The 455,975-nt window shown below is 71.3% G+C and carries 415 protein-coding genes, 7 tRNA genes, 6 pseudogenes and 1 riboswitch (2 of these 429 cut by a window edge); of the genes and pseudogenes, 194 read left to right on the top strand and 234 right to left on the bottom strand.

Annotated features, from left to right (window positions below):
* From ACFYW5_RS12520 to bldG, 6 genes are all read right to left on the bottom strand, one after another.
* Positions 1-36, bottom strand: partial view of a hypothetical protein gene (locus tag ACFYW5_RS12520; RefSeq protein WP_389416907.1) — the beginning only. It extends 162 nt beyond the left edge of the window; the window shows 36 of its 198 coding nt (coding positions 1-36); it begins with the start codon at positions 34-36; its stop codon lies off the left edge, out of view.
* Between the two features lie 265 nt (positions 37-301).
* Complete coding sequence (locus ACFYW5_RS12515; RefSeq protein ID WP_389416906.1) at positions 302-1,819, bottom strand: methyltransferase; 1,518 nt, start codon at positions 1,817-1,819, stop codon at positions 302-304.
* Between the two features lie 46 nt (positions 1,820-1,865).
* Positions 1,866-2,465, bottom strand: a complete 600-nt coding sequence (locus ACFYW5_RS12510; protein WP_389416905.1) for a small secreted protein — start codon at positions 2,463-2,465, stop codon at positions 1,866-1,868.
* 186 nt (positions 2,466-2,651) lie between these two features.
* Complete coding sequence (locus tag ACFYW5_RS12505) at positions 2,652-5,063, bottom strand: sodium-translocating pyrophosphatase (RefSeq protein ID WP_389416904.1); 2,412 nt, start codon at positions 5,061-5,063, stop codon at positions 2,652-2,654.
* A gap of 303 nt (positions 5,064-5,366) precedes the next feature.
* On the bottom strand, positions 5,367-5,798 hold the full coding sequence (locus tag ACFYW5_RS12500) for an ATP-binding protein (protein ID WP_389416903.1): 432 nt from the start codon (positions 5,796-5,798) through the stop codon (positions 5,367-5,369).
* Positions 5,799-5,906: 108 nt separating this feature from the next.
* Positions 5,907-6,248 carry an anti-sigma factor antagonist BldG gene (bldG, locus tag ACFYW5_RS12495; protein WP_003975386.1) on the bottom strand — a complete coding sequence of 114 codons (342 nt, stop codon included), beginning with the start codon at positions 6,246-6,248 and terminating at the stop codon, positions 5,907-5,909.
* An 83-nt stretch (positions 6,249-6,331) separates the two neighbouring features.
* Here bldG and ACFYW5_RS12490 point away from each other — a divergent pair, with 83 nt between their 5' ends.
* Positions 6,332-8,821: a DEAD/DEAH box helicase gene (locus ACFYW5_RS12490; protein ID WP_389416902.1), complete on the top strand. Its 2,490-nt coding sequence runs from the start codon at positions 6,332-6,334 to the stop codon at positions 8,819-8,821.
* On the opposite strand, the gene ACFYW5_RS12485 is transcribed toward ACFYW5_RS12490, so the two are convergent.
* From ACFYW5_RS12485 to ACFYW5_RS12460, 6 genes and pseudogenes are all read right to left on the bottom strand, one after another.
* Positions 8,751-9,194 carry an Rv3654c family TadE-like protein gene (locus tag ACFYW5_RS12485; protein WP_389416901.1) on the bottom strand — a complete coding sequence of 148 codons (444 nt, stop codon included), beginning with the start codon at positions 9,192-9,194 and terminating at the stop codon, positions 8,751-8,753. The two genes, ACFYW5_RS12490 and ACFYW5_RS12485, sit on opposite strands and share 71 nt — an antisense overlap.
* A 167-nt stretch (positions 9,195-9,361) precedes the next feature.
* Positions 9,362-9,709 (bottom strand): annotated as a pseudogene (locus tag ACFYW5_RS12480) (TadE family type IV pilus minor pilin); the annotation flags it as partial.
* The gene (locus ACFYW5_RS12475; RefSeq protein WP_389416900.1) at positions 9,696-9,911 is read right to left on the bottom strand and encodes a DUF4244 domain-containing protein; all 216 of its coding nucleotides are present in this window, start codon (positions 9,909-9,911) and stop codon (positions 9,696-9,698) included. The pseudogene ACFYW5_RS12480 and the gene ACFYW5_RS12475, both read right to left, overlap by 14 nt.
* A 71-nt stretch (positions 9,912-9,982) precedes the next feature.
* A complete protein-coding gene (locus ACFYW5_RS12470; protein ID WP_389416899.1) occupies positions 9,983-10,768 on the bottom strand; it encodes a type II secretion system F family protein in 786 nt (261 codons plus the stop codon).
* Between the two features lie 101 nt (positions 10,769-10,869).
* Positions 10,870-11,745, bottom strand: coding sequence for a type II secretion system F family protein (locus ACFYW5_RS12465; RefSeq protein WP_389416898.1), 876 nt, complete (start codon positions 11,743-11,745; stop codon positions 10,870-10,872).
* Positions 11,738-12,340: pseudogene (locus tag ACFYW5_RS12460) on the bottom strand (CpaF family protein); the annotation flags it as partial. The pseudogene ACFYW5_RS12460 and the gene ACFYW5_RS12465, both read right to left, overlap by 8 nt.
* 36 nt (positions 12,341-12,376) lie before the next feature.
* On the opposite strand from ACFYW5_RS12460, the gene ACFYW5_RS12455 reads away from it, so the two are divergent.
* The gene (locus ACFYW5_RS12455) at positions 12,377-13,891 is read left to right on the top strand and encodes a recombinase family protein (RefSeq protein ID WP_389416897.1); all 1,515 of its coding nucleotides are present in this window, start codon (positions 12,377-12,379) and stop codon (positions 13,889-13,891) included.
* Here the strand turns inward: ACFYW5_RS12455 and ACFYW5_RS12450 are convergent.
* Positions 13,888-14,712 (bottom strand): hypothetical protein, encoded by an 825-nt coding sequence (locus ACFYW5_RS12450; protein WP_389416896.1) that lies wholly within the window; start codon positions 14,710-14,712, stop codon positions 13,888-13,890. The two genes, ACFYW5_RS12455 and ACFYW5_RS12450, sit on opposite strands and share 4 nt — an antisense overlap.
* Before the next feature lie 115 nt (positions 14,713-14,827).
* Between ACFYW5_RS12450 and ACFYW5_RS12445 the strand changes: the two are divergent.
* The 42 genes and pseudogenes from ACFYW5_RS12445 to ACFYW5_RS12240 form a co-directional block, all read left to right on the top strand.
* Positions 14,828-14,992, top strand: a pseudogene (locus ACFYW5_RS12445) (helix-turn-helix domain-containing protein); the annotation flags it as partial.
* Positions 14,993-15,132: 140 nt separating this feature from the next.
* The gene (locus ACFYW5_RS12440) at positions 15,133-15,762 is read left to right on the top strand and encodes a hypothetical protein (protein ID WP_389416895.1); all 630 of its coding nucleotides are present in this window, start codon (positions 15,133-15,135) and stop codon (positions 15,760-15,762) included.
* A gap of 134 nt (positions 15,763-15,896) precedes the next feature.
* Entirely contained in the window at positions 15,897-16,073 is a 177-nt protein-coding gene (locus ACFYW5_RS12435; protein ID WP_389416894.1) for a hypothetical protein, read from the top strand.
* The gene (locus ACFYW5_RS12430) at positions 16,070-16,507 is read left to right on the top strand and encodes a hypothetical protein (protein WP_389416893.1); all 438 of its coding nucleotides are present in this window, start codon (positions 16,070-16,072) and stop codon (positions 16,505-16,507) included. The genes ACFYW5_RS12435 and ACFYW5_RS12430 overlap by 4 nt, the downstream gene beginning before the upstream one ends.
* Before the next feature lie 99 nt (positions 16,508-16,606).
* Positions 16,607-16,906, top strand: coding sequence for a hypothetical protein (locus tag ACFYW5_RS12425; RefSeq protein WP_389416892.1), 300 nt, complete (start codon positions 16,607-16,609; stop codon positions 16,904-16,906).
* Complete coding sequence (locus ACFYW5_RS12420) at positions 16,903-17,532, top strand: bifunctional DNA primase/polymerase (protein WP_389416891.1); 630 nt, start codon at positions 16,903-16,905, stop codon at positions 17,530-17,532. The genes ACFYW5_RS12425 and ACFYW5_RS12420 overlap by 4 nt, the downstream gene beginning before the upstream one ends.
* Entirely contained in the window at positions 17,529-19,412 is a 1,884-nt protein-coding gene (locus ACFYW5_RS12415) for a hypothetical protein (RefSeq protein ID WP_389416890.1), read from the top strand. The genes ACFYW5_RS12420 and ACFYW5_RS12415 overlap by 4 nt, the downstream gene beginning before the upstream one ends.
* A gap of 249 nt (positions 19,413-19,661) precedes the next feature.
* Positions 19,662-20,042: a hypothetical protein gene (locus ACFYW5_RS12410; RefSeq protein WP_389416889.1), complete on the top strand. Its 381-nt coding sequence runs from the start codon at positions 19,662-19,664 to the stop codon at positions 20,040-20,042.
* Positions 20,039-20,443 (top strand): hypothetical protein, encoded by a 405-nt coding sequence (locus tag ACFYW5_RS12405; RefSeq protein WP_389416888.1) that lies wholly within the window; start codon positions 20,039-20,041, stop codon positions 20,441-20,443. Before ACFYW5_RS12410 ends, ACFYW5_RS12405 begins: the two co-directional genes overlap by 4 nt.
* 72 nt (positions 20,444-20,515) lie before the next feature.
* Positions 20,516-20,716: a hypothetical protein gene (locus tag ACFYW5_RS12400; RefSeq protein WP_389416887.1), complete on the top strand. Its 201-nt coding sequence runs from the start codon at positions 20,516-20,518 to the stop codon at positions 20,714-20,716.
* Positions 20,713-21,351, top strand: coding sequence for a hypothetical protein (locus ACFYW5_RS12395; RefSeq protein WP_389416886.1), 639 nt, complete (start codon positions 20,713-20,715; stop codon positions 21,349-21,351). The genes ACFYW5_RS12400 and ACFYW5_RS12395 overlap by 4 nt, the downstream gene beginning before the upstream one ends.
* Positions 21,348-21,632 (top strand): hypothetical protein, encoded by a 285-nt coding sequence (locus tag ACFYW5_RS12390; RefSeq protein ID WP_389416885.1) that lies wholly within the window; start codon positions 21,348-21,350, stop codon positions 21,630-21,632. The genes ACFYW5_RS12395 and ACFYW5_RS12390 overlap by 4 nt, the downstream gene beginning before the upstream one ends.
* A gap of 95 nt (positions 21,633-21,727) precedes the next feature.
* Positions 21,728-21,889, top strand: coding sequence for a hypothetical protein (locus tag ACFYW5_RS12385; RefSeq protein ID WP_389416884.1), 162 nt, complete (start codon positions 21,728-21,730; stop codon positions 21,887-21,889).
* Complete coding sequence (locus ACFYW5_RS12380; protein WP_389416883.1) at positions 21,886-22,116, top strand: hypothetical protein; 231 nt, start codon at positions 21,886-21,888, stop codon at positions 22,114-22,116. The genes ACFYW5_RS12385 and ACFYW5_RS12380 overlap by 4 nt, the downstream gene beginning before the upstream one ends.
* Positions 22,113-22,478, top strand: coding sequence for a DUF6907 domain-containing protein (locus tag ACFYW5_RS12375; RefSeq protein ID WP_389416882.1), 366 nt, complete (start codon positions 22,113-22,115; stop codon positions 22,476-22,478). Before ACFYW5_RS12380 ends, ACFYW5_RS12375 begins: the two co-directional genes overlap by 4 nt.
* Positions 22,478-22,672: a hypothetical protein gene (locus ACFYW5_RS12370; RefSeq protein WP_389416881.1), complete on the top strand. Its 195-nt coding sequence runs from the start codon at positions 22,478-22,480 to the stop codon at positions 22,670-22,672. The genes ACFYW5_RS12375 and ACFYW5_RS12370 overlap by 1 nt, the downstream gene beginning before the upstream one ends.
* A complete protein-coding gene (locus ACFYW5_RS12365) occupies positions 22,663-23,448 on the top strand; it encodes a hypothetical protein (protein WP_389416880.1) in 786 nt (261 codons plus the stop codon). The genes ACFYW5_RS12370 and ACFYW5_RS12365 overlap by 10 nt, the downstream gene beginning before the upstream one ends.
* A complete protein-coding gene (locus ACFYW5_RS12360; RefSeq protein ID WP_389416879.1) occupies positions 23,445-23,591 on the top strand; it encodes a hypothetical protein in 147 nt (48 codons plus the stop codon). The genes ACFYW5_RS12365 and ACFYW5_RS12360 overlap by 4 nt, the downstream gene beginning before the upstream one ends.
* Before the next feature lie 13 nt (positions 23,592-23,604).
* Complete coding sequence (locus ACFYW5_RS12355) at positions 23,605-24,114, top strand: hypothetical protein (RefSeq protein ID WP_389416878.1); 510 nt, start codon at positions 23,605-23,607, stop codon at positions 24,112-24,114.
* Positions 24,114-24,488 carry a hypothetical protein gene (locus ACFYW5_RS12350; RefSeq protein ID WP_389416877.1) on the top strand — a complete coding sequence of 125 codons (375 nt, stop codon included), beginning with the start codon at positions 24,114-24,116 and terminating at the stop codon, positions 24,486-24,488. The genes ACFYW5_RS12355 and ACFYW5_RS12350 overlap by 1 nt, the downstream gene beginning before the upstream one ends.
* Positions 24,489-24,521: 33 nt before the next feature.
* Positions 24,522-24,722, top strand: a complete 201-nt coding sequence (locus ACFYW5_RS12345; RefSeq protein WP_389416876.1) for a hypothetical protein — start codon at positions 24,522-24,524, stop codon at positions 24,720-24,722.
* Between the two features lie 123 nt (positions 24,723-24,845).
* Positions 24,846-25,139, top strand: a complete 294-nt coding sequence (locus ACFYW5_RS12340; RefSeq protein WP_389416875.1) for an HNH endonuclease — start codon at positions 24,846-24,848, stop codon at positions 25,137-25,139.
* 146 nt (positions 25,140-25,285) lie between these two features.
* Positions 25,286-25,561, top strand: a complete 276-nt coding sequence (locus ACFYW5_RS12335; protein WP_389416874.1) for a hypothetical protein — start codon at positions 25,286-25,288, stop codon at positions 25,559-25,561.
* Positions 25,524-27,071 (top strand): terminase large subunit domain-containing protein, encoded by a 1,548-nt coding sequence (locus ACFYW5_RS12330; RefSeq protein WP_389416873.1) that lies wholly within the window; start codon positions 25,524-25,526, stop codon positions 27,069-27,071. The genes ACFYW5_RS12335 and ACFYW5_RS12330 overlap by 38 nt, the downstream gene beginning before the upstream one ends.
* Before the next feature lie 12 nt (positions 27,072-27,083).
* On the top strand, positions 27,084-28,298 hold the full coding sequence (locus ACFYW5_RS12325; protein WP_389416872.1) for a phage portal protein: 1,215 nt from the start codon (positions 27,084-27,086) through the stop codon (positions 28,296-28,298).
* On the top strand, positions 28,295-28,969 hold the full coding sequence (locus ACFYW5_RS12320) for an HK97 family phage prohead protease (protein WP_389416871.1): 675 nt from the start codon (positions 28,295-28,297) through the stop codon (positions 28,967-28,969). Before ACFYW5_RS12325 ends, ACFYW5_RS12320 begins: the two co-directional genes overlap by 4 nt.
* 136 nt (positions 28,970-29,105) lie before the next feature.
* On the top strand, positions 29,106-30,500 hold the full coding sequence (locus ACFYW5_RS12315; protein ID WP_389416870.1) for a phage major capsid protein: 1,395 nt from the start codon (positions 29,106-29,108) through the stop codon (positions 30,498-30,500).
* 75 nt (positions 30,501-30,575) lie between these two features.
* Positions 30,576-30,833, top strand: coding sequence for a hypothetical protein (locus ACFYW5_RS12310; protein WP_389416869.1), 258 nt, complete (start codon positions 30,576-30,578; stop codon positions 30,831-30,833).
* Position 30,834: 1 nt separating this feature from the next.
* Positions 30,835-31,428: a phage gp6-like head-tail connector protein gene (locus tag ACFYW5_RS12305; protein WP_389416868.1), complete on the top strand. Its 594-nt coding sequence runs from the start codon at positions 30,835-30,837 to the stop codon at positions 31,426-31,428.
* A gap of 10 nt (positions 31,429-31,438) precedes the next feature.
* Complete coding sequence (locus tag ACFYW5_RS12300; RefSeq protein ID WP_389416867.1) at positions 31,439-31,888, top strand: hypothetical protein; 450 nt, start codon at positions 31,439-31,441, stop codon at positions 31,886-31,888.
* Positions 31,885-32,097, top strand: coding sequence for a hypothetical protein (locus ACFYW5_RS12295; RefSeq protein WP_389416866.1), 213 nt, complete (start codon positions 31,885-31,887; stop codon positions 32,095-32,097). The genes ACFYW5_RS12300 and ACFYW5_RS12295 overlap by 4 nt, the downstream gene beginning before the upstream one ends.
* A gap of 1 nt (position 32,098) precedes the next feature.
* Positions 32,099-32,836 (top strand): hypothetical protein, encoded by a 738-nt coding sequence (locus ACFYW5_RS12290; RefSeq protein ID WP_389416865.1) that lies wholly within the window; start codon positions 32,099-32,101, stop codon positions 32,834-32,836.
* 66 nt (positions 32,837-32,902) lie between these two features.
* The gene (locus ACFYW5_RS12285) at positions 32,903-33,313 is read left to right on the top strand and encodes a hypothetical protein (RefSeq protein ID WP_389416864.1); all 411 of its coding nucleotides are present in this window, start codon (positions 32,903-32,905) and stop codon (positions 33,311-33,313) included.
* Positions 33,313-33,825: a hypothetical protein gene (locus ACFYW5_RS12280; RefSeq protein WP_389416863.1), complete on the top strand. Its 513-nt coding sequence runs from the start codon at positions 33,313-33,315 to the stop codon at positions 33,823-33,825. The genes ACFYW5_RS12285 and ACFYW5_RS12280 overlap by 1 nt, the downstream gene beginning before the upstream one ends.
* Before the next feature lie 10 nt (positions 33,826-33,835).
* Positions 33,836-34,246, top strand: a complete 411-nt coding sequence (locus ACFYW5_RS12275) for a hypothetical protein (RefSeq protein WP_389416862.1) — start codon at positions 33,836-33,838, stop codon at positions 34,244-34,246.
* Positions 34,247-34,428: 182 nt separating this feature from the next.
* Entirely contained in the window at positions 34,429-37,362 is a 2,934-nt protein-coding gene (locus ACFYW5_RS12270; RefSeq protein ID WP_389416861.1) for a phage tail tape measure protein, read from the top strand.
* A 9-nt stretch (positions 37,363-37,371) separates the two neighbouring features.
* Complete coding sequence (locus tag ACFYW5_RS12265) at positions 37,372-41,181, top strand: hypothetical protein (RefSeq protein WP_389416860.1); 3,810 nt, start codon at positions 37,372-37,374, stop codon at positions 41,179-41,181.
* 10 nt (positions 41,182-41,191) lie between these two features.
* Positions 41,192-41,722, top strand: a complete 531-nt coding sequence (locus tag ACFYW5_RS12260) for a hypothetical protein (protein ID WP_389416859.1) — start codon at positions 41,192-41,194, stop codon at positions 41,720-41,722.
* A 60-nt stretch (positions 41,723-41,782) separates the two neighbouring features.
* Positions 41,783-42,499 (top strand): N-acetylmuramoyl-L-alanine amidase, encoded by a 717-nt coding sequence (locus tag ACFYW5_RS12255; protein ID WP_389416858.1) that lies wholly within the window; start codon positions 41,783-41,785, stop codon positions 42,497-42,499.
* On the top strand, positions 42,496-42,678 hold the full coding sequence (locus ACFYW5_RS12250) for a hypothetical protein (protein WP_389416857.1): 183 nt from the start codon (positions 42,496-42,498) through the stop codon (positions 42,676-42,678). Before ACFYW5_RS12255 ends, ACFYW5_RS12250 begins: the two co-directional genes overlap by 4 nt.
* On the top strand, positions 42,678-43,106 hold the full coding sequence (locus ACFYW5_RS12245) for a hypothetical protein (RefSeq protein WP_389416856.1): 429 nt from the start codon (positions 42,678-42,680) through the stop codon (positions 43,104-43,106). The genes ACFYW5_RS12250 and ACFYW5_RS12245 overlap by 1 nt, the downstream gene beginning before the upstream one ends.
* 130 nt (positions 43,107-43,236) lie before the next feature.
* Positions 43,237-43,473, top strand: coding sequence for a hypothetical protein (locus ACFYW5_RS12240; RefSeq protein ID WP_389416855.1), 237 nt, complete (start codon positions 43,237-43,239; stop codon positions 43,471-43,473).
* A 74-nt stretch (positions 43,474-43,547) separates the two neighbouring features.
* Here ACFYW5_RS12240 and ACFYW5_RS12235 read toward each other — a convergent pair whose 3' ends face one another.
* The gene (locus tag ACFYW5_RS12235) at positions 43,548-44,303 is read right to left on the bottom strand and encodes a GntR family transcriptional regulator (RefSeq protein WP_389416854.1); all 756 of its coding nucleotides are present in this window, start codon (positions 44,301-44,303) and stop codon (positions 43,548-43,550) included.
* Positions 44,304-44,447: 144 nt separating this feature from the next.
* Between ACFYW5_RS12235 and ACFYW5_RS12230 the strand changes: the two genes are divergently transcribed.
* The 3 genes from ACFYW5_RS12230 to ACFYW5_RS12220 all read left to right on the top strand — a co-directional run bounded on the left by ACFYW5_RS12230 (position 44,448) and on the right by ACFYW5_RS12220 (position 46,296).
* Entirely contained in the window at positions 44,448-44,786 is a 339-nt protein-coding gene (locus tag ACFYW5_RS12230) for a hypothetical protein (RefSeq protein ID WP_389416853.1), read from the top strand.
* A 277-nt stretch (positions 44,787-45,063) separates the two neighbouring features.
* Entirely contained in the window at positions 45,064-45,564 is a 501-nt protein-coding gene (locus ACFYW5_RS12225) for a hypothetical protein (protein ID WP_389416852.1), read from the top strand.
* A 78-nt stretch (positions 45,565-45,642) separates the two neighbouring features.
* A complete protein-coding gene (locus ACFYW5_RS12220) occupies positions 45,643-46,296 on the top strand; it encodes a class I SAM-dependent methyltransferase (RefSeq protein ID WP_389416851.1) in 654 nt (217 codons plus the stop codon).
* A 61-nt stretch (positions 46,297-46,357) separates the two neighbouring features.
* On the opposite strand, the gene ACFYW5_RS12215 is transcribed toward ACFYW5_RS12220, so the two are convergent.
* The 3 genes and pseudogenes from ACFYW5_RS12215 to ssd form a co-directional block, all read right to left on the bottom strand.
* Positions 46,358-46,624, bottom strand: coding sequence for a hypothetical protein (locus ACFYW5_RS12215; RefSeq protein ID WP_389416850.1), 267 nt, complete (start codon positions 46,622-46,624; stop codon positions 46,358-46,360).
* 210 nt (positions 46,625-46,834) lie between these two features.
* Positions 46,835-47,458, bottom strand: a pseudogene (locus tag ACFYW5_RS12210) (ATPase, T2SS/T4P/T4SS family); the annotation flags it as partial.
* A complete protein-coding gene (ssd, locus tag ACFYW5_RS12205) occupies positions 47,455-48,558 on the bottom strand; it encodes a septum site-determining protein Ssd (protein WP_389416849.1) in 1,104 nt (367 codons plus the stop codon). The gene ssd and the pseudogene ACFYW5_RS12210, both read right to left, overlap by 4 nt.
* A 581-nt stretch (positions 48,559-49,139) precedes the next feature.
* Here ssd and ACFYW5_RS12200 point away from each other — a divergent pair.
* A complete protein-coding gene (locus ACFYW5_RS12200; protein ID WP_389416848.1) occupies positions 49,140-49,973 on the top strand; it encodes an HAD family hydrolase in 834 nt (277 codons plus the stop codon).
* A 372-nt stretch (positions 49,974-50,345) separates the two neighbouring features.
* Here the strand turns inward: ACFYW5_RS12200 and ACFYW5_RS12195 are convergent, their stop codons facing one another.
* Positions 50,346-51,170 carry an oxidoreductase gene (locus ACFYW5_RS12195; protein WP_389416847.1) on the bottom strand — a complete coding sequence of 275 codons (825 nt, stop codon included), beginning with the start codon at positions 51,168-51,170 and terminating at the stop codon, positions 50,346-50,348.
* 101 nt (positions 51,171-51,271) lie between these two features.
* Between ACFYW5_RS12195 and ACFYW5_RS12190 the strand changes: the two genes are divergently transcribed.
* Positions 51,272-52,252, top strand: coding sequence for an ATP-binding protein (locus ACFYW5_RS12190; RefSeq protein WP_389416846.1), 981 nt, complete (start codon positions 51,272-51,274; stop codon positions 52,250-52,252).
* A gap of 6 nt (positions 52,253-52,258) precedes the next feature.
* On the opposite strand, the gene ACFYW5_RS12185 is transcribed toward ACFYW5_RS12190, so the two are convergent.
* Positions 52,259-53,533, bottom strand: a complete 1,275-nt coding sequence (locus tag ACFYW5_RS12185; protein WP_389416845.1) for a hypothetical protein — start codon at positions 53,531-53,533, stop codon at positions 52,259-52,261.
* 341 nt (positions 53,534-53,874) lie between these two features.
* On the opposite strand from ACFYW5_RS12185, the gene ACFYW5_RS12180 reads away from it, so the two are divergent.
* The 6 genes from ACFYW5_RS12180 to ACFYW5_RS12155 all read left to right on the top strand — a co-directional run bounded on the left by ACFYW5_RS12180 (position 53,875) and on the right by ACFYW5_RS12155 (position 61,914).
* Positions 53,875-56,325 (top strand): SulP family inorganic anion transporter, encoded by a 2,451-nt coding sequence (locus tag ACFYW5_RS12180; RefSeq protein ID WP_389416844.1) that lies wholly within the window; start codon positions 53,875-53,877, stop codon positions 56,323-56,325.
* A gap of 216 nt (positions 56,326-56,541) precedes the next feature.
* Positions 56,542-58,497, top strand: a complete 1,956-nt coding sequence (acs, locus tag ACFYW5_RS12175; protein ID WP_389416843.1) for an acetate--CoA ligase — start codon at positions 56,542-56,544, stop codon at positions 58,495-58,497.
* A 186-nt stretch (positions 58,498-58,683) separates the two neighbouring features.
* Positions 58,684-60,114 (top strand): Na+/H+ antiporter NhaA, encoded by a 1,431-nt coding sequence (gene nhaA, locus ACFYW5_RS12170; protein ID WP_389416842.1) that lies wholly within the window; start codon positions 58,684-58,686, stop codon positions 60,112-60,114.
* 60 nt (positions 60,115-60,174) lie between these two features.
* Positions 60,175-60,666 carry a phage holin family protein gene (locus ACFYW5_RS12165; RefSeq protein WP_389416841.1) on the top strand — a complete coding sequence of 164 codons (492 nt, stop codon included), beginning with the start codon at positions 60,175-60,177 and terminating at the stop codon, positions 60,664-60,666.
* Positions 60,663-61,604 carry an alpha/beta fold hydrolase gene (locus ACFYW5_RS12160; protein ID WP_389416840.1) on the top strand — a complete coding sequence of 314 codons (942 nt, stop codon included), beginning with the start codon at positions 60,663-60,665 and terminating at the stop codon, positions 61,602-61,604. The genes ACFYW5_RS12165 and ACFYW5_RS12160 overlap by 4 nt, the downstream gene beginning before the upstream one ends.
* Before the next feature lie 127 nt (positions 61,605-61,731).
* Positions 61,732-61,914: a hypothetical protein gene (locus tag ACFYW5_RS12155; protein WP_389416839.1), complete on the top strand. Its 183-nt coding sequence runs from the start codon at positions 61,732-61,734 to the stop codon at positions 61,912-61,914.
* Positions 61,915-61,939: 25 nt separating this feature from the next.
* On the opposite strand, the gene ACFYW5_RS12150 is transcribed toward ACFYW5_RS12155, so the two are convergent.
* From ACFYW5_RS12150 to nth, 3 genes are all read right to left on the bottom strand, one after another.
* On the bottom strand, positions 61,940-63,139 hold the full coding sequence (locus tag ACFYW5_RS12150; protein ID WP_389416838.1) for a MarP family serine protease: 1,200 nt from the start codon (positions 63,137-63,139) through the stop codon (positions 61,940-61,942).
* A gap of 62 nt (positions 63,140-63,201) precedes the next feature.
* Positions 63,202-63,897: an NUDIX hydrolase gene (locus ACFYW5_RS12145; protein ID WP_389416837.1), complete on the bottom strand. Its 696-nt coding sequence runs from the start codon at positions 63,895-63,897 to the stop codon at positions 63,202-63,204.
* 139 nt (positions 63,898-64,036) lie between these two features.
* Entirely contained in the window at positions 64,037-64,978 is a 942-nt protein-coding gene (gene nth, locus ACFYW5_RS12140; protein WP_389416836.1) for an endonuclease III, read from the bottom strand.
* 252 nt (positions 64,979-65,230) lie between these two features.
* On the opposite strand from nth, the gene ACFYW5_RS12135 reads away from it, so the two are divergent.
* Entirely contained in the window at positions 65,231-65,905 is a 675-nt protein-coding gene (locus ACFYW5_RS12135; protein ID WP_030943409.1) for a Crp/Fnr family transcriptional regulator, read from the top strand.
* 155 nt (positions 65,906-66,060) lie between these two features.
* The gene (locus tag ACFYW5_RS12130) at positions 66,061-66,882 is read left to right on the top strand and encodes a nucleotidyltransferase domain-containing protein (RefSeq protein ID WP_389416835.1); all 822 of its coding nucleotides are present in this window, start codon (positions 66,061-66,063) and stop codon (positions 66,880-66,882) included.
* Positions 66,883-66,896: 14 nt separating this feature from the next.
* On the opposite strand, the gene ACFYW5_RS12125 is transcribed toward ACFYW5_RS12130, so the two are convergent.
* From ACFYW5_RS12125 to ACFYW5_RS12110, 4 genes are all read right to left on the bottom strand, one after another.
* Positions 66,897-67,727: an MBL fold metallo-hydrolase gene (locus tag ACFYW5_RS12125; RefSeq protein ID WP_389416834.1), complete on the bottom strand. Its 831-nt coding sequence runs from the start codon at positions 67,725-67,727 to the stop codon at positions 66,897-66,899.
* A complete protein-coding gene (locus tag ACFYW5_RS12120; RefSeq protein WP_389416833.1) occupies positions 67,724-68,605 on the bottom strand; it encodes an NUDIX hydrolase in 882 nt (293 codons plus the stop codon). Before ACFYW5_RS12120 ends, ACFYW5_RS12125 begins: the two co-directional genes overlap by 4 nt.
* Positions 68,606-69,185: 580 nt before the next feature.
* A complete protein-coding gene (locus ACFYW5_RS12115) occupies positions 69,186-69,653 on the bottom strand; it encodes a RidA family protein (RefSeq protein WP_389416832.1) in 468 nt (155 codons plus the stop codon).
* Complete coding sequence (locus ACFYW5_RS12110; protein WP_389416831.1) at positions 69,650-69,811, bottom strand: DUF4177 domain-containing protein; 162 nt, start codon at positions 69,809-69,811, stop codon at positions 69,650-69,652. Before ACFYW5_RS12110 ends, ACFYW5_RS12115 begins: the two co-directional genes overlap by 4 nt.
* A gap of 95 nt (positions 69,812-69,906) precedes the next feature.
* Between ACFYW5_RS12110 and ACFYW5_RS12105 the strand changes: the two genes are divergently transcribed.
* Together ACFYW5_RS12105 and ACFYW5_RS12100 are read left to right on the top strand one after the other, a co-directional pair.
* Entirely contained in the window at positions 69,907-70,884 is a 978-nt protein-coding gene (locus ACFYW5_RS12105; RefSeq protein ID WP_389416830.1) for an ArsA family ATPase, read from the top strand.
* Positions 70,881-72,221: an ArsA family ATPase gene (locus ACFYW5_RS12100; protein WP_389416829.1), complete on the top strand. Its 1,341-nt coding sequence runs from the start codon at positions 70,881-70,883 to the stop codon at positions 72,219-72,221. The genes ACFYW5_RS12105 and ACFYW5_RS12100 overlap by 4 nt, the downstream gene beginning before the upstream one ends.
* 13 nt (positions 72,222-72,234) lie before the next feature.
* On the opposite strand, the gene wblA is transcribed toward ACFYW5_RS12100, so the two are convergent.
* Positions 72,235-72,573, bottom strand: a complete 339-nt coding sequence (wblA, locus tag ACFYW5_RS12095) for a transcriptional regulator WblA (protein WP_067033339.1) — start codon at positions 72,571-72,573, stop codon at positions 72,235-72,237.
* A 407-nt stretch (positions 72,574-72,980) separates the two neighbouring features.
* On the opposite strand from wblA, the gene ACFYW5_RS12090 reads away from it, so the two are divergent.
* Entirely contained in the window at positions 72,981-75,332 is a 2,352-nt protein-coding gene (locus tag ACFYW5_RS12090) for a transglycosylase domain-containing protein (protein WP_389416828.1), read from the top strand.
* A gap of 118 nt (positions 75,333-75,450) precedes the next feature.
* Here ACFYW5_RS12090 and ACFYW5_RS12085 read toward each other — a convergent pair whose 3' ends face one another.
* The gene (locus ACFYW5_RS12085) at positions 75,451-75,915 is read right to left on the bottom strand and encodes a GatB/YqeY domain-containing protein (RefSeq protein WP_389416827.1); all 465 of its coding nucleotides are present in this window, start codon (positions 75,913-75,915) and stop codon (positions 75,451-75,453) included.
* A 132-nt stretch (positions 75,916-76,047) separates the two neighbouring features.
* On the opposite strand from ACFYW5_RS12085, the gene ACFYW5_RS12080 reads away from it, so the two are divergent.
* From ACFYW5_RS12080 to ACFYW5_RS12065, 4 genes are all read left to right on the top strand, one after another.
* Positions 76,048-76,977 carry a metallophosphoesterase gene (locus ACFYW5_RS12080; RefSeq protein ID WP_389416826.1) on the top strand — a complete coding sequence of 310 codons (930 nt, stop codon included), beginning with the start codon at positions 76,048-76,050 and terminating at the stop codon, positions 76,975-76,977.
* A 74-nt stretch (positions 76,978-77,051) separates the two neighbouring features.
* Positions 77,052-77,849 carry a Pr6Pr family membrane protein gene (locus ACFYW5_RS12075; protein WP_389416825.1) on the top strand — a complete coding sequence of 266 codons (798 nt, stop codon included), beginning with the start codon at positions 77,052-77,054 and terminating at the stop codon, positions 77,847-77,849.
* Between the two features lie 33 nt (positions 77,850-77,882).
* Positions 77,883-77,956, top strand: a tRNA-Pro gene (locus ACFYW5_RS12070).
* A 129-nt stretch (positions 77,957-78,085) separates the two neighbouring features.
* A complete protein-coding gene (locus tag ACFYW5_RS12065) occupies positions 78,086-78,301 on the top strand; it encodes a DUF4287 domain-containing protein (protein ID WP_389416824.1) in 216 nt (71 codons plus the stop codon).
* A gap of 4 nt (positions 78,302-78,305) precedes the next feature.
* Here ACFYW5_RS12065 and ACFYW5_RS12060 read toward each other — a convergent pair whose 3' ends face one another.
* Both ACFYW5_RS12060 and ACFYW5_RS12055 read right to left on the bottom strand, forming a co-directional pair.
* Positions 78,306-78,998, bottom strand: coding sequence for a TIGR03943 family putative permease subunit (locus tag ACFYW5_RS12060; protein WP_389416823.1), 693 nt, complete (start codon positions 78,996-78,998; stop codon positions 78,306-78,308).
* Complete coding sequence (locus ACFYW5_RS12055) at positions 78,995-79,984, bottom strand: permease (protein WP_389416822.1); 990 nt, start codon at positions 79,982-79,984, stop codon at positions 78,995-78,997. The genes ACFYW5_RS12060 and ACFYW5_RS12055 overlap by 4 nt, the downstream gene beginning before the upstream one ends.
* A 173-nt stretch (positions 79,985-80,157) precedes the next feature.
* Between ACFYW5_RS12055 and ACFYW5_RS12050 the strand changes: the two genes are divergently transcribed.
* Positions 80,158-82,143, top strand: a complete 1,986-nt coding sequence (locus tag ACFYW5_RS12050) for an NAD-binding protein (RefSeq protein ID WP_389417011.1) — start codon at positions 80,158-80,160, stop codon at positions 82,141-82,143.
* Between the two features lie 464 nt (positions 82,144-82,607).
* Here the strand turns inward: ACFYW5_RS12050 and ACFYW5_RS12045 are convergent, their stop codons facing one another.
* Positions 82,608-84,434, bottom strand: a complete 1,827-nt coding sequence (locus ACFYW5_RS12045) for a prolyl oligopeptidase family serine peptidase (protein WP_389416821.1) — start codon at positions 84,432-84,434, stop codon at positions 82,608-82,610.
* Between the two features lie 220 nt (positions 84,435-84,654).
* On the opposite strand from ACFYW5_RS12045, the gene ACFYW5_RS12040 reads away from it, so the two are divergent.
* Complete coding sequence (locus ACFYW5_RS12040) at positions 84,655-84,849, top strand: hypothetical protein (RefSeq protein WP_389416820.1); 195 nt, start codon at positions 84,655-84,657, stop codon at positions 84,847-84,849.
* A 43-nt stretch (positions 84,850-84,892) separates the two neighbouring features.
* The gene (locus ACFYW5_RS12035; protein ID WP_389416819.1) at positions 84,893-85,678 is read left to right on the top strand and encodes an SURF1 family protein; all 786 of its coding nucleotides are present in this window, start codon (positions 84,893-84,895) and stop codon (positions 85,676-85,678) included.
* A 516-nt stretch (positions 85,679-86,194) separates the two neighbouring features.
* Here ACFYW5_RS12035 and ACFYW5_RS12030 read toward each other — a convergent pair.
* From ACFYW5_RS12030 to ACFYW5_RS12000, 7 genes are all read right to left on the bottom strand, one after another.
* The gene (locus ACFYW5_RS12030; protein WP_389416818.1) at positions 86,195-87,244 is read right to left on the bottom strand and encodes a hypothetical protein; all 1,050 of its coding nucleotides are present in this window, start codon (positions 87,242-87,244) and stop codon (positions 86,195-86,197) included.
* An 86-nt stretch (positions 87,245-87,330) separates the two neighbouring features.
* Positions 87,331-87,936: a SigE family RNA polymerase sigma factor gene (locus ACFYW5_RS12025; RefSeq protein WP_389417010.1), complete on the bottom strand. Its 606-nt coding sequence runs from the start codon at positions 87,934-87,936 to the stop codon at positions 87,331-87,333.
* Between the two features lie 449 nt (positions 87,937-88,385).
* Positions 88,386-89,444, bottom strand: coding sequence for an aspartate-semialdehyde dehydrogenase (locus ACFYW5_RS12020; protein WP_389416817.1), 1,059 nt, complete (start codon positions 89,442-89,444; stop codon positions 88,386-88,388).
* A gap of 163 nt (positions 89,445-89,607) precedes the next feature.
* Positions 89,608-90,885, bottom strand: coding sequence for an aspartate kinase (locus ACFYW5_RS12015; protein WP_389416816.1), 1,278 nt, complete (start codon positions 90,883-90,885; stop codon positions 89,608-89,610).
* 184 nt (positions 90,886-91,069) lie between these two features.
* Positions 91,070-91,729, bottom strand: coding sequence for a DUF5063 domain-containing protein (locus tag ACFYW5_RS12010; RefSeq protein ID WP_389416815.1), 660 nt, complete (start codon positions 91,727-91,729; stop codon positions 91,070-91,072).
* Positions 91,722-92,321 carry a recombination mediator RecR gene (gene recR, locus ACFYW5_RS12005; protein WP_389416814.1) on the bottom strand — a complete coding sequence of 200 codons (600 nt, stop codon included), beginning with the start codon at positions 92,319-92,321 and terminating at the stop codon, positions 91,722-91,724. The genes ACFYW5_RS12010 and recR overlap by 8 nt, the downstream gene beginning before the upstream one ends.
* Before the next feature lie 60 nt (positions 92,322-92,381).
* Complete coding sequence (locus ACFYW5_RS12000; protein WP_328876602.1) at positions 92,382-92,720, bottom strand: YbaB/EbfC family nucleoid-associated protein; 339 nt, start codon at positions 92,718-92,720, stop codon at positions 92,382-92,384.
* A gap of 228 nt (positions 92,721-92,948) precedes the next feature.
* Between ACFYW5_RS12000 and ACFYW5_RS11995 the strand changes: the two genes are divergently transcribed.
* The gene (locus ACFYW5_RS11995; RefSeq protein WP_389416813.1) at positions 92,949-93,659 is read left to right on the top strand and encodes an SLATT domain-containing protein; all 711 of its coding nucleotides are present in this window, start codon (positions 92,949-92,951) and stop codon (positions 93,657-93,659) included.
* 24 nt (positions 93,660-93,683) lie between these two features.
* On the opposite strand, the gene ACFYW5_RS11990 is transcribed toward ACFYW5_RS11995, so the two are convergent.
* The 5 genes and pseudogenes from ACFYW5_RS11990 to ACFYW5_RS11970 all read right to left on the bottom strand — a co-directional run bounded on the left by ACFYW5_RS11990 (position 93,684) and on the right by ACFYW5_RS11970 (position 99,251).
* Entirely contained in the window at positions 93,684-95,231 is a 1,548-nt protein-coding gene (locus tag ACFYW5_RS11990) for a PstS family phosphate ABC transporter substrate-binding protein (RefSeq protein WP_389417009.1), read from the bottom strand.
* A gap of 130 nt (positions 95,232-95,361) precedes the next feature.
* A complete protein-coding gene (locus ACFYW5_RS11985; protein WP_389417018.1) occupies positions 95,362-95,772 on the bottom strand; it encodes a hypothetical protein in 411 nt (136 codons plus the stop codon).
* 1,421 nt (positions 95,773-97,193) lie between these two features.
* Positions 97,194-98,112 (bottom strand): annotated as a pseudogene (locus tag ACFYW5_RS11980) (serine/threonine-protein kinase); the annotation flags it as partial.
* Between the two features lie 78 nt (positions 98,113-98,190).
* Positions 98,191-98,649, bottom strand: a complete 459-nt coding sequence (locus ACFYW5_RS11975) for a MarR family winged helix-turn-helix transcriptional regulator (protein WP_389416812.1) — start codon at positions 98,647-98,649, stop codon at positions 98,191-98,193.
* Positions 98,646-99,251, bottom strand: a complete 606-nt coding sequence (locus ACFYW5_RS11970) for a type 1 glutamine amidotransferase family protein (protein ID WP_389416811.1) — start codon at positions 99,249-99,251, stop codon at positions 98,646-98,648. The genes ACFYW5_RS11975 and ACFYW5_RS11970 overlap by 4 nt, the downstream gene beginning before the upstream one ends.
* A 214-nt stretch (positions 99,252-99,465) precedes the next feature.
* Between ACFYW5_RS11970 and ACFYW5_RS11965 the strand changes: the two genes are divergently transcribed.
* The 3 genes from ACFYW5_RS11965 (at position 99,466) to ACFYW5_RS11955 (ending at position 102,463) form a co-directional block, all read left to right on the top strand.
* Positions 99,466-100,821 (top strand): aspartate aminotransferase family protein, encoded by a 1,356-nt coding sequence (locus tag ACFYW5_RS11965; protein ID WP_389416810.1) that lies wholly within the window; start codon positions 99,466-99,468, stop codon positions 100,819-100,821.
* A gap of 141 nt (positions 100,822-100,962) precedes the next feature.
* Positions 100,963-101,661: a GntR family transcriptional regulator gene (locus ACFYW5_RS11960; RefSeq protein ID WP_389416809.1), complete on the top strand. Its 699-nt coding sequence runs from the start codon at positions 100,963-100,965 to the stop codon at positions 101,659-101,661.
* Between the two features lie 151 nt (positions 101,662-101,812).
* Positions 101,813-102,463, top strand: a complete 651-nt coding sequence (locus ACFYW5_RS11955; RefSeq protein WP_389416808.1) for a hypothetical protein — start codon at positions 101,813-101,815, stop codon at positions 102,461-102,463.
* 12 nt (positions 102,464-102,475) lie between these two features.
* On the opposite strand, the gene ACFYW5_RS11950 is transcribed toward ACFYW5_RS11955, so the two are convergent.
* Positions 102,476-102,769 (bottom strand): DUF3303 family protein, encoded by a 294-nt coding sequence (locus tag ACFYW5_RS11950; protein WP_389416807.1) that lies wholly within the window; start codon positions 102,767-102,769, stop codon positions 102,476-102,478.
* A 122-nt stretch (positions 102,770-102,891) separates the two neighbouring features.
* Positions 102,892-104,175 carry an adenylosuccinate synthase gene (locus ACFYW5_RS11945; RefSeq protein ID WP_389416806.1) on the bottom strand — a complete coding sequence of 428 codons (1,284 nt, stop codon included), beginning with the start codon at positions 104,173-104,175 and terminating at the stop codon, positions 102,892-102,894.
* Between the two features lie 174 nt (positions 104,176-104,349).
* On the opposite strand from ACFYW5_RS11945, the gene ACFYW5_RS11940 reads away from it, so the two are divergent.
* Positions 104,350-105,189 (top strand): diacylglycerol kinase, encoded by an 840-nt coding sequence (locus ACFYW5_RS11940; protein ID WP_389416805.1) that lies wholly within the window; start codon positions 104,350-104,352, stop codon positions 105,187-105,189.
* Between the two features lie 339 nt (positions 105,190-105,528).
* Positions 105,529-105,753 carry a hypothetical protein gene (locus ACFYW5_RS11935; RefSeq protein ID WP_389416804.1) on the top strand — a complete coding sequence of 75 codons (225 nt, stop codon included), beginning with the start codon at positions 105,529-105,531 and terminating at the stop codon, positions 105,751-105,753.
* Here ACFYW5_RS11935 and ACFYW5_RS11930 read toward each other — a convergent pair.
* On the bottom strand, positions 105,737-106,939 hold the full coding sequence (locus tag ACFYW5_RS11930) for a cytochrome P450 (protein WP_389416803.1): 1,203 nt from the start codon (positions 106,937-106,939) through the stop codon (positions 105,737-105,739). The two genes, ACFYW5_RS11935 and ACFYW5_RS11930, sit on opposite strands and share 17 nt — an antisense overlap.
* A gap of 77 nt (positions 106,940-107,016) precedes the next feature.
* Here ACFYW5_RS11930 and ACFYW5_RS11925 point away from each other — a divergent pair, with 77 nt between their 5' ends.
* Positions 107,017-107,832, top strand: coding sequence for a hypothetical protein (locus tag ACFYW5_RS11925; RefSeq protein ID WP_389416802.1), 816 nt, complete (start codon positions 107,017-107,019; stop codon positions 107,830-107,832).
* On the opposite strand, the gene ACFYW5_RS11920 is transcribed toward ACFYW5_RS11925, so the two are convergent.
* From ACFYW5_RS11920 to ACFYW5_RS11855, 14 genes are all read right to left on the bottom strand, one after another.
* Complete coding sequence (locus ACFYW5_RS11920; protein ID WP_389416801.1) at positions 107,833-108,498, bottom strand: response regulator; 666 nt, start codon at positions 108,496-108,498, stop codon at positions 107,833-107,835.
* The gene (locus ACFYW5_RS11915; RefSeq protein ID WP_389416800.1) at positions 108,495-109,820 is read right to left on the bottom strand and encodes a sensor histidine kinase; all 1,326 of its coding nucleotides are present in this window, start codon (positions 109,818-109,820) and stop codon (positions 108,495-108,497) included. The genes ACFYW5_RS11920 and ACFYW5_RS11915 overlap by 4 nt, the downstream gene beginning before the upstream one ends.
* Before the next feature lie 84 nt (positions 109,821-109,904).
* The gene (locus tag ACFYW5_RS11910; protein ID WP_389416799.1) at positions 109,905-110,765 is read right to left on the bottom strand and encodes an alpha/beta hydrolase; all 861 of its coding nucleotides are present in this window, start codon (positions 110,763-110,765) and stop codon (positions 109,905-109,907) included.
* A 172-nt stretch (positions 110,766-110,937) separates the two neighbouring features.
* Positions 110,938-112,131 carry a kynureninase gene (gene kynU / locus ACFYW5_RS11905; protein WP_389416798.1) on the bottom strand — a complete coding sequence of 398 codons (1,194 nt, stop codon included), beginning with the start codon at positions 112,129-112,131 and terminating at the stop codon, positions 110,938-110,940.
* A complete protein-coding gene (locus ACFYW5_RS11900; RefSeq protein ID WP_389416797.1) occupies positions 112,124-112,963 on the bottom strand; it encodes a tryptophan 2,3-dioxygenase family protein in 840 nt (279 codons plus the stop codon). Before ACFYW5_RS11900 ends, kynU begins: the two co-directional genes overlap by 8 nt.
* A gap of 160 nt (positions 112,964-113,123) precedes the next feature.
* Positions 113,124-113,537: a DUF3151 domain-containing protein gene (locus ACFYW5_RS11895; protein WP_351984480.1), complete on the bottom strand. Its 414-nt coding sequence runs from the start codon at positions 113,535-113,537 to the stop codon at positions 113,124-113,126.
* 22 nt (positions 113,538-113,559) lie between these two features.
* Entirely contained in the window at positions 113,560-115,008 is a 1,449-nt protein-coding gene (locus ACFYW5_RS11890) for an MFS transporter (protein WP_389416796.1), read from the bottom strand.
* 65 nt (positions 115,009-115,073) lie between these two features.
* Positions 115,074-116,096: a class II fructose-bisphosphate aldolase gene (gene fbaA / locus ACFYW5_RS11885; protein WP_389416795.1), complete on the bottom strand. Its 1,023-nt coding sequence runs from the start codon at positions 116,094-116,096 to the stop codon at positions 115,074-115,076.
* A gap of 127 nt (positions 116,097-116,223) precedes the next feature.
* The gene (gene pyrE / locus ACFYW5_RS11880) at positions 116,224-116,772 is read right to left on the bottom strand and encodes an orotate phosphoribosyltransferase (protein WP_389416794.1); all 549 of its coding nucleotides are present in this window, start codon (positions 116,770-116,772) and stop codon (positions 116,224-116,226) included.
* A gap of 10 nt (positions 116,773-116,782) precedes the next feature.
* Entirely contained in the window at positions 116,783-117,580 is a 798-nt protein-coding gene (locus ACFYW5_RS11875) for an aldose 1-epimerase (protein WP_389416793.1), read from the bottom strand.
* Between the two features lie 274 nt (positions 117,581-117,854).
* On the bottom strand, positions 117,855-118,952 hold the full coding sequence (locus tag ACFYW5_RS11870; RefSeq protein ID WP_389416792.1) for an SRPBCC domain-containing protein: 1,098 nt from the start codon (positions 118,950-118,952) through the stop codon (positions 117,855-117,857).
* Positions 118,953-119,015: 63 nt separating this feature from the next.
* The gene (locus tag ACFYW5_RS11865) at positions 119,016-120,653 is read right to left on the bottom strand and encodes a polyamine aminopropyltransferase (protein WP_389416791.1); all 1,638 of its coding nucleotides are present in this window, start codon (positions 120,651-120,653) and stop codon (positions 119,016-119,018) included.
* Between the two features lie 61 nt (positions 120,654-120,714).
* Complete coding sequence (locus ACFYW5_RS11860) at positions 120,715-121,251, bottom strand: DUF2617 family protein (protein ID WP_389416790.1); 537 nt, start codon at positions 121,249-121,251, stop codon at positions 120,715-120,717.
* 373 nt (positions 121,252-121,624) lie between these two features.
* Positions 121,625-121,870 (bottom strand): hypothetical protein, encoded by a 246-nt coding sequence (locus ACFYW5_RS11855; protein ID WP_389416789.1) that lies wholly within the window; start codon positions 121,868-121,870, stop codon positions 121,625-121,627.
* A gap of 138 nt (positions 121,871-122,008) precedes the next feature.
* Here ACFYW5_RS11855 and ACFYW5_RS11850 point away from each other — a divergent pair, with 138 nt between their 5' ends.
* The gene (locus ACFYW5_RS11850) at positions 122,009-123,199 is read left to right on the top strand and encodes a pyridoxal phosphate-dependent aminotransferase (RefSeq protein ID WP_389416788.1); all 1,191 of its coding nucleotides are present in this window, start codon (positions 122,009-122,011) and stop codon (positions 123,197-123,199) included.
* A gap of 101 nt (positions 123,200-123,300) precedes the next feature.
* On the opposite strand, the gene ACFYW5_RS11845 is transcribed toward ACFYW5_RS11850, so the two are convergent.
* Both ACFYW5_RS11845 and clpB read right to left on the bottom strand, forming a co-directional pair.
* Positions 123,301-123,831 (bottom strand): YbjN domain-containing protein, encoded by a 531-nt coding sequence (locus tag ACFYW5_RS11845; protein WP_389416787.1) that lies wholly within the window; start codon positions 123,829-123,831, stop codon positions 123,301-123,303.
* A 102-nt stretch (positions 123,832-123,933) separates the two neighbouring features.
* Positions 123,934-126,543 (bottom strand): ATP-dependent chaperone ClpB, encoded by a 2,610-nt coding sequence (clpB, locus tag ACFYW5_RS11840; RefSeq protein WP_389416786.1) that lies wholly within the window; start codon positions 126,541-126,543, stop codon positions 123,934-123,936.
* A 130-nt stretch (positions 126,544-126,673) separates the two neighbouring features.
* Here clpB and ACFYW5_RS11835 point away from each other — a divergent pair, with 130 nt between their 5' ends.
* Positions 126,674-127,084: a pyridoxamine 5'-phosphate oxidase family protein gene (locus tag ACFYW5_RS11835; RefSeq protein ID WP_389416785.1), complete on the top strand. Its 411-nt coding sequence runs from the start codon at positions 126,674-126,676 to the stop codon at positions 127,082-127,084.
* Positions 127,085-127,236: 152 nt separating this feature from the next.
* On the opposite strand, the gene ACFYW5_RS11830 is transcribed toward ACFYW5_RS11835, so the two are convergent.
* Entirely contained in the window at positions 127,237-127,575 is a 339-nt protein-coding gene (locus ACFYW5_RS11830; protein ID WP_351984511.1) for a hypothetical protein, read from the bottom strand.
* A gap of 312 nt (positions 127,576-127,887) precedes the next feature.
* On the opposite strand from ACFYW5_RS11830, the gene ACFYW5_RS11825 reads away from it, so the two are divergent.
* Positions 127,888-128,865: a helix-turn-helix transcriptional regulator gene (locus ACFYW5_RS11825; RefSeq protein WP_389416784.1), complete on the top strand. Its 978-nt coding sequence runs from the start codon at positions 127,888-127,890 to the stop codon at positions 128,863-128,865.
* The gene (locus ACFYW5_RS11820) at positions 128,862-129,860 is read left to right on the top strand and encodes a LuxR C-terminal-related transcriptional regulator (protein ID WP_389416783.1); all 999 of its coding nucleotides are present in this window, start codon (positions 128,862-128,864) and stop codon (positions 129,858-129,860) included. Before ACFYW5_RS11825 ends, ACFYW5_RS11820 begins: the two co-directional genes overlap by 4 nt.
* Here the strand turns inward: ACFYW5_RS11820 and ACFYW5_RS11815 are convergent.
* Positions 129,814-130,860 carry a LuxR C-terminal-related transcriptional regulator gene (locus ACFYW5_RS11815; RefSeq protein ID WP_389416782.1) on the bottom strand — a complete coding sequence of 349 codons (1,047 nt, stop codon included), beginning with the start codon at positions 130,858-130,860 and terminating at the stop codon, positions 129,814-129,816. The genes ACFYW5_RS11820 and ACFYW5_RS11815 overlap by 47 nt on opposite strands.
* A 95-nt stretch (positions 130,861-130,955) precedes the next feature.
* Positions 130,956-132,062, bottom strand: a complete 1,107-nt coding sequence (locus ACFYW5_RS11810) for a sugar ABC transporter substrate-binding protein (RefSeq protein WP_389416781.1) — start codon at positions 132,060-132,062, stop codon at positions 130,956-130,958.
* Positions 132,063-132,321: 259 nt separating this feature from the next.
* On the opposite strand from ACFYW5_RS11810, the gene ACFYW5_RS11805 reads away from it, so the two are divergent.
* Entirely contained in the window at positions 132,322-133,746 is a 1,425-nt protein-coding gene (locus ACFYW5_RS11805; protein WP_389416780.1) for a PA14 domain-containing protein, read from the top strand.
* Positions 133,747-133,815: 69 nt separating this feature from the next.
* Here the strand turns inward: ACFYW5_RS11805 and ACFYW5_RS11800 are convergent, their stop codons facing one another.
* The 5 genes from ACFYW5_RS11800 to ACFYW5_RS11780 form a co-directional block, all read right to left on the bottom strand.
* On the bottom strand, positions 133,816-134,265 hold the full coding sequence (locus ACFYW5_RS11800) for a heat shock protein transcriptional repressor HspR (protein ID WP_389416779.1): 450 nt from the start codon (positions 134,263-134,265) through the stop codon (positions 133,816-133,818).
* Between the two features lie 6 nt (positions 134,266-134,271).
* Positions 134,272-135,450 (bottom strand): molecular chaperone DnaJ, encoded by a 1,179-nt coding sequence (dnaJ, locus tag ACFYW5_RS11795; protein ID WP_389416778.1) that lies wholly within the window; start codon positions 135,448-135,450, stop codon positions 134,272-134,274.
* Positions 135,451-135,474: 24 nt separating this feature from the next.
* Positions 135,475-136,128 carry a nucleotide exchange factor GrpE gene (gene grpE, locus ACFYW5_RS11790; RefSeq protein ID WP_389416777.1) on the bottom strand — a complete coding sequence of 218 codons (654 nt, stop codon included), beginning with the start codon at positions 136,126-136,128 and terminating at the stop codon, positions 135,475-135,477.
* Positions 136,125-137,969: a molecular chaperone DnaK gene (dnaK, locus tag ACFYW5_RS11785; RefSeq protein WP_389416776.1), complete on the bottom strand. Its 1,845-nt coding sequence runs from the start codon at positions 137,967-137,969 to the stop codon at positions 136,125-136,127. The genes grpE and dnaK overlap by 4 nt, the downstream gene beginning before the upstream one ends.
* A gap of 93 nt (positions 137,970-138,062) precedes the next feature.
* The gene (locus ACFYW5_RS11780) at positions 138,063-139,082 is read right to left on the bottom strand and encodes an MraY family glycosyltransferase (protein WP_389416775.1); all 1,020 of its coding nucleotides are present in this window, start codon (positions 139,080-139,082) and stop codon (positions 138,063-138,065) included.
* A gap of 206 nt (positions 139,083-139,288) precedes the next feature.
* Between ACFYW5_RS11780 and ACFYW5_RS11775 the strand changes: the two genes are divergently transcribed.
* The gene (locus tag ACFYW5_RS11775; protein WP_389416774.1) at positions 139,289-141,556 is read left to right on the top strand and encodes a (Fe-S)-binding protein; all 2,268 of its coding nucleotides are present in this window, start codon (positions 139,289-139,291) and stop codon (positions 141,554-141,556) included.
* 103 nt (positions 141,557-141,659) lie between these two features.
* On the top strand, positions 141,660-141,947 hold the full coding sequence (locus tag ACFYW5_RS11770; protein WP_389416773.1) for a zinc-ribbon domain-containing protein: 288 nt from the start codon (positions 141,660-141,662) through the stop codon (positions 141,945-141,947).
* Between the two features lie 17 nt (positions 141,948-141,964).
* Here ACFYW5_RS11770 and ACFYW5_RS11765 read toward each other — a convergent pair whose 3' ends face one another.
* Both ACFYW5_RS11765 and ACFYW5_RS11760 read right to left on the bottom strand, forming a co-directional pair.
* The gene (locus ACFYW5_RS11765) at positions 141,965-142,315 is read right to left on the bottom strand and encodes an SCO4225 family membrane protein (RefSeq protein ID WP_389416772.1); all 351 of its coding nucleotides are present in this window, start codon (positions 142,313-142,315) and stop codon (positions 141,965-141,967) included.
* A gap of 80 nt (positions 142,316-142,395) precedes the next feature.
* Positions 142,396-142,731 (bottom strand): SCO4225 family membrane protein, encoded by a 336-nt coding sequence (locus tag ACFYW5_RS11760; protein ID WP_389416771.1) that lies wholly within the window; start codon positions 142,729-142,731, stop codon positions 142,396-142,398.
* A gap of 210 nt (positions 142,732-142,941) precedes the next feature.
* On the opposite strand from ACFYW5_RS11760, the gene ACFYW5_RS11755 reads away from it, so the two are divergent.
* The 6 genes from ACFYW5_RS11755 to ACFYW5_RS11730 all read left to right on the top strand — a co-directional run bounded on the left by ACFYW5_RS11755 (position 142,942) and on the right by ACFYW5_RS11730 (position 151,216).
* Complete coding sequence (locus tag ACFYW5_RS11755; protein ID WP_389416770.1) at positions 142,942-144,216, top strand: FG-GAP repeat domain-containing protein; 1,275 nt, start codon at positions 142,942-142,944, stop codon at positions 144,214-144,216.
* Positions 144,217-144,406: 190 nt separating this feature from the next.
* The gene (locus tag ACFYW5_RS11750; RefSeq protein WP_389416769.1) at positions 144,407-145,879 is read left to right on the top strand and encodes an FG-GAP and VCBS repeat-containing protein; all 1,473 of its coding nucleotides are present in this window, start codon (positions 144,407-144,409) and stop codon (positions 145,877-145,879) included.
* A gap of 62 nt (positions 145,880-145,941) precedes the next feature.
* Positions 145,942-147,360, top strand: a complete 1,419-nt coding sequence (locus ACFYW5_RS11745; protein ID WP_389416768.1) for an FG-GAP-like repeat-containing protein — start codon at positions 145,942-145,944, stop codon at positions 147,358-147,360.
* Positions 147,361-147,392: 32 nt separating this feature from the next.
* Positions 147,393-148,727, top strand: coding sequence for an FG-GAP and VCBS repeat-containing protein (locus ACFYW5_RS11740; RefSeq protein ID WP_389416767.1), 1,335 nt, complete (start codon positions 147,393-147,395; stop codon positions 148,725-148,727).
* A gap of 29 nt (positions 148,728-148,756) precedes the next feature.
* Positions 148,757-150,193 (top strand): FG-GAP-like repeat-containing protein, encoded by a 1,437-nt coding sequence (locus tag ACFYW5_RS11735; RefSeq protein WP_389416766.1) that lies wholly within the window; start codon positions 148,757-148,759, stop codon positions 150,191-150,193.
* 51 nt (positions 150,194-150,244) lie between these two features.
* Entirely contained in the window at positions 150,245-151,216 is a 972-nt protein-coding gene (locus ACFYW5_RS11730) for a Yip1 family protein (protein ID WP_389416765.1), read from the top strand.
* Between the two features lie 88 nt (positions 151,217-151,304).
* On the opposite strand, the gene ACFYW5_RS11725 is transcribed toward ACFYW5_RS11730, so the two are convergent.
* The 4 genes from ACFYW5_RS11725 to ACFYW5_RS11710 form a co-directional block, all read right to left on the bottom strand.
* Positions 151,305-152,087 (bottom strand): calcium-binding protein, encoded by a 783-nt coding sequence (locus ACFYW5_RS11725; protein WP_389416764.1) that lies wholly within the window; start codon positions 152,085-152,087, stop codon positions 151,305-151,307.
* An 83-nt stretch (positions 152,088-152,170) separates the two neighbouring features.
* Positions 152,171-152,680: a phosphoribosyltransferase gene (locus ACFYW5_RS11720; protein WP_389416763.1), complete on the bottom strand. Its 510-nt coding sequence runs from the start codon at positions 152,678-152,680 to the stop codon at positions 152,171-152,173.
* Between the two features lie 2 nt (positions 152,681-152,682).
* Positions 152,683-153,258, bottom strand: coding sequence for a dCTP deaminase (gene dcd, locus ACFYW5_RS11715; protein WP_250077761.1), 576 nt, complete (start codon positions 153,256-153,258; stop codon positions 152,683-152,685).
* A 96-nt stretch (positions 153,259-153,354) separates the two neighbouring features.
* Entirely contained in the window at positions 153,355-153,537 is a 183-nt protein-coding gene (locus tag ACFYW5_RS11710; protein WP_389416762.1) for a hypothetical protein, read from the bottom strand.
* A 273-nt stretch (positions 153,538-153,810) separates the two neighbouring features.
* Between ACFYW5_RS11710 and ACFYW5_RS11705 the strand changes: the two genes are divergently transcribed.
* Together ACFYW5_RS11705 and ACFYW5_RS11700 are read left to right on the top strand one after the other, a co-directional pair.
* Positions 153,811-153,884: transfer RNA gene (locus tag ACFYW5_RS11705), tRNA-Gly, on the top strand.
* A 732-nt stretch (positions 153,885-154,616) separates the two neighbouring features.
* Positions 154,617-155,063, top strand: a complete 447-nt coding sequence (locus tag ACFYW5_RS11700) for a hypothetical protein (RefSeq protein ID WP_389416761.1) — start codon at positions 154,617-154,619, stop codon at positions 155,061-155,063.
* Positions 155,064-155,353: 290 nt separating this feature from the next.
* Here the strand turns inward: ACFYW5_RS11700 and ACFYW5_RS11695 are convergent, their stop codons facing one another.
* The 3 genes from ACFYW5_RS11695 to ACFYW5_RS11685 form a co-directional block, all read right to left on the bottom strand.
* Positions 155,354-156,412, bottom strand: coding sequence for an HTTM domain-containing protein (locus tag ACFYW5_RS11695; protein ID WP_389416760.1), 1,059 nt, complete (start codon positions 156,410-156,412; stop codon positions 155,354-155,356).
* The gene (locus tag ACFYW5_RS11690) at positions 156,402-157,046 is read right to left on the bottom strand and encodes a DUF5819 family protein (protein WP_389417008.1); all 645 of its coding nucleotides are present in this window, start codon (positions 157,044-157,046) and stop codon (positions 156,402-156,404) included. The genes ACFYW5_RS11695 and ACFYW5_RS11690 overlap by 11 nt, the downstream gene beginning before the upstream one ends.
* Positions 157,047-157,147: 101 nt before the next feature.
* On the bottom strand, positions 157,148-158,386 hold the full coding sequence (locus ACFYW5_RS11685) for an ice-binding family protein (protein WP_389416759.1): 1,239 nt from the start codon (positions 158,384-158,386) through the stop codon (positions 157,148-157,150).
* Between the two features lie 727 nt (positions 158,387-159,113).
* On the opposite strand from ACFYW5_RS11685, the gene ACFYW5_RS11680 reads away from it, so the two are divergent.
* On the top strand, positions 159,114-160,733 hold the full coding sequence (locus ACFYW5_RS11680; RefSeq protein WP_389416758.1) for a GMC oxidoreductase: 1,620 nt from the start codon (positions 159,114-159,116) through the stop codon (positions 160,731-160,733).
* Positions 160,734-160,816: 83 nt separating this feature from the next.
* On the opposite strand, the gene ACFYW5_RS11675 is transcribed toward ACFYW5_RS11680, so the two are convergent.
* From ACFYW5_RS11675 to abc-f, 3 genes are all read right to left on the bottom strand, one after another.
* The gene (locus ACFYW5_RS11675; RefSeq protein ID WP_389416757.1) at positions 160,817-161,302 is read right to left on the bottom strand and encodes a carboxymuconolactone decarboxylase family protein; all 486 of its coding nucleotides are present in this window, start codon (positions 161,300-161,302) and stop codon (positions 160,817-160,819) included.
* Between the two features lie 2 nt (positions 161,303-161,304).
* Positions 161,305-162,381, bottom strand: coding sequence for a dihydrodipicolinate reductase (locus ACFYW5_RS11670; RefSeq protein WP_389416756.1), 1,077 nt, complete (start codon positions 162,379-162,381; stop codon positions 161,305-161,307).
* A gap of 88 nt (positions 162,382-162,469) precedes the next feature.
* On the bottom strand, positions 162,470-164,077 hold the full coding sequence (gene abc-f, locus ACFYW5_RS11665; protein ID WP_389416755.1) for a ribosomal protection-like ABC-F family protein: 1,608 nt from the start codon (positions 164,075-164,077) through the stop codon (positions 162,470-162,472).
* 309 nt (positions 164,078-164,386) lie between these two features.
* Between abc-f and ACFYW5_RS11660 the strand changes: the two genes are divergently transcribed.
* A complete protein-coding gene (locus tag ACFYW5_RS11660; RefSeq protein WP_389416754.1) occupies positions 164,387-165,349 on the top strand; it encodes a glycoside hydrolase family 11 protein in 963 nt (320 codons plus the stop codon).
* Positions 165,350-165,368: 19 nt separating this feature from the next.
* Entirely contained in the window at positions 165,369-166,325 is a 957-nt protein-coding gene (locus tag ACFYW5_RS11655; protein ID WP_389416753.1) for a polysaccharide deacetylase family protein, read from the top strand.
* A 28-nt stretch (positions 166,326-166,353) separates the two neighbouring features.
* Here ACFYW5_RS11655 and ACFYW5_RS11650 read toward each other — a convergent pair whose 3' ends face one another.
* The 3 genes from ACFYW5_RS11650 to ACFYW5_RS11640 form a co-directional block, all read right to left on the bottom strand.
* The gene (locus ACFYW5_RS11650) at positions 166,354-167,271 is read right to left on the bottom strand and encodes a LysR family transcriptional regulator (RefSeq protein ID WP_389417007.1); all 918 of its coding nucleotides are present in this window, start codon (positions 167,269-167,271) and stop codon (positions 166,354-166,356) included.
* Entirely contained in the window at positions 167,268-167,963 is a 696-nt protein-coding gene (locus ACFYW5_RS11645) for a type 1 glutamine amidotransferase domain-containing protein (protein ID WP_389416752.1), read from the bottom strand. The genes ACFYW5_RS11650 and ACFYW5_RS11645 overlap by 4 nt, the downstream gene beginning before the upstream one ends.
* Before the next feature lie 129 nt (positions 167,964-168,092).
* Positions 168,093-172,688 (bottom strand): CHAT domain-containing protein, encoded by a 4,596-nt coding sequence (locus ACFYW5_RS11640; RefSeq protein ID WP_389416751.1) that lies wholly within the window; start codon positions 172,686-172,688, stop codon positions 168,093-168,095.
* 67 nt (positions 172,689-172,755) lie between these two features.
* On the opposite strand from ACFYW5_RS11640, the gene ACFYW5_RS11635 reads away from it, so the two are divergent.
* Positions 172,756-173,139 (top strand): hypothetical protein, encoded by a 384-nt coding sequence (locus ACFYW5_RS11635; RefSeq protein WP_389416750.1) that lies wholly within the window; start codon positions 172,756-172,758, stop codon positions 173,137-173,139.
* A 2-nt stretch (positions 173,140-173,141) separates the two neighbouring features.
* On the top strand, positions 173,142-173,975 hold the full coding sequence (locus ACFYW5_RS11630; protein ID WP_389416749.1) for a hypothetical protein: 834 nt from the start codon (positions 173,142-173,144) through the stop codon (positions 173,973-173,975).
* 213 nt (positions 173,976-174,188) lie between these two features.
* On the opposite strand, the gene ACFYW5_RS11625 is transcribed toward ACFYW5_RS11630, so the two are convergent.
* The 3 genes from ACFYW5_RS11625 to ACFYW5_RS11615 form a co-directional block, all read right to left on the bottom strand.
* Positions 174,189-174,863 (bottom strand): response regulator, encoded by a 675-nt coding sequence (locus ACFYW5_RS11625; RefSeq protein ID WP_389416748.1) that lies wholly within the window; start codon positions 174,861-174,863, stop codon positions 174,189-174,191.
* A complete protein-coding gene (locus ACFYW5_RS11620; RefSeq protein WP_389416747.1) occupies positions 174,860-176,086 on the bottom strand; it encodes a sensor histidine kinase in 1,227 nt (408 codons plus the stop codon). Before ACFYW5_RS11620 ends, ACFYW5_RS11625 begins: the two co-directional genes overlap by 4 nt.
* Positions 176,087-176,169: 83 nt before the next feature.
* Positions 176,170-178,371: an MMPL family transporter gene (locus ACFYW5_RS11615; protein WP_389416746.1), complete on the bottom strand. Its 2,202-nt coding sequence runs from the start codon at positions 178,369-178,371 to the stop codon at positions 176,170-176,172.
* 270 nt (positions 178,372-178,641) lie between these two features.
* On the opposite strand from ACFYW5_RS11615, the gene ACFYW5_RS11610 reads away from it, so the two are divergent.
* Positions 178,642-179,967: a lipase family protein gene (locus ACFYW5_RS11610; RefSeq protein ID WP_389416745.1), complete on the top strand. Its 1,326-nt coding sequence runs from the start codon at positions 178,642-178,644 to the stop codon at positions 179,965-179,967.
* On the opposite strand, the gene ACFYW5_RS11605 is transcribed toward ACFYW5_RS11610, so the two are convergent.
* A complete protein-coding gene (locus ACFYW5_RS11605; RefSeq protein WP_389416744.1) occupies positions 179,958-180,725 on the bottom strand; it encodes an MBL fold metallo-hydrolase in 768 nt (255 codons plus the stop codon). The two genes, ACFYW5_RS11610 and ACFYW5_RS11605, sit on opposite strands and share 10 nt — an antisense overlap.
* A gap of 83 nt (positions 180,726-180,808) precedes the next feature.
* On the opposite strand from ACFYW5_RS11605, the gene ACFYW5_RS11600 reads away from it, so the two are divergent.
* Together ACFYW5_RS11600 and ACFYW5_RS11595 are read left to right on the top strand one after the other, a co-directional pair.
* Positions 180,809-181,417, top strand: coding sequence for a CGNR zinc finger domain-containing protein (locus tag ACFYW5_RS11600; protein ID WP_389416743.1), 609 nt, complete (start codon positions 180,809-180,811; stop codon positions 181,415-181,417).
* A 190-nt stretch (positions 181,418-181,607) separates the two neighbouring features.
* Positions 181,608-182,150, top strand: coding sequence for a hypothetical protein (locus tag ACFYW5_RS11595; RefSeq protein WP_389416742.1), 543 nt, complete (start codon positions 181,608-181,610; stop codon positions 182,148-182,150).
* A gap of 38 nt (positions 182,151-182,188) precedes the next feature.
* Here the strand turns inward: ACFYW5_RS11595 and ACFYW5_RS11590 are convergent, their stop codons facing one another.
* The 4 genes from ACFYW5_RS11590 to ACFYW5_RS11575 form a co-directional block, all read right to left on the bottom strand.
* Positions 182,189-182,545 (bottom strand): DUF6479 family protein, encoded by a 357-nt coding sequence (locus ACFYW5_RS11590; RefSeq protein ID WP_389416741.1) that lies wholly within the window; start codon positions 182,543-182,545, stop codon positions 182,189-182,191.
* A gap of 22 nt (positions 182,546-182,567) precedes the next feature.
* Positions 182,568-183,380 carry a carboxypeptidase regulatory-like domain-containing protein gene (locus ACFYW5_RS11585; RefSeq protein WP_389416740.1) on the bottom strand — a complete coding sequence of 271 codons (813 nt, stop codon included), beginning with the start codon at positions 183,378-183,380 and terminating at the stop codon, positions 182,568-182,570.
* Between the two features lie 109 nt (positions 183,381-183,489).
* Positions 183,490-185,136 (bottom strand): glycoside hydrolase family 13 protein, encoded by a 1,647-nt coding sequence (locus tag ACFYW5_RS11580; protein ID WP_389416739.1) that lies wholly within the window; start codon positions 185,134-185,136, stop codon positions 183,490-183,492.
* A gap of 81 nt (positions 185,137-185,217) precedes the next feature.
* Positions 185,218-186,003 (bottom strand): hypothetical protein, encoded by a 786-nt coding sequence (locus ACFYW5_RS11575; protein WP_389416738.1) that lies wholly within the window; start codon positions 186,001-186,003, stop codon positions 185,218-185,220.
* Positions 186,004-186,834: 831 nt separating this feature from the next.
* Between ACFYW5_RS11575 and ACFYW5_RS11570 the strand changes: the two genes are divergently transcribed.
* The gene (locus ACFYW5_RS11570; RefSeq protein ID WP_389416737.1) at positions 186,835-187,797 is read left to right on the top strand and encodes a nucleoside hydrolase; all 963 of its coding nucleotides are present in this window, start codon (positions 186,835-186,837) and stop codon (positions 187,795-187,797) included.
* Here the strand turns inward: ACFYW5_RS11570 and ACFYW5_RS11565 are convergent.
* From ACFYW5_RS11565 to ACFYW5_RS11550, 4 genes are all read right to left on the bottom strand, one after another.
* Positions 187,794-188,546 (bottom strand): GAF and ANTAR domain-containing protein, encoded by a 753-nt coding sequence (locus tag ACFYW5_RS11565; RefSeq protein ID WP_389416736.1) that lies wholly within the window; start codon positions 188,544-188,546, stop codon positions 187,794-187,796. The genes ACFYW5_RS11570 and ACFYW5_RS11565 overlap by 4 nt on opposite strands.
* Before the next feature lie 112 nt (positions 188,547-188,658).
* Entirely contained in the window at positions 188,659-189,336 is a 678-nt protein-coding gene (locus ACFYW5_RS11560) for a TIGR03943 family putative permease subunit (protein WP_389416735.1), read from the bottom strand.
* Complete coding sequence (locus tag ACFYW5_RS11555) at positions 189,333-190,301, bottom strand: permease (RefSeq protein WP_389417006.1); 969 nt, start codon at positions 190,299-190,301, stop codon at positions 189,333-189,335. Before ACFYW5_RS11555 ends, ACFYW5_RS11560 begins: the two co-directional genes overlap by 4 nt.
* Positions 190,302-190,384: 83 nt before the next feature.
* Positions 190,385-191,737: a tetratricopeptide repeat protein gene (locus ACFYW5_RS11550; RefSeq protein WP_389416734.1), complete on the bottom strand. Its 1,353-nt coding sequence runs from the start codon at positions 191,735-191,737 to the stop codon at positions 190,385-190,387.
* Positions 191,738-191,861: 124 nt separating this feature from the next.
* Between ACFYW5_RS11550 and ACFYW5_RS11545 the strand changes: the two genes are divergently transcribed.
* On the top strand, positions 191,862-192,062 hold the full coding sequence (locus ACFYW5_RS11545) for a hypothetical protein (protein ID WP_389416733.1): 201 nt from the start codon (positions 191,862-191,864) through the stop codon (positions 192,060-192,062).
* 31 nt (positions 192,063-192,093) lie between these two features.
* Positions 192,094-193,335: an amidohydrolase gene (locus ACFYW5_RS11540; protein WP_389416732.1), complete on the top strand. Its 1,242-nt coding sequence runs from the start codon at positions 192,094-192,096 to the stop codon at positions 193,333-193,335.
* A gap of 23 nt (positions 193,336-193,358) precedes the next feature.
* Here ACFYW5_RS11540 and ACFYW5_RS11535 read toward each other — a convergent pair whose 3' ends face one another.
* Positions 193,359-194,411: a hypothetical protein gene (locus tag ACFYW5_RS11535; protein WP_389416731.1), complete on the bottom strand. Its 1,053-nt coding sequence runs from the start codon at positions 194,409-194,411 to the stop codon at positions 193,359-193,361.
* 52 nt (positions 194,412-194,463) lie between these two features.
* Complete coding sequence (locus ACFYW5_RS11530; protein WP_389416730.1) at positions 194,464-195,654, bottom strand: PP2C family protein-serine/threonine phosphatase; 1,191 nt, start codon at positions 195,652-195,654, stop codon at positions 194,464-194,466.
* A gap of 114 nt (positions 195,655-195,768) precedes the next feature.
* Here ACFYW5_RS11530 and ACFYW5_RS11525 point away from each other — a divergent pair, with 114 nt between their 5' ends.
* On the top strand, positions 195,769-196,215 hold the full coding sequence (locus tag ACFYW5_RS11525; RefSeq protein ID WP_389416729.1) for a hypothetical protein: 447 nt from the start codon (positions 195,769-195,771) through the stop codon (positions 196,213-196,215).
* Positions 196,216-196,273: 58 nt separating this feature from the next.
* Here ACFYW5_RS11525 and ACFYW5_RS11520 read toward each other — a convergent pair whose 3' ends face one another.
* The gene (locus ACFYW5_RS11520; RefSeq protein ID WP_389416728.1) at positions 196,274-196,810 is read right to left on the bottom strand and encodes an SH3 domain-containing protein; all 537 of its coding nucleotides are present in this window, start codon (positions 196,808-196,810) and stop codon (positions 196,274-196,276) included.
* A 153-nt stretch (positions 196,811-196,963) separates the two neighbouring features.
* Here ACFYW5_RS11520 and ACFYW5_RS11515 point away from each other — a divergent pair, with 153 nt between their 5' ends.
* Together ACFYW5_RS11515 and ACFYW5_RS11510 are read left to right on the top strand one after the other, a co-directional pair.
* On the top strand, positions 196,964-197,809 hold the full coding sequence (locus ACFYW5_RS11515) for a hypothetical protein (protein ID WP_389416727.1): 846 nt from the start codon (positions 196,964-196,966) through the stop codon (positions 197,807-197,809).
* 76 nt (positions 197,810-197,885) lie between these two features.
* Positions 197,886-199,826 (top strand): FUSC family protein, encoded by a 1,941-nt coding sequence (locus tag ACFYW5_RS11510; RefSeq protein ID WP_389416726.1) that lies wholly within the window; start codon positions 197,886-197,888, stop codon positions 199,824-199,826.
* 78 nt (positions 199,827-199,904) lie between these two features.
* Here the strand turns inward: ACFYW5_RS11510 and ACFYW5_RS11505 are convergent, their stop codons facing one another.
* A complete protein-coding gene (locus tag ACFYW5_RS11505) occupies positions 199,905-201,971 on the bottom strand; it encodes a PhoX family protein (RefSeq protein ID WP_389416725.1) in 2,067 nt (688 codons plus the stop codon).
* 236 nt (positions 201,972-202,207) lie between these two features.
* Between ACFYW5_RS11505 and ACFYW5_RS11500 the strand changes: the two genes are divergently transcribed.
* The 5 genes from ACFYW5_RS11500 to ACFYW5_RS11480 all read left to right on the top strand — a co-directional run bounded on the left by ACFYW5_RS11500 (position 202,208) and on the right by ACFYW5_RS11480 (position 210,276).
* The gene (locus ACFYW5_RS11500; RefSeq protein WP_389416724.1) at positions 202,208-203,725 is read left to right on the top strand and encodes a VWA domain-containing protein; all 1,518 of its coding nucleotides are present in this window, start codon (positions 202,208-202,210) and stop codon (positions 203,723-203,725) included.
* Between the two features lie 136 nt (positions 203,726-203,861).
* Positions 203,862-205,586, top strand: coding sequence for a methionine--tRNA ligase (metG, locus tag ACFYW5_RS11495; RefSeq protein ID WP_389416723.1), 1,725 nt, complete (start codon positions 203,862-203,864; stop codon positions 205,584-205,586).
* A gap of 93 nt (positions 205,587-205,679) precedes the next feature.
* On the top strand, positions 205,680-206,045 hold the full coding sequence (locus tag ACFYW5_RS11490) for a PH domain-containing protein (protein ID WP_250077801.1): 366 nt from the start codon (positions 205,680-205,682) through the stop codon (positions 206,043-206,045).
* A 118-nt stretch (positions 206,046-206,163) separates the two neighbouring features.
* Positions 206,164-207,672 carry a polysaccharide pyruvyl transferase family protein gene (locus tag ACFYW5_RS11485; protein ID WP_389416722.1) on the top strand — a complete coding sequence of 503 codons (1,509 nt, stop codon included), beginning with the start codon at positions 206,164-206,166 and terminating at the stop codon, positions 207,670-207,672.
* Positions 207,673-207,753: 81 nt separating this feature from the next.
* Complete coding sequence (locus ACFYW5_RS11480) at positions 207,754-210,276, top strand: FG-GAP-like repeat-containing protein (RefSeq protein ID WP_389416721.1); 2,523 nt, start codon at positions 207,754-207,756, stop codon at positions 210,274-210,276.
* 31 nt (positions 210,277-210,307) lie between these two features.
* Here the strand turns inward: ACFYW5_RS11480 and ACFYW5_RS11475 are convergent, their stop codons facing one another.
* Both ACFYW5_RS11475 and ACFYW5_RS11470 read right to left on the bottom strand, forming a co-directional pair.
* On the bottom strand, positions 210,308-210,520 hold the full coding sequence (locus ACFYW5_RS11475) for a DUF397 domain-containing protein (RefSeq protein ID WP_389416720.1): 213 nt from the start codon (positions 210,518-210,520) through the stop codon (positions 210,308-210,310).
* A complete protein-coding gene (locus ACFYW5_RS11470; protein WP_389416719.1) occupies positions 210,517-211,392 on the bottom strand; it encodes a helix-turn-helix domain-containing protein in 876 nt (291 codons plus the stop codon). The genes ACFYW5_RS11475 and ACFYW5_RS11470 overlap by 4 nt, the downstream gene beginning before the upstream one ends.
* A 163-nt stretch (positions 211,393-211,555) precedes the next feature.
* Here ACFYW5_RS11470 and ACFYW5_RS11465 point away from each other — a divergent pair, with 163 nt between their 5' ends.
* Positions 211,556-212,083, top strand: a complete 528-nt coding sequence (locus ACFYW5_RS11465; RefSeq protein ID WP_389416718.1) for an ATP-binding protein — start codon at positions 211,556-211,558, stop codon at positions 212,081-212,083.
* Here ACFYW5_RS11465 and ACFYW5_RS11460 read toward each other — a convergent pair.
* Positions 212,063-213,706, bottom strand: coding sequence for an IS200/IS605 family accessory protein TnpB-related protein (locus tag ACFYW5_RS11460; RefSeq protein ID WP_389416717.1), 1,644 nt, complete (start codon positions 213,704-213,706; stop codon positions 212,063-212,065). The genes ACFYW5_RS11465 and ACFYW5_RS11460 overlap by 21 nt on opposite strands.
* The gene (locus tag ACFYW5_RS11455) at positions 213,699-214,274 is read right to left on the bottom strand and encodes an IS607 family transposase (RefSeq protein WP_389416716.1); all 576 of its coding nucleotides are present in this window, start codon (positions 214,272-214,274) and stop codon (positions 213,699-213,701) included. Before ACFYW5_RS11455 ends, ACFYW5_RS11460 begins: the two co-directional genes overlap by 8 nt.
* Before the next feature lie 96 nt (positions 214,275-214,370).
* Here ACFYW5_RS11455 and ACFYW5_RS11450 point away from each other — a divergent pair, with 96 nt between their 5' ends.
* Together ACFYW5_RS11450 and ACFYW5_RS11445 are read left to right on the top strand one after the other, a co-directional pair.
* The gene (locus ACFYW5_RS11450; RefSeq protein ID WP_389416715.1) at positions 214,371-215,144 is read left to right on the top strand and encodes a helix-turn-helix domain-containing protein; all 774 of its coding nucleotides are present in this window, start codon (positions 214,371-214,373) and stop codon (positions 215,142-215,144) included.
* Positions 215,145-215,206: 62 nt separating this feature from the next.
* Entirely contained in the window at positions 215,207-215,554 is a 348-nt protein-coding gene (locus ACFYW5_RS11445; protein WP_389417005.1) for a hypothetical protein, read from the top strand.
* 205 nt (positions 215,555-215,759) lie between these two features.
* Here ACFYW5_RS11445 and aspS read toward each other — a convergent pair whose 3' ends face one another.
* On the bottom strand, positions 215,760-217,523 hold the full coding sequence (gene aspS / locus ACFYW5_RS11440) for an aspartate--tRNA ligase (RefSeq protein ID WP_389416714.1): 1,764 nt from the start codon (positions 217,521-217,523) through the stop codon (positions 215,760-215,762).
* 142 nt (positions 217,524-217,665) lie between these two features.
* On the opposite strand from aspS, the gene ACFYW5_RS11435 reads away from it, so the two are divergent.
* On the top strand, positions 217,666-219,795 hold the full coding sequence (locus ACFYW5_RS11435) for a SpoIIE family protein phosphatase (protein WP_389416713.1): 2,130 nt from the start codon (positions 217,666-217,668) through the stop codon (positions 219,793-219,795).
* An 8-nt stretch (positions 219,796-219,803) separates the two neighbouring features.
* Here the strand turns inward: ACFYW5_RS11435 and ACFYW5_RS11430 are convergent, their stop codons facing one another.
* The 4 genes from ACFYW5_RS11430 to ACFYW5_RS11415 form a co-directional block, all read right to left on the bottom strand.
* On the bottom strand, positions 219,804-220,853 hold the full coding sequence (locus ACFYW5_RS11430; RefSeq protein WP_389416712.1) for an AI-2E family transporter: 1,050 nt from the start codon (positions 220,851-220,853) through the stop codon (positions 219,804-219,806).
* Between the two features lie 76 nt (positions 220,854-220,929).
* Positions 220,930-221,901, bottom strand: a complete 972-nt coding sequence (locus ACFYW5_RS11425; protein ID WP_389416711.1) for a pirin family protein — start codon at positions 221,899-221,901, stop codon at positions 220,930-220,932.
* 113 nt (positions 221,902-222,014) lie between these two features.
* Positions 222,015-223,961 (bottom strand): Ig-like domain repeat protein, encoded by a 1,947-nt coding sequence (locus tag ACFYW5_RS11420; RefSeq protein WP_389416710.1) that lies wholly within the window; start codon positions 223,959-223,961, stop codon positions 222,015-222,017.
* Between the two features lie 187 nt (positions 223,962-224,148).
* On the bottom strand, positions 224,149-224,622 hold the full coding sequence (locus ACFYW5_RS11415; RefSeq protein ID WP_389416709.1) for an SseB family protein: 474 nt from the start codon (positions 224,620-224,622) through the stop codon (positions 224,149-224,151).
* Between the two features lie 154 nt (positions 224,623-224,776).
* Here ACFYW5_RS11415 and ACFYW5_RS11410 point away from each other — a divergent pair, with 154 nt between their 5' ends.
* The 4 genes from ACFYW5_RS11410 to ACFYW5_RS11395 all read left to right on the top strand — a co-directional run bounded on the left by ACFYW5_RS11410 (position 224,777) and on the right by ACFYW5_RS11395 (position 229,255).
* Complete coding sequence (locus tag ACFYW5_RS11410; RefSeq protein WP_389416708.1) at positions 224,777-225,613, top strand: intradiol ring-cleavage dioxygenase; 837 nt, start codon at positions 224,777-224,779, stop codon at positions 225,611-225,613.
* A 128-nt stretch (positions 225,614-225,741) separates the two neighbouring features.
* On the top strand, positions 225,742-227,568 hold the full coding sequence (locus tag ACFYW5_RS11405; protein ID WP_389416707.1) for an acyl-CoA dehydrogenase: 1,827 nt from the start codon (positions 225,742-225,744) through the stop codon (positions 227,566-227,568).
* 78 nt (positions 227,569-227,646) lie between these two features.
* Positions 227,647-228,939 carry a M18 family aminopeptidase gene (locus ACFYW5_RS11400; protein ID WP_389416706.1) on the top strand — a complete coding sequence of 431 codons (1,293 nt, stop codon included), beginning with the start codon at positions 227,647-227,649 and terminating at the stop codon, positions 228,937-228,939.
* 61 nt (positions 228,940-229,000) lie between these two features.
* Positions 229,001-229,255: a DUF6458 family protein gene (locus ACFYW5_RS11395; RefSeq protein ID WP_389416705.1), complete on the top strand. Its 255-nt coding sequence runs from the start codon at positions 229,001-229,003 to the stop codon at positions 229,253-229,255.
* Here the strand turns inward: ACFYW5_RS11395 and ACFYW5_RS11390 are convergent.
* Both ACFYW5_RS11390 and ACFYW5_RS11385 read right to left on the bottom strand, forming a co-directional pair.
* A complete protein-coding gene (locus ACFYW5_RS11390; protein WP_389416704.1) occupies positions 229,243-231,072 on the bottom strand; it encodes an NHL domain-containing thioredoxin family protein in 1,830 nt (609 codons plus the stop codon). The two genes, ACFYW5_RS11395 and ACFYW5_RS11390, sit on opposite strands and share 13 nt — an antisense overlap.
* A gap of 29 nt (positions 231,073-231,101) precedes the next feature.
* Entirely contained in the window at positions 231,102-231,494 is a 393-nt protein-coding gene (locus ACFYW5_RS11385; RefSeq protein WP_389416703.1) for a cupin domain-containing protein, read from the bottom strand.
* Between the two features lie 52 nt (positions 231,495-231,546).
* Here ACFYW5_RS11385 and ACFYW5_RS11380 point away from each other — a divergent pair, with 52 nt between their 5' ends.
* Entirely contained in the window at positions 231,547-232,557 is a 1,011-nt protein-coding gene (locus ACFYW5_RS11380; protein ID WP_389416702.1) for a GlxA family transcriptional regulator, read from the top strand.
* Positions 232,554-233,051, top strand: coding sequence for an LURP-one-related/scramblase family protein (locus ACFYW5_RS11375; protein WP_389416701.1), 498 nt, complete (start codon positions 232,554-232,556; stop codon positions 233,049-233,051). The genes ACFYW5_RS11380 and ACFYW5_RS11375 overlap by 4 nt, the downstream gene beginning before the upstream one ends.
* Positions 233,052-233,081: 30 nt before the next feature.
* On the opposite strand, the gene ACFYW5_RS11370 is transcribed toward ACFYW5_RS11375, so the two are convergent.
* Positions 233,082-233,855, bottom strand: a complete 774-nt coding sequence (locus tag ACFYW5_RS11370; protein WP_389416700.1) for a carbon-nitrogen family hydrolase — start codon at positions 233,853-233,855, stop codon at positions 233,082-233,084.
* Between the two features lie 179 nt (positions 233,856-234,034).
* Here ACFYW5_RS11370 and ACFYW5_RS11365 point away from each other — a divergent pair, with 179 nt between their 5' ends.
* Together ACFYW5_RS11365 and ACFYW5_RS11360 are read left to right on the top strand one after the other, a co-directional pair.
* Complete coding sequence (locus ACFYW5_RS11365) at positions 234,035-234,859, top strand: maleylpyruvate isomerase family mycothiol-dependent enzyme (RefSeq protein ID WP_389416699.1); 825 nt, start codon at positions 234,035-234,037, stop codon at positions 234,857-234,859.
* Between the two features lie 56 nt (positions 234,860-234,915).
* Positions 234,916-235,683, top strand: coding sequence for an SAM-dependent methyltransferase (locus ACFYW5_RS11360; RefSeq protein WP_389416698.1), 768 nt, complete (start codon positions 234,916-234,918; stop codon positions 235,681-235,683).
* Positions 235,684-235,761: 78 nt separating this feature from the next.
* On the opposite strand, the gene ACFYW5_RS11355 is transcribed toward ACFYW5_RS11360, so the two are convergent.
* Positions 235,762-237,057, bottom strand: coding sequence for a nitrate/nitrite transporter (locus tag ACFYW5_RS11355; protein ID WP_389416697.1), 1,296 nt, complete (start codon positions 237,055-237,057; stop codon positions 235,762-235,764).
* The gene (locus ACFYW5_RS11350) at positions 237,054-237,728 is read right to left on the bottom strand and encodes a GntR family transcriptional regulator (RefSeq protein WP_389416696.1); all 675 of its coding nucleotides are present in this window, start codon (positions 237,726-237,728) and stop codon (positions 237,054-237,056) included. The genes ACFYW5_RS11355 and ACFYW5_RS11350 overlap by 4 nt, the downstream gene beginning before the upstream one ends.
* Before the next feature lie 200 nt (positions 237,729-237,928).
* Here ACFYW5_RS11350 and ACFYW5_RS11345 point away from each other — a divergent pair, with 200 nt between their 5' ends.
* Positions 237,929-238,828, top strand: coding sequence for a D-alanyl-D-alanine carboxypeptidase family protein (locus ACFYW5_RS11345; protein WP_389416695.1), 900 nt, complete (start codon positions 237,929-237,931; stop codon positions 238,826-238,828).
* 21 nt (positions 238,829-238,849) lie between these two features.
* Positions 238,850-239,788, top strand: a complete 939-nt coding sequence (locus ACFYW5_RS11340; RefSeq protein WP_389416694.1) for a D-alanyl-D-alanine carboxypeptidase family protein — start codon at positions 238,850-238,852, stop codon at positions 239,786-239,788.
* A gap of 60 nt (positions 239,789-239,848) precedes the next feature.
* On the opposite strand, the gene ACFYW5_RS11335 is transcribed toward ACFYW5_RS11340, so the two are convergent.
* Genes ACFYW5_RS11335 through pdhA (ACFYW5_RS11325) form a run of 3 tightly spaced genes read right to left on the bottom strand, consistent with a single transcriptional unit; the run spans position 239,849 to position 243,387 of the window.
* Complete coding sequence (locus ACFYW5_RS11335) at positions 239,849-241,246, bottom strand: dihydrolipoamide acetyltransferase family protein (RefSeq protein ID WP_389416693.1); 1,398 nt, start codon at positions 241,244-241,246, stop codon at positions 239,849-239,851.
* 10 nt (positions 241,247-241,256) lie between these two features.
* Positions 241,257-242,234, bottom strand: a complete 978-nt coding sequence (locus ACFYW5_RS11330; protein ID WP_389416692.1) for an alpha-ketoacid dehydrogenase subunit beta — start codon at positions 242,232-242,234, stop codon at positions 241,257-241,259.
* A gap of 1 nt (position 242,235) precedes the next feature.
* Positions 242,236-243,387: a pyruvate dehydrogenase (acetyl-transferring) E1 component subunit alpha gene (gene pdhA / locus ACFYW5_RS11325; RefSeq protein ID WP_389416691.1), complete on the bottom strand. Its 1,152-nt coding sequence runs from the start codon at positions 243,385-243,387 to the stop codon at positions 242,236-242,238.
* Positions 243,388-243,939: 552 nt separating this feature from the next.
* Here pdhA (ACFYW5_RS11325) and ACFYW5_RS11320 point away from each other — a divergent pair.
* Positions 243,940-244,935: a phosphotransferase gene (locus ACFYW5_RS11320; protein ID WP_389416690.1), complete on the top strand. Its 996-nt coding sequence runs from the start codon at positions 243,940-243,942 to the stop codon at positions 244,933-244,935.
* Positions 244,936-244,954: 19 nt separating this feature from the next.
* On the opposite strand, the gene ACFYW5_RS11315 is transcribed toward ACFYW5_RS11320, so the two are convergent.
* Positions 244,955-246,541 carry a protein kinase gene (locus tag ACFYW5_RS11315; protein WP_389417004.1) on the bottom strand — a complete coding sequence of 529 codons (1,587 nt, stop codon included), beginning with the start codon at positions 246,539-246,541 and terminating at the stop codon, positions 244,955-244,957.
* 339 nt (positions 246,542-246,880) lie between these two features.
* Between ACFYW5_RS11315 and ACFYW5_RS11310 the strand changes: the two genes are divergently transcribed.
* Complete coding sequence (locus tag ACFYW5_RS11310) at positions 246,881-248,494, top strand: protein kinase (RefSeq protein WP_389416689.1); 1,614 nt, start codon at positions 246,881-246,883, stop codon at positions 248,492-248,494.
* A gap of 42 nt (positions 248,495-248,536) precedes the next feature.
* Here ACFYW5_RS11310 and ACFYW5_RS11305 read toward each other — a convergent pair whose 3' ends face one another.
* Positions 248,537-249,076 carry a bacterial proteasome activator family protein gene (locus ACFYW5_RS11305; RefSeq protein ID WP_389416688.1) on the bottom strand — a complete coding sequence of 180 codons (540 nt, stop codon included), beginning with the start codon at positions 249,074-249,076 and terminating at the stop codon, positions 248,537-248,539.
* A gap of 143 nt (positions 249,077-249,219) precedes the next feature.
* Between ACFYW5_RS11305 and ACFYW5_RS11300 the strand changes: the two genes are divergently transcribed.
* Positions 249,220-249,609, top strand: coding sequence for a hypothetical protein (locus tag ACFYW5_RS11300; RefSeq protein WP_389416687.1), 390 nt, complete (start codon positions 249,220-249,222; stop codon positions 249,607-249,609).
* A gap of 58 nt (positions 249,610-249,667) precedes the next feature.
* On the opposite strand, the gene ACFYW5_RS11295 is transcribed toward ACFYW5_RS11300, so the two are convergent.
* A complete protein-coding gene (locus ACFYW5_RS11295) occupies positions 249,668-250,648 on the bottom strand; it encodes an NAD(P)H-quinone oxidoreductase (protein WP_389416686.1) in 981 nt (326 codons plus the stop codon).
* A 150-nt stretch (positions 250,649-250,798) separates the two neighbouring features.
* Between ACFYW5_RS11295 and ACFYW5_RS11290 the strand changes: the two genes are divergently transcribed.
* Together ACFYW5_RS11290 and ACFYW5_RS11285 are read left to right on the top strand one after the other, a co-directional pair.
* Entirely contained in the window at positions 250,799-251,797 is a 999-nt protein-coding gene (locus ACFYW5_RS11290; RefSeq protein WP_389416685.1) for an ATP-binding cassette domain-containing protein, read from the top strand.
* Positions 251,794-252,642 (top strand): ABC transporter permease, encoded by an 849-nt coding sequence (locus ACFYW5_RS11285; RefSeq protein ID WP_389416684.1) that lies wholly within the window; start codon positions 251,794-251,796, stop codon positions 252,640-252,642. Before ACFYW5_RS11290 ends, ACFYW5_RS11285 begins: the two co-directional genes overlap by 4 nt.
* Before the next feature lie 11 nt (positions 252,643-252,653).
* On the opposite strand, the gene ACFYW5_RS11280 is transcribed toward ACFYW5_RS11285, so the two are convergent.
* The 6 genes from ACFYW5_RS11280 to pdhA (ACFYW5_RS11255) are packed head-to-tail and all read right to left on the bottom strand — an operon-like array spanning position 252,654 to position 259,591.
* Positions 252,654-253,751: a potassium channel family protein gene (locus tag ACFYW5_RS11280; protein ID WP_389416683.1), complete on the bottom strand. Its 1,098-nt coding sequence runs from the start codon at positions 253,749-253,751 to the stop codon at positions 252,654-252,656.
* Positions 253,748-255,103: a molybdopterin molybdotransferase MoeA gene (locus tag ACFYW5_RS11275; RefSeq protein WP_389416682.1), complete on the bottom strand. Its 1,356-nt coding sequence runs from the start codon at positions 255,101-255,103 to the stop codon at positions 253,748-253,750. Before ACFYW5_RS11275 ends, ACFYW5_RS11280 begins: the two co-directional genes overlap by 4 nt.
* Positions 255,100-256,011, bottom strand: a complete 912-nt coding sequence (locus tag ACFYW5_RS11270; protein WP_389416681.1) for an NTP transferase domain-containing protein — start codon at positions 256,009-256,011, stop codon at positions 255,100-255,102. The genes ACFYW5_RS11275 and ACFYW5_RS11270 overlap by 4 nt, the downstream gene beginning before the upstream one ends.
* 54 nt (positions 256,012-256,065) lie before the next feature.
* Entirely contained in the window at positions 256,066-257,460 is a 1,395-nt protein-coding gene (locus ACFYW5_RS11265) for a dihydrolipoamide acetyltransferase family protein (RefSeq protein WP_389416680.1), read from the bottom strand.
* Entirely contained in the window at positions 257,460-258,464 is a 1,005-nt protein-coding gene (locus tag ACFYW5_RS11260; protein WP_351984077.1) for an alpha-ketoacid dehydrogenase subunit beta, read from the bottom strand. Before ACFYW5_RS11260 ends, ACFYW5_RS11265 begins: the two co-directional genes overlap by 1 nt.
* Complete coding sequence (pdhA, locus tag ACFYW5_RS11255; protein WP_389416679.1) at positions 258,461-259,591, bottom strand: pyruvate dehydrogenase (acetyl-transferring) E1 component subunit alpha; 1,131 nt, start codon at positions 259,589-259,591, stop codon at positions 258,461-258,463. Before pdhA (ACFYW5_RS11255) ends, ACFYW5_RS11260 begins: the two co-directional genes overlap by 4 nt.
* A gap of 175 nt (positions 259,592-259,766) precedes the next feature.
* Here pdhA (ACFYW5_RS11255) and ACFYW5_RS11250 point away from each other — a divergent pair, with 175 nt between their 5' ends.
* Positions 259,767-260,264, top strand: coding sequence for an Lrp/AsnC family transcriptional regulator (locus ACFYW5_RS11250; RefSeq protein WP_389416678.1), 498 nt, complete (start codon positions 259,767-259,769; stop codon positions 260,262-260,264).
* Position 260,265: 1 nt separating this feature from the next.
* Here the strand turns inward: ACFYW5_RS11250 and ACFYW5_RS11245 are convergent, their stop codons facing one another.
* A complete protein-coding gene (locus ACFYW5_RS11245; protein WP_389416677.1) occupies positions 260,266-260,856 on the bottom strand; it encodes a TetR/AcrR family transcriptional regulator in 591 nt (196 codons plus the stop codon).
* Positions 260,853-262,373, bottom strand: coding sequence for a 3-hydroxyacyl-CoA dehydrogenase (locus ACFYW5_RS11240; protein ID WP_389416676.1), 1,521 nt, complete (start codon positions 262,371-262,373; stop codon positions 260,853-260,855). The genes ACFYW5_RS11245 and ACFYW5_RS11240 overlap by 4 nt, the downstream gene beginning before the upstream one ends.
* A gap of 159 nt (positions 262,374-262,532) precedes the next feature.
* Between ACFYW5_RS11240 and paaN the strand changes: the two genes are divergently transcribed.
* Positions 262,533-264,224 (top strand): phenylacetic acid degradation protein PaaN, encoded by a 1,692-nt coding sequence (paaN, locus tag ACFYW5_RS11235; RefSeq protein WP_389416675.1) that lies wholly within the window; start codon positions 262,533-262,535, stop codon positions 264,222-264,224.
* A gap of 69 nt (positions 264,225-264,293) precedes the next feature.
* Here paaN and ACFYW5_RS11230 read toward each other — a convergent pair whose 3' ends face one another.
* The 3 genes from ACFYW5_RS11230 to ACFYW5_RS11220 are packed head-to-tail and all read right to left on the bottom strand — an operon-like array spanning position 264,294 to position 267,033.
* A complete protein-coding gene (locus ACFYW5_RS11230) occupies positions 264,294-265,043 on the bottom strand; it encodes a TrmH family RNA methyltransferase (RefSeq protein WP_389416674.1) in 750 nt (249 codons plus the stop codon).
* Entirely contained in the window at positions 265,040-266,329 is a 1,290-nt protein-coding gene (locus ACFYW5_RS11225) for an HTTM domain-containing protein (RefSeq protein ID WP_389416673.1), read from the bottom strand. Before ACFYW5_RS11225 ends, ACFYW5_RS11230 begins: the two co-directional genes overlap by 4 nt.
* Complete coding sequence (locus tag ACFYW5_RS11220) at positions 266,326-267,033, bottom strand: DUF5819 family protein (protein ID WP_389416672.1); 708 nt, start codon at positions 267,031-267,033, stop codon at positions 266,326-266,328. Before ACFYW5_RS11220 ends, ACFYW5_RS11225 begins: the two co-directional genes overlap by 4 nt.
* A gap of 205 nt (positions 267,034-267,238) precedes the next feature.
* Between ACFYW5_RS11220 and ACFYW5_RS11215 the strand changes: the two genes are divergently transcribed.
* A complete protein-coding gene (locus tag ACFYW5_RS11215; protein ID WP_389416671.1) occupies positions 267,239-268,372 on the top strand; it encodes an acyl-CoA dehydrogenase family protein in 1,134 nt (377 codons plus the stop codon).
* Positions 268,373-268,419: 47 nt separating this feature from the next.
* Here the strand turns inward: ACFYW5_RS11215 and ACFYW5_RS11210 are convergent, their stop codons facing one another.
* The 24 genes from ACFYW5_RS11210 to ACFYW5_RS11095 all read right to left on the bottom strand — a co-directional run bounded on the left by ACFYW5_RS11210 (position 268,420) and on the right by ACFYW5_RS11095 (position 297,666).
* Entirely contained in the window at positions 268,420-268,749 is a 330-nt protein-coding gene (locus tag ACFYW5_RS11210) for a rhodanese-like domain-containing protein (RefSeq protein ID WP_389417003.1), read from the bottom strand.
* A 21-nt stretch (positions 268,750-268,770) separates the two neighbouring features.
* Positions 268,771-269,610 (bottom strand): hypothetical protein, encoded by an 840-nt coding sequence (locus ACFYW5_RS11205; RefSeq protein WP_389416670.1) that lies wholly within the window; start codon positions 269,608-269,610, stop codon positions 268,771-268,773.
* 71 nt (positions 269,611-269,681) lie between these two features.
* Positions 269,682-271,106, bottom strand: coding sequence for a DUF2252 domain-containing protein (locus ACFYW5_RS11200; protein ID WP_389416669.1), 1,425 nt, complete (start codon positions 271,104-271,106; stop codon positions 269,682-269,684).
* Positions 271,107-271,263: 157 nt separating this feature from the next.
* Positions 271,264-271,539, bottom strand: coding sequence for a hypothetical protein (locus ACFYW5_RS11195; RefSeq protein ID WP_389416668.1), 276 nt, complete (start codon positions 271,537-271,539; stop codon positions 271,264-271,266).
* Between the two features lie 34 nt (positions 271,540-271,573).
* Positions 271,574-272,566, bottom strand: a complete 993-nt coding sequence (locus ACFYW5_RS11190) for an alpha/beta fold hydrolase (RefSeq protein WP_389416667.1) — start codon at positions 272,564-272,566, stop codon at positions 271,574-271,576.
* A gap of 218 nt (positions 272,567-272,784) precedes the next feature.
* The gene (gene pcaB, locus ACFYW5_RS11185; protein WP_389416666.1) at positions 272,785-274,227 is read right to left on the bottom strand and encodes a 3-carboxy-cis,cis-muconate cycloisomerase; all 1,443 of its coding nucleotides are present in this window, start codon (positions 274,225-274,227) and stop codon (positions 272,785-272,787) included.
* Positions 274,228-274,310: 83 nt separating this feature from the next.
* Complete coding sequence (locus tag ACFYW5_RS11180; protein WP_389416665.1) at positions 274,311-276,263, bottom strand: FAD/NAD(P)-binding protein; 1,953 nt, start codon at positions 276,261-276,263, stop codon at positions 274,311-274,313.
* Positions 276,260-277,048, bottom strand: coding sequence for a 4'-phosphopantetheinyl transferase (locus tag ACFYW5_RS11175; protein ID WP_389416664.1), 789 nt, complete (start codon positions 277,046-277,048; stop codon positions 276,260-276,262). The genes ACFYW5_RS11180 and ACFYW5_RS11175 overlap by 4 nt, the downstream gene beginning before the upstream one ends.
* The gene (locus tag ACFYW5_RS11170; protein WP_389416663.1) at positions 277,045-279,252 is read right to left on the bottom strand and encodes an anthranilate synthase component I; all 2,208 of its coding nucleotides are present in this window, start codon (positions 279,250-279,252) and stop codon (positions 277,045-277,047) included. The genes ACFYW5_RS11175 and ACFYW5_RS11170 overlap by 4 nt, the downstream gene beginning before the upstream one ends.
* A gap of 271 nt (positions 279,253-279,523) precedes the next feature.
* Positions 279,524-281,131 carry an FAD-dependent monooxygenase gene (locus ACFYW5_RS11165; protein WP_389417002.1) on the bottom strand — a complete coding sequence of 536 codons (1,608 nt, stop codon included), beginning with the start codon at positions 281,129-281,131 and terminating at the stop codon, positions 279,524-279,526.
* Between the two features lie 5 nt (positions 281,132-281,136).
* Positions 281,137-282,684, bottom strand: coding sequence for a class I adenylate-forming enzyme family protein (locus ACFYW5_RS11160; protein ID WP_389416662.1), 1,548 nt, complete (start codon positions 282,682-282,684; stop codon positions 281,137-281,139).
* Entirely contained in the window at positions 282,684-282,941 is a 258-nt protein-coding gene (locus tag ACFYW5_RS11155) for a phosphopantetheine-binding protein (protein ID WP_389416661.1), read from the bottom strand. Before ACFYW5_RS11155 ends, ACFYW5_RS11160 begins: the two co-directional genes overlap by 1 nt.
* Positions 282,942-283,033: 92 nt before the next feature.
* Positions 283,034-285,295, bottom strand: a complete 2,262-nt coding sequence (locus ACFYW5_RS11150; RefSeq protein WP_389416660.1) for an MMPL family transporter — start codon at positions 285,293-285,295, stop codon at positions 283,034-283,036.
* Positions 285,296-285,361: 66 nt separating this feature from the next.
* Positions 285,362-286,360, bottom strand: a complete 999-nt coding sequence (locus ACFYW5_RS11145; protein ID WP_389416659.1) for a transglutaminase domain-containing protein — start codon at positions 286,358-286,360, stop codon at positions 285,362-285,364.
* Complete coding sequence (locus ACFYW5_RS11140; RefSeq protein WP_389416658.1) at positions 286,357-287,919, bottom strand: class I adenylate-forming enzyme family protein; 1,563 nt, start codon at positions 287,917-287,919, stop codon at positions 286,357-286,359. Before ACFYW5_RS11140 ends, ACFYW5_RS11145 begins: the two co-directional genes overlap by 4 nt.
* Positions 287,919-288,200, bottom strand: coding sequence for a phosphopantetheine-binding protein (locus ACFYW5_RS11135; protein ID WP_389416657.1), 282 nt, complete (start codon positions 288,198-288,200; stop codon positions 287,919-287,921). Before ACFYW5_RS11135 ends, ACFYW5_RS11140 begins: the two co-directional genes overlap by 1 nt.
* 62 nt (positions 288,201-288,262) lie before the next feature.
* Positions 288,263-289,408 carry an SDR family oxidoreductase gene (locus tag ACFYW5_RS11130; RefSeq protein ID WP_389416656.1) on the bottom strand — a complete coding sequence of 382 codons (1,146 nt, stop codon included), beginning with the start codon at positions 289,406-289,408 and terminating at the stop codon, positions 288,263-288,265.
* 164 nt (positions 289,409-289,572) lie between these two features.
* A complete protein-coding gene (locus tag ACFYW5_RS11125) occupies positions 289,573-290,466 on the bottom strand; it encodes an alpha/beta fold hydrolase (protein ID WP_389416655.1) in 894 nt (297 codons plus the stop codon).
* Positions 290,467-290,666: 200 nt separating this feature from the next.
* A complete protein-coding gene (locus ACFYW5_RS11120) occupies positions 290,667-293,318 on the bottom strand; it encodes a BTAD domain-containing putative transcriptional regulator (protein ID WP_389416654.1) in 2,652 nt (883 codons plus the stop codon).
* On the bottom strand, positions 293,315-293,521 hold the full coding sequence (locus ACFYW5_RS11115) for a hypothetical protein (protein WP_389416653.1): 207 nt from the start codon (positions 293,519-293,521) through the stop codon (positions 293,315-293,317). Before ACFYW5_RS11115 ends, ACFYW5_RS11120 begins: the two co-directional genes overlap by 4 nt.
* Positions 293,518-294,525 carry a helix-turn-helix domain-containing protein gene (locus ACFYW5_RS11110; RefSeq protein WP_389416652.1) on the bottom strand — a complete coding sequence of 336 codons (1,008 nt, stop codon included), beginning with the start codon at positions 294,523-294,525 and terminating at the stop codon, positions 293,518-293,520. The genes ACFYW5_RS11115 and ACFYW5_RS11110 overlap by 4 nt, the downstream gene beginning before the upstream one ends.
* Positions 294,526-294,700: 175 nt before the next feature.
* The gene (locus ACFYW5_RS11105; protein WP_389416651.1) at positions 294,701-296,089 is read right to left on the bottom strand and encodes a class II 3-deoxy-7-phosphoheptulonate synthase; all 1,389 of its coding nucleotides are present in this window, start codon (positions 296,087-296,089) and stop codon (positions 294,701-294,703) included.
* A 537-nt stretch (positions 296,090-296,626) separates the two neighbouring features.
* Positions 296,627-296,953, bottom strand: coding sequence for a LysR family transcriptional regulator (locus tag ACFYW5_RS11100; protein WP_389416650.1), 327 nt, complete (start codon positions 296,951-296,953; stop codon positions 296,627-296,629).
* A gap of 47 nt (positions 296,954-297,000) precedes the next feature.
* Entirely contained in the window at positions 297,001-297,666 is a 666-nt protein-coding gene (locus ACFYW5_RS11095; RefSeq protein ID WP_389416649.1) for a ScbR family autoregulator-binding transcription factor, read from the bottom strand.
* Between ACFYW5_RS11095 and ACFYW5_RS11090 the strand changes: the two genes are divergently transcribed.
* Positions 297,644-298,828 (top strand): ScbA/BarX family gamma-butyrolactone biosynthesis protein, encoded by a 1,185-nt coding sequence (locus ACFYW5_RS11090; protein ID WP_389416648.1) that lies wholly within the window; start codon positions 297,644-297,646, stop codon positions 298,826-298,828. The genes ACFYW5_RS11095 and ACFYW5_RS11090 overlap by 23 nt on opposite strands.
* A gap of 533 nt (positions 298,829-299,361) precedes the next feature.
* Here the strand turns inward: ACFYW5_RS11090 and ACFYW5_RS11085 are convergent.
* Entirely contained in the window at positions 299,362-300,126 is a 765-nt protein-coding gene (locus ACFYW5_RS11085; protein ID WP_389416647.1) for an SDR family NAD(P)-dependent oxidoreductase, read from the bottom strand.
* A gap of 179 nt (positions 300,127-300,305) precedes the next feature.
* On the opposite strand from ACFYW5_RS11085, the gene ACFYW5_RS11080 reads away from it, so the two are divergent.
* Together ACFYW5_RS11080 and ACFYW5_RS11075 are read left to right on the top strand one after the other, a co-directional pair.
* The gene (locus ACFYW5_RS11080) at positions 300,306-301,292 is read left to right on the top strand and encodes an NAD-dependent epimerase/dehydratase family protein (RefSeq protein WP_389416646.1); all 987 of its coding nucleotides are present in this window, start codon (positions 300,306-300,308) and stop codon (positions 301,290-301,292) included.
* A gap of 307 nt (positions 301,293-301,599) precedes the next feature.
* Positions 301,600-302,820, top strand: coding sequence for a beta-ketoacyl-[acyl-carrier-protein] synthase family protein (locus ACFYW5_RS11075; protein WP_389416645.1), 1,221 nt, complete (start codon positions 301,600-301,602; stop codon positions 302,818-302,820).
* An 81-nt stretch (positions 302,821-302,901) separates the two neighbouring features.
* On the opposite strand, the gene ACFYW5_RS11070 is transcribed toward ACFYW5_RS11075, so the two are convergent.
* Positions 302,902-302,988 (bottom strand) — tRNA-Leu (locus ACFYW5_RS11070).
* Positions 302,989-303,434: 446 nt separating this feature from the next.
* Between ACFYW5_RS11070 and ACFYW5_RS11065 the strand changes: the two genes are divergently transcribed.
* The 6 genes from ACFYW5_RS11065 (at position 303,435) to pknB (ending at position 311,625) form a co-directional block, all read left to right on the top strand.
* On the top strand, positions 303,435-304,295 hold the full coding sequence (locus tag ACFYW5_RS11065; protein WP_389416644.1) for an FhaA domain-containing protein: 861 nt from the start codon (positions 303,435-303,437) through the stop codon (positions 304,293-304,295).
* Positions 304,296-304,305: 10 nt separating this feature from the next.
* Positions 304,306-304,821 carry an FHA domain-containing protein gene (locus ACFYW5_RS11060; RefSeq protein ID WP_250073558.1) on the top strand — a complete coding sequence of 172 codons (516 nt, stop codon included), beginning with the start codon at positions 304,306-304,308 and terminating at the stop codon, positions 304,819-304,821.
* A gap of 98 nt (positions 304,822-304,919) precedes the next feature.
* Positions 304,920-306,491, top strand: coding sequence for a Stp1/IreP family PP2C-type Ser/Thr phosphatase (locus ACFYW5_RS11055; RefSeq protein ID WP_389417001.1), 1,572 nt, complete (start codon positions 304,920-304,922; stop codon positions 306,489-306,491).
* A 27-nt stretch (positions 306,492-306,518) separates the two neighbouring features.
* Positions 306,519-307,970, top strand: coding sequence for an FtsW/RodA/SpoVE family cell cycle protein (locus ACFYW5_RS11050; RefSeq protein WP_389416643.1), 1,452 nt, complete (start codon positions 306,519-306,521; stop codon positions 307,968-307,970).
* Complete coding sequence (locus ACFYW5_RS11045; RefSeq protein ID WP_389416642.1) at positions 307,967-309,442, top strand: peptidoglycan D,D-transpeptidase FtsI family protein; 1,476 nt, start codon at positions 307,967-307,969, stop codon at positions 309,440-309,442. The genes ACFYW5_RS11050 and ACFYW5_RS11045 overlap by 4 nt, the downstream gene beginning before the upstream one ends.
* 170 nt (positions 309,443-309,612) lie before the next feature.
* Positions 309,613-311,625: a Stk1 family PASTA domain-containing Ser/Thr kinase gene (gene pknB, locus ACFYW5_RS11040; RefSeq protein ID WP_389416641.1), complete on the top strand. Its 2,013-nt coding sequence runs from the start codon at positions 309,613-309,615 to the stop codon at positions 311,623-311,625.
* A 70-nt stretch (positions 311,626-311,695) separates the two neighbouring features.
* On the opposite strand, the gene ACFYW5_RS11035 is transcribed toward pknB, so the two are convergent.
* Genes ACFYW5_RS11035 through ACFYW5_RS11010 form a run of 6 tightly spaced genes read right to left on the bottom strand, consistent with a single transcriptional unit; the run spans position 311,696 to position 315,799 of the window.
* A complete protein-coding gene (locus ACFYW5_RS11035) occupies positions 311,696-312,436 on the bottom strand; it encodes a class E sortase (protein WP_389416640.1) in 741 nt (246 codons plus the stop codon).
* A 13-nt stretch (positions 312,437-312,449) separates the two neighbouring features.
* Positions 312,450-313,481: a class E sortase gene (locus ACFYW5_RS11030; protein ID WP_389416639.1), complete on the bottom strand. Its 1,032-nt coding sequence runs from the start codon at positions 313,479-313,481 to the stop codon at positions 312,450-312,452.
* Positions 313,478-314,116, bottom strand: coding sequence for an aminodeoxychorismate/anthranilate synthase component II (locus ACFYW5_RS11025; protein WP_351982853.1), 639 nt, complete (start codon positions 314,114-314,116; stop codon positions 313,478-313,480). Before ACFYW5_RS11025 ends, ACFYW5_RS11030 begins: the two co-directional genes overlap by 4 nt.
* Entirely contained in the window at positions 314,113-314,310 is a 198-nt protein-coding gene (locus ACFYW5_RS11020) for a hypothetical protein (protein WP_389417017.1), read from the bottom strand. Before ACFYW5_RS11020 ends, ACFYW5_RS11025 begins: the two co-directional genes overlap by 4 nt.
* 18 nt (positions 314,311-314,328) lie before the next feature.
* Positions 314,329-315,000, bottom strand: coding sequence for a class E sortase (locus ACFYW5_RS11015; RefSeq protein WP_389416638.1), 672 nt, complete (start codon positions 314,998-315,000; stop codon positions 314,329-314,331).
* Between the two features lie 19 nt (positions 315,001-315,019).
* Positions 315,020-315,799: a DUF881 domain-containing protein gene (locus ACFYW5_RS11010; protein WP_389416637.1), complete on the bottom strand. Its 780-nt coding sequence runs from the start codon at positions 315,797-315,799 to the stop codon at positions 315,020-315,022.
* A gap of 141 nt (positions 315,800-315,940) precedes the next feature.
* On the opposite strand from ACFYW5_RS11010, the gene crgA reads away from it, so the two are divergent.
* Entirely contained in the window at positions 315,941-316,195 is a 255-nt protein-coding gene (gene crgA, locus ACFYW5_RS11005; protein ID WP_269660472.1) for a cell division protein CrgA, read from the top strand.
* A gap of 278 nt (positions 316,196-316,473) precedes the next feature.
* Here the strand turns inward: crgA and ACFYW5_RS11000 are convergent, their stop codons facing one another.
* A complete protein-coding gene (locus ACFYW5_RS11000) occupies positions 316,474-317,361 on the bottom strand; it encodes a rhomboid family intramembrane serine protease (RefSeq protein WP_389416636.1) in 888 nt (295 codons plus the stop codon).
* Between the two features lie 87 nt (positions 317,362-317,448).
* Positions 317,449-317,976 carry a peptidylprolyl isomerase gene (locus ACFYW5_RS10995; RefSeq protein WP_389416635.1) on the bottom strand — a complete coding sequence of 176 codons (528 nt, stop codon included), beginning with the start codon at positions 317,974-317,976 and terminating at the stop codon, positions 317,449-317,451.
* A 278-nt stretch (positions 317,977-318,254) separates the two neighbouring features.
* Between ACFYW5_RS10995 and ACFYW5_RS10990 the strand changes: the two genes are divergently transcribed.
* Entirely contained in the window at positions 318,255-318,953 is a 699-nt protein-coding gene (locus tag ACFYW5_RS10990) for a DUF5324 family protein (RefSeq protein ID WP_389416634.1), read from the top strand.
* A gap of 135 nt (positions 318,954-319,088) precedes the next feature.
* Here ACFYW5_RS10990 and ACFYW5_RS10985 read toward each other — a convergent pair whose 3' ends face one another.
* From ACFYW5_RS10985 to ACFYW5_RS10975, 3 genes are read right to left on the bottom strand one after another with little or no spacing between them, the layout of a single operon-like run.
* Positions 319,089-319,502: a DUF2000 family protein gene (locus ACFYW5_RS10985; protein WP_389416633.1), complete on the bottom strand. Its 414-nt coding sequence runs from the start codon at positions 319,500-319,502 to the stop codon at positions 319,089-319,091.
* Positions 319,502-320,116, bottom strand: coding sequence for a hypothetical protein (locus ACFYW5_RS10980; RefSeq protein WP_389416632.1), 615 nt, complete (start codon positions 320,114-320,116; stop codon positions 319,502-319,504). The genes ACFYW5_RS10985 and ACFYW5_RS10980 overlap by 1 nt, the downstream gene beginning before the upstream one ends.
* A 39-nt stretch (positions 320,117-320,155) precedes the next feature.
* Entirely contained in the window at positions 320,156-321,478 is a 1,323-nt protein-coding gene (locus ACFYW5_RS10975; protein ID WP_389416631.1) for an ATP-grasp domain-containing protein, read from the bottom strand.
* A gap of 116 nt (positions 321,479-321,594) precedes the next feature.
* Here ACFYW5_RS10975 and ACFYW5_RS10970 point away from each other — a divergent pair, with 116 nt between their 5' ends.
* A complete protein-coding gene (locus ACFYW5_RS10970) occupies positions 321,595-322,821 on the top strand; it encodes an MDR family MFS transporter (protein ID WP_389416630.1) in 1,227 nt (408 codons plus the stop codon).
* Between the two features lie 96 nt (positions 322,822-322,917).
* Here the strand turns inward: ACFYW5_RS10970 and hisC (ACFYW5_RS10965) are convergent, their stop codons facing one another.
* Both hisC (ACFYW5_RS10965) and ACFYW5_RS10960 read right to left on the bottom strand, forming a co-directional pair.
* A complete protein-coding gene (gene hisC, locus ACFYW5_RS10965) occupies positions 322,918-324,015 on the bottom strand; it encodes a histidinol-phosphate transaminase (RefSeq protein ID WP_389416629.1) in 1,098 nt (365 codons plus the stop codon).
* A 136-nt stretch (positions 324,016-324,151) separates the two neighbouring features.
* Positions 324,152-324,224 (bottom strand) — tRNA-Ala (locus tag ACFYW5_RS10960).
* Positions 324,225-324,407: 183 nt separating this feature from the next.
* Here ACFYW5_RS10960 and ACFYW5_RS10955 point away from each other — a divergent pair.
* Together ACFYW5_RS10955 and ACFYW5_RS10950 are read left to right on the top strand one after the other, a co-directional pair.
* Positions 324,408-324,959 (top strand): helix-turn-helix domain-containing protein, encoded by a 552-nt coding sequence (locus tag ACFYW5_RS10955; RefSeq protein ID WP_389416628.1) that lies wholly within the window; start codon positions 324,408-324,410, stop codon positions 324,957-324,959.
* Between the two features lie 154 nt (positions 324,960-325,113).
* A complete protein-coding gene (locus ACFYW5_RS10950; protein WP_389416627.1) occupies positions 325,114-326,394 on the top strand; it encodes a serine/threonine-protein kinase in 1,281 nt (426 codons plus the stop codon).
* A gap of 248 nt (positions 326,395-326,642) precedes the next feature.
* On the opposite strand, the gene ACFYW5_RS10945 is transcribed toward ACFYW5_RS10950, so the two are convergent.
* Positions 326,643-327,905, bottom strand: a complete 1,263-nt coding sequence (locus ACFYW5_RS10945) for a hypothetical protein (protein WP_389416626.1) — start codon at positions 327,903-327,905, stop codon at positions 326,643-326,645.
* Positions 327,906-328,083: 178 nt separating this feature from the next.
* Positions 328,084-328,212 carry a DLW-39 family protein gene (locus ACFYW5_RS10940; RefSeq protein WP_389416625.1) on the bottom strand — a complete coding sequence of 43 codons (129 nt, stop codon included), beginning with the start codon at positions 328,210-328,212 and terminating at the stop codon, positions 328,084-328,086.
* A 328-nt stretch (positions 328,213-328,540) separates the two neighbouring features.
* Here ACFYW5_RS10940 and ACFYW5_RS10935 point away from each other — a divergent pair, with 328 nt between their 5' ends.
* Both ACFYW5_RS10935 and ACFYW5_RS10930 read left to right on the top strand, forming a co-directional pair.
* Positions 328,541-328,945: a DUF6344 domain-containing protein gene (locus ACFYW5_RS10935; RefSeq protein ID WP_389416624.1), complete on the top strand. Its 405-nt coding sequence runs from the start codon at positions 328,541-328,543 to the stop codon at positions 328,943-328,945.
* Between the two features lie 143 nt (positions 328,946-329,088).
* Positions 329,089-329,832: pseudogene (locus tag ACFYW5_RS10930) on the top strand (glycosyltransferase family 2 protein); the annotation flags it as partial.
* Here the strand turns inward: ACFYW5_RS10930 and ACFYW5_RS10925 are convergent.
* Both ACFYW5_RS10925 and ACFYW5_RS10920 read right to left on the bottom strand, forming a co-directional pair.
* Positions 329,829-330,023, bottom strand: coding sequence for a ferredoxin (locus ACFYW5_RS10925; protein ID WP_389416623.1), 195 nt, complete (start codon positions 330,021-330,023; stop codon positions 329,829-329,831). The pseudogene ACFYW5_RS10930 and the gene ACFYW5_RS10925 overlap by 4 nt on opposite strands.
* Before the next feature lie 50 nt (positions 330,024-330,073).
* Positions 330,074-331,288, bottom strand: a complete 1,215-nt coding sequence (locus ACFYW5_RS10920; RefSeq protein WP_389416622.1) for an amidohydrolase family protein — start codon at positions 331,286-331,288, stop codon at positions 330,074-330,076.
* A 424-nt stretch (positions 331,289-331,712) separates the two neighbouring features.
* Between ACFYW5_RS10920 and ACFYW5_RS10915 the strand changes: the two genes are divergently transcribed.
* Positions 331,713-335,636, top strand: coding sequence for a hypothetical protein (locus ACFYW5_RS10915; RefSeq protein ID WP_389416621.1), 3,924 nt, complete (start codon positions 331,713-331,715; stop codon positions 335,634-335,636).
* 201 nt (positions 335,637-335,837) lie between these two features.
* On the opposite strand, the gene ACFYW5_RS10910 is transcribed toward ACFYW5_RS10915, so the two are convergent.
* The 9 genes from ACFYW5_RS10910 to dnaA form a co-directional block, all read right to left on the bottom strand.
* Positions 335,838-335,911: transfer RNA gene (locus ACFYW5_RS10910), tRNA-Ile, on the bottom strand.
* A 111-nt stretch (positions 335,912-336,022) separates the two neighbouring features.
* Positions 336,023-336,748, bottom strand: a complete 726-nt coding sequence (locus ACFYW5_RS10905; RefSeq protein WP_389416620.1) for a DUF3566 domain-containing protein — start codon at positions 336,746-336,748, stop codon at positions 336,023-336,025.
* A gap of 17 nt (positions 336,749-336,765) precedes the next feature.
* Complete coding sequence (gene gyrA, locus ACFYW5_RS10900; RefSeq protein ID WP_389416619.1) at positions 336,766-339,360, bottom strand: DNA gyrase subunit A; 2,595 nt, start codon at positions 339,358-339,360, stop codon at positions 336,766-336,768.
* A 42-nt stretch (positions 339,361-339,402) separates the two neighbouring features.
* Positions 339,403-341,472, bottom strand: coding sequence for a DNA topoisomerase (ATP-hydrolyzing) subunit B (gene gyrB / locus ACFYW5_RS10895; RefSeq protein ID WP_389416618.1), 2,070 nt, complete (start codon positions 341,470-341,472; stop codon positions 339,403-339,405).
* Positions 341,473-341,835: 363 nt separating this feature from the next.
* Entirely contained in the window at positions 341,836-342,423 is a 588-nt protein-coding gene (locus ACFYW5_RS10890) for a DUF721 domain-containing protein (protein WP_389416617.1), read from the bottom strand.
* The gene (recF, locus tag ACFYW5_RS10885; protein WP_389416616.1) at positions 342,420-343,541 is read right to left on the bottom strand and encodes a DNA replication/repair protein RecF; all 1,122 of its coding nucleotides are present in this window, start codon (positions 343,539-343,541) and stop codon (positions 342,420-342,422) included. The genes ACFYW5_RS10890 and recF overlap by 4 nt, the downstream gene beginning before the upstream one ends.
* 39 nt (positions 343,542-343,580) lie before the next feature.
* On the bottom strand, positions 343,581-344,459 hold the full coding sequence (gene gnd / locus ACFYW5_RS10880; RefSeq protein ID WP_389416615.1) for a phosphogluconate dehydrogenase (NAD(+)-dependent, decarboxylating): 879 nt from the start codon (positions 344,457-344,459) through the stop codon (positions 343,581-343,583).
* Between the two features lie 128 nt (positions 344,460-344,587).
* Positions 344,588-345,718: a DNA polymerase III subunit beta gene (gene dnaN, locus ACFYW5_RS10875; RefSeq protein WP_389416614.1), complete on the bottom strand. Its 1,131-nt coding sequence runs from the start codon at positions 345,716-345,718 to the stop codon at positions 344,588-344,590.
* 861 nt (positions 345,719-346,579) lie between these two features.
* On the bottom strand, positions 346,580-348,523 hold the full coding sequence (dnaA, locus tag ACFYW5_RS10870) for a chromosomal replication initiator protein DnaA (RefSeq protein WP_389416613.1): 1,944 nt from the start codon (positions 348,521-348,523) through the stop codon (positions 346,580-346,582).
* A gap of 385 nt (positions 348,524-348,908) precedes the next feature.
* Between dnaA and rpmH the strand changes: the two genes are divergently transcribed.
* From rpmH to ACFYW5_RS10825, 9 genes are all read left to right on the top strand, one after another.
* Positions 348,909-349,046 carry a 50S ribosomal protein L34 gene (gene rpmH / locus ACFYW5_RS10865; protein WP_003975051.1) on the top strand — a complete coding sequence of 46 codons (138 nt, stop codon included), beginning with the start codon at positions 348,909-348,911 and terminating at the stop codon, positions 349,044-349,046.
* A gap of 21 nt (positions 349,047-349,067) precedes the next feature.
* Entirely contained in the window at positions 349,068-349,439 is a 372-nt protein-coding gene (gene rnpA / locus ACFYW5_RS10860) for a ribonuclease P protein component (RefSeq protein WP_389416612.1), read from the top strand.
* Positions 349,436-349,789 carry a membrane protein insertion efficiency factor YidD gene (gene yidD, locus ACFYW5_RS10855; RefSeq protein ID WP_389416611.1) on the top strand — a complete coding sequence of 118 codons (354 nt, stop codon included), beginning with the start codon at positions 349,436-349,438 and terminating at the stop codon, positions 349,787-349,789. Before rnpA ends, yidD begins: the two co-directional genes overlap by 4 nt.
* Before the next feature lie 3 nt (positions 349,790-349,792).
* Positions 349,793-351,052, top strand: coding sequence for a membrane protein insertase YidC (yidC, locus tag ACFYW5_RS10850; RefSeq protein WP_389416610.1), 1,260 nt, complete (start codon positions 349,793-349,795; stop codon positions 351,050-351,052).
* Between the two features lie 15 nt (positions 351,053-351,067).
* Entirely contained in the window at positions 351,068-351,580 is a 513-nt protein-coding gene (locus ACFYW5_RS10845) for a R3H domain-containing nucleic acid-binding protein (protein ID WP_250073626.1), read from the top strand.
* Between the two features lie 128 nt (positions 351,581-351,708).
* A complete protein-coding gene (gene rsmG, locus ACFYW5_RS10840; protein ID WP_389416609.1) occupies positions 351,709-352,425 on the top strand; it encodes a 16S rRNA (guanine(527)-N(7))-methyltransferase RsmG in 717 nt (238 codons plus the stop codon).
* 284 nt (positions 352,426-352,709) lie between these two features.
* On the top strand, positions 352,710-353,783 hold the full coding sequence (locus tag ACFYW5_RS10835) for a ParA family protein (protein WP_389417000.1): 1,074 nt from the start codon (positions 352,710-352,712) through the stop codon (positions 353,781-353,783).
* Positions 353,780-354,880: a ParB/RepB/Spo0J family partition protein gene (locus tag ACFYW5_RS10830; RefSeq protein WP_389416608.1), complete on the top strand. Its 1,101-nt coding sequence runs from the start codon at positions 353,780-353,782 to the stop codon at positions 354,878-354,880. The genes ACFYW5_RS10835 and ACFYW5_RS10830 overlap by 4 nt, the downstream gene beginning before the upstream one ends.
* A 319-nt stretch (positions 354,881-355,199) precedes the next feature.
* Complete coding sequence (locus ACFYW5_RS10825) at positions 355,200-355,817, top strand: GNAT family N-acetyltransferase (RefSeq protein WP_389416607.1); 618 nt, start codon at positions 355,200-355,202, stop codon at positions 355,815-355,817.
* A gap of 73 nt (positions 355,818-355,890) precedes the next feature.
* Here the strand turns inward: ACFYW5_RS10825 and trxA are convergent, their stop codons facing one another.
* The 7 genes from trxA to ACFYW5_RS10790 form a co-directional block, all read right to left on the bottom strand.
* Entirely contained in the window at positions 355,891-356,223 is a 333-nt protein-coding gene (gene trxA / locus ACFYW5_RS10820) for a thioredoxin (protein WP_389416606.1), read from the bottom strand.
* A gap of 41 nt (positions 356,224-356,264) precedes the next feature.
* Positions 356,265-357,236: a thioredoxin-disulfide reductase gene (trxB, locus tag ACFYW5_RS10815; protein ID WP_389416605.1), complete on the bottom strand. Its 972-nt coding sequence runs from the start codon at positions 357,234-357,236 to the stop codon at positions 356,265-356,267.
* A 183-nt stretch (positions 357,237-357,419) separates the two neighbouring features.
* Positions 357,420-358,337, bottom strand: a complete 918-nt coding sequence (locus tag ACFYW5_RS10810) for an anti-sigma factor family protein (protein WP_389416604.1) — start codon at positions 358,335-358,337, stop codon at positions 357,420-357,422.
* A complete protein-coding gene (sigM, locus tag ACFYW5_RS10805) occupies positions 358,334-359,053 on the bottom strand; it encodes an RNA polymerase sigma factor SigM (protein WP_389416603.1) in 720 nt (239 codons plus the stop codon). Before sigM ends, ACFYW5_RS10810 begins: the two co-directional genes overlap by 4 nt.
* Positions 359,054-359,074: 21 nt before the next feature.
* Positions 359,075-360,775 (bottom strand): protein kinase family protein, encoded by a 1,701-nt coding sequence (locus ACFYW5_RS10800; protein WP_389416602.1) that lies wholly within the window; start codon positions 360,773-360,775, stop codon positions 359,075-359,077.
* 117 nt (positions 360,776-360,892) lie between these two features.
* Entirely contained in the window at positions 360,893-363,157 is a 2,265-nt protein-coding gene (murJ, locus tag ACFYW5_RS10795; RefSeq protein ID WP_389416601.1) for a murein biosynthesis integral membrane protein MurJ, read from the bottom strand.
* Between the two features lie 44 nt (positions 363,158-363,201).
* Positions 363,202-365,562: a DUF6049 family protein gene (locus ACFYW5_RS10790; protein WP_389416600.1), complete on the bottom strand. Its 2,361-nt coding sequence runs from the start codon at positions 365,560-365,562 to the stop codon at positions 363,202-363,204.
* 212 nt (positions 365,563-365,774) lie between these two features.
* Between ACFYW5_RS10790 and ACFYW5_RS10785 the strand changes: the two genes are divergently transcribed.
* The gene (locus ACFYW5_RS10785) at positions 365,775-367,223 is read left to right on the top strand and encodes a CCA tRNA nucleotidyltransferase (protein ID WP_389416599.1); all 1,449 of its coding nucleotides are present in this window, start codon (positions 365,775-365,777) and stop codon (positions 367,221-367,223) included.
* 101 nt (positions 367,224-367,324) lie between these two features.
* Here the strand turns inward: ACFYW5_RS10785 and ACFYW5_RS10780 are convergent, their stop codons facing one another.
* From ACFYW5_RS10780 to ACFYW5_RS10765, 4 genes are all read right to left on the bottom strand, one after another.
* Positions 367,325-367,801 (bottom strand): hypothetical protein, encoded by a 477-nt coding sequence (locus ACFYW5_RS10780; RefSeq protein WP_389416598.1) that lies wholly within the window; start codon positions 367,799-367,801, stop codon positions 367,325-367,327.
* A gap of 123 nt (positions 367,802-367,924) precedes the next feature.
* Positions 367,925-369,187: an MFS transporter gene (locus ACFYW5_RS10775; RefSeq protein ID WP_389416597.1), complete on the bottom strand. Its 1,263-nt coding sequence runs from the start codon at positions 369,185-369,187 to the stop codon at positions 367,925-367,927.
* 88 nt (positions 369,188-369,275) lie between these two features.
* Positions 369,276-370,358, bottom strand: a complete 1,083-nt coding sequence (locus ACFYW5_RS10770) for an inositol-3-phosphate synthase (RefSeq protein ID WP_389416596.1) — start codon at positions 370,356-370,358, stop codon at positions 369,276-369,278.
* A gap of 44 nt (positions 370,359-370,402) precedes the next feature.
* Complete coding sequence (locus ACFYW5_RS10765) at positions 370,403-371,086, bottom strand: PadR family transcriptional regulator (RefSeq protein ID WP_250073660.1); 684 nt, start codon at positions 371,084-371,086, stop codon at positions 370,403-370,405.
* A gap of 355 nt (positions 371,087-371,441) precedes the next feature.
* Here ACFYW5_RS10765 and ACFYW5_RS10760 point away from each other — a divergent pair, with 355 nt between their 5' ends.
* Together ACFYW5_RS10760 and ACFYW5_RS10755 are read left to right on the top strand one after the other, a co-directional pair.
* The gene (locus ACFYW5_RS10760) at positions 371,442-374,123 is read left to right on the top strand and encodes a transglycosylase domain-containing protein (protein ID WP_389416595.1); all 2,682 of its coding nucleotides are present in this window, start codon (positions 371,442-371,444) and stop codon (positions 374,121-374,123) included.
* A 144-nt stretch (positions 374,124-374,267) separates the two neighbouring features.
* On the top strand, positions 374,268-375,767 hold the full coding sequence (locus ACFYW5_RS10755) for a glycosyltransferase family 87 protein (protein WP_389416594.1): 1,500 nt from the start codon (positions 374,268-374,270) through the stop codon (positions 375,765-375,767).
* A 118-nt stretch (positions 375,768-375,885) separates the two neighbouring features.
* Here ACFYW5_RS10755 and ACFYW5_RS10750 read toward each other — a convergent pair whose 3' ends face one another.
* The 3 genes from ACFYW5_RS10750 to ACFYW5_RS10740 form a co-directional block, all read right to left on the bottom strand.
* Positions 375,886-376,917: an alanine racemase gene (locus ACFYW5_RS10750; RefSeq protein WP_389416593.1), complete on the bottom strand. Its 1,032-nt coding sequence runs from the start codon at positions 376,915-376,917 to the stop codon at positions 375,886-375,888.
* A gap of 74 nt (positions 376,918-376,991) precedes the next feature.
* Entirely contained in the window at positions 376,992-378,113 is a 1,122-nt protein-coding gene (gene femX / locus ACFYW5_RS10745) for a peptidoglycan bridge formation glycyltransferase FemX (RefSeq protein WP_389416592.1), read from the bottom strand.
* A gap of 175 nt (positions 378,114-378,288) precedes the next feature.
* A complete protein-coding gene (locus ACFYW5_RS10740) occupies positions 378,289-378,603 on the bottom strand; it encodes a hypothetical protein (RefSeq protein ID WP_389416591.1) in 315 nt (104 codons plus the stop codon).
* 265 nt (positions 378,604-378,868) lie between these two features.
* On the opposite strand from ACFYW5_RS10740, the gene rpsF reads away from it, so the two are divergent.
* From rpsF to rplI, 4 genes are all read left to right on the top strand, one after another.
* Positions 378,869-379,159 (top strand): 30S ribosomal protein S6, encoded by a 291-nt coding sequence (gene rpsF, locus ACFYW5_RS10735; protein ID WP_003956532.1) that lies wholly within the window; start codon positions 378,869-378,871, stop codon positions 379,157-379,159.
* A 77-nt stretch (positions 379,160-379,236) separates the two neighbouring features.
* A complete protein-coding gene (locus ACFYW5_RS10730; protein WP_389416590.1) occupies positions 379,237-379,836 on the top strand; it encodes a single-stranded DNA-binding protein in 600 nt (199 codons plus the stop codon).
* Positions 379,837-379,893: 57 nt separating this feature from the next.
* Positions 379,894-380,130 (top strand): 30S ribosomal protein S18, encoded by a 237-nt coding sequence (gene rpsR / locus ACFYW5_RS10725; RefSeq protein ID WP_003949403.1) that lies wholly within the window; start codon positions 379,894-379,896, stop codon positions 380,128-380,130.
* 18 nt (positions 380,131-380,148) lie between these two features.
* Entirely contained in the window at positions 380,149-380,595 is a 447-nt protein-coding gene (gene rplI / locus ACFYW5_RS10720) for a 50S ribosomal protein L9 (protein WP_250073675.1), read from the top strand.
* 146 nt (positions 380,596-380,741) lie between these two features.
* On the opposite strand, the gene ACFYW5_RS10715 is transcribed toward rplI, so the two are convergent.
* The gene (locus ACFYW5_RS10715) at positions 380,742-382,079 is read right to left on the bottom strand and encodes an MATE family efflux transporter (RefSeq protein ID WP_389416589.1); all 1,338 of its coding nucleotides are present in this window, start codon (positions 382,077-382,079) and stop codon (positions 380,742-380,744) included.
* Positions 382,080-382,539: 460 nt separating this feature from the next.
* Here ACFYW5_RS10715 and dnaB point away from each other — a divergent pair, with 460 nt between their 5' ends.
* The gene (gene dnaB / locus ACFYW5_RS10710; RefSeq protein ID WP_250073678.1) at positions 382,540-384,018 is read left to right on the top strand and encodes a replicative DNA helicase; all 1,479 of its coding nucleotides are present in this window, start codon (positions 382,540-382,542) and stop codon (positions 384,016-384,018) included.
* Positions 384,019-384,078: 60 nt separating this feature from the next.
* The gene (locus ACFYW5_RS10705) at positions 384,079-385,464 is read left to right on the top strand and encodes a serine hydrolase domain-containing protein (protein WP_389416588.1); all 1,386 of its coding nucleotides are present in this window, start codon (positions 384,079-384,081) and stop codon (positions 385,462-385,464) included.
* Positions 385,465-385,539: 75 nt separating this feature from the next.
* Here ACFYW5_RS10705 and ACFYW5_RS10700 read toward each other — a convergent pair whose 3' ends face one another.
* Positions 385,540-385,992, bottom strand: coding sequence for a GNAT family N-acetyltransferase (locus ACFYW5_RS10700; protein ID WP_389416587.1), 453 nt, complete (start codon positions 385,990-385,992; stop codon positions 385,540-385,542).
* Between the two features lie 130 nt (positions 385,993-386,122).
* Between ACFYW5_RS10700 and ACFYW5_RS10695 the strand changes: the two genes are divergently transcribed.
* The gene (locus ACFYW5_RS10695) at positions 386,123-387,340 is read left to right on the top strand and encodes an MFS transporter (RefSeq protein WP_389416586.1); all 1,218 of its coding nucleotides are present in this window, start codon (positions 386,123-386,125) and stop codon (positions 387,338-387,340) included.
* A 171-nt stretch (positions 387,341-387,511) separates the two neighbouring features.
* Here the strand turns inward: ACFYW5_RS10695 and ACFYW5_RS10690 are convergent, their stop codons facing one another.
* Complete coding sequence (locus ACFYW5_RS10690; protein WP_389416585.1) at positions 387,512-388,378, bottom strand: GNAT family N-acetyltransferase; 867 nt, start codon at positions 388,376-388,378, stop codon at positions 387,512-387,514.
* A gap of 706 nt (positions 388,379-389,084) precedes the next feature.
* Here ACFYW5_RS10690 and ACFYW5_RS10685 point away from each other — a divergent pair.
* A complete protein-coding gene (locus ACFYW5_RS10685) occupies positions 389,085-390,560 on the top strand; it encodes a globin domain-containing protein (RefSeq protein WP_389416584.1) in 1,476 nt (491 codons plus the stop codon).
* 2 nt (positions 390,561-390,562) lie between these two features.
* On the opposite strand, the gene ACFYW5_RS10680 is transcribed toward ACFYW5_RS10685, so the two are convergent.
* The 5 genes from ACFYW5_RS10680 to ACFYW5_RS10660 all read right to left on the bottom strand — a co-directional run bounded on the left by ACFYW5_RS10680 (position 390,563) and on the right by ACFYW5_RS10660 (position 394,225).
* Positions 390,563-391,045, bottom strand: a complete 483-nt coding sequence (locus ACFYW5_RS10680; RefSeq protein ID WP_389416583.1) for an NUDIX domain-containing protein — start codon at positions 391,043-391,045, stop codon at positions 390,563-390,565.
* A 49-nt stretch (positions 391,046-391,094) separates the two neighbouring features.
* A complete protein-coding gene (locus ACFYW5_RS10675; RefSeq protein WP_389416582.1) occupies positions 391,095-392,000 on the bottom strand; it encodes a LysR family transcriptional regulator in 906 nt (301 codons plus the stop codon).
* Between the two features lie 216 nt (positions 392,001-392,216).
* Entirely contained in the window at positions 392,217-393,353 is a 1,137-nt protein-coding gene (locus ACFYW5_RS10670; RefSeq protein ID WP_389416581.1) for a cystathionine gamma-lyase, read from the bottom strand.
* Entirely contained in the window at positions 393,350-393,841 is a 492-nt protein-coding gene (locus ACFYW5_RS10665; RefSeq protein WP_389416580.1) for a low molecular weight protein-tyrosine-phosphatase, read from the bottom strand. Before ACFYW5_RS10665 ends, ACFYW5_RS10670 begins: the two co-directional genes overlap by 4 nt.
* A 6-nt stretch (positions 393,842-393,847) precedes the next feature.
* The gene (locus ACFYW5_RS10660; RefSeq protein WP_389416579.1) at positions 393,848-394,225 is read right to left on the bottom strand and encodes a phage holin family protein; all 378 of its coding nucleotides are present in this window, start codon (positions 394,223-394,225) and stop codon (positions 393,848-393,850) included.
* A gap of 60 nt (positions 394,226-394,285) precedes the next feature.
* Here ACFYW5_RS10660 and ACFYW5_RS10655 point away from each other — a divergent pair, with 60 nt between their 5' ends.
* From ACFYW5_RS10655 to ACFYW5_RS10640, 4 genes are all read left to right on the top strand, one after another.
* Positions 394,286-394,603, top strand: a complete 318-nt coding sequence (locus tag ACFYW5_RS10655) for a cupin domain-containing protein (protein ID WP_250073700.1) — start codon at positions 394,286-394,288, stop codon at positions 394,601-394,603.
* 182 nt (positions 394,604-394,785) lie between these two features.
* Positions 394,786-394,998 carry a DUF5326 family protein gene (locus tag ACFYW5_RS10650; RefSeq protein WP_389416578.1) on the top strand — a complete coding sequence of 71 codons (213 nt, stop codon included), beginning with the start codon at positions 394,786-394,788 and terminating at the stop codon, positions 394,996-394,998.
* A 354-nt stretch (positions 394,999-395,352) separates the two neighbouring features.
* On the top strand, positions 395,353-396,156 hold the full coding sequence (locus tag ACFYW5_RS10645; protein ID WP_389416577.1) for an IclR family transcriptional regulator: 804 nt from the start codon (positions 395,353-395,355) through the stop codon (positions 396,154-396,156).
* A 98-nt stretch (positions 396,157-396,254) separates the two neighbouring features.
* Positions 396,255-396,692, top strand: a complete 438-nt coding sequence (locus ACFYW5_RS10640; RefSeq protein ID WP_389416576.1) for an SsgA family sporulation/cell division regulator — start codon at positions 396,255-396,257, stop codon at positions 396,690-396,692.
* Between the two features lie 163 nt (positions 396,693-396,855).
* Here the strand turns inward: ACFYW5_RS10640 and ACFYW5_RS10635 are convergent, their stop codons facing one another.
* On the bottom strand, positions 396,856-398,250 hold the full coding sequence (locus ACFYW5_RS10635) for a YibE/F family protein (RefSeq protein ID WP_389416575.1): 1,395 nt from the start codon (positions 398,248-398,250) through the stop codon (positions 396,856-396,858).
* Between the two features lie 71 nt (positions 398,251-398,321).
* A riboswitch (TPP riboswitch) is annotated at positions 398,322-398,511 on the top strand.
* Between ACFYW5_RS10635 and thiC the strand changes: the two genes are divergently transcribed.
* Positions 398,504-400,309, top strand: a complete 1,806-nt coding sequence (thiC, locus tag ACFYW5_RS10630) for a phosphomethylpyrimidine synthase ThiC (protein WP_389416574.1) — start codon at positions 398,504-398,506, stop codon at positions 400,307-400,309. Its footprint overlaps the riboswitch before it by 8 nt.
* 117 nt (positions 400,310-400,426) lie before the next feature.
* Positions 400,427-401,848, top strand: a complete 1,422-nt coding sequence (locus ACFYW5_RS10625) for a VWA domain-containing protein (protein WP_389416573.1) — start codon at positions 400,427-400,429, stop codon at positions 401,846-401,848.
* Between the two features lie 73 nt (positions 401,849-401,921).
* On the opposite strand, the gene ACFYW5_RS10620 is transcribed toward ACFYW5_RS10625, so the two are convergent.
* The 3 genes from ACFYW5_RS10620 to ACFYW5_RS10610 all read right to left on the bottom strand — a co-directional run bounded on the left by ACFYW5_RS10620 (position 401,922) and on the right by ACFYW5_RS10610 (position 405,378).
* Positions 401,922-402,794, bottom strand: a complete 873-nt coding sequence (locus ACFYW5_RS10620; protein WP_389416572.1) for a hypothetical protein — start codon at positions 402,792-402,794, stop codon at positions 401,922-401,924.
* Between the two features lie 193 nt (positions 402,795-402,987).
* Positions 402,988-404,064, bottom strand: coding sequence for a metallophosphoesterase (locus tag ACFYW5_RS10615; protein ID WP_389416571.1), 1,077 nt, complete (start codon positions 404,062-404,064; stop codon positions 402,988-402,990).
* 201 nt (positions 404,065-404,265) lie between these two features.
* A complete protein-coding gene (locus ACFYW5_RS10610) occupies positions 404,266-405,378 on the bottom strand; it encodes a LacI family DNA-binding transcriptional regulator (RefSeq protein WP_389416570.1) in 1,113 nt (370 codons plus the stop codon).
* A 417-nt stretch (positions 405,379-405,795) separates the two neighbouring features.
* Between ACFYW5_RS10610 and hisC (ACFYW5_RS10605) the strand changes: the two genes are divergently transcribed.
* Positions 405,796-406,875 carry a histidinol-phosphate transaminase gene (gene hisC / locus ACFYW5_RS10605; protein WP_389416569.1) on the top strand — a complete coding sequence of 360 codons (1,080 nt, stop codon included), beginning with the start codon at positions 405,796-405,798 and terminating at the stop codon, positions 406,873-406,875.
* Here the strand turns inward: hisC (ACFYW5_RS10605) and ACFYW5_RS10600 are convergent.
* Positions 406,872-407,255 (bottom strand): cyclophilin-like fold protein, encoded by a 384-nt coding sequence (locus ACFYW5_RS10600; protein ID WP_389416568.1) that lies wholly within the window; start codon positions 407,253-407,255, stop codon positions 406,872-406,874. The two genes, hisC (ACFYW5_RS10605) and ACFYW5_RS10600, sit on opposite strands and share 4 nt — an antisense overlap.
* Positions 407,256-407,466: 211 nt before the next feature.
* Here ACFYW5_RS10600 and ACFYW5_RS10595 point away from each other — a divergent pair, with 211 nt between their 5' ends.
* From ACFYW5_RS10595 to ACFYW5_RS10580, 4 genes are all read left to right on the top strand, one after another.
* The gene (locus tag ACFYW5_RS10595) at positions 407,467-408,972 is read left to right on the top strand and encodes a cytochrome ubiquinol oxidase subunit I (protein WP_389416567.1); all 1,506 of its coding nucleotides are present in this window, start codon (positions 407,467-407,469) and stop codon (positions 408,970-408,972) included.
* Positions 408,973-408,992: 20 nt separating this feature from the next.
* Complete coding sequence (gene cydB, locus ACFYW5_RS10590; protein ID WP_389416566.1) at positions 408,993-410,000, top strand: cytochrome d ubiquinol oxidase subunit II; 1,008 nt, start codon at positions 408,993-408,995, stop codon at positions 409,998-410,000.
* 3 nt (positions 410,001-410,003) lie between these two features.
* A complete protein-coding gene (cydD, locus tag ACFYW5_RS10585; RefSeq protein ID WP_389416565.1) occupies positions 410,004-413,651 on the top strand; it encodes a thiol reductant ABC exporter subunit CydD in 3,648 nt (1,215 codons plus the stop codon).
* A gap of 117 nt (positions 413,652-413,768) precedes the next feature.
* The gene (locus ACFYW5_RS10580) at positions 413,769-414,821 is read left to right on the top strand and encodes a peptidoglycan DD-metalloendopeptidase family protein (RefSeq protein ID WP_389416564.1); all 1,053 of its coding nucleotides are present in this window, start codon (positions 413,769-413,771) and stop codon (positions 414,819-414,821) included.
* 12 nt (positions 414,822-414,833) lie between these two features.
* On the opposite strand, the gene ACFYW5_RS10575 is transcribed toward ACFYW5_RS10580, so the two are convergent.
* The 5 genes from ACFYW5_RS10575 to ACFYW5_RS10555 form a co-directional block, all read right to left on the bottom strand.
* Positions 414,834-415,724 (bottom strand): Cof-type HAD-IIB family hydrolase, encoded by an 891-nt coding sequence (locus ACFYW5_RS10575; RefSeq protein ID WP_389416563.1) that lies wholly within the window; start codon positions 415,722-415,724, stop codon positions 414,834-414,836.
* A gap of 386 nt (positions 415,725-416,110) precedes the next feature.
* Positions 416,111-417,013 (bottom strand): LLM class flavin-dependent oxidoreductase, encoded by a 903-nt coding sequence (locus ACFYW5_RS10570; RefSeq protein WP_389416562.1) that lies wholly within the window; start codon positions 417,011-417,013, stop codon positions 416,111-416,113.
* A gap of 40 nt (positions 417,014-417,053) precedes the next feature.
* Positions 417,054-417,629: an RNA 2'-phosphotransferase gene (locus tag ACFYW5_RS10565; RefSeq protein ID WP_389416561.1), complete on the bottom strand. Its 576-nt coding sequence runs from the start codon at positions 417,627-417,629 to the stop codon at positions 417,054-417,056.
* Between the two features lie 177 nt (positions 417,630-417,806).
* Positions 417,807-419,561, bottom strand: a complete 1,755-nt coding sequence (locus ACFYW5_RS10560) for an SDR family oxidoreductase (protein WP_389416560.1) — start codon at positions 419,559-419,561, stop codon at positions 417,807-417,809.
* Complete coding sequence (locus tag ACFYW5_RS10555) at positions 419,558-420,400, bottom strand: M24 family metallopeptidase (RefSeq protein WP_389416559.1); 843 nt, start codon at positions 420,398-420,400, stop codon at positions 419,558-419,560. The genes ACFYW5_RS10560 and ACFYW5_RS10555 overlap by 4 nt, the downstream gene beginning before the upstream one ends.
* A 202-nt stretch (positions 420,401-420,602) precedes the next feature.
* Between ACFYW5_RS10555 and ACFYW5_RS10550 the strand changes: the two genes are divergently transcribed.
* The 5 genes from ACFYW5_RS10550 (at position 420,603) to ACFYW5_RS10530 (ending at position 424,440) form a co-directional block, all read left to right on the top strand.
* Positions 420,603-421,565, top strand: coding sequence for an ABC transporter ATP-binding protein (locus ACFYW5_RS10550; RefSeq protein ID WP_389416999.1), 963 nt, complete (start codon positions 420,603-420,605; stop codon positions 421,563-421,565).
* Positions 421,555-422,454 carry an ABC transporter permease gene (locus ACFYW5_RS10545; protein WP_389416558.1) on the top strand — a complete coding sequence of 300 codons (900 nt, stop codon included), beginning with the start codon at positions 421,555-421,557 and terminating at the stop codon, positions 422,452-422,454. Before ACFYW5_RS10550 ends, ACFYW5_RS10545 begins: the two co-directional genes overlap by 11 nt.
* On the top strand, positions 422,451-423,362 hold the full coding sequence (locus tag ACFYW5_RS10540) for an ABC transporter ATP-binding protein (protein ID WP_389416557.1): 912 nt from the start codon (positions 422,451-422,453) through the stop codon (positions 423,360-423,362). Before ACFYW5_RS10545 ends, ACFYW5_RS10540 begins: the two co-directional genes overlap by 4 nt.
* A 10-nt stretch (positions 423,363-423,372) precedes the next feature.
* Complete coding sequence (locus ACFYW5_RS10535; protein WP_389416556.1) at positions 423,373-424,092, top strand: ABC transporter permease subunit; 720 nt, start codon at positions 423,373-423,375, stop codon at positions 424,090-424,092.
* Positions 424,093-424,355: 263 nt separating this feature from the next.
* A tRNA-Ser gene (locus ACFYW5_RS10530) sits at positions 424,356-424,440 on the top strand.
* Between the two features lie 115 nt (positions 424,441-424,555).
* Here ACFYW5_RS10530 and ACFYW5_RS10525 read toward each other — a convergent pair.
* From ACFYW5_RS10525 to ACFYW5_RS10485, 9 genes are all read right to left on the bottom strand, one after another.
* Entirely contained in the window at positions 424,556-425,353 is a 798-nt protein-coding gene (locus ACFYW5_RS10525) for an HAD family hydrolase (protein WP_389416555.1), read from the bottom strand.
* A complete protein-coding gene (gene serS, locus ACFYW5_RS10520; RefSeq protein WP_389416554.1) occupies positions 425,350-426,627 on the bottom strand; it encodes a serine--tRNA ligase in 1,278 nt (425 codons plus the stop codon). The genes ACFYW5_RS10525 and serS overlap by 4 nt, the downstream gene beginning before the upstream one ends.
* A gap of 537 nt (positions 426,628-427,164) precedes the next feature.
* A complete protein-coding gene (gene pheA / locus ACFYW5_RS10515) occupies positions 427,165-428,097 on the bottom strand; it encodes a prephenate dehydratase (RefSeq protein WP_389416553.1) in 933 nt (310 codons plus the stop codon).
* A gap of 69 nt (positions 428,098-428,166) precedes the next feature.
* The gene (efeB, locus tag ACFYW5_RS10510) at positions 428,167-429,459 is read right to left on the bottom strand and encodes an iron uptake transporter deferrochelatase/peroxidase subunit (protein WP_389416552.1); all 1,293 of its coding nucleotides are present in this window, start codon (positions 429,457-429,459) and stop codon (positions 428,167-428,169) included.
* A 5-nt stretch (positions 429,460-429,464) separates the two neighbouring features.
* Entirely contained in the window at positions 429,465-431,336 is a 1,872-nt protein-coding gene (locus ACFYW5_RS10505; RefSeq protein WP_389416551.1) for a copper resistance CopC/CopD family protein, read from the bottom strand.
* A 12-nt stretch (positions 431,337-431,348) separates the two neighbouring features.
* Positions 431,349-431,810 carry a copper chaperone PCu(A)C gene (locus tag ACFYW5_RS10500; RefSeq protein ID WP_389416550.1) on the bottom strand — a complete coding sequence of 154 codons (462 nt, stop codon included), beginning with the start codon at positions 431,808-431,810 and terminating at the stop codon, positions 431,349-431,351.
* Positions 431,807-432,457, bottom strand: a complete 651-nt coding sequence (locus ACFYW5_RS10495; protein ID WP_389416549.1) for an SCO family protein — start codon at positions 432,455-432,457, stop codon at positions 431,807-431,809. Before ACFYW5_RS10495 ends, ACFYW5_RS10500 begins: the two co-directional genes overlap by 4 nt.
* Positions 432,458-432,534: 77 nt before the next feature.
* Positions 432,535-433,287: a YcnI family protein gene (locus ACFYW5_RS10490; RefSeq protein ID WP_389416548.1), complete on the bottom strand. Its 753-nt coding sequence runs from the start codon at positions 433,285-433,287 to the stop codon at positions 432,535-432,537.
* A 144-nt stretch (positions 433,288-433,431) separates the two neighbouring features.
* The gene (locus tag ACFYW5_RS10485; protein WP_389416547.1) at positions 433,432-434,229 is read right to left on the bottom strand and encodes a hypothetical protein; all 798 of its coding nucleotides are present in this window, start codon (positions 434,227-434,229) and stop codon (positions 433,432-433,434) included.
* A gap of 225 nt (positions 434,230-434,454) precedes the next feature.
* On the opposite strand from ACFYW5_RS10485, the gene ACFYW5_RS10480 reads away from it, so the two are divergent.
* On the top strand, positions 434,455-434,952 hold the full coding sequence (locus ACFYW5_RS10480) for an ATP-binding protein (protein ID WP_389416546.1): 498 nt from the start codon (positions 434,455-434,457) through the stop codon (positions 434,950-434,952).
* On the opposite strand, the gene ACFYW5_RS10475 is transcribed toward ACFYW5_RS10480, so the two are convergent.
* From ACFYW5_RS10475 to ACFYW5_RS10460, 4 genes are all read right to left on the bottom strand, one after another.
* Positions 434,912-436,207 carry an MFS transporter gene (locus ACFYW5_RS10475; RefSeq protein ID WP_389416545.1) on the bottom strand — a complete coding sequence of 432 codons (1,296 nt, stop codon included), beginning with the start codon at positions 436,205-436,207 and terminating at the stop codon, positions 434,912-434,914. The genes ACFYW5_RS10480 and ACFYW5_RS10475 overlap by 41 nt on opposite strands.
* A gap of 92 nt (positions 436,208-436,299) precedes the next feature.
* Entirely contained in the window at positions 436,300-437,658 is a 1,359-nt protein-coding gene (locus tag ACFYW5_RS10470) for a PLP-dependent aminotransferase family protein (protein WP_389416544.1), read from the bottom strand.
* 113 nt (positions 437,659-437,771) lie between these two features.
* A complete protein-coding gene (locus ACFYW5_RS10465) occupies positions 437,772-439,253 on the bottom strand; it encodes an aminopeptidase P family protein (RefSeq protein WP_389416543.1) in 1,482 nt (493 codons plus the stop codon).
* A gap of 87 nt (positions 439,254-439,340) precedes the next feature.
* A complete protein-coding gene (locus ACFYW5_RS10460) occupies positions 439,341-440,870 on the bottom strand; it encodes a PP2C family protein-serine/threonine phosphatase (protein ID WP_389416998.1) in 1,530 nt (509 codons plus the stop codon).
* A 503-nt stretch (positions 440,871-441,373) separates the two neighbouring features.
* On the opposite strand from ACFYW5_RS10460, the gene ACFYW5_RS10455 reads away from it, so the two are divergent.
* Both ACFYW5_RS10455 and ACFYW5_RS10450 read left to right on the top strand, forming a co-directional pair.
* Positions 441,374-442,039, top strand: coding sequence for a bifunctional DNA primase/polymerase (locus tag ACFYW5_RS10455; protein WP_389416542.1), 666 nt, complete (start codon positions 441,374-441,376; stop codon positions 442,037-442,039).
* A 55-nt stretch (positions 442,040-442,094) separates the two neighbouring features.
* Positions 442,095-442,625 carry a hypothetical protein gene (locus ACFYW5_RS10450; protein WP_389416541.1) on the top strand — a complete coding sequence of 177 codons (531 nt, stop codon included), beginning with the start codon at positions 442,095-442,097 and terminating at the stop codon, positions 442,623-442,625.
* Between the two features lie 241 nt (positions 442,626-442,866).
* Here the strand turns inward: ACFYW5_RS10450 and ACFYW5_RS10445 are convergent, their stop codons facing one another.
* From ACFYW5_RS10445 to ACFYW5_RS10435, 3 genes are all read right to left on the bottom strand, one after another.
* Positions 442,867-443,832, bottom strand: a complete 966-nt coding sequence (locus tag ACFYW5_RS10445; RefSeq protein WP_389416540.1) for a DUF5926 family protein — start codon at positions 443,830-443,832, stop codon at positions 442,867-442,869.
* Between the two features lie 124 nt (positions 443,833-443,956).
* Entirely contained in the window at positions 443,957-444,595 is a 639-nt protein-coding gene (locus ACFYW5_RS10440; protein WP_389416539.1) for an ATP-binding protein, read from the bottom strand.
* Between the two features lie 147 nt (positions 444,596-444,742).
* Positions 444,743-445,570 (bottom strand): glycerophosphodiester phosphodiesterase, encoded by an 828-nt coding sequence (locus ACFYW5_RS10435; protein WP_389416538.1) that lies wholly within the window; start codon positions 445,568-445,570, stop codon positions 444,743-444,745.
* A 256-nt stretch (positions 445,571-445,826) separates the two neighbouring features.
* On the opposite strand from ACFYW5_RS10435, the gene ACFYW5_RS10430 reads away from it, so the two are divergent.
* Together ACFYW5_RS10430 and ACFYW5_RS10425 are read left to right on the top strand one after the other, a co-directional pair.
* A complete protein-coding gene (locus ACFYW5_RS10430) occupies positions 445,827-447,293 on the top strand; it encodes a S1C family serine protease (RefSeq protein ID WP_389416537.1) in 1,467 nt (488 codons plus the stop codon).
* Positions 447,294-447,353: 60 nt separating this feature from the next.
* Positions 447,354-447,440, top strand: a tRNA-Ser gene (locus tag ACFYW5_RS10425).
* Positions 447,441-447,502: 62 nt separating this feature from the next.
* Here the strand turns inward: ACFYW5_RS10425 and ACFYW5_RS10420 are convergent.
* Positions 447,503-448,372 carry a bifunctional DNA primase/polymerase gene (locus ACFYW5_RS10420; protein WP_389416536.1) on the bottom strand — a complete coding sequence of 290 codons (870 nt, stop codon included), beginning with the start codon at positions 448,370-448,372 and terminating at the stop codon, positions 447,503-447,505.
* Between the two features lie 326 nt (positions 448,373-448,698).
* Here ACFYW5_RS10420 and ACFYW5_RS10415 point away from each other — a divergent pair, with 326 nt between their 5' ends.
* The 6 genes from ACFYW5_RS10415 to ACFYW5_RS10390 all read left to right on the top strand — a co-directional run bounded on the left by ACFYW5_RS10415 (position 448,699) and on the right by ACFYW5_RS10390 (position 454,156).
* Positions 448,699-449,025: a hypothetical protein gene (locus tag ACFYW5_RS10415; RefSeq protein ID WP_389416535.1), complete on the top strand. Its 327-nt coding sequence runs from the start codon at positions 448,699-448,701 to the stop codon at positions 449,023-449,025.
* 182 nt (positions 449,026-449,207) lie between these two features.
* The gene (locus ACFYW5_RS10410) at positions 449,208-450,104 is read left to right on the top strand and encodes a bifunctional MaoC family dehydratase N-terminal/OB-fold nucleic acid binding domain-containing protein (protein ID WP_389416534.1); all 897 of its coding nucleotides are present in this window, start codon (positions 449,208-449,210) and stop codon (positions 450,102-450,104) included.
* Entirely contained in the window at positions 450,101-450,490 is a 390-nt protein-coding gene (locus ACFYW5_RS10405; RefSeq protein ID WP_389416533.1) for a MaoC family dehydratase, read from the top strand. The genes ACFYW5_RS10410 and ACFYW5_RS10405 overlap by 4 nt, the downstream gene beginning before the upstream one ends.
* Positions 450,487-451,626, top strand: coding sequence for a lipid-transfer protein (locus tag ACFYW5_RS10400; RefSeq protein WP_389416532.1), 1,140 nt, complete (start codon positions 450,487-450,489; stop codon positions 451,624-451,626). The genes ACFYW5_RS10405 and ACFYW5_RS10400 overlap by 4 nt, the downstream gene beginning before the upstream one ends.
* A gap of 187 nt (positions 451,627-451,813) precedes the next feature.
* Positions 451,814-452,371 carry a SigE family RNA polymerase sigma factor gene (locus ACFYW5_RS10395; RefSeq protein WP_389416531.1) on the top strand — a complete coding sequence of 186 codons (558 nt, stop codon included), beginning with the start codon at positions 451,814-451,816 and terminating at the stop codon, positions 452,369-452,371.
* 129 nt (positions 452,372-452,500) lie between these two features.
* The gene (locus ACFYW5_RS10390) at positions 452,501-454,156 is read left to right on the top strand and encodes a long-chain fatty acid--CoA ligase (RefSeq protein WP_389416530.1); all 1,656 of its coding nucleotides are present in this window, start codon (positions 452,501-452,503) and stop codon (positions 454,154-454,156) included.
* A 57-nt stretch (positions 454,157-454,213) separates the two neighbouring features.
* Here the strand turns inward: ACFYW5_RS10390 and ACFYW5_RS10385 are convergent, their stop codons facing one another.
* Positions 454,214-455,975, bottom strand: partial view of a PAS domain-containing protein gene (locus ACFYW5_RS10385; protein WP_389416529.1) — the final stretch only. The gene runs 2,462 nt beyond the window's last position; the window shows 1,762 of its 4,224 coding nt (coding positions 2,463-4,224); its start codon lies beyond the right edge, outside the window — the gene reads right to left on this strand; it ends in the stop codon at positions 454,214-454,216.

Below are 455,975 nucleotides of genomic sequence, written 5' to 3'. Positions count from 1 at the left end.
CACCAGCCCCGCGAAGATCGCCGGTCCGCTCTCCATGGCGCCCCTGCCCCCTATTCCCCGCTCCGCGCATGCCTCGGCACCGCGAGGCTGACACGCGCGGGCGGCAGCGGGGCGAACCCGAGGTGAACGCCGGGGCGACGCGGCGGAGGGCCCACGGGGGTCGTCACCCGGGCGTGCCGCCGGAATCCAGGTGAGGATGCCGGCCGGCGATCCAGGCGCAGGATCTCGGCCGAATTCACGCCCCTTGAAGCGGCCCGCGAGGCCCCGCCAGGGCGCCCTCGAACCCCGGGCGCCCCCGCCCTCACGCCGGATCCAGGAACCCCTGCTCCACCAGCAGCCGGATCTGCGCGGGCGTACGGTCGCGCAGCAGCACCGGGTCCTCGCCGACCAGCTGGGCGATGGCGTCCAGGATGCGCCCCGCGCTGAGCGTGCCGTCGCACACGCCCGCGAACCCGGCGCCGACCGTGTCCACCTTGGTGGCCCGGCGCATCCCGCGGTTCTGGCGCAGCACGACATGCTCGGGGTCCTCGGCGCCGGGCAGTCCGACCTGCTCCTGGACGATTTCCGCGGCGAGCCGGAAGTGCCCTTCGAGCAGGGCCGCGTCGTCGTGCGCCCGCAGGTAGTCGAGGCGGCCGAAATACGCCCGTACCGTGTCGCCGAGCGGCTGCTCGACGGGGTGCGGCCACTCCTCCACGGTGACGGAGGGCACGGCGGCGCCCGTCCTGCGCAGCGTGATCCAGCCGAAGCCGACGGCCTTCACCTTGCGCGCCTCGAACTCGTCCAGCCAGGCGTCGTACCGCGCCTGGTACTCGGCGGGGTCACCGTGGTGGTCGCCGGCGTCCCGCAGCCACAGCTCGGCGTACTGCGTGACGTCCTGCACCTCGCGCTGGACGATCCACGCGTCACACCCTCGCGGCACCCATGACCTCAGCCTGTCCTGCCAGTCCTCCCCCGCGACGTGCTGCCAGTTGGCGAGGAACTGCGCGAACCCGCCCTCGTTCAGGCGGTCGCCCGCACCGACAACGAGCGACCGGCACAGATCGTCCCCGCCCATCCCGCCGTCCCGGTACGTCAGCCGCGCGCCCGGCGAGATCACGAAGGGCGGGTTGGAGACGATCAAGTCGTACGTCTCGTCGTCCCGGACCGGCTCGAACAGCGAGCCCGCGCGCAGATCCGCGTCCGGCGCGCCGGACAGGGCGAGGGTCAGCGCGGTGATGTGCAGCGCGCGCGGGTTGAGATCGGTCGCCGTCACGCGCGTGGCGTGCTGGGCGGCGTGCAGGGCCTGGATCCCGGAGCCGGTGCCGAGATCGAGGGCGGCGGAGACGGGCGTACGGACGGTGATGCCAGCGAGGGTCGTGGAGGCGCCGCCGACGCCGAGGACGACGCCCTCCTCGGTGCTGCCGATGCCCCCGGCGCCGCCAACAGCGCATCCGAGGTCCGAGACGATGAACCAGTCCTCGTCCGCGGGGCCGCCGTAGGGCCGTACATCCACGGTCGCGGCCAGCTCGTCTGCGCCGGCCTCGACCAGCCAGCCGGTCTCCAGGCACGCGTCGACGGGCAGCACGTCCGCCACGCGCGCGTGCGGGACGGGCTGCTGAAGAAGGAACAGCCGGACGAGCGTCTCCAGCGGCGTGTCCCCGCGGGTCGCCCGGAGCGCGGGGACGGTCTCGCTGCGGGCGAGCGCCGCATACGCGGGCGCACCGAGCAGTTCGAGCAGTCCGTCGGCGGTGAAGGAGGCCCCGAGCAGGGCCTCCCGCAGCCGGGCGGTGACATCGGAACGATCGGAAGCGGGCAGAGCGGGCAGCCTGGAGGTACTCACGCCCCCATTGTGACCCGCACTACCCGCTCCTCGCGGCTGCTCGGCGTCAGCTCGCCGCGGCCGTGGCCGCCCCGGACGCCGCGTTGCAGCTGGGCTGCTTCGCCATCGCCTGGCCGACCTCGCCCTCCTCCAGTTCCTTGAGGGCGTTGCTGCCGCTGGTGCTGAGCTTGTTCAGCTCGGTGGCGATGTCCTTGAGGCCGTCCGCGAACTTCGCCTGGTCCTTGGTGTCGAGTTCGTCGACCTGCTTCTTCAGGGAGGCGTAGGACGCGGAGATGCTGTTGAGCTCCTTGACCGCGTCCTGCTGCTTCTTCTCGCTGTTCTTGGCGTCCCCGGCGTCCGGCGCGCCGGCCTTGTCCACGGCGTCGCCGATCGCCTTGTAGGCGTCGGACATGTCCTGGAACGCCTTGGCGTCGGTCTTCTGGACGTCCTCCGGCGAGCTGTTGTCCGAGGTTTCCTTCTGGATGGCAATGTTGGCGGCCTCGATCTTCTTGGCCTGCGGCTTTACGGCGTCGCAGACCTGCTTGGCCCAGGCGTCGAGCTTCTCGTTGCCGTCATCGCTGCTGCATCCCGACAGCGCCATTACCAGTACCGCACCGCCGGACAGCGCGGCCGTGAGCTTCTTGTTCACCGGATTGGTCCCTTCCATGGCTCTCGGCCCCGGAACATACACGGCAGAGGGTCGAGATCCCTACGCCGACTGTCCGTTACGTTTACTTCTGGGCCGTTTGCACCATGTGAGAGAAGGCTCACGAAGGGGGCGTGAACACACAGAGCGGGCGGGAAGCGCGTCCGTACGCGCCTCTCGCCCGCCCTGGTGAGCCGGGCCGTGCGCCTAGCTCCCCGAAATCACCGCCCGGTCGCCCGAGTCGGCCGTCCGCTCCGCGCTGTCGTCGTCGCCCATGGCGATCCCGCGCCGCTTGGAGATGTACACGGCACCGGCGATCACCAGGAACGACAGCACCGCGATCAGTACCCGTGCGCCGATGTTCTCGTCGTCGCCGTACGAGAAATCGATCACCGCGGGAGCGATCAGCAGCGCCACCAGGTTCATCACCTTCAGCAGCGGGTTGATCGCGGGACCGGCGGTGTCCTTGAAGGGGTCGCCGACCGTGTCGCCGATCACCGTGGCGGCGTGGGCCTCGCTGCCCTTGCCGCCGTGGTGGCCGTCCTCGACGAGTTTCTTGGCGTTGTCCCAGGCGCCGCCGGAGTTGGCCAGGAACACCGCCATCAGCGTGCCCGCACCGATCGCGCCCGCCAGGAAGGCGCCGAGGGGGCCGACGCCGAGCGTGAACCCGATGAAGATGGGCGCCATCACGGCGAGCAGACCGGGAGTCGTCAGTTCCCTGAGCGCGTCCCGCGTACAGATGTCGACGACCTTGCCGTACTCCGGCTTCTCCGTGTAGTCCATGATTCCGGGCCGCTCGCGGAACTGCCGCCGCACCTCGTAGACCACCGAACCGGCCGACCGCGACACGGCGTTGATGGCCAGTCCGGAGAAGAGGAACACGACCGCCGCGCCGGCGATGAGGCCGACGAGGTTGTTGGGCTGCGAGATGTCCATCATCAGGCTCAGGGGCGCGTCGTCGCCCGACAGCTTCTCGCCCACGTCCCGGGCGCCGGTGGTGATGGCGTCGCGGTAGGAGCCGAAGAGCGCCGCGGCCGCGAGGACCGCGGTGGCGATGGCGATGCCCTTGGTGATGGCCTTGGTGGTGTTGCCGACCGCGTCCAGGTTGGTGAGCACCTGGGCGCCCGCGCCCTCGACGTCGCCGGACATCTCGGCGATGCCCTGGGCGTTGTCGGAGACCGGCCCGAAGGTGTCCATCGCGACGATCACACCGACCGTGGTGAGCAGGCCGGTACCGGCCAGCGCCACCGCGAACAGCGCCAGCATGATCGACGTACCGCCGAGCAGGAAGGCCCCGTAGACGCCGAGGCCGATCAACAGGGCGGTGTAGACGGCCGATTCGAGGCCGACGGAGACACCGGCGAGGACGACGGTCGCGGGACCGGTCAGGGAGCTCTTGCCGATGTCCCTCACCGGACGGCGGTTGGTCTCGGTGAAGTAGCCGGTCAGCTGCTGGATGACGGCGGCGAGCAGGATGCCGATCGCCACGGCGACGAGCGCGAGGATCCGCGGGTCGCCGCTCTTGCCCTGGATGGTCGCGTCGGTGACGCCGTCCAGGTCGGCGTAGGACGAGGGCAGGTAGACGAAGACCGCGATGGCCACCAGGACCAGCGAGATCACCGCGGAGATGAAGAAGCCGCGGTTGATCGCCGTCATGCCGCTGCGGTCGCTGCGGCGCGGGGCCACGGCGAAGATGCCGATCATGGCCGTGATCACGCCGATCGCGGGCACCAGCAGCGGGAAGGCGAGTCCGGCGTCGCCGAAGGCGGCCATGCCGAGGATCAGCGCGGCGACCAGGGTGACGGCGTACGACTCGAAGAGGTCGGCCGCCATGCCCGCGCAGTCGCCGACGTTGTCGCCCACGTTGTCGGCGATGGTCGCGGCATTGCGCGGGTCGTCCTCCGGAATGCCTTTCTCGACCTTGCCGACCAGGTCGGCGCCGACGTCGGCGGCCTTGGTGAAGATGCCGCCGCCGACCCGCATGAACATCGCGATCAGCGCGGCACCCAGACCGAAGCCCTCGAGCACCTTCGGCGCGTCGGCCGCGTACACCAGCACCACACAGGAGGCTCCCAGCAGACCGAGCCCCACCGTGAACATGCCGACGACGCCGCCCGTGCGGAAAGCGATCTTCATGGCTTTGTGCGAGACGGCGGTGAGATCCTTTTGCGGCTCACCCTCCGCCGGGGTCGCTTCCCGGGCCGCGGCGGCCACCCGCACATTGCTGCGTACGGCGAGCCACATGCCGATATAGCCGGTGGCCGCCGAGAACGCGGCGCCGATCAAGAAGAACACCGATCGGCCGATGCGCTGATACCAGTCGTCCGCGGGGAGCAGCATGAGCAGGAAGAAGACGACCACGGCGAATACGCCGAGCGTGCGCATCTGCCGGGCCAGATAGGCGTTGGCGCCTTCCTGGATGGCCGTCGCGATCTTCTTCATGCTGTCGGTGCCCTCGCCCGCCGCGAGCACCTGGCGCAGCAGGATGCCGGCCACCACGAGCGCCGCCAGGGCGACGACGCCGATGACCACGATCAGTCCGCGGTTGCCATCGGTCAGGACTGCGGCTGCGAAGGTTGTGGGCTGATCCAACTGATGAGGGGTAGAAAGCCCCGCCATTCGTCCTCCTTGACGCTTGGGCTGAGCTCAAGATGTGGACGGATTGTAGGTACCGGAACCTGATCAAAACAGTGCGCGGTAAACGGAATTAATCTTCGCATGCCCTTCAGCAAATGATCGACCCCCGATCACGGAACCCGAACGAGCTAATGCCTCAAAGGCATTGACGTCGCGATTCGGCCCGCCATGAACTTGATCGAATTATCGGGGGGATTGATCGTGAAGGAATTCACGAAATGCCGAAGGGCCCTACCAGGGGTAGGGCCCTTCGGATGGTCTTCGCGGAGAACGCCGCGGAGGACGTCAGGGAAGTTCGGTGACGGCCGGAATGCTCGGCCAGGTCATACGGATCAGCCCGCCGTGCTCCCCGGCGGTGACCTCGACGTCGTCGACGAGCCCGCTGATGACCGCGAGGCCCATCTCGTCCTCCTCGGCCTCCGCGTCATCGGCCGCGGTGCCCGGCGCCCGGTCGCCCGGGGCGGAGCGCGGCGCCTCGTCGCCGACCTCGATGGAGAACTGCTTCTCCTCCTCGATCAGCACCACCTTCACCGGTGCCGTGACGCCGCCCAGCTGATGCAGTCCGACGGCACGGCTGCAGGCCTCACCGACCGCGAGGCGCACCTCGTCGAGTACGGCCTCGTCCACTCCGGCCCTGCGCGCCACCGCTGCCGCCACCAGTCGGGCGGTCCTGACGTGCTCGGGCAGCGCGCTGAAGCGGAGTTCAACGGTGGCCATGCATCCCCCTCGGAACTACGGGCGTGCTGTCCGGAGGGCCGGGCCGCCGAAGCCCGGTCCTCCTTCTTGAACTACTTCCGTCCCGGGGCCGAAGCCCGAAGGCGGTGATCAGTCGGTCGCCGCCACCGCTTCCTCGACCGAGGTGTGGATCGGGAACACCTTGGTGAGGCCGGTGATGCGGAAGATCTTCAGAATGCGCTCCTGGTTGCATACCAGGCGCAGCGAGCCCTCATGGGCACGCACTCGCTTCAGGCCGCCGACCAGTACGCCGAGCCCGGTGGAGTCGAGGAAGTCCACGCCCTCCATGTCCACGACGAGGTGGAAACTCCCGTCGTTCACCAGCTCGACCAGCTGTTCGCGCAACTTGGGCGCGGTATATACGTCGATTTCGCCACCGACCTCGACGACCGTACGATCGCCGACGGTACGGGTCGACAGGGACAGGTCCACGGATCCTCCAGCACCTTGCTAATCGAGCGGTCGTCCCGCGGGACACCTCGGCTTGAAGCCCCCAGGACGGTTCGCCAGCCGCGATGGCATTCAATCACTTACCGGCGGGCGTGCACGACGCCTTGGTCCCATTGTCCGTCACGCCAGTGACACACTCGGTGCCGATGGCCAAGAATCACCGATCCGATCGATCCCCGACGGGCCCCGCTTCCCGGGTGGACCCGGGCACGGTCCTGGGCCGGCTCGCCTCGGGCCCGAGCCGGGCTTCGCGCATCACTCATACGGAGCATGTGCCCCCGCGGGAGGGTCGGCATGCCGTCTGGCCTGACCGGATTCGATCCGAGGTGATCGCGGCCGTGCAGGCGTGCGGTGTCGATCACCCCTGGGCCCATCAGGCACGGGCCGCCGAGCACGCCCTGGACGGCGAGTCGGTGGTCGTCGCCACCGGCACCGCGTCCGGCAAGTCGCTGGCTTATCTGGTGCCCGTGCTCTCCGCCCTCCTGGACGGCTCGGAGGCCGCCAACGGCCGCGGCGCCACCGCGCTCTACCTGGCGCCGACCAAGGCTCTCGCGGCGGATCAGTGCAGATCGGTGAAGGAACTTTCACAACCGCTGGGCAATTCCGTCCGGCCCGCGGTGTACGACGGGGACACGCCGTTCGAGGAACGCGAATGGATCCGCCAGTACGCCAACTACGTCCTGACCAACCCCGACATGCTGCACCGCGGCATCCTCCCGTCCCACCCCCGCTGGTCCTCCTTCCTGAAGTCGCTGAAGTACGTCGTCATCGACGAGTGCCACACCTACCGGGGCGTCTTCGGCTCGCACGTGGCCCAGGTACTGCGCCGGCTGCGCCGCCTGTGCGCCCGCTACGGCGCCTCTCCCGTCTTCCTGCTGGCCTCCGCGACCTCCGCCGAGCCTTCGGTCGCCGCCGGCCGCCTGACCGGCCTGCCGGTGGTGGAGGTGGCCGACGACGCCTCACCCCGCGGTGAACTGGTGTTCGCCCTCTGGGAGCCCCCGCTCACCGAGCTGCAGGGCGAGAAGGGCGCCCCGGTCCGCCGTACCGCCACCGCCGAGACCGCCGACCTGCTGACCGACCTCGCCGTCCAGGGGGTGCGCTCGGTCGCCTTCGTCCGCTCCCGGCGCGGCGCCGAGCTGATCTCGGTGATCGCCCAGGAACGCCTCGCCGAGATCGACCGCTCGCTCGCCCGGCGCGTGGCGGCCTACCGCGGCGGCTACCTCCCCGAGGAGCGCCGCGCCCTCGAACAGGCCCTGCACTCCGGCGAACTCCTCGGCCTCGCCGCGACCACCGCCCTGGAACTCGGCATCGACGTCTCCGGCCTGGACGCCGTGGTGATCGCCGGTTACCCGGGCACGCGCGCGTCGCTGTGGCAGCAGGCGGGCCGGGCCGGCCGCTCCGGCCAGGGCGCGCTCGCCGTCCTGGTCGCCCGGGACGACCCGCTGGACACGTTCCTCGTCCACCACCCCGAGGCCCTGTTCGACCGGCCCGTGGAGTCCACCGTCCTCGACCCCGACAACCCGTACGTCCTCGCCCCGCACCTGTGCGCCGCGGCGGCGGAGCTGCCGCTGACCGAGGAGGACCTGGCGCTGTTCGGCCCCGCCTGCGAGGAGCTGCTCCCCCAGCTGGAGGCCGCGAAGCTGCTCCGCCGCCGGACCAGTGCCTGGCACTGGACCCGCCGGGAACGGGCCGCCGACCTCACCGACATCCGCGGCGGGGGCGGCCGCCCGGTCCAGGTCGTCGAGTCCGGTACGGGACGGCTGCTCGGCACGGTCGACCCGGGCGCCGCCCACGCCACCGTGCACGAGGGCGCCGTCCATCTGCACCAGGGCCGCACCTACCTGGTGCGCTCCCTGGACCTGGAGGACTCCGTCGCCCTGGTCCAGGAGGCCAGCCCCTCCTACGCCACGGTCGCCCGCGACACGACGTCCATCACCGTCCTGGAGACGGACACCGAGATCCCCTGGGGCGACGGCCGCCTCTGCTACGGCTCCGTCGAAGTCACCAACCAGGTCGTCTCCTTCCTCCGCCGGCGCCTGATCACCGGCGAGATCCTGGGCGAGACCAAGCTCGACCTCCCTCCTCGGACGCTGCGCACGCGCGCGGTGTGGTGGACGGTCACCGAGGACCAGCTCGACGCGGCCCGGATCACTCCGGAGATCCTCGGCGGCGCGCTGCACGCCGCCGAGCACGCGTCGATCGGCCTGCTGCCCCTCTTCGCGACCTGCGACCGCTGGGACATCGGCGGCGTCTCCGTCCCCCTGCACCCCGACACCCTGCTCCCGACGGTCTTCGTCTACGACGGCCATCCCGGCGGCGCGGGCTTCGCGGAGCGCGCCTTCCACACCGCCCGCGCCTGGCTGACCGCCACCCGCGAGGCCATCGCCTCCTGCGAGTGCGAGGCCGGCTGCCCGTCCTGCATCCAGTCCCCGAAGTGCGGCAACGGCAACGACCCGCTGCACAAGAGGGGCGCGGTACGGCTGCTCACGGAACTCCTGCGGGGGGCGCCGCAGAAGGAGACCCCGGCGGAGATGGGGGCCCCGCCCGCGCCCTGACCTCCGCGGCGAACGGTCCCCGGCCCGCGGCCGCGGACACGTCCGAGACGTCACCCACGAGCGCGCACCGCACCAGCCGGGTGCCCTGGGCCCGGGCCACCCTCTCCGCCCGCTCGCAGGCCGCTGGGGCACCCTCCGCCCAGTGGTCCGCGGCCGCGAGGGCGGCGAGATCGGCGCCACCCGCCGCGCGGTGCCGGGTGACCACGGCTTGGCCGAGGGCAAGCACGACTGCGAACACCACGCAGAGGACGGCCAGGGTGGTGACGGTCCATACGGTGGCGGAGCCGCGGTCGTCAGGGCGGCGGTCGCTCGAGCGGCGATCACCCGAGTGGGGGTCGCCCGAGTGGGGGTCGCCCGAGTGGCGGGGGCTCATGGACCCACCCCGGGCTCGGTTCCGGTTCCGGTCCCGGGCCCGGGCGCGGCTTCCGGCACCACCCCGGCTTCCGGCACCGCCCCGGTGTCCGGCGCGGCCTCGGTGTCCGGCGCCGCCGCCGAGTCCGGCACCGCCCCGGCAGGCGGAGCATCCAGCCCCACCCCGCCCTCCTCCACCGCCGCCACGGCCTCCTCCCGTACCTCGAAGGGCAGTCCCCGCAGCACCGGCGGCTTGGCCACGACGAGCACCCGGACCTGGTCCCCGGTGCGGCTGACGGTGACCTCCGCGCCGGACGGGGCGGCCTCCCGGGTGACCGCGGTGACCGCGTCGGCCGGGTCTTGGCGTGCCGCGGCGCGGGCGCCCGTGCGGGCCGCGTCCACGCACTGGATCTGGGCGGCGATCACGAGCAGCCCCCACACCAGCGCCATCGCGAACATCACCAGCACGGGCAGCACCACGGCCGACTCCGCCGTCACGAACCCCCGGTCGGCGCCGCGCCGCTCACATCCGCGCATCGAGCGCCCGCTTCACGATGGCCTGGAGCTCCGCGTTGACCTGCCCGCTGGTGACCACCTTGTAGAGCACCACGGCGAACGCCACCGCCGCGATGATCCCCATCGCGTACTCGGAGGTCACCATCCCCGAGTCCCGCCGTCCGACACAGACCCGCATGCACGCCCGTACTGCCTTCGCTGCGGTATTCCTTGCCTTGCGCATTACCTTGTTCATTGCAACCCCCGTGAGGATCAGTTCCGTTGATACGACTGCTGGTCAGAGCCGAAAGCCGGTCATCCACCACCCCCTTCCAGCACCCCGTCGGCCAGCCCGATCACCACGGGCAGCACACCCACCGCGATGAACGCGGGCAAAAAGCACAGCCCCACCGGCGCGGTGACCAGGACCGCCGCCCGCCGCGCCCGGGCGGTCGCGGCACGCGCCCAGGTGGCGCGGGCGTCGGCGGCGATGCGGGCGACCGGTCCGGCCGCCGGAAGCCCGGACACATCGGCCCGCTCCAACAACCGCGCCAGCGCCCCGGCGCCGGGCAGCGCCCCCAACTTCCGCCACGCCTCGCCCGGTTCAGCTCCCAGCCGTACCTCGGCCGCGCCCCGCGCCAGCCCCTCCCCCACCGGCCCGCCCAACGCCTCGCCCACGGCCTGCGCCGCGATCACCGGCCCGGCGCCGGCGGCGATGCAGGCCGCCAGCAGATCGGCGGCGAGGGGAAGTTGCCGGGCCGCCTCGGCGGCGTCGTACACCGCGCCCTCGGAAACGGCACGCCGCCCCCGCCACCGGTCCAGGGCAACCGCACCGGCCAGCCCCACCCCGGCCCCGGCGACCCCACCGACCAGCACCCACCCGGCACACCCCACCGCCACGGCGGGCAGCCACCGCCGCACCAGGCTCCGCACCGGGAACCTCGGCACGCCCGGCGGCACTTCCGCAGCGGCCATCAGCCCGGCGAGCCGCCGCCGAACCCTCCGCTCACCCCGCACCACCCCCACCCACCGCACCAGCCACGCCAGGCCCAGCACGATCCCCACGATTACCCCCAGCCTGTGGACAACTTCCGTACTCACCACGCCTCCCTTCACCAAGCCCCTCAGCCGAACCCCGCCCCAGAACCGCCCCTGGACCTCACCCGACCCGCCCTCGCCCCCCACCCCGGACCTCACCCCCCTCACACCGCCTCCGCCCCCCGCACGATCCGCATCGCCCACCACACCCCCAGCCCCTCCAGCACCCCACCGGCGAACAGACACCCCAGCCCGGCACCGCTGTGCAGCAGCACGCGCAGCGGATCAGCGCCCATGACCGCGCCGAGGAGCAGTCCCAGGACCGGCAGCCCGGCGAGCATCAGCGCCGTCGACCTGGCGCCCGCCAACTGCGCCCGCAGATCGGCCCGCTGGTCGCGCTCTGCCCGCAGCGCCGCTTCGAGCCGGTCAAGTCCGGCCGCGAGTCCCGCGCCCCGGTCCACGGCCACCCGCCAGCACGCGGCGAGACCCAGCAGCCCCTCGGCGCCCGGCTTCCGCGCCGCCGCCGCGAGGGCGCCGGGAACGTCGCCGCCGAACCGCGCGGCCGCCAGCACCGCCGCCTGCGCGTCCCCGAGTCCGCCGGAGTCGAGCGCCGCCCGCAGCAGCGCCTCACCCGGCTGCCGTCCCGCCCGCACCTCCCCGGCGAGCGCCGCGCACAGGGCGATCACCGCGTCCCCCCGGCGTTCCCGGGCCCGCCGCGCCGCACCGGCCAGCCGCACCCTGCGCAGCAAGGGCACCGCCACCGCACCGGCGACGAGCGGCAGCGCCGACGCCCCGAGCCCCGCCAGCACGACCCCGGCGACCGCCGCCCACCACTCGGCCCGCAACCGCCCCCGGATCCGCCGCAGTTCACCGGCCGCCTGCCGCCACCCGGGCGACCCGGCCGCCACCACCCCACCACCGGCGAGCAGCAGCCGGGCCCGCCGAGCCCCGGCGTCCCGCCCGCTCAGCAGCCACAGGGCGGCCCCGGCACACACCACGGCCGCGCCCGTCGAAACCCCGCCCACACCCGTCTCACCCATCCCCGCTCCCCCACTCGAAGTCCTCGTCCCGGAGCAGCCCCCGCAGCCGCCCCCACCCCCGCTCGACCACGAACGCCCCCGCTCCCCACCGCAGCGCCGGAACCGTCCGCACCAGCCCCGACGGATCCCGCTCCAGCACCTGCACCTCGGCGATCCGCCGCCGGCCGTCGCGCCCCCGCACGAGATGCAGCACCACCGACAGCGCGGCCGCCACCTGGCTGTGCAGCGCCGCCCGGTCGAGTCCCGCCGCCGTACCGAGGGCCTCCAGCCGGGCCGGGACATCGGCCGCCGCGTTGGCGTGCACGGTGCCGCAGCCGCCCTCGTGACCCGTGTTGAGCGCGGCCAGCAGATGGACCACCTCCGGTCCGCGCACCTCGCCCACGACCAGCCGGTCCGGCCGCATCCGCAGCGCCTGGCGGACCAGGTCCTGGAGCGTCACGAGCCCGGCGCCCTCCTGGTTGGCGGGTCTGCTCTCCAGCCGTACGACGTGCGGATGGTCGGGGCGCAGCTCCGCCGAGTCCTCGGCGAGCACGATTCGTTCTCCCGGCCCGACCAGTCCGAGCAGCGCGCTCAGCAGCGTCGTCTTCCCGAACCCCGGACAAAGACACCACTGTTGAGCCACACTCGGGACATGAGCCCGACTCTCCGCTCCGCCACGGACGTTGCCGCAGGCGGGAAGACCCGCGCCGTCATCTACTGCCGCATCAGCCAGGACCGCACCGGCGCCGGCCTCGGCGTCGACCGCCAGCGCGAGGACTGCGAGGCCCTCGCCAAGCGGAACGGCTGGGACGTCGTCGAGGCCTACGTCGACAACGACATCTCCGCGTACTCCGGCAAGAAGCGGCCCGGGTACCGGCAGATGCTCGCCGACCTCGACGAGGGCAAGGCCACCGTCGTCATCGTGTGGCACACCGACCGGCTCACCCGCTCGATCGTCGAGCTGGAGGAGTACATCGAGCTGTCCGACCGCCGCGGCATTGCCACGCACACCGTGCAGGCCGGGACCGTCGACCTCGCCACACCATCCGGCCGGATGACCGCGCGGATCCTCGGCGCCGTCGCCCGCCAGGAGTCCGAGCACAAGGGCGAGCGCGTCGCCCGGGCCCGGCGCCAGAAGGCGCTGAACGGGGACTGGATGGGCGGCATCCGCCCGTTCGGCTGGGGACTGCCCACCGGGGAGATGCACACGAAGGTCGACCGGAGGACCGGCGAAGAGGTCGAGGTGCCCGAGCTGGACATGATGAAGGCCGTGCCCGAGGAGGCCGAGGCCCTGCGCTTCTGGACGGACGAGATCCTGTCCGGCGGGTCGATCCGGTCACTCGTGAAGTGGTGCGCCGACAAGGGCATCACCACGACCCGCGGGAACCCGGTCACGCACACCGACATGCGGGACATGCTGCTGCGCCCGAGGAACGCCGGGATCGCCGTCTACCGCGGCGAGGAGGTCGGCCGGGGCAAGTGGGACGCGATCGTCGACGAGGCGAAGTACAGGGCTGTCTGCGCGATCCTGCGGGACCCCTCGCGGACGACGACGCCCGGGGCTCAGCCGAAGTGGCTGGGATCGCTGCTGTACCGGTGCGGCCGCGGGGAGTGCCCGCACTTCGTGTACGTCACCCAGTCCGGTGGCCGCCAGTACCCGAGTTACCGGTGCCAGACCGGACACGGCGGCGGCCGGCGCGCCGAGGTCGTCGACCAGTACGTCGAGGACACGATCGTCGAGCGGCTGTCACGCGACGACGCACATGAGCTGCTGGAGCCTGCGCCGGACGGCGTGGACGTGGCGGCCCTGCAAGCGGAGAGCGAGACCATCCGCCGACGCATGACCGATCTGGCGGGCCTTTTCGGTGCGGGGCAGATCGGCATGGAGGCGTTCACCACGGGCACGGACACGGCGCGCGCGCACTTGGAGGGGGTCACACAGCAGCTGGCGCGTGCTGCCACACGGGATCCCCTGGCGGGCTTGGTGGGGGCGCCGGACGTGCGGAAGGCGTGGAAGCGGCTCGGCCTGGACCAGCAGCGGAACGTGCTGCGGTCGCTGGTCGAGGTGACGCTAAAGACTCCGAGGCCGGGCCGAATGCCGGATGGCGGGTATTTCGACTACGACGCCGTCGTGTTCAAGTGGAAGCGAGGGGAAAGGCTCAGTTAATAGTCGTGCGGCCTTTGCCTCGCTACAGCTTCAATCACCAGGTCAGTGAGCCCCACGCACACCAGCGAGCGCCACTCTTCCCCCTCCCGAAGGACCTCAAGAAGTGCTCCCCGAGGTTCCTTTCCGTCCAGGAAGTCACGGAGGCCGTTCAACATTTCTGAGCTCTCCGGAAGAGAACCGGTATTCGCCCTGGTCCGCTCATAGGTGTTTAGTTCCAGCAGCGCCACTTCTCGCAACGCCTCGTGATCGATTTTGTCCAGCTGCTCTTTAGCGATGTCGAGCGTCTCGAAGACTGACATCTCCGTGAGCACCCTGTAACCCCAGTGCTTCAGGGCAGCCTGCAGGCCGTCACGCAAGGGGCCCGAGTCGGCCGACTCCCGGTAGCGCACGATAGGCATACCCAGCAGCAAAATCCGCGTGTACTGCTCTTGCTCCGCCCTGAGCTCATTGAGCACCGCCAGCGCTTTACGAATCTCGGCAGCCTGCAATTCATGCCGATGACTCACATCATCGATCAGGCTGTCTAGACCGGTGCCCGGGTGCAGGAAGTATTCGATTGGGCGCTTGTAAATCTGTGCGAGGGCGACGACTTCCGCAAAGAGGACTGGCCGATCGGCCGCTTCAGATTTGGCCACCGTCGTCTGACGCCAGCTAAATCCTCGGTCGGTCATAGCATCGGCAACGGCACCCTGTGATAGGCCAACGCTGTTGCGTGCGGCGCGCAGCCGAGCGGCCAGGGCTTTAGGTACGCGCCCAGCCAGCGGCTCGCCCCCCTCCCGCCCGCGAGCGTTGGGGAGCGTTGGTTCGCGCTTATCCCTCATGAGGATGAAGGGTACCGGCAAGTTGAGCCTTGACAAGGTTGACAGCCGTTGAACCTAGGTGCATCCTCCTTGAGCATCACGAACCACACGTGAAGCATCCTCGTGAAGGTTGACCATGCAGCACTACCTCACCACCGCCGAAGTCGCGACCCGCTACCGGACCGCGCCCAGCACGGTCCGGTACTGGCGCCACATCGGCTACGGCCCCAAGGGCGCGAAGGTCGGGCGACGGTTTCTGTACCCCGCGGCCGCCATCGAAGAGTTCGACAAACAGCTGCTCGCCGTAGCGGCGAGTCACGGCGCCTCTCCCGTGTACCAGCCGGGAGAGTCCGCCGACAACGACGAAGCGGCCGGGTACCAGCCGGCCGCCTCAGTCGAGCAATCCGCACCTACCGCGAAGTAAGAGAACGGAACAGCTCTATGCCCAGCATCGCACAGGCGTCAACGGCGACGCCGAAGCCGAGTGACCAGCGCGACGACCAGCTCGCCGCCGAGGCTCCGACCCTCGTCGACTTGCTCGCCGCCATCCCGCACGCCGTCGACACGGCCATGCGCGCGGCGCTCCCCGAGCGGTACACGCCGGAGACGGCTGCGCAGATCGCCGCAGGGATGATCGCCCGCCTCGCAGCCCCCGCGCCGTCCCTGACCGCCGCTCAGTCCACTCTCACCGCCGACATCCCTCTGGGTGGATGGATGACTGCCCCCGTTGAGAGCGCGCTGCGGGACATCGACGACAGCTGTAGCGATGCCGAGAACGCCCAGCTGCCGTTCCTCGCCGCCAAGACTGTCGTCATCGACTACCGCAGCCAGGCATACGGCCGCCGCACCGAGGTCTGGCTCGACTACGGGCGGACCACCGGCAGCCTCAGCCCGGCCAAGGCCCGCATCGTCCTCGCCGCAATGCGCACCTTCACGGACCAGTTCGAGGCTGTGATCGCCTTCGCCGAGGAGTCAGCCGTCCGCGACTTCGAGGGCGACCCCGAGATCGCAGCGGCCGACCGCGAGGCCGACGACCGCCGCATCCGCGCCATCACTGAGGGACGCGCGTGAGTAGCGCGAACGCCACCCCGACGGCCGGAGACACCTCCGGCCGCCCGGCCCGCACCGAGCGGAGGGAACACTCCGCCGATTCCGTGGTGTCCTTGGTCCCAGGCGCGGGGCCTGAGCAATCGCAGGAGGATTGCATGGCCTCTCCGCGCCGCCCGGCCCGGCCTGTCCGCTTCGAGGACCCGGCACGGAACGCCGCCTACTGGGCCCGCATCGAGCGCATCGTCGACTCCGCCCCGCCACTGACCGACGAGCAGCGCGCCGTGATCCGTACCGCGTTCCACCAGCCCGAGTCCCGGAGGGCAGCAGCATGACCGAGCACCGCCCCGGCCAGTGGCCGGTCGAGCACCCCGTCCACCTCTCCCCTGTGCCCGCGGCCCTCTCGCCTGCCCAGCAGGCGCCCGTGCGCGTCGAGGTGCCTGTCCCGGACGTGCGGCTCGTCGCGGTCGTCGACCTCACCGACGAGTACGCGACGCACGACGACGTCTCCCGCGCCCTGTACGAGCAAACGATGCGAGCCAGCGACTGCCACACCGCGATCGTGCGGCTCGGCGAGGCGGCAATCCGCAAGCACCTGACCCTTCCGCGGGCCCTCGCGGGCGCGTTCTTTCTGTCCGCGCAGCGCATTGAGGTGCACGTCCCTGCTGGCACCCGGTACGCCTACTTCGCCATGCGGGTCCGGCAGGAGCTGGAGCAGATCTGCGCAGACCACAGCCAGATGCTCAGCACCACCCGAACTCTCGGCTGATCCCCGGGAGCGCTGCGGCCCCGGGTCCATCCCCCTGGCCCGGGGCCGCATGCGCACTCACGAACACCACTGGCCCCGCTCGTAGAAGAGAGCACGTTCGTGAACAGCAGCACCACCCTCCCGCTGTTCGGGGAGGACACCGAGCAGGACCAGGCGGAGATCCAGCCGCTGAGGCCCGCTCTCGGCATGGCCGCCGCCGCGGCCCGCCTCGTCCCGTATCGGGACACCCAGTTCGAGGACGGCCAGGCGCGGGCGCTGCTCGTCGTTGACTGCCCGTTCTGCGACCACCAGCACGTCCACTCCGCCGGCCTCGCCTCGGCGCCCCGCGTCTGCCCCCGACGCTCGCGCTGCGTAGGACGCCCGCCCGGCACGTACTACTTCCCGGAGGTGGCCGCGTGACCCCTCAGTTCCCGCTGACCATCCCGGGCGACCTGCCGAGCGCGGCAATCACCTACGCGGCCGCGGGCATCCGCATCTTCCGAGTCCGCCCGGACAAGGCCCCATTCGCCAACTGCGCGCGGTGCCGCCCGCCGTCCGAGAAGCGGCCGAATCCCTTCTACATCGAGCACCGCCCCGAGGAATGCCGCTGCACCGCGCGCACTTGCCACGGCTTCCACGCGGCGACCACGGACACGGGCCTCGTCAGGCAGTGGTGGGCCGAGCAGCCCGACGCCAACATCGGCGCGCCGTGCGCCCTGAACGGCTGGGCCGTTCTCGACATCGATCCTCGGCATGGCGGCGACCGGTCGCTCGCCGTCCTGGAACAGCGCGTCGGCATCCTGCCCGGCACCGTCATGCAGCTCACCGGAGGCGGTGGGCTCCACATCGTCTACCGCACCCCCGGCGTCTCTCTGCCCGGGACGCTCGGGCCCGGCCTCGACGTCAAGCACAACGGCTACATTCTGCTCGCGCCCTCTGTCCACAGTTGTGGACGCCGGTACCGCTGGTCCGGACACGGCCGCTTCCTCCAGCCCAACGTGGGCTGGCCTGACGCTCTCACGCCTCGCCAGAGGAGCGCGGCATGACTACGTCCGAGGACATCCACAAGGGGGTGGACGCCGCCCTGGCCAAGCTCGGCGCGCAGGCATCGCCGCCCCGGGCCAACGCGGCCCGCGCCTCGTACCGGGTGTCCTCCGACCGCATCGACTCGTACACACAGAAAGCTCTCCAGGCCGAGTGCGACAGAATCGTGGGTGCACCCGACGGCGACCAGAACAACACCATCAACCGGGCCGCATTCAACGTCGGCACGCTCGTCGCCGCGGGAGCGCTCGGCGGGGACGAGGCCCGCGAGATGCTGCTGTCCGCCGCCCGCGCAGGCAACCACCCGGACGACCGGGCGCGACGCAGCGTCGACTCCGGCCTGCGCGGCGGCATGCAGCACCCCCGGACACCGTGGCCGCCCGTCTCCAACCGGGACGACGCGGCCAGCTTCCGGAACCTGATCGACGACGCCGACGGGATCGACTGGACCGACCTCGAGGGAGAGTTCTCCGAGCCCGACGAGGAGCCGGTCGACGACCCAGACGCCGAGGAACCGACGGCCGAGAGCGCCGGTGGTCTGGCGGGCCTGATCCCCGAGGAGGTGTACGCCGCCCGCCCCGAGCTGCGGCACATCCGCCAGGCCGGCCACTCCCGCAGCCGCTCCGGCGACGTCGCCCTCCTCGCAAGCCTGGTCCGCCTGTCTGCCCTCGTCTCGCATCGCATCCGCGCGGACACCGGCATCGCCGGATACGCCTCGCTGAACCTGTTCGGCGGTGTGGTCGGCCCGTCCGGCATCGGCAAATCGACCGGCGTGGAGGTCGCCGACCGGCTGCTCCCTGCGCCGCCCGAGCTGGACTTCCGCGACGGCCTGCCGGTCGGTTCCGGCGAGGGGTTGGCCGAGGTGTTCATGGGCGTCGTCGAGGAGGAGACCGGGGAAACCCGCAAGGGGCGTGGCGGTACTGAGACGCCCGTCACGGTGACCGTGCGGAAGCAGGTCCGGCACAACGCGTTCTTCTACGTCGACGAGGGCAAGACCATCACCCGGCTGATGCAGGAGCGCTCCGGGTCGACCCTCGGCGAGACGCTTCGCAGCGCGGCCGTCGGCCAGACCCTCGGCCAGACCAACGCCAGCAAGGACACCAGCCGGTACATCCCGTCCGGCTCGTACAGCATGGGCCTGCTGGTCGGCTTCCAGCCCGAGACCGCGGTCCCGCTGTTCGAGGAGGTCGCCGAGGGCACACCGCAGCGCTTCGTGTGGGTCCAGGTCATCGACCCGTCGATCCCGGACCATCAGCCGCCGTGGCCCGGCGAGTTGCACGCTTGGCGTGACGCGGCCACCGTGCCGCCGGGTGACGAGGCGAGGCGGTTCGTCCTCGTCTCCTTCGACGAGTCGATTAAGGCAGAGCTGCGGGCCGCGGATCTCGCGAAGGTACGCGGCCAGGTCGACGTGTCCGAGCAGAACCCGTTCGACTCGCAGGCCCCGGTCATGCGGGTCAAGCTCGCGTCTCTGCTGGCGATCCTGGCGGGGCGGCGGCACGTGAACCCCGAGGACTGGCGGCTTGCCCTGCTGTTGTGGGAGGCGTCGTGCGCCACCCGGGACTCGGTGCTGGAGTACAGCGCTGCGCGGCGGCGGCTCGAGCAGGAGAAGCGGACCACTGCACGGATCGAGGAGGAGGTCCGTGTCGACCACGCGAAGCAGCTGGCCGAGGAGAGGCGGACGGATCGGGCGACCGAGAAGCTTGCGCTCCGCATCTCGGCCTTCGTGCACGCGAAGGGGCCGCAGTCTCGATCCGCCCTGCGGGGGAGGGCAGCTGGCAAGGAAAAGCGTCTACTGCCCGACGCATACTCCTACGCGCTGCTCCGGGAGTGGCTCGTCGAGGTGGACGGGCGCTTCGCTCCCGGGCCGGTCCCCCCGTCATGAGGGGGGGGGAACAGAGGGGGGAACAACGGCAGGGGGGAACAGCTTTCTCCCCCCTCCCCCTCTCTCGCAAGACTCCGACTGGTTTCACATCGCAACTACTGCACGCGCAATCAATCGCCTGACCTGCATAAACAGAAGATCAAGATCAATTACTAACTGACTCGCATAGCGCGCGACCCAAAGAGCGAGAGGGGGGAGAAAGTTGTTCCCCCTGTTCCCCCCTCGCCGAGACCCACCGAAGGAGAGCGCATGAGCCTCTTGACCCGCGCTAAAGCCTGGGAGGCCGCCCCGACCCTCCTGGGGTTCCTCGGCCGGCGCCCCATCGACCTCGCCAAGTGCCGCCACGCCTGCGTCTGGTGCTCGTGGTGCGCCACATGGCACGCGCACGGGGACCGCACCACGAAGCCCGGCGACGTACTGCACCGCGTCAGCCACTGCCCCATCCCGAACGGCCCCTACGCAGGGCACGGCTACCGAATCGTCGTAACCAACGTGCCGCTGAAAGACGTCTATCGACTGCTGAAGCAGCCCACCCCCACACAGCGCGAAGCCATGTACGAGGGGCGCACTACGGGCGCGATCGACCGGCTCCGCGCCCAGACCATCCCACTCCTGGAGGAAAACCGATGATCCCGGCAGAACACGGCGCATTCGTGGCCCGCTACAGCAACAAGGAGAGCAAGACCCCCGGCCTCCGGTACAGCACCAAGCCCGTCGTCGCCTGGGACGACATGGGAGCCGCAATGGTCCTCGACGGCCGCCGCGGCTGCCTCGTGCGGGCTGACTCGTACTCCAACTTCGACTGCGTCCTGTCGGCCACGTCCGCTCCCATCGTCGGAGCCGTCGCCGGGGGCGGGTGGCGGGCCGAGTACAGCAGCGACGACGGCAGCACCTCCAGCACTCCGATCGTCGCCTGGAACGTGCGCGCCGACGGCGGCCTCGACCCCATCTACGTCGACGCGGACGGCCTCACCGGCGACCCGACGGACGACGTCAACTTCATGCGGATCTACCTGCCCGACAACGAGTGACCAGCGACTGACGGCCGGGTCTGTCCCAACCAGGCCCGGCCTCCCGCCAGCAGAACACAGGGAGGGAACCCCGTGACACCCAACGAGATCCAGATGCTGTGCGCCGGCGTCGCCCTCGGCTCCCAGAGCATGGCGGTGCTGAACATGTGGTGGGACGCCAAGGACGCCCGCCGCAACCTGGCCGTATCCCGCGCCGCCCTCAAGCGCTCCGCCGGCGACCGCTATCTCGGCAGCCTCCGCCTCTACCAGCTGCGGCAGAGGAGCCGGGTATGACCGCGGCTTGTGGACTGTGCGAACAGGCGTTGGAGTACGGGCACCTGTGCCCCGGCTGCACCCTCGCCCTGGCCGAGCGCCTCGACCGGCTGCCCGCCCTCACCGACCGGCTCAGCTCCGCCCTCACCCCTGCCGTCCATGCACGCGCCGAGCCCGTCTCGGGCCACGGGTTCGGCCCCTCCGAGCCGGTCAACCTCGGTGCCCTGGAACTCTGGTACGGGGGCATCGCCACCGTGCTGGAGCGGTGGCGCTCCGACATCCAGCGCTGGAAGGGCTGGGGAGAGCCGGCCGTCGAGCGGCGCATCGGCCGCCGTGTGCCGGTCGCGGCCCGGTGGATCGGCATGAACCTGGAGTGGATCGCCGCGGAGTACCCGTCGGCCGGCGACCTCGCCCGCGAGGTACGGGAGATGGAGGGCGCGGCCCTGTCGGTGCTCGGGGAGGACGAGCCCCGGGAGTCGCGTGGGCGGCTGCTCGGCCGGTGCGTGAACCAGGTGGCCCCAGATGCCGCGTGCGGGGCTCCGATCCGGCACCGGGAGGGCGAGACGGCTCTGGTGTGCGAGTGGTGTCACGTCGTGTACCGCGATGAGCAGGACTGGCTGCTGCTGCTCGCATTTCAGCCGAAGGAATCAGCGTGAACACCTTGCGTCCAACACCGGTGTTGGATACGGTCGTGGTGATGGAACCGAAGCCCTGGCGGGACCGAGTCCACGACGAGGAAGAGCTGTTGGCGCAGCTCAACCAAGCCGTATCGGAGGCCGCCACACGACGAGCTCAGGCCCTGCGCGATGGCGTAGCGGAACTGGGCACCGTGGCCGCTGTCGCCCGGGACCTCGGACGTAGCTGGCAGGCAGTCGACCAGGCACTCAAGCGCGACCAGAAGAAGTCGTCCGCAAAGGACACACCCACAACCGAATAGACAGCGAGGGCCGGACAGCAGCTCCCAGGCGTTGGCGCGCCCGGGGCGATCGCACCGCCCGACCCTCCAGCCCACGAACGAGATCGGACCTCGTCATGGACCAGCAGCACCTTAGCGCGCCCGCATGCGCGCAGATCAGCCCCGCCCGGCGCCTGATCGCCGCGGGCATCATCCGCCGCAGCCCCGGCCGTACCCTCACCGTGCGCGTCACCGCGGCCGGCGCCACCGGAGTCATCGCCAAGGCGGTGACCCGATGACCGAGCACACCAACACCGAACCCAGCGACCTCGACGTCGCCATCAGCGTCGCCCAGCAACTCCTCGACAGCGACCAGGTGCTCTCCCTCCGCGAAGCCCTCCGCCTCCTCCTCCGCGCCCTCGACGCCGAGCCGGTCACCGATGAGGAAGCCGCCCGCCGCTTCGTCGCAAGGCACTACCCCGAGGTCACCGCCTTCCTCGCCGCCGAGCGAGGTGAAGGCCAGTGAGCACCGAGCCCCGTACCGCCGTCGTCACCCTGCTCGTCACCAAGTCCCTGGAGATCGACGAACCCGACTGGTGCACCGGCCGCCACAACGTCCGAGCCCAGTTCAAGGTCGACATCAGCCACGACGGGCCCGAGCACGTCATTGCCCCCAGCGGCGAGGAGCTGTTCCGCGCCTTCCTCACCCAGGCCCCGTTCGCCACCCGCGACCGCAGCGTCGGCCTCTACATCGAGGCCAGCGACTTCACCGGCACCCACACCCCCGACGAGGTCGAGCAGTTCGCCGACGACCTCACGGCCGCCGCCGAGCAGCTGCGTGCCCTCGGCCGCGAGCTCGCGCGGATCCTCGCCGGGGGTGGCTGCTGATGAGCCTCTTCGGTCGCAGCGCCAAGTCCAGCCGCGACTACCCGACCGCCGGCGCCTCCGCGACCGGGGACGCCAGCCGCTTCCGCCGCTCCAAGACGACCGGCGCCCGCCAGGCCGGCGCTGACGCTGAGGACTGGGAGCAGGCCGACCGGAAGCGCGACAAGCAGGGCACGAGCACCTGGCGGTGGAAGTGAAGCGCGACCCGCTCCTGTGGGCCGCCCTGATCGCGGTACTCGTCGTCCTCGCGTCCGCCGAGTACCGGCTGGCGGTGGCGTGCGGCTTCGGTCAGTACGTTGCCGCCGGCGTCCCGGCCGCCCTCGACGTGTACGCCCTTGCCGCCCTGCGCGCCCGCCGCGACGTCCTTGCCGTCGTCGTCACCCTCATCGCCGTCAACGCGGCCTCCCACCTCGTCGAGGTCGGGCTGCTGCCGGTCGACGTGCCCCTCGTCGTCGCCGTCTCCGCGGTCGCCCCGCTCGTCCTGTGGCGTGTCCACCGGCTCTCCGAGCACCAGACGGAACCGGCGGCGGAACTCACGCCGGAACCAGTACCGCCCGCCCCGGAACCACCGGAACCGATCACCGTCGAGCGCCAGCCCGGACCGGTCGACGCGGCCCCCGTCGGGCCCGTCCTCGGCCCCTGGAGCCCGCTCGCGGAACTGGCGCGCGGAACCAGCGGAACCGGCCCCGACCTGCTCGGCGATCACTTCGCAGGCGCCCGCACGGTCATGACCGCACCCCAGGCGGAACCGGCACCGGAACCCGACCGGAACCCGGTTCCGGCGGCCGACACCGGCGCCGCGGACCTCACCACCGAGGACACCGCGAACACCACCTTCGCCAAGCGCGTCGCCACCGTCCGGGACTGGCTCCAAGCGGAACCGGAACTCACCGGAACCGACATCGGAACCAGACTCGGCGTCAGCGACAGCTACGGCCGCAGGCTCCTCCGCGCAGCCCGCGAGGACACATGATCCTCACCGCCTACTTCGCCGGATCGGCCCTCCTCGCCCTCCTCGGGCTGTGCGCCCTCGCGCTCCACGCCGTCCCCCGCATCACCGGGACCGTCGCCTTCATCCTCACCCTCGCCGCGCTCGGCGTGGCCATCGTTCGCTGAAGGACCCCAGCTCATGAAGTTCGTGACCATCGGCGGAGTCACCGTCGGACTCATGATCCTCGCCTGGTTCATCACCACCTGGTGGCCCGGCCTCAAGCCCCTCCGCAAGGACCCTGTCCGCCACGCCGCGGCCCTCCTGCCGTTCCTGCTCTCCTGGTCCTACGGAGCCCTCACCGTCCTCGGCATCGGCGGGCTTATCGGATGGGCCGCCCACACCACCGTCTGGATCACCTCCTGGCTCGGGGACGTCGCCCTCGTCTGGGGAGTCGGCACCGACGCCGGGCAGCGCGCCGGCGGAGCGGTCTACCTGCCGCTCACACAGACCGGCGGCGCCCTGGTCCTGATCCTCACCGTGATCGTGATCGTGTCGGCCAAGAAGTCTTCGCGGCACGGCCCGGCGATCACAGCCGGTGCATGGTGCGGGATCCTGCTCGGCACCTCCGCGGGGATCGCCGGGTTTGCCGCGGTGCCGCTCGCCACGGCCGTGAACTGGCTCGGCGGCGCGATCTACGGATCCGTGTGATGGGCCGCCGGAAGAAGGCCGAGTCGGAGCCCGAGGAGCAGCCGAGCCGGGCGGCCGGGGCGTGCGTCCTGGTCGTGCTCGCGAGCGTGGCACTGGCCGCCGTGTTCGCCGTCTCGCCCACGGCCGGGGTGCTCCTGCTGTGGGTGGTCGGTGGTGCGGCCCTGTGGCGCTGCGCCCGTAGCGTGTCCGATTCGTCCGCCACTCCCCCACCGGAAGAGGCACGCCCCTCGTGCCGCGAATGCGCAGGTCACGAACTTGTCAGCGTGACCCCTCTCGCAGGCCAGAAGGGGATGTGGATCTACACGACCGCCGCTCCCGACCGGCCCAACCACACTCATGTCCACGTCGTCGCCGAGGAGGTGAACACGCCATGATCCGACTCACAAGTCGTGCTGCATCATGACGACATGGAGTCGCACCACATCCGCCCCGGCCACCTCACCGCGGAGCAAACCCGACAGGCCCTCGGCATCACCGCCGGAGCCCTCCGCAACCTCGTCTACCGCGGACAGTTGCAGCGCTCCGGCGGCACCGAACGACACCCGTACTACGCCGTCCCCGACGTCGCCGCGCTCGCCGTCAAGCGCCGCGAACGCCAGAGCGCTTGACCGCAGGTCAGACGCTGTGTGACGATCCGCGTGTACAACTGTGCCCTCAACCGGCACCACTAGACGCACGCGAAGCCCCGGCCAATCCCCCCGGCCGGGGCTTCGTCGTGCTCAGGGGGAAGCGTGGCCACCGATCGCAGTGAGCTCACCAGCTACGAGTACCGGCAGATACGCGCCCGCACCCTCGCCGCCTCCGACGTGTGCATCGTCTGCGGCCACAGCGCATCCGATGCCGTCGACCACGTCCACCCCGTGAGCAAGGGCGGCGCACGCAACGACCCCGACAACCTCGCACCCATCCACGGCGTGGCCGGCTGCCCCACCTGCCTCCGCAAGTGCAACTCGGAGAAGGGCGACCGGCCCCTCGCCGAGATCCTCCAGCTGGCGACGTCAGTCGACTGGTTCGCGGGCCCGTAAACATGCAGGTCAGAAGCGTCTCGATCTCGATCAGCTCGGGATCTCCTCGGGATTTTCAGAAATCGGACATATCGCAACCCCGCGCCCAGCTTTTATTTTTCTCCCCCCGGGCCGATGACCCCGGATGATCTTGGAAGGGGGCCGGCATGGGGCCCGTCGAGGAAGCCGTGCGCGCCGACATCGAGCAGCTCGGCGACCTGGTCGGCGTCGAGCCGTCCCTGACCGAGGTGGCGTACACGCTGGCCGGCCGGATCGACGCCGCGCGGACCGCCGAGTGCGACACGTGCGGGGAGGCGATCCCCCAGGAGGACCGGCTGCTGCCCCAGTTGACCCGCGAGCTCCGGCAGACGCTCGCCCAGATCCTGGAGGGACGGGCGCCGGACGATGACGACGACCTCGGAGACCTGGGCACCCCCGACTGAGTTCGCCGAGGATCTGTACGAGCGGTACGGGCTGACCTGCCCGCCGCGGTGGGGCACGCCGCGGCACCCGGACCGGCCGTCGCTGGGCCCGAAGCTGTGGAAGGTCATGGCCAAGCTCGGCGCCCCGCCGATGCCGTGGCAGAAGTACGTGTCTGACGTCGCCCTGGAGATCGACCCGGGCACCGGGCTGTTCGCGCACCGCGAGGTCGGTCTGTCGGTGTCCCGGCAGCAGGGCAAGACGGAGCTGACGCTCGGCGCGCAGGTCCACCGCGCGCTCGCCTGGCCCCGGCAGAACATCGTGTACGCCGCCCAGACCCGCGGCATGGCGAGGCAGCGGTGGGAGGACGAGTTCTGGGAGAAGATCTCCAGCTCGGACCTGGCGAAGATGGCGCGCATCCGCAAGAGCAACGGCAACGAGGCGATCCTGTGGGGCCGCACCCGCTCGCGGATGGGTATCACCGCGAACACGGAGAAGGCCGGCCACGGCCCGCCGCTGGATCTGGGGTTCATCGACGAGGCGTTCGCGCACGAGGACGACCGCCTGGAGCAGGCGTTCAGCCCGGCCATGCTGACCCGGGCCATGGCTCAGCTGTGGTGGGCATCGGCGGGCGGCACCACGAAGAGCGTCTGGCTCAACAAGAAGCGGGAGAACGGGCGCCGTCTGGTCGAAGCGCTGTGGGAGGACCTCGCGGCGCCGCGGCCGCGGGCCTGCTACTTCGAGTGGTTCGCCCCGGACGACATGGACCGGTCGGACCCGGCGACGTGGCGGGCGACGCTGCCCGCGCTCGGCTTCACGGTGACCGAGGAGGTCATCGCGGCCGAGCTGGAGAAGATGGACCCGGCCGAGTTCGACCGGGCCTATCTGAACCGCACCCGGCGGCCGACCCCGCCGACGGATCCGAACGTGCCGAAGGGCAAGTGGCCCGGCCTGCTCGACGCGGCGAGCAGGCCGGTGGCGTCGAGCGTCGCCCTGGCGATCGACGTGTCGCAGGACCGCAACCGTTCGGCGATCTCCGCCGCGTCGCTGCGGCCGGACGGGCGGGTGCACCTGGAAGTTGTGGCGTACCGGCCGGGCACGGACTGGGTGGTGCCCGCGGTGGCGCGGCTGCACCGGCTGTGGAAGCCGGTGGCTGTGGCGGTCGCGTCGGGGGCGCCGGCCGCGTCTCTGATCGACGATCTGGTGACGGCCGGGATTGACGTGCCGAAGGACAAGGCGAACCCCGACCGCGGCGACCTCGCGGTCATGCGGAGCGGGGACATCACGGAGGCGTGCGGGCAGCTGGCCGACGCGATGAACCAGGGCACGGTGCGCCACCTCGACCAGGTTCCGCTCACCGCCGCCGTGAACGGCGCCAGGACGCGCCGCCAGGGCGACGCCTGGACCCTGGACCGGACGAACTCCCTGGTGGACATCAGCCCGCTCTGCGCGGCGACGTGGGCCCGGTGGGCGCTGGTCATCCGGGGGCCGCACGTGATCGAGGACTACGACATCGCGGACTCGTTCGCGTGAGGGGAGGTGAGCATGGGTGCCTGGACCAGGCTGAAGAACGTATTCGCCCGCGAGGCTCAGATCACGTCACCCGAGGATCTCCTGGCGCAATCCTGGGAGCGGCGCTCCGGCCGGGTCCCGGTCACCAACGAGACGGCGCTGCGCAACTCGGCGGTGTGGGCGTGCCTGCGGCTGCGGGCGGACCTGATGTCCAGCTTCCCCATCGACGTCTACCGCTACGTCAACGGCATTCAGGTCGAGGTGCCCAAGCCTCCCGTTCTGGTCTCGCCGGGCGGGACGGAGATGGGTATCAAGGAGTGGGTCTACTCCAGCCAGTTCGACCTCGACCGCGGCGGCAACGGCTTCGGGATCATCACCGAACGCTCCGGGGTCATCGGCCCGGACGGGCGCGGCCTGCCCGGCCGGATCGACTTGGTCGAGCTCGGGTCGGTGTCGGTCCGCGGCAACGGTCCCACGATCACGAAGTACGTGATCGGCGGCAATGAGTACGAGCCGTGGGAGGTCTGGCACGAGAAGCAGTACACCGTCGCCGGGTGCCCGCTCGGTCTGTCCCCGGTGGCGTTCGCCGCCTGGACGATCGAAGAGACCCTGTCCGCGCAGCAGTTCGCACGTGACTGGTTCGCCGGCGGCGCCGTGCCCCTGGCCGAGCTGAAGAACACCGCGAAGACCGTCGACAAGGACGCGGCCCGCGTCGCCCGCGAGAACTTCCGGGCGGCCGTCGACTCCAGCGGCCTGTTCGTGCACGGCATGGACTGGGAGTACAAGCCGATCCAGGCCGTCGCCTCACAGTCCAGCTTCCTCGAGGCCCGCCAGTACGGTGCCCAGGACATCGCCCGCTTCTTCGGCTGCCCCGGCGACCTGATCGACGTCGCCGTCTCGGGCAGCAGCGTCACCTACGCCAACATCGGCCAGCGCAACCTCCAGTTCCTGATCATGAATCTGGGTCCGGCCGTCGGCCGCCGCGAGGACGCGTTCAGCCGCCGCCTGGTGTCCGGCCCGCGGTTCGTGAAGCTGAACACGGACGCGCTGCTGCGCATGGACCCCGAGGCCCGCGCCCGCACGATCGGCGCGCGCATCACCAACCGGACGCTCACGCCGACCGAGGCCCGCGCCCTGGACAACCTTCCGCCGTTCACCGAGGACGACTACGCCGAGTTCGACCGGTTGTTCGGGTCGCGCTCGGTCCCCGCCCAACCCACGACCGCCGTACCGGGAGCCCCGTCATGACCGCCTTGACCCGGGCCGCTGCGGCGGCCGACCGAGCCCAGCACATCCGCCAGCGCGCCGACCGTCCCTCGCAGCGGCGCTGCGCCGAGCAGGCCAGCGCTCGCGCCACCGTCCGCGCCACCCTGTCCGGCGTGCAGCTGCGCGAGAGCGGCGACGGTGGCGCGCTGGAGTTCGTCGGCCAGGCCACCGTGTATGAGCAGGCCTACGAGATGTGGGACATGTTCGGCCCGTACACCGAGGTCGTCTCCGAGGGCGCCGGCGCCGACTCCCTCGCGCGCGCCGACCTCGACGTGCCGCTCGTCCTCGGACACGACCAGCTGCGCCGCCTGGCCCGCACCACCAACGGCAGCCTGTTCCTGACCGAGAGCGCCACCGGCCTGGACGTCCGCGCGCCCGCCCTGGACCCGGCGGACTACGACGTCGCGTACATCGCGCCGAAGCTCCGCGCGGGTCTGGTCGACGAGATGTCCTTCGCTTTCCGCATCGAGTCGGGGCAGTGGTCCCCGGACTACACCGAGTACCGCATCAACCGGTACGACATCCACCGCGGTGACGTCGCGATCGTCGGCTACGGCGCGAACCCCTACACCACCTCGACCCTGCGCCAGCCCGCCGCGGCCGCGCCGTCGAGCCGGGCCCGCGCGCTGCTGGAGATCGCGCTCGCCCGCTGACCCCTGATCTTCCCGCCGCCCGGCGGGAGTTACTGCCCTGCGCTCTGCGCGCACGAGTCCGCCCGGCGCCATGGCCTCGGGTGGCCGTCTGACCTGGACACGGGGCGCCTGTCACCACGACCAGAAGGGACGAGCCATGACGCTCGCCGAACTGATCGCCCAGGCGCGCACCGCGCTGGACACGGCGATCACCGCCCGACAGCAGGAGCAGGACGCGCTGATGGCGCTGCGCTCCGACGAGAACCTGACCGAGGAGGCCGTCGCCGCCCGGGTCGCCACCCGCGATGCCGCGGACGCCGAGGTCACCCGCCGCCAGCAGGCCCTCGCCGAGCTGGAAGCGGAGCAGGCCCGCGAGGAGGAGCTGACCGCGCTCCAGGCCCGCACCACTCCGGCCGCCACCCGCGCCCCGGCCTACGACCAGGTCCACCGGGTCGGCCAGGACGAGCGGACCTACCGGCCCGACCAGGACCGGCGCGGCGCGCAGTTCCAGCGCGACGTCGCCGCCGCGTTCCTCGGCGACTACGAGGCACGCGACCGCCTGACCCGGCACATGGCGGAGGAGCGCGTCGAGCGCGGCGCCCAGGTCGAGGCACGCGCGGTGGGTACCGGCGCGTTCGGCGGACTCGTCATCCCGCAGTACCTGACCGACATGTACGCGCCGATGGCCCGCGCCAACCGGCCGTTCGCCGACGCCTGCCGCCACCACACCCTGCCCTCCACCGGCATGACGGTGGAGATCTCCCGGATCACCACCGGGTCCAACGCGGACAACCAGTCGGCGGAGAACGCCGCCGTGGCCGAGCAGGACATGGACGACACCGCCCTGTCCATCCCGGTCCGCACCGCGGCCGGCCAGCAGACCGCCTCCCGGCAGTCCATCGAGCGAGGCGCCGGCGTCGAGGACGTCATCCTCGACGACCTGTTCCGCGCCTACGGCAGCCGCCTGGACACCACCCTGCTCAACGTGGCCACGGTCGGCCTGAGCAACGTGGCCACCGCGGTGGCGTACACCGACGCCAGCCCGACCACGGCCGAGCTGTACCCGAAGGTGATCGAGGGCCTGGCCGGGGTCGAGGGCGCGCTCCTCGACCAGGCCTCCGGCGACAACCTCGCCGTCATGCACTCCCGGCGCTGGTACTGGATGCAGAACGCGATGGGCACGTCGTACCCGCTCATCACCCAGCCGGGCGTCGTAGCGCAGACCCTCGGCGCGAACTACGCCGAGGCCTACGGGCGCGGCGTGCGCGGCATCCTGCCCAACGGCACCCCCGTGATCGTCGACAACAACATCGCGGTGAACCTCGGCGCGGGCACCAACGAGGACGAGATCTACCTGGTCGACCGGCAGGAATGCCACCTGTGGGAGGACCCGGACGCCCCGGTGTACATCCGTGCCGAGCAGCCCAAGGCGGCCAACCTCGGCGTCCTGCTGGTCGTGTACGGCTACTACGCCTTCACCTTCCAGCGGCAGCCGCACGCCCGGAAGATCGCGGGCACCGGCCTGATCACGCCGACCTTCACCGGCGCCTGATCCCCCCTTTCTCGCGCGGGCCCGCTACGACTCCAGCGGGCCCGCGCGGTCCATCCCGGCATCGAGGAGACAACCGTGAGCGACACCCCCCAGACCGAGGACCCGATGGTCGCCGCCCTGCTGCGTGAGCGTGAGGGCTACGTGCAGCGCAGCATGGACGACCGGGTCGCCCAGGTCGACGAGCAGCTGAAGCTGCGCGGGCACAAGCCGCCGCGGCGCGGCCAGCCCGAGCACGCCCCGGGCGGGCCGCCGGAGGACCCGCAGAAGGCCGTGGCCGCCCAGCGGGCCGAGCCGCCCAAGGGCCGCCAGCAGCAGGGCAAGAGCGAGACGTGACGTGGCCAACGAGTACGTCACCCTCGCCGAGCTGAAGAGCCAGTTCGGCGTCGAGCCGGACGACGACTCCCGGGACACGGTCCTGAACAGGGCGCGCGCGTCTGCCTCGCGCAGCATCGACAGCACCACCGGACGCCGCTTCTGGCTCGACGCCACCCCGGTGCAGCGCACGTTCACTCCCCGCGGCCGCATCGTCCGCGACGACGACGGGGAACTGTTCCTCGTCGACGACATCGGCAGCGCCGAGGGCCTGATCGTCGAGACCGGGTCGAGCGCTTCCTGGTCGGCGGTCACCGGGTACGAGACCAGTCCCGACAACGCGCTCGCCGACGGCCGGCCCATCACTGGGCTGCGGCGGGTGCTCGGCACGTGGGGGACGTCCACGTCGCGGTTGCGGGTGACGGCCCGCTTCGGGTGGCCGGCCGTACCGGACGACATCCACGAGGCGGCGCTGATCCTGGCCTCCCGGCTGTACAAGCGCAAGGACAGCCCCGAGGGCATCATCGGCTCGGCCGAGTGGGGCGTGCGCAACCTGTCCCGCCGGGACCCGGACGTGTGGAACTTGATCGAGCCGTACATCATCCCCGGGTTCTGAGGAGCGCCCCATGCAAGTCTCCGCCGTGCGCGAGGCGTTGGCCGAAGCGGCCCGCGCGGTCGTCCTTCCGGCCGGGTTGCCCAAGCTGACGTGCTCCGGTTACGTCCCCGATGCGGTCACCGCGCCGCACTTCTTCGTCGCCGAGTACGAGCAGGTGTTCGACAAGGTCATGGGGCGAGGGCTCGATGAGCTCACCTTCACCACACGGGTTCTCGTCGGCCGCGCTGATGACCGCTCCGCGCAGCAGCTGCTCGACGCCATGCTGTCCGGCTCCGGCCCTGCCTCGCTCAAGCAGACGATCGAGGTGGCGCGGGGGGCGGCTGGCGAGTACGCGCTGGGCGGCTTGGCGCATGACCTGCACGTGATGCGGGTGCAGGGCTACCGCTGGTACGAGCACGCCGGCACAACCTACGTCGGCGCCGAGCTGATGATCAAAGTGATCGGAGAGGGAAGCGCATGAAGATCCGCATGTTGGTCGCCATGCCCGAGGGCGCCACGCGCAACGGGGCGCCGTGGCCCGGCGAGGGCGAGACGGCAGACCTGCCGACGGCGGAGGCCGCGCACCTGGTCGCCTCCGGCGTCGCCGAGGAAGTCGCCGACGACGGGCCGGCCGCGCCGCCCGAGGTGCGCCGCGGCCGCCGCAAGGTCGAGACAGAGAGCGAGGGGTGAGGTGCCCAAGACGATCCTGACCAACGTCCGCACGTTCGCCGTCGGCGTCGACCTCACCAGCCACTCCAACAAGGTCGAGCTGTCCGCCGAGCACGAGGACAAGGACGCAACGAACTACGGCAGCCAGGGCTGGAAAGAGATCCTCGGCGGCCTCGGGTCGGCGGAGATCGCCGCTGAAGGGCAGTGGGAGGCGGGCGACCCCACCAAGGTCGACGATGCGTCCTGGTCCCAGCTCGGCGGGGTCGGCCCCTGGTCGATCAGCGCCAACAACACCGCGGCCGTGGGGGAACTGGCGTACTTCACATCCGCGCTGCGCTCCGACTACAAGCTCGGCGAAGCGGTCGGCGAGGTCGCCCCGTGGACCGGCACCGCGAAGAGCAGCTGGCCGCTGGTGCGCGGCCAGTTCGCCCACCCGCCCGGCACCGCCCGCACCGCCACCGGTACGGGCACGGGCCTCAACCTCGGCGCCGTTCCGGCGGGCAAGCGGCTGTACGCCGCGCTACACGTGCTGTCCGCGTCCGGCACCACCCCGAGCATCACCGCCCGCGTCGAGTCGTCCGTGGACAACCTCTTCGGTGCGCCGACCACCCGGCTCACCTTCAACGCCGCGACGGCGGCCGGCGGGCAGATCCTGCGCACCGCCGGTACCGCGATCACGGACCCCTGGTGGCGCGTCGCCTGGACCATCAGCGGCACCACCCCGTCGTTCCTGTTCGTCGCCTCCCTCGGCATCCAGTAGCCGAACCACCACCCTGCGAGCCCGGCCACGTCGGGCCTGTCGCCATGCCCTGAAAGGGGGCCCGCCATGCCCAAGATGGTGCTGCTCGCCGAGTACCTGTCCATCAACGGGACCGTCCTGAACAGCTACACCAAGAAGGCCGAGGTCGCCGTCGAGGTCGAGGACAAGGACGTCACCAATTACGCCAGCCTCGGCTGGAAGGAAGTCATCGGCGGCCTGAAGTCCGGTGAGCTCGGCGTGGAGTTCCTCCAGGACTTCGCCGCCGCTCAGCTCGACGCGATCATGTGGCCGCTGCTGGGCACGGTCGTCGCGTTCGAGGTGCGCGCCGACCAGGCCGCGGTGTCCGCGTCCAACCCGAAGTACACCGGCAACGTGCTGATCAAGGGCTGGTCCCCGATCACGGGTGCGGTCGGCGACGAGGCGACCGTCAGCCAGACGTTCCCCACCTCCGGTGCGGTGACCCGGGCGACCGTCTGATGGCCGGCGGGCCGCCGTTCTCCCTCGGTGTGGAGACGCACCAAGGGCTGGCTGCTCTGGTGCGGGCGATTCGTGCCGAGGAGGACGGCAAGGAGCTGCGCAAGGAACTCGCGAAGAACATGCGCGAGGCCCTCAAGCCCGGGGCCACCGAGGCGAAAAGCAGCATCATGGCCATGCCGTCCTCGGGACTTATGCCGACCGCGCCCGCCCTGCGGTCGGCCGTCGCCAAGAAGATCAGGCCCGAGGTGAAGCTGGGCGGCCGCTGGTCCGGCGCCCGCGTGAAGGCCTTCAAGACCAAGAACGTGAGGGGCTTCCCCAACGCCCCGAAGCGCCTGAACCGTGCGGGCGGATGGCGCCACCCCGTGTACGGCAACCGCGAGGTGTGGGTCCAGCAGCACGGAAAGGTCGACTGGTTCGACGACGCCTTCAAGGGCCGCGAGGGCGCGTACAAGGCCGCGGTCGAGGAAGCGATGGAAGACATGGCCCGGCGCATCGCGTCGCGCGCCGAGTAGAGGAGAGCACGTGTTCCTGGTCTACAGCCCCGAGGGCAGCGAAGAGCCCAAGCGGTGGAAGTACAACCCGCGCAAGATCATGTCCGCTGAGCGGGAGTGGATCGAGCGGCGCACGGAGCGCAACTGGTCGGAGTTCACCAAGGACGTCGTCCAGGGCAGCAGCCTGTGCAGGCGGGCGCTGCTCTACACGTTCCTCAAGCGCGAACACCCCCAGGTGCGGTGGGAAGACGTCGACTTCGCGTGGGACGAGCTGAAGCTGGAGTACACCAAGGGCGAGCTGATCGAGCTGCGCGCCACGGTGGCCGACAGCGTCTCGGGCGATCAGGGTTCCGCGGTCCTCGCCAAGCTCGACCAGGAGATCGCCGACGCCCACGAGGACCCCGAGGAAGAGGGAAAAGCCCAGCTGCCCGTCGCCGACTGAGGCGCCTGGGCGACGCCGCCCACCTGCTCCACATGCGCCCGCGGGACTGGGATCACTGCACCGTCGAGGAAACCGACCTGCTGCTCGACTGGCTCGACGCCTACGAGGCCGCCCAGAACAAGGCACGCGAAGAACTGGACAGGGGCTGACCGCCCCCCGATTTGAGGGGGGTGGTCAGCGAGATGAGCGATACGTCGCTGGTGTTCAACCTCGTCGCCCGGGACAACACCGAGCAGGGCCTGTCCAGCGCGCAGCAGAACTTCGAGACCGCGGCCGCAGGCATCGGCGCCGGCGTCGCTGCTGCCCTCGGGGTCGGGGTCATGGCCAACCTCGACATGGAGGCCGCCAACGCCAAGCTGGCCGCACAGCTCGGCGTTGGCCCGGCCGAGGCCGCCGAGCTGTCCAAGGTCTCGGCGAGCGTCTACGCCAACGCGTGGGGCGACTCCGTCCAGACCGTCAACGACGCCATCAAGGGCGTCTACAACAACATCGGCGACGTCTCCCAGGCCGAGGGCGGCCTGGAGGCCGTCACCACCAAGGCCCTGGCCCTGGCCGAGACGTTCGATCAGGAGGTCGGCCCGACCACGGCGGCCGTCGGCCAGCTGATGCGCACCGGGCTTGCGTCCAATGCGGAGGAAGCGTTCGACCTGATCAGCGCGGGATTCCGCACCTCGGCGAACAAGGCCGACGACTTCCTGGACACGCTGAACGAGTACTCGGTTCAGTTCAAGCGGGTGGGCCTGGACGGCGAGACGGCGATCGGCCTGATCGACCAGGCCATCGACGCCGGCGCCCGCGACTCCGATCAGGTCGCCGACGCCATCGGACAGTTCGGTGAGCTGGCCCTGGCCAGCAGCACGGGCGTGCAGACCGCGTTCCAGTCGATCGGGCTGAACGCGGACACCATGAAGGCCAAGCTCCAGGCGGGCGGGAAGAGCGGCCAGGAAGCGCTCCAGATGACCCTGGACGCGCTGCGCGGCACCAAGGACGAGACGGTCCGCCTGAACGCGGCCACCGCCCTGTTCGGCGACCCGGGCACCGTGATGGGCGACGCGCTGTTCGCCCTCGACCCGGCGGGCGCGGCCGCCTCCTCGGGCATGGACAAGGCGGCCGGCTCGACGGACAAGCTCGTCGAGACCGCCGGCAGCAGCGCGGCCGCCACGCTGGAGTCGTTCAAACGCAAGGCACTCGGCCAACTCGCGGAGGTCACTGGCGGATTCATCAAGTTCGCCCTGGACAACCGGGCCGTGTTCGAGCCGCTCGCCTACACCCTGATGGGTCTGGCGGCCACCGTCCTGATCGTCAAGGGCGCGATCATGACGTACACGGCCGTCGCCGCGGTGGTGACCGGTGCTCACGCGATCATCACCGCGTCGACCTGGGGCGTCATCGGCAACTGGCTGCGGATGATGGGCATCGGCATCATGGCCTATCTGCGCATCGCCGCCGGGGCCGTGGCCTCAGCGCTCACGACCGCCGCGGCGTGGACGGGGTCGGCGCTGGTGTCGATCGGGACCTGGATCGCCGCGGTGGTCCGGGCGGCCCTCGTCTCCGCCGTCCAGTACGCGATCATGGCGGCGAAGGCGGTCGCCTGGGCCACGGTCATGGCCGCTCAGTGGCTGATCGCGATGGGCCCGGTCGGCTGGGTGATCGCGGTCATCATCGGCCTGGTCGTCCTGATCGTCGCCAAGTGGGACGCCGTCAAGAAGTACACGCTGATGGCCTGGGACTGGGTGTGGAAGAAGATCCAGGGCGCCGCCACCAGCATCCGGACCTCCGTACAGGGGCTGGGCAAGATCCCGGGCTGGGTGGCCGGCTACTTCGGCCGCATGAAGGACGCCGCGGTCGAACGGGCGCTGGCGCTGGCGACGTGGCTGACCGGTCTGCCGGGCCGGATCTCCAAGTCGATCGGGTCGATGGGCGGCCTGCTCACGTCCAAGGGCGTGGCGATCGTGCAGGGTCTGTGGTCCGGGATCAGCTCCATGGGCGGCTGGATCAAGTCGAAGCTGATCGGCTGGGCCAAGGACATGATCCCCGGGCCGATCGCCAAGGCCCTGGGGATCTCCAGCCCGTCGAAGGTGACCACCGCGCAGGGCCGGTGGATCGCGCGCGGCCTGGTCGACGGCCTCACCGGCTCCGCCAAGCAGGTCAAGGCCGCCAGCCACAAGCTGGCGGACATCGTCCGCGACTCCCTCGCGCCGGGCAAGCGCCGCTCCAAGGCCCTGCAGATCATCGGTGCGGGCACCGGGATGCTGCTCGGGCTGGCCAAGCGGGAAGAGGCCCTCGCGGTCAAGATGAAGGCCGCGCACAAGAAGGTCGCGGACCTGATCAAGGCCCGGGACAAGCTCGCCGCGGACGTCAAAAAGGGCGTCCTCGACTCGGCGAACATCACCCAGATCACCGGCTCGGGCCAGGTGTCCGCCGACTCGATCCTGACCAACCTCGGCGACAAGCTCGCCCAGGCCAAGTCGTTCGCCGCGAACCTGGCCAAGCTGCGGGCCAAGGGCGTGCGCGGTGACCTGATCGCGCAGATCGCGCAGGCCGGCGTCGAGGGCGGATCCGCGGCGGCCTCCGCCCTGGCGAATGCCGACAAGGGCACCATCGCGCAGATCAACTCCACCCAGTCCCAGCTGGTCGCCGCAGCAGGCACGGCCGGGAACGTGGCCGGGGATGCCATGTACAAGACCGGTATCCAGGCCGCGCAGGGCATCGTCAAGGGGCTGAAGAAAGAGCAGAAGTTCATCGAGAAGGCCATGCTGACGATCGCCAAGGGGATGAAGAAAGCGATCAAGGCGGCCCTCGGAATCAAGAGCCCCAGCGCCCTGATGGCGGACGAGGTCGGCAGGTTCATCCCGCCCGGCGTCGTGCAGGGCATCAAGCGCACCGCCCCACAACTCGACAACGCGATGCGCTCCCTGGTCCGCCCCGAGCTCGCCACCCCTCGCCAGCCCCTGACGGCGCCCACCATGGCGCCCCTGATGGGTGCCCAGGCGGGCGGCGGCACCGTCCGCGTGCGGTTCGACTTCGCGGGCGCCGACAGCGAGTTCAAGCGCATGTTCCGCAAGCTGGTCCGCGTCGATGGCCGCGGCAACGTCCAGATCCTCACCGGCTCTTAAGGAGGCGTCGTGCCGTTCCCCCAGACCCCTCTCGACGTGCAGATCGAACTCCGGGTCGGCGGGGTCTGGACGGACATCACCACGGACGTCTACACCGCCGAGAAGATCACCATCGAGCGGGGGCGCCCCGACGAGGGGCAGCGCGCCGACCCGGGCAAGTGCGCCATGGCCCTGAACAACCGGCTGGGCAAGTACAGCCCCCGCAACCCGATCAGCCCGTACTACGGGCTGATCGGCCGCAACACCCCGATCCGCGTGTCGGTGCTGGCGGGCAGCCAGTTCCTGCGGCTGCCCGGCGCCACCACCGACTTCGCCTCCACCCCCGACGCCGCGCCGCTGGACATCCTCGGCGACCTCGACGTGCGGATGGACGCGCAGCTGGTCAACTGGCTCGACGCCGCCGACGTGCTGAAGACCACCGAGCTCGTCGGCAAGCTCACCCTCGCCCCCGGCGGGAAGTCGTGGTTCCTGGGGGTGCGGTCCAACCGGCTGTACCTGGAGTGGAGCGCGGACGGCACAAACACCCTCGGCGCGTCCTCGACGGTCGAGCTCGTCGTGCCCCCGTCCGGGCGCCTGGCCGTGCGCGCCACCCTCGACGTCGACAACGGCAGCGGGGGGCGCACCGTCACGTTCTACACCGCACCCTCGGGCACCGCCGGACCCTGGACACAGCTGGGTGCGCCGGTCGTGCAGGCCGGCGTCACGTCCATCTTCAACAGCCCCACCGCCGTGCGGATCGGCAACGCCGTCGATGTGGCGATGACGACGTCCGCCGGGCGCTGCATGGCGGTGGAGATCCGCAACGGCATCAACGGCATGATCGTCGCCAACCCGGATTTCACCGCGCAGGCCATCGGCGCGACCAGCTTCGTGGACGGGGCCGGGCGGACGTGGACGCTGAGCGGCGGCACTCAGATCACCAACCGGCGCACCCGGTTCGTCGGGGAGGTCTCCAGCTGGCCCTCGCGCTGGGACCTGTCCGGCAAGGACGTCCGGGTCCCCATCGAGGCCGCCGGCGTCTTGCGCAGGTACGGGCAAGGACAGAAGCCGTTCGACTCCACCCTGCGCCGCCGCATCCCCGCCTACTCACCGGCGGCGTATTGGCCTCTGGAGGAGGCGCAGGGCGCCACCCAGGCCTACAGCCCGGTCCCTGGGGTGCAGCCGCTCAAGGTCAGCGGCGGCGTGGAGTTCGCCTCCGACGACACCCTCGGCGGCGCCACGACCGTCCCGGCCTGGGGCGAGGACGGCGAGGGCCGCGGCGCGATCCCGTCGATGCCCGTCGGGGCGTGGCACTGCGAGATGGCTTTCAAGCTCGACGCGATGCCCAGCGGTCTGAACACGATGCTGGAGGTCACCACCACCGGCACCGCGAAGAAGTACACGATCCGGGTGCAGACCAATAACGTCAACGTCAGGGCCTTGGACTCGGACGGCGCCGAGCTGGCCCTCATCAACGTCACCGCACCCGAGTTCACGGGCCGCTGGAACCGTCTCCAGCTGTGGGCCCGGCAGCAGGGCGCCGACGTCGAGATGCACGTGGCGTGGGTCGGCATCGGCGCGAGCGGCGTGGCTGTCTCCACCACCTACACCGCCACTGAGGGCCGCCCGACCCAGGTCAAGATCCTGGGCATCCCCGGCAACCTCCGTCTCGGGCACCTCGCCATGTTCTCCGCCGTCAACACCGTCGCCTTCGCCAACGCCGACGACGGATTCGCCGGAGAGACCGCAGGCGTGCGCCTGCGCCGCCTGGCGAGCGAGGAAGGAAAGCCCATCCTGGTCCACGGCAACACCGCAATCCAGGAGCTCATGGGCGCCCAGAAGCCGGACACCTTCCTCGACCTGGTCGAGGAGGCCGCCGACGTCGATGGCGGCATCCTCTACGAGCGGCGCGACGTCCTCAGCCTCGCCTACCGCGACCGGCACAGCCTCTACAACCAGGCGCCGGCCTTGCAGCTCGACTACAACGCGCCCGGCCTGGCCCACCCGCTGGAGCCGGTCGACGACGACCAGGCGATCCGCAACGACCGCACCGTCCAGCGCGAGGGCGGCTCCTCAGCCCGCGCCGTCCTGGAGGAAGGCCCGGTGTCCGTGCAGGCCCCGCCCAACGGGGTCGGCCCCTACGACGACAGCGTCACCCTCAACCTGCACGACGACGACCAGCCCGCCCCGCACGCCGCCTGGCGGCTGCACCTGGGCACCGTGGACGAGGCCCGCTACCCGGTCGTCAACGTCGACCTGGCCGCCGCACCCGCCCTGATCGACGCCGTCACGCAGCTGGACTCGGGCGACCGGCTCACCATCGCCAACCCGCCCGCCTGGCTGCCGCCCGGACCGATCGACCTGATCGCCCAAGGCTCCACCGAGGTCATCGGCCACCCCAAGGACTGGGACTTCTCCTTCAACTGCACCCCCGCCACCCCGTGGCGAGTCGGCGTCCTCGACCAGACCGCACCCCGCATCGACGCCAACCCGGGCGGATCACTGCTGGCCGCCGCGGTCGACGCCGACGACACCGAACTGATCGTGCACACCCCCGCCGCCGGCGCCGCCAGCCTGGCGGTCCCCTTCGTCACCTCCCGCGACCGGCTCTCCGCGAACCCCGACTTCGAGGAGAGCCTGACCGGGTGGACGGCCACCGGCGGCACGATCGACCGAGTAGCAACCCCGGGCCCCGCCCCGTTCAGCGGGGACTGGAGCCTGCTCCTCACCCCCAACGGGGTGGCCAGCACAGCGTTCGCCGCGTCGCCCGCCGCACCGGTCACTCCGGGCACGGCCTACGCGCCCTACGGCTTCCTGCGCTGCGCGAGCGCACGATCGGTGAGCCTCTCCGTCAACTGGTACGACGGCGGGGGTGCCTACCTGTCCACCAGCAGCATCAGCAAGACGGTGGACGCCGGCGTCTGGACCGAGTTCACCGGCAGCGTCACGGCACCGGTGGGGGCGGCGACGGCGCGGGTCCTGCCCACGCTCACGGGCACGCCGCCCAGCAGCGACCAGCTGCACGCCGACGTCGTCTTCCTCGGCTCCGGGGTGGCGGGCGCATCCGCCCGCGACTTCCCCTTCGACGTGGTCCTGGGCGGCGAAGTGGTCCGGGTGACCGGCAACGCCTCGGCGCTGCTGGACACGTTCACCCGCACCGTTGCGGGCGGCTGGGGCACCCCGGATTCGGGCTCGGCCTGGACCGTGACCGGCGCCGCCGCGGACTACTCGGTCGGCAGCGGCTACGGATCCGTGGCACAGCCCACCGTGGGCATCGCCCACCTGACGCTCACCCCGGCCCCGAGCGCCGACGTCGACCTGTACGCCGACGTCGCCACCAGCGTCCTGGCCTCAGGCGCCAGCCTGTTCGCCGGGCCGCTGCTGCGCGCCGTCGACAACAACAACCACTACGCGGTCCGCCTGGACTTCACCACCACGGCCGCCGTCAACATGACCATCCGCAAGCGCGTGGCGGGCGTCGAGACGCAACTCGGCCTGTACACCAGCGGCCTGGCGCACGTGGCCGGCACCTTCTACCGGGTCCGCTTCCAGGCGGCGAGCACCACCCTGCGCGCGAAGGTGTGGCCGGCCACGGCCGCCGAGCCGCGGCAGTGGCAGATCGAGGTGACCGACCCGTCGCTGACCGCGGCCGCCAACATCGGCACCCGCTCCTTCGCCAACACCGGCTCGACCGCCGTGGCGCCGAGCATGCGGTTCGACAACATCCACCTCGTCACCCCGCAGCGGATGACCGTCATGCGGTCCATCAACGGGATCGTCAAGCCGCACGCCGTCGGAGCCGAGGTCCGCGTGCACCGGCCCGCCGTCGTCGCCCTGTAGGAGGACCGCCGTGACGTTCATCGAGTTCCCTGTCTGGCAGCCCGGCATGATCATCACGGAAGCGCGGGCCAACAGCGCCGCCCTGGTGGGACGGACGGTTTTCCGGGCCACCAGGGACACGTCCCAGTCCATCCCCAGCACGGGATCCGGCAACCCGGACGGCGCGAACGCCCTCAGCTGGGAATCCATCCCACTCGACGACCTAGGCGGCTGGTCCTCGGGCAGCCCCACCCGCTACACCTGCCAGCTCGCAGGCTGGTACAAGATCAACGCGAAAATCTCCTTCAACGCCACGGCCACCCCAGGCACCGCGAGGGCCTTGGGGATCTTCGGCAACGGCACCTTGCTGCCCGGCGGCCACTTCCGGTCCGCGATCGCCGCCACCAACGTGGTCCATACCGAAGATGGTTACCTCACGACTCTGCTGGCCGTCGGCGACTACATCCAGCTCGCCCCCGGGCACAGCACCGGCTCGAACCTCGACACCGCGACCGGCGGCACCCGGCCGACGCTGGAGATCGAGTTCGCCCGCCCCGCGTAGCCCTGCCCACCCTCCGCCCCGCGCCGACCGGCCGGGGCGTTCCGCATGTCTGGAGCACGCATGGCCACACCCCTGCCCGCAGCTACCTTCCTCGCGGCACTCCGCGCCGAGGGCGTCAAGGTCGTCGAGGTCGGCAGCTGGCGCACCCACAACCGCAACAGCCGCGGCCCGTGGGGGCCGGTCAACGGCGTGATGCAGCACCACACCGGCCCGTACTCCACGGAGAAGGGCATGGTCGAGCTGTGCCGTAAGGGCTACTCCGGGCTGCCGGGGCCGCTCTGCCACGGCGTCATCGACCGCTCCGGCACCGTCCACCTCGTCGGCTACGGCCGCGCCAACCACGCCGGGGCCGGCGATGGCGACGTGCTCGCCGCGGTCGTCCGCGAGGACGCGGACCTGCCGGTCGACAACGAGACGGACACCGACGGCAACCGGCATTTCTACGGGTTCGAGGCGATCAACACGGGCGGCGGCCAGAGCTGGCCCGCCGACCAGGTCGAGGCCATGGTCCGCGTGTCCGCCGCGCTCTGCCGCGCCCACGGGTGGTCCGCCGAGTCGGTCATCGCCCACAAGGAGTGGCAGCCCGGCAAGCCGGACCCGGCGGGCGTGGACATGGAGAAGCTGCGCGGCCGCGTCGCCGAGCGGCTCAAGCACCCCGCGTCCTGGTCGCCGACCGCCCCGAAGCCGCCGGCCCCCAAGCCCCAGCCGCCTACCACTGAGGAGCGGCTGACCGCCCTGGAGAAGCGCGTCACAGCGCTGGAGAAGGAGTCCCGATGAGGATCTCGAAGTACGCCAAGGCGGCCGTGTCCGCCATTGCCGCCGGCGGGGGCTCTCTGTCCGTCGCCGTCACCGACGACACCGTCACCGCGGCCGAGGGCTGGGCGGCCCTGATCGCCGTCCTGGCCGCGCTCGGCTTCACGTGGGCGGTGCCCAACAAGACGCAGACGGACGTCTGATGCGCGCGGGGGCTCGGCTGCTGGCCAGGCGGCTGGGCCGCCGCGGCGCCCTTCTCACGATGAAGGGCACCATCGCCACCCTCTACGGGTCCGGTCAGCTCGTCGAGCCAGTCCGGGACACCAGCGGCCTGCGCCTGCTGCTCAAGCTCTGGCCGCTGGAGGTCTGGGGGTGGGCATGGATCACGGCCGGAGCCATCGCCCTGGTCTGCGCGTGGCTCCCGCCGCGCCGGGACTGGCCCGGGTTCCTGGCCGTCTGGGCGATCACCGCGCCCTGGTCGATGTCCTACCTGGTGGCTTGGTGGCCGCTCGACGACTACCAGCGGGGATGGGTGGCCGCCTTGATCTTCGGCGCGTTCGGCGCGGTCTGCTTGGTCGCGATCGGCTGGGACGAGCCTCCGGCACGGACGGAGCGACCGCGTGAGACCTGAGATGCTGACCGCCCTGAGCGCCCTGGCCGTCGCCCTCGTCACGGCGGCCGGCGGTGTCATCACAACTGTTATCGGCCGGCGGCAGCCTCGGCGCGCGAGGGGGGCCGAGAGACGCGATGACTTCAGTGCGGTGACTGACAAGCTGGGCGAGCACATCGCGCGCCTGGAGCGGGAGGCCGAGCAGGACCGGCAGCAAGCCGAGGCCGACAGGGTCCGCATCAATGCCCAGGACTACGCGCTGCGGTACATCGCCGGTTGGGCTCGGTCGTTGGTCGCGTACATGCGGCAGGCGCAGCTGGAGCCGCCTCCGCCGCCGCAGCCCGTACCCGACGAGGTCCGTCCCTATCTGCACGACATCGGCTCTTGATCGCGGCCCCGCTCTCCCTCGGGAGGGCGGGGCCGCTTTCGTGCGTCCAGGGGTCGAAAGAGTCCTCCGCCCCTTCAGTCGTCGAGCTCGATGCGGAAGTCCACGACGGTGGTGTCACCGCGCCGCACGATCGGGTGCGCGACCTCGACCACGCGGCCGGTGTCAGCGATGTGCCGCCGCGTGTAGCGCAGGACCGGGACGCCGGAGCCGATGCGGAGCGTCGCCGCCTCCAGCTCGGTGGGCATGCCCGCGGTGAAGCTCTCGGTGATCTGCGTGACTCGGATGCCGAGGCTGCCCAGCTGCGCCCGGGTCCCGCCCGGCCACGGCTCGTTGATCGGGTCGGCGACCGGTGTACCGGCGACGTCCGACCAGCGCACGTAGCTGGTGCTCATCTGGGTGGGCTGGTCGTTGTCGTAGAACACGAAGTGCCGGGCCAGGAGCCGCTCGCCGACCTCGCACTCGAACAGGGCTGCCAGCTCGGCGTCGGCCTGGACGCGCTCGAACCGCTTGTCGAGCCGGTACTCGGACCAGCCGATGCCCTGGTCCTTCGTGTAGGGCGTGGACTTGGCGCCAGGTGTGGAGCGGTAGCGGTCGGCCGCCATGCGGTGGATCGGCGGCCGCGGACGGACCCGAGTGCCTGCGCGGGCCCGGGTCTCGATCAGGCCCTCGGTAGCGAGGAGACGGAGCGCGTTCCGGATGGTGGTCTCCGATACGCCATATGACGCACACAGGGCGGGCAGTGTCGGCAGCTGATCGCCGGGCGCGAGCTGACCGGAGGCGATGCGCTGCCGCAGCTCAGCGGCGATGCGCAGGTACTCGGGCTGTGCCACTGCCGTACCACCTGTCCACGTGATCGCGTCAATCTGAGTACACATACTCTCCCCTCCCCCTTGACCGGCGCCAACTCCGCCGACAATCTGAGTACAGATAAGCACTATCCGTACTCAGATAGCCACCGTCTGCGGGGTACAGTCATGCCCGAATCGGGTCACACGTGGCAGAAGGCGTTCAAGGGCGAGCCCATCGAGGCAGCCCATGTCCGCATCTGGACCCGCGGCCGTGTGACGCACCCCGATGCCCCGCTCGTCGCCGACGAGCTGTTCGTCGCGGTACTCGGGTCGGGCGCCCCCGCCGTCGAGATGACGCTCTCCACGGCAGGCGACCGCATCCGCATCACCGCCCAGGGGCACGACCCGCTCCCGCTCATCCACAGCCACGGACCCGGCTGGTCGATCCTCACCGGCCTCTGCCAGCGCGCCGGACTGACCGCCGACGAGACCGGGCTGTGGGGTCTGTTGGGCGGGAAGCCGTGACGCCGCCGACCCCGCCGCCATCCTCTGTGCTCACGTGGGCGCAGTACTCGGGCTGGGCCTGCTGCCTCTGCGGCGCATCCCTCGCCGCCACCGGCGGAGTACCCGCCGGCCGCGCGCGAGGACAGTCCGGTGCGCACGACCTGAGCGTCGACGTGTACGCCTGCCCGCCCCTGTCGGGCTGCGGGCGGCCGTCGCGCCCCTCACAGACTCCCGCCCTTCACCAGCGGGCGGGCCAGACGCCTCCGACCGGAGGCGCCGTCCACACCAGGAGGACAACGTGACCGTCGCGTTAGAACGTCCCGCCGCTGCCCGCACCCGTGACCCGCAGGAACTCCTCAATGCGGTCGCGCCGCACATCACCGAGTTGACCGTCAACATCTTCGACTCCGGCATGACCATCTGGGACCGCGAGATCGCCTTGCTCCTGCGCGACCACACCATGGTCCGCGACATGGCCGAACGGATTCTCGGCAACGCCGTCATGTACGTCATGGGCTCCATCGAGAACCCCGGCCAACACCTCGGAGTGGGCAAGCTCGTCGACATCGGCGTCCATCAGCTCATCCTCGACACGCCCGTCTGGTGGGGCATCTGCCGCCTCTACAACGGCGGCCGGTTCAAGCACCACGCCCCGTTCATCGAGCGCCGCCGCGACGGCCTGTGCCTGCGCACCGGCGACTTCCTCCGCTCCCAGGGCTGGGGGATCGACGAGGAGCTGTGGGCCATCGACGGCGCGGACTGCTCCCCGTGCGACGACAAGGTCCCCGACAGCCACTGACCCCGCTACAGTCGCCCCCGCCCTCACGGCTTCCCGAGGGCGGGGGCTCCCGCATCTCGACAACCAGAGGAACACGCTGTGCCCGTACCGCACGACATCGCCGCCGAGACCGAACTGTGGGACGCCTTCGCCGAGTCGGCGTTCAAGGACGACGCAGAGCCGTCGTTCTGCTGGACCCAGTACGCCGGCCACGGCCCCGGACCGGAACTCCTGGCCGCCCCGGAGTCCGTGCTGGAGATCGGATGCGGCACCGGCCGCGCGCTGGCCCACCTCGCACAGCAGGGAGTCAAGGCAACCGGCGTGGACCTGTCGCCGCGCATGGTGCAGCGGGCAGGCGAGAAGTGGGCGCCGCTCGGTGTACGGATCGAGCAGGGCGAGATCCTCAACTGGCTTGCCGCCGACGAGGGCCGGTATGACGCCGTGTACTCCATCTTCGGCGCGGCCTGGTTCACCGACCCCACCCGCCTCTTCCCCCTCGTACACGAGCACCTCGCCCCGGGCGGTGTCTTCGTGTTCTCTCAGCCGCCGGCCATCCCTGGCGCGTATGGGCCGCAGGGCATGTACAAGGGCGGGTTCGCGGGGAAGGCCATGTTCACCTACCGGTACAGCTACAAGCCCGCCGTGTGGGAGCGGCTGCTAACCCGGGCCGGGTTCGCGGCGGCTGAGGCGACGGTCGTGCACGCCCCGAAGGCCGGACACATCGGCACGCTGATCGTCCAGGCCCACGCCTGACCACTCACCGCGGCCCCGGACGGCGACCTCAACCGCCGACCGGGGCCGCTTCGCATCGCATCTACTCGGGTTTGTACTCCCGACCGAGATGCGGGTCGTCGAAGACTCGCACCTCCCACCACTCCTGGAAGACGTAGGGGTCGTGGTGCCCCTTTGGAATAGCGACGCGTCGGACTTGGAGCCCCGTGCCGAGCATCTCGGCACCTTCCATGAACCGCGTCACGTCCTCGATGTTCTGGGTCATCAGGTGCTTGGTCTCGCGCGGGTTCGTGACGTAGCCGCCAGTCGGATCTTCGGGCACCACTACCTCCTGAATGAGTCGACGCACGCCAGGCTCCCAGGCCGGGGCTAGCAGGGGGCAGGATCCGCGAGATCACACCGCAGGGAGGGCACTTAGTCCGCCACCTTGGATTCGAAGGCGATCACAGAAAACGCCGACCCAGCCCGCAAAGCCACAGGTCAGAGGCATTTCCACGCGCCGATTTGCGCTCCTCCGAGCAAGATCCATTTAAAGGCGTTACAAAACGACTTTGGGGTTGCCGCTGCCGGTGCCGCCGCTGATGAGGAAGGACAACCGCGCCTCGATCAGCGCCCGCAGCACCCGGTCCCCGCGCGGCGGTACCGTGCCCGCCGCCACCAGCTCGTCCAGCGTGAACGCACGCGGCCGTACCACCCGCAGGGACAGGCAGGTGCAGCCGACGGCCACCGGGGGCAGCACGGCGTGCAGCCGGGTCCCGTCGGGCAGCCGGGCGTCGGCCCAGGGCCGCGCGTCGTCCAGGCGCCGTCCGGCCACCGCGGCCAGCCGTTGCGCGAGGCGTCGTACGGCCGCCGCGTCGTGGAAGCGGACGTCGGTCAGCTCCAGGCCGCCGCCGCGGTCCACCCAGACCCGGTCCGGGGCCGAGACCAGCACATCGGTGACCGACGGGTCGGCGAGCAGCGGTTCCAGGGGCCCGCTGCCGACCAGTTCGGACCGCAACTGCTGCGCGGCGCCGAGGATTTCGGCGTCCCCGAGCACGCGCCCTTGTTCGCGCAGCGCCTGCGCCACGCGCGCGGGGGTCGGCTCGGCCCCGCTCTCCGCGAGCTTGCGTCGCACACCGTCGAGCAGCGCCGGTGTCATGTCGGATCCGGCCGCGAGCGCCTCCTGTCCCAGGTACGTGCTCATGCCGTCCCCGCCTCCAGCAGTGCCCGCTCCCAGAAGGTGCGGCAGAAGCGCGCCAGCGGTCCGCGTCCGGCCGCGGCGGGCGGCGTCCTGCCGTTCTGCGGGCGGCTCAGCGCCGCTTCGACCGGCACTTCTCCGGCCAGCGGCAGTCCGAGGAGCCGGGCCACCTCGCGGTCGTCGAGGCCGGGCGCGTACGGCCCGCGTACCGCCACCCGCAGGTCCCCGAGCACCATCCGGACCGCGGAGGCCACCCGTCCGGCGGCCGCAACGGCGCGCAGTTCGCCGGGGACGACGAGGATGCCGAGGTCGAGCTGGGCGAGCACTTCGGCGACGCCGTCGTCGATCCGGCGCGGCAGGTCGACGACGACCGTGCCGCTGCGGCGCCGGGCGGCGGCCAGCACCGCCCGTACGGCCTGCGGCGGGACGGCAACGCAGTCCCCGCGGTCCCAGCTGAGCACCCGCAGGTTGTGCAGCCGGGGCAGCGACTCCTCCAGGGCGCCGCCCCCGACCCGTCCGCGTGAGGCGGCGAAAGCCGGCCAGCGCAGCCCCTCTGCGGTCTCGCCGCCGAGGAGTACGTCGAGTCCGCCGCCCAGCGGATCGGCGTCCACGAGCAGGGTGCGCAGTCCCTCCCGCGCGGAGGTGACGGCCAGGGCGCACGCGAGCGTGGACGCACCGGCCCCGCCCCGCCCGCCGATCACGCCGACGGTGAGGGCGGGCCGGCCCACGCCCTCGGCCACGTCGGCGATGCGGTCGACCAGCCACTGCTCCCCGTCCGGGAGCATCAGGACATGGTCGGCGCCGATCTCGACGGCCCGCCGCCATACCCCGGAGTCGTCCTGGTCCCGGCCGACCAGCACCACGCCCCGTCTGCGCGGCGCGCCGCGCACCCGGCGGGCGGCGTCGTCGCCGACCAGGACCAGCGGTGCGGTCTCCCAGTTCCCGCGCGGTTCGGGGACGCCGTGATGGACCTCGGGCGTGGCGCCCGCTGCCGCGCACAGCCGCAGCAGGTCGTCCAGCAGGCCGGCGTCCTCGGTGACGATCAGCGGTGCTCCCGGCCGCCCCGAGGCGGCGGGCGGCGGTTCTTGGGTGGCGGCAGCGGCCATGGCATCCCCCTGTGTCGCGTCTGTCGCGGGGCCCCTGCGGCCACGCGATTCCCAAAGGTGCGGAGAACCGGCGTCCGGTCTCCGTATGAGCGGCCGATACGAACCGGCCAAACGCGCCCGACTAACCGGAACCGGTCATGAAGTCCGCCCCGGCGGGACGCGTTGGGAAACACGGTGCAGCGATGCCGGAAATCGTGTGGATCTTGGTCGATAACTGTGGACAACTCGATGGTTGTGAATATCGCCGTCACCCATACCGGTGACCCGTGTACTGGTCCCGTACGACTTCCGGAGAGCAGTCCACCGACTACCCACAGTGACGGATCATGGGCATGCCGAAGGGGCGGCCTGAGCCGCCTCGCTGCGACCTCGCGGTCGGTCAAAGAAGGGGGAAAACGCACCCGGACATGCGACGACCCCCGCCGGGGGGGAGAGCGGGGGTCGTCTCCACGGCCGACTCGGGGGGGGAGGAGCCGGGCCGGGTTAGCACGGTCGCGAACGATCCGTGACTTCCATGGTGTACCCGAGAGGCCTCTCAGGCAAACCCACGCGCCCCACCTTACGCCGAATGGGCTGCGCCTATGCTCAGGGTCGTGGAAAACCACTCCTTGCCCCGCACAGCGGCCTTCTTTGACCTGGACAAGACGGTCATTGCGAAGTCGAGCACGCTCACCTTCAGCAAGTCGTTCTACCAAGGCGGTCTGATCAACCGCCGGGCCGTCCTGCGGACCGCGTACACCCAGTTCGTGTTCCTCGCGGGCGGCGCCGACCACGATCAGATGGAGCGCATGCGCGAGTACCTGTCCGCGCTGTGCCGCGGCTGGAACGTCCAGCAGGTCAAGGAGATCGTCGCCGAGACCCTGCACGACCTGATCGACCCGATCATCTACGACGAGGCAGCCTCCCTCATCGAGGAGCACCACACCGCGGGCCGCGATGTCGTGATCGTGTCGACATCGGGCGCGGAGGTGGTGGAGCCCATCGGCGAGCTGCTCGGCGCCGACCGCGTGGTGGCCACCCGCATGGTCGTCGGCGACGACGGCTGCTTCACCGGCGAGGTGGAGTACTACGCGTACGGCCCGACGAAGGCCGAGGCGGTCAAGGAGCTCGCCGCGTCCGAGGGGTACGACCTCTCCCGCTGCTATGCCTACAGCGACTCGGCGACCGACGTGCCGATGCTCCAGTCCGTCGGCCATCCGCACGCCGTGAACCCGGACCGCGCGCTGCGCCGCGAGGCACTCGCGCGCGGGTGGCCCATTCTCGACTTCCACCGCCCGGTCCGGCTCAAGCAGCGGCTGCCCGGGTTCTCCGTCCCGACCCGTCCGGCGCTCGTCGTGGCGGCCGCTGTGGGAGCGGCGGCGGCCACCGCGGGGCTCGTCTGGTACACCAGTCGCCGCCGCACCGCACTGGCCTGACCTGCGCCGTTGCCGACCCTTGGGCCGGTTCGGCAGACCCCCGCCCGTTTAGCTCCTGTTTGAACGCAAAAGTAAAGAACGGCAGCCAGGGCTTCCGCTTGCTCCGGACCTGGAGTAGAAAGGATTCAACGGCCCGCGAGACCAAGGGCATCCGCGAGGATCACCTTTACACCGCAACTGGCCCCACGGACCGAGCATGGACACCGGGCACCCACGCGACGTCGACCCGTCGATTACGGGCCAGCCGCACCAGGGCACGGGCAAAGTCCCCGACCTGATGGGCAACATATCGAGGACGCTTGGTAACCCGGTGAACATGCCAGCGGCGGTACGAATCTCTTCGTACCGCCGCAACCCTTTTCCCGAGGACTTCTACGCCGCCCCGCGCTGAAGCGCCTCGCACACCGCCGTCGATTCGCGCGCGCCCAGCTCGATCGCCTTGCCGCAGTGGGCGATCCAGGCGGCCACGCCCTCGGGAGTGCCGGAGACGTATCCGTCGAGCGCCGCGAGGTAGGCCGCGCGGCCGAGTTCGCCGTGGCCGACCTCCGAGGGGCAGACCGACTTCGGGTCGAGACCGCTGCCCACCAGCACGATGCGCTCGGCCGCCCGCGCGACCAGGCCGTTGTGGGAGGTGAACGGGCGCAGCGCCAGCAGCTCGCCGTGCACCACGGCGGCGGTCACCAGCGCCGGTGCGGACCCGCCCGCGATGATCAGCTCGGACAGGCCGTCCAGCCGGCCGTGGACCTCGTCGGCGCCGGGCAGCGGCAGCTCGACGAGCGGCTCGTCGACCGGCTCGCCGGCCTGGCGCGGGCGCCCGACCTCCGGCCCGTTGGTCGCCGCCGCGACCAGGTGCAGCCGGGCCAGCACGCGCAGCGGCGACTGCCGCCAAATCGACAGCAGCTGGCCCGCCTCCGCGGTCAGCCGCAGCGCGGCGCCCATCAGGCGCGCCTCGTCGTCCCCGCTGAAGTCGGTGCGCCTGCGCACCTCCTCCAGGGCCCAGTCGGCGCCGGACAGCGCCGCCGAGCCGCGGGCCCCGCGCAGCGCCGCCTCGGAGGTGATCGCGTTGCTGCGGCGCCGCATGACCCGGTGCCCGTAGACCCGGTCCACGGCCTTGCGCACGGACTCCACGGACTCGGCCACGCCGGGCAGCGCACCCAGGGCCGCGAGCGGATCGGCGGTCGCGCCTGTCGTACTCATGAGTACGACATTACGCATTCCAGTGCCCGGCCCCACGATCGAGTGGCCTTCTTCACGTTTGCCCGCCCCAGGCGCCCGGGCCGCCACTACGCTTACTGAACATGAAAATTGCTTTCGTCGGGAAGGGCGGCAGCGGCAAGACCACCCTGTCGTCCCTGTTCATCCGGCACCTCGCCGCGACCGGGGCGCCGGTGGTCGCGATCGACGCCGACATCAACCAGCACCTGGGGGCCGCGCTCGGCCTGGACGAGCCCGAGGCGGCCGCCCTGCCGGCGATGGGCGACCGGCTCCCCCTGATCAAGGACTACCTGCGCGGCGCGAACCCGCGGATCTCCTCCGCCGAGACGATGATCAAGACGACCCCGCCCGGCGAGGGCTCCCGGCTGCTGCGGGTGCGCGAGGACAATCCGGTCTACGACGCCTGCGCCCGGCCGGTGGAACTCGACGGCGGCACCGTCCGTTTGATGGTCACCGGCCCCTTCACCGACGCCGACCTGGGGGTCGCCTGCTACCACTCCAAGACGGGAGCGGTGGAGCTGTGCCTGAACCACCTGGTGGACGGGCGCGACGAGTTCGTCGTGGTCGACATGACCGCCGGCTCGGACTCCTTCGCCTCCGGCATGTTCACCCGCTTCGACATGACGTTCCTCGTCGCCGAGCCGACCCGGAAGGGGGTCTCCGTCTATCGCCAGTACAAGGAGTACGCCCGCGACTTCGGCGTGCGGCTGAAGGTCGTCGGCAACAAGGTGCACGGACCGGAGGACCTCGACTTCCTGCGCGCGGAAGCCGGGGACGACCTGCTCGTCACGGTCGGGCACTCGGACTGGGTGCGCTCCATGGAGAAGGGCCGCCCGCCCCGGTTCGAGCTCCTGGAGGAGGCCAACCGCAGCGCCCTGCACCGGTTGCAGGAGGCCGTGGACGCCACCTACGAGAGCCGGGACTGGGAGCGCTACACCCGCCAGATGGTGCACTTTCATCTGAAGAACGCGCAGTCCTGGGGGAACGAGCGGACCGGGGCCGACCTCGCCGCGCAGGTCGACCCCGCATTCGTGCTCGGCGAGAGCGTCACCGCTCCCGCCTGAGCGGCGCTACTGCCGGGCCGCCGGTGCCCCGGGGACGCCCTTGGGCGCCGGGGCCGGGCGGTCCGACAGGAAGGACTCCCAGCCCTGCTTCGGGGCCTGGCCGACCGGCAGGGTGGTGAGCTTGGCCAGCACCTTCGGGTCCTGCGCGTCCAGCCAGTCGGCGAGCTGCCGGAAGGAGACGCAGCGCACCTCCTCCTTGGTGCACACGTTCTCGATGACCTCCTGGATGGCCCGCATATACGTGCCGCCGTTCCAGGACTCGAAGTGGTTGCCGATGATCAGGGGCGCGCGGTTGCCGTCGTAGGCCCGGCGGAAGCCCTGGAGCAGGCCGTCGCGCATCTGGTCGCCCCACAACTCGTACTTGTCGGGGTCGCCCTGGCTGGTGGTGCCGGACTGGTTGACCATGAAGTTGTAGTCCATGGTCAGCTGCTCGAAGGTGTGCCCGGGGAACGGCACGAGCTGCATCGACAGGTCCCACAGGCCTTGCTTCTTCTTGGGCCAGACCTGGTTGTTGACGCCGCTGGTGTCGTAGCGGAAGCCGAGTTCCCGGGCGGCCTGCATGAAGTTCTCCTGGCCCTCCAGGCAGGGCGTGCGGGCGCCGATGAGCTCGCGTTCGTAGTCGAAGGGCAGCGGGGAGGCGTCCTTCAGACCGGTGTTGGTCTTCCAGGACTTCACGAACTGCTTCGCCTGGGCGATCTCGTCCTTCCACTCCTCGACCGACCATTCGCCGACCCCGCGGCCCTTGCCGCAGAAGTGGCCGTTGAAGTGGGTGCCGATCTCGTTGCCCTCCAGCCACGCGCCGCGCAGCTGCTCGACGGTGGCGGCGATGCCCTGCTCGTCGTTGAAGCCGATGTCGGAGCGGCCCGGTGAGTGCTGCGGCGGCCGGTACAGATCGCGCTTGTGCTCGGGCAGCATGTACACGCCGCTGAGGAAGTACGTCATCGTCGCGTTGTTGTCCCGGGCGACCTTGCGGAAGTGGGAGAACAGCTTCTGCCCGTCCTCGCCCGCGCCGTCCCAGGAGAACACCACGAACTGCGGCGGTTTCTGCCCGGGCTTCAGCCGTTCGGGCCTGGGCAGGTGCGGCTGGGCTCCGGTGTACGCGGTCGAGCCGTCGCCGATCAGGCGGACCGCGCTCTTGGGCGGCGCCTGGGCCGGCTTGGCCTTCTGCGGGCCGGAGACCCCTTCCTCGGTGCCGTCGCTGCCGATTCCGCAGCCGGCGATTGATGCGGCACAGACCGCGGCGACCACGGCGCCCGCGGCGATCCTCTGGATGGCGGCCATGTTCCGCCCACCTACTTCCTTCTCTCAGGCCAACGCTGACTGGGCGTTTTCTGGTGATCTGCCGGGAAAATGCCGACAGCGCCGCCAAGGTCGCACGGGACCAAGAAGGAATTAGTACGACAAGCCGACCAATGGGCCACTTCACTCATTCCGGTGAGTTATTCGCCCATTTGCCCGGAAACTCTATGCTCGCCCTTTACTCTGCATTACGATCCGTTTACCGAGCGTTGATTCATCCCGCCGCTGCACGCCGTGACCCACGGCCGCGACCCGACCCCCCGCCGACCGGGCGGGGGACCACCAGATCCGCGACCGCGCTGCCCCGGAGGAGACGGGAATCCATGTCAGCCTGCGTCCCTACCCGCGCCACCGACCCCACTCGGACCGAGCGCACCCAGTCCCCCAGTACGCCGCCCACGCGCCCCCGCCGATTCCGGCTCGCCGGCGCCGATGTGTCCGCGTCGATCGCGGTCTTCCTGATCGCCCTGCCGCTGTCCCTGGGCATCGCCCTCGCCACCGGCGCGCCCCTCCAGGCCGGTCTCGTGGCCGCCGCCGTCGGCGGGCTGGTCGTCGGCCGGCTCGGCGGCTCCCCGCTTCAGGTCAGCGGCCCGGCCGCCGGTCTCACGGTGGTCACCGCCGACCTCATCCAGCGCTACGGCTGGCGCACCACCTGCGCCATCACCGTGCTCGCCGGACTCGCCCAACTCGGCCTCGGCTGCCTGCGCGTGGCGCGCACCGCACTCGCGGTCAGCCCCGCCATCGTGCACGGCATGCTCGCCGGCATCGGCGTCACCATCGCCGTCGCCCAGCTGCACATCGTCCTCGGCGGCACCCCGCAAAGCTCCGTCCCCGACAATCTGCGGGCCCTGCCCGCCCAGTTGGCGGATCTGCACCCGGCCGCCCTGTCGGTGAGCGCGCTCACCCTCGCGCTGCTGCTGCTCTGGCCGCGCCTACCCGGCCGGGCCGGCCGCCTGCTGCGCAAGATCCCGGCCGCGCTCGTCGCCGTCGCCGGAGCCACCGCGGCCGCCTCGCTCGCGGGGTTCCGGCTGCCCAAGGTGGACCTGCCGTCCTGGAGCAGCCACGCCCTCGCGGGACTCCCCGAGGGCCCGGTGCTCGGCGTCGTGGCGGCCGTGCTGACCACCACCCTCGTCTGCAGTGTGCAGTCGCTGCTCGGCGCGGTCGCCGCCGACAAGCTGGTGGCCGGGCGCCCCGGCCCGCCCGCCCCCGTCGGCCGTTCCGACCTCGACCGCGAACTGCTCGGCCAGGGCGCCGCCAACATCGTCTCCGGCGGCCTCGGCGGGCTGCCGGTGGCGGGAGTGGCGGTGCGGACGTCGGCGAATGTGCACGCGGGTGCCGTGAGCCGGAACTCCACGATGCTGCACGGCGTTCTCGTAGTAGTCGCCACCCTGCTGATGGTCCCGCTCCTGGAGCTCATCCCGCTCGCCTCGCTCGCCGCCCTGGTGATGGCCGTCGGCATCCAGATGGTGTCCCTGCACCACATCCGCACGGTGACCCGCCACCGCGAAGTGCTGGTCTATGCCGTCACCACCGCCGGCGTGGTCTTCTTCGGCGTCCTGGAGGGCGTGGCGCTGGGGATCGCCGTCGCCGTCGCCGTCTCCCTGCACCGCCTCGCCCGCACCCGGATCACCCACGACGAGCAGGACGGAGTCCATCACGTACACGTCCGGGGCCAGTTGACGTTCCTCGCGGTCCCGCGGCTCAGCCGGGCCCTGCATCTCGTACCCCACGGAGCGCCTGCCGTCGTGGAGTTGGACGGGTCCTTCATGGACCACGCGGCGTACGAGACGCTCCAGGACTGGCAGAACACGCACACCGCGCGGGGCGGCTCCGTCGAGCTGACCGGCCGCCGCGCGGGGCTCAAGATCTCCGAACCGGGGGTCCCCACCACCGTGCACAACGAACCCGGGTCGGCCGAGGCGGCCGCTTCCGCCGGCTGCCGGTGCCGCCCCTGGACGCCCTGGCGCAACCACCAGTGCGAGCAGCCCCACCTCGGGCCCGCTTCCGGCGCACGGCAGGACGGTCCCGGCGACGGCGACGGCGCCGGAGGCGGTACGCCGGGACCGGACCGCGGCCGCAGCGGGCATGAACTGGCGCGTGGTATCAGCGCGTTCCAGCGCCACACCGCACCCCTGGTGCGCGGGGAGCTGGCGCGGCTGGCGCGGGAGGGGCAGCGGCCCTCGCAGCTCTTCCTCACCTGTGCCGACTCACGTCTGGTCACCTCGATGATCACCTCCAGTGGTCCCGGGGACCTGTTCGTGGTGCGCAATGTGGGCAACCTCGTTCCGCCCCCGGCCGACGCCGCGAGAGACACCCGGCCCGGCGAGGAGTGGGGGGACGACTCGGTGGCGGCCGCGATCGAGTACGCGGTGGAGGTGCTGAAGGTGCGTTCCATCACCGTGTGCGGGCACTCCGGGTGCGGAGCCATGCAGGCGCTGCTCGCCGCCGAGCCGGAGGGCGCGGCGACCCCGCTCAAGCGGTGGCTGCGGCACGGGAGGCCGAGCCTGGAGCGCATGGCCGACGCCGGCCGGCCGTGGCCCCGGCTGGCGGGGCGGGCACCGGCGGACGCGGTCGAGCAGCTCAGCCTGACCAACGTGGTGCAGCAGTTGGAGCATCTGCGGGCCCATGAGTCGGTGGCCCGGGCCCTGCGCGAGGGGGCGGTGGAGCTGCACGGGATGTACTTCCACGTGGGTGAGGCGCAGGCGTACCTGCTCACCGGAGCGGACGAGGGCCAGGTCTTCGACCACGTACGGGCGGAGGAGGTGCCGGTCTGAGGGGCGGCCCGGGGTCCGGAGCGGGAAAAGCAGGCCAGAGGCTGAACTCCGCCTGGTCAGCGTCCGTGGGTACGGATGACAGCGAGTGCCGCACCACGGCCGTGGACACAGCCACACAGGTCTAAACCAATTTCCCGTCGGCCCTTGTCACCGGGCCCCCGGGTCTGATGAGCTGTGGCCTGGGACACAACGGACACCCTGGGAAAGGGAGATGTCGTGAGCAACGAAAGCCTGGCCAACCTCCTCAAGGAGGAGCGACGCTTCGCGCCGCCCGCTGACCTGGCCGCGAACGCCAACGTCACGGTGGAGGCGTACGAACAGGCCAAGGCTGACAGGCTCGGCTTCTGGGCCGCGCAGGCCCGCCGCCTGAGCTGGGCCAAGGAACCGACGGAGACGCTGGACTGGTCGAACCCGCCGTTCGCGAAGTGGTTCAAGGACGGCGAGCTCAACGTCGCCTACAACTGCGTGGACCGGCATGTGGAGGCCGGACACGGGGACCGGGTCGCCATCCACTTCGAGGGCGAGCCCGGCGACGGCCGCGCGATCACCTACGCGGAGCTGAAGGACGAGGTCTCCAAGGCGGCGAACGCGCTGCTGGAACTGGGTGTGCGGAAGGGCGACCGGGTCGCCGTCTACCTGCCGATGATCCCCGAGGCTGCCGTCGCGATGCTCGCGTGTGCCCGGATCGGCGCCGCGCACTCGGTGGTCTTCGGCGGCTTCTCCGCCGACGCGCTCGCCACCCGGATCCAGGACGCCGACGCCAAGGTCGTGATCACCTCCGATGGCGGTTACCGGCGGGGCAAGCCGTCCGCGCTGAAGCCGGCCGTGGACGAGGCCGTCACCAAGGCGGGCACCGTCGAGCATGTGCTCGTGGTGCAGCGCACCGGCCAGGAAGTCGCCTGGGACGCGGACCGGGACGTGTGGTGGCACGAGATCGTCGGGCGGCAGAGCGCCGAGCACACCCCGGAGGCCTTCGGGGCCGAGCACCCGCTGTTCATCCTCTACACCTCGGGGACCACGGGTAAGCCGAAGGGCATCCTGCACACCTCCGGCGGCTATCTCACCCAGGCCGCCTACACCCACCACGCCGTCTTCGACCTCAAGCCCGAGACGGACGTGTACTGGTGCACCGCCGACGTCGGCTGGGTCACCGGGCACTCCTACATCGTCTACGGGCCGCTCGCCAACGGCGCCACCCAGGTGATGTACGAGGGCACGCCGGACACCCCGCACCAGGGCCGGTTCTGGGAGATCGTGCAGAAGTACGGGGTGACGATCCTGTACACGGCCCCCACCGCCATCCGTACGTTCATGAAGTGGGGCGACGACATCCCCGCCAAGTTCGACCTCAGCAGCCTCCGGGTGCTGGGCTCGGTGGGTGAGCCGATCAACCCCGAGGCGTGGATCTGGTACCGCAAGCACATCGGCGGCGACCGCACCCCGATCGTGGACACCTGGTGGCAGACGGAGACCGGCGCGATGATGATCTCGCCGCTGCCCGGCGTCACCCAGACCAAGCCCGGCTCGGCCCAGACCCCGCTGCCCGGCATCTGCGCGACCGTCGTCGACGACGAGGCCCGCGAGGTGCCCGACGGCGGTGGCGGCTACCTGGTCCTGACCGAGCCGTGGCCGTCCATGCTGCGCACCATCTGGGGCGACGACCAGCGGTTCCTGGACACGTACTGGTCGCGCTTCGAGGGCAAGTACTTCGCCGGGGACGGCGCGAAGAAGGACGACGACGGCGACATCTGGCTGCTGGGCCGGGTGGACGACGTGATGCTGGTGTCCGGCCACAACATCTCCACCACCGAGGTCGAGTCCGCGCTCGTGTCGCATCCGTCGGTCGCCGAGGCGGCCGTCGTCGGCGCGGCGGACGAGACGACCGGGCAGGCCATCGTCGCCTTCGTGATCCTGCGCGGTACGGCCGCCGAGACCGAGGACCTGGTGGCGGAGCTGCGCAACCACGTCGGCGCCACCCTCGGGCCGATCGCCAAGCCGAAGCGGATCCTGCCGGTGGCCGAGCTGCCCAAGACCCGCTCCGGCAAGATCATGCGCCGCCTGCTGCGGGACATCGCCGAGAACCGCGAACTGGGAGACGTCACCACGCTCACCGACTCCACGGTCATGGACCTCATCCAGGCCAAGCTCCCGGCGGCACCGAGCGAGGACTGACCTCCGCGGCTCTGCGGACGCCCGGCGCCCCACCGCGCCGGGCGTTCCCCCGCGCCGGTCCGGCAGGGGTACCGGGCGTGCGGCCCCGCCGTACGTTAGATAAGCTAAACATCACGTAAGACCCTCAAGGTGCGCCGGGAAGTCTGGTCGGCAAGTGTTTGTGCTGCCCACTCACCGGAGGTTCCCGTGTCCGCGCCCCGCACCCCCCGCAAGGTCTTCGGCCGGCTGTCGCTGCCGGAGCGGACCTTCGTCACGGACGCGCTGCGCGCCGAGACCGTCGGCGGTGTGCTGCTGCTCGTCGCCGCCGTCGCCGCCCTGCTCTGGGCGAACATCCCCGCGCTGCGGGACAGCTACGACAGCGTCAGCCACTTCCACATCGGGCCCGCGGCCCTCGGCCTGGACCTGTCCATCGAGCACTGGGCCGCCGACGGGCTGCTCGCGATCTTCTTCTTCGTCGCCGGGATCGAGCTCAAGCGTGAGCTGGTGGCCGGTGAGCTGCGGGACCCCAAGGCCGCCGTACTGCCGGTGGTAGCCGCGCTGTGCGGCATGGCCGCGCCGGCGCTCGTCTACACCCTCACCGCTGTCGCCGGCGGCGGCTCCCTGAGCGGCTGGGCCGTACCCACCGCCACCGACATCGCCTTCGCGCTGGCCGTGCTCGCCGTCATCGGCACCTCACTGCCGAGCGCGCTGCGCGCCTTCCTGCTCACCCTGGCCGTCGTCGACGACCTCTTCGCGATCCTGATCATCGCGGTCTTCTTCACCGACCAGCTCGACTTCGCCGCGCTCGGCGGCGCCGTCCTCGGCCTGGTCGTCTTCTGGCTGCTGCTGCGCAAGGGCGTCCGCGGCTGGTACGTCTACCTGCCGCTCGCGTTCGTCATCTGGGCACTGATGTACAACAGCGGCGTCCACGCCACCATCGCCGGTGTCGCCATGGGCCTGATGCTGCGCTGCACTCGGCGCGAGGGCGAGAAGCACTCCCCCGGCGAGCACATCGAGCACCTGGTCCGGCCGCTCTCGGCGGGCCTGGCCGTGCCGCTGTTCGCGCTGTTCAGCGCTGGTGTCACCCTCTCCGGCGGGGCGCTCGGCGAGGTGTTCACCCAGCCCGAGACGCTGGGGGTGGTGCTCGGACTCGTGGTCGGCAAGGCGGTCGGCATCTTCGGCGGTACCTGGCTCACGGCCCGCTTCACCAAGGCGTCGCTCAGTGACGACCTGGCCTGGGCCGATGTGTTCGCCGTGGCGTCCCTGGCCGGGATCGGCTTCACCGTCTCGCTGCTCATCGGCGAACTCGCCTTCGAGGGCGACACCGCCCTGACCGACGAGGTCAAGGCGGCCGTTCTGCTGGGCTCCCTCATCGCGGCCACGCTGGCGTCGGTGCTGCTGAAGATGCGGAACCGCCGGTACCGCCAGCTGACCGAGGCCGAGGAGCGCGACGAGGACCTCTCCGGCATCCCCGACATCTACGAGGAGGACGACCCGGCGTACCACCTGCGGATGGCGGCCATCCACGACGCCAAGGCCGCCGAGCACCGCCGGCTCGCCGAAGTAAAGGCCGCCGAACAGGCACGGCTTGCCGAAGTGACGGGTGGGGCAGGCGAGGAGGACGACCGTCGGGCATGATCTGACGGGACGGTACAAAAGACGAGACCTCACCCACAGGGTCAGAACAGGGAGAACGCGATGAGCGCACCCGACGGCAGCCCGGTCGGCGCCGAACGCAGCATCGGCCAGCTGTTCGCCTCGGCGACGACCGACATGTCGGCGCTGGTGCACGACGAGATCGCGCTGGCCAAGGCCCAGCTCAAGCAGGACGTCAAGCGCGGGGCGACCAGCGGCGGCGCGTTCATGGTGGCGGGCGGGGTGCTGGTGTTCTCCCTGCCGATGCTCAACTTCGCACTGGCGTACGGCATTCACACCTGGAGCGACTGGAATCTCGCCATCTGCTTCCTGCTGTCCTTCGCCGCGAACGTCCTGATCGCCGTGGTCCTCGCGCTGATCGGGGTCCTGTTCGCGAAGAAGGCCAAGAAGAGCAAGGGCCCCCAGAAGGTCGCCGCCTCGATGAAGGAGTCCGCGGGCGTCCTGCAGAAGGCCAAGCCGCACCCGCGTCCGGCGCCGGCCCTGGAGGACCGGTCGCCCGCCGCCATCGAGGCTGTGGCACGCTCATCGTCATGACGGACCCGGCCCCCACCCCTTCGGCACAACCCGCCTCGGTCGTACGACTCGATGGTCCCTGGACCCATCGGGACGTGGCCGCCAATGGCGCGCGCTTCCATATCGCCGAGATGGGTGACGGGCCGCTGGTCCTGCTCCTGCACGGATTCCCGCAGTTCTGGTGGACCTGGCGGCACCAGTTGCCGGCGCTCGCCGATGCCGGGTTCCGGGCCGTCGCCATGGACCTGCGCGGCGTCGGCGGCAGCGACCGCACCCCGCGCGGCTACGACCCCGCCAACCTGGCGCTCGACATCACCGGCGTGATCCGCTCCCTGGGCGAGCCGGACGCCGCCCTCGTCGGCCACGACCTCGGCGGCTATCTGGCGTGGACGGCGGCCGTGATGCGCCCCAAGCTGGTGCGGCGGCTGGCGGTGGCGTCCATGCCGCATCCGCGGCGCTGGCGCTCGGCGATGCTCTCCGACGTCAAGCAGACGGCCGCGGGCTCCTACATCTGGGGGTTCCAGCGGCCCTGGATCCCGGAGCGCCGGCTCACCGCCGACGACGGGGCGCTGGTGGGCCGGCTCGTCCGGGACTGGTCCGGGCCGCGGCTGCCGGAGGACGACGCGGTGGACACGTACCGCCGCGCGATGTGCATCCCTTCCGCCGCGCACTGCTCGATCGAGCCGTACCGCTGGATGGTCCGCTCCCTGGCCCGTCCCGACGGCATCCAGTTCAACCGGCGGATGAAGCGCCCGGTCCGGGTGCCGACCCTTCATCTGCACGGTTCGCTCGACCCGGTGATGCGCACCCGCAGCGCGGCCGGATCCGGTGAGTACGTCGAAGCCCCCTACCGCTGGCGCCTGTTCGACGGACTCGGACACTTCCCGCAGGAAGAGGACCCGGTCGCTTTCTCTACCGAACTGATCAATTGGCTGAAGGATCCCGAACCGGATCGGTGACCGTTCCGACGCACCCGGTATCCGCATCTGAACACCTGTACTACGAACAGCCAATTGCCCGGCGCATAGGCCAATTGGGGGCCCTGGGAGCGGTTATCGACCTTGGGGCGGGGGCAGACGTCGGGGTATGGGCTGGACGCACGACTACAGTGACGTAGCACGCACTCGCCGCTCGGGCAACGCCCGGAGCCCCCGCCAAGGCGGTGCCGCCCCGCAGCTCGCGGGCACCGACCCCAGGGTGGGCATTCCGCGCATCCTGCGCCGCCGGGCCCGCTGGGTCTCGGTACGCCTGCGTCACCCCCGCGGCTGAACTCCTCGGGCGGGTTCCACCCGGCTCACAGCGCGCAGCTGTCGCTGTCCACCTGCTGGTTGGCGGTGCGGCCGGCGGCGATGTCGTCCTGGATCTCGTCCGCGGTGAGCGCGTAGCCGGTGTCGGCGTCGTCGAGTGACTTCGCGAAGACCACGCCGTACACCTTGCCGTCGGGCGTGAGCAGCGGGCCGCCGGAGTTGCCCTGGCGGACGATCGCGTACAGCGAGTAGACGTCGCGGTGCACGGTGCCGCGGTGGTAGATGTCCGGGCCGTTGGCCGGGAGACGGCCGCGGACCCGGGCCGCGCGCACGTCGTACGCGCCGTTCTCCGGGAAGCCGGCGATGATCGCGTCGTCGCCGCTGCGGGCGTCGGTGGAGGTGAACTTCAGCGCGGGCGCGTCCAGATCGGGTACGTCGAGTACGGCGATGTCGCGCTTCCAGTCGTACAGGACGACCCGCGCGTCGTACTTGCGGCCCTCCCCCCCTATCTGGACGGTGGGTTCGTCGACGCCGCCCACCACATGCGCGTTGGTCATCACCCGGCGGTCGGCGTAGACGAAGCCGGTGCCCTCCAGGACCTTGCCGCAACTGTCGGCGGTGCCCACGACCTTGACGATGGATCGCTTCGCGCGGGCGGCGACCTTGCTGTTCGCCAGGGCCGGGTCGGGGGGCTGGACATCGGTGATGGGCTCGTTCGAGAACGGGCTGAAGACCTGCGGGAAGCCGTTCTGCGCGAGGACCGAGGAGAAGTCCGCGAACCAGGTGTCGGCCTGCGCGGGCAGCGCCCGGGAGACCCCGAGCAACACCTTGGAGTTGCGGACCTCCTTGCCGAGCGTCGGCAGGGTGGTGCCGGCCAGCGCCGAGCCGATCAGCCAGGCCACCAGGAGCATCGCGACGACGTTGACCAGGGCGCCGCCGGTGGCGTCCAGGGCGCGGGCCGGGGACCAGGTGATGTACCGGCGCAGCTTGTTGCCCAGGTGGGTGGTCAGTGCCTGGCCGACGGAGGCGCAGACGATGACGACGATCACGGCGACGACGGCGGCGGTCGTGCTCACCTCTGAGTTGTCCGTCATGGCGTCCCAGATCACCGGGAGCAGATAGACGGCGACGAGACCGCCGCCGAGGAAACCGATCACCGACAGGATGCCGACGACGAAGCCCTGGCGGTAGCCGACGATCGCGAACCACACCGCGGCGACCAGCAGCAGGATGTCCAGCACGTTCACCGCTTCAAGCCTCGCCTCGTCACTTCACGCCCCCCGGATTGCGGAACACGGCGTCCACCCTGTCATGACCGCCAGTCCAGCGGGACCTGGTTCTCCCGGTCCCAGGGCAGCTCCCAGCCCGCGAAGTGCAGCAACCGGTCGATGATCCCGGCGGTGAACCCCCACACCAGGGCCGATTCGACCAGAAATGCCGGACCGCGGTGGCCGCTGGGGTGGACGGTGGTGACGCGGTTGGCGGGATCCGTGAGATCCGCCACGGGGACGGTGAAGACCCGGGCCGTCTCGTTCGGATCGACGACACCGACCGGAGTCGGCTCGCGCCACCAGCCCAGCACCGGGGTGACGACGAAGCCGCTGACCGGGATGTACAGCCGGGGCAGGACGCCGAAGAGCTGCACGCCGGACGGATCGAGCCCGGTCTCCTCCTCGGCCTCACGCAGAGCGGCTCGCAGCGGCCCGTCGGCCTTCGGGTCGCCGTCCTCGGGGTCGAGGGCACCGCCGGGGAAGGAGGGCTGGCCCGCGTGCGAGCGCAGCGAGCTCGCCCGCTCCATCAGCAGCAGTTCGGGGCCGCGCTCGCCCTCACCGAACAGGATCAGCACCGCGGACTGCCGCCCGGCGCCGTCCTCCGGCGGCAGGAACCGGCTCAGCTGCACCGGCTGGACCGTCTCCACGGCGCGCACCACCGGATCCAGCCAGCCGGGCAGGCCCTCCTTGCTGAGCGCCACCGGCCCGCCCTGTGTGTTGCTCGCGCGCGTCATCGCCACCCCCGTCGTTCTGCCGTGTCCAACGCCGGGCCCCGCCTGGATCGTTCCTGGGCCGGCCCCTGAGATCGCCCCTGAGAAGACCCCTGAGGCCGCTCCAGGGACGACCCCGGGCCTCGCTGCCGACGGCCGCCCGTCATCCGGTCCCCAGCGGCGGGGCCGCCCTGCCGCCCGCGTCCAGATAGGCCTGCGGGGGCTTCAGACGCTGGCCGGGGAAACCGCCCTTCTCGTACTTGAGCAGCTTCTGCGCCTTCTCCGGGTCAGTCTCGCCCTCGCCGTACGCGGGGCAGAGCGGGGCGATGGGGCAGGCGCCGCAGGCCGGTTTGCGGGCGTGGCAGATACGGCGGCCGTGCCAGATCACGTGGTGCGAGAGGTCGGTCCAGTCGCTCTTGGGGAACAGCGCGCCGATCTCCGCCTCGATCTTGTCGGCGTCGGTCTGCTCGGTCCACTGCCAGCGCCGTACCAGCCGCTGGAAATGGGTGTCCACGGTGATGCCGGGCCGCCCGAAGGCGTTGCCGAGCACCACGAAGGCGGTCTTGCGGCCGACGCCGGGCAGCTTGACGAGGTCCTCGAGCCGTCCCGGCACCTCGCCGCCGAACTCCTCCGACAGGGCCTTGGACAGCCCTATGACCGATCGGGTCTTGGCCCGGAAGAACCCGCACGGGCGCAGGATCTCCTCGACCTCCTCGGGGTTGGCCGCGGCCAGGTCCTCGGGGGTCGGGTACTTCGCGAACAGGGACGGGGTGGTCTGGTTGACCCGCAGGTCCGTGGTCTGGGCCGACAGGACCGTGGCGACCAGGAGCTGGAAGGGGTTCTCGAAGTCCAGCTCGGGATGGGCGTACGGGTAGACCTCGGCGAGTTCGCGGTTGATGCGGCGGGCCCGGCGGACCAGGGCGGTGCGCGACTCGGCCTTCGCGGGCTTCACGGCGGTCTGTTTGGCGGCAGCCTGCTTCACGGCGGTTTGTTTTACGGGCGCCGTCTTCTTCGCCACAGCCGGCGTACGCTTTGCCGCTTTTGCCGGTTTCCTTGCGCCACCGGGGTCTTGTTCGCCCACAGCGGAATCACGACGTACAACCACCCGCCCAGCCCCCTTGGCCTGTGCTCTCACCGGCGTTTTGGACACCCGGCCAGCCTAGAGCCCGACACTGACATCCGCCCCGAGCCCTGAAGATCGGCGCCCAATTGGACCCCTGCCGCTTACCCCGGGACACGTGTGCGGCATCCTTGTGACAGATCACACTGTTTGGACCGTCCGGCAAAACGGGGAACACGGTCCCCTGGTACCAAGGGGGAGCAAGATCCCCTGAGCAGGTCGACAAGGAGAGAACTCGTGGACGACGTTCTGCGGCGCAACCCGCTCTTCGCGGCGCTCGATGACGAGCAGTCCGCGGAGCTCCGCGCCTCCATGAGTGAGGTGACCCTCGCGCGCGGTGACTCCCTGTTCCACGAGGGCGACCCCGGTGACCGGCTCTACGTCGTCACCGAGGGCAAGGTCAAGCTCCACCGCACCTCCCCCGACGGCCGCGAGAACATGCTCGCCGTCGTCGGCCCCGGCGAGCTCATCGGCGAGCTGTCGCTGTTCGACCCGGGCCCGCGTACGGCGACCGCCACCGCGCTGACCGAGGTCAAGCTGCTCGGCCTCGGCCACGGCGACCTCCAGCCCTGGCTGAACGTCCGCCCCGAGGTGGCCACCGCGCTGCTGCGTGCCGTCGCCCGCCGGCTGCGGCGCACCAACGACGCGATGTCCGACCTCGTCTTCTCGGACGTCCCCGGCCGTGTCGCCCGCGCGCTGCTGGACCTCTCCCGCCGCTTCGGCGTGCAGTCCGAGGAGGGCATCCACGTCGTCCACGACCTCACGCAGGAGGAGCTGGCCCAGCTGGTCGGCGCGTCCCGCGAGACGGTCAACAAGGCCCTCGCCGACTTCGCCCAGCGCGGCTGGCTGCGCCTGGAGGCCCGCGCGGTGATCCTGCTGGACGTCGAGCGCCTGGCGAAGCGGTCGCGCTGACGCTCGGTCTCGGCCGCACGGCTGTTCAGTTCAGGGCTCGTCTCCTCGTGGGGCGGGCCCTGTGTCGTACTCCGGGCCTCGGGCCCGTGCCGGGCCGCGCCGCGCCGCGCCGAAAGTGAGCTGCCCGAGGTCCGCTCTCGGGGCAGAGTTGATCCATGGCTGAAACCGTGCAGCGCCCCGGACTCGACTCCCAGGGCTACGTCGCCCGCGAGGGGTCCCTCGGACGGATCGCGCACGACTTCCGGCCGGTCGTCGCCGCCGCGCGGGACGGGCTGCTCGACGTGTTCGGGGCGCGGATGCACAGTGCGTACCTCTACGGGTCGATTCCGCGCGGCACCGCGCGCGTGGGGCGCAGCGATCTCGACCTGCTGGTGGTGCTGCGCGCCGAGCCGACGGAGGCGGACCGCGAGGACGCGCGGATGCTCGGTGAGGGGCTCGACAAGGAGTTCCGGCGCATCGACGGGGTCGGCACGCTGCTGTACAGCCGGGCGCGGGTGCTGAGCGAGCCGGAGCGGTACGACATGGGCTGGTTCCTCGCCTGCCTGTGCACGCCGCTGCTGGGCGAGGATCTCGCCGAGTACCTGCCGCGCTACCGGCCAGACTCGCTGCTCGCCCGGGAGACCAACGGCGACCTCGCGCTCCTGCTGCCCCGCTGGCGCGAGCGGATCGCGGGCGCCGCCGACTCCGACCAGGCGCGCCGGCCCCTCGTACGGTTCATGTCCCGCCATCTCGTGCGCACCGGGTTCACACTGGTCATGCCGCGGTGGAACGGCTGGACCAGCGACCTGGGCGAGATGGCGGAGGCGTTCGGCGGGTACTACCCGCGGCGGGCGGCGCAGATGCGTGCGGCGGCCGTCCTCGGGTACGAGCCGACCGGCGATCCGGCGGTGCTGCGGTCGTACGTCGACGACCTGGGCCCCTGGCTGGCCGAGGAGTACGCGCGCGTGCACGGCGTGAAGACGCCACGCCCCGGCTGAACCGGCTGAACCGGTTAGATCAGGCCGTGCTCGCTCAGATAGTCCAGCTGCGCCCGCACCGACAGCTCCGCGGCCGGCCACAGCGAGCGGTCCACATCCGCGTAGACATGGCCCACGACCTCCGCGGGCGTTCGGTAGCCGTCCTCGACCGCCGTCTCGATCTGGGCGAGGCGGTGGGCGCGGTGAGCGAGGTAGTACTCGACGGCGCCCTGGGCGTCCTCCAGGACGGGCCCGTGGCCGGGGAGGACCGTGTGGACGCCGTCGTCGACCGTGAGCGAGCGCAGGCGGCGCAGGGAGTCCAGGTAGTCGCCGAGGCGGCCGTCGGGGTGTGCCACGACCGTCGTGCCGCGGCCCAGGACGGTGTCGCCGGTCAGGACCGCCCGGTCGGCCGGGAGATGGAAGCACAGGGAGTCGGCGGTGTGCCCGGGCGTCGGTACGACCCGCAGCTCCAGACCTCCGACCTGCACCACTTGACCGGCGCCGAGCCCTTCGTCGCCGAGCCGCAGCGCCGGGTCCAGGGCGCGGACCTTGGTGCCGGTCAGCTCGGCGAAGCGGGCGGCGCCCTCGGCGTGGTCGGGGTGACCGTGCGTCAGCAGGGTGAGGGCGACGCGCTTGCCGGCCCGTTCGGCGGTGTCGACGACGTTGCGCAGATGGCCTTCGTCGAGCGGGCCGGGGTCGATCACGACGGCGAGGTCGGAGTCGGGCTCGGAGAGGATCCAGGTGTTCGTGCCGTCCAGGGTCATCGCGGAGGCGTTGGGCGCGAGGACGTTCACCGCGCGCGCGGTGGCGGGGCCCGAGAGAACCCCGCCTCGCGGCCGGCCGGGAAGGGTGCGTGCGTCCGTCATGCGAGGGCTCCCCCGGTCGGTTCGGTCGGGATGTGCTTGGTGAACTCGTCGTGGCCCGGCCAGGACAGCACGATCTCGCCGTCCTCCAGGCGGGCACGCGCGATGACGGGCGTCATGTCCCGCGCGGGGGCGGTGGCGAGCGCCTCGGCGGCCGTGGCGCAGGGGGCCAGCTGGCGCAGGGTGGCGATGGTGGGCGGCATCATCAGCAACTCGCCCTTGTCGTACGACTCCGCGGCCTCCTGTGGCCGGATCCACACCGTGCGGTCGGCTTCCGTGGAGGCGTTGCGGGTGCGCTGGCCCTCCGGGAGGGCGGCGACGAAGAACCATGTGTCGTAGCGGCGGGACTCGAACTCCGGGGTGATCCAGCGGGTCCAGGCGCCGAGCAGGTCGGAGCGGAGGACCAGGCCCCGGCGGTCGAGGAACTCGGCGAAGGACAGGTCGCGGGCGACGAGGGCGGCACGGTCGGCCTCCCAGTCGGCGCCTGTGGTGTCGCCGACGACGGAGTCGGGGGTCGGGCCCGCGAGCAGGACGCCCGCTTCCTCGTACGTCTCGCGTACGGCCGCGCAGACGATCGCCTGGGCGCTGCTCTCGTCGACGCCGAGCCGTTGCGCCCACCACGCGCGCGTGGGGCCCGCCCAGCGGACGTGGTGGTCGTCGTCGCGGGGGTCGACGCCGCCGCCGGGGTACGCGTACGCGCCGCCGGCGAAGGCCATGGAGGCGCGTCTGCGGAGCATGTGGACGGCGGGGGTGCCGGTGGCGGTGTCCTTCAGGAGCATGACCGTGGCCGCGCGCTTGGGGGGCACGGGGGTGAGGGTGCCTTCCGCGAGCGCGCGGATGCGGTCGGGCCACTCCGGGGGGTACCACTGACCGTTCGCCATGTCCGGAGGCTATCTCGGGGCGCGCGGATGTTCGAGAGGTGCCTGGGGTGAGCGGCGGGGGGTTGCACCGGCCGGGTTTCGGTTGCCCGCGCGTAGGGGTGACGCGGGGTGGACGGCGGGCGCTGAGGAGTGCCGCGGCGTCGGAGTGACTGCCGGGTGGGTCACGGGCCTGGCGCTATGGGCTGCCGCGTGTGGAGGTGACCGCGGGGTGGGACGCGCGGCCCGGCGCTGACGGGGTGCCGCGTGTGGAGGTGACCGCCGGGTGGGACGCGCGGCCCGGCGCTGACGGGGTGCCGCTGCGCCCACCCGTGCCGCCCCAGCGGCACGACTGCCCGCAGCGGCGGCTGGTACGGCTGGCCGACGCGCGGCGGCGGGTACGGCAACCCGAGGTCCCGCAGGCGCGCAAGGCGTACAACGACCGCTGCCGGGCGGGCACCGCCGCAGCGGTGCCGCAGTCGCGCGAGCCAGGACGACGGCCGCTGCCGGGCGTGCCCCACCCCGGCGGGATGCGGGCGCAGGCGGTGGCGGCCGACCTCGCGAAGCCGGTCCGGCTCCGCCCCCGCCCGCCCGCCGCTGCCCGTTACGCCTGTGTCAGTTCCACCTGGATCTCGATCTCCACCGGCGCGTCCAGCGGCAGGACCGCGACGCCGACCGCGCTGCGGGCGTGGACGCCCTTGTCGCCCAGGACCTCGCCCAGGAGTTCGCTCGCGCCGTTGAGGACCGCGGGCTGGCCCGTGAAGTCGGCGGCCGAGGCGACGAAACCGACGACCTTCACCACGCGCGCGATCCGGTCCAGGTCACCGGCGACGGACTTGACCGCGGCGAGGGCGTTGAGGGCGCAGATGCGGGCCAGTTCCTTGGCCTCCTCCGGCGTGACCTCCGCGCCCACCTTGCCGGTGACCGGCAGCTTGCCCTCCACCATGGGAAGCTGACCGGCGGTGTAGATGTACACGCCCGACTGCACCGCCGGCTGGTACGCGGCGAGCGGAGGGACGACCTCCGGGAGCGTCAGCCCCAGCTCGGCGAGCTTCGCCTCGACCGCGCTCACGCCCGCTTCTCCCGCTTCAGGTAGGCCACCAGCTGCTCCGGGTTGTTCGGCCCGGGCACGACCTGGACGAGCTCCCAGCCGTCCTCGCCCCAGGTGTCCAGAATCTGCTTCGTGGCATGGACGAGCAGCGGCACGGTTACGTATTCCCACTTGGTCATGTGGCCGACTTTAGCCGCTGCCGTATCGGCCCCCGCGCACACGTTGTCCACAGCCTCCGGAGTGATCCGGCGGCCGACTGGTTAGGCTCGCATACGTGAGCAGGCTCCAGGTCGTCAGCGGCAAGGGCGGGACCGGAAAGACCACGGTCGCCGCCGCGCTAGCCCTCGCCCTCGCCACCGAGGGGAAGCGGACGCTTCTCGTCGAGGTGGAGGGCAGGCAAGGTATCGCTCAGCTCTTCGAGACTGAGGCGCTGCCCTATGAGGAGCGGAAGATCGCCGTCGCTCCAGGGGGCGGGGAGGTGTATGCCCTGGCCATCGACCCCGAACTGGCCCTTCTGGACTACCTCCAGATGTTCTACAAGATGGGCGGCGCGGGCAGAGCGCTCAAGAAGCTCGGCGCCATCGACTTCGCCACCACCGTCGCCCCGGGGCTGCGGGACGTCCTGCTGACGGGCAAGGCCTGTGAGGCCGTACGGCGAAAGGACAAGAGCGGGCGGTTCGCGTACGACCACGTCGTCATGGACGCCCCGCCCACCGGCCGTGTCACCCGCTTCCTGAACGTCAACGACGAGGTCGCGGGCCTCGCCAAGATCGGCCCCATACACAATCAGGCGCAGGCGGTCATGCGCGTGCTGAAGTCGTCCGAGACGGCCGTGCACCTGGTGACGCTGCTGGAGGAGATGCCGGTCCAGGAGACCGCGGACGGCATCGCCGAACTCCGCGCGGCGCGGCTGCCGGTGGGCCGGGTCATCGTGAACATGGTGCGGCCCCAGGTGTTGGACGCGGCCCAGCTGGAACTCGTACGCGGCACACCCCGTACGGCCATCGCGCAGTCCCTGTCGGCGGCCGGCCTCGGCGGGGCGCGGCGCGGCGGGCACGCGGAGCGGCTGGTGGATCCGCTGCTGCGGCAGGCCGAGGAGTACGCCGAGCGCTTCACCCTGGAGCACGAGCAGCGGGCCGTCCTCGGCGAACTGGGCCTGCCGTTGCACGAACTGCCGCTGCTCTCCGAGGGTATGGACCTGGCAGGGCTGTACGAACTGGCCACCGAGCTGCGAGAGCAGGGGATGACATGAGCCCGGAAGCCCAGACAGGCGCCCATCACCACCTCGCCCCCGCCCGCACCCTGGAGGTGGATCCGCTGCTGGACGACCCCGGGACCCGCATCATCGTGTGCTGCGGGTCCGGCGGCGTCGGCAAGACCACCACCGCGGCGGCGCTCGGCCTGCGGGCCGCCGAGCGCGGCCGGAAGGTCGTGGTGCTCACCATCGACCCCGCGCGCCGGCTCGCCCAGTCCATGGGCATCGACTCGCTCGACAACACCCCGCGCCGGGTGAAGGGTCTCGACGACTCGGCGAGCGGCGAACTGCACGCGATGATGCTCGACATGAAGCGCACCTTCGACGAGATCGTCGAGGCGCACGCGGACCCCGAGCGGGCCGCCGCGATCCTGGGCAACCCGTTCTACCAGTCGCTCTCGGCGGGCTTCGCGGGCACGCAGGAGTACATGGCGATGGAGAAGCTGGGCCAGCTGCGGGCGAAGGACGAGTGGGACCTCATCGTCGTCGACACGCCGCCCTCCCGCTCCGCGCTGGACTTCCTGGACGCGCCCAAGCGGCTCGGCTCGTTCCTCGACGGCAAGCTGATCCGGGTGCTGCTCGCCCCCGCCAAGGTGGGCGGGCGCGCGGGCATGAAGTTCCTGAACGTCGGCATGTCGATGATGACCGGCGCCCTCGGCAAGCTGCTGGGGGGTCAGCTGCTGAAGGACGTCCAGACGTTCGTGGCCGCGATGGACTCCATGTTCGGCGGCTTCCGTACCCGCGCGGACGCGACGTACAAGCTGCTCCAGGCGCCCGGGACGGCGTTCCTGGTGGTCGCGGCGCCGGAGCGGGACGCGCTGCGGGAGGCCGCGTACTTCGTGGAACGGCTGGCCGCCGAGGACATGCCGCTCGCGGGTCTGGTGCTCAACCGTGTCCACGGCAGCGGCGCCGACCGGCTGTCCGCCGAGCGGGCGCTCGCCGCCGCGGAAAATCTTGAGGAGTCCCGCATTGTCGATCAGGAGGGCGGGAAAGCTGGACTTCGTAACTCTCCCGACACGTACGGCAGTTCACCAGATCCCGCATCCGAGGCCGCCGAGGAAGGCTCCCCCGCCGCCATGGCCACGGTCACGGCAGGCCAGGATGCGCCCTCCACCGACGAGCTAACCGCCGGCCTGCTGAAGCTGCACGCGGACCGTATGCACCTGCTCTCCCGTGAGCAGCGCACGCGGGATCGCTTCGCCGCGCTCCACCCCGAGGTGGCGGTGGCCGAAGTGGCCGCGCTGCCCGGCGACGTGCATGACCTCGCGGGACTGCGCGACATCGGAAACCGGCTGGCGGCCGGCCGACCGGAGCTGCCCAACCCCGGGGCCTGACCGACCTGAGCCGTCAGCTCACCGCCGCGTAGTTCTCGTACACCTCGTCATCGTCGAGGGGCAGGATTCCTGCCCCGCGCTCGTACTCCGTACGAGCCGTCTCCAGCAGCCGGCGCCACGAGGTGACGGTGGGCCGCCTGCGCAGCAGTGCGCGGCGCTCCCGCTCCGTCATGCCTCCCCATACGCCGAATTCGACGCGATTGTCGAGCGCATCGGCCAGGCATTCGGTGCGTACCGGACACCCGGTGCACACCGCCTTGGCCCTGTTCTGCGCTGCTCCCTGAACGAACAGTTCATCCGGATCGGTAGTGCGGCAGGCCGCCTGCGCACTCCAGTCGGTTACCCAGCCCATACCGGCGCCGTCCTCTCCCGAATCGAGGCTCCCCCACGGCGGCAGCGGCATATTCACCGCCGCCAGTTGAGGACGTTACGGAAGGTGGGCACAGCGCAACACCCCCAGCGGGCCCAATCTTGAATGGTCCGAACGGACTATGGGTAAGCGGCAGATCACCCGGGGGAGTGAGCTGGGGACATGCGTGATCATCCCGGCAAAGCGGGACAGTTCAGTTGAGTCACAACGGGCGCCAGGTGACACACAAGGCGGATTCGGACACGCCCCCATCAGAAAACTGATGGCCGACCGGAACGATTCGGGGTCGCCGGACGTATTGATACGTGGACCTACTGCTGTGACAGTTGAGAGCAGCTTAGGCCAAGGCATATACGCGTGTCCGGCGAATGAGAACGTAGGCTGCCCCTATGCCAAAGAAGCGCTCGGGCGGTGGTCTGTCGCCAACGCAGCAGGCCGCCAAGTTCCTCGGTGTCAGTGTGCTCTCGGGAGCCGTCCTGGCGGGCATCGCCCTGCCCGCGGTCGGGGCGCTGGGGCTGGCCGCCAAGGGCTCGGTCGAGAGTTTCGACGAGCTCCCCGCCAACCTCAAGACGCCGCCGCTGAGTCAGCGCACCACGATCCTCGACGCCAAGGGCGGCACGCTCGCCACGGTCTACTCACGCGACCGCACGGTGGTCGACCTCAAGGACATCTCGCCGTACATGCAGAAGGCGATCGTCGCGATCGAGGACGCCCGCTTCTACCAGCACGGCGCGGTCGACCTGAAGGGCATCCTGCGCGCCCTGAACCGCAACGCGCAGACCGGCGGGGTCGCCGAGGGCGCCTCCACGCTCACCCAGCAGTACGTGAAGAACGTCTTCGTGGAGGAGGCCGGCGACGACCCGACGAAGGTCGCCGAGGCCACCCAGCAGACCCTCGGCCGCAAAATCCGCGAACTGAAGTACGCGATCCAGGTCGAGGAGGAGCTGGGCAAGAAGAAGATCCTCGAGAACTACCTGAACATCACGTTCTTCGGCCAGCAGGCCTACGGCGTCGAGGCCGCCGCCCAGCGGTACTTCTCCAAGCCCGCGAAGGACCTGAAGCTCCAGGAGGCCGCGCTCCTCGCCGGCATCGTCCAGTCGCCCTCGCGCTACGACCCCGTCAACGACGAGGCCGAGGCCACCAAGCGGCGCAACACCGTGCTCCAGCGCATGGCCGAGGTCGGCAACATCTCCCAGGCGGAGGCCGACAAGGCCAAGGACAAGCCGCTGGGCCTGGAGGTGAGCAAGCCGAAGAACGGCTGCATCACCGCCGTCAAGGGCGCCGGCTTCTTCTGCGACTACGTCCGCGCGGCCTTCCTGAGCGACCCGGTCTTCGGCAAGACCAAGGAGGCCCGGGCCAAGATCTGGAACCAGGGCGGTCTGACCGTCCGGACCACCCTCGACCCGCAGGCCCAGGAGTCGGTCCAGCAGTCGGTCAAGGACCACGTCAACCAGAGCGACGACGTGGCGACCGCGGCGACCATCGTCGAGCCCGGCACCGGCAAGATCCTCGCCATGGGCCAGTCCCGCCCGTACGGCTTCGGCAAGAACGAGACCCAGATCAATCTCTCGGTCGACGCGGCCATGGGCGGCGGCGCGGGCTACCAGCCCGGTTCGACGTTCAAGCCGATCGTGGCCGCGGCGGCGATCGAGGGCGGGATGCCGCCGAACAAGGTGTACGGGTCGCCGTACCAGATGGACTACCCGACCCCGGTGTCGACCTGCGAGGGCGGGACCTGGGACGAAAAGGGCGTCCCGCTCGAGAACGAGAACGAGTCCGAGGTCGGCCCGTACGACATGCGGGAAGCGACCGCGAAGTCGGTCAACACCTACTACGTCGAGCTGATCAGCGACATCGGGATCTGCCCGGTGACGGAGCTGGCCGAGAAGATGGGCGTCGAGCGCGCGGACGGCGGCAAGATGGCGCAGGCCCCCTCCATCGCCCTCGGCACCCAGGAGGTGTCCCCGCTGACCATGGCGAACGGCTACGCCACCTTCGCCTCGCGCGGGATGTACTGCACGCCGGTCGCCATCGAGTCCATCACCCAGAGCGTCGGCGGCAAGGACAAGTCGCTGGAGGTCCCGAAGTCGACCTGCTCGCGCGCGATGTCGGAGAAGACCGCCGACACCATCAACACCCTGCTGCGGGGCGTGGTCGAGGACGGTACGGGCCAGCAGGCGGGCCTCGGCGCCGGCCGCGCCAGCGCCGGTAAGACGGGTACGACGGACGAGCGGTTCGCGGCCTGGTTCGTGGGCTACACCCCGAACATGGCCGGTGCGGTGTGGGTCGGCGACCCCGCGCACAAGCGGAAGATGCAGGACATCACCATCGGCGGCGTCTGGCACGCCAAGGTCTTCGGTGGCCAGGTGCCCGGCCCGATCTGGCGCGACATGATGACCGGCGCGCTGGAGGGCAGGGAGGCCCCCGAGTTCAGCCTCGTCGACATCCCGAGCGGTGACACGGGTGACCGGGACCGTGGCGACGGCGACGGCGACGGCGGCGGTGACCGTGGCGGCGACGGTGACAACGACAACGGCAATGGCGACGAGAACGGCAACAACGGCAACGACAACGGCGGCCTGTTCGGCGGGATCGTCGACGGCGGCACGACCACCGGTACCGATGGCGGCACGAGCACCGGCACGGACGGCGGTACGACCGTACCGACGCCGTCGTTCTCCATCCCGGAGGACTTCTTCCAGGGGCAGACGAACGGGAACGGGAACGGCGGGCGGGACTGAGGCCAGCCGGGACTGAACTGAGCGGTACGACTACGGCCCCTTTCCCTCTACGGAGGTCCTCCACGGAGGTCCTCTACGGAGGGGAAGGGGCCGTAGGTCTGTCCGCCCTCGGGGCCGGTCAGCCCGCGAGGAGCTTCTTCACGGCCGCGGCGACGCGACCGCCCTCCGCCTGACCCGCCACCTTCGGGTTCACGATCTTCATGACCGCGCCCATGGCCCGCGGGCCCTCGGCACCGGCCGCCCTGGCCTCACCGACGGCCTCGGTGACGATCCGCTCCAGCTCCTCGTCGCTGAGCTGCTGGGGCAGGTACGCGGCGAGCACCTCGCCCTCCGCCTTCTCCCGCTCGGCCGACTCGGCACGGCCACCCTGGGCGAAGGCGTCCGCGGCCTCGCGGCGCTTCTTCGCCTCCTTGGTGATCACCTTGAGGACCTCGTCGTCGGACAGCTCGCGCTTCTGCTTGCCCGCGACCTCCTCCTTGGTGATCGCGGCGAGCGTCAGCCGGAGCGTCGAGGAGCGGAGCTCGTCGCGCCCCTTGATCGCGGAGTTGAGGTCATCCTGCAGCTTCGACTTGAGCGTGGTCATGACGTCGATTGTCGCAGGTACGGGCGGCAGAAAGCCCCTCGATTTCCCCGGCGGTCCCTTGCGGGGCGCCCCCGGCGGTCCCCTGAGGGGCGGCCGGACACGGTAGTTGGGACGATCTGACACGATGGAGGTATGCGCGCGCGATACGGAGTACCCCTGGGAATGGCGGCGGCCGGCGCCGCCGGTCTGCTGTATTCGGCGGGTTTCGAAGCCCGCTCCTTCCGCCTGCGGCGGGTGACGGTCCCCGTCCTCCCCGCCGGTATGCGTCCCCTGCGCGTGCTGCAGGTCTCCGACATCCACATGGTGAGCGGACAGCGCAAGAAGCAGCGCTGGCTGCGCTCGCTGGCGGGCCTGCGCCCCGACTTCGTGATCAACACCGGCGACAACCTCTCGGACCCCGAGGGCGTACCGGAGGTGCTGGACGCGCTGGGCCCGCTGATGGAGTTCCCGGGCGCGTACGTCTTCGGCTCCAACGACTACTACGGCCCCAAGCTCCGTAACCCCGCCCTCTACCTGATCGAGAAGGCGCAGGGCAAGCACGGTCTGAACGGCAACCCGCCGGCCGTCGGCGCGCTCCACAATCCGTGGGAGGACCTGCGCGACGGCTTCGACACGGCGGGCTGGGTGAACCTGACCAACACGCGCGGCGCCCTGAAGGTCGACGGCGTGTCGGTGGAACTGACGGGGCTCGACGACCCGCACATCAAGAGGGACCGGTACGCCGAGGTCGCGGGCGGCCCGTCGGGTACGGCGGACTTCTCGATGGCCGTGGTGCACGCGCCGTACCTCCGCGTCCTGGATGCCTTCACGGCGGACGGCTATCCCCTGGTCCTGGCCGGCCACACGCACGGCGGCCAGCTCTGCATCCCCTTCTACGGCGCCCTGGTCACCAATTGCGACCTGGACACCGACCGGGTGAAAGGCCTCTCGACGCATACGGCGGACGGCCGCAGGGCGTACCTGCACGTCTCGGCGGGCTGCGGCGCCAACCGCTACACCCCGTTCCGCTTCGCGTGCCCGCCGGAGGCGACGCTGCTGACGCTGGTGGAGAAGCGGCGGTAAGGGGTTGACGTGGGGGTAACCCGCACGGGCCACCCGCATGGCCCGTTATGCCCCATTTGCTTAGCGTGGGGGGCATGACCGCCCCCATACCCAGGGACATCCCGGACCTGCCCGCGATCCCGGGCATTCCCGGGTTCCTGCCCTCGCCCGTTCCCGCCACGGCCGTGGTGGAGCCCGTACGCCGCCGCCTGGCCGCCGCGTTCCGCCTGCTGGTCGCCCTGCTGGCGGCCGGGGCGGTGACGATCGACCTGGTTCTCGGCAGCCCCCTGCGGGTGCTGAGCTACTTCACGATCCAGAGCAACATCCTGCTGGCACTGGTCATGGTGCTGGCGGCACGCCGGGCATGGGCGGCCCGCCGCCCCCTGGCGTCGGGCCTGACGGGCGCGGCCCTGCTGTACGTGTCCACCACGGGCCTGGTGTACCACCTGCTCCTGGCGAACGCGTCGAGCCCGTTCTCGATGACGGGAGACACGGCACCGTCGACGGGCTGGCACGCGGTGACCAATCTCGTCCTGCACACGATCACCCCGGTCGCGGCGGCCCTGGACTGGCTCCTGCTGACGGCACCGGGCAGCCTGCACCTGCGCCAGGCGGCGGCCTGGCTCCTCTACCCCCTGGCGTACCTGGCCTTCTCCCTGACCCGAGCCGAACTGCTCCCGGCCGGCACCCCGGCCCGCTACCTCTACCCCTTCCTCGACGTGGGCCTGCACGGCTACAAGAGCGTCCTGGGCAACGCCCTCCTGATCGGCCTGTCCATCTACGCCCTGGCCGTCCTCCTGGTCGTCCTGGACCACACCCGCCCCAACATGGTCCGCCACCGGGCCCACCACCGCGCCAAAACCGGATTTCGTCTCCAGCCACCGGTGGGCTAAAGTAAACGACGTCACCGCGTCGAGCGGGGACATCGGGGTGTAGCGCAGCTTGGCAGCGCGCTTCGTTCGGGACGAAGAGGTCGTGGGTTCAAATCCCGCCACCCCGACGCTGTACAGAGGGCCTGGTGTGTAGGTTGCACCGGGTCCTTTGTCGTGTTCTGGGGACCGATGAGTTTGGGTGGGGTGGGGAGTCTCTTCTTCGGTAACGCCGTTCGGCACTACAGGAGAGGTTCGATATGACCGCCGTGGTGAAGGGTCCCGCCAGTTACTTTCCGTCCATCGAGAAGAAGTACGGGCGGCCGATCCCGGAGTGGATGGAGCTCATACGGGGGGCTGGGCTCAGTAAGCACATGGAGCTGGTGGGGTGGCTCAAGGCGGAGCACGGGGTGGGGCACGGGCATGCCAATGCTCTGGTGGCGTACGCCCTGGCCAGCGGGGACAAGCAGGGGTAGGGGTTCACGTTTCGTCGTACGGGTCCTCCGGGGGTGGCGTCGGGGTTGCCCTCGTCACCTTCAGGTAGGGGATGGGGGCGCCGTTCACCGGGTCTTTCGTGGTGCGGGGGGTGTAGGTGCCCGTTACGCGTAGCCAGGTGTCCGGGCGGAGTACCGGGGGGACCTGGCCCGTCAGGGCGATCTTGATCGGCTGGGCGTCCGCCGCGCAGCAGTTCAGGGTCATGCGGACGAGGTAGGGGGTGCCCGAGGGGGACAGGGCTACGAAGCCGGTGATCTCCACGCGGCGGTTCTTCAGGGTGCGGCCCTGGTCGTAGACCGCTCTCGCCGCGTAGTCCGGCAGGGAGAGGGGGGTGGGGTCGTGGGGTGGCAACTCCTCGTATCCGTACGGCTCTTGCAGGGCCGTGCCGGTGCGGAGTGCGCTGTATGAGCCCAGGGCCGGTGGGGCCACCAGGATCAGGGCCAGGACCGGGAGGGTCAGGAGCCAGCTGATGCGGGGTTCCGGGTGGGTGGGCGGGGTGGGGGTCTTGCGTTCGTACCAGACCGTGGCCAGGGCCGCCGCGATCAGGATGGCCGCGGAGAGCAGGAGCAGCGGGCGCAGGCCGGATTTCACGTAACGGAGGTACAGGTCCGTCGTGCCGGCGTGCAGCAGTGACGCGCCCAGCAGGAACAGGAGGGCCGCCTGGGCCTGGCGCTTCACAGGAGCACCGCGCCGGTCGCCGTCGAGACCGCCACCGCCACCACGAAGGTGGTCGGAGCGAAGCGCAGCGCGAAGGCGCGGCCGAAGGTGCCCGCCTGCATCGCGAAGAGCTTCAGGTCGATCATGGGGCCCACGACCAGGAAGGTGAGCCTGGCCGTCAGGGAGAAGTGGGTCAGGGACGCCGCCACGAACGCGTCCGCCTCCGAGCAGAGGGAGAGCAGTACGGCCAGGGTCGCGAGGGCGAGGATCGCCAGTGGTGGGTTGGACGCCAGTTGCCGCAGCCATGTCTCCGGTGCCGCCGCCTTCAAGGTCGCCGCCGCCATCGCGCCCACCACCAGGAAGCCGCCGGCGTGCATCACGTCGTGACGGACCGAGCCCCAGAAGGCGGCTCCCCTGGTCTGCCGCTCGTGGGACGAGCGGATCGGTGGGCGCAGCCAGTCCGCGCGGCCCAGGCGCAGCCACAGCCAGCCCATCGCGCAGGCCGTCACCAGGCTCGCCAGCAGACGGGCCAGGACCATTTCCGGGGTGCCGGGGAAGGCCACCGCCGTCGAGGTCAGGACGATCGGGTTGATCGCGGGGGCCGAGAGGAGGAAGGCCAGGGCGGCGGCCGGGGTCACTCCCCGGCGGACCAGTGCGCCCGTCACGGGGACCGACGCGCACTCGCAACCCGGCAGGACCGCTCCCGCCGCTCCCGCCACCGGGACCGCCAGGGCCGGGCGGGCGGGGAGGGCCCGGGCGAAGAACGCCGGGGGGACGAACACCGCGATCACCGCCGAGAGCAGCACGCCCAGCACCAGGAAGGGCAGGGCCTGGACCATCACCGCCACGAAGACCGTCGTCCAGCTCTGCATCACCGGGGCGGACAGGGCTCCGCGCAGGGGGTTCTGCAGGAGCACGGCGAGCAGCAGCAGTGTGATGAGGAGCAGAGGCGCGGACTGGCGGCCTTCGTCCTGGTCGGGGGGTCGGGGGCGGGTGGTGGTAGCCACGGGCGGTCGCGTCCCTCCGGTGGGCTCTTGCTCGTCTTCCTCCCCTCTTCTACGGGGAGTTGGCGTTCTTTGTTCAGGTGGATGCTGGAACCACTTGTCCCGGTGAGGCAGTCTTTCCCCTCGTGGTGAGCGTTCCGAGTCAGGGTCAGCCGGGTGGTGCGCCGGCCGCGCACATGGTGGTGTGCGGCGACGACGGGCTCGCGCATCGGCTCGCCGCCGAACTGCGGGGCGTCTACGGCGAACAGGTCACGCTCGTCGTACCGCCCTCCGAGCGGGAGGTGCGGCCGCCGGTGGTCGGGCGGGCGCGGGCCGCTTCGGCCGCGCTGCTCGACCGGGTGGTCAGCGCCGCGGTGAGCCGGGCGGCGGGGAACGGGACTGCGGGGAACGGGGCGCCGGTCGGCAGCGCGCGGGTCGTGGAGGCCACCGAGGTCACGGAGGCGGTGCTGGCGGACGTCGGGGTGGAGCGGGCCGCCGCGCTCGCGCTCGTCTTCGAGGACGACGAGACCAACATCCGCGCCGCCCTGACCGCGCGGCGGCTCAATCCCCGGCTGCGGCTCGTTCTACGGCTCTACAACCGGCGGTTGGGGCAGCACATCGAGGCACTCCTCGATCAGGCGGCCGCGTTGGCCACGGGGGACGGTGTCTCCGACGCCTCCACCGTCGTACTGTCGGACGCCGACACCGCCGCTCCCGCGCTGGTCGCGACCGCGCTCGTCGGGACCAGCAAGGTCGTACAGACCGATGGGTTACTGCTGCGGGCGGTGGAGCGGCAGCCGGGTGGGGACGGGCGGGTGGCGGCGGGCGGGCTGGCCACCTTGGCGTTGCTCTCCGGGCCGGGGAACGATGCCGGTTCTTCCGAGAGCGGGGAGCAGGGGCCGCTGTTGCTGCCCGACGAGGCGGCGGTGCGGGAGGCGCGGGGGCGGGGGGCCGTCGTGCTGGAGCAGGTGTCGTATTCGGGGCCTTCCATGTCGGGTGGGCGGGGGGTGGTGCCGGCGTTCGGGTCGCTGTTCTCGCGGCGGCTGCGGTGGTCGTTGGCGGGGCTGGTGGGGTGCGTGTTCGCGCTGGCCGGGGCGTTGACCGTGGCTACGGGGGATCATCCGCTGCACGCCACGTACGAGACGCTGCTCGATCTCTTCGCCATCAATGAGCCGGCGCTGCAGGAGTCGACGGGGCGGCAGGTGCTTCAACTCCTGTCCGGGTTGCTGGGGTTGCTGTTGTTGCCGGTGTTGTTGGCGGCGGTGCTGGAGGCGCTCGGGACCTTTCGGAGTGCCTCCGCGCTGCGGAAGCCGCCTCGGGGGCTGAGCGGGCATGTGGTGCTGCTCGGGCTGGGGAAGATCGGGACGCGGGTGCTGACGCGGCTGCGGGAGCTGCATGTTCCGGTGGTGTGCGTCGAGGCCGATCCGGAGGCTCGGGGGATGGCTACGGCTCGGCGGTTGCGGGTGCCTGTGGTGCTGGGGGATGTCACGCAGGAGGGGGTGCTGGAGGCGGCGAAGGTTCATCGGGCGGATGCGTTGTTGGCGGTGACCAGTGCGGATACGACGAACCTCGAGGCTGTGCTGGCGGCTCGGTCGGTCCGGCCGGACCTGCGGGTGGTGCTGCGGTTGTACGACGACGACTTCGCGACCGCCGTGTACCGGACGCTGCGGGCGGCGCATCCGTCCGCCTCCACTCGGAGCCGGAGCGTGACGCATCTGGCTGCGCCGGCCTTTGCCGGGGCGATGGTGGGGCGGCAGATTCTGGGTGCGATTCCGGTCGAGCGGCGGGTGTTGTTGTTCGCGGCTGTGGAGGTGGGCGGGCATCCGCAGTTGGAGGGGCGGACTGTGGGGGAGGCGTTTCGGGCGGGGGCCTGGCGGGTGTTGGCGTTGGATACGGCGGTGGGGGGTGCGGGGGGATCGGGGCTGGGTTCGGGTTCGGGTTCTGGTCCTGTTTCGGGTGCCGGTTCCGACGGTGGGGGCGGGGATTGGGGTGGGTGGGGGTCTGTGGGGATCGGAAGGGCTGGGGGGTCCGGAGGGTCCGCGGGGACCGGGGGGTCTGGGCTGGTGTGGGATCTGCCTGACACGTATGTCCTGCGCGGGGAGGACCGGGTGGTGCTGGCTGCTACGCGGAGGGGGCTGGCGGAGTTGCTGGGGCGGAGGCGGTGGGAGTCGGCGGGGGCGTGAGCGGGGCACCGGGGCTGGCGGGGTCGGTCGCCTTGTAGGTGCCGGTGGGTGCGGGTGGCCGCCGGGTGGGACGCGCGCGCCCGGGTGCTGGCGGGGTGCCGGTGTGTCGGGGGCACCGGCGGGTGGGACGCGCGGCCCGGCGCTGACGGGGTGCCGCGTGTGGAGGTGACCGCGGGGTGGGACACGCGGCCTGCGCTGACAGGGTGCCTCCCCGAGAGGGGGGACCCCCAGCGCCCACCCGTGCCGCCCCAGCGGCACGACTGCCCGCAGTTGGGCGGGTAGGGCTGCGGTAACGGCGGGTATCGGCAACGCGCAGCGGCGGCGGGTGTGGGTGCGCCGCAGGCTGAGTCGCAGGGGTGGTCCAGCTTGCGCGAGCCGTGAACACCGCCGCTGGCGCGGGTGTTGTTGCCGGGTGGGGCCCGGCCCAGTGGCAGTGTTGGCTGCGGGTGGGCCGGATGGGGGTGTCAGGGGGTTAGGTGGCGGGCTGCGAAGTCGAGTTCCAGGCGTACTTGTTTGATGCGTTCGTCGACTACCAGGGAGCCGTGGCCGGCGTCGTAGCGGTAGACCTCGTGGGGTGCGCCGCGGGATGCCAGGCGTTGTACGTAGTTGTCGATCTGGCGGATCGGGCAGCGAGGGTCGTTCACGCCTGCGGAGATGTAGACGGGGGCTTTCACGTTGTCCACGTAGGTGAGGGGGGAGGAGGCCTCGAAGCGGTCGGGGACCTCCTCGGGGGTGCCGCCCAGGAGGGTGCGGTCCAGGGCCTTCAGCGCTTCCATCTCGTCGTGGTAGGCCGTGACGTAGTCCGCCACCGGGACCGCCGCGATGCCCAGGGCCCAGGCGTCCGGCTGGGTGCCCAGGCCGAGCAGGGTGAGGTAGCCGCCCCAGGAGCCGCCGGTGAGGATCAGGCGGGCGGGGTCGGCCAGGCCGGAGGAGACCGCCCACTGCCGGACTGCCTCGATGTCCTCCAGCTCGATCAGGCCCACCCGGTGCTTCAGGGCGTCCGTCCAGGCCCGGCCGTAGCCCGTCGAGCCCCGGTAGTTGACCCTGATGACCGCGTAGCCGTGGTCGAGCCAGGCCGCCGGGCCCGCGGCGAAGGCGTCGCTGTCGTGCCAGGTCGGGCCGCCGTGGATGTCGAAGACCGTGGGGAGGGGGCCGCCGGTGTGGTTCGCCGGCTTCTGGATCAGCGCGTGGATCCGGCCGCCGGGGCCCTCCACCCACACGTCCTCCACCGGGACCGAGCCCGGCGACTTCATTCCCGGCGGGTCCAGGACCACCTCGCCGGTCGTCGAGCGGACCGTCGACGGCTCGGCCGCCGAGGACCACAGGAACTCGACGGTGCCGTCGGGGCGGGCCGTCGCGCCCGAGACCGTGCCCTGGGGCGTGGGGATCCTGGCCAGTTCGTGGGTGGTGAGGTCGTAGCGGAAGAGCTCGCTGCGGGCCTCGTGGCTGTGCGCCACCAGCAGGCCCGAGCCGTCCGGGTACCACTCGGCGCTCACATCGCCGGGGAGGTCCAGGGACAGGTCCGTCTCCTCGCCCGTCGCCACGTCCCACACCAGCGGTTCCCAGCGGCCGCGGCGCTGGTGGCCGACGAGGAGACGGGTGTCGCCGTCGACCGGGGCGAAGCCCAGCACCTCCAGGCCCAGCTCCACGGTGCCGCCCCGGGTGTCGTCCAGTTCGGCGACCGCCGAGCCGTCCGGGCGCAGGACGCGCAGGGCGGAGTGCATCGCGTCGCCGTGCTCCGTGTGCTCGACGGCGATCAGCGAACCGTCGTGGGAGAGGTCGCCGACGCCCGCGGACTCGCGGTGGCGGTAGATCTCCGCCGGGGGCTCGCCGATGCGGGCGACGTGGATCGTGGTGCCCTCGTCGTCCGTCGAGCGGCCCACGATCGCCGTACGGCCGTCTCGGCCGAGGGCCAGGCCCGCCGGGTAGGAGGCGTCCAGGCCCGGGGTCGCCAGCTCGTCCTCGCCACCCGTGAACGCCTGGCGGCGCCACACGCCGAACTCGTCGCCGTCCTTGTCGTCGAACCACCAGATCCAGGCGCCGTCCGGGGAGAGCACGCCGTCCGTCGTGCCGTTCGGGCGGTTGGTCACCTGGCGCTGCTCGCCCGTGGCGCGGTCCCAGGCGTACAGCTCGTACGTCCCCGTCGCGTTCGACACGAACAGGGAGCGGTCCGGGGCGTCCTCCGCCCAGTCCGGCAGGGACACCCTGGGCGCCCGGAAGCGCTTCTCCCAGTCCGGCATGTCCCGGTTCTGCTGCTGATCCGGCGCGGCGGACCCGTTGCTCTCAGTCATGGCCCCATAGTGCCTGGCCGGACCGACACCGCGCTGGCCCGGTCCTCAGGCTGTGGATAACTTGCTGTGGATAACTTCCTTGGACGGTGACCGCCGCGGCGTTGTCAGTGGTGGGGTGCACACTGCGGGGCATGACCGAATTGCGGAAGACCGTCGGGGAGTTCTGGGCCGCCGCGGAGGCGCGGGACTGTTCAATCGGGAGTTTCCCGGGGACTGGCATGTGCGGATCGAGCGGATCGTCGCCGAGGCGGGGCAGGCCGTGAGCTGGATACGGTTCACGAACGGGGACGAGGTGAATGTGGGGATCTCCTTCTTCACCGGGGACGAGCGGGGGCTGATCACCGGGGTCACGGACTTCTGGCCCGAGCCGTACGAGCCGCCCGCGGACCGGGGTCATCTCACCGGGCGGTTCTGACCCCGCGGGTCGGGGGGTGGGGTGGTGCCCGTACCGTGGTGGCGTGTACCGGTTTCTGCTGACGCCCCGTTGGTGGGGGATCAACGTCTTCGTGCTGCTCGCCATCCCCTTCTGCATCTTCATGGGGTCCTGGCAGCTCAGCCGGTTCGAGGAGCGGGTGGCGGACCACCAGGGGGCCGAGGCGCGGGCCGCGTCGGACAAGCGGGAGGCTGCTCGACCCCTTGCCGAGATGCTGCCTGTGGACAAGTCGACGGTGGGGAAGCAGGTCACGGCGACCGGGCGGTACGGGACGCAGTTGCTGGTGCCGGATCGGGAGCTGGACGAGCGGCGGGGGTTCTACGTCGTGACGCTGCTGCGGACCTCCGGGGGCTCGGCTCTGCCGGTGGTGCGGGGGTGGCTGCCTGGGGATGCCGATGCCGCGAAGGTGCCGGCCGCGCCGTCGGGGGTGGTGACCGTGACGGGGGCCTTGCAGGCGTCCGAGCAGCCCGGGGAGAACGGGGTGCCTGGGCAGGGCGGGTTGCCTGCGGGGCAGGCCGGGGCGATCAGTGCGGCGTCCTTGGTGAACCTTGTGCCCTACGACGTGTATGACGCGTGGGTGACCCTTAATGAGGGGGACGGCGGGATGAAGGCCGTGCCGGTGAGTGCGCCGGGGGGCTCAGGGTTGGATCTGAAGGCGTTCCAGAACCTCGGGTATACCGGGGAATGGTTTGTCTTCGCCGGGTTCGTGGTCTTCATGTGGTTCCGGTTGTTCCGGCGTGAGGTGGAGTTCGCGCGGGATGCGGAGCTTGGGCTGGTGCCGCGGGAGGATGACGAGCGGGTTGGCGTGTGAGGCGCTCCGGGGGGCACTCGCCCTCGCTGGTGGAGTGCCGCTGCGTCCCGGTGACCGCCGGGTAGGACGCGCAGCCCGGCGCTGGCGGGGTGCCTCCCCCAGAGGGGGGACCCCCAGAGGGGGGGACCCCCAGAGGGGGGACCCCCAGCGCCCACCCGTGCCGCCCCAGCGGCACGACTGCCCGCAGCTAGGCGGACACGGCTGGCCCGCAGCGGCGGCGGGGACGGCAACTCGAAGCCCCCGCAGCCGCACAAGCCCTGCGGGCGCCCGCTCCCGGGTGGGGCCCGCCCAGCGGCGCAACTCCCCGCAGCTGGGCGGATACGGCTGTGCCGCAGCGGTGGCCGGTACAGCCGTCCCGCAGACCTACGAGGCCGCTGCCTGGCGGCCCCGCCCTCAGTGGTCCACACCGCAAGAACAGCACGGCGGCCGGCTCAGTCGGCCAAGCGAGTGCGACTCCCCGCCGCAGCCGCGAACCGCAACCCGCGCCGCCGTGAATCCTGCCGCCCCGCCGGAGGCCTACGCCCCGGCCAGTACCCCGGTCCAGTACACCGTCCCCGCGCAGGCCCCCGTGATGGTGGCCTGGGCGCTGGGGGCGCCCGGTTCTGCCGTGTTGGTGACCGTCACCGTGCCGTCCGTCGTGCCGTCCTCGGTGAGGAGCTGGGTGGACATGCCTCCGTCGGTGCCGGTCGCGGTGCCCTCGGTCGTGCCCGTGCCGGTGGACGGGCTGGGGTCCGGGGTGGGTTCGCCGCCGCCGCCGACCGTGCCGCCCGAGTTGTCGCCCGTGGTGGAGCAGGCCTCCGAGGCGACCCAGGCGAACTTGACCTCGTAGGACGCGCCCGGCTTGAGCAGCAGGGAGGTCAGTTCCAGGGAGGGGTCGGGCAGGGCCATGGCCGGGTCGCCGGAGATGTGCCGGGCCGTGGAGATCTTCGTCGGGTCCGCCGCGCCGCCCGCCACCGCGCTCAGCGAGCCGGGGTTGGTGACTGTGCAGTCCACGAGGGAGGAGTTGGTGAAGCGGAACGTGCCGTAGACCGTGCCCGCGCCGTCCGGCGCGTCCGCGCCCGCCGCGGCGACCGCCAGCTGCTCCGCCGTACACAGGGCCGCGCCCGTGCCGGTGGTCACCGCCGGGTCGGCCGAGCCGCCGGAGTCGGCGCCGCCGTCGTCGCCCTTGCCCTCGTTCTCCTTCTCCTCGTTCTCCTTGCCCTTGTCCTCGGTCTTCTCGGAGGAGCCGCCGGACGAGTCGTTGCCGGTGTCGGGGTCCACGCCCTGGCTGGCGCCGCCCTGCGTCTGGGTGCCGTGGCCCGCCACGGAGGGGTTGGCGCCCGGGCCGGTCGTCTGCGAGACGTGCACCAGCGCCGGAACCGCCGTACCCACGAAGAGGGCCGCGGCGGCCATGCCGACGAGGGCCTGCCGCTTGCGGGCCCGCCGGGCGGGCACCGCCCGCCGCAGATGGTCCAGTGTGCCGTCGCGCGGCTCGATCTCCTGCACCGCGTCGTGCAGCAGCCTGCGCAGGTCCAGATCGTCCGAGTCGAGCCCAAGTGGGCTCTGGCCGTCGGGGCCGTGGTTCACAGTTCCGTTCCCAGCGTGCGATTGCTTCGGCGTCCGGTCCCCGTCCGGGACGCCCGGGTGACGCCGTCGTTCGTCATGGTCGCCGCTCATGCGGGCGCCTCCATCGCGACCCGCAGCGCCGCGATGCCGCGCGAGCCGTACGCCTTGACCGAGCCCAGCGATATGCCGAGCGTCTCGGCGACCTGGGCCTCGGTCATGTCCGCGAAGTAGCGCAGGACGAGGACCTCGCGCTGGCGGCGCTGCAGGCCCTTCATCGCCTTGATCAGGGAGTCGCGCTCCAGCTGGTCGTAGGCCCCTTCCTCCGCGCTCGCCATGTCCGGCATCGGCTTGGACAGGAGCTTCAGGCCGAGGATGCGCCGGCGCAGGGCCGAGCGGGAGAGGTTCACGACCGTCTGGCGCAGGTACGCCAGGGTCTTCTCCGGGTCCCTGACACGTTTGCGCGCCGAGTGGACGCGGATGAACGCCTCCTGGACGACGTCCTCGCAGGAGGCGGTGTCGTCGAGGAGGAGCGCCGCGAGGCCCAGCAGCGACCGGTAGTGGGCGCGGTAGGTCTCGGTGAGATGGTCGACCGTCGTACCGGCGGCCGCCGCGTCCTCGCCGTACTCGGCGCCGTCACGCTGACTGGGGATGCGGGTCGGCCGCGCTGCGGGCATGGGCGCGATCACCGGCATGCCGCCGGGCGAGCCGGGCATGCGGGTGCGGCGGGAAGGGCGCGGGGGCCGGAGGGCCGTGCCGCGCGTCGCCGCATGAAAGTCGAGTACCTCTGCCACGCCTGTTGGACACGCTTCCCCCCAAGAGGGTTGTACGTGCCGGACGTCACGTTTGTGTCAGGCAGCACGACTGACGGCGCCTCAGATGCACTCATGCGTCCCGCTCTTCCCTTATGTCCCATATGAACGGACGTCCCCACGCCCTGCTCATGGCGTCCCCACGCCAGAAAAACGCGTCCACACACCCGCCGAAGGGCGACCGCAAAGACGCTCCCCGCCCTCCGCGCGGTTGCGGAGGGCGGGGAGGAAATCTTCGAACGCCGAAGAGGTCCAGTTCAAGTGGTACGGACCATCATCCGGCTCACATCATTCACGCAGATCCTACAAACGATTCGTGGCAGGCCCCGGAGTTTTTCGGCCGACGGCCTCCGTCACGAAAACTCCGCCGCCACCAGCTCGGCGATCTGCGCGGTGTTCAGCGCCGCTCCCTTGCGCAGGTTGTCCCCGCACACGAAGAGCTCGAGCGCGGTCGGATCGTCCAGCGCCCGGCGTACCCGCCCCACCCAGGTGGGGTCGGTGCCGACGACGTCGGCCGGGGTGGGGAACTCCCCCGCCTCCGGGTTGTCGAAGAGGACGACTCCGGGGGCCGTGGCGAGGATCTCGCGGGCCCGGGCGACCGTGACCTCGCCCTCGAAGCGGGCGTGCACGGTCAGCGAGTGCGTGGTGATCACGGGGACCCGGACGCAGGTGACGGCCACGGGGAGCCGGGGCAGTCCGAGGATCTTGCGGGACTCGTCCCGGACCTTCATCTCCTCCGACGACCAGCCGTCGGCACGCGGCGTCCCGGCCCACGGGACGACGTTCAGCGCGACCGGCTCCGGGAAGGGACCGGTGTTGTCGCCCACGGCCCGCCGTACGTCGCCGGGGCTGGTCCCCAGTTCGGTGCCGGCGACCAGGGAGAGCTGCTGCCGGAGGGTCTCGACGCCCGCCCGGCCCGCGCCGCTCACGGCCTGGTACGACGACACCACCAGCTCGCGCAGGCCGAACTCGGCGTGCAGCGCGCCGAGGGCGACGATCATCGAGAGGGTCGTGCAGTTGGGGTTGGCGATGATGCCGCGCGGCCGCATCCGGGCGGCGTGCGCATTGACCTCGGGGACGACGAGGGGCACCTCCGGGTCCATCCGGAAGGCGGCCGAGTTGTCGACGACCACGGCGCCGCGCGCGGCGGCGACCGGCGCCCACCGCTCCGCGACCTCGTCGGGTACGTCGAACATGGCGATGTCGACCCCGTCGAAGGCCTCCTCCGACAGGGCCACCACCTCGACCTGCTCCCCGCGCACGGCCAGCTTGCGGCCGGCCGAGCGCGGCGAGGCGATCAGCCGGATCTCGCCCCAGATGTCGGCGTGCTGGGACAGGATCTGCAGCATGACCGTGCCGACGGCCCCGGTCGCCCCCACGACCGCGAGCGTCGGTCCAGCGCCTGCCGTCACCTTCCCGTCGTCCGCCCGCAGGGCGGGCCGCGCGGCGTCTGGTGCGTGCGATCGCAAGGCGCCGGAGTGCCCGCGTGGCGGAGTCACGTGGGCACTCCGGCAACGCGGCGAGCGTGCGTGCCAGGCGTCGCGCGGCAGGCGGGAAGGTGACGGCAGGCGCTGCTCATCGCCCGGTGCCGCCGTACACCACGGCCTCGTCGCTGTCGGAGTCCAGGCCGAAGGCGGTGTGGACGGCGCGGACGGCCTCGTTGACGTCGTCGGCCCGGGTGACGACCGAGATGCGGATCTCGGAGGTCGAGATCAGCTCGATGTTCACGCCGGCGTCGGACAGCGCGGTGAAGAAGTCGGCGGTGACGCCGGGGTTGGTCTTCATGCCCGCGCCGACCAGGGAGATCTTGCCGATCTGGTCGTCGTAGCGCAGCGAGTCGAAGCCGATGCCGTGCTTGTTCTTCTCCAGGGCGTCGATGGCCTTGCGGCCCTCGGACTTGGGGAGGGTGAAGGAGATGTCCGTCAGGCCGGTGGAGGCGGCGGACACGTTCTGCACGATCATGTCGATGTTGATCTCGGAGTCCGAGATCGTACGGAAGATCGCGGCGGCCTCGCCCGGCTTGTCCGGCACACCGACGACCGTGATCTTGGCCTCGGAGGTGTCGTGCGCGACACCGGAGATGATGGCCTGCTCCACCTTCTTGTCCCCTTGCTTGATCGGCTCACTGCTGACCCAGGTGCCCTGGAGTCCGCTGAAGCTGGACCGGACGTGGATCGGGATGTTGTAGCGGCGGGCGTACTCCACACAGCGGTGGAGCAGCACCTTCGACCCGGAGCTGGCCAGCTCCAGCATGTCCTCGAAGGAGATCCAGTCGATCTTCTTCGCCTTCTTCACCACACGCGGGTCGGCGGTGAACACGCCGTCGACGTCGGTGTAGATCTCGCAGACCTCGGCGTCGAGGGCGGCGGCCAGGGCGACGGCCGTGGTGTCGGAACCGCCCCGGCCGAGCGTGGTGATGTCCTTCTTGTCCTGGCTCACGCCCTGGAACCCGGCGACGATGGCGATGTTGCCCTTGTCCAGGGACTCCCGGATACGGCCCGGCGTGACATCGATGATCCGGGCTTTGTTGTGGACCGAGTCGGTGATGACCCCTGCCTGGCTGCCGGTGAAGGACTGGGCCTCGTGGCCCAGGTTTTTGATCGCCATCGCCAGCAGGGCCATGGAGATCCGCTCTCCGGCGGTCAGCAGCATGTCGAACTCACGCCCGGCAGGCATCGGGGATACCTGCTCGGCGAGATCGATCAGCTCGTCCGTCGTGTCGCCCATCGCGGAAACGACGACGACCACCTGGTGGCCGTTCTTCTTCGCTTCCACGATCCGCTTGGCGACGCGCTTGATGCCCTCGGCATCGGCTACGGAGGAGCCTCCGTACTTCTGCACGACAAGGCCCACGTGCGCTCCTCGCTCAGTCCGTGTGTGTCGGCTCAGTTTAACGAGCGCGTGAATTTCGCCTTCGCGGTATCGCATGGTGAGATCCGGCGCCCAGGTCAGCGCATGCCCGGAGAAACACTCCGGGAAAAGTGCCGAGCGTCACAGGAGGCCCCTGTGCATTGACGTTCAAGCACCCAGGGGACGGCTATTTGACCTCGCGCAGGCCCAGCGGCCCCGCGATCTCCTCCACCATGACGCGGCCGGCCTCGAACTCCAGGGTGTCGTCGCCCACGGACTGGTCGGTGTCCAGGCCGTCCAGCTCCGCCAGGGGCTGGTTCAGGCGGATGTGGGCGAGCACGGACTGCAGCGCGCGCAGGGTCGCGGACGCGGTGGAGCCCCAGTTGGAGAAGTAGGAGAACTGCCACCACCACAGCGCTTCCGTGGTGCGGCCCGCGCGGTAGTGGGCCATGCCGTGGCGCAGGTCGGTGATGACGTCGGCGAGGTCGTCGGAGATACGGGCCGGTACGGGCGCCTTGCGGGGCTCGTACGGGTCGAAGACCTCCGAGTAGACGTCCACCGGGTCCAGCATCCGGGCCAGGTTCTCGCGCAGCCCGTCCACGTCCGGCTCCGGGCCCAGGTCGGGCTCGTAGCGCTCGTCGGGGACGATGTCCTCGTGCGCGCCGAGCCGGCCGCCGGCGAGCAGCAGCTGGGAGACCTCGAGCAGCAGGAAGGGGATCGCCGATTCCGGCTCGTCGCCCTTCGCCACCTCGGTCACCGCTACGAGGAAGCTCTCGACCTGGTCCGCGATCTGGACCGCGAAGTCGTCCGGGTCCTGGTTCGTCGCGTGCAGCGTGGCGTCAGACATCTAGGAGTCGTCTCCCCTCGAAGGCGCGGCCGAGGGTCACCTCGTCCGCGTATTCCAGGTCGCCACCCACCGGGAGGCCGCTGGCCAGGCGGGTGACCTTGAGGCCCATGGGCTTGATCATGCGGGCGAGGTACGTGGCCGTGGCCTCGCCTTCCAGATTGGGGTCCGTGGCCAGGATCAGCTCCGTGACCGTACCGTCGGCCAACCGCGCGAGAAGTTCTCGTATACGCAGGTCGTCCGGACCGACACCTTCGATCGGGCTGATCGCTCCGCCCAGGACGTGGTAGCGGCCGCGGAACTCGCGGGTGCGCTCGATGGCGACGACGTCCTTCGGCTCCTCCACCACGCAGATGACCGCGAGGTCGCGGCGGGCGTCGCGGCAGATGTTGCACAGCTCTTCCTGCGCCACGTTCCCGCAGGTCGCGCAGAAGCGGACCTTCGCCTTGACCTCCAGGAGGGCATGCGCGAGGCGCCGTACGTCCGTCGGTTCCGCCTGGAGGATGTGGAAGGCGATCCGCTGCGCGCTCTTGGGACCGACGCCGGGCAGCCGCCCCAGCTCGTCGATCAGGTCCTGGACCACGCCTTCGTACAACGGACTGCCGCCCTTCCTGGGGGTTCCTTCACTACGTACGGTAGAGGGCCCGGGGCCGTCTTAGAAAGGCAGGCCGGGGATGCCGCCGCCGAGGCCCTGCGCCAGCGGGCCGAGCTTCTGCTGCTGGAGCGTCTGGGCGTTCTCGTTGGCCGCGTGCACCGCCGCGACGATCAGGTCGGCGAGGGTCTCGGTGTCCTCGGGGTCCACCGCCTTCGGGTCGATCTTGAGGGCGCGCAGTTCGCCGGCGCCGGTGACGGTCGCCTTCACCAGGCCGCCGCCGGCCTGGCCGTCGACCTCGGTCCTCGCCAGTTCCTCCTGAGCGTTCGCCAGGTCCTGCTGCATCTTCTGGGCCTGCTGGAGCAGCTGCTGCATGTTGGGCTGGCCACCACCGGGGATCACGATCAGCTCCTTGTCGTACGGCTACTGGAACGAGCCTACGTGGTCTGCCCAGCCATCGCCCCGGCACTCTTTCGAGTGAGTCGAATGTGGGGTCTATACCTGATCAAGGGCCACTTCCGAGCGGAAAAGCGGTGAAAGCTGTCCCTTCGCCACCCATTGGGCGGTAGGAAGTGTCTGCGCATGAGGAACCAGGTAGGGACCACGTAGGGACCAGGTAGGGAGTGCCGGGTGGGTCAGCCGGAGATGCAGCCCGAGTATCCGCCGGGCGATCTGACGGGGCGGGCGTTCCCGCTGGGCGACTGGGGCGAGCCCGCGGTACGGCTGGACGAGCTGTACCAGTGGGTGGAGCGCGGGGCGCTGGAGACGGCGGCCTGGTATCTCGCGGACCGGGTGTGGAAGCGGCGCGGGGCACGGGTGCTGCGCGCGGGTGCGGCGACCGGCGCGGTGGCGGGGGCCGCGCTGCCGTTGCTGGACCTGACGGGGGCGATGGGCGGGGCGGCGCCGTGGGGGTATCTCGCGCTGCTGCTCGCGGTGGCCTGTGTGGCGGTGGACCGGTTCTTCGGGGTGACGTCCGGGTGGATAAGGGACGTGGCCACGGCGCAGGCGGTGCAGCGGCGGCTGCAGGTGCTCCAGTTCGACTGGGCGTCGGAGAGCGTGCGGGAGGTGCTGGGGCCGACGGACGGGACGGCGAGCGAGGCCGCGGAGCGGTGTCTCGGGGTGCTCCGGCGGTTCTCGGAGGATGTGACGGAGCTGGTGCGCACGGAGACGGCGGACTGGATGGTGGAGTTCCGCACGGGGTCGGCGCCGATGGGGATCCAGGGGACCGTGGCCGGGGGTGGCCGGACGGACGGGACGGTGCTCCAGGGACGGTTCCCGCTGCCGCCGGGAGGTCCCGCGCGGCCGAACATGCCGCGGCAGCGGCCGCCCGAGGCCAGGTGACGCCAGCGGCCCGGGCGACGCCCGCTACGCGGACTCCCGGCAGAGCCGTTCCCCCTCGGGGGTCGAGCACGGGACGTGGTCGTGGGTGCGGATCAGGCTCTCGCCGCTGTTGCGGACGTAGTCGAGGAAGCTGCCGGCCAGGGAGCCGCCGGGCGGGTCGCCGTGGGTGTACGCGTACTCGACGCCGAAGTACGGGTACGGGGTCGGCTCCTCCACCGCCGCCACCGAGGCCGTGGCGCCGTCCAGCGGGACCCTCGTGATGTTCCGCTGGGCCGTGGCGAGGTTCAGCTCGCTGTAGCCGATCGCGCCCCTGATCTCCGCCACCTTCTTCAACACGTCCTGCGTGGAATCCAGTTCGCAGCGGACGGGGGCCGAGCGGTCGGTGCGGATGTCGCAGTCCAGCGAGGTGCTCGGTACGCCCTCCCAGGTGCCGTCCAGGACCTGGTCCTGGAAGACCTGGCGGGTGCCGGAGTCCGCGTCCCGGCTCACCAGGACGATGCGCCAGTGCGGCAGCTTCGGGTCGAGCTGGTCCCAGTGCGTGAGGTCGCCCGAGTAGATGCGCCGTACGTCGGCCAGGGTCAGTCCGCCGGGGAACTCCAGGGCGTCGTTCACCACCACGGCGAAGACGGAGAGAGCGATCGGCAGGCGGGTCAGTGAGCCGTCGGCCCGCTTGCTGGGTCCGTCGTGGAACGCGATCATCGAGGCCCGCTCGCCCCTCGACTCGCCCTCCAGCGCGGCCAGTTCGCCGACGCCCGCCGAGCTGCCGCGTGCCTCCACCGTGATCGTGGAGCCCTCGCAGTCCTTCTCGTACTCCCTGGCCAGGTCGCGGACCACCGGTGCGAAGGCCGTCGAGCCCGTGATCGTGAGGCTGCCCTGTTCGCAGCCGAGCGGGGGCGGACTGTCGTCGCGGATCACGACCATGGTGGAGAGGGTGAGGACGGAGACCGTGAGCATGATGGTGATCAGCCGGGCCGCCCGGCTGAACAGCGGTGGCTTGTCGTCCGGGGTGGCGCTGCGGTTGGGGTGCACCTCGCCGTCCCGGATGCCGCCGATGAGGCGGATGTCGCAGCCCACGTCGCCGCCCGAGAGCAAGACGAGCAGCTTGAAGTGCTCGCCCCGGTTGAGGGGGACGCGCGGGATGCGGAGGGTGTTGCCGCCGGTGTCGTAGCCGAAGCCGGCGTGCGGGGTGAAGTGGCTCATCAGGTGGTCGGTGCCGGGGGGCTGGGTGACCGAGACGCCGCGGATGCTGCGGTTCGTGAACACCGCGGTCAGGCCGTGCAGTTCGCGGCTGGTGTAGTCGTCGTGGCCGATGCCCTGGGAGCCGTCGTTCTCGATGCGGAGCAGGACCAGGGTCGCCTGGTGCATGCCCGGGACCTCGTCGAAGAGGCCCATGCGGACGTTGGCGCGGCCGGATGTCACGTCGTCGCCGATGGGGTTGTCCATCTGTACGCGGTAGCCGATCCGCTTGCGGCGCGGTACGCGGCGTTCGTACCAGACCATGACGGCCGAGGCGGCGATGCCGGCCAGGGCCGTCGCCACGGCCACGACGTTCTCTGCGCTCAGCAACTCCATCGGGTGCCCCCGCAACTCCCTGGAGCCGGACACGTGTGCGGACACCATATGTTCGGCGGGGGTGGGATTCCGGACACGTCCGCAGACGTTCGCGCAGCGTTCAACTAGCGCGGTAATCAGGCCTGTTCGATCACTCCTTGAGGTACGTCAGCTTCTCGCCGGTGTCCGGGTTGAGCCGTTCCAGGCTGCCGTCTTCGAGGAGGGTGAGTCGCGTCGCGGCGCCCGGGGTGCAGGAGGAGGCCGGTTCGCCGACGGTGACGGTGGAGGGGCCGATCGCCAACGGGCCCTGTTCGGTGGGTTCTCCGGCCAGCTTCGCCTGGAAGACGCAGTGGTAGTCCGCGCCGTCCGCGACGAGCGAGAGCACGGTGTCACCCACCTCGCCCTGCCGGAGGGTGAGCCGACGGGTGTGGTGACCGGCGTCGTTGTCGAGGGCGGTGGACCAGGTGCCGAGGTAGTCGGAGGGGATGGGTCCGTCCGGCGCCCGCGATGCCGTCGGAGACGGTTCCCCGGTCGAGGGCCCCGGTGTGACGGACCCGCTCACCCGAGGCGTGGACGTACCGCCCGCCCCCTCGACCCGACCCCCCTCGCCCCTGTCCATGAGGCCATACACCGACCCCCCGGCCGCCACCGCGACGACGACCGCAACGGCGAGAAGCAGAACGGTAGAACGCCGCCGCCCGGGCTCCGCCGGGGGCGGACCGTAGGGCGGGGGTGGGCCGTAGGGCGGGGTGGAGTAGGCGGGTGGCGGGGACTGATAGGCGGAGAACGGGTGAGCGGAGGGCTGGCGACCGGGCTGCGGATGGCCGTACGCGGGGTGCGGGGGGCCCGAATGCGCGGAGGCCGAGTGAACGGGGGTCGGCTCTTCCGGCACTGGGTACGGCGGGGTGGCGTGGGCGGGTGCTGGGGGGTCCGAAGGGGGGTGGCCGGGTGCCGGGGGGCCTGACGCGGGGTGGCCGGGCGCCGGGGGGACCGAAGGGGATCGGCCGGGCGCCGGGAGACCAGAAGCGGGATGGCCGGGCGCCGGGGGGACCGAAGGGGATCGGCCGGGCGCCGGGAGACCAGAAGCGGGATGGCCGGGCGCCGGGGGGACCGAAGGGGAGTGGCCGGGCGCCGGGAGACCTGAGGCGGGATGGCCAGGCGCGCTGTGCGCAGGACCCTGATCGCCAGGGCCCGGCTTCCTCAGGGCTGGATGCGTAGGAGCCTCATGAACAGCGCCCGGCTGGCTGAAGGCCGGGAACCCCGCCGCCGGAAGCGCAGGAGCCTCACGGCCGGGGGCCGGGAGCCCCGACGCCGGAGGTACGGAGCCCGCTGGACCAGGAGAGGGCCGCCCGGATGCCGGGGAACCGGGGGCCGGATGGCTGGCGCTCGGGAGCCCCGAACCGGGCTGCGCAGGAGCCGGGTTGTCAGGACCGGGCTCACCCGACACGGGAAGCGCAGGGCCCTGCTGGGCGGGGCCGGGTTGGCCCGACGCCGGATGCGCCGGACCCGGATGACCCGGCTCCCCTGCCACCGGAAGCGCAGGGCCCTGAAGGGCGGGACCTTGTTGCCCCGACGCAGAATGCGCCGAAGCCGGATGACCGGGTCCTCGCTCTCCCGGCGTTGAAAGCGCCGGACCCCCTCGGCTGGGCCCCAGCTGGCCCGAACCCGGCTGGCCCGAAGACGGATCCCCGGAGGCCGGATGGCCGGCACCCGGAGATTCCGGAACCGTATGCCCGGCCGCCGAATAACCCGCCGCCGGACGACCGGGACCCCCCTGACGGCCCCACTCCCCCGACACCGGAAGCGCAGGCCCCTGACGATCCGGCTCCCCCGGCACCGGAAGCGCAGGCCCCTCATCGGCGGGACCCGGTTGCCCCGGCGCCGGATGTGCCGGACCATGACGGCCCGGCTCCCCCGGCTCCCCCGGCGCCCGTAGCCCGGGCCCCTGCTGCTGCCACGGGGCTGCCCCCTCGTCCCGCGGCGGAGGGGCCTCCGTGTCCAGGAGGTGTACCGCGTGGCGGCCGAGTTGGGCCACCAGGGCGCTCGGCAGCCAGGGGTCGTGGGAGCGGCCGTCCGTGACGGTGTCCTCGGCACCCGTACGTTCCAGGATCCGGGCCAGGGACGGGCGCGCCGCGGGGTCCTTGCGCAGGCAGTCGCGGACCAGGTCGGCGATGCCCTCCGGCATGCCCTCCAGGTCGGGCTCCTCCTGGGCGATGCGGAACATCAGCGCGTGGACGCCGCTTCCGCCCGCGCCGAAGGGAAGGCGGCCGGTCGCGGCGTAGGCCAGGACCGACCCCAGGCAGAAGACGTCGCACGCGGGCGTGATGCGGTCGCCCCGGACCTGCTCGGGGGCCATGAAGCCCGGCGAGCCGACGAGTACGCCGGTGCGGGTGAGGCCGGGCTCGGTGATCGTCTCCATGGCCCGGGCGATGCCGAAGTCGATGACGCGGGGCCCGTCGAGGGTGACGAGGACGTTGGAGGGCTTGAGGTCACGGTGGACGATTCCGGCCGCGTGGATGTCGCCGAGCGCGTGCGCGAGCCCGGCGGCGAGGATCCGTACCGACCGCTCGGGCAGCGCCCCGTGGTCGCGCCCCACCGCCTGCTCGAGGCTCGGCCCGGCGACATACCCGGTGGCCACCCACGGCACCGCCGCCTCGGTGTCGGCGTCGAGGACCGGCGCCGTCCAGTACCCGCCGACCCGTCGCGCGGCCCGCACCTCCTGCCGGAACCGCGCCCGGAACTCCTCCCGCGCGGCGAGTTCCTCGCGCACCAGCTTCACCGCGACCGTACGTCCGCGCTCGGACCGGGCGAGATAGACGCGTCCCATCCCCCCGGCGCCGAGCCGAGCGATCAGCCGGTACGCCCCGATCCGCTGCGGATCCCCCGGCCCCAGCTGGTCCATGCAGGCCCCTCCCCCGAACCGCCCCGTACGACGAACCCACGATAGTGCGGGCATACGGGACGGGAGGCGCGCCCGCGTCTACGGTTCCGTAACAGCCGGGGCCGTCTCCTCCAGCACCTTCGACAGCCGTTCCAGCAGCCGTACGGCGTCCGCGAGTTCGGCCTCGCCGAACGCCCGCGCGAGCCGGTCGGCGAACGCCGCGTGCCCGGGGTCGATCCGGCGGACGGCCGCCAGCCCCTCCTCGGTCGGCGCGAGCAGTTTGGCGCGCCGGTGGGCGGGGTTGGGCCGGTACTCCGCGAGCCCCCGCTCCACCAGCAGATCGGCGATCCGCTGCACGCTCTGCCGGGTGATCCCCATCGCGCGGGCGATCCCGGCGACCGGCAACGGCTCCCGCAGCACCGCGCCGAGCACCTGCCACCAGGCCGCGGTGATCCCGGCCGGTTTCGCCAACTCCTCCGCCACGGCGAGGAATTGCCCGTTGAGCCGGAAGACCCCGAGCGCACCCCGGCTCAGCAGGTCCTGCCGCTCCCGGCTCACTGCGCACCGGCCTTCTCCAGTACGGCGTAGGCCTCCGGGTCGGAGTCGTGGAACAGCCGGTACCAGGCGTCCAGCACCTCACCGTCGTACACCCCGATGAGCCGGAGGATCTCGCGGGCGAAGGCGACGGGTTCGGTGGGCCCCGCGGTGATCAGAGCGCCGTCGGTGACGGCATCGGCGTCGACGTAGCGCTCACCGCCGCCGTACCCCGTCGCGGCGAGATAGAAGGAGACGGCGCTGGTGTGGTCCCGGTCGTCGAGCAGCCCCTCCCGCGCGAGCCCCGCGGTGGCTCCGCAGATCGCGGCGACGGGCACCCCCGCGGCCAGGAACTCCCGCGCCTTGCGGGCGAAGGGCGCGAGGTCGTCGGAGGTGTCCCACAGGTCCGCGCCCGGAAGGATCAGCAGCGCGCTGTCCTCGGGCCGTACCTCGTCCAGGGCGAGGTCGGGCCGGACGCCCAGTCCGCCGGTGCTGCGCACGGGGGCGGTGGTGGGGCCGACGGTGCGGATGTCGTGGCCGGCGCGGGCGAGGAAGGCGGTGGCGTACCCGGTCTCCCAGTCGGCGAAGGTGTCGTAGACGGCGAGGTGGACGGGATTGCGGCTCATGGGTGCCTCCTCAGGACCTCGGTTGATATGACAGCATCCTGTCGTAAGGACAGCACACTGTCAATAGCAGACCACTCCGCCGCACAACGACAGATCACAGCGCCGCAGGCCCCCGCACCCGCCCCCGCCACACGACAACCTGTCGCGGAAACCCCCGTCCCGCAGACAGGACGCCGATATCGCTTCCGCATCGCGGACATTTACCCTCGGGCGCATGACCCCTCAGCCAAACCCCGAGGTCGGCGCCGCCGTGAAGGCCGCGGACCGTGCCCATGTGTTCCACTCCTGGTCCGCGCAGGAGCTCATCGACCCGCTCGCCGTCGCCGGCGCGGAGGGGTCGTACTTCTGGGACTACGACGGCAACCGCTACCTCGACTTCACCAGCGGACTCGTCTACACGAACATCGGCTACCAGCACCCGAAGGTCGTCGCCGCGATCCAGGAACAGGCGGCGCGGATGACGACGTTCGCGCCCGCGTTCGCGGTCGAGGCACGGTCGGAGGCGGCCCGGCTGATCGCCGAGCGGACGCCGGGCGACCTGGACAAGATCTTCTTCACCAACGGCGGCGCCGACGCCATCGAGCACGCCGTACGGATGGCCCGGCTGCACACCGGGCGGACGAAGGTGCTGTCGGCGTACCGCTCGTACCACGGCGGCACCCAGCAGGCCGTGAACCTCACCGGCGACCCCCGCCGCTGGGCGTCCGACAGCGCCTCCGCCGGAGTCGTCCACTTCTGGGCGCCCTTCCTCTACCGGTCCCGCTTCTACGCCGAGACCGAGGAGCAGGAGTGCGCGCGGGCGCTGGAGCACCTGGAGACGACGATCGCCTTCGAGGGGCCCTCGACCGTCGCCGCGATCGTGCTGGAGACCGTGCCGGGCACGGCGGGGATCATGGTGCCGCCGCCGGGCTATCTCGCCGGAGTACGTGAGATATGCGACAAGTACGGCATCGTCTTCGTCCTGGACGAGGTCATGGCCGGGTTCGGGCGGACCGGTGAGTGGTTCGCGGCAGACCTGGCCGGCGTGGTGCCGGACCTGATGACCTTCGCCAAGGGCGTGAACTCCGGGTATGTGCCGCTGGGCGGTGTGGCCATCTCGGGCGCCATCGCGGAGACCTTCGGCAAGCGGCCGTACCCGGGCGGTCTGACGTACTCGGGGCATCCGCTGGCCTGTGCCGCCGCCGTCGCGACGATCAACGTCATGGCGGAGGAGGGTGTCGTCGCGAACGCGGCCAGGCTGGGCGCGTCCGTGGTCGGGCCGGCGCTGCGGGAACTGGCGGAGCGGCATCCGTCGGTGGGCGAGGTGCGCGGGGTCGGGATGTTCTGGGCGCTGGAGCTGGTGAAGGACCGGGAGACGCGCGAGCCGCTGGTGCCGTACAACGCGGCGGGCGAGGCCAACGCGCCGATGGCGGCCTTCGGCGCCGCCGCCAAGAAGCACGGCCTGTGGCCCTTCGTGAACATGAACCGGACCCATGTCGTGCCGCCGTGCAACGTCTCCGAGGCCGAGCTCAAGGAAGGGCTGGCGGCGCTGGACGCGGCGCTGTCGGTCGCCGACGAGTACACGCGGTAGCCGAGTACACGCGGTAGCCGTCAAGGGCCGGTCCGGTCGCCGGGGTCGCCCCCGAGCGGCCGCGGAGCCCGAACGCGTAAGGTGGCGTGCTCGCAGATATGCGTGCATGCCACCCCGCGCGAAGAAGGAGACGTTCCGACCATGCCCGGCTCCAGCGGCAACGCCGCCGTGACCCGTAGCACCCTGCGGCAGCAGATCGCGGACGCGTTGCGGGACGAGGTGCTGGCCGGGCGGCTCCAGCCGGGGCAGGCGTTCACGGTCAAGGAGATAGCCGAGCAGTACGGCGTCTCCGCCACCCCCGTGCGCGAGGCGCTGGTCGATCTGTCCGCGCAGGGGCTGCTGGAGGCGGACCAGCACCGCGGCTTCCGGGTGCACGAGTACTCCGCCGACGACTACCGCGGGATCATCGAGGCCCGCGCCCTGGTCACCGACGGCATGTTCCAGGCCCTCGACGAAGGCCGCAGGGGGTACCGGCAGGCCGGGGACCCCCGGATCGCCGCCGCCCTGGCCGGCGTCCGCCGCCGCGGCGAAGAGGCCCAGCGGGCCGCCGGCGCCGGTGACCTCACCGTCCTCATAGGCTATGACCTGCGCTTCTGGCGCGAGCTGGCCTCCCTCTTCGGCAATCCCTACCTCGCCGACTTCCTGCACCGCCTGCGCGTCCAGTCCTGGGTGTGCGCCGTGCAGCATCTGCGGCTGCTGACCGACCTGCGCGGCGAGCTGTGGTCCGGCCACACCGAACTCGTCGACGCGCTGTCCGCGCGTGACACGGGCGCCGCGCGCTCGATCATCGCCGCGTACAACAGCCACTCCCTCTCCCTGATCGAGCGACTCGCGCCCTGAGGGAGGGGTAGGGGATCAGGGATGGGTATGGGATCTGCACAGCCCGTGCCCGCGACCGGTACTGGGGGGTTTCACCCCGGGCCGCACCCACTACTCTTCCTTGACCACCGCACTGCACCGCACTGCACCGCGCTACGCGAGGAGTCCTCTTTTGGCCTGTGACCTGTGGCTGGTACCGCTCGTCGACGTGTTGTGCCACACCCCCGACAACCCGTTCGCCGAGGAACTCGCGCAATACAACAAGGTGCTCGCCGAGGCCGGCCTCCCGCCGGTGCCGGTGTACCAGTACATGCCGGGCCTGACCGGCGAGGTCGCCCCGGTGGCCGGGTTCGACTACGACGCCCTGCACTTCCTGCGCCGGGCGTATCTCCTCCAGGTGTGCGGACTGCCGGTGACGCCGGTGGACGAACTCGGCGGCGACTACGAGCAGTTGCTGGAGATGTTCGAGGCCACGGCCCAGCAGTCGCACCTGGTCTGGCACTACGACCACGCCGGGGCGTATGTGCCCGTGGACTTCCCGCACCCCCTGTCGAGCGAGGAACTCCTCGCCGGGGGCGGTCCCCTGGGCTCCTCCCAGGCCCTGCTGCGGGAGCTGGAGTTCGTGGCCCCGTCGATCGGCATCGACCCGGCGAACCCCCCGGCGGCCCCCCAACCGCCGTCGGCTCCGACGGAGTTGGAGGAACCGGCCGTCCCGGCCCCGTACGATCCCAGTCCCTTCGCCCGGGAACGCCATGTCTGGCTGGGCCTGCACGCGGCGGCGACCCGCAGCCTGGCGCAGGGCTCGATGATCATCTTCAGCTGAGGCGGGAGAAGGTCAGCCGCCCAGCTGGGAGAGACCCTTCTGCAGATCCTCGACGTTCATGACCGGGGTGACGGTGACCTCGGCGTTGAGTTCGGTAAAGAACGGTTCGGCCGTCGGCGGGAGTTGGGAGCTGTCCTGGAGGTCCAGGACCATCCAGCAGGTACGGCGCCCGCCCTCCGGACCGAAGTACGCGGCCTCCGGCCTGAGCTTCTCCAGCGCGTTCTTCATCACCTCGGGCATCCTGCCGTTGCGGATGGCCTCGTTGCCCTTCTCGGTGTCCATGGTCGCTTTGAGCATCACTCGCATCGCAGCCTCCTCGACCGTGCCCCCGCTTCAGGATATGCCCGATATATCCAGAGCGGCACGGAAGAGGGGCGCCCCCGACGGGGACGCCCCTCCTCACCGCTCCGCCGCTGTGCCGGTCCGGGTCAGATGAACGAGTTGATCTCGATCGTCTCGTCCCGGCCCGGACCCACGCCGATCGCGGAGATCGGGGCGCCGGACATCTCCTCCAGCGCCTTGACGTACGCCTGGGCGTTCTTCGGCAGGTCGGAGAAGGACTTCGCCTTGCTGATGTCCTCGGTCCAGCCCGGCAGCATCTCGTAGACCGGCTTCGCGTGGTGGAAGTCGGACTGCGAGTACGGCAGCTCCTCGACCCGCTTGCCGTCGATCTCGTACGCCACGCAGACCGGGATCTGCTCCCAGCCGGTGAGCACGTCGAGCTTGGTCAGGAAGAAGTCGGTCAGGCCGTTGACCCGGGTCGCGTACCGGGCGATGACCGCGTCGAACCAGCCGCAGCGCCGGTCACGGCCGGTGGTGACCCCGCGCTCGCCGCCGATCCTGCGCAGCGCCTCGCCGTCCTCGTCGAGCAGCTCGGTCGGGAACGGACCGGCGCCGACGCGGGTGGTGTACGCCTTCAGGATGCCGATGACCCGGCTGATCTTCGTCGGGCCCACGCCGGCGCCGGTGCAGGCGCCGCCCGCGGTCGGGTTCGACGAGGTGACGAAGGGGTACGTGCCGTGGTCGATGTCCAGCAGCGTGCCCTGGCCGCCCTCGAAGAGCACGACCTTGTCGTCCTCCAGGGCCTGGTTCAGGACCAGCACCGTGTCGGCGACATACGGCCTGAGCTGCTCGGCGTAGGCCAGCAGCTCCTCGACCACCTGGTCCACGGCGATCGCGCGCCGGTTGTACAGCTTGGTCAGCAGCTGGTTCTTGACGTCGAGCGCCGCCTCGACCTTCTGCTGGAGGATGGACTCGTCATAGAGGTCCTGCACCCGGATACCGACGCGGTTGATCTTGTCCGCGTAGGTGGGTCCGATGCCGCGCCCGGTCGTGCCGATCTTCCGCTTGCCGAGGAAGCGTTCCGTCACCTTGTCGACGGTGACGTTGTACGGCGTGATGATGTGCGCGTTACCGCTGATGAGGAGCTTGGACGTGTCGACGCCTCGCTCGTTCAGCCCGCTCAGCTCGGAGAGCAGGACCGACGGGTCGACGACGACGCCGTTGCCGATGACCGGGGTACACCCCGGGGACAGGATTCCGGAAGGGAGAAGGTGCAGGGCGTACTTCTGATCGCCCACGACCACCGTGTGGCCGGCGTTGTTGCCGCCCTGGTAGCGCACCACATAATCGACCGAGCCACCGAGCAGGTCGGTGGCCTTTCCCTTGCCTTCGTCACCCCACTGAGCACCGAGCAGCACAAGTGCGGGCACGCGCGTACACCCCTTCCGGGCGGGGCATGTCCAAGGTCGAGGCGTACGGCATACGTACACCGGCGACCTGTGTCGGCCGCGACCCGTCGGACCGGATGCCCCGGAATAGACGAAGCCCCTGGCGCAATAGCGCAAGGGGCTCTTGCACAAAGATGCTACCCGAGGAAGCGAGGCATGGCCGAGGTGGTGACTTTCGCGACGTCCGATCAGCTGCTGGTGGTCATCGACCCGGTCGCCCGGAAATCGGACGGGGAGGCCGTGCGGATCGCGAAAGACGTGCTCAGCGCGGGTGCCGCGACGAAGGTGTGCCTGCCGGAGGGACCCGAGGAATTCGCCCGGATGCTCGCGCGCCGCGGGTCGCGCCGGCCCGTCGTGGTGGGCGACGACCGGGCGCTGATGCGCGCGGTGTCCCTGCTGCACCGTCGGCGGGAGCTGGCCGGATGTGCGCTGTCGGTGGTCCCGGTGGGCGGCGCGCTCTCCCTGGCCGGCGCCCTGGGCGTGCCCACGGGCACGGTGGCGGCCGCCCGGGCGGTCCTGGACGGGGTGGAGCGGCGCCTGGACCTGCTGGTGGACGACAGCGACGGGGTGGTGCTGGGGGCGCTGCGGATTCCCTCCCTGCCGCCGACGGGGAGCGCCGAGACCGTGGACGGCCGTCCCTGGCTGCGCACGTACCAGTCCCTGGTCCGCACCCTCGTCCCGGCCCGCCCGGCCCCGGTGCCGTCGGGCCCGGGTCCCACCCGGCTCCGGGTGGAGGTGGACGGGGTGACCCTGGTGGACCTGGACCAGCCGGTGGAGGGCGTCTCGGTGACCCCGCACGGCTCCGGTACGGCGTCGGTGGAGGTCCGCCCGGTGTCGGTGGGCGCGGAGGCGGCACCGCTGCTGGCGCGGGGCCGCAGGGTGACGGTGTCCGGCGCGGACTTCAGGTACCGGGCGGACGCGACGGAGGCGGGCCCGGTCCGCCGACGCACCTGGACGGTATGGGAGGGGGCACTCGGCCTGGTGGTACCGGGCTGAGGGGACGCCAGGGGCAGCCCCGACGGGCCGAGCGGAGACCCCTTGGCCGGGCGCAGGAAAGGGCTGAGGGAGCCCCTCCCGGCAGCGACCGAACAGGCTGAGGGGAACCTCCTGCTCGAAGCAGCCCGGACGGGTCGAGCGGAGACCCCTTGCCGGGGCGGCGCGAAGGGGCCGGGGCCCCTTGACCGGGGCGGTCGGCACGCTCCTCGGGCGCAGCCTCCAGCGCTGCGTCATCGTCGCCACCCCTCCGTCGGTGAACTCGAAGCAGGCCTGCGTCGGGCCGAGGCTCGCCACGCCTCGACGGAACCCGTGGGCGGTCCGCGCGCGTCACTCCCGGGCATGGGACAACGCGCACAAGCCGCCGGCGGCTGTCTGACCTCCGCGCTGGGCGCGGGCGCCGGACTCGCCGTGTGGTCGGCCGGCGCCCGGGGCCGGTTCCGGCGCTTCGAACAGGCCCCCGACTGGAGCGTGCTCTACGCCGAACTGCCGCTGGCGGTGCTCGGCGGCACCGCCGCCGCCCTCGGCGTATGGGCCCTGATCCGGCGCCTCACACCGACACGCTGAGCCCTTCCAGCCCCCGGATCACGAAGTTCGGCTTCCGTTCCGGCTCCGCCGCCAGGCTCAGCGTCGGCGCCCGCTCCAGCAGCGCCGTCATCGAGGCCGCCAGTTCGATGCGGGCCAGCGGTGCGCCGATGCAGTAGTGGATGCCGGCGCTGAAGGAGATGTGCGGGTTCTCGGTGCGGGTGAGGTCCAGCCGCTCGGGGTGTGCGAACACCTCGGGGTCGTGGTTGGCGGAGCCGAAGAGCATGGCGATCTCCGCGCCCCGGGGGATCGTCGTCCCGTCGATCTCGATCTCGTCCAGCACCCAGCGCTCGAAGAGCTGCAGCGGCGTGTCGTAGCGCATCAGCTCCTCCACGGCGGACGGGACCAGGGAGTGGTCGGCGCGCAGGGCCGCGAGCTGGGCGGGGTTGCGGAAGAGCGCGTACCAGCCGTTGACGGTGGAGTTGACGGTCGCCTCGTGCCCGGCGTTCAGCAGCAGGACGGCCGTGGAGATCATCTCCTGCTCGGTGAGCCGGTCACCCTCGTCGTGGGCGGCGATCAGCCCGGAGATCAGGTCGTCACCGGGCTCCTTGCGCCGCAGGGCGATCAGTTCCCGCAAGTACTCCGTGAACTCGACGGACGCCCGCACCGCCTTCGTGGCCGTCTCCTCGGACGGGTTCAGCTCGTACATCCCGCAGATGTCGGCCGACCAGGGCCGCAGCGGAGCCCGGTCCGCCTCCGGGATGCCCAGCATCTCGGCGATCACCGCGACCGGCAGCGGCTCGGCGACATCGGCGAGCAGATCCCCGCCGCCCGCCGCGACCAGCCGGTCGACGAGCTCCCCGGCGAGCCGGGTCACGTACGGCTTGAGCCGCTCGACCGTCCTCGGGGTGAACGCCTTCGACACCAGGCGCCGGATCCGGGTGTGGTCCGGCGGCTCCAGATCGAGCATCCCGTGGTCGTTGAGGGTGTGGAACGGCTCGTGCTCGGCGGGCGGAGCGGTCCGCCCGAACTCCTCGTGGGTGAAGCGGTGCTGGTACGTCCGCCCCAGGCGCCGGTCGCGCAGCAGCGCCGACACATCGGCGTGCCGCGGCACCAGCCACTGGTTCGTGGGCTCGAAGTACTGCACACGGCCCCGGGCGCGCAGCTCGGCGTAAGCGGGGTACGGGTCGGCGAGAAACGCCGGGTCCCACGGATCGAAGGCTCCCATGACCGGACGCTAGCCCGGCGGACCCGTCCCTGGCCAGGGGGTCCGGAATGCTCGGCTCCCCCTTTACGATCACGCGCATGTCGATCATGCCGTCGGTTCCGGTGTTGCGGGGCCGCAAGAACACCTCCCTCCAGCTCGACGGGTCCGTCCTGGTCCTGCGGGTGCGGGAGGAGGAGCACCGCATACCCCTCGCGGCCGTCGCCCAGGTCCGCAGCGAGCGCCGGTCCGTCGAGGTCGTGCTGACCGCGCCGCACGGGAGCCGGCCGGCCGTCCACCGGCTCGACGACGTCAGCGAGGCCGCCGCCGACGCCTTCGCCGGGGCCGTCAACGCCGCCCTGCCGGACGGGTCCGGCCCCGCCGTCGACGGTTCGGCCCTCGTCACCGTCCGGACCCTGGACGACGAGCGCCGCAAGGTCCGGCTGCGGCGGGCGATCGGGCTCGGCTGGCTCGCGCTGATCCTCGTGTTCGCCGGGGAGACCGTACTGCTCACGCTCACCGGCGACGCCGAGATGATCTTCCTGATCTGGGTGTGCGGACTTCTCGGCGCGGTCTCCGTCCACGTGGGAGTGCGCCTGACCCCGTTCGGAAAGCCGGCCTGGCGGCTGCCCAGACACGGTGTCACGGTGCTGGCGGAGTACGACGGCTACCACGACGGGATGCACGTGTACGCCTTCACCGACCTGAGCGGCAAGAAGTACGGGTACACGCCGCCCGGTTACCGGGGCGACACCGTCGAGGTCGTCTACGACCCCCGCGACCCCTTCAGCGGCACCGAGCGGAGCATGCTCATGGGCCGCTCGACCCTGCTGATCCCGCTGATCATCTTCGGCGGCCTCGGCGGCCTGATGCTCCTGCTCGTCCTCACGATGATCCCCGCCGCCCTGTTCGGCTGATCACCCCGGCGTCACCAGCCGCGCCTCGTACGCGAACACCGCCGCCTGGGTGCGGTCCCTGAGGCCGAGCTTCACCAGGACGCGGCTCACATGCGTCTTGATCGTCGACTCGGCCACGACCAGGCGCTCGGCGATCTCCGCGTTGGACAGGCCCTGGGCGATCAGCACCAGGACCTCCGTCTCGCGTTCGGTGAGGTCGCCGTAGGCCGCCCGGGCGCCGGAGAAGGACCGCGGGGTCTCGGAGAGCTTGGAGAACTCCGTGATCAGACGGCGGGTGACCGAAGGGGCCAGCAGGGCCTCGCCGGAGGCCACCACCCTTACCCCGTCGGCGAGTTGGCGGGCCGAGGCGTCCTTCAGCAGGAAGCCCGAGGCACCGGCCCGCAGCGCCTGGTAGACGTACTCGTCCAGATCGAAGGTGGTCAGCACCAGCACCTTCGCCGCCCCGTCGGCCGCCACGATCTCCCGGGTCGCCTCGATGCCGTTCAGTTCGGGCATCCGGATGTCCATCAGGACGATGTCGGGGGCGAGTTCGCGGACCTTGGCCACGGCCTCCCTGCCGTTCACCGCCTCGCCGACGACCTCGATGTCCGGCATCGCGTTCAGCAGGACCGAGAAGCCCTCGCGCACCATCATCTGGTCGTCCGCGATCAGTACGCGGATCGTCATGCGGCACCCTCGTCCGGGGTCACGACCGGCAGGAACACGGTCACTTCGTAGCCTCCGTCGTCCGTCGGGCCGGCCGTCATCCCGCCGTTCAGCATCGTCACCCGCTCACGCATGCCGGTGATGCCGTGGCCGGCCCCGGGCGACGGCTTGACCAGGGCGGGCGCGGGGGGCGGGGTGTTCACCACGCGCAGGCCCAGGCCGCCGAGGACGTATCCGATCTCGACCTTCGCACGCGCGCCGGGCGCGTGCCGCAGGGTGTTGCTCAGCGCCTCCTGCACTATTCGGTACGCCGACAGCTCGACGCCCTGCGGCAGTTCCCGCACCGCCCCGGTCACCGTCTTGTCGACGCCGAGCCCGGCGTCGCGCACATTGGCGAGCAGGGCGTCGAGGTCGCCGAGGGTGGGCTGCGGGGCGTCGGGGGCCTCGTAGTCCTCGGCGCGTACGACGCCCAGGACGCGGCGCAGTTCGGTCAGGGCCGCGACCGCGTTCTCCCGGATGGTGGCGAAGGCGCGCTCCAGCTCCGGCGGCGGGTTCTGCACCCGGTAGGGGGCGGCCTCGGCCTGGATGGCGACGACCGACATGTGGTGGGCGACCACGTCGTGCAGCTCGCGGGCGATCGTGGTGCGCTCCTCCAGCAGGGTGCGCCGGGAGCGCTCCTGCGCGGTCTCGGTCTGCTGCGCGGTGACCTCCTGCTCGGCGTCGCGGCGGATGTGCCAGACGGCCACGCAGAGCAGCACCAGCGCGGAGACGACCAGCATGGGGCCGGTGTTGGTGCTGTAGTAGTAGTAACTCGGGCCGTAGTCGGTTGCCTCCGCCACCAGGCCGTACGCCGCCGTCAGCACCCACATCCACCCCGCCGTGCGCGGCCGGGTGCGCACGGCCACGACCGTCAGCACCGCCAGATGACTGGCGAAGGCCCCGGCCGTCCACGGCCAGTCGGCCCAGCTGCCGGCCAGCACCCCGACGACCGGGGTGGCGGCCATGGACAGCCAGAACGCCCCGACGGGCCGCACCATGGTCAGCAGCACGGGGAGCGCGCAGAGCGGACCGGCCAGCACCCACGGGCTGCCCGTGTCGATGGTGCCGAGCGGCAGGGTGAGCAGGGCCGCCGCGACGATCACGGCGTGCGGGAGCCAGGCCGCGTACTCCCGCAGCGGGCCGGGCAGCCGCCGGGTCAGCGGGCCGTCGACGCGCATCCGGGGCAGCGGACGGTAGGCGAAGGCGTCGTGGAACAGGTCCCGCCGCAGCCCGCGCAGGGCGTCCGCGGCCAGCCGGAACTCCGGGCTGTGGGTCTTGCTGGTCGTGTCGGTCACGTGCAGCACGGTAGGCGGCGGCCCGGGTCGCCGTCGTCACCTGCGAGAAGGGTCTCGCGGGGTCCGTCTCAAGTACTACGGCCGTACCCGCGCTCACCAGGCGAGCTGGGCGATCTCCTCCGCCACCACCGCGCAGGCGTCCGCCGCCGGGTCGATCAGCGGGAAGTGGCCGACGTCCTCCAGCAGCGTGAGCCCGACCACCTCGCCCGCCTTCGCCGCGGCGTCCGCGTAGGACTCGGCGACCAGCTGGGGGACATCCATGTCCGTACGGCCCTGCACGAGGGTGGTGGCGATGCCGGTGGGCAGCAGCAGCGCGGGATCGGCGTACGGCCGCCGCTCGGCGAACCCCTCGTCACCGCCGAGGAGTTGGCGGGCCGCGCCGCCGCAGACGCCGAGCTTGTCGGCGACCGCGAAGTCGGCGATGGGGGCGAGGGCCACCACACCCCGCAGGAAGGGCGGGCCCACGGTGCGCCAGGGGGCGTCGGCGGGCAGGAGGTGCCGGGCCGCCGCCCACAGCGCGAGATGGCCGCCGGCGGAGTGGCCGGTGACGACGGTACGGCGGGGGTCTGCCCCCGGGAGGGCCTCGCGGACCAGGTCCGGGAGGGCGTCCAGGGCGGCGGCCACGTCGTCGAAGGTGTCGGGCCAGCGGCCGGCCAGCTCGCTGGCGCCCTCCGCTCCCTTGCGGTACTCGACGTTGGCCACGGCGAAGCCCCGGCGGGCCAGGAAGGCGGCGAACGGCGTCATGTGGCGACGGTCGTAGGGGGCCCGCCAGGCGCCGCCGTGCAGGACGACCACCAGCGGGGCGAGGGGGCTCTCGGTGCGCGGGGCGTAGAAGTCGATCACCTGGTCGGGGTGGTCGCCGTACGCGGCGGTGGTGTCCGGGTCGACAGGCGGATGCGAGAAGGCCGACTGCTCCTCTGCGGCGGCCCGGGCTGCGGCAGCGTCGTCCGGCATGCTCCAACCTCTCAGCGGCGAAATACAGTTGGCGGACCAGGTGATGTTCTCGGCCGTTGGCGGGGACGGTATCAGGCCCGTGACGTGCGCGGACACCGGGATGTGACGCTGGGTGAGGGGTAAACGGTTCTGTCGGGGGCGGGGTGGGCGCCGCGCCGCCCCGCCCCCCGGGTCAGGCGAGCAGTTCGCCCAGCGTCCGCGCCGCCTTCTCCACGTCCGCGAACCCGACGTACAGCGGCGTGAAGCCGAAGCGCAGGACGTCCGGGGCCCGGAAGTCGCCCACCACGCCCCGCTCGATCAGGCGCTCCATCACCGTGCCCGCGTCCGCGCAGCGCAGGGCGACCTGGCTGCCGCGCTCCGCGTGGGCGGCCGGGGTCAGGGACTCCACGCGCCCCGCCGGCACGTACTGCGCCACGCACTCCAGGAAGAAGTCCGTCAGCGCCAGCGACTTGGCCCGTACCGACGCGATCGACACGTCCCGCCAGACGTCCAGTGCCGCTTCCAGGGCGAGCATGGAGAGGATGTCCGGGGTGCCGACCCGGCCGCGCAGGGCGCCCGCGGCCGGTGCGTAGTCGCCGCGCATGCCGAAGGGCTCCGCGTGGGAGTTCCAGCCCGGCAGCGGGGAGTCGAAACGGGGCTGCAGGTCACGTCGTACGTACAGGTAGGCCGGTGAACCCGGGCCGCCGTTCAGGTACTTGTACGTGCAGCCCACCGCCAGGTCGACGCCGTGGGCGTCCAGGTCCACCGGCAGCGCGCCCGCGCTGTGGCACAGGTCCCAGACCGCCACGGCGCCCGCCGCCCGTACCGCCGCCGTCAGCGACGGCAGGTCGTGCAGCCGGCCCGTGCGGTAGTCGACGTGGTTCAGCAGCACCGCCGCGGTCCGGGGACCGAGCGCCCCCGGCACCTGTGACGGCCGTACCGGGCGCAGTGTGCGGCCGGTCATCCGGGCCGCCGACTCGGCGAGGTAGCCGTCCGTGGGGAAGGTCGTGGCGTCCACGAGGATCTCGTCGCGCCCCTCCCCCGCCATCCGCACGGCCGCCACCAGCGCCTTGAAGACGTTGACGCTGGTGGAGTCGCCGACCACGATCTGCCCCGGCGCCGCCCCGACCAGCGGAGCGATCCGGTCGCCGATCCGCTCGGGCGCGGTCCACCAGCCGCTCTCCTCCCAGGACCGGATGCGCAGGGCGCCCCACTGCCGCGCGACCACGTCCGCGACCTTCTCCGGCACGTTCACCGGCAGGGCGCCCAGCGAGTTGCCGTCCAGGTAGACGGCCTCGTCGAGCGCGAACTCGGCGCGCTTGTGGGCGAGTTCGTCCGCCGCGTCCAGCTTCTCCGCCCGTGCGGACAGCTCAGACAGCTCAGACATAGGACCTCGCCGTCCACAGCTCGGGGAAGACGTTCTTGCGGGCCCGCTTTTCCAGCCAGGCCACCCCGGCCGAGCCGCCGGTGCCGGTCTTCGCGCCCATCGCGCGCCGGGTGGCGACCAGGTGGTCGTTGCGCCAGCGCCACACCAGCTCGGCGACGTCCGTCAACGCCTCGCCCAGCCGGGCGACTTCGTCACCGGCGTCGCCGGAGTAGACGGCGGTCCAGGCGGCCTCGACCGCTTCGGAGGGCTCGTAGCGCTGGGAGACGTCGCGCTTCAGCACCTCCTCGGGGATGGCGTGCCCGCGCCGCGCCAGCAGCCGCAGCACCTCGTCGTACAGGCTCGGCTCGTGCAGCGCCTTCTCCAGTTCCGCGTGGACGCGGGGCGCGCCGCGGTGCGGGACGAGCATGGACGCGGACTTGTCGCCGAGCAGGAATTCCATCCGGCGGTACATGGCCGACTGGAAGCCGGAACCCTCGCCGAGGGCAGAGCGGTAGGAGTTGAACTGGGCCGGGGTGAGCTGGCCCAGCGGCTTCCAGGAGGCGTTGAGCGCCTCCAGCTCCCGCACCGAGCGCTTCAGCGCGTCGATCGCGACCGCCACCCGGTCCTCGCGCAGGGCGTGCGCGGCGGTCTCCCACTCATGGACCACGACGGTGAACCACAGCTCCATGACCTGGGTGGTGACCAGGAAGACCATCTCTCCGGGATCGTCGGAGAGGGTGTGCTGGAGGTGGGTGAGCACATCCGCCTTGACGTAGTCCTCGTACGGCGTCGTGCCGGCGAAGTCGAGATGCGGGGTCTCGGGCTCGTGGGTTTCGTGAGCCTCTTGGGACATCGCTGTCTCCTGTGGTAACTCCGGGTAGCGGTCCGCCCCTGCCGTTACCGACACGGGGGCCCCGGTCCCCACCCGAATCCTCCGGTGTGTCCCCCGGAAAGTGCAAGGCCCGACTGGATCACAGCCGGACCCGCACTCGAGGCGCCGTCCCGCCGACGGGCTAGCCCAGTGTCTGGGCGGCCGCCGGCGAGGAGTCCTTCAGGAACTGCGTGCAGCGCTCGTACTCCTCCTGCTCGCCGATGGAACCGGCGGCCCGGGCGAGGGCGTGCAGGGCGCGCAGGAAGCCGCGGTTCGGCTCGTGCTCCCACGGCACCGGGCCGTGGCCCTTCCAGCCGCTGCGGCGCAGGGCGTCCAGACCGCGGTGGTAGCCCGTACGGGCGTAGGCGTACGACTCCACGACGCTGCCCCGCTCGAACGCCTCGTCGGCCAGCTGGGCCCAGGCCAGGCAGGACGTCGGGTACTGCGCGGCGACGTCCGCGGGGGCCGTGCCGGACGCGAGGAGCTCACGGGGCTCCGGGTCGTCGGGGAGGTGGGTCGGGGGCGGGCCCCCGAGGAGGTTCTCGTGAATCGTCATGGGCTCCAGTCTGAGGCATCCGCTAGGGGATGCGTCCCTTGGCCCGTTCCCCTTCCAGGGGCGGCGCGGTGATCGAGCCATGGGTGAGGCACTCCGGCCGCCGGCAGTCCGGCGGCAGCCGTCGTACGGTCGCGAAGGCCACGGCGGAGCCCACCACCATCACCCCGGCGCACAGCAGCATGGCCCGGCCGAAGGAGTCGTCGAAGGCGTCCGGGGAGCGGTAGGCGTCCTCCCCCATCCCGGTCAGCAACGGCAGCGCGGCCACCGCCACCAGACCGGCGGCGCGGGCGGCCGCGTTGTTGATGCCGCTGGCCAGGCCCGCCCGCGTGACATCCACGGAGGCGAGGACGGTGGAGGTGAGCGGGGCGACCAGGGTGACCAGGCCGGCCCCGAAGACGAGGACGGCGGGCAGCACGTCGGCCGCGTACGAGGCGTCCGGCCCGACCCGCAGCATCAGCAGCAGCCCGGCCGCGCACACCAGCGGCCCGGCGGTGAGCGGGATCCGCGGGCCGATCCGGTCGGCCAGCTCGCCGGACCGGGCGGAGAGCAGCAGCATCAGGACCGTCGTCGGCAGCAGGGCCGTACCCGCGGCGAGCGCCGAGTAGCCCGAGACGACCTGGAGCTGGAGCGCGGCGAGGAAGAAGAACCCGCCGAGGGCCGCGTACACGCACAGGGTGACCAGGTTGACGGCGGTGAACTGGCGGGAGGCGAAGATGCCGAGCGGCATCATCGGGTCGGGGCGCCGCTTCTCGACCTGGACGAAGGCGATCCCGAGGGCGACGCCCAGGGCCGCGCTGATCCAGTCCGACTCGATCAGCGCGTACGTCACCAGCGCGAGCGCCAGCGCGCCGAGGGCGGCACCGAGCACGTCGAAGCGGCCGTGTTTGCTGCCGTCGCCCGATTCCGGCACATGGCGCAGGGCGACCGGCACGCACAGCAGGGCCAGCGGCACGTTGAGCAGGAACACCCACCGCCAGCCGGGTCCGTCCACCAGCCAACCGCCGAGGAACGGCCCCACGGCCGCCCCGATGCCGCCGAACCCGGACCACAGGCCCACCGCCCGGCCCCGGTCGTCGGGGTGGAAGGAGGCCTGGATGAGGGCGAGGGAGCCGGGCGTGAGCAGCGCCCCGCCGATGCCCTGGAGGGCGCGGGCGGCGATCAGGATCTCGGCGTTCGGGGCGAGCCCGCACAGCAGGGAGGCGACCGCGAACCAGATCACGCCGATGACGAAGATCCGGCGGCGGCCGTAGCGGTCGCCCAGGGAGCCACCGAGCAGGATCAGCCCGGCCAGGGCGAGCATGTACGCGTTGACCGTCCACTGCAGGGCGGAGAGGTTCGCGTCCAGGTCCTCGCCGATCCGCGGGAGGGCGACGTTGACCACCGTCGAGTCCAGCAGGGCCATGCTGGATCCGAGCACGGTGGTGAGCAGGATCCACTTGCCCTGCGCGGAGGCGATCCGGACGTCACGCATGCCCCCAGGTATACAGCGAGCCCGGCGCCGTAGGCAGGCGCCGGGCTCAGCAGTGCACTCAGGAACTACTTGATCTTGGTGCCCGTGGAGCGCAGGTTCCCGCAGGCCTCGACGACGCGCGCGGCCATGCCCGCCTCGGCCAGCTTGCCCCAGGTCCGCGGGTCGTAGGTCTTCTTGTTGCCGACCTCGCCGTCGACCTTCAGGACGCCGTCGTAGTTCTGGAACATGTGGGCGGCGACCGGACGCGTGAAGGCGTACTGGGTGTCGGTGTCGAGGTTCATCTTCACGACGCCGTTCTCCAGCGCGGTGGCGATCTCCTCCGCGGTGGAGCCGGAACCGCCGTGGAAGACGAAGTCGAACGGGCTGGACTTGCCGTACTTCTCGCCCACGCCCTGCTGGAGGTCCTTCAGCAGCTCGGGGCGGAGGACGACGTTGCCCGGCTTGTAGACGCCGTGCACGTTGCCGAAGGAGGCGGCCAGCAGGTAGCGGCCCTTCTCACCCAGGCCGAGGGCCTCGGCGGTGCGCAGGGCGTCGTCGACGGTGGTGTACAGCTCGTCGTTGATCTCGTGGGTGACGCCGTCCTCCTCGCCGCCGGTCGGGGTGATCTCGACCTCGAGGATGATCTTCGCGGCGGCGGCGCGGGGCAGCAGCTCCTGGGCAATGGCCAGGTTGTCGGCCAGGGTCTCGGCGGAGCCGTCCCACATGTGCGACTGGAACAGCGGGTTGCGGCCGGCCTTCACGCGCTCCTCGGAGACCGCGAGCAGCGGGCGTACGTAGCCGTCCAGCTTGTCCTTCGGGCAGTGGTCGGTGTGCAGCGCGATGTTGACGTCGTACTTGGCGGCGACGATGTGCGCGAACTCGGCCAGGGCGACGGCGCCGGTGACCATGTCCTTGCTGTGCTGGCCGCCGAGGAACTCCGCGCCACCGGTGGAGATCTGGACGATGCCGTCGCTCTCGGCCTCCGCGAAGCCGCGCAGCGCAGCGTGCAGGGTCTGGGAGGAGGTCACGTTGATGGCCGGGTAGGCGAACTTGCCTGCCTTCGCCCGGTCGAGCATCTCGTTGTAGACCTCGGGGGTTGCGATGGGCATGTGTCCGCTCCTTGTGATGTGCGGGTTGCGTTCTGCGTGCTGACGGCCCTGACCTAGACCTGGGGAGGCGACATCGTCGTCGTCGCGCCCATCCTTCCAGACGAACCGGGATGCTCCGAGAGCCGTCTCAGTCCAGGCCCAGCTCGTCCTTGGAGTAGGCGAAAAGGTACGGCACCCCGGCGCCCTCCTCGATCTTCTCGGCGGCCCCGGTCGCCCGGTCGACGATCGTGGCGACGGCGACGACCTCGGCGCCGGCCTCGCGCACGGCCTCCACGGCGGTCAGCGGGGAGCCGCCGGTGGTGGAGGTGTCCTCGACGACGAGCACCCGGCGGCCCGCGATGTCCGGACCCTCGACGCGGCGCTGGAGCCCGTGCGCCTTGGCGGCCTTGCGGACGACGAAGGCGTCCAGCTTGCGGCCGCGGGCCGCGGCGGCGTGCAGCATCGCCGCGGCGACCGGGTCGGCGCCCATGGTCAGGCCGCCGACCGCGTCGAAGTCCAGGCCGTCGGTGAGGTCAAGGAGCACCTGGCCGACCAGCGGGGCGGCCTCCCCGTCGAGGGTGATGCGGCGCAGGTCGACGTAGTAGTCGGCCTCCAGCCCCGAGGAGAGGGTCACCTTGCCGTGCACCACGGCCTTGTCCTTGATCTGTTGCAGCAGTGCGCCACGTGCGTCCGTCATGCCGAACAGCTTATTCGGCGTGGAGGCGGGTCCAGCTCCAGGTGGTCGTGGCCTCCAGCGGCTCCAGCGGGGTGACCAGGCGGGGGAGGGTGTTCAGTCCGTTCGGCGGACCGGTCTGCGGCTCCACGCAGACGGCGGCCTCCTGCTCGTCGTAGACGACGACCCATTTCTCGCGGCTGGTCACCCTCAGCGCGAGCCGGCCCGGCCAGGTGAGGGTGACGTCCACGCCGTCCGGCATGCCGAAGCAGTCGTCCCACGGGCCCGGCTTCGGGTCGATGCGGTGACCGGTGGGCAGGTGGTCCTCGCCGCGCTCCTCCTGCCAGGCGGGGGCGAAGTCGAGGGTGGCGTCCGCGCCGCCGAGGGTGCGGTTGAACCACGGGTGCCAGCCGATCTGGGCCGGGAAGGAGTCCTCGTACGTCTCCACCGACATGGTGAGCGTCAACGAGCTCTCGGTCAGGCTCACCACCTGGGTGACCCGTCCGCTGTGCGGCCACGGGTCCACCAGGTCGTACGTCATCACCGCCTCGTCCGGTGTCCGGCGGGCGGTGCGCCAGGCGCCGTCGCGGGCCGTGCCGTGGATGGCGTGGGGCGGGGAGTTCAGGGGCATCTGGACGACGTCGGCGCCGTCCCGGAAGCGGCCGTCCCTGATGCGGCCGCACCACGGGACCATAGGGAAGCACCCGAACCGGTCGCCCTGGCGCAGGAGTTCGGTTCCGCCGACACGGAGTCCTCCGATCCGGCCACCCTTGCCCGGTTGTACGGTCACCTCCGCGTCGCCCGCGGTCAGCGTGATCTCTGCATCACTCACGGGACGACCCTACTGGGCCGTTCAAGAGGGCCTACGCGCCACGTCGACCCTACGGGCGTCTCCTGATGACCCGGCTGACGCCAATCACGGAGGCAGGGCGAGGGCGGCCACGGGGGTCGCCCAGGGGAGCGCTGAGACGGCGGCGATGAATTGGGGCGCGGGGGCGGCGTCTCCGCAGCGCGCGACTCACGGCGATCGCGGAGGCCACGGCGAGCACCGCCTCAGGAGGCGCCCAGCGGAGCGCGGGGACGGGGGCGTAGTAGCCGCGTCGGTCCTACCGGCGTCGCCTCAGGGCCCGGCTGACGACGATCGCGGAGGCCACGGCGAGGGCCGCCGCGGGGGCCGCCCAGCGGAGCGCGGAGACGGGGGCGGTGGAGTGGGGGGCCGGGACGGGGGCGTAGCGGCCGCGGGGCGGGGCGTGGTCGACCTCTTCGGCGCTGCGGCCGATCATGGTGCGGCGCGCGTGCGCGGCTTCGGGGGCGGCCTGCGGAGCCTCCTCGCCGTCCGGGGATGGGGGCGGGCCCGGCGGAGTCTCTACGACATCCGCGGGCTCGGGGGCCTCGGGCGCCGGGGTCTCCGGCTCGGGAGTAGCGGGCTTCGCGGTCTCAGCCGCCGGGGCTTCCGGCTCTGCCGCCGCGGTGTCAGGTGCCGGGGTCTCAGGTGCCGGAGCCTTCGACTCGGGGGTAGCAGGCTTTGTGTTCTCGGGCGCCGCAGGCTCCCGCTCGGAAGTGGCGGACTTCGCGGTCTCGGCCGCCGGAGCCTCCGACTCGGAGGCAGCAGGCCCCGCGGTCTCAGCTCCGGCGGTCTCCGGCTCGGGCGCCGCGGTCTTGGGCGCCGCGGTCTTGGGCGCCGCGGTCTCCGGCTCGGAGGTAGCAGGCCCCGCAGTCTCGGGCGCCGCCGTCTCCGGCTCGGGCGCCGCGGGCTCCCGGTCGGGACGTGTAAGGGCCGCGTCCGGCTGGGGCTCTGTTGACGGGAGGTTTTCCGCGAAGCGGGTCAGTAGTCTCGTCATCGCCGAGTCGACCTGGTCCGGCGGGAGTTGGGCGATGCGGCCGTCCGCCGTCGCCGTGGCGTCGAAGGTCAGCGTCGAGCCGTCCTCCGCCTCACTCACGCGCAGCGTCAGGGACAGCTTCACCGAACCCGTCCCCCGCGCCTCGGTCGCGTCACCCTCCACCGCGTACGTGCCGTCCTCCCGCGGTGCCAGCCGCAGGACGCCGCGGTACGTGATCGTGTGGCCGCCCACCCGTACCTTCAGGCGTCCGCTCATCGGGGTCCGCGCGCCCGCGTCCTGCTGGAGCCCGGGAAGCGCCCGGGCAACCCGCGCGGGGTCGGACAGCGCCTCCCGCAAGCGAGCCGTGGATACCGGAACGAACACGTCAAGCTCCATGTCAGCGGAGCCTACCCAGGGAAGGTGCCGTCGCACCCCTCGTCGCCGCAATCAGTAGCGCGGATGCACCAGCGTGGACGCCGGCAGCCCCCGTACCCGAGAGACCCCCGCCGCCTTTGCGTCCTCCCGCAGACGGGCCTCGGTCAGGGTGCGCAGGCGCGGCCCCTCCGGGGGCAGACCCAGGACCGGGGCGGAACCCCGCGCCGCCAGGACGAAGCCCCAGTCGTGCGGTGCGTCCGCCCGCCTGGCGGAGCGGTCCGGACCCGCCGCGAAGCCGTGGTCCCGCCCCGCCACGCAGTACGGCGCCGTCCGCAGGCCCGCCGCCCGCAGCGTCGCCTCGACCGTCCAGAAGACCCCGGGCCGGGACACCGCCGGGCCCGTGTGCACCACCAGGCGTCCGTCGTCGGCCAGCACCCGCCTGACCAGGCCGTAGAACTCCTGCGAGTACAGCTTGGTGCTCGCCGTGATGCCCGGGTCGGGGAGGTCGGAGACGACGACGTCGTAGCGGACGGTGGGCGTTCCCCGCAGATGGCGGAAGGCGTCCGCCGTGACGACCCGCACCCGGGGGTCGGCGTGGACATGGCCGTTGAGGCGGCTGAGGGCCGGGTCCTCGCGGGCCAGCCGGACCACCTCGGCGTCCAGTTCCACGATGTCCACCCGGCGCACCCCGCGCTGCCGCAGCACTTCTCGCGCCGCCAGCCCGTCACCGCCGCCCAGGATCAGCACCCGCTCGTGCGGACCGTTCATCGCCGGGTGGACCAGGGCCTCGTGGTAGCGGTGCTCGTCGCGTCCGCTGACCCGGAGGCGGCCGTCGAGGTAGAGGTCGACCGGGTCGCCGTGGGTGCCGCCGGTGAGGACCACCTCCTGGACGTCGGTCTGGACCGCCACGCGGACGTCGGCGCCGTACACCGCGTGCCGGGCGGCCCGCTCGAAGTCGTCGACATGGGCGGCGGCCGCGGCCAGGATGCCGAGGGCCACGAGATTGCCGGCGAGCAGCAGCAGCCGGGCGCGCCGGGTCAGGTCACCGCGGAACAGGCCGAGCACCAGGGCACCGCCGGCCAGCGCGTTGACCGCGCCGGTGATCAGGGCGCCGGTCAACTGGCCCAGCAGGGGCAGCAGGAGGAACGGAAAGGCGAGGCCCCCGACGAGCGCGCCGACGTAGTCCGCGGCGAACAGGTCGGCCACCGCGCCGCCCGCGTCCTGCCGCCGGATGCGCTGGATCAGCTCCATCAGCAACGGCACTTCGGCGCCGATCAGCAGGCCGATGGCGAGGGAGAAGGCGACCAGCAGCACCCGGGGCCCCTCGCCCCAAGGGCCGCCCCAGTCGCCGGTCCAGGCGAACACGCCGTACAGCGCCGGCGCGCTGCACCCGCCGACCAGGGCGAGGACCGTCTCGATCGCGCCGAACCCGGCGGCGGCGTGCCAACGCAGGCGTTTGGCGACGAGCGAGCCGAGGCCCATGGCGAAGACCATGACGGACAACACCACGGAGGCCTGGGTGACCGAGTCGCCGATCAAGTAGGAGGCGAGGGCGACCAGTTCGAGTTCGTACACCAGTCCGCAGGCGGCGCAGACGAAGACGCACGCGAGGACCAGGAACCGGCCCGTCGCCGGCCGGACGGGCAGCCGCGCCGGGTCGCCCCAGGGTGCCGGGGCGGCGGGCGGGGCGGGCGCGTGCGGTTCGATCACGCTGCGACGTTACGTCACGGGCGCGTCACGCTTTGTCACCCACACGTGTGGAACTGCCGTCTCAAACCCCCGATGCGCTCAGGGCGCTTGCCGGAACCCGGACCCCGACCCGGCTCCGGGTCGCCACCAACTGGCCGTCCTGCGGGTAGGCATGCCAGGTCCGCCAGTGCACCTGGCCCTCGCGCCAGTGCGCCAGCATCGCGGTGAACGCGTGCGGGCTGCCGGGGAAGACGCCGGCCAGACCATGCGGATGGTCGGCGACCAGCGCGAGCAACTCCTGGGCGCGCCCGGCGAACTGACCCGGCGCCAGCACCTCGACGCGGGCGGCGAACTCGTACTCCCAGTCGCCGACGCGCTTGGCGACGCCCAGCGGGAGGGGCGTGCTGCTGCCCGGGATGCACGCCACCGTCTCCGAGGAGTTGCCCCGCTCCTCCTCCAGGATGACCTGGTGGGACGCGCCGAGGAGTCTCAACTGGAGCTTCGCCGAGCACAGTTCGAGGTCGAGGGTGGCCAGTGCGGGGAGCGGCTCACGCCCCAGGGCCCAGGCGAGGTCGGCCGCGCGCGTGTCGGTGTAGGCGGTGTTCAGGGTCGTGAGCATGGATCGGCTCCGCTAGCGAGCAAAGAAAAGGGGAGGTGTGGTCCGGCGCATCCCGGTCGGCACCGGGAGATCGGCCCGGTCAGCCCGGTCGGCGAGTCAGGGGGGTGGCCGCGGGGCGTACGAGGGCTGCGTTGGTGATTTAGAGGGAATCATGAACGGCGGCGCCACCACAGCGTTTTTACCCAACTTCGTAGGGTTTCCATCCCTCAGGGGGCTGCACAGCGCAACTGTTCAACCCCCGCGTGCGCCGTGTCGGCTGGGTCGTACGCCGGAGCACGGCCCCAGCCGCGCCCACGACGGCGGGACCCGCCCTCGTGGGCGGGCCCCGCCGGTCCGGATGCGGTTCCCCCTGCCGGAGCTCAGCTGCCCCGTGTCAGCTGCCTCCCCCGCATCCGCCCCCGCCGCCCCCACCGCAGGACGACGATCCGCCCCCGCACGACGAGCCGCCGCTGTCCCCGCCCCCGGCCCACCAGCCGCCGCTGCCGCCGTCGGTGCCGTCGTGACGGCGGGACGAGCGCCGGCTGCCGTGGGCCATCTGCCGGTTACCGGCACCCACGATCGCCAGCATGATCAGACCCGCGAACAGAACCACCAGGATGATGCCGATAGCCATGGGCATGACGTCACCCTCCTCCCGTTTGGCGCAGCTCCCCCGAAGCGGCCCCCCGTGGGCGCCTCGCCAGCTGCGTGACCGGGAAATGCCCCTCCCGCTCGCGGCCCAAAGCAGAGTTGAGGAACTCCAGAGCTTCGGCGCAGGATGACCGCCATGACCTCACGCGCGCGTCCCCTTCTCAACCGCAGCCTCGCCGAGTTCGGAACGACGATCTTCGCCGAGATGTCGGCGCTGGCCCTGACCACCGGAGCCATCAACCTGGGCCAGGGATTCCCCGACACCGACGGTCCCGAGGAAATCCGGGAGGCGGCGGTGCGCGCGCTGCGCGACGGACGCGGCAACCAGTACCCGCCGGGCCCCGGCGTGCCCGAGCTGCGCACCGCGGTCGCCGCGCACCAGGAGCGCCGGTACGGCCTGTCCTACGACCCGGACACCGAGGTCCTGGTGACGGCGGGGGCGACGGAGGCGATCGCCGCGTCCTTGCTGGCGCTGCTGGAGCCGGGCGACGAGGTGGTGGCGCTGGAGCCGTACTACGACTCCTACGCGGCCTGTATCGCGATGGCGGGTGGCCGCCGGGTCCCGGTCACCCTGCGCCCGGACCAGGGACGCTTCCGTCTCGACCTCGACGAGCTGCGCGCCGCGGTCACCGACCGCACCCGGCTGCTGCTGATCAACACCCCGCACAACCCCACCGGCACGGTCCTCAGCCGTGAGGAGCTGGCCGCGGTGGCGGAGCTGGCCGTGGCGCGGGACCTGCTGGTGGTGACGGACGAGGTGTACGAGCACCTGGTCTTCGACGGCGCCGAGCACCTGCCGCTGGCCGGCTTCCCCGGGATGCGGGAGCGGACGGTCACCATCGGCTCCGCGGGCAAGAGCTTCTCGTTCACCGGCTGGAAGGTCGGCTGGGTGACCGCGGCTCCCGGGCTGGTGGCGGCCGTACGTTCGGCGAAGCAGTACCTGACGTACGTGGCCTCCGGGCCCTTCCAGTACGCCGTCGCCGAGGCGCTCGCGCTGCCCGACTCCTTCCTCGCCGGGTTCCGCGCGGACATGCAGGCCAAGCGGGACCTGCTCGCGGCGGGCCTGCGGGACGCGGGCTTCGGGGTGTTCACCCCGTCGGGCACCTACTTCATCACCACCGACATCCGCCCGCTCGGCGAGTCGGACGGCTTCGCCTTCTGCCGCGCCCTGCCCGAGCGCGCCGGGGTCGTCGCCATCCCCAACGCCGTCTTCTACGACCACCGGGACGAGGGCGCGCCCTTCGTCCGGTTCGCCTTCTGCAAGCGGACCGAGGTGCTGGCGGAGGCCGCGCGGCGCCTGAAGCACCTGGCCGGCTGACACCGGTCGACCGGTTGACCGGCGCGTACGGCAAGAGCCCGCCCCGGGCACGCGACCGAGTCGGTCGGTGCCCCGGACGGGCTCCCGTGGGTCCGGGCCGGTTACTCCTCGTCGCCCTCGGGCTTCTCGGTGTCGTTGACCTCCTGCTCCAGGCCGAGCTGCTCCACCAGCCACTTGTCGAACTCGATGGCGGCGCGCACCCAGCTGACCGTGGAGGAGACGAAGTGCTCCAGGCTGACGCCGGTGCCGATCAGCATCTGCGCCTCGCCGATCAGGCGGACGGTGCCGTCGTCGTGGGTGTGGGTGTACAGCTTGGGCCACAGGGTGCGCCGGTTCCAGTCGTCGATGGACTCCAGCAGCTGCGGCTTCTCGTCGATCTGGTGGGGGCGGTCGTAGAACGTCCGCACCGAGAAGATCTGCTGCTCACCCTCGCCGCGGAACATGAAATACGTACGGAACTGCTCCCACGGCGCCGCGAGGTCACCCTCGTCGTCGACGACGTACTTGAGCTCCATCTGGTCGAGGAGCTGCTTCACGAGGTCCTGATCCGGGACGACGGGGCCCGCCGGACCTTGGGGCTGCGGCTCGGGCTGGCCCCCGAAGTTCGGAATCGAGGACGGGTCGATGGTCACCGTGTATTTCCCTTCGTACGGATCCCGCCATCCTCTCCCATGCGGGGAGGGGGGTGGCAAGCCCCGCCCCGCATGGTTCACCTGCGGTTGGCGGATTTCAGCTCAGAGCGTTTTTCCGGTCGCCGGTCCTACGATCAGACCGTCGCCGAAGGTGTCCACGCGGACCGTGTCGCCGTCCTTGATCTCGCCGGCCAGGATCTCCTTGGCGAGGCGGTCGCCGATGGCCGTCTGGATCAGGCGGCGCAGCGGCCGGGCGCCGTAGGCGGGGTCGTTGCCCTCGTCGGCGAGCCAGGTCAGGGCCTCGTCGGTGATCTCCAGGGTGAGGCGGCGCTCGGCGAGCCGCTTGGCCAGGCGGTCGATCTGGAGGCGGGCGATCCGGCGCAGCTCGTCCTTGCCGAGCGCCGAGAAGACGACCAGGTCGTCCAGGCGGTTGAGGAACTCCGGCTTGAAGGCGGTCCGCACCACCTCCAGGACCTGTTCCTTCTTCTCCAGCTCGGTGCTGATCGGGTCGACCAGGAACTGGCTGCCGAGGTTCGAGGTCAGCACGAGGATGGTGTTGCGGAAGTCGACCGTGCGGCCCTGTCCGTCGGTGAGCCGTCCGTCGTCCAGCACCTGGAGCAGGATGTCGAAGACCTCGGGGTGCGCCTTCTCCACCTCGTCCAGCAGCACCACGGAGTACGGCCGCCTGCGCACCGCCTCCGTCAGCTGGCCGCCCTCCTCGTACCCGACGTAACCGGGAGGCGCGCCCACCAGCCGGGACACGCTGTGCTTCTCGCCGTACTCCGACATGTCGATGCGGACCATGGCCCGCTCGTCGTCGAAGAGGAAGTCGGCCAGCGCCTTGGCCAGCTCGGTCTTGCCGACGCCGGTGGGGCCGAGGAAGAGGAAGGAGCCGGTGGGCCGGTCGGGGTCGGCGATGCCCGCGCGGGTGCGCCGTACGGCGTCGGACACGGCCTGGACCGCCTCCGTCTGGCCGATGAGCCTGCGGCCCAGCTCCTCCTCCATGCGCAGCAGTTTCTGGGTCTCGCCCTCCAGCAGGCGTCCCGCCGGGATGCCGGTCCAGGCGGCCACGGTGTCGGCGATGTCGTCCGGCCCGACCTCCTCCTTGACCATGGTGTCCTTGGCGGCCTCCTCCTCGGCCTCGGAGGCTGCCTCCAGGTCCCGCTCCAGGGTCGGGATCTCGCCGTAGAGCAGCTTGGAGGCGGTGTCGAAGTCGCCGTCGCGCTGGGCCCGTTCGGCTTGGCCGCGCAGTTCGTCGAGCTTCTCCTTCAGCTCACCGACCCGGTTGAGGGACTGCTTCTCCTTCTCCCAGCGGGCGGTCAGGCCGCGCAGCTCCTCCTCCTTGTCGGCGAGGTCACGGCGCAGCCGCTCCAGGCGCTCCCGGGAGGCGGGGTCGGTCTCCTTGCTCAGCGCCAGCTCCTCCATCTTCAACCGGTCGACGGCGCGCTGGAGTTCGTCGATCTCGACGGGCGAGGAGTCGATCTCCATCCGGAGGCGGGAGGCCGCCTCGTCGACCAGGTCGATGGCCTTGTCGGGGAGAAAGCGGGAGGTGATGTAGCGGTCGGAGAGGGTGGCGGCGGCGACCAGCGCGCTGTCGGCGATCACGACTTTGTGGTGGGCCTCGTAGCGGCCCTTGAGTCCGCGCAGGATGGCGATCGTGTCCTCGACCGTCGGCTCGGCGACCAGCACCTGCTGGAAGCGGCGCTCCAGCGCGGGGTCCTTCTCGATCCGCTCGCGGTACTCGTCGAGGGTGGTGGCGCCGACCATGCGCAGCTCACCGCGGGCGAGCATGGGCTTGAGCATGTTCCCGGCGTCCATGGCGGAGTCGCCGCCGGCGCCGGCGCCCACGACGGTGTGCAGCTCGTCGATGAACGTGATGATCTGACCGTCGGAGTCCTTGATCTCCGCGAGCACGGTCTTCAGCCGCTCCTCGAACTCGCCCCGGTACTTGGCCCCGGCGACCATCGCGCCGAGGTCCAGCGCCACCAGCCGCTTGTCCTTCAGCGACTCGGGCACGTCCCCCTTCACGATCCGCTGGGCGAGGCCCTCCACGACGGCGGTCTTGCCGACGCCGGGCTCGCCGATGAGGACGGGGTTGTTCTTGGTACGGCGGGACAGCACCTGGACGACCCGGCGGATCTCCTGGTCCCGGCCGATGACGGGGTCGAGCTTGCCCTCCCGTGCGGCGGCCGTGAGGTCGGTACCGAACTTCTCCAGGGCCTTGTACTGGCCCTCCGGATCGGCTGTGGTCACCCGGCGTCCTCCCCTTGCCTTCCGAAACGCCTCCAGCAGCTTCTTCGCGGTGGCGCCCTGCTGGGAGAGTACGTCGGCGGCCGGGCCGCCCTTCGCCGCGATACCGATGAGCAGGTGCTCGGTGGAGAGGTACTCGTCCCCCAGCTCCTGGGCCTTGGCCTGCGCCTCGGCGATCGCCGCGAGCAGCTCCCGGTTGGGCTGCGGGGGCGCCACGGTGGAGCCGGTGACGCTGGGCAGGCCGGCGAGCACCCTCTCGGCCCCGGCGCGCACGGCCGCCTGGTCGGCCTCCACGGCGGTCAGCAGGTCGGTGATGTTCGCGGTGTCCTGCCCGCGGCCTTGCCCCTGCAGCAGAGCCAGGAGCAGATGGGCGGGTGTGAGGTCGGGGTGGCCCTCCGTCACGGCCCGGTTGCCGGCCGCGTTGATGGCGTCCCGGCTCCTGTTGGTCAGCTCTGCGTCCACAGTCGACTTCTCCTCCTGTCGAGAGCCCTTATCCACGCTGACTCAGCCAACGTACACAAAGTTGAGTCTATTCCACTCAAGGTGGGACCCGAATAGTGCCGGGAGGTTCCGGCGGCTAAGTTCCGGCGGCATGAGCTATTCCGTGGACCCGGGTGCCCCCGACGAGCCGTATCTCAGCTTCTGGCGGGAGCGGCACCTGTGCACGCTGACGACGCCGCGCCCGGACGGCAGCCCGCATGTGGTGCCGGTCGGGGTGACGTACGACCCGGAGGCGGGTCTGGCCCGGGTGATCACGAACAGGACGAGCGCCAAGGTGGCCCATGTGCTGGCCGCCGGGCCCGCCGGGGCGCGGGTCGCGGTGTGCCAGGTGGCCGGGCGGCGGTGGGCGACGCTGGAGGGGCGGGCGCGGGTGCGCACCGAGCCGGAGCGGATCGCGGAGGCCGAGCGGCGCTACGCCGAGCGCTACCAGCGGACGCCGGCGCCGAATCCGGCGCGCGTGGTGATCGAGATCGAACTGGAGCGGGCCATGGGGCGCGGCTGACCGGGCGCGACGGACGGTTTTCGGCCAGCACGGGATCAGGCGGATAACCAGACATGTCCCGCAAAACTGCAGCGGCGTCACCGTGTTCAGGTCACGGTGACGCCGCTGCGGGGGGAAGCACCTGAGCGATCTGTTACGACGGGGGAATCGCGTCAGGCACTGCGGGGGGTGGCTGAGATGGTCCGGTCCACCGGGACCTCCGGGTCCACCAGTTGCTCGTGGTCCCGCTGGTCCAGGTTCACAAAGATCATTCCGTATCGGATGGCACAGCGCACCGGCTGCGGCGCCCCCCGGGGCCGTCGCAGACACCGGTAGGCACGCAGGTCCTCGTCCTCGTCCCGGGTGACGACGACCGGTTCTCCGAAGACAGTCACCATCAGCGAGTCACCAGGGTGGGGGATGGCGGTGACCAGATCGATGAAGTGCCAGCCGGAGCGGTAGGCGGTGGCCATCTCGCGACGGAAGGAGCGGTCGTCGGGTGGGGTCGTCACGTCAGCTCCACGCGCTGTCATCCGTGTGGACAGGAGTATCGCCCCCAGCCGCGCCGGCGGCCGGACTCGACCAGGCACTGTCACCGTTCACACCCGAGAGCCCACTCAGCGATCCGAAGGCCACAACGGCGGAGAAGGCGGCGACAAGTACCGAGCGAAGCATTCTCTTACGCATAGTCGGCTTCGTCCTCACTTGAAGGTCCCCTCTTCCCCCGTCGGATAAGACGATGGCTCATTCGGGCACGTCATGGCCACACGATCGGTGCATCATGTTCCTGCATGTTCAGGACCCTGGGGGGTGGAGATTTAGCAATGAATCGGACTAAAGCGACGCATCCCCACGCTGTGACGGAGCTGTGCGAGGAAGGCGGTCGTCTTTACGCGAACGCGTTGCGCATGGGACGTATCGCCCGCTCGGACACGGAATCCGCCCCGTGCCTGATGGAGTTCGCCCTGCTCCACCCCGACCCCGACGACGCGAGCTGGCTGCGCCCGGTGCCGCCCGCGGTCGCCCTGGCACAGCGGCTCAATCCCATAGAGCGGGAGATCACCGAGCACCGCCGGCTCTCGATCGAACTGGCCAACGCTTTCGAGCCGTTCATGGCCCTCAGCGCCCAGGGCGCGGCGTCCACCCACTCCATCACCGTATTGGAAGGCCTCGACCGCATCAACGCGGCGCTCGACCTGGCCATCGCCCAGTGCCAGAACGAGATGCTCACCGTCCAGCCCAGCCACCGGCACCCCGAGCGCCGGCTCGTCGAGGCGCTGGAGCGGGACAAGCTGCTGATCGAACGCGGGGTACGGATCCGCACCCTCTACCAGCACACCGCCCGCTACAGCCCCGAACGGCTCGCCTGGGTCGACCACTTCGCCGACGGCAAGGCGGAGTACCGCACCATCGACGAACTGGTCGAGCGGCTCATCATCTGCGACGAGGCGGTCGCCTTCATCCCCATCCGGGACGACCGGCAGGTCGCCCTGGAACTGCGCCACCCCGGCCTCGTGGGCTACCTCATCAAGGTGTTCGAGTTCATGTGGAGCCGCGCGGTCCCGCTGAGCGCCGGCGCCCCCTACGAGGCCGACCCGGACGGCATCACCGACATCCAGCACTCCATCGCCAAGCTGCTCGTGGAGGGCCATGTCGACGAGGCCATCGCCCGGCGCCTGGGCATGAACGTCCGCACCTGCCGGGCCCACATAGCCAAGCTCGCCAACGCCCTCGGCAGCGGCAGCCGGGCCCAGCTCGGCTACCTCATCGCACAGTCCGGGATCCTGGACCGCGAGCAGTGAACGGCACCGGGCACCCCGAACACGGCGTGGACGAGCTGTGCGCGCCCGGCGCACGCCTGTACGAGTACGCCCTGCGGCACGGCCCGATAGGCGCTCAGGAGGCCGCCCAGGCCCCTTGCCTGGTCGATGCGGGGCTGCTCCAGCCGACCGTGGGGGACATCGGCCTGCTGGAGCCGGTCGCCCCGGCCACCGCCCTGCACCGGCTGCTGCGCGCCTCCGCGGAACGCGTCGCCGAGGAGCGCCGGCGCGAACTGGCCCTCGCGGAGACCTTCGAGGCCTGGATGCGGATCGACGGCCGGCACGCGGCCGACGACCGGCAGCCGCTGATCGAGGTGATCGGCGGCAAGCGGCGCATCAACGATGTCCTCACCGAGGCCATGGCCGAGGCCGAGCGCGAAGTGCTCAGCATCCAGCCGCACACCAGTTACGGCTCCCGCACCAACCCCGCCACCCACCTCGCCGCCATGGCCCGCGACCAGGACCTGCTCGACCGCGGCGGCCGCATCCGCACCCTCTACCCGCACACCCTGCGCCACTCCCCCCAGGTCATGGCGCGGTACGAGGAACTGGTGGGCGATGTCGAGGCGCGCACCCTGGACGAGGTCACCGACCGGCTGATCTGCGTGGACCGCACGGTGGCCTTCATCCCGGCGAACGCCGACGCCACCCACGCCCTGGAGATCCGCCACCCGGCCCTGATCTCCTACTTCGCCACCACCTTCGACCGGCTGTGGCAGCTGGCGACGCCGATGTACCCCGAGGCGGTCCAGCAGCCGACGCTCAACGGCATCACCCCGCGCCAGCGCGCCATCGCCCGGCTCCTGGTGGAGGGCCACACCGACACCGCCATCGCGGACCGGCTCGGCATGAACGTCCGTACCGCCCGGGTGCACATCGCCAAGCTCGCGGCGACGCTCGGCAGTGAGAGCCGGGCCCAGCTCGGCTATCTCATCGGGCGGTCGGGGATCCTCGGCCGGGAACACCGGGAAGGCTGACCGGTCCGAGGCCGCCCGGCCGGGGCGGTCCGTCCAGGCCGGCCTGGGCGATCCGGACGCCGAGCTGGGTACGGCTGGCCGCGCCGAGCGTCTCCGAGAGCCGGGCGATATGGGCGCGGCAGGTGCGGACGCTGATGCCGAGGCGCTCGGCGATCACCGCGTCCTGATGGCCCTCGGCGAGCAGGGCGGCGATGGACCGCTCCCGGGAGGAGATGCCCTCGATGCCGGTCTCGGGCAGCGGCGCGGTGAGCGGGATCGCCAGGCGCCACAGCCGTTCGAAGACCGTCACCAGGTACTGCACGAGCGCGGGGTGGCGCAGCTCCAGGGCGAGGGTGCGGTCGGCGTTGGCGGGGATGAAGGCGACCGTGCGGTCGAAGAGGATCAGCCGGTCGATGACCTCCTCCAGGGTGCGCGCCTCGACCGTGTCGCCCATCAGCTCCAGGTAGTTGAGCAGCCCCTGCCCGTGCCGGGCCACATGCGTGTACAGGTCGCGCATCCGCACCCCGCGGGCGCGCAGGGCCATCGCGCGGTGCAGGCCCTCGGTCAGCTCGTGCTCGGGGCGGATGCCGCCCGGCTGCACGGTGAGCACCTCGGTGGTGCAGGCGTCGGTGGCCTCGTCCATCGCGGCCTGGATCCGGGACAGCCCGTCCAGGACACGGATCGCGCTGCCCTCCGCGGGGCCGTTGTGCGGCTGCGGGCCGAGCCCCGCGTACCACTCGAAGGCGGCGACCGCCGAGCCCATCCGCCGCTGGCTGGTGCTGACCTCGTCGTACACCCCGCGCAGCAGCCGGGTCATGACCTCCTGCGGAGAGGTCGGCACCAGCCAGGCCATGTCGTCGGGGTCCGGGTGCAGCAGCGCCAGTTCCAGCAGGCAGGGCACCGCCTCCGCGTCCTCGCGGGGCACACGGCCGCGCCGTACGGCCCGGGAATACACCCGATCCCCGGCCTCGCACAGTCGGTCAGCACCGTGTGGATGCCCGTCCGTCCCGTGCCCGGCCATCGTCCATCCCACCCCCGGTTCCAGCGTCTTCCGCAGCGCAAACTATGCGCGGACGGGACGTGGTCCGCAACACGCCTCGGCGGCCCCGGCGGTGGTTACGTGAGCCCGATCTCGTCGCACGCCGCCTCGTACTTGGCGGCGCAGATCTCGGAGAGCTTGTAGATGCCGTCCTCGACGACGGTCTCCTTGATGTTCTCCCGCGTCAGCGCGACCACCGGGACGAGCTGGGCGGGGATGTCCTGGGTGGTGGGGCTGTCCACGCGGTCCGCGGTGAGCGAGTCGAACTTGATGTCCTTGCCCTGGATCCTGGCCACGGCCATCTCGGCGGCGGCCTCGGCCTCCTCCGGGTAGGACTTGTACACGCTCATGTACTGCTCGCCGGTGACGATCCGCTGCACGGCGTCGAGTTCGGCGTCCTGGCCGGTGATCGGCGGCAGCTCGGTGACGCCCGCGGCCTCCAGGGCCTTGATGACACCGCCGGCCATGCCGTCGTTGGCGGAGTAGACGGCCGCGATGTTGGCGGCGCCGATCTCCTCGATCGCCTCGGCCATGTTGGCCTCGGCGTTCTCCGGCTTCCAGTCCTTGGTGTCGTAGGACTTGGCGATCGTCACCTGGCCCTGGAGCTCGGAGAGCGCGCCCGCCTTGAACTGCTTGGCGTTCGGGTCGGTGGGCGAGCCGTTCATCATGACGATCTTCGTCGAGGTGTCGACGTCACCGCCGAGCTCGGCCATCAGGGAGCGGCCCTGCACCTCGCCGACGAGTTCGTTGTCGAAGGAGATGTACGCGTCGATCGGGCCCTCGGCCAGGCGGTCGTAGGCGATGACCGGGATGCCGGCGTCCTTGGCCTTCTGCACGTCGGTGGCGATGGCCTGGGAGTCCACCGCGTCCAGCAGGATGACGTCGACCTCGTCGTCGATCATCTTCTGCATCTGCCGGCTCTGATTGGCGGCGCTGGCGTCGGCGTTGGCGTACGCGACCTGGCCCTTGTTGTCAGTGAGCTCGGCCACCTTGGCCCGGATGATGGGGTGGTCGAACTTGTCGTAGCGGGTGTTGGCCTTCTCCGGCAGGAGGAGGCCCACCGTGATGTCGTTCCCCTTGGTCGGGCTCGCGTCGGCGCTGTCTCCCGTCACTCCCAGGGCGCCGCAGGCGGAGAGCGAGAGGGCCATCGAGGACGCGGCCAGACATATGGCGGTACGACGCATTGGGGAGCTCACTTCTGGTGCCTTCCGGACGAGGGCGCAGCATTGCGACCCAGGTGACTGAAAAGCCAACGCGGCGGTGCCATCCCGCGTCAAGCGGAATCACTTAACGAGTGCGCAACACCACGCTCCGCTTGGCTTGTGAAGGTATGGCGGAACCCCCTCCAAACAGCCGTTACGACCCCTCCGTACAACCAACCCGCCTCCTCGCGGGTCGTGATCACGACAGCCGTCCCATGGCTGCCCTACCTCAGAGGACCGAATGAACCCAGCCAGAAGCACGGCCGCCGCGACCGTGCTCGCCACCGCGGCGGGCCTGCTCGCCGCCGTCGTCACCCCCGCCTCCGCGGCGGTCAGTTGCACCTCCCCCGTCTTCAAGCGGACGTTCTACGCGAACACCACCTTCTCCGGCACCCCGAAGAAGACGGACTGCGACAGCGTGATCGACCAGAACTGGGGCACGGGCGCCCCCGCGTCCGGGCTGCCGTCGAACAACTTCGGCGTCCGCTGGACCGTGACCCGGGACTTCGGCTCCGGGGGGCCGTTCACCCTCAGCGCCTCCGGCCTCGACGGCATCCGGGTCTACCTGGACCCCGGCACCGAGAACGCCCGCAAGATCAGCCTGTGGACGAACACCTCCACCACCGTCTCCAAGACCGTCGACGTCACCATCCCCAAGGGCAAGCACACCCTGCGCGTCGACTACGTCAACTGGACCGGCTCCGCCAAGGTCAAGTTCGCCTACACACCCCGCACTTCGGCGAGCGTCGACAAGGTCGGCCCGCTCACCCCGGCGGGCGCCGCGGCGACGTACGACCAGACCACCGGCAAGGCGAAGGTGACCTGGGCGAAGAACAAGGAGATGGACCTCGCGGGGTACCGGATCTACCGGCGCGCCAAGGGCGGTGCGTATCCCGGCACTCCGCTGGCGACGACGACGTCGACGTCGTACACCGACTCGACCCTCCCCGTGACCGGGGCCGCCTACGAGTACGCCGTCCACGCCTACGACAAGGCAGGGAACGTGTCGCCGAAGACCGCTTCCCTCGCCGTCACGACGGCCGACCGGACGGCGCCCGGTGTGCCGGGCGGGCTGAGCACCGCTTCCGAGATGGACGGGCTCCGGGTCAGGTGGACCACCGTCACGGGAGCTGCCTCCTACCGGGTGTACCGGGCGGCGACGGCGGACGGGACGTACACGCGGGTCGGCGGCACTGCCGAGGGCTCCTTCGTGGACTCCTCGACCGAGGAGGACGCCACCTACTACTACCGGGTGAGCTCGCTCGACGCGGCAGGAAACGAGTCCGCACGGTCCGCGGCCGTCAGCGGCGAGGGCCCGGACCTCACCCCGCCGTCCGCGGTGACCGGGGTGACCGTCGTGCCGACCGAGTACGGCTTCCACGTCAGCTGGGACCCCAATCCCACGCCCGATCTGGCGCGTTACGTCGTCCGCCGGGGTGAGCTCTGGGGCGACGAGGAGGAGCGCGTGTGTTCCCTCTACCCGGGCTACTACGTGTCCGCCGGCACCACCTCGTACCAGTACGAGACCGTCCCGGACGGTGAGGAGTCCTGCTTCATCGTCGACGCCGTGGACGACGACGGGAACTCGTCCTTCCAGTGGACCGGCGAGGCGCAGATCGTCGTCGCCACCGAACTGGACCTGACGACACCCGACTCGGCGCCATGAGAGAACCGGCATGAGAAAACCGGGCCCACCGCGGTGGGCCCGGTTCCTTCGTGCGCTTGCGTGCCGCGGTCAGTCCGACTGCTGCCGCTTGGGCCGCCACACCACCAGCGCGCTGGTCTGCTGGACATCCTGATACGGCACCAGGTCGCGGCGGTACGACGCGTGCACCGCGGCTTCCCGCTGCTGCATCGCCGTGGCCGCGCCGTCCAGGGCCGACTGGAGTTCGGCGACCCGGTTCTGCAGGGCCGCCACCTGGTTCTCCAGCTCGATGATCCGCTTGATGCCGGCCAGGTTGATGCCCTCGTCCTGCGACAACTGCTGCACCTGGCGGAGCAGTTCGATGTCGCGGGCCGAGTAGCGCCGGCCCCGTCCGGCGGTGCGGTCCGGGGAGACGAGGCCGAGCCGGTCGTACTGGCGCAGCGTCTGCGGGTGCAGACCGGAGAGCTGGGCCGCCACCGAGATGACGTAGACCGGGGTCTCCTCGGTCAGCTCATACGGGTTGCGTCGACGGCCGTCCATCTGGCATCAAGCTCCCTTCGCGGACTGGAACAGCTCCGCCCGCGGATCCTCACCCGCGGTCGCCTCGCGATACGCCTCCAGTGCGTCCCGAGCCTTCCCCGTCAGGTCCTTCGGGACACTCACCTCGACGGTGACCAGCAGGTCCCCGCGGGTGCCGTCCTTGCGGACCGCGCCCTTGCCCCGGGCCCGCATGGTGCGGCCGTTGGGGGTGCCGGGCGGCAGCTTCAGGGTGACCGGCGGTCCGCCCAGGGTGGGCACCCTGACCTCGCCGCCGAGGGCCGCCTCCGGATACGTCACCGGGACGGTCACCGTGAGGTTGTCGCCCTTGCGGCCGAACACCGGGTGGGTGTCCACATGCACCGTGACGTACAGGTCTCCGGCCGGGCCGCCCCGCTCACCGGGCGCGCCCTTGCCGCGCAGCCGGATGCGCTGGTTGTCGCTCACCCCGGCCGGGATGCGCACCTGCATGGTCCGCGACGACTTCGCGCGACCGCTGCCCTTGCAGATCTCGCAGGGGGTCTCCGCGATCAGACCGCGGCCCTTGCAGTCCGGGCAGGGGTCGGTCAGCGAGAAACCGCCGCCGGAGCCCCGGGCCACCTGTCCGGTGCCGACACAGGTCGGGCACACCCGCGGGTTGCCGTTCTTGTCGCCGGTGCCCGAACAGGCCTTGCACGGAGACTGCGAGGACATCCTGAGGGGCACGGTCGCGCCCTCGATCGCCTCGGTGAAGGTGAGCGTGACCTCGGTGTCGATGTCCTGGCCGCGCCTGGGCTGGACCCGGGTGGTACCCGAGCCGCCCCGGTTGAACAGGCCCCCGAAGACGTCACCGAGTCCGCCGCCGAAGCCGCCGGCTCCCTGGCCGCCCTGGGCGGCGCCGCCGAAGAGGTCGCCCAGGTCGAAGTTGAACGAGCCGCCGCCCGCTCCCGGCCCCGGACGGAACCCGCCGTTGCCGAAGAGGGCGCGGGCCTCGTCGTACTCCTTGCGCTTCTTGGGGTCGCCGAGGATGTCGTTGGCCTCGGAGATCTCCTTGAAGCGCTCCTCGGCCTTGGTGTTGCCCTTGTTGGCGTCCGGGTGGTACTCGCGGGCGAGTTTGCGGTACGCCTTCTTGATCTCGGCCTCGGTGGCGTCCTTGGGGACGCCGAGGACCTTGTAGTAGTCCTTCTCGATGAAGTCCTTGGTGCTCATCCCCGACGTCCCTCCTTCCCGTGATCAGCCCTCTTCAGAGCTGCTGTCCTTCTCCTCGCCGGCCTCGGACGCCTCCTCGGCCTTCACCGTCTGCGCGCCCGGCTGCGGTTCGGCGACGGCCACCCGCGCGGGGCGGATGGTGCGCTCGCCGATGCGATACCCCGGCTGGAGGATCGCGACGCAGGTCGTCTCGGTGACATCCGGCGCGTAGCTGTGCATCAGGGCCTCGTGGATCGTCGGGTCGAAGGGCTCGCCCTCCTTGCCGAACTGCTGCAGACCCATCTTCGCCGCGACGGTCTCCAGCGACTCCGCGACGGACTTGAAGCCACCGACGAGCTCGCCGTGTTCCCGGGCGCGGCCGATGTCGTCGAGCACCGGGAGGAGTTCGGTCAGGAGGTTCGCGACGGCGATCTCCCGCACCGTGATCCGGTCCCGCTCCACGCGGCGGCGGTAGTTCTGGAACTCGGCCTGGAGCCGCTGGAGGTCCGCGGTGCGCTCTTCGAGCGCCTTGCGTACCTGGTCCAGCTGGGCCGTCAGACCGGCGATCTGGTTTGCGTCCCCGGCCGGGGCCGCCCCCTCGTCGTCCGACGGGGTGGCGGCCTGCGGCTCGGCGTCGTCGGGGGTCGCGCCGGAGGGGACGTCGGGCTTCTCCTCGAAGCCCGGGGTCTCCTCGGTCACGCGGCACCGTCCTTGCGCTCGTCGTCGACGATCTCGGCGTCGACGACATCGTCGTCGGCCTTCGGGGCCTCGTCGCCGGCGGACGGGCCGCCCGCGGCCTGGGCGCCCTGGGCGTCGGCGTACATCGCCTGGCCGAGCTTCTGCGAGACCGCGGCGACCTTCTCGGTGGCGGTGCGGATCTCGGCGATGTCCTCGCCCTTGAGCGCGGCCTTCAGCTCCTCGACGGACGCCTCGACCTCGGTCTTGATCTCGCCCGGGACCTTGTCCTCGTTGTCCTTGAGGAATTTCTCGGTCTGGTAGACGAGCTGCTCGCCCTGGTTGCGGGTCTCGGCGGCCTCGCGGCGCTTGTGGTCCTCCTCCGCGTACTGCTCGGCCTCCTGGCGCATGCGGTCGACCTCGTCCTTCGGCAGCGAGGAGCCGCCGGTGACGGTCATCTTCTGCTCCTTGCCCGTGCCGAGGTCCTTCGCGGTCACGTGCATGATGCCGTTGGCGTCGATGTCGAAGGCGACCTCGATCTGCGGGACGCCGCGCGGGGCGGGCGGCAGACCGGTCAGCTCGAACATCCCGAGCTTCTTGTTGTACGCCGCGATCTCGCGCTCGCCCTGGTAGACCTGGATCTGCACGGACGGCTGGTTGTCCTCGGCCGTCGTGAAGATCTCGGAGCGCTTGGTCGGGATCGTGGTGTTGCGCTCGATCAGCTTGGTCATGATGCCGCCCTTGGTCTCGATGCCGAGGGACAGCGGGGTCACGTCGAGGAGCAGGACGTCCTTGACCTCACCCTTGAGGACACCGGCCTGGAGGGCGGCACCGATGGCGACGACCTCGTCCGGGTTGACGCCCTTGTTGGCCTCGTTGCCACCGGTCAGCTCCTTGACGAGCTCGGCGACGGCCGGCATACGGGTCGAGCCACCGACGAGAACGACGTGGTCGATCTCGGAGAGGGCGATCCCGGCGTCCTTGATGACGTTGTGGAACGGCGTCTTGCAGCGCTCCAGCAGGTCGGCCGTCAGCTGCTGGAACTGAGCCCGGGTGAGCTTCTCGTCCAGGTGCAGCGGGCCCTCGGCGGACGCCGTGATGTAGGGCAGGTTGATCGAGGTCTCGGTGGAGGAGGACAGCTCGATCTTGGCCTTCTCGGCGGCCTCGCGCAGGCGCTGCAGGGCCATCTTGTCCTTGGCGAGGTCCACGCCGTGACCGGACTTGAACTGCTGCACCAGGTAGTCGACGACGCGCTGGTCCCAGTCGTCACCACCGAGGTGGTTGTCGCCGTTGGTGGCCTTTACCTCGACGACGCCGTCACCGATCTCCAGCAGGGACACGTCGAAGGTGCCGCCGCCGAGGTCGAAGACGAGGATCGTCTGGTCGTCCTTGTCGAGGCCGTAGGCGAGCGCCGCCGCGGTCGGCTCGTTGACGATGCGCAGGACGTTCAGACCCGCGATCTCACCGGCCTCCTTGGTGGCCTGGCGCTCGGAGTCGTTGAAGTACGCCGGGACGGTGATGACCGCGTCGGTCACCTTCTCGCCCAGGTAGGCCTCGGCGTCCCGCTTCAGCTTCTGCAGGATGAAGGCGGAGATCTGCTGCGGGTTGAAGGGCTTCCCGTCCAGCTCGATCTTCCAGTCGGTGCCCATGTGGCGCTTCACGGACCGGATGGTCCGGTCCACGTTGGTGACCGCCTGACGCTTGGCCACCTCGCCGACGAGCACTTCGCCGTTCTTCGCGAAGGCGACGACGGACGGCGTGGTCCTGGCGCCCTCGGCGTTGGTGATGACGGTGGGCTCGCCGCCCTCCAGAACGCTGACGACGGAGTTAGTCGTGCCCAGGTCGATGCCGACCGCACGTGCCATGGTTGATCCTCCAGCTGACTTGAGTGGAACGGACTCAAGTGTGCATGACCCGCCCCTCCCGGTCAACAGACCTGAGTCACCAGGGCTCAACTCTTATCCGTTCCTTACACGCAACTGCGGCCTGACCTGCATAGAAGCCGTGGGACGAGGGCGCGCCCGCTTGACTTTCAGCAGCAGGAGTACGGCGAGCAAGGCGACGCCGCCCACCCACAGCGCCGCCGACGCGGCGATCCACCCCAGGTGCACCAGCACCCCGACGAGTACTCCGCCGAAGGCGCCCGCACCGAGGAAGACGGCCGCCCCCTGCGCGGTGAGCCCGAGCCGCCGCAGCCGGTGGGCGAGATGGTCGGGCCCGCCGCGCAGCACCGGCCGCCCGGCGAGCCGGCGCGCCGCGACCACCAGGACGACGTCGGCGCTCGCGACGGCGGTGAGGGCGAAGAGCGCCCCCGCGCTGGCGGAGCCCTCGTACCCGGCGCGGGTCAGCACGGCCGCCGAGGCGAGCAGGAACCCGGTGAACAGGGAGCCGCAGGCGCCGAGTCCCACGCGCGCGGGGGGCCAGTTGTGCATGAGGAACCCGGTGAGCGCGGCGGCCAGCACGCTCAGCAGCACCGCGAGCCCGTCCATCACCTCGGCCGCCGCACAGACGCCCACCCCGAAGGCGGTGACCACGGCCACGGTCCCGGCGAGCGCGTCCGCGTGATCGAGCGACCGGAAGGCGAGCGTCACGCCCACGATCCAGCCGACGGCGGCCAGACCGCCCAGCACCCCGGTCTCCTCGTACGGCACCGCACAGGCCGCCGCCACGGCCGTACCGCCCACCAGGAACCGCGCCTTGACCCGCCGCACGTCGGCGACCAGGCCGAGCGCGGCGACCGCCGCGGCCGCGACGAGCAGCCGGGCGATGTCCGAGCCGAGGGGAGCGAAGCCCGTCCGGTCGCCGGTCACCGCGACCAGACAGGTGACGAGCACGACGGCCACACCGCCGCCCAGCGGCAGGGCCCGCCGGCACCGCCGGTCCAGCAGCCCCAGGCGCAGGAAGGGAGCCCGGACCAGGGCAGTGAGGACGGCGGAGAGGAGCAGGGCGGCGGTGGCGGCGGCGATCCCGTAGAGCACGGCTCTAAATTAGTGCCATATGTACTAATTTGGCGTGAATAACACGATCGGTTCTTAAGGCAACCCTCAGCGACACAGATCACCGAGGCGCTGACTACAGTGCGACGGAGGATGGGGGTAGTCTCAGACGGACTGCATAAGTTACCGCTTAGTAATACCGCTAAGTGTCCTCCCCGAAGAAGCTCGCAGGCCCGAGGAGCCCCGAAATGCAACTCGCCGCGATCATCGTGTCGATGGTCCTCATGGCAGTCGGCGTCGCCCTGTTCGGCCGTGCCATCCTGCAGATCGTCCGCTTCATGATGCTCGGCCAGCCGCTCCCGGCGGGGGCCCGGACCGACGACCCCGTCCTGCGGACCGTCACCGTGGCCAAGGAGTTCCTCGGCCACACCCGGATGAACCGCTGGGGCATCGTCGGCATCGCGCACTGGTTCGTGGCGATCGGCTTCTACACGCTGCTGCTGACCATCGTGAACGCCATCGGCCAGCTCTTCCAGGCCGACTGGCTGCTGCCGGTCATCGGCGAATGGGCGCCGTACAACGTCTTCGTCGAGTTCATCGGCACCATGACGGTCCTCGGCATCCTGGTGCTGATCGTCATCCGGCAGCTGTCGCGGCCGGGCAAGGCGGGCCGCAAGTCCCGGTTCGCGGGCTCCAACACGGGCCAGGCGTACTTCGTCGAGGCGGTCATCCTCACCGTCGGCGTCTGCATCTTCATGCTGCACGCGCTCGAGGGCGCCCAGCACCACGTGGACAGCTACGAGGCCTCGTTCTTCATCTCGTACCCCGTGGTCTCCGCCCTGGAGGGCCTGGACCTCTCCACGCTCCAGAACCTCACCTACTTCTTCGCGGCCCTGAAGATCGCGGCCTCCTTCATCTGGATGATCACGGTCGCCCTGAAGACCGACATGGGCGTGGCCTGGCACCGCTTCCTGGCCTTCCCGAACATCTGGTTCAAGCGCAACGCCGACGGCGCCACCTCGCTGGGCGCGCTGCTGCCGATGACCTCCGGCGGCAAGCCGATCGACTTCACCGACCCCGGCGAGGACGACGTCTTCGGTGTCTCCCAGGTCGAGCAGTTCTCCTGGAAGGGCCTGCTGGACTTCTCCACCTGCACCGAGTGCGGCCGCTGCCAGTCGCAGTGCCCGGCCTGGAACACCGGCAAGCCGCTCTCCCCGAAGCTCCTCATCATGTCGCTGCGCGACCACGCGCACGCCAAGGCGCCGTACCTGCTCGCGGGCGGCGGCAAGACGATGGAGGGCGAGGAGAAGGCATCCGAGGAGCAGCTGGCCCAGGTGCCCGCCGCCGCGCTGGCCGAGGCCGAGCGCCCCCTCATCGGCACCGCCGAGGAGAACGGCGTCATCGACCCGGACGTCCTGTGGTCCTGCACCACCTGCGGCGCCTGCGTGGAGCAGTGCCCGGTGGACATCGAGCACATCGACCACATCGTCGACATGCGCCGCTACCAGGTGATGATCGAGTCGGCGTTCCCGTCCGAGGCGGGCACGATGCTCAAGAACCTGGAGAAGAAGGGCAACCCCTGGGGCCTGGCCAAGAAGCAGCGCCTGGAGTGGACGAAGGAAGTCGACTTCGAGGTGCCGGTCGTCGGCAAGGACATCGAGGACCTGTCCGAGGTCGAGTACCTGTACTGGGTGGGCTGCGCCGGCGCCCTGGAGGACCGCGCCAAGAAGACCACCAAGGCCTTCGCGGAGCTCCTCCACATGGCGGGCGTCACCTTCGCCATCATGGGCGGCGACGAGAAGTGCACCGGTGACTCCGCCCGCCGCCTCGGCAACGAGCCCCTGTTCCAGGAGCTCGGCATGGAGAACGTGGCCGCGCTGAACATGGCGTTCGGCGAGGATGACGAGGACGAGGCGACCAAGAAGCCGAAGTCGGCCAAGAAGATCGTCGCCACCTGCCCGCACTGCCTCAACACGCTCGGCAACGAGTACCCGCAGCTCGGCGGCGACTACGAGGTCATCCACCACACCCAGCTGCTGCAGCACCTGGTGGACGAGGGCAAGCTGGTCCCGGTGACCCCGGTCGAGGGCATCATCACCTACCACGACCCCTGCTACCTGGGCCGCCACAACAAGATCTACACCCCGCCGCGCGAGATCATCGCCAACGTCCCCGGCCTGCGCAACGAGGAGATGCACCGCCACAAGGAGCGGGGCTTCTGCTGCGGCGCCGGTGGCGCGCGGATGTGGATGGAGGAGCGGATCGGCAAGCGCATCAACAACGAGCGTGTGGACGAGGCGCTGTCCGTGAACCCGGACATCGTCTCGACGGCCTGCCCGTTCTGCCTGGTGATGCTGACCGACTCCGTCAACGGCAAGAAGAACGAGGGCAAGGCCAAGGAGTCGATCCAGGTCGTCGACGTCGCCCAGCTCCTGCTGGAGTCCGTGAAGACCCCGGCCGACCCGGAGGACGCCGCGGAGACGGAGAGCGAGCCGGAGCCGGAGCCGGTGAAGTAACGGCCGCCGCGCTACGCCGGACGCCCCCTGCCCGCCCGGGTGGGGGGCGTTTGCCGTGATGGCCCACACTGGGACCAAGGAACCGATCCGGGAAGGCTGCGGCATGATCATCTTCGGTACCAAGGGCTACCTGTACCAGCTGGCGATACTCACCCTGATCTGCGCCCAGTGCGGCAACCCCGCCGCGCACACGCTGCGCAAGCGGGTCACCAAGTTCACGCTCTTCTTCGTGCCGCTGTTCCCGGTCTCGACGAAGTACGCCACTCAGTGCACCTTCTGCGGCGCCGAGCAGAAGGTGACGAAGGAACAGGCCGAGCAGCTGCAGGCGCAGGGCGCGGGGGGCGCCGCCCAGCAGTACGGGCAGCCGCAGCAGCAGCAGCCGTACCAGTGACGCCCCAGCAGTGATGCTCAGGCCGCCGGGCGGGGCTGCGGGACGCGCACCCGGCGCACCAGCAGTCCGAGCACGGTGGCGTTGACCAGTCCGGCCGCCGCCGCTGCCGCGCTGAAGACGGCCGGGCCTAGCCACTCCACCGCCTGCACGGGCGTCGTCACCAGCAGGGCGAGGAAGCTGAACGGCGCCGTGGTGATCAGCGGATAGATGCCGGCGAAGCCCGGGTCCGGCGAGAGATAGGCGGCGTACAGGAAGAACCCGACCGACGCCGCGACCAGCGCGAGATACCCGCGCGAGAGCCAGTTGTCGGTGGCGGGGGCCAGCAGGGCGCGAAGACGGCGGGGGCGGGGGCGGGAGGAGCGCTCCATGGCTGTGTCCTTTGTCTGGCGGGTGCGGGTGGTCGGGGCGATCGGGATGGTCGGTGCAGCCGGGGCGGTCGTCGCCGACTTCACGCGTGCCGCGCTGCGCGGCTGTCGCGGATGTGGTGGCTGAGCGTGCCGACCGCGGCCGCGTTGACCAGTGCGGACAGCAGCAGCCATCCGGCCGAGAAGGACAGGGCGAGCGCCTGGGCCGGTCCGCCGCCCTCGGTGCCCGGGCCGAAGGGGAGGGCGATCGTCATGGTGGACAGCGGCGCCGTGAGCAGCAGATGGGCCGAGGCGAAGAGGCTGTCCGGGAAGACGAACGCGGCACCGAGCGAGGCCGCGCAGACGCCCAGATATCCCCGGGCGGGCCAGCTGTCCGTGGCGAGCGCGAGCAGCCGGCGCGGGCGGGAGTCCTTCGGCATGGTCAGTCCCCTGAGATCGTCGTCCGTGGTGCGGTGAGATCCACAGTGGCCCGACGGGCGCGGCCGGACATGAGTACGCGTACCTAGCGGCAGGGTGGGGCGTACCCACCCCACCCCTGTCGCCCTCGCTCGAACACATGCATCATGTCGAGGTCGTTGCCAGTGATGCTGACGAGGTGAGCGGTGCGCGTGCGAAGCAGCGGGACCTGTGTGGCTGCCCTGTTCCTGCTCGCCGCCTGCGGGCCCGCCCCGGACACCGATGCCCCGGCCACCGCGGCCCCCACCCGGACTCCCTCTCCGTCGGTACGGGCCGCCGACGCCCCGGCCGTACTGCCGGTCCCGCGCGGCGACGGCAGCCGCACCCCGGACGACTTCAACGGCGACGGCCACCGCGACCTCGTCCTCGACGAACTGGCCAGGCCGCAGCCGCACGCCGACGACCCGGGCATCGGCATCGTCTACGGCGGCCCCCGCGGCCTCCTCCCCGGCGCCCGCCAGCTCCTGAGCCCCGCGGAACACGCCGCCGCGACCGACGGCCGGCTCCCGGCGCTGTTCGAGGCGGAGACCGGCTGCGACCTGGACGGCGACGGGTTCACCGACCTCGTCATCGCCACCGACCCGCCCTACGACGGCCAGGGGCAGCCGCCGGTCCCGCTCCAGTTGCTCTTCGGCTCGCCCAGGGGCCTGACCGGCAAGGGCGTCGTCCTGGTCGTCCCCGCCCGGGCCCGCGTCGGCAACGACTGGCCGGACCGGCCGGTGTGCGGGGACTTCGACGGCGACGGCGCCGAGGATCTGGTCCTGCACGCCTCCGGCGGCCGGCTGAGCTTCCTGCGCGGCCCGTTCAGCCGCGAGGGCGCCCCCGAGGCCGCCGCCGCCCCGATCGCCGCCCCCGGCAACCTCCCCACCGGCCCGGCCGCCGACGTCGACCTCGACGGCGACGACGACCTGCTGATCCGTACCGCGGAGGGCTCCGGCCCCTCCACCGTGGTCCTTGGCGGCCCCGAGGGCCCGACCGGCGCCGGCGCCGCCCTGCCCGCCGGGATCGACGTCGCCCTCGGCGCCTTCGGCGAGGGCAAGGCGCTGGACGCCGCCGTCGGGACCATGGGCGAAACGTCCCTGCACTACGACCTCCCCACCACCGCCCGCGCCGCCCTCGCCTCCGCCGGTTCGATGCTCGACGCCGCCGACTTCGACGGCGACGGGCTGAGCGAACTCGTCTCCAGCGGCGCCCGCCTGCGGCTCTTCCCCGGCCGTACGGCAGGACTGTCGACCCGGGGCATGGTCACCGTCGAACCGGCCGCGTCCGGCACCACCCGTGTGGTGTCCGTCGCCGACCTCGACGGCGACGGCCGGGCCGACCTGACCGTGCGGACGTACGCGAGCGAGACGCGCGACACGGTGGCCGTGTATCCGGGCACGGAACAGGGCCTGGTCGCGCGGGAACCGGCGGTCACCTTCTCGACGGCCGCGTTCCTGAGCCGCTGACGCTCGGGCGGCTCACAGGTGGTTCAAAAATTTACCGAACGCACGTACAACCCTTACGCATCAGTGCGGGTCTCTTGATCGCCGACCGAGACGTGAATCGCGGGACAACTCCCGGCGAACGCGACCGGCCGCACCCCATTGACTGCGGATGCCCCGCCAGGCATCCCCCGCATGCAGCAGGAGAACCCGCATGCACCAGACGCTGCGACTCGCCCTCGCGACGGCCACCGCCGCCGCTCTGACGGGCGGGCTGCTCACCTTTACGGCCGCCACCGCGACGGCCGCGGACTCCACCGCCGTCGCCCAGGCCGACTTCAACGGCGACGGGGTCGGGGACCTCGCCTTCTCCGCGGAGGGCGCCTACGTCAGCGGCAAGAAGGGGGCGGGCCAGCTGGTCGTCCTCTACGGCTCCGCCACCGGGGTCACGTCCACCAAGCGCGCCACCGTCAGCCAGAACACCACCGGCACCCCGGGCACCGCCGAGGCCGGCGACCACTTCGGCCACGACACCGCCTACGCCGACTTCAACGGCGACGGCTACGACGACATCGCCGTCGGCTCGGCCGGCGAGGACATCGGCGGCGACACCGACGGCGGCAGTCTGGCCATCCTGTGGGGCTCGGCCTCCGGGATCACCGGCAAGGGCGTCACCGTCGCCGACCCGGCCCCCTCCTCGCACGACCGCTGGGGCGAGAACCTCGCCGCCGGGGACTTCGACGGCGATGGCAAGGCCGATCTGGCCGTCGGCACCAACACCGCCACGGTCCACGTCTTCAAGGGCGGTTTCTCCGCCACCGGCACCGCGGGCGGCCGCTACACCGTCAAGCCCCCGATCATGGGCTCGGACGCGGGCGGCCCGATGAACCTGACCGCCGGCGACGTCAGCGGCGACGGCCGCACCGACCTGGTCGTCGACGGCTTCGAGACTCAGACCGAGTACGGCTGGAACCGCAACTACTACCTCCCCGGGTCCACCAGTGGCCTGTCCACGGCCGGCATCAAGACCATCAAGCCCGGTGTGATCACCGCCATCGGCGACATCGACGGCGACGGCTTCGGCGACATCGTCAGCGGCGCGTCCTGGAACCCCACCCTCGGCGACGGCACGACCGTCCCCGACTCCGGCAAGGGCGGCAAGGTCTGGGTGACGTACGGCACGGCCACCGGTCCCGGCACCGCCACCGGCATCACCCAGGACACCGGCAACGTCCCCGGCACCGCCGAGGGCAACGACTGGTTCGGCCACGAGCTCGACCTCGGCGACATCAACGGCGACGGTTTCCTCGACCTCGCCATCGGAGTCGCGGGCGAGAACATCGCCGAAGCCGCGAACACCGGCGCGGTCACCATCCTCTACGGCACCGCCGACGGCCTGAACACCGGCTCCGGCGCCCAGTCCTTCGCCCAGAGCACCGCGGGCGTGCCCGGCACCGACGAGGACGACGACTTCTTCGGCCTGGACGTCAAGCTCGACGACCTCACCGGCGACGGCCGCGCCGACCTGGCCGTCGGCTCGGGCGAGAACGCCTACAACGGCGCCGTCACCTACCTGCCGTCCAACGGCACGAAGATCACCACCACCGGCTCCCGGGCCATCTCGCCGAGCACCTCGGGCGTCTCGACGACCGGCACGCCGTACTTCGGCGCGAACTTCGCCGACTGACCCGCCGTACCCCCCCTTGGGCCCGCACCCGACGGTGCGGGCCCCCCGACTGGAGTCCCCTCTTGCGCACTCTCGTGATCGCCGCCGCACTCACCACCGGCGTGCTCACCGTCCTGCCCGCGACCCCCGCCGTCGCCGCCCCCTCCGGGCTGGCTAGCGACTTCAACGGCGACGGCTACCGGGACATCGCCATCGGCGCCATGGGCGCCGACGTCGGCTCGGCGAGCAGCGCCGGTGCCGTGGTCGTGCTGTACGGCTCGTCCTCGGGCGTTCCGTCCACCAAGAAGACCGTGATCACCCAGAACTCCACCGGAGTTCCCGGCACCGCCGAGTCCGACGACCGCTTCGGCGCGAGCCTCGCCACCGGCGACCTGAACAAGGACGGCTACGCCGACCTGGTCGTGGGCGCCGAGTTCGAGAGCATCGGCACCCGCAAGGGCGTCGGCAGCGCCACCGTCATCTGGGGCGGTTCCGCGGGCCTGACCGGCGGCTCGGCGCTGCCGCAGCCCCCGGCGGAGCAGCTCGCCGAGTGGGGCGGCTACTCCCGGGGCGTCGCCACCGGCGACTTCGACGGCGACGGCGACACGGACGTCACCGCCACCGGCCAGACCCACACCCACCTCTACCAGGGCCCCTTCACCCGCACCGGCACCCCGGTCGGCCACTCCGGCGTCTACGAGCTGGGCACGACGTACGAGGTCGTCGCGGGGGACCTGACCGGCGACGGGAAGGCCGAGCGCGTGTACCCGTTCGCGCACGACGGCGACGTGGGCGGCGACATCCGCTACTTCCACCACGACCTCGGCGGCTGGGACCAGCACCCCGAGTCCGACTACGCCATGGTGGCCCTGCCGAAGGCCGACGGCTCCCTCGGCGCGAGCGGCGACATCAACGGCGACGGCTACGGCGACCTCGTCCTCGGCGACCACGCGGGCCCCGCCGCCCCCAAGGGCGGCCGCATCACCGTCTGGTACGGCGGCCCGAACGGCCCCGACCCGCAGCAGACGCCCACCGTCGTCCACCAGGACACCCCGGGCGTGCCCGGCACCGACGAGGAGGCCGACCTGTTCGGCTCCGCGGTCGACGTCGGCGACATCAACGGCGACAAGTACGCCGACGTCGTCGTCGGCGCCTGGGGCGAGGACATCGGCTCGGCCCGCGACGCCGGCTCGGTGACCGTCCTGTTCGGCTCGGCCACCGGACTGCGGACCACCGGCGCCAAGTCGTACACCCAGAACACCGCGGGCGTGCCCGGCTCCGCCGAGACCGGCGACGCCTTCGGCATGTCCGTCCGGCTGCTCGACCTCGACAAGACCGGCAAGGCCGACCTGGTGACCGGCGCGGGCTACGAGAACAGCAACGGCTCCGTCACCTACCTGCGCGGCACCGCCTCCGGCCTGACCACCACCGGCGCCAAGTCCCTCACCGCCGCCGGCGCCGGCCTCAAGGGCTCGACGTTCGGCTGGGACCTCGCCAGGTGACCCCACCCCGAGCCCGTCAGGAGACCTCCGTCATGTCCCGACGCACCGCCACCGCACTCGCCGCGGCCCTCCTCGCCACCGGCGTCACCCCGCTGTTCCTCACCGCCCCCGCCGCGGCGGCCGTCGCCAAGCACTACGACGACTTCAACGGCGACGGCCACCGCGACGTGGCATACGGCGGCTACAACGGCGTCGGGCAGCACGGTGGCACGGTCACCGTCGTCTACGGCACCGCGAACGGCCTCGACACCGCGCACCCGAAGGCCATCCACCAGGACACCGCCGGCATCCCCGGCACCGACGAGGACGGCGACCGGTTCGGCGACTCCCTCGCCGGCGCCGACCTCAACAAGGACGGCTACGCGGACCTGGTCGTCGGCAACCCGACCGAGGATGTGAGCAGCCACCAGTACCGCGGCTCGGTCACCGTCGTCTGGGGCTCCGCCTCCGGCCTGTCCGGCGGCACCAGCCTGGTCCTGAAGTCCGGCGCCCAGGGCCACTTCGGCCGCGACCTCGCCACCGGCGACTTCAACGGCGACGGCTCGCCCGACCTCGCGGTGGTCGGCGGCGGCGAGACCTGGTTGTACCGGGGCGGCTTCAGCAAGTCCGGTACGACCGGCGCCGTCAGCGAGATCGACAAGGAAGGGGCGGGCTGGTACTCGTACAGTCTCGCCGCCGGAAAGGTCAACGGCGACGGGCGGACCGACCTGGTCGTCCTCGGCGAGCAGTTCGTCGACGGGCAGCCCGTCGAGCGCGCCTGGTACCTCAAGGGCGCCTCGGGCGGCCTGACCTCCGGCCCGTCCAAGACGGTCACCGCGACGACCGCCGCGATCGGCGACTTCGACAAGAACGGCTACGGCGACATCGCCTTCGGCAGGCCCGACTCCCACGACGGGAAGGGCTCCCTCCTCGTCTGGCTCGGCACGTCCGCCGGCCCGAGCGGCTCGGCGATGTACAACCAGGCCACCACCGGTGTCTCGGGCAGCGCCGAGGCGGGCGACAACTTCGGCTACGCCCTCTCGGCGGGCGACGTGAACGGTGACGGCTACCCGGACCTCGCGGTCGGCGTCCCGCACGAGGACGTCAGCGGCAAGGAGGACCAGGGCGGGGTGACCCTGTTCCACGGCGGCCCCGGCGGCCTGGACGGCCTGCGCTCCGCCTGGATCCCGCAGACCGTGAACGGCCCCGCGGACTCCCATGCCTCCTTCGGCCACACCCTGCGCCTGCGCGATGTGACGCACGACGGCAAGGCCGACCTGGGCATCGGCGCCGCGAACACCTCCCTGGTCCTGCGCGGCACCACGGCCACCCCGACGGCCACCGGCGCCTTCGTCCTGCCGGAGCTCGGCGGAACCTTCGCGGACTGAGGCCGCTCTCCCTTCACGAACGGAACCTGATGCACAACAAGACGGCTCTCCTCCTGGCCACGGCCCTGACCACCGGTCTGCTCTGCGCCCTCCCGGCCGGCTCGGCCGCCGCCGCGCCCTCGGGCCTGTCCGGCGACTTCAACGGCGACGGCTACCGCGACCTCGCCATCGGCGCACCCCTGGCCAAGATCGGCACCAAGTCGAACGCCGGTTACGTCGGGGTCGTCTACGGCACCGCGAGCGGCCTCGACACGACCAAGCGCCAGATCATCAGCCAGGCCACCACCGGCATCCCCGGGACCCCCGAGTACGGCGACTCCTTCGGCGACCGCCTCACCACCGGTGACCTGGACGGCGACGGCTACACCGACATCGTGGTCGGCGTGCACGGCGAGCGGATCGGCACGACCGACGAGTACGGCGCGCTGACGGTGCTGTGGGGCGGGGCGAGCGGGATCACCGGCGGGACGGACATCAGCTCGCCGCTGCCGGAGCACCGCAACGAGCTCGGTTGGTCCGTCGCCACCGGCGACTTCGACGGCGACGGCGACACCGACCTGGCCGCGGCCAACCTGGCGCTGCCCGAACTGAACATCGTCGAGGGCCCGTTCACCCGCACCGGCCAGGCCGCGGGACTCACCGGCATCGACACCTACGAGCGGACCGGAGTCACCACCGACCAGATCGCCGCGGGCGACGTCACCGGCGACGGCAGGACCGACCTGCTGGTCATGGGTTACGAGGACATCACCGACGGCGTCCGCACCCGCGGCGTCCTCTACAAGGGCTCCGCCTCGGGCCTGGTCCCGGGCAGCAAGGTCGCGGGCGGCTACGCGGCGGCCATCGCCGACGTCAACAAGGACGGCTACGGCGACATCGTCACCGGCAACTTCTCGGAGAAGTCCACCGACGAGCCCAACGGCGGCCTCGGCGGCGCGATCACCGTCACCTACGGCGCGTCGACCGGCCTGAGCACCCGCACCCCGGCCCGCTTCACCCAGGACACCACGGGCGTGCCCGGCACCGCCGAGAAGAACGACCGCTTCGGCTGGAGCGTGGCCGCGGGCGACACCAACGGCGACGGATACCAGGACATCGCGGTCGGCGTGGCGGACGAGTCCCTGGGCTCGAAGGCCGACGCGGGCTCGGTCGTCGTCCTGCGCGGCTCCGCCTCCGGCCTGACCGGCACCGGAGCCAAGTCCTTCTCCCAGGACACCACCGGCGTCCCCGGCACCGCCGAGTCCTACGACTACTTCGGCGACTCGGTCTTCCTCACCGATGCCGACCAGGACGGCCGCGCCGAGCTGATCGCGGGCGCGCGGGGCGAGAACGACGGCGCGGGCGCGGTGTGGGTGCTGCGCGGCACCTCCACGGGTACGACGGCGACCGGCGCGAAGTCCTTCAGCAGCACCACGCTGGGGGGCCCGTCGGGCACGACGTACTTCGGCACCGTACTGAAGGGTTGAGCCGCCGGTCCCTGACCCACCCCCCAAGTCCCCCGTAGGGTCCCTTAGGGGATGTCACAGCTCGGCCGCAAAGCCGGGCCCGGAAGCCCGGGCCCGGCACGCCACTCTCCGGGACCAGGTACGTTCGAAGACGTGGCTGGATTCAGGATCGGACGCGGCGGCCGGGACAACCGGGCCCCGCAGGCGCGAGGGCAACAACCTCCGTACGGGCAGCAGGGGCCGTCGCAGGGCTACCCCCCGCCGCCGCAGCAGCCGTACCACGGCGGCTACGGCGGTCAGGGCCATGGCCAGGGCTACGGCGGCCAGGGCGGCGGCTACGGCGGTCAGGGCGAGCCGGAGTACTTCGGCGACGGCGGCGCACACCACCCGCAGGGCCCTGACCCGTACGCGGCGAACAACCCTGGCCACACGCAGGCGTTCTCGATCCACGAGGACCCCTACTCCCAGGGCCAGACCTACCACGCCGGCGCGGCCCCGGTCGGGCCCCGCCTGCACTGGAAGGACCTCCTGAGGGGCATCGTCCTGTCCCCCGCGAGGACGTTCCTCCAGATGCGGGACTACGCGATGTGGGGCCCCGCCCTGGTCGTGACGTTCCTCTACGGCCTGCTCGCGGTCTTCGGCTTCGACGGCGCTCGTGAGGACGCGATCAGCGCGACCCTGTCCAACGCGGTCCCGATCGTGCTGACCACGGCGATCGCGATGGTCCTGTCCGCCTTCATCCTGGGCGTGGTCACCCACACCCTGGCCCGTCAGATCGGCGGCAACGGCGCCTGGCAGCCGACGGTCGGCCTGTCGATGCTGATCATGTCGCTGACGGACGCCCCGCGCCTGGTGGTCGCCATGTTCCTCGGCGGCGACGCGGCCTTCGTGCAGGTCCTCGGTTGGGCGACCTGGGTCGCGGCCGGCGCCCTGCTGACGATGATGGTCAGCCGCTCCCACGACCTGCCGTGGCCGAAGGCGCTGGGCGCGTCGGCGATCCAGCTGGTGGCGCTGCTGTCGATCGTGAAGCTGGGCACGTTCTAGGACGCATGCAGGACGAACGCGGAAAGGGCCCCCGGCGTGCAGTGCACGCCGGGGGCCCTTTCCGCTGCTGTGTCTTTGTGCTGTGCGACTACTGGACGTCCACGAAGTCGCCGGCCGCGCTGACCGCCGGAGTCGTGCTCGTGCCCGCGAAGCTGTAGCGGAAGTAGCCGTCGGTGGCGGCGGTGACCGTCGTCTTGAGGCTGCCCGTCGAACTGGACTTGATCGTCTTCACCGTGGTGTAGGTGCTGCTGCCCTTCTTGCGGAACTGCAGCTTCACCGACTGGTTGGCGTAGCCGTGGTACAGGTTGTCCTCCCAGTTGGCCCGGGAGAGCTTGCCGGTGACCGTGATGGTCCGGCCCTTCTTCACCGGCTCCGGCGAGGCGTTGACCGTCAGCTTGGAGTAGCGCTGCACCTGGAAGGTGGTGGCCGCGTCCCGGTGGATGTAGTCGGAGTCCAGGGCGGCGACCAGCGTGCTGAGCCGCCAGGTGGCCGCCGCGTTGTTGCCGTTGATGGCGGAGCCGCCCTGCGGGTCGAACGTCAGCGTGCCGGTGCAGGTCGAGGTGGTGGCGCTCACCTTGACGCAGCTGATCTCGCCGTCGTCGTACCAGATCTGGTCGTAGTTCGGCGTCGGGCCGTAGGCGCTGATGTACGTGGTCTCGTCGATGCCCGAGTCGTCCGACGCGGTGACGGAGACCTTGGCGGACACGACGTTGGTGGTACCGACCACGACCGGCTTGCCGCCGTTGACGACGACCTTGTCGATCGTGATGTCGCCCGAGCCACCGTCCGCTGCCCGGGCGGTGGCACCGGTAACCCCGGCGACCAGCGCGACGCTGGTTCCGAGCACGGCAAGGCGCATGGCTGAGCGCATGAACATCCCCCACGGAGTATGCGAATGACCAGAATTTGATCAGAGGAAGCGTACGTGACCCCAGTGACCGCAGTGACCGCAGGTCAGAGCGCTTCCTTGTTCTCCTTGGCCACTTCCCCCGACCTGCTGACCGGCGGCAGGACACTCCACGGGAAGTTGATCCAGTCGTCGGTCCGCTTCCACACGTACTCGCACTTCACGAGGGAGTGGGACTTCTCGTAGACGACGGCGGAGCGGACCTCGGCGACGTGGTCGAGGCAGAAGTCGTGCACCAGCTTGAGCGTCTTGCCGGTGTCGGCGACGTCGTCGGTGATCAGGATCTTCTTGTCGGAGAAGTCGATGGCGTTGGGGACGGGAGCGAGCATGACGGGCATGTCCAGCGTGGTGCCCACTCCGGTGTAGAACTCGACGTTCACCAGGTGGATGTTCTTGCAGTCCAGGGCGTACGCGAGCCCGCCGGCGACGAAGACACCGCCGCGCGCGATGGAGAGGACGATGTCGGGCTCGTAGCCGTCGTCGGCGATGGTCTGCGCGAGCTCGCGGATGGCGACGCCGAACCGCTCGTAGGTGAGGTTCTCCCGTATGCCGCTCATGCTCACACCTGGGTCCGATGGAAGTTCAGGAAGGACCGGGAGGCGGTCGGGCCGCGCTGCCCCTGGTACCGGGATCCGTACCGCTCGCTGCCGTAGGGGAACTCGGCGGGCGAGCTGAGCCGGAACATGCACAGCTGCCCGATCTTCATGCCGGGCCAGAGCTTGATGGGGAGCGTGGCGAGATTGCTCAGCTCCAGCGTGACGTGCCCGGAGAACCCGGGGTCGATGAACCCGGCGGTGGAGTGGGTGACGAGCCCGAGCCGCCCGAGGGAACTCTTCCCCTCCAGCCGCGAGGCGAGATCGTCGGGCAGCGAGATGACCTCGTACGTGGAGGCGAGCACGAACTCCCCGGGATGGAGGATGAACGGCTCGTCGCCCTCGGGCTCCACGAGCCGTGTGAGGTCGGCCTGCTCGATGGAGGGGTCGATGTGCGGGTACCGGTGGTTCTCGAACACCCGGAAGTACCGGTCCAGCCGTACGTCGATGCTGGACGGCTGCACCATGGTCTGGTCGTAGGGATCGATCCGTACCCGCCCGGCGTCGATCTCGGCCCGGATGTCCTTGTCTGAGAGAAGCACGTCCCGAGGATACGCAAGGCGCGCGGACCGACCGAATCGGACGGCACCCGCGCGCCTGCGCCCCAGGTCTGACTTGCTACGGCCTACTGCTGCTCGCTACCGCTTACTACTGCTGACTGCCGGCTCCAACGCCACCGGCACCGGCACGACACTGCGGAGCCGGGCACAACGCGGACACCGGACCAGTCGTCCGGGACCGAGCCGCTCGGCCTGCTGCATCGGGAACGAGGCGGTGCTGAATACGTGCCCATCGGCACAACGGACGACGGTGTGCTCCATCAAGTCCTTCGAGTCCCTTCCCCAAGAGCCGCGCCCGGCTGCTGCCCGCCGGGCGACAAAAGCCCACATTACGGGATGAAAGGGACGGCCCTCCAGGCGGCACTCCGACCCACCCGAACCCACTCCCACACCTCCACCGTACGCCCCAACTCCGGGCGCCCGCAGCCGCATCCCACCCCTGAAGCACAGTCAGACCCCGCGGCCTGAGCACCGGGGGTCTGCCATGAGGTACAGTGAGCGAGCATTCGACACCGACTCCGGTCGGGGTCTTACGCGGGTGTAGTTTAATGGTAGAACATCAGCTTCCCAAGCTGAGAGCGCGAGTTCGATTCTCGTCACCCGCTCCATGCGAAACCCCCAGGTCATCGACCCGGGGGTTCTTTGTTGTCCAGCCCGGTGGGCGGGGCGCGCACCATTAGCTCTCGGTGACCTACTCGCTGTGGTGCGCGGGGTCGCCCCTATGGTGCTTCGCACGCTCGGCGCAAAACAGGTCGTCGCACCTCGCACTGCCGCTCCTCGCCGGAGTGCTGATAGATCAGCGCGGCTTTCCCGGAGGACTGGCCCGCCCTGACCATCGTGTCCTTGAGCGTGGCACCCGAGCGCGTCGAGAGGGTGTGGCAGGTGTGCTTGCTACCGCTCTCGCGAGCAGCCCTCACGTCCAGTCCTATGCGCTAGTTCCTCCGGCGACGCCCCTGCGCATAAGGGCCGTGGCGGTCATGTTCCCGCCATTCCTCGTCATGGGGGTCGCGGTCTTCGCCGCCCGCGTTATCTCCAGGAGTCGGAATGTGCTCCCCCTCGTTGACCTTGGCCAGCAGCGAGGCGAGGGGATCAAGGGGATCATCGCTGAAACGATCGGAGCCGCGCTCGGGCAGCGGACCCGGCTCTGTCCTGTCGTCACGCGCCCGTGATGTACCGCTCATGAGTAACCCCCTCCGACTCACTGAGATGCACTTGAGGTCTTTCCCTCGAAGCCGCTCCCAAGACCGGCCGCGCATGAGCGCAGGTGAGCAGCCCTGTACGGAGCCCTGCGAGGCGCCAAGACAGTTGGAATGCGCGTCGGTGAGGGAAGTCTTCTTGGCATGGACGCATGGGGGACGCTTCTGGCAACCATTACCGGCGCGGCGATTGCTCTGCTGGGACAACACCTGAACAAACGCAGTGAGGCACGCGCCAAGACTGTCGAGCTGCTGATGGATGCTTGCGCCCAAATCGCTGCTTCGAGCGGAGATTTCCTCAACCGCGTCTGGGAAGAGCAAGTACTGAACCTTGAGGGCCGCGTGATCGAGTGGGATCTGGCGAGTCATCGTCTGGCATCCGCACGGCTGCAGATCCTGGCCCACGACGCCGGGCTGCTGGCCGCGCTACGAGAGGTGAACGACGCCGGCCAGGCTCTGGGAGCCTACTGGCGACGGGGAGACACGGAAGAGCCCGAGTACCGAGCCCGGCGAGACCGGTGCCGTGCGGCCATGGACTCGTTCATCGAGCAGAGCAGCCGTGTGATCGGCAAGCGCCTGGAGCGCCCCTGACGGCCCGCTGCACAGCACGTCGGAGTCACGCGTGTACTCGAAGTAGATGAGCGTCATCCACAGGGGTGTGGAAGGGCAGCACAGGGATGCCGTGGGCATCGAAGGGATCGGCGTCGAGATCCCGGTTCGTTCCGCGAGGCCGGCAGCAGGCTGCTAGCGCCTCGTCCGTTTCCAGGAGACGGTCCCAACGAACGCCTCTACTACGCGATCCGGACCGGCACCGCCGACCGCTGGGGTGAGCTGCCGGTACGGCACCTCTCCGGCAACCCATGGCTCGTGGTTTTCCCTTGTCACAGATGTGAGGCCGTTGGCTGGGGCGGCACGAGGGGTTGTTCTGCGCGGGGTGGATCTTCCGCCTTGCTCCTGGCATCCGGTTGCCTGCTCGTGGGTCGGCGGCGGCGGGGCAGGGATTGGTAGAAGCGGTCCGGTAGGAAGGTTGCGTCCGCGATGATCATCGCGGCTGAGAAGAGCGGCAGGCCCATGAGTACGGCGATGCTTGCGTGCATGCCCAACAGCAGCGTCAGGACCGGGTACTTGAGGCGTCCGAACAGGACGAAGGGGAACGCCACCTGCAGCAGCACCGTCAGGTAGCAGGCGATGCTGATCAAGACCTCGTGCTGGTCCACCATGAGCGAGAGTTCGGGCCAGGGGCGGAACAGGTCGAGGTTCAGGACGTAGTGCAGGGCGGTGCCGTTGGCCCAGGTGGCGCCCTGCACCTTGTAGAGGCCCGCGGATCCGTAGAGGAAGCAGACCTGGGCCGCGATGACGAACATGGCGCAGTTGTGGAGTACGGCCGTCAACGTCCGGTGCGTGTATCGGAGCCCGGACGTCGGCGGACTCGTGGTCTTGGTCGTGGCGGCTCGCCGGCGGGTTCTTCTTGCGTCCAGGGACCAGCGTCTGCCGCAGGCGGTGAAGACCAGGTAGCTGGCCATCAGGAGGACCAGGTTGTCTCCGCCGTCGGTCATCAAGATGGCTCTGGCGTGGAACGAGGCCACCACCACCGCGAACAGCGCGGACACCGCTCTGGTCCGCCAGCCCAGCATGAACAGCGCTGACGTGATGACTGCCAGCACGTAGCACGTCTCGAAGTACGCCCGGCTGTCGGAGAGGGTGAGGATGCTGGCCCACCCCGTCTGGTCGAACAGCTGCCTCGCCAGCTCGGGCGTCCACGGGGACCCGGGGCCCCAGATCTCGTCGCGGTGCGGGAACTCGCGCAACAGGAAGACGAGGTAGAGGAGTCCGTACCCGATGCGCAGGACCGCCGCGGCGTAGAGCGAGACCGGCTGCTCGGTCAGGACGGTGAGGAGCGCAACGATCCGGTGCGGGGCGCGCGGCTGCTCAGTTTCCATGGGAGGTCACCTTCCGCCAGGGCAGGTACCGCGTTTCGGCAGACGTCGGTGCGGCGGCGGCCGGGCCCGCGGCGGCGCCGGGCACGGCGATGGGCACCGTGACCACCCGCAGCTGGACCGACTCGAAGGCGCCGCCCCGGTGGCCGGCGATGCGTTCTGCGGCGATGTTGGTCAGGTACTGCTGGATCATCAGCGCCCGCTCCGAGCGGGGGACATCGTCACTCCCGTGGGTTTCCACGTAGGAACTCCAGGCCCTGCGCAGCGTGTTCTGCGCCGTATGGCTCGGGAACGCGTTGTGCTTCACCGCCGCGTTGTCGACGGCCGTCAGATCGAACCAGCCGCTCACCTGCGCCCTGCCGTCCGGGCCGGTGCGCATGGTCCTCGCCGAAATCTTCCGGTTGACCGACTCGGGATCCGGAGCGAAGAGCCGCCAGTTCTGTTCGAACAGGGGGAAGACCCACGCGTCTACCTGGCGGGTGTACTGCCGGGAGAGGGGGTTCGGTGGTGCCACGTGCAGAAACACGAGGAGAACATGGATCAGGGCCGTCGCCAGGCAAAGGATCACCGCGGCGGTCGTTCCCGCTTTCAGGAGACCGGGCAAAGGCTTGGCCACTCCGGTCCTGGCTTCTCTCATCGCTTCTCCTGAGAATTCGCCAACGGCGCGCGACGGAATCGACAACGATCCGCCGCGCGCCGCTCGTCATGCTCGCTCCCATGGGGGCATGGGGGTCGGGGTCAGGCAGTCTTCTTGTGGTCACCTTCGTGATCGCTGCCGTAGCCCTCGGGCTTGCCAGGCTTTCCAGGCTTCTCAGGCTTTTCGTCATGACCGTGGCCGCCGCCCGGCTTTCCACCGTGATCATGGTCTCCGGGCTTCCCGCCGTGGTCGTGCCCGTGGTCGTGCCCATTGCCCCCGGTCGCACCGCCCCCGGTCGCACCGCCACCGGTCGCACCACCCGTTCCGCCACCCGTGACGCTGCCCGTCGTGCCCGCGACGAGGCCGCCCAGGGCGCCTCCGGTGGTTCCGCCCGTCAGGACGCCGCCGAGAACACCACCCAGGACGCCGCCGGTTCCGCCACCCGTCGGCACACCGCCGATGATGCCGCCCGTGGTACCGCCCGTGGTGCCACCCGTCGTCGTACCGGCGATCACACCACCCGTGATCACGCCACCGGTCGTGCCACCCGTGCCCCCGGTCCCGCACGGCCCCAGGAAGATCCTGTTCGTGTCCAGCGTCACGGCGCCGCCACCGGTACCGCCCGCATCGGCCAGCAGCCGGCCGTTGATGACCGCCCCCGTGGTGGCGCTGATCGAGGTGTTGGCCAGGATCGTGCCCACGAACGAGGTGTTGGTGCCGAGCGTGGCCGAACTGCCCACCTGCCAGAACACATTGCACGGCGAGGCGCCGTTGACGAGGCGCACCGTGCTGTTCTCGGCCGCCGTCGTCAGCGTCGAACCGATCTGGAACACCCAGACGGCATCGGGGTTGCCCTGGGCGTCCAGGGTGAGGGTGCCGGTGATCTCCGCGCTGCTGTTCGCCCTGTAGAGGCCCGCCGTCAGCGTCTGGCCACCGAACTCGTGGGGAGCGTCGTTGTACACCGCGTCCGTCAGCGCCTGCCCGGCGGCCTGGTTGTACGCCGTGGTCAGCTCGGTCTTGGCCTGGCCCGCGTGGGCATCAGCACTGTGCAGGGTCCCGGGCGGGGTCACGCTGCCGGGCGGGAACCCGGTGATGGCCGCACCGGGGCTCACACCGACGTTGAGCCCTTCGATCACCGTGGGGCCGGTGTTGGTGACGGTCGCACCACCCAGTACTCCGTAGGTGGCCAGGGTCGTGCCCATGGGCACGGGGGTGGCAATGGCATTTGCGCGCGTTGGCGTCAGAGCGAGGATCACGGCGGCGATGACCACGGCCACCACCGCCGCGATCCACATCGACATGGTGCGCCGCAGGGGCGCGTCAGGAATGTTCAGCGTCATCGAGGGGCCAACTCCTTGTGCGGGTGGTCTGGCAGATCCCGGTTGCGCAGAATCGCCTGTTTTCTGCCGTCGGAATATTACTGAGGAGTGTGCCGGTCGATGATTCCGCTGAGCCGGTTCTCCGGAATCGCTGAATGGACCTTGAATTACATAGGAATACTTAATGGGCTGGATGGCTCAGGAATCTGAGCAGGCGGCGGATACGGTCGCCCGGCGCGTTCGACGGAACGGCAGACCGCCGCCGGAAGATCGCCGGCTCGCCTGGCAGGCGTCCGCGCCTCTCGGTATCGCCGGAGCCGGGACGACTTGATGATCTGGGTATCCGTTGCCCGGGTCCGGGCCGCCACCTGGGGATATCCGGTACGGGAGGGCCTGCTGGTCGGCGTCGGGTCACGGGCGACGCACCCAGCACGCTCAAAACGGCGCACCAGTGCCTCCACCGCCGGGCAGGCCCTGGGAAAAGTGCGGCCGAGGCGTCACGCGAATGTCCGGCCCGCACTGTCCGCAGTACTACTACTGAGCGCGGCTCGATTAACTCTCGCGCACCACCACCCGGAAGGCCGACTTCGGCGTGTTGCGGCGCGTGCGCCATGGGGTGCCCCTGTTGCGTCAAACCCCGTCCGTCAACCCTGCGATCGGCAGTCAAGTTACCGGCAGGTTTCTCGTGACTTGTTTCGTTTACTTCAGTAGAACCCGTTTCGATCGAGCAAAACGAAAGGGGATCTACATGAGATCCGAAGCAGACGTCAGACCGGAAGGAAGAGAACTTTCCCGACGACGTTTCATTGGTAGAACTGGTTCTATTTTTGGCGCCGCCGCATTGGGGGCATTCGAGCTGCCCGCCGCTGCGGCGCTCCCTCTCGAAGAGCAGGTCGACGCTCTCGTCATCGGCACCGGATACGGCGGTTCCGTCACCGCGTTGCGGCTCGCTCAGGCCGGGGTGGACGTCCGCATGGTGGAAATGGGCATGGCCTGGGACACCCCGGGGACGGACGGCAACGTATTCGCCAACACCACCAGCCCGGACCACCGGTCCTTCTGGCTCCGCACCCGGACCAGGCAGCCGCTGAGCAACTTCCTCGGCTTCCCGCTCGACAAGGACGTGCCGCGGTACACGGGGATCCTGGACGCCGAGGACATGGGCGGCATCGTCGTGTACCAGGGGCGGGGCGTCGGCGGCGGGTCGCTCGTCAACGGCGGGATGGCGGTCACGCCGCTGCGCTCCCGTTTCCCCGGAATCCTGCCCTCCGTCGACGTCGCCGAGATGTACGACGTGTACTACCCGCGCGCCAACAGCACCCTCGGCGTCAGCGGCATCGACCCCGCCTGGCTCGAGACCGCGGAGTGCTACGGGTACGCCCGCGTCGGCCGCAAGCACGCGGGACGGTCCGGTTTCCGCTTCCTGTTCGTGCCCAACGTCTACGACTGGGACTACATGAAGCGGGAGGCGGCCGGAGCGGTGCCCAAGTCGGCGCTGGCCGGCGAGATCCTCTACGGCAACAACCACGGCAAGAAGTCCTTGCCGAGGACCTACCTCGCGCAGGCCCGCGCGACCGGCCGGGTGTCCATCTCACCGCTGCACCGGGTCACCGCCGTCACGCCCGCCACCGGCGGCTACGCCGTGACCGTCGAGCAGCTCGACACGGGCGGCGCCGTCATCGCCACCAAGTCGGTACGGGCCCGGCGGGTGTTCTTCGCCGCCGGAAGCGTCGGCACCAGCAAGCTGCTGGTCCGGCTGAAGGCCACGGGCGCACTGCCGCACCTCAACGGCGAGATCGGCAACGGCTGGGGCGAGAACGGCAACGTCATGTGCGGCCGGGCCAACCACCTGTGGGACCCGACCGGCGCGCTGCAGTCGTCGATCCCGACGGCGGGCATCGACAACTGGGCAGCGGGCGGGGCGTTCGCCGAGGTGGCGCCGCTGCCGACGGGCATCGAGACCTGGGCGTCGTTCTATCTGTCGATCACCGACAACCCCCACCGCGGCCGGTTCACCTGGAACGCGGCGGCGGGGAAGGTGGAGCTGAACTGGCAGACGGCGTGGAAGCAGCCGTCGATCACCATGGCGAAGACGATCTTCGACAGGATCAACGCCACCGAGGGCATCATCTACCGCACGGACCTCTTCGGCGCCCACAAGATCTGGGGCGACCATCTCACGTACCACCCGCTCGGTGGCGCGGTCCTCAACCGGGCGACCGACAACTACGGTCGGCTGCACGGCTATGCGGGGCTCTATGTGATGGACGGCGCGCTGATCCCCGGCAATGTCACCGTCAATCCGTTCGTGACCATCACCGCGCTCGCCGAACGCAACATCGAGAGGATCATCGCCGAGGATTTCTGAGCCGCCCGTGATCCCGCATGACTGTGGGCCGGGGCCTCCGGGTCCCGGCCCACACCCTTGTCCCCACCCTTGTCCCCCACCCTTCAACCGCGCGCCGACGGCAGGACGCAGACGCTGTCCAGCCCCAGCACATGGTTGAGGCGGCCGAATGCCAGCCAGGAGCCGATGCTCATGCTCAGCTCCACGATCTCCGCCTGGCTGTAGTGCGCCGTCATCCGCTCCCAGAAGTCCCCGTCCAGGCCGTGGTGGTCTAGTGCGTAGCGCTCCGCGTACTCCGCGGCCAGCCGGGTCCGTTCGTCGAAGGCGTCCGTCGTACGCCACCGGGCGACCGCGTCGAGGAAGCCCTCCTCGACCTTCTGCCCGTCGCGTTCGGTGCGCCAGTCCAGGCAGAACAGGCACCCGTTGATCTGCGCGACGCGCAACCGGGCGGCCTCGAACTCACGCAGCCCGAGCGTCGTGTGCTCATAGACGGCGAGGGAGAAGGCACTGGCCGCCGGGCCGATCCCAGGCACCATCTCGCCCCAGACGTACGCGAGGGGCTCGGCGCCCTCGGGAATGTCGATCCGCATGGTCACCTCTTTCCGAGTCGGCCCACGGCTGGGCGCAGCGGGACGTCGAGGGCGTCGTAGAGACCCGGTTCGGCTGCTACGAGCCAGTCGACGGCGTTCACCAGACGGCCGGCCGCCGTGGCGTTGCCGCCGGCGGCTCGGTTGTCCCCCTCGTCCGTGGCCTCGACCGTGACCTCGATGCGGGGGCGGCCCTCGATGATCACGCGGTGTGCGCCCGCGCCGCCGCCGGGCGGCACCGGCCAGTCCGGGGCGCAGCCGGGGTGGATGCGGGTGATGTGCTCGATGACGAGGCGGGGCTCGCCCGCCACCATGCCGCGCACTTCGAGACGCACCGCGCCCTGGGTACCGGCCGCGAACTCCCCCATGGTGTCCGTGTGGACGGGCGCGTCGAGCGGCCGGCGCTCCAAGTGCTCTTCGGTGTGGTCGAGTTGGGCGCCCATGGCGCGGGCCATCATCCGCAGCTGGCCGCCCCAGATCATCGTGGGGATGCCCTCGGCGAGCATCAGCGGCTGGTAGTCCAGCGGGTGCCCCATGCCGATGAGATGGCGGACCGATTCCTCCTGGTCGTACGTCGAGTAGTCGAAGATCTCCTGGCAGCGGACCGCGTCGATGTCGGATCCCAACCCGCTGACCAGGAGCGGGAGTACGTCGTTGGCCCACCCGGGGTCCACGCCGGAGACGAACAGGGCGCCGCCCCCGGCCCTGGCGGCTTCGAGCAGGCCGGCACGGATCTCGTCGGGGGCGTTGGTGCAGTCGTACATGCCGTACAGGGAGGGGGTGACGACGACGGCGCCGGCGCGCAGGGCGCGGCTGATGTCCTCGATCGCGCCGTCCGGGCGTACGTCACCGGAGGCGGCGTACACGACCGCGCGCGGGCCTGCGGAGAGGACGCCGTCCACGTCGTCGGTCGCCGTCACGCCGAGGGTGCGGCCGAGGCCGCCGAGTTCGCCCGCGTCCTTGCCGACCTTGGCGGCAGTGGAGACCAGCACGGCCACCAGGCGGAGCATCGGGTGGGCCGCGACGGCCCGCACGGCCGCGCGCCCGACGTTGCCTGTGCCCCAGACCACCGTGGGAATCATGGGCGGAGGGTAACGACGCACCCCAGAACTTCCCATAGCCGTGCACGGGGAATCGGGGGCCGGGGCAGGGCAGGGGGCGGGACGGTCGTCAGATCGGGCTCAGTTCCAGGGTGGGGCCGGATAGGGCCGAGCGGAGGCGGCGGTCGTGGGTCACGATGATCACTGTTCCCGTGTAGTCGGCCAGGGCCGCTTGCAGGTCCTCCACCAGGGCCGGGGCCAGATGGTTCGTCGGCTCGTCGAGGAGGAGCGCGTCGTGCGGCTCGGTCAGGAGGCGGGCCAGTTCCAGGCGGCGGCGCTGGCCCGTGGAGAGGTCCCGCACCCGCTGGTCCAGGTCGGGCTCGCGGAAGAGGCCCAGCGAGAGCAGCTCCTGCGCCCGGTGCGCCCCGAAGGCCGCCGCCAGGGAGAGGTCGTCCTCGCTCGGCGTCCGCGGTGTCACCTGGCGGAGCAGCCCGGCTCGCGCGGGCCGCCGTACCGTCGCGCCGGGCTCCGGGGCCAGTTCACCGGCCAGGACCCGCAACAGTGTTGATTTCCCGGCGCCGTTGGGTCCGGTGACCAGCAGTCGGCCGCCCGCGGGCACGTGCAGGGAGTCCAGCAGCAGGCGTCCAGGCACCCACACGTCGGCCGCCTCCACCGCCCGGTCCGCCGAACCCTCGATCCGAGCGGCGAACCGCAGCGGTTCCGGCGGTGCGGGCACCGGGTTCTCCGTGAGCCGCTGCACCCGTTCCCGCGCGTTGCGGATCCGGCTCATCGCCCCGTGCGCCCGGGAGCGGGCCCGGAAGGCGCCCGCCCCGCTGAACGCCCACGGCGCCTTGCGGGGGATCGCGTCCAGGCGCCCGATGTGGGAGTCGGCGAGCCGGGACTGGCGGGCCACCTTCGCCCGCCATTCGGTGTACTCCCGTTCCTGGCGGGCGCGTTCGGCGGCCTTGGCGGTCAGGTATCCCTCGTAGCCGTCGCCGTAGCGGCGGACGGTTCCGGCGTCCACCTCCAGGATGGTGTCCGTCACGCGGTCCAGGAAGGTCCGGTCGTGGGTCACGGCGACAAGCGTGCCCCGGTGGGCGCGCAGCCGCTCCTCCAGCCAGGCCACCGCCTCGTCGTCCAGGTCGTTGGTCGGCTCGTCGAGGAGGAGCAACTCCGGCGAGGAGGCCAGCGTCGCCGCCAGGGCCAGCCGTGAGCGCTGGCCGCCGGAGAGGGTGCCGAGCCTGCGGGACCGGTCCAGGGCGGCCGACTCGCCCAGGTGGCGCAGGGTCACGTCGACCCGGCGGTCCGCGTCGTAACCGCCGCGCGCCTCGAACTCCGCCTCCAGCGCGGCATAGTGCTCGTACGCCGAGGAGTCGGCGAGTTCGGCCCCGGCCTCCCGCAACCGGCGCTCCAGGGTGCGCAGTTCGGACAGCGCCAGGTCGACGGCGTCACCGACGCGTGCCGTGTCGGGCAGGTCCAGGGTCTGCGCCAGATGACCGATCCCGCCCGGTGCTACGACGGTGAGGTCGCCGTTGTCGGGTGGTACGGCGCCGGCGAGCAGCCGCAGGAGCGTGGACTTGCCGGAGCCGTTGTCCCCGACGACCCCGGCCCGCTCACCGGGCCGGACGGTGAACGACACACGGTCCAGGACGAGCCGGGTGCCGTAGCGCTTGCTGACCTCGGTGACGGTGAGCTGGGGGACGGCGACGGGGGAGGGTGCTTCGGGAGCATGGAACAAGTGGGTCCCTTTCGATGGATCATCTACGAGACGAGACGAGACGTCTCGTCTTGGCGAGACTCCTGGACCGTACCCCCTACGCCCGATTGACGCAAGACGCTGTGTCTCGCTCACCCACGATCGATGATTTCCACGAAATCTTTCGGAATTAAGCTCGGGCCACATGATCAGGTAGACGGCGAGAAAAAAGTCAGGCGGCATCGGAAAGGCTGGTGAAATGCAGCAATAGCCGATTTCACGCCTCCGAATGTTTCGTAACAAAAACCGAAACCATTGACACTTGTCGTGCCCCGGCCAACACTCCGCCGCATGAAGAACTCACTCACACGGCTCCGACTGCTCATCAGCAGCGCCTGTGCCGTCCTGCTGCTCGCCATCGGATCGGTGACCGCCCACGCGGACACCGTCGTCACCACGAACCAGACCGGTACCAACAACGGCTACTACTACTCGTTCTGGACCGACGCCCAGGGCACGGTCTCCATGAACCTCGGCTCCGGCGGCAACTACAGCACCAGCTGGCGCAACACCGGGAACTTCGTCGCCGGGAAGGGCTGGGCCAACGGCGCGCGCCGGACCGTGACCTACTCCGGCACCTTCAACCCGTCCGGCAACGCCTACCTGACGCTCTACGGATGGACCGCGAATCCGCTCGTGGAGTACTACATCGTCGACAACTGGGGCACCTACCGCCCCACCGGCACCTTCAAGGGCACGGTCACCACCGACGGCGGCACGTACGACATCTACAAGACGACCCGGTACAACGCCCCCTCCGTCGAGGGCACCAAGACCTTCGACCAGTACTGGAGCGTCCGGCAGTCGAAGCGGACGGGCGGCACCATCACGACCGGCAACCACTTCGACGCGTGGGCCCGCGCCGGAATGCCGCTCGGCAGCTTCAACTACTACATGATCATGGCGACCGAGGGCTACCAGAGCAGCGGCAGCTCCAACATCACGGTGGGCGGCACCGGTTCGGGCGGCGGGGGCGGCGGTGGCGGCACCGGCTGCTCCGCCACGCTCTCCGCCGGCCAGCAGTGGAGCGACCGCTACAACCTCAACGTCTCGGTCACCGGGTCCAGCAACTGGACCGTCACCATGAACGTCCCCTCCCCGGCGAAGGTCCTCTCCACCTGGAACGTCAGCGCCAGTTACCCCAGTCCACAAGTCCTCACCGCCAGGCCCAACGGCAGCGGCAACAACTGGGGCGCCACCATCCAGCACAACGGCAACCACACCTGGCCCACCGTCTCCTGCACGGCGAGCTGACCGCGAAGGAGGCCCGACCATGCGTCCCTTGATCGCGAAACTCGCGGTGGCCGCACTGGCCGTAGCGAGCACGATCACCGTCAGCACCGCCAATCCCACCCCGGCACAGGCCGCGACCTGCAACGGCTACGTCGCCCTCACCTTCGACGACGGCCCGTCCGGCAGCACCCCGGCCCTGCTGAACGCCCTCACCCAGAACGGCCTTCGGGCCACGATGTTCAACCAGGGCCAGTACGCCGCCGCCAGCCCGGCGCAGGTCCGCGCCCAGGTGAACGCGGGCATGTGGGTGGCCAACCACAGCTACACGCACCCGCATCTGACCCAGCTCAGCCAGGCGCAGATCGACTCCGAGCTCTCCCGTACCCAGCAGGCGATCAGCAACGCGGGCGGCGGTACGCCGGTGCTCTTCCGTCCGCCGTACGGCGAGACCAACGCGACCGTGAAGGCCGTGGCCGCCAAGTACGGTCTGACCGAGGTCATCTGGGACGTCGACTCCCAGGACTGGAACGGCGCGACCACGGACGCGATCGTGGCGGCCGCGGGGCGGCTCACCAACGGACAGGTCATGCTGATGCACGACTGGTCCGCCAACTCCCTGGCGGCGATCCCGCGCATCGCGCAGGGACTGGCGAGCCGTAATCTCTGCGCCGGGATGATCTCCCCGCAGACCGGCCGGGCGGTGGCGCCGACCGGTTCCGGCGGGGGCGGTGGCAGCTGTACGGCCGCCCTGTCCGCCGGCCAGCAGTGGAGCGACCGCTACAACCTCAACGTCTCGGTCACCGGCTCCAGCAACTGGACCGTCACGATGAATGTGCCCTCGCCCGCGAGGGTCCTCTCCACCTGGAACGTCAGCGCCAGTTACCCCAGTCCACAAGTCCTGACCGCCAGGCCCAACGGCAGCGGCAACAACTGGGGCGTCACCATCCAGCACAACGGCAACCGGAACTGGCCCACGGTCAGCTGCACCGCAAGCTGACCCCGGAGAGCGTGGGTCCCACCCCGTGTCACCAGGTGGGGCCCGCGCGCAGCAAGGTGTCCCGGACCCGGGTGACATCGAGGTTTCCGGTGGGTCCCGGGCGCTGGACCACGTACGCCGTGTTGATCGGTGGGTCCTCGGGGTCGTGCAGGAGGGTGAGGGCGGCCGAGGCGAGTTCGTGTTCGCACAGGTAGCGGGGCAGGACCGAGAAGCCCGCGCCCGCGGTGACCGCCGCCAGGACGCCTCGCAGGTCGGGCAGGGTGACGGCGGCGCGGCAGTTCAGGCGCCGGCCGAAGACGTGCCGCCAGTAGCGGCGGAGGATGGGCAGGTCCTCGGCGTAGGCGATGAGCGGGACGGTGTGCAGGACACCGGGGCCCTCGGCCGTCACCCGGCCGCCGATGCGGTCCGCCCACACCGGCGCGGCGACCAGCACGAACTCCTCGTCGGCCAGCGGGGTCGCGAGCAGGGTACGGCCGCGCGGGCGGGTGGTGGCCAGGACCAGGTCGTGGCGGCCCGCGCGCAGTTCGTCGAGCAGGGGATCCGTCAGGCCCGGTGTCACCCGCAGCCGCAGCCCCTCCGCGACCAGCGGCGCCAGCGCGGGCAGGACGCGCAGGCAGAGGAGTTCGGCCGGGCCCGCGAGGTGGACCGGCGCGGGCGGGCCCGACTCCGCCGGGCCGTGGCCGGTGGCCTCCAGCAGCGCGTCGAGCGGGCCCGCGATCCGCGCCGCCAGGTCATGGGCGTACGGCGTGGGCGCCACGCCCCTGGGCAGGCGGGCGAAGAGCTCGCGGCCCGACTGCCGCTCCAGGGCCTTCACCTGCGTGGTCACCGTGGGCTGGGAGATGCCCAGCAGCTGCGCGGCGGCGGTGAAGGAGCCGGAGCGGTAGACGGCCAGGAACGTCCGGGCCAGGTTGAGGTCCTGGATGCCCGTTCCCGGGGACGCGCTCAGCTCAGCCTCTTCAGCAGCTCGGCCGCGAGCGGGGCCGAGGAGGCCGGGTTCTGGCCGGTCACCAGGTTGCGGTCGACGACCACGTGCGGCGCCCACGGCTCGCCCGCCTCGACCTGCACGCCCGCCTCCACGAGCCGCGACTGCAGCAGCCACTTCGCCTTGCCGGCGAGCCCGGCCTGGGTCTCCTCGGCGTCGGTGAAGGCGGCGATCCGGTAGCCGGCGAAGGCGTTGGCGCCGTCCTCGCGGGTGGCGGCGAGCAGCGCGGCCGGGCCGTGGCAGACCACGCCGAGCGGCTTGCCGGAGTCCAGGGCGTCGACAAGGAGCCGGCCGGAGACGGCGTCGACCGCCAGGTCCTCCATGGGGCCGTGGCCGCCGGGGTAGAAGACGGCGGCGTAGTCGTCGAGGTCGACGTCCGCCAGGCCGACCGGGTTCTTCAGCTCGGTCATCGCGTCGAGGGCCCGGGCGGTCTCGTCCGCGCCCTCCTGGCCGCCGTTGGCCTCCGGGGCGAGGCTGCCCCGGTCGACGACGGGCACGACTCCGCCGGGCGTGGCGACGACGATCTCGTGGCCCTCGGCCTTGAACCGCTGGTAGGGGGCGACGACCTCCTCGGCCCAGAAGCCGGTGGGGTGGCGGGTGCCGTCGGCGAGCGTCCAGTGGTCGACGCCGGTCAGCACGAACAGGATCTTCGACATGGGGTGATCTCCAGAGGTTGAGGTGGACCTCGAACGTAAGCCCGTCGACCCATAGGTCTCCAATGAGGATTCTGATCCCGGGCATCGGAATTCCGATGGGTCATCGGGAATACGCCACCACCCGCGAATCTAGGTCCCCGCGTGCACGTACGCCGCCCACACGTGCGGCCGGTCGGGGATGCGGCGGCGGAGTCCGCGGACCGCCTCGTGCAGGGCTCGGGCCGCGCCCGGGGTGTCCGGGGCCGTCGTACGCCGGTAGAAGTCGCGGGTCATGTGGTCCGCGTGGGTGCTGTCGATGGTCCACAGGGTGCCGACCGCCGCGGGGAACCCGGCCAGCAGGAACGAGCTGGTGATGTGGATGGCCTCGTCGGTGAGGCGTTCCGCCGTCCGGGCGGTGCCGCAGGCCGCCAGGAACGCCAGCCGCGCCGCGCTCGGCCGGGCCCGGCAGATCTCCAGCACCGACACCGGCTCACCGCTCGGCAGGCGGAGCAGGGCGCCGGAGGGTTCCGCGGGGTCGGTGGCCGCGTGGCAGCCGAAGTGAGCCCAGGAGGCGTGGTGCAGGGCGCCGAGGACGGCCTCGCGGGTGGCGGCCGCACCGATCAGCGGGGCGGGCGCGCCGAGGAGTCCGGCGGCGTAGGCGGTGGCCGCGGCTACTCCCGGGAGTTCCTGTTCCGGCTCGGCGACCAGCAGGGCACCGCCGGGGCCGGGCCGGCGGCGGGCCCGGGAGCGGGCGTGGGCGAGGGTCTTCAGGCCCGGGACGTAAGACGACACCACCGCGTCCAGCGCCGCTCCGCAGCCGTCCTGCGCGCAGTCCGGTGCCGTGCACTGGGCCGCGTGCAGGGGCAGTGCGCCGAAGGCGCCGGTCGGCACCCACCACAGGCGGGGCCAGCTGCCGTGCCGGGGGACCGGCTCCGCGGCGCCCACCAGGTCCAGGACCGGACGGACGACCTGGTGCCAGGTCCACGCCAGCGTCTCGCGGACCGTGGTGCCCGCGGCGACCAGTTGCCGGGGGGAGGGCCGGGCGGTGCCCTGGGCGTTGATGGCGTCGACGGCGTCCCGCAGCCGCCGGGCGGCGCCCGCGACCTCGTCGGCCCCGACGTCGAGGTGCAGGGCGGTGATCGAGCGGGCGGTGACGACGAGGGCATGGCAGTGGCGGCGGCCCTGGTTCAGGACCACGACCGGGCCGTCGGCCGCGAGGTCCCGCAACTGCGGTGCGGCCAGGGGCCGCAGGAAGTCCTCGAAGCCGGGCGCGGTCCGGATACGGGCGATCAGCGCGTCGAGTTCGCGTGAGGCACGCAAGGCCGCGAGCCGGGCCCACTCGGCGTGCCCGGCGGGGGCGAGGGCGCCCTCGGGACCGGCCGCGAGCGTGTCCGTCAGCCGATCGAACCCGACGGGTCCGGCCGGAGCGTCGGCGCCCTCGGGACCGGCGCCGAGCGCGTCCGTCAGCCGCTCATACCCGGCGGGTCCGGCCAGGGCGTCGGTGTCCTCGGGACCAGCGCCGAGCGCGTCCGTCAGCCGCTCGAACCCGGCGGGTCCGGCCGGGGCCCCGCCATCCCCGGGACCGGCGGCAAGCGCGTCCGTCAGTCGTTCGAACTCGGCCGCCAGATCCGGGTGCCCGGCGCGCAGGGCGTCGAGGTCGGCGCGGGCCTCGATGCGCCGGGCCAGCAGCAGCCCGCGCCCCCGGTCGAGGAGTTCGGCGGCCCGGTCCACCTCCGGTCCGGAGGCGGTGCGGGCGTGCGCGGACGGCAGGCGCAGGGCCGCGAGGGCCTCGCGTACCGCGTCCGGGTCGTCGCCCGCCGCCGCCCGCTCGGTCACGGCCTTGAGACCAGCCAACTCCCCCGGCAGCCGCGCCGCCAGGTCCCGTCCGACGAGGTGCGTGAGGATCAGCTCGACGATCGTCCGGATGTCCCCCTCGAACGTGGACAGGCCGTGCTCGGCGGACCGCTGGTCACTGCCCCGGTCGGTGAGCCCGGCCATCGCCTCGACGCCTGCTTCGAGGTGGTCGAGGGCGAGGTCGACCCGGGGCCGGGGCCTGCCCAGCGCACCGGCCGCGGCCGCGATCTCGCCGTGGGCCCGCATCCACACCGGGACCGCCGGGTCCCGCCACATCCTGGGGTCCGCGGCACCGGCGAAGCGGTCCCGCAGGGGGCCCATGACCGTCTCGAACAGGTCCGCCGGCGGCCTGCCCGGCGCCTGCGAGGTCGTCGCCTCGGGGAGCCGTCCCCGGGCCATGAGGTCGACGAACATACGGATCGTCCCGGCGATGTCCGGCGCCCCCTTGGGCGTCCCCTCGCCGAGCACGCGCCCCAGTTCGTCCGCCTCCGCCACCAGGGCCGCCGCCCGCTGCGGTTCGGCCGGGCGGAGCAGCAGCGCGCGCTGGACGAGCGCCCTGGCCAGTGTCGTACCGGCCATGGGCCGCATCGGATGTCCGGCGGGGCAGGCCGCGAAGGTACGGCGGCACTGCTCGACGATCTCGTCGCCCAGGTCGCCGCGGGGGCCGCCGCCGGGGCCGACGGTCTCGACCAGGTCGGCGTAGGCGTCGCCCATCAGGTCGTACCAGGGGCGGTCGCCGGTCGAGGGTCCGCGGGTCAGCTCGCGCATCCGGGCGGCGGTCCGCCGGGCCCGCTCCAGCTGGGCCGGTTCATGGCCGAGGAGGTAGTTCTGGAGGGCGCTGTGGAACTCGGTGCGGGCCGCGAGGACGGCGTGGTCGGTCTCCGTCAACGCCACTTCGCCGTACGGGGGTTGGGGTCCGTCCGTGGGGGCCGGGGAGGTGGCCGAGGCGAGCAGGGCGGAGGCCTCGCGGGCGTTCTCCGGGTCGAAGCGGCCCACGGACAGGGCGGTCAGGGCGTCGGCGAGGAGCTTGTCGAGGTGGCCCGCCATATCGGGGGCGTGGGTGCGGGCGTAGCGCAGCAGCTCGACGACCTCGTCCAGGGTGGCCGGGTCGCTCCGCCCGGCGGACCGGGCGGACAGGGCGCTGCCGAGGGCCGCGGCGAGGTAGGGGCGCAGGGAGGTGTCGTCCTCGTCGACGTCCCCGAACATCTCCCGGATGACCGCGATGTCGGAGTCGAGGTTCTCGGGGGCGTCGAGACGGATGTCCTGCATACGGGACAACTGCGCGGTGAGCTTGACGAGTTCGTCCGGCAGGGGCTCGCCGCTCACCGACACGACGGCGATGGGCAGGGCTGCCTCGTAGGCTTCCCGGCGCAGCAGGTCCGTCGCCGGGAAGCCGGGCGGGGCCTGTGCGGCCACCTCCTCGGTGAGTTCCCGGGACTCCGCCGCGAGGAGGTCGGCGCGGGCGGGCGCCGTCGGCCGCAGCGCCTGTGCGCGCATGCCGGTGAGGGCGGCCAGGACGGCGACGTAGGCGTGGCGGCGGGTGCCGTGGGCGGGGAGGGCCGCCCGGTAGCGGGCTATGCGGGCGTCGGCGGTGTCGTCGGGGACGAAACCGGAGGCCAGGTCGAGGATCTCGACGTCGACGTCGGGCGGGCCACCGGTACGGGTGGTGTGCCGACGCACCTGCTCGACGAACCGGCCCAGGGCGACCGGCGACCCGTCGGACTCCAACTCCCGGTAGGCGTCGAGCACGGCCCGCTGTTCGTCGCCCAACAGGCCGGCGGAGTCGAGCAGTTCTATCGCCTCCAACGCCTCGTCACCGTCCTGGGACTTCGGGCCGGTGGCGCCGGGCTCGGTCAAGGCGCCTGCTGACCGCAGGAGTTGGGCCGCTTCCCGGGCCGCTTCCCGGTCGTCGCGGGCTCGGGCGAGGGCCGTGAGGGCCTGGGCCAGGGCTGTGGTGGTCCAGGCGTGGGCGGGGTGGTCGGTGGGGGTGGCGGCACGGGCTGTGCGCAGGCGTCGTACGGCGCAGGCGATGCGGCTCGGGTCCTGTTCGGCGACGCCCGCCTCCGCGATGGCCGCGCCGATCCGGAGATCGCGTTCGCCGGGCCAGGTGACGGGCTGGGCGACCAGCAGGCGGAGCGTCGCGAGGCCGTCGGAGTTCTCCTGGGTGAGCGAGCCGTCCGGTGCCATGGCCACCAGCCGCTCCACGACGGCCAGTTCGGGGACTCCGAGCAGCCGGGCCGCGTCCACGACCGTGCGCAGGGCGACCGAGGCGGCGGCCCGCGCGAGGTCGGGGTCGAGGAGGGGCAGGCGTTCGCACACCGCGCGGCCGTAGCGGGCGGCCGCCGCCAGGGAGCAGGGCTCCGCCTCGCGCTGGAAGCGGAGGACGTGGAGTTCCAGGGCCTGGACCGCGACCTCCACGAACCCCGCGTGGTCGTCGTCCCGCACGTGATCGAGGGCCGTCTCCGCCCACGCCAGCGAGCGGTCGAGGGCCACCGCCCCGCCCTCGCCGGTGACTTCCTCCCCGTACGCCGAGCTGATCAGGTGGGCGAACCGGGCTTCGTGGGAGGGGTCCCCGGGATCGAAGCCCTGACGGAGGGCGTCGGGGAGATTGGCCTCCGCGGGCAGCCGGGGGCACAGGAAACCGAACGTGCCGAAGACGACCGTCAGATTCAGCTGGGCCTCGGGGTCCTCGTCGCCCCCGTGCCGGAACCAAAAGGTCCAGAACACCGCCGCGACCGATTCGAGGTCGATCGTGCCCTCGGGCACCGGCGCGGCCTCCCGCAGCAGGGCCAGCGCGTCGGCCGCCGCCTCCGCCGCGCGCAGCGGCGCGGGATCGCGGGCGCTCTGGGCCGTGACGAGACGTGCGACCACTCGATCCCGAAGCTCCGTCATCGCTCGTTACATTAGTCTGACCGCCTGTCAGGGGGCAGTGGTTCTCGTGAGTTGCAGGGAGGCCGCCGTGGGCGACGGGGCGATGGCGCGGCAGGTGTACGAGGACGCCGTCGAGTATCTGTGCCGCAACATGGACGATCTGCGCGACCTGGTCGGGCCCGGTGCCTGGGAGGCCGCCTTCCCGGCCGTACGGGACGCGGATCCCGCGAGCCCCGAGTGGCGGGACGGCGTACGCGCCCTGCACCACGCGGTCGAGGCGGCCGGGGTGCCGGGCGGACTCGGGCTTGATCCCACGCTGGGCGTCGGCGGCTGGCCCGGCGCTCCGACGCCCCGGTCGGCCGGCTGGGTGTGCCCCACGCGCCGCTGCGGCCGGGTCGACCTGCGCGAGGAGGGCCCGGCCGCCACCCCGGCCTGCGCGCTGCACGGGCAGCCGATGCGCCTGGTGGACTGACCGTGGTGGGACTCCTCGCGGAGCTGCAAAAACGCATACCCGACGGCTGGTTCCTGCGCCGGCTGCTGCCCGCGGCGCTGTTCGTCGTGGTCGCGCTGGTCGGCGGCGGGGCCCTCGGGCACAGCCGGTGGAACGACGTCCCGCTCGCCCGCGCGCGGATCGCCGACGCCCTGCGCACGAGCGGCGGGCTGACCGCCGACGGGATCGCCTCGCTGGTGCTGTTCGCGGTACCGGTGGTCGCCGCGGCGTTCGCGGTGCCGTATGCGGCCGCCGCGATCGGGGCGCTGGCGTCCGGGGCCTGGCCCTGGTGGCTGATGCCGGTGGGGCGGCGGGTGACCGCCTGGCGGGCGGCGCGCTGGGTGCCGCCGGATGTGCTGGCCCGGCAGTCGGTGCGGGCCCGCGCCGACGGCCATGCCCTGCGCGCCGACCGGCTCGACGCGCGGGCCGCCCGCGCCCGCTCGGCAGACCGCCCAGGCTCCCCCACCTGGTGCGGCGACCGGTTCCGGCGCACGGAGGCGCAGGTCGCGCGGGACACGGGCGGGGACGTGACGAGCGGCTGGACGGCCCTCCTGCTCGGCGCGGAGGAGGCACCGCGCGCCGCGCTGGCGGAGACCCGCGACTCCTACGACGCGGCCTGCGAGGCGCTCGCCTGGAGCGCGGCGTTCACGGTGCTCGGCGCCTGGTGGTGGCCGGCGGCCGTGGCCGGGGTCCTGCTGGGGCTCGCGTCCTGGCGGTCACTGCGCACCGCGGTCGAGGCCCTGTGCCGCACGACGGAGGCGGCCTTCACCCTGCACCCCCCGGAGCCGCCTGCACCGGGTCCGCCCGAACCGCGATGACAACCGTCTGAGCCCGCTCGACGGCGCCTGTTTCGGTCATCACCGCGCCCCGGGGGAGCTATGCGCCGTACGACCGAGGCGGCCCTCACCCCGCACCCTCCGCACCGGCCCCGATCCGCGATGACGACCGTCTGGGCCCGCTCGACGGCGCCCGGCTCGGTCGATCACTGCCCACCGCAGTGAAACCGCGGCGCCGTACAACCGAAGCGGCCCTCACCCCGGACCCGCCTGCACCAGCCCCGTCTGGTACGCGATGACGACCAGTTGGGCCCGGTCGCGGGCGTGCAGCTTGGTCATCGCGCGATGGATGTGGGTGCGGACGGTCAGAGGGCTCACCGTGAGCAGGTCCGCGATCTCCCCGTTCGACTTGCCCTCCGCCGCCAGCGCCATCACCTCCCGCTCCCGGACCGTGAGTTCGGCCAGCCGCTCGGGCGGCGCCGACTGGGTGCCCGGTGCGGGAGAGGTGAGGAAGCGGGTGATCAGGGTGCGGGTGGCGCCAGGAGAGAGCAGCGCCTCGCCGGAGGCCACCGTGCGGATGCCGGCCAGCAGGGCGTCCGCGGTGACGTCCTTGCCGAGGAACCCGCTCGCCCCGGCCCGCAGCGCCTGGGCGACGTATTCCTCGGTCTCGAAGGTGGTGAGGATCAGCACCTTCGTGGCGGTGAGGCCGGGGTCGGCGCAGATCGCGGAGGTGCCGGACAGGCCGTCCGTGCCGGGCATCCGGATGTCCATGAGGACGACGTCGGGGTGGTGGGCGCGGGCCAGTTCCAGCGCCTCGGCGCCGTCGGACGCCTCGCCGACGACCTCCATGTCGGGGCAGGAGTCGAGCAGGATCCGGAAGGTGGCCCGCAACAGGGCCTGGTCGTCGGCGAGCAGCACCCTGATGGTCATGGACGGTCTCCTTCTGGGACGGCGGCGGACGGCTGCAACGGCAGTGCGGTGGTGACCTCGAAGCCGCCCTCGGGGCGCGGGCCCGCGCACAGTTCGCCGCCGATGGAGTGGGCGCGTTCACGCATGCCCATCAGCCCGAAGCCGCCGGAGCGCGGGGCGGGACCGACCGGTCCGTCGTTGCTGACCGTGATGAGCAGCCGGGAGTCGGCGTAGGTGAAGCGGACGCGGGCGCTGCGGGCGGCGGCGTGCTTGGAGACGTTGGTCAGGGCCTCCTGCACGATCCGGTACGCGGTCAGGTCCACGCCGGGCGACAGGGACCGCGGTACGCCCTGAGTGGTGACGGTGACGTCGAGGCCCGCCGAGGCGCACGCCGAGATCAGCTCGGGCAGCCGGGCCAGGCCGGGGGCGGGCTCCAGGCCCCCGTTGCTCGGGTGGTCGTCGTCGCGCAGCAGGCCGAGGGTGGCCTTCAGCTCGCGCAGCGCCGAGGAGGTGGTGCCGGTGAGGTCGTCGAGGATCTTCTGGGTCTGCTCGGGGTCGCGGCGCGCGAGGTGGGCGGCGGTGCCGGCCTGGGCGTTGGCCAGGGCCAGGTGGTGGGCGACGACGTCGTGCAGCTCGCGGGCGATGCGCATGCGCTCCTCGGTGACGCGCAGGCGCGCCTCCTCCTCCCGGGTGCGCTCGGCGTGCTCGGCGCGGGCCTGCACGGACTCCAGGTAGGCGCGCCGCAACTGGGTCATCCGCCCGGCGGCGAGCGGCAGCGCCAGCCAGAAGACCGGGCCGATCACCTGCAGGACCACGGTGAGGCCGTCCATGGAGTCGGCGATCACGTTCGCCGTGCTCAGCGCCACCACGATGACGGTGCCGAAGACCCGGACGGTCTTCGGCTCGCAGAGCACCGCCAGCCAGTACAGCGCCGCGAGCAGCGGGGCCAGCAGCAGCGGGGTGAGCAGATAGCCGCGGGTGATGGCGGCGAGGGTGATCAGGGCGACCACGACGAGGACCGTGCGCGGATGGGTGCGGTACTTGAGCAGGACGAGGCAGCTCAGGCCGAGGAGGATCTCGGTGGGCCGGCCGGAGCCGGGGGGCCGGCTGCCGGGGAGGCTGAGCTGGGTGCCGAGGACCGCACAGCCGATCAGCGCGACGACCATCATCACGTCGAGGATGTGCGGGAAGCGTGCCGCGTACTGCTCGAAGCGGTCGGCGTAACGCTCCAGGCTCTTGCTCATCGGGGGCTCTCCCGGTCAGGTACTGAGGTCCATGGTGGACGACGGACGGGCCGCCCGGCTCGCGGGCGGCCCGTCGGCCCGGCTCAGGCGCGGGCGACCTCTTTCTCGGCCGGGGCCGGTGCGGGCTCGGCGGGGCGGCTGAGCGCCTCGCCCTCCACGTCGACCCGGGGCAGGATCCGGTCCAGCCACTTCGGCAGCCACCAGGCCCGGTCGCCGAGCAGGGCGAGGACCGCGGGCACGATCGCCATCCGGACGACGAAGGCGTCGAACAGGACGGCGGAGGCGAGCCCGAAACCGATCATCTTGATCATGGAGTCGCTCTCGCCGATGAACCCGGCGAACACCGCGATCATGATCAGCGCGGCGGCCGTGACCACCCGGGCGCTGTGCCGGAAGCCGGAGGTCACGGCCTGGGCCGGGCTCTCCCCGTGGACGTACGCCTCCCGCATCCGGGAGACCAGGAAGACCTCGTAGTCCATCGCGAGTCCGAAGACGATGCCCACCAGGAAGATCGGCATCAGGCTCATGATCGGTCCGGTGGTCTCCACGCCCAGCAGTCCCGCGCCGTGGCCCTGCTGGAAGACCACGACCACCGTGCCGAGGGAGGCGAGCACCGAGAGCAGGAAGCCGAGGGCCGCCTTCAGCGGGACCAGCACGGACCGGAAGACCACCAGCAGCAGGACGACGGCGAGCCCGACCACGACGATCAGATACGGCACCAGCGCGGACTGCACCTTCTCGGCGATGTCGATGTTCAGCGCGGTGGTGCCGGTGACCTCGAAGCTCGCCCCGGTCGCGGACTCCACGTCCGGCCGCTCGCCGCGAATGGTGGTGACCAGGTCCTTGGTCTTCTCGTCGGTGGGGGCGGTGGCCGGTACGACGGAGAGGACGGCGGTGTCACCGGCCTCGTTGAAGCGGGCGGGCGACACGGAGACCACGCCCTCGGTGGAGCCGATCCTTTCGGCGACGGTGGCCGTGGCGGCCTTGGGGTCCTCGGCGCCCCGGGCGTCGACGACGACGGTCAGCGGCCCGTTGAAGCCGGGCCCGAACCCCTCGGCGAGCGCGTCGTAGGCCCGCCGCTCGGTCGTCGAGGTGGACTTGGCCTCGTCGCCGGGCATGCCGAGCTGGAGGTCGGCCACGGGTATCGCGAGGGCGCCGAGGCCCACGACGCCGAGCAGCAGCACGGGCAGCGGGCGGCGCAGCACGAACCGGGCCCAGCGGGTGCCGCCGTTGTCCTGGGCGGTCTCCTCGGTACGGCCGCGGCGGCGGGCCCGGCGGGAGAGCACGGCGTCGGGCCAGAAGCCGAGGAAGGCCGGGACGAGGGTCAGCGCGATCAGTACGCCGACGACGACCGCGCCCGCCGCGGCGAGCCCCATCTTGGTGAGCATCGGGATGCCGACCACGGAGAGTCCGGCGAGGGCGATGACGACGGTGAGGCCCGCGAAGACGACCGCGGATCCGGCGGTGCCGGTGGCGAGGGCGGCGGCCTCCTGGGGCGCGGCCCCCTTGGCGCGCTCCTCGCGGTAGCGGGAGACGACGAACAGGGCGTAGTCGATGCCGACGGCCAGGCCCAGCATCATCGCCAGGGTGCCGGTGGTGGTGGACAGGCCCAGGGCGCTGGACAGGGCCAGGATCGTGGCCATGCTCACGCCGACGCCGATCACGGCGGTCAGCAGCGGCAGCCCGGCCGCGGCCAGCGAGCCGAAGGTGACCAGCAGCACCACGGCCGCGATGGCGATACCGATCGCCTCGGCCGCGCCGCCGGGTCCGCCGCCGTCCTCCAGGGCGGTCCCGCCGGCCTCGACGGTGAGCCCGGCGTCCCGGGCCTGCTCCAGGGTCTGATCCAGCTGGGCCGTGCTCGCGTCGGTGAGGTCGGCGGGGCCGACCTCATAGGTGACGGTCGAGTACGCGGTGGTGCCGTCCTCGCTGACCGCGCCCGCCTGGAAGGGGTCGACGGCACCGGCCACCTGGGAGCCGCCGGCGAGTTCGGCGACCGCCGCCTCGACGGCCTCCTTGTGCTCGGTCGCGGTGACCTTCTCACCGCCCGGCGCGACGAAGACGACCCGGGCGGTCGCGCCGTCCGCCGTGGTGCCGGGGAAGCGCTCCTCCATCAGGTCGAACGCCTGCTGCGACTCGATCCCCGGCATGGAGAACTCCTCGTCGGCGGCGCCCGGGGCCTTCATGGCGCCGAGCCCGACGGCGGCCAGCACCGCCGCCCAGACCAGGACGACGTACCAGCGCCGCCGGAAGGCCAGGCGGCCCCATCGGTAAAGGAAAGCAGCCACGGGGGAGGTCTCCACATCTGGATGTCGAAGGTGCCTCCAGGCTCTCCGGGCAGGGGGTGCCGTGTCGTCGTGCGGCTGCCGACACTGCGGCGTACTGAAAACGCAGTACGCGCCGCTGCGCGCCTCACTCCACGGGACGAGGGCCCCTCCCCGCCTCACATTACTGAAACGTAACCTACCGGCCGGTACCCCTTGAGGTGTTACCGACGGTACGGTCCCTGGCGAGCCCTTCCGCACCTTCCTGCCAGCCGCTTCACCAGGAGGTTCGCCATGCCCGCACGCAGACGGCTCGTGGCCGGGGGCGTCATCGCCGCCGCCTGCCTCGGCGCCCAGACCCTCACCGGCACCGCCGCCACGGCGGCCGACGAGGTCGTGTCCCGAGGGGTCACCATCCCCGCGTTCTACCACCCGCCCGCCACCCTGCCCGCCGCCGACGGCGCCCTCGTGCGCAGCGAGCCGCTCAAGCTGGCCCTGAGGCTGCCGAGCCTGAACGGCCCGCTGCCGGGCCGGGCCACCCGCCTGATGTACAAGTCCACCGATTCCACCGGCCGCCCGGTCGCCGTGACCGGCGCCTACATCGAACCCGCCGCAACCTGGAAGGGCGAGGGCCCCCGCCCGCTGGTGGCGCTCGCGCCCGGCACGATGGGCCAGGGCGACCAGTGCGCCGCGTCCATGGGCCTGGAGCACCCGCTCCGGTTCAACGGCGAGACGGTCTCCGTCGGCTACGAGGACCTGGCGATCTACCGCCTGCTCGCCACCGGTACGGCCGTCGTCGTCACCGACTACGCCGGACTCGGCGCGACCGACCGGCTGCACACCTACGTCAACCGGGTCGACGGGGCCCACGCCCTGCTGGACGCCGCCCGGGCCGCCCGTGCGGTGAGCGGGGCCTCGGTGACGGACCGGTCCCGGGTGGGGCTGTTCGGGTACAGCCAGGGCGGCGGGGCGAGCGCGGCCGCCGCGGAGCTCCAGCCCTCCTACGCCCCCGACGTCAACCTCGCCGGGACGTACTCCGGCGCCCCGCCCGCCGACCTGACCGAGGTCACCCGGGCGATCGACGGCAGCGAACTGGCCGGCGCGCTCGGCTGGTCCCTCAACGGGTTCGTCCAGTCCGAACCGGCCCTGAAGCCGATCGCGGACGCCCACCTGAACGCGGCGGGCAAGGCGGCGCTCAACGACCTGTCGACGATGTGCGTGGGCGACGCGCTGTTCGGGTACGGCGGGGCCAGAAGCACGGCGTGGACGACGGACGGCCGCTCGGTCAGCGACATCATCGCCGCCACCCCGGCACTGAAGTCCTTCCTCAACAGCCAGCGCATCGGCGCCCTGAAGCCGGCCACTCCGGTACGGGTGGCGACCGGGGTCAGCGACAACCTGGTCCCCCACGCCCAGTCCCGGCGCCTGGCGACCGACTGGTGCGCGAAGGGCGCGAACGTGACCTACGACCCGGTGCGCCTGCCCGACTCCGGCAGCGCCCTGCTCAACCACTTCACCCCGCTGCTCACCGACCAGGGCGACGCGGTCGAGTGGCTCACGGACCGCCTCAAGGGCAGGCAGGCCTCCTCCAACTGCTGGAGCATGCCGCTTCAGCCGTGAAGGTCGAGCACCTCCTGAAGGCCGGCCTCGGCGAACGCGGCCACCAGCTCCTCGCGCCCCTCGGTGAAATGGGCCCAGCTGTCGTAGTGGACGGGGACCACCCGGCGGGCGCCGAGGAGGCGGGCGGCCTCGGCGGCCTGGGCGCTGTCCAGGACGAGCGGGGCGTTGTCGAAGAGGACCGGGAAGCGGGGGGCGCCTGCGAAGAGGACGGCGGTGTCGACGGGGCCGAAGCGGTCCGCGATCTCCTTGACCGCTTCCAGGGAGGCGTTGTCGCCGCTGACGTAGACCGAGGGCAGGCCCTCGCCGGTCAGCACGAATCCGACGACCTCGCCGGTGAGCGGTTCCACCGCCTCCCGGGGGCCGGGGCCGTGGATCGCCGGTACGGCCGTGACCGTGACGGTGCCGCCGCCGGGGCGGTCGAGGTCGAGCGTCTCCCAGTCCGCCATGCCCTTGGCGTTGCCGCCGAGCCGGCTGCCGCCGCCGGGGGTGGTCAGGGTGAGCGGGACGTCGGCCAGCAGGGCGCGGCCCGCGTGGTCGAGGTTGTCCGCGTGCTCGTCGTGGGAGAGCAGCACCACGTCGATACGGCCCAGGTCGGCGGGGGTGACCGGGGCCGGGGTCAGCTTGCGCAGGGTGGGGCGGCCCGGGCCGCCGTACTCGCCGGGGGCGTCGAAGGTCGGGTCGGTGAGGAAGGTCAGGCCGCCGTACTCGAAGAAGGCGGTCGGGCCGCCGAGGACGCGCACGGGCAGGGGTATGGACATGGATCAAGTTCTCCTCACGGATGGTGAATCGTCTATCCGTGAGAGACGGTAGACCTGTCTCACGGTTGGAAGCAAGACGTACCATGAGAGTCATGACACAGACCGTTGCTGTCGACGGTGCGCTCCCGCCCGCACCCGGCGCGGAGCAGTACCCGGCGCTCGACTTCGCCAACAGCGCGATCGCCTTGCCCGGGGGGCATTACGTCGACTTCCTCGGCACCCCCGGGGGCGCTGGGCGGTGGCTGGAGGAGCGCGGGCTCGCGCCCGCGGACGCGGGCATCCGGGAGATGTGCGCCGCGCAGTTGCGGTCGCTGCGCGAGCAGATCCGGGCGCTGCTCGCCGCCCGCCTCGACGAGGCGCCCGCGCCCACGGGGGCGCTGGCCGCGGTCAATGACGCGCTCAGGCGGGCTCCGGCCGCGGCGCTGCTGCACTGGGACACCGGCCGCGGGCTGTACCGGGCCACCGCCCACCCCGTCGACCAGATCCTCGACCACGCGCTGGCGAACCTCGCCACGAACGCCGCCGACCTGCTGACCGGCCCCGACGCCGACCGCCTCACCGCCTGCGGCTCACCCCCCTGCAACCGCTACCTCCTGCGCCACGGCCGCCGCCACTGGTGCTCCACCCGCTGCGGCGACAGAGCCCGCGCAGCCCGCGCCTACGCCCGCCGAACGGGCACCCCAGAGCCCTGACCGAGAGGGCTGCGGAGCCCTGACCCCGTATGGCAGGGCTTCGGGTCCCTGTAGGTCTGGGCTCCGGGTTCCCGTCAGTGGGCGCAGGCCCGCGAGTCGGTCACCCGGACGGTCCACCCCCGTGGCCGGAGGGCCGGGGCGCGCGGAGGGTGGGGGCAATGACTGCCTATGAAGGAAGCGGGGTAGGTCCATGACCCAGCAGCCGCACGCCACGCCGCCGGCCGGCGGGGGGCGCCACTCTCAGGCGCCCTCGCAGGAGGCACCCGTCTGGGACGACGCCCACCGTCCGGCCGGGACCGCGCCCGGGACCAGGGGCTCCGCCGGGCCCGGTGGACCCGGCACCGACTGGCAGACCGGCGGGCTGGTCTTCGCCGGTGTCCTGATGATGGTCAACGGCATCGTCGCCATCCTCCAGGGCATCTCCGCGCTCGCCGCGGACGACGTGTACGACCGCATCGGCGAGTACGTCTACGAGATCAGCCTCACCGGCTGGGGCGTCATCCTGATCTGCCTGGGCGCACTGGCCGCGGCCGTCGGCTACGGCATCCTCAAGGGCGCCTGGTGGGCCCGGATGACCGGCATCTTCCTGGCGTCCCTGAGCCTGGTGGCGCACTTCCTCTTCCTGCCCTACCAGCCCGTCTGGTCGATCCTCATGATCGCGCTGGACGTCTTCGTGATCTGGGCCCTCGCCACGGCACCCGGCAAGCCCGGCATGTCCCCCGCGGGCCGGTAACCCCGGTTCCACGCGACCGGCCGGTGAGCGGCCACGGCTCAGACGTGCCCGAGACCGCCGCTTCCGAAGGACCCACTCGACCCCGGAAGCCAGCGCTTGCGCTTCTGGTCCGCGCCGCGCCTGGTGCTCTGCCGCCGGAGCTCGTGCGGCATGAGCCGCTCACCGCCCGCCGCCAGCGGTATCTCCTCCGCCTCCCGCATCTCACTGATCTCCCGGATGGGCCCACCGACGGGCAGCGTCGGCTGTTCCTCGGGGCTCGGGTGCGGAAGCTCCCGGTCCATGACCCGCATGCCGAACTGCACGGCGAACACCAGTGCGCCGGCGATGAACAGACCACCGGCGAAAGCGGCGACCACGTTGAGGACGTCGCTTCCCGCGGCCGCAAGGTCAACCATCGAAGCACTCATAGCCCAATTATCACCCAATCAGCCGATTAGGCTCCTTATGGGTGTCTGCTTTCTTGTTCGGTTTCTCGTTCGGTTTCTTGTTCTTCTTCTCGGCTCTGCCCTCGACCGTCACGGCGATCTGCTCGCTCACCGCCCCGGCACCGTTCAGCGTGGCCACCGCCTGGAGCAGCCCCGGGCCCGCCGCGAGCGGGAGGCCCGGCACGCAGGACCAGTCGCCGTCGGCGGTGGCGGTCGTGGAGCAGACCTCGTTCTCCAGGGCGTCCCGCACGGTGACCTGCGCGCCCGGGTAGGCGGTCCCGGAGGTCTCCGGGCGCGCGCTCAGCGTCCCGCCCGGCCGTGGCCGCAGCAGCGTCGGCGCGGGCAGGCCCACGGTGACCGCGCAGCTGCCCCGGTCCCGCGGCACGCCCTCCGCGTCCGTCAGCACCAGCGCGCAGCCGGTGAGCCGGGTGCCGGGGACCGCCTCCGCGGGCACCGCCAGCACGAACGGGAAGCCGCGGCCCCGCCACGGCACGCCCGCCGAGGGCCCGCCGAAGGTGTACGTGCCGCTGTGGCCGCCGCTGCCGACGGCACCGCGGTAGCCGCGGGCGTCGAGGGGCGTGCCCGTGACGACGGCCGGGGCGGGAGCCGTCAGTGTCAGCGCCGATCCGGCGCCGAGGCCGGGCCCGGTGTACCCGGCGACCTCGACGACGCCCTCCCGGCCCGGCTCGATGGTGGCGGCGCCCCACAACTCGCCCCCGCTCTCCGCGCGAGCCTGCCCCGGCGCCCCCGCCAGCAGGGCGCCCGCCAGGGCGAGCCCGGACACGGTCGTGCGGTATCTGTTCATCGTCGGCAGAGCTCCTCGCACCGGGGGCGACACACCTGCTGTGATTCTCGCGGCCACCCCCGCAACGGACCTGCGCAGGTGGGCCGTACGGACGAGCCCCGGGCGCCGGTCAGGTGAGCCAGACGGTCGTGTCGTTGCCCAGCCGTCCGTCCGGCTCCAGCGGGGAGCTGCTGATGACGACCTCGCCCGCCGGAAGCGGCACCGGCTCCCCCGACAGGTTGGCGACGCACCGCCACCCGTCGGACCGGGCGAACTGGAGCACGCCCTCCGGCCCGTCCTCGGCCCAGGTCAGGAACTCCCCCTCCAGCAGCTTGCGCCGCAGCCGCAGCGCCCGCCGGTACAGCTCGAGAGTCGCCCCCTCCACTCCGTCCTGGGCCTCGACGGAGTACTCGGCGAACCACTCCGGCTGCGGCAGCCAGGCACCGGACCCGCCGAACCCGTAGGACGGGCCGCCGGTGGTCCACGGCAGCGGCACCCGGCACCCGTCCCGCCCCTTGCGCACCCGTCCGGTCTGCTCCCAGATCGGGTCCTGGAGGACGGTCACCGGTAGATCGGCGACCTCGGGCAGCCCGAGTTCCTCGCCCTGGTAGACGTACGCGGATCCCGGCAGCGCGAGCATCAGCAGGGTGGCGGCCCGGGCGCGCCGCAGCCCGGCCGACCGGTCCACGGCCGGGGCCCGGCCGCCGGACAGCAGCCAGGCGTTGTCGTCGGTGCCCGGCGGGAGCATCAGGCGGGAGGCGTGCCGGACGACGTCGTGGTTGGACAGCACCCAGGTGGCGGAGGCGCCGGCGGCATGGGCCTGGGCGAGGGAGTCGCCGATGACGCGCCGCAGTTCCCGGGCGTCCCAGGCGGCTTGCAGGTATTCGAAGTTGAACGCCTGGCCGAGTTCCTCGGGGCGGGCGTACAGGACCCGTCGGGGGCCCGGGACCCAGGCTTCGGCGACGGCCATGCGAGGTGGGGAGTAGCTGTCGAGGAGCCGCCGCCAGTCGCGGTAGATCTCGTGGACCTCGTCGCGGTCGAAGAAGGGATGGCTGCCGGGGGGCATCCCGGCCAGGGCCTCCTCCCCGCTCAGCGCCGGATCGCCGAGGTCGCGCAGGGGCTCGGCCAGGTCCTTGGCGAGGGCGTGGGCGACGTCGATCCGGAAGCCGTCCACGCCGCGGTCGGCCCAGAAGCGCAGGGTGGTGCGGAAGTCGGCGCGGACCTCGTCGTGCGCCCAGTTCAGGTCCGGCTGCTGGGCCGCGAACAGATGCAGGTACCACTGCCCGTCCGGCACCCGCTGCCAGGCGCTGCCGCCGAAGACGGACTGCCAGTCGGTGGGCGGGAGTTCACCGTGAGCGCCGCGGCCGTCCCGGAAGACGTACCGCTCCCGCGCGGCCGAACCGGGCCCGTCCACGAGCGCCTGCTGGAACCAGACGTGCTGGTGGGAGGTGTGGTTGGGCACGATGTCGACCATGACCTTCAGCCCGAGGCGATGGGCCTCCTCGACCAGGGCGTCGAAGTCGTCGAGGGTGCCGAGGCGGGGGTCGACATCGCGGTGATCGGCGACGTCGTACCCGCCGTCGGCGAGCTCGGAGGGGTAGAAGGGGCTCAGCCACAGGGCGTCGACACCGAGGGTGGCGAGATGGGCGAGCCGCTCGGTGACACCCCGGATGTCGCCGAACCCGTCACCGTCGGCGTCGGCGAAGCTGCGCGGATACACCTGGTAGACGACGGCCTGGCGCCACCAGTCGGGGTTGCGGGACGAGAGGTCGGGCACACGGTCTCCTCTGCGAGGCGGAACAGGGCGGCAACGAGAACACTGTCCACTTCGGGCGGCGCCCAGTGCGGCAAGGCGCGATCACACCTCCACGCGCCCCAGTCTCCGTACCTCCGCCAGCCTGCGCGCCCCGAGGTCGGTCGCCGTCCAGGTCGCTTCCGCCGGTACGTCGCCGAGGCCGCCGTTGGTGAGGACCAGCGTGTCGTCGCCGACGCGGACCGCGGCCAGGTCGAGCGTGAGGGTGGTGTCGTCGGGGGTGCTCAGCATGATGCGCAGGCCCTGGCGGGCGTCGCCGGCGTCCGGCAGGTCGGTCTCGTACACCTCGGCGTACTGCCGCTTCCCGGCCGCGGTCACCGCCGTGAACTCGCCGCACCTTTCGGGCAGGGACCGCAGCCAGGCCAGGGTGCGGTCGACCTCTTCGGCCGGGTGCGCCACGACCTGGTAGCGGAGCTGGGCGCCGTCCCAGTCGTCGTCCAGCCCGGTCACCGCGCGGGTGCGGGCCTCGGGGCCGAAGAACTCCTCCGTGTAGAGGACGTCCAGCAGCCGCCGGCAGTCGGCCCGGTCGGTGCTCGCCTTGAGCATGCCGTCCCGCCAGGTGGCGGCGCCCTGGGTCGCCGACCAGGGCTCCCCGAGGTCCGCCTCGGTGATCAGGGCCGCTCGGGCCTGCGCCTCGGTGAGGGCGGGAGCGGACGCCCGGGACGGGGCGGGGGCACTCGGGACGGCGGTGGGGGAGGCGGGGGAAGCGCTCGCCGGGGGCTTGGCGGTGGCGTCCGGTCCCTCGGCACCGCAGGCGGTCGCGGTCAGCAGGGCGCCCAGGGCGAGGGCCGGGGCGGCGAGAGCGCGGGTGCGGGCCGGGGGTCGGGGCATAGGGGAGCCTCCTGAGGGCTGCGAGCGGGGGCCGGCGGACCGGCGATGATCGACGGCGTACTTTCAAGGCACCATCACGCGCGCCCGTCCACCAGCGCGCCGGTCCGTCCGGGTGAGCCCGGCACCCGGCCGGGGGCCGTGCTCCAGCCTCCGGCCCCGTCGCCCGGACCGCCCCGGGACACCCGGCCCGGGGGCGTGCTCCAGCCTCCAGGCCCTGCCGTCCGGATCGGCCCGGACGCGAGATGCGGGGGCGTGCTCCACGCCGCGGACCCGGCGTCCGGATCGGCCTGGGACACCCGCCCGGGGGGGGCGTGCTCCAGCCTCCGGGCCCCGTCGTCCGGATCGGCCCGGAGCACCCGCCCGGGGGGAGCCGTGCTCCAGCCTCCGGGCCCTGCCGTCCGGATCGGCCCGGACGCGAGATGCGCCACCTCTCGGACCAACACGCGGGGCCGTCCACCAGCGCGCCAGTCCGTCCGGGCGAGCGGGGCACCCGGCCGAGGGGCACGTCCCAGCCTCCGACCCTCGCCCGGATCGGCCCGGAGCACCCGGCCGGGGGCGCGCTCCGGCCTCCGGACCCCCTCGCCCGGATCGGCCCGGAGCACCCGCCGGGGGGCCGTGCTCCAGGCTCCGGATCCTGGCGTCCGTATCGGGTCCGGGGCGCCCCCCGGCCGGGGCGTGCCCCACGCTCCGGGCCCCGTCGCCCCGATCGGCCCGGTCGCGAGGTGCGGCACCTCTCGGCCGGTCGCGCGTGCCGGAGTTCGGGGCGGCGGGATGATCCGGGCGGCAGGCTCTAAGGTCGGTCGGGTAGGGACCGACGATGAGGGAGCGCCCGTGACCGGTCAGCCCATTCCGGTGGTCATCGACTGCGACACCGGTGTCGACGACGCCCTGGCCCTGCTGTTCGCCGTACGGCATCCGGGCCTCGATGTGCGGGCGGTGACCTGCGTGGCGGGGAACACCGACGTCGAGGGTGTCGTCCGCAACACGCTGACGGTGCTGGAGCACGCCGGTGCCGGGGACATCCCGGTCGCGCGGGGTGCCGAGCGGCCGCTGATCGAGCCGGTGCGCACGGCGCGCCACGTCCACGGCCAGGACGGGATGGGCGACCTGGGCCTGCCCGCGCCGACCCGGCGGCCGGTGGACGTGGACGCGGTGACGCTGCTGCGCCGCGAGATCCTGGCGTCGCCCCGGCCGGTGACGCTGATTCCGACCGCGCCGCTGACGAACATCGCCCTGTTGCTGCGTACGCACCCCGAGGTGGTGCGGAACATCGAGCGGATCGTGTTCATGGGCGGGGCGGTGGCGACCGGGAACGCCACCCCGGTCGCCGAGTTCAACGTGTGGCACGACCCCGAGGCGGCGGCGGTGCTGCTCACCGCGGGGGTGCCGATCACGATGTACGGCCTCGACGTGTTCCAGCGGGTGCTGGTCCCGGCGGGGGACGTGGAGCGGCTGCGGGCGAGTGCGCAGCCGCGGCTGCGGCTGGCCGGGGAACTCCTCGCCCACCGCGACCCGGCCCTGTCGGGCGACCCCACGCCGTCCGGCGGTCTCGGTGACGCGGGCGCCGTATGCGCGGTCGTCGACCCGGCCGGCATCACCACCGAACTCCTCCCGGTGGAGGTCTCGTTGGCGCCGGGCCCGACCCGGGGCCAGACGATCGTGGACCGCCGCGCGCGTCCCGGCGAGGCGGAGATCCACGACGGGGAGCGGGAACAGCGGCTGGTGGACGTGGCGTTGGACGTCGACGTCGAGCGGTACGTGAAGCTGTGGCTGTCGGCGGTGGAGGGCGACTAGGCGCCCGGGGAGAACCGCAGCCGGTGGCTCACCACGTCGCGGGCCACGTCCGCCACCGTGCGCCCTCGGGCGAAGGCGTGGCCGCGCAGTCGGGCCACGGCCTCGTGGGCGCCGACGCCGAGCTGGGCCATCACCATGCCGATGGCCTGGTAGATGCCGTCGTGGTCGGGCGCCAGCCCGTCCAGCCAGCCGGACCGCCCCTGACCGTCCGCCCCGCCCTCCCAGCCCTCGCCGTCGCCGCTGTCCCGGGACAGCGCCATCACCGCCATGGTCATGGCTCCCGCCAGGGCCCGCGCCGTCCGCAGCTCGGTGGCGGAGAGCCCGCCGGGGGTGTCGCGGTACAGGTCGAGCGTGCCCACGCAGACCGCGTCGTCGCCGAGCGGCAGCGAGTACGCCGCCAGCACCCCGGCCTCCGTGGCCTCCTCGGCGAAGACCGGCCAGCGGTCCACGTCCTGCCCCTGCGTCAGGTCGGAGGCGAGCACCGGCCGCCCGCTGCGCACCGCGCTGGAGCAGGGTCCGTCGCCCAAGGTGGCCTGGAGGTCCGTCACATACGCGGCCTGCGCGCCGGTCGCGCACAGCCGCACCGGCATCTCGTCGTCGTGCAGCGAGACACTGGCTCCGGTCACCGGGAGCAGTTCCAGCGCGACGGCACAGAGCCGACGCGGGATCTCTGCGGGGCCGTTGCCCTCGGCCGGACGGCCGTCGCCGCCTGCGGCACCGCGGTGGTCGTCCCTGGGCCGCACGGTCACCGCCTCCTCACACCGTCGGCGCGACGCACACCGTCCCCCGTGCTCGACGGCCCTGCGGCCGTCCGCCCCCGGACTCCGCCCGACTACCCGGCGCCCAGGGGGCGAAACGCGCTCACCGCTTCTCGTAGGGGTTGGCCGGCTGCGCGATCCGCCGCACCGACTCCGCGTCGAGCACGGCCGGCCAGGCGTCGTCGCCGCCGAGTGTCCCCTCGGGGTGCCAGGTGCCGGTGACCGTGACCCAGGTGTCGTCCGGCGCGGCGGCGGCGCCCCGGATCTCGACCTTGCCGGCGGTGGCGTCGGCGGCACAGCAGGAGACCAGCAGCCGGGTGACGTACCAGGTGCCGTCGGCGTCGTGGGTGACGAACCCGGTCAGCCGGACGGTGCGGCCCTTCAGCGACCGTTCGCTGTCGTAGATCGCCCGGGAGGCGAACTCCCCGAGGGTCAGGTCGACCGGGTCCCCGGCGGGCAGCGCGGGAAAGGTCCCGACGCCCTGGGCGGCCCGCTCGGCGGCCTCGCGCTCGGCGCTGTAGGAGCCGAGGGCGGGCGGCGGGAAGAGCAGCAGGGCCAGGGCGGGCAGCGCGAGCAGCCAGGCGACCCGGGGACCGGGACCCGCATCAGCGGAACGCCCCGCCGCCACCAGCCCCAGCACCACCAGCACCGCCGCCGACACGACCAGGTACGGCCGCAGCCCGGGCTGGACGTAGCGCAGATACACCTCGCTGAACAGCGAGATCCGCAGCACCGCCGCGCCGAGGAGCAGCAGCAGGACCGCCGGTCCGTACCGCCTCACAGCAGCCACCACCCCACGAGCGCACTGCTCGTCACGGCGACCACCCAGGTCGCCGCCGAGAATCGGATCGCGAAGGCCCGCCCGAAGGTGCCCGTCTGCAACGCGATGAGCTTCAGGTCGACCATCGGGCCGACCACCATGAACGCCAGCCGGGCGGTCGGCGAGAAGCCGCTCAGCGAGGCGGCGACGAAGGCGTCCGCCTCGCTGCACACGCACAGCAGCACGGCCAGCACCGCCAGCATCAGGACGGCCGCCCACCCGGGCACGTCCAGCAGGGAGCGGGGCACCACGATGCTGAAGGTGGCCGCTGCCGCCGCGCCCACCACCAGGAAGCCGCCCGCGTGCAGGAAGTCGTGCTGGAGTCCGGCGACGAAGGCCCCCGCCCCGGAGCCGTGGTCGTGCCCGCGGCGTTTGCCGGGCCGCAGCCACTCCTCGCGCCCGAAGCGCACCCACAGCCATCCCATGACCACCGCCGTGGCCAGTGAGGCGACGAGCCGCCCCAGCACCATCTCGGGCTGTCCGGGGAAGGCGACGGCGGTGGCGACGAGCACCACCGGGTTGATCGCGGGCGCCGAGAGCAGGAAGGCGAGCGCGGCGGCGGGGGCGACCCCCCGGCGCATCAGGCTGTCGGCCACCGGCACGGACGCGCACTCGCACCCCGGCAGCACGACCCCGGCCGCACCGGCCACCGGCACGGCGAGCGCCGGGTTGCGCGGCAGCAGCCGGGTGAAGACCCGCTCGGGCACGAAGGCCCCGATCGCCGCCGACACCACGGTGCCGAGCAGCAGGAAGGGCACGCTCTGCACGGCGATGGCGGTGAACACCGTCCACCAGGCGGCCACGGCGGGCGTGTACAGGTCGAGCGCGAGGGTGGGCCCCAGCACGGACGCGACGGTGGCGATGGCGAGCAGCGCGGATCCGCCGACCACGGTGTACACGAGGGCGCGCAGGCCGCCGTAGACCATCGTCCGTTGATTCGCCACGTGCCCGCCCCAAGATCCCGCTCGCCCTGTGCCCCGGGCAGGCTAACCGCAGGTGCTGTGCGCGGTCACAGCGGAGGCTGTGCGGGTGCGGGTCCGAGGGTGGTGGTGCCGGGGGCCGTACGGTGCCCGAGACCCGTCCGGTACGCGTCCAGGGCGGCCTCCACCCGGCCGGTACGGCGGAGCAGGTCGCCGAGCAGCCGGCACAGGTCGGCCAGGTCACCGGCCGCGCCGGCCCGCTCCAGCAGGCTGAGCGCGCGGACGTAGTGCTCCTCGGCGGCCTCGGTGTCGCGGGCGTCCTCGGCGATGATGCCGAGCAGCCGGTGGGCGGCGGCGGAGTGCAGGGCGCCGCGTTCGGAGCTGAGGTCGGCCAGCACCTCGTGGAGCAGGGCGGCGGCCTCGTCGGACTTGCCGCGCCGGTGCAGGACGTCGGCCAGTTCGACGGCGACCTGGCTGGTGTAGAGGGCGGCGCGCTTGGCCGACAGCATGGCCCGCGCCTCCCGCAGCTCGGCCTCGGCCCGGTCCAGCTCGCCGTTCTGCGCGCAGACGTACCCGCGCATCCAGTGGCAGTGCGCCAGCTCGGTACGGATCTGGAGCCCGCGGTACAGCTCGGCCGCCTTGGCCAGGGAGGCGTCGGCCTCGGCGATCCGCCCCTCGGCGAGCAGGGTGCGGGCCACGGACCGGTGCATCCGGGCGACCAGCGCCGGGTCCCCGGCCCGCGGCGCCAGGGCGAGCGCCAGCTCGGCGGCCTGGGCGGCGCGCGCGTGCGCGCCCAGGTCCATGTACGGGCCGATGACACTGGCGTAGAGCAGCAACAGCGCGTCGGGGTCGTGCAGTCCGCCCCGGTTCAGCTCGTCGAGGGTGGACTCCAGCAGGTAGACGGCGTACCGCAGCTCCCCGGCGAGGTAGTGGGCGACGGCCCGTCCGCGCAGCGCCGGGACCCGCGTCGGCAGCGGGGCCGCCCCGAGCGCCTGCTCGGCCTGCTCGAAGTGGCGGCGGGCGGCGTCCAGGTCGCCGGTGTCGATACCGCACTCGCCGAGCCCGAGCAGCGCGGCCACCCGTTCCTCGACCAGCCCGTGCGTCTCCGCCTCGCCGAGCACCGCCGTGAACGCCTCGGCGGCGGCCTCGGTGGCGCCGGTGGCGCCGGTGGCCAGGATGCGCTGGGCGCCGGTGAGCTGGAGCCGCAGCTCGGTGGCGAGCCGGGCGGAGCGCCCGGTGACCAGCTCGTCGTAGGCCACGCCGAGCCGTTCGGCGATGTGCCGCAGCGCCTCGTCGGAGGCCCGCACCCGCCCGGCCTCCAGGGTGGAGACGTAGGCGGGCGTGTAGGCGGGTTCCGCCAACTGCTTCTGGGTCAGCCCGCGTTCCGCCCGCAGCTGCTGCACCCGGCGCCCGATCGTCACCGGGTCGTCGCGCTCCGACATGCCCAACTCCCCTGGTGCCCCTTGCCGTTCGCCTCGGACAGCCCCTAGGTTAAACCGGGAATTAAGCCTGCTTACCGGAACCGCTTAATACATCGCGTCCATACATCGCTGTTGCGAGGTCGCCGTGCTCGAACGCACCAGCACCACCGAGCGTTACGCCCGAGGCGTCGCCGCCGCCGTGGTGGCGGTGGCCGCGCTGACCCTGGCCGCGAACGCCGGTCCGGCGAGAGCCGCGGAGCCGGTCCGGGAACCGGGGGCGGTGTGTCCGATGGCGGCGGAACCGCGTCACATAGCCGGGAGTGACCACCCGGCTGCGCACAGGTGACGGACGTCATGAGGTCTGACAGGCTGAAGCCATGACCTCCCCCGCCGCTCGTGCCGCGCTGGATCTCACCTCCGATCTCCCCGTCACCGGCCTCGAGGACTTCTACCGGGACCTGCACCGGCACCCGGAGCTGTCCTTCCGGGAGCACCGCACGGCGGTCCGGCTCGCGGCGCGGCTGACCGCGGCGGGGTTCGAGACGGCCGAGGGGATCGGCCGTACCGGCGTCGTGGGGCTGCTGCGCAACGGCGAGGGGCCCACCGTCCTGCTGCGCGCCGACATGGACGCCCTGCCCGTCGAGGAACAGACCGGCCTGCCGTACGCCTCCACCGTGCCCGGGGTGATGCACGCCTGCGGGCACGACCTGCACGTCACCTGGCTGGCCGGGGCCGCCGAGGCGCTGGCGGCGGGGCGGGACGCCTGGTCGGGGACGCTGCTGATGGTGGGGCAGCCCGCGGAGGAGTACGGCGGCGGGGCGGCGGCGATGGTGGCGGACGGGCTCTACGACCGGTTCCCCCGTCCCGACGTGCTGCTCGGCCAGCATGTGGCGCCGGGTCCGGTGGGCGGGATCGCGCATGTGCCAGGGCTGATCATGTCGGCGACGACGGATGTGGAGATCGTGGTGCACGGGCGGGGCGGGCACGGCTCGCGGCCCGAGACGACGGTCGATCCGGTGGTGACGGCCGCGTTCCTCGTCACGCGCCTGCAGTCCGTGGTCAGCCGGGAGATGGCCCCGCGGGAGCAGGCCGTGCTGACCGTCGGGCGGATCGAGGCCGGTACGGCGGCCAACGTCATCCCGGCCACCGCCCGCATCTCCCTCAATCTGCGGACGCAGTCCGAGGCCGTCCGGGACCGGATGCTCGCGGCGATCCGGCGGATGGCGGCCGGGGAGTGCCTGGCCGCCGGCTGCCCGCGCGAGCCGGAGGTGACGGTGAGCGGGACGTTCGCCGTGACCGTCAACGACGCCGACACCGACCACCGGGTGGCCGCGGCGCACCGCGAGGTCTTCGGCGCCGACGCCGTGTTCGACCCCGGCCCGGCGATGGGCAGCGAGGACTTCTCGCACCTGGCCGTGGGCGAGCTGCCGTACTCCTACTGGTTCGTGACGAGCACCCCGCCCGCGCTCTGGGACGCGGCACCCGGCGACGATGTGCCGGCCCGCTCGGAGTCGGTGCCGAGCAACCACAGCCCGCTCTTCGCCCCCGACCTGGCCACGGTGCCGACGGGGGTGCGGACCCTGGTGTCGGGGGCGCTGTCCTTCTTGTCGGTGGCGTGACTACTTCATCTTCAGGTTCATCTTCACGAGCCGAGCCGCTGCAGCTGCCGCTGGACGTGGTCCAGCGCGCCCTGCCGCTGTCCCGGCACCCGGGTCCGCAACTCGGCCAGCGCGGGCCCCAGTTCACGGGCGAGCGCCGGGTCGTCGATGCGGCCCCACTGGTGGTGGGCCCGGTCCACGGCGGACTCGACGTCCGGGTCCGCCGCCGACTGCCCCGCGGCCAGCCGGGCGGACGCCACCTGGAGCCAGGCACGGCAGCTGCGGACGGCGTCCCCGGCGAACATCGCCAGATCGGCCCGGACTTCGGCCCAGTGCAGGGCCTCGGGCGAGCCCGGCCCGTGGGCGCGCACGGCGCTGCGCTCATGGTGGGCGGCGAGCGCGTCGGCGTCACCGTGCCGGCCGGCGTTCACGGCCTCGGTGATGACGGAGTGGGGGTCCGGCGCGGGGGCGCCGACGGCCCCGAGGACGAGGTCCCCGTACCCCTCCGGGCCCACCCGCGCCCACGCCTGCTGATGCAGCTGCGCCAGCTCCGGCCGCCGGCCGCTGCGCAGAATCGTGGCGACCGCCTTCATGTACGAGGGTGCCGCCACCGTCCGCCGCCGCGGGGGCGGCGCGATCCGGCCGTAGACCGCGCTGGTGCGCCCGCAGTCCAGCGGCTGGGTCCGCAGCAGCTCCCAGGCCGCCGCGTCCGCGTGCAGATCGAGCACCAGGCTGGTGCTGCCGGGCGCGCGCAGCCGCAGCTCCTCCCGGATCCAGTGCCAGGGCAGGGCCGTGTAGCGCACGGTCGACGCGGTCGTGCGGGCCAGCGCCAGGTGCACCAGCCGTTGCCTGCGGTCCAGTTGGAGCTGGCCGGTGAGGAACACGGTGAGCGGACCGGGAGCCGCGGCGGCGGCGCGCAGCCGGGTCAGCACGGCCTGCGGTTCGAGGGGGTCGGCGAGTTCGACGACGTTCGCCGTGTCCGTGCCCGCGAGCACCGCGGGCGGTACCGCCGCGAGGACGGGGAGCACGGACGCCGCGTCCACCAGACAGCCCTTGCCCGCCGGGGCGGCGGCGAGCAGCAGCACGGTTCCGGGCATCGGTCCCTCCCCATCCCCCGTCGATCACGTACGGCAGCACCGTAACGGGCTTTCACCCCGCCCGTCGTACGGCGAACACCGTGGTGTCATCGGCCAGCAGGCCGCCGCAGTGGCGCAGGGTGCCGTCGCGGACGAAGGCGACCAGCAGGTGCGGGTCGGTGAGGCGGGGGTCGGCGGCCACGGCGCGGGCGACCTCGTCGGCGAGCGGGTAGAAGGCGCCGGTGGCGTCCCGGGCCTCGGTGACGCCGTCGGTGGTCAGCAGCACCGTCTCGCCGGGGGCCAGGGCGCAGCGGAGCACCGGGGGCGGGCCCGCGGGGCGGGTCAGTTCACCCAGGCCCAGCGGAAGGGCCTCGCCCGGGGGCAGTTGCCGGACCCCCGAGGGGCCCGCGACCAGGGGCGGGTCATGGCCGAAGACGACCGATTCCAGGGTGCCGGGGTCGTCGGCGGGGAAGCTCAGCAGGACGGCGGTGGCGAAGCGGTCGGCGTCCTCCCGGCCGAGGGCCGCGCAGTGGGCGGCGTGCCGGACCATACGGATCTCCAGGCGTTCGGCGACGGTGGCGAGGTCCGGCTCGTGGTACGCGGACTCGCGGAAGGTGCCGAGCAGGGCCGCGGCCGCCTCCACCGCGCCGAGCCCCTTGCCCTGGACGTCACCGAGGAGGACGCGGGTGCCGTGCGGGCCGGGCTGGATGTCGTAGAAGTCGCCGCCCACCGCCGCCTCGACGTCGGCCGTGAGATAGACGGCGGCGTGGTCCAGGCCGCCCCAGCCCGGCGGCAGCGGACGCAGCACGGTACGGCGGATGGTGTCGGTGACGTCCCGCATGTGCAGCATCCGCCGCTCGCCGCGCACCCGGACGGCGCAGGCCAGCGTGGCCAGGACGCCGCCGATCGCGCAGAGCAGGAAGTCGGCGAGCCCGGCCTGGAACTCCTGCGGCCAGGTGCTGTCCGCGACGAAGTAGGTGGTCGTGGTGAGCACCGCGAACGCGGCGGTGCCCCACACCCCGCAGATCGCCGCGGCGATACCCGGGACGAGGACCACCCAGGAGATGATCCGGAAGTCCCGGGCGGTGTTCCAGTCGGTCGCGACGATCGCGACGAGCAGCAGCAGCGGCGGCACCCAGGTCACGCTCCGGCCGCCCACCCGCAGGATCTGGTGCCGCTGGATACGGTCCGGGGACGCGGTGGCCACAAGCCTCCGGGGGCGAGCCGGGGGACCGCTCACCGGTCTCAGTCCGCGCCCGCTCATGCCGCCAGCGAAACACGCGGCCGTACGCACCGCATCTTCGAGTTGCCAGGCTCCCCGCCTCGGGTGTGCTCTGGAAGCCGGGGGCGGACAAGACCCCAAGGAGGAGGTGCTCCCATGGCTCATGCGGCACCCAGACCCGGCCGGCGAACGACCGGGGTGACGGTCACATCCGACGTCCTCAGCGAGCGCACCCACACCCTCGCGCGGTTCGGCATCCCGGTCGTCCTCGGTCTGGTCTACGGCTACTGGGCCGCGGCCAACCGGCGCGACGGCGGTGAGATCACCGGCTGGAACATCCTGTTCGGCTTCACCACCGCGATCACGTTCATGGTGCTGTGCATCGCGGTGGCCGTGCTGGCGCCCAGGCTGAAGAGGGAGCTGCACTCGCTGACGAAGTCCGCCTTCGCGGGCGCGGCCTTCGGCTTCCTGTACAGCCAGGCCGGCGCCACGGTCCTCAGGTCCGTGACGATGAGCCTGCTGGTCACGGCGGGAGTCTTCGCGGTGTTCTTCTACCGCTACTACACGCACGAGGACGGCGAGGGCAATCCACTGCCCCGCTGACCCCCACGCGTGGGCCCCGGCACTGCTGCCGGGGCCCACGCGCTCCCTCACCTTCCCCTCACCAGCCGCCCAGCAGGCTCCAGCCGCTGGACGACGATCCGGAGGCGCTCCAGCTCCACGAGCCGGACGCGCTCCACGAGCCGGACGCGCTCCAGGAGTCGTTGACGTACGGGTCCTCCCAGTTGGTCCAGGACCCGTCCTTCCATACCGGACAGGGGTCCGCGCAGTTCGGCACCCGTGCCCCGCCGGTGTCGACGAAGGCGGCGCTGGCCCAGCCCTGGGCGCCCTCCAGCCAGTACCAATGCGGGTTGCCGTTGACGCTCTGGCCGCGGACCTTGCACTCCACGCGGTCCTGGCTGCCCGGCGGGAGCCGGTCCACGACGGGCGAGTGAACGGTCGGTTCCAGCCTGACGTTGAGCTTCGTGTGGGAAACGACGGTGCCCCAGATCGGACCGCCATGGCCGCCACCGCCGTGTCCGTCGGCGTAGCTGGGCGGTGCTGCCGCGGCTGCCGTCGCGCCCGCTGTGGCGGCGATCAGGGAGCCGCCGGTGAGCAGGGCCACGGCCAGGGTCCGCAGGGCCGGAGTGGTGCGCATGATCGCCTCCTTCTCCCCAGCACCAGGAAACACCCGTTCGGGTGAACCCTCCACCGGAGAGCCGGGAGCCCAGTTCCCCCAAGGGGTCGGACCGCTCGGCCGGACGGCCGCTCACCGCTGGCGGGCCCGGCCCCGTCCGGCTTGCCTGAAGGCGTGTCCTCCCGGCTGCACAACGCCCTCTCGGCCGCGCTGATCGCGCTGGCCTGCCTCCTGGTGCCGTTCGGCGCGCTGGCCGCCTGGGTGTCGTACGGGCTCGCCGACACCGGCCGGTACGTCACCGCGATGGCACCGCTGGCCGCCGACCCGGCCGTGCGGGACGCGGTCGCGGACACGGTGGGTGACGGGATCGTGCGGGAGACGGACGCCGGGGCGCCGATGCGGCCCTTCGTGCACGACGCGGTGCGGTCCTTCACCGGCACCGCCGCCTTCCGCGCCGCCTGGGACAGCGGCAACCGGGCCGTCCACGACGCGGTCCTGCACGCCGTGCGCGACGGCGGCGAGGGCGAGGTGCGGGTCGATCTCGCCCCGGTCGCCGCCGAGGTGAAGCAGCAACTGGCCGCCGACCACGTGCCGCTGGCGCACCGGATCCCGGTCGAGCACACCGAGATCGCCGTGCTCCCCGCCGGTGAACTGGAGCGGCTGCGCCGGGGGTTGTCCGTGGTGGAGGTCGCCGGATTCTGGCTGCCCGTCACGGCCGCGCTGCTCGCCGTCGCCGGGATCGCCGTCGCCGCCTGCCGCCGTCGCGCGGTGACCGCGACCGCGCTCGGCACCGCGCTGGGCGGCGCGTTCCTCGCCCTCGCCGTCTTCCTGGGCCGCCGGCTGACCCTGGCCGACCTGCCCGACACCGTGCACCGCCCGGCCGCGGAGGCGGTGTACGACGCGCTCACCGCGACCCTGCGCACGGTGTCCTGGCTGCTGGTCGCCGTCGGCCTGGCGGTGGCACTCACCACCTGGCTGATCGCCCGGTACAGGCAGTCTCCGGCGGCGCCCCGTCCTTGAGGACCACCGGGCCGTGCTCGCCGGTGTCACGCCGCACGGGCCCGGCTGATTCCCGCCGTCCGCCCATAATGGGCGCATGTCCCGCGAGTTCCCCATCGGCCTCACCCCTCCCGACTGGCTGGTCCGGAACCTCCAGGCACAGCCGGCCCCCGTCAACCGGGCGGCCGTGGCACGGGCGGCCGTCGCGATGGCGCTGCCGCTCGCCGTCGGACTCGCCGCCGGCGAACCGGCGTACGGGGCGCTCGCCTCCATGGGTGCGCTGTCCGGGGTGATCGGGGACACCGCCGACGCCTACCGCATGCGGCTCCTCAACATCGCCGTACCGCAGCTCTTCGGCGCCGTCGGCATCACCCTGGGCGCGCTGGTGTTCGGGCACGGGTGGCTGGCGGTCGCCGCCGTGACGGCTGTCGCGCTGGTCTCCGGGATGATCTCGACGATCGGCGCGGTGGCCTCCGTGTCGGGGCTGCTCCTGCTGCTGAACTCGGTGGTCGGGGCGGGGCTGCCGATGCCCGGCCCGTGGTGGCTGGCGCCGGTGCTGATGACCGGCGGCGGGCTGCTCGTACTGCTGCTGGCGCTGCTCGCCTGGCCGCTGCGCGGCGGGGTGCCGGAGCGGACGGCGGTGGCGGACACGTACCGCACGGTCGCCGATCTGCTGGCGGCGACGGGCCGGACGGAGTCGTACGACGCCGTGCGGCACACCGTCACCCAGTCCCTGAACCAGTCCTACGACCTCGTCCTCGCCCGGCGCACCCGCCACCACGGCCGCAGCCCCGAACTGACCCGCTTGCTGGCCCAGTTGAACGCGGTGATCCCCATCGTGGAGGCCGCCCCCGCCGCCCACCAGGACGGCAGGCCCCTGCCCCCCGAACTCTCCCAAGCGGTACGGCATCTCGCGCAGGCCGTGGAGACCGGCTTCACCGGCCCGATAGGACTCAGCCTCCCCGTCCCGACGACCGAGACCGGGCGCGCCGTCGACCACGCCCTGCGCCATGCCGCCGACGTGGTCGCCGCCCCCGACGTGGACCCCCGCGGCATCGACGACCGGCTCGGCCGCCCCGCGGCCCTCGGCATCCGGGCCGCCCGCGCCGCCCGCAGCGTTGCCCTGTCCGCCGCCTCCTGGCGCTACGGCCTGCGGCTCGCCCTGTGCATCGGGGTGGCCCAGGTGCTGGTGTCGATCGTGCCGGTGTCGCGCTCCTACTGGGTGGCGCTGACCATCACCTTCGTGATGAAGCCCGACTTCGGCTCGGTCTTCTCCCGGGCCCTGCTGCGCGCGCTCGGCACGGTCGCCGGACTGGTCGTCGCGGCGGCGGTGCTCTCGCAGGTGCCCCGGGGCTGGTGGGACGTGCCGGTGATGCTGCTGCTCGCCCCGCTGATCCCGGCCCTCACGCCGCGCGGCTACGGCTATCAGACCGCGGCCATCACCCCGGTGATCCTGCTCCTGTCCGACACGCTGAACCAGCAGGGCACCGCCCTGCTCCTGCCCCGGCTGGTGGACTCGCTGATGGGCTGCGGCATCGCGCTGGTCGCCGGGTACCTGCTGTGGCCGGAGAGCTGGCACACCCGGGTCGGCGACCGGCTCGCGGAGGCGGTGGCGGCCACCGCCCGCTACGTGGAGGGCGCCTTCGGCGCGGACGCCGTCGACCCGGCCGCCCGCGCGCGGATGCGCCGCGGCCTGTACCGGGATCTGTCCGTCATCCGTACGGAGTTCCAGCGCGCCCTGACCGAACCGCCGCCCACCGGCCGCCGGGCCGCCGCCTGGTGGCCGCTGGTGGTCGCCGTGGAACGGATCGTCGACGCGACGACGGCGGCCCGGGTCCGGGTCAAGCACGGAGCGGTGCCGCCGTCGCAGGCGGAGGTAGTCCAGGTCGCCCGGCAGCTGAGGGAGCTGTCGGAGGGACTGCGGCAGGCGGAGGTGCTGTACGCGGTCCGCACCGACCTCACCGGACCGTCGGGCAGCGTGCTGGAGCCGCTGCGGCAGGAAGTGGCGGCGGCCAGAGCCATCGCCACCCCGCGCTGAGCGGCCGGGCACGGACGGACGCGGCCGCCGCCGCGCCGGTCCGGGCCCGGCCCCGGCTCACCCGCTCACCTGTGCGGGTCAGACGCCGATGTCGCGGCCGTCCTTGCGCCACACGGCCACCACGGACGGGCGGACGTAGGTGCCGGGCCCGTCGGGCCAGGTGGAGGCCGGGGTCTCGACCGTCGCGCCGTCGATCTCGCCCGGGTGCTGCACGGCGACCAGGACGCGGCGGTCCTGGACGATCGGACCGCAGGTCTCGGCGCCCTTCGGCACGGTCAGGAACTGCTTGAGCTCACCGCGCCGGTCGCCGCGCGTGGCGACACCGAACAGGCCGTCGTGCGAGCCCAGCTGGGCGCCGTCGGTGGAGATCCACAGGTTGCCGTACGGGTCGAAGGCGACGTTGTCCGGGCAGGAGATCGGGCTGACCTGGTCCTTCGGGAAGCCCGCGAAGTAGGTCGCCGGGTCGCTGGGGTCACCGGCGACCAGGAACAGGCTCCACGCGAACCGGGTGCTGTCGGCGCGGTTCCAGCGCTCGGTCAGCTCCAGGATCTGGCCGTGCTTGTTGCTGTTGCGCGGGTTGGCCTCGTCGGCGGCGGCGTAGCCGGCCTTGCCGCGGTTGGAGTTGTTGGTGAGGGCGATGTACACCTTGCCGGTGTGCGGGTTGGGCTCGACGTCCTCGGGCCGGTCCATCTTGGTGGCGCCGACCTTGTCACCGGCGAGCCGGGTGAAGACGAACACCTCCTCGGCGGTCATGCCCTCGACGTGGCTGACGGCGCCCTTGGCGGTGGCGGTGGCCAGCGGAATCCACTCGCCGGAGCCGTCGAACTCACCGTCGGCCGGGAGCTTGCCGGTGCCGTCGATCTCGATGGCGGGCGAGTCACCGGTGAGCTTGGCGACGTAGAGGGTTCCCTCGTCGAGCAGCGAGAGATTGTGCTCGCGCACCGCGCGGCCGGCACCCTTCTTCATCCGCTTGGTGCCGACGAACTTGTAGAAGTAGTCGAACCGCTCGTCGTCACCGCTGTAGACGACGGGACGGCCGTCGTGCGTGAGCCGCACGGTGGCGCCCTCGTGCTTGAAGCGGCCGAGCGCGGTGTGCTTGCGCGGCGTGGAGTGCGGGTCGTACGGGTCGAGCTCGACGACATAGCCGAAGCGGTGCACCTCGTTGGGCTCCTGGGCCACGTCGAAGCGCTTGTCGAACAGTTCCCACTTGCGCTCGGTGGCGCCGGTGCCGATGCCGTACCGCTTGTCGGTGGCCCGGCTGCTGTTGGCGAAGTACTGGTTGAAGTTCTCCTCGCCGTGCAGCGTGGTGCCCCACGGGGTGGTGCCGCCGGCGCAGTTGTTGAGGGTGCCCAGGACCTTGGTGCCGGACGGGTCGGCGGAGGTCTTCAGCAGGTCGGACCCGGCGGCGGGGCCGGTGATCCGGAACTCGGTGGTGGCGGTGATCCGCCGGTTGAGGGGGTGCCGGGGAACGGGCTTGAGCTGCCCGTTCTTCTTGTTCCCCTCCACCACGACGGCGGACAGCCCGTGCGCGGCCCAGGCGATCTCGACCTGCTCGCGGGTGGGGTTGGCGGCGTCGTAGCCGCGGAACATCAGGATCTCGTCGGTGTACTCGTGGTTGGCGACGAGGATCTGCCGGTTGTACTCGCCGGGCAGCGGCAGCAGGGCGAGGTAGTCGCAGTTGTAGCCGAACTGCTGGGCCTGCGCCCGGGCGGTCTGCTTCTCCGGGTCGAAGGCGGGCGCGCCGCGCAGAATCGGCTCACCCCAGCGGATGACGACGTTCTGGCCGTAGCCCTCGGGCACGGTGACGGCGTCGGCGGTGTTGGGCGCGACGGCCGTGAAGCGCAGACCCCGGGCACCCTTGGCGGTGCCGGGCTTGCCCGTGCCGGCGGGTGCGGCCTCGGCGGCGGGCGCGGCAGCGACGGTGACGGCGGTACCGGCGGCGGCCGCGGCGGTCACGACGGCGGCGGCACGCATCACGCTACGGCGGCTCAGGGCGCCGGCGATGACGTCGCCGACGTACGGGTTGGCGGTGGTGTTGGGCACCTCGTGGAAACAGGCGTCACCACACCGGAAACGGCAGGTCATGGCGGAACGACCGCCGGGATGGGAACCGTTCGTCCTGATGAGCGGCAGCGGAATGCGCACGTTGTTCTCCCCTTGCTTCCCCTTGGATCCAGCGTGACGGACGGTAGGTGGGCGTTTGTGCGAACGCGGGGACGAGCGATGAACGACGCGTGAACTGGAGGTATCGGTCGCTCGGTTGACACGAGCGACGTGACTCGGGGGAGGGCAGCCGAAGATCATCGCCGGGGGCGGCTAACCTTACGTGTCCGTCCTGGCCAGGGATTGACGGGCTACAACTCATCCGAAGGGTTGCGCACATGGGCATTCTCACTCTCCTGCGGAACGCATTGGGCCGCTCCCGCAAGGGACGCACGGCCGAGGCAGAGGGTGCGGAAGGGACAAAGCCGACCGTGCCGACGCAGCCTGCGCCGACCCCGGCGGCCGACCCCACCCCGACCCCGGCACCGGCGGCTGCCCCCACCACCCAGGTCCCGGAGCCCCGCCCGGCAACGGACGACGAGCACGACCTGGTAGCGGCGGCCTTCGACAACGTCACGGTCCCGAAGCAGACGACCACGTCGGAGACGGCAGAGCCGGAGCCGGCGCCGGAGAAGCCGGTGGTGGTGATCGAGCTCGAGCCGGTGGCGGAGGCGGAGACGCCCGAGCCGGTGACCGAGGCTGAGCCGGTGGCGGAAGCGGAGACGCCCGAGCCGGTGACCGAGGCTGAGCCGGTGGCGGAAGCGGAGACGCCCGAGGCTGAGCCGGTGGCGGAAGCCGAGACGCCCGAGCCGGTGACCGAGGCTGCGCCGGTGGCGGAAGCGGAGACGCCCGAGCCGGTGACCAAGACGCCCGAGCCGGTGACCGAGCCTGAGCCCGAGGCAGCGGCCGAGACGCCCGAGCCGAAGGCGGAGACGGCGAAGCCCGTCGCAGACGAGGAGCCCAAGCCAGTCGTAGCGGCGGAGCCGGTCGCGGAGTCGGAGCAGGTGGCGGAGGAACCCGCGGCCGCCGACGGCGAGGACGCCCCACAGGGGCCACCCGCACCTGACAACGAGACCCGCACGGGTGGTGCGGGTGGGAACAACCCGGCCGAAGGCGAAGCCGAGGCCGAACCGGAGCCCACCCCGCCGGCCCCCGCCACCACCCTCACCCACCTGAAGACCACCGCCCCCAGCCTGGCCACCGCCTACAAGGCAGCCACCACCACCCTCAAGAAGAACAACCTCACCGGCACCCGAGCCAAGGTCCACCTCGTCCTCGACCGCTCCGCCTCCATGCGCCCGTACTACAAGGACGGCTCCGCCCAGGCCCTCGCCGAGCAGACCCTCGCCCTCGCCGCCCACCTCGACCCCGAGGCCACGGTCCACGTCACCTTCTTCTCCACCGAACTCGACGGCACCGGCGAACTCACCCTCACCGACCACGAGAACAAGATCGACGAGCTGCACGCGGCCCTGGGCCGCATGGGCCGCACCAGCTACCACGTAGCGGTGGAGGAAGTCGTCACCCACCACCAGAAGACGACCGCCGACACCGTTGACACCTCCGGCACCCCGGACACCCCCGCCACCCCCGCCACCCCCGCCCTCGTGATCTTCCAGACCGACGGCGCCCCGGACGCGAAGACCCCCGCCACCCAGGCCCTCACCGACGCCGCGAAGAACCACCCCCACATCCACTTCGCCTTCGTCGCCTTCGGGGAGCACGACAACAAGGCCTTCGACTACCTCCGCAAACTGAAGACCGGCAACACGTCCTTCTTCCACGCGGGCCCCACCCCCCGCGAGCTCACCGACACCGAGCTCTACACCGGCGTACTCGCGAACTGGAAGCCGTAACCGAAGCCGAAGAAACCGAACCCGAAAAGACGACGGCCGCCCCCTTCCCACCCCTCAAAACGGGAAGCGGGCGGCCCACCCGTGTCGGCTACGATTTCAAGGTTCGAAAAACAACCGACCCGGGAGCAGCCAAACCATGGCTCGACACCTCATCACCAGCGCCCTTCCCTACATCAACGGGATCAAGCACCTGGGCAACATGGTGGGGTCCATGCTCCCGGCGGACGTGTACGCCCGGTACCTCCGCCAGCGCGGCCACGACGTCCTGTACATCTGCGCCACCGACGAGCACGGCACCCCCGCCGAACTGGCCGCGAAGGAGCAGGGCCTGCCGGTGGCCGAGTTCTGCGCGCAGGCGCACGACGCGCAGAAGGCGGTCTACGACGGCTTCGCGCTGGCCTTCGACTACTTCGGCCGCAGCTCCAGCCCGCAGAACGTGGAGATCACCCAGCACTTCGCCCGCCGCCTGAACGAGAACGGCTTCATCGAAGAGCGCGCCATCCGCCAGGTGTACAGCCCCACCGACGGCCGCTTCCTCCCGGACCGCTACGTCGAGGGCACCTGCCCCCACTGCGGCTACGACAAGGCCCGCGGCGACCAGTGCGAGAACTGCACCCGCGTCCTGGACCCCACCGACCTGATCAACCCGCGCTCGGCGATCTCCGGCTCCACCGACCTGGAGGTCCGCGAGACCAAGCACCTCTTCCTCCTGCAGTCCAAGCTCCAGCACGAGGTCGAGGAGTGGGTCGCCCGCCACGAGGACGACTGGCCCCAGCTCGCCTCCTCCATCGCCCGCAAGTGGCTGAACGAGGGCCTGCTCGACCGCGCCATCACCCGTGACCTGGACTGGGGCGTCCCCGTCCCGGCCGACACCTGGCCGGAGCTGGCGGCGGAGGGCAAGGTCTTCTACGTCTGGTTCGACGCCCCGATCGAGTACATCGGCGCGACGAAGGAGTGGGCGGACGCGGCCCCCGCCGGGGAGACCCGGGACTGGAAGTCCTGGTGGTACGAGGCGGACGACACCGTCCGCTACACCGAGTTCATGGCGAAGGACAACGTCCCGTTCCACACGGTGATGTTCCCGGCCACCGAGCTGGGCGTGCGCGAGCCGTGGAAGAAGGTCGACTACGTCAAGGCGTTCAACTGGCTGACGTACTACGGCGGCAAGTTCTCCACGAGCCAGAAGCGCGGCGTCTTCACCGACCAGGCCCTGGACATCCTCCCCGCCGACTACTGGCGCTACTTCCTGATCGCCAATGCCCCGGAGTCGGACGACTCGTCCTTCACCTGGGAGCACTTCACGGCGACGGTGAACAAGGACCTGGCCGACACCCTGGGCAATTTCGTCAACCGCGTGCTGTCCTTCTCCAAGAAGCGCTTCGGCGAGGACGTCCCGGCCGGCGGCGAGCCCGGCGAGGCGGAGGCCCGCCTCGGCGAGGAGATCGCCCGCCTGCTCGCGGAGTACGAGCAGCAGATGGAGGCCCTCCAGTTCCGCAAGGCCGCGGCCGCGCTGCGCGCGCTGTGGTCGGCGGGCAACTCCTACCTGGAGGAGAAGGCCCCCTGGCTGGAGATCAAGACCGACAAGGACGCCGCGGCCCTGACGCTGCGTACCGCGATGAACCTGATCCACCTGTACGCGGTGGTCTCGGAGCCCTTCATCCCGGCGACCTCGGCGGCCATGCGCCAGGCCTTCGCGCTCGCCGACGACACCGCCGCCTGGGTCTCGGCGGACGAGGCGAAGTCCCTGACCTCCGTCCCGGCCGGCACGCCCTTCACGGTCCCGCCGGTGCTGTTCGCCAAGCTCACGGACGAGGACCTGCAGACGTACAAGGAACGCTTCGGCGGGGACACAGCCGCGTAACAGCCCTTCTCGGACCCCTCACTCACCAGATATATCTGGCCAAGATCACATCGCCGGTCAAGGCCGTGTGACATTCGAGTGGGGGGTCCTCTCATGGCTCTTTTCGGCAACGCACACCCGATCGACCCGGCGCAGGCCGCGCAGGACTACGCCCGGCTGCTGGGTCAGGGTGAGCAGGTGCACGCCGCCTACCTGCTGGTCCGCGACACCATCCTGCTGACCGACCGCCGCCTGATCCTGGTCGACAAGCAGGGCATCACCGGCAAGAAGACGGAGTACCACTCCATCCCCTACCGCAGCATCACGCACTTCGCGGTGGAGACGGCCGGCACCTTCGACCTCGACGCCGAGCTGAAGATCTGGGTCTCCGGCGCCCAGCTCCCCATCACCAAGACCTTCACCAAGGGCGTCGACATCTACGAGGTCCAGGCCATCCTGACCCAGTACGTGGCCCGCTGACGGACCCCCTCGGGCGAACGGTGACAAGTCCTTCACTATTCGTTTACGTACGGATAGTGTTCGATTCATTAAGTGTCACCGTTCGCCTCATTGGCGACCCTCAGCATCAAGGAACGTCGTGAAGCGCATCCTGATCCGCTCCGGCAAGAGCCCTTTCCGGGTCGCCAGTCCCACGGAGTTCATCCACCAGGACCTCATCGGGACGAACACCGGCAATCTGCTCTTCAGCGACTCCGCGCACAAGATGCTGACGACGCCGGACACCGAGGTCACCTCCAACGGCATCCGCACCAACCCCTCCGCCGAGCGCGCCGCGGAGATCAACGAGCAGTACGACGTCTTCGTCGTCCCGCTCGCCAACGCCTTCCGCCCGCAGTTCCAGGGATCCCTGGACCGGCTCTCCACGCTGATCGAGCAGCTGACTATCCCCGTGGTGGTGTTCGGCGTCGGCGCCCAGGCCACCGACGACTACGCGACCGAGATACTCAAGCCGATGGAAGCCTCCGTGAAGCGCTTCGCGCGGGCCGTCCTCGACCGGTCCGCCTCCATCGGCGTCCGCGGCGAGCTGACCGCGAGCTACCTGAGGGACCACGGCGTCCCGGACGACGGCATCGACATCATGGGCTGCCCGTCGATGTTCCTGTACGGCGACAGGTTTCCGGAGATCCGCGCCACGGAGATCACCGCCGGCTCGCGTCTGGCGATCAACCTCTCCCCGAACGCGATACCCGTCGGCCCCGTCGCCGGGATAGCCGCCCACGCCCACGCGCACTATCCGAACCTGACCTACTACGCGCAGAACCTCGTCGACGCCGAACTGCTGCTGTGGGGCGACACCACGCCCGAGTCGGGCTTCGAGGACGCCTTCCCGCTCCAGCTCAGCCACGCCCTGCTGCGCGAGAACAAGGTGCGCATGCCGCTGGACGCGGCGACCTGGATCGACGAGCTGCGCGGCTACGACTTCGCCTACGGCACCCGCATCCACGGCAACATCGCCGCCCTGCTGGCCGGTACGCCCGCCGTCGTCCTCACCCACGACTCGCGCACCCTGGAGCTGTGCCGGTACTTCGGCATCCCGCACCGCCCGCTCTCCACGCTGCCCGCCGACACCGACCCGCGCGACCTGTACGAGGCCGCCGACTTCTCGGCCATGGTCAAGGGGCACGCGGAGCGGTTCGAGCGCATCACCGCCTTCCTCACCCGCAACGGCCTGGACAACGCCTACCAGCACGGCGACGGCGGTGCCGCCTACGAGGCCCGCGTCGCCTCCCTGGACCTGCCCGCCTCCATGGAGGTCTGGGACGGCACCGAGGACGGCCGGATGCGCTACCGCGTCAGCCGGCTGCGCGAGCTGATCACCGTCTCCGAGGACAAGCTCACCACGAAGCTCACGGCGGCCACCAAGAAGAACGCCGAACTCCGGGCCAAGCTGACCGCCGCCGAGAAGCGGGCCGCGCAGACGGCCGACCGGCTCGACGCCACCGTCCAGCAGCTGGAAGCCACCCGCAAGCAACTCGCCGCCCTCGAACGCCGCGTAACGGGCATGGAAAAGCGCGTCCTGGTCCGCCTCGGCCCGGCCCTCCGCCGCCGCACCCGCAAACTCTCCGGCTCCACGGACCGCCACTGACTCCCTGCGCCATGATCAACCGCTGGTAGTATCCGGCCACTTGTTCGAGGGCGAGGGGCCCTCGCGGGGAGGGAACCTCACGTGGGCAGATTCGCCCTGTCGCGCCGCCGTCTCGCGGTCGCGATCTCTTCGGCTGCACTCGCCATGACCGGTAGCACGGTTCTTCCGGGCACCGCCGCCGCGGCTCCGATCGCCCCCTGGGGCACCGCCACCGCCATCACCGGTACCGACGTCAACACCTCCGTACGCGAGGTGGTCACCGCGGCCGACGGCTCCGCCGTGGCCGTGTGGAACCAGTTCACGGGCCCAACCGGAAACGAACGCACGCTGTACGCCGCGGTGCGCGCCGCCGACGGCTCCGCCTGGGGAACTCCGACCCTCCTGGCGACCACCCCGACCGAGGCCGGGAGGGTCGCCCTGCACGCTTCCTCGGACGGCACCGTGACCGCTCTCTGGGTGGAGTTCCCGAACGAGACCTCGCCCGGCTCGGGCGTCAACAACATCCGGATCGTCAGCTCCGTCCTCGCGGCCGACAAGTCCGCCTGGTCCAAGCCCGTCGAGCTGATCGGCACCGACGAGGGTTGGTCGGACGGCGGCATCGATCTCGCCGAGGCCCCCGACGGCACCCTCACCGCGGTCTGGGGGACCCGTGCCAACGCCGCGTCCAAGTGGGAAGTCAGCACCGCCACCCGCGGCGCCGACGGCACCTGGTCAGCACCCGTGCAGCTCAGCACCGCAGCCGCGGACGGCGCCCTCGCGGCTCACTCACCGAGCGTGGCCGTCACGCCCGATGGCACGACCGTCGTCGCCTACCGGCAGTTCCTCGGTGAGACGTCCCAGATCCGGACCGTGTCCCGGAAGGCCGGTACCACGGAGTGGACCGCGCCCGTCGCGGCAAGCGGCACCTACCAGTCGCTCAGCGAACCGGAGATCGCGGCGGCCGACGACGGTTCGGTGACCCTCGTCTGGCAGGGCCGCGTCGACGAGTCGGTACCGCAGACCATCCGCACCGCCACCCGGGCCGAGGACGGCACCTGGTCCTCCCCCGAGACCGTGGCCGGCACGGACAACCTCGTCAGCACACCCGAGCCGCTCATCGCCCCGGACGGCGACGTCACCCTCGTCTGGGTCGACTGGACCACTACGTTCGGCACCCGCACGGCCACCCGCGAGGCGGACACCGGCACCTGGTCGGCCGTTCGGACCCTGTCCACGTCGTACGTTCCCGAGTCGTACGACACCGCCATCGGCGACGACGGCACCATACGGGTGCTCTGGCCGCAGACGAGCGGCAGTGGGCGCGTGCTGATGGAAGCCGCGCGCAGTGACGGGACGTGGACGGCCGCCGCTCAGATACCCGGTTCCGCGAGCGGCAACGTCTTCGGCCGACTCAGCGTCGGGGCCGACGGCACCGCGACCGCCGTCTGGTCCGGCACCGCGAGCGGCAGCGCCAACGGGCGACTGTACGGCTCCCGCACCGCGTGGCCGGCACTCGCCGTCACCAACTCCTCCGTCCCGGGCACCGTCGCCCTCAAGGGCACCACCGCATCCTCCGCCGCCTGGGCGCCCACCTGGACGCTCAGCAGGCCCGTCTCGTCCTGGTCGGTGACGATCACCGACCGAGCGGGCAGGACGCTCCGTACCCTCGGCAGCACGACCGGCGACCTGAAGGTCACGGCGAGCTGGAACGGCCGTACGACATCCGGGGGTCTCGCTCCCAACGGCCCTCTGACCTGGAGGCTGAGCGCCGTCCAGGAGGGCGCGGCCCAGGCCGTGCAGCTGGCCTCCCGAACCGTCTCCGTCACCGGCGGCGCGGCGGTCGGCCGGGACTTCAGCGGCCCGTCGGCCACTCCCGACGGCACAGGCGACCTGCTCACCCTCAACACGTCCGGCACGCTGACCTACCAGCTGGGCAAGCACACCACCGGAACGTTCTCCGGCAAGGTCAACGGCACCGGCTGGCCCACCACCATCAAGGCCGTCCCCTTCGGTGACCTGAGCGGCGACCGGTGCAACGACGTCCTCGTCCGCTACAGCAGCGGCGCCCTGCGCCTCTACAAGCCGGGCTGCGGCTCGGCGGTCAAGCCGTCGACGTCGTACACCGCCCTCGCCACCAGCGGCTGGACCCAGTACGACGTGCTGACCTCACCCGGTGACCTCAGCGGTGACGGACGTCCGGACCTGCTGGCCCGCAACGCCTCCACCGGCGCCGTCTACCTCTACAAGGGCACCAGCACGGGCAAGCTCGCCGCCCGCGTGAAGCTCTACGACAACTGGAAGACGTACAAGAAGATCGTGGGCGTCGGCGACATCACCGGCGACGGCAAGGCGGACCTGCTCGCCCAGGACAAGACCAACACCCTCTACCGCTACAACGGCAAGGGCGACGGCACCTTCGCCTCCCGCGTGAAGCTGTTCACCAACTGGGGCAGCGCCTACAACGCCGTCGTCGGCGTCGGCGACATCACCGACGACGGCAAGCCGGACCTCGTCTCCCGCGACAGCAGCGGCTACCTGTGGCGCAACAGCGGAGACGGGAAGGGTTCCTTCGGCTCCCGCACAAAGATCGCGACTGGCTTCGGCGGCTACAAGTTCCTTTCATAGACGAGCCGTTCGGGGCGCTTGAAGTCGAGTGTCAGCGCCCCGACGCGTACGCCACGAAGTCAGCCCAGGCCTGCGGCGCCAGCGCGAGGCGGGGGCTGGCGTCGCGGTGCTTGGAGTCGCGGACGTGGATGGCGCCGGGGGTCGTGGCGACCTCAACGCAGGACTCGCCGTCGGTGCCGCCGCTGTAACTGCTCTTGAACCACGCCAGTTCGGAGGCGTCCCGGGCAGAGGCCTTGCGGATCATGTTTCTCCCAGCAGTTGCTCGATGAAGGCCAGCGACTCCCGTGACGAGAGCGCCTGCGCCCGGATGGTGCCATACCGCAGCTCAAGGATGTGCAGCTGCTTCGGGTCAGTGATCGGCCGCCCGCTGAACGCACCGTCAGAACGACCTGCGGCCGTCCCGTCCGGGAACTTCAACAACTCGATCCTGCCGTCCAGACCAGGATGGGCCTCGGTGTTCGTCGGCATGACCTGAAGCGTGACGAAGTGCAACCGCCCCACCTCCAGCAGACGTTCGAGCTGCTGTCGCCACACCATTGTGCCTCCGACTCGTCGGCGCAGCGGGGCCTCTTCCAGCACGAAGTGAATCGACGGCGCAGGGTCGCGGTCGAAGACCGTCTGCCGAGCCAGACGAGCGGCCACCATGCGTTCCACGTCGTCGAGTGAGTAGGGCGGCTGCGCTGCCTTGATGACGTGCCGGGCGTGGTCAGGCGTCTGCAACAGTCCCGCGATGATGTTGCACTCATACACCCCGATCTCGGCCGCCTTGGCCTCCATCTCCGCCAAAGCCCGCACCTTCTTGGGGTACCGGACCTTGTCCACGTCCTCCTTCATCGCCGCGATTAACCCACCCGCTCCCAACACCTCGTCGGCCATGTCCAGATACTCGGGCCTGGGGATCCGCTTCCCGCCCTCGATCTTGTACACCATGTCCTCGCCGTACCCGAGCCGCTTCCCGAACTCCGCGGCCCGCATCCCCACCGCCTCCCGCCGCAGCTTCAACTGCCGCCCCACGGTGGCGACTACGGCCACGCCCCACTCATCGTCCGGATCCACCTCCCACCCCGGCTCATCCGCCTCCGTCCTGAGCCGTCCCGCCTCCGCGTCCACCGACATGTCCCGCGCCGCCCCTCCGTCGTACCGCCTCGTACCAGCCACGCCCCTACCCGTACGCACCGCCCCGACAAGCCCGGACAGCACCGGACAACCGCTGGACAGTCACCGTACGCAACCATGACGTCACTCCTCACGGTAGGGAGTTCCGGCCACGCTGAGTGACGTGATTCAGGAACTCGCCCAACCCGAGGGCCCCATCCGCAACTTCCGCGTCCTGCTGTCCCCCACACCCCGCGGCGCCCGCCTCGCCCGTCTGCTCGCGACGGAGGAACTGCGCAGCTGGGGACTCCCGTTGGACCCGGCGGCGAACATCGTCGCCGAGCTGGCGAACAACGCGGCCACCCACGGCCGCGTCCCCGGCCGGAACTTCCAGCTCCTGCTCTACGTGGTCGGCGACACCCTCCGTATCGAGGTCACCGACACACTCGGTGACTGGCTGCCGCACCCGCAGCCCACCACCGCGGACACCGCCGAAACCGGCCGTGGCCTGATCCTCGTGACCGCGCTAGCCGACCGCTGGGGAGTGACCCGGGACCTGCCACCCCGCAAGACGGTATGGGCCGAAGTCGAACTCGCTGCACTAGCACCGGAGTCACCAAAGCCTGACGCCCCACGCTCCGGTCATACCTGCGCTCCCTATGAACCACCCACTGGGGAGAAAGCACCGTTCCTAGAGACTGAGCGGGAGTGAGTCCTGTTGCCAGAACCCATGCTCAGCCGAACACCCCGAACGGTCTTGGGTGTTCTGGTCCACCGCGTTCGCTCCGCGTCCGGCGCGCACGGATCGTGTCCGTGGTCCGGGAACGCGGGGGCGGTTTTCCTCGCTCCCTCGGTCGCCGGTTCGGGCCTGGGTGGTCCGATGCCCGTGCACATCGCTCTGGTGTGCACGGGGCGGTGTCGTCCGTCGCCTGATCCGGTATCCGAGGGCGCGCCTGCCGATGGCCACCGAGGCGGCGGCGTGTCGGCTGGTCTTGTGAGTTCTGCTGGTGAGGGGGGCTTGCCAGTGCTGGGCGCCCCAGACGCTGGTGTAGGCGGGATCGACGGCGATCACGCCGATGCCGGCTTCCGCGCACATGGACAGCAGGCGGGCGCGCAGGCGGCCGGTGGGGATGCCCGAGATGAGCTGCCTAAATCGCTTGCGGCGGCCGTGTTTCTCGCGGGTGGTGGAGTCGGTGAAGTCGAGGTCTTCGATCGCGATGGCCTGCACGCCGGTTTGTTTGGCCCAGTGCAGGAGGCGGGTGAGGGCGTGGCGGAGCTGGGCGTCGCGGTGCGAAGTGCTGCCGGTGAGCTGGTAGTCGAAGCGGCGGGGTGTGCCGACTGGGTTGCCGTGTTCGTCGAGGCGCCATGCGGCGAGGTGGTCGGCGTTGGTGTCCACGGCGATCACGCCGTCCGCGCGCAGCGTGGCTAGTGGCACGACGGGGAGTTCTTTGCGGGTCCAGGAGGCGTCGAGGTACCAGCGGCCCCGGACCGTGTCCAGGTGGATGCGGTAGGCCACGGACCGGTTCGCTTCGATCCGGGCTTGCCATTCGTCGCCCCGGTGCCAGAAGGCGACCTTCGCAGCCAGCACGTACCGGCCGTGCTTCGCGTTTGCGTGCTCGGCGAGGGGGGCGGGCAGCTTGATGCTGATCTCGCCGTCGGGGCTGACGCGGATCGTCTCGTTCCCGAACCTTTTGCCGGACTCGCCGTCGGCGGTCAGGAACCACCGCGCCGCCTCCCACTGTGCCCGCCACTGTGTCTCGGTCAGGTTCGCGGCGGTGAGGTGGTGACGGGTGCCCAGCAGTCGGCGGCCCCCGCGTGTGATCGACACGCGTCCGGCGTCGCGTTCGGCCGTGACCTGTTCGTACCGCTCTTCGAGGATCGCCAGGCGCCGGGACTTGCGGAACCACTCGTGCGAGGACCGGTAGCCGCCGGGCTTGCCCCGGCTGCCCCTCTCTGCGACGGGCAGGGACAGCCGGTGCCGGATCATGCGGATACCGGCATCCAGGGATTGCAGGTGTGCGTGCTGCGCACGCCGGGACAGTCCCCACTGGTCGTGCGTGCTGGACGTGATCGAACCGGCCCAGCGGGAGGACGACAACGCCGTCAGATCACGTTTGCGCCCAGCCCACGTGTCGGTGGAATGCTCCAGACCGTCACGGCATCTTCGGGCCAGATCACGCGAGGCCAGCGTGCCCAGGTGCGCGCCGACCAGGCGCAACACCTTCTCGTCCCCGGCCGTCAGTCCCTTGAGACGGTCGCGGATGCTGACGCCCGTCGGGCCGTCGGCGACGAACGGCCGGGCAATCTGCCGCAGCGGCCTGCGCTGGTCAGCCATGCTCGGCGGCCTCCAGCGCCTTGCGGGCACGGTTCTTCGCCGACCGGGGCCCGTACAGGCGGGCACAGAACGAGGTCAGCACCTCCACCATGTCCCGCACCAGGTCGTTCTCGACCTCGCTGTCGTCCAGCACGACCAGGCGGCGCCCGGTCGCGGACAGGGCGGCCTCGACCAGCTCGACGTTCATCCGACCGAGGCGGTCCTTGTGCTCCACCACCACCGCCTGCACAGCAGGATCGGAAAGCAGCCGCTTGGCCTTGGAACGGGCGCCGTTCATGCCGGAGGCGATTTCGGACTCCACCCGCACCACCCGGTGACCTGCGGTGGCAGCCCACCGGGCCAGCCGGGCGACCTGGCGCTCCAGATCGTCCTTCTGATCGTGCGAGGAGACGCGGGCATACAAACCCAGCCCACCGATTGCCTCGGGCGCGGCGTTGGCCCCCACGTTCACGAGGATCGTGCGCGGGCCGACCCGCTGGGCCGGTACCGGCAGCGTCCCCTCACGGAACCAGCGATACGCGGTCTGCGGATGCACGCCCTGCGTCTTCGCCCATTCCGTGAGATTCACGCTCTGACAACGACACTCACTTATACATGGTTACGCTCACTTACCCGACTCCGAGGGCCAGCAGTTGATGACCCCTCCGAGCGCCCGAACTCCGGCGTGGTCCACGACAACGTCCGCCTCACCGAGAACTTCACTGTGATCGGCAACGACCTCGCCCAGCACAAGGAGCTGTCGCTGCTCGCGATCGGGCTGGGCTGCTACATCCAGTCGGTGCGACCGGGCACGGCGATCGACATCAAGACCCTCGCCGCCCGCTTCCCGGAGGGCCCCACCCGCATCGCCGCAGCCCTGCGCGAACTCGAAACCCACGGCTACCTGCGCCGCACCCGCTTACGGGCCCCCACCGGCCGGATCGTCACCCGCACGGTCTCCAGCAACAGGCCGGGCCACCGCACCACCCCACCCGACACGTCCACCAGGCCCGCCCGACGCCCGGCCCCGGACAAGCCGCCGCCCCGCAAACGGCGCCTCCCCGCCGTGCCCCAACCCTCGTACACCTCCCCGGCGCTCCTCCAGACAGCCGTCGACGTCCTCGCCGGCCTCCGCCGCCACGACCCCCGCCTCCTCCTCTCGGCCACCGACGCCGAACACCTGGCCCCGGGCGTCGCCGCCTGGCTGGAACGCGATTTCACTCCCACCGCCGTACGGCACGCCCTGACCGAGAACCTCCCGCTGGAGCCCTTGATCCGCCCGGCCGCCTTCCTGGCCCACCGCCTGACCGCCCAGCTCCCACCCCTGCCCCCGTTCCGTCCCCCGGCCCCGGAACCCAGACACCCCTTCCAGACCTGCGACGGCTGCAACCGCGCGTTCCGCGCCCCCACCCCCGGCCGCTGCCGCGACTGCCGACCCGACCCGAAGGAGTCCGTGTGACCACGCGAGCCCTCGCCCAGTCCGGCCCCGATACCCTGGCAGGGGTACTCCTGGAGGACACCATGAGCACACTGGCCGACCACGGGCGCGAGCTGATCCCCCGCCCCGAGCAGACCCCTGACGCCCTGCGCACGGCCCTCGCGGTCGTGGCTCCCGCCCGCTTGGAGGAGATGCAGGCCACGAAGGACGAGGCGTTCGCCAAGGCCGTGGAGTGGGAGTCTCTGAGCCCCGTACAGAGCTGGGTCCTCCTTTGGGCCCGGGACATCGAGATCGCCCGCCGTCCTGACCTGGCCGTCCGTTTCGAGCGCGCGCGGAGCACGCTGGAGGACGAGGATCCCGACGTCGCTCGGGAGGCTCTGCGGGAGCTGACCGCCGTACTGGACGAAGCCATGAAGGCAGTGCGCGGTTGAGCTGGAAGTGGGAGTACGCCTTCGGAGCGGAAGAAGCCGCCCGGGCCGCGCCCGCCGACTTTCTCGCCAGGGTGGCAAGCAAAGCGGATGAGCTGGTCAGGATCACGTACCTGGGTTTCTGAGGCCGCGAGCCGGTGGAACGACGCCGGCGCCGAGAACCCAAGTCGGTTCTCGGCGCCGGCGTCCTACGTCACCCGAGGTGGAACTACTTCGGCTGCGGCTTGCGCACCGACAGGTGGAGTTCCCTCAGCCGGGTCTCGTCCAGCTCCGTCGGCGCGCCCATCATCAGGTCCTGGGCGTTGCCGTTGAGCGGGAAGGCGATCGTCTCGCGGATGTTGGGCTCGTCCGCGAGCAGCATCACGATGCGGTCGACGCCCGGGGCGATACCGCCGTGCGGCGGGGCGCCGAAACGGAAGGCGCGCAGCATGCCGGCGAACTGCTCCTCGACGGTGTCACGGTCGTAGCCCGCGATCTCGAAGGCCTTGAGCATGATTTCCGGCTCGTGGTTCCGGATCGCGCCGGAGGACAGCTCGACGCCGTTGCAGACGATGTCGTACTGCCAGCCCAGGATGTCCAGCGGGTCCTGGGTCTCCAGGGCCTCAAGTCCGCCCTGCGGCATCGAGAAGGGGTTGTGCGAGAAGTCGATCTTCCCGGTCTCCTCGTCCTTCTCGTACATCGGGAAGTCGACGATCCAGCAGAACCGGAAGACGTCCGTCTCGAACTGGCCCGCCCGCTTGGCGGCTTCCACCCGCACCGCGCCCATGATCTTCGAGACCTCGTCGAACTCCCCGGCGCCGAAGAACACGGCGTGACCGGCGGCCAGGGACAGCCGCTTGGTCAGCTCCGCGACGTTCTCCTCGGTCAGGAACTTCGCGATCGGGCCGGACAGCGAGCCGTCCTCGGCCACGCGCACCCAGGCCAGGCCCTTGGCGCCCTGCGAGACCGCGAAGTCACCGAGCTGGTCGAAGAACTTCCGGGGCTGCGCGGAGACGTCCGGCACCGCCAGCGCGCGCACGTGCTTGCCGGCGAACGCCTTGAACTCCGAGCCCTCGAAGACGTCCGTGATGTCGGCGAGCTCCAGCTGGGCCCGCAGGTCCGGCTTGTCGGAGCCGTACTTCAGCATCGCCTCACGGAACGGGATCCGCGGGAAGGGGGAGGTGACAGGGCGGCCGCCGCCGAACTCCTCGAACAGCTCCGTCATGAGCTTCTCGATCGGCTGGAAGACGTCCTCCTGCTCGACGAAGCTCATCTCGACGTCGAGCTGGTAGAACTCGCCCGGCGACCGGTCGGCACGGGCGTCCTCGTCGCGGAAGCAGGGCGCGATCTGGAAGTAGCGGTCGAAGCCCGAGATCATCAGCAGCTGCTTGAACTGCTGCGGCGCCTGGGGGAGGGCGTAGAACTTGCCCGGGTTCAGCCGAGAGGGGACCACGAAGTCACGGGCGCCCTCGGGGGAGGTCGCGGACAGGATCGGGGTCGCCATCTCGTTGAAGCCCAGCGCCGTCATCTTGTGCCGGATCGCCGAGATGACCGCCGTACGCAGCATGATGTTGCGGTGCATGCGCTCGCGGCGCAGGTCGAGGAAGCGGTACTCCAGGCGCCGCTCCTCGTTGACGCCGTCCTCGGTGTTGATCGTGAACGGCAGCGGGGCGGCCGCGCCGAGCAGCTCGACCTCGCCGACCTCGACCTCGATCTCACCGGTGGGCAGGTCGGGGTTGACGTTCTCCGTGCCCCGCGAGACGACCTTGCCGTCCACCCGGACCGTGGACTCCTTGGACAGCTTGTCCAGGGCCTCGTAGGCGGGGGTGCCGGGGCGCGCGACGAGCTGCGTGATGCCGTAGTGGTCGCGCAGATCGATGAAGAGGATGCCGCCCAGGTCGCGCCGATTGTGCAGCCAGCCGCTCAGCCGGACGTCGCTGCCGACGTCAGAGGCGCGGAGCTCGCCGCAGGTGTGGGACCTGTACCGATGCATCGTCGTTCATCCAGTCTTCGCGGATCGGGGTCGTGTTTCACGTGAAACACCCCCAGCGTACCGGGCACGTGATGATCGGCTCCCCACCATTGTCGGCGGTCTTCGGTGGCAGCCTTCGATCTCCTGTTCTTAGAGTGGGTCAATGCGCACTGGTGAGCCCCTGCCCGCCGTGGAGGAGGTACTCGCCGCTCTGGCGACCGGTCAATGGCACTGGTCCACCGCCACCGGTCTGGTCACGGTGGACGCCGAGGCGGCCAGGCTGCTCGGGCTGCCCGCGGAGCCGGCCACGCTCCGCGAGTCCGAGGTGCGCGCCCGGCTCCACCCCGTCGACTGGAACGAGATCACCGGGGTGATCCAGCTCGCCGTCGCCGAGAACACGCTCGGCGAGGTACGGGTGCGGATCATGGACGAGCGGGGCGAGGTCGTCCGCATCACCCGCAGCCGCTTCAAACCCGGCTTCGACCCCGACAAGCGGTCCTACGAGATGATCGGCACCCTCCAGGAGGTCACCGAGCCGACGCCGGGCACCCCGGCCGGGCGGCGTGCGGTCAACGGGGACTGGCGGCGCTCCCGGGAGGCGTTCCTGCTGGACGCGGGCCGGGCGCTGGCGGAGGCACGGTCCACCGAGGAGGTGCTGCGGGTCGCGGCGGGGCTGTCGATGCCGGGGTTCTCCCCGGACGGGCTCGCGGTGTTCGGCGTGGAGGCGGACCGGCTGACGATCATCGGCCACCACGGGCAGCAGCCCGGCGACGAGGGCCCCTTCTCGCACATGTCCCTCCAGACCGACTACCCGGCCGCCGAGGTGGTGCGCACCGGCCGGGCGGTCTATCTCTCCTCCCCCGAGCAGTACCGCTCCCGCTACCCGCTGACCTGGCCGCTCGCCGCCCACTTCGGCCGCCGCTCCTGGGCGTTCCTGCCGCTGACGGTGGCCGGGCGCACGATGGGCGCCTGGATGGCCGCGTTCACCTATCCGGTCGCCTTCACCCCCGACGAACGCTCGGTGCTGACGACGGTGGCCCGGATGCTGGCGCAGGCGCTGTCCCGGGCGGGGGCCGCGGAGACCCAGCGGGAACTCACCGACGGCCTCCAGCGCTCCATGCTGCCCATGCTCGCCCCCCGGGAGATACCGGGCATGAGCGTCGCCGCCCGCTACGTGCCCACCGGCGGCGGCCTCCAGGTCGGCGGTGACTGGTACGACATGATCCCGCTGCCGGGAGGAGACCGGTTCGCCCTGGTCATCGGGGATGTGCAGGGCCATGACGTACGGGCCGCCGGGCTGATGGGCCAGCTGCGGATCGCCCTGCGCGCCTACGCCTCCGAGGGGCACCGCCCCGACGCCGTGCTCTCCCGCGCCTCCCGCTTCCTGCACGGCATGACGGACGGCGACCCCGACTCCCTCGACCTGCGCTTCGCGACCTGCCTGTACGTCGAGGTCGACCCCGCGACGGCGGCCCTGGAGATCGCCCGCGCCGGGCACCCGGACCCGGCGATCCGGCTGGCGGACGGCACGGTGCTGACCCGCCCCACGGCGGGCGGGCTGCCGCTCGGCATCGATCCGGACGCGGACTACCCGACGACCAGGGTCGTGATGGAGCCCGGCGAGACGATGCTGCTGTGCACCGACGGTCTGATCGAGACCGGCGGCCACGACATGGAGACCGGCTGGAAGCGGATCCGCTCGATCCTGGAGGCGCACCAGGGCGGCCCCGAGGAGCTGGCGGACGCCCTGGTGCAGGCGGTGCACGGGCCCTCCTCGCACCACACCACCGGTCCGCTGGCCGACCGGCGCGAGGACGACATAGCCGTGGTGCTGCTGTGCCGTGACGGGGAGGGCTGCGGTTGCGGGGAGTCCGTCGCCGTACGGCCCGCCGTGCGCCGCACGATGCTGACGGTGGCCCAGGACGAGCCCGAGCGGGTCGCGGTGGCCCGGCAGCTGTTGCGGGAGCTGCTGCACGACTGGCCCTCCGACGACCAGATCGACTCGGCGGTGCTGCTGCTGTCCGAGACGCTGACGAACGTCCTCGTGCACACCGACGCCGACGCCCTGCTGCTGGCCGAGGTGGGCGGTGAGGCGGGCGGGCGCCGGATGCGCGTGGAGGTCACCGACACCAGCGACGACCTGCCGCACAAGCGCCGCCCCGGTGAGCTGGCCTCCTCCGGCCGGGGCCTGATGCTGATCGAGCTGCTCGCGGACACCTGGGGGGTGGATCCGCGGGGCGAGGGCAAGAGCATCTGGTTCGAACTGGCCGAACAGGACGGGACGGGGACGTAGGTCAGGGACTACGCCTCGGGTGCGGGCTCGCGCGTGCGCAGCTCGTGGACGATCCCGAAGGCCGCCGCCGTGAGCGGCAGCGCCAGCAGCATCCCGAGGATGCCGGCCACCGAGGCGCCCGCGGTGATCGTCAGCATCACCACCGCCGGGTGCATCTGCACGGTGCGGCTCTGGATCATCGGCTGGAGCACATGCCCCTCCAGCACCTGTACGGCGAGCACGACGCCGAGCACCCACAGCGCGATCACGAATCCCCGGTCGGCGAGCGCGACGAGGACGGCGACCGCGCCGGAGAGGAAGGCGCCGAGGTAGGGGATGTAGGCGCCGACGAAGACCAGGGCGGCGAGTCCGACGGCGCCCGGCACGTCCAGGATCAGCAGGCCCACCAGGATGCAGACCGCGTCGATGAACGCGATGAAGGTGGTCCCCCGCATGAACCCCTCGATCGCCTCGAAGGCCCGTCGCGCCATCGCCTCCACGGTGTCGGCGGTCCCGCGCGGCGCCATCGTCCGCAGGGTGCCGGCGGCCCGGTCGGAGTCGCGCAGGAAGAAGAAGACGAGCAGCAGCGCCAGTACGGCCATGGCGATGGTCTCGCCGACGACGCTGACCCCGCTGATGACGCCCGAGGCGGCGGTGCCGCCGAACTTGGAGAGCAGTCCCCGGGCGTTGGAGGCGATGTCGTCCAGCGAGGTACCGGCGGCCCCGAAGTGATCGGCGAGATCCTCGGCGGCGGTCCGGAGCGAGGCGACGATCTCGTCACCGGAGTCGACGAGCGCGGCCACCACGAGGTACACGGCCCCGCCGACCACGGCCACCACGGCGACGCAGGTGACGGCGGCCGCGATCGACCGGTTGACGCCCGCCTTGACCAGGCGCCGGTGGAAGGGCCCGAGCAGGGCGCTGCCGAGCAGCGCGAGCAGCACCGGCACGATGGCCGTACGGAACTCCGCGCACAGCCGGATACCGACGTACACCACCCCGGCGACCAGCAGCGCCACGGCACACCAGGCCCCGACCCGCCGCACGGGTTCGGGAAGCAGCGCTCGGGAGTCCTGCACCCTCCCACCCGATCACGCGCGGGGTGGGCCCGCCTTCCGGCGGACCCACCCGGGTGACGAGATGTCAGTACGCGGCCTACAGCCCGCCCTCGGTCATCCCGTGGACGGCCGGGACGGTGCCGAGGCGGCCCTTCTGGAAGTCCTCGAACGCCTGCTGGAGCTCCTCGCGGGTGTTCATGACGAAGGGGCCGTAGTGGGCCATGGGCTCGCGGATGGGCTGCCCGCCGAGGAGGACGACTTCCAGGTCCGGGGTGTGGGAGTCCTGCTTGTCGTCCGCGCGGACGGTCAGCGAACCGCCGGTGCCGAAGACCGCGGTCTGGCCCAGGTGGATCGGACGGCGCTCGGCACCGACCGCGCCCTTGCCCGCCAGCACGTACGCCAGGCCGTTGAAGTCCTCGCGCCAGGGCAGGGTCAGCTCAGCGCCCGGCGCCAGGGTCGCGTGCACCATCGTGATCGGGGTGTGGGTGATGCCGGGACCGGCGTGTCCGTCCAGCTCACCGGCGATCACGCGCAGCAGCGCGCCGCCGTCGGGTGTGGTCAGCAGCTGCACGTTGCCGCCTCGGATGTCCTGGTAGCGCGGGGGCATCATCTTGTCCTTGGCCGGCAGGTTCACCCACAGCTGGAGGCCGTGGAAGAGGCCGCCGGACATCACCAGGTGTTCCGGCGGCGCCTCGATGTGCAGCAGTCCGGACCCGGCGGTCATCCACTGGGTGTCGCCGTTGGTGATGGTGCCGCCACCGCCCTGGCTGTCCTGGTGGTCGAAGATGCCGTCGATGATGTAGGTGACGGTCTCGAAGCCGCGGTGGGGATGCCATGGGGTGCCTTTCGGCTCGCCCGGCTGATACTCCACCTCACCCATCTGGTCCATCATGATGAACGGGTCCAGATGGCGGTAATCGATCCCGGCGAACGCGCGGCGCACCGGGAAGCCCTCGCCCTCGAAACCGCTCGGCGCGGTCGTGACGGCGAGCACGGGACGGGCCACGGCCTCCGCGGGTGCGGCGACTCGGGGCAGCGTCAGCGGGTTCTCGACGGTCACTGCAGGCATGTCGGTACCTCCTTGGGCGACGTACATCCGAGTTTAGTTGAGCATTGAACTTCCTGCCACCCGTAACGGCGGAAGCCCGGGAGGGCATTCCCCCCGGGCTTCCGCGTTCACCCTCAGTTGCTGAAGTACAGGTACTTCCAGGACCCGTACGTCGTCGAGTTCACGCTGTCACCGGACGAGCCGTTGACGTACACCGACCGCATCCGCGCCCGGATTCCCGACTCACCGGGCGCCCCCAGGGTCACGGCCGACTTCCCGCTGGTGCCGAGCGGGAAGTACTGCGAGTCCGCCGAGTACCACGTGCCCTGGTGGTAGACCTGGAGGTCGAAGCGCTGCTGGCGGCCCGGGTAGTAGGACATCGTCGTGGTGAGCAGCGGGTCGGTGTTCTTGTGGAACCAGTAGTACGTCGTCGACCCGATCTTCGCCGTCTTGTAGTGCTTGGAGACGGCGGTGGAGACCTTCACCTTGGCGTACGCCGTGACGTCCACCGTCTTCGGCTTGTAGCGGGCGTCGCCCTTGAACACCGCGGTGACGGTGGTGTCCCGGGTCATGTCCACCCATGCGGCGATGTTGCCGTCGGAGTTGACCGTGCCGCTCTTGATCAGCTTGTTCGGCTTGTCACCGCCGAAGGGGTTGGCCCAGATCTCGACCGAGCGGTTCTTGTACGTCGTGCCGAGGTGCGCGGTGAACTTGACGTCGGCGCCGTGGCTGTACAGCTTGCCGTTGTTGTTCAGGCTGAGCGAGGTCGAGGCACGGGAGACCTCGACGGTGTCGGAGGCGCTCACCGCGGTGTGCGCGGCGTCGCCCGCGTACTTCACCGTGTACTTGACCTTGCCGCCGGCCGGCGGGGTGTTGGTGAAGGAGTACGTGCCGTCGGCCTTGACCGTCACCGGGGCCAGCGCCTTGCCGTCGGGGCTCTCCACGTCGGTACGGGTGACGCTCAGCTGGACGCCGGCGGGCAGCGCCACGGTCGCCGAGATCTTGCCGGTGACGGTGAGCTGCTTGGCGCGGGTGGCGGTCGAGGGTGCGTTGACCGTGAGGGTGGGCGCGTTGAGGGTCGGCTGGGTGAGCGCCTTCAGGGCGTAGCCGCTGCCGCTCGGGACCAGGGCGAAGAGCCGGGAGGAGTCCGGGGCCCAGGCCACCTCGACCGCGCCCTGCGTGCCCATGCTGAACGTCCGCACCGGCTGCGTGGCGTTCGGCCGGTAGATCGCGACCTTCGTGCCCGAGATCTGGGCGACGTTTCCGACGCGGTCGATGTCGGCCCGCTGCCCGGCCGGGTAGGCACCGGCCTTGGTGAGGGTCCCGTTCGCGTAGGCGTGCCGGTCGGTGCCGTTGATCAGCACCTGGTCGCTGCCCGCGGCGAGGTCGATGTCCCCGACGCCGTCGTTCAGGGCGTACGAGTAGTCGTGCCAGGCGGTCACCACCGGCGTGCCGCTCGACACGTCGAGGACGGCCTCGGTGCCCGTGGAGTCCCCGGTCTCGCCGACGGCCAGCAGGCCCGGTCGCAGCGGGTCGGTGTCCAGCAGGGCCTGCCCCCACAGCCCCGAGCCCGTGCCCTCGGTCGGCACCTGGGCCAGCGCCACCGGGTCGGCGCCGCTCGCCGGGTCCACCGCCGGGTCGACGGAACCGAGGTCGCCGTCCCACTGGTCGCCGTAGCTGAACCAGACCTTCCCGCCGGCGAAGGCCACGTAGCGCGGGCCGTCCGTGGTGGCGACGGTGTAGCGGGCCTTCTCGTCGAGGGTGGCCGCGTCCAGCGCCACGATCTCGTGCAGCTCGGGTGAGGCCGCGTACAGGGTGCTGCCGTCGTCCGACAGGGCCAGGTCGGTGACGCCGGGGACGCCGCTCACCGATTCGAGCACGGCACCGGACCAGTCGGCGGCCACGACCGTGCCGGCCGCGCTGTCGCCGACGAAGACCCGCCGGTGGACGCCGTCCGCGACGATGCCGCCGGGCGCGCTGACCACGGCGCCGGCCGCCGACGCGGGACCGGCGGTCACGACGCTCAGCGCCGCCGAGCTGAACAGGACCGCGAGCGACGTCGCGGTCGAAATGCTGCGCATGCGCACAGTGTTGAACCCCCACAGAAGTCCCGGCGAGGCCGGGAGATGATGAGAGCGCCGCGCGGCACCCGGACGTGGACCGCGGGAAGGCGGTGACGTGCGGGGCGCGGCTGCCAGGGGGCACTCTATGGCATGCCTGTGACAACGGGGAGGGGGATATTCCGGCCCCCCGCCCGGTGCGGTCCGGCTAGCCGTACATCCGGCGCATCGCGAAGTCCACCATCTGCTCGACCGCCTTCGCGTCGAAGACCATGCGGTGCTCGCCCTCCATGTCGAGGACGAAGCCGTAGCCGGTCGGCAGCAGGTCGATCACCTCGGCGCCGGTGATGACGAAGTACTTGGACTCCTTGCCCGCGTACCGGCGCAGCTCCTTGAGGGAGGTGAACATCGGGATCACCGGCTGCTGGGTGTTGTGCAGGGCGAGGAAGCCGGGGTTGTCACCGCGGGGGCAGTAGACCTTCGAGGTCGCGAAGACCTGCTGGAAGTCCTCCGCGGACATCTGGCCCGTGGTGAAGGCCCGCACCGCGTCCGCGAGCGAGGGCGGGGACGGCTCGGGGTAGAGCGGGGGCTGCTGGCCGTAGCCGCCGGACATGGGCTGCTGCGGCGGGGCGTAGCCCTGTTGTGCGGCGCCGCCGTCCATGGGCTGGCCGTATCCATACATGCGCGCAAGCCTACCGAGCGGACGGAGGCGGAGGGCCGGTACGGAGGCGGAGGGCCGGTACGGCGGGCCGGGCGAACCGACAGCGACCTGACAGCCACCGCACAGCGCGCGCACGTAACGTCCGACGCCGGAAGCCGAGCCCAGGAGGCAGACCATGCGCAGCCACCGCGACGACGAGGTCCACGAGCACGACCGGGGGCTCTCCTACGACCTTCCCGTGCTCGCCCGCCGACGGATGATCCGGCTGATGACGGGGGCGGGCCTGATCCCGCTGGTGGGCTGCTCCGCCGAGGACGACACCTCCGCGAGCCCCGCCGCCGCCTCCTCGGCCGGGTCCCCGTCCGCCGCTTCCTCCGCCGAGTGTGCCGTGATCCCCGAGGAGACCGCCGGTCCCTACCCCGGCGACGGTTCCAACGGGGTCAACGTGCTGAAAGAGAGCGGTGTCGTGCGCGGCGACATCACCTCCAGCTTCGGCGACTCGGCCGGCGGCACCGCCGAGGGCGTACCCCTGACGATCACGCTCACGGTCGTCGACGCCGCCTCCGGCTGCGGGACGCCCAAGGCGGGCGCCGCGGTCTACCTGTGGCACTGCGACCGGGACGGCAACTACTCCCTGTACTCGGAGGGTGTCACGGAGGAGAACTACCTGCGGGGCGTCCAGGAGACCGACGACGAGGGCCGGGTCACCTTCACGAGCATCTTCCCGGCCTGCTACACCGCCCGCTGGCCGCACATCCACTTCGAGGTCTACGGCAGCCTCGCCGACGCCGTCTCGGCGACCTCCGTCACCAGCACCTCGCAGCTCGCGCTGCCCCAGGACGTCTGCGAGGCGGTGTACGCGACGGACGGCTACAGCCGAAGTGTGGCGAACCTCAGTCAGCTCTCCATCGAGACGGACAACATTTTCAGCGACGGCCACGATCAGCAGCTGGCGACGGTCACGGGCAGTACCGGGAAGGGGTACACGGCCACGCTGACCATTCCGGTGTGACCCGTCACAGATGGCCGGATCGAGGTTGCGCCTTATTACCGACGGGTAGCATCATCGGAGCTACTTGTTGGTACGTGAACTAGCGCGAGGATCCAGTGCCTCGCCGATCCCTCTACGGAGCCGTCGCCATGGGGCACTACAAGTCGAATCTCCGCGACATCGAGTTCAACCTCTTCGAGGTGCTCGGGCGCGACAAGCTGTACGGCACCGGACCCTTCGCCGAGATGGACACGGACACCGCGAAGAGCATCCTCGAGGAGATGACCCGCCTCGCGGAGAACGACCTCGCGGCGTCCTTCGCCGACGCCGACCGCAACCCGCCGGTCTTCGACCCGGAGACGAACACCGCGCCGGTCCCCGCGTCCTTCAAGAAGAGCTACAAGGCGTTCATGGAGTCCGAGTACTGGCGTCTCGGCCTCCCGGAGGAGATCGGCGGCACCACCGCTCCCCCGTCGCTGATCTGGTCGTACGCGGAGCTGATCCTCGGCGCCAACCCGGCCGTGTGGATGTACTCCTCCGGGCCGGCCTTCGCCGGGATCCTCTACGACGAGGGCAATGACGTCCAGAAGAAGATCGCCCAGATCGCCGTCGAGCGGACCTGGGGCTCCACCATGGTGCTGACCGAGCCCGACGCGGGCTCCGACGTCGGCGCCGGGCGCACCAAGGCCGTCCAGCAGGAGGACGGCTCCTGGCACATCGAGGGCGTGAAGCGCTTCATCACCTCCGGTGAGCACGACATGGAGGAGAACATCCTCCATTACGTCCTCGCCCGCCCCGAGGGCCACGGCCCCGGCACCAAGGGCCTGTCCCTCTTCCTGGTCCCGAAGTACCTCTTCGATTTCGAGACCGGCGAGCTGGGCGAGCGCAACGGCGTCTACGCCACCAACGTCGAGCACAAGATGGGCCTGAAGGCCTCCAACACCTGCGAGATGACCTTCGGCGACCAGCACCCCGCCAAGGGCTGGCTGATCGGCGACAAGCACGACGGCATCCGCCAGATGTTCCGCATCATCGAGTTCGCCCGCATGATGGTCGGCACGAAGGCCATCTCCACGCTCTCCACCGGCTACCTCAACGCCCTGGAGTACGCCAAGGAGCGCGTCCAGGGTCCGGACCTGGCGAACTTCATGGACAAGACCGCGCCCAAGGTCACCATCACCCACCACCCCGACGTGCGCCGCGCGCTGATGACGCAGAAGGCGTACGCCGAGGGCATGCGCGCCCTCGTCCTCTACACCGCCTCCATCCAGGACGCCATCGCCGTCAAGGAGGCCGCCGGCGAGGACGCCAAGGCCGAGCACGCGCTCAACGACCTGCTCCTGCCGATCGTGAAGGGCTACGGCTCCGAGAAGGGCTACGAGCAGCTCGCCCAGTCGCTGCAGACCTTCGGCGGCTCCGGGTTCCTCCAGGAGTACCCGATCGAGCAGTACATCCGGGACGCCAAGATCGACACCCTCTACGAGGGCACCACCGCCATCCAGGGCCAGGACTTCTTCTTCCGGAAGATCGTCCGCAACCAGGGCGCCGCGCTGAACGGCCTCGCCGAGGACATCAAGAAGTTCCTGGCACTCGGCACCGGCGGCGAGGAACTGGCCGGTGCCCGCGAGCACCTGGCCAAGGCCGCCGTCGAACTGGAGGCGATCGTCGGCCTGATGCTGACCGACCTGGCCGCCACCGAGCAGGACGTCAAGAACATCTACAAGGTCGGCCTCAACACCACCCGCCTGCTGATGGCCTCCGGTGACGTCGTCGTCGGCTACCTGCTGCTCAAGGGCGCCGCCGTGGCGGCCGAGAAGCTGGAGACGGCCTCCGCCAAGGACAAACCCTTCTACACCGGCAAGATCGCGGCGGCGAAGTTCTTCGCGGCCAACGTCCTGCCCGGTGTCACCGGTGCGCGCAAGCTCGCCCAGGGCGTCGAGCTCGACCTGATGGAGCTGGACGAAGCAGCCTTCTAGCCCCCACCTCTTTTCCCGCCAGGGCCCGCCTCCTCACAAACGGGGGGCGGGCCCTGGTACGTCGTTAAGGTGAACCCCATGAGCGAACCCTCCCGCTTCGACCGCGGCCACACCGACGACCTCATGTCCTTCCTGGCGGCCGGACCGTCGCCGTACCACGCCGTGGCGAACACCGCCGAGCGGCTGGAGAAGGCAGGATTCCGCCAGGTCGCCGAGACGGACGCCTGGGACGGGACGAGCGGCGGCAAGTACGTCGTACGGGGTGGCGCGATCGTGGCCTGGTACGTGCCCGAGGGCGCCGCGGCGCACACCCCGTTCCGGATCGTCGGCGCGCACACCGACTCCCCCAACCTGCGCGTCAAGCCGCTGCCCGACTCCGGGGCGCACGGGTGGCGGCAGGTGGCCGTGGAGGTCTACGGCGGACCCCTGCTCAACTCCTGGCTCGACCGCGATCTGGGCCTGGCCGGCCGGCTGACCCTGCGCGACGGCTCGACCCGGCTGGTGAACATCGACCGGCCCCTGCTGCGCGTCCCCCAACTCGCCATCCACCTGGACCGCGCGGTCTCCTCCGAGGGCCTCAAGCTCGACAAGCAGCGCCACCTCCAGCCGGTCTGGGGACTCGGCGACGACGTCCGCGACGGCGACCTGATCGCCTTCCTGGAGGAGGAGAGCGGACTGGCGGCGGGCGAGGTCACCGGCTGGGACCTGATGGTGCATTCCGTCGAACCGCCCGCCTACCTCGGCCGCGACCGCGAACTGCTGGCCGGGCCGCGCATGGACAACCTGCTCTCCGTGCACGCAGCGGTGGCGGCGCTGACGGCCGTGTCCGGCCCGGACCTGCCGTACATCCCCGTCCTCGCCGCCTTCGACCACGAGGAGAACGGCTCGCAGTCCGACACCGGCGCGGACGGACCGCTGCTCGGCGGAGTGCTGGAGCGCTCGGTGTTCGCCCGCGGAGGGTCCTACGAGGACAAGGCTCGTGCCTTCGCCGGGACCGTGTGCCTCTCCTCCGACACCGGGCACGCCGTGCACCCCAACTACGCGGAGCGGCACGACCCCACGCACCACCCGCGGATCAACGGCGGACCGATCCTCAAGGTCAACGTCAACAACCGCTACGCCACGGACGGTTCGGGCCGCGCGGCGTTCGCCGCCGCCTGCGAACGCGCCGGAGTGCCCTTCCAGTCCTTCGTCTCCAACAACTCCATGCCCTGCGGCACCACCATCGGACCGATCACCGCGGCCCGGCACGGCATCCGCACCGTAGACATCGGCGTGGCGATCCTCTCCATGCACAGCGCACGCGAACTGTGCGGCGCCGACGACCCGTTCCTCCTGGCGAACACGCTGGTCGCCTTCTTGGAGGGGTAGTCCGCGGCAGGACGGGGTACCCGCCAGCGACCGGAACCACCGGACAGGGAGGCGACAACTCATGGGCCTCGGCGGGTGCATCATCCTCATCGCCGTGGGAGCCATCCTCACGTTCGCAACGGATTGGAACATGGAGGGCGTCAATCTCGATCTCGTCGGGGTCATCCTGATGATCGTCGGATTGATCGGCGTGACCACGTTCAGCAGCATCGCCCGGCGCAGGCGGGTGGTGGTACCGCCCACCACACCGCCGACCGTGATCGACGAGGGGGGACACCGGCGCAACGACGGGTACAGCAACGGCTACGGCGCCTGAGCGTCCAGGCCCGCGAGTACCAGGGGCAGGCGGTCCGCTCCGCCTTCGACGAGGCGGACGGGCACGCCCCAGTCCTGCTGGTGCACATGGCAGGCCGGGTACTCGCGGGCGGGGTCGTCGTCACAGGACGCGGCCATCGCCGAGATGTGCAGGACGCCCTCCCCGATCCCGGGATCGAGGTGCAGGATGCGGGAGAGTTCCGTGTCCGCGCCCTCGCCCCGCAGCAGCAGGCCGGGCGGGGTGGCGGAGACCAGCAGACGCGTCGCGGGACCGTACCGCGTGTCCGGCTTCTGGCCGGGCGGCGCCTGGAAGATCACGTCCAACCGGAGCGTGCCCGGGGCCACTTCGGTGGCGGCGCGCTGCGTCCGGTGGGCGACCGACTCCACCCGCACCGCCTCTTCGGGCAGCCGCAGCCGGGTCAGCCGGTGCCGGGCCGACTCCACGACCACGATGTCCTCGCCGGCCAGGACCGCGGCACTGGGCTCGCGCAGATCCGTGGCCAGGGTGGTGACCTCGCCCGTCGCCGGGTCGTAGCGGCGCAGGGCGTGGTTGTACGTGTCGCTGACGGCCACCGAGCCGTCGGGCAGCGCCGTCACGCCCAACGGGTGCTGGAACAGGGCCTGTCCGGCGGGGCCGTCGCGGTGCCCGAAGTCGAACAGGCCGGTGCCGACCGCGGTGCGCACGGTGCCGTCGGGATCCACCCAGCGCAGGGCGCTGGTCTCGGAGTCGGCGACCCAGAGGCGGTCGGCGGTGGCGGCGAGCCCGGAGGGCTGCGCGAACCACGCCTCGGCGGCGGGCCCGTCGACCAGCCCCTCGTTGGTGGTCCCGGCCGCGACGGCCACGGTGCCGTCCCGGAGGTCGTACGTCCACAGCTGGTGGATGCCCGCCATGGCGATCCACACCTGGCCCTGCCAGAAGGCCACGTCCCAGGGCGATGAGAGGTTGACCTCCCGGCCGGGGCCGCGGGTGGCGTCGCCCCGCATCCACTGCTCGCCCGTGCCGGCCAGGGTCGTGGTGCGGCCGGACTCCGGGTCGAAGCGCCGCAGCCTGTGGTTCACCGAGTCGGCGACGACCACGGACCCGTCCGGCAGCAGCGCCAGACCCTGCGGCTCGTTGAACCGTGAGCGCGCCGAGGTGCCATCCGTCGCCCCCCGGCGGTCCCCCTGGCCGATCCGCCGCACGGCCGTCTCCCCGTCCGGCGCCAGCTCCACCAGCTGATGCCGGGTGGTGTCACTGACCAGGAAGTTCCCGGACGGCAGCAGCACCGCCTTGCCCGGGAACCTGAGCGCGGTCGGCTCCGGCTCCGGCGCCACGTACGGCCCGTCGCCGCGCCGGAGCGTGCCCTTCGCCCCGTGCTCGGCCGCCAGCTCCGTCACCAGCCGCTCGATCGCGTGCCCATGCCCTTCCCCGGCGTGCTGGGCGACGACGTACCCCTCGGGGTCGATGACCACGAGCGTGGGCCAGGCCCGCACCGCGTACTGCTTCCAGGTCGCGAGCTCGGGGTCGTCCAGCACGGGATGCTCCACCCCGTACCGCTCCACGGCGTCCACGACCGCCTGGTGCTCGGCCTCGTGGACGAACTTCGGCGAGTGCACCCCGACGACCACGACGGTGTCGGGGTGCTGGTGCTCCAGGGCCCGCAGTTCGTCGATGACGTGCAGGCAGTTCACACAGCAGAAGGTCCAGAAGTCCAGGATCAGTACGCGGCCCCGGAAGTCGGCGAGCTTCAGGTCCTTCCCGCCGGTGTTGATCCACCCGCCGCGGCCGGTCAGCTCAGGCGCGCGCACGCGGGCGCGGCGGGGTGCGGGAGCGGTCATGGATCAAGGGTGCCACCCGGCACCGACAGTCACCTCAGCGCGTGCCCGGTGGTGACGTCCACGTGGTCGGGGACCTCTTCGTGGCGGTCGCCGACGGTGGAGGTGCCGGAGGGCTCCAGCAGGAGGATGTCGGTGGGGACGGGGGCGTACGGCTTGTGCTCGGTGCCGCGGGGGACCGTGAAGACCGACAGCGGGGGCAGGACGACCGTGCGCTCCCCGGCCGGCTCCCGCAGGCTGATGTGCAGCTCGCCGCTGAGCACCAGGAAGAACTCGTCGGTGTCGTCGTGGACGTGCCAGAGGTGCTCGCCCTCCACATGGGTCACGCGGACGTCGTAGTCGTTGACCGTGGTGGCGATGCGGGGGCTCCACTGCTCGGTGAAGGAGGCGAGGGCGGCGGGCAGCGAGACGGGTTCGGGAGTCATGCCGTCATCGTGCGGGTGGCCGGGGACGGCCCACGAGTGCTAGGAATCGCACATGACGCAAGGATCCTCGCAACCGCACCGGGTGGCCGTCATCGTCGACGAGGGCACCAACCCCTTCGAGGTGGGCGTCGCCACCGAGCTGTTCGGCCTGCCGCGGCCCGAGCTCGGCCGGCCCGCCCCGCTGTACGAGGTCACGCTGTGCACGCCCACGCGCGCGGTGCGGATGAACCACGGGTTCTTCACCATGACCGGCACGGCCGGGCTCGACGCCGTGGACGACGCCGACACCCTCGTCGTGCCCGGGCGCCCCGACAACGTCGTCCCGCGCGGCGCCGACGTCCTGGACGCCGTCCGCCGCACCCACGCGCGCGGGGCGCGGGTGGTCAGCTTCTGCACGGGCAGCTTCGCGCTCGCCGAGGCCGGGCTGCTGGACGGGCGCCGGGCGACCACGCACTGGATGTGGGCCGAGGCGTTCCGGGAGCTGCATCCGCGGGTGCGGCTCGAGCCGGACGTGCTCTTCGTGGACGAGGGGCGGATCGGCGAGGGGCGGATCCTCACCGCCGCGGGGAGCGCCGCCGCGCTCGACCTCGGCCTGTATCTCGTCCGGCAGGACCACGGCGCCGAGATCGCCAACGCCGTCTCCCGGCGGCTCGTGTTCGCCGCGCACCGGGACGGCGGGCAGCGGCAGTTCGTGGAGCGGCCGGTGCCCGAGGTGCCGGACGAGTCACTGGGGCCGCTGCTGGCGTGGGCGCAGGAGCGGCTGGGCGAGCCGCTGACGGTGGCGGAGCTGGCGGCGCGGGCCGCCGTGTCTCCGGCCACGCTCCACCGGCGGTTCCGCACCCAGCTGGGGACGACGCCGCTGGCCTGGCTGACCGGGGAGCGGGTGGCGCTGGCCTGTCGGCTGATCGAGCGCGGGGAGGAGCGGCTCGACGTCGTCGCCGCGCGCAGCGGGCTCGGGACGGCGGCCAACCTGCGCGCGCGGGTGCGGCGCGAGACCGGACTCAGCCCGTCGGCCTACCGGCGGCGTTTCGGACCGCGCACCGGGGAAGCCCTCGTGTCATGAGATTCCTCGTACGCGACCGGCTCCTCGGCTTCGGTGACGACTACTGGATCGAGGACGACCGGGGCAACAAGGCCTTCCTCGTCGACGGCAAGGCGATGCGGCTGCGGGACACCTTCGAGCTGAAGGACGCGCAGGGGCGGGTCCTGATCGACATCCGGCAGAAGATGCTCGCCCTGCGGGACACCCTGCTGATCGAGCGGGACGGCGAGCCGCTCGCGACCATCCGCCGCAAGCGGCTGTCCCTGCTGCGCAACCACTACCGGGTGGCGCTGGCCGACGGCAGCACCGAGCTGGACGTCAGCGGCCGGATCCTGGACCGGGAGTTCGCCGTGGAGTACGAGGGCGAGCTGCTCGCCGTCGTCTCCCGCCGCTGGCTGCACGTCCGGGAGACCTACGGCGTGGACGTGGTCCGGGAGGACGCGGACCCGGCGCTGCTGATCGCGGTGGCGGTGTGTGTGATCCACCTGGCGGAGAAGGAGCGGGAGGGGGACTGAACCGCCGTCACAGGCCGCGGTGACTTGTCGTCACAGGACGCGGTCCTTGAGTGCCGGGAACTGCTCCCGGGTGGCCGCGACCTTCGCCGGGTCGAACTCCACCGTGAGGATCTCCTCGCCGGGGCCCGCCTCGGCGAGGACCTCGCCCCAGGGATCCACCACGATCGAGTGACCGGCCTGCGGAACTCCCGCATGCGTCCCGGCCGTTCCACAGGCGAGCACGAACGCCTGGTTCTCCACCGCCCGCGCCTGAGCCAGCAGCGTCCAGTGCGCCCGGCGGCGCTCCGGCCAGCCCGCGGGGACGACCAGGGTCTCGGCGCCGTTGTCGACGAGCCCGCGGAAGAGTTCGGGGAAACGGAGGTCGTAGCAGGTGGCCAGGCCCAGGGTGGTCCCGGGCAGACGGACCGTCACCAGATCGCGTCCGGCGCCCATCAGCACGGCCTCGCCCTTGTCGAAGCCGAAGCGGTGGATCTTGCGGTAGGCGGCGGCGAGGTCGCCGGAGGGGGAGAAGACCAGGGAGGTGTTGTACAGCGGTCCGTCCGGGTCGCGTTCCGGGATCGAGCCGGCGTGCAGCCAGACGCCCGCGTCGCTCGCGGCCTTCGCCATCGCCTCGTACGTCGGCCCTTCGAGCGGCTCGGCCTCCTGGGCGAACTCCTCGTAGGCGAAGGCACCGGTGGTCCACAGCTCCGGCAGGACGACCAGATCGGCCCCGGTCTGCCGCCGTACCAGCGAGGCGGCCCGCTCCCGGCGCGAGGCGACCGATTCGCCCTCGTCTACGGCGATCTGGATCAGAGAGGCGCGCACACTACCACCGTCCTGGCATTCGACCCGATCACTCGGGCCTACGATCGTCACACGAAAGCACTGCCGGGGTGCCTCTCAGCAGCGTAACTTAACGTCTCAAGACGCCCGCCGACAGCCACCTCCCACTGGCATCGCCGCCACCACCTGCCCGTGTACCGACCGCCGAGGGGTCCCGTTCCGTGAGTCTGCATCCCACCCTCCAGCCCTACGCCGACGCCTGGACCCACTCCATCGAAGCGATATCCGAGCTGGTGCTGCCCCTTGTGGAGGGCGAGTGGAACCGGCGTACGCCGTGCCCGGGCTGGTCGGTCCGGGACGTGGTGTCCCATGTCATCGGCCTGGACTGCGAGATGCTCGGCGACCCGCGGCCCATCCACACGCTGCCCCGCGATCTGTTCCACGTCACCAACGACCACCAGCGCTACATGGAGATGCAGGTCGACGTCCGCCGCCACCACACGGCGCCGGAGATGACCTCCGAGCTGGAGTACACGGTCATCCGCCGCAACCGCCAGTTGCGCAACGAGTCCCGGGACCCGGGCACGAAGGTGCGCGGCCCGCTGGGCACCGAGCAGACCCTGGAGGAGGCCATGCGGGCGCATGCCTTCGATGTGTGGGTCCATGAGCAGGACCTGCGCGCCGCGCTCGGCCGGCCGGGGAACCTCGACTCGCCGGGTGCGCAGGTGGCGCGGGACGTGCTGCTGGCGGCGCTGCCGGACATCGTGGCGGTCAAGGCGGAGGCGCCGCGCAGTTCGGCGATCGTGTTCGACGTGCACGGTCCGGTCGAGTTCCTGCGCACGATCCGGGTGGACATCCAAGGGCGGGGCACGCTGGAGACGGCGCCCGCGCTGGGGCCCGCGGCGACGCTGACCCTGGACTGGGAGACCTTCGTGCGGCTGGCCTGTGGCCGGGTGACGCCGGAGGGGGTCGCGGACCGGATCAAGGCGGAGGGTGACCTGGCGCTGGCGGGGGCGATTCTGCGGAACTTCACGGTGACGAAGTAGCGGGAGCGGCACAAAGATCTTGTGGCGCACGTCGGTTCGGTGCTTGTCTGCCTCCCATGACCGACATCGAGATCGACGGACCGCCCCGGCTGAGCCGCCTGACGTTCCACAACCCCCTCTCCGAGGCCCGGGCCGAACGGCTGGTGCGACGGGTCGCGGGCAACGAGCCCTCCACCGTGCTCGACATCGGGTGCGGGTGGGGCGAGTTCATGATGCGGGTGCTGGCCGTCGTGCCCGGGGCCACGGGCATCGGCGTCGACATCAACGCCGAGGATCTCGACCGTGGCCGCCGTGAGGCCGCGGAGCGCGGGCTCGCGGGGCGGGTCGAGTTCCTGGAGAAGTCCGCGCGGGACGCCGACCTCGGCCCGGCCGACCTGGTGCTCTGTCTCGGGTCCAGCCAGGCCCTGAGCCCGGTGGCGCCGCCCGAGTTCACCCTGGAGGCGCTGCGCGCCCTGCGCGGGCTGGTCAACGACGGTGGCCGGGTGCTGCTGGGTGAGGGTTTCTGGGAGCGCACGCCGACCGAGGAGGAGCTGGCCGGGATGTGGCCGGGGGCCGCCGTCTCGGACCACCACGACCTCGCGACCCTGCTCGACCTCGCCGTGACCGCCGGTTTCCGGCCCGAGTGGACGGAGACGGCGAACCTCGACGAGTGGGAGGAGTTCGAGTCCGGCTACCAGGCGGACCTGGAGGTCTGGCTCGCCCGCAACCCCGGGCACCCCTCGGCGGCCACCACCAGAGAGCGCCTCGACCGGCACCGGGCCCAGTGGATGACCTACCGCGGGATCCTGGGCATCGCCTACCTCACCCTGGTACCCGCCCAGTAGGGGCCCGGGACCGTGGCGTCGGTCCCGGCCCCGTGGGGACCCCGCCCCCGCCTGGTCGCGGACCGGCAGGGTCCCCGTTCACGCCGGGACGTGCACCGTCTTCACCCGGCTCGCCACCAGCCGTTCCCGCTCGCGGCGGGCCGCTCGGCCGCGCAGTCGCAGGATCTGGCTCACCCCGAGCGCCTGGAGCACGAACACCGCCGAGAAGGCGATCCGGTAGTCGTCGCCGGTCGCGTCGAGCAGGACACCGACGGCGAACAGGGTCGTCATGGAGGCGACGAAACCGCCCATGTTGGTGATTCCGGAGGCGGTGCCCTGACGCTCCGGCGGGTTGGCGGGGCGGGCGAAGTCGAAGCCGAGCATGGAGGCGGGGCCGCAGGCGCCGAGCACCACGCACAGCACGATCAGCAGCCACATCGGGGCGCGGTCGGCGGGGTAGGCGAGGGTCGCCGCCCACATCAGCGCGGTCGCGCCGACCGTGCCGAGCGCCAGCGGCAGCCGCGCCCCGTGGTGCCGGGCGACGAGCTGGCCGTAGACCAGGCCGATCACCATGTTGGACAGGACGACCAGGGTGAGCAGTTCGCCCGCGGTGGCGCGGGACAGGCCCTGGGCCTCGACCAGGAAGGGCAGGCCCCACAGCAGCAGGAACACCATCGCCGGGAACTGGGTGGTGAAGTGCACCCACAGACCGAGCCGGGTGCCCGGCTCCCGCCAGGACGCGGCGATCTGGCTCCGGACGTAGGCCACGCCCTGGTGCGGGACGGGCTCCGGTCCGTGGCCCTCGGGGTGGTCCTTGAGGAACAGCAGCAGCAGGACGAGGACGACGACTCCGGCGAGCGCGCTGCCCGCGAAGGCGGCGGTCCAGCCGACGCCGTGCAGCAGCCGGGCCAGGACCAGGGTGGAGACCAGGTTGCCCGCCATGCCGGCGAGCCCGGCGAGCTGGGCGATCATCGGTCCGCGCCGGGCCGGGAACCAGCGGGTGCCGAGCCGCAGCACGCTGATGAAGGTCATGGCGTCCCCGCAGCCGAGCAGCGCCCGCGAGGCGAGGGCCATGCCGTACGTGGGGGAGAACGCGAAGCCCAGCTGTCCCGCCGTGAACAGCACGACGCCGATGGTCAGCACCTTCTTCGTGCCGAGCCGGTCGACCAGCAGGCCGACGGGTATCTGCATGCCCGCGTAGACGAGCAGCTGGAGGATCGAGAACGTCGACAGGGCCGAGGCGTTGACGTCGAAGCGGTCGGCCGCGTCGAGTCCGGCGACCCCCAGTGACGTACGGAAGATGACGGCGACGAAGTAGACCGAGACGCCGATGCCCCACACGGCGAGGGCGCGCCGGCCGCCCGGGGGATCACTCGGCAGGGCCGCGGCGCTCATCGGACCTCACCCCGGGCCAGGTGCGAGAACCAGCCGACGTGCCGGTGGACGACGCCCACGGCCCGCTCGGCGTCACCGGAGCGCAGCGCGTCGAGGATCTCCTCGTGCTCGGTGAGGGTCTTGGCGATCCGGTCGGGGTGGGAGTGCATGACGGCGACGCCCATGCGCAGCTGGCGGTCGCGGAGTTGGTCGTAGAGGCGGGAGAGGATGTCGTTGCCGCCGCTGCGGACGATCTCGGCGTGGAAGCAGCGGTCGGTGACGGCGGCCGCGGCCAGGTCGCCGGCGGCGGCCTCGGCCTTCTGGCGGGCGAGCAGGTGTTCGAGGCGCTGGATGAGCGCGGCGGGGGCGGGCACGGCCTTGCGCGCCGCGTGCTCCTCGACCAGCAGCCGGGTCTCCACGACATCGGCGATCTCCTGTGCCGACACCGGCAGCACCAGGGCGCCCTTCTTCGGGTAGAGCTTGATCAGCCCTTCCACCTCCAGGCGCAGCAGCGCCTCGCGCACCGGGGTGCGGGAGACCCCGACGGCCTCGGCCAGCTCGCCCTCGGTGAGCAGGGTGCCGCCCTCGTAGCGGCGGTCCAGGACGGCTTGCTTGACGTGGGCGTAGACGCGGTCGGCGGCGGGCGGCTGCTTCACGGGGGCGGGGGTCGGGGCGGGCGGCGCTGACGGCATGAGCACATCTTAGATACAACACGTACGCATGAGGGAGCGCGTTTCATCATGCGGACCTTCGAGATGCGGACCTTCGATTCGTCCCAGCAGCCGCACAACCTTCTGTGCTAGTTACGTGTCACACACTTGCGGCCCCTTCTCCATCCCTCTTCAACTCGGCCGCACACCAGGGGCATTCGACTGCATACGGGGTATTTGTGTTGAAAACCGCATATCAGGGCTTCCGCGTTCGCAGGGCCGCAGCCGTCGTGGTCACGACCGGCGCGATGTTCGTCACCGGAGCCCTCACCGCGGCACCGGCGCAGGCCGTGACGACGCCCAGCATCACCGCCAAGGGCGGGTATCTGATGAACAGCGCCACAGGCAAGACGCTCTACTACAAGTCCCCCAACACGAAGCGGCTGACCGCCTCCACCACGAAGATCATGACCGCCAAGGTCGTGCTCGCGCAGTCGAACCTGAACCTGGACGCCAAGGTCACCATCAAGAAGGCGTACAGCGACTACATCGTGTCCCGGGGCGCCTCGTCGGCCCGGCTGATCGTCGGCGACAAGGTCACCGTCCGTCAGCTGCTGTACGGGATGATGCTGCCGTCCGGCTGCGACGCGGCCATGGCCCTCGCCGACAAGTTCGGCACCGGCTCGACGGTCTCGGCCCGCACCAAGAACTTCATCGCCAAGATGAACAACAAGGCCAAGCAGCTCGGCATGACGAACACGCACTTCGACTCGTTCGACGGCATCAGCAATGGCTCGAACTACTCCACGCCGAAGGACCTGACGCTGCTCGCCCGCAGCGCGATGAAGCACTCCGCCTTCAAGTCCGTCGTCAAGACCACGTCGTACACGGCGAAGACGGTCACCAGCAGCGGTTCCATCCGCACCATGGCGGCCTGGAAGAACACCAACACGCTGCTCGGCTGGAACGGCACGCTCGGCGTCAAGACGGGTTCCGGCACCTCGTCCAAGTACTGCCTGGTCTTCGCCGCCACCAAGAACGGCGAGTCCGTGATGGGCGCCGTGCTCACCTCGTCCTCGGCGGCCAGCCGCACGACGGACGTGCAGAAGCTCATCAACTACGGCTACGCCAAAATCAGCTGACACCTACTCGGAGCGTTCATAGTGATAACCGGCATCAAGGGCATACGCCTGCGCCGCACCGCCGCCGTCGTGGCCACCACCGGCGCGCTGGTCGCGGGCGGCGCCCTGGCTGCGCCCGCTCAGGCCGCGACCGCACCCACGGTCAGCGCCAAGGGCGCCTTCATGCTCGACAGCACGACCGGTTCCACGCTGTACAGCAAGTCCGCCGACACCAAGCGGCCCATGGCGAGCACCACCAAGATCATGGCGGCCCGTGTGGTGCTGGCCATCCCGGACGTCAACCTGGACACCAAGGTCACCATCAAGCAGGCCTACCGGGACTACGTCGCCGCCAAGCAGGCGAGCACCGCGGACCTGAAGACCGGCGACAAGGTCACCGTCCGCCAGCTGCTGCACGCGCTGATGCTGCCGTCCGGCTGCGACGCCGCGATGGCCCTCGCCGACAAGTTCGGCACCGGCACCACGGTCGCCGCCCGCACCAAGAACTTCATCGCCAAGATGAACAAGAAGGCCGACGCGCTCGGCCTGACGAACACGCACTTCGACTCGTTCGACGGCAACTCCACGCAGAACACCAACTACACGACGCCGCGCGACCTCGCGAAGCTCACCCGCAGCGCGATGAAGTTCTCGACGTTCGCGGGCATCGTCAAGAAGACCAAGACGGTGCAGTACGCCACGTCGAGCACCGGCGCCACCCGCACCTACACCTGGTACAACACCAACACGCTGCTCGGCTCCTACAGCGGCGCGCTCGGTGTGAAGACCGGCACCAACACCCCGTCCGGCCCGTGCCTGGTCTTCGCCGGCACCCGTAACGGCAAGACGGTGGTGGGCGTGCTCCTCAACGACCCCAACCGGTTCACGGACGCCGCCAAGCTGATGGACTACGCCTTCGGTTCGACGACGGCGTCCACGATGCAGCTGCGGACGCTTCCGTCCGGCGCCCAGCGCGACTGATCCCCCGGGAACAGCCGGAAGGGGCCCACCACGATCACGTGGTGGGCCCCTTTCCGTGTGCTACGCCCAGGTGATCAGCCGCTTGGGCTGCTCCAGGACCGCCGCCACGTCGGCCAGCACCTTCGAGCCCAGCTCGCCGTCGACCAGGCGGTGGTCGAAGGAGAGGGCCAGGGTGGTGACCTGGCGGGGCTTGACCTTGCCCTTGTGGACCCACGGCTGGAGCTTGATCGCGCCGACCGCGAGGATCGCGGACTCACCGGGGTTGAGGATCGGGGTGCCGGTGTCGACGCCGAAGACGCCGACGTTGGTGATGGTCACCGTGCCGCCCTGCATCGCGGCGGGGGACGTCTTGCCGTCCCGCGCCGTGGCCACCAGCTCGCCCAGGGACTCGGCCAGCTGGGGCAGGGTCTTGTCGTGCGCGTCCTTGATGTTCGGCACGATCAGACCGCGCGGGGTGGCCGCGGCGATGCCCAGGTTGACGTAGTGCTTGACCACGATCTCCTGGTTCGCCTCGTCCCAGGAGGCGTTGATGTCCGGGTTGCGCTTGATGGCGACCAGCAGGGCCTTGGCGATCAGCAGGAGCGGGTTGACCCGCAGCCCCTGCATGTCCTTGTCCTGCTTGAGTTCTTCGACCAGCTTCATCGTGCGGGTCACGTCCACCGTCACGAACTCCGTGACGTGCGGGGCCGTGAACGCCGAGCCCACCATCGCCGCCGCGGTGGCCTTGCGGACCCCCTTGACCGGGATCCGGGTCTCCCGCGCGCTGTCGTACGCCGCCACGGGCGCCGCGGCGGCCGGGGCGGGAGCGGCCACTGCGGGCTCCGGGGCCTTCGGCGGGGCCACGGCCGCGTGGACGTCCTCGCGGGTGATGATGCCGTCCGGGCCGGACGGGACCACCGTGCTCAGGTCGACCCCGAGGTCCTTGGCGAGCTTGCGCACCGGCGGCTTGGCCAGCGGGCGCTCCTTCACCACCGCGGGACCGTGGCCGTTCAGCTCGGTCTGCACCGCCTGCACGGCCTGGACCGGAGCCTCCTGCACCGGGACCACCGGGCCCTTGCGCGGGCGGCGCTTGGTCGAGGACTCGGCCACGCCGTAGCCGACGAGGACCGGCTTGCGGCCCTCGGGCTTCTTCTCCTGAACGGGCTCCTGCGCGGGCTCCCGCACGGGCTCCGGGGCGGCTTCGGGGGCCGCCGCACCGCCCGACACGTCCACCGCGATGATCGACGTGCCCACGTCCACCGTGGTGCCCTCGGGGAAGTGCAGGGCGCGGACCACACCGTCGTAAGGGATGGGCAGCTCGACGGCGGCCTTGGCCGTCTCAACCTCGCACACCACCTGGCCGTCGGTCACCGTGTCACCGGGCTGGACGTACCACTTGAGGATCTCCGCCTCGGTGAGGCCCTCACCGACGTCCGGCATCTTGAATTCGCGTACGGACGCTTCCGTCATCGTCGTCACGACCCTCTCCTCAGTACGCCAGGGCACGGTCGACGGCGTCGAGCACCCGGTCCAGGCCCGGCAGGTACTCCTCCTCCAGGCGCGCCGGCGGGTACGGGGCGTGATAGCCCCCGACCCTGAGCACCGGGGCCTCCAGGTGGTAGAAGCAGCGCTCGGTGATGCGGGCGGCGATCTCCGCGCCGGAGCCGAAGAACACCGGCGCCTCGTGGACCACGACCAGGCGGCGGGTCTTCTCCACCGACGCCTGGATGGTGTCGAAGTCCAGCGGGGAGACCGAGCGCAGGTCCAGCACCTCCAGGGAGCGGCCCTCCTCGGCGGCCGCGTCGGCGACTTCCTGGCAGAGCTTCACCATCGGGCCGTAGGCGGCGAGGGTGACGTCGGTGCCGGCGCGGACGACCTGCGCCTTGTGCAGCGGTCCGGGGATCGCCTCGGTGTTGACCTCGGCCTTGTCCCAGTAGCGCCGCTTGGGCTCGAAGAAGATCACCGGGTCGTCGCTCTGGATGGCCTGCTGCATCATCCAGTACGCGTCGGAGGAGTTCGACGGGGAGACGATCTTCAGGCCCGCCACATGCGCGAACAGCGCCTCGGGCGACTCCGAGTGGTGCTCCACCGCGCCGATGCCGCCGCCGTAGGGGATGCGCACGACGACCGGGAGCTTGACCTTGCCCAGGGAGCGGGCGTGCATCTTGGCGAGCTGGGTGACGATCTGGTCGTAGGCCGGGAAGACGAAGCCGTCGAACTGGATCTCCACCACCGGGCGGTAGCCGCGCAGCGCGAGGCCGATCGCGGTGCCGACGATGCCGGACTCGGCGAGCGGGGTGTCGATGACCCGCTCCTCGCCGAAGTCCTTCTGGAGCCCGTCGGTCACCCGGAAGACACCGCCGAGCTTGCCGACGTCCTCGCCCATGACGAGCACCTTGGGGTCGGCCTCCAGGGCCTTGCGCAGCGATTCGTTGATCGCCTTGGCGAGAGCCATCTTCTCGGCCATGTCACTTGCCCCCTTCAGCGTCCGCGAACGACGCCTGGTAGGCGGCGAACTGGGCTCGCTCCTCGTCGACGAGCGCATGCCCGTCCGCGTACACGTTCTCGAAGATGGCGAAGTGGTCCGGGTCCGGCATGGCACGGACCGCCTCGCGCACTCGTCTGCCCAACGCCTCGGACTCGGTCTCCAGTTCCGCGAAGAATCCCTCGTCCGTGTGGTGTGCGGACTCCAGGTACTGGCGAAGGCGCAGGATCGGGTCCTTGGCCTCCCAGGCCTGGCGCTCCTCGTCGCCCCGGTAGCGGGTCGGGTCGTCGGAGGTGGTGTGCGCGCCCATGCGGTAGGTGTACGCCTCGACCAGCGTCGGCCCCTCGCCGCTGCGGGCCCGCTCCAGGGCCCACTTGGTGACCGCGAGGCAGGCCAGGACGTCGTTGCCGTCCACCCGGACGCCCGGGAAGCCGTAGCCCTGCGCGCGCTGGTAGAGCGGGACGCGGGTCTGCTTCTCGGTCGGCTCGGAGATCGCCCACTGGTTGTTCTGGCAGAAGAACACCACCGGCGCGTTGTAGACGGCCGAGAAGGTGAACGACTCCGCGACATCGCCCTGGCTGGAGGCGCCGTCGCCGAAGTAGGCGATCACCGCGCTGTCCGCCCCGTCCTTGGCGATGCCCATCGCGTAGCCGGTGGCGTGCAGGGTCTGCGAGCCGATGACGATCGTGTACAGCTGGAAGTTGTTGCTGTTCGGGTCCCAGCCGCCGTTGTTCACGCCGCGGAACATGCCGAGCAGATTGGTCGGGTCGACCCCGCGGCACCAGGCGACGCCGTGCTCGCGGTAGGTCGGGAAGACGTAGTCGTCCTCGCGGGTGGCCCGGCCCGAACCGATCTGGGCGGCCTCCTGGCCGAGCAGGGAGGCCCACAGGCCCAGCTCGCCCTGGCGCTGCAGGGAGGTGGCCTCGGCGTCGAAACGGCGGGTGAGCACCATGTCGCGGTACAGACCGCGCAGGTCTTCGGGGGTGAGGTCGGCGACGTACTGGTCGTACTCGGCGTTCTTGACGCGCTTGCCCTCGGGGGTCAGCAGCTGAACCAGCTCGGGCTTGGGGCTCGGGGACTTCTTGGTCCCGGCGCTGCGTCGCGGCTTGCGCGCGGCAGTGCTCTCCACGGTCACGTGTGCTCCTCCGTCGGTCCGGTCCCCCGGGGTTGCCGGTGAAACCAGTGCGGCTCACCTGGTCCGACACCCGTGCACGGGGTGGGTGTCACTCGGCCGGAACAGGCGTGACAGGTGCCCCGGCGAGCGCCCTGCAACCATCACGTTACCCAGTGCTCCACATTTCTGTGAAACCCCGTTTGACCTGCGATTTTGCTTGGATTTCCAAGTAAATCGCGAGGGGCTCGAAGAGTACTGGTCACAGCCTTGCAGGAGGCCGGAGCAACGGCACGTTATCCCGCGCACCCAGCTCAGAGGAAGAGTTTGCGCCGCTGACTTGCCGCCGGGCGAAGAAGGAAAAATCCGGGCATTCCTGCCGGGCGCCCGGGACGGCCGCCGACGCGATCGTGCGCGATTCGGCAATTCGGCGGGCGCGTCGGTATGGGAAGCCACTTCGGGAGCATCTCGTGACCAAAAGCGACTGACGCTGCCTTTCTGTGACGACGCCCAGCTCACGGGGCCGGTGGGTGCCCTAGCATCTGCCGCGTGCCGCGCCCTTGTGTACCACCCCCCGTGCATCCCGCGCCCCCGCTGGGCGCCCTGCTCCGCCAGTACGCCGCCGGCGGTGCCGTCGCCTGTGTCCCCGTGGACCAGGGGCTGCTCAACCGCGGCTACCGGCTCCGCACGACCCGCGGCCGGTACTTCCTCAAGCACCACTTCGACCCCGAGACCGCCGACCCCGCCGCCATCGCCCGCCAGCACCGGGCCACCCGGCGCCTGGCCGACCTCGGCGTCCCGGTCGCACCGCCGCTGCCGGGGCGGGACGGCCGTACCGTCGCGGTGATCGGCGGCCACGCCTACGCCCTGCACCCCTGGATCGACGGCCGGCACCGGCATGGCGGCCAGCTCGCCCCGGGGCAGTGCGCCCGGCTCGGGGCGCTGCTGGGGGCGGTGCATGCGGGTCTGGAGCGCGTGATGCCGCCTCAGGGGCGGGCGCCCGCGGTGAGCGCGGACCCCGAGGAGACCTTCGTGCTCATCGAGGACCTGCTCGCCCGGGTGCGCCGGCACCGGCCCGCCGACTCCTTCGACGCGCTGGCCCGCCACCGGCTGCTGGAACGGCGCGCGCTGCTGGAACGGCACACCGGCCGGCGCCCGCCGTGCGGCGGCTCGGTGGGGTGGGTGCACGGGGACTTCCACCCGTTCAACCTGCTGTACCGGGGCGACGCCCCCGCCGCGATCGTCGACTGGGACCGGCTCGGGGTGCAGCCGCGCGCGGAGGAGGCGGTACGGGCCGCCGCGATCTTCTTCGTGCGGCCCGCCGGCACGCTGGACCTGCCGAAGGTACGGGCCTACACGCGCGCGTACCGGCGCACCGCGGGCGCCACGCCCTCCGAGCTGGCGGCGGCCGTGCACCGGGTGTGGTGGGAGCGCCTGAACGACTTCTGGATGCTGCGCTGGCACTACGAACGCGGCGACACCCGCGCGGACGCGCAGTTCCCGGCCGCCTCGGCGCTGGCGGTGTGGTGGACCCGGGAGTACGACCGGGTGTGCGACGCGTTCGTGCGGTGACGCCCGCCGGCGCGACCCGTCAGTCCTCGCCGCCGGCGCCGCCGTCGGTGCCGCCGTCGGTGGTGCCGCCGATGATCTCGTCGGTGGGCTCCTCCGTCGGTTCGTCCGTGGGCTCGCCGGTCGGCTCCTCGGTCGTCGGCTCGTCCGTCGGCTCCGTGGTGGTCGGCTCGTCCGTCGGCTCCGGCTCCGTCGGCGACGGGGTGACCGAAGGCTCCTCGGGAGGGGTCCAGCCCGAGCCGCCGCCGCCGGTGCCCGAGCTGTCGTCGGTGGCGGTGTCGGTGGGCTCCTCGGTCGCCTCGTCGGTCGGCTCCTCGCTGGCCGTCTCGTCGTCCTTGGACTGCGTGGCGGTCGGCGACTTGGTGGTGTCCGTGCCGGGGCTCTTGCCGTCCCCGCCGTTGAGCGCGAGGGCTACGCCCGCCGCGATGGCGATCACCGCGAGAACGGCGAGGATCCACAGCTTGCCCCGGCCGCCGCCCCGGTTGCCCTGCCCCTCGAAGCCGCCGTCGTCCCCGCCGTACCGGCCGCCGGGCAGGATGGGCTGCGGGATCGCGGAGGTGCTGGAGGCGTCCGCGCCGGAGTGGCCCATCACCGCGGTCTGCGCGAAGCCCGCCGCGGGGGTGTGCCGGCCGTCGTGCAGGTCGACCGGCCCGGTGTTCCAGGTGCCGGTGTGGCCGCCCTGGTCGTAGAGCATCTGCAGGCCGTACTGGACCAGGCCGCGCATCTCCTCGGCGGTCTGGAAGCGGTCGTCCGGCTCCTTGGCGAGGGAGCGCATGACCAGGCCGTCCAGCTCCGGCGGGCAGGCATCGGAGGCCTCCGACGGGGGCGTCGGGATGTCCTGGACGTGCTGGTAGACCACCGAGAGCGGGGTCTCGCCGGTGAACGGGGGCCGCAGCGCGAGGAGTTCGTAGAGGAGACAGCCCGTCGCGTACAGGTCGGAACGGTGGTCGACCGCCTTGCCGAGCGCCTGCTCGGGGGAGAGGTACTGGGGGGTGCCCATGACCATGCCGGTCTGGGTCATCGTCGTGGACGCCCCGTGCAGGGCGCGGGCGATGCCGAAGTCCATGACCTTGACGGCGCCGTTGTTGGTGATGATGACGTTCGCCGGCTTGATGTCCCGGTGCACGATGCCGTGCTGGTGCGAGTAGGCGAGCGCCTCCAGCACACCGGAGACGATGATCAGCGCCTGCTCGGGGCCGGGCGCCTCGGCGTTGAGCAGGAGGTCGCGGATGGTGCGGCCCTCGACCAGTTCCATGACGATGTACGGCACGCTCTGGCCGCCCACGAAGTCCTCGCCGGAGTCGTACACGGCGACGATGGCGTGGTGGTTGAGGCCGGCCACCGACTGTGCCTCGCGGGTGAAGCGGGCCTTGGAGACCGGGTCCTCGGCGAGATCGGCGCGCAGCAGCTTGACCGCGACGGTGCGTCCCAGCCGGACGTCCTCCGCCGCGAAGACCTCGGCCATGCCGCCCCGGCCGAGTCTGCGGGTGAGCCGGTACCGGCCGTCGCCGACCAGCCCGCCGTTACCCCACAGCTCCGGCGCATCTGACATACCGCCGCCAGCCGCCTCGGGGTCGGACGGGCCCTGAGCGCGCTGCTGTGCCATCAGTCCTCGCCGTCGTTTCTGCCCGCGGTGCGCGCGGTGTTGTTACGGTCTCCGTCGGCCACGCTACAGCCTCCGCGCAAGCCGCCGGTCCGGGACGGACCAGCGGCCGGTCCGTGACAGACCGGCCATGAAACCCGCTAGCCGGTCCGTCGTGCAAATTCTGTGTACCGGCCGTACGGCCCCTGTAACGCTTGCGCGACGCTTCTTTCGCGTACGGTCACGGATCGGGCACCGAGCTTGACGTGTCAGTGCCCTGGGGCAGACTTGGCCGGGAATAGCACTGTCGATCAACACGGATCGTCGACAAACGCCGGGCCAACGGGCTATGGGGGACGCGGAGACATGAGCCAGGACGGCGCACAGGGGCGGTATGCGGGACGGGCGCTGGCGGCCGGCCGCTATCAGCTGCGCGACTTGCTCGGCGAGGGCGGCATGGCCTCGGTGCACCTGGCCTACGACGCGGTGCTGGACCGTCAGGTCGCGGTCAAGACGCTGCACACCGAACTCGGCCGCGAGCAGGCCTTCCGCGAGCGCTTCCGCCGCGAGGCCCAGGCCGTGGCCAAGCTCACGCACACCAACATCGTCTCCGTCTTCGACACCGGCGAGGACGATGTCGACGGGATGACGACTCCGTACATCGTCATGGAGTACATCGAGGGCCGCCCGCTCGGCTCGGTGCTCGACGAGGACGTACGGCAGCACGGCGCGATGCCCGCCGACAAGGCGCTGAAGATCACCGCGGATGTGCTGGCGGCGCTGGAGATCAGCCATGAGATGGGGCTGGTCCACCGCGACATCAAGCCGGGCAACGTGATGATGACCAAGCGCGGCGTCGTCAAGGTCATGGACTTCGGCATCGCCCGCGCCATGCAGTCCGGTGTCACCTCGATGACCCAGACCGGCATGGTCGTCGGCACCCCGCAGTACCTCTCCCCCGAGCAGGCGCTCGGCCGCGGCGTGGACGCGCGCTCCGACCTCTACTCGGTCGGCATCATGCTCTTCCAGCTGGTCACCGGGCGGCTGCCGTTCGACGCGGACTCGCCGCTGGCGATCGCGTACGCGCATGTGCAGGAGGAGCCGGTGGCTCCGTCCTCCGTCAACCGCTCGCTGCCGCCGGCCGTGGACGCGCTGGTGGCCCGCGCGCTGAAGAAGAACCCCAACGAGCGTTTCCCCAGCGCCGAGGCCATGCGCGACGAGTGCCTGCGGGTGGCGTCCTCCTTCCGGGCCGCCGCGCCGAACATCGTGCCGGGCTCGCCGGCCGCCAGCGGCTCGGGCGTCGGTTCCGCGGTGTTCCCGCCGGTCGACCAGTCGACGTCGGCGCCCACGGGCCCGGTCCACACGCCGTACCAGCCGGCCCCGAACCCCTACGGCACCCCGGCGCCCACCCCGGCTCCGTCGTACGGCTATCCGCAGCAGCCCGGCTACCAGACCCCGGCGCCCGCGGGCTACGGCGCGACTCCGCCGCCGTACAACATCACCCCGCAGCCGGCCGGGTCCGGTTCCGGGGGCGGGAGACGGAACAACAAGCCGGTGATCATCGGCTCGATCGTGGTGTCCGTGCTCGCGGTGGGCGGCCTGGTCGCCGCGCTGACGCTGAGCGGCGGGGGCACGAAGGACGACGAGGGCGGCGCGAGCCCCAGCCCGTCGGCGACGACGGCGGAGGGCTACCGCGGCCCGGACCCGAGCCGGACGATCGACCCGGAGGAGTGCAGCGAGCCCCAGGAGTCGTACAACGACCCCAAGAAGGTGGAGATGCCCAACTTCGCCTTCAAGAACATCGACTCGGTGAAGAAGTGCCTGAAGGCCGCCGGGTGGTCGGCCGACACCCGGGACGTCGACGAGTCCACCTGGGGCGACGGCACGGTGATGAAGCAGTTCCCCGCCGCAGGCACGGACATCGACCCCGAGGACCCGGGCACGTTCCAGTTCGACGTCTCCTCGGGCAACCCGGCGTGACCGGGCTGCCCGCTGCTCGTCGGCGGTAGGGGTGGTCCCGGGCTACAGGTAGGGCCCGCCCGAGCGGCCGCCCGGGTGGTGCTGGTCCTCGCCCTCGTGGCCGACGCCCGGGGGCAGGGCCCGGCGCATCTGCTCCAGCTGGGCGCGGGCCGCCATCTGCTGGGCGAACAGCGTGGTCTGGATGCCGTGGAAGAGGCCCTCCAGCCAGCCGACCAACTGGGCCTGCGCGATGCGCAGTTCCGCGTCGGACGGGGTCGCCTCGTCGGTGAAGGGCAGGGACAGCCGCTCCAGTTCCTCGACCAGCTCCGGGGCCAGGCCGTCCTCCAGCTCCTTCACCGAGCTGGCATGGATCTCCTTGAGCCGGACCCGGCTGGCCTCGTCGAGTGGGGCCACGCGGACCTCCTCCAGCAGCTGTTTGATCATGCTGCCGATCCGCATGACCTTCGCCGGCTGTTCGACCATCTCCGTCACGGGAACCTCACGGGAGTCCTCGTCGCCTCCGCCGCCGATGGACATCCCGTCCTGGCCCACGACCAGGATCTGCGGATTCTCCGGCGACCGTTCGTTCCTCGGCATCTCCATGCCGCCATTCTCTCGCACGCCTGCATCCCATCAGCGTGGTGCCCCCCACGGCAGGTGATCCACCGTTTACGTACCGGGACTTTCCGTCACCCGGTGGCGGAGTCCGGCATGCCCGACATGACAGTCGGTGTGAGGCTTGGTCCGTGACTCGATGGCTGCGGACAGTACGGGCGACGGCGCTGGCCGTCGTCCTGGTGGCGGGTTGGGGGTGCCCGGTGGCGTACGGCGAGGAGGCCACGCCGTCGGCGTCCGGCTCGGCGTCCCCCTCGCCCTCCTGGGCCGGAAGCGCGGCCGGGCAGGGGCGGGAGCGGCCCGGCCGCCAGTGGGTGAGCGTGCCCGAGGAGGAGCCGCCCCCGGCCGAGCCCTCCCCGGCGGCTCCGGCGGAGGCGGTCGGCTCCCCCGTGCCGGCCGGGCAGGACGTCGTACGGGCCGAGCCCGTCATTCCGGTACTGCCGCTGGGCAGTGGCCTGGTGCTGATCGGGCTCGGCCTCGGGCTGGCCTTCCTGGGGCTGCGGCTCAGACGGACGGACTGAGCCGCCCGCACCTGACCTACCTGGCCCCACACGAGCAGCCCGCCCGCACCTGATCCACCTAACCCGTCACGAGCAGCACCTTTCCGACGTGCCCGCTCTCCTCCACGATCCGGTGCGCGTCCGCCGCGTCCCGCATCGGGACCTCCCGGTCGACCACCGGACGCACATGACCGCCGTCCAGCAGCGGCCACACATGCTCGCGTACGGCCGCCACGATCGCCGTCTTCTCGGTCAGCGGGCGGGCCCGCAGCGAGGTCGCGCTGATCGCGGCCCGCTTGCTCAGCAGGGTGGCGATGTTCAGCTCGCCCTTGATGCCGCCCTGCATGCCGATGATCGCGAGGCGGCCGTTGACCGCGAGGGCCCGGACATTGCGGTCCAGGTACTTGGCGCCCATGTTGTCCAGGATGACGTCGGCGCCCGCCCCGTCGGTGGCCTTCCTGACCTCCTCCACGAAGTCCTGCTCCCGGTAGTTGACCAGGATGTCCGCGCCCAGCTCGGCGCACCGCTCCAGCTTCTGCGGGGTGCCGGCGGTGACCGCGACCTTCGCGCCGACGGCCTTGGCGAGCTGGATCGCCATCGTGCCGATGCCGCTGGAGCCGCCGTGCACCAGCAGCGTCTCGCCCGGCCGCAGGTGGGCGATCATGAAGACGTTCGACCAGACCGTGCAGACCACCTCGGGCAGCGCCGCCGCCCGCACCAGGCCGACGCCCCGGGGCACGGGCAGCAGCTGCCCGGCCGGGACGACGACCTTCTCGGCGTACCCGCCGCCCCCGAGCAGCCCGCAGACCTCGTCGCCCACGGACCAGCCGGCGACACCGGGGCCGATCTCGGCGACCCGGCCCGAGCACTCCAGGCCCGGGTAGGGGGACGTGCCGGGCGGCGGGTCGTAGAAGCCCTGTCGCTGGAGGATGTCGGCCCGGTTCACGGCGCTCGCCGCCACCTCGACCAGGACCTCGCCCTCTCCAGGCACCGGATCCGGTACCTCGGCCCAGACCAGCGCCTCGGGCCCACCGGGTTCGTCAATCGTGATCGCATGCATGAGGGCGACGCTACTCCTCGGTCCCTGGTCCCATCCCGGCTCGGTCCTTGGACCGGTTCCCCCGAAAAACCCTGTGCGCAACCGATGAGTTTGCGCGACGGTAAAGGTCTTTCCCTGCGTAAACCCGTGTACGCGGAAGGACATCCCACCATGAGCCAGCACACGTCAGCCCTGGCCATCGAGACGGCGGGTCTGGTGAAGACGTTCGGCGAGACCAGGGCCGTCGACGGCGTCGACCTGTCGGTCCCGGCCGGTACCGTCTACGGCGTTCTCGGCCCGAACGGCGCCGGAAAGACCACCACCGTGAAGATGCTCGCCACCCTGCTGCGCCCCGACGGCGGCGAGGCCCGCGTCTTCGGCCACGACGTCGTGCGCGAGGCCGACGAGGTGCGCGGCCGGGTCAGCCTGACCGGCCAGTACGCCTCCGTCGACGAGGACCTCACCGGCACCGAGAACCTGGTGCTGCTGGCCCGGCTCCTCGGCCACGCCAAGCAGGCCGCCCGGCACCGCAGCGAACAGCTCCTGGAGGCCTTCGGACTGACGGAGGCGGCCGGCAAGCAGGTCAAGCACTACTCGGGCGGCATGCGGCGCCGTATCGACATCGCCGCGTCCATTCTCAACACGCCCGATCTGCTCTTCCTCGACGAGCCGACGACCGGGCTCGACCCGCGCAGCCGCAACCAGGTGTGGGACATCGTGCGGGCGGTGGTCTCCCAGGGCACCACCGTGCTGCTGACCACGCAGTACCTGGACGAGGCCGACCAGCTGGCCTCCCGGATCGCGGTCATCGACCACGGCAAGGTGATCGCCGAGGGCACCAAGGGCGAGCTGAAGGCGTCCGTCGGCGCCGGATCGGTCCATCTGCGGCTGCGGGATCCCGAGCAGCGGCCGGAGGCGGAGCGGGTGCTGCGGCTCGCGCTGGACACGGACATCCAGCTGGAGCCCGATCCGGTGGCGCTGACGGCCCGGCTCGGCGCCGCGACCGGCGACAGCGCGGCGGAGCAGGCCTCGCGGGCGCTCGCCGAGCTGTCCCGCAGCGGCATCACGGTCGACAACTTCTCGCTGGGCCAGCCCAGCCTGGACGAGGTCTTCCTCGCCCTCACCGGACACGACACCAGCCACGACACCAAGGACGAGGTGGCGGCATGAGCACCGCGACAACCCCAGAGGCCAAGGAACTCGCCCCGGTCAGCGCCGACTCGCTCGCCGCGCTGCTGGTGACCGGTGAGCGGCCGCCCCGGCCGAGCGCGCTGTCGGCCTCGCTGACCTTCGGCTGGCGGGCGATGCTGAAGATCAAGCATGTGCCGGAGCAGCTCTTCGACGTCACCGCGTTCCCGATCATGATGGTGCTGATGTACACCTACCTGTTCGGGGGCGCCCTGGCCGGGTCCCCGAAGGAGTACATCCAGTTCCTGCTGCCGGGCATCCTGGTGATGTCGGTCGTGATGATCACTATGTACACGGGCGTCTCGGTCAACACCGACATCGAGAAGGGCGTCTTCGACCGGTTCCGGTCGCTGCCGATCTGGCGGCCGTCGACGATGGTCGGCTATCTGCTGGGGGACGCCCTGCGCTACACCATCGCCTCCGTGGTGATGCTCGTCGTCGGCATGATCATCGGTTACCGCCCGGACGGCGGGGTCACCGGCGTGGTCGCCGGGATCGCGCTGCTGGTGGTGTTCTCGTTCGCGTTCTCGTGGATCTGGACGATGTTCGGGCTGCTGCTGCGCACCGAGAAGTCGGTGATGGGCGTCAGCATGATGGTGATCTTCCCGCTGACCTTCCTGTCCAACGTCTTCGTCGACCCGAAGACCATGCCGGGCTGGCTGCAGGCGTTCGTCAACAACAGCCCCATCACCCACCTGTCCTCCGCGGTGCGGGAGCTGATGGCGGGTGACTGGCCGGCCGACGAGATCGCCTGGTCGCTGGGGTGGGCCGGGCTGTTCGTGCTGGTCTTCGGGCCGATCACGATGCGGCTGTACAACCGCAAGTAGCCGGAAAGCAGTCAGTCCTGGGGAATCGGGCGGACGTCGGGCGCGATCTGGACGCCCGGCGTGGCCCGGACGATGGTGATGACCCGGTCCGTGGCCTCCAGGGTGCCGACGGCCGGGTCGTCGTATCCGAGCACCCGGTGCCCGCGGACAACGCTCACCACCAGGTCGGACGTCTCCCGGGGCCCCTTGCCCACCTCGGCCTTTATGACCGGCCGCTCGATGATGTCGAGCCCGCTGCCCTGCTGGATCAGGTCCTCCATCACCATGCCGGCCGCCGGGCTGAGCACCGACAGGCCGAGCAGCCGTCCGGCCGCGCTGGCGCTGGTGATGACCGCGTCGGCGCCGGACTGCTTGAGCAGCGGGGCGTTCTCCTCCTCGCGGACCGCGGCCACGATCTTCGCCCCGCGGTTGAGCTGGCGGGCCGTCAGCGTCACCAGCACGGCGGTGTCGTCGCGCTGGGTGGCGATGATGATCTTCCGGGCCTTGTGCACCTCGGCCCGCATCAGCACATCGCTGCGGGTCGCGTCGCCCACGATCCCCGCGTAGCCCTCGGCGGTCGCGGCGTCGATCACCTTGGTGGAGGGGTCGACCACCACCACTTGCTCCTTCTTCAGTCCCGTCGCGCAGACGGTCTGGATCGCCGAGCGTCCCTTCGTACCGAAGCCGACGACGACGGTGTGGTCGCGCAAGGCGGACCTCCAGCGGTTCAGACGCCATTCCTCCCGGGTGCGCTCGGTGAGGACCTCCAGCGTGGTGCCGACCAGAATGATCAGGAACAGCACCCGCATGGGCGTGATGACAAGGATGTTGGTGAGCCGGGCGGTGTCACTGACCGGCGTGATGTCGCCGTAGCCCGTGGTGGAGAGGGTGACGGTCGCGTAGTAGAAGGCATCGAGGAAGTCGAGCCTGCCGTCGGAGTTGTCGTTGTAGCCGTCGCGCTCGGCATAGACGATCAGGGCGCAGAGCGCCAGCAGCGTCAGTGCCATGATCACCCGCTTGGCGACCTGGCGGAACGGGTGCTCGACCACCTTCTTCGGCAGCTTCACCCGGTGGGTCACCAGGCGTTCGTCCGGCTGGCGGGCGATGGCGTCCTGGCCCGGAAGTTTCACGTGAAACACACCCCGATCCCAGAGGACGCCCATGGCAGGTCCAGCAGTTCCGCCTCCGCACCGGCCGCGGTCCCGCCGGGCGGTACGACGGCCAGGGCGTCGGCGGCCGCGATGCCGCGCAGCATCGCCGGGCCGTTGTAGTGCAGCGGCACGGCATGGTCACCGCGCAGCACGACGGGCACCAGCCGGGTGTCGTAGGGATGCCCGTGCGCCGCGTCCTGCAAGGGCAGGGTGTACGGCTCGGGGGCGGGCCGGGCCGTGAGGGCGCGCAGCAGGGGCTCGGCGAGCGTCAGCAGGCCGGAGACGGCCGCGAGGGGGTTGCCCGGCAGGCCGACCAGGTGCTGGTCCTCCTTGAGGCGGGCCAGCAGCATGGGGTGGCCCGGACGTACCTTGACGCCGTCGACCAGGAGCTCGGCGCCCAGGCGGCGCAGGGTGGGGTGGACATGGTCCAGGGGGCCGGAGGCGGTGCCGCCGGTGGTGACGATCAGCTCGGCCTCGGAGTAGGCGAGGGTCTTGTGCAGCGCCTCGGCGTCGTCGCCGAGCCGGCGCACGGTGGTGACCTCGGCGCCGAGCGCGCGCAGCCAGGGCGGCAGCATCGGGCCGAGCGCGTCCCGGATCAGCCCGTCGTGCGGCAGCCCTTCGGTGAGCAACTCGTCGCCCAGGACGAGCACTTCGACGCTCGGGCGGGGCAGGGCGGTGACGCTGTCGTAGCCCGCCGCGGCGGCGAGGCCCAGGACGGCCGGGGTCACCAGGGTGCCGACGGCGAGGAGTTGGTCGCCGGAGCGGCACTCCTGTCCGCGGGGGCGGATGTCCTGGCCGTGCTGGAGGTCGCGGGTGGCGTGCAGGTGGCCCGTGTCGTCGTTGCGGCCGTGTTCGCTGCGCAGGACGGCGGTGGTGTCCAGGGGGATGCGGGCGCCGGTGGCGATACGGGCCGCCTCGCCGTCGGTGAGCGGGGCGGGCGCCGCGTGTCCGGCGAGGACGCCGCACTCCCGTACGGTCCAGGGTCCCGGTCCGGCGACCGCCCAGCCGTCCATCGCGGAGGTGTCGAAGGAGGGCAGGTCGGTGAGGGCGGTGAGGGGGGCGGCCAGGGTGAGGCCGAGGGCCCGGTCGAGGGGGACGGAGAGGGGGGTGCGGCGGGCGCCGGGGCGGCGTCCCGCGCGGGCCGCGAGGGCGCGGGCCTCGGGCCAGGGGGTGGCCCGGTGGTCCTCGGCCGGGTGCTGCGGGGCGCTTTCGGGCCGGGGCCGCGGGGTGGGGGTGTGCTCGCCGGCAGGGCGGTTCTCCTTCACGAGCGCCAGTACCTCCTCGACGTCGAGGTCCTCGGCGTCCTCGTCCCGGACGCTGCGGGCGGTCATCCGGCGTCCGGGGTGGAGTTCGGTTCCGCGTCCGCGGTGGCGGCCGGGGTCTGCTCCGACGCCCAGCGCGCGGCGAGGTCCGCGGCCTTGCGGGCGGCCTCGGCGACCGCCTGGGGGCCGCCCTGGGCCTGGGCCGCGGCGTAGCCGACGAGGAAGGTGGTCAGCGGCGCCGCGGGGCGCGCCACGCCGTGGGCGGCGTCGCGGGCGAGGTCCAGCAGGAGCTTGGTGTCGACGTCGAGGTCGATGCCCAGCTCGTCCTTGACTGCGGAAATCCATTCATCCAACACGTGCCCATGCTCCCTGATCCGTGCCCTGGCGGTGGCGATGTCGTCCCAGGTGTCGCAGTCGAAGGACGCGACGGGGTCGGGGACGCGGCTGAGGCGGAGGCCGGCGATGAGCCTCCGCAGGGGAAGACCGGTGAGGCCGCCGTGCTCCTCGGAGAGCGCGGCGAGCCCCTCGCGCAGCGCCCGTGTCCGGTACGCGGCGACGAGGGGCTGGTCGCGGCCGTCGGCGTCGGTGAGCAGCACACCGTCGTCGGTCCCGTCCCGCAGGGCGGCCGTCAGCCGCCGTACGGTGCCCTCTTCGAGGAAAGGCAGGTCGGCGGAGAGCACGACGACGAGGTCTGCGGTGGTGGGGCGCAGGCCCGCGGCGAGGGCGGCGAGCGGGCCGCCGCCGGGCGGGTCCTCGCGGGCCCAGGTCACCGGGCGTGCGGTGGGCCTGGGGTCGGCGACGACGACGGTGCCGCGCGCGCGGGCGCAGGCGGTGAGCACCCGGTCGAGCAGCGGGCGCCCGCCGACGCTCAGGCCGGGCTTGTCGGCGCCGCCGAGCCGCCGGGCCGCACCCCCGGCGAGCACGACGGCGTCGTACGCCTCAAAACCCGGCTCTGCCGGGGGCTCGTACGCGGTCACCCCCTGAGTATGCGTGCCGCGGCGATCACAGGGAATGCGGGGGCGGCCGCGTGATCAAAGGGTGCGCAGCAGAACCGCCGGCTGTTCCACGCAGTCCGCCACATAGCGCAGGAAGCCGCCCGCGGTGCCGCCGTCGCAGACCCGGTGGTCGAAGGTGAGCGAGAGCTGCACGACCTGGCGCACCGCCAGCTCGCCCTCGTGCACCCACGGCTTGGGGATGATGCGGCCGACGCCGAGCATCGCGGCCTCGGGGTGGTTGATGATCGGGGTGGAGCCGTCGACGCCGAACACGCCGTAGTTGTTCAACGTGAAGGTGCCGCCGGTGAGTTCCCCGGGCGTCAGGGCGCCGGTGCGGGCCGACTCGGTGAGCCGGGCGAACTCGGCGGTCAGCGACTCGGCGTCCCGCGCGTGGGCGTCCCGGACGACCGGGACGACCAGGCCCCGCTCGGTCTGCGCGGCGAAGCCGAGGTGGACGTGGTCGAACCGGACGACCTCCCTGGCCTCCGTGTCCACGCTGGAGTTGAGCTCGGGGAACCGGGCGAGGGCGGCGGTGCAGATCCGGGCGAGCAGGGCCAGCAGGGAGATCTTCCCTCCCCCTGCCGCGTTCATCGCGGCGCGGGCGCGCATCAGCTCGGTCGCGTCGGCGTCCACCCAGCAGGTGGCGTCGGGGATCTCGCGCCGGCTGCGGGAGAGCTTGTCGGCCACGGCACCGCGGATGCCCTTGAGGGGGGTGCGGGTCACTCCGTCGGCGACGGCGGCGACGGCGGCGATGGGGGTGACGGGAGTGTCGGCGGGCGCCGGGGCCGGTGCCGGGGCTGTGCGGCCCTGGGCGGGTGCGGCGGCGGCACGCAGGGCGTACTCCACGTCGGCGCGCAGGATCAGTCCGTCGGGGCCGGAGCCGGTGAGCTCCCGCAGGTCGAGGCCGTTCTCCCGGGCTAGGCGGCGGACCAGGGGGGAGATCACGGGGACGGGGCCGTCGGGGACCTCGGGGGCCGGTGCGGGGGCAGGGGTTGCGGGCCGCGCGGGCGCCGGAGCTGGGGCTGCGCTGCGCGCGGGACCCTGGCCGTTCGCCGCCGCGGCCGGCGCCGGGCCGGTGGACGCCGGCTGGGCCGGGCGCACCCGCCTGCGTCGCGCGGGGGCCTCGGAGGTGCCGTAGCCCACCAGGACGTTCCCGGAGCCCTCGGCCGGATCGCCGTCGGCGTCCGCCCCGACGGCGACCGTGATCAGCGGCGCCCCCACGGGAAGCTCCGTGCCCTCCTCGCCGAAGCGGGCGGTGACCACACCGGCGTAGGGGCAGGGGACGTCGACCATCGCCTTGGCCGTCTCGACCTCGACGACCGGCTGGTCGACGGCGACGACATCGCCGACCTGGACCAGCCAGCGCACGATCTCCGCCTCGGTGAGCCCCTCACCGAGGTCGGGAAGCTTGAACTCCAACACCTGTGCCATCAGCTCTCGGCCTCCCATTGCAGACGCCCCACGGCGTCCAGGATCCGGTCCACGCCGGGCAGGTGGTGACGCTCCAGCATCGGCGGCGGGTAGGGGATGTCGAACCCGGCCACCCGGAGCACCGGCGCCTCCAGATGGTGGAAACAGCGCTCCGTGACGCGGGCCGCGATCTCCCCTCCCGGGCCGCCGAACCCGCCCGACTCGTGCACGACGACCGCTCGTCCGGTCCGCCGCACCGAGGCGCAGACCGTCTCGTCGTCGAACGGCACCAGCGAGCGCAGGTCGACGACTTCGAGGTCCCACCCCTCCTCCCGGGCCGCCTCGGCGGCTTCGAGGCAGACGGGCACGGACGGACCGTACGTGATGAGCGTGGCGCTCCGGCCCGAGCGCCGCACCACCGCGCGGCCGATCGGTTCAACGCTCTGCGGCTCCTCGGGGTTCCAGGAGTCCTTCGACCAGTAAAGGCGCTTGGGCTCCAGGAAGACGACCGGGTCGTCGGAGGCGATGGAGGCGCGCAGCAGGCCGTAGGCGTCGGCGACGGTGGCGGGGGTGACGACATGGAGCCCCGGGGTCGCCATGTAGTACGCCTCGGAGGAGTCGCTGTGGTGCTCGACGCCGCCGATGCCGCCGCCGTAGGGCACGCGGATGGTCAGGGGCAGCGGCATGGCGCCCCGGGTGCGGTTGCGCATCTTCGCGACATGGCTGATCAGTTGCTCGAACGCGGGGTAGGCGAACGCGTCGAACTGCATCTCCACGACCGGGCGCAGGCCGTACATGGCCATGCCGACCGCGGTGCCGAGGATGCCGGCCTCGGCGAGCGGGGTGTCGGTGCAGCGGTCCTCGCCGAACTCCTTGGCGAGTCCGTCGGTGACCCGGAAGACACCGCCGAGGGTGCCGACGTCCTCGCCCATGACGTGCACGGACGGGTCGTCCGCCATGGCGTCGCGCATCGCGCGCGTGAGGGCCTGTGCCATGGTGGCGGGCTTCACCGCGACGGTGGTCATCGCTGGTCCCCCTCGGCGTCCAGCTCGGCCTGCAACTGGGCCTGCTGTGCGCGCAGTTGCGGTGTGGGTTCGGCGTACACGTGGGCGAACAGGTCCCGAGGGTCGAGCTGCGGGTCCTGGTTCATGCGGTCGCGCAGGTCGGCGGCCATCGCCTCGGCGGCGTCCCGCGCGGCCTGCTTGCCGGCCTCGTCGAGCAGGCCGCGCTCGGTCAGCTCGTGCTCCAGCAGGGCGATCGGGTCGTGGCCGCGCCAGGTCTCGACCTCGGAGTCCCCGCGGTAGCGGGTGGCGTCGTCGGCGTTGGTGTGGGCGTCGATCCGGTAGGTGACCGCCTCGATCAGGGTGGGGCCGCCGCCGGCCCGCGCGTGGCGCACGGCGTCGGACAGCACCTCGTGCACGGCGGCGGCGTCGTTGCCGTCCACCAGCCGGCCGGGGATGCCGTAGCCGACGGCCTTGTGGGCCAGCGACGGGGCCGCGGTCTGCTTGGCGAGCGGGACGGAGATCGCGAAGCCGTTGTTCTGCACCAGGAAGACGACCGGCGCCTGCCACACGGCGGCGAAGTTCAGCGCCTCGTGGAAGTCGCCCTCGCTGGTGCCGCCGTCGCCGACCAGGGCGAGCGCGACCACGTCGTCGCCCTTGAGGCGGGCGGCGTGCGCGAGGCCGACGGCGTGTGGGAGCTGGGTGGCGAGCGGCGTACTCAGGGGGGCGACGCGGTGCTCGCGGGGGTCGTAGCCGGTGTGCCAGTCGCCGCGCAGCAGCGTGAGCGCCTGGACGGGGTCCACCCCGCGGGCGACGGCGGCGAGGGTGTCGCGGTAGCTCGGGAAGAGCCAGTCGCGCTCCTCGAGGGCGAGCGCGGCGGCGACCTCGCAGGCCTCCTGGCCGGTGCTGGACGGGTAGACGGCGAGCCGGCCCTGCTTGGTCAGGGCGGTGGCCTGGGTGTTGTACCGACGGCCGCGCACCAGTTCGGCGTACAGCCGGCGCAGCAGGCCGGGGTCGGCCCGGTCCGCCGCCTCCGTGCCGAGGACGCGGTAGGGCTCCGCGTCGGGCAGCAGGGGCGCGGGGTCGGTGCGGGGCTGCCAGGCGGGCGGCGGCGATGGCCGGTACGCGCCCCGCTGCTCCATGACCGTCATGACGGCACCTCCTCGTGGGAGCGGCTACGGGAGGCGTGTCGGCTGTGACCCGCCTCACCTACCGATTGTTCGGTCGTCGGCACATTTTGGCTACAGGCGCCTCCAGGCTGTGGACAAACGGTTCTCCACAGCCTGCAATGAACGCAGGACGTCCACGACAGGGAGGCGGGGGGACATGGCACCTGAACAAATGGCCGAGGGTCCCGAGGGCCCCGGTGTGCCGCCCCCGCGTCCCCTGGACGCCATCGATCAGGACATCCTCCAGATGCTCCAGGCGGACGGCCGCGCCTCGATACGGTCCGTCGCCGAGCGGGTGCACGTCTCGCGGGCCAACGCCTACGCGCGGATCAACCGCCTCATCGAGGACGGCGTCATCCGGGGCTTCGGCGCCCGCGTCGACCATGAGCGCGCGGGGCACGGGACGTCGGCGTACATCACGCTGAAGATCGTGCAGAACAGCTGGCGCACGGTGCGCGAGCGGCTCAGGGAGCTGCCCGGGGCCTCGCACATCGCGCTGGTGGGGGGCGATTTCGACGTGCTGCTGCTGGTGCACACGCCCGACAACCGGGCGCTGCGCGAACTGGTGCTCACCCGGCTCCAGGCCATCCCAGAAGTGCTCAGCACCCGCACCCTGCTGGTGTTCGAGGAGGAGGACCTGGAGCCGCAGGGCTGACTCAGGCGGCCCGGCGCAGGCCGCCGAAGACCAGCTGCACGACGGCGTCGGCGACCTCGCGCTCGTTCATGCCCCGGCCGTCCGGGCGGTACCACTCGACGATCGAGTTGATCATCCCGAAGACGAGCCGGGTGGCGAGCCGCACCTCCACGTCGCCGCGCACGTCACCGTCGGCGGCCGCCGCCTTCAGCAGCTCGGCGACCTTGTGGTCGAAGTCGCGGCGCCGCTCCAGGGCCCACCGCTCGGTGTCGGTGTTGCCGCGCACCCGCAGCAGCAGCGTCACGTACGGCAGCTCGGCTATCAGCACCTCCACCATGCGCCGTACGACGTGCTCCAGGCGGTCGGAGGCGGGCCCCCCGCGCGCGGGCGGCTCGTCGAGGATCCCGAAGAGACCGTCGAGCGCCCGGCTCACGGCACGGCGCAGCAGCTCCTCCTTGCCGGTGACGTGGTGGTAGATCGACGACTTGGAGATGCCGGCCGCGCGCGAGAGGTGCTCCATGGAGGTGCCGTCGTAGCCGCGCTCGTTGAAGACCCGCACGGCGACCGTCAGCAGCGTCTCGGGGGTGTACGTGTCGCGCTTGGCGGTGGTCATGAGCCGCTGCCCTCCCGCTTGTCCGTGGCGTACGCGTGCCGGTACAGCGCGAGGGAGGGCGCGTACCGCCCGGAGGGGTCGCGCAGATGGAGGTCGTCGAGCAGGGAGTAGGCCCAGTTGCGGCCGAGCCGGCGGCTCCACTCGAAGGGGCCGAGCGGGTAGTTCACGCCGAGACGCATCGCGGTGTCGACGTCCTCCTCGGTGGCCACGCCCTTGGCGACGGCGTCATGGGCGAGGTCGATGATCCGCGCGACCGTACGGGCGACGATCATGCCGGGCACGTCGCCGATGACGCTGACGTCCTTGCCGAGCGCCTGGAACAGGCCGGTGGCCTCGGCGAGGGTCTGGGGAGAGGTGTCCTGGGAGGCGGACAGGGCGATCCGGGTGGCCCGGCGGTAGTCGAGCGCGAGGTCGAAGTAGACGACGTCCCGGAACTCCACCGACGTCTGCCCGTCGGCGAGCGCCAGCTGGCCGCCGGACGGCAGCACCAGCCGGGTGCCGTGGTCCTCCTCTTCCTCGCGCACCGGGATGCCCGCCTCGCGCAGCAGGGTGAGCAGTTCGGCGGCCGGGCCCAGATCGCCCTCGGCGACGACGTACGCGGGCGGGCGCTCCCGCTCGGCGGTGTGCGGTTCGGGTCGCTCGGCGGCCCCGGCGGAGTAGTCGTACCAGCCGTGCCCGCTCTTGCGGCCGAGGCGGCCGGACTCGACGAGGCGGCGCTGGGCGAGGGAGGGCGTGAAGCGGACGTCCTGGAAGAAGGACTGCCACACGGAGTGCGTGACGGACTCGTTGACGTCCTGGCCGATCAGGTCGGTGAGTTCGAAGGCGCCCATCCGGAAGCCGCCGCACTCGCGCAGGACGGCGTCGATGGTGGCCGGGTCGGCGCCCTGGGCCTCGTGAACGGCGAAGGCCTCGGCGTAGAAGGGCCGCGCGATGCGGTTGACGATGAAGCCGGGGCTGTCCGCGCAGGCGACCGGCGTCTTGCCCCAGGCGCGTGCCGTCTCGTACGCGCGCGTGGCCGAGGTGACGTCGGTGGCGAACCCGGAGACCACCTCGACCAGCGGCAGCAGCGGGGCGGGGTTGAAGAAGTGCAGGCCCACGAAGCGGCCGGGGTGGGCGAGGGCGCCGCCGATGGCGGTGACGGAGAGGGAGGAGGTGTTGGTGGCGAGCAGGCAGTCGTCGGCGACGACCTCCTCCAGTGCGCGGAAGAGGTCCTGCTTGACGTCGAGGCGCTCCAGGACGGCCTCGACGACCAGGGCGCAGTCGGCGAGGTCGGTGAGGTGCTCGGCGGCCGACAGGCGGGAGCGTGCCGCGTCCCGGTCGGTATCGGTCAGGCGGTCCTTCTCGACGAGCCGGTCGAGGCGGGCGCCGATCGCGTCGGCCGCCTCCTGGGCCTTCCCGGGGACGGCGTCGTACAGCCGTACGGGGTGGCCGGCGACCAGCGCGACCTGGGCGATGCCCTGGCCCATGGTGCCGGTGCCGACGACGGCCACGGGGCTGCTGAGGTCGATTGCTGTCATGTGCGCGATCCTCCCGCACGGGGTTTTCCACAGATGCGGCGGACCCCCTTGTACCGACCGATCGTTCGGTTACTCTAACTCTCGATGGCTCTTCCTGCCCATGTTTCTGCCCGGTCATGAACTCGACGGAGAGTTCTTGAGACGAGGAGTTGGTCCCGCATGGCCACCGCCCTGACCCCCCACGAGCTGATCGCCAAGCACCGGCCCACCCTCGACCAGGCGCTCGAAGCCATCCGCACGCGCGCGTACTGGTCCCCGCACCCCGAGCACCCCAAGGCCTACGGCGAGAACGGCAGCCTGGACATGGCGGCGGGCAAGGCCGCCTTCGACGCCCTCCTCGGCACCCGGCTCGACCTCGGCCAGCCCGGCACCGACGACTGGGTGGGCGGCGAGGTCTCCCCGTACGGTCTCGCGCTCGGCGTGGAGTACCCGCACGCCGACGTGGACGTGCTGCTGCCCGCTATGAAGGCGGGACAGCGGGCCTGGCGGGACGCGGGCGCGGAGACCCGCGCGGTGGTCTGCCTGGAGATCCTCAAGCGAATCAGCGACCGCACCCACGAGTTCGCGCACGCGGTCATGCACACCTCCGGACAGGCGTTCATGATGGCGTTCCAGGCGGGCGGCCCGCACGCGCAGGACCGCGGCCTGGAGGCGGTGGCGTACGCGTACGTGGAGCAGGTCCGCACGCCCGAGAACGCCGAGTGGACCAAGCCACAGGGCAAGAAGGACCCGCTCGCGCTGACCAAGGCGTTCACGCCGGTGCCGCGCGGGATCGCGCTGATGATCGGCTGCAACACCTTCCCGACCTGGAACGGCTACCCGGGCCTCTTCGCCTCGCTGGCCACCGGCAACGCCGTCCTGGTCAAGCCGCATCCGCGCGCGGTGCTGCCGCTCGCGCTGACCGTCCAGGTCGCGCGCGAGGTGCTGGCCGAGGCCGGGTTCGACCCGAACCTCGTGGCGCTCGCCGCGGAGCGGCCCGGCGAGGGGATCGCCAAGACGCTCGCCCTGCGCCCCGAGATCCGGATCATCGACTACACCGGCTCGACCTCCTTCGGCGACTGGCTGGAGACCAACGCCCGGCAGGCGCAGGTCTACACGGAGAAGGCCGGGGTCAACACGGTCCTCGTCCACTCCACCGACGACTACAAGGGCATGCTGTCCAACCTGGCGTTCTCGCTGTCGCTGTACAGCGGGCAGATGTGCACGACGCCGCAGAACCTGCTGATCCCCCGGGACGGCATCCGCACGGAGGACGGTCCGCGGACCTTCGACGAGGTCGTCGCCGATCTCGCCCGCTCGATGGAGGGCCTCCTCGGTGACGACGCCCGCGCGAACGCGCTGCTCGGCGCGATCGTGAACCCGGACGTCAAGGCGCGCCTGGAAGCCGCGGCGGGCCTCGGCGAAGTCGCCCTCGCCTCCCGCGAGGTGACCAACCCGGACTTCCCGGACGCGGTGGTGCGCACGCCGGTCATGGTCAAGCTGGACGGCGCCAAGCCGGACGACGAGGCCGCGTACATGAGCGAGTGCTTCGGCCCGGTCTCCTTCGCGGTGGCGGTGGACTCGGCCGGCCACGCGGTGGAGCTGCTGCGGCGGACGGTCCGGGAGAAGGGCGCGATGACCGTCGGCGCGTACACCGTCGACCCGGAGGTCGAGGAGGCCGTGCGGGAAGCCTGTCTGGAGGAGGCGGCGCAGTTGTCGCTGAACCTGACGGGCGGGGTGTACGTGAACCAGACGGCCGCGTTCTCGGACTTCCACGGGTCCGGTGGCAATCCTGCCGCCAACTCCGCCCTCACCGACGGTGCGTTCGTCGCCAATCGGTTCCGGGTTGTCGAGGTGCGGCGGGAGGCCTAGGAGCTCGGGGGGACGGTGGATTGCGCGGCCGGCTGTTCGTCGTGGCTTGTCGCGCAGTTCCCCGCGCCCCTAAAGGGGCGCTCTCGTGCCCGCGCTCCAATGGAACAGGGTCATCCCTACGCTCGTCGCCAGGTTGTAGCTGGAGACCTGGGGGCGCATCGGCAGGGACAGCAGGTGGTCCGCACGCGCGCGTACCTCCGGTGACAGGCCGCTGCGCTCCGAGCCGAAGGCCAGGACGGCGTCGTCCGGGAGCCTGACGTCCCGGATGTCGTCGCCCTCGGGGTCCAGGGCGAACAGGGGGCCCGCGGGGAGTTCGTCCGCCGTCAGGCGTTCCACCGCGGTCGCGAAGTGCAGGCCGGCGCCGCCGCGTACGACCGTGGTGTGCCAGGGGTCGAGCGTCCCGGTGGTGATCACTCCCGTCGCCCCGAAGCCCGCCGCCAGGCGGATCACCGCGCCCGCGTTGCCGAGGTTGCGCGGGTGGTCGAGGAGCACGACCGGGGCGGTGCGCGGGGTCCGGGCCAGCAGTTCCAGGTTGGCCGCGCGGGACGGCCGTAGCGCCAGTGCCGCCACGGCCGTGGGGTGCGGGCGGGGGACCAGGGAGCGGTACGTCTCCTCGGGGACCTCCGTGAGGAGGGCGGCCAGGGTGTCCGTCACGTCCGGGGCCAGTTCGTCGGCCAGGGCGAGGGCCGCCTGCCGGTCCACGGCCACCGCCACCGGGACCCGGGCCGCGAAGCGCACCGCGTGCTTGAGGGCGTGGAAGCCGTCGAGCAGCACGGCGGTGTCGGCGAGGCGGTGCCAGGTGGTGACGGGCGCGGTCATGACGGGGAGCCTACGTGGCGCGGCTCGGGGTTCTCCGGGCTGCGGGGCTCCGGGAGCGCCGTACCGCCGCCCTTGCCCCGCCGCGGCAGGCGGGCCGCCCGGGCGCCCAGGCGGCGCAGGAACGCCGTGGGCAGGAAGACCGCGTCCGCCGCGATCATCGCCAGGGAGAAGAACGGCAGGCCGAGGACGACCGCGATCACCGCGTGCTCCGTGATCATCGCGGCCAGCAGGACGTTCTTGACCCGCCGGTTGAACAGCGTGAACGGGAAGGCGACCTGGACCAGGACCGTCCCGTACGTCACCAGCATCACCAGGGTGCCGCTGGCCGAGAGGGCGTCGGCGAGGGCGGGCCAGGGGGAGAAGTAGTCCAGGTGCAGGGGGTAGTAGACGGCGGTGCCGTCCTGCCAGCGGGAACCCTGGATCTTGTACCAGCCGGCGGTGGCGTAGATCAGACAGGCCTCCGCCATGATCACCAGCAGGGCGCCGTTGTGCACGATGTTCCCGACGACGTCGAGCAGGATCCGCGGCTGGTCCGTCCGCGCCCGGCGCCCGACCAGCCACCACACGGCCTGGGCCGCCCACATGCCCCACAGGATCGCCGGTATCAGCCCCTGCCCGCCGACCCATGTCTCCAGGAAGGCCACTCCGACAGCGACCGCCCGCGCGGGTCCGGACCCGGCCTCGTCGGAGGGCCAGTCGTCGCCGAGCTTCCCGGTCAGCGTCGCCCCGGCCAGCACCAGCCCGAGCACGCCCCACAGCAGCGGACCCACCCGGTCCGTCACCCGCTCCCCCCGCGCGCGTGCCGCCCGTTCCCGGCCGGCCCTGCGCGCGTCCAGCGACCACACCTGGCCGCAGCGGGTGAAGACCAGGTAGATGCACATCAGGTGCAGGACGTTGTCGCCGCCGTCGCCCATGAAGACGGAACGGTTCTGGAGCGAGAGCACGCCGACCATGAACAGCACGGACGCCGTGCGGGTCCGCCAGCCCAGCAGCAGCAGGACGCAGGCGAGCACGGCGAGCGCGTAGACCGTCTCGAACCACAGCCGGCTGTCGGACCACATCAGCACCGAGAAGGCGCCGTTCATGTCGATCAGCCGCTCGGCGAGCCCGAAGCTCCAGGGGCCGTCGGGACCGTACAGCTCGTGGCGGTGGGGCAGCTCGCGCAGCAGGAAGAGCAGCCAGGTCACGGCGAAGCCGATCCGGACCACGGCCGTCTGGTACGGGCCGAGAGCGGAGTCCGTGACCCGGGCGATGCCGGCCGAGAGCGCGAGGGCGTAACGGTTCATGCCGGGTCCCCCTCGGCCTCGTCCGCGGGGACCTCCCACCAGGGCATCTCCCGGTAGACCGGCTTGTCCGACACCTGCTCCCGGCTCCACTCGGGCGGGCGGACGTGGGTGGTGGACGAGCGGAGCTGGACGCGCTCGACGACTCCGCCCGGTCCGGCCGCGTCCTCGCGGTCCAGGCGCAGGACCACGATCCGGCGCAGATACGACTCGGCCAGCTCGCCGCGCTCACCGACCGGGCGGTTGTCGCTGCCGTGGGTGGCGAGCAGGAAGTCCCAGGCCCGGCGCAGTTCGTTCTGCTGGGTGTGGCTCGGCAGCAGGTTGCCGTCGATGTCCCGGCCGTCGCGGGCGGACAGGTCGTACCAGCCGGTGGTGCGCATCTCGCCGTACGGCTCGCGGATCTCGGCGCGGGCCTGGACGGCGATGTTCTGCTGGAGCGGGTTCGGCGCGAACAGCTTCCAGTTCTGCTCGAACTCCGGGTAGATCCAGTCCTCGATGGCCGAGCCGTGCTGCTTGCTGACCGTGTTCGAGGGCGCGACGTGCAGGAAGACCATGCCGATGTGGACACAGACGGCCACCGCCACGACCGCGAGGGCGAGGGCGGCGGCGATCTGGTAGCGGAGCCTGAGGGCGGCCACACCGGTCCGGGGTCCGGGCGCGGGCGGCGGCCCGTGGCGGGCGTCGCCCGCTGCGTCGTACGCGTCCATTGCGCCCCGTCTCCCGATGCCGGTCCCCGACAGGGCGTGCCCCGGACGGCCCTGCTCGGGGTGACACCTTACGGCGCCCGGCTCACGACGGGGTCACGTCCGCCGAGCGGTCGGTAGGTGCCCTGTCCGTACCGTTCCCTTCTGCTGGAACGTGTTCTATCTTGACGCTCCGTCAGATCTCCGTGGGCGCGGGAGGGCAGGGACCGTGGACTTTTCCTTCACCGAGGAGCAGCAGGCGGCGGCCGAGGCGGCGCGGGGGGTGTTCGCCGGGGTCGCGCCGGACGCCGTGCCGAGTCCCGCGCTCACCGCGGGCGCCGTGGCGGAGGACTTCGACCGCGCGCTGTGGGCCCGGCTCGCCGACGCCGACCTGCTGAGCCTGCTGCTCGCCGAGGAACACGGCGGGGCGGGACTCGACGCCGTCGCGCTGTGTCTGGTGCTGCGGGAGGCGGCGGGGGTGCTGGCTCGGGTGCCGCTGCTGGAGCACAGCGCGGCACTCGCGGTCCTCCAGGCGTACGGCGGTCAGGAGCTGCGGTCCGGGCTGCTCGCGCGGGCCGGGCGGGGGGAGACCGTGCTGACCGTCACCGCGCACGGGCGCACCGGGCACGACCCGGCGCAGCTCGCGGTGACCGCGCGACGCGACGGCGCCGAGTGGGTGCTGGACGGTGCGCAGACGGCCGTGGCGTGGGCCTACGACGTGGATCTCGTCGTCGTACCGGCGTCCGCGGACGGGGACCGGACCGTGCTCGCGGTGGTGTCGCCCGGGCAGGACGGGCTGGGGCTCGCCGAGCAGTACTCCACCAGCGGGGAGCGGCTCGGGGAGGTGCGGCTGGACGCCGTGCGGCTCGCGGAGCGGGACGTGGTGGAGGCGCCGGGGGCCTGGGAGCGGCTGCGGGAGCTGCTGACGGTCGGGACGTGCGCGCTGGCGCTCGGCCTCGGTACCCGGGTCCTGGGGATGACCAGCGAGTACACGGGCAAGCGGGAGCAATTCGGCCACCCGCTCGCCACCTTCCAGGCGGTCGCCGTGCAGGCCGCCGACCGGTACATCGACCTGCGGGCGATGGAGGCCACGCTGTGGCAGGCCGCGTGGCGGATCGCCGCGCAGGCGCCGGGGGCACTGCCCGTCGCCGGGGATGTCGCCGTGGCCAAGATCTGGGCCTCGGAGGGGGTACGGCGGATCGTGCAGACCGCGCAGCATCTGCACGGCGGGTTCGGGGCCGACGTCGACTACCCGCTGCACCGGTACCACGCCTGGGCCAAGCAGCTGGAGCTGGCGCTCGGCCCGGCGGCGGCGCACGAGGAGGCGCTGGGGGATCTGCTGGCGGCGCATCCCCTGAGTTGAACTGGGGGACTGGGGGACTGTGGGTCAGGGGGTTATGGGACTGGGGGTTACAGGACGAAGCCCGGCTTGCCGTCGTCCGTCACGACCGGTCGGCCACTCGCTGCCCAGACCTGCATGCCGCCGTCGACGTTCACCGCGTCGACGCCCTGCTGGACGAGGTACATCGCGACCTGGGCGGAACGGCCGCCGGAACGGCAGATCACGTTGACCCGGCCGTCCTGCGGGGCGGCCTCGGTCAGCTCGCCGTACCGGGCGACGAAGTCGCTGATGGGAATGTGCAGGGCCCCTTCGGCATGGCCCGCCTGCCACTCGTCGTCCTCGCGGACGTCCAGGAGGAAGTCGCCGTCCTTGAGGTCCGCGACCTCCACCGTGGGCACACCTGATCCGAAATGCATGACTCAGACGCTACCGGAGGGCGGGGCGAGCAGGTCCGCCAGTTCCGCCTCACGTGCGGAGACGTCCGACAGCAGCTGCTCGGCGATCTCCTCCAGCAGCGTGTCCGGGTCGTCCGGGGCCAGCCGCAACATGGAGCCGATCGCGCTCTCCTCCAGCTCACGGACGACGACCGTGAGCAGTTCCTTGCGCCGGGAGAGCCACTCCAGGCGGGCGTAGAGCTCCTCGGCGGGGCTCTGCGGGGGCTCCTCGGGGACCGGGCCCGCCGCCCACTCCTCGGCCAGCTCCCGCAGCAGGGCCTCGTCGCCCCGGGCGTACGCGGCGTTCACCCGGGTGATGAACTCCTCCCGGCGGGCCCGCTCGGCGTCCTCCTGGGCCAGGTCGGGGTGGGCCTTGCGGGCCAGCTCGCGGTAGAGCTTGCGGGCCTCCTCGCTGGGGCGCACCCGCTGCGGAGGCCGTACCGGCTGGTCCGTGAGCATCGCGGACGCCTCCGGGAACAGGCCTTCGCCGTCCATCCAGCCGTGGAACAGCTCCTCGACGCCCGGCATCGGCATGACCCGGGCCCGGGCCTCCTCCGCCTTGCGCACGTCCTCGGGGTCACCGGAGCGCGCCGCTCTGGCCTCGGCGATCCGGGCTTCCAGCTCGTCGAGGCGGGCGTACATCGGGCCCAGCTTCTGGTGGTGCAGCCGCGAGAAGTTCTCGATCTCGACGCGGAAGGTCTCCACGGCGATCTCGTACTCGATCAGGGCCTGCTCGGCAGCCCGAACGGCCCGCTCCAGCCGCTCCTCGGGCCGGGGCGCGGCCTCCTCGTCGGGCTGGGACTGCTCGGCTTCCGGGGTCGTCACCCGACCAGACTAGGCCACCGGTCGGGGGCGCCGGGCGGCTCGCCGATCCGCCCGGCTTCGGCCGGCGTGCCTCATATCCCCGTCTCCGCCGCGATCCTCCCCGCCCGCACCGCCGTCACCAGCTCCGCGTGGTCCGCCTCGGTGCGGTCGGCGTAGGTGACCGCGAAGGTGGCGATCGCCTCGTCCAGTTCCTCGTTCTTGCCGCAGTAGCCGGCGATCAGGCGGGGGTCGGCGCAGTGGCTGTGGGCGCGGGCGAGCAGCGCGCCGGTCATGCGGCCGTAGTCGTCCAGCTGGTCGGAGGAGAGGGCCGTCGGGTCCACGCTGCCCTTGCGGTTGCGGAACTGGCGTACCTGGAAGGGGTGGCCGTCGACGGTCGTCCAGCCCAGGAGGATGTCGCTGACCACCTGCATGCGCTTCTGGCCCTGGATCACCCGGCGGCCCTCGTGGTCCGCCGTCGGGGTGTCGAAGCCGGCCGTGGCCAGGTGCGGGACGAGGGCGGAGGGGCGGGCCTCCTTGACCTGGAGGACCAGGGCCTCGCCCCGGTGGTCGAGGAGGAGGACCACGTAGGAGCGGGTGCCCACGCTGCCGGTGCCCACCACCCGGAACGCCACGTCGTGCACCGCGTGCCGGGCCAGCAGCGGGAGACGGTCCTCCGAGACGGTCTCGGCGTACCGCTCCAGGGACGCGGCCACCGCGGCGGCTTCCTCGTCCGGGACCCGGCTCAGTACCGGCGGGGCGGCCACGAAGCGGCGGCCGCCGTCCGGTGTCGGCTCCGTCGACTTCGCCGCGAACCGGCCGCTGGTGTTGGAGCGGGCCTTCTCGGCGACCCGCTCCAGCGTGCCGAGCAGGTCATGGGCGTCGGTGTGGGAGACCAGCTCCTCGTCGGCGATGGCGTTCCACGCGTCCAGCACCGGGAGCTTGGCGAGCAGCCGCATCGTGCGCCGGTACGCACCCACCGCGTCGTGCGCGGCCTGGCGGCAGGTGTCCTCGGACGCGCCTCCCTCCCGGCCGGCCAGCACCAGCGAGGCCGCGAGCCGCTTCACGTCCCACTCCCAGGGGCCGAGCACCGTCTCGTCGAAGTCGTTCAGGTCGATGACCAGGCCGCCGCGCGCGTCGCCGTACAGGCCGAAGTTCGCCGCGTGTGCGTCGCCGCAGATCTGGGCGACGACCCGGGTCATGGGGGTGCGGGCCAGGTCGTGGGCCATCAGGCCCGCGGAGCCGCGCAGGAAGGCGAACGGGGTCGCCGCCATCCGGCCCACCCGGAGCGGCGCGAGCTCCGGGATCCGGCCGCGGTTGGACTCCTCCACCGCCGCCGTCGCGTCGGGGCGGGACAGGTCCAGTTCCAGGAGGGCGTGCGACGCGCGCGGGACGCGGTCCCGCAGCGCCTTGCCCTCCTGCTTGGCCGTGCTGTTCCCCGGCCACTCGGCGAATCCGGGCACCCGGGGAAGCCGCCGCTCGCCCGACTCCGTCGTCTCCTGCCCATCGGCGTCGCTCACACCGACCGCCTCCCCCCGTACCGGGGCCGTCCCCCGGCCCGCACGAACATCAACTCGTGCCGACGGTACAGCGGGGGAAGGCAAACGCGTCAGTCCCTGTGGACAACCGGGGTCCGGGCTTGTGGACGAGGCCGGGTCTGTGGAAAACCCCGTACCCCTATCGGGGTCCGGCCGGGTCTCCCCGCACGCTCAGGAACGCCGTGAACGCCTCGATCACCAGCCGCAGCGACGCCTCCACGGCCGCGTCGCCGTCCGGCGTGGCCGCCGGGCGGACGGGCACGGCACCCGGCTCCCTGCCCCGGCCGGTCTCCAGGTAGGCGAGGACGTCCTCGGCCCGCAGCGGTGCCCCGTCGGCGGGGCGGGGCAGGGCGTCGAGCAGACCTTGCAGGGTGTCGAGCAACTGCCGCCGTTCCGCGGCGGGTTCGCGATTCATACCGCCAGGCTGGTGAAGAGTGGTCAAGGACCGTTCAAGGCGCCGCCAACCTTTCGGGGCGCGGCTGGTCGGCGGTGGTGGCGAGGATGAAGCGGGCGACCGCCTCGGGTGCGTCGTGCATCGGAAGGTGACCGCATCCCGGCAGCACCTGCGCCACCGTTCCCTCTGGGAGTTCGTCGAGGAACCGGGCCTGCCCGGCCCGCAGGACGGCGTCCCGGGAACCGAACGCCACGCGCACGGGGACGTCGATCCCCCGGCCGCCGGTGAACCGCGTCGTGCTGACGGCCCGCCAAGTGGCCTCGAACCCCGGGGCCCGGGCCATGTCGCGGGCGGCGGCGCGGGCGTGGGCGTAGGGCACGCGCACGGGGCGGCCGTAGATGCCCGCGAGCAGTGCGGTGCGCGCGGGCGCGGTCCGCAGGAGGGGGGCCGCGGGGCCGGCCAGCCAGGGGGCGGCCCGGCGGCAGGAGCGCAGGAGGAGACGGGTGGTGAACGGGGTGGTGTCGCGCCACAGGCCCGCCGGGGAGATCAGGCTCAGGGTGCGGACCCGGCCGGACAGGGCCAGTTCCAGGCCCACCCAGCCGCCGAGGGAGTTCCCCGCCACATGGGCCGTCTCGATTCCCCGCGCGTCCATGAACCGTCCCACGGCCCCGGCGAGCTCCCGCGCGGTGGGCCGCAAGTCCGCCGCCAACGCGGGGCTGTCGCCGAAGCCGGGCAGATCCACGGCCAGCACCTCGTGCCGCGCGGTGAGCCGCCCGATCACCGGCCCCCAACACCGCCGACCACTCCCGATGCCGTGCAGCAGCAGAAGGGGAGCACCGGTGCCGTGCCGACTGTGCGCGAGGGCGGGAAGCGGCGCGGCGGCGCCCCGGCCCGGCTCCCCGGCCGCGGACGACTCCCGCCCCACACCCGAGGCCGCGCCCACCCCCCGGCCCGGCCCAAGGCCCGGCTCCCGCCGCAAGCCCGACGCAGGGGACGGCTCCCCGCCCGCGGCCGAGACCGGCTCCGAGCCCTCCACATCAGGCTCCAAGTCCGGCCTCCGCCGCACGCCCGAGGCCGTGGACGGCTCCCCGCCCACGCCCGAGACCGCGCCCACGACTCGGTCCAAACCCCGGCCCGAGCCCGGATCCCGCCACCGGCCCGCGGCCGTGGACGCCTCCTGGCCCGCTCCCGGCTCCGGGCCCGGCTCGCCCCCCGGACCCGCGGCCCAGCGCCATCGGCCCCGGTCCGCCGACCCCCCGCTGCTGGTCATGCCGCCGTCCGGGCGGGGCTTGGCGTCGGCACGGTGGCGGGGGGTCCGGCGGCCTCCGTTGCGCGGTCCACCAGGTAGGGGGCCGCTCCGAGGTACTGGGTGGGGTCCAGGAGTGCGGTGAGCTCCGCCGGGGTCAGGTGGCGGAGGATCTCGGGGGCCGTGGCCAGGACCTGGGCCAGGTCCGTTCCCTGGTCCGCCGCCTCGTGCGAGGCACGGGTCAGCAGGGACCGGGCCGCCGACTTTCCGAGCAGCGGGGTGAGGACGGCGGCGACCCGTTCGGAGACGATCTGTCCCCCCGTCAGGTCGAGGTTGCGGCGCATGCGTTCCGCGTCGACCGTGAGGCCCTCCAGCAGTTCCGCCGCCGTGTGCGCCGAGCCGCCCGCCAGCCGCAGGCACTCCCGCAGGGGCGCCCACTCCGCGTGCCAGGCGCCGCCCGAGCGCTCGTCCTCCGCGAGCATGGTGCCGTACAACACCGCGGCCAGCTGCGGCACCTGGAGCGCGGCCGAGCGCATCAGCGTGGCCAGCACCGGGTTCCGCTTGTGCGGCATCGCCGAGGACGCGCCCCGCCCGGCCACCGCCGGTTCGGTGACCTCGCCGACCTCGGTGCGGGCCATCGACTGGACGTCGACGGCGATCTTGCCCAGCGCGGACGTGAGGTAGGCGCACACCGCGCCCGTGTCGGCTATCGGCGTCCGCAGCACATGCCAGGGCAGCGCGGCCGGGGCCAGGCCGGTCTCCCGCGCGTACTCCTCGACCAGGCGGCCGGCGTAGTCGTCGCCGACGGGACCGGCGTGCTCCAGGTAACCGGCCAGGGTTCCCGCGGCGCCGCCCAGCTCGACGGGGAGGGAGGCGGCCAGTTCGTCCAGTCGGCGGCGGGCGTCGGTCACCAGCTGGAGCCAGCCCGCCGCCTTCAGGCCGAAGGTCGTGGGCACGGCGTGCAACGTGAGGGTGCGGCCCGCCATCGGGGTCGCCCGGTGGGTGCGGGCCAGGCGCTCCAGGGCCGCGACACAGCGGTCCAGGTCGGCGCGGACCAGGGCGGCGGCCCGCCGGACGACCAGCATGGTGGCGGTGTCCAGGATGTCCTGGCTGGTGGAGCCCCGGTGCACGTACTCGGCGGCGGCCGGGTCCTGCGCGGCGACCACGGTGGTCAGCGCCTTCACGAACCCGACGACGGGGTTGGCCGTCTCCCGGGCCGCACGGGCCAGCGCGACGAGGTCCAGGCGCTCGGGGTCCGCCGCGTCCACGATCGCCCGCGCCGCCGACCGGGGCACCGTGCCGAGCCGGGCCTGCGCCCGTACCAGTGCGGTCTCGGCCTCGACCATGGCCGCCAGCCAGGCCGCGTCGGACACCGCCGCCTCCACGGGCGTACCCGCCCGCACCGGGGACAGCAGCCCGGAGTCCAGGAGGGAGGAGGGCTCCGGGGAGAGTGGGATGGTCATGAGGTGGTCCTCTTCCGGTGATGGTCAGGGGGCTCCCGGAGCACCCGCGGCCCGCGCCGCCGGGCGCGGGCCGCGGGCCGGGGTCACGCCGCCGTCCGCTCCAGACGGTCCCGCCGCTCCAGCACCGCCGAGAGCGCCGCCTGGGCGATGGCGTCGGAGTCGGTGAGGGTCACCGAGTTGACGCCGGGGCGGATGCCCGCGGCCGTCACCCAGTGGACCGACTCCGTGGGCACGCCGAAGGCGAACCGGCGCGGGTGCGGGCGCCGGGCGGCGTCCAGCAGCTGGAAGGGGCGCGGGGTGACCGCGAGCCCTTCGGTGTAGATCCAGGTGCCGTTGCGGGTGGCGATCCGGTGCGTGGCGCACTGGCCGGTGTCCAGCAGATGCCGCAGCAGCGGATCCTCGGTGCGGCTGAGCGTGATGTCGGGCAGCCGCGCCTCGATCAGCACCTCGGCACTGATCCGGGAGCCCGGCACCAGCGGTGAGTGGGCGTGGAAACCGTGCCGGTCGACGTCGACGCGCAGACCGGGGCCGACGATGTGCAGCACCCCGGCCTCGATCAGCGCCGCCGCCTCCTCGATCCGGGACACGGGCGGCCCGATGGAGAGGAAGGCGTTCAGCGGCGTGTACCAGTGGTCCAGGTGCTCACGGTGCGAGTCGCCGTGCAGTCCGCCGTGGTCGACGACGAGCCGGATCTCGTTGCGCAGGTCGCGCAGCACGTCCAGGGCGGCCTTCAGCGGACCGCTGACATTGCCGCTCCGCGCCTCGGCGACGTCCTCGCGCAGATGGTCCAGCAGCCAGGCGGTGAAGTCCTCGGGGCCGCCGAACTCCTGGTCCCGGTACGGCTGGGAGAGCCGGTCCCAGTCCCACCGGTCCTTCTCGCCGATCTCGTACGCGTCGAGCACCGTCTCCTCCGCGGACGTGCCCGGCAGCGCGCTGAGAAAGGCCCGCTGGAAGGCCTCGGCGCGGTCCCCGCGACCGCGCGAGGCCAGCAGCGTCCGGTAGTAGACGGTCTCGACCTCCTTGGCGACCAGCGGCCACACGTCCCGCAGGAAGTCGGCGCCGCCGGAGCCGCGCGCCGCCCGCATCCGGGCGATCCGGGCCGGGGTGAGCAGCAGCGGCTCGTGCCGGCCGTGCGGCCCCTTCTCGTTCTCGCCGCGCGCCTGGTACGGCACCCCGCGCCGGGAACCGGCGTACAGCCGGGGCTCACGGCCGGACGGCAGGTAGACGAGACGGCCGGACACACGGGTGAAGCTGCCGCCGCGGCCGGTGGTGAGCAGGGCCATGTAGTCGAAGAAGTTCAGCCCCAGGCCGCGCAGCAGGACCGGCTGACCGGGGCGGATGCCCTCCAGGTCGGTGTCGGCCGGGTTGGCGGGGGCGAGGTGGGTGAGGCCGTACTCGCGGGCGAGGTCGGCGAACTGCTCCTCCACGGCCGTCGGCCGGGCCGGCAGATGGCCCTGGGCCAGGACGACGGCGTCCAGGTGCTCCAGAACCGTGCCGCTGTCCAGGGTGACCCGCTGGCGTGGTGGGTGCCCGGTCGCCAGGGCCGCGGCCTCGTCGTCCAGGGCCACCGCGCGGGACCGGTGCCAGGTGACGGTCACGCACCGCGGGGCCGCCGCGACCGTGCGCTCGAACGCCCAGCGCAGGTAGTGGCCGTAGAACGCCCGGGTCGGATAGGTGTCGGGGCCCAGCGCCCGGGCCTCGGCGAGCACCGGGGCGGGGTGGTGCCCGGGGATGTCACCGGCGGCCAGCGACTGGGCCCAGGCGTGCAGGCTGGGGCCCGGTTCCAGCGGTCCGGTCAGCTCGACGCTGGCATCGGTGAACACCGAGATCTGTCCGGCCACCGTGTTCATCAGCAGGTGCGCGGACTGGGTGGTGCGCCAGACCTGGCCGGCACCCGGCGCGTGCGGGTCGACGACATGGATGCCGATGGCGGTGTCGGGGGCGGCGGCACGGGCGGCGGCGCAGAGCCGCTCGATCACGGAGAGACCCCGCGGGCCGGCGCCGATCACGCACACGGTGTGCTGTCTGGTGGTCATGTCTGCTGTCCGTCCTGCTGGATACGGGACTCGGTACGGGAAGTGGGGGAACCGGACGGCCACGGCAGGGCGACCGCCGCGATCATGCGGCTGCCGACGACGGCGCAGCGGCCCGTGGTGCCGGGCGCGGGACCGCGTACGACGGTGAACGTGACCGGTACGGCCGGGTCCTGGCCGGCCGGCGGCTCCTGCCACGCCAGCTCCACGGACTGGAAGGAGACGCCGTCCTGGGTGTCGGGCGGCAGCGCCTTGTACAGGGCCTCCTTGACGCAGAACAGCCGCAGCACGGCACGCGCCGGGTCGGGGCTGTCGCGCAGCCGGTCGCGCTCCTCGGGGGTGCACACGTAGTGCACGGCGGAGAGCAACTCCTCGCCGGTGTCCAGGGGTTCGATGTCGACGCCGAGCCCGACACCGCGGTCGGGCCCGGTCACGCACAGGGCGACCCGGTTGGTGTGACTGAGCGAGCCGGCCACGCCGTACGGCCAGCTCGGCGCCCCCCGGCCGTCGGCGCCCAGCCAGCGGGGCATGCCGGTCAGCGCGGCGGTGGCCCGGGCCGCGGCCAGCCTGCCCGCGGTGAAGGTCTCGCGGCGCAGCGGCGCGGTGTAGCCGCGCAGCAGCTCCCGGACCGGCGCGGGCAGCCGGCCGAAGTCCAGTTCGCCGGTGTGCGCCTGCGCCGCGATCACGGGCGGCTCGAACAGGGCCGCCACGGCGGCCAGGTCGACGGGCTCGGGGTCACCGCTCACCGGCGCCGCGGCCGGCGCCGGGGCCGGGAGCAGGGCGCTCACCGCAGGGCTCCGACCGGGGTACGGGCCAGACCGGCGACCGCGTTGTGCACCACGAGCCGGCCGGTGCGCCCGGCGTAGGTCATGATCGACTCGGGGTGGAACTGGACCGCGGCGAGCCGGCGTCCGGGTGCCTCCACGGCCATCGCGACCCGTCCGTCCTCGGTGGCCGCCGTGACCCGCAGGGAGTCGGGCAGCCGGGCCGGGTCGGCGTACAGGGAGTGGTAGCGGCCGACGGTGAAGCTCTTGGGCAGGCCGTCCAGGAGCATCGAGTCGGCCTCGGTGCGCCGGACCCTGGAGGGCTTGCCGTGCACCGGCTCGGGCAGCACGTCCAGGGTGCCGCCGAGATACTCGACGATGCCCTGGAGGCCGAGGCAGACGCCGAACACCGGGATGCCGAGCCGTTCGGCCTCGGCGAGCGTGGCGCCGACGCCGAAGTCGGACGGGGTGCCCGGTCCCGGCGAGAGGACCACCAGGTCGGGCCGCTGCTCGGCGAGCAGCGGGAGGTGTCCGCCGCTGCGGTAGGTGCCGACCTCGGCACCGGTCTCGCGCAGATAGCCCGCGAGGCAGTGCACGAAGGAGTCGCGGTGGTCGACGAGCAGGATCCGCCGGCCGGTGCCGGGACCCTCCGTCACGGTCAGCCGGGGCACGGCCGCCGTGGGCTCGTCCAGGACACCGAGCAGCGCCTTCGCCTTCAGCTCGGTCTCCAGCTCCTCGTCCTCGGGGGTGGAGTCGTGCAGCAGGGTCGCGCCGGCCCGGACCGTGGCGACGCCGTCGTGCAGATGGATGGTGCGCAGGGTCAGGACGGTGTCCAGGCCGCCGTCGAACCCGATCCGGCCCACCGCTCCCCCGTACCAGCGGCGCGGGGAGCGCTCGTGCCGTTCGATGAACTCGACCGCGGACAGCTTGGGCGCGCCGGTGACGGTGACCGCCCACAGGTGGGCGAGGAAGGCGTCCAGGGCGTCCCGGTCGGGCCGCAGCACGCCCTCGACCCGGTCGACGGTGTGGATGAGGGTGGAGTACATCTCGATGCGGCGGCGGGCGGTGACCTGGACGGTGCCGGGCAGGCAGACCCGGGACTTGTCGTTGCGGTCGACGTCCGTGCACATCGTCAGCTCGTGCTCGTCCTTGGACGAGTTGAGCAGGGTACGGATGCGTTCGGCGTCCTCCAGGGCGTCCCGGCCGCGGGCGATGGTGCCGCTGATCGGGGAGGTCTCGACGAGAGCGCCGGCCGCGTCGCGCGGGTCGACCCGGACGAACATCTCCGGTGAGGCGCCTACCAGGTACTCGTCCTGGGCGAGGTTCATCAGCAGGCTGTGCGGTGCGGGGTTGCGCTCGCGCAGGGTGCGGAACAGCCGGGACGGCGGGCGCCGCACGACACGGTGGAAGGACTGGCTCGGTACGACCTCGAACAGGTCGCCGGAGCGGAAGAGCGGGCCGGCCTTCTCGACCACGCGGGCGTACTCGCCGGGGGCGTGGTCGCGGGGCGGGGCCTCGGTGGCCGGGATAAAGCGGCGGGCCGGGGTGGAGCGGTCCAGGCCGTCGGTGCGGGAGGCGCCGACGCGGAACTCGTAGTCGTGGCGGGTCGCCTCGTCGGCCTTGAGGTCGAGTTCGTAGAGGGTGTCGGGCAGGTGCAGCACCATGTCGCGGTCCTCGGCGGCGCGGTGCTGGGCGAGGGTGACGGGGTCGACCTGGAAGATCAGGTCGTAGCCGAAGGCGCCGTACAGGCCGAGCAGCGGGTCGTCGCCGATCGCCAGCCCTTCGACGACGGCCCGGACCACGGCGAACACGCCGACCTGCCGGGTGCGGTCCTCCTCGGCGAAGGTCCCGTCGGGGACGCCGCCGCGCACGCGCAGGGTGTCACCGTCGGCCTCCACCCGACCGCCGGGTCCGATGGCGTCGGAGAACAGCGCCAGCAGGGCGGGGAGCAGGACTCGGCCGCGCTGGTTGAGCGCGGTGGCCCGTATCTCCGGGCCGGTCGCGGTGATCTCCACGGGTGGGTCGCAGTAGCCGATGACCCGGTCGGGCCCGCGGAACAGGAGCATTCCGCGGCGTTCGTCGAGGGTGTCCTCGAGGTCGGTGCGGAGGGTGGCGGCGGAGCCGAGGAGCTCCGTGGTGCGGACGACCTCGACTCCGACGGGTGTCGTCCACCGCCCGGACGGGGCTGCCCGGCCGGTGCGCGGCCGGGAGGTTTCCAGCAGGGGCATCCCCCAAATTCCTTTCGTGAACCCGGTGATGTCCGGGGCTGGCATGAGGTCGACCCGCGACGGGGACGCGGGAGCGGGTGGTCTGGCGGGTGTGGGTCGGCGGGTGCGGGTGTGTGGGGGCTGGTCGCGCAGTTCCCCGCGCCCCTGGGGAAGCTGATCGGCCGGAGTGATCACGCGCCGAGGGCCGGAGCGGGTGGGCCGGCGGGTGCGGGTGCGTTGTGGCTGGTCGCGCAGTTCCCCGCGCCCCTGGGGAGTTGAGGGGCCGGAGTGGTCAGGTGGTGGTGGTCCATACCTCCGTGGCTCGGGCGGCTTGGACGTGGGTCCAGCCCTGGTTCAGTTCTTTCGGGCGGCAGACGTACGCCGTGGGGGTGCCGGCCGCCGTCAGGCGTTCGGCGAGGGCCGAGCGGGCCGTGCGATCGGCGCCGGGGAGTCCCGCGCCCGGGGCCACGGCCACGATGTCGAGGGGTACGGCGGCGGCGAGCGCGGCGACCGAGTCGACGAGCCCGGACACCGGCTCCTCCGCCGGCGCCGGCGCCTCGACCAGCAACCCCAGCACCGCGTCCGGGAGTTCGGCCCGCAGCGCCCTCAGCCGTTCCCCGGCCTGCTCACCGGCGGCGACCAGCAGGGGCCCGTCATGGCCCGCGGGCGGCCGCTCCCCGGGTGCGAGGAGCAGCGCGTCGCCCGCAGCCGCGGGCCCGCCGGCCGGCACCAGCGACGGCACCGGTCCCTCCGGCAGCGCCGTCACCCCGTCGCCGATCTTCGCGAGCTGGGGATCGAGCCGCAGCAGCACGTCCGCGGTGGACTGACCGGTGCGGGTGAGCAGCCGCAGCATCAGCGTGGCCGGGTCCAGGGCGCGGTGCTCCTCGGGGTGCGACCACATCCGCAGGCTGGCCCAGGCGGCCTGCTGCACGGACTCCACGATCGGCCGCCGGGTGGCCTCGTAGGCGGCCAGCGCCGCGTCCACGTCGTCGCTGTGCTCGGTGAGCCGGTGCGCCAGCTCCACCGCGTCCTCCAGCGCCAGCGTGGTGCCCGAGCCGACGGAGAAGTGCGCGGTGTGCACGGCGTCCCCGAGCCCCACCAGGCGCCCGGTGGACCAGCGGGCACCGGAGATGTGCGGGAAGGTCAGCCAGCGCGAGCCGTTGCCGAGCAGCTTCGCCCCGCGCAGGTGCTCGGCGAACACCTCGGCGCAGAACGCCATGGCCTGCTCGTCGTTCCAGCCCGGGGGCTTGGTGGCACCCTCGGTGAAACCGGCCCGCTCCCAGGTCCGCTCGCCCAGCTCGACCAGGAACGTCGACCGGTCCGGGCCGTAGGGGTACACATGGGCGCCGACCGGCCCGTACGCGCTGTCCGCGAACAGGAACGTCATCGCGTCGAAGGCCCGGTCCACCCCGAACCAGGCGTACCGCCCCCGCCCGGGGACGACCTCGGCCCCGAACTCCCGGGCGAACGCGGTCCTCGTGCGGCTGCCGGAGCCGTCGGCGGCGACCACGACGTCGTAGCGCCCGAGCAGTTCGCCGGCGTCGGCCTCGGTGCCGAAGTGCAGCCGGGCGCCCGCCTCCTCGGCGAGTTCGGTCAGCGCGGTGAGCAGGCCGCGCCGCTCCACCGCGGCGAAGCCGTGGCCGGAGGAGCGGACCCGCTCGCCGTCCCGGCGGACCTCCACGTCGTCCCAGCGGGCGCCGCGGTCCAGCAGGGCGGCGACCACGTCGGGCGCGGCGCGGCGCAGCCGGGCCAGGCTGAAGCGGGAGAAGACCACGCCGAAGCCGTACGTGGCACCGGCCGGGCTGCGTTCGTAGACGTCGACCTCGTGGCCGCCGAGGCGGCGCAGCAGCAGGGCCAGCATGAGCCCGCCGGGGCCCGCGCCTATGCAGGCGACGCGCATGCCGCTCACGCTCCCCGGTCCACGGGCGGCACCGGGGCGGCGCCCGGCATGCCGTCGGCGAACCGCTCCCGCAGCTTGCGGCGCAGGATCTTGCCGGCCGCGCTGCGCGGGATCTCGTCGACGAACTCGATCCGCACCGGCCGCTTGTAGCTGGCGAGTTCGCTCGCGCAGGCCTTCAGCAGGCCGGCCGCCGAGAGCTCCTCGCCCTCGGCCACCACGAACGCCACCGGGACCTCGCCCCACTCCTCCGAGGGGGCGCCCACCACGGCCGTGTCGGCGACGCCGCGCTGGGCGCCGAGGACCCGCTCGATCTCGGCCGGGTAGACGTTCTGCCCGCCGCGAATGAGGACGTCGTTGATCCGGTCGACCAGGTAGAGGTAGCCGTCGGCGTCGGAGTAGCCGAGGTCACCGGTGCGCAGCCAGCCGTCGCGCAGGGTGGACTCGGTGGCCGTGGGGTTGCGCCAGTAGCCGCGCATCAGACCGTCGCCGCGGACGCAGACCTCGCCGATCTCGCCGGGCGGCAGCGCCTTGCCCTCCTTGTCCTGCACCTCGATGTGGCAGCCGGGCAGCATCCGGCCGGCCGAGCGCAGCCGCAGTTCCCGGGCGGCGGCGTCGGCGCCGTGGTCCTCGGCCCCGCCGAAGACGACGGTGGCGATCGGGCCACCGCCCTCGGTGATGCCGTAGATCCCGCGGAACGGGCAGGGGAAGCGCTCCAGGGACTCGCGCAGCAGCTCCTCCGGCATCGGGGCGCCGCCGAACATCACGTCGACGAGGGTGGACAGGTCGGTGGAGTCGAACGCCTTGGTGCGCAGCGCGAAGCGGACCATGGACGGCACCAGGAAGGCGCGGGTCGCGCCGCGCTGCTCGGCCTCGGCGAGGAAGCGCTGCGGGGCGAACTCCCGCTGCAGGACCAGGGTGCCGCCGGCCGCGAGCAGGGCCAGGCCGATCACCATCGAGCCGTGGAACAGCGGGCACGGGTTGAGCATCACGTCGTCGGCGGTGAACCGGGCCTCGGCGGCGAGCGCCGTGTAGCAGGCCGACACCGAGCGGTGGGTGACGGCGACGCCCTTGGCCCGGCCGGTGGTGGCCGAGGTGTGCAGGATCGCGACCAGGTCGTCCATGTGCGGCAGCGGCAGTGTCCGGCGCGGGGTGGCGAGCAGCTCCTCGTAGGCGGGGCTGTCCAGGGCGAGCCGCCAGCTGTCGCCGAACGCGTCGCCGAGCCGGTCCAGGACGCCCTGCTCGGCGATCACGCCGCGCGGCGCGGAGTTGGAGACGACGTGCTCGACCTCGGGGGCCGGAAAGGAGTGGTTGACGGGGCAGACGATCGCCCCGGCCTTGCCGGCCGCGATGTACAGCTCCAGCACCTCGACCCGGTTGGGCGAGCTGACCACCAGGCGCTCACCGGGGCCGATGCCCCGGTCCAGCAGGGCGGCCGCCAGCGCGTCGGTCCGTTCGTCGAGTTCGCGCCAGGTGAGCGAGAGCCGCTCGTCGGCGAGGGCCAGGGCGTCGGGGCGCTGTCCGGCGTGCCGCCGGACGAAGTGGGCCAGCCACATCAGCGGACCTCGCTCACGGAGGCGGAGCGGGCGGTCAGCACCTGGTCGATGCCGGCGACGGTGTGCAGCGCGGTCAGTTCGTCGTCGGCGAGCGGGCTGCCGGTCTGCTCCTCGATGGCGAGGGCGAGCCGGATCAGGTCGCCGGAGTTGAGCCCGGCCGTCGTCAGGTCGTCGTCACGGCCGATGCCGTCGAGAAGTTCGGGCAGGTCGACGAACTCCAGCAGGAGCGCGTGGCCCGGGGTGAGCTGGTCGGACATGGGAGTTCCCCTCGGATGTTCGGATGGGAAGTGAGGCCCGGCGGGGCCCGGGTGGCCGTGGGCCCCGCCGGGGGTTCTGCGCGCCGGCCGGGTCAGCGGCCGACGTCTGCGGGCGTACGCCCGGGGTCCACCGACGTGTCGGCGCCGGCGGGCGCGGGGACCGGCTCGTCCTCTCCTTCGCTCAGGCCGAACCGCTCGTAGACCCGGGTCAGCGGGCGCGGGGCCCACCAGTTGTAGCGGCCGGCCAGCCGCATGAAGGCCGGGACCAGGACACCCCGGACGAGGGTGGCGTCCATCAGCACCGCCAGGGCGAGACCGAGGCCGAGCAGCTTCATGTAGGTGATGCCGGAGACCAGGAAGGAGACGAAGACCAGGGCGATCAGCGCGGCGGCCGCGGTGACCAGGCCACCGGTGCGCTGCAGGCCCAGGGCGACGGCACGGGTGTTGTCGCCGTTCCGGTCGTACTCCTCCTTGATGCGGGAGAGCAGGAAGACCTCGTAGTCCATGGAGAGGCCGAAGGCCACGCAGAACATCATGATCGGGGTGGTGGCCACGATGCCGCCGGTGACGGTGAAGTCGCCGGTCAGCCACATCAGGTTGCCGTCCTGGAAGACCCAGACCATGGCGCCGAAGGTGGCGGTGAGGCTGAGCAGGTTGAGCACGAAGGCCTTCACCGGCATCAGCACGCTGCCCGTCATCAGGAACAGCAGCACGAACGTGGAGACGGCGATCAGCAGCAGCGCCCACGGCATGCGGTCGGTCAGCGAGGTCATCGTGTCCTTGAAGGAGGCGGCGGTACCGGCGACCTTCACGTCCTCGAACGGCGCCTTCGCGTCCCGGATGTCACCGACCAGGTCCTGGCCCTCGTCGGTGTAGGAGCCGACCTCCGGGATCACCGACAGCCAGGTGCCCTCGCCCTTTTCGTAGCGCTCGCTGATCGCGCCGGCCGGGGCGATCTGCCTGCCGTCGGTGTAGGAGCCGGTCAGGGCGTCGACGCGGGCGACGTTGTCCAGCCGCGACAGGGTCTCGGCGTAGGCCGCGACCTTGGTCTCCCGCTCGGCCGGGGTGCCGGCGTTCTCGGCGACGACCATGAGCGGTTCCATCTCGCGGGCCGAGTAGTCCTCGATCAGGACCGTGCCCACCTGGTGGGCCTCGGCGTCCGCGGGCAGGGTGCGTTCGTCGGCGAGGTTGAGCTTGATGCCGAGGAACGGCGAGCCCAGGAAGAGCAGGATCACGATGACACCGGTGGCCAGCGGCAGCGGGCGGCGCATCACCAGGGTGGCGAGGCGGTGCCAGAAGCCGTTCTCCACGGCCTGCTCGGGCTTCTTGCGGTTCCAGGACCACTTGTTGATCCGGGTGCCGATGACCGCGAGCAGCGCCGGCAGCAGCACCAGGGCGGCGACCACCGCGAAGGCGACGACCGCGATACCGGCGTAGGCGAAGGAGCGCAGGAAGTACATCGGGAACAGCAGCAGCGCGGAGAGCGAGAGCGCCACGGTGATCGCCGAGTACAGGACGGTACGGCCCGCGGTGCGCAGGCTGGTGGCGATGGCGTCGTTGACGGCGACGCCCTTCTTCAGCTCCTCCCGGTACCTGCTGACCACGAACAGGCTGTAGTCGATGCCGAGTCCGAGCCCGAGTCCGGTGGTGAGGTTCATCGCGAAGACCGACACGTCGGTCAGCTCCACCAGCACGCGCAGCACACCGAGCGCGCCGATGATGGCGACGATGCCGACGGCCAGCGGCAGCAGGGCCGCGATGACCCCGCGGAAGATGAAGACCAGCAGGATCAGGGTGAGCGGCAGCACCAGGGTCTCGGCGAGCGCGAGGTCCTCCTGGGTCTGCTCGTTCATCTCCGCGTACGCCTCGGCCCGGCCGCCGAACTGGATCTGCAGACCCTCGAAGCCGTCCTCGTAGTGCGGGCGCAGCTCGGCCAGGTAATCGTCGACCTCGTCCTCGTTGCCCTCCAGGTGGGCGAGGACCAGCGCGGAGTCGGACTTCTCGGCCTTCAGCGAGGGCGCCTTGTCCAGGGTCCAGTAGGAGGCCGCCTCCTGGACGCCGTCCTCGGCGGCGAGCTTCTCGGTCAGCTCGGCGCCCTTGGCGGCGGTGTCCGGGTCGTCGACTCCCTTCGGGGTCTTCACGAGCAGCACGAGGTTGGGCTCACCGGTGCCGAACTTCTCGCTGAGGATCTCGTTCGCCTGCGTCGAGGGGGCGTCGGGCACCTCGTAACCACCGGAGGACAGCTTGCTGTTGACGGCGCCGCCGAGTCCTCCGGCCACGACACAGAACAGCAGTCCCAGCCAGAGAACCAGCTTTCGGCGGCCGGTCGCCAAGGCGGCCAGCTTGTTGAACATGGGTATTCCTCCAGGAATGACGGGGCGGGGCAACGCCCCGATGGGGGGATGTGTCCGCCCGTACGCTCAGGCGGGGGTACGGGCGGCGGGGAGTTGACGGCAGTCGACGCGGACGTGTCCGCCGGCCACGCAGTCGTGCACGGCCAGCGACTCGTCCACGGACCGGTCCCAGGCGAGGAGCCGGTTGTGCACCGAACCTCGGGTGAAGTCGGCGAACTCGGGGTGGGTGGTCCGGTGCCGGGAGCCGAGGTACGCCAGCACCGGGTCCAGGAGCAGCCAGCGGCCCTCCTCGAACACCTCGGTCCAGGCGTGCTCGACGCCGACCAGACCGAGCAGGAAGCCGCGCCGGGTGCGGGCGCGGACGCCCGCCTCCTCGGCCCACCGCTGCATCTGCCAGGCGGCGACGACACAGTCCACGGCGCGGTGCTCGATCGCGGCGGCGGGGCGGGCCCGCAGTGCCTCGGGCACCCAGCCGTACTGGTACTCGCCGGAGACCAGCCGGTCGAGCAGGTCGTCGTGGATCCGGCGGACGGTGTCGGTGCGCGGGGCGTCCCGGTGGCCGCGGGTGGTGACCGTGGCCACCATCGAGCCGCCCTCCTCCTTCGTCCACTCGGTCAGCCGGCCCTCGTACAGCTTGGGGGCGGGTTCGGCGGGGACCGGGGTGGTGACGCAGCTGGTGCAGCCGGCGGCCGAGCAGGTGGCGGTGAGCCGGATCCGGGTGACGCGCTCGGTCAGCCACTGCTCGGGCTGTCCGGCCGCCATCCGCATGCACTGGCGTTCGCCCAGCTCGGCCAGGGAGCGGCCGAGGCCGGACCGGAGCCCGAGGTTGCGTACGTCGTGGTGGTCGTAGCGCAGCCCGTCCGGGGTCTCCTCGGCGGGGAAGCCGGCGCCGACCAGGTTCTCCAGGACGGCCTCGTCGACGGCGAGTTCGCGGGCCGCCTCCTCGTGGGTCAGCCGGGCGTCGCGGTACTCCTGGGGCACCGCGACGAGCCGTTCCACCGCCGGGAGCCAGTGGTGCCAGAGTTCCGCCGCCGTGGTGGTCCGGCGCGGCGCGGCGGTCGTCATCGTTCCTCCCCTGCCGTGGCCAGGACCGGCAGGTCGCCCGCGGCCAGCCGGCGCGCCACCTCCAGTCGCTTGACCTTCCAGGTCGCGGTGTGCGGGATGTCGTCCCAGCGGCACTGCACCGGCGCGGCGAGCCCGGGCAGCGCGGCGACCGCGCGGCGCCAGGCGGCGAGGTCCAGCGGGGCGTCGCCGCGGGTGACCACGAGCGGGACCGCGGGGCCGTCGGGCATCGGGATGATCACGGCCTCGGTGAGCTGCGGCAGGGCTTCGAGGATGTCGTCCTCGGCCGCCAGCAGGCTCGCCACGCCGCTGCCCCGGTCCACGATCCGGTCGAACAGGTGCAGACAGCCGCGGTCGCTGACCAGGCCGTAGTCGCCCATCGCCCACCAGCCGTCGACCCGCTGGTCGGGGGAGCCGAGGTAGCTGGGGGTGACGCCGGAGGAACGGGCGAAGATCTGGCCGGGGGTGCCCTTGGGGGCCTTGTCGCCCTCGTCGTCGAGGACGCGGATCTTGGTGTGGCCGAGGACGGCCCGGCCGACGCACCGGCCGTCGTCGCAGCGGCTCTTGAGCTTGTGGGACTTGACGGTGACCGGTCCGGTCTCGGTCTGGCCGTACGCCTGCATGTAGCGGGCGCCGGGCTTGGCGGCACCGAGCAGGGTGCGGATGGTGCGCGGGTGGGCGGCGTCGAAGGAGCTGACGAACAGCCGGGTCTGCGCGAACAGTTCGGGCTGCCGCTCGGCCACCTCCTCCCAGCGGATGAAGGCGTTCGGGACGGTCTCCACCACGCCCGGCCGGACCGCGGCGAGCAGCTCGGCCGCGTTCTCGGGGGCGGTGTCGGTGAGGAAGCCCAGCGGCAGGCCGAGCGCGAGGATGGCGAGCATCCCGGACATGCAGCGGGCGTGCACCGGGGAGAGGCACATCAGGTACGGGTCGCGCACCCGCAGCACCTTGCCGATGGTGATCTGCGGACGGGCGTGCCCGGCGAAGCTGTGCACGGAGTGCAGCACCAGCTTGGGCACCCCCGTCGTGCCCGAGCTGTGGGTGACCAGCTGCGGGGTGTCTTCGCGGGGCACGGCGGCGGGCGGGACGGTGCCGCGCTCGGCGTCCAGCAGGGACAGCCCGTGCTCGCCGCGCTCCCCGGCGTACCAGCGGGGCAGCGCGGGGTCGACGGAGTCCAGCACGCCGGCCGCCTCGGTGGTGGCGTCGGTGATGATGGCCGCCGGGGCGGCGCGTTCCGTCATGACGCCGAGCGCCTGGAAGCCGACGGCCGAGTGCACCAGCACCGGCACGGCGCCGATCCGGGCGCAGGCGAAGGCCAGCAGGGGTATGTCGAAGTTGGGCTGCTTGACGACGAGGATGCGCTGTCCCTCGGTGACGCCGGCCCCGGCGAGCAGGGCGGCGGCCTCCTCGACCAGGCCGGCGAAGGCGGCGTAGTCGAAGTCGCGGCCGGCCTGCGGGAACAGGTCGAGCGGCCGGTCGAGGCGGATCGGTACGGCGCCGTGGCGGCGGGCGGCCTCGGCGGGGGCGGTGGCCAGCGCGAGCCGGCGGTTCACGCGGGCCATCACGCACCCCCCGCCTTGGCCGTACGGCGCTCCAGGTGCCCGGTGACGTGGGCGAGCAGCGCTTCGTAGGACGAGAACGCCTCGGTCGGCTGGTCCAGGTCCCACTCGATGCCGAAGGCGTCCTCGACGTCGGCGAGCAGGCGCATGAAGCCCGCCGACGTGAGCCCCAGGTTCCACAGCGACGCCGTCCGGGCCGCCGGGTCGTCCAGCGGCAGCGGAGCGCCGACCGCGTTCTCCAGCAGGCCGCGCAGGTGCTCCGCGACCGTCGTGCTGTCGTACATGTCTCCTCCAGTGACGGCCCGCGGGGTCGCGCAGGCTCGGGGTTTCGTCGTCGACGGACGGGTCAGGCCGCTACGGGGTGGACGATGCGGTCGTTGCCGCTGTTCTCCTCGAAGCCGCGCAGGGTGCGCAGGTAGTAGAGGAGGTACTCGGCCAGCTCCTGCTCGCCGGTGGGCGCGTAGGAGGCGTCGGCGCCGCAGACGGCGGCGGTGTTGGTGAGATCGAAGCGCTTGTTGTAGCGCAGGTAGGAGCGGTAGAAGTTCATGCCGCCGTCGAGGGCCTCGTCGATCGCGGTGAAGCCGTCGCGGTCGTCCACCCACAGCGGCTCGCGCAGGCCGAGCAGCTCGAAGATCTGGGTGACCATGTCGCGGACCTTGGGGCCCTCGGAGTTGCCGAGGTGGAAGTACGTCTCCGGCGAGTCCGACAGGGAGATGGCCACGGCGTTGCGGGCGACGATGTCGACCGGGACGAGGTTGACCACGGTGTCGGGGTCGGCGAGCAGCCGGACCCGGGCGTGCGAGAGGAAGGTGCCGAGCTTGCGGGAGGCGGTCTTCTTGAAGACCAGCACCTGACGGGCGAAGCCGTACAGGCCCGACCAGTTCAGCCCGTGCCGGGTGACGCTGTGGCCGATGACGACGGTGGGCCGCAGGATACGGATCCGCAGGTCGCCGGCGGCCTCCTCGACGAGGGCCTCGGCCCGCATCTTGGTCTGCTCGTAGCAGTTGTTGGCCACCGACGGGTCGGTCACCGGACCCTCGGTGATCAGGTCGGTGCGCGAGCCCGCCACGTAGGCGGTGGAGACGTAGTTGAAGGTGCGCGCGCCGACCTTGCGGGCGAGCTCCAGGACGTTGGCGGTGCCCTGGACGTTCTGCGCCTCGATCTCGGTGCGGTACTCCTCCTCGTAGCGCAGCGAGGCGGCGCAGTGCCAGACCTCGTCGACCGGCGGCACCCCGGTCAGGTCGGCTCCGCAGCCGTCCACGGTCATGTCGCCGTGCACGGCGACGGTCCGGCGCAGGATCTCCGGGTGCAGGTCGGAGCGGCCGTAGCCGTCCGCCATCGCGGAGAGGGTGTCGTGCAGGCGCTGCGTCGCCTCGGCGTCGTCCTTGCCGCGGACCAGTGCGATGACGGGGTCGTCGGTCTTGTCGAGGAGTTCGAGGACCACGGCTCCGCCGACGAAGCCGGTGGCCCCGGTCAACAGACGTGTTGTCATGAGTGCTTGTCTCCAGCGTCGGGACGTGGTGTGCGTCGTTGTGGTGCTGCGGTGGTGCAGCGGATCGGGGTTCGGGGGGTCGGGGGGTGCGGGCGGGCGGCGCGGAGGGGGGCCGGCGGGTCCGGGATCACCGGGCCCCGGCCGTCCCCCGGTCGCCCGTCCGGCTACGCGCCGGTGACCGCGGTGGCGGTCTCGGACGCGTGGCGCGCCTCCAGCTCGTGTACGAACTCGGAGACGGCCGTCTGGAAGCCCTGCGGGTCGTCGAAGAACGGGACGTGGCCCGCGTGCTTGAGGGTGACGGCGCGGCTGTCCGGGATGCGGTTGAGCGCGTCCTCGATGACGGACGCGCTCCAGGCGAAGTCGCCGTCGCCATTGATGATCAGCGTCGGGGCGGCGAGGCGGGCCAGCTCCTCGGGGTCGTCCTCGATGTCCAGGGAGGCGAGCAGGTTCTCGCGGATGGAGCCGACGGAGAGCAGGGACAGGAAGTTGTCCTTGAGCGCCAGGTAGGCCGCGGTGCCGCCCTCGTGGATCATCTGGTCCGGGAAGACCAGCGGGTAGAGGTGGCCGAAGAGCTGCTGGGTGCCGCCGGACTCCAGGCTCGCCAGCCAGGAGCGGCTGACCAGCTTGCGGCGCAGGGTGCCGTTGGGCGAGAACGCCGGGCCCACCAGGACCAGGCCGGCCACGCGCTCGGGGTACTTGAGCGCGAACTCCCGGGCGATGAGGGTGGATATGGACGTGCCGACCAGGTAGGTCTTCTCGATGCCGAGGTGGTCCAGCAGGCGGCGCACGTCCTCGACGTGGTCCCCGAACGTGACCGGCTCCGGGCCCGGGTTGGAGGCGCCCTGGTTGCGCAGGTCGTAGTGGACGAGCCGGAAGTCGTTCGCCAGCTCGGTGGTGAAGTTCCGCCAGATCGGGCTGACGATGTAGAAGTTGTTCAGCAGGGTCACCGCCGGGCCCTCGCCGCTGTCCTCGTAGTACAGCTCCCCGCCGCCGGGCAGGGCGAGCGCGGAGTGGTTGAGGTAGCGGACGTCGAGCTGGCCGAACTGCTGGTCCGTCATGGGGTCTCCTTGGATGGTTCGTTCGGACGTGCGACGGGGAGCGATCCGGACGGGCGACCGTCGCCGGGGTCCAGACTCCGGTGGCCCGTTCAACACCCGCCCAAGGCGTGTCCAAGAGCGGGAAAACGTGCTGGTCAGGGCCGTTTTTCGGGGGTTGTGCGGGGCGCTGGTGCGGGCGTTCGGGACAGGCTGGAAATGAGTTATGTGGCGGGGGTCACCGGACGCCGCCGCGGCGGCCCGGGAACCGGCCCGTGCGGCCGGGCCGCGAGCGGCCCACGGCGAACGGCCCCGGCGCCGTAGGACCGGTCGACGTCGGGCCCGACGGGGTCGGTACGGCGGGCCTCCGGCCAGGCGGGGTCGATACGACAGGCGTCGGACCGGGCGGGGTCGTTCCGAGGGGAGTCGGTCCGCCTGGCGTCGTCCCGGGGGGAGTCGGCGCGGGCGGCGTCGATCCGGGGGGAGTCGGCGCGGCGGGCCTCGTCCCGGGCGGGGTCGGTACGGCCGGCGTCGTTCCGGGGAGAGTCGGCGCGCCCGGCGTCGGACCGGGCGGTGTCGGCGCGGCCGACGTCGGAGCAGATGGGGTTGATGCGCCCAGCGTCGTTCCGGGAAGAGCCGGTACGGCCGATGCCGGACCGGGCAGGGTCGGCGCGGCGGGCGTCGTCCCGGGCGGGGTCGGTACGGCGGATGTCATCCCGGGAGGAGCCGGTACGGCCGACGTCGGACCGGGAGGAGCCGGTACGGCCGAAGTCATCCCGGGAAGAGCCGGTACGCCCGACGTCGGACCGGGAAGAGTCGGCGCGGCCGACGTCGGACCAGATGGGATTGATGCGCCCGGCATCGTTCCGGTGAGACTCGGCGCCCCCAGCGTCGGACCGGACGGGGTCAGTGCTCCCCACGTCGGACCGGGCGGAGTCCCTCTGTCCGGCGTCGGACCAGGCGGAGTCCCCCTGGCCCGCGTCGGACCGGGCGAAGCCGCTCCGCCCGACGTCGGACCAAGCCGAGTCCCTCCGCCCGCCGACCCCGCCGGCCGCGTGCGCCAGGACACCGAACCGGACGATCTCCGGCACCCGGAAGGTGGCCGAGGCGCCCCGCCGGTCGTCGGCGAGGACCAGGACGTGCCGGTCCAGCAGCCGCCCCACCACCGACTGGGCGCCCCAGGTGTCGAGTTCGAGCACCGCCTTGACCTGCTCGGTGTCGAAGGGTCCGGGCCCCGCCGCGGCGAGCAGGAAGACCGACCTGCGCAGCCAGGGCGCGAGCCGGGCCAGGGCGCTGTCCGCGCGGGCGAGCGCCGCGCAGGCCTCGTCCTGGAGTTCGGCGACGAGACGGTCGTCGTCGAGGAGTCCCGCGGCCAGGTCGCTGAGCGTCCACATGGGCCGCGCCGCGTACAGCTCGCCCACGGCACGCAGCATCAGCGGATGCCTGCCCATCCGGGTGACCATGTGCCGCAGCGCCGCATGGTGCCCGGTGATGCGCTCCTCGCCGACCAGCCGCTCGAAGAACGCGGCCGCGTCCTCGGCGCCGAGCGGCCCGAGCGTGAGGCGCCGGGCGCCGGGCAGTCCGGACAGCCGGACCCGGGAGGTCACCAGGGTCAGGCAGGAGTCGCCGCCGGGCAGCAGCGCGAGCACCTGGTCGGTGGCCGCGGCGTCGTCGAGCAGCACGAGCAGCGAGCGTTCCCGGGCGGCGGCCCGGAAGAGCGCCGCGAGCCCGTCGGTGTCCTCGGGCTGCCGCGGCCGGCCGATGCCGAGCCCGTCCAGCAGGGACCGCAGGACGGCCTCCGGGGAGCGCGGCCGGTCGGCGGCGTCGTGCAGGGAGGCGTACAGCAGCCCGTCGGGGAACCGTTCGGCCATCGCGCGGGCGGCCCGTACGGCGAGCGCGGTCTTGCCCACGCCGGCCGGGCCGAGCAGGGTGATCACCTGGGCTCCGGGAGCGGTGAACGGCTCACCGATCCGGGCCAGTTCCCGCTCACGCCCCGTGAAGTCGGGTGTCTCCAGCGGCAGTTGGTCCACCGCCGGAGTGACGCGCGCCGGGGCCGCGGGACGCCGTACGACCACCCTCTCGGGCTTGGCGGCGGGCGGCAGGACCTCGCGCAGTATGTCCTGCTGGAGCTGGCGCACCCGCTCGGAGGGCTCGATGCCCAGGTCGTCGACGAGCCGGTGGCGCAGCCGCAGATAGGCGTCGAGGGCCGTGCTGCGCTGCCCGGACCGATGGGCGGCGATCATCAGCTGGGCGGTGAACCGCTCGTCCAGCGGGTGGTCCACGGTGAGCCGGCGCAGCTCCGCCACCAGCGCCTGGTGGCGGCCGAGCTGGAGGTCGGCCTCGATCCGCAGCTCCAGGGCGCTCAGCCGGGCCTCGCCGATCTGGGCGATCCGCGCGGTGAGCAGCGGACCGGCCTCCAGGCCCGCGAACGGTTCGCCGCGCCACAGCGCGAGCCCTTCGCGCAGCAGCCGGGCGGCGTCCTCGGCCGCTCCGGAGGCGAGCGCGGCACGGGCCCGGCCGGCCCGCTGCTCGAACTCCCACAGGTCCAGCTCCCCCGGCCGCGCCGTCAGCCGGTAGCCGCCCGGCCCGGTCTCCAGGCGCTCCCCGGCGGCGTCGGTGCTGCCCTTGAGGGCCTGGCGGAGCTGGTAGATGTACGTCTGCACGGTCTTGCGGGCCAGCCGCGGCGGCTCCTCGTCCCACAGCTCCTCGACGAGGGCCTGCGTGGAGACCAGATGGTTGGCGTCCAGCAGCAGGACGGCCATGGCCCGCCGTGCCATCGGGGCGGTGAGGGTGCGGCGCTCGCCGCCCACGTGGATCTCCAGCGGGCCGAGCACCTTGATGCGCAGCTCGGGCAGGCCGGTGACGGTGGCGGTCATGTCGTCCTCCTCCGGCCCTTGGCGTTGCCCCGGTCCCGTGCGGCCGGGTGCGGTGCCGTGTTCTGGGGGGTCACCGTGCGGGCGGAGACCAGGCGGCCGGGGCAGGACGACTCCGGTTCGAGGCCGCCGGGCAGCAGCAGGCCGAGGAAGTGCTCGACGGTTCCGTAGCGCGCCGTCGGGGCGGCGCCGGTGGGCGCGCTCATCGCCGGGCTCCGGCGTTCGCGGCGGCGTCGGTGTCCACGGCGTCGGTGTCCAGTCGGTGGACCATGGCGCGGCGCTCCTTGCGGAACTCGCTGGGCGTGACGCCGTAGCGGCCGCGGAACAGGCGGCTGAAGTGGGACGCCCCGTACAGACCGGCCCGCTCGCCGATCAGCGCGACGGGCAGGTGGTCGAGGGCGGGGTCGGCCAGTTCCGACCGGCAGCGGGCGAGCCGCTCGTCGCGGATCCAGCGGGCCGGGCTGACGCCGAACTCCTGGAAGATCTTTTGCAGGTAGCGCAGCGAGATGTTGTGCCGGCGGGCGACCTCGACGGGGCTCAGGCTCGGTTCCGCGAGGTGCTCGCGGACATGGGCCTGGATCCTCAGCATCAACGCCTGGCGAGCGATCTCGCTGTCGGGGGCGAGTTCGCGCATCCGCTCGGCGAACAGGACCGCGGTGAGCCCGGCGACGCTGCCGCCGAGCAGGTCGACGGCCGTCTCGACCTCCTCGCCGTGCCGGTCCAGGCCCTCCAGCAGGCTGCTCAGCAGGGCGGCGGCACCCTGGTCGCCGCTCCAGGCGCGGGCGGTGAGCCGCTGGGTGTCGGCGGCGGTGAGCCCGACCAGGGAGTGGGTCACCATCACGTCGACCATCCGGAACTGGTCCGGCATGATCACCTTGAACGGGCGCCCGGTGTCGAAGGAGATCAGCTGCGGAGGCCGTACGACGCCGTGGCGGCCGTCCTGGAACACCCAGACCTCGCCGTGCAGCGGCCGGCACATCCGCAGCCGGGACCGCTCACCGGCACCGATCAGCCGGGCCGGCCGCACCAGCTCGCGGGGGCCGCCCTGGACGAGCGAGACGGTCACCTCGCCGAAGCGGTGGCGGGCCGTGGTCCCTTCGAGGATCTCCTCGTGGCTCTTGACGATCTGCAGGCCACCGCGTTCCGCGGGCGGCGGATCGGACGTGCACCTGCGCAGCTGGCGGGGCTTCACCTCACTGACACGTTGCATCGCGTACCCCCTGTTCCGATGTCGGAGCTCTCGATGAAGCACCCCAAGAGAAACATACCCGCATGCGGGTTTTCTACTTGGATCGGGAGTTTCGATGATTCGGCCAGGGCCCGCCGGTGCGGCCGGCCGTCTCCGGTCCGGCCGCACGGCCCGGTATGCGGTGCGGAGGTGCTGGTCAGGCCGCCTGCGCGATCCGCGGGCGGGCGGCGGCCGGGACGCCGCGGTCGGCGTACAATTCGGCCACCTGGAAGGCGAGATCGAGTGCCTGGTAGCGGTTGAGGCGGGGGTCGCAGGCGGTCTGGTAGCGCCGGTGCAGATCCGTCAGACCGATCGGGTGGCCGCCCCCCACGCACTCGGTGACGTCGTCGCCGGTGAGCTCGATGTGGATGCCGCCGGGGTGGGTGCCGAGCTCGCGGTGCGCCTCGAAGAAGCCGGTCACCTCGTCCAGGACGTCGTCGAAGCGGCGGGTCTTGTGACCGCTGGCCGCCGAGAAGGTGTTGCCGTGCATCGGGTCGCAGATCCAGGCGATCGGCGCCTCGGCCTCGGCGGCCGCCTCGACGAGCGAGGGCAGCACGTCCCGGACCTTGTCGCGGCCCAGGCGCGCGATGAACGACAGCCGGCCCGGCTCCCGTTCGGGGTCGAGCCGGTCGATGAGCGCGAGCACCTCGTCCCGCGAGACCGACGGACCGAGCTTCACGGCGACGGGGTTGCGCACGGCGGCGGCGAACGCCACGTGCGCGTGGTCGAGCTGGCGGGTGCGCTCGCCGATCCAGACCATGTGCCCGGAGACGTCGTAGGCGTGCCCGGTGCGCGAGTCGGTACGGGTCAGGGCGGCCTCGTAGTCGAGCAGCAGCGCCTCGTGGCTGGAGTAGAACTCCGCGAGGTGGAACTCGCCGGGGTCGGCACCGCAGGCGGCGAGGAAGGTCAGGGCGCGGTCGATGTCCCGGGCGAGGGCCTCGTAACGGGCGCCGATGGGGGAGTTGTTGACGAAGTCGCGGTTCCACTCGTGGACCTGGCGCAGGTCGCCGTAGCCGCCGGTGACGAAGGCGCGGATGAGGTTCAGGGTGGAGGCGGAGGCGTGGTACATGCGCTTGAGGCGTTCCGGGTCGGGCCGGCGGGCCTCCTCGGTGAACTCCTGGCCGTTGACGGCGTCACCGCGGTAGACGGGGAGCGTGAGGTCGCCGCGGACCTCGACCGGCCGGGAGCGCGGCTTGGAGTACTGGCCGGCGATCCTGCCGATCTTCACCACGGGCACGGAGGTGGCGTAGGTGAGGACGGCGGCCATCTGCAGCAGCGTCTTGACCTTGTCCCGGACCTGGTCGGCGGTGACCCCGTCGAAGGTCTCGGCGCAGTCGCCGCCCTGGAGCAGGAAGGCCTCGCCCCGGGCCACCCGGGCGATGCGCTCGCGCAGCTGGTCGCACTCCCCGGCGAACACCAGCGGCGGGTAGGACGCCAGCTCCTCGAGTACGCCCTTGAGGGCGTCCGGGTCGGGCCAGTCGGGCTGCTGGGCGGCAGGAAGCAGGCGCCAGGAATCCACATCCGTGATGCGCTGATCAGCGTTCATGTCGGGCTGAGCCTCACTCTTGTCCGGGGACGGGTGTCGGTTCGGGAGTCCGGGGAAGGGCCGGTGCGGGGCCCTGCGGGCGCGGGTCCTGGGGTACGGAGCGGCCCTCCCGCCGACCGGGACGCTCCTCGCCGGGGGATGTACGAGGAGGGCACCGGTCGACGGGAGGGCCGCGACTCGGGGGGCGAGCGACATCCGGCCCGCCTACGGCCCCGGACTCACCGCGATGCCCCGACTCTACGAACGCCCCCGCCCCCGTGGTTGCCACCCCGCGCACCGTCCCTTGCCGAAACACGCGTGAGCGGACGTGAAGGCCGGAACTTAATATTCCGCGGGCGCCGGAATTGATCATTCCGAGCGAGGGGATCAAGAAAGGGGAATTCGAGGGACTTCTTTCGGCCAAGCATGAATGCGGAAGCGTAAATTCGGAATTACTTCTTCCGGGACCCGGGAAGACCAAAGGGCGGCCCCGGACCACCAGAGCCGCCACACCTGCCCACTGCCTCGCGCCTGCCGCGCCGCCGGCGCAAGCCCTTGCTACCGGATTCGCGCACCGCCCCTGGCACGTTGGCGCACACCCGCCCGGCGCACCGGAGCCGTGCACACCGCGTCCGTGGCCACCGCCCGCCGCCCCTCCTCCGCCGCCTCGAGGATGGTCCGGGCGTACGGCAGCAGCCGCAGACCCGCCTCGGTCAGCGCCAGTTGACGATGGCTCCGGTCGAACAGCGCCGCCCCGACGGACTCCTCCAGGTTCTGGATCTGCGCCGTCACCGTGGACTGCGCGTAGTTGAGGTTGCGCGCCGCCCGGGTCACGCTCAACTCGGCCGCCACCTCACGAAATGCCCGTAGCTGCTGGATCTGCACGTGCCGCTCCCCTCCGGCGGCCCCCGCAGGGCCGCCCAGAACCACTCTCAGACGGAGCTGTGGACCGCGGCCCCGCGGGTCAGCCGCTTGCCGCGCTCGGCGGTGATGTCGAGCCGGGCGTACACCTCGGGCCGGGCCAGCGAGCGGGCCATCAGGTCGTAGAGGACGGCGATCCGCTCCTCCACGTCGGCCCGGTTCGTCATGATCTCCGACAGCAGCTGCACGCCGGTGAAGGCGCCCACCGCCGCGTCGGACACCGTCCCCACATCGATGCCCGGCACCAGCTCCCCCAGGTGCTGGGCCTCCCCGAGCAGCCGGGTACTGACCTCGATCCAGGCCCGGTAGGGCACCTTCCGGTCGATCACGTCATGCCCCTGGTCGACCGCGAGGCGAATGCTGCCCTGGAGCATCCGGTCGAAGGTGAGCCGGTGCGCCACGAGCAGCGTCACGTCCACCCACTCCTGGAGCTTCGGCGCCCCCGGCTCCTGCGGCGGCGCGAAGTACCGGAACTGCTCCGCCACCTGCTCGTCCAGGACCGCCTGCGCCAGCTCCGCCTTGGAGGTGAAGTGGAAGTAGAAGGCCCCCTTCGTCACACCGCACCGCTGGTAGACGTCCGAGATCCTCGTGGCGGAGTAACCGCACTCCGCGAAGACCTCGCCCGCCGCTTCCAGAATCGCCTGGCGTGTCCTGATGGCTCGATCCTGCTGCGCCACTGGGCCCCCTTCCTTCGTCGTTGTTGATGATGAACACATGCGGGACTCATATGCGGAACCACCGGCTCTCATTGAAAAACATACCCGCATGCGCGTATCTTACCGGCGGGGTTGGAACCAGTCACCCGTCATGCACCTTCTCGTTCCAGAAGGAAGAGCAATGACCACCAACATTGGTATTCACCGGGGCCGACACCGCCACGGGGGGATAAGGAAGACGGTGTTTCCGGCCAGGCCGGCCGCACCGCTCAGGCCGTGCATCCCGCCGTCCGCGGCGTCGGTCGACACCAGGCTCGTGCATCGCACGTACCGGAAGGACGTACTGCCGACCGGCATCACCAAGCACGACGACCGTCACTACACCGTCTTCACACAATGGCCCGCCGATCACCGCCGTTTCACGGACCAGGAGGGCAACTTCCTGCCGTCACTGGTCATCGAGAGCGTCCGCCAGGCCGTGATCCTGGTCGCTCACGACGGCCTCGGCGTACCGCTCGGGCACCAGTTCCTGGTGTCGTCCGCGCACCACCGCGTGGACCCGGGCCGGCTGCTCGCACCCGGCGCGCCGGCCCGGCTCGAGCTGGACGTCTCCCTCCACGACCTCAAGCACCGCCGGGGCGTGCCGTCCTCGCTCCAGGCCCGGGTGGTCATCCGGGTGGACGGCGAGATCATCGGCACCGGCGGCGGCGACTGCTCCGTCATGACCGCCGAGGTCTACCGCCGGCTGCGCCGCGGCCGTACCGACACCGCCTGGCCCGCGGCGCTCGCCGCCCCGCTGCCCGCACCCGTGCCCGCCCGCTCCGTCGGCCGCGCCCACGACTGCGACGTGGCCCTGGCTCCCGGGGACACCCCCGGCCACTGGCTGCTGCGGGCCGATGTGACCAACGAGTTGATGTTCGACCACCCGAACGACCATATGCCCGCCATGGTCCTCCTCGACGCCGCCCAGCAGGCCGCGCACGCCGTCTTCGGCGAGCGCCCCTTCCGGCCGTCGTCCTGCGAGGTCCTCTGCTCCCGCTACGTCGAGTTCGACTCCCCCTGCTCCGTCCGCGCCGACCTCCGGGACGACGGCCCCGGCGGATACGTCCTGTCCGTGACCGGACACCAGGACGGCGAGCAGGTCTTCGAGATCCTGTTCCGGGAACTGCCCTCCGCGCGCTAGGCGGTCACCGCCCGGCCCCGCCCGTCCGCGGGAGCCCGTACGCGCAGAGCCGGCACCTCCTCCCGGACCCCGCCGGAAGCTCACCGGCCGCACGGCCCACCCTCGGGCACCGCCCTTGCGACGCTCCGCTACCGACGCCCAGGCGCTCGCGCCGCCCCAGCCGCACATCCGTACCCCGGCATGTGTGGCCCCCGCGGCCCTCATGCGCCGGGTCCTCCTCGGCGTGACCTCGCCGGCATCCGCCCATCCACCGCACCGCCCTTCGACCTTCGTCCCGCAGTCAGCTGACCCGGCCCGCCCACGGGCCGTCGCTCGCCGGCCCCACCCCGTGAACCGCCGTCGTGCGCGGCGGCCCGGGTGGGCGGGGCCCCGGCCCCGGCCGGGCACCGCACCTCGTTCCGCCTCAGTTCAGGAGCCCGTCTCCCATGACCCGCACCGCCGGAGCCCGCACGGCACGACCTGCCACCGCGGCCCCTCCGCCCCTCCCCCCGCACCCCTCGCCCGCCGGCCACCGCCGCCCGGCACCACCCTCCTCACCGCACCGTCCAGCCGCCGTCCACCGGCACCGTCGCGCCGACCACGAACGAGGCCCGGTCGCTGCACAGCCAGGCCGCCGCCTCGGCGATCTCCTCCGGCCCCGCGATCCGCGGCAGCAGCGCCGCCCGCGCGAGTTCGTCCGCCACACCGGGAACCTTCGCCATCCACGCGTCCGTCATTTCGCTGTGGGTCGCCCCGGGCACAAGGGCGTTGATCCGAATTCCACTCGCCGAATACTCAGCGGCGGCCGCCTTCGTCAATCCGATGACCGCATGCTTGGCGGCGATATAGGGCGCGGCCACCGGAGTCGCCACCAGCCCCGCCGTGCTACTGGTGTTCACAATGGCGCCACCTCGGCCGAGCATCGCTGTGATTTCATGGCGGAGGCAGTTCCACATGCCACGGACATTGGTGTCCATGAGGGTGTCGTAGACCTCGTCGCTCATCAGGTGCATGGGCGTGCCCTCGGCCGCGACCCCGGCGTTGTTGAACGCCACGTCGAGCTTCCCGAATCTCTCCAGAGCCGCCGCCACACCCGCCGCCACCTGGTCGTTCCTCGCCACGTCGACGACGACGCAGTGAGCCTCGTACCCCTCGGCACACAGCTCGTCGACGAGCGCGGCGAGCCGTTCGTGGCGGCGGGCGGCCAGGGTGACCGACGCACCCTCCCGGCAGAAGACCCGGGCCGCCGCCGCCCCGATGCCACTGCTGGCGCCCGTGATGAACGCGTGCTTTCCGTCAAGAAGTCCGCCGTTCGGCATGGCCTCATCTCACCCGTCTGCTGAGTCCCCGATTCGCGCCGTACTCGATTCCGGCTCGAATTCCCGCACGCTCCCTTTACGCACCGACGGCAACCCCACGCGCCGCTTTCTTCCCCCCTCCGTGCCGCACTGCCTGCCCTGATCCCTTTTCCCGAGACGAGATCGGAAAGAAATCCCACATGGCACCCACGCGACGGATACTGATCACCGGTGGCACCGGCTTCGTGGGCTCCCACGTCACCGGCCTGCTCTCCACCGGCCCTGCCGCGCTGGACTCCCCGCAGCTGCGCCTACTCGTCCACAACCGCCCCCCGGCCCTCGACGACACGGGCCGGGTGGAGGTGCGCCACGGCTCGCTGCGCGACCCGCGCTCGCTGCGCGGTGTCTGCGACGGCGTGGACACCGTGCTCCATCTGGCCTCGCTGATCGGCGGCAGCCCCGCGGACTGCGCGGCCGTCAACGACGCGGGCACCGAGGCCCTGCTGGCGGAGGCCGCCCGCGCGGGGGTCGAGCGGATCGTCCAGCTGGGCACCACGGCCGTCTACCGGGACGAGCCGCACACCGGGGCCAGGGAGGGCGAACCGGAGCTCGGCCCGTCCTCGCCGACCAGCGTCAGCAGGCTCGCCGGTGAACAGCGGGTCCTCGCGGCCGGCGGCCTGGTCCTGCGCCCGCATCTGGTCCACGGCCCCGGAGACGTCTGGGTGGTCCCGGCGCTGGTGGACTTCCTCACCGCCTTCCCCCACTGGATCGACGGCGGACGTGCCCGCACGTCCGTGATCGGTGTGCACGATCTGGCCCGGGTCGTGGCCGCGCTGGCCCTGCGGCCCGAGCTGCCGCGCGGTGCGGTCCTGCACGCGGCCCGGCCGGAGCCGGTCCTGGTGCGGGACCTGATCGAGACGGTCTGCCGCGAGCTGCGGCTGCCGCCGCCCGAGGGCGAGGTGTCCTACGCCCGGGCGGCCGCGCTGACCGGCGCCGACCGGGACAGCCTGGTCCGGCGGCGTCTGTCGTTGCTCGCGGTCGACCACTGGTACGACAGCTCCCGTCTGTGGCAGTTGCTCGACATGGCGCCCACGGGTGACTTCGCCCGTGACTTCGCCGTCGGTGCCACCTGGTACCGGTCGCTCCTGGCCCGCCGTACGGACGGCGAGTTGTTCTCCACGAGGTGACGACCGGAACCGTGACACGGCCGCGAACCCCACCGGACTGTCCCCGGTCCGGTGGGGGCGCCGCTGCACCGAGGACACGCTAGGCCGCCACGCCGCGATCTTCTCGCCCGGCCGCGCACGCGCAGTGGCACATCCGCGCACGACGACAGGGGTGCCGGAACGGCGGTTCGACGTGCCCGTACCCGGTGCCACGTTCACGCAGGATCTCTGGCCCGTTCGCGTCCGGCGGGCCCGTCCGGCCGTCCGCCGGGCGATGGTGTCAGGACGTATCGACGAATTGGCCCCGCCGGATCCGAGGAGAGTTCAGATGGCCCCGCACGGTGACGACGTACTGGTGACAGGTGTCGGTGCGCTGACACCGCTCGGCGCGACCGCCGCCGCGTCCTGGGACGGCCTGCTGGCCGGGCGTTCCGGCGTCCGCGACCTCGGCCCCGACTGGCCCGAGGAGCTGCCGGTGCGCATCGCCGGCACCGTGGCGGGCGATCTCACCGAGGCGATCGGCCGGGCGCAGGCCCGCAAGCTGGACCGGGGCGAGCAACTGGCCGTGCTGGCCGCCCGCGAGGCCTGGCAGGACGCGGGGGTGCCGCGGGTCGAGCCGGAGCGCCTCGCGGTCGTCGTCGGCACCGGCATCGGTGGCATCCTCAGCTCGCTGGGCCAGGACGACCTCTACGAGAGCACGGGCATGCGGCGGCTGTCGCCGTTCGCGGTGCCGATGCTGATGCCCAACGGCCCGGCCGCCTGGGTCTCCATGGAGCTCGGCGCCCGGGCCGGCGCCCGCGCCCCCGTCAGCGCCTGTGCCTCCGGCGCGGAGTCCCTCGCGCTGGGCCTGGACCTGATCCGGGCGGGCCGCGCCGATGTCGTCGTCGCGGGCGGCACCGAGGCCACCCTGCACCCGTTCATGATCGCGGCCTTCGCCCAGATGAAGGCGCTGTCCGTGCGGGGCGGCGACCCGGCGGCGGTGTCCCGCCCGTTCGACGCGGCCCGCTCCGGGTTCGTGATCGCCGAGGGAGCCGCCCTGGTCGTCCTGGAGCGCGCGGAGTTCGCCCGGGCGCGCGGGGCCCGGGTCTACGGCGCGCTCGCGGGCGCGGCCGTGCAGTCCAGCGCCCAGCACATCACCGCCTCCGACGCGGAGGGCCAGATCCAGGCGATGCGCACGGCGCTGGCCGACGCGGGCGTCGAGGCGCGGGACATCGGGCACGTCCACGCGCACGCCACCTCCACCCCGAGCGGGGATCTCGCGGAGGCCGAGGCGCTGCACAAGGTGGTCGGCGACGAGGCCGCGGTCACCGCCACCAAGTCCATGACGGGCCACATGCTGGGCGCCTCCGGTGCGTTCGGCGCCCTGTCCACGCTGCTGTCCCTGCACCACGGGGTGGTCCCGGCGGTCCGCAACCTCGACGAGCAGGACCCCGAGATCCGGCTCGACGTGGTCCGCGGCGAGAACCGCACCGGCTCCTGGGACGCGGCCCTCGCCAACTCCTTCGGCTTCGGCGGCCACAACGTCAGCCTGGTCATGAAGCGCGCCTGAGAGCTTCCTCACAGAGGAGACGCCTCTGCCGGTCACCGGACAACAAGAAAGAGCGGCATCTGATCGATGCCGCTCTTCCGGTGGTGCGCGAGGGGGGAGTTGAACCCCCACGCCCTTTCGGGCACTGGAACCTGAATCCAGCGCGTCTGCCTATTCCGCCACCCGCGCATTGGGTGTGTCCTCAGGCCCTGTCCCTTGCGGTTCCGCGCCTTCCGACATCGAGAACATTAGCACGCTGGACCGGGTGGGTTCACATCCCTTCCGCCGGGGCAGCAGCCCCCCTGCGCGGCCCTGACGCGTCTCAGGCCGTCTCTGTTCACGTATCAACCTCGTACCGGTCCGGCCCGTCTGCCCCACAGCCGGTCCGGGTCCACAGTCAGGTGCGGGACACTGGTCTGCGGCCGCCTCTACGATCCTTGGCAGGAGTACGCCCGAGAAGAGTTCGAAGGCGAGCTCCACAGGGAACTTCGTCAGGCGTCGACACCCGTCGACCGGGCCGACAGGGGGAACCAGCCGATTCACCGGCGCGTGGATACGATCAGTAAGCAGTACCAGGTAAGGCAGTACCCGCAGGGCGGGACGCAGGACACAAGCAGCTACGGAGGAGGTGCCCCATGGGAGTCCTGAAGAAGTTCGAGCAGCGTCTCGAAGGTCTGGTCAACGGCACGTTCGCCAAGGTGTTCAAGTCCGAGGTCCAGCCCGTGGAGATCGCGGGAGCCCTGCAGCGCGAGTGCGACAACAACGCGACCATCTGGAACCGTGACCGCACGGTCGTCCCCAATGACTTCATCGTGGAGCTCAGCGCACCGGACTTCGAGCGCCTGAGCCCCTACTCCGGGCAGCTCGGCGACGAGCTCGCCGGCATGGTCCGCGACTACGCCAAGCAGCAGCGCTACAGCTTCATGGGCCCCATCAAGGTCCACCTGGAGAAGGCCGACGACCTCGACACCGGCCTGTACCGCGTACGCAGCCGCACCCTGGCCGGCTCCACCGACCAGCAGGGCGGCCAGCCCGCCGCCGCCCCGGCCGGACGCCCCGGCGGCTACGGCTACCCGCCCGCCGCCGCTCCGGCCGCGCCCGCGGGAGCCCCGCCGATGCCGAGCGCGCCGCCCCCCGGCGGCGCCCGCCCCGGCGGCTACGGCTACCCCCAGCCCGCAGGCGGCCCGCGTCCCGCGGCGCCCGCGGCCGCCGGCCGCACCCGCTACTGGATCGAGATCAACGGCACCCGCCATCAGATCTCCCGCGCGACGCTCGTGCTGGGCCGCAGCACCGAGGCCGACGTGCGGATCGACGACCCCGGCGTCTCCCGCCGGCACTGTGAGATCCGGACCGGAACGCCCTCGACGATCCAGGATCTCGGGTCCACCAACGGCATCGTGGTGGACGGACAGCACACCACCCGCGCTACGCTCCGCGACGGCTCGCGGATCGTCGTGGGCAACACCACCATTCTCTATAGGCAAGCCGAAGGGTGAAGCGGGGGCAATGTCAGAGCTGACCCTCACGGTCATGCGGCTGGGTTTCCTGGCCGTCCTGTGGCTGTTCGTGATCGTGGCCGTGCAGGTCATCCGCAGCGACCTGTTCGGTACGCGCGTCACCCAGCGCGGGTCGCGCCGGGAGGCCGGACGCCAGCAGCAGCAGGCGCGCCAGGCGGCGCCACCACAGCAGCGCCAGCAGACGGGCGGCGGTGGCCGTCAGCGCCGTAACGCCCCCACCAAACTCGTGGTCTCCGAGGGCACCCTCACCGGCACCACGGTCGCGCTCCAGGGCCAGACCATCACGCTGGGCCGGGCGCACGACAGCACGATCGTGCTGGACGACGACTACGCCTCGAGCCGGCATGCCAGGATCTACCCGGACCGCGACGGCAACTGGATCGTCGAGGACCTGGGCTCCACCAATGGCACGTACCTCGACCGATCGCGGCTGACGACCCCGACCCCGATTCCGCTGGGCGCGCCGATCCGCATCGGCAAGACCGTCATCGAGCTGCGGAAGTAGTGCTGCATCATGAATAGGCGCGAGCGGAGCGAGCACGCAGCGGAGGCCCCCACGACGGGCCCCGGCGCGCTCCCGACCGGAGGGTGGGCACCGTGCGGATGTACCCGGAGCCGACGGGCGAGGTGCGCATGAGTCTGTCACTGCGCTTCGCCGCCGGATCGCACAAAGGCATGATCCGGGAGGGCAACGAGGACTCCGGATACGCCGGTCCCCGGCTGCTCGCCATCGCCGACGGCATGGGCGGCGCGGCGGCCGGCGAGGTCGCCTCCTCCGAGGCCATCTCCACCATCGTCGCCCTCGACGACGACGTGCCCGGCTCCGACATCCTCACCTCGCTCGGCACCGCCGTGCAGCGCGCCAACGACCAGCTGCGCTCGATGGTCGAGGACGACCCTCAGCTGGAGGGCATGGGCACCACGCTCACCGCCCTGCTGTGGACCGGGCAGCGCCTGGGCCTGGTGCACGTCGGCGACTCGCGCGCGTACCTGCTGCGCGACGGTGTGCTCACCCAGATCACGCAGGACCACACCTGGGTGCAGCGGCTCGTCGACGAGGGCCGGATCACCGAGGAGGAAGCCACCACCCACCCCCAACGCTCCCTGCTGATGCGGGCGTTGGGCAGCGGCGACCATGTCGAGCCGGATCTGTCGATCCGCGAGGTCCGGGCCGGCGACCGCTATCTGATCTGCTCCGACGGCCTCTCCGGCGTCGTGTCCCACCAGACCCTGGAGGACACCCTCGCCAGCTATCAGGGCCCCCAGGAGACCGTGCAGGAGCTCATCCAGCTCGCGCTGCGCGGCGGCGGCCCCGACAACATCACCGTGATCGTCGCGGACGTCCTCGACCTGGACACCGGGGACACCCTCGCCGGGCAGATCTCCGACCAGCCCGTCGTGGTCGGCGCCGTCGCCGAGAACCAGCACCAGCTGCACGACAACGGCATCATGCAGACCCCCGCGGGCCGCGCCTCCGGGCTCGGCCGCCAGGTGCCCGGACAGGGCGGCGGAGGCGGCGAGTTCGGCCCGCCCGGCTCCGGCGACACCACCGGCTACATCTCCACGGCCGACTTCGGCGACTACGGCGACGACGACTTCGTCAAGCCCCGCAAGGGCCGCAAGTGGCTGAAGAGATCCTTCTACTCGGTGCTCGCGCTGGCCGTCGTCGGCGGCGGTCTGTACGGCGGCTGGCGCTGGACGCAGACCCAGTACTACGTGGGCGCCAACGGCGAGCACGTCGCCCTGTACCGGGGCATCAGCCAGGACCTCGCCTGGGTCTCGCTGTCGGATGTGGAGAAGGACCACCCCGAGATCGAACTCAAGTACCTCCCGCCGTACCAGCAGGAGCTTGTCGAGGCGACGATCCCCGAGGGCGGGCTCGACGACGCCCAGAAGAAGATCGACGAGCTGGCCCTGCAGGCCTCCGCGTGCAAGAAGCAGTCCGAGCGGCAGGCGGCCGAGCGCGAGCGGAACTCCCGGACCGGCGAGGGCGAGGCCGGAGGCACCACGGGAACCACGCGTACCTCCCTCACGTCCAAGGCGTCACCGACACCCACGCCGTCGGACAAGCCCTCGAACTCCCCGTCCCCGTCCGCGACCGCCCCTACTCCCACTCCCGGCCCCACCCTCTCGGAGGAAGAGCAGAAGGTCGTCTCGAAGTGCGGTACGCAGTAGGCAAGCCGTGAGAGGCCCCGTCACACGATGAGCAGTACGCCCAACACCTCGACGCATCACACGTCCACGATCGGCTCCATCGGCGCACCGAGCCGACGCAACACCGAGCTCGCGCTGCTGGTGTTCGCCGTCGTCATTCCGGTTTTCGCCTATGCCAATGTGGGGCTGGCGATCAATGACGAGGTGCCCACCGGCCTCCTGGGCTACGGCCTGGGCTTCGGTCTGCTGGCCGGGGTCGGCCATCTCGCGGTCCGCAAGTTCGCGCCGTACGCCGATCCGCTGCTGCTGCCCCTCGCCACGCTGCTCAACGGCCTGGGACTGGTCGCCATCTGGCGTCTGGACCAGTCCAAGCGCCTGCAGCAGAGCAACATCTACGTCGAGGCGGCACCGCGCCAGCTGCTGTACTCGGCGATGGGCCTCGCCCTGCTGGTGTGCGTACTGATCCTCCTCAAGGACCACCGCGTCCTGCAGCGCTACACGTACATCTCCATGGCCGCAGCGTTGTTCCTGCTGGTCCTGCCGCTCGTGCCCGGACTCGGCGCGGATGTCTACGGCGCCAAGATCTGGATCAAGATCCCCGGCCTCGGCACGCTCCAGCCGGGTGAGTTCGCGAAGATCGCCCTCGCGGTCTTCTTCGCCGGCTACCTCATGGTCAAGCGAGACGCCCTGGCACTGGCCAGCCGCCGCTTCATGGGCCTGTACCTGCCGCGCGGCCGCGACCTCGGACCCATCCTCGTGATCTGGGTGCTCTCGATCCTCATCCTGATCTTCGAGACCGACCTCGGTACGTCCCTGCTGTTCTTCGGGATGTTCGTCATCATGCTGTACGTCGCCACCGAGCGGACCAGCTGGATCGTCTTCGGTCTGCTGATGTCCGCGGTCGGCGCCGTCGGCGTGGCGAGCTTCGAACCGCACATCCAGACCCGTGTACAGGCCTGGCTCGACCCGATGCGCGAGTACGAGCTCTCCCGTGCCGGGGTCCAGGACGGCATCGTCCACTCCGAGCAGGCCATGCAGGCCCTGTGGGCGTTCGGCTCCGGCGGCACCCTCGGCACCGGCCTCGGACAGGGCAACTCCGACCTGATCGGCTTCGCCGCCAACTCCGACTTCATCCTGGCCACGTTCGGCGAGGAGCTGGGCCTGGCGGGCGTCATGGCGATCCTGCTGATCTACGGCCTGATCATCGAGCGCGGCATCCGTACCTCGCTGGCGGCCCGCGACCCGTTCGGCAAGCTGCTGGCCGTCGGCCTGTCCGGCGCCTTCGCCCTTCAGGTCTTCGTGGTGGCCGGTGGTGTCATGGGCCTCATCCCGCTGACCGGTATGACGCTGCCGTTCGTGGCCTACGGCGGTTCGTCCGTCATCGCCAACTGGGCCCTGATCGGCATCCTGCTGCGGATCAGCGACACCGCGCGCCGCCCGGCGCCCACCCCCGCCCCCAACCCCGACGCCGAGATGACCCAGGTGGTGCGCCCGACATGAACAAGCCCCTGCGCCGGATCGCGATCTTCTGCGGACTTCTGATCCTCGCCCTGCTCGTCCGCAACAACTACCTGCAGTACGTCAAGGCCGACGACCTGGCGGACGACAGCGAGAACCGCCGCGTCAACATCGAGCGGTACTCGACCAAGCGCGGAAACATCATCGTCGACGGCAAGGCGATCACCGGCTCCGTGGAGTCCGAGAGCGGCGACTACAAGTACAAGCGCACCTGGACCGACGGGGCCATGTGGGCGCCGGTGACCGGCTACTCGTCGCAGGCTTTTGGCGCCAACCAGCTGGAGCGGCTGGAGGACGGCATCCTCACCGGGACGGACGACCGCCTCTTCTTCCGCAACACCCTCGACATGCTGACGGGCAAGCCCAAGAAGGGCGGCAGCGTCGAGCTCACCCTCAACGCCGCCGCGCAGAAGGCCGCGTACGAAGGACTCGGCTCCAAGAAGGGCGCCGTCGCCGCGATCGACCCGGCCACCGGCAAGATCCTGGCGCTGGTCTCCACCCCGTCGTACGACCCGTCGAAGTTCGCCGGGAACTCCGACAAGGACGCCGAGGCCTGGAACGCCGTACAGAAGAAGAACAACCCCGACGACCCAATGCTGAACCGGGCGCTGCGCGAGGTCTACCCGCCGGGGTCCACCTTCAAGGTGGTCACCGCGGCCGCGGCGCTGGAGAACGGTGAGGTCTCCGGGATCGACGAGGCGACCAAGACGCCGGACCCGTACCAGCTGCCGCAGACCACCGGGGACCCGCTCACCAACCAGCACGGTGAGTGCAAGAACGCCACCCTGAAGTACGCGCTCATGGTGTCCTGCAACACCGTCTTCGCGAAGATGGCCGACAACGTCGGCAACGAGAAGATGATCGAGCAGGCGGAGAAGTTCGGCTTCAACGACCCGGAGCTGGACACCCCGGTGCGTGCCGCGGAGAGCATCTACCCCGAGGACAACGCGCCGCAGAACGCCATGGACGGCATCGGCCAGGCCTCCAACCGGGCCACCCCGCTGCAGATGGCCATGGTCGCCTCGGCTGTCGCCAACGACGGCAAGCTGATGAAGCCGTACATGGTCGACCAGCTCAAGGCCGCGAACCTCGACACCATCGCGACCAACGAGCCGGAGGAGCTGTCCCAGGCCGTCTCCGCCGACACCGCGCAGAAGCTCCAGGAAATGATGGAGGCCGTGGTCAACGACCCGCAGGGCACCGGCTCCAGCGCGCGGATCGACGGCGCCACGGTCGGCGGCAAGACCGGTACCGCCCAGCACGGCCTGAACAACAGCGAGAAGCCGTACGCCTGGTTCATCTCCTACGCCAAGCTGTCCGACGGCAGCTCTCCGGTGGCGGTCGCCGTGGTCGTCGAGGACGGTGCCGCCAACCGTGACGACATCAGCGGCGGCGGTCTGGCCGGCCCGATCGCAAGGGACGTGATGAAGGCAGTCATCGACAGCAAGAAGTGACCCCGCTCACGTTGCCTTCACATCGGTGCACGTTGCGATACCGGTCCTGTATCGGGTGACGGGCTTGGCCAGGTCACACAGAGCGAGCCGGGTACGGTAGGCCCGGACGGCAGCCTCCGACCGTACAAGCATGCCGGTCGGGACCGACGGAGAGGGCTGGTAGGTAGCTTATGGAAGAGCCGCGTCGCCTCGGCGGCCGGTACGAGCTGGGCCAAGTGCTCGGCCGTGGTGGCATGGCCGAGGTCTACCTCGCGCATGACCAGCGCCTCGGCCGCACCGTGGCAGTGAAGACGCTGCGCGCGGATCTCGCGCGAGACCCGTCCTTCCAGGCCCGCTTCCGCCGGGAGGCCCAGTCGGCCGCCTCGCTCAACCACCCCGCGATCGTGGCGGTCTACGACACGGGCGAGGACTACATCGACAACGTGTCGATCCCGTACATCGTCATGGAGTACGTCGACGGGTCCACTCTGCGTGAGCTTCTGCACAGTGGCCGCAAGCTGCTGCCGGAGCGCTCGATGGAGATGACCATCGGCATCCTCCAGGCGCTGGAGTACTCGCACCGCAACGGCATCGTCCACCGCGACATCAAGCCGGCCAACGTCATGCTGACGCGCAACGGCCAGGTCAAGGTCATGGACTTCGGTATCGCCCGCGCGATGGGCGACTCCGGGATGACGATGACGCAGACGTCGGCCGTCATCGGCACCGCCCAGTACCTCTCGCCGGAACAGGCGAAGGGCGAGCAGGTCGACAACCGGTCCGACCTCTACTCCACGGGCTGCCTGCTGTACGAGCTGCTGACGGTACGGCCGCCCTTCGTGGGCGACTCCCCGGTGGCCGTGGCCTACCAGCACGTCCGCGAGGAGGCCCAGCCTCCGTCGGTCTTCGACCCCGAGATCACGCCCGAGATGGACGCCATCGTCCTGAAGGCGCTGGTCAAGGACCCGAACTACCGCTATCAATCCGCCGACGAGATGCGGCTCGACATCGAGGCCGCCCTGGACGGCCAGCCGGTCGCCGCCACCGCGGCGATGGGCTCGGTCGGCTACGGCGGCTACCCCGACGACCAGCCGACGACGGCCCTGCGCTCCTCGGACGCCGGCGCCACGTCGATGCTGCCGCCGATGAACCCGGACGACGGCGGCTTCGGCTACGACGACCGCCCGGACCGGCGCCGCCAGAAGAAGAACAACACCTCCACGATCCTGCTGGTCGTGGCCGCGGTGCTGGTCCTGGTGGGCGCCATCCTGATCGGAAAGTGGATCTTCGACGGCGAGGGAGTCTCCAACAACACCACGAAGGCGCCGGACTTCGTGGGCCTCACCCTCGAGAAGGCCGAGCAGCGGGCCAAGAACGCCGAGCTGACGCTGAACCCCACCGAGAAGCCCTGCGAGGACCAGACCAAGGGCAAGATCTGCTCGCAGACGCCGACCGGGGGCGCGACCGTCGACAAGAACTCGACCATCGACGTCGTGGTGTCGACCGGTGCGCCGAAGGTGGCGGTGCCGAGTGTGCTCGGGGACTCCTTCGAGGACGCCAAGGCGCGGCTGGAAGACGACAAGTACGAGTTCGTCGTCAAGAAGAAGGAGGAGGTGTCGTCGGAGCCGGAAGGCACCGTCACGGCACAGGACCCCGAACTCGGCGCGGAGGTCGAGAAGGGCTCCACGATCACCCTCACCGTGGCCAAGGCCGAGGAGAAGGCGACCGTTCCCGATGTCGTCGGCAAGTCCTGCGACGAGGCGAAGACCCAGATGACGGCCAGCGAGCTGGTCGGCGAGTGCACCGAGGTCGAGACCCAGGACCCGAACCAGGTGGGCAAGGTCATCAAGACCACCCCCGCGGCCGGCCAGACGGCCGACCCCGGTTCCAAGGTCAACATCGAGGTCGGCAAGCAGCCCGCGAACACCCAGGTCCAGGTCCCGCAAATCCAGGGACAGAAGCTCAAGGACGCCAAGAAGATGCTGACGGACGCGGGCCTGGCGGTCGGCAACATCGGCGGATCCCAGGACGACAACGCCACGGTCCTCAGCTCCAACCCGGCCCCGGGCACCGCGGTCAACAAGGGCCAGACCGTCGACATCATCGCCGTCGACGGCGGCGGCGGCGAGGACGGCGGCAACGGCAACGGCAACGGAGGAATCTTCGGCGGAGTGAACGGCGTGACGCTCCGCACGGAGAACTGACCCCGGCTCAGCCCGTACGACGGCCCCGGATCCCCTTCAGGGGGAGCCGGGGCCGTCGTCGTACCTCTGGCTAGCGCAGTTCCTTCGGCAGGGTCCGCTGGGCGTCGACCTTTTCCACGCGGTCCAGTTCGCCCCACACGACGAAGCGGTAGCGGCTCGTGTAGACCGGGGTGCAGGTCGTCAGGGTGATGTAGTGGCCCGCCTTGGTGCGGCCCGATTCCTCGGGGACCGCGCCGAGGACCTTGACGTTGTACTTCGAGGTCTCCGGGAGGGCGGCGTAGACCTTGTAGACGTACCACTTGTCCTTCGTCTCGAAGACGATCGGGTCGCCCTTCACCAGCTTGTCGATGTTGTGGAACTTCGCGCCGTGGCCGTCGCGGTGGGCGGCGAGGGAGAAGTTGCCCTTCTTGCCGGAGGTCGGCAGGGTCGCCTTGACCGGGTCGGTGTAGTAACCGGCGACGCCGTCGTTGAGGATCTTCGCCGTCGTGCCCTTCTCGACCAGGATCTCGCCCTTGGTCATGTCCGGGACGTGCAGGAAGCCGATGCCGTTCTTGGAGTCGTAGGCCACCGGGCCGTCACCGGCGTCCTGGGCCCAGCCGTCGCGGACCTGGTCGCCCTGCTGGTCCGCCTTGCGGTCCGCGATGACGTTCGTCCACCACAGGGAGTAGACGACGAACAGACCCAGCACCAGGCCCGCCGTGATGAGGAGTTCACCGAAGACGCTGATCGCCACCGCGACCCGGCCGGGACCCCGGCGCCGGGGGGAGGTGGGGGTGCCCGTCAGCTCTTGCTGCTCGGTGGTCGCTGCCACTGTTCATCTGCCCTTACTGGACGAGCGCATCCGGCTTGCCCTTGCTGCGCGGCCGTTCCTCGGCCATCTTGCCCCAGACGATCATCCGGTACTTGCTGGTGAACTCCGGCGTGCACGTGGTGAGGGTGATGTAGCGGCCGGGCCCGGTGAACCCCGAGCCCTTCGGCACGGGGTCCAGCACGCTCACATTGCTCGGCGCCGTCACCGGCAGCATCGAGGCCATCTTGTAGACGAAGTAGTCGTCCTGCGTCTCCACCACGATCGGGTCGCCCGGCTCCAGCCGGTTGATGTAGCGGAACGGTTCCCCGTGGGTGTTGCGGTGCCCCGCGAGACCGAAGTTCCCCGTCTTCGCCTCCGGCATCGCCGTCTTCAGCGCGCCCTCCGCGTAGTGCCCGACCATCCCCCGGTCCAGCACCTTCTTGCTGCTGATGCCCTCGGCGATGGGGACCACCACGTCCAGCTTCGGGATGTGCAGGATGGCGAAGCCCTGCCCCGGCTCGAAGGTCCCGGGGTTGCGCTTGCCGCTCTCCCAGTCCTCCTGGAGGCTGTTCTTCTCCTTGTCGGCCTGCGCGTGCGCCCGCACGTTCGTCCACCACAGCTGGTAGCTGACGAACAGCAGCATCAGCACACCGGTGGTGATGAACACCTCGCCGATCGCCCGGCTGACCAGCACTCCCGGACTCGGCTTGCGGGCCCGCGCCTGCCGGCGCGCCTCCACCCGCGACAGCGGCCGGTCCGGCGCCGACTCCGCGGCGGACGCCTGAGCCGCGCCCCCATGACACCCACGACGCCGCTTGGCGGCCTTTCTGCGGGCCGCACGCCCCCCGCCCGGGGTTCCGGAAGCGGCGGCACCGGACCCGCCCGCAGACGGGGATATCGGCCCGGACGGTTCCGGAACCCGCAGCGCCACCGTCTCGTCGTCGGCCGGCGCCCAGGGCTCCGCCGGCCCCGCGCTGTCGTACCACCCCCCGAGCGCACCGGAGTCCCCGTACGGCTGCTCTCCGTACGAGGCACCGGACTCGCGCTCGGGGCGCAGTTGGGTCACGCCGTGGCCCTGCCCACCACCGGGGCGAGCCCCGTCGACCTCGCCACGGCACCCTGGTCGCCGCACTCCGCCAGCCAGTTCGCCAGCATCCGGTGACCGTGCTCGGTCAGCACCGACTCGGGATGGAACTGCACGCCCTCGACCGGGAGTTCGCGGTGGCGCAGGCCCATGATGATGCCGTCGTGGGTGCGCGCGGTGACCTCCAGCGCGGCCGGCACGGTCGCCGGCTCGGCGGCCAGGGAGTGGTACCGGGTGGCCGTGAAGGGGGAGGGCAGGCCGGCGAAGACGCCCTTGCCCTCGTGCTCGACGGGCGAGGTCTTCCCGTGCAGCAGCTCCGGCGCCCGGTCCACTACACCGCCGTACGCCACCTGCATCGACTGCATGCCCAGGCAGACGCCGAAGACGGGAACGCCGGTGGCCGCGCAGTGGCGGACCATCTCGACGCAGACGCCCGCCTCCTCGGGAGTGCCGGGTCCGGGCGACAGCAGCACACCGTCGAAGCCGTCCTGGGCATGCGCCGTGGACACCTCGTCGTTGCGCAGGACCTCGCACTCGGCGCCCAGCTGGTAGAGGTACTGGACCAGGTTGAAGACGAAGCTGTCGTAGTTGTCGACGACGAGAATGCGCGCGCTCACTGGTTGTCCACCGTCACATCACCGAAGGGAAGAAGGGGCTCGGCCCACGGAAAGACGTACTGGAAGAGGACGTACACCGCGGCCACGACCAGCACGAGTGAGAGCAGGGCCTTCACCCACGCGTTTCCCGGCAGATGCCGCCAGATCCAGCCGTACATGCCGTCCCTTCCGTAGCGCCACGGCACCAGACTCACGCCGTACCGCCCACCAGACTAACGGCGCAGGGCCGCTGGTTTCCCGGCCTCCACGGGCTGTGTGGCGTCCAGATGCGCCCAGACGATCAGCCGGTGACTGTGGCCCCACTCCGGTTCGCACGTGGTGAGCGTGAGATAGCGCCCCGCGCGCGTGTACCTCGACTTACGTGGGACGGGGTCGATCACCTCAATGTCCGTGGGCACGGTCTTGTAGGGACCCTTGTCGATGCGGTACGTGAACCAGGTCGTCCCGTCCGTCAGCACCACCGCGTCACCCCGGCGCAGCCTGGGGAAGTCCTTGAAGGGGTCGCCGTACGTCCGGCGATGGCCCGCGACCGAGAAGTTGCCCCGCTGCCCGAGCCGCGCGGTGTGCGCGTAGTGGCCGAGGCCCTTCTTGAGGGTGCCGGTCGTCGTGCCCTCCAGCACCGGCTTGTTCCACGTGAAACCGAGCCGCGGGATGTACATGATCGCGAACGGCCTGCCGCTCCGGTACGCAGCCGGCTCCGGCGGGCTGCTCGGCGTGGGCCGCACGCTGTCGCGCGCCCACTGCTCCTGGAGCTGGTCGATCTGGTCGTCCATCACATGGTCGGCCTTGACGCCGGTCCAGAACAGCACATAGGCGACGAACAGGACGATCACGGTGCCTACGGTGATGCACAGCTCGCTGACGGTCCTGACGACAAGGCGCACCGGCGGCTCCCGGTCGGTCTCACTCCACGGGCTGGGCGTACTGCAGATCCACTGTGCCCGAGTAGCCGGGAAGAGTCACCGCCCCGTCCTCGGTCACTTTCCAGCCCAGGCCGTAGACATTGACGTAGACCATGTAGTTCTGGATCGCCGGACTCTCCGCGAGCGCCTTCTGCAGCTTCTCCGGCTCCCCGACCGCCGTGATCTTGTACGGCGGTGAGTAGACGCGGCCCTGGAGGATCAGGGTGTTGCCGACGCAGCGCACGGCGCTGGTGGAGATCAGCCGCTGGTCCATCACCTTGATGCCCTTGGCGCCGCCCTGCCAGAGCGCGTTGACCACGGCCTGCAGGTCCTGCTGGTGGATGACCAGGTAGTCGGGCTGCGGCTCGGGATAGCCGGGGAGCTTCGCGGTGGCGTCCGGCGGGGCGTCGTTCAGCGTGACCGTGATCGCCTCGCCGGTCACCTTCTGGGTGCCCGCGCTCTTCTCCAGACCCGCGAGCTTCTCGTCCTCGGCCTTGGTGCTGCCGTCGTCCCGCTCCGCGAGGCTCTCCACGTCCTCGCGCAGGGCGGCGTTGGACTCGTCCAGCTCGCCGTTCTTCAGGCTGCGCTCGTGGATCAGGTCCGACAGCTTCAGCAGGGAGGCGTCCGTGCGGATGTTGGTGCCCTTGGCCGTGTTGAAGCTGGTGAAGAAGATGAGGCCCGCGAGAGCGAAGACGGCAGCGGTGAGCACCCGCACGGGCCGGAAGCGGTGCCCGCGGGCAGGACTGGATCCCGGTGGGGGGAAGTCGGCAGAATTGCTCAACGTACCCTTATCTCCTTCGGCGCCACGGAAGCACTACGCTAACGGACGCCCGGGGGAGCACTCAGTGTCCCCTTGTACGCTGCCCCGAGCCAGCCACAGTTCCCTGCGCGGCCACACAGCGCATCGACAGGAGAGACCCTCGTGCCGAAGTCACGTATCCGCAAGAAGGCCGACTACACGCCGCCGCCGGCGAAGCAGGCGACCGCCATCAAGCTGACCAACCGCAGCTGGGTGGCGCCCGTGATGCTGGCCATGTTCGTCATCGGGCTGGCCTGGATCGTCGTGTTCTACGTGACCGACGGTTCGCTGCCCATCGACGCCTTGGGCAACTGGAACATCGTGGTGGGCTTCGGGTTCATCGCCGCCGGATTCGGCGTCTCCACGCAGTGGAAGTAGCGGCCACCACCCGGTGAACCCACCTCTGCCCAGGGCTATCCCCTGAGTTATCCACAGCGGTTTTCCACAGTGGGGAAAAGAAAGACGATCTGTGGATAACCCCTGGGGCGTTGACGCCGGTGTGACCGAAGTACCGGCATTCGAAAACGCGTTCGCCCCCTGCCTGACCTGCGGAAACGCGGGTCGGTGACAGGGGGCACAGCTGTTCCCGAACGGTATGCACAAGATCCGGCACTTGCTGTGGACAACAGTCCCGCTCAGGTGGGGATACGCACAGCTCAGGTGAGCTGTGCGGTCCTGAGCAGGACGATCCCGACGATCACCGCCAGCACCAGCGCACAGGTGCCGTACTGGATGAGGGCCCGCCGCTCACGCGGGGCGTGGACCATGCCGTAACCGATCACCACGCCCGCCACCAGGCCGCCGATGTGGGCCTGCCAGGAGATGTTGAAGCCGGGGTTGAAGGTGAAGAGCAGGTTGATCGCCAGCAGGGCGAGGATGGGCCGCATGTCGTAGTTCATGCGCCGCATCAGGACGGCGGTGGCACCGAAGAGCCCGAAGACGGCACCGGAGGCGCCGAGGGTGGCCGTGGTGGGGGAGGCCGCGAGATAGGCGAGGGTGCTGCCCGCCAGGCCCGACACCAGGTACAGGGTCAGATAGCGGCTCCGGCCGAGGGCGGCTTCCAGGGGACCGCCGAGCCACCACAGGCTGAGCATGTTGAAGCCGATGTGCCAGATCGCCTCGTGCGTGAACACCGAGGTGAACAGGCGGTACCACTCCCCGCCCGCGACGCCGTAGACGGGCGTGTAGGGCTCGGTGGGCACGGCACCGAGCAGGTAGAGGTCGCTCAGCAGCGACGGCCGGGCCTGCACGGCGATGAACACCGCGATGTTGATGCCGAGGAGGATCTTGGTGATCAGCCGGGGGTCCTCGGTGAGCGTGCCGCCCGCGATCGTGCGCGGCCGGGCCGCGGCGGGCGGGTGTCCGGTGCCGGAGCCGGTGCGCACGCAGTCGGGGCACTGGAAGCCGACGGAGGCACTGACCATGCACTCGGGGCAGATGGGGCGCTCGCACCGGGTGCAGCGCACGCCGGTCTCGCGTTCCGGGTGCCGGTAGCAGCCGGGCAGGCCCTGGGCCTGGTGCGCGCTGTCTGGCGCCTGGTCCATGAGATCCCCTAAGTCGTCGTCCCGGCGTGCACCCGCCCCGCCCATTTTTACGGATGAGCGGGGCGATTGGTTCCCTTCGGACAGGGCCTAGCGGGTCTCGACGACGACGGACTCGATGACGATGTCGGTGACCGGGCGCGTGGTGCGCGGGTTGATCTGGGTGGTGGCGATGGCGTCCACGACCTTCTGGCTGGCCGGGTCGACGACCTCGCCGAAGATGGTGTGCTTGCGGTTGAGGTGCACGGCCGGGGCGACGGTGATGAAGAACTGCGAGCCGTTGGTGTCCGGGCCGGCGTTGGCCATGGCCACCAGGTACGGCCGGTCGAAGCGCAGATCGGGGTGGAACTCGTCCTCGAACTCGTAGCCGGGGCCGCCGATGCCGGTGCTCAGCGGGTCGCCGCCCTGGATCATGAAGCCGCTGAGCACCCGGTGGAAGATCGTGCCGTCGTAGAGGGGGGTGCTCGACCGCTCCCCGGTGGCGGGATTGGTCCACTCACGCTCGCCCTTGGCGAGTTCGACGAAGTTGCGCACCGTCTTGGGCGCGTGGTTCGGCAGAAGCCGTACGTCGATGTCGCCTTGGCTGGTCTTCAGGGTGGCGTGGAGCTGCTCGGCCACGATGTGCCTTCCTTTGTCTACTGGTGACCCTCCGATCCTTGCAGAAATCCGGTCGAGTGGCCCCGAGCCGGGGGCGGGCAGCGGCGATCCGTGGCATTGTCGACGACAAGCTCCCGTTGCCCGGTATTCATCTGTCTGACCTTGATGCCACTGTGTGAACCTGATGCCTCTGCGTGACCCGGATGCCAGCCCTTCACATGCCCCCACGCTCATTCACAGGCATGATCCCTAAAAGGGTGGAAAGTCGAAATACGTAACGCCACCGAGGAGGAGGAACCGTGACCCGCAAAGACAGCGTGCGCGCCGCAGCCGGCTCGGCGAAGGACAGCGTGCGGCACGCCGCGGAAGTGGTGGCGCCCTACGCCGGCACAGCCAAGGACTCGGCCGTGCAATACGCACAGGAGGCACGCGTACGGCTAGCGCCGAAGGTGTCCCAGGCCGCCGAGCAGGCCCGCGTGCAGTACGACGCCCTGGTCGCCCCGCGACTGGAACAGGCCCTCACCCATGTGCCGCCGAAGGTCGACCACGCCGCCCAGGAAGCCGCGCTCCGCACCCGTATCGCTGCCCGCCAGGCGGCCGAGTACTCCCGGCCGAGGCTGGAACAGGCGGTTGCGGTGGCCGTGCCCATGAAGGACGAGGCCGCGTCGCGCAGTGCGGCCGCGCTGGCCGCGCTGCGCGGACAGGTCTCGCCCCAGGAGATCCACAAGCTGGTCCGCAAGCACGAGCGCCGGGCGCGGGCCGGCCGGCTCGCGAAGGCCCTGCTGGTCGCCGGTGCCCTGACGGGTGCCGCCTTCGCCGCGTGGAAGTGGTGGGACAAGCAGGCCAACCCGGACTGGCTGGTCGAGCCCCCGGCCGCCACCGAGGTCCCGGAGTCGGCCCCCCTCGCCTCCGTGGACGGCAGCGCCCCCTCGGTCCTCGACCCCGAGGTCCAGGAGAAGGAGGCCGAGGAGGCCGCGAACCGCGAGGAACGCCCGTGATCTGACGGCGTTCCGAGCCCAGCGCCCCGTGGGGCGGGAGACCTGTCGGGGGTTTCCCGCCCCACGGTGCTGTTTCACGTGAAACAGCGCCCGGGGGCCGTGGCCGGGGAGGTGATCGATCCGTTCGACGAAGCGTCAGCCGCGGTAGACACTGAAGCGCTTGGTCAGGGTGCGTACCAGCTCATGCTCCCCCACCACGCCGACCGCGCAGACGCCCAGTTCGCCCGGCGCGGCTCGGGCGATCAGGTCCCGGTAGGCGTCGAAGGAGTTGCTGAGCGACTGGCCCTGGGCGGTGAACAGCACGGTGGGCAGTCCCTCGGCCCGGGCGGCCTGGGCAAGAGCGGTCAGATGACTGCTCCGGCCGGAGAGCACCAGGGTGTTGAAACGGATGCCGGCGTGCAGCGCGCCCTCGGCGTCACGCACGTCGTCCGCGTAGATCCGGTCGTCGAGGCGGGCCAGCTGGCCCATGACGATCGCGGAGGCGTTGGCGACCGCTCCCGCGTCCAGCGACTTGTCGACGGCGATGGCGGTGCGGAGGAGATCGGACACTACTGCTGGTTCCTTCGCTCGAACACGACGAAGCTCATCGGCGTACCGGCCGAGAGCACCTCGATGGTCTTGAGACCATAGTGGTCGGCGCAGGTCTGGTTGGTGATGGCGGCCGCTCTACGGGGGTTCTCCAGGGCGCCACGGCAGGCCGCGCTGTTGGACGTGGCCTGGACCGCGTCGTCCGCGCGGCTCGCGACACCGGCTTCGAACAGGACCCTGGTCGCCGGGTGGTAGTGGACGGTGTCGAAGCGGTGGAGGGCTGCATGGTCCTCAGGGGCGGCGAGGACCATGTCGGGCAGCGTGCTGACGAACGCCTCGACCGCGAGCAGTTGCGGGTCGAAGAAGAAGGAGCGGATCTCCGGGTAGGCGCCGGCGACGAGCAGCGCGTCGTGCCGGCCGTCCTTCACCGATGTGGCGGCGAGTTCGAATGACGGATAGCCGAACAGCCGGCCCGCTCGTCCGTGTGCCGCCGCCCACCGCATTCCCACGGTGACGCTGCAGGTCAGACCGGCGGGATCGTCCGCGAGTGTGGCGGCGGAGTGGTAGCGCATGGTCGGGGTGATTTCCGTGGCAAATGCCGCCGCCTGCTGATAACCATCGATCTGTGCAGTCATGGTCAGCTCCCTCTCACATAAGAGAAGAAGCGGGAATAATCACTGCTCGATTTCATAGAAACCCACCCCGTCGAGATATCGAATCGTCCCCATGTCACGGTGGACGATTTCTTCCACTTCATGCATCAGATTGACGATCACGGGATACGTGGTGTCGTCCACGGTCGGCACGATCCGGTCACCCGCCCGCACGAGCTCCCACGCTTCCCGGAAGCTCTCCATCGACTTGATCCGGTCGAGCTCGGGATATCCCGCGAGTGTTCCTGCGACCGGAGAAATGAGCGCCACCCAGGCGAAGTACCGGTCGATCTCGTAGGGCTCGCCCCGGCGGGCGAGGAAGCGCCTGGGCCGGACATAGGCGTCAACGGCCCAGTCCAGCTGGGACTCGCCGGTGGCCAGCTGGGCGTAGTACGGCAGGTCGCCACCGGACAGCCGGGCACCCGCCTCGATGAGACAGGGGCCCTGCGGGGTCATCTTGAGCTCCACATGCGCCGGGCCGTGCCGGATGTCGAGCGCGTCCAGTACGGCGAAGGCGTACTGGACCAGCGCGTCCTGGACCTCGCCCCGGCGCGGCACGATGTAGCACGCGCCGGACAGGTCCGTGATCCCGTTGACGGAGTACCGGGAGCTGCGCCAGATCTCGGCGGCGTGGTGGCGGCCGTCGAGACTCGCCGTATTGACGATGTACTCCGTACCCACCAGGTATTCCTGGGCGAGGACCGCCGTATTGGTCGCGGAGAAGATGTCGTCGGACCCGATGAGCCGGCGGAAGGCCTCGGCCGACTCCTGCGGAGTGTCGCAGAACGAGACGCCGTCCCCGCCCGCGCTGCGCAGCGGCTTGACGACGATCCGGCCGCCGGTCTCCCGGTGCCAGTCCACCAGTTCGGCCTCGGTCTCGGCCCGCAGCTGCCGAGCGGTGAGCAGGCCCGCAGCGCGTACGGCCTCGGTCATCGCGGCCTTGTCCCTGCGGGCCTCGCTGAGTCGGGTGCCGTTGGACGGCAGTCCGAGAGCCTCGCTCAGGACGTCGGCGAAGGCCACTCCGTACTCACCGCCGGCCATGACGGCGACCGGCCGGTACGGGGCGAGCTCCTTCAGGGTCCGGTCGAGATCACCGTCGTGCACGATGTTCGCCGCGTAGTTCTCCAGCGCCGGGCGCGACGACCGGTACACCGCGGGCGGCTCGGGGGAACTCTGGACCCGTACGCACGGAAATCCGGCCCGAATAAACGCCGGCGCTATATGGCGAGCGGTCTGTGGAACACCGTGCGATGCCGTTTCATAGATATCCACGAGAACAACATGTGGCTTCCCTGCCGTACGAGCGTTAGTTTTCACTACTTCCCCCGTGCTCGTTGAAACCATATGCATCCTTCACTGCTCCCACGCGGTCCGTCAACCTCCTATCTCACCATCCGGAATGGAGCTCGCCAGCAGCCGACATCGACAGCCGAGCCACTATCGTGCAAGGATTTCCGCCCATGTGGACCAAGCGAAATCCCGCCACGGTCGGGCGTTTTTCAGCCATAACCCAGGCCAGATTCGGCGGCCTTCCCCGACCTTTCTGGATTCTCTGGTCAGGAACCCTGATCAACCGGCTCGGCACGATGGTCATCCCCTTTCTCTCCTTTTATCTGAGTCGTGAGCGGGGATTGGCCGCCACGGAGGTCGGTGCCGTTCTCGCGGTGCTGGGGATCGGCGGGGTGCTCTCCCAGCCGATCGGTGGAGTGATCGCGGACCGCTGGGGCCGTCGCGTCGCGTTGACCGGCGGCATGCTGGCCACGGGCGCGCTCATGCTGGTCCTCGGCTACGCCGAGAGCACCCCCGTCATCGTCGTGGTGGTGTTCCTCCTCGGCATCGCCCTGGACCTGTTCCGGCCCGCGTCCCAGGCGATCGTCGCCGACCTGTTCCCGCCCGAGGGACGCCCCAGGGCCTTCGGGATGCTGCTCTGGGCGGTGAACCTGGGCTTCGCCCTGTCCATGGCGCTCGGCGGGGTACTGGCCAGGGACGGGTTCCTCACACTGTTCTGGATCGACGCGCTGAGCTGTGCCGTCTTCGGCCTGCTCGTCTGGCGGGGGGTGCCGGAAGGGCCTACCCATCAGACCGGGGTCGGCCAGGGGCGCGCCACCGACGTCCTGCGGGATCACGTGATGGTCATCTTCGTTCTCCTGACCCTTCTGTGCGCCTTCGTCTTCATGCAGGCCCTCACCACTCTGCCCCTGGCCATGGAACGGCAGGGGCTGCCCACGTCCTCGTACGGCCTGGTCATGGCCCTCAACGGGCTGACCATCGTGGTGCTCCAACCGCTGTTGGGGCACCGGCTCGGGCAGTTCGACCGCACCCACGGGCTGGTCCTCGGCATGGTGCTGATGGGCGCCGGCAACGCCGCCACGGCCTGGGTGTCCACCACCCCCGGGTACGCCGCCGCGGTCGCCGTCTGGACGGTCGGCGAGGTCCTGCTGACCTCGATCGGCTCCGCCCTGGTCGCCGACCTGGCACCGGTGCACCTGCGCGGCCGGTACAACGGCCTTTACGGACTGGCCTGGGGGGTCGGGTCGTTCACCGCGCCGCTAGGCGGCACCCGTCTGCTGGAGACGGGAGCCCCCGTGCTCTGGTACACGTGCGCCGCGCTGTGCGGTGTGGCGGCCGCCGGGCAGTGGGCCCTCCGCGGCGCGGTCCGACGCCGGATCGTGGCGACCGAGGGCTGACCGAACGGCGGCCCGGTCGCACTCACCCGGGACACCGCGCTGTCCCGCCTTCCGCGGAGCGGCCCGGTCCAGCCTTCCCGAAGCGGCCGCGCAGGTTCACCTGCCGGTTGTCTCCTTGTGGAAACGCTTCGCCGCGACGAGGACGCGGTCGTTCGCGGTGCGCTCCCCGAGGGTGATCCGCACGCCCTCGCCGTCGAACGAGCGCACCAGGATTCCCTCGTCCTCACAGGCCTGTGTGAAGGCAGCCGTACGCTCGTGGGTGGCGAGCCACACGAAGTTGGCATGCGACGGAGGCACGGCCCATCCCTGCTCGGTCAGTGCCGACGTCACCCGGTCCCGCTCGGCCACGAGCGCGGCCACTCGTTCCCGCATCAGGCCGTCGGCCTGCAGTGAAGCGATGGCCGCGTCCTGCGCGAACCGGGTCACCCCGAACGGCACGGCCGTCCTGCGCAGCGCCACTGCGACGGGTTCGTGCGCCACGGCGAAGCCCACTCGCAGTCCGGCGAGCCCGAACGCCTTGGAGAAGGTGCGCAGGACACAGACATTGGGGCGGTTCCGGTACACCTCGATCCCGTCGGGAAAGTCGTCGTCTCGGACGAACTCGATGTACGCCTCGTCGAGAACCACCAGCACGTCCGAGGGAACCAAGTCGAGGAAGCGTTCCAGCTCCGCTCGGCGCACGATGGTTCCGGTGGGATTGTTGGGGTTGCAGACAAAGACGAGTCTGGTGCGCTCGGTGATCGCGGAAGCCATCGCGGCGAGGTCGTGCGCCGCCCCAGTGGTGTTCGGGACCCGCACGGAGTCCGCCCCCACGATCTGCGTGAGTACCGGATACGCTTCGAACGACCGCCAGGCATAGAGGACTTCGTCCCCCGCACCGACGGTCGCCTGAAGCAGCTGCTGTGTGACGCCCACGGATCCCGTGCCCGTCGCGATGTGGGACTCCGGCACGTCGAGGTACCTGGAGAGCTCACGGACAAGTTCCCCGCAGGCCAGATCGGGATAGCGGTTGACGCTGGCCGTACCGGCGAGCGCCCGTTCCAGCACGCCGGGGAGCGGCGGAAAGGGGTTCTCGTTGGAGGACAGCTTGTACACGGAACCGGCCTGCGCGCCGGAAGACGACACTGAGCGCCCCGGCCGGTAGCCGGGTATCGACTCGAGGACCGGCCTCAGTCTGGGTGCCTGCTCGCCCACTCGCTCTGCCTCCTCAGCTCACGACAACATGAGCGGCTGTGGTCCTTTGAGCCTTTCGGCCCGCCATGCTGAGCACCGTAAATCAGCAGAGCCCCTCTGACCTGCATCTACGCAGGTCAGAGGGGCTTTCGGGCTGTGGAGCCTAGGGGAGTCGAACCCCTGACATCTGCCATGCAAAGACAGCGCTCTACCAACTGAGCTAAGGCCCCTCAACAGGGGACGTCCGGCCGGAACGGTCACGCATCCGGTGGGCGCCGCGCACCAGAGTACCGGGTCGCCCGGGGTATCTCGCAAAAAGATTGGGGGTCCCGGTGGCCGACCACTCTCCGTAAGATGCTCCGCGTGGTTCGCTGGAGCGAACCGCGGTTCTGGGGAAGCGATGGGGAGACGCAATGGACGCCGCACAGCAGGAAGCGACAGCGAGAGCGCGGGAACTGCAGCGGAACTGGTACGGGGAGCCGCTGGGGGCGCTCTTCCGTAAGCTGATAGACGATCTTGGTCTGAACCAGGCTCGTCTGGCGGGGGTACTCGGCCTGTCCGCACCGATGCTGTCGCAGCTGATGAGCGGTCAGCGGGCGAAGATCGGCAATCCGGCCGTGGTGCAGCGAGTGCAGCTGCTCCAGGACCTGGCGGGGCAGGTCGCGGACGGCAGTGTGAGCGCGGCCGAGGCCACCGAGCGCATGGACGAGATCAAGAAGTCTCAGGGGGGCTCGGTGCTCAGCAACAACACGACACAGTCGACGACCCATTCGGGAGCGCCCACGGTCAAGCGGGTGGTCCGCGAGATCCAGTCGCTGCTGCGCTCGGTCGCCGCCGCCGGTGACATCATCGAGGCCGCCGACACCCTCGCCCCGACCCACCCGGAGCTGGCGGAGTTCCTGCGGGTCTACGGGGCGGGCCGCACCTCCGACGCGGTCGCGCACTACCAGTCCCACCAGAGCTGACCCCGCGCCCCGGTCGCCGAAGGGGGTTCGGCGGGCCGGGGGGACGGAGGAGAGATGCGAGGGGGTCGCATCTCAGCGGCGCGAGGGGGAGTCGTATCGCTCGTCGAGGGGGAGGCAAGGGGGGTAAGCGGAGGGGGAGGAGCGGCGCACAGCCATGGGTGAGGTCTTCGCCGGGCGGTACGAACTCGTCGACCCGATCGGACGCGGAGGGGTGGGCGCCGTATGGCGCGCCTGGGATCACCGCCGCCGCCGGTACGTGGCCGCCAAGGTGCTCCAGCAGAGCGACGCGCACTCCCTGCTGCGCTTCGTGCGCGAGCAGGCCCTGAGGATCGATCATCCGCATGTGCTCGCCCCCGCCAGCTGGGCCGCCGACGACGACAAGGTCCTGTTCACCATGGACCTGGTCGCCGGCGGTTCGCTGGTCCATCTGGTCGGCGACTACGGCCCCCTGCCCCCGTTCTTCGTCTGCACCCTGCTCGACCAGCTCCTCGCGGGGCTCGCCGCGGTGCACGCCGAGGATGTGGTGCACCGTGACATCAAGCCCGCCAATGTGCTGCTGGAGGCCACCGGCACGGGCCGGCCGCGGCTGCGGCTGTCCGACTTCGGCATCGCGATGCGGCTGGGCGAGCCACGGCTGACCGAGACCAACCTCGTGGTGGGAACGCCCGGTTACCTCGCGCCGGAGCAACTGCTGGGCGCTGAACCGGACTTCCCGGCCGATCTGTTCGCCGTAGGGCTGGTGGCGCTGTATCTGCTGGAGGGGGCCAAGCCGGATGCCAAGGCGCTGATCGAGTATTTCGCGGCGCATGGCACCCCGGGGGCACCCAAGGGGATTCCCGAGCCGCTGTGGCAGGTCGTGGCGACGCTGTTGCAGCCGGATCCGCAGGCGCGGTTCCGCACGGCGACCGGGGCCCGCAAGGCGCTCGCCTCGGCGGCCGAGCTGCTGCCCGAGCCGAGGCCCGACGACGAGATCATCGAGATCTTCGACCAACTCGGTCCGCTGCCCGAGGGGTTCGCTCCCGAGGGGCCGCTGAAGAGGGCACCCGGTGTGGACGCCACCCCGCCGAAACCCAGGCCCATGTCGGACACCGGCAGCTTCCACCTGCCACCGCCTCAGGCACAGCCCCAGGAACAGCAGCAGCCCCCGCACAGCCCCGCTCATGTCCTGTCCACCCCCCGTCCCCACGTCCCGCAGTACCCCGCGCAGCCGCCCACTCCGGTGCCGCACCGGCGTTCCGACACCGCCTCTACTGCTTCGTACACCGCTCAGGCCCCGGAGGTTCCCCCTCCGACCACAGGCCACCGCACGGCCCGCCGCCGAGCCGCCCGTCAGGCCGCCCGCCGCCCCGGCCCGCCCTTGAAGATCGCGCTCCCCCTGCTGCTGCTCGCCCTGGCCCTCTACGCCACGGGTTTCTGGGCCCTGGCCCGCACCTGACGACGGACACCGACCCCGCAGGCGGCCCCGACCCCGGAGGCAGACCCGACCCGGAGGCAGACCCGACCCGGAGGCGGCCCCGCCCGCGGAGGCGGCTCAGACTCCGGAGGCGACCCCAACCCCGCAGGCGACCCCGACCCCGGAGGCCCCGCCCCAGCACCGGAAGCCCCGCAACACCCAAGCCCGTCTACCCCGCGACCCCGCCCTCGCCCCGGGCGCCCGCCCCCGCTGCCCCCGCCGCCCCCGCCTCACGAAACCCGGCGTCGCCCCGCCGTCGTCCACACCGCCAGCACCGCCACGATCACCGTCCCGCCCCCGATGCCGCTCACCGCGAGGATCGTCATCAAGGCGTCGTCGTCTCCCGCGCTCCCGCCCCCGGAAGGCACCCCGCCCAGCTCCCCCGCGCCCCCGGGCGGCGCGAACACCCCCTGCGGCAGGAACCGGCCGTCATAGGCCGGCCCGCTCCGCGCCGGGCCCTCCACACGCACCCGCAGCGTCAGGGCGAACGGCCCGTCCCCGAACCGCTCGGCCACCTGTGCGCTCAGATGCACCACGAGGTAGTAGGAGCCCCCGAACCGCATTCCCCTGATCCGGTCGCTGTTCCCGTACCGGTTCTCGTACACCGCCGGCGGCAGCGGATCCAGCGAGGCGGAACGCCGGCTGCCGTTGTAGTTGAGGCTCGCGTCGTCCAGCGGCGCCCGCACCGGGTTGTGGACGGACAGCTCCAGCGCCCCCACGACCACCCGGGAGCCCTCCCCCGAAGCGGCCAGCTCGGCGGTGGCGTACAGCCGCTCCCCCCAGTCGACCGGCACCTTGTAGAACACGGTCCGCCCGGGCGGCAGGTCCGAGCGCCACACGCCCTGCCCGAGCGGGACGGCGGAGGCGAACCCCGCGCCCCCGTCCCGTCGTACCGCCTCGTCCGTCAGGGGCGCGGGTGTGCCGGAGTCCCAGGAGCCGGGGGCACTGGTCGGTGCGGCCCGGTCCAGCGGGGGCTCCGAGAAGGTGGCGAGTTCCAGGTCCCAGGCGACGTCGCCGGGGGCCGGCGTACCCACCCGCTCCACGACCACGTAGTAGGGGCCCGCCTCCGCGCACCGCCCGCGGTCCCCGGACCGTTCCCGCATCGCCACGGCCGTGAGCGGACGCGCGCTGCTGCCGCCGCCGAAGGTCTCCGTCTCGAAGGAGCAGGAGCCGCCGTCGGCGTCCTGCACCGACACCCGGATCCCGTCGGAGGCGGAGACGGCCGCGTCGGCCGGCGGGACCGCGGTGGCGGAGACGTACGCGGTGGAGGTGCCGTCCAGGTCGAGGCGGTAGTAGACGTCGGTGCTCACCGGCAGCGAGCTGCGGTACGCCCGTCCGGGTTCCAGCCGGGCGGCGTCCGCCGTGCTGCCGACGCCGGGGACGGTGGTGGCGTCGGGGGAGAAGCCATAAGGGGTCGGCGCGGGGGCCGCAACCGCGGAGGGCAGCAGGGCACCGGTCCCGGTCGCGCACAGCACCGCCGTCACCACGGCCACGCGGCACACCGCACGCCACCACGCCGTAGGCCGCCCCATCACGCGCCACCCCTTGTCGTCGCCGGACCGGGAACGTGCCCCATCCTGCCCACCCGGGCCGCGAGCCATCCGCGGAAAACACAAAACCCCGACCGCAACCACGGCCGGGGTCTGTTCTCAGCTCAGCTTGTCGGAATTCTCACGAACCCGCGGGCACGGAGTCGGTCGCCTCCGTCCACAGGTCCTGCTCGGCGCGATCCGCCTGGATCTGGCGGTACACAAGGAGCCCGCCGATGGCGGCCAGTGTGACCAGGAGAAGCTTCTTCACCGCGCGACCTCGTCCTTCGTTGACGTAGGGGACCTCTGGCGCCCGACTATACACACCGACCGATATCGATCGGTGACCTGTGCGAGCCCGCCAACTCACCGCGCCTGGACCGCAGTAGCAGCGGCGGTCGGCACTCCGATCCGAGGGTGATCGCCCCCTCACGCACGGTGATTTTAGGCTCCCTTCTCCGCATTTCCGGCCACTTGCACCCATCCGAGTGGTGTTCATCTGAACATCGACGCGCCACGGGCGTAGGTCCACCACTTCGCGGCCCCCATACACATCATGAGGAAAGTACGCAAATCGCCCAACCTGAAAGTGAGGGGCCATGGCCCGGAACAAGGTCATGAAGCTGTGGACCGCCATCGTCACCGCCTTCCTCGCGCTGTGCACGGCGCTCGGACTCGTCACCACGACCGCCGCCGCGGCCGTACCCCCCATCGAGTCGGCCCGCACCAGCGGCAGCGACAGCACCGCGCAGGCCCCGGTGCCGGCGATGTCCCTCTGGACCTGGTCCTACGCCAGGTCACTGCCCCCCACGATGAAGCAGCGCATCCGCGCCGAGGCGCACGGTAAGACACCGAGCTGCCGCCACCACGGGCCCGCGGACACGGAAGCGGATCCGGCCGCGCTCGACTGCGACTCCACCGATGCCGAGGCGGAGACCGAGGCGGAGGCCGAGGCGCCCGCCGGAGCGACCACCGGCACCAGGGACATCCCCCTCCAGCGCTGACCGCGCACCGCCCGCGCACCTGATCCTTCTCCCCCATCCGTCCTGGCGAACTTGCGTACAGCTCCGCCCTGTTCCGAGGCCCGGCCACGCGAAGACGCGGCCGGGCCTCGTCGTAGCCTGGCCCCATGTCTCGCACACCCGCGGTGCGCCGGCGGGTCGTCATCGTCACCGCTGTGCACGGCCCCTCCGCCCGCTTCCTGCCGGAGGCGTACGCCTCGTTATGCGCGCAGGAGCTGCCCGACGGCTGGGATTGGCACTGGCTCGTGCAGGAGGACGGGACGAGCGACACCGTCGCCCCCCATGTCCCCGACGACCCCCGTGTCACCTTCCGCCAGGGCCGGTCCGGCGGCCCCGGAGTGGCCCGTACCATCGCGCTCGCGCACGCCGACGGCCCCTATGTGAAGGTGCTGGACGCCGACGACCGGCTCACCCCGGGAGCGCTCGCCCGCGATCTCGCGGTCCTGGAGCGCGACGCGGGGATCGGGTGGGTGACCTCACGGGTGCTGGATCTGCTGCCCGACGGTTCCACCGCCGCCTTCCCCCACGACCCCGACGACGGTCCGGTCGAGCGTGGCGCGGTGCTGGACTTCTGGCGGGCCAACGACTTCCGCGCCCAGGTCCACCCGGCCTCCCTCTGCGTACGCCGCGAACTGTTGCTCGCCCTCGGCGGCTGGATGGCGCTGCCCGCGTCCGAGGACACCGGGCTGCTGCTCGCCCTGAACGCCGTGAGCCGCGGCTGGTTCTCGGCCGAGACCGGGCTGCTGTACCGGAAGTGGGAGGGGCAGGCCACGGGCCAGGCATCGCACGTCGATCCGGCGGAGCGGGCGGCGCGGATGGCGGTGGCGGAGGCACGCGCGCGTGCGCTCGCCGCCAGCCGGTGGAGCTACGACTCGCCGATCACGATCGCCTGGGACGGGCACAGTTCCGCCGCCTCCCGCACCTCCGGCTCGCCCCCGCTGTCCTCACGCCCGGCCCTGACGGCCCCGAAGCCGTCCCGCACGGTGAAGACGGACGGCACGCGGTAGACGCACTCGCCGGATCCGTAACACAACTCGGGGTCCACGGAGACCTTCGTCATCTGCACTCCCGTCTCTCCCCGGGTGACTGCCCCCGCCGGAGGGCCGTCAATCAGCGGTCGAAGGGCAGATCGAGCATCCGGATGGCGTTGCCGCGCAGCAGCTTGTACGTCACCTCGTCCGACAGGCCCGCCATGTGCTCGGCCGCGACCTGCTTGGTGTGCGGCCAGGTCGAGTCGACGTGCGGATAGTCCGTCTCGAAGGTGGCGTTGTCCACCCCGACCGTCTCGATGGCCTCGATGCCGTGCCGGTCCCGGAAGAAGCAGCAGAAGATCTGCCGGTAGTAGTACGTCGACGGGGGCTCCGGGATCAGGTCCTTCACCCCGCCCCAGGCCCGGTGCTCCTCCCAGACGTCGTCCGCGCGCTCCAGGGCGTACGGGATCCAGCCCATCTGCCCCTCGCTGTAGGCGAGTTTCAGCCGCGGGAACTTCACCAGGACCCCGGAGAAGAGGAAGTCCATCATCGAGGCCATGGCGTTGTTGAAGCTCAGCGAGGCCTGCACGGCGGGCGGCGCGTCCGGGGAGGCGGCCGGCATCTGGGAGGAGGACCCGATGTGCATGTTCACCACCGTGCCGGTCTCCTCGCAGGCCGCGAAGAAGGGGTCCCAGTAACCGGAGTGGATCGAGGGCAGTCCGAGATAGGTGGGAATCTCGCTGAAGGTCACCGCCCGGACCCCGCGAGCGGCGTTGCGGTGGATCTCCGCGACCGCCAGGTCGATGTCCCACAGCGGGATCAGGCAGAGCGGGATGAGCCGGCCGCCGCTGTCGCCGCACCACTCCTCGACCATCCAGTCGTTGTAGGCGCGCACACAGGCGAGTCCGACCTCCTTGTCCTTGGCCTCCGCGAAGGTCTGGCCGCAGAAGCGGGGGAAGGTGGGGAAGCAGAGCGAGGCCTCGACATGGTTCATCTCCATGTCCGCCACACGGGCCTTGGGATCCCAGCAGCCCCGCCGCATCTGCTCGCGGGTGATCCCGTCAAGCGTCATCTCGTCCCGGGAGAACCCGACGGCCGCGATGATCCGCTTGTACGGGAAGAACTCGCCCTCGTACTCCCACCAGTCGGTGATCTGGCCGTCCGGGTCGGTGGTGAACCGGTACTTTCCGCCCACGTACTCCAGCTCACCGATGCCGGCGGTGAAGGGTTTGGGGCCTTTGTCCCGGTACTTGGCCGGAAGCCAGGTCTCGAAGAGGTGCGCGGGCTCGATCACGTGATCGTCCACGCTGATGACCTTGGGCAGTTCCCTGGTGCCGTTCACGACCTCGACCACGCCGGCTCCCTCCCGCCTCACATCTGACGGTGCGTCAGAAATGAAGGTAAGCCCACGGGGTGAAAGCGGCAAGCATCAGGGGCAGGCGAGGGGAGCGGATGCCGCGTCGTTCGGCACCGGTCCCTCCCCTCGCGGGGACCGGTGCCAAACGACGCGCTGGTGTCGGTCCCCGCCGGAGCGGGACCGAGGACTCGGGAGGTCTCGGGGTGCGCGGACGGGAAATCGTTCTTCCGTCACTGCGGCAAAGGCGGCGGAGGCCGGCAGCCTCTCCGGACGACGCGCGGTTGACTGGCTACGCGGTGTGATCCTGCCAGTTGGGACCCTTCCCGAGGAGGTTCCGGTTTTCCGCTCAGGGCTTTGGCCCAGGTCAGCCGTATAAAGTGAGTTTTCCGGTCCGGACGTCCAGGTGCGGGGAAAGTAAGGGGTGGAGGCCTTGAGTTCCGACTCAGGGGCACGCACAGCCTTCGCGGAACGCCTTGCGCTGCTGTACCGGGAGGCCGGGAACCCGCCCCTCAAGCGGGTGTCCGAGGCGGTCGTCCAGCTCCAGCGGGTGGATGAACGAGGGCGTCCGGTACGGGTTTCCGCGCAGCGCATCAGCGACTGGCGGCGCGCGAAGAACGTACCGGCACAGTTCGCCGCCCTGGCCGCCGTACTCCAGGTGCTGATCCCGCAGGCGCGGCGGGCCCGTCCGGCGCCGGTCTCCCCCGGGCTGTACGACCTGCCGCAGTGGCAGGTGCTGTGGGAGCGGGCGGTGGCCGACCCCGTCTCCGAGGAAGCGGCCGAGGAGCCGCCCCCCGCGGTGAGCGTCTGCCCCTACCGGGGCCTTGCCTCCTACCGCCAGGAGGATGCCCGGTGGTTCTTCGGCCGGGAGCGCAGTACCGCGGCCCTGGTCGAGCAGCTCCGGGCAGCGGAGCGCGGCGGCGGGCTGCTGATGCTGGTCGGCGCCTCGGGCGCGGGGAAGTCCTCGTTGCTCAACGCCGGTCTGGTGCCCGCCGTACAGGACGAACGGGACGTGCTGCAGCTCGTCCCCGGCGCCGATCCCCTGGCCGAGCTGACCCGGCGGATCCCCGAACTGGCCGCGGTGGGCGGGCGGGAGAGCCCGGGGTTCGGGGACGCGGTGCGGGACGCCGTCGCGGCGTGGGCCGGGCGGACGCCCGGGGCCCGGCCGGTCGTCATCGTCGACCAGTTCGAGGAGGCGTTCACCCTCTGCGCCGACGAGACCGACCGCCGCACCTTCATCCAGTTACTGCACGCCGTCGCCTCACCCGCCGCCGACGGCGCCCCGGCCCCCGCACTCGTCGTCCTCGGCATACGCGCCGACTTCTACGAGCAGTGCCTCGGCTACCCCGAACTCGCCGACGCCCTCCAGCACCGGCACATGGTGCTCGGCCCGCTGACCAGCGCCGAGCTGCGCGATGCGGTGACCGGACCGGCCAAGGCCGTCGGCCTGGAACTCGAACCCGGCCTCGCCGAACTGATCGTCCGCGAGGTCAGCGCGGACGGCCCGCGCGGCGCCCATGACGCCGGGGTGCTCCCGCTGCTCTCGCACGCCCTGCTGGCCACCTGGCAGCGCCGCAAGTCCGGGCGGCTGACCCTGGCCGGCTATCGCGCCGCCGGCGGAATCCAGGGCGCCGTCGCGGCGACCGCCGAGCGGGCCTGGTCCGGCCTCGACCCGGCGGCCCGTACGGCGGCCCGGCTGCTGCTGCTGCGGCTGGTCCGGCTCGGCGAGGACACCCAGGCCACCCGCAGGCGCGGCACCCGGCGGCAGCTGGCGGCGGAGTCGGCCGACCCCGACAAGACGGAGGAGTCGCTCGAAGCACTGGTCCAGGCCCGGCTGGTGACCCTCGACGCGGAGACCGTGGAGATCACCCACGAGGCGCTGCTGCACGCCTGGCCGAGGCTGCGCGAGTGGATCGACGAGGACCGCGGCGGCAACCTCCTGCGCCAGCGCCTGGAGGAGGACGGCCGCTCCTGGGAGGACTCCCACCGCGACTCCTCCCTGCTCTACCGGGGCTCCCGGCTGGAGCAGGCGCACAGCTGGGCGAGGTCGGCGGGGGACACCTTCCTGACCCGCAGCGCGGTGGAGTTCCTGGCGGCCTCGGTACGGCTGCGCCGGCGCACCCTGTGGGTCCGGCGCGGTGCGGTGGCGACGCTGGTGGTGCTGGCGCTGGTGGCCGTGGGCTCCGCGGTGGTGGCGTGGCAGCAGCGCAACGACGCCGTGTTCGAGCAGGTGGTGGCCGAGGCGGACCGCGTGCAGTACACCGACCCGTCGCTGTCGGCCCAGCTCGACGTGGTGGCGCACCGGCTGCGCCCGGACGACGAGGGCACCAACAACCGGCTGGTGTCCATCGTGAACGCCCCGCTGGCCACCCCGCTCCTCGGCCACACCGGCGCCGTCTACCTCACCTCCTTCAGCCCCGACGGCAAGCTCCTGGCCACCGCCAGCTACGACCGCACGGTCCGGCTCTGGGACGTCGGCGACCCGCGGCGCCCCAAACCCCTGGGCAAGCCGCTCGTCGGCCACACCAGCTGGGTGAGCAGCGCGGTCTTCAGCCCGGACGGCCGCACCCTCGCCAGCGCGGCGGACGACGGCACGATCCGGCTGTGGGACGTACGGGATCCCCGCCGCCCCAAGCCGCTGCGCACCCCCCTGACCGGCCACCGGGGCACGATCTACCTGCTCGCGTTCAGCCCCGACGGCCGCACCCTGGCCTCCGCCGGCGAGGACCGCACGGTCCGCCTGTGGGACGTGGCGGGCCCGGACCGCCCGAAGACCGTCAGCACCCTCACCGGCGCCCGCGCCGCCGTGCGCTCGGTGGCGTTCAGCCCGGACGGCGACACCCTCGCCGCGGGCGGCGACGACGACACGATCCGGCTGTGGAACACCGCCGACCCGCGCCGCCCGAAGCCGTACGGCACCCCGCTGACCGGTCACACGGACCTGGTGCACTCCGTCGCGTTCAGCCCCGACGGCCAGACCCTGGCCAGCGGCGCCGCCGACGACGCCGTACGCCTGTGGGACGTGACGGACCCCGGCCGCGCCACCGCGCTGGGCCCGCCCCTGACCGGCCACACCGGGCCCATCTGGTCGGTGGCCTTCAGCCCCGACGGCTCCACGCTCGCCGCGGCCAGCGCGGACAGCACCGCCACCCTGTGGAACGTCAGCGATCCGGCCTACCCCGCCCAGGTCGGCGAGCCGCTCGCGGGCAGCAGCGGGGAGATGTACGCGCTGGGCTTCAGCCCGGACGGCAGGACCCTGGCCACCGGAAGCGGCGACAGCAAGGTGCGGCTGTGGTCGATCCCGGCCTCCGACATGTTCGGCCGCAGCGGCGCCTTCCGCCCCGACGGACGGGTCCTCGCCACGGCCGCCCGCGACGGCAGCGTCCGGCTGTGGAACGTACGGAACCCGGACCGCCCGGCGACCCTGAACAAGCCGTTCATGCCCGACGACGGCGGCCAGCGCTCCCTGCTGTTCTCACCCGACGGCCGCACCCTCGCGGTGCTGACGGGCGCCCGCGCGGTCTTCCTGTGGGACGTCTCCGACCCCACCCGCCCGGTCTCCCACGGCCCGCCCCTGACCCTGCGCACCCGCTTCATGGGCCCCGACGCCCTGGCGTTCAGCCCCGACGGCCGCACCCTCGCCACGGCCTACGACGACCGCACCCTGCGGCTGTGGAACATCTCCGACCCGCGCCGGCCGACGCCCTACGGCTCCCCGCTCACCGGCCACCGCGGTTACGTCAACACCCTCGCCTTCTCCGCCGACGGCCGCACCCTCGCCAGCGGCAGCGCGGACGGCACGATCCGGCTGTGGAACACCGCCGACCCCCGGCACACCACCCCGGTCGGCTCCCCGCTCACCGCCCACGAGGGCCCCGTCAACGTCCTCGCCCACAGCCCCGACGGCCGCACCCTCGCCAGCGGCAGCGACGACGACACGGTCCGCCTGTGGGACGTCACCGACCCGGCCGGGACGCGCGAGCCCGCGGCCACGCTGACCGGTCACACGGAGGCGGTCGTCTCCCTGACGTTCAGCCAGGACGGCCGCACCCTCGCCAGCGGCGGCAACGACAACACGGTCCGCCTGTGGAAGGCCGCCACCCCCTCCGAGGCGGCCCCCATCGGCGAGTCGATGAGCCCCAACGCCAAGACCGGCAACTTCCTGTCCTTCAGCCCCCGCAGCAACATGCTCGGCGTCTCCAGCGGCACCGACACGGTCCGCCTGTGGAACCTCGACGTCGACCGGGCGGTGAACCGCATCTGCGCCACCACCCGCGGCGTCCTGACGGAGGAGAAATGGGACGAATACCTCCCCCGGCTCTCCTACGACCCCCCGTGCGACCCGTGACGACCACGTGATCCCGCTCACAACCCCCACCCGGTCCCGAACGGCCGCCTCCCGCCGCTCCACCAGCCTTGTTACTGTGGTTCACAGCCCGATCGCTGGTGCATCCCCCGTCGCCAGCGATCGGGTCTTTTCACGCCACGTCAGCGCCCCTTGCACAGAAGAAAACCCCCGGTCCTGCTGGACCGGGGGTTTCTCGAACTGTGGGGCTAACAGGATTTGAACCTGTGGCCTCATCCTTATCAGGGATGCGCTCTAACCAACTGAGCTATAGCCCCGCCGCGCTCTGCGGTGTGTGTCCCGCGCGCTGACTCCTGAAGATTAGCGCACGACGTGCGCAGTCCCAAAATCGGTTGTCGGGGAGGCGTCAGGAGAGGTCGGAGCGGTGTTCACTCGTCCTCGGCCAGCGTCAGCTCCACGCCGCCGACGAAGCCGGCGGAGAGGTTGTAGATGAAGGCGCCGAGGGTGGCGAGGGCCGTGGCGAGGACGACATCGATGACCGCGATGATCGACGTGAACATCAGGACGTTCGGCAGCGACAGGAACGACTGGAGGTCGAAGCCGTTGGACTCGTTCGAGCCCGTCGCCTCCGAGATGGTGCCGCCGACCGTCGAGAAGACGCCCATCGCGTCCATGACCATCCACAGCACCGCCGCCGCGACGATGGTGCAGATGCCGAGGGCGATGGAGAGCAGGAAGCTGACCTTCATCACCGACCACGGGTCCGCCTTGGCCACCCGCAGACGTGCCTTGCGGGTGCGCGGCACGGTCCTGGCACCCGTGCGGGGCCTGCGGACCGCGTTCGCCGGGGCGGCGGCCGCCGGGTAGGCCTGCGGCGGGTGGTAGGGCCCGGAGGAAGGCTGGGGCTGCCGCTCGCCGGGCAGCGGCGACGGCGCCGGCGCGGGCTGCGCCGACTGCTGTTGAGCCGCCGGGGCCTGGCCGGCCGCGTACTGCTGGGCCTGCGGGCCTCGGGTGTCCGTCACAGTTCCCCCCTGGGATCCATGCGTATCGGGCGAGGGCGAGTCCGTGGTCTGCGCGGCGGAGCCACGGCCGCCGCCGTCCGTCTCCGTACCCGTAGAGGTACCGGCCGATCCGGCGCCCGTGGCTCCGCTCACGTGACTCACTCCTCGTGCTACTCGGCCGAGGGCGCCTCACCCTCGTCCGTGCCGGCGGCCTGGGCCGTCTCGGCGGTCTCGTCCACGGCGTCCACGCCGTCGACTTCCTCCGCCTCGCGCCCCGCCTCGGCGTTACGTGCGATACCGACCACGGCATCGCGCTTGCCCAGGTTGATCAGTTGGACGCCCATGGTGTCACGGCCCGTCTCCCTGACCTCGTTGACTCGCGTACGAATCACACCGCCGCCCAGCGTGATGGCGAGGATCTCGTCGGTCTCCTCGACCACCAGCGCGCCGACGAGCGATCCGCGGTCCTCGACGATCTTGGCGGCCTTGATGCCGAGACCGCCACGTCCCTGGACGCGGTACTCGTCGACGGGGGTGCGCTTCGCGTACCCACCGTCGGTTGCAGTGAACACGAACGTACCGGGTCGAACAACATTCATCGAGAGCAGCTCGTCGCCCTCGCGGAAACTCATGCCCTTGACACCCGAGGTGGCACGGCCCATCGGGCGCAGCGCATCGTCCGTTGCGGTGAACCTGATCGACTGCGCCTTCCTGCTGATCAGCAGCAGATCGTCCTCGGACGAAACGAGCTCGGCTCCGATCAGTTCGTCGTCGGAACCGTCCTGCTGCTCCCGGAGATTGATCGCGATGACGCCTCCGGAGCGCGGCGAATCGTAATCCTTCAGAGAGGTCTTCTTCACCAGACCGGCCTTCGTGGCGAGCACCAGGTACGGCGCCGCGTCGTAGTCCCGGATGGCGAGGATCTCGGCGATCGCCTCGTCCGGCTGGAAGGCCAGCAGGTTCGCCACGTGCTGGCCGCGCGCGTCCCGGCCGGCGTCCGGCAGCTCGTAGGCCTTGGCGCGGTAGACGCGGCCCTTGTTGGTGAAGAACAGCAGCCAGTGGTGCGTGGTCGAGACGAAGAAGTGGTCGACGATGTCGTCTTCCTTCAGCTTCGCGCCGCGCACACCCTTGCCGCCGCGCTTCTGCGAGCGGTAGTCGTCCGTCTTGGTCCGCTTGACGTAACCGCCGCGCGTGATGGTGACGACGATGTCCTCTTCGGCGATGAGGTCTTCCATCGACATGTCGCCGTCGTAGGGCACCAGCGTGGTCTTGCGGTCGTCGCCGTACTTCTCGACGATCGCGGCGAGTTCCTCGCTGACGATGCCGCGCTGGCGGACCGGCGAGGCCAGGATCGCGTTGTACTCGGTGATCTTCGCCTGGAGCTCGTCGTGCTCCTGGACGATCTTCTGGCGCTCCAGGGCGGCCAGTCGGCGCAGCTGCATCTCGAGGATGGCATTGGCCTGGATCTCGTCGATCTCCAGGAGCTCCATCAGGCCCGTGCGCGCCACGTCGACCGTGTCACTGCGCCGGATCAGCGCGATGACCTCGTCGATGGCGTCCAGGGCCTTGAGCAGACCGCGCAGGATGTGCGCCCGCTCCTCGGCCTTGCGCAGCCGGAACTTCGTACGGCGGACGATGACCTCGATCTGGTGCGTCACCCAGTGGCGAATGAACGCGTCCAGGGAGAGGGTGCGCGGGACGCCGTCGACGAGCGCCAGCATGTTGGCGCTGAAGTTCGACTGAAGGTCGGTGTGCTTGTAGAGGTTGTTCAGCACCACCTTGGCGACCGCGTCCCGCTTCAGCACGATGACCAGGCGCTGACCGGTGCGCGAGGAGGTCTCGTCGCGGACGTCCGCGATGCCGCCGATCTTGCCGTCCTTCACCAGGTCGGCGATCTTCTGCGCGAGGTTGTCGGGGTTGGTCTGATAGGGGAGCTCGGTGACCACCAGGCACTGGCGGTTCTGGATCTCCTCGACCTCGACGACCGCCCGCATGGTGATCGAGCCACGGCCCGTGCGGTACGCCTCCTCGATGCCCTTGCGGCCGACCACCAGGGCGCCGGTCGGGAAGTCGGGGCCCTTGATGCGCTCCATGAGGGCGTCCAGGAGCTCCTCGTGAGAGGCCTCCGGGTTCTCCAGGTACCACTGGGCGCCGGCCGCGACCTCGCGCAGGTTGTGCGGCGGGATGTTGGTCGCCATGCCGACCGCGATACCGGCCGAGCCGTTGATCAGCAGGTTCGGGAAGCGGGCGGGCAGGACGGTCGGCTCCTGGGAGCGGCCGTCGTAGTTGTCCGTGAAGTCGACGGTCTCCTCGTCGATGTCGCGGACCATCTCCATCGACAGCGGCGCCATCTTGCACTCGGTGTAGCGCATGGCCGCCGCCGGGTCGTTGCCCGGCGAGCCGAAGTTGCCGTTGGAGTCCACCAGCGGCATCCGCATCGACCACGGCTGGGCGAGGCGCACCAGGGCGTCGTAGATCGAGGAGTCGCCGTGCGGGTGGTAGTTGCCCATGACGTCGCCGACCACGCGCGCGCACTTGTAGAAGCCGCGCTCGGGCCGGTAGCCGCCGTCGTACATGGCGTACAGGACGCGGCGGTGGACGGGCTTGAGGCCGTCCCGGACGTCCGGCAGCGCGCGGGACACGATGACGGACATCGCGTAGTCCAGGTACGAACGCTGCATCTCCGTCTCGAGCCCGACGGGCTCGACACGCTGGGCGATGATGCCGCCCTCTTCAGAGGTGACGGGGGTGTTCTCGTCGGCCATTGCTGGTGAAGATCCTTCCTGGTGCGGTCAGCTGAGACCGACTCAGATGTCGAGGAACCGGACGTCCTTGGCGTTGCGCTGGATGAAGGCGCGGCGCGCCTCGACGTCCTCGCCCATGAGGACCGAGAACAGGTCGTCGGCCTGGGCGGCGTCGTCGAGGGTGACCTGGCCGAGGACGCGGTGCTCCTGGTCCATCGTCGTGATGCGCAGCTCCTCGGCGTTCATCTCGCCGAGACCCTTGAAGCGCTGGATGGAGTCCTCGCGCACGCGCTTGCCGCGCTGGCGGCCCATCTCGATCAGCGCGTCACGCTCGCGGTCCGAGTAGGCGTACTCCACGTCGTCCCGGCCCCACTTGATCTTGTACAGCGGGGGACGGGAGAGGTACACGTGCCCGGCCTCGACCAGCGGCCGCATGAAGCGGAACAGGAAGGTCAGCAGCAGGGTGCTGATGTGCTGGCCGTCGACGTCGGCGTCCGCCATCAGGATGATCTTGTGATAGCGGAGCTTCTCGATGTCGAAGTCCTCGTGCACACCCGTACCGAAGGCGGAGATCAGCGCCTGGATCTCCTGGTTCTGCAGGATCTTGTCGATCCGCGCCTTCTCGACGTTGAGGATCTTGCCCCGGATCGGGAGGATCGCCTGGTACTGCGGGTTGCGGCCGGACTTGGCCGAGCCGCCGGCGGAGTCACCCTCGACGATGAAGATCTCGCACTTGGTGGGGTCGTTCGACTGGCAGTCCGAGAGCTTGCCCGGCAGCGACGCCGACTCCAGCAGGCCCTTGCGGCGGGTCAGGTCGCGCGCCTTGCGGGCCGCCACGCGCGCGGTGGCCGCCTGGATGCCCTTGCGGATGATGTCCGCGGCTTCCACCGGGTTGCGGTCCAGCCAGTCGTTGAGGTGCTCGTAGACCGCCTTCTGGACGAAGGTCTTGGCCTCGGTGTTGCCCAGCTTGGTCTTGGTCTGGCCCTCGAACTGCGGCTCGCTCAGCTTCACCGAGATGATCGCGGTGAGGCCCTCGCGGATGTCGTCGCCGGTGAGGTTGTCGTCCTTCTCGCGGAGCAGCTTCTTGTCGCGCGCGTACTTGTTGATCAGGTTGGTCAGCGCCGCGCGGAAGCCCTCTTCGTGGGTGCCGCCCTCGTGCGTGTGGATGATGTTGGCGAAGGAGTACACGCCCTCGCTGTAACCGCTGTTCCACTGCATGGCGATCTCGAGGGAGAGGGCCTTGTCCTTGTCCTCCGCCTCGAGGTCGATCACCGAGGGGTGCACCACGTCTCCCTTGCGGGAGTTGAGGTACTTCACGAAGTCGACGATGCCGCCCTCGTAGTGGTACGTGACCGTCTTGACCTCGGCGGTCTCGTCCGCGCCGGCCTCGTCCGCCCCGGAGGTGGCCTTCGCCGAGTCGCGCTCATCAGTGAGTTTGATCGTCAAACCCTTGTTGAGGAACGCCATCTCCTGGAAGCGCCGCGAGAGCGTCTCGAAGGAGTAGTCCGTGGTCTCGAAGATGTCGCTGTCGGCCCAGAAGGTGACCGAGGTGCCGGTCTCCTCGGTGGCCTCGTGCTTGACGAGCGGCGCCGTGGGGACGCCCATCTTGTAGTCCTGCGTCCAGCGGTGGCCGTCGGTGCGGACCTCGACGGCGACCTTCGACGACAGCGCGTTCACCACGGAGACGCCCACGCCGTGCAGACCACCGGAGACCGCGTAGCCGCCGCCGCCGAACTTGCCGCCCGCGTGCAGCACGGTCAGCACGACCTCGAGGGCCGGCTTGCCCTCGGAGGCGACGATGCCCACCGGGATGCCACGGCCGTTGTCCACGACCCGCACGCCGCCGTCGGGGAGGATCGTCACCTCGATGGTGTCCGCGTGACCGGCCAGCGCCTCGTCGACGGAGTTGTCGACCACCTCGTACACGAGGTGGTGCAGGCCGCGCTCGCCGGTCGAGCCGATGTACATACCGGGTCGCTTGCGGACCGCGTCCAGACCCTCGAGGACGGTGATGGCACTCGCGTCGTACGCCGTGGCATGGGCCTCGGGTACGCCTGCCACGGCGTCGGTGGACGGGATGTTCTCGTTGGGGTTGCCGGAATCGGCCACGAAGCGCCCTTTCTGGCACAGCACTAGCCAGGCTCGTCGGCAGGTTGCCGGAGCGGCTGCGGCATGTTGCGTTGGTAAGCCTTGATCAGCGTTGCTCAGCGTTTCCCGGGCGGTCCCCACGAGTGGGGCGGGATTGGCTTCCAGTCTACCGGTAGCGCCGACAGTGATGGGGGTTTGCCGGTACCTGAGTCCGCATGTGCCGCCCTGAACCGGTCTCTCCCGACTCCCCATATACGGAGCGGGGCTCCAAGAGGCTCACAGCGGCACTCAGCGCTTCGAGGTGTCAACCCTTTGCTACTTGGGAGTCAGGTCGCCCGCACGAGGGGATCCGCGACCGCGTTCAGTGCTACGCCGGAGCCGTCCCGAACAGCCGGTACGTGATGTACGTCACCCATAGGTGTCGCCGGGTCCGGTGCTGCCCGGGGCCCTGAGGGGGCCGTAGCGGCGTTCGGGGCCGCCGGGGCCCAGGACCTTGATCACCTTCACCGTGCCGTGCCCGAGATCCTCGTTCAGCCGGGCCACCAACTGCGGGGCGAGCAGCCGCAGATTCGTCGCCCAAGCCGTCGAGTCGCACCGCACGACCAGCACCCGCTCGTCCTCGTCGTAGGTCTGCGGCTCGCAGTGGTTGGCCAGGTCCGGCCCCACGATCTGCGGCCAGCGGCCCATCACCCCGCCCACCGCGGCCGGCGCCTCCCAGCCCCGCTCGGTGATCAGCCGGTTGATGGCGGCGCCCAGCGCCATCGGGTCGCGGCCGTCGGCGCGCGCACCGGAGCGCAGGCCGCCGCCGCGCCGCGCCTGCCTCTTCTGCTGCGCCGCGTCCCCCCGCGCGCGTGCCTGTTCCTTCGCCGCGCGCAACGCCACGCGCGCGAGGTCGACGCCGGACGGCTCGGGGGCCTTCTTCACCGGCTCCTCGGCCTTCTTGGGGCCCACACCTTGCACGGGGCCCGCGGCTTTGCGGGGATCGTCGGCGGTCATACGCGCTCCACCGCCCCCTCGGCCACGGCGTACCGCGCCCCCGCCAGCACGTGCGGCACGTCGTCCTCGACCGCCGCCGTCACCAGCACCTGCTCCCCGGGGGCGACCAGCTCGGCCAGCCGCTCGCGGCGCCGGGTGTCCAGCTCGGCGAAGACGTCGTCGAGCACGAGCACCGGCTCATTGCCCTCGGCCCGCAGCAGGTCGTACGAGGCCAGCCGCAGTGCCAGCGCGTACGACCAGGACTCGCCGTGCGAGGCGTACCCCTTGGCGGGCAGCTGCCCCAGCTTGAGCAGCAGATCGTCGCGATGCGGACCCACCAGGGTGACGCCCCGCTCGATCTCCTGCTTACGGGCGTCCGCGAGCACGGACATCACCTGCTCGTACAGAGCCTCACGCGTGTGTGCCTCGCCGGGCGCGGACGGCTTGTACTCCAGCGCCAGCGGGCCGCCGCCGGGCGCCAGCTGCTCGTACGCCTTGTCCGCCAGCGGCTGGATCGCGGCGATCAGGTCCATGCGCTGGGCGAGCAGTTCGGCGCCCGCGCGCGCGAGGTGCTGGTCCCACACGTCGAGGGTGGACAGGTCCATCGAGCGGCCGCCGTGCCTGCGGGCGAGTGCGGCCGACTTCAGCAGGGTGTTGCGCTGCTTGAGCACCCGGTCGTAGTCGGAGCGCACGCCCGCCATGCGCGGGGAGCGGGCGGTGATCAGCTCGTCGAGGAAGCGGCGGCGCTCACCGGGGTCGCCCTTCACCAGCGCCAGATCCTCCGGCGCGAACAGCACCGTACGCACGATCCCGAGGATGTCCCGCGGCCTGACCTGCGACGATCTGTTGATCCGGGCGCGGTTGGACCGGCCGGGGTTCAGCTCCAGCTCCACCAGCTGCTGCCGCTCGCCCTGCCGGATCTGCGCCCGGATGATCGCGCGGTCGGCGCCCATGCGCACCAGGGGCGCGTCCGAGGCGACGCGGTGACTGCCGAGGGTGGCGAGATAGCCGACGGCCTCGACGAGGTTCGTCTTGCCCTGGCCATTGGGGCCCACGAAGGCGGTGACGCCCGGGTCGAGCGGAACCTCGACCCGGGCGTACGAGCGGAAGTCGGCGAGCGACAGATGCGTGACGTGCATGGTGGTGCGCCGACCTCCCCCGGTGCTGGTTCTCGCTGGTTACTGCTTCTTCTCGACCGCGTGGCCGCCGAACTGGTTGCGCAGCGCCGCGATCATCTTCATCTGCGGGGAGTCCTCTTGGCGGGAGGCGAACCGCGCGAACAGGGACGCCGTGATCGCGGGCAGCGGCACGGCGTTGTCGATGGCGGCCTCCACGGTCCAGCGGCCCTCGCCGGAGTCCTGTGCGAAACCGCGCAGCCGGTCCAGGTGCTCGTCCTCGTCGAGGGCGTTGACCGCGAGGTCCAGCAGCCAGGAGCGGATGACCGTGCCCTCCTGCCAGGAGCGGAAGACCTCCCGCACGTCGGTGACGGAGTCGACCTTCTCCAGCAGCTCCCAGCCCTCGGCGTAGGCCTGCATCATCGCGTACTCGATGCCGTTGTGGACCATCTTCGCGAAGTGCCCGGCGCCGACCTTGCCGGCGTGCACCGAGCCGAAGTCGCCCTCGGGCTTGAGCGCGTCGAAGACCGGCTGCACCTTGGCGACGTTCTCCGCGTCGCCGCCGTACATCAGGGCGTAGCCGTTCTCCAGGCCCCAGACGCCGCCGGAGACCCCGCAGTCGACGAAGCCGATGCCCTTGGCGGCCAGCTCCTCGGCGTGCTTCTCGTCGTCCGTCCAGCGGGAGTTCCCGCCGTCCACGACGACGTCCCCGGGCTCCAGGAGCTCGGCGAGCTCGTCGATGGTCGACTGGGTGGCGGCACCGGCCGGGACCATCACCCACACGACGCGCGGGCCCTTGAGCTTGCCCACAAGCTCTTCCAGGCTGTGGACATCCGCGAGGTCCGGGTTGCGGTCGTATCCGACGACGGTGTGGCCCGCGCGGCGGATCCGCTCGCGCATGTTGCCGCCCATCTTGCCGAGGCCGACGAGACCGAGCTCCATCAGTTGTTCCTTAGGTTGCTGTGGCGTGACTGGCACCTTCGTACCCATGTCCGAGCCTAAACCCGGACCGTCACGCACACCTGTGGGCATACGCGCTCAAACGTATGCCCCGACCTGCGGTGTTGCCGTCAGCCGCTGAGGCGGACCGGCATGATCAGGTACTTGTACGCCTCGTCCGCCTCGGCGTCCACCGCGGGCTTGCCGCTCAGCAGCGCCGGCTTCGTCGAGGTCGTGAACGACAGCTGGGCCACCGGGGAGTCGATCGCGCTCAGGCCGTCCAGCAGGAAGGTGGGGTTGAAGGCGATCGAGATGTCGTCGCCCTCCAGCTGCGCGTCGACCCTTTCCACAGCCTGTGCGTCGTCGCTGGAACCGGCCTCCAGGATCAGCACGCCCTGCTCGAAGCTGAGCCGCACCGGGGTGTTCCGCTCGGCCACCAGCGCCACACGCTTCACGGCCTCCACGAACGGGGCCGTCTCGATCACCGCGACGGAGTTGAACTCGGTCGGGAACAGCGTGCGGTACTTCGGGAGGTCGCCCTCCAGCAGCCGGGTCGTCGTCCGCCGTCCCGCGCCCTCGAAACCGATCAGGCCCTCACCGGCACCGGAGCCGGACAGCGCCAGCGTCACGCTGTCGCCGCTGGTCAGTGCCTTGGCGGTGTCCAGCAGCGTCTTCGCGGGCACCAGCGCGACCGCGGACGCGTCAGGGTTCTCCGGCTTCCACAGGAACTCACGGACCGCGAACCGGTAGCGGTCGGTGGAGGCCAGCGTGACCCGGTCGCCCTCGATCTCGATGCGCACACCGGTCAGCACCGGCAGCGTGTCGTCCCGGCCGGCGGCGATGGCGACCTGGGAGGCCGCGGAGGCGAAGACCTCACCGGGGACGGTCCCGGTCGCGGTCGGCATCTGCGGCAGCGCCGGGTACTCCTCCACAGGCAGGGTGTGGAGGGTGAATCGCGAGGAGCCGCAGACCACGCTCGCCCGTACACCGTCTGTGGAAATCTCCACCGGCCGGTTCGGCAGCGCACGGCAGATGTCGGCGAGCAGCCGGCCGGAGACGAGGACCGTGCCCTCCTCCTCGACCTCGGCGTCCACCGACACGCGTGCGGAGACCTCGTAGTCGAAGCCGGACAGGCTCAGCTGGCCGTCCTCGGCCTTCAGCAGCAGGCCGGCGAGGACAGGGGCCGGCGGGCGGGCCGGGAGGCTGCGCGCCGCCCAGGCCACGGCCTCCGCGAGTACGTCGCGTTCCACCCGGATCTTCACTGTTGCCGCCTCCTGCTGTTGCCGGCGCTTCTCGGCCTGCCTGGCTTCGTCGTCTGTCGCGGTGTCCTCGGTCCCTGTGTTCGGGGAGGGACACCGGGGAACAGTCTGACGCACGGCACTGACAGTAGGTGCCCCTCGGGGTCAAGTCGTGACGAGGGGCAGCCGGGAGCCGGAGGGCGAGTTGTGCACAGGACCCACTTCGAAACGGATTCCCAGCTCTCTCTAGTCGTCAGTAGTAGTAGGGCCTGTGGAAACCGTGGATAACTCCGTTTGCCCAGCTCAGGGCGCAAATTTTGTCCACCGGTCTTGTGGGCGGAGGCGGTGGACAACCGGGCGTATCTGTGGAGAACAGAAAGTTCTGCACACCCCGTGCACAGGTTGAGGCGAGTTCTCCCCAGCACCGTCCCCAGGTTTACCCGGCTTTCCCACAGCCCAACCCGGCACCTTCGTGTGACGCCTTTCACTCGCGTCGGTGAGAAGGTGCGTCGCGTTGCCGAACAGTGGACAACCATGTGGAGAAACCGGCGATCGCTGGGGACAACCGGCCCCAGCCTGTGGGTTGCCGGTGGACAACTCCGTGCACACCCTGTGGACCGACGCGTTGTCCACAGTCTGTGGAGATCCTTCGTCCACGAATCCACAACCGGCTGAGCTGGGCTGATGGTCTTTCAACAGCGCAGCCTGTGGACACGATCTGGACAACTCCGCAGTCCCCAGGATGTGGACGGAAGAAAGTCACCGAATCTGTGGAGAGTGGCCGTAACCTCGCAGGTAATCGAACACCGGGTGACACCGGCACAACGAGGAACGCCCCCCGGATCTTCTCCGGAGGGCGCCCTGGATGCCGTGTCGGCGTGGCTGTCAGCCGTTCTTGATGCGGTTGGTGAGCTCGGTGACCTGGTTGTAGATGGAGCGCCGCTCGGCCATCAGATTGCGGATCTTGCGGTCCGCGTGCATCACCGTCGTGTGGTCGCGGCCGCCGAAGAGGGCGCCGATCTTGGGCAGCGAGAGGTCCGTCAGCTCACGGCAGAGGTACATCGCGATCTGGCGGGCCGTCACCAGCGCGCGACCGCGCGAGGTACCGCACAGGTCCTCGACCGTGAGGCCGAAGTAGTCCGCGGTGGCGCCCATGATGGCCGTCGAGGTGATCTCGGGGGCGGAGTCCTCGCCGCCCGGGATCAGATCCTTGAGGACGATCTCCGTCAGGCCCAGGTCCACCGGCTGCCGGTTGAGCGAGGCGAACGCCGTCACCCGGATCAGCGCGCCCTCCAGCTCGCGGATGTTGCGCGAGATCCGCGAGGCGATGAACTCCAGGACCTCCGGCGGGGCGTTGAGCTGCTCCTGGACGGCCTTCTTGCGCAGGATCGCGATACGGGTCTCCAGCTCGGGCGGCTGGACGTCGGTGATCAGGCCCCACTCGAAACGGTTCCGCAGCCGGTCCTCCAGCGTCACCAGCTGCTTGGGCGGCCGGTCACTGGAGAGCACGATCTGCTTGTTGGCGTTGTGGAGCGTGTTGAAGGTGTGGAAGAACTCCTCCTGCGTCGACTCCTTGTCCGCGAGGAACTGGATGTCGTCGACGAGCAGGATGTCCATCTCGCGGTAGCGCTTGCGGAAGCTGTCGCCCTTGCCGTCGCGGATGGAGTTGATGAACTCGTTGGTGAACTCCTCCGAGCTCACGTAGCGCACGCGCGTGCCGGGGTAGAGGCTCCGCGCGTAGTGCCCGATCGCGTGCAGCAGGTGGGTCTTGCCGAGTCCGGACTCCCCATAGATGAAGAGGGGGTTGTACGCCTTCGCGGGCGCCTCGGCGACGGCGACGGCGGCCGCGTGGGCGAAGCGGTTCGACGCTCCGATGACGAAGGTGTCGAACAGGTACTTGGGGTTCAGGCGCGCGGTCGGCTCGCCCGGCCCGGTGGCGGGCGCGGGCTTCGCGCCCAGCGGACCGGGGGCGCCGCCGGCGGAGGGCATCGAGGACCCGGCCGGTCCGCCGCGGTGCCCGTGACCCGGGCCGGGGCCCGTGCCGCCGGACGGCTCGTGGCGCTCACGGCGGGAGTCACGCTGGTCGTAGTCGGAGCGGCCCTGGCCGTAGTCGCCGCGCGGTTTGTCGTAATCGGGGCGCGGCTTGTCGTAGTCGGAGCGCTGACCTTCGTACTCGGAGCGCTGGCCGTCGTAGGGCGGGCGGTCCATCGACTGCGGGCGGTAGTCCTGCTGCTGACCGTAGCCGTCCTGGCCGTAGCTGTCCTGGGACGGCGACGCGTAGGGGTCGCGCTCGGGGAAGCCGAGGCGCTGCTGCTGCCAGCTGTACTCGTCCTGCTGCGGACGCGGCCAGGCGCCGGGCTCGGGGCGCTGGTACTCGGACGGGTAGGCGGGGCGGGCCGTCGGGAGCTGGTCGCCCTGATCGGACCGGGCCGGGTAGGCGTCGCCGTCGGCGCCGCGGTGGCGGCCGTAGCCCCCCTCGTACTGGCCGGAGGGGAGCTCGGGCTCCTCGTAGCGCGGCTGGGAGCGGGGTGCCGGAGAGGGCGAGGGATCGCCGGCGGAGTCGTCCACGGTGATCGCGATGCGGATCGGGCGCCCGCACTCGCGGCTCAGGGTCTCGCTGACGACCGGCGCGAGACGGCCCTCCAGTACGCCCTTCGCAAATTCGTTCGGTACGGCAAGCAGGGCGGTGTCCGCGACCAGAGCCAGGGGCTGACAGCGGCGGATCCAGTGCTCGTCCTTCGCCTCGACCCCCTGGCCCCGGCCCTCACCGAGGAGCTGCTCGAGTACTCGTGGCCACACTGCGGCAAGATCGGCAGGTACGTCAGCCACAGGGCACGCTCTCTCACGGGTCCCACGAACGTGTGATGTGGGACGAATCGGGATTCAAATCGGGTGGGACGGGCGAATCGGAGTTCAGCCACGGTAGTCAGGGCGACGGGTGCGGTTCAAGTTGTTGTCCCCAGCCTGTGGACAGTGTCTCCCGGCTGCCCCTGGTTTGACCGGATGGCGTAGCCCCGCGTACCGTAACCAGGTCGAGTTGTCGATGGCTGCTGCCGCCTGCCTCCGATGGGCACAAGATCACGTCCCCGCCAGTGCGGGGGTGAACCGGTGATCGGGAAGCGGTGCACTCGGGCGTAACGCGAGCTACTCGTGGGCGCACGGTGACAGCCAGGACGGCACCCGCAACCACCGATTTGATTTCTGGAGCCCCCGAGTGAGCAAGCGCACTTTCCAGCCGAACAACCGTCGTCGCGCGAAGACCCACGGCTTCCGGCTGCGTATGCGGACCCGTGCCGGCCGCGCGATTCTCGCGACCCGCCGTAGCAAGGGTCGCGCCCGACTGTCCGCCTGATCCCGGTCAGGTCATGCCGTCGTGCTGCCCACCGAGAACCGGCTGAGGCGGCGCGAGGACTTCGCGACCGCGGTACGACGGGGCCGCCGGGCCGGCCGTCCGACCCTCGTCGTCCACCTTCGTAGCGGTGCCACGGACCCGCACGCGCCTGGGGAGAGCGCTCCCCCGACGCGTGCGGGTTTCGTCGTGAGCAAAGCCGTCGGCGGTGCGGTCGTGCGCAACAAGGTGAAGCGCAGGCTTCGCCATCTGGTGCGCGATCGGGCCGACGTCTTTCCCCCCGGTAGCCTGGTAGTCGTACGAGCGCTGCCCGGTGCGGGTGACGCGGACCATGCACAGCTGGCCCAGGACCTGGACGCCGCTCTGCAGCGGCTGCTGGGAGGGGGCGCGCGATGAAGTACCCGCTACTGGCCCTGATCAAGATCTACCAGTGGACGATCAGTCCGCTGCTGGGGCCGGTCTGCAAGTACTACCCGTCGTGCTCTCACTACGGCTACACAGCCATCGACCGGCACGGTGCGGTCAAGGGCACGGCGCTCACGGCCTGGCGCATCCTGCGCTGCAACCCGTGGTCGCTGGGCGGTGTGGACCATGTCCCGCCGCGCAAGCGCCCGCGATGGCACGAGATGCTGCGGGGCGCATGGCGCGCACGCAAGGGCGGGCCCTCCGCCGCCGAAACGGCCACCGAGGACCATGGTTCTTCGAGCCCGGCCGCAGAGACCCCGTCCCATGCCCAAGGAGCATGATTAGTGGACACGATTGCCAGCCTCTTCAGCTTCATCACGACACCCGTTTCCTGGGTCATCGTCCAGTTCCACAAGGTGTACGGCGCCCTCTTCGGCGAAGACACCGGGTGGGCCTGGGGCCTGTCCATCGTGTCCCTGGTGATTCTGATCCGTATCTGCCTGATCCCGCTCTTCGTGAAGCAGATCAAGGCGACCCGGGCCATGCAGACGCTGCAGCCCGAGATGAAGAAGATCCAGGAGCGCTACAAGAACGACAAGCAGCGCCAGTCCGAAGAGATGATGAAGCTGTACAAGGAGACGGGTACCAACCCGCTCTCCTCGTGCCTTCCCATCCTGGCGCAGTCGCCGTTCTTCTTCGCGCTGTACCACGTGCTCAACAGCATCGCGAACAACGACACCATCGGTGCCATCAACCAGGGCCTGCTGGACAGCGCGCAGAAGGCCCACATCTTCGGTGCCCCGCTGGCCGCGAAGTTCACCGACAGCTCGTCGGACGTCGCGGCGCTGGACGCCTCGCTGACCACCGTCCGCATCGTCACCGCGGTCATGATCGTCCTGATGTCGGCGTCGCAGTTCTACACGCAGCGCCAGCTGATGACGAAGAACGTCGACACCACGGTGAAGACGCCGTTCATGCAGCAGCAGAAGATGCTGCTGTACATCTTCCCGGTCATGTTCGCCGTCTTCGGCATCAACTTCCCGGTCGGTGTCCTCGTCTACTGGCTGACCACCAACGTGTGGACCATGGGCCAGCAGATGTACGTGATCCACAACAACCCGACCCCGGGTTCCAAGGCGCAGGCCGCCTACCTGGACCGCCTCACCAAGCACGTCACGCAGCACGGCAAGGCGCGCCGGCGCAGCCAGCGCGTCATCATCAAGGCGATCGTCGCCAAGGGCCGTGACCGCAACGAGTACGAGCGCAAGTTCATCAACGGCCTGAACAAGGCGGGTCTTGCCGCGCAGACCGACGGCAGTGTGGTGAAGAGCGAGTCGCCCGTCGCCGTCGAGACCGAGGACGGTACGCCCACGACGGCGCCCAAGCGCCAGCAGCCCAAGCGGCAGAGCAAGTCCCGGCGTCAGTCCGCCGTCGCGAAGGCACCGGGCGGTGAGCCCGAGGCCAAGACGTCGCTGACCAAGTCCGATGCGCCGGAGGACGCCAAGCCGCCCGCTGCCAAGAAGGGCGGCTCCGGAACCCGCAGCAAGGCCCAGTCCGGACAGCGCAAGGGTCCGCAGCGGCCCAAGTCCCCGTCCAAGAAGTAAGAAGGAGTCCATCCCGTGACGGAAGGCACCACCTCCGCCGCTGCCGAGGGTGCAGACACCCTGACCCGCCTGGAGCAGGAGGGCGAGATCGCGGCGGACTACCTCGAGGGTCTGCTCGACATCGCCGATCTCGACGGCGACATCGACATGGACGTCGAGGCCGACCGCGCCGCTGTCTCGATCATCAGCGACGCGGGCAGCCGCGACCTGCAGAAGCTGGTCGGCCGCGACGGTGAGGTGCTGGAGGCACTCCAGGAGCTCACGCGCCTGGCCGTGCACCGGGAGACCGGCGACCGCAGCCGGCTGATGCTGGACATCGGCGGCTACCGTGCCCAGAAGCGCGCCGAGCTCTCCGAGCTGGGCGCCAAGGCGGCGGCCGACGTCAGGAACACCGGCGAGCCGGTGAAGCTGAAGCCGATGTCGCCGTTCGAGCGCAAGGTCGTGCACGACGCCGTCAAGGCCGCGGGTCTGCGCAGCGAGTCCGAGGGCGAGGAGCCGCAGCGCTTCGTCGTCGTGCTGCCCGCCTGATCGGTCCGTACGTTCCTCCGGCCCCGTCTGCCCGGCAGGCGGGGCCGAACTTTGTCAGCCTGATAGTTCTGGTGGTTCTGGTGTCGGCGCCCGGGTGGCGCTGACACGGTACGGAAGGACGGTCCCTCGTGACGGAGGCAGCGGAGCTCCCCCCCGCGCCCGAACAGGCGCGTGAGGTGTTCGGTGATCGCTTCGCGGACGCGGTCCGATACGCGGAGCTGCTCGCGGAGGCGGGCGTGCAGCGCGGTCTGATCGGGCCCCGTGAGGTGCCCCGGCTCTGGGAGCGGCATCTGCTGAACTGTGCTGTGCTCTCGGAGGTCGTGCCCGAGGGGGTGACGGTGTGCGATGTCGGGTCCGGGGCGGGACTGCCCGGCATTCCGCTGGCCCTGGTCCGGGAGGACCTGAAGATCACGCTGCTGGAGCCGCTGCTGCGCCGGACGACCTTTCTCACCGAGGTCGTCGAGCTGCTGGGCCTCGATCATGTGACCGTCGTCCGGGGCCGTGCCGAGGAGGTCATGGGCAAGATCCAGCCGGTCCATGTGGTGACGGCACGGGCCGTGGCCCCGCTGGACCGGCTGGCGACCTGGGGCATCCCACTGCTCCGCCCGTACGGGGAGATGCTCGCGCTCAAGGGCGACACCGCCGAGGAGGAGCTGAAGAGCGCCGCCACGGCGCTGAGCAAGCTCGGCGCGGTGAGCACCTCCGTCCTGCAGGTCGGCGAGGGCCTGGTGGACCCGCTCTCGACGGTGGTGCGGGTCGAGGTCGGGGAGAGCCCCGGCGGGGTGCGCTTCGCTGCGAAGCGGGCGAAGGCGGCGCGGACCGGACGGGCCCGACGGCGCCGTTGAGCAGGGGGGCGTCTCTGAACCGTCCTGAGGACGAGACGTACTCCACACAAGCTGCCAAACCTACGCATGCCGGAGTGTCGGCGGCGAATCGGCCTCGGCTGCTGTGCATCGTGTTTCACGTGAAACGTCGCTCACTGTTGCACGGCATCATCGGCCGGGGCCGCGCCGCGGCCGAACCCCGCGACCGTAAGCCTCTCGGGTCACTCGGAGGGGCAAAGGAGTTGTCCACAGAGGTGGATTTCTCCACAGAAGACCAGGGCTCACTGGTTCACGACCCCGAAGACATGGGAGGCTCTGTTCATTGCGAGCCTGAAGTCGAGGAGAGTGAATCCTTGCGGTCCGACGCCAACATCGCGGGACCGATGACCGATCCGGTCCCCGGTCCCCGTACCGAGTCGATGGGGGACGATGTTTCACGTGAAACACCGCCCCCGATGGACGACACTCCCATCGGTCGTGCTGCCCAACTGGCGGTGGAGGCTCTTGGCCGTGCCGGTGAGGGTCTTCCACGGCCCGACCAGACCCGGGTCATTGTGGTCGCCAACCAGAAGGGTGGTGTCGGCAAGACGACGACGACCGTCAACCTTGCCGCGTCGCTGGCTCTGCACGGTGGCCGTGTCCTGGTGATCGACCTCGACCCCCAGGGCAACGCGTCCACGGCCCTGGGCATCGACCATCACGCCGAAGTTCCGTCGGTCTACGACGTGCTGGTCGAGAGCAGGCCGCTCGCGGAAGTCGTCCAGCCCGTCCCCGATGTCGAGGGTCTCTTCTGTGCCCCCGCCACAATCGATCTCGCCGGTGCGGAGATCGAGCTGGTGTCCCTGGTGGCACGCGAGAGCCGGCTTGAGCGGGCGATTCAGGCGTACGAGCAGCCGCTGGACTACATCCTCATCGACTGCCCGCCCTCCCTCGGCCTGCTGACGGTCAACGCCCTGGTGGCCGGGCAGGAGGTCCTGATCCCGATCCAGTGCGAGTACTACGCCCTGGAGGGCCTGGGTCAGCTGCTCCGCAATGTCGAACTGGTACGGGGGCACCTCAACCCCACCCTGCATGTGTCGACGATCCTGCTCACCATGTACGACGGCCGGACGCGCCTCGCGTCCCAGGTCGCCGACGAGGTGCGCAGCCACTTCGGCGACGAGGTGCTGAGGACGAGCATTCCGCGCTCGGTCCGGATCTCCGAGGCGCCGAGCTACGGCCAGACGGTGCTGACCTACGATCCGGGATCCAGCGGCGCGCTGTCCTATCTTGAGGCGGCACGAGAAATCGCGTTGAGGGGTGTCGGCGTCGGCTATGACCCGACCCACGCCCACGTCGGCGCACAGAGCGACCCGAGCATGGTGGAGGGGATCCAGTGAGTGACCGACGGAGGATTGGTCTGGGCCGTGGCCTGGGCGCACTGATCCCTGGCCCGGCGGACAGCACGGCGGCCCCGGCCGCGGCGGGAAGCGTCGCGTCCGCGTCGCCGACGGCCGTTCCCGTGCTGACCACCGATCGTGGCGTGGCCGCGGCGAAGGTGACCGCGCTGCCGCCTGTTTCACGTGAAACAGAGGAGCCGTCGGTGAACGGCACGGCGGAGATGCCCGCGCCTCCCATCGGCGCCCACTTCGCCGAGCTCCCCCTCGACTCCATCTCGCCGAACCCGCGCCAGCCGCGTGAGGTCTTCGACGAGGACGCGCTTCAGGAGCTCGTCACCTCCATCAAGGAGGTCGGACTCCTCCAGCCGGTCGTCGTACGCCAGCTGGCTCCGGGCCGCTACGAGCTCATCATGGGCGAGCGGCGCTGGCGGGCTTGCCGTGAGGCGGGCCTGGAGGCCATCCCGGCGATCGTGCGAGCCACGGACGACGAGAAGCTCCTCCTCGACGCGCTGCTGGAGAACCTGCACCGCGCCCAGCTGAACCCGCTGGAAGAGGCCGCCGCCTACGACCAGTTGCTGAAGGACTTCAACTGCACGCACGACCAGCTGGCGGACCGCATCGGCCGTTCCCGCCCTCAGGTCTCCAACACCCTGCGGCTGTTGAGGCTCTCGCCGAAGGTGCAGAACCGGGTGGCGGCCGGCGTCCTTTCCGCCGGGCACGCGCGGGCGCTGCTCTCGGTGGAGGACCCGGAGGAGCAGGAGCGGCTGGCCTACCGTGTGGTGGCCGAGGGCCTCTCGGTCCGGTCCGTCGAGGAGATCGTCACCTTGATGGGCTCCCGGGCCCAGAAGGCGCCGAGGGCCAAGGGGCCGCGCGCCGGTGGCCGGGTCTCCCCGGCGCTGACCGACCTGGCGACCCGGCTCTCGGACCGCTTCGAGACCCGCGTGAAGGTCGAGCTGGGTCAGAAGAAGGGCAAGATCACCGTCGAGTTCGCCTCGCCGGACGACCTTGAGCGGATCCTGAACACGCTCGCCCCGGGCGAGCGGCTCGCTCTCCAGAAGAGCCTCCTGGAGGACGGCGCGGAGGACACCGAGGACTGACCTCCTGGGACTTGTGCCAGAGCGGACCCGCTGAAGGGCGGGCCGTGTCCGGTCGTACCGGTACACGGCCCGCCCTTTGCCTTCTCCCGGTATCGATGCCAACGCATCGTGGATACGATGCGATCGGGTATGGCGCATCCACCTGGCGGCACCTCTTAGGGGAGGCGGGGGCCATGCGAACGGTGAGCCGGACCGGACTGGTGAGCGCGGGTCTCGGCCTGGGGGCGGTCGGCGGGTTCGTCGGCAGCCTGCTCAGGGAACGGAGCGTCCTGACAGCCGCCCGTGACGCAGCGGGCGAGGGAAGCGAGGATCAGCCTTCATGGGGCGTCGGCTCGTACCGCTCACGCTGGACAACCTTCAGGACATTCCCCAGCGCTGCCGCTCGTGTGTCTTCTGGGAGCTGGATCCCGTCAGCGGCAAGGCCGCGGTAACCGGCGGCACGTCGGAGCTGGAGAAGGAATCCTGGATCTCCGCCGTGCTGCTGGACTGGGGGTCCTGCGGCCGGGTCGTCTACGTCGACGACGTCCCGGTGGGCTTCGTGCTGTACGCGCCTCCGGCCTACGTCCCCCGCTCGACCGCGTTCCCCACGAGCCCGGTGTCTCCGGACGCCGTCCAGCTGATGACGGCGTTCATCCTGCCCGGGTACCAGGGGCAGGGGTTGGGGCGCGTGATGGTGCAGACGGTCGCCAAGGATCTGTTGCGGCGGGGCTTCAAGGCGATCGAGGCCTTCGGTGACGCCCGCTGGAAGGAGCCCGGGTGCGTGCTCCCCGCCGATCACTTGCTGGCCGTGGGCTTCAAGACGGTACGGCCTCATCCGGCCCACCCGCGGCTGAGACTGGAGCTGCGGACGACGCTCTCCTGGAAGGAAGACGTGGAGATGGCGCTGGACCGTCTGCTGGGGGCCGTGCAGAAGGAACCGGCGCTGCGGCCGCTGTGAGACCTACAACGGACACAGCAAAAGGGCCGGCCCACATGGGCCGGCCCTCTTCGTGTTTCACGTGAAACAACGGCTAGTCGGCGATGAAGTCCTCAAGGTCGCGGATGATCGCGGCCTTCGGCTTCGCACCGACGATGGTCTTGGCGACCTCGCCGTTCTGGTAGACGTTCAGCGTCGGGATGGACATGACGCCGTACTTGGCGGCCGTACCCGGGTTCTCGTCGATGTTCAGCTTGACAATCTCGATCTTGTCGCCGTACTCGGCGGCAATGGCCTCGAGGGACGGCGCGATCTGGCGGCACGGACCGCACCAGGCGGCCCAGAAGTCCACCAGGACGGGCTTGTCGCTCTTGATGACGTCCTGCTCGAAGGAGTCGTCGGTCACATGCTTGAGGGTGTCGGCCACGGCGGGCTCCTTAACTGGTTGGTGCGTGAGGCGGGTGGAGGTCAGACGGCGGCGGTCTTCTCGGGCTCGGCCTTCTCCTCGTCCGCGAGGGCGGCGAGGAAGCGCTCGGCGTCGAGGGCGGCGGAGCAACCGGTGCCGGCCGCGGTGATCGCCTGACGGTAGGTGTGGTCGACCACGTCGCCGGCGCCGAAGACACCGGCGAGGTTGGTGCGGGTGGAGGGGGCGTCGACCTTGAGGTAGCCCTCCTCGTCGAGCTCCAACTGGCCCTTGAAGAGTTCGGTGCGCGGGTCGTGGCCGATCGCGATGAAGAGGCCGGTGACCAGAAGGTCGGAGAGCTCGCCGGTCTTGACGTTGCGCAGCTTCAGAGCCGCGAGCTTCTGGTCGCCCTGGACCTCGGCGACCTCGCTGTCCCACACGAACTTGATCTTCGGGTCGGCGAAGGCACGGTCCTGCATGGCCTTGGAGGCGCGCAGGGTGTCGCGACGGTGGACGATCGTCACCGACTTGGCGAAGCGCGACAGGAAGGTGGCCTCCTCCATCGCGGTGTCGCCGCCGCCGATCACGGCGATGTCCTGGTCCTTGAAGAAGAAGCCGTCACAGGTGGCGCACCAGGAGACGCCGCGGCCGGAGAGGGCGTCCTCGTTCGGCAGGCCGAGCTTGCGGTGCTGGGAGCCGGTGGCGACGATGACGGCCTTGGCGCGGTGGACCGTACCCGAGGTGTCGGTGACGGTCTTGATCTCGCCGGAGAGGTCGGCGGAGACGATGTCGTCCGGGATGAGCTCGGCGCCGAAGCGCTCGGCCTGACCGCGCATGTTGTCCATGAGCTCGGGGCCCATGATGCCGTCCTGGAAACCGGGGAAGTTCTCCACCTCGGTGGTGTTCATCAGGGCGCCACCCGCGGTGACGGCCCCCTCGAACACCAGCGGCTTCAGCGACGCGCGCGCGGTGTAGAGCGCCGCCGTGTAGCCGGCGGGCCCGGAGCCGATGATGATCACGTTACGGACGTCGCTCACGGCTTAGTTCCTCGTCTCTGGACTGCGTCATAGGTCCGGTGGGAGCCCGTTTCAGGACTCTCACCCCACCCAACGGATCCTAAGGGGCGCGCATTCCCGCTGTGTCCGGGCACACGAAGGGGCGACACCATAGCGCCTACCACGCAGGGCGGAGACGAAGCGTCCACGCCTGGGAACAGGTGCTCAGGAGGTGCGGGTATAGGTGTGGGTCAGCAGAACGTCGCCCTTGCCCACGGAGGGGTCACTCACGCAGGCCGTGTCCACGATGTACGCGGTGACCTTCGTCGAGTCGGACGGGTCGGACAGGACCACCAGCAGCGCCTCGGTGCCCTGGTAGATCCCTTCCTCGGTCACGAGGGCGGTGTCGTTGCGCCCGATGCCGTCCTGGACGCAGCCGGGGACCGTCGGCTGCTTGAAGACATGGGGCTCCTTGGAGCCGGGAACGGATTCCACGCCCATGCTGCTGAGCGGTGTCCGGCCGTCGCCGGTGGTCTTCTCGTCGAGGAGATCGTCGACCTGTTGTTCCAGGGTGCTCGCGGCGAAGGTGTCCGAGGCGGTGGCCTGCCTGCTCTCGCTCTCGGGCCCGCCGTCGGATCCGTCATGGAGCGAGGAGAGCAGTACGGAGCCGAGTCCGAGGGCCGCCACGGTGAAGACGGTGCCGAGGACGGCGATACGACGGCGTCCGCCCCGTCGTCGCTCCTTGCGGCCGGGGCCCGTGGTCGAGGGGCGGGCGTGGCCCGCGGGACGGTCCGCCGTGACCGATGTTTCACGTGAAACACGCGCCTCGTCGTCGGAGCGCTGGGGCGTGCCGAGCGGCACCGAGGGCGTCGCGTCCTCCGGAGCCGTGGCGTCGAGCAGCGCCTCCGCGGCAAGTGCGGCGTCGATCCGTCCGGCGACGTCGGCAGGCATCCGCGGGGGTCCGGGCAGGGTGCCCAGCAGTCCGCGGATCTCCTCCAGGGACGCGTAGACGTCCGCGCACAGGTCGCACCCCGTGAGGTGCTGTCGTACGTCCGCGCTGCGGGACGCGGGAAGCAGGCCCTCGGTGAGGTCGGAGAGCTCGGTGACGTCCGGGTGCCCGGCCGTGTCTGTCGTCGACGTCACGCTCGCCCACCTCCGCCCTTCACAGCAGCTGAATCACTTGGCCCGGCGTCGCCCGGACCTGCGGCATGCGGGGCCGCTGCCGGTGGGACGGATGTCCCCTCCGCACGGTTCCGCCCCTCGCGCGCTTCCTTGCCGGTGTTTCCCGGCCGCAGATGGGTGAGCAGCGGCAGCAGTCTGGCTCTGCCCCGTGCACAGCGGCTCTTCACGGTGCCGGTGGGGACGTCGAGGATGCGGGCGGCCTCGGCGACGGGGTAGCCCTGCATGTCGACGAGAACGAGCGCAGCCCGCTGATCGGGCGGGAGCGTGGCGAGGGCTTCCAGCAACTGCCGATGCAGATCGTTCCGCTCGGCCGGCGCGGCGGCCGACTCATGCGGCTCCAGGAGCTGTTCGAGCCGCTCGGTGTCGTCGACGGGGGAGGTCTTGCGGGAGGCCGCTTTACGGGCCCGGTCGAGACAGGCGTTCACCGTGATCCGGTGCAGCCAGGTCGTGACGGCCGACTGGCCCCGGAAGGTGTGGGCGGCGCGGTAGGCGGAGACCAGCGCGTCCTGAACAGCGTCAGCGGCCTCCTCGCGGTCGCCGAGCGTCCGCAGGGCCACGGCCCAGAGCCGGTCGCGATGGCGGCGCACGAGTTCGGCGAAGGCGTCGGGGTCGCCCTCTACGTGGCGGGCCAGGAGGTCCTGATCGCTAGCGTCGGCGAGTGCGGTGCTGTCCGCCATCGGACCCCCTCCCCTCCAGCCTCAGCCGGTCACCTTGATGTCCATGACCCTGCCGCGCCACTTGCCGTCGTCCGCCTGTATCGGCAGCTCGGTCAGCCACACCAGCAGGTACCGGGAGTTGAGGCTCTTGCCCGGCTTGAGCGTCACCGTCGTGCCCGAACCCTCGGCCACCTTGGCGTAGCTCTCCAAGGACGTCGGCACCGCACCGGTGCTGCTGGAAGCGGCACGGAGTTCGACAGATGTACTGCCCATGAAGGAGACGGTCACCTTGCCGACCCGCTGGGCCTTGCCGAGGTCGAGGATGACGCCGACGCCCGGCTTCAGGTTCCCGAAGGTGGCGTTCCCGTAGAAGCTGGTCTGCCAGAACGACGCCGGGTCGGCGTCGTAGACCTTGTACACGTCCGCCGGGTACTCGGTACCGTCGTCGCCGAGCGGGTCGAAGTCATGAGCCTCCTGGATGGCGATCGGCTTGCCTGCCGTCGGCTTCTTCGGGCTCTTGTCGTTCCCGTCGGTCGTCTGCGTCTGGTTGGTGTCCTCCGCCTTGTTGCCCTGGTCCATGAGGGCGTCGGCCAGTTGCCAACTGCCCAGGCCCAGGGCGGCGATGAGCAGCGCGGAGACGGCCCACTTCAGGGCCCTGCCGGTGCGGCTCTGGAGCGGGGGCGGCGGGGTCGGGACCGGCTGGACGGCGCCGGGGTGCGGGGACTGGCGGCCGTAGGTGCCCTGCTGGTACGTCGTGTGCTGGTAGTCCGGCGGTGCGGTGAACGCCGGCTCCGGCGGGCGGATGCGGGGCATCTCGCTGATCGCCTTGACCAGTTCCTCCGGCGTGGTGCACGGGGACTCGTGGCGGGAGGCGGTCGCGCCGTCGTTGACGAGCGCGCGCATGGCCAGCTCGGACAGCCCGCGGTGCACACCGGCCCGCACCTGGTCGGGCGCGATCAGACCGATGTCCTTGGGCAGCCCGGTCAGACCGTAGGCGTCGTTCTCGTACGGCCAGCGCTGGGTGAGCCCCGCGTACAGCAGGGCCCCGATCGCTTCGGTGTCGGCGCGCTGTGGGGTCTCCGAACTGATGCCGCGCAGGGCGGCGTTGACGGCCAGTCCGCGGATGCGCCACTGACCGGTCGAGGTACGCAGCACCGCGTTCGGGTTCAGCCGCAGATGCGCGAGGCCCTCCCGGTGCGCGGCGGCCATGGCGGCGGCGACCTGGGAGACCATCTGGTAGCCGTCGTACGGCTCCAGCGGACCGGCGGAGAGCAGGGTGGTCAGCTCGGTGGCGTCGGGCAGCCACTCGTGGACGACGTAGACGACGTCGTTCTCCTCGACGGCGTCCAGCACCTGGACGAAACGCGGGTCACCGAGCAGCGCGGAGGAGCGGGCGGCGGCCAGCACGGAGCGGGCCCGTGAGTGGTCGGCGGGCAGGATGTGGACGCCGACGGCACGCCGCAGTTTCTCGTCCACCGCACGCCAACTGCTGAACCCGTCCAAACGGGTGACGCACTCCTCGAGCCGGTAACGTCTGGCGAGCTTGTGACCGCTGTGCAGTTCGGGCGGTGAGGCCTTCCCGGAACCCTCGGTCCCGCCACTCCCCTGTGCCTCGTCGGTGTCCGTGTCCCGCTCCCGATTCTGGGCCACCCCGTCGGCCGTGGACTGGTCCGCCTGAGCGGTCAGCGGCTCGTCGCCGCTGTTGTCTGCCACGTCGACGGCAGCCGTGCTCCGTTCTGCCACCGTCGCTCCTGCCTCCCCATCCGTTGGGCGCTCCAGACGCCGAAACCAATTGTGCCCACAGTCCGCCGCAATGCACGACACGCGGTGGCGGACGATGGTTGTGCGCGTACCCCCGCCTCAGCGCCCCAGACGCCCGCGGACCATGCCGACCAGCGAGTTGAGCTCCTCGATCCGCATCTTGCGGGCGAAGACGAAGAAGATCCCGAGCAGGACGGCTCCGCCGGCCAGCAGGGCGGCGAAGGAGCCGAGGGCGCCCTGGCCGAGGCTCTGGGCGATGCCGTAGCAGGCCGCACCGCTGAGCAGCGCGGCCGGGATCGAGGCGATGCAGAGCCTGGCGTACGTCCGCATCACCCGTGCGCCGTCCAGGTCACCGCCCAGCTTCTTGCGCAGCCGGGCCCAGGCGACGCCGACGCCGATCGCGTAGGCCAGGCCGTACGAGGCTGCCATGCCGACGACGGCCCAGCGGGCCGGGAGGACGAAGAAGCAGACGGCCGAGGCGACCGCGTTGACGGCCGCCACGATGACCGTGTTGTAGAAGGGGGTCCGGGTGTCCTCGTAGGCGTAGAAGGCGCGCAGCACCACGTACTGCACGGAGTACGGGATCAGGCCGAGGCCGAAGGCCATCAGCATGAAGCCCATGTTGGTGGCCTCGCTGGTGCCCGAGGTGCCGAACATCAGCGTGCACATCGGGATGCCGAGGGCCACGAAACCGAAGGCGATGGGAACGATCGCGACGGCCGTCGTCCGCAGGCCCTGGGAGATGTCGTCGCGGACGGCACCTTGGTCGCCCTCGGCCGCCGAGCGCGAGAGGCGCGGCAGCAGGGCGGCCATCAGCGAGACGGTGATGATGGCCTGCGGCAGGCCCCAGATGAGCTGGGCGTTGGCGTAGGCGGCGAAGCCGGTTCCGTCGACGTCGGCATTGACGCCGGCGGCGGTGGACAGCTGGGTGACGACGAGCGCACCCGCCTGGTTGGCCAGGACGAACAGGATGGTCCACTTGGCGAGCATCGCCGCCTTGCCGAGACCGTGGCCCTTCCAGTCGAAGCGCAGCCGCGGCCGGAAGCCCGTCTCGCGCAGGTAGGGGATCATCGCCAGGGCCTGGACGACCAGGCCGAGCAGCACACCGAGGCCGAGGAGCCGCTGGCCCTCCGGCGGGATGCTGGTGACCGCCATGCCGGAGCGCTCCGCGGTGCCGTACACCCACAGGAACATGCCGAGGGTCACGATGATGACCACGTTGTTCAGGACCGGCGTCCACATCATCGCGCCGAACCTGCCGCGGGCGTTGAGGATCTGGCCCATCACCACGTGGACGCCCATGAAGAAGATCGAGGGCAGGAAGAAGCGGGTGAAGGTGACCGCCACGTCGTTGGCGGCGGGGTCGTTGGCGACCTTCGTCGACAGGGCGCTCACCAGGAGCGGCGCGGCGAGCATCGCGAGGGCGGTGAGTGCGGCGAGCGCCACCATCACCAGCGTCAGCAGGCGGTTCGCGTACGCCTCGCCGCCGTCCTCGTCGTTCTTCATGGCGCGCACCAGCTGCGGCACGAAGACGGAGTTGAGGCCGCCGCCGACGGTCAGGATGTAGATCATCGTGGGCAGCTGGTAGGCGACCTGGAAGGTGTCGCCGAGCAGGCCCACACCGAGAGCGGACACGATCATCGCCGAGCGGATGAACCCGGTGAGCCGGGACACCATGGTGCCCGCCGCCATCACCGCGCTCGACTTCAGCAGGCCCCCGGCCTTCCCGCCCCTCCTGGCAGCGGGTACGGGAGGCGGTGAGGCCGGCGGCGGGACGGGCGCGGTGCCGAGGTTCATGGTCGCGTCGGTCGGCGACGGGGCGGGCTTCTGCGGCTGCTGGTACGGCCCCGGCTCCGGCGCCTGGCCCGGCACCGACGGCTGCTCGTACGGCGGGGTGGAGCCCTGCTGCTGGTCCCTGAACAGGTGGGCGAAGGCGTCGGGCTCGTGGCGCTCGTCGGAGGAGTGCGTGACCAGGTCGTCCACGCCCACGTACTGCGTGGTGCGCGGGTCGTCGCCGTACGGCAGGTACTGGGTGGCGCCGTCCGGCTCGGGCGCCGGGGTCTGGGCCCACACGTTCGGGTCGGGCGCGTAGGGGGACTGCTGGGGCTGGGCGTACAGCGGCTGCTGCGGCGCGTAGCTGCCCGGGGGCGGCGGGGGGTGCGCGGCGCGGTCGTAGAGCGCCTCGGCGACCGGGTCCTGGGCCGAGAGGTCCTGGGCCCGGTAGGGGTCCTGCTCGTAGGCGTCCTGGAGGTACATGTCCGCCGGGGGCTGCGGCGGTACCTGGCCCTGCTCGGGCGGCGGGCCGTCGGGGTAGCCCGAGCTGCCCGCGGCCTGGCCGCGGTCACCGTCGTACGGCGCGTTCATGGTTACCCCACCTCATCGTCCCCGGCCCACCGGCCACGACATCCTCAACGGTCCACTCTCTCACCCGTGCCGGACGGGTCGGCGCTTTCCACTGGGGTGTCCGCTGCCGGGTCACTCGGCTGCTCATACTCGCCTGCCCCGGCACCGGTTGCGGACTCCTCCACAGGACGGTCCTCGGCGCCCTCGGGGTTCTCCGGGACGGTGGCGATCTCCTCGGGGCCGGTCTCGCGCGGCTCGCGGGCGGCACGCTTGCGCTGCGTGTACATCCGGAAGCCGGCGAGGACCAGGAGGAGGAAGCCGCCGCCGATGACCAGCATCACCGTCGCGGTGAACTCGGTGACCCGCACATCGAACTTCACGGGGTCGCCGTACTTCTGCCCGTCCTCGGTGTAGAGCTGGGCGATCACCTCGGCCCGGCCGTTGGCCTCGGCGGAGGTGGTGAACTTCACCGTCTGGCTGTGCCCGCCCGAGACCGTGACCGGCTGCTCCTCGTAGGCGTAGCCGCCGATTTTCAGGCGCCTGGGGCTGGTCGAGGTGAGTCTCAGGACCAGGTTGTCGACGCCCTGGACCAGGTTGTTCTGCACGGTCACGGGGATCGTGGCGCTGCGGCCGGACAGCTTCGTCTCGGACTTCTCGATCAGCGTGACCTGGCCGGCCAGGGATTCCAGGTACGCCTCCACGTCGTTGCGGTACACCACCGCATCCGTGCCGCGACCGCGCCACGACGTGGACATCTCACGGTTCATGGCGCGACCGAAGGGGGTCACGACCCGGGACTCGTTGTTGAGGATGACCTTGAACTTGCCGAGCTTGTTCTGGGTGGCCGCGATCTGCTCGAAGGCCGACCGCTGGAGCTCCTGCTTGCGCAGCGCGGAGGGGTAGGCGGACGCTGCCGGGACCGTGGTCGTGGCGTCCGGGTCCGGCTTGGCCGCGGCGGCCTCGGTGAGGTCCTGGGACTCGGTCCAGCCGCCGTCCTGGAGGGCGGTCAGCGCCTCCGCCAGCGCCCGGGCCTGGGCGCCCGTCGGCATGCGCTGCGGGGCGACGACGATGCTGCGTTCCTCGTCCGTCTGGAGGTTCAGCGCCAGGCTCTGGGCCAGGAACCGCTGGACGGCGAGCGTCGAGGCGGACGCCCTCGTCATGTCGCTCTGGAACAGGGTGGACAGCCTGGCGTCCGCGACCACCGCCGTCGTGCCGCCGCCGATGGGGCGGGCCGCGGAGGGCGTGTAGGTCAGGCCCGCCGTCTCGTCCAGGCTGTCGCTGCGCGCGATCACCTTGTCCGCCCCGGCCGAGGTGGCGACCTTCACGATGGACGGGTCCACGGCGCCGTCCACCGGCCAGGCGAAGTCGGTGGTCGGCTCCACGTGGAGGATCGAGCCGACGGTGTCGGCGGCGACGTCGGTCGCCTCCTTGAGGTGGCCGAGCGAGCCGGTGACGGCCGTGCCGTTGTGGGCGAGGGACGCCAGGTCGGGGTCGGCGAAGGGCAGCGCGACGACCTCGTTGTCGGCCACCGCGTCCTGGAGCCCGACGAGCCACCGCTTGGCGAGCTCCTGGTCGGCGCGGGTGCCGGCGGTGGTGGTGTCGCCCTCGCCCTGGACGCGGTAGCTGCGGGTCATGGCGTCGACGGAGGCCAGCAGGTCCGGATCGACCACCCAGGTGACGTCGAGATCCTTGCCGAGGGAGACCATCTGCTCCAGGCGGCCGCCCGGCGCGAGCTCCTTGGCGAGGTCGTTGTCGCGGAAGACCGGCGTCTGCGACTCGTTCGACCCGGTCTGCGCCGTCATGTGGGCGGTGGAGATCAGCGGCCACAGCACGGTCGTCCTGGTCTGGGCGTCGGGCCCGTCGGGCAGCCACGGCAGGAAGGTCCGCTGGATGCCGAGCACCTGCGGCCACGGCTGAGCGGCGGTCTGGCCGGACAGCGAGACCGCGACCTGGTAGATGCCGTTGTCGCCCAGGTCGAGCTCGTCGACCGGCACGGAGATGGTGAAGGGCTGGGCGACGCCCGGAGTGAGCGTGGAGAACTCCTCGACGTACTTTCCGCCGACCGGTTCCCCGTCGCTGCCCGGCTGGTGGCCGGTGGCCTTGGCGGCGGTGTCGATGCCGGAGCGGGTGTTCAGCTCCTGGCCCACGCGCAGGTCCACCTGGGCGTCGGTGACCGTCTGCCTGCCGTTGTTCGTCACCGTGCCGGACACGGTCAGCGTGTCGCCGTCCGTGGGGACGCTCGGGGTGAGGGAGTCGACGGAGACAGCGACCGTCTCGTCGATGCCGGCGGCCTGGGCGGGTGACGCGGCGGGCAGCTGCAGCAGCCCCGCCAGCAGGGGGGCACCGGCGAGCAGTGCCCCGGTGCGCCGCAGCCAGCGGCGGGCAGGTGAGGCACTGGTCCCCTGGAAGTCTGCCGCCTCGGCCACGCGCTCGCCCGTCCCTCGTCGTCGTCAGTGGTCGTCGGAATGTGCGTCCACGCATGGTAACGATGCGCGCTGAGGGGAAGTGCCGCGGACTGCGCCACAAGATCGGCTCGTGCGCTCCGGCTGTCCCGTATGTGCCCGTATAAAGGGGAGCGGGTCTGTGCACGTTTAATGGAGGCGCTGGCGGCGGGTGCGGCCACGTACCCTCTTTTGTTGTGCCGAACGCCAACGAAGACAACCTCAGCGTCCTGAGCCAGGTGCAGCACCGCGCGGTGAGTGAACTGCTGCGGGTCGCTCCAGTCGCCGACGAACTCGCCCGCCGCTTCCAGGAGGCCGGGTTCTCACTCGCCCTGGTCGGCGGGTCGGTACGGGACGCACTGCTCGGCCGGCTCGGCAATGACCTCGACTTCACCACGGACGCCCGCCCCGAGGACGTCCTCACGATCGTGCGCCCGTGGGCGGACGCCGTGTGGGAGGTCGGGATCGCCTTCGGCACGGTGGGGGCGCAGAAGGACGGCTACCAGATCGAGGTCACCACCTACCGGTCGGAGGCCTACGACCGGACCTCGCGCAAGCCCGAGGTGTCGTACGGCGACTCCATCGAGCAGGATCTGGTCCGCCGTGACTTCACGGTGAACGCCATGGCCGTCGCGCTGCCGGAGAAGGAGTTCATCGACCCGCACGGCGGTCTCGGTGACCTGGCGGAGCGTGTACTGCGCACCCCGGGCACGCCCGAGGAGTCCTTCTCCGACGATCCGCTGCGGATGATGCGCGCCGCGCGGTTCGCGGCGCAGCTCGACTTCGAGGTGGCCCCCGAGGTCGTCACGGCCATGCACGAGATGTCCGAGCGCATCGAGATTGTCTCGGCCGAGCGGGTGCGGGACGAGCTGAACAAGCTGATCCTCTCCGCCCAACCCCGGAAGGGGCTGACCCTGCTCGTCGACACCGGGCTCGCCGAGCGGGTGCTGCCCGAGCTGCCGGCCCTGCGGCTGGAGAGCGACGAGCACCACCGGCACAAGGACGTGTACGAGCACACGCTGATCGTCCTGGAGCAGGCGATGGCCCTGGAGGAGAGCCGTCCCGACCTGACCCTCCGGCTGGCCGCCCTGCTGCATGACATCGGCAAGCCGCGCACCCGGCGCTTCGAGAAGGACGGCCGGGTCTCGTTCCACCACCACGAGGTGGTCGGCGCGAAGATGACCAAGAAGCGGATGACGGCCCTGAAGTACTCCAACGACCTGGTGAAGGACGTCTCGCGGCTGGTCGAACTCCACCTGCGCTTCCACGGTTACGGCACCGGGGAGTGGACGGACTCCGCGGTCCGTCGCTATGTCCGGGACGCCGGCCCGCTGCTGGACCGGCTGCACAAGCTGACCCGCTCGGACTGCACCACCCGCAACAAGCGCAAGGCCGCCGCGCTCTCCCGGGCGTACGACGGTCTGGAGGACCGGATCGCCCAGCTCCAGGAGCAGGAGGAGCTGGACGCGATCCGTCCGGACCTCGACGGCAACGACATCATGCAGATCCTGGGCGTCGGCCCGGGCCCGGTGATCGGTCGCGCCTACCAGCACATGCTGGAGCTGCGGCTGGAGAACGGCCCGATGGAGCGCGACGAGGCGGTGACCGCACTCAAGGAGTGGTGGGCCGAGGCGGAGCAGGGATGAAGCTGTGAAACGGGGTCATGTTTCACGTGAAACATGACCCCGGGCACGCGAGAGGGGCGGTGTTTCACGTGAAACACCGCCCCTTCGGCTTGAGCGAGGGACTACTTGGACGTGTAGTCCGACAGGCAGAGCGTGAAGTCGTCGCTGCCACCGGTCTCGGTGTACTCCGAGTACTTGGTGCGGTCGCAGCCGGCCGTGGTGCCGTCCTTCTTGTCCTCGACCTTGTACGCGGCCTTGGAGTCACCGCAGTCCACGACCTCCAGGCCCGGGTCGGTCGTGCTGTCCGGGTCCGAGATGCTCATGCAGTCCCCGACCTTCGCCGTGGCCGCGTCGTCCCGGCTCGCTATGAAGCCGCCGACGACGACCGAGACGACGGCCACACCGATGACGATGTTCTTGATCGTCTTGAAGCTGAGCTTGCGACGCGGCTGCTCCGGCGGAACCGGCGCGTAGGGGGCCGCACCCTGCTGCGGGAAGCCCGGCTGCTGCGGGTACGGAGCCTGGCCCTGGGGCTGGGCGTACGGGTTCTGACCCTGAGCGAACGGGTTCTGGCCCTGGGGCGGCGGCGGAGTGGTCACTTGGGGGTCCCCCTAAGAACATGGCTGATGGCGCGACCGGAGCGCGCGTAAGACCCACGTAAGTTATCGGGCCCCACTGACACACCTGTAACCAGGAGGGGCTCTGTGGCATTGATGTGACACTTACCGGCGCTCAAAGCGGGCCATAGTCACCGCAACCGCTCCGTAGATAACGGCGACTGTTATCACCAGGGGCACCGAGCGGCCGTCCGGCGGCAGTATCAGGGCCGCGACTGCGGCGGCGCCGACGAAGGCGACGTTGAACAGGACGTCGTAGAGGGAGAAGACGCGGCCGCGGAAGCCGTCGTCTACCGAGGACTGGACCACGGTGTCCGTGGCGATCTTGGCGCCCTGGGTGATCAGCCCGAGGACGAACGCCGCCACCAGCATGGGGGCCGCGGCGAACGGCAGCCCCAGCGCGGGCTCCAGTACCGCCGCCAGGCCGGCGCACACGACGATCCAGCGGCCGGGACCGAGCCGCCGGGCCGCCCAGGGCGTCAGGACGGCCGCAGTGAAGAAGCCGGCGCCGGAGACGCCCAACGCCACTCCCAGCAGGGCGAGTCCGTCGTCGGTGGTCGTGGAGTAGGCGTACCGGCACAGCATCAGCAGCATGACCAGCAGAGCGCCGTAGCAGAAGCGCATCAGGGTCATCGCGCCGAGCGCCCACGCCGCCTCCCGGCGTGCGGGGGTGGCCAGATGCCGTACTCCCGCCACCAGATCGCGCGCGGTTCCGGCGAGCGCCGTCCGCAGGCCGGGCTGCACCAACTCCCGGTCGGGTCCCAGCAGATCGCGGGGCATCCTCAGCGACGCCAGCGCCGCGCACAGGTACAGGGCAGCGCCGAGCAGCACGACCGCCGCGTCGGAGTCCGACACCAGCAGCCGTACGACGAAGGCGAGGCCGCCGCCCACGGTCGCGGCGAGGGTTCCGGCCGTCGGGGACAGGGAGTTGGCCATCACCAGGCGCTCGTCGTCGACGACGCGCGGAAGGGAGGCGGACAGCCCGGAGAGGACGAAGCGGTTGACGGCGGTGACGCACAGGGCGGAGACGTAGAAGAGCCAGTCCGGGACGGGGCTGAGCATCAGCACGGCCGTCGCCGTCGCCAGCAGGGCGCGCAGCAGGCTGCCGTAGAGGAAGACCTGGCGGCGCCGCCAGCGGTCCAGGAGAACGCCGGCGAAGGGGCCGACGAGGGAGTACGGCAGGAGCAGGACCGCCATCGCGGAGGCGATCGCGGCGGCCGAGGTCTGTTTCTCGGGGGAGAAGACGACGTAGGTGGCGAGCGCGACCTGGTAGACGCCGTCGGCGCCCTGGGAGAGCAGCCGGAGGGCGAGCAGACGCCTGAAGTTGCCGAAACGCAGCAGGACGCGCAGGTCGCGGGCGACGGACATGGGGCTCAGCCTCACATACGGGAAGGTCCCCGGGCCGTACGACCCGGGGACCCTTCGCGGCCCTGGCAGGAGCAGCTCGCGAGCCTTCTTAGCGCTCGACCTCGCCCTTGATGAACTTCTCGACGTTGGCGTACGCCTCGTCGTCGAAGTACTGGACCGGCGGGGACTTCATGAAGTAGCTCGACGCGGAGAGGATCGGACCGCCGATGCCGCGGTCCTTGGCGATCTTCGCGGCGCGCAGGGCGTCGATGATGACACCCGCGGAGTTCGGGGAGTCCCAGACCTCGAGCTTGTACTCCAGGTTCAGCGGGACGTCACCGAAGGCGCGGCCCTCGAGGCGGACGTACGCCCACTTGCGGTCGTCCAGCCAGGCCACGTAGTCCGACGGGCCGATGTGGACGTTCTTCTCGCCCATGTCGCGGTCGGGGATCTGCGAGGTGACGGCCTGCGTCTTCGAGATCTTCTTGGACTCGAGGCGGTCGCGCTCCAGCATGTTCTTGAAGTCCATGTTGCCGCCCACGTTGAGCTGCATGGTGCGCTCGAGACGGACACCGCGGTCCTCGAACAGCTTCGCCATCACGCGGTGCGTGATGGTGGCGCCGACCTGCGACTTGATGTCGTCACCGACGATCGGGACGCCGGCCTCGGTGAACTTGTCCGCCCACTCCTTGGTGCCGGCGATGAAGACCGGGAGGGCGTTGACGAAGGCGACCTTGGCGTCGATGGCGCACTGGGCGTAGAACTTCGCCGCGTCCTCGGAACCGACGGGCAGGTAGCAGACGAGGACGTCCACCTGACGGTCCTTGAGGATCTGGACGACGTCGACCGGCTCCTCGGCGGACTCCTCGATGGTCTCGCGGTAGTACTTGCCGAGACCGTCCAGGGTGTGACCGCGCTGGACCGTGACGCCCTTGTTCGGGACGTCGCAGATCTTGATGGTGTTGTTCTCGCTGGCACCGATGGCGTCCGAGAGGTCGAGGCCGACCTTCTTCGCGTCGACGTCGAAGGCGGCGACGAACTCGACGTCACCGACGTGGTAGTCGCCGAACTGCACATGCATCAGGCCCGGGACCTTGGACGCCGGGTCGGCGTCCTTGTAGTACTCGACGCCCTGCACCAGCGATGCGGCGCAGTTGCCCACGCCGACGATGGCTACGCGAACCGAACCCATTCCGGTTGCTCCCTGTGTGTACGAGTGAGGCCCAAAGCGAGCTCTCACGTGGCGGTGTCGTCGGGCGTATCCGTCCCGGGGTCGTCCCCGGGACGGGGCAGGCCGCCCGTCGCTCCAGATGTGGTGTCCTGCTGAGCGGGTCCCCCGGTGGCGGACCCCTTGAGGTCCCTCCCGGCCCGCTCGCTCTCGATGAGCTCGTTCAGCCAGCGCACTTCGCGCTCCACGGATTCCATTCCGTGGCGCTGGAGCTCAAGCGTGTAGTCGTCGAGGCGCTCCCTGGTGCGCGCCAAGGAGGCGCGCATCTTCTCCAGACGCTCCTCCAGGCGGCTGCGGCGGCCCTCCAGCACGCGCATGCGGACATCGCGCGAGGTCTGCCCGAAGAAGGCGAACCGAGCGGCGAAGTGCTCGTCCTCGTACGCGTCGGGGCCGGTCTGGGAGAGCAGGTCCTCGAAGTGCTCCTTACCTTCCGCCGTCAACCGGTAGACGATCTTGGCGCGGCGGCCGGCGAGGGACGCTGCGAGGGCGTCCTCGGGGGCGCTCCCCGGCTCCTCGATCAACCAGCCGTTGGCGACCAGCGTCTTGAGGCAGGGGTAGAGGGTTCCGTAGCTGAACGCTCGGAACACGCCCAGTGACGTATTGAGTCGTTTGCGCAGCTCGTAGCCGTGCATCGGGGATTCGCGGAGCAGGCCGAGGACGGCGAACTCAAGGATCCCGGAACGCCGGCTCATCCGCTCGCCTCCTCGTCTTATCTCGCGCTGATGTATCGACTCGATACATCATGACGATAGAACGGCCTCCCGCATGCGACAAGAGGGGAAAAGGTGAACGGGATCACATCACTGATTCATGGGATGCGAGTTGCCTGATTTGGGGTGAACTTCGGGGCTCGGCGGGTTTTGACGGTGCGTAGTCTGTGCGCCATGCACACCACCGGGAACCAAGTGACGTCTGGGGGCGTCGTCGTCCCCGGTGCAGTACGGGTGAATGCGGGAGCGCCCGCATCCGTACTTCGGGGGGACCGGAAACCTGCCGCCGTTTCCAGGCGCGTCACACGGGTGCGCCTGCCCGAGGAGTAGTCGTTCGATGAGCGAGCACCGTCGCAAACCGTCGCAGCCGCCGCAGGGAGGTGGACGTGCCGCGGCCCGACGCGGCCAGTCCGGCTCGTCCTCCGGCCGCCGCGCGGCACCGCGAGGCGCCACCGGGTCACCCGCCGACTCCTATGGGACGAGTTCCCACGGGTCGGAGTCGTACGGTCCGGGTGGTGAGGAGCGTCCGTACGGCGGTCGCGCCGAGGCCCGCCGCGCGGCCCAGAGGAGTGGGGGTGGCCGCCGGAGAGCGGCCGAGCCCGGCCGGGGTGTTCCCGGCGGTCCGGGGAGGGGCCGCGGCCGGGCCACCGGACCCGTCAAGAAGCGGATCATCGACTACCCGCGCGCGGGCAAGTACGGCTGGCAGCGCTGGGTGCCGTCCTGGAAGCTCGTGTCCGGCCTGTGCGTGGGCTTCTTCGGCAGCCTGGTGGCCATCGCCGGCATCGGCTACGCCATGGTGGGCGTCCCCGACGTGGCCAAGACCGCCGAGGCGCAGAACAACGTCTTCTACTGGGCCGACGGCTCCCAGATGGTCGCCACGGGTGGCGAGACCAACCGTCAGATCGTCAGTCTGGAGCAGATCCCCGAGGAGATGCGTAACGCGGTCATCTCCCAGGAGAACAAGACTTTCTACACCGACAGCGGCATCGACCCCAAGGGCATCGCCCGCGCCGTGCTCAACATGGCCAGGGGTGGCGAGACGCAGGGTGGCTCGACCATCACCCAGCAGTACGTCAAGAACGCGATGCTGGACGACCAGTCGCAGACGATCTCCCGCAAGTTCCAGGAGATCTTCGTCTCGATCAAGGTGGGCGCCAAGCTGCCCAAGGACGAGATCATGGCCGGCTACCTGAACTCCGCGTACTACGGCCGCGGCGCCTACGGCATCCAGGCGGCCTCGCGGGCCTACTTCAACAAGGACTCGGTCGACCTGAGCCCCGGCCAGTGCGCCTTCCTGGCCGCCATGCTGAAGGGCGCCACCTACTACGACCCGGCCGGCGCGACCTCCATCGACCCGGCCGCCACGCCCGAGGCGAACCGCAAGCGGGCCAAGATCCAGATGCAGGACACACTGGACAAGATGGTCGAGTACGGCCACCTCGACGCTGCGACCCGGGCCAAGTACACGGAGCTCCCGGCGTACCAGAACCCTCGGTCGAACACCGCGCTGAGCGGCCAGGTCGGCTACCTCGTCGACCTCGCCAAGGCGTACGTGATCAACAACACGAACATCACCGCCGAGAACCTCCAGCAGGGCGGCTACTCGATCTACACGACCTTCGACAAGAAGAAGGTCAAGGCGCTCGAGGCCGCGGTCAAGAAGGTCCTGAAGGAGAACATCGACCCCAAGAAGCGCTCGAAGGACACTCACGTCCAGTTCGGCGGGGCTTCGGTGGACCCGGAGACGGGTGCCATCCGGGCGATCTACGGCGGTGAGGACGCGACCAAGCACTTCACCAACAACGCCGACGTCACCGGTGCCCAGGTCGGCTCGACGTTCAAGCCCTTCGTCCTCGCGGCCGCCATGAAGTGGGGTGTCCGTGATCCCGAGGGCCCAGCGGAGCAGGCACAGGACGAGCGGACCAAGGTGTCCCCGAAGAGCCTGTACAGCGGCCAGCACGCTCTCAAGATCAAGAACTACGACGGGACCGTCTGGCACGACGACAAGGGCAAGGAGTGGCTCCAGGCCAACGACGGCGACGAGTCGCTCGGCGAGCCGCCGAACTACCAGGTCGACCTGCGCACCGCGATGCAGTTCTCGGCGAACTCCGCCTTTGTGCAGCTCGGCATGGACGTCGGTCTGGACAAGGTGAAGGAGGCCGCCGTCGACGCGGGCATCAGGGAGGACACCCTGACGGGTACGACCTTCCCCTCCTTCTCGATCGGCATCTCCGAACCAAGCGCGATCCGCATGGCGGGCTCGTACGCCACGTTCGCGGCCAGCGGCAAGAAGCGTGAGCCGTTCTCCGTGACGGAGGTCAAGAGTGAGAAGGGCACGGTCTTCCGGCACAAGGGCAAGACGGAGCAGGCCTTCACCGCGCAGGTGGCCGACAACGTCACCGACGTCCTGAAGACCGTGGTCGAGAAGGGTACGGGTACAAGCGCCCAGCTGACCGGCCGTGAGGTGGCCGGCAAGACCGGTACCACCGACGGCAACAGGTCGGCGTGGTTCGTCGGGTACACCCCGCAGTTGTCGACCGCGATCAGCATGTTCCGTTACCCCGACGACGAGAAGATCAAGAACCGCAGGTTCCTGAAGATGTACGGCACCGGTGGCCAGCAGTCGATCCACGGCTCTTCGTTCCCGGCCGAGATCTGGCAGGACTACATGGAACAGGCGCTGAAGGGAGAGCCGGCCAAGGCCTTCCCCACCCCGGAGCCCATCGGTGAGGTCATCAACGACATCCCGGAGCCGACGCCGACTCCCACGGTCAGCGAGACGCAGGAACCCAGCCCGACGCCGACCCCGACGCCCAGCCAGACGGAGCCCTCTCCGACGCCGTCCACGAGCGAGACCTGCCAGTGGGGCTGGTGCGAGGACGACGGAGGCACGGACACCGGTGGCACGGGCGGAGAGGTGACCACGTCTCCGTCGCCGACGGACACCGGTGATCCCGGCGGAAACGGCAATGGGAACGGCAACGGCGGACTATTCGGCGGCGCGGACTCGACCGGCTAGTCCGTCCGGCCGGGAAACCGGCGGATGTCCGGTTGGGCGCCATATCGCCGACCGAGGGTGTTTCACGTGAAACATGGGCCGCCGCACCGACCAGGTGCGGCGGCCCTCGGCGTATTCCCAGGCGCGTACGGCAGGATGTGCCCCATGCCCAGTGCAGAGACGACGCAATCGAGCGTGCACGAGCCGGACCCGGTGCGGCCGACCAAGGACGACGAGGTGGCCCGCAGCGGCAGCGAGCTGATCGGCGGCCCCATCGGTCGGCGTGCCCTGCTGGGGACGTCGTGGTGGACCCCGGTGCGGGTCATCGCGCTCGTGGCGATCGGCGTGTTCACCCTCGGCCTGGTCCAGAAGGCGCCCTGCTACAACGGCGCCTGGTTCTTCGGCGCCAGCTCGCAGTACACCCACGCCTGCTACTCCGACATCCCGCACCTGTACCAGGGGCGCGGCTTCGCCGACGGCCTCGTGCCGTACTTCGACAGGCTCTCCGGCGACATGGAGTACCTCGAATACCCGGTGCTGACCGGTGTGTTCATGGAGGTGGCCTCCTGGCTCACGCCGGGCAGCGGCAGCATCCAGGACCAGGAGAAGTGGTACTGGATGGTCAACGCGGGGATGCTGATGGCCTGCGCGGCCGTCATCGCCGTCTGTGTGACCCGTACGCATGCCCGGCGTCCTTGGGACGGACTGCTCGTCGCGCTGGCGCCGGCCTTCGCGCTGACCGCGACCATCAACTGGGACCTGCTGGCCGTCGCTCTGACGGCCGCCGCGATGCTGATGTGGTCGCGGGGCCGCCCGCTCGCCTTCGGTGTTCTCCTGGGGCTCGCCACGGCCGCCAAGCTCTATCCCGTCCTGTTGCTCGGCGCGCTGCTCGTGCTGTGCTGGCGTGCGGGGAAATGGCGGGACTTCGGCAAGGCACTGGGCGGTACGGCCGTGGCCTGGGCGGTCGTGAACGGCCCGGTGATGCTGCTCGCCTTCGACGGCTGGTCGAAGTTCTACACGTTCAGCCAGGAGCGCGGCGTCGACTTCGGGTCCTTCTGGCTGATCATGGCCCAGAACTCCAGTGACCCGCTCTCCACCGACACCGTCAACAACCTCGCCACCCTGCTGATGCTGCTGTGCTGCGCCGGTGTCGCCGCGCTCACGCTGACGGCGCCGCGGCGGCCTCGGTTCGCGCAGCTCGTGTTTCTGATCGTGGCGGCGTTCATCCTCACCAACAAGGTCTACTCGCCCCAGTACGTGCTGTGGCTGATCCCGCTGGCCGCGCTGGCCCGGCCCAAGTGGCGGGACTTCCTGATCTGGCAGGCCTGCGAGGTGGCGTACTTCCTGGGCATCTGGATGTACCTCGCGTACACGACCAGCGGAGACGCCCACAAGGGGCTGCCGACCGACGGCTACCACTGGGCCATCGGTGTGCATCTGCTGGGCACGCTCTACCTGTGCGCCGTGATCGTCCGGGACATCCTCATGCCGGAGCGGGACGTGGTGCGCCGGGCGGGCGACGACGATCCCTCGGGCGGTGTGCTCGACGGGGCGGAGGACGTCTTCGTGCTCGGCGCCGCGGCCCGTCCGCCCAAGCACGCGGCGCACTGCGACGGGCCGCAGGTGGAGTGGGGCGGGCCGGGGGCGGGCGAGCGTTCGCTCTGAGTGAACGGTCTCTGGGAGGCGTGGACTACGCGAACGGCTGAAGGTCGTATGTCGTAGACCAGCGAAAGGCCGTGCACGGGAAGCGTGCACGGCCTTTCTGCTGCCCTGGTGGGCGGGCTCAGCGGTCGACGAGGCGGTCGAACTGCGTGGTGGTGTGGCGCAGATGGGCCACCAGCTCGTCCCCGACCTTCGGCTCCGGCGCGTCCGAGGGCACGAACAGGATGGAGACCTGCATGTGCGGCGGCTCGGCGAACCAGCGCTGCTTGCCGCCCCAGACGAACGGAGAAAGGTTCCGGTTGACGGTGGCGAGGCCGGCCCGGGCGACGCCCTTGGCGCGCGGCATGACGCCGTGCAGCGCCTTGGGGGCCTCCAGCCCCACCCCGTGCGAGGTGCCGCCCGCCACGACGACCAGGAAGCCGTCGGAGGCCGCCTTCTGCTGCCGGTAGCCGAAACGGTCGCCCTTGGAGACGCGGGTGACGTCCAGGACGGCACCGCTGTACTCCGTGGCGTCGTGGTCCCCCAGCCAGAGCCGGGTGCCGATACGGGCGCGGAAGCGGGTCTGCGGGAACTGCTGCTGGAGCCGGGCCAGTTCGTCGGCCTTGAGGTGGCTGACGAACATCGTGTGCAGCGGCAGCCGGGCCGCGCGCAGGCGGTCCATCCAGCCGATGACCTCCTCGACGGCGTCCGAGCCGTCGGTGCGGTCCAGCGGCAGGTGGATGGCGAAGCCCTCCAGCCGGACGTTCTCTATGGCGGAGTGCAGCTGCGGCAAGTCCTGCTCGCTCACCCCGTGCCGCTTCATCGAGGACATCACCTCGATGACCACCCGGGCGCCCACGAGGCCGTACACGCCGTCGATCGAGGACACCGAGCGGATGACCCGGTCGGGCAGCGGCACCGGCTCCTCGCCGCGCCGGTACGGCGTCAGCACCAGCAGGTCACCGCCGAACCAGTCCTTGATGCGCGCGGCCTCGTAGGTCGTGCCGACCGCGAGGACGTCCGAGCCCAGCCGCGTGGCCTCCTCCGCCAGGCGTTCGTGCCCGAAGCCGTAGCCGTTGCCCTTGCAGACCGGGACGAGGCCCGGGAACTGCTCCTGCACGTGCTTGTGGTGCGCCCGCCAGCGCGCGGTGTCGACGTAGAGCGTGAGCGCCATGGCCGGACCTGGAACCTTTCTGGTGGCTGCGGTGTATCAGAGGTATGGAAGCTATCGAAGCAAATGCCTGGGGCTCAGCGGCGCGACATGTAGATGTCGAGCGCCTTGTGCAGCAGCTTGTTCAGCGGGAAGTCCCACTCGCCGAGGTACTCGGCGGCCTGCCCGCCGGTGCCCACCTTGAACTGGATCAGGCCGAAGAGGTGGTCCGACTCGTCCAGCGAGTCGGAGATGCCCCGCAGGTCGTAGACGGTCGCGCCGAGCGCGTAGGCGTCGCGCAGCATCCGCCACTGCATCGCGTTCGAGGGCCGGACCTCACGGCCGATGTTGTCGGAGGCGCCGTAGGAGTACCAGACGTGCCCGCCGACCACCAGCATCGTCGCGGCGGCCAGGTTCACCCCGTTGTGCCGGGCGAAGTACAGCCGCATGCGGTTGGGGTCCTCGGTGTTGAGGGCCGTCCACATGCGCTGGAAGTACCCCAGCGGGCGGGGCCGGAAGTGGTCGCGCACGGCCGTGATCTCGTACAGCCGCTGCCATTCCTCGAGGTCGTGGTAGCCGCCCTGGACGACCTCGACGCCCGCCTTCTCGGCCTTCTTGATGTTGCGGCGCCACAGCTGGTTGAAGTTCTTGTGGACCTCTTCCAGGGAGCGGTTCGCCAGCGGCACCTGGTAGACGTAGCGCGGCTGGACGTCGCCGAAGCCGGCGCCGCCGTCCTCACCCTGCTGCCATCCCATACGGCGCAGCTTGTCGGCGACCTCGAAGGCGCGCGGTTCGATGAAGTCGGCCTCGATGTCACGCAGTCGCTTCACGTCCGGGTTCTGGATGCCCTGCTTGATGGAGCCCGCCTCCCAGCGCCGGATGATCACCGGCGGGCCCATCTTCACGGAGAAGGCGCCCTGCTGCTTCAGGTGCGCGAGCATCGGCTCCAGCCAGTCGGTCAGATTCGGCGCGAACCAGTTGATGACCGGGCCCTCGGGCAGATAGGCGAGGTAGCGCTTGATCTTGGGCAGCTGGCGGTAGAGGACCAGGCCCGCGCCGACCATCTCACCGGTCCGGTCGTCGAACCACCCGAGGTTCTCGGAGCGCCACTCCGCCTTGACATCGGCCCAGGCCGGAACCTGCATGTGGCTCGCCGACGGCAGGCTCTGGATGTATGCCAGATGCTGCTCGCGACTGATCGTCCTCAGGGTCAGGCTCATTCGGGGCGCTCCTCGGGCTGGTGTGTCCCCATGGGTTCAGGGGCTCCGGCTCTCGCGCCGAAGCCTACTGCGCCTCGTGAGCGGCCTGACTGGGCGTACGGCAGCTTCGCCCCGGCTTTTGGGCCACCGGGGCGATCGCCGGCCGTGTCGGAGAGGTGTGAGGTGGTCCCTGGCGTCAGCCGACGACCCCGCCGAAGAGACCACCGTGCGCCATGCCCAGGAAGAAGCCGATGCTCGCGGCGCCCAGTCCCACGATCAGGCCGAAGCGCTCACGTGTCGTCTCCGACACCCACTGACCGTAGGCGCCGGTGGCGATCCCCAGCAGGCCGGTCCAGGAGCTGAGCAGATGCAGGTCATGGAACATCGCCGAGACGAAAGACGTGAGGCCCAGCACCAGGGTCACCGCGAGCAGGGCGTCCTGGAGAGGGTGGGGCTTTCCGTCCGTGGCGAAGAGGCCTCCGACGGGGTTGGGTCGCATTGCTTGTGCCATGAGGGCACCTCCTGCGGAAGGGCGGCGCATCGTAGCGCCGTACACACCCGATGTATCCAGATTGTCGGCCCTCCCGGCCGGATTTCAACCCGAAGGGGGTGTGCGGGTAGTCTGTAGCGTCTGCACCGGTGTCTGCCCATGTCACGGCCGGGACTCCTGAGAGGGACCCCGATTGTCAGTGGCGGCCGATACCGTTGCGTACGCATCACAACCCTCCTGCCACGGAACGACCGTGGCCGCTGAGTCCAAAGGAGGTGGGTTCCACATGCGTCACTACGAGGTGATGGTCATCCTCGACCCCGATCTGGAGGAGCGCGCTGTCGCCCCCCTGATCGAGAACTTCCTCTCCGTCGTCCGTGAGGGCAACGGAAAGGTCGAGAAGGTCGACACCTGGGGCCGTCGTCGTCTCGCGTACGAGATCAAGAAGAAGCCCGAGGGCATCTACTCGGTCATCGACCTGCAGGCCGAGCCTGCGGTCGTCAAGGAGCTCGACCGCCAGATGAACCTGAACGAGTCGGTCCTCCGGACCAAGGTCCTCCGTCCCGAGACCCACTGAGCTCCTCCGCTCAGTTGATCTCGGGTTCCGAGTAGCAGCACCAGCAGCCAGCAGCAAACCCGCCGAGAGGTTCCCCCATGGCAGGCGAGACCGTCATCACGGTCGTCGGCAATCTTGTCGACGACCCCGAGCTGCGCTTCACCCCTTCCGGTGCGGCGGTCGCGAAGTTCCGTGTCGCGTCCACTCCCCGCACCTTCGACCGTCAGACGAATGAGTGGAAGGACGGCGAAAGCCTGTTCCTGACCTGCTCGGTCTGGCGGCAGGCGGCGGAGAACGTTGCCGAGTCGCTCCAGCGAGGCATGCGCGTCATCGTGCAGGGCCGGCTGAAGCAGCGGTCCTACGAGGACCGTGAGGGCGTCAAGCGCACGGTCTACGAGCTGGACGTCGAGGAAGTCGGCGCCAGCCTGCGCAACGCCACGGCCAAGGTCACCAAGACCGCCGGCCGCGGTGGCCAGCAGGGCGGTGGCTTCGGCGGCGGTGGCGGTGGCGGCCAGGGTGGCGGCGGCTGGGGCGGTGGCCCCGGCGGCGGTCAGCAGGGCGGCGGCGCTCCCGCCGACGACCCGTGGGCGACCGGCGCTCCTGCCGGTGGCCAGCAGGGCGGCGGCGGTGGCGGCTGGGGTGGAAACTCCGGCAGCGGCGGCGCTGGCGGCGGCTACTCGGACGAGCCCCCCTTCTAGGCCCTCGGGCCAAGGGTGGGTCGTACCCACACTTCTTGATCACACAGGAGATACACCATGGCGAAGCCGCCTGTGCGCAAGCCGAAGAAGAAGGTCTGCGCTTTCTGCAAGGACAAGGTCACGTACGTGGACTACAAGGACACGAACATGCTGCGGAAGTTCATTTCCGACCGCGGCAAGATCCGTGCCCGCCGCGTGACCGGCAACTGCACGCAGCACCAGCGTGACGTCGCCACGGCTGTGAAGAACAGCCGTGAGATGGCGCTGCTGCCCTACACCTCCACCGCGCGATAAGGGAAGGGTGACCGACTCATGAAGATCATCCTCACCCACGAGGTCTCCGGCCTCGGTGCCGCGGGCGACGTCGTCGACGTCAAGGACGGTTACGCTCGCAACTACCTGATCCCGCGGAACTTTGCGATCCGCTGGACCAAGGGTGGCGAGAAGGACGTCGAGCAGATCCGTCGTGCTCGCAAGATCCACGAGATCCAGACCATCGAGCAGGCCAACGCTGTGAAGGCCCAGCTCGAGGGCGTCAAGGTCCGCCTGGCCGTCCGCTCCGGCGACGCCGGTCGTCTCTTCGGTTCCGTCACCCCGGCCGACATCGCTTCCGCGATCAAGGCTTCCGGTGGCCCCGAGGTCGACAAGCGCCGCATCGAGCTCGGTTCGCCGATCAAGACGCTGGGCGCTCACGAGACGTCCGTGCGTCTGCACCCCGAGGTTGCCGCCAAGGTCAACATCGAGGTCGTCGCGGCCTGATCGCCGTGCTCGGCTTGAAGAGCTGAGAGAAGGGGCCGCGCCCATGGGGTGCGGCCCCTTCTTCGTGCCTGGCGCCTCGGCCATGTTTCACGTGAAACAGGAACTCGGCCATGTTTCACGTGAAACGTCGGTTTCACGTGAAACAGTCAGCGCGTCGCGCCGGTGACGATCCAGCGACCCGAGCGGGCGCGGAGCCAGAGGGTCACCATCCGGACCGTCATCATCAGGGTCATCGCTCCCCAGACCGCGGTCAGTCCCCCGCCGAGGACAGGGACGAGCAGGGCGACCGGAGTGAAGACGGCGAGGGTGACCACCATGGCCCATGCGAGATACGGGCCGTCGCCCGCGCCCATCAGTACGCCGTCCAGGACGAAGACCACGCCGCAGATCGGCTGGGAGAGCGCCACCATGAGCAGAGCGGGCAGGGCGGTGTCCTGGACGACCGAGTCGCTGGTGAAGAGCGGCAGCAGCAAGGGCCGCGCGATCATCACGAGCAGGGCCAGGACGACACCGGCCGCGATGCCCCACTCCACCATGCGGCGACAGGCGGCGCGTGCCCCCTCGGCATCGCCCGCACCGAGGTAGCGGCCGATGATCGCTTGCCCGGCGATGGCTATCGCGTCCAGAGCGAAGGCGAGCAGGCTCCACAGCGACAGGATGATCTGGTGGGCCGCGATGTCGGCGTCGCCGAGGCGGGCGGCGACCGCGGTGGCGATCATCAGGATGGCGCGCAGCGAGAGCGTCCGCACCAGCAGGGGCACACCGGCCTGGGCGCAGGCCTTGATGCCGGTGGCGTCGGGACGCAGGGAGGCATGGTGCTTGCGGGCGCCGCGGACGACGACCACGAGGTAGGCGGCGGCCATGCCGCACTGGGCGATGACGGTGCCCCAGGCGGATCCGGCGATCCCGAGCCCGGCGCCGTAGACGAGGCCGACGTTGAGGACGGCGTTGGCGATGAAGCCGGCGAGGGCGACGTACAGCGGTGTCCGGGTGTCCTGGAGTCCCCGCAGGACGCCGGTGGCGGCGAGGACGACGAGCATCGCCGGTATGCCGAGTGCGGAGATCCGGAGATAGGTGATCGCGTACGGGGCCGCCGTGTCGGAGGCGCCGAAGAGTTCCACGAGGAACGGTGCTGTGGGCAGGACGACCGCGATGACAGCGGCACCGAGGATGAGGGCGAGCCAGATGCCGTCCATGCCCTGGCGGATGGCGGCCTGGAGATCACCGGCGCCGACGCGTCGGGCGACGGCCGCGGTGGTGGCGTAGGCAAGAAAGACGAAGACGCTCACGGCGGTCATCAGGAGTGCGGAGGCGACGCCGAGACCGGCGAGTTGGGCGGTGCCCAGGTGGCCGACGATGGCGCTGTCGGCGATGACGAACAAGGGCTCGGCGACGAGTGCGCCGAAGGCCGGGACGGCCAGCGCGATGATCTCTCGATCGTGCTGACGACGGGTGGCCTTGGGGGTCGCGGGAGCCTGTGTCATGAGCACCAATCTAATCGTCCACAGGTAAGAGATGCAATGGAGAAGTGACCCTTACTGTTCGTCTCAGCGTGTGTGCTCTCGCGCACCGTTCGAAGTGATCTTGCGCCGACGGGAAAACTTTTTCTTCTGCACAGCCGGTGGATGGGATATGGGCAGGTCAGAGGTGGTGTTTCGGAAAGCTGCGCGGCTTGTTCACAGGGCTGTCCACCGGGTCGTGCACAGGTTTTGCGGAGTTCTCCACAGCATCCGGGCCGTCGTCCACATGGCCTGTGGATAACCAGATTGGCTGACGGTGCCGCGGGGCCTACCGTGGACCGGCGCCCGCTCCGTCCGTCGGTCGAGAAAACGACACAAAACCGACGGCGCCAGAACCGGAGTTGGGCGTCTTATTTGTCAGTGGCGTGCCGTAGAAATGAGAGGCACGCGAGGGTCCGCTCGGCGGACGGGAGGAGGTGGCTCGGTGAGTATTTCCGAGCCCTTGGACGACCCGTGGGCCGACAGCGGGCCCAGTGATCGTCTGCCTGCTTCCCGCCGCCGCAGTGACGGGGGCCGGGGCCGGGACGAGCAGCACGACCGAGGCCGGGAGAGCGGCGAGTGGGACGGCGGCGGTTCGGCCTTCGAGCGGGTGCCGCCCCAGGACCTGGACGCCGAGCAGTCCGTCCTCGGTGGCATGCTCCTGTCCAAGGACGCCATCGCGGACGTCGTCGAGGTCCTCAAGGGCCATGACTTCTACAAGCCCGCGCACGAGACGATCTTCCAGGCGATCCTGGACATCTACGCCAAGGGCGAGCCGGCCGACCCCATCACCATCGCCGCCGAGCTCACCAAGCGCGGTGAGATCAACAAGGTCGGCGGCGCCTCCTATCTGCACACCCTCGTCCAGACGGTGCCGACGGCGGCGAACGCCGAGTACTACGCGGAGATCGTCCACGAGCGCGCCGTCCTGCGCCGCCTGGTGGAGGCCGGGACCCGCATCACTCAGATGGGATACGCGGCCGACGACGATGTCGACGAGATCGTCAACCGTGCCCAGGCGGAGATCTACGCCGTCACCGAGCAGCGCACCAGCGAGGACTATCTGCCGCTCGGCGACATCATGGAGGGCGCGCTCGACGAGATCGAGGCGATCGGCTCGCGTACCGGCGAGATGACCGGTGTGCCCACCGGGTTCACCGACCTCGACTCGCTCACCAACGGCCTGCACCCCGGCCAGATGATCGTCATCGCGGCCCGTCCCGCGATGGGCAAGTCCACGCTCGCCCTGGACTTCGCGCGGGCGGCGTCCATCAAGCACAACCTCGCGAGCGTCATCTTCTCCCTCGAAATGGGGCGCAACGAGATCGCGATGCGTCTGCTGTCGGCCGAGGCGCGGGTGGCCCTGCACCACATGCGCTCCGGCACCATGACGGACGAGGACTGGACGCGGCTGGCGCGCCGGATGCCGGAGGTCTCGGCCGCGCCGCTCTACATCGACGACTCCCCGAACCTGTCGATGATGGAGATCCGCGCCAAGTGCCGCCGGCTGAAGCAGCGCAACGACATCAAGCTCGTGATCATCGACTATCTCCAGCTGATGCAGTCCGGTGGCTCCAAGCGATCCGAAAGCCGTCAGCAGGAGGTCTCGGACATGTCCCGTAACCTCAAGCTGCTGGCCAAGGAGCTGGAGGTCCCGGTGATCGCGCTCTCCCAGCTGAACCGTGGACCCGAACAGCGCACCGACAAGAAGCCGATGGTGTCCGACCTGCGTGAGTCCGGCTCCATCGAGCAGGACGCCGACATGGTGATCCTGCTGCACCGTGAGGACGCCTACGAGAAGGAGTCCCCGCGCGCGGGCGAGGCGGACATCATCGTGGGCAAGCACCGTAACGGTCCGACGGCGACGATCACGGTGGCCTTCCAGGGCCACTACTCCCGCTTCGTCGACATGGCGCAGACCTGATCCCTCCGCTCAACGCTGATGCGCTCGACTCCCGCGGCCCCCTCGGGGTGGACTGGGGGGATGACGACACCTCAGGAAGAGTTGCTGCCCGGGACCCGGCGGGCGCTGTCCCACCGGATCGCCGTGGCCCAGGCCGAAGGGCGGACGCCCTCGCTGGTCGCGGCGGTCGTGCGGAACGGGCGCGCGGTGTGGCACGGATCCCGGACCTCGGTCGAGGGGCACGGTCCCGACGAGAACGTGCAGTACCGGATCGGCTCGATCACCAAGACCTTCACGGCCGTTCTGGTCATGCGGCTGCGCGACGAGGGGCTGCTCGACCTCGGTGACCCGTTGGAGAAGCATCTGCCGGGGACCGGCGCGGGGGAGGCCACGATCGCCGAACTGCTCGCCCACGCCGGCGGTCTGGCCGCCGAGTCCCCGGCGCCCTGGTGGGAGCGGACGCCCGGCTCGATGCGGCCCGAACTCGCCGATGTACTCGGAGAACGGCCCTTGCTGCACCCCGTGGGCCGACGCCACCACTACTCCAACCCCGGCTACACCCTGCTGGGCGCTCTGGTGGAGAAGCTGCGGGGGGCGCCCTGGGAGGACGCACTGCGCAGTGAAGTGCTCGAACCCCTGGGACTGAACCGCACCAGCGGGCGCCCGAAGGCGCCGCACGCGGGCGGCTGGGCGGTGCACCCCTGGGCCGATGTGATGCTGCCGGAGCCCGCGGAGGACCTGGGGCGGATGGCTCCGGCCGGGCAACTGTGGTCCACCACAGCCGACTTGACGCGGTTCGCGGCCTTCCTGGTCAAGGGGGACGACCGGGTGCTGAGCGCGGCGAGCGTACGGGAGATGCGGGAACCGGCCGCGCCGGGCGAGTCCGCGGATGTCGCCGACGGGTCCGCGTACGGACTGGGGCTGCAGATCCAGCACCGGTACGGCCGGCTGCTCGCCGGGCACTCGGGGTCGCTGCCTGGCTTCCTGGCGAGCCTCTTCTTCAGCGAGAGCGACGATGTCGCGGCGGTCGTGCTCGCCAACTGCACCTCGGGCCCGCTGCTCTCCCTGGTCGCCGCCGACCTGGTGGGGATCGTCGCCGAGGCGGAGCCGCGGATCCCCGAACCCTGGCGGCCCATGACCGACGTCGATCCTGCCGTCCTGGAACTGGCGGGCCAGTGGTACTGGGGGACGTATGCCTTCGCGCTGCGGTTGACGGCCGATGGGCTCGTCTCGCTGGAGCCGTTGTCCGGCAAGGGCCGGCGCTCACGGTTCCGGGCCAACGGTGACGGCACCTGGACCGGTCTCGAGGGCTACTACGCCGGAGAACTCCTCCAGGCCGTACGGCGTCCGGACGGGACGGTGAGCCATCTCGACCTCGGGTCGTTCGTGTTCACGCGTCAGCCGTACGACGAGGGGGCTCCGGTGCCGGGTGGGGTGGACCCGGAGGGGTGGCGGGGGATTCCGTAGCGGCTGCCGAGGGGGAGCGCCCTGTTCTCAGCCCTGTCTCAGCCCTGTTTCACGTGAAACAGGGCATCCCGGCCGTCACAGGACGCGCTTGAAGCCCACGTGCGAGGCCTCGAAGCCGAGCCGCTGGTAGAAGCGGTGGGCGTCGGTGCGGGAGGCGTCCGAGGTCAGCTGGACGAGTTGGCAGCCCTGGCGTCGGGACTCGTCCACTGCCCACTCGATGAACTGCGTTCCCAGGCCGCTGCCGCGCTCGTCGGCGTGGACGCGGACGGCCTCGATGACGGAGCGGGTGGCACCCTTGCGGGAGAGTCCGGGGATGAGCGTGAGCTGGAGGGTTCCGACGACCCGTCCTCCCCGCTCGGCCACCATCAGATGCTGGTTGGGGTCACGGCTCAGGCGGTCCAGGGCCGTCAGGTAGGGGGTCAGGTCGTCGGGCGACTCGCGCTGGGCCCCCAGGGGGTCGTCGGCGAGCATGGTCACGATCGCCGGAACGTCGTCCGCGGTGGCGGGGCGTATCTCAAGATCTCCCATGCGGCTCACCCTATGCGGAGGGCGAACGCCGGCGAGGATCGGTTGCCTTCGCTTGCAGATAAAGCGCGTATGCAAGTATTGTGCTGACGCGTAAAGCTCTACTGCAATCTTCTGGGAAGGTGGCTCCCCTATGCCGCTCGCGCTCCTGGCCCTGGCGATCGGGGCCTTCGGAATAGGGACGACCGAGTTCGTGATCATGGGCCTGCTGCCCGAGGTCGCGGCCGACTTCGGGGTCTCGATCCCTACCGCGGGCCTGCTCGTGACCGGCTACGCGCTTGGCGTCGTGGCCGGAGCGCCGCTGATGACCGTGGTCGGCACCAGGGTCTCCCGCAAGCGGATGCTGATGCTGCTGATGGGCCTGTTCATCGCCGGAAACCTGCTCTCCGCGCTGGCCCCGGCCTTCGCCGTCATGCTGACCGGCCGCATCGTCGCCTCACTCGCCCACGGCGCCTTCTTCGGCATCGGCTCGGTCGTCGCGGCCGAGCTGGTCGCCCCGGACAAGAAGGCCGGCGCCATCGCGATGATGTTCACCGGTCTCACCGTCGCCAACGTCGTCGGTGTCCCGCTCGGCACCTTCGTCGGACAGTCCATCGGCTGGCGCGTCACCTTCGCCATCGTCGCCGCCCTCGGCGTGATCGGCCTGACCGGCATCGCCCGCCTGGTCCCCGACCTGCCCCGGCCGGAAGGCGTACGGCTGCGCCATGAGCTGGCCGCCTTCAAGAACGCCCAGGTCCTGCTCGCGATGGCGATGACCGTGCTCGGCTTCGGCGGAGTCTTCGCGGCTATCACCTACATCGCGCCGATGATGACCCACGTCACCGGTTTCGCCGACGGTTCGGTCACCTGGCTCCTGGTGCTCTTCGGGCTCGGCATGGTCGGCGGCAACCTCGTCGGCGGCCGGTACGCCGACCGCGCGCTGATGCCGCTGCTGTATGTCTCTCTGGGCGCCCTCGCCGTCGTGCTGGCGCTGTTCACGCTCACCGCCCACCACAAGGTCCTGGCGGCCGTCACCATCACGCTCATCGGCGCCCTGGGCTTCGCCACCGTCCCGCCGCTGCAGAAGCGCGTCCTCGACCAGGCCCACGGTGCTCCGACCCTGGCCTCGGCCGTGAACATCGGGGCCTTCAACCTCGGCAACGCGCTCGCCGCCTGGCTCGGTGGCCTCGTCATCGCGGCCGGCCGCGGGTACACCGCCCCCAACTGGGTCGGCGCCGCCCTCGCCGCGTCCGCGCTGCTCCTGGCCTTCCTCTCGGCCGGCCTGGAACGCCGCGACCGGAGGACCGGGGCCGTCGTCGCCGGGTCCACGCCCGTCCCGCCCGTCGAGAAGCAGGCCGTGGCCCACCGCTGACCGGGCGGCGTGAGGCAGACCCTGGCCCACCGCTGCCCGGGCGGCGAGAAGCAGGCCCTGACCCACCGCTCACCGAGCGGCGAGCTGAAGGCGGCCTTGTTCCACCGCTGACCAAACACGACCGCCGGTTCCCGACAGCTCCGGGAACCGGCGTAGTCGTGTCCGGGTGGCTCAGCCCGCCGCCACCGTGAGAGGGGCGAACCGCCGCTGCCAGTCCCCGGGCAGCTCGGGGATGCCGTAGGTCATCACCGAGTTGAAGGCGACGGATGCCAGGCCCCGCTCCTTCGCCCAGGCCAGCAGCTCTTCGTGCCGTATGTCGATGTCGGTGCGCAGGGGCCGGTCGGTGTGCGCGGCGAGGGAGGCGATCAGGGACTGTGCGGTCCGGGTGTCACGGGCGATCAGTGGGCCGACGACATGGGTGTCCATGTTGGGCCAGGCGGCCGCGAATCCGGTGATCCGGCCGTCCTCCTCCGCCACCCGCAACTGATCGGCGAAGGCGGGCAGCCGGGTGAGCAGAGGTGTGCGGTCCGAACCGAAGACCTCTTCGTCGAGCCGGAGAATCGCGGTGAGGTCCTCGGCGGTGGCCGCGCGCGTGGGGACCCCCGGCTCCGGGCCACGGGGCGTGAAGTAGCCGCGCAGCATCTCGGCTCGGCCCGTGGCCTTGAAGCCGAGTTCCTCGTAGAGCGGCCGGCCGTTCGGCGTCGCGTGCAGCGTCAGCGGGGTGGTGCCCTGGGCCGAGAGGACGTGCCGCATCAAGTGACGCCCGATGCCCCGGCGGGCGTGCTGCTCGGCGACCAGCACCATGCCGATGGCCGCCAGATCGGGGCGCCCGGGCCGGCCGTACTCGGTGACCACGCAGGCGCCGATGAGCCCGCCGTCGGGGTTGTCGATGCCGTAGCCCTGGCCCGCGGTGAGGAGGAAGCCCCACTTGTGTTCCTCCCGGGGCCAGCCCCGGTTCTCGGACAGGTCGGCGCAGGCGGCGAGGTCACGCGGCGTTAGGGGGCGGATGGGCAGAGCGGCGGGGGAAGGTGTCGACACGCAGGTCAGGCTGTCTGACGGGTGGCCTTGCCGTCCACCCGTTTCCGAGGAGTCGTACGAGCTTTTGCCCACAGCATGGGCTTGGGCTCCGGGGGCACGATGTTTCACGTGAAACATGGACGAACACCTCGCGCCGGACCGGCCGGACAGGGGCCCGTTCGCAGCCGTACCGACCTCCGGGGCGATCGGCGACGACCGCCGACCCCGTCCGGCCATGCGGCACTCCATGGAGCAGGATCGACGGGAACCCTATGAATTGGTGCGGCCTGCCCGGTAATTGAAAGAAGTCACGGCTTCACCCCCGGTCGTCATGTGACGGGGGATGGGGGGACTTGTGTGCGGAGCGCTGGCCGGTAGGGTCGACTCCGGTTCGCATCCGGGACGGGCTCCGGAATGACCGCACACGACCCGTGCGAGCCGGGAACAGGGCAACGCAGCCTAATGGGACGGAGAGATCGAAGACCCGCGATTGCGCTTATGCGGCCGGGGTGGGCACACGCGGTGGGACGCTGCGGTGACAGGACTGCGGCCAATATCACAGTCTTATGTTACTTGTCCGTACGAAGCGTGCATACAGGTTTGAATGTGGCTGTACGGGCCAAGGGCACCGAACGGGAAAGCAAGCCGTCTGCGGGGGAAAGCAGGCACCTTCCGGCCGAGGAAGTGCGCAGACCGACCGAAAGATGTTCGAGGCGAGGCACACACCATGGACGCTCCGACCACCACGTCGGCCGACAACGGCACTTCCGGCGGCGGCAGCGGCTGGTTCACGCCGCGCACCCAGCCGACGACCAGTCAGGGCAGTGAGCCGGAGACGACCGAGGGCAACCGGCTGGCCGCGATGCGCCCGGTGGGCAGGCCGGGGGCCGACGCCGGGGCGACCCCGGGTGCGCGGCAGGAAGCTGCACGGCCTGTAGCGCGGGAGGCCACAGCGCCCGCAGCGCAGCAGGCCACACCGCCCGCAGCGCCGGAGGCCACAGCGCCCGAGATACCCCTCCACCCCTCCACCACCCCCACCCCGCCCGAGCCCCGTCTCTCCGGTCAGCGCCCCGCCGCAGCGCAGCAGGCCTCCCCCGACGCCGTACTGGTCCGCCGGACGATGGCCGAAGTCGGTCCCGTCGCCGACAAAGTGACCTCCTACTTCTACGCGCTGCTCTTCGTCCGCCATCCGGACCTGCGCTCCCTGTTTCCGGCCGCCATGGACACCCAGCGGGACCGGCTGCTCAAGGCGCTGCTCACGGCGGCCGAGCACATCGACAACACCGAGGTCCTGGTCGCGTATCTGCAGAACCTGGGCCGGGGCCACCGCAAGTACGGCACCCGGCCCGAGCACTATCCGGCCGTGGGCGAGTGCCTCATCGGCGCGCTGAGCAAGTACGCCTACGCCGTCTGGGACGCGGAGACGGAGGCGGCCTGGGTGCGGACGTACACGACCATTTCGCAGGTGATGATCGACGCGGCGGCCGCGGACGAGCTGCGCGCCCCGGCCTGGTGGTACGCGGAGGTCGTCGCGCACGAGCTGCGGACCCCGGACGTCGCGGTCGTCACCGTCCGCCCCGACCAGCCCTACCCCTTCCTCGCCGGTCAGTACACCAGCCTGGAGACACCCTGGTGGCCGCGGATCTGGCGGCACTACTCCTTCGCCTCGGCGCCTCGCTCCGACGGGCTGTTGTCGTTCCATGTGAAGGCCGTCCCCGCGGGGTGGGTCTCCAATGCGCTGGTGCACCGGGCCCGGCCCGGGGACATCCTGCGGCTCGGCCCGCCGGCCGGCTCGATGACCGTGGACCACACCACCGACAGCGGACTGCTCTGCGTCGGCGGCGGCACCGGCATAGCCCCCATCAAGGCCCTGGTCGAGGATGTCGCCGAGCACGGCGAGCGGCGGCCGGTCGAGGTGTTCTACGGCGCCCGCAGCGACCACGACCTGTACGACATCGACACGATGCTCAGGCTCCAACAGGCGCACCCGTGGCTGGAGGTGCGCCCCGTGGTGGACCGGCACGGGCTGGTCCAGTTGCCGGACGCCATACGGGAGTTCGGACCCTGGTACGAGTACGACGCCTATGTCTCGGGCCCGCCGGGGATGATCCGCACCGGTGTGGACGCCCTCCGGAACACCGGTGTCCCCGCGGAACGCATCCGCCATGACGCACTGGAGGAACTGGTCGCCGCGGGGAGCTGAGCTCAGCCCAGGTCCGGGGCGTGCATGGCGCGTACGCCCTCGATGTTGCCGTCCAGATAGTGCCGCAGCGACAGCGGGACGAGGTGGACGGAGGCGATGCCGACGCGGGTGAATGGCACCCGCACGATCTCGTACTCGCCGATTGGCTCGTCGACCTCCGGACCGTGCCGCAGGGACGTATCCATCGACACCAGACGGCAGACGAAGAAGTGCTGCACCTTCACCCCGGTCGCGCCGCCGTCGTCGCCGATGTGCTCGACGGTGTCGACGAAGCAGGGGACCACATCGACGATCTTGGCGCCGAGTTCCTCGTACACCTCGCGGTGCAGGGCGTCCACCACGGTCGTGTCCGTGGGCTCGACCCCGCCGCCGGGCGTCAGCCAGTAGGGATCCATGCCCGGCTTGGTGCGCTTGATCAGGATCAGGTCGTCACCGTCCAGCAGAACGGCGCGGGCGGTGCGCTTGACCACGGGTCGGACGGTCATGGGAGAAATGTGGCCCGGCTGGTTCCACGTGAAACATCGCGACGGCGGCTCAGCACCAGTCGGCGGCCGCCTGCAGCAGCCACTCATGGGCGCGCGCGATGTGCGGCATCACCAGCGTCCCGGTGCGCACCACCAGGAAATACGTCCGCAGCGGCGGTACGGCGGGTTCGTGCAGGGCGACGACGTCACCGCGCTCCAGGGCGGGCGCACAGAGATAGCGGGGCAGCACCGCGAGGCCGGCACCCGCGACCGCGCAGGCCAGGGCCGCCCGTAGGTCGGGGACGATGACGGTGCCGGGCACGGCCGGGCGGGAGTCGAAGACGGAGGCCCAGTAGCGGGAGACGAAGGGCAGCGACTCGTGCACCTCGATCACCGGCACGTCCTCCAGTGCGGTCGCTCCGCCGCGGCGCGGGGGTGCGGCGCAGATCCTCCCGGCCCACCGGGGAGCGGCGAGCAGGACGTGCTCCTCGTCGCAGAGCGCAGTCGCGGTGAGCAGAGCGCCGCGCGGGCGGGCGGTGCAGATGGCCAGATCATGATGTCCGGCGGCCAGCCCTTCCAGCGTTTCCTCGGCGTTTCCGAAGGAGGCCCGCAGCGCGAAGCCCTGGCCGTCGTCGCCGGTGAGCTCGGTCAGCGCGGGCAGGGCCCGTTCGGCCGTGAACTCGGGCGGTCCGGCGAGATGGAGGGTGCGCAGGGAGGACTCGTCGTCGAGGCCGGTCTCGGTGATCTCGACCAGGGCGTCCAGGTGCGGGGCGGCCTTGTGCGCGAGTTCGTCGCCGATGGTCGTCGGGGTCACGCCGCGCGCCTGCCGGAGGAACAGGGGGCGGCCCAGCTGCCGTTCGAGGGTGCGTATCTGGGAGGTCACGGCGGGCTGGGACAGCCCGAGCAGGGCGGCGGCGCGGGTGAAGGAACCGGCCCGGTGCACGGTCACGAAGGTGCGCAACAAGGCCAAGTCCATGCCCCACCCTCCCCTGTTCAGCCCTCCTCAAGCCCCCCGGCCGGGCCCAACTATAAATATGTCGATAGGCCTGTGTGGCTACTGTGATTGGACACTGACACACAGTCAACTAGCCTTGTTCGCGCGGTTCTTCGCGCGCAGAACCGAGGACGGTCCGAGCCACGAGGGGGGAGGCTCGGACCGTCCGTTGTACGTAGCGCAGGCCCTCCGAGGCGCTCAGCGAGCCGACTCCTCCAGCGCGCGCAGCACATCCGCCACCAGGTCCCCGGCGTCCTCGGCACCCACCGACAGCCGGATGAAGCCCTCCGGCACCGCGTCCCCGCCCCAGCGCCCGCGCCGCTCGGCCGTGGACCGCACGCCGCCGAAGCTGGTCGCGTCGTCCACGAGCCGTAGCGCGTCGAGGAAACGGTCGGCACGCGCACGCGTGGGGAGCGTGAAGGAGACCACGCACCCATAGCCCCGCATCTGCCGGGCCGCGGTCGGGTGGGAGGGGTCGGCCGGCAGCCCCGGGTAGCGCACCCCCAGCTCCTCGGGCCAGTCGCGCAGCGCCTCGGCGACCGCCAGGGCGGTGGCGTTCTGCCGGAGCACGCGCAACTGGAGCGTGGCGAGGGAGCGGTGGGCGAGCCACGCCTCCATGGGGCCCGGAATCGCGCCGACGATCTTGCGCCAGCGGCGGACGGCAGTCATCGCCTCGCCGGCGCGTCCGCAGACGTAGCCGAGCAGGATGTCACCGTGCCCGGTGAGCTGCTTGGTGCCGCTCGCCACCGAGAAGTCGGCGCCGAGCTCCAGCGGGCGCTGCCCCAAGGGCGTGGCGAGGGTGTTGTCGACGGCCACGAGGGCGCCACGCGCGTGTGCCGCCTCGACAAGGCGCCGGATGTCGCAGACGTCCAGGCCGGGATTGGAGGGCGTCTCCAGCCACAGCAGCCGGGCGCCGTCGAGGACGTCGAGCTGAGCGTCGCCGCCGGTCGGCGCGGTGCGCACCTCGATGCCGTACGCCCTCAGCTGGTCGCGTACCAGGGGCAGCGCCTGGTAGCCGTCGCTGGGCAGCACGACCGTGTCCCCGGCGCGCAGCTGGGAGAACAGCACCGCGGAGACGGCGGCCATGCCGGAGGCGAACACCAGCGTCTCGACGCCGTCCTCGTCCGGCGCCTCAAACTCCCCGATGGCCCGCTCCAGATGGGTCCAGGTGGGGTTCTCGTCGCGGCCGTAGGTGTACGGGCCGGTGGGGTCGCCCGGCAGATGGAAGTGCGCGGCGAACACCGGACCGGGCAGGGTGGGCTCGTGCTTGACCGGCTCGGGCAGTCCGGCGCGCACCGCGCGCGTGCCGTCTCCCGGGCTCCCGGCGGCGCTCACGCCGCCCGCTCCCCGGTCTCCTGGCGCACCGCGTCCAGCAGACCGCCGCTCGCCGCCTCGACCATCGCCAGGCACTCCTCGAAGCCCCCCGCGCCCCCGTAGTACGGGTCGGGTACGTCGAGGTCGTCGCCGGCAGCGGGGTCGTAGGAGCGCAGCAGCCGCACTTTCGCCGCGTCCTGCTCGGTGGGAGCCAGCCGGCGCAGCGCCTTGAGGTGGCTCTCGTCAAGCGCCACGACCAGATCCAGACGGGCGAACCAGGACGCCTGGAACTGCCGGGCGATATGGCTGCTGTCGTAGCCGTGCAGCTCCAGGACCGCGACCGTGCGCGGGTCGGCCGGGTCCCCCTCGTGCCAGCCGCCCGTGCCGGCGCTGTCGACGTCGATCAGGCCGTCGAGCCCGGCCTCGGCCACCCGCGCGCGGAAGACGGACTCGGCCATCGGGGAGCGGCAGATGTTGCCGGTGCACACGAAGCAGACGCGGTAGGTCATCGGCGCTCAGTCCCCGTCGGGCAGGACGACGTTGAGCGCCCAGGAGACGACCGAGATGATCAGGCCACCGAGAACGGCGGTCCAGAAGCCCTCGACATGGAAGCTCAGGTCGACGGTGTCGGCGAGCCAGGAGGTCAGCAGCAGCATCAGCGCGTTGACGACCAGGGTGAACAGGCCGAGCGTGAGGATGAGCAGCGGCAGGCTCAGCAGGCTGACGACCGGCTTCACCAGGACGTTGACCACGCCGAAGATCAGCGCGACCAGGATCAGGGTGCCGACCTTCTTGCCGGTGCTGTCGCCGGTGAGAGTGATCTTGTCCAGCAGCCATACGGCGACCGCCAGGGCACCCGCGTTGGCGATCGTCTTGACTACGAAATTCTTCATGTGTCTGATCGTGGCAGACGAGATCAGCTGCGAGCAGTGTGACGAGGGCGGGCAAGAGCGATGAAGGCATTCCGGCTGGATGAACTGGAGGCGGAACGCGCCGCCAATGACGGCGCCTACCTGCAGTTTCTGCGTGAGCGGAACATGTCGGTCGGTCTGTACGCGCTCGACGCGGGCGATCACGATCCCCAGCAGCCGCACCAGCAGGACGAGGTCTACTTCGTCGTGAGCGGCCGGGCCGCGATCACGGTCGGCCTGGAGACCACCCAGGTGGCGCGCGGCAGCGTGGTGTACGTGCCGGCCGGCGTGGCCCACAAGTTCCACCACATCAGCGAGGACCTGCGGGTGCTCGTGGTGTTCTCTCCGCCTGAGAGCTGAGGGTCCGACCCCCGGATTCCCTAGGGGATCGATCAGGGGAGGACAGGGGGCGCGAGGCCCCCGCCGGAGCCCTCCGCGCCCCTAGCATCGAAGGCAGGCAAGACGAGACGGCTCGCCCGCACAGCGCGGGCCGTCCTACCGGACCCGGCACAGTGACGGGCGGAGAGGTAAGGACGAGGGCGATGGGTGAGATCTTCGCGGGACTGCCGTGGTGGGTGAAGTGGATCGCGGTACCGGTCATCGCCCTGGTGGTGTTCGGCGGGCTGATAGCGAACATCGTCGGCTTCGTCATCGGGCTGCTGTTCAAGGTGCTGGTCTTCGTGGCCCTGGTCGGCGGACTCATTTACGTCGTACGGAAGTTCACGTCGAGCGCTTCCTCGCGGAGCGACTTCTGACGGGCCCACGGGCACCGGGCGAGCGGTAACCAGAAGCACTGGTTCCCTCGGCCGAGGGAAGTTTCCCTGGCAGGCCGTCTGCGAGCGGTGACGGACGAATAGAGTCCGGAAATCGACGCGGGGACGACCCCGCGAGCGGCGTACACCCCCACCCGTGTTCCCCGCACGGGCTGCCCCCTCGCGCTTCGGGAGTGACCCTTGGCCACGGTTGACACCGCACCCTCCGAAAACCCGACAGTCCGCAATCCGACAGTCCGCAACCCCACAACTCACAACCCCACAACCCACAACCCCACAGGCCGCGCACCCGACCGGGCCCCCCACCCCGGGGCCGGGACCCGCGCCCGGCCCCCGGTGCAGCCGACGCCCGAGCGCTCCGGGAATCCGCCCGATCCGGCGAGCGCCGCCCACTCCGCGACCCTCATCGGATCCGTCCAGCGCGCCATGCGCCTGCTGGAATCCGTCGCCGAGCACGAGCACGGCGCCCCCGCAAAGCAGCTGGCCCGGGAGAACGGCCTGGCGCTGCCCACCGCGTACCACCTGCTGCGCACCCTCGTCCACGAGGGCTATCTCCGCCGGGACAAGGGCCTGTTCTTCCTCGGAGAGGCAGCCGAGCGGCTGGGCACCAGCGGAGCCCAGCAGAAACGTCGCAGCTCGGTCGCCGACGCACTCGCGCACTGGCGGGACGCCATCGGGGTGCCCGTGTACTACGCGGTGTACCGGGACGGCGAGATCGAGGTCATGTGCGTCTCCGACACCCCGGGCAACCCCGCGGTCGAGGAGTGGGCCGACTTCCGGGAGACCGGGCACGCGCACGCCATCGGGCAGTGTCTGCTGGCCCAGGTGGACGAGGCCACCCGCCGCGACCATCTGGAGCGCTATCCCGTGCAGCCCATCACCCCGTACACCGTGCGCGACGACCACACGCTGCTGCGCCGGCTGGACCGGATGGACCGGATGGAGATGGTGACCGAGCGTCAGGAGTACGCGCTGGGAACGGTGTGCGCCGCGATTCCGATCACCGTCGGTACCACGGCGGCGACGATGGCCATCTCTCTCCCGGCCCACCAGGCCGACCGGCTGCTGGTCGCGGCCCGGCAACTGCAGAGCGAGATCGGACGGCATCTCGGGTCGCTGGCGATCTCTATCAGTATCTGAAAACTCACTCCTTGTGATCTCCCGTGTACGTTCAGCAAGATTCCTCTGTGTCGGGGAACCATTCCTGGCCACATCCACGGCAGATGACGGGGTAGGCGATGCACGAGTCCGTACAGGCAGAGGTCATGATGAGCTTCCTCGTCTCCGAGGAGCTCTCTTTCCGCATTCCAGTGGAACTGCGGTACGAGACCTGCGATCCCTACGCCGTGCGGCTGACCTTCCATTTGCCCGGAGACGCGCCGGTGACCTGGGCCTTCGGGCGGGAGCTGATGATCGACGGGGTGGGTCGGCCATGCGGTGAGGGTGATGTGCGGGTTTCCCCGGCCGACCCCGACGCGCTCGGCGATGTGCTGATCCGGCTTCAGGTGGGCGGCGATCACGCGCTGTTCCGTTCCTCCGCGGCGCCGCTCGTGGCGTTCCTCGACCGCACCGACAAGCTGGTGCCGCTGGGCCAGGAGGGTGCGCTGTCCGACTTCGACGCCAGTCTTGACGAGGCACTGGACCGCATCCTGGCGGAGGAGCAGAGCGCGGGCTGAAGCGGTGCGGCAGGGCGGCGGGAGACAGCCGTAACGCTTCAGCAGGCGGCCTGGGGTTGTGCAGGAACGCTTCTTCTCTGCACCGGGCCGTTGAGGCCGGAACCCAACCGTCCGTTGAAGCCGAAACCCAACTGTCGGGAGGTCCAGGCGGCGGCCCCGGGCCTCACCGCTTCCGCCGTCGCCCCCGTCCCCCTCGCGCCGGAGCCGGGCGTCCCCCGGCCGCGGCGGGCTCCCGCTCGGGGCGGTCGGAGGCGACCATCAGCGCGGCCAGGGCCGTGGTGACCGGGACCGAGGCGACCAGGCCGATCGAACCGACCAGGGTGCGCACGATCTCCTCCGCGACCAGCTCACTGTTGGCGACCGTGCCCACACTGCTCTGCGCGATCGAGAAGAGCAGCAGCAGCGGCAGCGCGGCGCCCGCATAGGCCAGGACGAGGGTGTTGACGACGGACGCGATGTGGTCGCGGCCGATCCGGATGCCGGCCCGGTACAGACCCCGCCAGCCCATCGTCGGGTTGGCCTCGTGCAGCTCCCAGACGGCCGAGGTCTGGGTGACCGTCACGTCGTCGAGGACACCGAGGGAACCGATGATGATGCCGGCGAGCAGCAGACCGCTCATGTCGATCTCCGGGTACAGCCCGTGGATCAGACCGGTGTTGTCGTCCGTGTTGCCGGTGAGGGCGGCCCAGTCGATGAAGACCGAGCCGAGGATGCCGATCAGCAGCAACGAGATCAGCGTCCCGAGAACCGCCACGGACGTCCGGGCCGACAGGCCATGGCACATGTAGAGGGCGATCAGCATGATGGCGCTCGACCCGACCACCGCCACGACCAGCGGGTTCGATCCCTGGAGGATGGCGGGCAGGATGAAGAGGGTCAGCACCAGGAAACTGACGGCGAGCGCGATCAGCGCCATGACACCGCGCAGCCGGCCCACCGCCACGACGGCCAGCGCGAAGAGCCCGGCGAGCACCGCCATCGGGATCCGGCGGTTGACGTCGGTGACCGAGTACTGGAGGTCCTTGGGCGCCGAGGGCTCATAGGCGACCACGACCTCCTCGTCCTCGTGCAGCTGCCGCGACTGGTCCGGCTGGACGATCTCGGTGAAGGTGCGGCCCTTGTCCTTGCCGGAGTCGACGCGGATCGTCGCCTTCTTGCAGGTGCCGTCCTCCTGCTGCTGCGCCGAGGAGCCCTCCGCGGTGGAGGTGTCGCCGGTCGGGGGAACCCCGGAGGCGTTCACCGAGGAGCAGCTGACCTCCTCGACCTTGGTGACGGTGGCCTGCTGGGTCTGACGGTCGAAGCCGACACCCGTGCGCTCGTGCGAGGGCGCGCCACCCGGCCACAGCACCGCGAGCCCCACGACGACCGCCGCGGCGAACGGGATGAGGATCGCCGCGATGACCTTGCGCAGATGCTTGGAGACCGGGGCCGCCGGGCCATGGGCATGGCTGTGGGAATGGCCGTTTCCGTGCCCGTGCCCGTCACCACCACCGGTGGATCCGGAACCGGGGCCGCGGGGCGGCTCGGGCGGGAACGGGGGTTCATGCGTCGTGGTCACCGACCGATCATCGCAAGAACGACCGGGGCCCCCTGTTCACCGCGCCCGAATTGACGCTAGCGTGGGGGCACCTTTGTACACGCGGGAGCTCGGAGCACCGGGCTGAGAGGGCGCTGACCTCCGTCCCAGCGATGTTTCACGTGGAACGTCACCACACGCGAGTGACGTTGCACACGAAACATCGGCAGACGGAAGCCGCTGCGTCGACCGCCGAACCTGTTACCGGGTAATGCCGGCGTAGGGAGTAGGTCTCATGACCATCAAGGACGCACGCACGCCTGCCTCCACGCAGAACACGACGAACGGTGCGAACGGTTCGTCGAGCGATGAGGCCGGGAAGTCCATCGGCTGGCACAAGGCGTACGTCGAGGGCTCGCGCCCCGATCTACAGGTGCCGGTCCGTCAGGTGCACCTCACCAACGGGCAGTCCGTCACGCTGTACGACACCTCCGGCCCGTACACCGATCCGGGCGTCGACACCGACGTCCGCCGGGGACTTTCCCCGCTGCGGGAGAACTGGATCATCGGCCGCGGCGACACCGAGGAGTACGCGGGCCGTCCCGTCCGCCCCGAGGACGACGGGATCAAGCACACCTCACCGCGCGGCGGCCTGCGCAACCTCGACGCGGTCTTCCCCGGCCGCCCCCGGCTGCCGCGCCGCGGCCGGGACGGGCAGGCGGTCACCCAGCTCGCGTACGCCCGCCGGGGCGAGATCACGCCCGAGATGGAGTACGTGGCCATCCGGGAGAACGTGGCGCCGGAAGTGATCCGAGAGGAGATCGCGGCAGGACGTGCGGTGCTGCCGGCGAACGTCAACCACCCGGAGATCGAGCCGATGATCATCGGCAAGCGGTTCCTGGTGAAGGTGAACGCCAATATCGGCAACTCCGCGGTGACGTCCTCCATCGAGGAGGAGGTCGAGAAGATGACCTGGGCGACCCGGTGGGGCGCCGACACGGTCATGGATCTGTCCACCGGCCGCAACATCCACACCACCCGCGAGTGGGTGCTGCGCAACTCCCCCGTCCCCATCGGCACGGTGCCGCTCTACCAGGCCCTGGAGAAGGTCGACGGCAAGGCCGAGGAACTGACCTGGGAGATCTACAAGGACACCGTCATCGAGCAGGCCGAGCAGGGCGTGGACTACATGACGGTCCACGCGGGCGTCCGCCTGCCGTATGTGCCGCTGACCGCCAACCGCAAGACCGGCATCGTCTCCCGCGGCGGCTCGATCATGGCCGCGTGGTGCCTCGCGCACCACAAGGAGAGCTTCCTGTACGAGAACTTCGAGGAGCTCTGCGAGATCCTCGCCGCCTACGACGTCACGTACTCGCTCGGCGACGGCCTGCGGCCCGGCTCGATCGCGGACGCCAACGACGAGGCGCAGTTCGCGGAGCTGCGGACGCTCGGCGAACTCAACCGGATCGCCAAGAGCTTCAACGTCCAGACCATGATCGAGGGCCCGGGACATGTCCCGATGCACAAGATCAAGGAGAACATCGACCTTCAGCAGGAGATCTGCGAGGAGGCGCCGTTCTACACGCTCGGCCCGCTGACGACGGATGTCGCCCCGGCGTACGACCACATCACCTCCGGCATCGGTGCCGCGATGATCGCCTGGTGGGGCACGGCCATGCTCTGCTACGTCACGCCCAAGGAGCACCTGGGCCTGCCCAACCGGGACGACGTGAAGACCGGCGTCATCACCTACAAGATCGCCGCCCACGCGGCCGACCTCGCCAAGGGCCACCCGGGCGCTCAGGACTGGGATGACGCCCTGTCCGACGCCCGCTTCGAGTTCCGGTGGGAGGACCAGTTCAACCTGGCCCTCGACCCGGACACCGCCCGGGAGTTCCACGACGAGACCCTCCCGGCGGAGCCGGCCAAGACCGCCCACTTCTGCTCCATGTGCGGTCCGAAGTTCTGCTCGATGAAGATCTCCCAGGACATCCGCCGACAGCACGGCAGCACGGCGGGGGAGATCGAGGACGGGATGGCCCAGAAGTCCAAGGAGTTCGCAGCCGCGGGCAACCGCGTGTACCTGCCGATCGCGGACTGAGCACCGAGAACGGGTCCACGTCGGCCGAGGTCGGGCTGTTTCACGTGAAACAGCCCGACCTCGGCCGAGGGACCGAGGCCCTTCCGGGGCCGCCGGATCAGTCGGCACACTGATCCCATGACAGCACTGAGCAAGGGCGCCAACCTTCCCGTAGACGCAACGGCCGTGCGCGTGGAGCTGACCTGGTCCGACGGGCCGGGCACCCCCGACGTGGACGCTTCGGCGCTGCTGCTCACCGCGGCGGGACGCGTGCGCGACGACGCCGACTTCATCTTCTACAACCAGCCCCACCACGCCTCGAAGGCCGTGAGCCACCTGGGCAAGCAGCAGCGGGCGGGCACCACCACCGACACCGTCGCGGTGGAGTTCGGTGCGCTGGAGCCCGCCATCGAGAAGATCGTGCTGTGCGCCTCGGCGGACGGCGGCACGTTCGGTCAGGTGCCGGGACTGACGATGCGACTGGTCGACGAGCGGAGCGGCGCCGAGATCGCGCACTTCGTGATGGAGGCCGGGACGGAGACGGCCTTCATCGGCGGTGAGTTGTACCTCCGCCAGGGGAAGTGGAAGTTCCGGGCCGTGGGGCAGGGGTACGCCTCCGGGCTGGCCGGGCTGGCGACGGACTTCGGCATCACGGTCGACGAGGAGGAGACCGCCGTACCGACGACCCCGCCGGCCGTATCCACACCGTCGGCCGTACCGGCACCGCCCATGACGACCGCCCCCGCCGCGCCCCCTGCCGCCCCCGCCGCACCCGTAGCCCTTCCGGCCTCCCCCAACCTCACCAAGGGCGAAGAGCGCCTGCCCGTGGACATGCGCAAGCGGCTGGACCTGCGTAAGCAGCAGGTCGCGGTCAGTCTCAGCAAGCACGGCGCGACCGGCATCACCGCTCGCGTGATCCTGGTGCTGGACGCCTCCGGGTCCATGTCGTTCCTGTACTCCCGGGGAGTCGTCGCGGACGTCGTGGAGCGGATGGCGGCCGTGGCCGCGCAGCTGGACGACGACGGCGAGATGCAGGCGTGGACCTTCGCCTCGAACCCGGCACGGCTGCCCGACTTCCGGCTCGGGGAGCTGCCCGAGTGGACGCGGCTGCACGTCAGGTGCGGGGAGATGAGCCTCTTCGGCTCCAAGAAGCGGAAGAAGGGCCTGGAGGACAGCCAGGTCGACATGCGGACGGTCGGCATCCAGAACGAGGAACAGAAGGTGATCGCCGAAGTCCGCGCCTATGTCCGCCAGAACCCGGCCCAGGCCCCCACCCTGGTGCTGTTCTTCTCCGACGGAGGCGTCTACCGCAACGCCCAGATCGAGAAGGAGCTGCGGGAAGCGGTCGAGGAGCCGATCTTCTGGCAGTTCGTGGGCCTCGGCAAGTCCGACTACGGGGTCCTGGAGCGCTTCGACACCCTGCCCGGCCGGCGCGTCGACAACGTCGGCTTCTTCTCCGTGGACGACATCAGCACCGTCCCCGACCAGGATCTGTACGACCGGCTGCTGTCCGAGTTCCCGCAGTGGACGGTGGCTGCCCGCGGCGCGGGCATCCTCTGATTACGGCCCGCCCCGGCCCCCGGACATCCGGCTTGCGCTCCCCGCGACGGGGGCGCAAGCCGAGGGGCCGGAGTCACTCCGGCTGATGCTCCGGACCCCCGAAATCCGGGCTTGTGTAGTCCGGGCTGCTGAAGCTCGGGCGGGGGCCTGACGCAGTGCCCTCGCCGGGGCTGGAGAAGCCCGGACGGTCGTAGCCGAGGTTCGGCATGCGGCTGATCGGTGCCGTGGGCGCCGTGCGGTGCAGGGCGGCGGCGGTGCCGGGGTCGGCCAGCGCGTCCCGCAGGAACGGCAGGATGCCGCGCTCCAGCAGGGCTTCACGCCAGGCTTCCCTGGCCCGGGCCACCTCGCTGCCCAGCTCTCCGTGCGGGCCGGTGTCGAGTGCCGGCCTGTTGCGCAGAGCGGTGAGCAGCAGCCCGACGGCGGCGACGAGGATCGCGGCCGCCGTCACGGCGCCGAACACCCATCCGGTGGTGAGCATCGTCTGGGCGAACGCCGGCTCGGGTTCGAGCATCCGCAGGATGTACCCGACGAGCAGGAAGAGCGCCGCGGCTATTCCGGCGAGGACGGGGGTGAGGACGGCCGCGACGGCGACGATGCCCGCGCCGGCGGTCTCGGCGGCGGCCTCTCCCATGGTGGTGGCGAGCCCCATCGCGCTCGGACCCGACTCGGTGGAGCCGGATTCGCGAACGGACGGCGGGGTGGACGGCGCCGGCTGGCGCAGTTCCTCGCGCACCTTCACGTAATGCTGGTACTCGGTCGCCGCGGCCGCCGTGATGATCGCGGAGGCGTTGAGCGCCATGGTGCGCAGCTGTTCGGAGTTGAGCCGCTGTCCGACAGCGGCCAGTTCCGGGCGGGTGGTGGCGGAGCGCAGCGCCTCGTCGAGGATCCGCTCGTACTCCTGGCGGTCCTCACTGTGCAGGTGCTGCGGAACGCTGTTCATGTGCATCCCCCGATGCTCCGTAGGGCTTGGGGCTCGCATGGCGACGAGCCGTCGGGCAGAAACGGAGGGGAGCCTGCTACGGATAAGCCGATGGTAGAGCCGTGACGGCACACGGTGACAGGGGGTTTCCAGAAATTGGCCCCTGGCCTGCGTGGTTCCGGGTCCTTCCGGCCCGGGGTGACACCTGCCCCCGGAACCGTCAGATATCCAGGGGAAGTTGCTGGACCAGCAGCTTTCCGGCCATGGTCACTCCGCCGTCCATCGCGATGGCCAGACCGTCGGCGTAGAGGTGCGGCCCCTCGACCAGCGGGCCGCCGCCGTCCTCGCTGTCCTCGGAGCCGACTTCGCCCAGCAGATAGGGAATCGGGCTGTGGCCGTGAACGATGCGGGTGCCGCCGTACGTATCGAGCAGGGAGCGTACGGCGTCCGAGCCGCCCTCGTCGCGGAAGGAGAAGCGCTTGGTGAACTTGCGGAACAGGTCCCAGCACTCGTCCGCGTCGTTGCGGGTCAGCGTCTCGCGGACGGTGTCGTTGACCTCTTCGATGGAGTGGCCGTAGTCCAGGTAGGCGGTGGTGTCGGAGTGGACGAGCAGATGGCCGTCGACCTCCTCCATGGCGTCCAGCCGGGCCATCCACTGCAGATGGTGGTCCTGGAGGCGGTCCATGTCGGTCTTCTGGCCGCCGTTGAGCAGCCAGGCCGCCTGGAAGGTGGCGGTGCCCGCGCCGGAGTTGACGGGGGTGTCGGAGAACCGCTTGGCGCCGATCAGCAGCAGTTCGTGGTTGCCCATCAGGGCCTTGCAGTAGCCGCCGGCCGCGGCGGCCTCGGCGGACAGCCGCATGACGAGGTCGATGACGCCGATGCCGTCCGGGCCGCGGTCGGTGAAGTCACCGAGGAACCACAGCCGGGCGGTGCCCGCGCACCAGTTGCCCGCGGCGTCGATCAGCCCCTTCTCCTGGAGCGCGGCCACCAGTTCGTCGAGGTAACCGTGCACGTCGCCCACGACGAACAGCGGACCGGGGCCGCCCGACTGCTGCGGAACCATCGCGGCCACCGGTTCGACGGTCACCTGAAGCGTGTCACCGCGGTTGATGACGGGCAGGTCGCGCTGGGTCGGGGTGTACCCCTCGGGGTACGTCTCCGCCGCGGCGGGAGCGACATCGCCCGGATGCGTCTGCTGCACGTACGGACCGGTCTCGTGGATGTACGCGGGCACTCGGAAGTCGCGCAACGTCGCCGTCCGCTCCACCTCGGGTCCCTGACCGGCCCCCTGAGTCATCAGACCCCTCCACCATCGCGCCGCATCTGCACCGCATCGGACTGCCTGGTCGCAGCGGCCCGCGGTGTCGTGGGCCCATCATAGGAATGCCGATCGCGCCATGTGATGACCCAGGGGTGGTGAATCAGAGCAGGGCTCCGGTTCACCGCGGCTTTCGCCCCGATTGGGCAGGGCTTCTGCCGTCTGCCCTCCGCTCGGTTGCTACTGCTCCTCGGGCGACCGGGGCGGGCTGACGGTCGTGCGCGGCGGACGTCGCTGGGAAGAGGTACGGACGATCAGCTCGGTCGGTATCACCTGCTCGACCGGTTGGTCCGATTCGACCCCCTCGATCGCGTCGATGAGCAACTGCACCACGGCCGTGCCGATCCGGCGCGGCTTCAGCGAGAGCGTGGTGATGGGGGGCTCGGTGTTGGCGTACACCGTGGACTCGCTGCAGCAGACCAGAAGCAGGTCGTCCGGTACGCGCAGTCCGTAGCGGCGGGCGGCGGCGAGCAGATCGGTGCCGTTCGGGTCGAACAGGCCGTAGACGGCGTCGGGGCGGTCGGGGCGGGCCAGCAGCCGGTCGGCGGCCACGGCGCCCGCGCACGGGTCGTGGGCGGGGTAGGCCTCGTACACCGGGTCCTGGCCGACCCGTTCGCACCAGCGGAGGTAGGCGGTGGTGGACAGATGGGTGTACGTGTCCGTCGTCGTCCCGGTCAGCAGGCCGATGCGGCGGGCGCCGGCGTCTGCCAGATGGTCCAGGATGCCGAGGACGGCGGCCTCGTGGTCGTTGTCGACCCACGCGGTGACCGGCAGCGAGCCGACCGGGCGGCCGTCGGAGACGACCGGTAAACCCTGCCGGACCAGCTCACTGACCACCGGGTCCTGGTCGGAGGGGTCGATGACGACCGTGCCGTCCAGGGCCACGTTGGACCACACGTCGTGGCGTGAGGTGGCGGGGAGGATGACCAGGGCGTAGCCGCGGGCGAGCGCGGCGGAGGTGGCGGCCCGCGCCATCTCGGCGAAGTAGGCGAACTCGGTGAAGGTGAAAGGTTCATCCCCGTACGTCGTCACGGTCAGGCCGATGAGCCCCGACTTACCGGTACGGAGGGTTCGGGCCGCGGCCGACGGGCGGTAGCCCAGCCGGTCGGCGACCTCACGGACGTGGCGTCGGGTGGCGTCGGGGAGCCGGCCCTTGCCGTTGAGGGCGTCGGAGACGGTCGTGATGGAGACTCCGGCGGCGGCGGCGACGTCTCTGATGCCTGCCCGGCCCGGCCGGTTGCCCCGGCGGGCGGTGTCCGCGCGGCTCACCTGGTGCTTCCCTGCTGCTGTCATGGCGAGCCGATAGTAGGGCTCATGCGGTGGGGTAGTGCGGACGCATATGCAGCGGTTGACAGGCACGTTTCTGCATGGTCATTCGGCGTCAAGGCCATTGGATTAAAAGGGAGTTGAGCGCTCCCATGGCAATACGTGACTTGTCGGCGTGCGCACACCTGCCAACTTCCCGATGTTTCGAAGAGGTCTCAACTCACCTTCACGAGGGATGCGCGCTACGGCGCGAGCCACCGGCGCATAGATATATGTGTGACGCGCCCCCCAATTCGTACGGCTTCGCGTGGGATGCCCCTGATGCCGGTGTGACGGAGGAGGTCTGTTCTCACCTGTACGCAGCCGAGCCGAATCCTCATAAGGTGAGAAGCATTGGAAGCCGGTGGTGACGATGGGCCGCCGGTGGTCGCGAGGAGGACTGCGGTGAGCGAGACGAGCCCCAAGCTGCGTGCGGAGCTGGAGGGTATCCCCACCTACAAGCCGGGCAGGCCCGCGGCGGCCGGTGGTCCGGTGGCCTACAAGCTGTCCTCCAACGAGAACCCCTATCCGCCGCTGCCCGGGGTGATGGAGAGCGTGACGGCCGCGGCGGCCGCCTTCAACCGCTACCCGGACATGGCGTGCACGGGCCTGATGAACGAGCTCTCCGAGCGCTTCGGCGTCCCGCTCTCCCACCTGTCCACCGGCACGGGCTCGGTCGGGGTCGCCCAGCAGCTGATCCAGGCCACATCAGGCCCCGGCGACGAGGTCATCTACGCCTGGCGGTCCTTCGAGGCGTACCCGATCATCACGCAGGTCAGCGGGGCGACCTCGGTACGGGTGCCGCTGACGCCCGGCGATGTGCACGACCTGGACGCGATGGCCGAGGCCATCACCGAGCGGACCCGGCTGATCTTCGTCTGCAACCCCAACAACCCCACCGGCACGGTCGTGAAGCGGCCCGAGCTGGAGCGGTTCCTGGACCGGGTGCCCGGTGATGTGCTGGTGGTGCTGGACGAGGCCTACCGGGAGTTCATCCGCGACCCCGAGGTGCCGGACGGCGTGGAGATCTACCGGGACCGGCCGAACGTCTGTGTCCTGCGCACGTTCTCCAAGGCGTACGGCCTCGCGGGGCTGCGGGTCGGCTTCGCCATCGCCCATGAGCCGGTGGCGGCGGCGCTGCGCAAGACCGCGGTGCCCTTCGGGGTGAGCCAGCTCGCGCAGGACGCCGCGGTGGCCTCGCTGCGGGCCGAGGACGAACTGCTCGGCCGGGTCGGCTCGCTGGTCTGTGAGCGGACCCGGGTGGTCGACGCGCTGCGCTCCCAGGGCTGGACGGTGCCCGAGACCCAGGCGAACTTCGTGTGGCTGCGGCTGGGGGAGCGCACGGTCGACTTCGCGGCGGCGTGCGAGCAGCACGGCGTGGTGATCCGGCCGTTCCCCGGCGAGGGTGTGCGGGTGACGATCGGGGAGACCGAGGCGAACGACATCTTCCTGAAGGCGGCGGAGGGGTTCCGTAAGGAGCTCTAGGCGTCCGCCGGTTCAGCCGGCTCCACGCGCACGGGGTCTCCGTTGCGCACCGTCGAGAGCAGGCGGGGGTCGCCGTCGAGGCGGCCGAGGACATTGCACGGACTCGCGAGGCGGCACTCGTCGCCTCGCGAGATCGGCGTGGGGCCGTAGGGGAGGGCGAGTGCGTCCCCGTCGGTCCAGAAGGCCACCGTGCCGGGCTCGACGACCTGCCGGGCGCCGGTTTCACGTGAAACCGAGACGCCGGTGTCGAAGTAGACCTCCTCGCCCCAGGTGTGGGCGGTGGAGACGAGCGGCAGGGCCTTGGCGAGCGCCTGGGTGGTAGGGGTGTCGTCGAGGGTCGCGGTGAGGTGTCCCGCGGGCCAGGAGATCCGTATCTGCATGGGGAGCAATTCAACAAGATGTTGAATTCGCTGCCAAGACCCTGACGCGGAGGCACTAAGGGGACCCCCCTTCCCGTGGCGAAAATCAGTGCGTCATACTTGCTTGTGAATGTGAACGCGTTCACAAGCGTGTCCGGGTTGATCCCGTGATGAGCGGGACAAGAGGGGCAAACCTGCCGCTGGGCCTCGGCGACGTAAGGAGACTGACGACGTGGACCTCGCTTTGGCGCCGGAGACTCTGGCGCGATGGCAGTTCGGCATCACCACCGTCTACCACTTCCTGTTCGTCCCTCTGACGATCTCACTGGCCGCCCTGACGGCCGGGCTGCAGACCGCCTGGGTGCGTACGGAGAAGGAGAAGTACCTCAGGGCCACCAAGTTCTGGGGGAAGCTCTTCCTGATCAACATCGCCATGGGCGTGGTCACCGGCATCGTGCAGGAGTTCCAGTTCGGCATGAACTGGTCCGACTACTCGCGCTTCGTCGGCGATGTCTTCGGCGCCCCGCTCGCCTTCGAGGCGCTGATCGCGTTCTTCTTCGAGTCCACCTTCATCGGCCTGTGGATCTTCGGCTGGGACAAGCTGCCGAAGAGGATCCACCTGGCCTGCATATGGATGGTCTCCCTCGGCACGCTGCTGTCGGCGTACTTCATCCTCGCGGCGAACTCGTGGATGCAGCATCCGGTCGGCTACCGGATCAACGAGGAGAAGGGCCGCGCCGAGCTGACCGACTTCTGGCTGGTCCTCACCCAGAACACCACGCTCAACCAGGTCTTCCACAGCTTCTCGGCGGCCTTCCTCACGGGCGGCGCCTTCATGGTGGGCATCGCCGCCTTCCACCTGCTGCGCAAGAAGCACATCCCGGTGATGCGGACCTCGCTCCGCCTCGGCCTCGTCACCCTGGCGGTCGGCGGCCTGTTCACCGCGATCAGCGGCGACACCCTCGGCAAGGTCATGTACGAGCAGCAGCCGATGAAGATGGCCGCCGCCGAGGCCCTGTGGGACGGCGAGGAGCCGGCACCCTTCTCCGTCTTCGCCTACGGAGACGTCGACGAGGGGCACAACAAGGTGGCCCTGGAGATCCCCGGGCTGCTGTCCTTCCTCGCCCACAGCGACTTCGAGTCGTACGTCCCCGGCATCAACGACACCAACAAGGCCCTCCAGGAGAAGTTCGGGCCCGGCGACTACAAGCCCATCGTGCCCGTCGCCTACTGGGGCTTCCGCTGGATGATCGGCTTCGGCATGGCGTCCTTCTCGCTCGGCCTGCTGGGCCTGTGGCTGACCCGGAAGAGGTTCATGCTGCCGGCCGCCTGGCGGACCGGGGAGGACGAGGTACCGCATCTGGTACTGCTGAAGAAGCCGCTCGGCTCCAAGCTCACCCGGCTGTACTGGCTGCTGGCCCTGTGGACCATGGGCTTCCCGCTGATCGCCAACTCCTGGGGCTGGATCTTCACCGAGATGGGCCGCCAGCCGTGGGTCGTCTACGGCGTGATGCAGACCCGGGACGCGGTCTCCCCCGGTGTCTCGCAGGCCGAGGTCATCACCTCGATGATCGTCTTCACGACGCTCTACGCCGTCCTCGCCGTGATCGAGGTCAGGCTGCTCGCCAAGTACGTCAAGGCCGGGCCGCCCGAGCTCACCGAGGCCGACCTCAACCCGCCCACGAAGATCGGCGGCGACATCCGTGACGCCGACAAGCCGATGGCCTTCTCCTACTAGGCCGAGGGAGCTGCACAGTCATGGAACTGCACGACGTCTGGTTCGTCCTGATCGCCGTCCTGTGGACCGGCTACTTCTTCCTGGAGGGATTCGACTTCGGGGTCGGCATCCTCACCAAGCTGCTGGCCCGCGGCCGGCCCGAGAAGCGGGTCCTGATCAACACCATCGGCCCCGTCTGGGACGGCAACGAGGTGTGGCTGCTCACCGCCGGCGGCGCGACCTTCGCCGCCTTCCCCGAGTGGTACGCCACCCTGTTCTCCGGGTTCTACCTGCCCCTCCTGCTCATCCTGGTCTGCCTGATCATCCGGGGCGTCGCCTTCGAGTACCGCGTCAAGCGGCCCGAGGAGAACTGGCAGCGCAACTGGGAGACCGCGATCTTCTGGACCTCGCTGCTCCCGGCGTTCCTGTGGGGCGTGGCCTTCGGCAACATCGTGCGGGGGGTGAAGATCGACCGGGACTTCGAGTACGTCGGCACCCTGGGGGACCTGTTCAACGCGTACTCCCTCCTCGGCGGTCTGGTGACGCTGACGCTGTTCACCTTCCACGGCACGGTGTTCGTGGCGCTCAAGACGGTCGGGGACATCCGGGAGCGGGCGCGGAAGCTGGCCCTTCAAGTCGGTCTCGCGACAGCCGTACTCGCGCTGATCTTCCTGCTGTGGACGCAGGTCGAGAGCGGCGACGGCAAGAGCCTGGTCGCGATGACCGTGGCGGTGGCCGCGCTGCTGGTGGCGCTGGCGGCCAATCAGGCCGGGCGTGAGGGCTGGGCGTTCGCGCTGTCCGGGGTCACCATCGTGGCCGCCGTGGCGATGCTCTTCCTGTCGCTCTTCCCGAACGTCATGCCGTCCTCGCTGAACGAGGAGTGGAGCCTGACGGTCACCAACGCCTCGTCCAGCCCGTACACCTTGAAGATCATGACCTGGTGCGCGGCGATCGCCACGCCGATCGTGCTGCTCTACCAGAGCTGGACCTACTGGGTGTTCCGCAAGCGGATCGGTACGCAGCACATCGCCGCCGACGTCACTCACTGAGGTGTGTTTCACGTGAAACCAATCGATCCGCGTCTGCTGCGCTACGCCCGGGCCACCCGGTTGTTCCTGGTGGCCGTGGTCGGCCTGGGCGTGGTCGGGGCGCTGCTGGTCATCGCGCAGGCGATGCTCATCGCCGAAGTGGTGGTCGGGGCCTTCCAGCACGGCCTGCCGGTGAGCGGACTCACCACTCCCCTGCTGCTGCTCGGGGCCGTCGCCCTCGGCCGCGCGCTCGTGGCCTGGCTCACCGAACTCGCCGCGCACCGGGCCAGCGCCGCGGTGAAGTCGGAGCTGCGGGGGCGGCTGCTGGAGCGTGCCGCCGCGCTGGGCCCGGGGTGGCTCGGCGGGCAGCGGACCGGATCGCTGGTCGCCCTCGCGACCCGGGGCGTCGACGCGCTCGACGACTACTTCTCGCGCTATCTGCCGCAGCTGGGGCTCGCGGTGGTGGTGCCGGTGGCGGTGCTCGCGCGGATCGTCACCGAGGACTGGGTCTCGGCGGCCATCATCGTCGGCACCCTTCCGCTGATCCCGGTCTTCATGATGCTGATCGGCTGGGCCACCCAGTCCCGGATGGACCGCCAGTGGCGGCTGCTGTCCCGGCTGTCGGGGCACTTCCTGGACGTCGTCGCGGGGCTGCCGACGCTGAAGGTGTTCGGCCGGGCCAAGGCGCAGGCCGAGTCGATCCGGCGGATCACCGGCGAGTACCGGCAGGCGACCATGCGGACGCTGCGGATCGCCTTCCTGTCCTCCTTCGCGCTGGAACTGCTGGCGACGATCTCCGTGGCGCTGGTCGCCGTGACGATCGGCATGCGGCTCGTCCACGGGGAGATGGACCTGTACGTCGGCCTGGTCATCCTCGTGCTCGCGCCCGAGGCGTATCTGCCGCTGCGCCAGGTGGGCGCGCAGTACCACGCTGCGGCCGAGGGGCTCGCGGCGGCCGAGGAGATCTTCGCCGTACTGGAGACGCCGGTGCCGGCCTCGGGGAGCGCCGAGGTGCCCTCGGGCGCCGTCGCCTTCGAGGGCGTGACCGTCCGCTACCCCGGCCGGTCCGGGGACGCCGTGTCGGACGTGTCCTTCGTCGTCGAGCCCGGGGAGACCGTGGCCCTCGTCGGGCCGAGCGGCGCGGGCAAGTCGACGCTGCTGAACGTGCTGCTGGGGTTCGTGCGGCCCGCCGAGGGGCGGGTCCGGATCGGCGGCGCCGACCTCACCGGACTGGACCTGGAGCGGTGGCGGTCGAGGATCGCGTGGGTGCCGCAGCGGCCGCACCTGTTCGCGGGGACCATCGCCGAGAACGTCCGCCTGGCCCGCCCCGACGCCGACGACACCGCCGTGGCGCGGGCGCTGGAGGAGGCGGGGGCGCGGGAGTTCGTGGCCGCGCTGCCCCAGGGCGCCGACACCGTGCTCGGGGAGGACGGCGCCGGGCTGTCCGCCGGGCAGCGGCAACGGCTGGCGCTGGCCCGGGCGTTCCTCGCGGACCGGCCGGTGCTGCTGCTCGACGAGCCGACGGCCGCGCTGGACGGCGAGACCGAGGCGGAGATCGTGACCACGGTACGCCGGCTGGCCGTGGGGCGGACGGTCCTGCTGGTCGTGCACCGTCCCGCGCTGCTGGGGACGGCGGACCGGGTGATCCGTCTGCCGGAGCCGACGGCACCTGCGTCGGCGTCGGTGTCGGCGTCCGGCTCCCTGGCCCCCGGCCGGGCGGTCGCGGCTGTCCCCGAGGCAACCGGTCAGGGGACCGTAGCTGTCTCCGAGGCTCCCGTGGCATCCGCGTCGGCGGCGGTGGCCGACTCCCCGGCTCCGGGCGGGGCGGTCGCGGACGTCTCCCCGGCGTCCGGCTCCCACGCTCGCGGAGAAGTGGCGGCCGGGGCTTCCGTGGGCGGCGGCGAGGAAGCCGTGGCGGTCGGCGGTGGTGTGTTCGCTCGTGTCCGGGCGATGTCCGGGGCCCGTCGGGGGCGGCTCGGTCTTGCCTTGTTGTTCGCGAGTCTGGCCCTCGGCAGTGCCGTCGGGTTGATGGCCACCTCCGGCTGGCTGATCTCCCGGGCCTCCCAACAGCCGCCTGTGCTCTACCTGATGGTGGCCGTGACGGCGACCCGCGCCTTCGGTATCGGGCGGGCCGTCTTCCGGTACGCCGAGCGGCTGGTGTCGCACGACGCCGTCCTGCGCATGCTCGCCGACACCCGGGTCGCCGTGTACCGGCGCCTGGAGCGGCTCGCGCCCGCGGGGCTGCGCACGGCCCGGCGCGGCGACCTGCTGTCGCGGCTGGTCGCCGACGTGGACGCGCTCCAGGACTACTGGCTGCGCTGGCTGCTGCCCGCCGGTGCCGCGACCGCCGTCTCGGCGCTGTCCGTCGGCTTCACGGCCTGGCTGCTCCCGGAGGCCGGCGCGGTACTCGCCGTCGGCCTGCTGGCGGCCGGCGCCGGCGTCCCCCTGCTGACCGGCGCCGTCGCCCGGCGCGCCGAGCACCGGCTGGCCCCCGCCCGAGGCGTACTGGCGACCCGGGTGACCGATCTGCTCACCGGAACCGCCGAGCTGACCGTCGCCGGCGCCCTGCCCGCCCGTACCGCCGAGGCACGCCGGGCCGACCGGACGCTCACCCGGATCGCCTCGCGCGCCGCCACCGCCACCGCCCTCGGCGACGGACTCACCGCGCTGCTCTCCGGCCTGACGGTCGCCGCCACCGCCCTCGTAGGCGCCCAGGGTGTCGCCGACGGACGGCTGAGCGGGATCGCGATGGCCGCAGTGGTGCTCACCCCGCTGGCCGCCTTCGAGGCCGTCCTCGGACTCCCGCTCGCCGTGCAGTACCGGCAGCGGGTGCGCAGGAGCGCCGAGCGGGTCTTCGAGGTGCTGGACGCCCCCGAGCCCGTACGGGAGCCTGAGCGGCCCCGGCAGGCGCCCGCCTCGCCGTTCCCGGTCGTGCTCACGGACCTGACCGCCCGGCACGCGGGGCAGGACCGGGACGCGCTCGCCGGTCTCGACCTGACCCTGGAGAAGGGCCGCCGGATCGCCGTGGTGGGGGCGTCCGGCTCCGGCAAGACGACGCTGGCCCAGGTGCTGCTGCGCTTCCTGGACGCACGGGCGGGCGGGTACACGCTGGGCGGCGTCGACGCCCACGCCCTCGACGGCGACGACGTACGGCGGCTCGTGGGGCTGTGCGCGCAGGACGCGCACCTCTTCGACAGCTCGGTGCGCGAGAACCTGCTCCTCGCCCGAAAGGACGCCGACGAGGAGGCGCTGCGCGACGCCCTGCGGCGGGCCCGGCTGCTCGAGTGGGCCGACCAACTGCCCGACGGGCTGGACACCTTGGTCGGCGAGCACGGGGCCCGGCTCTCCGGCGGGCAGCGGCAGCGGCTGGCGCTGGCGCGCGCCCTGCTCGCCGACTTCCCCGTGCTCGTGCTCGACGAGCCCGCCGAACATCTCGACCTGCCCACCGCCGACGCGCTCACCGCCGATCTGCTGGCGGCCACCGAGGGCCGTACGACCCTGCTCATCACCCACCGGCTGGCCGGGCTCGAAGCCGTGGACGAGGTCGTCGTGCTCGATCGGGGACGGGTGGTCCAGCGCGGCCCCTACGCGCGGCTCGCCGCGATCGAGGGGCCGTTGCGGGCGATGGTGGAACGGGAGGAGGAGGCGGACCTGTTGGTGTCGGTGGGGTAGCGGCGCTGCTCTCAGCCCCTTGCCTGGCCGTCCCATTGGTCCGTCCGGGCCAACCGTTCCCCCAGCCGTACGACGTGAACAGGACCGCGCGCACCCGTCGGGGCCAGGATCGCTGACATGCGCTCATCTCGCCGTCATCCCTTGCTCGTTCCGGCGCTGCTGTGCGCGTTGGCCGTGCTCGCGGCCCGTCCCACCGACGCCGCCGGCCCGGAGGCCGACTCCGATTCCGGGCTCAGTGCCCAGGTGGCGCGGCTGTACGAGGACGCGGCCCTTGCGACGCAGCAGTACGAGGCGGGGCGTCGGGAGGCGGAGGAGCAGCGGGCGAGGGCGCGGAAGCTGGAGGTGCTGCTCGACCGGCAGCGGCAGGAGATCGGCGGCCTGCACGAGGACCTGGGCCGGATCGCGCGCGCCCAGTACCGCGACGGCGGCGGCATGCCCGCCACCGCGCAGATCATCCTGGCCGACAGCCCCGATGAGCTGATGCGCGGTCAGCATGTCCTCTCGCGGTCGAACCTGGCCGTCAACAACGCCATCGACAAGAGCCGCAGGGCCGAGGCACGGCTCGCCGCGGACGAGGAGAAGGCCCGGGCGGCCTGGCGGGAACTGGACGAGCGCAACGCCGAACTCGCGGCGATGAAGACGGACATCGAGCGGAAGCTGGAGGAGGCCCGCCGGCAGCTGCAGGGCCGCGCGGACGCCTCGGTGGCGGCCGGGGCGTGCCGGGGCGCGGTCCGGCTGGACCAGCCGGAGACGCACTTCACCCAGTCCTGGGTGGCGCCCCTGGAGACGTACGCGCTGTCCGCGTCCTACGGCAGCGGCGGGAAGCGCTGGGCGCGGCGGCACACCGGTCAGGACTTCGCGGTGCCGATCGGCACTCCGGTGCGGGCGGTGGGTGCGGGGCGGGTGGTGCGGGTGTCGTGCGGAGGGCCGTACGGCGTCGAGGTCGTGCTGGAACATGCCGGGGGCTACTACACGCAGTACGCCCATCTCGCGGCCGTGGCCGTGGACCAGGGGGAGCGGGTGGGCGTCGGGCAGTGGATCGGGCAGTCCGGCACCAGTGGCAACTCCACGGGGCCGCATCTGCACTTCGAGGTGCGGGTCACCCCGGAGACGGGGTCGGCGGTCGACCCGGTGGCCTGGCTGGCCGCGCGGGACGTGGGCATCGGATAGCCGTCGGAGCCGTCAGAGCCCGTGCTCGGAGAGCAGCCGCTCGATCACGACCGCCACCCCGTCGTCGTTGTTGGCGACGGTACGGCCGGAGGCGGCGGCGACCACGTCCGGGTGGGCGTTGCCCATCGCGTAGGAGCGGCCGGCCCAGGTGAGCATCTCGACGTCGTTCGGCATGTCGCCGAAGGCGACGACCTCCTCGTGCGAGATCCCGCGCTCGGCGCAGCACAGGGCGAGGGTGCTGGCCTTGGAGACGTCGGGGCCGCTGATCTCCAGCAGGGCGCTCGGGCTGGAACGGGTGACATTGGCGCGGTCGCCGATGGCCAGGCGGGCCAGGGTGAGGAAGGCGTCCGGGTCGATGTCCGCGTGGTAGGCGAGGATCTTGAGCACCGGCTCGTCGGCGCTCGGGGCGTCCTCGGAGAGCAGCCGCTCGGCGGGCGCCAGGGTGTCCGGGATCTCCATGTGCAGCTTCGGATACTCCGGCTCCTGGTGGAAGCCGTACGTCTGCTCGACCGCGTAGACGGTGCCGGGCGCCGCGTCCCGCAGGTGCCGTACGGCGTCCAGGGCGTTCTCGCGGGCCAGCCCGCGCACCTTCACGAACCGGTGGGCGCCGGGGCCGCCGTGCAGGTCGACCACCGCGGCGCCGTTGCCGCAGATCGCCAGGCCGTGGCCGTGGACGTGGTCGCTGACGACGTCCATCCAACGGGCCGGCCGGCCGGTCACGAAGAAGACCTCGATACCCGCCTCCTCGGCGGCGGCGAGGGCCGCGACCGTACGCGGGGAGACCGACTTGTCGTCCCGCAGCAGAGTGCCGTCGAGATCGGTGGCGATCAGCCGGGGCGGGAGGGCGGCGGCCGGGGTCTCGTGCTGTCGAGTCGCTGAGGTCACCGGCCCATTGTCCCGCATATGCCCGCACGCCCGTGCGGCAGTGTGCGCATCTGAGTAGGAACGGTGCGCCGGGGCTGCCGCCCAGCCGAGCCGGACCACCCCCGCCGAGCCATCCACCCGGGCGGGGCCGTCCCCCGACCTGGGCCGTCCCCCCGGCGCCGGACCGTCCATCCGAGCCGGGCTCCCCAGCCGTACCGGACTGCCTCGCCGGGCCATCCCGCCGGGCCGGGCCATTCCGGTCCTGTGCGGGAGTGTGCGCATCTGCATGGAACGGTGCGAGCCGGCTCCCTGGCCGGACCGGGCCGTCCCCACCGAGCTGGGCCGTCTCGCCGAGCTGGGCCGCCCCTTGCGCCGCGCCCTCAGACCGCTCCCGCCCTCACCCCCACCCCCTCAGCCCGCCCCCCTCACCCCACCTGGGCCGGTGCCTCCATCGCGATCTGTTCGAAGGTCTTCTCGTCCGCGGCGAAGTCCGAGTCCGGGATCGGCCAGTGGATCACCAGCTCGGTGAAGCCCAGCGCGCGGTGGCGGCCCGCGAAGTCGACGAACGCGTCGAGGGAGTCGAGCGGACGGGCGCGGTCCGGGGTGAACCCGGTGAGCAGGACCTTGTCCATGGCGTTCACGTCCCGCCCGATCGCCGCGCAGGCGTCGGCAAGCCGGTCCAGCTGTCCACGCAGGGCCTGGACCGACTGCTCGGGCGTGCCGTTCTCGTACAGCTTCGGGTCCCCCGTGGTGACCCAGGCCTGCCCGTGGCGGGCGGCGAGCCGCAGTCCGCGCGGGCCGGTCGCGGCGACCGCGAAGGGCAGCCGGGGCCGCTGGACACACCCGGGGATGTTGCGGGCCTCGTGCGCGGAGTAGTAGTCGCCCTCGTAGGAGACGGCGTCCTCGGTCAGCAGCCGGTCCAGGAGCGGCACGAACTCGGCGAACCGGTCGGCCCGCTCGCGCGGTGTCCACGGCTCCTGTCCCAGGGCGGTGGCGTCGAACCCGGTGCCGCCCGCGCCGACGCCGAGAGTGACACGGCCGCCGGAGATGTCGTCGAGCGAGATCAGCTCCTTGGCGAGGGTCACCGGATGCCGGAAATTGGGGGAGGTGACCAGGGTGCCGAGGCGAAGCCGGTCGGTCACGGCCGCGGCGGCGGTCAGCGTCGGTACGGCACCGAACCACGGGCCGTCCCGGAAGCTGCGCCAGGACAGGTGGTCGTAGGTGTAGGCGGTGTGGAAACCGAGCTGTTCCGCCCGCTGCCAAGCCGCCCGGCTCCCCTCGTGCCACCGGCGGTACGGGAGGATCACGGTGCTCAGACGCAGACTCATGAATCGAGCGTATGCGGCGTCACCGTTTCACGTGAAACGGTCACCGTGTGCCCCGGTGCGACTCCGGAAAGCGCAGGTAGCGAGGCGGGACCTCCTTGGTCAGCCAGATGCCGTTCGCGCTGACGTGGAAGACGTGGCCGTCCCGGTGCATGGCGCCCGCGTCGACGGAGAGCACGACCGGGCGGCCCCGGCGGGCGCCCACCCGGGTCGCCGTCTCGCGGTCGGCGGAGAGATGGACATCGTGGCGGTTCATGGGGCGGAGCCCTTCCGCGCGGATCGTCTCCAGGGCACCCGCCACGGTGCCGTGGTACAGGTACGGCGGTGGGGTCGCCGGGGGGAGGCCCAGCTCGACCTCGACGCTGTGCCCCTGGCTGGCCCGGATGCGGGTGCCGTCGATGGCGAAGCGGCGTTTGTCGTTCGTGGCGACCACGTGGTCCAGCTCTTCCCGGGTGAACCGGAAGCCGTGTGCCGCCGCCGCGGCGATGAGGGTGTCGATCTCCACCCAGCCCCCCTCGTCCAGGGTGAGGCCGATGCGCTCGGGCTGATGGCGGAGGTGCCGGGAGAGGTACTTGGACACCCTCACCGTGCGGCGGTCGTCGATGGGTCTTTCTTCCATCTCCTCAGGGTGACGGGAGAGACCTGGATCACGCGAATGATTTCGCCCCCGATGTTTGATCCACAGGCAAGTGTGGTTATCCACAGGGGAATTGACGGTTCTGTGGACAACGGGCCGTCATATCAAGGGGTTTCGGCAAGATCGTTCAACCAATGGCTACTTGGCCAACCCCCCTTGTCACACAGGCGGATTGATCCGGGCGATCCGTCGCAGCACCCCCGGCGCGAACCGCGACAGCAGATGTGCCCCACGCGCCTCCGGAGTCACCGCCACGAGCGGCGAGTTGGTGACCACTCCGCGCAGAATCGCCTCGGCGACCTTCTCCGGTGGGTAGTTGCGCATGCCGTACAGGCGGGCCGACCTCTTCTGGCGGCGCGACTCCTCCTCCGCGTCAACTCCCGCGAAACGGGCGGTCGCTGTGATGTTGGTGTTCACGAAGCCGGGGCAGATCGCCGTCACGCCGATGCCGACGTCGGCCAGTTCGGCTCGCAGGCATTCGCTCAGCATCAGCACGGCCGCTTTGGTGGTGCTGTAGGCGGGCAGGGCCCGGGACGGCTGAAACGCCGCCGCCGAGGCGGTGTTGACGATGTGGCCGCCCTGGCCGCGCTCCGCCATCTGCTTGCCGAACAGACGGCACCCGTGGATCACGCCCCACAAGTTGACGTCCAGCACCTTGCGCCAGTCCTCCGACGTGGTGTCGAGGAAGGAGCCCGACAGTCCGATCCCGGCGTTGTTCACCAGGACGTCCACCACTCCGTACTCGGTGGCGACCTTCTCCGCCAGTTTCTCCATGGCCTGTTCGTCCGAGACGTCCACCGTCTCCGCCCAGGCGTCCGGGGCGCCGACCAGGCGGGACATCTCCGCCGTACGGGCCGCCGCGTCCCCGTCCCGGTCCACGGCGACCACGCGCGCGCCCGCCTCGGCGAAGGCGTACGCCGTCGCCCGGCCGATGCCGCTGCCCGCACCGGTGATCAGGACCAACTGGCCCCCAAAGCGGTCGGCGTGGCGTCCGGTCGCCCTGGTTTCCGGCCGGCCGCCCTCCACGGACCGCGCGAACTCGGTGATCCAGGAAGCCAGTTGATCGGGGCGTGTGCGCGGGACCCAGTGCTTCGCCGGCAACGACCTGCGCGTCAACCGCGGCGCCCACAGCTCCAGTTCATCGTAGAGCTTCTCCGACAGGAACGCGTCCTCCAGCGGCGTGATCAGCTGCACCGGCACATGCGCGTAGGCGTCCGCGCGCGGGCGGCGCAGCCGCGGCCGTACGTTGTCCCGGTACAGCCAGGCCCCGTGCGCCGCGTCCGAAGGGAGCGACGACGTGGGGTAGTTGCCGGTCGGCACCTTCTCCAGCCGCCGCAGGATCCGCGGCCAGGTCCTGCCCAGCGGACCGCGCCAGGCCAGTTCCGGCAGGACCGGGGTGTGCAGCAGGTAGACGTACCAGGACTTGGCGCCCTGGCCGAGGAGTTGGCCGACCCGGCGCGGGGTCGGGCGCTTCATCCGCTTCTGGATCCAGTGCCCGAAGTGGTCCAGGGACGGGCCGGACATCGAGGTGAAGGAGGCGATCCTGCCCTCCGTGCGCTGGACCGTCACGAATTCCCAGGACTGCACCGAGCCCCAGTCGTGGCCCACCAGATGCACCGGACGGTCCGGGCTGACGGCGTCCACGACCGCCAGGAAGTCGTCCGTCAGCTTCTCCAGCGTGAACCCGCCCCGCAGCGGCTGCGGAGCCGTGGAACGCCCATGGCCCCGGACGTCGTACAGCACCACATGGAAGTCGTCGGCGAGCCGTGCGGCCACCTCCGACCAGACCTCCTTGCTGTCCGGATAGCCGTGCAGCAGCAGCACGGTCGGCTGGGCGGGGTCACCCAGCTCCGCCACGCACAGCTCCACCCCGCCGGTCCGCACCCAGCGCTCACGCGCGCCCTGAAGACTCACTTCTCCTCCGCCCAGCGCCGCACATGCGGCAGATCGTCGTCCAGCCAGAAGGCGCTCTCCTCGGGATCCCGGGAGTCCGTGACGACCAGGATCTCCTCGAACTTCGCGCCCGTGCCCCGGAATCCGAGGTGGGGTTCGACCGCCCACAGGCCCGGCCGCGGCGGATGGTCCGAGAACCGGTACGGCGACCACAGCGGGGACCAGCCCTCGCGGTGGCCGTGCACCGCGTCGGCGGCCAGGCCCTTGAGGGACTGGGTGCCGAACCCGAAGAGCCGCGGCGACCAGCGCCGCTCGCGCACCCGGTCCACCTTGTGCGCGATCACGCCGAAGGGGTAGGCGCGATGTCGGTTGGCATGGCCCTGGCGGACCATGAGCCGGTCCACGTCCTCGTAGATCTCCCGCAGCGACCGGCGCTCGCGCACCTCGCGCAGGATCAGCTCGCGGTGCGCCCGCAGGTCGTCCATCAGCTTGTCCTGGACGCGGTTCATCCCGAGCGAGCCCGAGTAGCCGATGTCGGCGGTGAAACCCCCGTACACCGGCGCCATGTCCAGGATGAACGGCATCCCCGGCTCCAGCCGGCGGCCGGTCGGGAAGAACTGCAGCGGGACGCGGAAGCCGACGAACGCCGTGCGGTCACCGAACCAGGCGAAAGGGAGGTGGAACCAGTCGCGCACCCCCCGCTCGCGCAGCCACTCGCGCTGCATCCGCGCCGCGTCACGCTCGGTCACACCGGGCTGCAGCCGGGCCGCCACCGCCTCGGCGCATTCGTAGGCGAGGCGCTGCACTCTGCGGAAACCTTGCAGCTCCGCCGAGCGTTCACTGGTCACTGCCGTAGCCATGGCACCCCGTCCCACCGGTTGCGGTACGCGCTCGTAACTTGTCACCGGAAATCTGGCACCTGTTAGACCCACCGTCAATAGGGCGGCCTTCTCGACCCTCAGGGTGACCCTTAAGGACCCGTACGACTCCAGAGGGACCCCAAGACGGCTCTACGGTCTGACGACCGACGTGTTCCGGCTCACTACCGTCATTGTCGTGACTGTGATCGCGACCGAAAGCCTGAGCAAGCGGTTCCCCCGGGTGACCGCGCTTGACCGGCTCTCCGTGGACGTCGGGCCCGGTGTGACCGGACTCGTCGGAGCCAATGGAGCCGGCAAGTCCACACTGATCAAGATCCTGCTGGGTCTGTCCCCCGCCACGGAGGGCCGCGCCGAGGTGCTGGGCCTCGACGTCGCCACCAAGGGCGCCGCCATCCGTGAGCGGGTCGGATACATGCCCGAGCACGACTGTCTGCCGCCCGACGTCTCGGCCACCGAGTTCGTCGTCCACATGGCGCGCATGTCGGGGCTGCCGCCGACCGCCGCGCGTGAGCGCACCGCGGACACGCTGCGCCATGTCGGCCTGTACGAGGAGCGCTACCGCCCCATCGGCGGCTACTCCACCGGCATGAAGCAGCGCGTGAAGCTGGCGCAGGCCCTGGTCCACGACCCGGACCTGGTCTTCCTCGACGAGCCGACCAACGGCCTCGACCCGGTCGGCCGCGACGAGATGCTCGGCCTGATCCGCCGTATCCACACCGACTTCGGCATCTCGGTGCTGGTCACCTCCCATCTGCTGGGCGAGCTGGAGCGGACCTGCGACCACGTCGTCGTGGTCGACGGCGGCAAGCTGCTGCGCTCCAGCTCCACCACCGACTTCACGCAGACCACGACCACCCTGGCGATCGAGGTCACCGACACCGACGAACACCCCGACGGCACCCGCGCGGTGCGCGAGGCGCTCCACGCGCGCGGGGTGAGCACCGACGACGGCAGCGGCCTGCCGGGCGCCGGGCACATCCTGCTGCTGACCGCGCAGGGCGACGAGACGTACGACCTGGTCCGGGACGTGATCGCGGACCTCGGCCTCGGACTGGTGCGCATGGAGCAGCGCCGGCACCACATCGCGGAGGTCTTCACCGACAGCGACGAGCAGCGGAAGGAGGCGGCCGTCCATGGCTCTTGACCAGCCCGTTGCGGGTGACCAGACCCGCATCCACGACATCGGCTACCGCAACTACGACGGCCCCCGCCTCGGCCGCGCCTACGCCACCCGTTCCCTCTACTCGCAGTCTCTGCGCGGCGCCTACGGCCTCGGCCGCTCGGTGAAGTCCAAGGTGCTGCCGATGCTGCTGTTCGTGGTGATGTGCGTGCCCGCGGCCATCATGGTCGCCGTCGCCGTCGCCACCAAGGCCAACGACCTGCCGGTCGACTACACCCGCTACGCGATCGTCATGCAGGCGGTCATCAGCCTGTACGTCGCCTCGCAGGCACCCCAGTCCGTCTCGCGTGACCTGCGCTTCAAGACCGTGCCGCTGTACTTCTCGCGGCCGATCGAGACCGCGGACTACGTGCGCGCGAAGTACGCGGCGCTGGCCTCGGCGCTGTTCGTCCTCACCGCCGCCCCGCTGCTCGTGCTCTATGTGGGCGCGCTGCTGGCCAAGCTCGACTTCGCCGACCAGACCAAGGGATTCGCACAGGGACTCGTTTCGGTGGCACTGCTCTCGCTGCTCTTCGCCGGCCTCGGCCTGGTCATCGCCGCGGTCACCCCGCGCCGCGGCTTCGGCATCGCCGCCGTGATCGCCGTACTGACCATCTCCTACGGCGCGGTCTCCACCCTGCAGGCCATCGCCGAGGAGCAGAACAGCGGCGACTCCATCGCCTGGATCGGCCTCTTCTCGCCGACCACGCTCATCGACGGAGTGCAGACCGCCTTCCTCGGCGCGACCTCGGCGTTCCCCGGAGGTGTCGGCCCGACGAACGGCGAGGGCGTGGTCTACGTCCTCGTCACCCTCGGCCTGATCGCCGCCTGCTACGGCCTCCTGCTGCGCCGCTACCGAAAGGTCGGACTGTGACCACGCTCTCCATCGACCATGTCTCCCGCTGGTTCGGCAACGTGGTCGCCGTCAACGACGTCACCATGACCATCGGCCCCGGCGTCACCGGCCTGCTCGGCCCCAACGGCGCCGGAAAGTCCACCCTCATCAACATGATGGGCGGCTTCCTGGCCCCCTCCACCGGCACGGTCACCCTCGACGGCCAACAGGTCTGGCGCAACGAGGCCATCTACAAGCACATCGGCATCGTCCCCGAGCGCGAGGCGATGTACGACTTCCTCACCGGCCGCGAATTCGTCGTCGCCAACGCCGAGTTGCACGGCCTGGGCGCCAAGGCGGCCCAACGGGCCCTGGCCACGGTCGAGATGGAGTACGCCCAGGACCGCAAGATCCAGACGTACTCCAAGGGCATGCGCCAGCGCGTGAAGATGGCGAGCGCGCTGGTCCACGACCCCTCGCTGCTGCTGCTGGACGAACCCTTCAACGGCATGGACCCGCGCCAGCGCATGCAGTTGATGGACCTGCTGCGGAAGATGGGCGACGAGGGCCGCACGGTGCTCTTCTCGTCCCACATCCTCGAAGAGGTCGAGCAGCTCGCCTGGCACATCGAGGTCGTCGTCGCGGGCCGGCACGCGGCCAGCGGTGACTTCCGCAAGATCCGCCGCCTGATGACCGACCGGCCGCACCGCTATCTGGTGCGCTCCAGCGACGACCGCGCCCTCGCGGCCGCGCTGATCGCCGACCCGTCGACGTCCGGCATCGAAGTCGACCTGGCGGAAGGCGCCTTGCGGATCCAGGCCGTCGACTTCGGCCGCTTCACGGCCCTGCTGCCGAGGGTCGCCCGCGACCACGGCATCCGGCTGCACACGGTCTCGCCGTCGGACGAGTCCCTCGAGTCCGTCTTCTCGTATCTCGTCGCGGCGTAGGAGGCCCACCATGTACGACCCCACAGTCGCCCGGCTCACCTACCGGGCCCTGCTCGGCCGTCGCCGGGCCCTCATCCTCGGCGCCCTGCCGCTGCTGCTGATCGTGATCTCGGTGATCGTCCGCGCCCTCGCCGGTGCCGACGACCAGACCGCCTCCGACCTGCTCGGCGGGCTCGCGCTCGCCACCATGGTGCCGATCATCGGCGTCATCGCGGGCACCGGAGCGATCGGTCCGGAGATCGACGACGGCTCGGTGGTGTACCTGCTCTCCAAGCCGATCAAGCGCCCGACGATCATCTTCACCAAGCTGATCGTGGCCGTCGCCGTGACCATGGTGTTCTCCGCGGTCCCGACGCTGATCTCCGGCTTCATCCTCAACGGCAACGGCCAGCAGATCGCCGTCGCCTACACGGTGGCCGCCCTGGTCGCCTCCATCGCGTACGCCGCGCTCTTCCTGCTGCTCGGCACGGTCTCCCGGCACGCGGTGGTCTTCGGGCTGGTCTACGCCCTGGTCTGGGAGGCCCTGTTCGGCTCCTTGGTGGCGGGCGCGCGCACCCTGAGCGTCCAGCAGTGGTCGCTCGCGGTGGCCCACGAGGTGACCGGCGGGGACCTCGTCACCTCGGACGTGGGCATCACGACGGCGACGGTCCTGCTGGTCGCGGTGACCGTCCTCGCCACCTGGTACGCGGGCCAGAAGCTCAGGTCGCTGACGCTGGCGGGCGAGGAGTAGCCGGGCCGCACTTTATTCGGTGGCGGCCGACCGGGGGCGGCGGGCAGGATGGTCGATGTCCGGGACGCCGCTTCGGTCGGCGCCACCAGCTGGGGAGGAGCGCGACGATGTCGATGCACGACAGTCCGTCGAGTTCCCCACAGGGCAGCCCGCGGCGGGCTCCGGAGTAGTTACCCCTCCGTCGAGCCCGCACCGCACCGGGGAGCTGCCCGGGCGGCCGCTTCGAGCACGCGAGCACTCCGCTCGCGTGAGGCCGCCCTCCCGGAGGATTGGCCGAGTGGCAAGGCACCGGCTCGCTGAGCCGTGGTCGGGGGAAACCCCGCGCACGTTCGATCCGTGCATCCTCCGCGAGATGTTGTCACTGGGACTGAGCCGCATGGGGAAGCGGGGCGCGAGGTCGTCAGCAACTGCCGACCGTCTGTGGCTGGTCGCGCAGTTCCCCGCGCCCCTTGGGCAGGCACACTCAGCCGAGCAGACGCTCCAGCACGACCGCGATGCCGTCCTCGTCGTTCGACGACGTCACCTCGTCGGCCACCGCCTTCAGCTCCGCGTGAGCGTTGGCCATGGCCACACCGCGGGCCGCCCAGCCGAACATCGGCACGTCGTTGGGCATGTCACCGAAGGCGATCGTGTCGGCGGCCTTCAGGCCCAGCCGGCGCGCCGCCAGCGACAGTCCCGTCGCCTTCGACAGCCCCAGCGGCAGCAGCTCCACGATGCCCGCGCCCGCCATCGCCACCGTCACGAAGCCGCCCGCGGAGCGCCTCGCGGCGTCCGCCAGCTCGTCGTCCGACAGCTCCGGATGCTGTATGTAGATCTTGTTCAGCGGCGCGGACCACAGATCCGACGCGTCGGTGAACGGCGTCGACGGCAGCGCGCCCGTGACCGCGTACCCCGGCCCGACCAGCACCTCCCCGTCGAGACCGTCCCGGCTCGCGGCCAGGAACAGCGGGCCGACCTCCGCCTCGATCTTCGCCAGCGCCACCCCGGCCAGCTGCCGGTCGAGCGTCACCGACGTCAGCAGCCGGTGCTCACCGGCGTGGTACACCTGCGCGCCCTGCCCGCACACCGCGAGCCCCTGGTATCCCAGGTCGTCGAGGATGTGCCGGGTCCAGGGCACCGCCCGTCCGGTGACGACGATGTGCGCGGCGCCCGCCGCGGTGGCCGCGGCGAGCGCGTCACGGGTGCGCCCCGAGACCGAGTCGTCGGAGCGCAGCAGCGTGCCGTCGAGGTCGGTCGCGACGAGCCTGTACGGGAAGCTCACTTGGCGACCGGCTCCAGCAGCTCCCGGCCGCCCAGGTAGGGACGCAGCACCTCGGGCACCCGCACCGAACCGTCGGCCAGCTGGTGGTTCTCCAGGATCGCCACGATCGTCCGCGGCACCGCGCACAGCGTGCCGTTGAGCGTCGCCAGCGGCTGCACCTTCTTGCCGTCACGCATCCGGACGGACAGCCGGCGGGCCTGGAAGCCGTCGCAGTTGGAGGCCGAGGTCAGCTCGCGGTACTTGCCCTGGGTCGGGATCCACGCCTCGCAGTCGTACTTGCGGGACGCCGACGAGCCCAGGTCGCCCGAGGCGACGTCGATGACCTGGAAGGGCAGCTCCAGGGCGGTGAGCCACTGCTTCTCCCAGTCGAGGAGGCGCTTGTGCTCGTTCTCCGCGTCCTCGGGGGCGACATAGGAGAACATCTCGACCTTGTCGAACTGGTGCACGCGGAAGATGCCGCGGGTGTCCTTGCCGTAGGTGCCGGCCTCGCGGCGGAAGCACGGCGAGAAGCCCGCGTACCGCAGCGGCAGCTGGTCGGCGTCGATGATCTCGTCCATGTGGTACGCGGCGAGCGGGACCTCGGAGGTGCCGACCAGGTAGTAGTCGTCCTTCTCCAGGTGGTACACGTTCTCCGCGGCCTGGCCGAGGAAGCCGGTGCCCTCCATGGCGCGCGGGCGGACCAGCGCGGGGGTGAGCATCGGGATGAAGCCGGCCTCGGTGGCCTGGGCGATGGCGGCGTTGACCAGCGCCAGCTCCAGCAGGGCGCCGACGCCGGTGAGGTAGTAGAAGCGCGAGCCGGAGACCTTGGCGCCGCGCTCGACGTCGATGGCGCCCAGCGCCTCGCCGAGCTCCAGGTGGTCCTTGGGTTCGAAGCCCTCGGCGCCGAAGTCGCGGATCGTGCCGTGCGTCTCCAGGACGACGAAGTCCTCCTCGCCGCCGACCGGGACGTCGGGGTGGACGAGGTTGCCGAGCCGGAGCGCGAGGCGCTTGGTCTCGTCGTCGGCCTCGTTCTGCGCGGCCTCGGCCGCCTTGACGTCCGCCTTGAGCTGCTCCGCCTTCCGCAGGAGCTCGGCGCGCTCCTCGGGAGTGGCCTTGGGGATCAGCTTGCCGAGCGACTTCTGCTCGGAGCGCAGCTCGTCGAAGCGGACGCCGGACGACCTGCGCCGCTCGTCGGCAGACAGGAGAGCGTCGACGAGCGCGACGTCCTCTCCACGGGCGCGCTGGGACGCGCGCACACGGTCGGGGTCCTCACGGAGCAGGCGAAGGTCAATCACGCGGTCAAGGCTACCGGGGCCGAGTCCCCCCTCACGACTCGCTTTTCCGGGGCGCCCCGAACTAAGGCCTACATTCCGTTATGGGCGAATTGCTCCGCGTGTCAATAAACGGTGTCCCCCTCCCCGGGAGGGGGCATGCGGCGGGCGCACGGTTGACCGGATTTCCTTGTGGGGAACGGGACTTGGGTCCGCGTCATCCACAGGCGTCCACACCCTCCGAAAAGTTATCCACAGGCTGTGTGGAAGATCTGTGGATTGCGGAACTGATCACTCCGAATACCGCGGTCACCCGGGGTGATTCCCGGGGTAAACCTCCTTTACGCCCACGTTCGAGTGGGAATGCGTCGCCCCGAAGGATGGCGCGCAGGAAACAAGTGGACGAAGGGTGAACCGCCCACCGGTGGACGGAACGAGGTGCTGTAGGGCGATTTGTCGACCAACTCACGCCGTGGTGTCGACTTGTCCCCAGGTCGAGAGGCCGACCTGTGGATAACTTCTGTGGATAACCACAATCAGCAGGTATGACCGGGGGGCTGCTCAGAACCGCCCGTCCTGGCACCGCGCCACCCACTCCGACGCCGCCACGAACTCCTCGTCCGACGTCCCCTGCCGCGGCGCGCTCACGTCCGCCACGTCCACGCCCGCGCGCGGGTACGACCCGAGGTACCGCACCTCCAGGCAGATCCGCTTCAGCCCCATCAGGGCCTCCGCCACCCGCCGGTCGGCGATATGGCCCTCGGCGTCGATGCAGAAGCAGTAGTTGCCGATACCCGCGCCGGTGGGCCGGGACTGCAGCAGCATCAGGTTGATGCCCCGGGTCGCGAACTCGCCCAACAGATCGCGCAGCCCGCCGGGGTGGTCGTCGCGCTGCCACAGCACGACGGAGGTCTTGTCCGCGCCGGTCGGGGCCGCGGGCCGGGCCGGGCGGCCCACCAGCACGAACCGGGTCTGGGCGTTCTCCGCGTCGTGGATCCCGCTCTCCAGGGCCTCCAGGCCGTACAGGGCGGCGGCGAACTCGCCCGCGAAGGCCGCGTCGTACTGACCCTCCTGGACCAGCCGGGCGGCGTCCGCGTTGGAGGCGGCCGACTCCCAGTGCGCGTCCGGGAGGTTCTTCCGCAGCCAGTTGCGCACCTGCGGCTGGGCGGCCGGGTGCGCGGAGACCGTCTTGATGTCGGACAGCGTCGTGCCCGGCCGGACCAGCAGCGCGAAGGTGATCGACAGCAGCACCTCGCGGTAGATCATCAGCGGAGCGCCCGCGACCAGTTCGTCGAGCGTGGTGGTGATCCCGCCCTCGACGGAGTTCTCGATCGGCACGAAGGCGGCCTCGGCCTCACCGGCACGCACCGCGTCCAGCGCGGACTGCACGGACACGTACGGGACGAGCTCCCGGGTGGCCGTCTCGGGAAGCGTGCGCAGGGCGGCTTCGGTGAAGGTGCCCTCGGGACCCAGATACGCATAGCTCGCTGGCATGACCTCACCCTAATGGCCCCGGCGAAGCCCCGGGGCACACGTCTCACGACCGGGTGAACCCGCCGGGGATCACCCTTCCAGCAGCGCCTGACCGACGTACTCTCCCTCGGCCGCCCCGCCCGGCACCGCGTACAGACCGCTCGCCTCGTGGCGGATGAAGGGCGACAGGGCGTCGCCCCGGTCGAGCTTGCGCTGCACGGTGACGAAGCCGCGCAGCGGGTCGGCCTGCCAGCAGATGAACAGCAGTCCCGCGTCCGCGGTGCCGTCCGCGTCGATGCCGTCGTGGTAGGAGAACGGCCGCCGCAGCATCGCCGCCCCGCCGTTCTGGTCGGGTCGGCTGATCCGGGCGTGGGCGTTGACCGGGACGGCCAAATTGCCCTGCGCGTCCGTCTTCTCCAGGTCCATCTCGGTGGTCTCGGCGCTTCCCGGCGGCGCGGACAGCGGTGACCCGTCCGCCTTGCGGCGCCCGATGACGTCCTCCTGCTCCCGGCCGGACAGTCGCTCCCAGTCGTCCAGCAGCATGCGGATCCGGCGTACGACGGCGTAGGAGCCGTTCGCCATCCAGGCGGGTTCGCCCGAGGCCGGCACGAAGATCCGCTTCTCGAAGTCGGCCTCCGCGGGCTTGGGATTGCGCGTGCCGTCGACCTGGCCCATCAGATTGCGGGCCGTCATGGGGTGGGCGGTGGCGCCCGGGGAGCGGTTGAAGCCGTTCATCTGCCAGCGCACCCGGGCCGCGCTCCCGGCGTCCTGCTGGATCGCGCGCAGGGCGTGGAAGGCGACCAGCGCGTCATGGGCGCCGATCTGCACCCACAGGTCGCCGTTGCTGCGGGCCTTGTCCAACTGGTCGGAGGAGAAGTCGGGCAGCGGGTCCAGCGCGACCGGGCGCTGCTTCTCCAGGCCGGTACGGGCGAAGAAGCTGTGCCCGAAGCCGAAGGTGACCGTCAGCGCGCAGGGCCCCGCGTCCCGGGCCACATCGGTGTCGCCGGATCCCGTGGCCTCGCCCGCCATCAGCCGCCGTGCCGTCTGCGACCAGCGGCGCAGCAGCGCGGCGGCCTCCTTGCGGCCCGCGCCCGCCGCCAGGTCGAAGGCGAGCAGATGGCCCCGGGCCTGGAGGCCCTGGAGGATGCCGGGCTGATGTTTCCCGTGAAACATCACCTCGTCCGTGCCCAGCGAGGTGAGCGGAGTCGCCTGCGTGGGCACGGCGGCGTAGCCCACGGCTCCGCCCGCCGCGCCGAGCACGAGACCGGTGGCGCCGGCGGTGCCCAGCAGCTGCCGGCGCGAGAGCCCCGGGGCCGTCTGCGCGGCGGGCGCCGGCCGGTCGGCGGCAGGCGCGAGGGTCTCCGGGATGGACTGGTCAGCCATGGTGTTCAGCCGATCTGCGCGTTCTTGGAGACGGTCGTCTGGTCGATGTCGGAGGTCCGCACGGTCACGGCGATCTTCCAGTCGCCGGCCATGGGGAGCTGCACTCCGCTCGCCGACCAGTGTCCGGTGGTGATGTGGTCGGGGACGACGGGCAGCGGCCCGATGTCCTGGGACGCGAGGGTGAAGGCGACCTTCACCTCGGGCACGTCGAAGGCCCGCCCGTTGGGCCGGGTGGCGTAGACGTGCATCTCGTTGGCGCCCACGCGCGCGGGGTCCAGTTCGATGCGGACGACACCCTTGCCGTCCGCGCCCCCGGTGTCGAAGGCCATGTCCAGGGTCAGCGCCCCGGAGGCGTCGGCGGCGGACGAGGAGGCGGCGGTGGCCCGGGCGGCGTCCTGTTCCGTACGGCCCGGTTCGGTCGACGTCAGCGCGGTGGTGACCGCCAGCAGCACGAGGGCGATCCCGGCTTCGGCGAGCACCGAGCGGCGCAACCCGAAGCGGTTCGGGTCGGCGTCCCGCAGCCGCTTCTGCCGGGCCGTGTCCATGGCGGCCCGCTGCCGGGCGAGCTGAGCGGCCCGCTGCGGATCGGCACCGGCGGCCGCCGCCTTGACGGCCGCCTTCTCCTTGCGCGGGGCGGCCTCGGCGCTCACCGTCTCCGCCAGCCGCGCCGTCCAGCGCCGCGAGATCCAGGCGACCCCGACAAGCAGCGCCACCAGCCCGAGCTTGACGAGCAGCAGCTGTCCGTAGCGGGTCTCGGTGAACGCCGACCAGGAGCCGAGCTGACGCCAGGACTGGTAGACGCCGGTGAGCACGAGCGCGATCACACTGCCGAACGCGAGCGCCGAGAACCGTCGTACGGCCGTGCCGTCCACCGGGGTCTCCGGCGACCGGTACAGGGCGACGAGCAGGGCGGTGAGGCCGCCGAGCCAGGCGGCGGCGGCGAGCAGGTGGACCACGTCGACCGGCATCGCGATGCCCGGCTGGAGGCCGGTGGAGGCGTGCTCGGACATCGCCCAGCTCGCCGCGAGCCCAGTCGCCACGACGGTCCCGCCGATTGCGAGCCCGAAGGTGAGGTCCCGCTTCTCCTGGTCCTCCCGCTTGTCATAAGCCCCGAAGAGCACCGCGATGAACAGGGCCGCCGCCGCGAGCAGCAGCAGCCGGGAGACCAGGGCCGCGCCCGTCTTGGTCTGCAGGACGTCGCCGAGGAGCTCCAGATCGACGATGTCGCCGACCTTGCCGGAGCCGGTGTAGGAGCCGCGCATGAGCAGCAGCGCCAGGGTGGCCGCGGTGAGCGTGACCCAGCCGGAGACGACGAGCCGCTGCACGGCCCGCACCCCCGACCCGCGCTGCCAGCAGGCGAGCACGAAGGCGCCGCCGCCGACCATGACGACGAAGCCCGCGTAGGACAGGTAGCGCCCGAGGCCGTACAGCACACCGACGGCCCCGCCGCCCGCGGTCTCGCCGGAGACGGACACGGAGGTCGCCGAGGGCGCCCCGACGGAGAAGGTGAAGGCGCCCGCGACCGGGTGGCTGTCGGCCGAAACGACCTGGTAGGAGACGGTGTAGGTGCCGTCCGCCAGGTCACCCGCGAGGCCCACGGCGTACGTCGTGCCGCTGGCGCTTGCCGGTTTGCCGGTGTCGACGCGCTCGCCGTCGGGGGCGAGGACGCGCACCGAGTCGTCGGAGAGCGCGACCTCCTCGGAGAAGGTCAGCGAGATCCGGTCCGGGGCCTGTTCGACCACCGCCCCCTGCTGGGGATCGCTGCCGGTCAGCGCGGCGTGCGCGGAGACCGGTCCGGCACCGGCGAGGAGCAGTCCGGCGGCGGCCAGGAGCAGCAGCACCAGGGTCCGGACGCGTGGGGCGATGGTCGGGGTCAAGGGGTCCCTCCCTCAGTGTCCGGTCGCGGGGGTGTAGGTGGCCGGCTTCACCGGCATCTCGACCGTGACGGGGTCGGTCTCGGCGAAGTGCAGCACCACGGACACCGTGTCGCCCTGGCGCGGCTTGCGCTTCAGCTTCTCGAACATCAGGTGGTTCGCGCCGCTCTTGAACACGACCTCGCCGTCGGCGGGCACGGCGAGGTTCCTGACCTCCCGCATCGCGGAGTCGACGGTCTCGTGGACGGTGACGGTCCCCGCGATGTCGCTGGTGACGGAGGTCAGTTCGTCCTGGGTGCCGCCGTCGTTGCGGATCGTCAGGAAGCCCGCCGCCATGGAGTCGGAGACCGGCTGCGGCATGTAGGCGCCGCTGACCGAGAGTTCGGGCCCGGATTCCCCGCCGGAGGAACCGCAGCCCGCCAGCACCAGGCCCAGGCTCACGGCGAGGACGGCGGCCGGGGCCACGGGACGCCTCACGGCTTCTCCCCCTTGATGAGCTCGGGGAGGTCCGCGGTGTAGTCGTCGACGGTGGCGTCCTCGCCGTAGAGCACATAGCCGCCGTCGGTCTTCGGGGAGAAGGCGATGACCTGGGTGCCGTGCGAGGAGACCGTCTTGCCCTTCTCCTTGTGCGGCGGCTCGATGCTGATGCCGAGGGTGCGGGCGCCGGCCTGGATGGTGGCGAAGTCGCCGGTCAGGCCGACCACCTGCGGGTCGATGCCCTTGAGCCACTCGCCGAGCGCGGACGCGGTGTCGCGCTCCGGGTCGGTGGTGACGAACACGACGCGCAGCTCGTCCTGCTGGGCCTTGGGCAGTTGCTTCTTGGCGACGGCGATGTTGTTCATCGTCAGCGGGCAGACGTCGGGGCAGTTGGTGTAGCCGAAGTAGATCAGCGTCGGCTTGCCCGCGGTCTCCTCGCGGAAGTCGTACGTCTTGCCGTGGGTGTCGGTGAGGACCAGATCCGGCTTCTCGAACGGCTTGTCGAGGACGGTGGCGGCCTTGGCGGAGCCGGCCTCCTCGGAGACCACGGTGACGGGGGCGGCGTCGTCGTCACCGCCGCCGCAGGCGGAGAGGGTCAGGGTGGCGGCGGCGAGCAGTGCGGCCGCCGCGAACTTCTTGGTGCGCATGGCGAAATGTCCCGGAGATGAAGGGCTCGGGCGCGCGCCGGCCCACGAGGGCACCGGCGCGCTCCGAGAGGACTGACTCAGGCGTTGGTACGCCGACGGCCGGCGAGGACGCCGTAGGCCACGCCGATGGCGCCGACGACGATGCCCACGACGCCGAGGACCCGGGCGGTGGTGTCGCTGCTGTCGGAGCCGGCCTCGTCGGCGGTGGTGGTCGCGGCGGCCTGCGAGGCGTCGTCGGACGGCTCCTCGCTCGCCTCCTCGTCCGCCTCCGAGCCGTGCCCGTGGCCGTCCTCGGCCTCGGACAGGGTGAGCACGGGAGCGGGCTTCTCCGGCTCCTCCTGGCCCTCCTGCTGGACCTCGATCCAGCGCGCGACCTCGTCGTCGGAGTACGTCTGGACGGCCTTGAAGACCAGCTCGTCGGCGTCCTCGGGCAGTACGCCCATGGAGACCGGGAACTTCTGGAAGAAGCCGGGCTGGACGCCCTTGCCGGTCGCGGTCCAGGTGATCTTGCTGATGGCCTGGTCGATCTTCCGGCCGTGCAGTTCGAGCGGCTTGTCCAGCTCGGCCTTGGTGACCTTCGCGGTCCAGCCGGGGACCGGCTCCGGCATCGCGGAGGCGAGCGGGGTGTCCATCGGGAAGCTGACCTCCAGCTTCACGGTGGACGCGGTGTCGCTCTCGTTCGGGACCCGGAAGTCGACGACGGCGTAACCGCCCTTGGCGGCCTCGCCCTCGGGCTGCACGGTCACATGCGCGAAGGCGGGGGCGGACAGGGCGAGCACGGCGGTGCCGGCGAGGACGCCGACGGCGGCGAGGCGGGAAGAGGCCTGCATTCGGGAGCACTCCACAGTGAGTGAGATTCGGTTGTTTCCGGTGGTGAAGAGGGGCGCACGCGTCACGAGGCGGCATGCGCGGGCCGCACGACGGCGGCCCCGACCGGAATCCGAGGTGGATCTCCCAGCGGAGGGCGCGTCGCGTCAGGCGGCGAGCACGAGAGCGCGGGCGGCGGCGGGCGGCCCGCGCCGGATCACGGTGTGCTGGAGCGCGGTGGTGCGCGGCGGGGGCGGCGCGAACTCCATGGCGCGCGGCGGGCGCGCGTCCGCGCCGGGCGGGACCGGCAGCCCGGCACGCAGGGCGCGGACCAGGGCGAGGGCCACGCGCAGAGCCCGTACGGCCGCCCCCTCGGCGAAGGAGTGGGCGGAGAGGTCGACCAGGCGCCGCAGGGCCAGGTCGCCGTGGCGCAGCAGCCAGCCGGCCGCGACGGCCGCCAGCAGATGGGCCAGCAGCATCGGCAGGGACGGCAGCAGCGACGCGGAGTCGGTGACGGTCCCCGTGCCGTGGTCCGGGTGGGCGGAGGCCGGCCGGAGCCGGGCCTCGGTGAGGAGCCGGTGGGCCTGGGCGGGGGTGATGGCCGCGGCCGGGGTCCCGCAGACCAGCCGCGCGGCCTGGGCGACGAGCGAGGCGTCCGAGGCGGTGGCGGTCGTGGTGGCGGTGGTCCCGTGCTGGGCGAGTCCGAACAGCGAGTGCAGCGCGGTCTGCCCGAGCGCCAGCAGCGCCGCGATGCCCGGCAGCGAGCGCTCGCGTCCGGCGAGCGGCACGGCGACCGCGAGGACCGACAGGAGGCCCACGCCCATGGCCCACAGGGGGATCGAGGCGTGGGAGCCGAGTGCGTGTCCGCCCGCGGCCAGCACGACACAGACCGCGGCGAACACCGCGGCCCGCAGGATCCGGACGTCACGTCCGGGGCGCGCCGTGCGCTGGTGGGGGGCACTCATGGCGGCCCAATCATCGCACTGGTCCTACTGCCTCCATACGGCAGGTCCGCAAGATGACGTTCGGGCCGGAAGGTCCCCGTCCGGCCCGAACCGCCCCCACATACACCGTCGGCGGCTTCAGACGCATCGCCCATATGGGCGGTATCACGTCAACGATGTGCTTACGGGCCGTCGTGCGCGGCAATAGGTAACGGTATGTCGAGCCGCGGCCGGGAGGCTGGGAGCATGAGCATCTGGTGGTCACTCCATTTGCGGCGGGAAGCTGCGAGCGTGCCGCTCGCCCGGCGGCTGCTGCTCGGCACCATGGAGAGCGCGGGCGTGGACCCGGACGTGTCGTACGACCTCTCCATCGCGCTCAGCGAGGCCTGCGCGAACGCCGTGGAGCACGGCGGGGACACCGCCCTCGACGGCGGCTCGGAGGCCTACCGCGTCACCGCCTATCTCGACGGCGAGACCTGCCGCATCGAGGTCGCCGACTCCGGCCCCGGCTTCGGCGCTACGGGCCGGGGCGCGCGTCCGGCCGTTCTGTCGGCCCTGGAGTCCACGGAGGCCCTCGAGTCCGCGGAGGCCATGGAGTCCGAGAACGGCCGGGGGCTGTATCTGATCCAGGAGCTCGCGGACCATGTCCACATCGGCAACAAGCCGGGGCAGAGCGGTGCCGTGGTGAGCTTCGACAAGATCCTCAAGTGGCGGAAGGGCGTCGCGCCCCTGCTGGCGGTGTAGCCACGGCTCCTTCAGCACTCCCGGCCCCTCGGGCACCTCCAGCGGCCGGTACCGCTGCCTTCGTACGGGAGGCCGCCGCCCGCCGCGCGGCCGGCCCCATCGCCCAGGACGCCGCCAGCGTCACCCCGCCCAGCAGCAGCCACCCGGGCGGACCCCACCGCACCAGCAGGGCGGTCAGCACCAGGGGGCCGGCGGTACGCGCCACCGCGACCCCCGTACCGAAGAACCCCTGGTACTCCCCGACCCGGTCCGCCGGCGCGAGATCGAAGGACAGCTGCCACGACCCCGCGGACTGCCCCATCTCCGCGACGACTTGCAGGGCCGCCCCCACCACCAGCGCCCCCACCGCCACCCACACCGGCGCCCCCGCCGACAGCGCGAACACCGCGCACGCCGCGAGCATCACCCACCCCGACCGCCGTACCGCCCGTACGGCCGACCCGATCCCGCTCACCCCGCGCGCCATCCGCACCTGGAAGGCCATGACCGCCCCGGTGTTGAGCACGAACAGCGCGGACACCAGCCAGGCCGGTGCCTCGGTGCGCTCCGCGATCCACAACGGCAGCCCGAGGCTGAGCAGCGGCATCCGCAGCAGCAGCACGGTGTTGAGCGCCGTGACCACCACATACGGCCGGTCCCGCAGCACCGCGAGCCCCGGCCCCCGCGCCGGGGCGACCGGCGCCACCGAGGGCAGCCGCAGCAACACCGCGGCGCACACCGCGAAGGCCACCGCGTCCAGCGCGAACACCCCGAGATAGGCCTCCCGCGTCCCCAGGTGCAGCGCCAGCCCGCCCAGTCCCGCGCCCGCGGCCAGCCCCGCGTTGAGCGTCGACTGGAGATGCGCCAGCAGCCCCGTCCGCTCCCCGGCGGACACCAGCCCCGCCAGCAGCGCCTGCCGCGCCGCCGCCAGCCCGGACTGGGCGGTGGCGTAACCGACGGCGGCGGCCACGAAGGGCCAGAACCCCCGTACGGTCAGGAAGGACGCCACCGCCACCCCGGTCGCCGACGCCAGCAGCACCGCCGTCCCGCGCGCCCCCCGCCGGTCCGCGAGCCGCCCGAGCGGCACCCCCGCCAGCGACCCGACCGCCCAGGCGAGGGTCAGCCCGAGCCCCACGCGCGCGGGGTCGAGCCCCACGATGTGGGTGAAGTGGAGCGCGGAGGTGACGTAGAAGGCGCCGTCCCCGACCGAGTTGGCCAACTGGGCCAGAGCCAGGACGCGTTGCGGACCCGCGGGCGGGACGAGCGAGTGCGGCATGCCTGCGACACTAGGCCCGGACCGGACCCCTCGGCAGCACCATTAAAGGTCTTCAATCCCGGCCCAATTCACCCCGCGACCCCGGCCCCCCTTCACTCCGCGTCGAGCACCTTCCCCAGCGCCTCCAAGGCGTCCGGATAGGCCCGCTCCCGAGGCGTCCCGTACCCAACGACCAGCCCCTGCGGCCGCCCCTCGCGCCCCGCGTCCTCCCGCGCGTGCGCGTGCCAGTGCTCCCCGAGCGAGCCCACCGCGAGCCCCTGAGCCTCGGCCCGGGCCAGCGCCTCGGCCTCGTCGGCGACCTGGACCAGCGCATGCAGTCCGGCGGCGATCCCGCGCACCCCGCGCCGGGACCCGAGCCGGTCCACCAACTGGTCCCGCCGTCTGCGGTACCGCAGCCGGCACGCGCGCACATGACGGTCGTAGGCATGACTGCCGATCAGCTCGGCGAGCGCCAACTGGCCGAGCGTCTCGGTGTGATGGTCGCTGTGCAGCTTGGCGTCGGCGACGTCGTCGACGAGATGGGGCGGCAGCACCATCCAGCCGAGCCGCAGCGCCGGCCCGAGCGTCTTGGAGGCGGTCCCCAGATACACGACGTGCCCCGGCGCCATCCCCTGCAACGCCCCGACGGGCTGCCGGTCGTAACGGAACTCCCCGTCGTAGTCGTCCTCGACGATCAGGCCGTCACGCGCGCGTGCCCAGTCGGTGAGCGCCCGCCGCCGCTCGGGATGGAGGGTGACCCCGGTCGGATACTGATGCGCCGGCGTCACGACGACTGCCGCGGGCTCCCCGAGACCGTCCACCCGGGCGCCCCGCTCATCGACCCGCACCGGCACCACGGCACCGCCGTTGCGCCGTACGACATCCCGGTGGAAGGGCAGCCCCGGGTCCTCCATGGCGATCTCGCCGCCGTCCAGCACGCGGGTGAGGAGGGCGAGGCCCTGGACGTACCCCGAGGTGATGACGATCCGCTCCGGCGGGGCGATCACCCCCCGGGCCCGCCCGAGGTACCCGGAGAGCGCGTTGCGCAGCTCGATCCGGCCCCGGGGATCGCCGTAGTCGTAGGCCAGGGAGGGCGCGGTGGCGATGGCCCGCCGCAGCGCCCGCAGCCAGGCCGCGGCCGGGAACGCCCCTACATCGGGGCTCCCGGGCCGCAGGTCGAACGACGGCTCACGCGCGCGTGCGGCGGCCACGGCGGGCTCGGCGGCCTCCGCGGGCAGGGAGGCGACCTGCGTCCCCGACCCCTGCCGTGCGGTGAAGTACCCCTCGGCGACGAGCTGGTCGTAGGCCCCCTTGACGGTGTTCCGGGAAACCCCCAGCTCCTCGGCGAGCTTCCGGGTGGCGGGCAACCGCGTACCCGGAGCGAGCCGCCCCTCCCGCACGGCATCCCGAAGAGCACGCTCAAGCCCGGCCCGCCGTCCGTCAGCGGCGGCGAGATCCAGATGCAGGTCCACACAAACCCCCCTAGGGGCGCGGGGAACCGCGCGAACAACCCCCACACGCCCGCAGCCCACGACGATGGCCGGACACCCCACGGGTATCCGGCCATCAACCCGATGTCAGTTCCCTACTTCACCAGCTCGGCCATCCACGCCTCGACCTCGTCCGAGCGCCGAGGAAGCGCGGCCGACATGTTCCGGTTCCCGTCCTCGGTCACCAGGATGTCGTCCTCGATCCGCACCCCGATGCCGCGGTACTCCTCCGGCACGGTCAGGTCGTCGGCCTGGAAGTACAGCCCCGGCTCGACCGTCAGACACATCCCCGGCTCGAGCACACCGTCCACATACGTCTCCTGCCGCGCGGCAGCGCAGTCGTGGACGTCGAGACCGAGCATGTGCCCCGTGCCGTGCAGCGTCCACCGCCGCTGCAGCCCCAGCTCCAGCACCCGCTCCACGGGCCCCTCGACCAGGCCCCACTCCACCAGCTTCGCGGCGAGCACCCGCTGCGCGGCGTCATGGAAGTCCCGGTACTTCGCACCGGGCCGCACGGCGGCGATCCCGGCCTCCTGGGCCTCGTACACGGCGTCGTAGATCTTCTTCTGGATCTCGGTGTACCGGCCGTTGACCGGCAGCGTCCGGGTGACGTCGGCGGTGTAGTACGTGTGCGTCTCCACGCCCGCGTCGAGCAGCAGCAGGTCCCCGGAGCGCACGGGCCCGTCGTTGCGCACCCAGTGCAGCGTGCAGGCGTGCGGGCCGGCCGCGCAGATGGAGCCGTAGCCGACGTCATTGCCCTCGACCCGGGCCCGCAGGAAGAAGGTGCCCTCGATGTACCGCTCGGAGGTGGCCTCGGCCTTGTCGAGGACCTTCACCACGTCCTCGAAGCCGCGCACCGTGGAGTCGACGGCCTTCTGCAGCTCGCCGATCTCGAACGCGTCCTTGACCAGCCGCGCCTCGGAGAGGAAGACCCGCAGCTCCTCGTCCCGCTCGGCGGTGACCTTGTCGGTCAGCGCGGCCTCGATCCCGGCGTCGTGACCGCGCACGACCCGCACCGGACCGGTGGCCTCGCGCAGCGCCCCGGTCAGCTCGCGCACGTCGGAGGCGGGGATGCCGTACAGCTTTTCGGCCTCGGTGAGGGAGTGCCGGCGGCCGACCCACAGCTCGCCCTGGCCGGAGAGCCAGAACTCGCCGTTCTCCCGGTCGGAGCGGGGCAGCAGGTAGATGGTGGCCCGGTGACCGTCGGCGACGGGCTCCATGACCAGGACGCCGTCCTCGGTCTGGTTGCCGGTGAGATAGGCGTACTCGACCGACGCCCGGAAGGGGTACTCGGTGTCGTTCGAGCGGGTCTTCAGATTGCCCGCGGGGATCACCAGACGCTCGCCCGGGAAGCGCGCCGACAGCGCGGCGCGGCGGGCGGCGGTCTCGGCGGCCTGGGGGATCGGCTCCAGGTCGCGCAGCTCCGTGTCGGCCCAGCCGGACTTCATGTTCTCGGCCAGCTCGTCGGACACGCCCGGGTACAGGCCGTTCTTGCGCTGCTTGATCGGCTCTTCAGACTCTTCCGGGCCCGCTGCGGTAGCAGCAATGGGCTCGGTCGGGGTGAGCTCCTCCGACACGGTCATCCTCCTTGATACGGCACTGGACCCCCTCCATCGTACGGTCGTACGGAAGGGGGCCCAGGGCCGAAGGACCTGTTACCGCCGTCATGCGAAGCGCGCGGCGAGCAGGACGATGTCCTCCGCGCTGTCCGCCGCGTCGAGACCGTCGGGCAGCACGGTCCGCAGGACGTGGTCGACGATCGCGTCCGGGTCGTTCCGCAGCGCCCGGGGGACGCTCGCCGCCGCCGTGTGCAGCCGCGCGAAGGCCCGGTCCGTGGCGTCGCCGGTACGGTGCAGCAGTCCGTCGGTGTACAGCAGAACCGTCTCCCCGGCCTCCGCCAGGAACTCCACGCTGGGCGCCTCCCAGCAGGCCAGCATGCCGAGCGGGGCGGAGACGGTGGTCTCCACGAACTCGGTGCGGCGCTCGCCGATCAGCAGCGGCGGGCAGTGCCCGGCCCCGGCGAGAGTGATCTTGCGCAGGGCGGGCTCGCAGTAGGCGAACAGGGCGGTCGCCGAGCGGGCGGGCTCGGTCAGCCGCAGCAGCAGCTCCAGATCGGACAGGACCGCCACCGGGTCCTCGCCCTCCATCACGGCGTACGCCCGCAGGGACGCCCGCAGCCGGCCCATCGCGGCCACCGCGCTCGGCCCCGACCCGGTGACCGAGCCGACCGCCAGGCCGAGGGCCGCGTCCGGCAGGGGCAGCGCGTCGTACCAGTCGCCGCCGCCGAGCGGCCCGGTGCGGTGCCGGACGGCGAGCTGCACGCCGGGCACCCGGGGCAGCCGCGAGGGCAGCAGCTCCTCGGACATGGTCGCCATGCACGCGCGCGTGCGCTCGACCTCCAGCAGCCGGGCGAGATGCTCGGCGGCGTACCGCGTGTACAGCCCGATCAGGTGCCGTTGGCGCTCGGACGGCTCGGCGGGCTCGTCGTACAGCCACACCGCGGCGCCGAGCGGGCCGGCGGCGTCGGTGCGCAGGGGGAGTGCGTAGCTCGCGGCGTAGCCGAGGCGCGCGGCCACCTCGCGGTGGCGCGGATCGAGCCCGTCCTCGGCGAACAGATCGGGCTGCGCGATCTCACCGTCCCCGCCGGGCAGCCCGTCGAGGATCTTCCCGTACGGCATCGAGCCGCGCGGCACGGTCTCGATGTGGCCGAGGTCCGCGCGGGCCAGCCCCAGGCCGACGGTGCTGTCCGGGCCCCGCCCGTCGGCCGGTTCCAGCACGACGAGTCCGCGCCGGGCGCCGACGAGGGCGGACCCGGCGCGCAGCAGCTCCTGGAGGGCGTCGGACAAGGACCCCGTACGGGTCAGGCGTTCGGTGAGTTCGTGCAGCGTGGTGAGGTCGGAGACCCAGCCGGCGAGCCGGTCCTGGAGCAGCAGTCCGGGGGCGCCCGGTGGAGTGGGCGGTGGGACGGAGGTGGCTGCCGGGGTCTCAGAGGCCGCGGGCGCGGGCGCGACAGTGTGTGCGGGCGAGGGAACCGTGGAATCGATTCCGGCCACTTTCGGAGGATGCGGGGCGTTCATGGCGTCCGGCTTTCCGACCGGTGCGTATTGCTCAAAAGCATCGCAAACCCCCATGTCATTCTGCGCCGCTAGCAGTGTCTCCACATGTACACGCACTCGTGAGGGGATGTCCAGCATTGTCCTGCCGGGATTCGTGGTGTCCGCGGGTAACCGGTCCACTTTTCCCCGACCCCTTGCAGAAAGGCAAAGTTGGCTTAAAACTGCCTCAGGGAACGCCTTATTGCGGTCGACTGGGCGTGTTCCACGGAGCGTCACAGCGGTCGTGATGGGTACGTACTCGGAGAAGGCCAGGGGTGGTTGACAGTCACCCGGAACCTGGCGGCGGACCCGGGCGTCTTAGCCACCGACGACCGTGCCCCATCCTCCCGTGGCGGAGGCGAAGAGAAATACGCGCAACGGCAAAACGCCAGACTTCGCCACCCCACGCCAGGCCCGTGCTTTTGATCCACGCAGTATGGGTGAGGCTGCCGCGGACGCAGCCGCCGCTCGGCCCATAGGGGTTCCCTCTGCTCGAAGCAGGGGTGTGATGCGCCAACAGGTACGCACAGTGAAGTGATCGACACATGGTGTGATGTGGACCACGGTGTTGCCAGCGGTGCAACGGAAAGGAACGAGCGCTCATGCGAGAGTTCCTCGGAAGGCGACGCAGGCTCCTGTCCCAGCGCAACGGCGGGAGGCCTGAGTTGCTCAGTGCGGCCCTGACCTTCGCGACTCAATGGCAGTGGCCCGTACTCCCGGGTGTGACGGCGGATCCGCAGGGGCGGTCCCGGTGCGGGTGCCCCGACGCGGACTGCACGGTGCCCGGTGCGCATCCCTTCGACCCCGGCCTCCTCGCGGCCACCACCGACGAGCGCATGGTGCGCTGGTGGTGGAGCAACCGACCGGCGGCACCGATCGTGCTGGCCACCGGCGGCAAGGCGCCCTGCGCCGTCAGCCTGCCGGCCCTGCCGGCCGCCCAGGCCCTCACGGCGCTCGACCGCACGGGGATGCGGCTCGGCCCCGTGATCGCCTCGCCCACCCGCTGGGCGCTGCTCGTCAAGCCGTACTCCCTGGAGCGGTTGGGCGAACTGCTGTACGCCAAGGACTACGTTCCGGGCTCCCTGCGGTTCCACGGCACGGGCGGCTATCTCGCCCTGCCCCCCTCCGAGACCGGCGAGGGCGCCGTCCGCTGGGAGCGCGCGCCGGGGCCCGGCCCGGCGGCCCCGTGGCTGCCGGACGTGGAGGCCGTGGTGGACGCCGTGGTGGAGGCCCTCACTCGTACGGGTGTGAGCGCACCCGAGTTGTAGGGGTGTCGGGCGCGCACCGGACGGGGCGCCCGCCTTCCCTCGTTATCTTCCGTCCATGAACCTTCGTCTGCTCGCCCTGGCCGGCGTCGCGGTGTGCGCGGTGGCGCTGCCGCTCGCCGTGGCGTCCGCGGGGCAGGTGGGCGAAGAGGCCGCATCCCCACGGCCGTCCGTTTCTCCCCGGCCGTCCGCCTCCCCCGACGCGAAAGCGCCCTCCCCGTCGCCCCCGGGCCTCGGCCTGGCCACCGCCGCGCGCTGCGGACCCGAACTCACCTCGCCCGACGGCATCGAGGCGCAGACCTGTGTGCTCACCCAGGGCGAGCGGACATGGGCGCGCACCTACTACCGCAACACCACCGGCGGAGCGCTGGATGCGGTGCTGAGCCTGATGGGGCCGGGCCGGCGCACGGTGCAGATCCGGTGCGCGGTGGGCGCCGAGGACGAGCCCGGCAGCTGCGAGACACCCCGTGCGGCCACCCGGGGCGCGCCGGCCGACCACACGGCGGTCGCGGAGTTCGCGGCCCGGGCCGGCGAGGGCCCGCTGCTGCTGCGGTCCGGGAGCAACTCGGCCGCGCCTACAGGCAGTTGACGCGCGGCGGCACTCTGTAGAGGACCGCGCGCATGGAAAGACCCGGTTGCTGGCGACGGGGGATGCACCAGCAACCGGGCTACTGGAACGGTAACAAGAGATCGGCGGTTCGCAAATTCGATCCGGGCTTTCCGGTCACCGATTTCCCTGCGGGGAGCGGGAGTTGTGATCGGAGTCACCTGTCCGGGCGCCCCCCGCGGCTGACCGGTCGGTCAGCCGCCGAGGATCTTCGCGCGGTGCGTCAGCTGAGCGTGACCTGGCGGTTGGTCAGGCCGCCCCGGGCGCGGCGCTCGTCCGCGGTGAGCGGGGCGTCGGTGGCCAGTGCGGCGGTGAGACGTTCGGCGAACTCGGCGGCCGGCTTCTCCGCGTCCTCGGCGCCGAACCCGCTCGGCAGGTCCCAGACCGGCACGGTGAGGCCGTGAGCGCGGAAGGAACCCACGAGACGGGTGCCCTCGCCCAGGTTCGACCGGCCCGCCGCGTGCAGTCGCGCCAGCGCGTCCAGAAGCTGCTCCTCGGGGTACGGCATGACCCAGCGCAGGTGGTTCTTCTCCGGCGTCTCGCACCAGTACGCGGCGTCCACGCCGGTCAGCCGCACGGTCGGGATGGCGGCGGCGTTGGCCCGCTCCAGGGAGGCGGTCACCTCCGGGGTGGAGTTCTCCGCGTCCGGGACCCAGAACTCGAAGCCCGTGTGCACAACTGGCTCGAACGCGCCTTCCGGGTCGAGCAGGTCCTGCAGCCGCGGACCGTCGGCCGGGGCGCGCCGTGCCTGCACCGGGGTGCCGGGCTTGGCCTCCAGGGCGCGCCGGAGGGTGTCGGCGAGATCGCGGCTGAGGTCGCCGGACGCCGTGTCGTTCTGCAGGCCCAGCAGCACCGAGCCGTCGTCGCGGCGCAGCGCGGGCCAGGCCATCGGCAGCACGGTCGCCAGCGTGACGGCCGGGACGCCCTCGGGCAGCCCGTCCTTGAGGGGCAGCGGGACCGTGGCGGCGGGCACCAGCTCGCGCAGGGCCACCCAGTCGCACTCGCCGGGCAGCCCCTCGAAGGGGCGGTGCACCAGCTCGGTCACGGCTTCGGCGGCGGCCTTGCCGTGACAGGCCTTGTAGCGGCGGCCACTGCCGCAGGGGCAGGGCTCGCGGGCTCCGACGACCGGGATCTCCCCGTCCTTGAGCTGCGGGCGCGCGGCCTTCGTCTGGGGTCGCTTCTTGGCCATGAGGGTGTCTCCCGGAAACGGCTCGTCTGGTACGGCGGGAGCCTAGCTGTTCACGCCATGGCCGAGGCGACCCTGTGGACAACGCGTCCCTGCGCGCTTCCCGGGCCGCTCGGTGACCGGAGGGTCAGTCCAGGTCCTCGAGCGCGTCCGCGAAGTCGAGTTCGGGCATCGCGGCGACCGACGGGGCAGCCACGCGCGTAGCGAAGTCGTGGCGACGGTGTCCGGCGTTCCGGTCATGCACGTCGTCATGGACGACCACCCAGACGGTGACCTCGCCCCGCGCGTCGTCCCGTACGCCCCAGTCGTCGGCCAGCGCGGTGATGATGTTCAGCCCGCGGCCGCCGTGCGCGGTGACCGAGGGCGTGGCCGGAGCCGGGCGGGTGGGCCCACCGCCGTCCGTGACCTCCACCGTGAGCCGCCCGGCCGGGTCCACCCGCCATGCGGCCCGGACGTCGCCGTCCCCGGCCAGGGCGTCGCCCAGTGGTCGGCCGTGTTTGCACGCGTTGCTCAAGAGTTCGGAAAGAATCAGTACGGCATCGTCGATGACCGCTTCCGCCACACCGCCCATGCGCAGCTGATCGCGCATCCGGTGTCGCGCTTTCCCCACGCCCGCAGGGCCATGGGGTACGGCCATGCTCGACGACGTGGGCACCTCCTGTGCCACCACCAACGCCACCCCCGAGACCTCCTTCGCCCCACGCCACGGTGTGGATGCCCCATTGGCCTGTACCGGAAACCGGCCAACGCAGGTCCGGTGACGCATTCGAAACGATCGAATACGGACCGAACGCGCCGGAGCACTCCCTGTAACTGCCTGGCTGGAAATCGACGGTGTGGCCGAGAGTGGAGGATGGGGCCGGTGGGACCACCGGGTCAAGAGGTCGTACCGGGGCGGATGGTTCGGCGCAGCTCAGCGGCCCAGCTGATGCCGCACCGCGCGCGGGCGGTTGGTGATGATGGCGTCGACGCCGAGCTCCGCGCAGAGGGCGACGTCCTCGGGCTCGTTCACGGTCCAGACGTGCACCTGGTGGCCGGCGCGCTTCAGACGCTCGATGTACGCGGGGTGATGGCGCACGATCCGGATCGACGGGCCCGCGATCCGGACCCCCGCCGGCAGCCGTCCGTCGCGCAGCCGGGGCGAGACGAACTGCATCAGATAGACCGTCGGCAGGGTCGGCGAGGAGGCACGCACGCGGTGCAGCGAGCGCGCGGAGAAGCTCATCACCCGGACCGTGGAGGCGTCAGCGACGGCCGGGGAGTCCAGGCCGAACCGCTTCAGCAGGTGCAGCAGCCGCTCCTCGACCTGGCCCGCCCAGCGGGTGGGGTGCTTGGTCTCGATGGCCAGCTCCACCGGGCGCCCGGCGTCGGCGACCAGCTCCAGCAGGCGTTCCAGGGTGAGGACCGAGGTGTCCTGCGGGTCCTCCGGGCGGACCTCCCAGTCCGGATCCTCGTCCCGGTTCCGCCAGGGGTCGCCCCTCTTCCAGGAACCGAAGTCCAGCGCGGCGAGGTCGGCGAGCTCCAGTGCGGAGACCGCGCCGCGGCCGTTGGAGGTGCGGTTGACGCGGCGGTCGTGGACGCAGACGAGGTGGCCGTCCGCGGTGAGGCGGACATCGCACTCCAGGGCGTCGGCCCCGTCCTCGATCGCCTTGCGGTACGCGGCCAGGGTGTGTTCGGGCGCGTCCTCGGAGGCTCCGCGGTGGGCGACGACTTGGGGTGTGGGCCGGCGTGCGTGGGTCACCGCGTCATGGTGCCACCGAGAGGGGGTAGGCGTGTCGACGGAGGGACAGGAATGTGTCCTTTTCGTCGTACATGACCTATATAAAGAATGGCCGCGGACCCACAGGCACCGCTTATGGTGCTCTGACGGCCCGTGGGAAAAGCTGACGGCATACAAAAAGACCAGCACAGCTGAAGCGCACCGGGCCGTCGACACACGTGAACGGGCGTGACCGAGTGCGACCGACAACGACAGCCGTGGATCGAGGAGAAAAGCTGTGAGCACCGAGAACGAGGGCGCCGCGGTACCCCCGGCCCCGTCCGCACCCCCCGTGCCGGTGGACGCTCCCGCTGCTCCGGAGCCGCAGGGCCACCCGGCTCCCGGTACCGGCGCCCCGACCACCCCGCTCCCGCCGGTGCCACACGGCGCGCCGCCCGCGGGCGCCGCGGGACCGGCACCGGGCACCCCGGCGGCGCCGCAGGGCCCGTCGGCACCGGACGCGTCCTGGCCGCCCCCCGCCCCGGCGGCCCCCGCGTATGCCCACGCCCACCCCGACGCCACCTCCGGCGGTGCCGGGGGATCGGGCACGGTCTGGGGCGCGGCGTACCAGCAGCCGGCGCCCGCGCCGAAGTCCGGCCGACGCGGCGGCCTGCTTGCCGCGGTCCTGATCGCGTCGCTGGTCGCCGGCGGCCTCGGCGGCGGACTCGGCTACACCCTGGCCAAGGACGACGCGACCTCCTCGACCACCGTCGCCGCCTCCGACACCGGCGGCGACGTCAAGCGCGACGCGGGCACCATCGCGGGCGTGGCCCAGAAGGCGCTGCCCAGCACCGTCACCATCGAGGCCGCGAGCAGCAGCGGCGAGGGCGGCACCGGCACCGGGTTCGTCTTCGACACCGAGGGCCACATCGTCACCAACAACCATGTGGTGGCCGACGCCGTCGACGGCGGCAAGCTGACGGCGACCTTCCCGAACGGCAAGAAGTACGACGCGGAGGTCGTGGGCAACGCCCAGGGCTACGACGTGGCGGTCATCAAGCTCAAGAACGCCCCCTCGGGTCTCAAGCCGCTCACCCTCGGCAACTCCGACAAGGTGGCGGTGGGCGACTCGACGATCGCGATCGGCGCGCCCTTCGGCCTGTCGAACACGGTGACCACGGGCATCATCAGCGCCAAGAACCGCCCGGTGGCCTCCAGCGACGGCACCGGCAGCAACGCCTCGTACATGAGCGCGCTGCAGACCGACGCGTCGATCAACCCGGGCAACTCGGGCGGCCCGCTGCTGGACGCCCAGGGCAATGTGATCGGCATCAACTCGGCGATCCAGTCCGCGGGCAACGGCCTGGGCGGCAGCAGCCAGTCCGGCTCCATCGGCCTGGGCTTCGCCATCCCGATCAACCAGGCGAAGGTCGTCGCCCAGCAGCTGATCAAGACCGGCAAGCCGGTGTACGCCAAGATCGGCGCCTCCGTCTCGCTGGAGGAGGGCACGGGCGGCGCGAAGATCACCGAGCAGGGTGCGAGCGGCTCGGAGGCGGTGGAGCCGGGCGGTCCCGCGGCCGACGCGGGTCTCAAGCCGGGGGACGTCATCACCAAGCTCGACGACCGCGTGATCGACTCCGGCCCCACCCTGATCGGCGAGATCTGGACCCACCAGCCCGGCGACAAGGTCCAGCTCACCTACGAACGGGACGGCAAGACCCGCACGGTCGAACTGACCCTGGGCTCCCGGGTCGGCGACAGCTGACACCCCCGCCGCCGGGCCCACCCGTTACTCTTGTCCCGCGCCGGATCAACACCGGCGCGGGGAGGCGTGCCCGAGCGGCCTAAGGGAACGGTCTTGAAAACCGTCGTGGCAGCGATGTCACCGTGGGTTCAAATCCCACCGCCTCCGCAGGTGATACCGCTGAGAGGGGCCGTCGAGACATCGGCGGCCCCTCTCGCGTGCGCACCGGCTCACGGCCGGTGTTCCGTCAGCCGGGCCGCCGAGGCGATCGTCGCGCGGGCCTCTCGTTCCGTCAGGCCCGTGTCCAGGGCCGCCTCGATCAGGGGGGCGACCAGGGCGGGGCCGATGCCGTCCTCGTAGGCGCGGCAGGCTGCCCAGAAGAGGCGGGTGTTGCGCTGCCCCTCGTGTGCGGCCAGGACGAACTGGACCAGGCCCCGGCCGTGGTCGCCCGCCGACACCGGCACCGGGCTCTGCGGTGCGCGGGGCGGTGGGAGCAGCAGGCGCAGCAGAGAGGGCGGGCAGGCCGCGGGGGCCAGGTGGGCGGTGCCCGGCGCCGTGCCGTAGACGCCGTGTTCCGTGCGGGAGCCGGGGCCGACGAGGTAGCCGCCGGCGCCGCGGATGTCGATGCCGGGGGCCAGGCGGCCGGCGGAGTTGGGGACGACGACGTCCGCGGGGCCGCTGAGCCAGAGGTGGCGCCCGCCGCTCGGGGTCAGGACGACCACGGTGTCGGGGATGGTGAACAGGTGGCGCAGGGCCAGTTCGCGCAGGGCGGCGGAGGAGTCCGTGCCCGACTTGGTGTCGAGGTCGATGCCGATCAGGTGGTGCGGCGGCAGGCCGCACGCGATGCCGTAGCCGGTCGCCCAGGGCGCGGCGGCGAACAGGTCGCGGATCCGTGCGGCGTCCGTCGAGGCGTCGTAGACACCGTGGCCGTAGCGGCCGCATTCGCCGTGGCACGGCGCGGCCAGGGGGTCGTCGCGGTGGGGGGAGCGCAGGGCCGGGAGTTTCGTCCGGGACAGGGGGATGACGGCCAGTCCGCGCTCCGCGGCTGACAGGGCGTGTGCGAGGGCCAGCGTCGTGGCCTGCCGGTCGGTGGTGGCCATGGATCCATGTTCGTACGCATGTTCGAAAAAGGGAAGAGGGTCCCGGCTCGACGCGCCCGGGAGACCGGATGTCGTCGGCAATGTGCCGGAGCGCTTCCCCTCTTGCGGCACTTGGTTCGAGCTGCCCCCACTGCCCTGATCCGGGCCTTATAGGTAGGCAAGGGGGTTTATCGACTTGTCATCACGCTTGAGGGCGAATCGCGCCGTAAGGGGTGGTTCGCCGGGGATTCGGTGGGCAACTCTGGATTCGCGACGTCGATCACCACGCCAAGCCGGTCGGCCAACTGCCTTGGCGGCAGCCGTACTTCACGTTCTGGAGGAACAACATGGCAAGCATCCGTACCGCCCGCGTCATCGCCGCCGTCTCCGCCCTGCCGCTCGCCGCCGCGCTCTTCGCCGGTGCCGCGTCGGCGGACAACGGCGCCATCGCGGACGACGGATCGAGCGCGGCCGTCACGAACGCCTGGCAGGGCATCCTCGGCAGTGGTGTGGGCGGCGAGAACAACGGCAACTCCTCCACGACCCAGCAGCAGGCGATTGGCTCCGGCGCCTCGAACCAGAGCAACACCGCCCAGGTCGACGGTTCCGCGTTCACGGCCGTCAACCAGGGAAACAGCAACGTGGCCGTCAACTTCACCCCGCTGTGGTGGTGAGCTGAGGACCCGCGCTCACGGCGCCGGTCCAGGTCTCCCGAGTGGTGTGCTCCATGGGGTGTGACACGTCTGCGCGGCGGTGCTACGGCATCGCCGCGCAGGCGTTTGTGCCTGTTCCCCTGTGGTCTTGACTGTCCGTCAGATCTGACGGACAGTCAGAAACCGCGAGAGGGGAGGGAGTCGTGCGTACCGAAGAAGACCTGACCGAGCGGCTCAAGGCCTTCGAGGGGCGGCCCGCCGCCACCCGGGCCACCGGCAAGGACCCCGTCAACCTGCCCATGATCCGCCACTGGTGCGAGGCCCTGGGCGACACGAATCCGGCGTACACCGGCCCCGCCGCCATCGCCCCGCCCACCATGCTCCAGGCCTGGACGATGGGCGGCCTCCCCGGCCATACGGGCCGTTCGGCGGCGTACGACGACCTGCTCGGTCTGCTCGACGCGGCGGGCTGCACCTCGGTCGTCGCCACCGACTGCCAGCAGGAGTACCTGCGCCCCCTGCGCCCCGGCGACGAGATCACCTTCGACACCGTCATCGAGACCGTCTCGGACCGCAAGACCACCAAGCTCGGCACCGGCCACTTCGTCACCACCCGCACCGACGTCCGGGTCGGCCCCGACCTGGTCGGCACCCACCGCTTCCGCATCCTCAAGTACGCCCCCGCGGCACGGCAGGCCGCCAGACCCCCGCGCCCCCGCCCGGTCGTCAACCGCGACAACGCAGGCTTCTGGGAGGGCGTACGGCAGCACCGCCTCCTCCTCCAGCGCTGCACCGCCTGCGGCACCCCGCGCCACCCCTGGCTGCCCGGCTGCAACGCCTGTGGCGGCCTCGGCTGGGACACCGTGGAGGCGAGCGGCGAGGGGACGGTGTACTCGTACGTCGTCATGCACCACCCGCCCTTCCCGGCCTTCGACCCGCCGTACGCCGTCGCCCTGATCGAGCTGCCGGAGGGCGTGCGGATGCTCGGGAACGTGGCCGGGGTGCCGTACGACAAGGTGCGGATCGGGCTGCCGGTGCGGGTCGAGTTCCAGGCGTACGACGATGAACTGACCCTCCCGGTGTGGCGGGTGGCCGCATGAGGACCGGTGAGGAGCTGCCGCCGCTGACCGTCCCCGTCACCCGCACCCTGATCGTCGCCGGAGCCATCGCCTCGCGCGACTACCAGGACATCCACCACGACCCGGAACTCGCCCGGCAGAAGGGCTCCCCGGACATCTTCATGAACATCCTCACCACCAACGGCCTGGTCGGCCGCTACCTCACCGACCACTTCGGTCCCGCGGCCGTGCTCCGCAAGCTCTCCATCCGCCTCGGCGTCCCCAACCACCCTGGTGACACCATGGTGTTGACCGGCAGTATCGAGGAGGTCGACGGCGACACGGCGACCGTGCGCGTCGTCGGGACGAACAGCCTCGGCGCCCATGTGACCGGCACGGCCACCGTCACGCTCACGGGTGCGCCGTGAGCGCGGCGATCGCCGGGATCGGGGCGACGGAGTTCTCCAAGGACTCCGGGCGCAGTGAGCTGCGGCTGGCCGTGGAGGCGGTGCGGGCGGCGCTGGACGACGCGGGGCTGACCCCCGGCGACGTGGACGGGCTGGTCACCTTCACCATGGACACCAGCCCGGAGATCACCGTGGCCCAGGCGGCGGGCATGGGCGAGCTGTCCTTCTTCTCCCGCGTCCACTACGGCGGCGGCGCGGCCTGCGCGACCGTCCAGCAGGCCGCGCTCGCGGTGACGGCCGGGGTGGCCGAGGTGGTCGTCTGCTACCGCGCCTTCAACGAGCGCTCGGGCCGCCGCTTCGGCTCCGGGGTGCAGCGGCGCGAGCCGTCGGCGGAGGGCGTCGCGCTGGGCTGGGCGCTGCCGTTCGGCCTGCTCACCCCGGCGTCCTGGGTGGCGATGGCGGCCCAGCGCTATCTGCACACCTACGGCCTGCCCCCCGAGGCCGCCTTCGGCCCCGTCGCCGTCCTGGCCCGCCGGTACGCGGCGACCAACCCGGCCGCCTGGTTCCACGGCCGCCCCATCACCCTCGCCGACCACGCGTCCTCCCGCTGGATCGCCGAACCGCTGCGCCTGCTGGACTGCTGCCAGGAGACGGACGGCGGTCAGGCGATCGTCGTCACCTCGCGGGAACGCGCCCGCGACCTCCCCCACCCGCCGGCGGCGGTCGCCGCGGCCGCGCAGGGCGCCGCCCGGGGCCAGGAGCAGATGACCGGCTTCCACACCGGCGACCTCACCGGCCTGGCCGAGTCGGGGGTCGTGGCCCGGCAGCTGTGGCGCAGGACGGGACTGGCCCCCGCCGACATCGACGTGGGGATCCTCTACGACCACTTCACCCCGTTCGTGCTCATGCAGCTGGAGGAGTACGGCTTCTGCGGCCGCGGCGAGGCGGCGCACTTCGTGGCGGAGGAAAGGCTGCCGCTCAACACCCACGGCGGTCAGCTCGGCGAGGGGTACCTCCATGGGATGAACGGCATCGCGGAGGGCGTACGCCAGATCCGGGGTACTTCGGTGAACCAGGTCCCCGGGGCGGCCCGGGTGCTGGTGACGGCGGGGACGGGGGTGCCGACGTCGGGCCTGGTGCTGACGGCGGACGGATGACGGACGGCGGACGGCGGCGGGAGGACGGTCCCACGAAAGGTCCCCTGGGGGTCATCCCGTAGTAGCCCTCGCCTTCTCGTCCACCCTCAGGAGGTGGAGCTGACCCCACCCCTACAACCTGAGGCGGACTCGGCTTCGGGACCTCCGGCCGATGAGCGGACCTGGTGCCCGCTCCTAGCGTGGAGCCATGACCACTCCCGTCTGCACACGCGCTTCGGACGCCGCCGCACCCAGGGCGCAGAGCCTTCCGTACCCGTCGTTCTCGTCGTACGTGCGGGCCCGCCAGCCGGTGCTGCTGCGGACCGCCAGGTCGCTGACCGCGAACCCGTGCGACGCGGAGGATCTGCTGCAGACCGCGCTCACCAAGACGTACGTCGCCTGGGAGCGCATCGAGGACCATCGCGCGCTCGACGGCTATGTGCGCCGCGCGCTGGTGAACACCCGCACCTCGCAGTGGCGCAAGAGAAAGGTGGACGAGTTCGCGACCGACGAGCTGCCCGAGCCCGAGCCCTGCCCGAGCGGCTCCGACCCGGCCGAGCAGCAGGCGCTGCACGACGCGATGTGGCGGGCGATCATGAAGCTGCCGGCCCGGCAGCGGGCGATGGTCGTCCTCCGGTACTACGAGGACCTCAGCGAGGCGCAGACGGCCGAGGTGCTCGGGGTGTCGGTCGGCACGGTGAAGTCGGCAGTGTCCCGGGCGCTCGGCAAGCTGCGCGAGGACCCCGAACTGGCTCCGTCGCGTTAGCGTCATCCTTTGGTGAGCGCAACGTGACGTGATCGATCACCCTCCCCTAGTGACATACCACGCGGTATGCGCGCAGAATCTCCGCAACCCTTGCCACCGCGTAGGCAATGCCGCCCCGGGAGGACCACCGTGCTGAGCACCATGCAGGACGTACCGCTGCTGATCTCCAGGATCCTGGCCCACGGGTCGACGATCCACGGCACATCACAGGTGATCACCTGGACCGGCGCGGCCGAACCGCACCGCCGCTCCTTCGCCGAGATCGGCACCCGCGCGGCCCAGCTGGCGCACGCGCTCCGGGACGACCTGGGCGTGGCGGCCGACGAGCGGGTCGCGACCCTGATGTGGAACAACGCCGAGCACGTCGAGGCGTACTTCGCGATTCCCTCCATGGGCGCGGTGCTGCACACCCTCAACCTCCGCCTCCCCCCGGAGCAGCTGGTCTGGATCGTCGACCACGCCGCCGACCGGGTGGTGATCGCCAACGGCTCCCTGCTGCCGCTGCTCGCCCCGCTGCTGCCGCACCTGAAGACGGTCGAGCACGTGGTGATCTCGGGTCCCGGCGACCGCGGGCTGCTCGCGGACGCGTCGGTGCGGGTGCACGAGTACGAGGACCTGATCGCCGGCAAGCCGACCGCGTACGACTGGCCCGAGCTGGACGAGCGTGCGGCGGCGGCCATGTGCTACACCTCCGGCACCACCGGGGACCCCAAGGGCGTGGTGTACAGCCACCGTTCGGTCTACCTGCACTCGATGCAGGTCAACATGACCCAGTCGATGGGCCTGACCGACGAGGACACCTCCCTGGTCGTGGTCCCCCAGTTCCACGTCAACGCCTGGGGCCTGCCGCACGCCACCTTCATGACCGGCGTCAACCTGCTGATGCCGGACCGCTTCCTCCAGCCGGCCCCGCTGGCCGAGATGATCGAGCGCGAGAAGCCGACGCACGCGGCGGCGGTGCCCACCATCTGGCAGGGCCTGCTCGGCGAGCTGACGGCGAAGCCGCGTGATGTGTCCTCCCTCGGTCAGGTCACCATCGGCGGCTCGGCCTGTCCGCCCTCGCTCATGAAGGCCTTCGACGAGCTCGGCATGCGGGTCTGCCACGCCTGGGGCATGACGGAGACCTCCCCGCTCGGCACGATCGCCCGTCCCCCGGCCCACGCGGTGGGCACGGACGACGAGTTCGGCTACCGCCTCACCCAGGGCCGCTTCCCCGCCTCGGTGGAGGCCCGCCTCACCGGCCCGGGCGGCGAGCGCCTGCCCTGGGACGGCGAGTCGGCGGGCGAGCTGGAGGTGCGCGGCCCGTGGATCGCCGGCGCGTACTACAACGGCCCCGCCGCCGAACCCCTGCGCCCCGCCGACAAGTTCAGCGAGGACGGCTGGCTGAAGACGGGTGACGTCGGCACGATCAGCCCGGACGGCTTCCTGACCCTGACCGACCGGGCGAAGGACGTCATCAAGTCCGGCGGCGAGTGGATCTCGTCGGTGGAGCTGGAGAACGCCCTGATGTCCCACCCCGACGTCGCCGAGGCGGCCGTGGTGGCGGTCCCCGACGACAAGTGGGGCGAGCGCCCGCTGGCCACGGTGGTCCTGAAGGAGGGCTCGACGGCCGACTTCGCCGCCCTGCGCACCTTCCTCGCCGACCAGGCCGGGATCGCCAAGTGGCAGCTCCCGGAGCGCTGGACGGTCATCGAGACGGTGCCGAAGACGAGCGTCGGCAAGTTCGACAAGAAGGTGCTGCGCAGGCAGTACGCCGAGGGCACGCTGGACGTGACCCGGATCTGACCCGCGATCGAAGAGAGCCCCCGGCAACGGCCGGGGGCTCTCTCGTGCGTACGTCGGCTAGTTGGTGCCGATCCGCGCCAGCAGGTCCACGATCCGGCTCTGCACCTCGGGGCTCGTCGACCGCTCCGCGAGGAACAGCACCGTCTCGCCCGACGCGAGCCGCGGCAGGTCGGCGGGGTCGACGGCGGCCGTGTAGACGACCAGCGGGGTGCGGTTGAGCTGGCCGTTCGCCCGCAGCCAGTCGATGATCCCGGTGGAACCGGCCTGGCGGCGGTGCACCTGCATCAGGTCCATCACGACCAGGTTCGGCCGGAACTGCCCCGCCAGCGTCACCGCGTCCAGATCGCTCGCGGCCCGCGCCACCTGCATCCCGCGCCGCTCCAGCGTCGCGGTCAGCGCCAGCGCGATCTCGGCGTGCTCCTCGATCAGCAGCACCCGCGGCGGATGCTGCTCGCTGTCCCGGGGCGCCAGCGCCTTCAGCAGGACGGCGGGGTCGGCGCCGTACGCCGCCTCCCGCGAGGCCTGCCCGAGACCCGCCGTCACCATCACCGGCACCTCGGCGGCCACCGCCGCCTGCCGCAGGGACTGCAGGGCGGTACGGGTGATCGGACCGGTCAGCGGATCCACGAACAGCGCGGCCGGGAACGCCGCGATCTGCGCGTCCACCTCCTCGCGCGAGTGCACGATGACGGGCCGGTAGCCGCGGTCGCTCAGCGCCTGCTGCGTGGTGACGTCGGGCGCCGGCCACACCAGCAGCCGCCGCGGGTTGTCCAGCGGCTCCGGGGGCAGCTCGTCGTCCATTGGCTGCGGCCGCGGGGTGTCCGCGACCTCCACCGCCCCGCCCGGACCGTCCAGCGGCTCGGGCCCCTCGGCGGCGTTCTCGTCCGGCGCCCCTATGGCGTACGACCGTCCCGTGCCCTCGGTGCCCTGCGCGAGCCGGGACTGCCCGGCCTGCGGATGCGGCCGGGCCGGCTGCTCCGGCTGGGCCGCGCCCGCCGATTCGGGCCGCGTGCCCAGCTTGCGCCGACGGCCGCCACCGTTGGTCTGGTGCGGGTTCGTCTGATGCGGGTTCGCTTGATGCGGGTTCGCTTGATGCGGGTTCGCTTGATGTGGGGGAGGCGTCACCGACGGCTGCTGCACCTGCGCCGCCTGCCGCGTGAACGGCACGCCCTGCCCCAGGGTCCGCACACTGATCGCCCGCCCCTGCGTGGAGTTCGGGTCCACGGGGGCGGCGGCCTCGGCGGGCAGCGGCTGCGCCGCGCGCCGCGTCTCGGCCTCCGGGGGCAACGGGGTGTTTTGGGACGGCGTCCCCTGCGCTCGGGCCGGGTTCGGGGGTACGGCCGTACCGGCGCCGGAGGTGTCGTCCGCGCCGGGCCACGGCTGGGCGGAGGCGGGGCTGCCCTGGGCCGGGGTGGCGGCCTCGGCGGGGAGCGGGACCGCGGCGGGCGCCTGCACCTCGGGGTGGTGCGGGGCGGGCGCCGACTGGGGCGCGACGGGAGCTCCGGCCTCCGGGACCGGCTGCCCCACGGCCCGCCGACGGCGCCCGGTCGGGGCGCTCGTGGGATGCGGCTGCGGCGGCGTGTGATCGTCGGCCTGGTCGTGCGGTACGGCATCGTGACGGCCGTCGTCGGTGGCGGTGGCGGGGGCCGATGCGGGGGTGGGGTGGGGGGCCGGGGGCTGGGGCGATACGGGGACCTGGCCGTGGGCCGGTACCGGGGTCTGGCCGTGGCCCGGTACCTGGCCTTGGCCGTGGGCGGGTACCGGGGTCTGGCCGTGGGCGGGGACCGGGCCTTGGCCGTGGGCCGGAACCGGGCCCTGA

The organism is Streptomyces sp. NPDC002779, assembly GCF_042888685.1.
In the GTDB taxonomy this organism is placed as follows: Bacteria; Actinomycetota; Actinomycetes; order Streptomycetales; family Streptomycetaceae; genus Streptomyces.
Note: the sequence above shows the minus strand (reverse complement) of the source record. Positions and strands in the feature narration are given on the sequence as shown.

Coding starts and splice junctions, on each gene's coding strand:
- ACFYW5_RS11735 (WP_389416766.1), top strand. CDS start 148,757: ATGCACAACAAGACGGCTCTCCTCCTGGCCACGGCCCTGACCACCGGT.
- ACFYW5_RS12195 (WP_389416847.1), bottom strand. CDS start 51,170: ATGAGTACGACAGGCGCGACCGCCGATCCGCTCGCGGCCCTGGGTGCG.
- ACFYW5_RS11585 (WP_389416740.1), bottom strand. CDS start 183,380: ATGAACAGATACCGCACGACCGTGTCCGGGCTCGCCCTGGCGGGCGCC.
- ACFYW5_RS10480 (WP_389416546.1), top strand. CDS start 434,455: ATGAGCATCTGGTGGTCACTCCATTTGCGGCGGGAAGCTGCGAGCGTG.
- ACFYW5_RS10490 (WP_389416548.1), bottom strand. CDS start 433,287: ATGCAGGCCTCTTCCCGCCTCGCCGCCGTCGGCGTCCTCGCCGGCACC.
- ACFYW5_RS10890 (WP_389416617.1), bottom strand. CDS start 342,423: ATGACCGCCGACGATCCCCGCAAAGCCGCGGGCCCCGTGCAAGGTGTG.
- femX (WP_389416592.1), bottom strand. CDS start 378,113: ATGAGCCTGACCCTGAGGACGATCAGTCGCGAGCAGCATCTGGCATAC.
- pdhA (WP_389416679.1), bottom strand. CDS start 259,591: ATGACGGTCATGGAGCAGCGGGGCGCGTACCGGCCATCGCCGCCGCCC.
- ACFYW5_RS11895 (WP_351984480.1), bottom strand. CDS start 113,537: ATGACGATTCACGAGAACCTCCTCGGGGGCCCGCCCCCGACCCACCTC.
- ACFYW5_RS12415 (WP_389416890.1), top strand. CDS start 17,529: ATGACTACGTCCGAGGACATCCACAAGGGGGTGGACGCCGCCCTGGCC.
- ACFYW5_RS11835 (WP_389416785.1), top strand. CDS start 126,674: ATGAGCTATTCCGTGGACCCGGGTGCCCCCGACGAGCCGTATCTCAGC.
- ACFYW5_RS11080 (WP_389416646.1), top strand. CDS start 300,306: ATGGCACCCACGCGACGGATACTGATCACCGGTGGCACCGGCTTCGTG.
- ACFYW5_RS11250 (WP_389416678.1), top strand. CDS start 259,767: ATGGCACCTGAACAAATGGCCGAGGGTCCCGAGGGCCCCGGTGTGCCG.
- ACFYW5_RS11910 (WP_389416799.1), bottom strand. CDS start 110,765: ATGCCGGACGACGCTGCCGCAGCCCGGGCCGCCGCAGAGGAGCAGTCG.
- thiC (WP_389416574.1), top strand. CDS start 398,504: ATGACCATCAAGGACGCACGCACGCCTGCCTCCACGCAGAACACGACG.
- ACFYW5_RS11475 (WP_389416720.1), bottom strand. CDS start 210,520: ATGATCCGCAAGGCCTCTGCCCGGGACGCCTCCGAACTGGCGTGGTTC.
- ACFYW5_RS11170 (WP_389416663.1), bottom strand. CDS start 279,252: ATGCCCCTGCTGGAAACCTCCCGGCCGCGCACCGGCCGGGCAGCCCCG.
- ACFYW5_RS12510 (WP_389416905.1), bottom strand. CDS start 2,465: ATGGAAGGGACCAATCCGGTGAACAAGAAGCTCACGGCCGCGCTGTCC.
- ACFYW5_RS11225 (WP_389416673.1), bottom strand. CDS start 266,329: ATGAACCGTTACGCCCTCGCGCTCTCGGCCGGCATCGCCCGGGTCACG.
- ACFYW5_RS11935 (WP_389416804.1), top strand. CDS start 105,529: ATGGGACAACGCGCACAAGCCGCCGGCGGCTGTCTGACCTCCGCGCTG.
- ACFYW5_RS10405 (WP_389416533.1), top strand. CDS start 450,101: ATGAGGACCGGTGAGGAGCTGCCGCCGCTGACCGTCCCCGTCACCCGC.
- ACFYW5_RS10555 (WP_389416559.1), bottom strand. CDS start 420,400: ATGGCTACGGCAGTGACCAGTGAACGCTCGGCGGAGCTGCAAGGTTTC.
- ACFYW5_RS11160 (WP_389416662.1), bottom strand. CDS start 282,684: ATGTGGCTGGCCCACTTCGTCCGGCGGCACGCCGGACAGCGCCCCGAC.
- ACFYW5_RS12255 (WP_389416858.1), top strand. CDS start 41,783: ATGGCCACACCCCTGCCCGCAGCTACCTTCCTCGCGGCACTCCGCGCC.
- ACFYW5_RS11290 (WP_389416685.1), top strand. CDS start 250,799: ATGAGCCAGCACACGTCAGCCCTGGCCATCGAGACGGCGGGTCTGGTG.
- ACFYW5_RS11045 (WP_389416642.1), top strand. CDS start 307,967: ATGAACAAGCCCCTGCGCCGGATCGCGATCTTCTGCGGACTTCTGATC.
- ACFYW5_RS10420 (WP_389416536.1), bottom strand. CDS start 448,372: ATGGCCACCACCGACCGGCAGGCCACGACGCTGGCCCTCGCACACGCC.
- ACFYW5_RS11165 (WP_389417002.1), bottom strand. CDS start 281,131: ATGCGCGTCGCCTGCATAGGCGCGGGCCCCGGCGGGCTCATGCTGGCC.
- ACFYW5_RS12455 (WP_389416897.1), top strand. CDS start 12,377: ATGAGCCCGACTCTCCGCTCCGCCACGGACGTTGCCGCAGGCGGGAAG.
- ACFYW5_RS10485 (WP_389416547.1), bottom strand. CDS start 434,229: ATGAGTGCCCCCCACCAGCGCACGGCGCGCCCCGGACGTGACGTCCGG.
- ACFYW5_RS11330 (WP_389416692.1), bottom strand. CDS start 242,234: ATGGCCGAGAAGATGGCTCTCGCCAAGGCGATCAACGAATCGCTGCGC.
- ACFYW5_RS11575 (WP_389416738.1), bottom strand. CDS start 186,003: ATGCCCCGACCCCCGGCCCGCACCCGCGCTCTCGCCGCCCCGGCCCTC.
- cydB (WP_389416566.1), top strand. CDS start 408,993: ATGGAACTGCACGACGTCTGGTTCGTCCTGATCGCCGTCCTGTGGACC.
- ACFYW5_RS11900 (WP_389416797.1), bottom strand. CDS start 112,963: ATGTCCCAAGAGGCTCACGAAACCCACGAGCCCGAGACCCCGCATCTC.
- ACFYW5_RS11405 (WP_389416707.1), top strand. CDS start 225,742: ATGGGGCACTACAAGTCGAATCTCCGCGACATCGAGTTCAACCTCTTC.
- ACFYW5_RS10535 (WP_389416556.1), top strand. CDS start 423,373: ATGTACGACCCCACAGTCGCCCGGCTCACCTACCGGGCCCTGCTCGGC.
- efeB (WP_389416552.1), bottom strand. CDS start 429,459: ATGGCTGACCAGTCCATCCCGGAGACCCTCGCGCCTGCCGCCGACCGG.
- ACFYW5_RS12435 (WP_389416894.1), top strand. CDS start 15,897: ATGGCCTCTCCGCGCCGCCCGGCCCGGCCTGTCCGCTTCGAGGACCCG.
- ACFYW5_RS12345 (WP_389416876.1), top strand. CDS start 24,522: ATGGAGTCGCACCACATCCGCCCCGGCCACCTCACCGCGGAGCAAACC.
- ACFYW5_RS12145 (WP_389416837.1), bottom strand. CDS start 63,897: ATGACGCGCGCGAGCAACACACAGGGCGGGCCGGTGGCGCTCAGCAAG.
- ACFYW5_RS11245 (WP_389416677.1), bottom strand. CDS start 260,856: ATGACCACCGCCAAGCGCGACACGTACACCCCCGAGACGCTGCTGACG.
- ACFYW5_RS12405 (WP_389416888.1), top strand. CDS start 20,039: ATGATCCCGGCAGAACACGGCGCATTCGTGGCCCGCTACAGCAACAAG.
- kynU (WP_389416798.1), bottom strand. CDS start 112,131: ATGTCTGAGCTGTCTGAGCTGTCCGCACGGGCGGAGAAGCTGGACGCG.
- ACFYW5_RS12280 (WP_389416863.1), top strand. CDS start 33,313: ATGGCCGGCGGGCCGCCGTTCTCCCTCGGTGTGGAGACGCACCAAGGG.
- pcaB (WP_389416666.1), bottom strand. CDS start 274,227: ATGACCATCCCACTCTCCCCGGAGCCCTCCTCCCTCCTGGACTCCGGG.
- ACFYW5_RS11950 (WP_389416807.1), bottom strand. CDS start 102,769: ATGCGAGTGATGCTCAAAGCGACCATGGACACCGAGAAGGGCAACGAG.
- ACFYW5_RS12045 (WP_389416821.1), bottom strand. CDS start 84,434: ATGACTGAGAGCAACGGGTCCGCCGCGCCGGATCAGCAGCAGAACCGG.
- ACFYW5_RS10495 (WP_389416549.1), bottom strand. CDS start 432,457: ATGCGCACCAAGAAGTTCGCGGCGGCCGCACTGCTCGCCGCCGCCACC.
- ACFYW5_RS11850 (WP_389416788.1), top strand. CDS start 122,009: ATGACCGCCATGACCTCACGCGCGCGTCCCCTTCTCAACCGCAGCCTC.
- ACFYW5_RS11400 (WP_389416706.1), top strand. CDS start 227,647: ATGAGCGAACCCTCCCGCTTCGACCGCGGCCACACCGACGACCTCATG.
- ACFYW5_RS11360 (WP_389416698.1), top strand. CDS start 234,916: ATGACCGACATCGAGATCGACGGACCGCCCCGGCTGAGCCGCCTGACG.
- ACFYW5_RS11105 (WP_389416651.1), bottom strand. CDS start 296,089: ATGAACGCTGATCAGCGCATCACGGATGTGGATTCCTGGCGCCTGCTT.
- ACFYW5_RS11965 (WP_389416810.1), top strand. CDS start 99,466: ATGACCCCTCAGCCAAACCCCGAGGTCGGCGCCGCCGTGAAGGCCGCG.
- ACFYW5_RS11685 (WP_389416759.1), bottom strand. CDS start 158,386: ATGACGCTGAACATTCCTGACGCGCCCCTGCGGCGCACCATGTCGATG.
- ACFYW5_RS11150 (WP_389416660.1), bottom strand. CDS start 285,295: ATGTTCAACAAGCTGGCCGCCTTGGCGACCGGCCGCCGAAAGCTGGTT.
- ACFYW5_RS11890 (WP_389416796.1), bottom strand. CDS start 115,008: ATGCGTGACGTCCGGATCGCCTCCGCGCAGGGCAAGTGGATCCTGCTC.
- ACFYW5_RS11535 (WP_389416731.1), bottom strand. CDS start 194,411: ATGCCCGGAACCGTGCTGCTGCTCGCCGCCGCCCCGGCGGGCAAGGGC.
- ACFYW5_RS11540 (WP_389416732.1), top strand. CDS start 192,094: ATGACCTCCCCCGCCGCTCGTGCCGCGCTGGATCTCACCTCCGATCTC.
- ACFYW5_RS10700 (WP_389416587.1), bottom strand. CDS start 385,992: ATGGGAGATCTTGAGATACGCCCCGCCACCGCGGACGACGTTCCGGCG.
- fbaA (WP_389416795.1), bottom strand. CDS start 116,096: ATGCCCATCGCAACCCCCGAGGTCTACAACGAGATGCTCGACCGGGCG.
- ACFYW5_RS10925 (WP_389416623.1), bottom strand. CDS start 330,023: ATGACGAAGGTCTCCGTGGACCCCGAGTTGTGTTACGGATCCGGCGAG.
- ACFYW5_RS11625 (WP_389416748.1), bottom strand. CDS start 174,863: ATGACCATCAGGGTGCTGCTCGCCGACGACCAGGCCCTGTTGCGGGCC.
- ACFYW5_RS10975 (WP_389416631.1), bottom strand. CDS start 321,478: ATGGTTTCAACGAGCACGGGGGAAGTAGTGAAAACTAACGCTCGTACG.
- ACFYW5_RS11760 (WP_389416771.1), bottom strand. CDS start 142,731: ATGCCGAAGGACTCCCGCCCGCGCCGGCTGCTCGCGCTCGCCACGGAC.
- ACFYW5_RS12165 (WP_389416841.1), top strand. CDS start 60,175: ATGAGCGCACCCGACGGCAGCCCGGTCGGCGCCGAACGCAGCATCGGC.
- ACFYW5_RS12100 (WP_389416829.1), top strand. CDS start 70,881: ATGAGCCCGGAAGCCCAGACAGGCGCCCATCACCACCTCGCCCCCGCC.
- ACFYW5_RS12380 (WP_389416883.1), top strand. CDS start 21,886: ATGACCGAGCACACCAACACCGAACCCAGCGACCTCGACGTCGCCATC.
- ACFYW5_RS11725 (WP_389416764.1), bottom strand. CDS start 152,087: ATGCGCTCAGCCATGCGCCTTGCCGTGCTCGGAACCAGCGTCGCGCTG.
- ACFYW5_RS12125 (WP_389416834.1), bottom strand. CDS start 67,727: ATGACGGACGCACGCACCCTTCCCGGCCGGCCGCGAGGCGGGGTTCTC.
- ACFYW5_RS11710 (WP_389416762.1), bottom strand. CDS start 153,537: ATGGAGCACACCGTCGTCCGTTGTGCCGATGGGCACGTATTCAGCACC.
- ACFYW5_RS10625 (WP_389416573.1), top strand. CDS start 400,427: ATGACAGCACTGAGCAAGGGCGCCAACCTTCCCGTAGACGCAACGGCC.
- ACFYW5_RS11285 (WP_389416684.1), top strand. CDS start 251,794: ATGAGCACCGCGACAACCCCAGAGGCCAAGGAACTCGCCCCGGTCAGC.
- ACFYW5_RS11145 (WP_389416659.1), bottom strand. CDS start 286,360: ATGACGACCGCCGCGCCGCGCCGGACCACCACGGCGGCGGAACTCTGG.
- ACFYW5_RS12230 (WP_389416853.1), top strand. CDS start 44,448: ATGCCCGAATCGGGTCACACGTGGCAGAAGGCGTTCAAGGGCGAGCCC.
- rpsF (WP_003956532.1), top strand. CDS start 378,869: ATGCGTCACTACGAGGTGATGGTCATCCTCGACCCCGATCTGGAGGAG.
- ACFYW5_RS11825 (WP_389416784.1), top strand. CDS start 127,888: ATGAATCGGACTAAAGCGACGCATCCCCACGCTGTGACGGAGCTGTGC.
- ACFYW5_RS12080 (WP_389416826.1), top strand. CDS start 76,048: ATGCGCGCGCGATACGGAGTACCCCTGGGAATGGCGGCGGCCGGCGCC.
- ACFYW5_RS11425 (WP_389416711.1), bottom strand. CDS start 221,901: ATGCCTGCAGTGACCGTCGAGAACCCGCTGACGCTGCCCCGAGTCGCC.
- ACFYW5_RS11960 (WP_389416809.1), top strand. CDS start 100,963: ATGCCCGGCTCCAGCGGCAACGCCGCCGTGACCCGTAGCACCCTGCGG.
- ACFYW5_RS10755 (WP_389416594.1), top strand. CDS start 374,268: ATGCCCAGTGCAGAGACGACGCAATCGAGCGTGCACGAGCCGGACCCG.
- ACFYW5_RS12075 (WP_389416825.1), top strand. CDS start 77,052: ATGACCGCCCCCATACCCAGGGACATCCCGGACCTGCCCGCGATCCCG.
- pyrE (WP_389416794.1), bottom strand. CDS start 116,772: ATGACGGACGCACGTGGCGCACTGCTGCAACAGATCAAGGACAAGGCC.
- ACFYW5_RS12200 (WP_389416848.1), top strand. CDS start 49,140: ATGCTCAGGGTCGTGGAAAACCACTCCTTGCCCCGCACAGCGGCCTTC.
- ACFYW5_RS11470 (WP_389416719.1), bottom strand. CDS start 211,392: ATGTCGGTGGACGCGGAGGCGGGACGGCTCAGGACGGAGGCGGATGAG.
- ACFYW5_RS10615 (WP_389416571.1), bottom strand. CDS start 404,064: ATGACTCAGGGGGCCGGTCAGGGACCCGAGGTGGAGCGGACGGCGACG.
- metG (WP_389416723.1), top strand. CDS start 203,862: ATGGCTCGACACCTCATCACCAGCGCCCTTCCCTACATCAACGGGATC.
- ACFYW5_RS11930 (WP_389416803.1), bottom strand. CDS start 106,939: ATGGGAGCCTTCGATCCGTGGGACCCGGCGTTTCTCGCCGACCCGTAC.
- ACFYW5_RS10655 (WP_250073700.1), top strand. CDS start 394,286: ATGAAGGCATTCCGGCTGGATGAACTGGAGGCGGAACGCGCCGCCAAT.
- ACFYW5_RS12160 (WP_389416840.1), top strand. CDS start 60,663: ATGACGGACCCGGCCCCCACCCCTTCGGCACAACCCGCCTCGGTCGTA.
- ACFYW5_RS10600 (WP_389416568.1), bottom strand. CDS start 407,255: ATGCAGATACGGATCTCCTGGCCCGCGGGACACCTCACCGCGACCCTC.
- ACFYW5_RS10395 (WP_389416531.1), top strand. CDS start 451,814: ATGACCACTCCCGTCTGCACACGCGCTTCGGACGCCGCCGCACCCAGG.
- ACFYW5_RS11500 (WP_389416724.1), top strand. CDS start 202,208: ATGGGCATTCTCACTCTCCTGCGGAACGCATTGGGCCGCTCCCGCAAG.
- ACFYW5_RS11445 (WP_389417005.1), top strand. CDS start 215,207: ATGAGCACACTGGCCGACCACGGGCGCGAGCTGATCCCCCGCCCCGAG.
- ACFYW5_RS11135 (WP_389416657.1), bottom strand. CDS start 288,200: ATGTACGACAGCACGACGGTCGCGGAGCACCTGCGCGGCCTGCTGGAG.
- ACFYW5_RS11550 (WP_389416734.1), bottom strand. CDS start 191,737: ATGTCGGAGCGCGACGACCCGGTGACGATCGGGCGCCGGGTGCAGCAG.
- ACFYW5_RS12050 (WP_389417011.1), top strand. CDS start 80,158: ATGGTGGTGTGCGGCGACGACGGGCTCGCGCATCGGCTCGCCGCCGAA.
- ACFYW5_RS11940 (WP_389416805.1), top strand. CDS start 104,350: ATGGCCGAGGTGGTGACTTTCGCGACGTCCGATCAGCTGCTGGTGGTC.
- ACFYW5_RS12385 (WP_389416884.1), top strand. CDS start 21,728: ATGGACCAGCAGCACCTTAGCGCGCCCGCATGCGCGCAGATCAGCCCC.
- ACFYW5_RS11670 (WP_389416756.1), bottom strand. CDS start 162,381: ATGATTCCCACGGTGGTCTGGGGCACAGGCAACGTCGGGCGCGCGGCC.
- ACFYW5_RS10445 (WP_389416540.1), bottom strand. CDS start 443,832: ATGGCCAAGAAGCGACCCCAGACGAAGGCCGCGCGCCCGCAGCTCAAG.
- ACFYW5_RS11740 (WP_389416767.1), top strand. CDS start 147,393: ATGTCCCGACGCACCGCCACCGCACTCGCCGCGGCCCTCCTCGCCACC.
- ACFYW5_RS12180 (WP_389416844.1), top strand. CDS start 53,875: ATGTCAGCCTGCGTCCCTACCCGCGCCACCGACCCCACTCGGACCGAG.
- ACFYW5_RS11395 (WP_389416705.1), top strand. CDS start 229,001: ATGGGCCTCGGCGGGTGCATCATCCTCATCGCCGTGGGAGCCATCCTC.
- ACFYW5_RS11385 (WP_389416703.1), bottom strand. CDS start 231,494: ATGACTCCCGAACCCGTCTCGCTGCCCGCCGCCCTCGCCTCCTTCACC.
- ACFYW5_RS10765 (WP_250073660.1), bottom strand. CDS start 371,086: ATGAGCCGGCGTTCCGGGATCCTTGAGTTCGCCGTCCTCGGCCTGCTC.
- ACFYW5_RS11230 (WP_389416674.1), bottom strand. CDS start 265,043: ATGACCGCGCCCGTCACCACCTGGCACCGCCTCGCCGACACCGCCGTG.
- ACFYW5_RS12410 (WP_389416889.1), top strand. CDS start 19,662: ATGAGCCTCTTGACCCGCGCTAAAGCCTGGGAGGCCGCCCCGACCCTC.
- ACFYW5_RS12500 (WP_389416903.1), bottom strand. CDS start 5,798: ATGGCCACCGTTGAACTCCGCTTCAGCGCGCTGCCCGAGCACGTCAGG.
- ACFYW5_RS11195 (WP_389416668.1), bottom strand. CDS start 271,539: ATGAATCGCGAACCCGCCGCGGAACGGCGGCAGTTGCTCGACACCCTG.
- ACFYW5_RS11390 (WP_389416704.1), bottom strand. CDS start 231,072: ATGACCGCTCCCGCACCCCGCCGCGCCCGCGTGCGCGCGCCTGAGCTG.
- ACFYW5_RS10455 (WP_389416542.1), top strand. CDS start 441,374: ATGCGAGAGTTCCTCGGAAGGCGACGCAGGCTCCTGTCCCAGCGCAAC.
- ACFYW5_RS11920 (WP_389416801.1), bottom strand. CDS start 108,498: ATGACGATCCGCGTACTGATCGCGGACGACCAGATGATGGTGCGCGAG.
- ACFYW5_RS12250 (WP_389416857.1), top strand. CDS start 42,496: ATGAGGATCTCGAAGTACGCCAAGGCGGCCGTGTCCGCCATTGCCGCC.
- ACFYW5_RS10475 (WP_389416545.1), bottom strand. CDS start 436,207: ATGCCGCACTCGCTCGTCCCGCCCGCGGGTCCGCAACGCGTCCTGGCT.
- ACFYW5_RS12270 (WP_389416861.1), top strand. CDS start 34,429: ATGAGCGATACGTCGCTGGTGTTCAACCTCGTCGCCCGGGACAACACC.
- ACFYW5_RS10575 (WP_389416563.1), bottom strand. CDS start 415,724: ATGCGGGACAATGGGCCGGTGACCTCAGCGACTCGACAGCACGAGACC.
- ACFYW5_RS10980 (WP_389416632.1), bottom strand. CDS start 320,116: ATGACTGCACAGATCGATGGTTATCAGCAGGCGGCGGCATTTGCCACG.
- ACFYW5_RS11125 (WP_389416655.1), bottom strand. CDS start 290,466: ATGACGGACCAGCAGTTCGGCCAGCTCGACGTCCGCTACCTCAACCAC.
- ACFYW5_RS11510 (WP_389416726.1), top strand. CDS start 197,886: ATGTCCCGCGAGTTCCCCATCGGCCTCACCCCTCCCGACTGGCTGGTC.
- ACFYW5_RS11530 (WP_389416730.1), bottom strand. CDS start 195,654: ATGAGCGGGCGCGGACTGAGACCGGTGAGCGGTCCCCCGGCTCGCCCC.
- ACFYW5_RS12465 (WP_389416898.1), bottom strand. CDS start 11,745: ATGGGTGAGACGGGTGTGGGCGGGGTTTCGACGGGCGCGGCCGTGGTG.
- ACFYW5_RS10415 (WP_389416535.1), top strand. CDS start 448,699: ATGGCAAGCATCCGTACCGCCCGCGTCATCGCCGCCGTCTCCGCCCTG.
- ACFYW5_RS11060 (WP_250073558.1), top strand. CDS start 304,306: ATGTCAGAGCTGACCCTCACGGTCATGCGGCTGGGTTTCCTGGCCGTC.
- ACFYW5_RS11605 (WP_389416744.1), bottom strand. CDS start 180,725: ATGTCCATACCCCTGCCCGTGCGCGTCCTCGGCGGCCCGACCGCCTTC.
- ACFYW5_RS10680 (WP_389416583.1), bottom strand. CDS start 391,045: ATGACCGTCCGACCCGTGGTCAAGCGCACCGCCCGCGCCGTTCTGCTG.
- ACFYW5_RS11810 (WP_389416781.1), bottom strand. CDS start 132,062: ATGCGTCGTACCGCCATATGTCTGGCCGCGTCCTCGATGGCCCTCTCG.
- ACFYW5_RS10775 (WP_389416597.1), bottom strand. CDS start 369,187: ATGTCCGTCGCCCGCGACCTGCGCGTCCTGCTGCGTTTCGGCAACTTC.
- ACFYW5_RS11085 (WP_389416647.1), bottom strand. CDS start 300,126: ATGCCGAACGGCGGACTTCTTGACGGAAAGCACGCGTTCATCACGGGC.
- ACFYW5_RS12130 (WP_389416835.1), top strand. CDS start 66,061: ATGGCTGAAACCGTGCAGCGCCCCGGACTCGACTCCCAGGGCTACGTC.
- ACFYW5_RS10570 (WP_389416562.1), bottom strand. CDS start 417,013: ATGAGTCTGCGTCTGAGCACCGTGATCCTCCCGTACCGCCGGTGGCAC.
- ACFYW5_RS11520 (WP_389416728.1), bottom strand. CDS start 196,810: ATGCGCACCACTCCGGCCCTGCGGACCCTGGCCGTGGCCCTGCTCACC.
- ACFYW5_RS11555 (WP_389417006.1), bottom strand. CDS start 190,301: ATGGTCTACGGCGGCCTGCGCGCCCTCGTGTACACCGTGGTCGGCGGA.
- ACFYW5_RS10665 (WP_389416580.1), bottom strand. CDS start 393,841: ATGACCTACCGCGTCTGCTTCGTGTGCACCGGCAACATCTGCCGCTCC.
- ACFYW5_RS12395 (WP_389416886.1), top strand. CDS start 20,713: ATGACCGCGGCTTGTGGACTGTGCGAACAGGCGTTGGAGTACGGGCAC.
- ACFYW5_RS10610 (WP_389416570.1), bottom strand. CDS start 405,378: ATGACAGCAGCAGGGAAGCACCAGGTGAGCCGCGCGGACACCGCCCGC.
- ACFYW5_RS11000 (WP_389416636.1), bottom strand. CDS start 317,361: ATGGACCAGGCGCCAGACAGCGCGCACCAGGCCCAGGGCCTGCCCGGC.
- ACFYW5_RS11660 (WP_389416754.1), top strand. CDS start 164,387: ATGAAGAACTCACTCACACGGCTCCGACTGCTCATCAGCAGCGCCTGT.
- ACFYW5_RS10740 (WP_389416591.1), bottom strand. CDS start 378,603: ATGGCACAAGCAATGCGACCCAACCCCGTCGGAGGCCTCTTCGCCACG.
- paaN (WP_389416675.1), top strand. CDS start 262,533: ATGGCCACCGCCCTGACCCCCCACGAGCTGATCGCCAAGCACCGGCCC.
- ACFYW5_RS10750 (WP_389416593.1), bottom strand. CDS start 376,917: ATGGCGCTCACGCTCTACGTCGACACCGCGCGCTGGCGGGCGCACCAC.
- ACFYW5_RS11700 (WP_389416761.1), top strand. CDS start 154,617: ATGGACGCATGGGGGACGCTTCTGGCAACCATTACCGGCGCGGCGATT.
- ACFYW5_RS10715 (WP_389416589.1), bottom strand. CDS start 382,079: ATGACACAGGCTCCCGCGACCCCCAAGGCCACCCGTCGTCAGCACGAT.
- ACFYW5_RS11770 (WP_389416773.1), top strand. CDS start 141,660: ATGATCATCTTCGGTACCAAGGGCTACCTGTACCAGCTGGCGATACTC.
- recF (WP_389416616.1), bottom strand. CDS start 343,541: ATGCACGTCACGCATCTGTCGCTCGCCGACTTCCGCTCGTACGCCCGG.
- ACFYW5_RS11800 (WP_389416779.1), bottom strand. CDS start 134,265: ATGGACGGCCGTCGACGCAACCCGTATGAGCTGACCGAGGAGACCCCG.
- ACFYW5_RS11765 (WP_389416772.1), bottom strand. CDS start 142,315: ATGGAGCGCTCCTCCCGCCCCCGCCCCCGCCGTCTTCGCGCCCTGCTG.
- ACFYW5_RS11410 (WP_389416708.1), top strand. CDS start 224,777: ATGCGCAGCCACCGCGACGACGAGGTCCACGAGCACGACCGGGGGCTC.
- ACFYW5_RS11525 (WP_389416729.1), top strand. CDS start 195,769: ATGGCTCATGCGGCACCCAGACCCGGCCGGCGAACGACCGGGGTGACG.
- ACFYW5_RS11415 (WP_389416709.1), bottom strand. CDS start 224,622: ATGTATGGATACGGCCAGCCCATGGACGGCGGCGCCGCACAACAGGGC.
- ACFYW5_RS12475 (WP_389416900.1), bottom strand. CDS start 9,911: ATGCGCAAGGCAAGGAATACCGCAGCGAAGGCAGTACGGGCGTGCATG.
- ACFYW5_RS11490 (WP_250077801.1), top strand. CDS start 205,680: ATGGCTCTTTTCGGCAACGCACACCCGATCGACCCGGCGCAGGCCGCG.
- ACFYW5_RS11645 (WP_389416752.1), bottom strand. CDS start 167,963: ATGTCGAAGATCCTGTTCGTGCTGACCGGCGTCGACCACTGGACGCTC.
- ACFYW5_RS11590 (WP_389416741.1), bottom strand. CDS start 182,545: ATGGTTGACCTTGCGGCCGCGGGAAGCGACGTCCTCAACGTGGTCGCC.
- ACFYW5_RS11265 (WP_389416680.1), bottom strand. CDS start 257,460: ATGGCACAGGTGTTGGAGTTCAAGCTTCCCGACCTCGGTGAGGGGCTC.
- ACFYW5_RS12450 (WP_389416896.1), bottom strand. CDS start 14,712: ATGAGGGATAAGCGCGAACCAACGCTCCCCAACGCTCGCGGGCGGGAG.
- sigM (WP_389416603.1), bottom strand. CDS start 359,053: ATGGCGGACAGCACCGCACTCGCCGACGCTAGCGATCAGGACCTCCTG.
- ACFYW5_RS12085 (WP_389416827.1), bottom strand. CDS start 75,915: ATGACCACGCTCAAGTCGAAGCTGCAGGATGACCTCAACTCCGCGATC.
- ACFYW5_RS10935 (WP_389416624.1), top strand. CDS start 328,541: ATGGCCCGGAACAAGGTCATGAAGCTGTGGACCGCCATCGTCACCGCC.
- ACFYW5_RS10770 (WP_389416596.1), bottom strand. CDS start 370,358: ATGGGTTCGGTTCGCGTAGCCATCGTCGGCGTGGGCAACTGCGCCGCA.
- ACFYW5_RS10620 (WP_389416572.1), bottom strand. CDS start 402,794: ATGCACATGAACAGCGTTCCGCAGCACCTGCACAGTGAGGACCGCCAG.
- ACFYW5_RS12245 (WP_389416856.1), top strand. CDS start 42,678: ATGCGCGCGGGGGCTCGGCTGCTGGCCAGGCGGCTGGGCCGCCGCGGC.
- ACFYW5_RS11435 (WP_389416713.1), top strand. CDS start 217,666: ATGCGCACTGGTGAGCCCCTGCCCGCCGTGGAGGAGGTACTCGCCGCT.
- ACFYW5_RS12285 (WP_389416864.1), top strand. CDS start 32,903: ATGCCCAAGATGGTGCTGCTCGCCGAGTACCTGTCCATCAACGGGACC.
- pknB (WP_389416641.1), top strand. CDS start 309,613: ATGGAAGAGCCGCGTCGCCTCGGCGGCCGGTACGAGCTGGGCCAAGTG.
- ACFYW5_RS12330 (WP_389416873.1), top strand. CDS start 25,524: ATGACGACGACCTCGGAGACCTGGGCACCCCCGACTGAGTTCGCCGAG.
- ACFYW5_RS12355 (WP_389416878.1), top strand. CDS start 23,605: ATGAAGTTCGTGACCATCGGCGGAGTCACCGTCGGACTCATGATCCTC.
- ACFYW5_RS11600 (WP_389416743.1), top strand. CDS start 180,809: ATGAGAGTCATGACACAGACCGTTGCTGTCGACGGTGCGCTCCCGCCC.
- ACFYW5_RS10825 (WP_389416607.1), top strand. CDS start 355,200: ATGGGGCGTCGGCTCGTACCGCTCACGCTGGACAACCTTCAGGACATT.
- ACFYW5_RS11925 (WP_389416802.1), top strand. CDS start 107,017: ATGTCGATCATGCCGTCGGTTCCGGTGTTGCGGGGCCGCAAGAACACC.
- ACFYW5_RS11675 (WP_389416757.1), bottom strand. CDS start 161,302: ATGCGGATCGACATTCCCGAGGGCGCCGAGCCCCTCGCGTACGTCTGG.
- ACFYW5_RS10695 (WP_389416586.1), top strand. CDS start 386,123: ATGCCGCTCGCGCTCCTGGCCCTGGCGATCGGGGCCTTCGGAATAGGG.
- ACFYW5_RS11120 (WP_389416654.1), bottom strand. CDS start 293,318: ATGACCGCCACCGTCACCGGCCTGCCCGAGCTGCGCATCAAGGTGCTC.
- ACFYW5_RS11355 (WP_389416697.1), bottom strand. CDS start 237,057: ATGAGCGCCGCGGCCCTGCCGAGTGATCCCCCGGGCGGCCGGCGCGCC.
- ACFYW5_RS12370 (WP_389416881.1), top strand. CDS start 22,478: ATGAGCCTCTTCGGTCGCAGCGCCAAGTCCAGCCGCGACTACCCGACC.
- ACFYW5_RS11655 (WP_389416753.1), top strand. CDS start 165,369: ATGCGTCCCTTGATCGCGAAACTCGCGGTGGCCGCACTGGCCGTAGCG.
- ACFYW5_RS11990 (WP_389417009.1), bottom strand. CDS start 95,231: ATGGAGTTGCTGAGCGCAGAGAACGTCGTGGCCGTGGCGACGGCCCTG.
- ACFYW5_RS11295 (WP_389416686.1), bottom strand. CDS start 250,648: ATGCATGCGATCACGATTGACGAACCCGGTGGGCCCGAGGCGCTGGTC.
- ACFYW5_RS10970 (WP_389416630.1), top strand. CDS start 321,595: ATGTGGACCAAGCGAAATCCCGCCACGGTCGGGCGTTTTTCAGCCATA.
- ACFYW5_RS11050 (WP_389416643.1), top strand. CDS start 306,519: ATGAGCAGTACGCCCAACACCTCGACGCATCACACGTCCACGATCGGC.
- ACFYW5_RS12155 (WP_389416839.1), top strand. CDS start 61,732: ATGGGCTGGACGCACGACTACAGTGACGTAGCACGCACTCGCCGCTCG.
- ACFYW5_RS11220 (WP_389416672.1), bottom strand. CDS start 267,033: ATGGACGCGTACGACGCAGCGGGCGACGCCCGCCACGGGCCGCCGCCC.
- ACFYW5_RS11620 (WP_389416747.1), bottom strand. CDS start 176,086: ATGAGCAAGAGCCTGGAGCGTTACGCCGACCGCTTCGAGCAGTACGCG.
- ACFYW5_RS10440 (WP_389416539.1), bottom strand. CDS start 444,595: ATGCGTCACCGGACCTGCGTTGGCCGGTTTCCGGTACAGGCCAATGGG.
- ACFYW5_RS10685 (WP_389416584.1), top strand. CDS start 389,085: ATGGACGCTCCGACCACCACGTCGGCCGACAACGGCACTTCCGGCGGC.
- ACFYW5_RS11775 (WP_389416774.1), top strand. CDS start 139,289: ATGCAACTCGCCGCGATCATCGTGTCGATGGTCCTCATGGCAGTCGGC.
- ACFYW5_RS10545 (WP_389416558.1), top strand. CDS start 421,555: ATGGCTCTTGACCAGCCCGTTGCGGGTGACCAGACCCGCATCCACGAC.
- ACFYW5_RS11860 (WP_389416790.1), bottom strand. CDS start 121,251: ATGCTCACGACCCTGAACACCGCCTACACCGACACGCGCGCGGCCGAC.
- ACFYW5_RS11130 (WP_389416656.1), bottom strand. CDS start 289,408: ATGACAACACGTCTGTTGACCGGGGCCACCGGCTTCGTCGGCGGAGCC.
- ACFYW5_RS12185 (WP_389416845.1), bottom strand. CDS start 53,533: ATGGCCGCCATCCAGAGGATCGCCGCGGGCGCCGTGGTCGCCGCGGTC.
- ACFYW5_RS11970 (WP_389416811.1), bottom strand. CDS start 99,251: ATGAGCCGCAATCCCGTCCACCTCGCCGTCTACGACACCTTCGCCGAC.
- ACFYW5_RS12430 (WP_389416893.1), top strand. CDS start 16,070: ATGACCGAGCACCGCCCCGGCCAGTGGCCGGTCGAGCACCCCGTCCAC.
- ACFYW5_RS11375 (WP_389416701.1), top strand. CDS start 232,554: ATGAGATTCCTCGTACGCGACCGGCTCCTCGGCTTCGGTGACGACTAC.
- ACFYW5_RS11460 (WP_389416717.1), bottom strand. CDS start 213,706: ATGGCTGACCAGCGCAGGCCGCTGCGGCAGATTGCCCGGCCGTTCGTC.
- ACFYW5_RS12335 (WP_389416874.1), top strand. CDS start 25,286: ATGGGGCCCGTCGAGGAAGCCGTGCGCGCCGACATCGAGCAGCTCGGC.
- ACFYW5_RS12315 (WP_389416870.1), top strand. CDS start 29,106: ATGACGCTCGCCGAACTGATCGCCCAGGCGCGCACCGCGCTGGACACG.
- ACFYW5_RS11680 (WP_389416758.1), top strand. CDS start 159,114: ATGAGATCCGAAGCAGACGTCAGACCGGAAGGAAGAGAACTTTCCCGA.
- ACFYW5_RS10450 (WP_389416541.1), top strand. CDS start 442,095: ATGAACCTTCGTCTGCTCGCCCTGGCCGGCGTCGCGGTGTGCGCGGTG.
- ACFYW5_RS10730 (WP_389416590.1), top strand. CDS start 379,237: ATGGCAGGCGAGACCGTCATCACGGTCGTCGGCAATCTTGTCGACGAC.
- ACFYW5_RS10640 (WP_389416576.1), top strand. CDS start 396,255: ATGCACGAGTCCGTACAGGCAGAGGTCATGATGAGCTTCCTCGTCTCC.
- wblA (WP_067033339.1), bottom strand. CDS start 72,573: ATGGGCTGGGTAACCGACTGGAGTGCGCAGGCGGCCTGCCGCACTACC.
- ACFYW5_RS11690 (WP_389417008.1), bottom strand. CDS start 157,046: ATGAGAGAAGCCAGGACCGGAGTGGCCAAGCCTTTGCCCGGTCTCCTG.
- ACFYW5_RS10650 (WP_389416578.1), top strand. CDS start 394,786: ATGGGTGAGATCTTCGCGGGACTGCCGTGGTGGGTGAAGTGGATCGCG.
- ACFYW5_RS12440 (WP_389416895.1), top strand. CDS start 15,133: ATGCCCAGCATCGCACAGGCGTCAACGGCGACGCCGAAGCCGAGTGAC.
- ACFYW5_RS12350 (WP_389416877.1), top strand. CDS start 24,114: ATGGGCCGCCGGAAGAAGGCCGAGTCGGAGCCCGAGGAGCAGCCGAGC.
- pheA (WP_389416553.1), bottom strand. CDS start 428,097: ATGCCAGCGAGCTATGCGTATCTGGGTCCCGAGGGCACCTTCACCGAA.
- ACFYW5_RS12490 (WP_389416902.1), top strand. CDS start 6,332: ATGGCATTCAATCACTTACCGGCGGGCGTGCACGACGCCTTGGTCCCA.
- ACFYW5_RS12190 (WP_389416846.1), top strand. CDS start 51,272: ATGAAAATTGCTTTCGTCGGGAAGGGCGGCAGCGGCAAGACCACCCTG.
- dnaK (WP_389416776.1), bottom strand. CDS start 137,969: ATGGCACGTGCGGTCGGCATCGACCTGGGCACGACTAACTCCGTCGTC.
- ACFYW5_RS12320 (WP_389416871.1), top strand. CDS start 28,295: ATGACCGCCTTGACCCGGGCCGCTGCGGCGGCCGACCGAGCCCAGCAC.
- ACFYW5_RS10580 (WP_389416564.1), top strand. CDS start 413,769: ATGCGCTCATCTCGCCGTCATCCCTTGCTCGTTCCGGCGCTGCTGTGC.
- ACFYW5_RS11380 (WP_389416702.1), top strand. CDS start 231,547: ATGACGCAAGGATCCTCGCAACCGCACCGGGTGGCCGTCATCGTCGAC.
- ACFYW5_RS10955 (WP_389416628.1), top strand. CDS start 324,408: ATGGACGCCGCACAGCAGGAAGCGACAGCGAGAGCGCGGGAACTGCAG.
- ACFYW5_RS11805 (WP_389416780.1), top strand. CDS start 132,322: ATGAACCCAGCCAGAAGCACGGCCGCCGCGACCGTGCTCGCCACCGCG.
- ACFYW5_RS11855 (WP_389416789.1), bottom strand. CDS start 121,870: ATGCCCATGGCTATCGGCATCATCCTGGTGGTTCTGTTCGCGGGTCTG.
- ACFYW5_RS11640 (WP_389416751.1), bottom strand. CDS start 172,688: ATGACGGAGCTTCGGGATCGAGTGGTCGCACGTCTCGTCACGGCCCAG.
- ACFYW5_RS11750 (WP_389416769.1), top strand. CDS start 144,407: ATGCACCAGACGCTGCGACTCGCCCTCGCGACGGCCACCGCCGCCGCT.
- ACFYW5_RS12360 (WP_389416879.1), top strand. CDS start 23,445: ATGATCCTCACCGCCTACTTCGCCGGATCGGCCCTCCTCGCCCTCCTC.
- rpsR (WP_003949403.1), top strand. CDS start 379,894: ATGGCGAAGCCGCCTGTGCGCAAGCCGAAGAAGAAGGTCTGCGCTTTC.
- ACFYW5_RS12065 (WP_389416824.1), top strand. CDS start 78,086: ATGACCGCCGTGGTGAAGGGTCCCGCCAGTTACTTTCCGTCCATCGAG.
- yidD (WP_389416611.1), top strand. CDS start 349,436: ATGAAGTACCCGCTACTGGCCCTGATCAAGATCTACCAGTGGACGATC.
- murJ (WP_389416601.1), bottom strand. CDS start 363,157: ATGAACGCGCCGTACGACGGTGACCGCGGCCAGGCCGCGGGCAGCTCG.
- ACFYW5_RS11610 (WP_389416745.1), top strand. CDS start 178,642: ATGCCCGCACGCAGACGGCTCGTGGCCGGGGGCGTCATCGCCGCCGCC.
- ACFYW5_RS10705 (WP_389416588.1), top strand. CDS start 384,079: ATGACGACACCTCAGGAAGAGTTGCTGCCCGGGACCCGGCGGGCGCTG.
- ACFYW5_RS11595 (WP_389416742.1), top strand. CDS start 181,608: ATGACCCAGCAGCCGCACGCCACGCCGCCGGCCGGCGGGGGGCGCCAC.
- rplI (WP_250073675.1), top strand. CDS start 380,149: ATGAAGATCATCCTCACCCACGAGGTCTCCGGCCTCGGTGCCGCGGGC.
- ACFYW5_RS10460 (WP_389416998.1), bottom strand. CDS start 440,870: ATGCTGGACATCCCCTCACGAGTGCGTGTACATGTGGAGACACTGCTA.
- ACFYW5_RS11065 (WP_389416644.1), top strand. CDS start 303,435: ATGGGAGTCCTGAAGAAGTTCGAGCAGCGTCTCGAAGGTCTGGTCAAC.
- ACFYW5_RS11275 (WP_389416682.1), bottom strand. CDS start 255,103: ATGACCGCCCGCAGCGTCCGGGACGAGGACGCCGAGGACCTCGACGTC.
- ACFYW5_RS10835 (WP_389417000.1), top strand. CDS start 352,710: ATGGGAGGCTCTGTTCATTGCGAGCCTGAAGTCGAGGAGAGTGAATCC.
- ACFYW5_RS11240 (WP_389416676.1), bottom strand. CDS start 262,373: ATGACAGCAATCGACCTCAGCAGCCCCGTGGCCGTCGTCGGCACCGGC.
- ACFYW5_RS10675 (WP_389416582.1), bottom strand. CDS start 392,000: ATGGACTTGGCCTTGTTGCGCACCTTCGTGACCGTGCACCGGGCCGGT.
- ACFYW5_RS10660 (WP_389416579.1), bottom strand. CDS start 394,225: ATGAAGAATTTCGTAGTCAAGACGATCGCCAACGCGGGTGCCCTGGCG.
- ACFYW5_RS12485 (WP_389416901.1), bottom strand. CDS start 9,194: ATGAGCCCCCGCCACTCGGGCGACCCCCACTCGGGCGACCCCCACTCG.
- ACFYW5_RS11305 (WP_389416688.1), bottom strand. CDS start 249,076: ATGGAGATGCCGAGGAACGAACGGTCGCCGGAGAATCCGCAGATCCTG.
- ACFYW5_RS12090 (WP_389416828.1), top strand. CDS start 72,981: ATGCCAAAGAAGCGCTCGGGCGGTGGTCTGTCGCCAACGCAGCAGGCC.
- ACFYW5_RS12300 (WP_389416867.1), top strand. CDS start 31,439: ATGCAAGTCTCCGCCGTGCGCGAGGCGTTGGCCGAAGCGGCCCGCGCG.
- dnaJ (WP_389416778.1), bottom strand. CDS start 135,450: ATGAGCACCAAGGACTTCATCGAGAAGGACTACTACAAGGTCCTCGGC.
- ACFYW5_RS10760 (WP_389416595.1), top strand. CDS start 371,442: ATGAGCGAGCACCGTCGCAAACCGTCGCAGCCGCCGCAGGGAGGTGGA.
- ACFYW5_RS12120 (WP_389416833.1), bottom strand. CDS start 68,605: ATGGCGAACGGTCAGTGGTACCCCCCGGAGTGGCCCGACCGCATCCGC.
- ACFYW5_RS11260 (WP_351984077.1), bottom strand. CDS start 258,464: ATGACCACCGTCGCGGTGAAGCCCGCCACCATGGCACAGGCCCTCACG.
- ACFYW5_RS11815 (WP_389416782.1), bottom strand. CDS start 130,860: ATGGCCGGGCACGGGACGGACGGGCATCCACACGGTGCTGACCGACTG.
- ACFYW5_RS12295 (WP_389416866.1), top strand. CDS start 31,885: ATGAAGATCCGCATGTTGGTCGCCATGCCCGAGGGCGCCACGCGCAAC.
- ACFYW5_RS11155 (WP_389416661.1), bottom strand. CDS start 282,941: ATGTCCGACCAGCTCACCCCGGGCCACGCGCTCCTGCTGGAGTTCGTC.
- ACFYW5_RS11350 (WP_389416696.1), bottom strand. CDS start 237,728: ATGCCGTCAGCGCCGCCCGCCCCGACCCCCGCCCCCGTGAAGCAGCCG.
- ssd (WP_389416849.1), bottom strand. CDS start 48,558: ATGGCCGCTGCCGCCACCCAAGAACCGCCGCCCGCCGCCTCGGGGCGG.
- ACFYW5_RS12505 (WP_389416904.1), bottom strand. CDS start 5,063: ATGGCGGGGCTTTCTACCCCTCATCAGTTGGATCAGCCCACAACCTTC.
- ACFYW5_RS12010 (WP_389416815.1), bottom strand. CDS start 91,729: ATGTCTGACGCCACGCTGCACGCGACGAACCAGGACCCGGACGACTTC.
- ACFYW5_RS11140 (WP_389416658.1), bottom strand. CDS start 287,919: ATGGCCCGCGTGAACCGCCGGCTCGCGCTGGCCACCGCCCCCGCCGAG.
- ACFYW5_RS11110 (WP_389416652.1), bottom strand. CDS start 294,525: ATGCAACGTGTCAGTGAGGTGAAGCCCCGCCAGCTGCGCAGGTGCACG.
- ACFYW5_RS11730 (WP_389416765.1), top strand. CDS start 150,245: ATGTCACAGCTCGGCCGCAAAGCCGGGCCCGGAAGCCCGGGCCCGGCA.
- ACFYW5_RS11420 (WP_389416710.1), bottom strand. CDS start 223,961: ATGCGCAGCATTTCGACCGCGACGTCGCTCGCGGTCCTGTTCAGCTCG.
- ACFYW5_RS12025 (WP_389417010.1), bottom strand. CDS start 87,936: ATGCCCGGCTCGCCCGGCGGCATGCCGGTGATCGCGCCCATGCCCGCA.
- ACFYW5_RS11695 (WP_389416760.1), bottom strand. CDS start 156,412: ATGGAAACTGAGCAGCCGCGCGCCCCGCACCGGATCGTTGCGCTCCTC.
- ACFYW5_RS11055 (WP_389417001.1), top strand. CDS start 304,920: ATGTACCCGGAGCCGACGGGCGAGGTGCGCATGAGTCTGTCACTGCGC.
- ACFYW5_RS11310 (WP_389416689.1), top strand. CDS start 246,881: ATGAGCCAGGACGGCGCACAGGGGCGGTATGCGGGACGGGCGCTGGCG.
- gyrA (WP_389416619.1), bottom strand. CDS start 339,360: ATGGCCGACGAGAACACCCCCGTCACCTCTGAAGAGGGCGGCATCATC.
- ACFYW5_RS11115 (WP_389416653.1), bottom strand. CDS start 293,521: ATGAGCGCGCCCACCGGCGCCGCCCCGACGGCGCGCTACGGAACCGTC.
- ACFYW5_RS11180 (WP_389416665.1), bottom strand. CDS start 276,263: ATGACCACCAGACAGCACACCGTGTGCGTGATCGGCGCCGGCCCGCGG.
- ACFYW5_RS10565 (WP_389416561.1), bottom strand. CDS start 417,629: ATGGAAGAAAGACCCATCGACGACCGCCGCACGGTGAGGGTGTCCAAG.
- ACFYW5_RS11720 (WP_389416763.1), bottom strand. CDS start 152,680: ATGAGCGGCATACGGGAGAACCTCACCTACGAGCGGTTCGGCGTCGCC.
- ACFYW5_RS12325 (WP_389416872.1), top strand. CDS start 27,084: ATGGGTGCCTGGACCAGGCTGAAGAACGTATTCGCCCGCGAGGCTCAG.
- ACFYW5_RS11090 (WP_389416648.1), top strand. CDS start 297,644: ATGGCTCGATCCTGCTGCGCCACTGGGCCCCCTTCCTTCGTCGTTGTT.
- aspS (WP_389416714.1), bottom strand. CDS start 217,523: ATGCATCGGTACAGGTCCCACACCTGCGGCGAGCTCCGCGCCTCTGAC.
- ACFYW5_RS10950 (WP_389416627.1), top strand. CDS start 325,114: ATGGGTGAGGTCTTCGCCGGGCGGTACGAACTCGTCGACCCGATCGGA.
- gnd (WP_389416615.1), bottom strand. CDS start 344,459: ATGGAGCTCGGTCTCGTCGGCCTCGGCAAGATGGGCGGCAACATGCGC.
- ACFYW5_RS11075 (WP_389416645.1), top strand. CDS start 301,600: ATGGCCCCGCACGGTGACGACGTACTGGTGACAGGTGTCGGTGCGCTG.
- ACFYW5_RS12110 (WP_389416831.1), bottom strand. CDS start 69,811: ATGACCAAGTGGGAATACGTAACCGTGCCGCTGCTCGTCCATGCCACG.